This is a genomic window from Moritella sp. 36 (assembly GCF_018219415.1).
Classification (GTDB): Bacteria; Pseudomonadota; Gammaproteobacteria; order Enterobacterales; family Moritellaceae; genus Moritella.
This window is the reverse complement of sequence record NZ_CP056120.1, coordinates 403,700-865,072: the sequence shown is the minus strand read 5'-3', so window position 1 is coordinate 865,072 and position 461,373 is coordinate 403,700. Positions and strand designations below refer to the sequence as shown.

Below are 461,373 nucleotides of genomic sequence, written 5' to 3'. Positions count from 1 at the left end.
GGTTTATCAAATTTATGGGCGCACTAAACCCCACGGTAAAGAATGGCAACAAATCATGAATCAAATATTTGATCTCGCAGCCAAAACTACGCACCAATATGATGTTTCAACTGTGAAAGGCAAAACTTTTACCTATGCTTGTCACTGTACAGAACACTTATTAACAATTCGTCGCCATAATAAGATAGTCCGTGATAGCGTCAAATATATTTGTCGTTCTTGCAAACAAAGTTTAATCATAAAACATTTAATAACAATGGATTAACTTAAAACTGTAGATGTGACAACTTGTTTGATAATTATCTAAAAAATTAACGTATATAGGTGTATTTATCTAAATTCATCAGATAAAATAACTCAATACATACCATTGTGATAGGGAACTAGGTTATGACTCAAACGTTAGATACTGCAAGATCTACCGATTATGAAATGGAAAAACTGATAGCTGCAGTTTTAAAGCGTAACAAAAATCAAGCGGAACAAATCGCCCGAACTCTTGATCTGAGTGCTTTATCTATCTCTCAACGTATTTTCATGGCAAAGTCCGGTGTGTTAAAAGAAAAAATGCTTACGGATTCAGATATCGCAGTACGTTACGCCGCTTCTCGCGCAAAATAACCACTTAGATGCCTAGAGAGCAGTTGCTATCTTCTGCTCTTTTTTATATCTAAACCCCCTCTCTAGTTCAACAGTCAAACTTCTTTATATTACACTCACCTCTAACAATATTATTCATAGTCAACACTCCGTTAATTAAGATTATTTTACTATTCTATCGTCTATTCTAAGTTGTGCTACAATGCTGAATTATTACATTGGAGCAGTCTGTAATGTTAAAACAATTCGGTACTATAGTTATATCAACCACCTTATTATTCCCTTCTTTTTCTAATGCTTCGAACGATGGAAATCAAACAAATCAATCCTTTAGTAAAGCCAAAAAAATGCTTGAACGGCAGGTATATACCGATGTACCTAGACTGACGATCTATTGCCAGGCTGATTTCAATAGCACAAAGAAGATCACCGACCATAATGGTTTTACATCACAAAAACATGTGAAACGCCAGGCAAAAATTGAATGGGAACACGTCGTCCCAGCGGAGAACTTTGGCCGTAATTTCAGTGAATGGCTAGAAGGTAATAGTGCGTGTGTGAATAGTAAAGGTAAGAGCTTTAAGGGTCGTCGCTGCGCCGAAAAAGTAAATATAGCTTACCGTTATATGCAGGCGGATATGTACAACTTGTATCCCGCGGTTGGCGCTGTTAATGCACTACGCAGTAATTACAATTTTGCTTCACAAGTAACAACGGAAAAGAATCAATTCGGCAGCTGCCCAATCAAAATAAAAAATAAAACGGTACAGCCGCCTGATTATGCCAAAGGCCAGATTGCCCGCGCTTACTTATATATGGAAGCCGCTTATCCAGTCTACAACATAGGTAGACAAAAACGTGAACTGCAAGCATGGGATAAGCAATACCCTGTAACAGCCACTGAATGTCAACGTACGCAACTTATTGAGAGCTTGCAAGGTAATGAAAATCGCGTTGTTAAATCAGCCTGTTTAGATCGTGGTATTTGGTAACCTGATTTATTGATTTGGCACACAGGCAGCAAGATTCAGTTGTAACCAATCAATGAAGTTTCGCTGTAAAACATCAGACTGGCCATCTTTCCCTAACAAAGTATTGCCTTGTTCTAATAAAGTGTCACCTTGGCTTAATAACATATAGTGATGACCTGAACGTTTAAAGCCAAACGGCGCGACTAAATTACCACGTTGCAAATCATCCATGACTAAGGGGTATGAGCCTATTGCCGCCCCTAAGTTATCAACCACCGCTTGTAAACAGAAATAGAAATGTGCGAATGTTTGTTCGCTTTTCACCTTCAGACTTTGTACTTTAAGAGATGATACAGCGCTACCTTGTAACCAATTATCCCAAGCCTGCGGCCGAGTCTGGCTATGTAATAATTTAATCTTACCAGCGTCATTCTGTACCTGTTGCCAATATTCAGGAGAAAAGACAGGGCCAACCCACTCTTCAACTAAGGGAGTCTGTTGGTAGTCATGTAATAGTGGGAAATCATCTCGTCGTATTGCCAACGACAACCCATTACTGCCGAGTATCACAGGGCCACCAGCTGTTGATAATCGAACATCTGCATCGATATTATCCTGATAAAAATTACTTAGCCTTGGCATTAACCAGCGCATTGTTAATGTTGGCTCACACGATACTTCTAAGTGTGTATGCGTAACCTGAGTAACATGCTGAACCCCCGCTTCCAAGGCATTAAATGCTTGCTCTGTATATCCAGATAATAGTTTACCAGCAGGCGTTAATTTCACATTTCGCCCTTCACGATAAAACAGATTTATCGCTAAGTGCGTTTCTAATGTTTTAATCTGCTTACTCACCGCACCATGGGTAATACACAGCTTGTTAGCAGCTTTACTATAACTTTCGAGCGCTGCTGCCACATGAAAAACATGGAATGCTTTTAAATGCCTCATTGGTGATTTTTTCTCACATATAAATTGAAATCTATTCGATTATAGCGAAGCTGTAATTCAGCTACAATGAACACCTATCAATAATTATGAATCATAAATGGAATCGTTATGGAAATATTTAGCCTGGCTATATTAGGCATATTAATCGTTATCAGTCCGGGGGCTGACTTTGTTTTAGTGTTAAAAACCAGTATTAATGATGGGCGTAAAGCCGGTATTTTTACCGCGCTAGGTCTTAGCCTCGCAATCTGCGTGCACATCAGTTATTCAATGTTTGGTATTAGCTATTTAATCTCACAGAATGAATTTTTATATAACATGATCCGCTACGCTGGTGCAGGCTATTTGATCTACCTTGGTATCAAAGGTATTTACTCGGCAAATAGTCCATTAAATACCACGTCGGCAGAACAACGTAAAAACAAAAATTGGCAATATCTAGCTCAAGGTTTTCTGTGTAATGTATTAAACCCTAAAACAATGTTGTTTTTCTTAAGTGTGTTTAGCCAAGTCATCTCTCCAGACTCAAATGACAATACCAACGCCTTCATCTACGGTTTTTATATGATTGCCCTACATGGAATATGGTTTGCCATCGTCGCGATATTATTTACTTCGGCGGCATTACAGACACGATTATTACGTGTTAGAAAACGATTGAATCAAGTATGTGGGATTGGGCTTGTGAGTTTTGGCGCATTACTCGCACTGAAGTAATCGCAAATAAATAATATTAGCCTCGACTACAGGACTGAGGCTATTTTATTCAGAGCTAACAATTTTATTCATACAAATACGGCGTATGCAGTTCCATGTAAACCTCTGGCGCAGCTAGCGCTGTAAAACCAAATTGTTGATACAAACCATGGGCATCACTGGTGGCTAACACCATGCGTCTGAGTCCCTGTAAATCAGGATGATCTAATATAGCCGCCATGAGTAATTTACTTAACCCTTTACCTTGATGCGCTTCTAATACAAACACATCAGATAAATAAGCAAAGGTTGCTTTGTCTGTGATCATCCGAGCAAACCCCACTTGCTCACCTTTTTGGGTAAACACACCAAAACATAATGAGTTTTCTAGCGAGCGCTGCAACGTAGCCATCGGAATTCCTTTCGCCCAATATGAACCTGAAATAAATCCGTGTATGACATCTACATCCATATCAGCGAAATTAGCACTAATTTTATAATCTTTATCCATGATTATGATTCCCTCTCACTTTTTCAATAACACGCAGTAATCCTAACTTTAAACAGATTTATCTATTTGATAATAATGAATTTAACATCATTAACTCTCTATTTTTTAATATAAGATGAAGGCTAGGTCAAGAAGTATCAATTAAGTGGTATTAAGCTGTCATCGTTTATTGGAGAAGGGATATGTTCCAACATTTTGAGAAATATAATTTGAGTAATCACGCTTTATGTAAATACAAGGAAGCGCTGATATTTTGCATTATCTCATCCGTTTCGTTTATTTTAATGGCTGAAGCCGTTAAAACAGTCGATCCTGTTACCTCAACATTTATTACTTATAGCCTAACAGCATTTATATTTACCCTGTTCAATAGCAAAAATATTCGCCAAATTATCACAGAGAGCCTTCAGCAACCTTCAACACTGTTGCAGTTAAACATAACCACATTAGCCAACACCCTGCTCGCGTTTGTTGTCATGACGTATGTATCGCCTTTAATTTATGCCATTGTCTTTTTTGGCTGCCTGCCATTTTTTAATAGCGCGTTACAGTGGCGATTATTTGCCAATAATAAATCCAGTTATATCTTTAATTTAGTGTCCTGCTTGAGTGCCATTTTCCTCGCGTTTTATATCTCAGATCGAGTTATGCCCGCAACAGCTCAAGGCATTAGCTACTCATTGATATCATGCTTTTTTGCTGCGCTATACATGCAGCGTTCAGAATACTTTCATCGCAAGACTGGATTAACACCGTCACAAGTGTTGTCAGTACGCTTTTACCTCGTGATCTTGGCTTGCGGTAGTTACGCCTTGTTACAAGCCAGTACATTAATGCTTAACAGTACCGAATGGTTAATGCTATCTGGTGCAGCGATCACCGGTAGTGTCATACCGTTATTCTTAATGCAAGTTGCGATAAAAAAATTAGGCGCGGCTGTCACAGCGCAATTCATGCCATCTATTCCTGTACTTTGTATGACATTTTTAACGGCATTAGGCATCGCACAATTTTCAGGATTAGAAATCCTTGCGATTGTTTCGTTTTCAATGCTACTCATCGCCCAAATACGCTACAAAGTACATAAACGACATGTCGCTGCTAATGCATAACGCTAATTTAAGGTTACAATACCCTATATCATTACCTTATTGCGAACAAAGGACTGCCATGAAAATTGATCTCACATTAAGCGGCTTAGTTGCACAAAAGCATACATTCACCTTGCCACTTGATTACAACAAGCCTGACGGTGACACAATTGACGTATTTGTACGTGAACTTGTTGCTCCAGATAAACAAGATCAAGACCTGCCCTATTTGGTCTATTTTCAAGGTGGTCCAGGGTTTGGTGCGGTACGTCCGATGGCAAATGGCGGCTGGATCAAGCGCGCATTACAAGAATACCGCGTATTATTACTCGATCAGCGTGGCACAGGGCTATCTTCACCAATCAGTTCGGTAAGTCTTAATCACTTAACTGCCAGTGAACAAGCGGACTACCTAAGTCATTTACGTGCAGATAATATTGTCCGTGATGCCGAAGCAATCCGAGCACAATTATCACCGTTTAATACTTGGAGCATCATCGGCCAAAGTTTTGGTGGCTTCTGTGTATTACGTTATTTAACCGCTGCGCCAGAAGGATTAACACAAGCTTTCATCACTGGTGGATTACCATCACTGACACGCCCTGCCGATGAGGTGTATCAAGCCACCTATAAACGCGTACAGGCGAAAAATAACGACTTCTTTACACGCTTTAGCGATGCGCAAGACCTTGTAGCTGCATTAGCAACACACATTACCGAGCACGATACTTACCTTGCGACAGGTGAAAAGCTAACAGTTGAAATGCTACAACTACTTGGCGTTAACCTAGGTATGGAAGAAGGCCCTGAAGCGGTTTATTACCTACTTGAACAAGCGCTTATCACGACGCAAAAAGGCACCCAAGTTAATCCTTTATTTTTAGCACAGTTCTGTCAGTTCCTTGATTACAATACCAACCCAATTTTTGCCTTACTGCATGAGTCTATCTATTGCCAGCAACAAGCATCAAACTGGGCTGCCCATCGCGTTCGTGCAGACTATGCTGAATTTAATTATCAAGCAGGCCAGCCCTTCTTATTCACTGGTGAAATGATTTATCCGTGGATGTTCGAGCAATTTAATAACTTGAAACCATTGCAAGAAGCGGCGCAACAGTTAGCTGAAAAACAGGATTGGTCAGATCTTTACGATCTAGAGGTACTTAAAAACAACCAAGTACCGGTTGCGGCTGCAATTTATAGCGAAGATATGTATGTCGACATGCAATACAGTCTGGAAACGGTCGCCCGCGTGAACCACCTTAAATACTGGTTAACCTCAGAGTTCGAACACAATGGTATTCGTATGGATGGTGACAAGGTGTTGAGTAAACTTATCGACTTAAATAAGGGTGTTACTCTCCGCTAATAACAGCATTGATACCACTTCTGTCTATTGGTCATATTACAAAAAGCGGTTACTGCTCAGCCTGCAGCAGTAACCAGTCTAATAACACCTTCACTCTCGGGTTAGGTGTAATATTTGCGCTATATACGGCATGATATTGATATGTTGCAGGACTAATTAGTGCCGGAAAGGGTGCAATTAATTCACCACTACGTAAATGTTTATCTACCAGTCGTTTACGCCCGATTGCCAGCCCAGCATGATTAATAGCAGCAACCATCGCCAGATCTGAACGGTCAAAACTCAAACCGCGATTATAATTCACTTCAGGTATCTGATGACGTTCAGTCCATTCTAACCATTCCGCATTGTAAGCAGCTTGTGGCCATGCCTTGCAATCATGTAATAAGCTGCAGTTGCGAATATTTTCTGGCTTATCAATAAGGTCGTGTAACTCGGCATAAGCAGGAGAACAGACGGGCGTAACCTCCTCTGACATCAATTCGATATTCGATAATCCAGGAAAGGGACCTGATGTATAATAAAGAGCCACATCGATAAATTGAGTATGAAAATTAATATCATCATTACCGGTAAGAATATCCAACTGAATAGCCGGATATTGGCGATGAAAATCATGTATCCGAGGCACTAGCCAACACAATGAAATAGAAGGGCGGGCGTAAATTGTCAAACGACCTGATAACTCATTGCTGCGAATATCATTTAACTCTTCATCCAGTGAGTTAAACAGTCGCTCGCAACTACGGCATAACCTCGCGCCCTCCCCCGTCAATTTCAACTGTTTATGCAAACGATGAAACAGCTTAAAGCCGAGTTCTTGTTCCAGTTTGGCAATACGATGACTGACCGCGCTGGGAGTAAGAAAAAGCACCTCAGCCGCTTGCGTGAATGAACCGTACTGCGCAGCTTTGACAAAGGTATCTAGATTAGCTAATTGGCTACCGCTAAATTGTTTATGACTGCCGAATGTTAATTCCATAACTTAATACCCAAACTCCTTCAAAATGCTATATCAGAGACTCGCTGGGATATCAAAACAAGGCACAATATGCAGATAATGGTATTCCATTTTAAAATATCATTTTCAAATATTGTAACGCAGTACAGTTATTCGAGCGAGCCTCCCGTAGCGCAAGCGAAGAATCAATGTTTAGCTTGCTGTAAGTAGGCTGTCATTTCCTGCTCTGGCACCATTCCGCCGCCAGTTGCCCACACCAAATGCGTTGCATTCGCCAAACTATCACTAAGTTGCATCCGCTCAAGATAATCAGAGTTGGTGACCACATGCATAATACCCGGCATACCAGCCAACGCAGAAGGTTCAAGCTTAAGCTGCTCAGTATCATGGAGCATCCCTAGTAACTGATACATGTCAGCATCTGTTAACGTAATATAGCCATCTAACATCCGCTCCATTGCTTTACCAATAAAACCCGAAGCACGTCCAACAGCAAGGCCGTCAGCTGCCGTGATATTATCAATACCGAGATCTTGAACCGAGATCTGGTCATGCAGTCCAGTATAAACACCAAGTAGCATACACGGCGAATGCGTCGGTTCGGCAAATATACAATGTACACTGTCGCCAAAAGCCAGCTTAAGACCAAAAGCAACGCCGCCTGGGCCACCACCCACACCACAAGGCAGATAAACAAAGAGCGGATGCTCGGCATCAACAATGATATTTTGCTCAATAAACTGCTGCTTTAACCGCTCTCCGGCAACCGCATAACCCAAGAACAACGACGTAGAGTTTTCATCATCAACAAAATGACAGAACGGATCTTGTAAGGCTTCTTCACGTCCGCGTTCGACCGCTACACTGTAGTCAGATTCATATTCAATCACATTGACGCCATGACTTCGCAGGCGGTCCTTTTTCCACTGCCGCGCATCCGCAGACATGTGCACACTGACCTGAAACCCGAGACTGGCACCTATAATGCCAATAGATAAACCTAAGTTTCCGGTTGAGCCAACAGCAATTTTATACTGGCTGAAAAATACCTTAAATTGTGCTGAATTAATTTTACTATAGTCATCTTCTAAACGAAGTAGACCAGCTGAAATTGCCAGTTTTTCGGCATGTTGCAGAATCTCATAAATGCCACCCCTCGCTTTAATTGACCCCGATATCGGTAATTGAGAGTCTAACTTGATCATCATCCGACCTGGTAATGATGTCTGATAGTAATTGCCCAGCGCCGCTTGCATCGCCGGAATCGTCTGCACCGGTGATTCAATAATACCGTTACTCTGTTGTGTTTCAGGAAATGCCTGACAAAAGAAAGGCGCAAAACGCAGTAGACGTTCACTCGCGTCCTGTACATCCACAGCAGTTAAACCAACATATGGTAAGGCTTCTTCATAACTCGTCACTTTGGGATTAAACCAACTCAGAGGTTTAAGATTTATCAGCGATTCCAACAATGGAAATTCATTTATTAATTGTATGTTCCGAGTCTTATTCATCATATGCCTTAACTAAACAGTAAAATAAATAGTAAAATAAATAGTAAAACACTATCCGTAACAGTGCCAATATAGGACCTTAAAGCTGTCACTTGCACGCTTCAATAACTTATTCGTTTCAAGATAATGAGTATGCATCGACCGTGCTTAAACGAACAAAGGATCAATTTTTAACCTTAGGATGAATCTGACGATGCCAGTAATGAGACCAAGATCACCTTGGCTTATTACCGCACCAAACAACTTTTTTATTTCTTAGCAGATAAATTTCATCAGCAAATTAAAAAAGTGGGTATAATCATTTTATTAACTACATATTTAAATAAAGGTACACAGCATGCGTCATCCTCGCATCTTCGAATCCGGCGAACTAATCGTGGGTTCTAGCTTTGAATTATCACCAGACGGCGCAGGCCACGTTGGTCGTGTGTTACGTATGACTACAGGTGACACGCTAACTTTATTTAACGGTAAAGGTGGCCAATACCAAGCCACAATTGAACAAACCACGAAAAAATCAGTGACAGTTCAGATTGACGAATTCCAAGATATTAACAGTGAATCACCACTTAAGATCCACCTTGGTCAAGCGATCTCACGCGGTGATAAAATGGATTTCACGATCCAAAAATCTGTCGAGTTGGGTGTAACAACTATCACGCCACTCTTTAGTGAACGTTGTGGTGTTAAACTCTCTGGTGAACGTTTAGAGAAAAAAATACAGCAATGGCAAAAAATTGTCATTTCTGCGTGCGAACAAAGTGGCCGTAATTACGTACCGCAAGTACTAGCACCAAAACAGTTAAAAGACTGGGCGGCAGAAGAAACAACAGAACTCAAATTGAACCTGCACCCACGCGCAAAATACAGCATTAATACCTTACCCGAGCCTAAAAATGGCGTGCGTTTGTTAATTGGTCCTGAAGGCGGTTTATCTGCGGATGAAATTAGCATGACAGAACAATTTAACTTTGAAGAAACGTTATTAGGTCCTCGAGTATTACGAACAGAAACAGCAGCATTAACGGCGATCACCGCATTACAATGCCGCTTTGGCGATTTAGGATAGGATAAAGAATATGACAATTAAACTTGGCATCGTGATGGATCCAATTGCAGACATCAACATTAAAAAAGATTCTAGCTTTGCAATGTTAATGGAAGCGCAAAACCGTGGTTACGAACTTTTCTACATGGAAATGCAAGATCTGTTTATGCTTGAAGGCCGTGCATATGCTGCGTCCCGTTCATTGAAAGTACAACAAGATCCAGCTAATTGGTACGAGTTAGGTGAAGAAACAAATCACCTATTATCCGATCTTGATGTGGTATTAATGCGTAAAGATCCTCCGTTCGATACTGAATTCGTTTACGCAACTTACATGCTTGAGCGTGCTGAAGACGAAGGCACATTAATCGTTAACAAACCGCAAAGTCTACGTGATGCCAATGAAAAACTATACACAGCATGGTTTAGCGAATTCACGCCAACAACATTAGTAACACGTCGTAAAGACAAATTACGTGCATTCCATAAAGAACACAAAGATGTGATCTTAAAACCGCTTGATGGTATGGGTGGCGCATCAATCTTCCGTCTTAACGAACAAGATAAAAACGTCAGCGTGATCATCGAAACACTGACTGAACATGAAACACGTTACTGCATGGCACAAAAATTTATTCCTGATATTAAAGATGGCGACAAACGTATCTTAGTTATTGATGGCGAACCGGTACCATATTGCCTAGCCCGTATCCCAGCAAGTGGTGAAACGCGCGGTAATATCGCAGCTGGCGGTCGTGGTGTTGCACGCCCATTATCAGAAAGTGATTGGAAGATTGCCAAAGCATTAGGGCCTAAATTAAAAGAAAAAGGCTTAATTTTTGTTGGTCTAGACGTGATTGGTGACAAGCTTACTGAAATCAATGTAACAAGCCCAACTTGTATCCGCGAAATCGAAGCAGCCTATGACGTAAGCATCACAGGTATGTTGATGGATGCGATTGAAGCACGTTTAAAGAAAAATTAATTTACCTGCCCACGCGTAAATGAAGAATAAAATAAATCATAGCTTATAATTAATTTAACCAATTAAGCTATGATTTTCTGCCATAATAACATTCACAGCTAACAATAAAAGATAGGCCTATGGACTCTTTGCAAGATCACTTCCTTATCGCGATGCCGAGCATGAAAGATGGTATTTTCGAACGCTCTGTTATCTATATTTGTGAACATAACAACGAAGGTGCGATGGGGATCATCATCAACCTTCCCGTCAATATTTCTGTCGACGAGTTATTATCACAAACAGTCGAAGCTGATCTAGACGATGAGACAGCCTCCCCTGCCGAGCCGAAAACAGTCATCGATGATCTGGTATTTAAAGGGGGTCCTGTATCTGAAGACCGTGGTTTTGTATTGCATACAGCCTATCCTGGTTTTAGCTCGAGCTTACAAATCAATGATGAATTAATGATCACCTCATCATTAGATGTATTAGCAACACTTGGCACTAAAAAACAACCCGAAAATTATATTGTTGCGTTAGGCTATTCAGGCTGGACGAAAGGGCAGTTAGAACAAGAAATTGCCGACAACAGTTGGTTAACTATTAACGCTGACGAGAATATTTTATTTAAAGTGCCTGTGCATAAACGTTGGGAACAGGCTGTGCAAAAAATAGGTATCGACGTCAGCCAATTATCGAGTCAGGTAGGTCATTCTTAATATTAAGAGCCCTACGGAGGAAAATATGAGTAATGCAGAAAACGGAAAAAGAACCCTGCTTGGTTTTGATTTCGGAACAAAAAGTATTGGTATCGCTGTTGGTCAAGAAATCACCGGAACAGCGCGGCCACTTGTGGCTTTTAAAGCCAATGATGGCATCCCAGACTGGGATTTAATTGAACAACAGATTAAAGAGTGGCAGCCCGATCTTGTGATCGTAGGTAAACCTCTCAACATGGATGGTACCGAGCAAGACATCACCAAACGTGCGATTAAATTTGCCAATCGTTTAACAGGCCGTTTTAATGTTAAAACAGAAATGCATGACGAACGTCTAACGACAAAAGATGCCAAAGCACGTTTGTTTGAAGAAGGTGGTTTTAAAGCCCTGCAAAAAGGCGCCATTGACAGTGCGTCAGCGATGGTGATCTTAGAAGGGTGGATGGAATCGCAATATGGCGCAGAGTTATAACGGTAAATAGCTATAATTTGTAAGCACGACTCTGTAGAGATTAACAGAGTCTAATCATCGCAAAGGACGCGCGCAATATGACGTTTATTCATGGTTTACTACAACGCTTATTATTTACCATTGGCGTCATGTTATTTATGCAGTTTCCGCAATTTATTGATCAATACAGCCAGCAACTTTCCGGTTATTACCTTGCCCAACAAAACCAGCTACAACAATTTCAATTAATTGCCGATACCAACTTTAATGGTCAGCTCGATACACTCATTGCCGATTTTAAATCCAGCCCTTCAGCGGCTGTTCAGCAGGTTGGTAAGCAAGTGCTCACATTACAGCAATCATTACCTGAATTAGCGACCGACTTGGTGACCCTTACAGAAGGTAGTTATATAAATAAGCTCACTTATTTTGTTACTCGCATCGACAGTAAATTAGCTGAAAATACCTTATCGCTTTTCACACCAGGCATACCATTAAGCCAAGCGGCAATAGTAACAGGGTTAGTTGGCGGGATAACGCTAAACGTATTTTGGCTATTCAGTTTAAAACTATTAACGCTAATGTTTACCCGCTTTTATATTCTCGGTAATAAACCTACTTAGCAGTGTTGTAGAACTATAGATTAAGGAATTATCATGAAAAATGTCATTATCGTCGGCGCGACAGGGGCAACAGGCAGCCAATTAATGCAGCAGTTACTCAATGATATGGCGGTTGAGAATATCTATGTCGTACATTATCGACCGACACCGTTCGAGCATCAAAATAAAGTGACGGAAATCATTATCGATTTAGCTAATTTTAATGATTTGTCTATTAATGTGGACATTGACAGTGCTTATTGTTGCCTCGGTACAACACGTAAAAAAGCGGGTTCATTAGCCGCATTTAGGCAAGTAGATAAAGACTATATTGTTAACTTTGGCACTTGGGTAGCAAATAATACTAAAGCACAATTACATGTCATTAGCGCTATCGGTGCCAATGCTAAGTCTGCAAGTAGTTATTTACAAACTAAAGGTGAGGCAGAGCTATTATTACGTCAGTTACCACTCTCAGCCCTATATCTTTATCAACCGACCCTATTACACGGTAAACGTGATGAGTTTAGATTAATGGAAGCTATTGCTTATTACCCACTGGCCGTATTATCCCTCTTTCCCATGACCCTGTTAAAGCAACAAAAGCCGATAAGCATCTCCCAACTTGCTAATGCGATGTACCAATTAAGCCAGCAAGTAACAAGTGGCCATCACGTAATCAGTAGCTTAGAGATCCAGCAATATTAATCGCGCCTATTCGTTATCAGCGCCGACTCATTATCAGCACGCAGTTCCGTTGCCGCTTCAAGCACCAGCTGGCGGAACCAAATGTGGCTAGCGTCATGATGCAGTAACGGACTCCAGATCATTTTCAATTCAATATTAGGGATCGGGAATGGTGGTTCAAGTAAAGTATAATTACTGTTACTTTTATGAATGAGCGCAGCCTGAGTCGGTAATGTCGCGATGAGCTCATCTTGCAACGCCAGTTGCATCGCAACATTATAATTACGCGTGAATACTGTAATATCACGTTTCTTACCTAAACGATTAAGTGCTTCATCTACCCAACCTAACTTTTGTACATCATGTGGATTCATCCCGACACCGACGCCAAAACCAGTCTTAGATACCCATACATGTTTTGATGCTAAATAGTGATTCAAATTAAATTTATTTACGATCGGATTATCCGCATTCATCATGCAAGTAAATGAATCATGCCATAAGGTTTTTTGATAAAACGATTGCGGTAATTCATCAAACCGGTTAATCGCCATATCAATCTTGCCTTCCTCGACATCATGGAAGGTCACGTCAGAGGGGGTCATAATATCCACGGTCATATTGGGAGCCACTTTACTTAGCTTACTCAGTAAACGTGGGATCAAGGTTGATTCGGCATAATCACTGGCCATAATACGAAAAACCCGATGACTATTTTGATCAAACTCTTTTTCTTCTTGTAAGGCTTCTTCTAGTTCCAGCAATAATTTTCTGATCACAGGGGCTAATTTACGTGCTTTTTCAGTCGGAGTCATACCGCCAGAGGTACGCACTAAAACAGGATCGTCAAGCAGAGTACGTAATCGACGCAAGCCATTACTCATTGCTGGCTGGGTAATATTAAGCATACTTGCAGCACGAGTTACGTTTTTTTCACGCAACAAAACATCGAAGTAAATCAATAAATTAAGATCGATACCTGATATATTCATAAAATAAATACCCACAACAATAAAAGTAATAAAACAATGCTAACTCAATGGCATAGCAACTTATATTAAAGAAAATTCAATCATATTGAACAACTATAACCAGAATACACCATAAATAAGATAAATTAACAGTCATATATATTCACAGCGTGAATGCTGACTATAGAAAATATAAACTAACTAAATATTAATTGAGCGTTTAATATTAACTCATCAAAACGCAAACGAATAAAAGGCTTTAATCGCTGCGTTTCAATTTAATAATCACTTGATCACTGTAAAGGATTTGCTATGTCAACATACAACAATGATATCGATTCAGTTTCTACGTTAAAAGCTGAACAAGGTTCTAAATGGGCTGCTATTAACCCTGAATATACAGCGCGTATGCGTGCTCAAAACCGTTTCAAAACGGGCCTTGAAATTGCACAATACACAGCTGATATTATGCGCGCTGATATGGAAAACTACGATAATGATTCTTCATTGTACACGCAATCTTTAGGTTGCTGGCATGGTTTTATCGGTCAACAAAAAATGATCTCTATCAAGAAGCATTTTGAAAACAATACTGATCGTCGTTACCTTTACTTATCTGGTTGGATGGTTGCAGCACTGCGCTCTGAGTTTGGTCCACTGCCTGACCAATCAATGCATGAAAAAACATCTGTTGCAGCATTAATTGAAGAACTATACACCTTCCTTCGCCAAGCTGACGCACGCGAATTAGGTGGTTTATTCCGCGAACTAGACGCAGCAAGAGATGCAGGTGACTCAGCTAAAGTTGCTGAAACACAAGACAAGATTGACAATCACGTGACTCACGTTGTGCCAATCATTGCTGATATCGATGCTGGTTTTGGTAACGCAGAAGCAACTTACCTACTTGCTAAAAAAATGATTGAAGCCGGTGCATGTTGTATCCAAATCGAAAACCAAGTATCTGATGAAAAACAATGTGGTCACCAAGACGGTAAAGTAACCGTGCCACACGAAGATTTCCTTGCGAAAATCAATGCCGTTCGTTACGCATTCCTAGAGCTAGGTATCGATAATGGTGTGATTGTTGCGCGTACTGACTCACTCGGTGCAGGTCTAACAAAACAAATCGCTGTAACGAATGAACCAGGTGACCTTGGTGATCAATATAACTCGTTCCTTGATTGTGATGAGATCTCAGAAGCAGAGCTAGGCAATGGCGATGTTATTCTTAAGAAAGACGGTAAATTATTACGTCCTAAACGTCTACCAAGTAACTTATTCCAATTTAAACAAGGTACAGGTGAAGCACGTTGCGTACTTGACTGCATCACGTCTCTACAAGGCGGTGCTGACTTATTATGGATTGAAACTGAGAAACCACACGTTGGTCAAATCGGCGCAATGGTTGATGAGATCCGTAAAGTGGTACCAAATGCAAAACTTGTTTACAACAATTCGCCATCATTCAACTGGACACTAAACTTCCGCCAGCAAATATTTGATATCTTGCTTGAAGAAGGTAAAGACGTTTCAGCTTATGATCGCGCAGATCTAATGAACGAGAAATACGATAGCACGGAATTAGCAATTCAGGCTGATGAGAAGATCCGTACATTCCAAGCTGATTCAGCACGTGAAGCCGGTATCTTCCACCACCTAATCACGCTACCAACTTACCATACAGCGGCGCTATCAACTGATAACTTAGCAAAAGAATACTTCGGTGATGAGGGCATGCTGGGCTACGTTAAAGGTGTTCAACGTAAAGAGATCCGTCAATCGATTGCTTGTGTTAAGCACCAAAACATGGCTGGTTCTGATATGGGCGATGACCATAAAGAATACTTTGCCGGTGATGCAGCACTGAAAGCAGGCGGTAAAGATAACACGATGAACCAGTTCTAATTTAGAACTTCATTAGAAATCTTCTTATCAGTTAAATAAGAATATGAGTTAATATGAAAAAACCAGCTTCGGCTGGTTTTTGCGTTTTAGCGATAAGCTAATAATCTTGGGTTAAGGCGACCAAGTTTATTTATCTTTCAGCAGTAATATACGCGCTTCAAAATAATCAGGGAAAGTACGATAAGTATTAATATAGTCATCCCAGTTTTTGAAGTAGCCACCGAGATAATCCAGCTGATATTGGTTGTTTTCAAAAGCTCCGCCCGTATCCGCTAATACCGTTAATCGACTTTCTCCATTGTGAGTGAGCATGATCAGTTTACCTAATCCTAGGTGTGCTAGATCACCAGCAACAGTCACCAAAGGGTACACCGGGATCTTATAACTGGCATCTTTACCATAACCCATCACCGAATCGGTTTTCTTAAAATACCAATAACGTCTTTGCTGTTCTTTTTTCAAGTTACGTTGATAACCGATGCCATTATTACGATGGACATTAAAAAACTGATTGGTAACGCCATTATCATGGTCGGCGGCAATATCGACTTTTACTGTACCCTGCATTAATGAATCTTCTAGGTCATAACGCGACAACCACACCATAGGCTCTGCTAAATTATCTTTATCTAAAATACCCGTTAACACATCTTGTTTAGTCAGTTTATGGCGAGTTAAATTCTGGTCAGCATTACCCTGCTCTAGTGTTAACCCTTTTTCATCATTTGGTAGCGCATATAACGCATAAGGGGTTTCAGCTGTTTTTTTGGCACTGCCTTTCGCGAGTTTAATATAATATTTGGTCAGTAAAATTTGATCATCAGGGATATTTTTCAACAGCGGTTTATTTTTGGCAAAGCCCTGCGCTTGTTTTTTATCTGGCATCCAACGGATCACATCAAAGTGCTGAGCTATAAATTCAGCATCCATCAGACGGCTCGGGGATCCAGCTAGTTCATCCGCTTGCTGCACTTGGCAAATAAAATTAAGGGTGCGCTTTACTCTTTCTAAATCGCCACCAAATTGCGCAGTCATGCCTGCGGTAATAATACCAGGGTCGTAATCTTCACCTAGGGCAAGATAATCAGCCGTGCCTTTAGCCACACTGCAGAGTTCGGCGGTCGATGGCGTCACCATTTTACCAATAGCAGGCTCGACTTCTAACTGATAAATAGGATTTGTAGCCACATTAGCAACCGTGCTAAATGCCACCAGTAGGGTAAAAGGTAATAAAGTACTCAATTTCATCATTTTAACGATCTCGATATTCGAAGATAAACAGCTAATATTAATCATAACAACGACAAATATACCAGTACTCTCTAGTTATATGCCCAAGTTAGTTCAAGATGCTATATCAGAGACATTGCAACGCTATGCTGTTATTCCTGCTCGCCTCCCGTAGGGCAAGCCGAAAGAATGAATCTTCAGCGTTATGAAATCTTGATTTAGAATAACTAAATCCTCAACGTCATGCCTTAAATATCCTCTCCTTTCGGTTTGCTGATTGTGCATCTTGAAGTAGCTTGGGTATGAGTGCTCATTTATTACTCTGACGTAAAGCAAACAGGCAAGTTTTAAACACAAGTCTGTCATGTCAATACAGCAAAATATAAACTCTAGTTACTATGTTCGGCAATAATTCTACTTACATCTATTAATTAAGGTAAAGGAATGCATTTTTTAATCATTACAAATTTAGTATGGGCTTTTTCGTTTAGCCTTATCGGGGTTTATCTAGCGGGTCAGGTTGATGCTTGGTTCTCGGTATTATTCCGTATTGGTTTAGCCATGTTGGTATTCATCCCATTCTTAAAGCTAGGTAATTTATCACGTAGTACGATTGTAAAAGTCATGGCTATTGGTGCTTGCCAACTGGGTATTATGTACGGATTTTATTATCAATCATTCCTACTCTTATCAGTGCCAGAGGTATTACTGTTTACCGTATTTACCCCGATTTACGTGACCTTAATTGATGACCTATTACATTCTCGTTTCAACCCTTGGTATTTAGGTACTGCGATCATTGCAGTATTGGGGGCGGTGGTAATTAAATACGCCGGTATTAACGAAGGTTTCGTGGTTGGCTTCCTTGTTGTACAAGGCGCGAATATTGCCATGGCGATTGGTCAAGTGGCTTATAAAAAGCTATCTGAAAATGAATTAAAAGATGTTAAACATAGCGAAGTGTTCGGCCTATTCTATATTGGTGCCTTTCTTGTTGCCTGCATCGCATTTATGTTACTGGGTAGCACAGAAAAAATGCCAACAACGACAACACAATGGGGTGTATTAACTTACCTCGGTATTATCGCGTCGGGCTTAGGTTACTTCATGTGGAATAAAGGCGCATGTTTGGTTAATGCAGGGACATTAGCCGCCATGAATAACGTGCTCGTACCGCTAGGCTTGTTAGTTAATCTGGTGATTTGGAACCGTGATGCGGACTTAGTCAAATTGGCGTTAGGCGGCGGGATTATTTTGCTATCACTGATATTTAATGAAACAGTAGTTAAACAAAAAATAAAACAAAAAGCGTTAGCGCAATAAGCTAACATTTTTAATTAAATATTCTAGGTGATTTCTGTATACAGATGATATCACCTAGAATATTAATGCAAGGGGATTTAATCTGTATTTTCAGCAATAAGCTTATCACCATTGACCAAATACAATATGTCTCCGTCCCACGCAGAATATAGAGCCTTATCACTGACATCAAAAAACGCCGTCCCGGTATAAACAAAGCTACCCTCATACCAGATATCACCACTCTCATAGAACACAGTTCCAAAATACCCACCATTTAATAACTTAACCGCAGTGTAAACTCCACCGTCAGGTCCACCAACCCATATTGCAGAGTCAGATACATTACCGGGGCGAACTTCAGGCTCATAACTGGTAACCGGCTCACAGGCTAGAAGAAATATAGAAAAAAAAGTAATAATTAACCATTTCATCGAAAGAACTCCCCAACATTTTCAATCACTAATTTATTACTCTCTGGATAAAAATCAAGATCTCGATAATCATCACGAAACTCACCAATATAGGAATTTGGTCGAGGGTCGATCATCCAAGGCGTATCTTTACCCGCTGCTTCGACAAGCCTTTTAGCGAAATGAATACAACTATTTCAAGTTAAATCATACTCTTTACGCCCTGGACTATTGTTCATCGCTTTTTGAACTATCACTCTTTGGTTTAATTTTTCAAACACAGATACAGCTTCTATAAAGACACCTTTAATTCTGGAGCCTTTACCTGCAACTTTACTCACTTTACTTAATACAGGAATAAGAGATTTAAGTTCAACGCCATCTGCACCTAGCTTAACATCTGGGACAGGAACCCTACGGACTACACCTTTTTTCTCCGGATAATCATATCGTCCATACTCATAGTATTTGGTTAAACCAGAAACTCCATTGACGATTAATATACCTGCGTGCCCAAGACCTGAAAATTTTTGACTAGATTTTGGAATAGTAAAATTATCAACACTAGTCCATGGAAGTAAATCAACATCCAATCTTGGTATATCAACTGTAATTTTATATTCTGGAAATACAATTGGAATAAGAATATCTTTCATATTACCTCAATGTGTGATTTGTGATGGCATTGTATATAACTTGATAATTTATCTTAACGTATATGCAGGTAGCGCTAAACATTAAAAAAGTACTAAAGTTATTATTACTTAATAGATATGTTCATGATTTTAAAATACACCGTTACTATCTGTAATATAGCGCGTAGGTCAGCTAATTTTTCTGCTACAATCGCCTTTTTATACGCAAGCAGATCGCCATGTATTTTTTACTCCCTCTATTCACAGTTATCATTTGGTCAGGTAATTCCATTGTTAATGTTTTGTCGGCCAACGTTATCTCACCCGAAACCATCTCCTTCTATCGTTGGTTTATAGCCTTAATGACACTTACGCCTTTTTTAATCAAACCGGTATGGAAAAAACGCCAAGCGATTAAACCCTATTTAACTAAATTAGCATTATTGGCATTATTGGGCATGGCGATTAACCAATCTCTCGCCTACTTTGCTGCGGCGACAACGACAGCAACACATATGACGCTGATTTTTGCCTTGGTACCGTTATTAAGCTTAATGTTTAGTGTGCCACTACTCGGGATTTCATTGACTAAAAAAGCATTGCTCGGCGCGGCTATTTCGATGACGGGTTTAGTGTATATGTTAAGCCATGGTCAAATTAGTAGCTTACTGTCTGAAGGGATTAATATCGGCGATACTTACATGCTAATTGCAGCCTGTAGCTACGCTCTATACGGGGTTCTACTCAAACGCTGGCGTTTACCGTTTAACAACTGGATTGCGCTGTATGTACAAATGGTATTTGCGGTCATTATCTTACTGCCTATACTCGCATATAACGGCCAAGTGGGCCTGAGCAGTGAATCGTTACCACTGGTATTATATGCCGCGATCCCAACATCGATATTAGCCACTTGGTTATGGATGCAGAGTATTCATTATCTTGGTGCCGATAAAAGCGCTATGTTCATGAATTTATTGCCGGTATTTACTGCAATTATGGCGACCCTCATTCTCAATGAACAACTATCAAGTGAGCAGTTCATCGGTGGTACTTTGGTATTAGCAGGGGTCAGTATGACGCAGTTTAAATCAAAAAATACTGTAAAAAAGGGCGTGACGGTTCAGTCTTAATGCTGAATTGAACGGACTGACATTTTAAATCGCATGGAAGCGAACTGTATTATCGATAATAGTATTCTCAAGTTAAAGCTCCCTCGCTTCGCGCCCGACAAGTCGGGGGAAGAAAGGGGATTCTTGTTGTCGACGGCTTAAGCATTGCAAGAATAATAGCCTTAAGCCTCTTTAAGAGTCTTTAAGCGCCTTGATTTAAATATCATTGATTATTGAAACGTAACGCGATTTAAAGTCGAGTAAAACCAGCCTCTAAATCAGCAATCAAATCTTCAACATCTTCCAAACCGATATGTAAACGTACCAATGTACCCGTGAAATCTACATCGCCAGCAGGACGGATGCGGTTAAGTTCAGACGCTTGGTTCGCTAAGATTAATGACTCATAACCGCCCCACGAATACGCCATACTGAAATGCACAAAGTTATCTAAATAATTCGCCAGCTGCTCTTTGCTCAGTTGCTCTTTAAGAATGAATGAGAATAAGCCATTACAACCCTTAAAATCACGTTTGTAGAACTCGTGCCCTTTACAGCTTGGTAATGCAGGATGATTAACACGTTCGACTTCTGGACGGGTACTTAACCAATTCGCTACTTTGATACTTGCCGCTTCATGCTGCTTTAAACGAATACCCATAGTACGTAAACCACGGCTCGCCATGTACGCTGTATCAGCATCAACCATTTGACCCATTAAGTATGACTGTTCACGTAATTGTGCCCAGCAACGTTCATTGGCAACAGCTGTACCTAGCATGTAATCAGAATGACCAATGATGTATTTTGTACCAGCTTGAATTGAAATATCAATATCGTGTTCAAAGGCTTTAAATAACACACCCGCAGCCCAGGTATTATCTATCATGATAATCACCTCTGGATTTTCCGCACGAACCGCTTTTACGATCGCAGGAATGTCTTGTACTTCCATGGTAATTGAACTTGGTGACTCTAGAAATACGACGCTGGTATTCGCCTGCATTAAGCCTGCAATACTTTCGCCTAGCATAGGATCATAATATGTTGTCGCTACGTTCATTTTAGCTAGCATGACATTACAAAAATCTTGCGTGGGTTCATAGGCAGCACTGGTCATTAAAATATGATCACCTGCGTTCACAAATGACAGAATAGAATTAGTGACAGCGGCTGCGCCACAAGGGTAAAGCGCACAACCTTCGCCACCTTCAAGTTCGGTCATCGCTTGTTGTAATGAGAAGTGAGTTTGAGTACCACGGCGGCCGTAAAACAATTCACCCTCAGCACGTTTTGCTGTTGCTGCTTTTTTAGCTTTAACTGAATCAAATACAATTGATGATGCGCGCTGAACAACGGGGTTCACTGCACCGTGTGAAAATTTTTTATCGCGTCCTGCCGAGACAAGCTGTGTCGCTAATTTATTTGAACTCATATTAATGTCTTTCCCTGCTCATTCTTATTTTTATAAAACGACTATCTATAAAAACACATTAGCGAAAGATAGAGTGACAGGCAATGAATAATACTCGTTGCGGCAGGATAAAAACAAAACCCCGGCCCAATATCCCAAAGGAAATCAAACCAGGGTTTAATCGTACATGTTAGTGATAGCTCTCTAGAAGAGGCTGTTACTGCTTACGATTCTTTAGCAGCTTCGCCTTGCTTGGCAAAATACTCTTTCGTTAGCTTAAATACCACAGGGCTAAGTAGCGCGAGTGCGATCAAGTTAGGCAATGCCATCATTGCATTCAATGTATCAGCAAGTAGCCAAACAAAGCTCAGTGAACTTGTTGCACCAATTGGCACTGCAATGATCCACAAGATTCGGAATGGTACAATTGCTTTCACACCAAATAGATATTGCACACATTTCTCGCTGTAGAAACTCCAGCCAAGGATAGTCGTGAAAGCAAATACTGATAGCGCAATCGCTACAATGTAGTTACCCACACCAGGTAATGCACTTGCAAACGCAGCAGATGTTAATGCTGCGCCCGTATCGCCCGATGTCCAAGCGCCAGTAACTACTATCGCAAGACCCGTAATAGTACAAACGATAAGAGTATCAATAAAGGTACCTAACATAGCGATAAGACCCTGCTTAACCGGATCATTGGTTTGTGCAGCAGCATGCGCAATTGGTGCACTACCTAAACCCGCTTCGTTAGAGAACACGCCACGAGCGACACCAAAACGAATTGCAGCCCAGACAGCAGCACCAGCAAAACCACCTTGTGCAGCGACTGGTGTAAATGCACTTTCAATGATTAAGGCAAATGCAGCAGGAATTTCACTCACGTTCATGATCAGTACTACACAACCAGCACCAATATAGAAAATAGCCATTAACGGTACTAATTTACCCGCCACATCAGCGATACGCTTAACACCGCCCATCAGTACTAAACCAACCAGTACCATCATCACTAAACCAGAGGCCATTGGTGGGATACCAAAACTACTTGATAAAGCATCAGCAACTGAATTTGATTGCACTGTGTTACCAATACCAAAACCAGCAATTGAACCAAAGATAGCAAACGCAGTACCGAGCCAAGCCCATTTACTGCTTAAACCATTTTTGATGTAATACATTGGTCCACCAACGTGGTTACCATTATCATCAGTTTCACGATATTTAACTGCACATACTGCTTCTGCATACTTGGTTGCCATACCCACTAACGCAGTACACCACATCCAAAATAACGCACCCGGTCCACCTAAAAAGATAGCCGTTGCCACACCCGCAATATTACCTGTGCCAATCGTGGCAGAAAGTGATGTCATTAACGCATTAAATGGCGTGATTTCACCTTTTCCTTTGTCACCTGACGTAGTCGAACGTCCAGCCCAAAGTAACTTAAAACCAGTCCCTAACTTTAAAATAGGCATTAATTTCAACCCTAAAGATAGGAATAATCCTATCCCAAGGATCATGACGAGCATAGGTACACCCCATACCACACTATTTACCGCAGAAATAAACTCTGTTAAAGCTTCCATCAACATCCCTTCCTTAAGACTAACGATAATGTAAAACACACATTATCAGGTTATATACCCAACAAACAAATAACCATAATACCCACAACTGGTTAACATGCAACCAAATGTAGTACAGTAAAATAACAATGTATTATATTTAAAATGAAATAAGTACAACTGGAAGGCCATGAATTAATTCGCAATATTCATAAAAATCAGTCTTAACACCCTACAGAACAGGCTTCAACAAAAACAACACCCTGTTACATATAGGCCATCAACAATCTAGATAAAACAGTTAAAAAACAAAAAAACAAACACTTAGTTAACAATTTGAACATGTAAATATATAAAAATAGATAAAAAGCTGACTTAATGAGATAGACAGTCATCTTTAATGGATTATAAGGTTAGGTCATGGATAATTTGAAAATGCAGAATAAATTACTACTTATTGCGATAGTTCCTATGGTTATTTCCTTGCTCGCTACATTAGCAATAATTTCTAATTTACAGACTAGCGCAGTAACAAGCATGATCCATGATCATGAATTGCTGCTACGAACAGAACGTCAAAAACAGATCAGTGATGCAGTAAAAATAACGCAAAAAATAGTGCTACGAGAAATAACTAACGCCACAGCGCAGAATAAAACCCAACAACAAATATTAGCTAACGTACGAGATATCCTTAAACACGCGCGTTATGGTGACAACAACCTTAGCTACTTTTTCATTTACGACAGTAAAGGGATCAATATCGCTGATGCAAGTAACGAAAAAAATCAAGGACAAAACCGATATTCACTGAAAGATAAAAACGGCGTTTTACTTATTCAAGAATTAATCAAAACCAGTCGGTCAGGTGGTGGGTTTGTTGAGTATGTATATCCTAAGCCAGGCACTGATACATTACAGCCTAAGTTAAGTTATGCTGCACCTATTACAGGCACAGATTGGTTTATTGGTACTGGTGTATATGTAGATGATATTGCCAATGATTTAACTATTTTTAGCCATTCTGCATGGCAACAATTTTATACACAAATAAAATTAGCAATTACGAGCGCTATCATACTCGTCATACTAACCAGTTTATTCATGCTGTGGATTGCGAAACGTCTGGCAAAACCAATTAATGACATGCTCAATACGCTCAATGATATTGCAGATGGTGAAGGTGATTTAACCCGTCGATTAGATATCAAAGGAAGTGACGAAATAGCCTTACTTGGTGGTGCATTTAATCGTTTCACCGCTAAATTACAAAATATCATCAGCGCCATGGCAGATGTCACCCATCAAGTATCAGACTCTGCCAATAACCTCAGCCAACAAACTCAAAAGACCACGGAACAACTGACGATCCATAATAATGAAACAGATCAGGTGGTCACGGCGGTTACCGAAATGAATGCAACAGCAAATGATGTGGCAGAAAACGTGATTCAAGTCGCCGATGCAACACAAATGGCGACGCAAGATTCTTTATTAGCACAAGAAAATGTCAGAACGTCTAGCACGGCCATCACAACTTTGGTTGATAACGTTGAGCAAGCTAGCGGGTACATGAGTTCCCTACATGAACAATCGCAAAAAATTGATCACGTATTACAAGTTATCGGTGCGATTGCCGATCAAACCAATTTACTCGCTCTCAATGCTGCGATTGAAGCAGCCAGAGCCGGGGAACAAGGGCGAGGTTTTGCCGTTGTCGCAGATGAAGTCCGCAGCTTAGCAAGTCGGACTCAAGAAAGTACATTAGAAATCAAGGTAATGCTCGATGGTTTACACCAATTTGTTGCCCAAGCCGTGAGCGCCATGAAAACCAGTCAAGAGACCAGTGTCCACGCGATTCAATCATCAACCCAAATCAGCGGTAGTTTATCCGCTGTCACCGATGCTGTTGATGCCATTAATCAAATGACAAACCATATTGCTACAGCCGCCACAGAACAAAGTTCGGTAACCGATGAAATTAATCGTAACATGGTTAATATCCGTGATGTGGTCGCGCAACTGCTGGCATCAAGCCATGAAACAACACAAGTATCTACCGGCTTATCTTCCGCAGGAGAACAATTAGAAACATTACTCAGCCAATTCAAACTCACATAAAATGCATACAGCAAGAATATGTGTATTGCTATTAATTAAGGTAAAGACGCAGGTATGGTATTCATGAGCTAAAATAGAGTTAATATGATTGTGGGATATTATCTATGTATTACTGGCTCATAAGCATATTACTGCTCTACAGTAGTATGCTAAATGCTAACTTAGCTGAACCTTCAGGTGCTACCACCAATGAAAATAGCATTCCTGTGCCGGTATTAACAATCAAAGGCGCAATTGGTCCCGCAGTTAGCCATTACCTTACCAGCGAAATTAGCCGTGCAAATAACCATAAAAATGCTGAAACGAGTGATAATGGTCATTCGACACCACCGTTAATCATCATTACCATCGATACCCCAGGGGGCTTAGTCTCGAGCTTGCGGGATATTAACCAGGCGATATTAAACTCAAATGTTCCCATCGCCTGTTTAGTGCATCCACCAGGGGCTAGAGCCGCCAGTGCTGGGACTTATATTCTCTATGCCTGCCATATAGCAGCAATGGCAACCACTACGACATTAGGAGCTGCAACTCCAGTCAGCATAGGTAACCCTTTACCTACAGGAGATAAGAAACCGGCAAACCCTTACCAACCAGCAACCGAGCCAACGCCTAATACAAAACCTGACTCCAAATCAGATTCACCGAACGCCGATACCAAAGAACAACAGCCCTCCCCCACGCTATCTGATTCACCACAAGTGACAGAAAAAAGTGCCATGGAAAAGAAAGTGCTCAATGATGCGGTTGCCTATATTCGTTCATTAGCACAACTGCGTGAGCGTAATGTCGAATGGGCTGAATTAGCCGTGACAGAAGCGGCAACCTTAACAGCGGTCGAAGCTCTGGATAAAAACGTGATTAATTTGTTAGCGCAATCACCACAGCATCTCTTGCAAAAACTTGACGGCCAATACGTCACCATCAAACAACAGCAAAGACTGCTAACATTAACTAACAGTCCACTGGAACTACGCCAACCCAATTGGCGCAGTAACTTTATTGGTACGATCACCGACCCTAATATCGCTTATATTCTGATGCTAATTGGGGTGTATGGCATCTTACTCGAATTTTATAGTCCCGGCGTTGGGATCGCAGGCGTGACCGGTTCAATTTCCTTGTTTATAGCACTGTACGCCTTCCAGCTGCTACCTATTGATTATGTCGGATTAGGTCTCTTATTACTGGGGATTACCTTACTCGTTGCAGAATCTATGTCACCCAGTTTTGGTATTTTGGGGCTCGGCGGTATTATTGCTTTTACACTCGGGTCGATATTTTTGTTTGATAGCGACCTACCGCAATTTCAAGTGTCGCTACAACTTATAGCTGCCGTCACCGTGCTTTCATTACTGTTTTTTATCTTCATATTTAGCTATCTTTGGGATATGCGGAAAAACAAAGTGGTCAGTGGTAAAGAAGCATTAATTGGCTCGGAAGTGACCATTGAAATGGGGTTTATTGGCCAGGGACATATAAATGTAAACGGTGAACGTTGGTCGGCTTATTGCCCACATCAATTAAGCGCTGGACAAATAGTACAAATAGATGGCATTGATGGTTTAACGCTAATCCTATTGCCAATCTCTGAATCGGAGGTTAACGATGCAAGCAATCCTCAATAGCGGTATGTTATTTACTGGCGCAATTATATTTTTATTGCTCCTGTTAATCATCAGCATGTTTCGGATCTTACGTGAATACGAACGTGGGGTTATCTTTTTCCTTGGCCGTTTTGAAAAAGTAAAAGGGCCAGGCTTGATCATTGTCATCCCAATAGTGCAACAAATGGTACGGGTCGATTTACGTACCGTGGTCATGGATGTGCCGAGTCAGGATGTTATCAGTAGAGATAATGTATCGGTACGGGTTAATGCCGTCATTTACTTTCGGGTAATTGATTCACAAAAAGCAATTATCAATGTCGAAAATTTTCTGCAAGCCACTTCGCAATTGGCACAAACCACATTACGTTCGGTATTGGGTCAACATGAACTCGATGAAATGCTAGCCAACAGAGAAATGCTCAATGTCGATATTCAAGCGATCTTAGATTCACGTACCGATGGTTGGGGGATCAAGGTATCTAATGTGGAAATAAAGCACATTGATTTAAACGAAAGCATGATCAGAGCAATCGCACGTCAAGCAGAAGCAGAAAGAACACGACGGGCAAAAGTTATTCATGCTTCAGGGGAAATGGAAGCCTCTGACAAATTAGTCCAAGCTGCAGCTAAACTAGCCCAAGAACCAAATGCAATCCTACTTCGTTATCTGCAAACATTAACCGAGATCGCCAGTGAGAAAAATTCGACTATCTTATTTCCGATGCCAACGGAATTACTTGCTAATTTAATGCCCAGTAAAACAGAAAATAAAACGAAAACTGATAACGACGAGTAAATAGAATATGAAATTAGGCCTTAGAATAAAAGGCATCCTTGTCACCGATACCAAATGTAAGCCGATAAGCAAACTACCTTTGCTTTTTATGCAACAACCTATTAAGTTGACCGACCTATAAAATAAAAAATCTAATCAATTACAACTCGTTTTAATAGGTGCTATATGCTTACTCGTTTACATTATTTTAATTGCGTTGTGGAAACTGGCAGTATTTCCGCAGCCAGCCGTGTATTTGATGTGCAACCGTCCTCAATTTCACGCCAATTAGCAGCCTTAGAAAATGAGCTCGGCATTCGATTACTGAACAGAACCACCCGTAATATCGGCTTAACAGAAGCTGGCTCGACTTATTATGAATATTCCCAACGTATTATTGCGGAACTGGACGAAGCTAAACGTGTTGTAAATGATTTACAGAAAGAGCCCCAAGGAACGCTAAAACTCAGTATGACAGTCGGGTTCGGTGAGAACTGTATTTTACCACTGATTCCTGAGTTCAAAAAACAATACCCAAAAATAAAAGTACAACTTGAATTATCCGAACGTGTCATTGATTTAGTCGAAGAAAATGTGGATATAGCAATCCGTAGTGGTCGTTTACCAGACTCAAATCTAATTGCGCGTAAGCTGCTCGATAATGACTTTATATTATGTGCGAGTCCTGAATATATTACCGAGCATGGCACACCAAGTTCACCTCTTGGTTTAGCTAAGTTTGATTGTATCACTTATGGCTATTCTGGCTGGCGAGACTGGTTTTTAATGAAAGGTAAACCGATTAAATTAACGATTGTTAATCATTTAACAGTGAATTCTGTAAACGGTCAAAAACAATTATTATTAAACCATGCTGGATTTGCGCTTATGCCTCGCTGGGCCATCAATAACGAACTAAAAAATAACAAACTAGTACATGTATTACCCGAGTACGTATTAAGTCCTTATGACAGTATGAGTTCAACTTATGCCATCTATTTAAAGCGCGAGCTTATTTCGCCGAAAATTTCAGTGTTTCTTGATTTTATTAAAAAAAACTTAACCTTGTAACATACTAATAATTATTTCATCACCTCAACTCAAAGATTATTAGCTTATCGTTAAAACGCAAAAACCAGCCGAAGCTGGTTTTTTCATATTAACTCATATTCTTATTTAACTGATAAGAAGATTTCTAATGAAGTTCTAAATTAGAACTGGTTCATCGTGTTATCTTTACCGCCTGCTTTCAGTGCTGCATCACCGGCAAAGTATTCTTTATGGTCATCGCCCATATCAGAACCAGCCATGTTTTGGTGCTTAACACAAGCAATCGATTGACGGATCTCTTTACGTTGAACACCTTTAACGTAGCCCAGCATGCCCTCATCACCGAAGTATTCTTTTGCTAAGTTATCAGTTGATAGCGCCGCTGTATGGTAAGTTGGTAGCGTGATTAGGTGGTGGAAGATACCGGCTTCACGTGCTGAATCAGCTTGGAATGTACGGATCTTCTCATCAGCCTGAATTGCTAATTCCGTGCTATCGTATTTCTCGTTCATTAGATCTGCGCGATCATAAGCTGAAACGTCTTTACCTTCTTCAAGCAAGATATCAAATATTTGCTGGCGGAAGTTTAGTGTCCAGTTGAATGATGGCGAATTGTTGTAAACAAGTTTTGCATTTGGTACCACTTTACGGATCTCATCAACCATTGCGCCGATTTGACCAACGTGTGGTTTCTCAGTTTCAATCCATAATAAGTCAGCACCGCCTTGTAGAGACGTGATGCAGTCAAGTACGCAACGTGCTTCACCTGTACCTTGTTTAAATTGGAATAAGTTACTTGGTAGACGTTTAGGACGTAATAATTTACCGTCTTTCTTAAGAATAACATCGCCATTGCCTAGCTCTGCTTCTGAGATCTCATCACAATCAAGGAACGAGTTATATTGATCACCAAGGTCACCTGGTTCATTCGTTACAGCGATTTGTTTTGTTAGACCTGCACCGAGTGAGTCAGTACGCGCAACAATCACACCATTATCGATACCTAGCTCTAGGAATGCGTAACGAACGGCATTGATTTTCGCAAGGAAATCTTCGTGTGGCACGGTTACTTTACCGTCTTGGTGACCACATTGTTTTTCATCAGATACTTGGTTTTCGATTTGGATACAACATGCACCGGCTTCAATCATTTTTTTAGCAAGTAGGTAAGTTGCTTCTGCGTTACCAAAACCAGCATCGATATCAGCAATGATTGGCACAACGTGAGTCACGTGATTGTCAATCTTGTCTTGTGTTTCAGCAACTTTAGCTGAGTCACCTGCATCTCTTGCTGCGTCTAGTTCGCGGAATAAACCACCTAATTCGCGTGCGTCAGCTTGGCGAAGGAAGGTGTATAGTTCTTCAATTAATGCTGCAACAGATGTTTTTTCATGCATTGATTGGTCAGGCAGTGGACCAAACTCAGAGCGCAGTGCTGCAACCATCCAACCAGATAAATAAAGGTAACGACGATCAGTATTGTTTTCAAAATGCTTCTTGATAGAGATCATTTTTTGTTGACCGATAAAACCATGCCAGCAACCTAAAGATTGCGTGTACAATGAAGAATCATTATCGTAGTTTTCCATATCAGCGCGCATAATATCAGCTGTGTATTGCGCAACTTCTAAGCCAGTTTTAAAACGATTCTGAGCACGCATACGCGCTGTATATTCAGGGCTAATTGCAGCCCATTTAGAGCCTTGTTCAGCTATTAATGTTGAAACTGCATCGATATCATTTTTGTATATAGACATTTTTATTCCTTTAATAATTATTTTAATACTTGATACAACAAGAACATGGCGAGATAACCTAACCTCGCCCTATTCCAAAAATTTCTAATCTAAGAAATCATAACCAGGCAGCGTTAAAAACTCAGCAAGGTGATCGCTGACTGTTAATTCTTCAAACAATTTAGACGCTTCACCAAAACGACCTTGCTCGTAAGCTTCAACGCCAATTTCTTCATCACGAATGACCACAAGTTCTTCTTGTAATAATTGGCAGAATAATTCTTTTGTTACAACTTTACCGTTGCTTAGTGTTTTACCGTGTTGGATCCACTGCCAAATTGACGCTCGTGAGATTTCAGCGGTTGCCGCATCTTCCATTAGACCGTAGATAGGCACACAACCATTACCCGAAATCCATGCTTCCATGTAACGAACACCAATACGGATATTTAAACGCATACCCGTTTCAGTTCGCTCACCAGCACAAGGTTCAAGTAACTCAGCAGCCGTTACCGGTGCATCGTCTTCACGTAAAACGTTAATTTGGTTAGCATTACCTGCACCGATATATTCGTTCATCACACCCATTGCAGTATCTGCTAAACCAGGGTGAGCAACCCAAGTACCGTCATGACCATTTTTTGCTTCTAGGGTCTTATCTGCGGTTACTTTAGCTAATACTTTATCGTTTTCTTCGGCTGTTTTGGCTGGAATAAATGCAGCCATACCGCCCATTGCAAGAGCGCCACGTTTATGACATGTTTTGATTAATAAACGTGAATAAGCACTAAGGAAAGATTTGTCCATCGTTACAGAATGACGATCTGGTAATACACGATCTGCATGTTTACGCAGTGTTTTAATATAGCTAAAGATATAATCCCAACGACCACAGTTAAGCGCAACAATGTGCTCTTTCATGCTATATAGAATTTCTTCCATTTCAAATACTGCCGGGATAGTTTCTATTAGCAGTGTCGCCTTAATTGTACCGCGAGCTAAATTTACTTTGTCTTCTGCATAACTAAATACTTCACTCCACCATTTTGATTCATGGTGACTTTGTAGTTTAGGTACGTAGAAATATGGGCCAGCGCCTTTTGCTAATAACGTTTCATAGTTATTAGAAAAATACAGGGCAAAATCAACCAAACAACCCGGTACAGTTTTACCATTAAAAGTAATATGTTTTTCTGGTAAATGTAGGCCTCGTACACGGCAAATGAGTGTCGCAGGATCATCATCTAAAGAGTAGTGTTTACCGTTCGCAGGGTTAGTATATTCAATCGTACCATTTACTGCATCACGTAAGTTAACTTGACCGTCTAGTACACCGCCCCATGTTGGCGCGAATGAATCTTCAAAATCAGCCATGAACACTTTAACACGTGCGTTTAGTGCATTAATCACCATCTTACGGTCAACTGGACCAGTAATTTCGACACGACGGTCTTGAAGTTTTGCAGGGATACCTTGAATCTTCCAATCGCTTTCGCGAATATGAGCAGTTTCAGGTAAAAAATCAGGGAGTTCACCAGCATCCATACGTGCTTGTTTTTTTACACGCTGGTTAAGTAACTCATCAACTTGAGGAGCGAACTTTTCGACTAACTCAGTCAACAAAGCAACTGCTTCAGGATTTAGGATCTGTTGTTGTTCTTGATTGATTTCCCCATGGAAAACCAGAGAACCTGTTTCATTAGACTGGGTATTGGCAGTCATAGTTTCACTCCGTTGAAATATATGTATTGGCCACAATTCATCATCTGTAAGTCACGGAAGAATAATCTCCCATTGTTTTAAACGTCTGTACGAATTGCTCTCTTAACCTACACATTGCAACAACTTCGCAATAAATGCAACATATTTCACATTAATGACACAGTGTCAAATTGCTATGTTTCGCTTTCCTAAAAATCAAATAAATTTGAAGTGAAACGAACTTTCAAATGAAGCTTGAGACCGGTTTATTATACCGCTATTTTTGATGTAACCCAATTCGTTACATCATCAAATACCTCACTGGAGTTAGATTCATTTAACATCTCATGGCGACCACCTGAATAAAGTTTACACTGCACTTCACTACAGCCATTGTTAGTAATATGTTGCTCTAATGCTAATACTCCCTTACCCTGTAAACCAACTGGATCCTTATCACCACTAAAAATATATATTGGCAATTTATTTGGGATTTTTGCTATTTCTGACTTTTGGCTAATGCTAATTAATCCTGACATGAAATCCAGCCAGAATTGTGGAGTACACGGAAAACCACAATAGCTATCATTAATATATTTATCCACTTGCACAGGATCACGGCTTAGCCAATCTGATGTTGTTCGCACAGGCTTAAGCTTACTATTGAAAGAACCAAATGATAGAAAATCTAAGAAACTACTTGGTGATCTAGCACCAATACGCATTTTTTCAATTTTACTCGCTATGCTTACCAGCTTATACATGGTTGGGCTTTGGTAATTAGAGCCACTTAGTATTAAACCCTTCAGCTTATTACCGTGTAAAATAGCATATTGCTGAGCTATGAAAGAGCCCATACTGTGACCAAATAATACTAAGGGGACAGCATGACGCTTAGCAACATCATCAATGATAAGATCTAAATCATTGATCACTTTATGCCACCCCCCCTCATCTGCATAATGGCCTAATACTGGAGCATCGTTACCATGACCACGATGATTCGCACCATAAACCGCAATACCAGCAGCGTTACAAGCTAGCGCAAACGCTTCATACCTTTCTATATGCTCGGCCATGCCGTGGCTTAACACCATAACGTAACGGATCTCTTGCTCAGGTAACCAAGCAAACAATTTTATTTCTCGGCCATCGGCAGCCATCAGCACAGAACGCATTACTATAATCCTTTTAGTGAAAAACAAGCTCAAGTTAATGGCTGATATAGTCGCATGCTGGTTAGAGTTGTAAAGTAAAATGAAGTTAAACATGAGGTAATAGCGGAGCTTATACTCAATCAAAAAAACAAAAAAGCCTTGTTTATCAATCAATAAACAAGGCTAATAATGACTAACTTAGGCATGCAATTTAAGTTTATTATTTTTCCAGTAAGTCTTTTACTTCATCATGATTAATATGACGAATATCTTTACCTTTAACAAAGTAAATGATGTATTCAGAGATGTTCTGACAACGGTCTCCAACACGCTCGAGTGCACGCGCGCACCACAGTACATTCAACACTTGTGGGATTGAACGTGGGTCTTCCATCATGTACGTCATTAGCTCACGGATGATACTTTCATATTCTCGGTCAACTTTAACATCTTCTTGATACACCTTAAACGCAGCATCAACATCCATACGCGCAAATGCATCAAGTACATCATGCAGCATTTTGACTGTATGGCGCCCCATATTTTCCATGCTAACGAGCGGTGGCGATTTTTTATTACGGTTTTCAATCACAGTACGTGCAATACGGTCTGCAACATCACCAATACGTTCTAAATCAGTAATGGTTTTAATAATAGCCATCACCAAACGTAAATCACTTGCCGCAGGTTGACGCTTAGCAATAATACGGGTGCAAGCTTCATCAATAGCAACTTCCATTGAATTAACGCTTTTATCGGTATCAATGATCTTGTTCGCCATATCTAAATCTTGTGACGATAATACTTCGATTGCTGAATTTAGTTGCTCTTCAACCAAACCACCCATCACCATCACTTGATTACGAATGCTTTCTAATTCTGCATTAAATTGACCGGAAATATGACGGCCTAATGTTAAATTATCCATGTATTGTCCTTTGCGTGTCATGACGCTAATTCTTTATTAAATCCAAACTCTTTATCAACTAAAAAAGAGCTAAATTAACCGTATTTACCCGTAATATAATCTTCTGTTTGCTTCTTCGCTGGTGTGGTAAATAAGGTATTAGTATCTGAATATTCGACCAACTTACCCATGTACATGAAAGCAGTATGATCAGATACACGTGCCGCTTGTTGCATGTTATGCGTAACGATAACGACAGTGAATTTTTTCTTCAGTTCAGTGATGAGCTCTTCAATCACTAATGTCGAGATAGGATCCAGTGCTGACGTTGGTTCATCCAGTAATAAAATTTCTGGTTCAATCGCAATGGCACGGGCAATAACTAAACGTTGTTGCTGACCACCGGATAAGCCAAACGCATTATCGTGTAGACGGTCTTTTACTTCATCCCAGATCGCTGCACCACGTAATGAAGATTCAGCCGCTTCGTCTAAACGACGTTTGTCGTTGATGCCTTGTAAACGTAAACCATAAACTACATTTTCATAGATCGATTTAGGAAATGGATTTGGACGCTGGAACACCATACCGACATTACGACGTAGTGTTGCTACATCTACATCACGATCATAAATATTTTTGTCATGTAAATTGATATCACCTTTAATGTGGCAGATATCAACTAAATCATTCATGCGGTTAATACAACGTAATAGTGTTGATTTACCACAACCCGACGGGCCAATGAAAGCGGTGACTTGTTTTTTCGGTATTTTCATACTTACATCAAACAGTGCCTGTTTGTCGCCATAAAATAAGTCTAAATTTTTAATTTCTAATGCTGTATCTGCTGGTGATAAATTATTAACATCTAGGTTTACAACATCAGTAACATTTGAACTCATATCAATCATTTTTTTTCCTATTGAAGCAGCCACTTGAGCAGCCGCTTTCCATATCTGTGTCTATAACCTGACAGGTCTTGTCTTTAACCTAGCAGGTCTAAATCTATAAGCTAACGTAACAGCTAGAGGTCTATAGTTCTAGATTTTTGAATTTTTCACGTAAATGGTTACGCACGCCAATTGCCGTTAAATTTAACCCGATAATAACGGTTACTAACAAGAACGACGTTGCATAAACTAATGGTCTTGCCGCTTCTACGTTTGGACTTTGGAAACCAACATCATAAATATGGAAGCCTAAGTGCATGAACTTACGTTCAACGTGAATATACGGGAAGTTCATATCAACCGGTAATGTCGGAGCAAGTTTAACTACACCCACCAGCATCAATGGTGCTACTTCACCCGCAGCACGGGCAACAGCCAGAATAAGACCCGTCATAATTGCTGGGCTTGCCATTGGCACGATAATACGCCATAGCGTTTCAAACTTCGTTGCACCCAGTGCTAGCGACCCCTGACGTAATGATGTTGGAATACGCGATAAGCCTTCTTCCGTTGATACAATCACAACAGGTAACGTTAAAATAGCCAGTGTTAATGCCGACCATAATACACCTGGTGAACCAAATACCGGAGACGGTGATGATTCAGGGTAGAACAATTCATCAATTGAACCACCTAACATGTAAACAAAGAAACCCAGACCAAATACACCGTATACGATTGACGGTACACCAGCGAGGTTAATCACCGCAATACGAATCATTTTCGTCAAGCCATTTTTCGGGGCATATTCATGTAGGTAAATCGCTGCAACCACACCTAATGGCGTCACAATAACAGCCATCAGCATCACCATAAAGATAGTACCAAAGATAGCAGGGAATACGCCACCTTCCGTATTTGCTTCACGTGGGTCACTTGTTACGAAGCTACCCATGTTACCAAACCAATGCATGATTTTACTCACAATACCCATGTCGTTCGGGTATGTCACTTCAAGTACATTAGATAATGGAATGCGAACTTCTTCACCACGCATGTCTTTGACAATAACAGCATCACGGTTAGCTTGGTCACGATAACTAAATAATTGCGCTTCATAAATTTGGTATTCAGCACGCAATCCTTCAGAGATCTTGCTATATTTCGTTTCAATCTCGCTAGTCAGCTCGTCTTTTAATTCATAACTGCGTAATTTTAAGCGAATACGCTCTAATTCATAGTTAACCGAACTAATTTCACCCTTCTGTAGACTTTGCGCTTTATCGTTTAGTTCAACAGCACGCTTAATCAGAACTTCTAATTGCGCCGCAGAGGTTAAGGATTTCTTCACCCCATTTTCTTCGATAGCAACTGGGTAACCATAAAAGTTACCATTCGTAAAACGTTCAATCACAGCCAGGGCAGCGGGTGTTGATTGTTCCGTAATTGCCGGACCAAGTAACCAGCTGAAATCAAGATCTACATATTCACGGTTACCGGTTTTCACCAAGATACGCTCTACCGTCTCTAACGTTGGGTCAATTTTGACACCAGCTTCAAGCAAGCGTTGAATTGGCACAAATTCACGATCATAGATCTCACCAATAACAACGCGGTTAGAACCATCTTCAAGCTGTACATTAAATTCATGTATCGCACTTGGCCAGAAGTAAGTCAAACCACGCCATGCGATCAACATCAACAAACCAAGAACTGCAATCAAACTTATACTTACAGCACCACCTGTCATCCATATCCAAGGCGATCCTGAGCGAAACCAATTTTTCATTTTAATATCCTATTACAAGCCTTAGATTAAATCGCGCTGTATTTTTCACGTAAACGCTGTCTCACGTATTCCGCAATAGTGTTGAATACAAACGTCAGAATAAAGAGTACGAATGCCGCTAAGAACAGTACGCGGTAATGCGAGCTACCCACTTCTGATTCCGGCATTTCGACTGCAATGTTGGCAGCCAATGTTCTCATACCAGAGAAGATATTAAAGTCCATTACAGGCGTATTACCGGTTGCCATTAATACAATCATTGTTTCGCCAACCGCACGGCCTAAGCCCATCATGACTGCCGAGAAAATACCTGGACTTGCAGTGAGTAACACAACTTTAACCAGTGTCTGCCAACTTGTCGCACCCAATGCCAATGAGCCTTGCGTTAAATGCTTTGGCACACTGAAAATAGCATCTTCAGCAATAGAGAAGATAGTTGGAATAACTGCAAAGCCCATCGCAATACCAACAATCAAAGAGTTACGTTGGTCGAAACCAAAGATATCATTGATATAAGCACGTGCGTCACCATCAAAGATCAAGTCTTCTACAAGCGGACTAACCGATACTGAGAAGTAACCAACAAGTAATAACACAGGCAACAGGATGATAACGTGTGCACCTTGTGGGACACGATTAACAAATGATTGTGGTAAGAAATGCCAAATAGCCGCCACCATCACAGCCGAAAATGGCAAGAGCACCGCGATCATCATCACACCGGGCAAATTCATTTCAACAAACGGTGCTAACCATAAACCAGCAAGGAAACCAAGGATTACCGTTGGTAGTGCTTCCATGATTTCAACCGTTGGTTTAATTACTTTACGTAAACCAGAGTTCATGAAGTAAGCAGTATAAATAGCACCTGCTACCGCGATTGGCACCGCAAATAACATCGCATAAAATGCGGCTTTAATGGTACCAAATGTGATTGGCACTAAGCTTAGTTTCGGTTCAAAGTCATCAGATGCCGAGGTCGACTGCCAAATATAGTCTGGTTCCGAATAGCCTTCATACCAAACTTCTTGCCACAATGCACTCCATGTCACTTCAGGATGCTCATTGGTTAGCTTATAAAAGCCGATACCCTGTTCTGATTCAACTAAGAAAGCGTTTGCACGAGGAGAAATTGCAATATGCTGAAGTGAACCCATACCAAGATCTTGGTGTAATAGTTTAGTTTCACCTGTGGCGTGAAAAATGGTAAGGCTATTATCCACCCCAACCGTCATGAAACCTTTACGAGAATATTCAGTGGTAATATCAATGACACTTGATTGCGCATCAAACTGACGAATTTTAGTGAACTTACGCTCGCCATCTTTAGCCACTTCAAACCATTGACTCACCACACCGTTATCATTCGCGACCAGTAATGAACTTGCGCCAGTTAATAATGCAACGTGGGTCACGTTTTGTTGTTTTTCATTAATATCTAACACTTCAACAATCGAAATATCATCGGTATCACGAATATCATAGATAGACAGTTTGTTACCACTACGCATGAAGATAAAGCGGAAATTTGGTGTTAACAATACTTGTTCAACATCCATCGGCATTGAAGGCAGCTCAATTGTCTCGCTGCTCCATTCCAATTCTTCCGTCATGAAGTTTTCTTCTGCAGTATAACGTAGCAATATACCGCGGTTATCCGCCGTCACCGCAACGATAGCCGCATCTTCACCTTCAACTTCAATTGCAATATGTTTTAATGCTTGCCCTTGGCTGTCAACTTCAATTTGTTGCTCACCAAATGGGAAATTAACTTGTGGTGTGATAAGACGCTTATCACTAGGATAGGTGACATCGAAATCAGCTTCCGCAACTAACGCCTTACCATCATTAAAACCAAATACAACGATAGGTGATGTTGGCCCTGTTTGACCAAATGACGTCGCCGGCTGTGGTAATGCATATTGCATCAACTCAACGTTGGGATCTAAAGTGTTAAAGAAGTTAATGCCTAAATCACTATAACGGTAGGCTATTTCATTTTGCTCTTCCATCGCTAATGCATAAGTATTACCAGCAAAAGATTGACTGTATTGTGCTTTAGATTCTATTTTCGCCGATTCAAAAACCGGATAAACCACATACAGTAGGTAGCAAAATATTAGCAGCAGTGTCATCAGTACAACACCTCCGCCCATTTTAATACCATATTCTGCGAGTTTATCTTTAATTAGACGTTTACGGGAGCCCGCAATCGTTAAAGAAAACTGTTCAGCCATCTCTTCCTCGTATTTAGCTGTAATTAATCACAACGCGATTATATGTAATATTTATGACAGTTATATGACATCACTCAACAACGTTAAATATATTCCACTTTAGCTGGTCTAAGCACTGATATTTATATACCAGTGCTATATTTATGCACGTTATTTGCATATAGTATGGCGCATCATATTAAGTGATGAAAGTAGCTAAAACAAAACGTTTTACACCGGATTTTTTATATAGGGCTTAGAAATGCTTAAACAACTTATCGTAACGCTTATTGGTGATGATAAATCAGGTCTCATAAACAACTTATCACGTGTCGTCGCCGAACATAAGGGAAACTGGTTAGCAAGTAACATGAGTGAGCTAGCAGGACAATTTGCAGGTATCTTACAAATTTCAGTAGAAGATGAATATTACCGCGATCTATGTGAAGCATTGAGCCTGATCCCAGGCCTAACCATAAGTTTCGCCGAAGGTAAAAATCAAAGTATTTGGCAGAAATCACCCTGCCTTATCATCCAAGATAACGACCGTCCGGGAATTATCAACGAAGTATCTAAGATATTAACGCAGCACGGTATTGAATTAAAAGCGATAACAACACACAGCAAAGATCTGTGGCAGTCTGATAACAATCGTTTTTATGCCAAACTTAAGCTAGCGCTGCCTGATACCCTAGACCATGATATGCTCAGTGGTGACTTAGCAAAAATATCGCCAACCTTGATTGCTGAAATGACCGAAGCTTAGGTATATAGGCGGGTTAATAGATAAGTAGACAAACAGGTAAACAAATCATTATATAAAAATGGCGCCATTACCAACTATGATAATGACGCCGCACTCAATACTGTCACACTTTATTCATAAAAATATCCAATGATATTCTTATCATTAAGACTATTTATGACACATTAATTAACGTCACTTTACCGTCTTCATCTACCTCTGCAATATGCCCTTTTGGCTCTTCCATTAATAACAAAGCAATAAAGCCGACTATCGCCGTGATTGAAATCGCATAAAAGAATACTTGTGTCGATACGATTGAATACAGTGTTAAATAAAATACAGCCCCTACATTCCCATAAGCACCAGTCATTCCCGCAATTTGCCCCGTTAAACGACGCTTAATTAATGGTACCGCAGCAAATACAGCACCCTCGCCAGCTTGCACGAAGAATGAACATGCCATTGCGGTTGCGATAGCAAGCGGTAATGACCACGCAGCCGTAATTTGTGACATCGCATAATAACCAACGGCTAAACCAGCAGTTAAGATCAATAATGTCTTCTTACGACCAAAGCGGTCACTGATCCAACCGCCACCGGGACGTGACATTAGATTCATAAAGGCGTAAGACGCTGCAACCATACCTGCTTCCGTCATTCCTAGTCCGAATGTTTCTGCAAAAAATAGCGGCAACATGGAAACAACCGCTAACTCAGAACCAAACGTAGAAAAGTACAAAACGTTAAGTACAGCGACTTGCTTAAACTTATAACGTTCAATTTCAGGCACTTCTTTAACAAAAACATCGCTATTTACTTGGTATGTTTTCCAGCAATCAAGTACATAAAGAACACCTAAACCAACATAAATAGAGTGGGTGATAGTTTCTGTGAACATACCGATTTGTAACAACTTCCACGCTAATAAGCCAAGCGTCAGGTACATAGGTAGTTTCATGATCAGCAGTAAATAAAAATCACCTTTGCTGGTCACTTCCATTGCTCCGCCTTTTTTGGGGCGGAAATAAGTTGCACCTTTAGGTGTATCAGTAACATTAAAGTAATACACAATACTGAATAACAAACTCATTAAACCTGTGATGGCAATCGCATAGCGCCAGCCATCTTCACCACCAAACAATAATGCAATTGTCGGTAGTGTGAATGCAGCAGCAGCCGAACCAAAGTTACCCCAACCACCATAAATACCTTCCGCGGTACCTAACTCATTGGCAGGAAACCATTCACTAACAATACGGATACCAACTACAAAACCAGCACCAATCAGCCCCATCATAAAACGCGCTATTGCTAACTGTTCAAAGGTCGTCGCCATTGCAAACATAAAGCAGGGAATAGAACAGACAGCTAATAATGTAGAGTAAACAATCCGAGGTCCGTATTTATCGGTTAGCATACCTATAATCACTCGAGCAGGAATGGTTAAGGCTACATTTAAGATCAGCAGAGTTTTAACTTCTTCAGTGGTTAAACCTAAACTGTCTTTAATCGCTAACATTAGTGGTGCTGCATTAAACCAAACCACAAAAGTAATAAAAAATGCCATCCACGATAAGTGTAAAGTTTTCATTTTCCCTGAAAAAGACAATATATTAAATTTTTCTTGTCCCATAAAAATTCCCTCTAAGATATAAAAACAAAGTTTAAAAAATTTTATCTTATCTAGAACAAAGCAATACTAAGGCCAACTTAATAAAAGCCAACTTAAACACTACTTATCAATGACTTACAACCAAGGAACATCAAAACCATAGACCTGGGGTTGAATATTTGCACCAACATGGTGACTAAATGTGAGCAATGTATCATTTTGAGAGCAATTTCCCCAAGCTTGCACATACAGTAAACAAGGCTACGACCTCATTTTATTTTATGCCAGAAAGCAAAAAGCCCGCTAAATAGCGAGCTTTAATCATTTAACCTAAGTAAGTCGTATTACAGTGTAATACCTGCTTTCTTAAGGTCTTTTGATGTAACTGAGTTAGGTAATGGGATATAACCATCTTTAGCTACGATCTTCTGACCTTGTTTCGATAATATCAGTTTTAAGAACTCCGTTTGCATTGGAGATAATGCTTTGTTCGGGATCTTATTGATGTAAACGTATAGGTAACGAGACAATGGGTATTTACCTGATGCAGCGTTATCTAACGATGCTTCGATGTAGTTAGTCCCTTTTTTCGCTAGTGGTACTGCACGAACACCTGATGTTTTATAACCGATACCTGAGTAACCGATTGCATTAAGTGATGATGATACAGACTGTACAACAGATGCTGAACCAGGTTGCTCATTCACGTTATTTTTGAAGTCACCTTTACACAATGCTTTCTTCTTAAAGTAACCGTAAGTACCCGATACTGAGTTACGACCAAATAATTGGATATCACGCTCAGCCCAAGAACCTTCTAGTCCTAATTCACCCCAACGTTCAACACGCTTCGCTTCACCACATTTTAGTGTGCTTGAGAAAATCGCATCTACATCGGCAATGTTTAAACCTTTAATTGGGTTATCTTTGTGTACGAATACCGCAAGTGCATCGATAGCAACTCGAATTGCTGTAGGCTTGTAACCGTAACGTTTTTCAAACGCTTCGACTTCTTTAGACTTCATTTTACGGCTCATTGGACCGAACTGTGAAGTACCTTCTGTTAGTGCAGGTGGCGCAGTAGAAGAGCCAGCCGCTTGGATTTGTACGTTAACACTTGGGTAAATATGTTTGAATTCTTCAGCCCACAACGTCATCATGTTTGCTAATGTATCAGAACCAACTGTAGATAGGTTACCTGAGATACCACTTACTTTTTGATACTCTGGTAATTTAGGGTCTAGTCCTGCTGCAAATACGCTTTGTGAAGCGATTGCTGTCATTGATATCCCTAATGCTACAACAATTTGTTTAATATTCATTTTACTTCTCCAAGTATAATTTTTTATTTTGTGTCTATGACTACAGGGTATATAAGCTTTGTATTTAGTGTCCACGACTACAAGTAATATAAGCTTGTATCTTGTACCTCGTTTCTGTGAATACAAGTATTCAATAAACTGATGACAATAATATGAATGAAACATGACGGTTTGATGACAGCGCACGATTTATTACAAATAAACCTCTGCTAATTACCCATACAGTATAAATTTATCGCTAAAAAAAAGCCCATCGCATAGTGGATGGGCTTAGTTATTGAATAATACTAGTCACAATCGCGGTAACGTTAGTGGCGTTTTACATACGTCACTAACGGTAAGGTGAAGCTAAAGCAACTGCCTTTGCTCACTTTGCTATTAATTTCTAACACACTGTCATGATTGCTTAAAACATGCTTCACAATTGATAAACCAATACCAGAGCCACCAGAATCACGTGAACGCGCATCATCAACACGATAAAAACGCTCAGTTAAATGATGTACATGCTCGGCAGAAATACCATCGCCATTATCGGTCACACTTAATGAACCACCAGCGGCTGTATGCTTCCATTCAACCACCACTTTGCCGTCCGTAGGCGTATAGCGTACCGCATTGTAGATCAAATTAGATACCGCACTGCGCAATTGTGATTCATCACCCAATGCAAACAGGCCGTTTTCAATGTGGAACTCTACATTTAAGGCTTTATCCGCACCTAAAATCAATACCTCTTGTTCTAACATCGACAGCATAAACGGAATATCAACTTGCTTTTCAAAGTCGACAGCCTGTGCAGCTTCAATACGAGACAAGGCTAATAACTGGTTCACCAACGAATCCATACGCGCCGTTTGTTCAGACATGACTTTATGCGCACGAGCAAACATTTTATCCGATTCATCAGGCTCAAGCATTTCCAGATAACCCTTTAATACGGTTAACGGTGTACGTAACTCATGAGAAACATTGCCCATAAAATTACGTCTGACTTGTTCTAGTTGACGCAGTTCAGTGACATCACGAGCCACCAGCATCGATTGATCATCGGTATACGTCATTACGCGAATTTCTAACGTCTTGGCATTATGCACTGGCGAAGTGATCTCTAACGGTTCTCGGTAATCTTTCGAATTTAAATATTGAATGAAATCCGGAGTTCGGATCAAATTACCAATATGTTGATGCGCATCATCTGGCCATTTCAGACCAATCATTTGTTGCGCTAATTTATTACACCACATAATGGAATAATCAGTATCTAACGCAACCACGGCATCCGGTAAGGCTTCAGCACCTTCACGAAAACGCCGAATAACCATACGCAATTCTTTACGCTTACGTTTATGTCGACGCTGCAAACGATAGATGCCATTAAAAATGGATTCCCAGCTACCTTTACCTTCAGGCGGCGTCGCCGTGCGCGCAACCCATAACCACTGATGTAATATGTATTGGCTACGATATAACCAAACAACATGTACGGCAGTGGCGATGAGTAAACTCAATGTAATATTATCAATAACTAAACCAACAAGAAAAAACGGGATATACCAATAAAGCAGTCGCCATAAGCCACCGACAAAAACGTTCGTCTTATTCATATTGAAACTTCAACTCTCATGATTAACGTATCGAGAAGCGATAACCTGCACCACGCACTGTTTGTACATATTTATCATGTTCACTCGGTGTTAATGCTTTTCGCAGACGACGGATATGTACATCAACCGTGCGGTCTTCAACGTATACATTCATGCCCCAAACATTATCTAATAACTGCTCTCGGCTATACACACGTTCTGGGTGTGTCATAAAAAAGTGCAATAATTTAAATTCAGTCGGACCGATTTCAATCACAGAATCACCAGCAGAAACGCGATGAGCAACAGGATCAAGCTGTAACCCACTAATATCAATAACTGCATCTTGAGTCATTGGCGCAACACGACGCATTACCGCATTTAGCCGTGCAATCAATTCTTTTGGTGAGAATGGTTTCGTGATGTAATCATCAGCCCCCACTTCTAAACCTTTAACCTTATCTTCCTCTTCACCACGTGCCGTTAACATCACGACCGGAATAGTGGATAAATGCGGTTGAGACTTTAAGTGCTTAATATATTTAATGCCGCTACCACCAGGTAACATCCAATCTAATAAGATTAAATTAGGATAAGGTTCGACAAGCCGATCTACCGCCTCGTTATAATCCCCAGCTTCAACAACATCAAATCCTTTTTGTTCTAATGCAAAACACAGCATTTCACGGATCGCAAGTTCATCTTCAACTACTAAAATTCGCTTAGACACTTTAAATATCCTTTACTATTCTTCCCTTAATAACCGTCACCGGTCAGTAAAAGATTTATATTTTAATGATGAAAGAACCACTTATCTTTCGACTTTAACTGAAAGTTATTATCAGCTCAATATGTTTCAGTATTATTACATTGATGAATTCTTTATTAAAAAGTCGAATTTCACACCTAACAAATGTAATGAATATCACATAAATATAGCATTTAATTAAAACACTGATTTTAATAATTAAAAGTGACGATTCAATTGAATACTTTATACACCAGATGGCAATGAAAGTGTGGAATTAAGATCTTGATTGATGCATGTTTAGCCACTAGGCAAACTTGTATTTCCAACATCCTTGAGTATACTGGTTATCCAAACAGTTGATACCAAGGTCCTGCTATAATGTGGTTTAAAAACTTACTAATTTATCGTTTCACTCGTCCATTTGAACTAGATATTGAACAACTTGAAACCAAGTTAGCTGATTTCCCTTTTACCCCTTGTGGTAGCCAAGATTTATCTAAGTTCGGTTGGATAAAACCACTGGGTAAGTCAGGTCAGGCTTTAACGCATGGTATTTCAGATAACATTCTGATTTGTGCGAAGAAAGAAGACAGAGTATTACCAGCGTCTGTTGTTAAAGACATGCTACAAGAAAAAGTCGACACGATTGAAGCAGAACAAGGCCGAGGCCTAAAGAAAAAAGAAAAAGATGCACTAAAAGAAGATATCGTCCATCAACTACTCCCACGTGCATTCCCACGTAGCAGCCAAACATTTGCTTGGATTTGTCCGTCACAAAAATTATTAGTCGTTGATGCATCAAGCGCTAAAAAAGCCGAAGACCTCATCGCTTTATTACGTAAGTGTGTCGGTAGCCTACCTGTTGTGCCAGTTGCTTTAACGACGCCAGCAGATGTAACTATGACAGAATGGTTAAATAACGGCAGTGCTGCACCGGGTTTTGAACTGGGTGATGAAGCTGAATTACGTTCTGCACTTGAACATGGCGGTATCATCCGTTGTAAAGAACAAGACTTAACCAGTGACGAGATCCAACACCACCTTAACGCAGATAAGTTAGTGACTAAATTAGCCTTAGATTGGAGTGAATCACTGTCTTTCTTACTTGGCGAAGACATGTCAGTAAAACGTCTTAAATTCAGTGACCTCATCAGAGAACAAAACGATGATGTGGCAACCGATGATTACGCAGCAAAATTTGATGCCGACTTTGCCTTGATGACCGGTGAGTTAATGCGCTTCATTCCAGACCTAATCACTGCCCTTGGTGGTGAGGAAGCAACTACAGCTAAATAAAGCCTCATTAACGCAGCATGTACCTCTTTATATGCTGCGTATTTCCAATTATCGCCTTTAATACCTCCAATTTCACATGACAGTTTTGTCACAAACCCACATTTTTGTACATAAAAACAGCGAAAAAACGCCTTATTTACCGAACACTCGTCTCTCCAGAAATACACAACCAAAATAAACACTACAAACTTAATGATTTAAAACAATAACTTGACCTTGCGAGCTAGGGTTTTGTGACATTTTAAACTCACTGTAATATTACTGTCATACAAGTTTGTTTTAATCCTTCTCGTCAACTAACTGAAACAAATCTGTCATTCGATACAGATAAAACGGTACCTAGAGATGAAAAACAACAACGAAGCAATTGAATTGAACCCAAGCACAATGCAAAAAGTATTAAGCTGGGTAAGTGTAGCCGCATTGGTATACTTCGTATTGGTAGCAGTATCTACAGTAAGTGGAGGCTTTAAAATGTTCTCTGGCGGTAGCGCTGGTGCAGAACAAATATTCGCTTTCGCAACTAACCCATTCGTCGCTTTATTATTAGGTATCCTAGTAACAGCGTTAGTACAATCTTCAAGTACAGTAACATCAGTAATCGTTGGCCTAGTAGCCGGTGGCTTACCAATCTCAATCGCAATCCCGATGGTGATGGGTGCGAACATGGGTACGACAATCACGAACACTTTCGTGAGCATGGGTCATATCCGCGACAAACAAGAGTTCCAGCGTGCATTTAGTGCTGCAACCGTACATGACTTCTTTAACCTACTTGCAGTAGCTATCTTCCTACCGCTGGAAATTGCATTTGGTATCCTTGAGAAAATGGCTACCTTCCTAGCAGATTTCTTTGTTGGCGGCAGCAGCTTAAGCATTAAAGAATTCAACTTCATTAAACCGTTAACAAAACCTGCGGTAAACCAAATTAAAGAACTTGCTGGTTCATTACCTGTAGAAAGCAACACTGCAGGTCTAGTCATGGTATTCATCGGTATCTTCATGATTGGTTTCTCGGTAACCTTCCTAGGTAAAGTATTAAAATCAGTAATGGTTGGTCGTGCTAAAGCAGTACTACACGGTGCAATCGGTCGTGGTCCAGTAAGCGGTATCTTATCTGGTACAGCGGTTACAGTAATGGTGCAGTCTTCATCTACAACGACAAGCCTAATGATTCCACTAGCGGGTAGCGGTGTATTTACTACACGTCAAATCTTCCCATTCACACTAGGTGCAAACATAGGTACAACAATCACTGCATTACTTGCAGCAACATCAATCAGTGGTGATGCAGCGCAAGTAGCAATGACGATTGCATTGGTACATGTTATGTTCAACGTATTCGCTGTCGCACTTATCTACGGTATCCCGGCACTACGTGAGATTCCAATTAAATGTGCAGAAGCATTAGCACGTCAAGGTACTGAAAATAAATTCATCGCTTTTGGTTATGTCATTGGTGCTTTCTTCGCACTACCTGGCCTGATGATTATTTTTAACTAATATGACAAACAACTGATGGCTGTAAACAATTAGCCATCAATATAAAAAGCTCAGACTTGTTCTGAGCTTTTTTGTTTCCGATTTTGACATTACAACTTTACCAACCTTCCCTTGCAAATATCCTCGACACCTCTCAATACGATCAAATAAAACATGATCCAGATCAACACTGAAACATTGTTCAACGCGTACAATCGCGAACCTTGATGCCCTTAGGGTATTCCCTGACTTGAACTCAGACAACAATTGAGGTTGAAATGTTTACTCCAGAATTACTTTCCCCAGCAGGTTCACTAAAGAACATGCGTTATGCTTTCGCTTACGGTGCAGATGCTGTTTACGCTGGCCAACCACGCTATAGCCTACGTGTTCGTAACAATGAATTTAGCTTAGAAAACCTAGAAATTGGTATCAATGAAGCTCACGCACTTGGTAAACAATTCTATGTGGTTTGTAATATCCAACCTCATAACTCAAAGTTAAAAACCTTCATCCGTGATTTAACACCGATCATAGCCATGAAACCAGACGCGATCATCATGTCTGATCCAGGTCTGATAATGATGGTACGTGAAGCTTTCCCTGATATGGTTATTCACCTATCAGTACAAGCAAATGCTGTAAACTGGGCTACCGTTAAGTTCTGGTATACCCAAGGTATTAAGCGTGTCATTTTATCTCGAGAACTATCACTAGATGAAATTGAAGATATTCGTTTCCACTGCCCTGATATGGAGATCGAAGTATTTGTACACGGCGCACTGTGTATGGCTTATTCAGGCCGCTGTTTATTGTCTGGTTACATTAACAAACGCGATCCAAACCAAGGGTCATGCACGAACTCATGCCGCTGGAAATACGATGCACATGATGCAACCGAAAATGAAACCGGTGATATTGTTGCAACCAATCCTGAGATTTACACACCAGAAACTGAAATCTATACTCCAGAAACAGATTCGCCAGAGCCGACGCTAGGCAAAGGTAAACCGACAGACCAAATTTTCTTATTACAAGAACAAGGTCGTCCAAATGAATATATGCCTGCATTTGAAGATGAGCATGGTACTTACATCATGAACTCAAAAGACCTACGTGCAATCCAACACGTCGAGCGTCTAACTAAAATGGGCGTACATTCATTAAAAATTGAAGGTCGTACTAAATCGTTCTATTACTGTGCACGTACAGCACAAGTATATAAACAAGCGATTAACGATGCTGTTGCAGGCCGAGACTTTGATCCGTCTTTACTGCGTTCACTAGAGCACCTTGCGCACCGCGGTTACACTGAAGGTTTTTTAAGTCGTCATACTCACGATGCATACCAAAACTACGATTACGGTTATTCAATCAGTGAAACACAACAGTTTGTGGGTGAATTCAATGGTCGTAACGATAAAGGCCTTGCTGAAGTGATTGTGAAAAACAAATTCTTAGTGGGTGATTCTCTTGAACTAATGACGCCACAAGGTAACCTGACCTTCAAACTAGAAGAATTAGAAAACCGTAAAGGCGAAGCAATGGAATACGCGCCAGGTTCTGGTCACATTGTTTATTTACCTGTTCCAGAAGAAGTCACACTGGATCACGCACTATTAATGCGTAATTTTAATAACAGTGAAGATACACGTAACCCGCATAAATAATCCATCAGGATAGAAGCAAAACCTTATGGCATTATTAATTAATGATAAGTGTATTAACTGTGATATGTGCGATCCGGAATGTCCGAATGGCGCAATTACATTTGGCGCGAAGATTTATGAAATCGACCCACTATTATGCACAGAATGCGTAGGTCATTATGATAAACCGACCTGTAAAACAGTTTGCCCGATTAACTGCATTATTACTGACCCGGATTACGTAGAAAAAGAGGAAGTATTATGGGAAAAATTTGTCATGATCCAAGAAGCGACAAAAGCAGCACGTTAACCATCGTATGCGATACCCAATAAGATAAATACGAAAACGGCGAGTGAATAACTCGCCGTTTTTATTTGTCAGTATCGACTTAGAACTTATTACCACTTTGTTCTGTTCTTTCTCGCGCTAACCAGTCTTCTTTAAGCAGCGCGGTTAATATATGGTCTTGCCAACTTCCAGCAATTTTAAGATATTTTCGAGCATACCCTTCACGTTCAAAACCAAGCCGCTGTAATAACGCGCCACTGCGCTCATTTTCTGGTATGTAATTAGCCATCACGCGATTAAGTCCCACATTTTCAAACATGAACTCCAGACAACGCTGTAAAAATTCAACCATCAAACCCTGCCCTTCATAACACTTTGCGATTGAGTAACCGAGGTAACAGGATTTAAACACGCCTTGAATAATATTACTAAAGTTAGCAACCGCAACGATTTCGGATTTATCAGGCGTCATAGCAATAAAGTTTACTGCGCTCGCATCATCAAACTCTGCATGTATTTGCTTGATACGAAGCTGCCACCAACGTAACGTATAATAAGCGTCACTACGAATCGGTTCCCAAGGTGTTAAATGCATCTGATTACGAACATAATATTGACGCAGCATTTCGCTGTCGTTCGCCACCGCAACGCGGATGACTAAACGCTTAGTTACAAATTTGGGAAATTTTGATGACATCCAACACCTCAGCTAACACTTAGCAAGATGCAACCTTGTTGAAGAAGATAATAAACCACCATTATCAACCAGCTGTTTCATCAAGCCTAAATTAGCCAGTATACGTTCTACTAAAGGAGTTTCAAATGGATAATAAGCTTCTTTACAATTATTAACCGACTCAATCGTCGCCACAATAAAATGTTCCAAAATCAAACAAGTACGATTTTTACGGAAATTGGCCATCCACAGCTCAGTGGACGAATACGCGCCACGGCAATTACTACCAACACGCAATACCGTTCCCGGTAATAAAGGTAAATTATCGTGTTCACAAAAAGCATAAAAATTATCTAGGCTTTCTTCTTCCCACTCTGGACTGACGATGATAATGGCGTCTGCAGCCCGCATTAATTGTGCAGAGACCTGCCACTCTTCTTGCCAATCCGCAATTTCATTTTTTATCGCCTTATCCCAAATAGGCAAGGTTACTTTTACAAAATCTAATAAACTCACTTTACTGAATAATTGCGACTGCTCGGCTAATTGCAATACTGATTGTGCAACCTTAATGGTTGTCGACCTGTTTCGGGTGCTGCCACTTATAACAACTAGTCTCACTTTATGCTCCTTGCATCAAAGATATTCACTACTAAATCACTTCCATATCCATATGGAATTAATATTAATCTATTGATGATATGGGGGAAGAGTAAGCGGGGTCTATAGTGATAGCTCAAAGCAATACTATAACCATACTAAGGCATGACCACAGAAGATCATAAATGACGAATATAAAGCGAATACCCACTTCGCTGCTATTATACTTATAAATATATGATGGGTATTCTCGATGCAGTGTTAGTTAAAATCGGCAAGCCGGATTTCCAAGGTTCAAGTGGTCACGTTGGCTTTTACTGTACTGCTGAATTCAGGCTCAACCAAACCTTGCTGAATAAAATCAGCTAAATAAGTCAACAATGTTGTTACTGGTTTTGGTAACTCATCAAGATCAAAACTATCGAGCATATTTTTGACTTCGAGACCCAACTCTGTATCACCTTCAATTTTTAGACGGCGTTGGAAAAACAGTGTGTCAGGATCTTCTTTACGTGCGGTAATTAATACTAACTCATTTAAATTACCTTTAAAGCTAACGTCAACTGATTCTGCTTTTGGCGCAATAATAAGTTTATTATCTTTACAACTGATAAACCAATTAATGCCTAAATCAGTGATCTCAACCTGCAGCCATTTTTGTTCAAGAAACTCAAATTCATCATCCTCTAGCCCTTCAGAAAATACCCGATTAAACACTTGTGAGAGTACTTTCTCTTGCAGTGAAAAAGGTAATATTTTAGCTGGTATCGCTAATAGCCCAGGTACAGTATGTACCAATTTACGATGTAGAGTATGTAGCATCAGAATATGCTCCTTGAATAAAAATAGTATTTTAGCGTGCCATCAGCGACCATATCCTAAGCAAAGTCAATTTAAAGTAGATTAATTCAGATAATCCTGCCCTAAATCAAATCCAATAAAACATCGATGCCTTACAATTTTTCTCAAGATTCATCGTTCAAGATACTATAACAATGGAATTACTCTGCCCTGCTGGTAATTTACCGGCATTAAAAACAGCGGTTGATAATGGCGCTGATGCTGTTTATATCGGCTTTAAAGACGATACCAATGCCCGTCATTTCGCTGGTTTGAACTTTACTGATAAAAAACTAGATAAAGCGGTCGATTATATTCGCAGTCATGATCGGCATTTACACGTGGCCATCAATACCTTTGCTCACCCAGGAAAATTAGAACGTTGGGAACGCGCCGTTGATCGTTGCGCTGACATGGGGGTAGATGCCGCTATTATCTCTGATGTAGCTGTACTTGACTACGCAACCAAAAAATACCCAGATTTAGAGTTACACCTATCCGTGCAAGCATCAGCAACAAATGTGGAAGCCATTAATTTTTATACCAATAATTTTAATGTCAGTCGGGTAGTATTACCCCGCGTATTATCTATTCATCAAGTAAAACAATTGGCCCGTAATACCGATGTTGAACTCGAAGTATTTGCCTTTGGTAGTTTATGCATCATGGCCGAAGGTCGTTGCTACCTATCATCTTATTTAACTGGCGAATCACCAAATACAGTCGGTGCTTGTTCGCCAGCAAAATATGTACGCTGGCAAGAAACCGAAAAAGGCCTAGAGTCACGCTTAAATGGCGTACTTATTGACCGCTACCAACCCGATGAAAAAACCGGCTACCCGACACTTTGTAAGGGCCGTTTTAATGTCGACGGCAAAGTGTTTCATGCACTAGAAGAGCCAACCAGCTTGAATACCCTTGCGTTAATACCAGAACTTGCACAAGCAAATATTTCAGCTGTGAAAATTGAAGGACGCCAACGCAGCCCCGCTTATACAGAGCAAGTAACCCGCGTATGGCGTGCCGCTATCGATCGTTACAAACAAAATCCAGATAAGTATCAGGTTGAAGCCGCTTGGAATAAACAGCTCGATCAGCTCTCTGAAGGTACCAGCACCACCCTTGGCGCTTATCACAGAGACTGGCAATAATAGGCATTAGTGAGAATTATATGAAATACGCATTAGGACCAATTTTATATTATTGGCCAAAACAACAAGTCGAAGATTTTTATGCTGCCGCGGTGAATTCACAGGCAGATATTATTTATCTTGGTGAAACAGTTTGCAGCAAACGCCGCGAATTAAAACCAAAAGACTGGTTAGGATTAGCCAAAGAAATTGCCGATTCAGGTAAGCAAGTGGTGATCTCAACCATGGCGCTATTAGAAGCACCATCAGAAGTTAATATTCTCCGTAAATACTGTGAAAATGGTGATTTTATTGTTGAAGCTAATGACTTTGGCGCAATCAACTTATTAGCCGAAGCCAAAACGCCCTTTGTTTGTGGCCATGCGCTTAATGTCTATAATGCTCAAGTGCTACAGTTATTAGTCAATAAAGGCATGCAGCGTTGGGTTATGCCTGTTGAGTTGTCGCGAGACTGGCTAGTGCAACTGCAAGAGGACAGCAAACTGCTGAATATCCGTGATCAATTTGAAATCGAAGTATTCGCCCATGGTCATTTACCACTGGCCTACTCTGCACGCTGTTTTACCGCTCGCTCAGAAAACAGAGCAAAAGATGATTGCGAACTTTGCTGTATCCACCACGCGAATGGCAAACCCGTCTATAGCCAAGACAATAAAGAACTGTTTACCATTAATGGCATTCAAACCATGTCAGGTTACAAATATAATCTGTTAAATGATGTGGCAAGCATGCACGATTTGGTGGATGTAGTGCGTGTGAGTCCGCTAGGAGATTCTGCATTCCAAACACTAGCTCAGTTTAAACAAGCTGCGGAACAAGATATTAAATTCGACTTGCAACTAGATCGCGAATGTAATGGTTATTGGCACCAAATAGCAGGATTGGAGACCGTGAGTTCATAACCACATCCTAGACCCAGCCCCCCTTTTGACTTCAAAGGGGTAGCTGGGAGGACATTAGATCTTCTTAGCGGTTACTTGCTAATCTTGCCAGTTCTAAACGTGCATAACCATGCTCGATAAATTCATACACATTATTACTTAATGCTAATTTGAAATAGCTTTCTGCTGCACTCTTGTCATTCATTAACAACTTGTATTTACCCAAATAAAAGTAAGCTTCCGTTAAACGATGTGCCAATGTTTGGTTATAAGTTCGTTCGTGCTTATCCAGTCCATCAAGTAATTTATCCAACAATTGAGTTTCATTTATCGCTTGCGTATAGAGCGCGACGATATTCCATGACCAGCTATCATCAATGTGTTGGTCATAACGTGATTTAACTGATTTTAACGCTTGTTCTGCATTAATGTGATATTCAGGGTAATACAACCACAACGTTCTAAATGGGTCGTTAGGTGCTTCATCGTAAGCACTGATAAGGTCATCTACAGCTAATGTATAACGTTCGCCATAATACAACGCGATGCCACGATTAAGTAATACGTAATTATTTTCAGGCTCTAATTCCGCGATTGAATCATAGGCATCAAACGCTTCATCAAATTGCTCGGTCTGCGTCATATACAAACCAATAAAATTATAAGCAGGCACAAAGTTTGGCTGTAATGTTAATGCACGCTGAAAGTCAGCATGAGCCAGTGAACGTAACCCCATGCTATCAGCAAGTAAACCACGCTCATAAAAATAACGAGCTTGACGAGCCCGATCATCTTTAGCATCAAGAATAAGTTGGCTATAACGCATTAGCATAATTTCGGTTTGATAATTAACTTGTAGTGGTTCAGCGAGAATTAATTCAGAAGGCGTGCGGTCATCAGCCGAAAAAGACCCCGATAATGAACTACAACCAGAAAGTAAGGCTGCAGTAATAAATAAACTAAGACATCGTTTCATAATTAAACCACTTATTTTTGCAGATATAAAAAAGGAGCGTATCAACGCTCCTTAAAATAATCAATCTAAATATAACAACAAGTTATTCGCTAACTGGTTGCTCAGCAGGCGCTGCAGGAGCGTCCATTGCTTCTTTAATACTTAAACGGATACGACCTTGACGGTCTACTTCTAGAACTTTAACTTTAACTACTTGTTCTACAGACAGGTGATCTGCAACTTTGTTCACACGTTCTTGCGTAATTTGCGAGATATGAACTAAGCCATCTTTACCAGGTAAGATGTTAACAAATGCGCCGAAGTCAGCTAGACGTACAACTTTACCTTCGTAGATTTGACCAACTTCAACTTCAGCTGTTAGTTGGTGAATACGTTCGATTGCTGCTTGTGCTTGTTCGCCACTTGTCGCTGCAATTTTCACTGTACCATCATCTTCGATTTCAATCGTAGTACCAGTTTCTTCAGTAAGAGCACGGATTGTTGCGCCACCTTTACCGATGATGTCTTTGATCTTGTCCGTGTTGATTTTGATTGTATGAATACGCGGAGCGAATTCAGATACGTCATCACGGTTAGTTGCGATAGCTTGATCCATAACACTTAAGATGTGTAGACGTGCAGCTTTTGCTTGTACAAGCGCTTTCTGCATGATCTCTTTAGTGATACCTTCAATTTTGATATCCATCTGTAGTGCAGTGATACCACCATTTGAACCAGCAACTTTAAAGTCCATGTCACCTAAGTGATCTTCATCACCAAGAATGTCTGAAAGAACTACGCTACGGTCACCATCAAGCACTAGGCCCATTGCGATACCCGCAACAGAAGCCTTGATTGGCACACCTGCGTCCATAAGTGCTAACGAAGTACCACATACAGAAGCCATTGAGCTTGAACCGTTAGATTCAGTAATTTCAGATACAACACGTACAGTGTACGGGAATTCATCTGCAGTAGGCATAACCGCTAAAACACCACGTTTCGCTAGACGACCGTGACCGATTTCACGACGTTTAGGCGAACCTACCATACCAGTTTCACCAACACAGTAAGGAGGGAAGTTGTAGTGCATTAGGAAACGGTCAACTGTTTCGCCAGTTAGACTGTCAATACGTTGTGCATCACGTTCTGTGCCTAATGTTGCAGTTACTAACGATTGAGTTTCACCACGTGTGAATAGTGAGCTACCGTGTGTACGTGGTAGAACGCCAGTCATTACGCTTAGCGCACGGATCATTTCTGGATCACGACCATCAATACGAGGTTCGCCATCAAGAATACGGTTACGTACGATGTTCTTTTCTAAAGAACTCAGTAAATCACCTGCTTCACGCGTGTTTAGCTCTTCGTTTTCTTCTTGAAGTTTAGCGATTACTGCTGACTTGATGCCACCAACTTTAGCGTAACGTTCAGTTTTTTCTTGGATTTGGTATGCTTCAGCAAGGTCGCCTGATGCTAGTTCTGCGATTTTCGCTTTAAGCTCAGTGTTTACTACTGGTGCAGTCCATTCCCATTTTGGTGTATTAACTTCTGCTGCAAATTCTTTAATTGCTTCAACAACAACTTGCATTTGCTCGTGGCCGTACATTACCGCGCCAAGCATTTGTTCTTCGCTAAGAATTTCAGCTTCAGACTCAACCATAAGTACTGCATTTTCAGTACCTGCAACAACAAGGTCTAGTTGGCTTTCTGCTAACTCAGATGTTGATGGGTTAAGAATGTATTCGTCATTTTGGAAACCGATACGTGCAGCACCAATTGGGCCATTGAATGGCATACCAGAGATACTTAATGCAGCTGAAACACCGATTAATGCAACCAAATCAGGTTGAATTTCAGGGTTAACAGATACAACAGTAGCAACTACTTGTACTTCATTTTTGAAGCCAGCAGGAAATAGTGGACGGATTGGACGGTCGATAAGGCGACAGGTTAAAGTCTCGCCTTCACTTGGACGGCCTTCACGTTTGAAGAAGCCACCAGGGATCTTACCTGCAGCGTAAGTACGTTCTTGGTAGTTCACTGTTAGCGGGAAGAAATCACGACCAGCTTCAGCTTGTTTTTTACCAACAACACTTACTAAAACAGAAGTATCACCGATGCTTGCCATTACAGCTGCTGTTGCTTGACGTGCAATAACACCTGTCTCTAATGTAACTGTATGTTCACCATACTTAAACGATTTTACGATAGGATTCACTCTTTGTCCTTAATCTTTAATGTCTCTTTAATTTCGTCGCTAAGTATACTGCATAAAAAAATTAAAGGGCAATGTAAGTATTGGAAATAGTGAAATAAGTTGAAAAATAATTCTAAGTAGGAATAATTTGAAGGGAAATTTAAAAACAAAAAGGAGCCAATTGGCTCCTTTTTTATAATTTGTTGCCCGTAGACGTCAAATTAATTGTCGATTAACGACGTAGACCTAGACGTGCGATAAGATCTGCATAACGTGCATTCTCAGTACGTTTTAGGTAGTCAAGAAGTTTACGACGGCTAGCAACCATACGTAATAGACCACGACGGCTGTGGTGATCGTGGATGTGCTTCTTGAAGTGACCTTGAAGGTGGTTGATTTGTGCAGTTAGTAGTGCAACTTGAACTTCAGTTGAACCTGTGTCGCCTTCTTGGCGTGCGAAATCTGCAACGATAGCTGCTTTAGCTTCAGCGTTTAGTGACATAGTGGAGTCTCCAATATAGATAAATAGCTTATAGCCGACCACTCGTTCAGCTATAAGAAGAACCGCGGAGTATACAGAGGTCAGTGTATTCCTGCAATCATTTTCACTGATCAATTTACAAACGAATATGACGCATAAAAAGTCGTATAAAAAAGGCACTATTACTCACGTAACAATGCCTTTTATCTCACCCATGACTCATATCTGAATAATGGATTTATTTTGGTTCGCGAGCCTGTGTTTCGTAATTAACGATACGTTTAGGAGCGACCCTACCTTGGTCATCGATACTACCAACGCCAATGAAAGTACGCTCACCACCAACCGTCATACGCACTAAGCCTGATTCAGGAGTATTAGGTACAACAACGGGTTGCCCGTGTAATACAAAATCACCTGTCTCTGTGCTCATGTTCGCTTCCGGTAAATGACTTACCGCTGAATCAAGTGGTAGTAATAATGGATCAAGCACATCTTTCGGCTCAACACCGTCTGCATTAGCTTGCTCTACCATCTCTTCCAGCTTTTCAAACGTAATCATTCGGTCTGCTGGATAAGCGCTAACACCGATACGACGTAGCATACTCACGTGTGCACCGCAGCCCAATAGCTCACCCAAATCATCAACGATAGTACGGATATAAGTCCCCTTACTCACGTGGATTTCTAGATTAACTTCATCATTTTCATAACTTAATAATTTAAGTTCAAAAACGGTAATAGGACGTGCAGGACGATCGATAAAGATGCCTTGACGCGCATACCAGTACAAGGGTTTACCTTCGTGCTTTAATGCCGAAAACATTGAAGGCACTTGCTCTGTGTTACCACGGAAAGTATCAAGTGCGATCAATAATTCAGCATCGCTTACGCTAACAGCTCGTGTTTGCACGACTTCACCATCAGAGTCTGATGTGTCCGTACGTTCACCCAGCTTTGCAGTTACTAAGTAACGCTTATCTGAATCAAGTAAGAATTGTGAAAACTTCGTTGCTTCACCAAAGCATAACGGTAACATACCAGTAGCCAATGGATCTAAGGCACCAGTGTGACCCGCTTTAGCAGCAAAGAAAATCTTCTTTACACGCTGTAATGCATCGTTTGAGCTTATGCCTGTCGGTTTATCCAACAAGAATACACCGTGTACATCACGGCCGTTCCATCGACGACGACGTCCAGACATGACTAAGACTCTCCTTCAGGAGCGTCTTTTTCATCTGCCGTAGTGCCATAATCATCTTGCAGTTTTTTATCTTTAGCACGTACTTCAGTTACAAGACTTGAAAGACGCATACCTTCAACGAGTGTATTGTCATAAATAAAACGTAGTTCAGGTACAATTCGTAACTTCATTGCACTGCCAACTAACGAGCGGATATAACCACTTGCCGTTTCTAATGCTGCAACGCCTTCTTTGATACGTTCTTCATCATTATCAATGTTAAAGAAAGTAACATACACTTTTGCGTAAGAAAGGTCACGTGACAGATCAATACTTGATACAGTTACCATACCAACACGTGGGTCTTTAACTTCACGTTGTAAAATACGCGCAATTTCTTGTTGTAGTTGCTGTGCAACTCGACGAGAACGACTGAATTCTTTTGCCATTTTTAAATTCCTCTAAAGGAAAATGGGGACCTAAGGCCCCCATAAAGTTATTTTAATCGAACCGAGCTATTAACCGTTACAGAGAACGTTTAATTTCAACAGTTTCGAATACTTCAATTTGGTCACCAACGCGAACATCGTTGTAGTTCTTAACGCCGATACCACATTCCATACCCATACGAACTTCTTGTACGTCATCTTTAAAGCGACGTAGTGATTCAAGTTCACCTTCGTAGATAACAATGTTATCACGTAGTACACGGATTGGAGCGCTACGTTTGATGATGCCTTCAGTAACCATACAACCAGCAATTGCGCCGATTTTAGGTGATTTGAATACATCACGAACTTCAGCAAGACCAATGATTTCTTGACGGAATTCAGGCGCAAGCAGACCGCTCATCGCTTGTTTAACTTCATCAATCAAATCATAGATAACGCTGTAGTAACGTAAATCAACACTTTCGTTGCTTACAACTTCACGCGCTTTTGCGTCAGCACGTACGTTGAAACCAAGTACGATAGCGTTCGATGCAGCAGCAAGTGTTACGTCAGTTTCAGTAATACCACCAACGCCACGTCCGATAATTGCAACTTTAACTTCATCAGTTGAAAGTTTAACCAACGAATCACAAAGTGCTTCAAGTGAACCTTGAACATCTGCTTTAAGGACGATATTCAATTCAGAAACTTCACCTGCTTCCATGTTAGCAAACATGTTATCAAGTTTAGATTTCTGTTGACGAGCCAGCTTAACGTCACGGAATTTACCTTGACGGTAAAGAGCAACTTCACGTGCTTTCTTATCATCACGTACTACAGTCGCTTCATCACCCGCTTTAGGTACACCTGAAAGACCTAAGATCTCAACTGGAATAGAAGGACCCGCACATTCGATTGGCTGACCATTTTCATCACGCATTGCACGAACACGGCCATATTCAAGACCACAAAGTACGATATCGCCACGCTTCAATTGACCTTGTTGTACAAGTACTGTAGCAACAGGACCACGACCTTTATCAAGACGTGATTCGATTACAACACCTGCAGCAGGACCTGTAGCAACGGCTTCAAGTTCTAAGATGTCAGATTGTAGTAAGATACCTTCAAGTAGCTCATCAATACCCATGCCAGCTTTAGCTGATACGTGTACAAACATGTTTTCGCCACCCCAGTCTTCTGGAATTACGTCATGTTGTGCAAGTTCGTTTTTAACACGATCCGGATCAGCACCTTCTTTATCCATTTTGTTCACTGCAATGATCAGTGGAACACCCGCTGCTTTCGCATGGTGGATAGCTTCAACAGTCTGTGGCATAACACCATCATCTGCCGCAACAACAAGCACAACGATATCTGTCGCTTGAGCACCACGAGCACGCATAGACGTAAACGCCGCGTGTCCAGGAGTATCAAGGAAAGAGATCATACCGTTTTCAGTTTCAACGTGGTAAGCACCGATATGCTGAGTAATACCACCGGCTTCACCGTCTGCAACTTTAGCGCGACGGATATAATCTAGAAGTGATGTTTTACCGTGGTCTACGTGACCCATGATAGTAACAACTGGTGCACGAGTAACTTTAGTACCTTCACCTTGTGCTTCAGCTAATACAGCTTCTTCAAGTGCATTTTCTTTAACCAAGATAACTTTATGGCCCATTTCTTCTGCGATAAGTTGTGCAGTTTCTTGGTCAAGTACTTGGTTAATAGTAACCATAGAACCTTGCTTCATCATATACTTGATGATTTCAGTCGCTTTGATCGCCATTTTCTGTGCTAGTTCGCTAACACTGACCGTTTCACCGATGCGAACATCACGTTCAACTTTAGCAACAGGCTTATTAAAACCTTGTTGCATAGCTTCTGGTGCGTTAACCGATTTACCTTGATGACGGCTATAACGGTTATCAGGTTTACGACCTTTCGCTTTACGTGCTTTACCTTTACCTTTAGGCGCTGGTTTTGCAACTTCTGCTGGTGCCGCAGGTTTTTTCTTACGAACACCCTTTTCTGAACGTGCATCTGCATCATCTTCTGCAGCTTGTGCATGAGTTGATGTTGTTACATGGTAATCTGCAGATTTCTCTTTCTTTTCACGTTCAGCATCTTCTGAAGCCCAACGTGCTGAATTCTCTTCTGCTAGTTTACGTGCTTCTTCAGTTTTTTGTTGAGCTTCCAGCTCAGCTTTACGAGTGGCTTCCTGCTCTTGCTTCTGCTTCAACGCTTCCGCTTCGCGCTTCGCCATATCATCTGCCTCTTTTGATTTAGTATTTTTCTGTTGTGTTTCACGTTTTGCTGCTTCTGCAGCATCACGTTTTACTTTTGCTTCTGCGTCAGCTTTTACTTTTGCTTCAGCATCAGCGATTGCTTTTGCCTCTGCTTGTGCTTTCGCTTCTGCCTGAGCTTTCAGTTCAGCCGCTTCTTGCGCCGCTTTTTCTTCTGCTAATTTCGCTTCATCTTCAGCTGTAGTACGTTTAACGTAAGTACGTTTTTTACGTACTTCTACTGCAACTGATTTTTGCTTACCGCCACCGCTTGCGACGCTAAGCGTGCTTTTGGTTTTGCGCTGTAATGTTAAGCGACTAGGTTCAGCCGTATCACTACCATGTTGCTCACTTAAGTGCACCAGTAGTGTCTGCTTTTCACCTTCCGTTACCGTACTGTCGTTCGCTTTTGCTATGCCAGCATCAGAGAATTGTTGTACTAGGCGATCAACAGTAGTACCGATATCTTCGGCCAATTTTGTAATTGATACATCTGCCATGTAGTTCGATCCCTCTCTTCGCGTTATTATTCGCTATCACTGAACCAACAAATATTACGTGCAGCCATAATTAATTCACCCGCACGTTCATCCGTTAACTCTTCAACTTCACTTAAATCATCGATGCCTTGTTCTGCTAGTTCTTCCAGAGTTGTTACTCCGATACTTGCAAATACGTAAGCAAGGTGCTTTTCTAAGCCTTCAAGCGCTAATAAGTCTGCACTTGGTTCAGCACCTTCTAGTGATTCTTCTGCAGCGAGTGCAGATATCGTTAGTGCATTTTTAGCACGAGAACGTAATTCATCAACTAGATCTTCATCAAAACCCTCGATTTGTAAGAATTCGTTTACAGGAACGTAAGCGATTTCTTCTAATGACGAGAAGCCTTCTCCGATCAGTAGTTCAGCCATATCTTCATCGATATCTAATTTATCAGTGAAGATTGTCATCAGACGATCGTTTTCTTTTTGATGTTTTTCATTCGCGTCAGCAACTGTCATTACATTTAGTTCCCAACCAGTCAGTTGTGATGCTAAACGTACGTTTTGACCGTTACGGCCAATTGCTTGCGCTAGGTTATCTTGTTCAACAGCAATATCCATTGAATGCTGATCTTCATCAACAATAATAGAAGCAACTTCAGCAGGAGCCATTGCGTTGATAACAAACTGAGCAGGGTTATCATCCCAAAGGATAATATCAACACGCTCGCCGTTTAATTCACTTGATACAGCTTGTACACGTGCGCCACGCATACCAACACAAGCACCAACAGGATCGATACGTTTGTCGTTCGATTTAACCGCAATTTTAGCACGAGAGCCTGGATCACGAGCAGCTGCTTTTAGTTCAAGCATCTCTTCGTTGAATTCTGGCACTTCTACGCGGAATAATTCGATTAGCATTTCGTTACAAGCACGGCTAATAAATAACTGTGTGCCACGCGCTTCAGGTTTTACTTCTTTCAGTAAACCTTTAATACGGTCGCCAGTACGGAATGATTCACGTGGTAACATCTCATCACGGAACATTACTGCTTCAGCATTGTTACCCAGATCTAATACGACTGTTTCACGGTTAGCACGTTTTACTAAACCAGTGATTAGCTCACCTTCATGTTTAGCGTATTGCTGAACGATTAAATCACGTTCTGCTTCACGTACTTTTTGAATGATCACTTGTTTAGCTGTTTGCGTTGTTACACGGTCAAACACAACTGAATCAATTATATCTTCAATGTAACCACCAACCTCGATAGTTTCATCGTCATATTTAGCTGCATCCAGAGTAATTTCTGCGAAAGGATTCTCTAGAGGTTCACCTTTATCATCAATTACAAGCCAGCGACGAAACGTCTCGAAATTACCAGTTTTACGATCAATTTCAACACGAACTTCGATTTCGCCTTCATATCTTTTTTTAGTTGCTGTTGCTAGTGCAATTTCCAGTGCTTCGAAAATTTTCTCACGAGGTAGTGCTTTCTCGTTAGAAACTGCATCAACAACTAACAGAATTTCTTTATTCATTCCCGAACGCCTCGTTAGTCAAATTTTGGAACAATATTTGCTTTTTGAATATTTGCGTGCGCAAAGACTTCGTCTTTGCCATCAATTGTCACAGTGATCATCTCACCATCAACACTTTTGATTACGCCTTTAAATTTACGACGACCATTCACAGCCATACGTAATAATGCTTTAATTTCAGAACCACAGTACTCTTGGTAGTGTGACACTTTAAATAATGGACGTTCCATACCAGGTGAAGATACTTCTAAGAAGTACTCTGTACTGATTGGATCTTCAACATCCATGATAGCGCTAACTTGGTGACTTACTTTCGAGCAATCGTCAACAAAAATACCGTTTTCATGATCGATATAAACAAGTAATGTTGAGTGTTTACCCGCTCGTGTAAACTCAATACCAATAAGTTCAAAACCTAACATTTCAACTGTTGGTTCTAACAATTCAGTTAGTGTTTGTTCTAAACTCGCCAAAACAACCCCCTAAAAACAAAAAAAGGGCATATGCCCGTAATTTAAAAAATAAAAAGCCCCGACTATAAGGCGGGGCTTCTTACTACTAGACCTTGTATGCCACTTTCGCAGCGCTTATTAAATAAATAATAAGCAAGAAGCCAATAGTATTACGTAAATTACATTTACCAGAGATAAAATTAAATTTAAGTAATGCTATTTGCACACTGTTGACTAGCCTTATCAACAGGTATAAGAAATGGTTGCGGGAGCCGGATTTGAACCAACGACCTTCGGGTTATGAGCCCGACGAGCTACCAAACTGCTCCATCCCGCGACAACAATCTTACTGCGCTGATTATAGGCTATTGCTACTATAATAAGCAAGGCCAAATTCACTTAAATAGTGAAACTGCTTAACGGTAGTAATCAATAGACCTAAATTATTTTTAAATAAAGCGTATATACGAATTAAAATAACCGCTTAGCTCTATCTTTTATTAAAATCCAGGCAAAAAAAAACCTTAGTATCAGCTACTAAGGTTTTTCTTATTTGGTGCCGTGGGCGGGACTTGAACCCGCACGTCCTTTCGGACACCAGCCCCTCAAGCTGGCGTGTCTACCAATTTCACCACCACGGCTTATTCTTTATTGAGGTATGTCGCTATTGCTTACTGGCGCTACTGGCACATCACTTGTGATTGCAGGTTTCTCTGCATCTAAAATCACATCAGTCTTAGATTGTGTAGATAAGTTACCTAACGTTAGGCTTAACGCAAAAAACACAATTGCAAGCACTGCTGTTGCGCGAGTTAAAAAGTTACCTGAACCGCTAGCACCAAATACTGTATTTGAGCCACCTGAACCAAAGCTAGCACCCATATCAGCGCCTTTGCCCTGCTGCATTAGAACGAATCCAATGATTGCAAGTGCAACAATTAAGTAAATAACAATAATAACTTCGTACATTTTAATACCTAAATCTCAAAAGGTTTAATATAGCTTTATCGAACATCCTTACCCGAGGTAAGGGACACTTAAATCATACACAGTCACTTTGTAACTAAATAACATTAAGTGGTAAAGCGGAGGAGATATTATCTAACCTCCACCTTAGTTGCAAGCTGATTATTAAAAAAACAATGAATAAAAGGCTTTAGCACAAAACAACACCAGTTGCCGTATACAAATAAGCCTCAAACTACCCTTCACGCGAGTTTAAAACGTGGCTTTTACGGCATCTGCAATTTTATTGGCAAGCGCTAATACATGCGTTTCATCTTCACCTTCGACCATCACACGGATAAGTGGCTCAGTACCTGATTTACGTAACAATACACGACCACGATCAGCAAGTTCTTGTTCAACATCTGCTACCGACTGTTGTACTGACTCCGCTAATAGTGGATCTGAATCACCACTAAAACGAACATTCACTAATACTTGTGGGAATTTACTCATACCAGAGCGTAATTCTTTCAGCGTTAATCCACTATTAACCAGTGCAGCTAATACTAATAGGCTTGATACAATGCCGTCGCCTGTTGTGGTGTGATCCAGAGAAATAATATGGCCTGAATTTTCACCACCTATACGCCAACCTTTTTCAAGCATCATTTCAACCACATAGCGATCGCCAACCGCACTACGTGCAAATGGAACACCCAGAGACTTAAGCGCTAGCTCTAAGCCCATATTCGCCATTAATGTACCAACGACACCACCTTTTAATACGCCATTACGCAGTGCATCACGTGCAATAATGTAAAGAACTTCATCACCATCAATCACATAGCCAGTATGATCAACCATCATCAGACGATCGCCATCACCATCATAAGCGACACCTAAATCAGCTTTTTCAGCAAGTACACGTGCAGCCAATGCTTCAGGCGCCGTTGCCCCACAACCATCATTAATGTTCAAACCATTTGGCTCGACACCGATTGTAATGATCTCTGCGCCTAACTCTCTAAATACGTTTGGTGCGATATGGTAAGTTGCACCATGGGCACAATCCAACACAATTTTCAGCCCCTTTAAACTTGCGCGAGGCGGGAATGTACCTTTACAATATTCAATATAACGACCCGCTGCGTCATCAATACGTACTGCTTTACCTAATTCAGCTGATTCAACGCAGGTTAATTCTTTGTCTAATTGCGCTTCAATCGCTAGTTCAACGTCATCCGGTAGCTTAGTACCGTTTGCAGAGAAGAACTTAATACCGTTATCGTGGTATGGATTGTGTGATGCACTGATCACAATACCCGCTTCAGCACGGAATGTACGCGTTAAATAAGCAACCGCCGGCGTCGGCATTGGTCCCATAAACGCGACGTCAAGCCCTGCAGCAGATAAACCCGCTTCTAAAGCACATTCCAACATATAACCAGAAATACGGGTATCTTTACCGATGAGGACTTTTCTTGTCCCTTGCTTTGCAAGTACCTTACCTGCAGCCCAGCCCAATTTAAGTGCAAACTCAGGTGTGATTGGTGCTACACCTACAAGACCTCGAATACCATCGGTACCAAAATACTTTCTTGACATATTTAATCCCTAATATTTTTATTTTTGGTCCAGCGATACACTTAACCATATTCTATTTTTAAAATGAAAAACTATATACTGTATATAGCGTTCGTTATTTTATTAGCGCACACGATGTTTTTTGAGCTGAGCGACAATCGCTAAAGTATCAGCAGTCTCTCGTACATCATGCACACGAAATATATGGGCACCATCTGTAGCGGCACTATTTGCACACGCAAGACTGCCAGCTAAACGCTGAGACTCATCACATTGCAATAAATTACCTATCATCGACTTTCGTGAAACACCAATCAAAATGGGTAAATCAAATTGATGAAATAGCGGTGTATCAGCGAGTAATTGATAATTCTGTTCTAGCGTTTTACCAAAACCAAAGCCCGGGTCGAGAATAATATTTTCACGCTTAATGCCTGCATTAATACAGTCACCGATTCGCTGTTGTAAAAACGCGATCACTTCTGCCGTTACATCTTGATAAGATGGTGCATCTTGCATTGTACTTGGCTGGCCTTGCATGTGCATAATACACACAGGCACAGCAAGTTCTGCCGCAGCTTGTAGTGCACCTTCTTGCTGCAGTGCTCTCACATCATTAATAATGTGCGCACCCGCAGCAATGGCTTCACGCATCACTTGTGCCTTACTGGTATCGATAGAAATAACCACATCTAGATTTGTTGATATGCGTCTAATAATAGGAATAACACGGGCAAGCTCTTCTTCTAAGCTAACAGCACTGGCGCCAGGACGCGTAGATTCACCGCCAATATCAATGATCTTAGCGCCATCAGCGACCATTTGTTGTGCTTGTTTAAAGGCTGCATCTAAAGTGTGATACTGACCGCCATCAGAAAATGAGTCAGGTGTGACATTTAAAATGCCCATGACTACTGGTTTACTTAGATCGAGTATTTTAACACGACTGCTATTGGTCTCTAAGTTTAACTGCATTATCATCCTATCCCTAAAAAAAAACCCCGAGTTACGCTCGAGGTTTATTCTATCATGAATTAATAGCTATAAAGTAATACTGAGTAAGCGAGGCTTATTCTGTATCTTTTTTATTGCTATCTTCTTCATTATCTATTTTAGTTTCTTTTTTAGCATCTTTAGTACTGTCGCTATCAATAGTACCGTAGCTTTCGCCCCAGTCCGCTGGAGCGCGAACTTCAACACGTGCCATTAGATCATCAATTTGCTTGGCATCAATGGTTTCATACTTCATCAATGCATCTTTCATTGAATGAAGAATATCCATATTGTCCGTTAACAGCTGATGCGAACGTTTATAGTTACTTTCAACCAAATAACGAATTTCATCATCAATCAGTTTTGCGGTCTCATCAGACATACTTGCAGCCTGTGTACCACCACCACCAAGGAAGATTTCACCTTGCTCATCAGCAAACTTCATCGGACCTAATTTTTCAGATAGACCCCATTGCGTTACCATTTTACGAGAAATATCTGTAGCACGTTCAATATCATTGGATGCGCCCGTTGATACACTGTCTTTACCAAAGATGATTTCTTCAGCAATACGACCACCGTAAAGGCTTGAGATCATGCTTTCTAAATGACGTTTTGAATGACTAACACGATCTTGCTCAGGTAAGTACATAGTGACACCTAGTGCGCGACCACGTGGAATGATACTTACTTTATAAACTGGATCATGATCCGGTACTAAGCGACCAACGATTGCGTGACCAGCTTCATGGTACGCTGTCATCGTTTTCTCTTCTTCGCTCATTAACATGCTCTTACGTTCAGCACCCATTAAGATCTTATCTTTAGCTTTTTCAAACTCAGCCATTGATACTGTACGTTTATTACTACGAGCTGCAAATAGTGCTGCTTCGTTAACAAGGTTAGCAAGTTCAGCACCTGAGAAACCTGGGGTACCACGTGCAATAAGTACAGTTTCAACATCATCACTAATTGGCACTTTACGCATATGCACTTTTAAGATCTGTTCACGACCACGGATATCAGGAAGACCAACCGTTACCTGACGATCAAAACGGCCTGGACGTAATAGCGCAGGATCAAGTACGTCTGGACGGTTCGTCGCAGCAATAACAATGATACCTTCATTACCTTCAAAGCCATCCATTTCAACTAGCATTTGGTTAAGCGTTTGTTCACGTTCATCGTGACCGCCACCCATGCCAGAACCACGTTTGCGGCCTACAGCATCGATTTCATCGATAAAGATGATACAAGGTGATGATTTTTTCGCTTGTTCAAACATGTCACGCACACGAGATGCACCCACACCCACAAACATTTCAACGAAATCAGAACCTGAAATAGTGAAAAATGGTACTTTTGCTTCACCAGCAATAGCCTTAGCAAGTAATGTTTTACCTGTACCTGGTGAACCAACCAATAAGATACCGGTTGGGATTTTACCACCCAATTTCTGGAAGCGACTTGGGTCTTTTAAGTAATCAACCAATTCAGCAACTTCTTCTTTTGCTTCATCACAGCCTGCAACATCAGCAAACGTCGTTTTAATTTGGTCTTCACTCATTAAGCGTGCTTTACTTTTGCCAAATGACATAGCACCTTTACCGCCGCCACCTTGCATTTGACGCATGAAGAATACCCAAACACCGATCAGTAATAGCATTGGGAACCAAGAGATGAAGATAGAAGTCAATAAACTTGCTTCCTCTTCAGGCTCACCAAATACTTTAACGTTATTGTTTAGCAGATCATTTAATAGCTGTGGATCTTCCGCTGGTAAGAAAGTAACGAATTTCTGTCCACCTTGGCTAACACCACGGATAGTACGTCCGTTGATCTTAACTTCGTTAACTTGTTTATTTCTAACTTGTTGTACAAATGAACTGTAATCTAACTGATTACTTGAACTCTCATTTGGTCCGAAACTCTGAAATACTGACATTAATACGACTGCAATAACCAGCCATAAAATCAGATTTTTTGCCATATCACTCAAAATCTAGCCTCTCCGGGTCTTAAGTTCCCTGAAAAAAAACAGTTGATACACTCAATATATTCTAAATATAGACAGTTTAACAACAACTTACATTTTAAATTTTAATCCTGTGGTCCTTACAATTAAAATGCAAGGCTGCAGAACCCTTTAGATATTCTCTACTGTCTACTCAAATATATCAAGACTTGGCTATTTATTAACATAATTAAATGTTAATTGATGACAAATCTTGATTTAATTCTTCAATAGCAGCAGTGATATTACTTTTGTCACAGGTCACAATAATTTAGCCTTTATAACCTGTCGCAACAATGAAAACTTCGCGTGAACGAGCACGTGATGAATCCGGTTTTCTGGTTTTAACTACAGTAAACATACTACGCACATCTTTCATGAATTGCTCAAAGCCTTCACCTTGAAATACTTTAACCGCAAAACTGCCATTTGGTTTAAGCACTTCACGACACATTTCGAGAGCAAGTTCAACCAAGTACATTGCAGCGGGCTGATCGACACCGATATTGCCACTCATATTTGGTGCCATATCAGAAATAACTACATCAATCTGACCATCACCGACTTTAGCTAGTAATGCTGATAATACTTTTTCATCTCGGAAATCACCTTGCAAGAAATCGACGCCTGCAATTGGATCCATAGCTAAAATATCACAAGCAATAACACGACCTCTATCACCTAATTGTTTAACCGCATATTGTGACCAACCACCTGGAGCTGCACCAAGGTCAACAATATTCATACCCGGTTTTAATAATTTATCTTTTGCTTGAATTTCTTCAAGCTTAAAAGTTGCACGTGAACGCAACCCTTGCTTCTTCGCATCTTTCACATATTTATCGTTGTGATGCTCTTGCAGCCAATTCTTTGAACTGCCCTTTTGGGTACTTTTTTTCTTCGGTGTCGGGGTCATCTGAAAGCCTGTTAATAATATTTTTTTAAACCATTACCATAATGGCATGGTATTAAGATGAAGATGAAGCTAAAATTACTCTTTTTCAACCCTAAGTAATAAGAAATTTAAAATATGGCATTAAGCAACAAACAAAAGCAACACCTAAAAGGTTTAGCACATTCATTAAAACCTGTCATCTTACTAGGCCAACACGGCTTAACAGAAGGTGTAATGGCTGAAATTGAAGTAGCGCTAGCACATCATGAATTAATCAAAATTAAAGTTGCGTCAGAAGACCGTGACCAAAAAGCATTAGTAATGGATACCATTGTAAAAGAAGCTAACGCAGAAAAAGTACAAAGTATTGGCCATACACTGGTTATTTATCGTACAAGTGATGAAAAGAAAATCATACTGCCAAAAAAATAATAGCTTTATGAGTATCCAGCTGGGCAAGGAATCCCAGCTCGACTATACCCAGTGTTAAAACTGGGTCACAGTACACCGTAATTCGTATCTGTATTTTCATGAAGTGTGTCGATAGTTAGATATATTCTACCGATACAATTTCAAATTCAATCGCGCCGCCCGGCGTCGTCACAACCGCAACATCATCGACACTTTTGCCTACTAAACCACGCGCAATTGGTGAATTAATTGAAATACGATTTTGTTTAATATTCGCTTCATCATCACCCACTAGGTTGTAAGTTATTTCCTCTTCCGTTTCAGTGTTATAAATTGTCACTGTACAACCAAAGATAACACGACCATTGTTTGCCATTTTTGTTACATCAATAATTTGGCAATTTGATAACTTGCCTTCAATATCTTGAATACGGCCTTCACAAAACCCTTGCTCTTCACGTGCCGCATGGTATTCCGCATTTTCTTTTAAATCGCCGTGTTCACGCGCTTCAGCAATTGAATTCACAATTTCAGGACGGCGAACAGTTTTAAGACGTTCGAGCTCTTCACGTAAATTATCTGCACCACGTGCAGTCATTGGGATAATATTACTCATAATACTTTTATAACCTTTTAATCAATTCATTATCATGACATTACTGAGTTTTACAGCGCCGACAATGTTTACAATCACAATGCCCCTATTGTAATACGAATATGACGATACTTCACCTTATTCAAACCATTAAACACATTAAATCTGGTTATTGAGACCTTTGATTGCTCATTAATAACCAGCTTTAAAATTCGACTTAACACGCTATTTTACGCACATTTCACCCAACACAAGTGAAGTCATGATCGTAACAACTAAAACTAAACTTTTGCATACAAATTAAAATACTCAACAACAAAAATATCATGAATCACAACAGTCAGCACGGATAAAAAGATTAAGACTCACACTAATCAGCACTTCAACATCATCGAGAGCCCAAAGTATTAAAAGTTACACTTTTCTCATAAATAGCTAGCCAAACGAATAAAATATGTGCATAATGTACTCAATCCATTAACACCAAGGACATTATCATGAAAGAATTTATAGCCGTTTTTACTGTTTTAACCACTTTAGCCATCACAAGTGGTGCTTTACCATCAATCGCTAGCCTATAGTTTAAAATACCAAAAACAGCATGGAAAAGTTTATTGTTTTATAACGCTTGATTATAAATAGACGAAAACTTCTCTATGCTGTTTTTTTTATGCCTACATATAACCCTCTTTTACTCACTTCCCTCTAAATTTCATCTGAAAGATAATATTCAGAATCGCATCATTAATAATTCAAATTTTATTTATATTCGCAACTTTATTTGTTAGAACTTCGATATAGCTAAAAGAAATCGTTTTCTCTATCCGTATACTCTGCTCTTCTTAATTATGGACAAATATATAGAAAGGATTAATAAGTTTACTGATGATGAACATGGATATGATTTATTTACTCGATTTAGCGGGTACCGCCGTTTTTGCAATATCAGGCGTACAAGTTGCAGGGCAGATGCGCATGGACCCATTTGGCGCTACAGTATTGGCTGCCGTAACCGCGATTGGAGGTGGTACAATACGTGATGCTATTTTAGATGTAGGCCCTGCATTCTGGGTGCACGACCCCGTTTACCTCACCGTTATTATTCTGACGTCTATGTTAACCATTTTGTTTGCTAACCGTAATCATCGCATGCCGCCAATATTATTACCCCTTGCGGATGCAGTAGGCTTAGCCTTATTTACCGTACTGGGTACGCAGAAAGCTTTGGCTTATGGCGCACCGGGGATGACCGCGGTAGTTATGGGTGTGATCACCGGTGTTGCAGGAGGTATTATTAGAGACTTGTTAGCCAGTCGCGTACCGATGGTATTACAAAAAGATATTTATGCGACTGCATCTGTCTTGGGAGGCCTAGTTTATACTGGCGCACTACTCATTGGCATAACTGAAGATTTAGCGATGTTACTCGCCATGACAGGGGTATTTACACTCCGAATGGCCGCAGTGCATTGGCATTTAAGATTACCTATCTTTGTTTTAAAACACCACCGCTCGTAAATTACATTCGCTAACAGCCTAAAACTAAAAAGCCCGTTATGACAATTATCATAACGGGCTTAAATTATTTATCAGCAGTTAGCCAAGTGTAATACGTGCAAACTTACGTTTACCAACTTGGTATACGGCTGTACCCGCAGTCGGCACAAGACGTGTATCTTCTACTTTTTCGCCATCAATCTTAACAGCACCCTGCTTGATCATACGCATCGCTTCCGATGTCCCTGATACTAAACCAGCACCTTTTAATAAGTTAGCAATTGCGATTGCATCACTTACTGCAAAATCAAACTCTGGCATTTCATCTGGGATCGCATTTTTTGAAAAACGCTGCGTGAAATCATTATGTGCGCTTTCTGCTGCCGCTTCATCGTGAAAACGGGCAATGATTTCTTTTGCTAATGAAATTTTAACATCACGTGGGTTAACAGCATCTGCCGCGATATCAGCTTTGAACTTTTCAATTTCAGCTAATGGACGGAATGATAATAATTCGAAGTAGTTCCACATCAACTCATCAGTGATAGACATGATCTTACCGAACATCTCATTCGGTGCATCTGTTACACCAATATAGTTGTTCGCTGATTTAGACATTTTTTTCACGCCATCAAGACCAACAAGCAGTGGCATCATGATGACCGTTTGTGGCTTCTGACCTTCTGCTTTTTGTAATTCACGACCCATTAATAGGTTGAATTTTTGATCTGTACCGCCAAGCTCAACATCCGATTGCAGCGCAACTGAATCATAACCTTGTAATAATGGGTACATAAATTCGTGGATCGCGATACCTTGATTTGACGCATAGCGTTTTTTGAAGTCATCACGCTCTAGCATACGTGCAACTGTTTGTTGCGACGCCAAACGGATCATGCCCGCAGCACCTAATTCGTTTAACCACGTAGAGTTAAATTCAATGCGTGTTTTTGACTCATCTAAAATTTTGAATACTTGATCTGTATACGTTTTCGCATTAACAAGTACATCTTCACGTGTTAGTGGTGGACGTGTCGAGTTTTTACCTGACGGGTCACCCACGGTTGCAGTGAAGTCACCAATCAAGAAGATAACTTCATGACCAAGGTCTTGAAATTGACGTAACTTGTTTAAGATAACAGTATGGCCTAAATGTAGATCAGCACCTGTTGGATCAGCACCTAATTTAATTCTTAGCGGACGACCTTCTTTCAGTTTTGCTACTAATTCTTCTTCAACTAGGATTTCTTCTGTACCACGTTTGATTTCACGTAACGCATCATTGATTTGCGTCATAATATTAAGCTCCACACTTATTACCTAAATATAATAACTCTATACTACTGGATAGCATCACAATTGAAAACCATTGCACTGAGGCAATACCGTTAATTTGGTGATAATTTTTTTGCACAGACCTTAGTATTTGTTAGAATATGTACCTTCTTTTAAAATTGCCACAAGGTTGTGCTTTCATATGTCATTCGGTAACCGTTTTAAGCAATTACCAAAACTGCACCGAACCTTCATTCTAATTATCTTTGGTTTGATCATTACACTGCTGTTACTCCCAGTCTCCACCAGCGCACCACTATCATCAGATGCAGACTCTTTTTATATATACCAAGTTGGTGATCGTTACAGTTTAAAATTACCTCGCATCACCTCGGCAGAAAATAAGCCGGTTAAATCACGATTAACCAGTGAGGAAATTATTGTTCGCGCGGGTGATAACCTATCGTTAATTGGTCAACGTAGCCATTTATCGACAAAAACCATCTATGAAATAGACAAATTGTCATCGGCTAAACGCTTACGCAGTATCTATCCAGGACAAAAACTAACCATCACAACGAATAATGATGGCCAATTTGTTGAGCTTATTTACCCTTACAGCGCCACCGAATCGTTACACATTAATAAAACAGCTGATGGTTACACAACTAACACCCTTAAAAACAAAATAGAAGTCAGAGAAACATTCACGCGTGCAGAGATCACCAGTAACTTCTGGAATGCAGGTGTTAAAGGTAAAATGCCAGCAAAACAAATCATGAACTTAGCCACAATATTTGGTTGGGATATCGATTTCGCCCTCGACATTCGAGCGGGCGACAGTTTTGCAGTGATTTATGAAGAACAATATATTGATGGTGATTTTGTTTCTACAGGTAATATCCTTGCCGCAGAGTTCATCAACCAAGGTGATAAATTTCAAGCGGTACGCCATAAAGATGGCAGCTACTATACCCCGTCAGGACGCTCTATGCGTAAAGCCTTCTTACGCGCTCCGGTAAACTTTAAATATATCAGCTCTAGTTTTAACCGTAATCGCCGTCATCCAGTAACAGGTAGAGTACGTGCGCATAATGGTATTGATTACGCAGCTAGAACAGGTACCCCTATTGTATCTGCAGGTGATGGTAAAGTTATCGCATCTGCTTATAATCGCTTTAACGGTAATTACGTCTTTATTAAACATAACGCTAATATTGTCACTAAATACCTGCACATGAATAAGCGTAGTGTCAAACAAGGACAGCGGGTTAAACAGAATCAAAAAATTGGTACGGTTGGTGCGACGGGTCGCGTAACGGGCCCCCATTTACATTATGAATTCTTAGTGAATGGTAAGCACAAAAATCCAAAAACAGTGTCACTACCAAAAGCAGAGTCATTACGCGGTAGTGAAAAGACCAAGTTTGTCTCCGAAGCGAAGGGCATCATAGAGCAATTGGAAAATAATGCGAAATTATACAGTCTAATCGCACAATAAAGATAAACGGCTGATTTTAGGGAGCGACAATGCCAAACAAACGTGAGTTATATATCGGACTGATGTCTGGAACCAGCATTGATGGTATTGATGCTGCCTTAGTCGCATTTGAGCATGGCAAGTGCCAACTTATTGCCCAGCACTTACAAGCTATGCCTGCGAAGCTAACGGCTCAACTGCATCAATTGTGTCGTCCTAACGGCAATGAAATAAGCACACTTGCCACCATCGAGCAACCGCTTGCTGAAACCTTTGCGCTTGCTTGTGATCAATTGCTGGCTAAAACACAGTATACCGCCAAAGACATCACAGCTATTGGTTCTCATGGTCAAACGGTACGTCACCACCCCGAGCATGGCTTCACCTTACAAATCGGAGATGCTAATATTCTTGCCGCCTTGACCAATATTGATACCGTCGCTGACTTTAGACGCAAAGATATGGCCCTTGGTGGTCAAGGTGCGCCCTTAGTCCCTGCTTTCCATCAGGCTGTATTTCAACACCAGAGTATCAATCGCGCCATTGTTAACATCGGTGGTTTAGCCAATATAACCTACTTGCCAAGCTTGCAGCAGAATAAATCCATTATTGGCTATGATACTGGTCCGGGGAATACCCTACTCGACGCCTGGTTTACTGCTAAAAATAACAGCCTAAAAAGCTACGATGAAGATGGCCAATGGGCAAAATCAGGGGTTGTTATCGAGTCTTTACTGACGTCATTATTACAGCATGCATTTTTTGCGTTAAACCCGCCGAAAAGCACGGGTCGAGAGTTATTTAACTTAGCTTGGCTGCAACCCTATTTAAATAAAACATTAAATAACAGTTTAGATACTATTTCAGATAAACATCCGCTGTCATATTCAGATGCCGATGTACAACGTACATTAACGCGTTTTACCGCAGTTTCTATTGCTAATGAAGTCACTAAATTGATGCATAATAGTATCGGGAATAAAAGTAATAACGTGAATATAACGAATGAAGTGTACATTTGTGGTGGTGGCGCGGCCAATCCATTGTTAATGGCAGACTTAGCACAATTATTACCAGTTACACCTGTAATGACAACCACAGAAATAGGCATTGATCCTGATTGGGTTGAAGCGATTGCGTTTGCTTGGTTAGCGAAGCAACATATCCATAAACAGCCGGGTAATTTACCTGCCGTCACAGGCGCAAGCCGCTTAGCAATTTTGGGTGCTTTTTATCCCGCAGGTTAAGACCATGACATCACGATAGTAACGAACATAAAAAGATGATAAAAAAATAGAGCCAAACGGCTCTATTTTTATTCGATTCTTACTTATATCGACAATTAAGCTTGCGTATCAATTGTTGGAGTTGGTGTTGCTACCGCTTTTGAGATCATCACCATTGCAGGTCGGATTAGACGACCATTTAGTTCATAACCTTTTTGCATCACAGTAATCACTGTATTTGGTTCAACATCAGCACTTTCGATCATGCTCATTGCCTGATGTAACTCAGGGTTGAATTTTTCACCTTCAGGATTAACAGATTTAACACCAAATTTTTCTAATGCAGATTCCAGTGATTTAGCTGTTAGCTCAATACCTTCAATCAATGGTAGTAATGCTTCATTTGCTTTATCAGCATGTAACAGACCACGTTCCATGTTATCAATAACAGGCAGTAATTCATTAGCAAACTTTTCTAGCGCGAATTTCTTTGCTTTATCAACATCAATCGCAGCACGGCGACGAATGTTATCAGCATCAGCTTTCGCACGTAATGCAGTATCTTTAAATTCAGCTGCTGATGCAGTTGCTTTCGCTAGTTCAGCTTCTAATGCAGCGATGCGTGCTACAGACTCATCAACTTCCACAGTCGCTTCTTCAACAGCAACCTCTTCAACTGTAACATCTTCAACTACAGGCTGTGCTTCAGTTTCTGTTACTAATTGCTCTTCAACTTTCTTTTCAGCCTGTACTTTTTGCTTTTCGCTGCTCATTACTTTCTCCGACATTCGATTCAGCATACTCTATAATTAGTACGCTATATTACAATTAATGGTTTATACAGAAATATAATGGGGATCCTAACACGAGATTCAAGTCAAATTCATCCCTAGTTACACCCTACAGTAAAAATAGTTCTAAATAACACACTATAAATTATTAATTAAGCGACATTTAGATCGCGTTTATACTTTGAATCTTGAAGTGGCTTAAGTATATACTGACCCCATACTTACTTAGTGGAATCAAGGCAATGAAGAGAGAATTCAAAACCATCGGGTTAATCGGAAAACCCAAACACCCAGAAACAACCAAAACCCTTATTGCCCTGCACAATTTTTTAACCGAACACCAATACAAGGTTATTGTTGATAGTCGTGTATCTCAAGACCTAGGCATGGATAATATCGTATCACGGCCACTGATGGACCTAGGTGAAGAAGCGGATCTTGCCATTGTGGTTGGTGGTGACGGCAACATGCTTGGTGCTGGTCGCGTATTATCCCGTTTTGATATTGCCGTTATCGGGGTTAACCGGGGTAATTTAGGTTTCCTGACCGATCTTGATCCTGAAGCTTTTGATGACCATTTATTGGGCGTACTTAAAGGCGAGTATATCTCGGAAAAGCGTATTTTATTAAACACATCTATTTATCGCTACGGGATGTTAAAAGCCACCAACTTGGCCTTTAATGAAACAATCTTACACCCAGGTAAGATCCCCGCGATGATTGAATTTGAAGTCTACATTGATGATAGCTTTATGCTGAGCCAACGTGCCGATGGCCTATTAGTCTCAACACCTACAGGCTCAACAGCTTATTCGTTATCTGCCGGTGGTCCAATCCTATCTCCAAGTCTAGAAGCAATCACCTTAATGGCGATGTTCCCTCATACACTATCAAGCCGCCCTATTGTCATCAACGCCAATAGCACGATTAAATTAGTTGTTTCGCCAAATAATGAAGAAAATATGATGGTCAGTTGTGATGGCCACGTCCATATTGGCGTGCTTCCTGGTGATGAAATTATCATCAAACGAGATAAAAACCATCTCAATTTGATCCACCCGAAAAGCTATGATTACTTTAATGTTTTACGTGAAAAATTAGGCTGGGGAAGCAAATTATTTTAGTCTGAACGCAGCGCTATAAAGGCTTATCCCATGTTAAGCCTATCCTTTCACGTCCCTGTATCTTGATCACAAATTGAAAATAAAGCCCTCAACTAAAGCAAAGTATTTACACTTATGGGTCAGTGTATATATACTGTATATAAAACCAGCCTGATAAAATAAACAGGGTACAGTATGCTAACGCAACTCACTATTCATAATTTTGCTATCGTTAAATTTTTAGAACTTGAACTAAAGTCAGGCATGACAACCGTAACTGGTGAAACAGGTGCAGGCAAATCCATAGCCATTGATGCGCTTGGTCTTGCTTTAGGTTCTCGTGCTGATGCCAGTACAGTTAGGCCCGGCGAGAAAAAAGCTGAAATCAGCGCCATTTTTACCGTAGAAGAAAGTTCTCTCGCCTACAGATGGCTAGCAGAGCACGAATTAAATAATGAAGATGAATGTATCCTGCGCCGTGTTATCACTGCAGAAGGCCGCTCTAAAGGCTATATCAACGGTGTCCCCGTCCCATTGCAACAACTTAAAGCACTGTCTCAATTTTTGGTTCAGGTACATGGACAACATGCACATCAAACTTTATTAAAACCAGAAATCCAATTGGCGATCCTCGATGGTTATGCCAGCCATACAAAATTACAGACGAGCGTCCGTGATAGTTACCGAAATTGGCATAATTTAGCGGATGAAGAAAAGAAACTAATACAAAACCAGCAACAACGGGCAGCCAGACAACAGCTATTACAATATCAAGTATCAGAGCTTGACGAGTTTGCCTTAGCCGATGGTGAATATAGCCAGATTGAAGCTGAACATAAACTTTTAGCCAACAGCACTGAATTAGTCCAAGAGTGTATGACGAGTTTAGACACACTGTATGAGAATGAAGACAATACCATCTGCAGCATGTTGCAAATGGTAACTCAGCGTTTAGAAAACTTGCTAGACATGGATCCAAAATTAAAGTCAATCACAGATACCTTGCAAGAAGCTGTTGTATTAGCCGAAGAAGCCGGTAATGAACTTCGCAGTTACACAGATAATCTTGACCGCGACCCTGAACAATTTGAGTACCTTGATGAACGTTTAGGTAAGGCCTTAGAACTCGCACGTAAACACCAAGTACCCGCAGATCAGCTCGCAACACATCATCAAATGCTAAAATCTGAATTAGACAATATTGCCGGTGACGATGAACGAATTGAGAGTATCAAGCTAGAGCTACAAGAATCTGAAGCTAAGTATCATCAACAATCAACAAAACTATCATCAAGTCGTCAAAAATACGCAAAGCAGTTAAACAAACTGATCACGGCAAGCATGCATGAACTGAGTATGGAAAATGGTTGTTTTGAAATAACCCTTGAAAGCAGTGAACATAAAACACCAAATCCACAAGGTTTGGATGATATTAATTTCTTAGTTTCAACGAACCCAGGGCAACCATTACAAGCACTGGGTAAAGTGGCATCAGGTGGTGAGTTATCACGTATAAGCTTAGCAATCCAAGTGATCACAGCGCAGAAAATATCAACACCAACGTTAATCTTTGATGAAGTAGATGTGGGCATCTCAGGGCAAACCGCCTCTATTGTTGGCAAACTATTACGTCAATTAGGCAATAAAACCCAAGTCATGTGCGTGACTCATTTACCGCAAGTCGCATCCAAAGGTCATCAACAAATGTTTGTGAGTAAAACCACCGATGGTAAAACTACCGAAACCTGCATGAAGCCCTTAAGCCAAGAAAAACGTATTGAAGAGTTAGCGCGTTTACTTGGAGGAGACAAGATCACCGCATCGACGTTAAGTAATGCCGAAGAAATGTTAGTTTAACCCCCCACATTAAAGACAATGCGGGAACTAATTCCTGCTTTTGTCTTCTAATTGGCTTAACTCTAAGTAAACCGACTAAATACATCGATTTACTTCACTCGCCAGCCGAGTTACTATTTACCTATCTATATGGACTTAATTAGTAAAATACTTATGCGCTTAAAACACTTACTTATTGCAGGCTTGGCCATCTTCAGTTTATCGGGCTGTTCAATTCTTGAAAAACTAGTTTATAAAATTGATATTCCACAAGGTAATTATGTCGAAGATGATCAAGTAGACAAATTACGTGTTGATATGACGAAAGAACAAGTTACTTTTGTACTTGGTAGTCCAATGTTGGTTGATTCATTTGACCGTGATGTGTGGAATTACTTATATCGCTTCAAAACAGGGCGTGGCGAAGTAACAAGTAAGCAACTGGTATTAACCTTTGAAAGTGATAAGCTGAAAACGGTGGTTGGTGATTATCCACTAAACCCTAACTTTTCAACGCCACTTGATAGATAAATTAAGAACAAGAAATTATTGATAATATAAATCACAACCTAAATTGAGTTGTGATTTATATTATTCTCTATCTTATTTTTTGGCCTGTTTTTTCGTGAATCCGCCCATCTTCTTTGGCTTTTTCAGCACGGCGCTTGCGCATCTCTTTAGGGTCGGCAGTTAATGGCCTATATATCTCAACACGTTCACCATCTTCAACCACAGTATCCAATTTGATTAAGCGACTATAGATACCTAATTTATTTTTATTCAGCTCAATCTCAGGATATTTGACTAATATACCCGATGCTTCAATCGCTTGTTGGGCAGTCGAACCTTGCTCTAAACTTACCGTAAAAGTAATTTGTTCTTTCGGTAATGCATAAATAACTTCTACCTTAATTTTGGTCGACACCATAAACCTCTTTTGCACGCTCTGTAAAAGATTGCACCATGTTATTCACTAAATCAGAGAAAATACGCCCAAACGCCACTTCCACTAATTTACTGCTGAATACAAAATCTAGATCTAAAGTTACTTTACATGCGGTTTCATCTAACGCTTTAAACGTCCAACCACCTGTAAGTTTTTTAAACGGCCCATCAACGAGATCCATTTTTACTTCTTGCCCAGGTATTAGCGTATTCTTAGTGGTAAATGTTTTGCTAATACCGGCTCTGGCAACGTCAACTGCTGCTGTCATTTGATTATCATGCTCATCTAAAATGCGTGTACCAGTACAACCTGGTAAAAAATCTGGGTATGCATTCACATCGTTTACTAAATTAAACATTTGGTCAGCGCTATACATTAACAGTGCGCTGCGTGTTATCCGTGGCATACGTGTTCCTATATTGAAAACAACAATCAAAAAATTAAATCGCTTACTAATGGCTCAATCTCTCTCTGCCAGTAGTAATAAGTAGCCAACTTTAGCATTTATCTGCATAAAATTCATTTGTTATTCCGTGCAAAGTAAGACTAGTACTAGGATAAAATTCGATTTTGTTATAAGATTTATAACATTAAATTCCGTCAATGATGGGTGCATAAAGATAAATTATGGCTAAGAAAAAACCAAAAAAAAGCGAAAACACCATCGCGAGAAATAAAACGGCTAGTTTCGAATATAAAATCGAAGATCGCTTGGAAGCAGGATTAGAACTCCAAGGTTGGGAAGTTAAATCATTACGCGCCGGTAAAGTAAACATTACCGAAAGTTATGTGTTTATTAAAAACGGTGAAGCATTTATGTCTGGTGCGCAGATCATGCCACTCGACGCCGCGTCGACACACGTAGTTTGCAACCCGACACGTATTCGTAAGTTATTATTAAACAAGCGTGAATTAGAAGTACTAGCAAGTAAAGTAGACCGTCAGGGTTATACTATTGTTGCAACATCAATGTACTGGAAGCAAGCTTGGGTCAAAATCAACATAGGTCTTGCTAAAGGTAAGAAAGAGCACGATAAACGTTCAGATGTGAAAGATCGTGAATGGAAAATAGACAAAGAACGAATGATGAAACACAAAGTTCGTTAATGTGTTGCAATTCTACACTATTAGCGTAGAATTTTAGTTCTGGGGTCGATTTAGGATTCGACGAGATTCACGAAACCCTAGGTGCATGTCGAGGGGCGGTTGGCCTCGTAAAAAGCCGCACTGTTATAGTTGCAAACGACTCTAACTACTCTCTAGCAGCTTAGGCTAGCTAGCCATCATTTAGAACCCTGCCCGAGGGTCTCTAATATTGTATGGTCATTAAATATCGGGATCGCGTGGACTCTTCGCTCGTAGAGAAAGCGCTAAACTCAATCGAGCACGCTTTTGTTCGGCCTGTCACTCGGCTTAATAAAAAGTTAAATTAATAGAGATGACTAAACATGTAGTACCGCGGATGTAGGTTTTTCGGACGGGGGTTCAACTCCCCCCGACTCCACCAAACGCAAGTTAGAACGGCACCCTCCTAAGTGTCGCAGCCCATTGAATGGTTTGATTCAATGGGCTTTTCTTTATCTAAAATTCAGAAAAAGCTTATAAAAAACAGTTTTTTTTAGTAAGTAAATCAATGGAGTGGTTATGAATAAGATAGTTTTAATGATTTGTCTGTGCGTGTCACTTCAAGGTTGTAGCAGTTTCGGTGGTGGTTCAGCATCTGAAGCTCCATCGATATTAGGTGGGGAATCTAAAGAAAAAGAGAAAAGTCCTCTCCTTGGTATTACACAATTCATGGCTGTAATGTCACTGCTAAAAACCCAAGTAGAATAAGTTTAGCGAATACAGTAATTCATAACACGTTGCTGTTTATAGCAATGGTGCATGAGGTAATAATGAAACATTTAAAATTAATCATCTTTCTTTGTCTGTTCAATCAAGGTTGTAGCTTCCATTCTAACCTGCCAATGAACCAGCCAGCAAACCTACCAATGAACCAACCAATGAGCCCGATTCAAGCGTTAGCGCCTGTAACAGTTGAAGATGCCATAGAAGATCAACCAATTAGCGTTGACGGGTTAGGCTCACAGCCAATTGATCCAAGTGATATCGTTTATGACGACGGTAAGAAACTAGAAGAACCTAAAAAAGAAGCTGAGTCAGCGCAAAAAAATGCGAATAATGACATTAAAAATATGTCTGATACCAGCGACTTTATGCCAAAACCAAAGTCTTATTGGATGTAATCAATAAACAAAATGAAAAACCAAGGTTTTACGCTACTCGAATTAGTGATCGCCATTATTGTATTAGGCATATTAGCCGCAGCTGCTGTGCCTAAATTTATAAATATACAAGACGATGCTAAAGATGCATCACTGCATGCAGCAAGTGCGGCATTAAATAGCGCGGCTAATCTCATTCACTACAGAGCTCAGTTAGACGGTGTTAATAAATTAGAACGAAGTACTGTTAAGATTAATGGCGAAGTCGTTAATCTTTTTTATGCATATCCTTCTGGCACGCCTGAAAATATAAATAAAATCGTAACCCTAGAAGGATTTAAAGTTCGTCTTGGTAGATACATTGGTACAACTATCATCAGCCTTGAAGACTCAAATGATACTGGTGATGCTTGTATTAAATATTCGCAGGCAAGTTCCAATAGTGCTTTTAAGATTGGCGAAGGAACATTGATACCAACTGGCGAATGTTTATAAATAATATAGGCGCGTAAAATGAGTCTATGTCCCACAAAGCATGGACGCATACTCTTAACAACAAACAGATTTAGCACCAAGGCTTCATCAATCAAGCAGCCCTTCTTACCACCCCAATTAGCTTTTAACATTATGAGGGCTCTCTGATGTAGCATTACTTTCTAAGCTACTATGCTTGGCTGAATGATAACTAAAGCGGTGTTGGTTGTTTTTCACTTTTCCGAAAAAAGTATAGTTCCACAAATTTTTTGCATACGAAAAAAGGGTTGCCTCGCTAGCCGTATTAACCAACAAAGGGAGATTTTTCCTAAAGACTTTAGTCGCGGGGGCTAATCGATAGTGAGGGATATTAGGATAGAAGTGATGAACTTGATGTAAGTTGATGTGGTGGCAGAAAATGTTCCACCATGAGATGTTACGGTCAATAGTTGTTAAGCTACCTTTCAACGGTGTCCACTCTTTATCAGAATGCCAAACCAATTTCTCATCATTATGCTGTAAGAAAGTGATAATGATAAAATAGTATGAATAAACTTGCAGGGGAATAACATAATACAAAAGTACGTTCACTGCGCCATATTGAAATGACAGCACGGCCAAAAATAGGAACATACACATAACAGCAAAGAGTGACGTTTTCATTTTACTCTTTCGGCTTTTAAACAAAGGGTCAGTGTAAGAATAATGATTGATTCCATGTCTTGAAATCCCAACCAAATAGCACCAATAGGCAAAACCACTTAGTGCCAAGAGTGCACTGGCTTTACGGCTTACTTTACTGCCTTCTCGAACCGGGCCATATCCTTCATCTTTATCAATATGTCCACAATACCTATGGTGGTTTCTATGAGTAAATTTCCATTGTTCATACGGTAGTAACAAAAACGAGTGTACTAATAGACCAACACCATCGTTGATTAGTCTATTTTTAGAAAATGCTTTATGACCACAGTCGTGTCCCAATAAGAAAAATCCCCAAAAACACTTACCTTGAAGAAAAAAATAACTTAACCAAGCTATTTCAAAAAATGGAGAAGAAAGGGATTCAAAATAATAAATTGCGACCAAGAGCAACACTAAAGATAATGCTAAATTAACTAAAAAATAACTGATAGAAGTTAGCGTATTACATTCAAAATACTTCTTTGGCATTGCGCGCCGAATATCTTGTAGAGTTACTTGTTCTTGCTTGCTATCCATAAAATTAAATCCCGATGTACTGTTAACTTAGTATCAAACAAGTTACTGATGCTGTCGCTAATAACTTCCCTGAAGCGTCTAGTAAGCGTCCTTCACCCACTGCTGTTTTTCTACCAGTGTGAATTGCATTACCTTCACAAATAACTAAGCCTGTTTCGATCGTAATTGGTCGAATAAAGTTTACTTTTAGATCGATAGTGCTAAACCCTACTCCCTGCGGCAAAGTGGTATGAATTGCGCAGCTTATACAAGAATCTAATAGTGTAGAAAATACACCGCCATGTACTCCACCAATAGTGTTGTAGTGATATTCTTCTGCGTTAAATTCAAAGCGCATATAACCCTTATCTACGTCACAATTATCGACCCCCATCAAGCTCATAATTGGTGGCATAGGAAGATCACCATCAGCTATGCTTTTTAAATAGTCGTAACCACTCATTTTCATTGCGCTTTTAGCCCCAATCATAGGATCTGCCCAATCAAATGTTCTTGTTCTGTTTTCAATGATGTTTTTCATATTCACATTCCTTTGTTGTTTAAATATTTAATCGTCGTTTCTTCGGACCAATATCTTCCCTTAGATTTAGGAAGTACGAAGCCCACATGTCCGCCATATCGAGGCATTAAAAGCGATAAGTTCGGATTATTTTTAACTTCATTGGTTTGGGTCCATGAATTTTTGGAAGAAGCCTTTCTATCCTTTTTGATATATCTTGTTTTTTAAAAATAGATGACATGAGAAAGGAAAGTTGGCTGTTTAACACCCTGTTTTGATCACTTTGAATTCGACGCATACGACTAAATCCGTCCTTGAAATATTGTTATTTACTTTAAGCTATTAGTATTCTTTCTGTGGTTACCAATTAAACTCTCATTTCACTGTGAGCCATTTGAGTTTTTAAGCTTTTGAAATAATACGAGTTTTAACTTTTCGTTCATAATGGCGTCCTTATAAATATTAAATTTTAGCTGCTTGAGTCGCTATCAATCGACCTCAAAAATGTAACAAAACGGTTACAACCACGCCACAAAATCAACAATAAAGAGGTATAAACGTGATCTATGTAGCTATTTTGGAGTGGCAATGTGATTTGTTGGGTTAATATACAGCCTTACGTACTGCACAGAACCGATACCAATGAAGAAAGAGAAGTAAGGTTTTCGCAACTTAAACAATAAGCAGTATCTTTAGATACAAGAGTTGGTGATTGCTCACCGCCATAAATGGCGATGCTTCATAGGTCGTTAGCTACAGCCTGTAAATATTACAGGTCTAACACAGCTTCACTATGCAGAAACGGTCAATCCATCCGCTTTTAATTTAATTATGCCGTAATGACGAATATTCTTTGATGCGTTAATGTCGCGATCATGTTGAGTGTTACATGATGGACAAGACCAATGACGGATATTCAACGGCATATCTTTTACCTTATCACCACAGCATGAGCAAGTTTTAGAACTTGCGAACCACTGATTACACTTAACAAGGTGGACTCCGTACATTTCAGCTTTATAAGATACCTTATCAACAAAGCCAGACCATGAAGCATCCGAAATATGACGGCTTAATTTTCTATTCTTTAGCATGTTTGATGATTTCAGAGTCTCAACTATTACCGCTTGGTTATCGTCAATAATTCGTTTTGATAATTTATGCTGAAAGTCATTTCTAGCATTGCTGACACGTTCATGTGCCGACGCTAGTTTTAAACGTGCTTTAGAGCGGTTACGAGAACCTTTTTTAGTTCTGCTTAATGCCTTTTGCTTTTTTCTTAAATTGCTACAAGCATTCACAAGAAAGCGAGGGTTAGCGGTCTTATTACCTCGATCGTCAATTAAGTAATGTGTCAATCCAAGGTAATAACCTGACACGCTTGTAATGTGCTTTGATTTAACTGGGATTGCTTCATCTGACTTAACTAATAGCGATGCAAAGTATTTTCCGCTTACAGATTTTGAGATAGTAATGCTTTTAAGTGTACCGACTAGCTCACGGTGTATACGTGCTTTTATGGCGGATAATTTAGGTATTTTAATCGTGTTATCAGTGGCTTTTACGCTCGTGCAGTGGTAACTGGATTGTTTACCATGCTTACGCTTAAAGGTCGGAAAACCTGCTTTAAGTTTCTTATCAAAGAACCTCTTGTAAGCACCATCTAGGTTAATAACTGCTTGCTGCAGTGCAATAGAATCATATTGCTTTAACCAACTATACTTACGGGACTTCTTGCCTTTAGCGAGTAACGGTTTTAAGTCTTTTTGTACTGCAAGTGATATACCTTTTACACTATAAAAATGTTTCTTAATGTGCAGAGCTTTATTATACGCAAACCGAACAGCACCAAACTGAGCATTTAAAAACTCTGCTTGGTCGGCTGTAGGGTAAATACGTACTTTTGTTGCTCTTAACATAATAAACCTCTGTATATGCGTACAGTATCATACCACAAAATAACAAAGATCAAAGCGCTACGCACTTTCACCTTGTATCCCCGCCCTGATCGGGCGAGGGTTTACGGCGTTAACTGCTAATGGTAGTCCACTCCTCCCATCTGCTTAGACTTAATTCCAGTTAACTTTCCGCCCTCAAATGTTAACTTCACTTCAAATTCACCACCCACAGACGCATTCAAAATATAACGATTATATGAAATTCGTTTGAATGACTTTTCGTTATTAATTATTTCCACTACTTCTGAATGTGTCATGCCATTGTTACTAATCAACAGATCACCACCACTAACACGAAAAAAATCTTTTGCATAAGAGAGTGATGAAAATGAAATTGATATGATAAAAAATATCCATAGAAATTTTGACTGCACGAACTCGTCCTTAAGTTAGCTAAATTGAGTTGGTACATTAACAGGAAAAACAGAGAGGATAAATTAGCATTTCATATAGTAAATATATGTTCGTATTACATTTACTTGAGAGGTTTAAGAAACTAAAAAGCGCCCCAAGAGGGCGCTTTGATTCATTTTTATGACATTTATATTTTAACGTTAATAACCTTGCTGACAACAGCACCATCATTATCAATTACCTTCAATGTCACAACATGGTGACCGTATGAAGGAAACATTGCCGTAATAAGGCGACCACGCTTAGTCTTACCGTTCGGTAATTGCCATTCGGTATCAACAATACGACCATCACTGTCAGTGCTCGTTGACCATAATGTTACTAGACGACCTAAGTGAATATATTTCGCACCAACTTCAGGTTCAACATTTGGAGCAACAACATTAATAGTTTCCGATACAGTAGCTGTTTCGCCATCATTATCAGTTACCATCAGGGTTACCGTGTAGCTTCCGCTTTCAGTATACTTCCATACCGGAGAAATTTCATTGCTGATCTGACCGTTGCCAAAATCCCATAGATAACTATCAATTTTACCATCGCTATCAGTACTTCTATTTGTAGTTGTTACTTCAAGTCCATCAACAACAAGGTCAAATATAGCTTGAGGTGCAACATTCGGTGTCTCTGAATAAGAAACTTTGAGTACGCCGTATTCGTTGTTATCTGCCTGATTTAGTACATCGATAACGAGACCATATTCTGTCACAATACGCCCTGAATCTGGCGCTTCTGGTAAACTGTAGTCTTGACTATCAGCAAAATGACCATTGGCAGCAAGATTACTATCTTCCAATACATTGCCATCACGAGCAGTCAAACTAAATTCAGTTTGATCATGTAACGAAAAAGCGGCATCACGAACTTGAAAACGAGTTTGTGCCGGAAGACCAGTATCCGCCCATAATAGCGCGTTCTGATCAGCATCTAAAATACCAAGCCAACCTTGACCAGGATGTTTACCTACCGCGTTATCCTTAAATGAATCATCAACGTACCAAATAATCAGTCCAGGTTCGAAAGTCACTAGTTGACCCATACGTTTAATATTGCTTAAGCCTTCATCAACGTCGTTATGACTACGCCATTGCAGTAAATAATAGTGGTTAGACTCGTAGAAACCTGTGTTGCTCTTGAAGCCATCAAGAGTAAATGTCGACGTTGATTCTGCATCATCAATCAGCGTACGGTCACCATCACTAATCAGAGCAATGTTATCAAGGAATAGTCCTTTCATTGCTAGGCCACCATCCGTGATGTAATCAAAACCAAGCGTAACAGTTTGCCCAGCGTAATCCGACAGATCAAATTCAGCATCGATCCAACCATCAGATTCACCACCAATCGCTGGCGCTAAACCAGTATTAAGCGGATCATCTAGAGTAGTAATATTACCAGAGATTGGTTTACCGTTAATCAGCACACGTGCAAAGTCATAATCCTTTTCTATTTGATACCAAGCTTTAAATACCAGTTTAACGGCATCTGCCGCTGGAATATCTAAGCTTCTGCTCATCGAATTGTTCAGACTGTCACCCTGTTCGGAATGGAACTGAGCAGTCCCTTCGAACGGTTTTAATCCTTCACTTTTCTTCATCGGTAAGTCAATGCGTACCATGTTAGGGCGATCGTTATCTGTAGTTTGGAACAAGGTAAAGAATAAATCTTTCTCCTTTAGCTCTTCAATAGACAATCGTTCGTCATTGATCCAGCGGCCACCAATTGCGTTTTGCAAGAAGGTTTTGGCCCATGAACTGAATGCTGTCGGTTGAGTGCCACCAATTTTACCAGCCCAACTACCAGAAGACATGATTGACCAGTAAGAAACAGGTTCGCCAGCGCCAGTATACTGAGTATCATACTCATCAGGCAGGCCTAAATCGTGACCATATTCGTGCGCACAAACCCCTGCTGCAGCGTCTATTGGCTGCATCGTATAATCAAACGCTGCATAGTTACCATTGAATTGTTCCGGTACAGAACTCGTCGTTCCTTCAAGCACATATGGCTGACCCAGATTAAAGCGGTGTGACCAAATCGCATCAGGACCCAGTACACCACCACCCGCTTCTTCGCCAACAGAGGCATGGAATACCATGAGATGATCGATAACACCATCAGGTTCACGGAAGTTACCGTCACCGTCAAAGTCATAACGATCTTCGATATCATAATCGGCCAGATTCACACTCGGATCTTTAGCGAGCTGTGCCAGGGCCTCGCGCACTAACGCTTGTGCATTTTTGTCATTGTCGGTCGTTTCAGAGTTACCACCGTAATACGCAGCATTCTTTTCTGCTCGATACCAGCCTGTAGCTTGACCAGAAACACTATAACTATCTCCAGATTCTTGCTCATAATATTGACGCATAGAGATTAAGTTATTGCCTTTCGGGCCAGTGTAGCCTGTATCTGAGAATAACAGGGTCTGATAATGTTCTGGTGGATAGCTAGGATAAAGCATCGAAGTATGCACTTCAGTCAGCTTGTTATCATCCCATGGAAGGTCGGGGAAATCGACTAAAAGAGCCAACACTTTATCGGTACGCTTATTCGTAACTTCCAGTGCAAAGACACTCGATTTTTTCAATCCCTGTTGTTTCTCGATAACATTAATAATGCGACTTTGGTGATGTTTGGCTTGTTTACCAAATTGAGCATCACCACTAAATCCATGTTTTATTTTATTATCTAAGTAACTTTTTACTGCATCAGACCTTTCCTGTAATGACGCTGAATCATCAAGTAATCCCCTGCGAACCAGCATTTCGGCCAACTTATCCTCATTAACGACCCCCAAGTCTACTGGTGTTTTTGCATGTACAGCATTGACACCAAGTAAGCTGATGATCGCGGTTGCAACCAGTGTATGTTTGAGTTTTTTCATTATATTTCCTTGTTATTATTTTCCATTTTAATATCACTACACTCCGCAGAACCTATTCATGAGGATTCAGCAAACATGTTGATTGAATCCTTATGAGCATTCTCAATCGGGATTATTCAGGCGGTAGAATGCAGGCATTTTCTTTATTAGAATTTTCAGGTTCCGAATTAGGCATTACTGCGTGTAAGTCGTTAGCAGTATTGATGTTAGGAGCATCACTGTCGGGATACACCAAATGCTTTCGATTACTCGGTTTATTCATGCTGCTATGCCGCTGTTTACGCTGTAAATATATTGTCAAAGCCTTTTGTTGCTGTTCGCGGTTAAGGCCTTCGCAAATGACACCTCTGGCTATCAAGGCACCGAGTAACCTTTCATTTTCATCCGCAGGAACAGAAGCAAACACCAAGTGACTAATAAGCGACATCGCCAAACAAAAGACTATTTTCATTTAACCACTCTTCATTTGTAAATTATTTGTAAAGATACTGTTAAGTTATTACCCATGTTTTTTTTTGCAAAATAAATAAACTAAACTTGAGAGGTATCCCATAAGTAATAGATATGATTCGTGCGCACGTCACACTTTAAGTATTTTCATAGCTATGATTCATAACACTGCAATCATAAACACGCCCTAAAACGATTAATAATTAACCACTTAATATATATTCATAGGCGATATCATCTATCGGAAATATAAATTTCTCAGCTTGGGCTTCATCAGTCAGATCATGGGATATTTAAAATAAGAGGGAGGAGAAGTAATAATGGCGGATATGACTAGATTTTAACTATTCAACCAGATAACAAACGAGTTAATGATAGATTGGGTTACACTAAATTAAACTCTTATAATGATATTTATTCCTGTATTGACACATACTCTAATGCTTGTGAATATTAATATTCAAAGGTTACATTATGAAAATGTTTGCTATCTATTATATTGGTGTGTATTTTTCAAACGTCAGCAATGCTGTCGTTCGATGAAAGCATAAAAGCAGGAGCAGGAGCAGGAGCTTATAACAGAGTGTATGAATAAGGATGATTAAATTTAAATGGGGTGCAAGAAAGGGGGGGGGATCAGTCATTGATAAAATTAAGTCTGAGCTTCTATATAAATACAGTTGAGTTTAGAAAAATAAAAGTCCAACCAGCTCAAAAATGGACTTATCTATGTCAATATGACCTTCATAAACGGCCTCTAAGTTCGTTGTTATTATCGAACTTATATTCGATAATAATTAACCCGCTTTAAGCTTGAACACATTACCGCAGTGATTACATTTATAAATACTGCTATATAATAATTTTTCAAACCAATTTCGATTCACTCTCTTCACTATCGCGTTTTCACAACACTTCATCTTTAATCCTCTTTCCCAAATGCACCTATACAACCTGACTATAAAACCATCTCTTTGATCCTTTAATTTTAAACATAATTAACTAGAATAAAAATTCAAATATTCAAAGACTTACTTATTATGTTACATTTAACAATAGGACAGATAGTCATATTAAATGCAATAAAGTGCACTTGAAAACAACGGAGAAGTTAATGGACAAAACAGACCTGAAAGTAGCGATTGTAGGAGCAGGATTAAATGGCCTTGCCCTTGCATTATCCCTACGAACCTTTGGCATTGAAGCAAGTATTTATGAAAAAGCAGATAAACCACGAGTCGATGGAACAGGTATTATCATGTGGCCAGAAGGCATGCAAATCTTGGCCGCACTGACCGATGCCGAAAAAGTTAAAGCTGCAGGTAACAATGTTGACCTTGTAACGACATTAACTGCGACATCAGAAATGATTAACCAATTATCGGTGCAAGCAATAGACAGTAATGTTAACGCCCCTATCGGCCTATTTCACCGTCGCGATCTCTATCAACTGCTATTAGACGCTTACGGGGAAGATAACATCCAGACAGGTCAACACTGCAGCGTTGAAAACGAAGTCATCCTCATTAATGGTAAGCCACTTATTGCCGATGTGATCGTAGGTGCAGATGGTTTATTTTCTAACGTTCGTCAGTTTGTCGCACCAGAAGTAAATATACGCCAACCGGGTGTGTACTGCTGTCGTGGGATTGTTGACTTTAACACTCCTGAGATCAGTGATGAAGAATGTTACGTCTTTGCGGGCATGCAATCTCGAATTGTGACCTATACTTATGACCGAGGTAATAATTCTAAATATTGGTTTGCAGCATGTCCAGTAGCGGAAGGTGAAACGCTTAATAAAGCGTGTATTTTAGAACAATTTGCCCACTACCCACCCTTTCTACTTAAGATGATAAAAAGCACACCTGAATCACAAATTATGCCATCGCCTTTAGCAGATATTGCCCCATTTTCACAATGGAGTCGAGACAACGCGGTGCTACTAGGAGACTCATGCTGTTCGGTATTACCAACCATGGGAATAGGCTTTAGCTTAGGTATTGAAAATGCCTATATTCTCGCGCAAAGTCTAGCGGCTAACTTTAATCATATCCCACATGCACTACAGCGTTATCAGCATCGCGCGCAACAACGCTCACACGATTTGCAAAATATTACGCATCGATTGAGCCAACTGACTTATACCGAAGCGTTTAACCCAGCTGAAGTACAATCGCTGTATCAGCAATTTATAGCAGTAAACACTCACTCCGTATTTTAACTTTAGATGTAAAAAAGCCTATTGAAATTCCACATCAATAGGCGCTCTTCTAACCTTAACTAATTTAATGCTTTAACACTATCACGTTCGACTAAAGTCGGTTCTAATTCAATAATCTGATTACTTTCAATCTTTGACTTAATTTGTTCCAGCAACATATCGACCGCTTTTTGTCCTAAGCGATGTTTCGGCTGGTGAATCGTCGTTAGTGAGGGGGTCATGTATTTAGCGAGTTTAATATCATCGTAACCGATAATAGATAAATCTTCCGGTACTGAAATACCCTTTTTACTGGCGCTATTGATCACACTCATCGCCATCATATCGTTACAAACAAATAATGCAGAGGGTAATGGGCCGTTGGCAACCATTTCGGCAAACGCTTTTTCACCGCCTTCGCATTCAAAGTCACCCGCTGTAATCCATTTCGGATTAATGGCTAAGCCCGCTTCTTCCATGGCTTGAGTAAACCCAGCAAAACGCTGCTGTGCGGTTAATTTATCTAATACACCAGTAATACAACCGATCTCGGTATGACCTTTAGCAATAAGATGTTGTGTAGCCATATAACCACCGCGATGAGAGTTATCTTGGATCTTATCGCAAGGAAAATTGGTTGGGCCCCAATCCATCACGACTGTCGGTACTGGTTTGTGACGTTCAAATAGATTAAAACCTTGGCTTTCAACTTCACTACACATCAACATTAAACCATCGACACGCTTTTGTAATAAGATATCAAGATTAGCATGCATACGTGTAACATCACCTTCGGTATTACACAGAATTAAATTATAACCATGCTCATAGCAACGACGTTCAACACCTTTCAATACTTCACCAAAAAACGGATTGGTCGAGGTCGTTACCAGCATGCCAAATGTTTTGGTACTTTGGACTTTAAGACTACGCGCCAATGCCGACGGTGCATAACGTAACTCTTCAACAGCCGTTCGCACTCGCGCAGACACATCGTCACTGACATAGCGTGTATTATTTAATACATGACTCACTGTTGACGTTGATACACCTGCATGTCTTGCTACGTCTTTAATTGTTGCCATTAGCTAATTTTGTCCATCATCTTGTATTGTGAAAGTAAAGTATTGTTCGCGTTAACCTTGTAACGCTAAAAAAGCATCAACATCCGACTTAGTTGGTATCGATGTTTGTGCACCGACACGCGTCACTGAAATTGCAGCCGCAGCATGAGCAAAACGAATCGCATCATCCAATACTAAGCCCGCTTGCAGTCCTGCTAACAAACCGCCATTAAAAGTATCACCTGCAGCCGTGGTATCTACAGCATCAACACGGAAACCTTTAACTTGTTTACCCTTGCCTTCTCGACTGATCCACACACCTTGGCTACCTAAAGTGATCATTACCTCAGCAATGCCTTTATTATGTAATACATCCGCAGCCACTTGCGCCGATACCATATCGATCACTTTAATGCCCGTTAATAATTCCGCTTCGGTTTCATTTGGGGTGATCAAATCAATAACCGATAATAACTCATCGTTTAATGGCTGTGCAGGAGCCGGGTTTAATACGACACGTGTACCCACTTTTTTTGCTATTTTAGCGGCTTGAGTAATAGTTGCAATCGGCGTTTCTAATTGCATCAATAATGTATCAGCTTGCGCAATTAACTCGCGATGTGGGTTAAGTCGTTCTGGGCTTAAGCAAGCATTCGCTTCTGCCGAAATACAAATACTGTTTTCACCGGTTGCCGCTACTTGGATCATAGCGATCCCAGTCGGTGTATCTTGTTCCACCATCACAGCTTGGGTATTGATACCATCACGATCAAACTCGTTAATCATATTACGGCCAAAACTATCATCACCAACACAGGCAATAAATGCAATATCGGCACCTAAACGTGCGGCGGCAACGGCTTGATTCGCCCCTTTACCACCTGGGATCACGGCATAACTATGGCCAAGTAAAGTTTCGCCTGGACGCGGAAAAGAAGCCACTTGTAAAACATGATCAGCGTTAACGCTACCTAACACAACTAATTTATTCATAAAGAAGCCTTAATACTTTGTAACTGATGAGAATAAAACATGACTTAATTGCACTATCTTAATAAGACGCTCTTAATAAAACTAAACTATCCACAGATGCGATTAAGTCATATTTTTCAATATTGAATTGATAGGAGTAAAGGGAATAACGGTTAACGTTATTCCCTTTTGGTCATTTTATGACTTAGTGATCACTTTTAACGGTACAGCGATGCTCTTCTCTACAGACTGACCTTTAAGTATTTTATCAGCAGTTACAACACCAAGAGCACCAATTAACGCAGGTTGTTGTGCAATTGTCGCACCTAAGATACCGCGATTAACGGCAGCAATACCGTCTTTAGTGCCATCAAAACCAACGATTAATACGTCTTTACCTGATGCTTGAACGGCACGTAATGCACCTAATGCCATTTCATCATTTTGCGCGAATACAGCTTGTACGTCTGAGTTAGCAGCAAGCATGTTTTCCATTACGTTAAGGCCTTTAGTACGATCAAAGTCAGCGGGTTGGCTACCTAGCAAATTCATTTTATTTTTATCAACCGCTTGCATGAAGCCTTTACCACGTTCACGTGCCGCAGATGTACCTGCGATGCCTTCTAGTTGGATAACTTTTGCATTAGCGCCAATCGTATCATTTATATATTGACCGGCCATTTCGCCACCAGCAACGTTATCAGAAGCAATGTGGCTCACCACTTTACCACGACTCGCACCACGGTCTAATGTGATAACTGGAATATTAGAACGGTTAGCCATACGGATCGCATTCGATACTGCGTCTGAATCCGTTGGGTTAATTAAGATCGCTTTTACGCCACGTACAGTCAGGTCTTCAACGTTCGATAATTCTTTGCTTGGATCGTTCTGTGAATCCAGCACAATTAACTTATAACCTAATGTTTTTGCTTTCGCTTCCGCACCTTCTTTCATTGTTACAAAGAAAGGGTTATTTAACGTCGACACCACCATTGCAATCGTATCTTGCGCCATTACCGTTGCACTGAAAGATGCTGAAACTACAGCAGCAGAGATCAAGGTTGCTAATTTTTTCATTACATATACCTTCTTTTACGTTAATTCTGCTGCCTCAGATAGGGTATTGAGGTTCACAGGTTATGTATTACGACTCTTTTATCGTACTTTTATTGTTATTATTGTTATTCTTCTGTTTCTTATTTCTTTTTCGTTTCAACTAATACTGCAAGTAAGATCACTACAGCTTTAGCAATCATCTGGAAGTATGAAGATACATCCAATAGATTTAATGCATTATTTAGGAAGCCGATAATTAATGCTCCGATCAGCGTACCCATAATACGACCTTTACCACCAGCAAGACTGGTGCCGCCGACGACTACAGCTGCAATCGCATCTAATTCATAACCCATACCAGCGGTAGGTTGTGCAGATGATAAACGTGATGTCACAATCAAACCAGCTAATGCAGCCAGTGCACCACAGATGGCATAAACACCCATCTTCACTTTATCTACGTTAATACCTGATAGACGTGTCGCTGCTTCGTTGCCACCAAGAGCATAAACATAACGACCAAAACGCGTATGATTAAGTAAGTACCATGCCGAAGCAAATACCATCACCATTAACCAGATTGGTACAGGCACACCTAATAAATAACCCGTACCGATCCATGAAAAACTATCGGCAACATCAGTAAAACCGGTTGAGATTGGACGACCGTCGGTATATACCATGGTTACACCACGCAATAATGTCATGGTCACCAGCGTCGCAATAAAGGCTTGCACCTTACCGATGGCAATAATCATACCGCTCATCGCACCTAATGCTGCACCTGCAAATAATGCCACAGGAACGGCTATCATCACTGATACTTCCATTGCTATTAATGACGCTGCAAAGGCACCACACAGGGCTAATACTGAGCCAACACCTAAGTCAATACCGCCAGTTAAGATCACTAAGGTCATACCCACAGCGATGATCGCGCTCACCGATGTTTGACGTAATATGTTTAAAATATTCCCCACAGTGAAAAAGTGAGGGTTTAAGAAAGACACCACCACAATCAACAAAATTAAAGCGATTAATGATTTTTGTTCAAACAACCATTCTTTAGTGAAAAATTTTCTGGTTAAAGTTTTCGTCATAACATCACCGTTCACATTGTTACTGGAATTTGTATTAACTGCTTGGTTCTGGCTCATAGCCCTGCCTCATTCATTTTTTTTCCAACGGCACACGCCATTAGTTTTTCTTGGTTAGCATGTTCAGCCATAAACTCACCGCTGATGCGGCCTTCGTGCATCACTAAAATTCGGTCACTCATGCCCAATACTTCTGGCATTTCTGACGACACGAGAATGATACTCATGCCTTCGACTTTAAATTGATTGATTAACTCGTAGATCTCTTTTTTAGCGCCGACATCAACACCGCGGGTAGGCTCATCTAAAATAAGTACTTTAGGGCGGGTAATTAAACCTTTGGCTATCGCCACTTTCTGCTGGTTACCACCAGATAAGTTACCAATAATCTGATCGCGGCTTGGGGTTTTAACATTAAACTGACGCATGAAGTCTTCTACTGCAGTCGCTTCTTTCGCGTGATCTAATTGCAGGCCTTGTGACAGTTGGTCTAATGCGCACAAGGTCATATTTTCTTTTACCGACAAACCAAGAACTAGCCCATCACCTTTACGATCTTCAGAAATATAGGCTATACCATTAGCCAAGCCGTCGCGTGGGGTTACTGGACTAACAACCTTACCGTCTAAAATCACATCACCCGAATCACGTGGTAATGCCCCGTAAATGGCTTTCATTAATTCAGTACGGCCAGCGCCCATTAAGCCCGAGATACCTAATATTTCACCATGGTCTAATTTGAAACTAACGTCACGTACGCCTGGTGCCACAATATTTTCAACTTCCATGCATGTTGTGCCATGTATTGCGCCGATACGTGGATAGATCTCGTCTAAACGACGACCCACCATTTTCTCAATCAGACTATCTTCGTCAATATCAGTCACCGCTATTTCGTCAATAAATTTACCATCACGCAATACAGTAATATCATCACAAATCTCGAAAATCTCTTTTAAACGATGAGAAATATAAACAATGCCGCAGCCTTCATTACGCAGTTCATTAATCACGCTGAATAATGATTTAGTTTCGCTCTCCGTCAAGGCATCGGTCGGTTCATCCATCACGATAACTTGGGATTGAAATGACAGCGCTTTGGCAATTTCGACCATTTGCTGCTCACCTAAACTTAGCTCACCCAATAATTGACGCGAACTGTGTTTGACGTTTAAGCGTAGTAATAAGGCATCGGCATCGCGATACATCTCAGCCCATTTAATACCGCCAAACGCATTGGTTTTTTCGCGGCCTAAATAGATATTTTCAGCAATCGTTAACTCAGGGATCAAGTTTAATTCTTGGTGAATTATACTAATGCCCACTTCTTGAGAATGACGCGGGCCATTAAAGCTAACATCACTACCTTGGTAGTTAATACTACCTTTATCCATGTGATAGATACCGGTTAATACCTTCATCAACGTCGACTTACCGGCACCATTTTCGCCCAGTAATGCCATTACCTTACCTGGGTATACATTCAAACAAGCATTATCTAGCGCTTTCACACCAGGAAATGATTTTTCGATACCACTGAGTTTTAAAATTGCTTGCGTCATGTCAGTTCCTACTTTATTCCGCATAAATCGCTATTCTTACGTGTCGTACAATCACTGCTGAGCGAGATTAAAACACCACGCCAGATTGGAAGATCACATTAGCATAAGGTGTACATTCACCCGTGCGTACAACGGCTTTGCTATGGTGTGTTCGTTGCTTAAATGCTTCGTGGTCAATATAAGTGATTGTAATTATTTTATTGGTGAGTTGTTCCTCATTGGCAATCACATCAAGTAAGGCCGTGTGTAACTCAGGGCTAACCGTAGCAAACTCTTCTGCAAGTACGATGCCTTCAATTTGCATTTCGCCGAGTATCGCTTTAACGGTCGCGATGAATGTTGGTACACCCGGAATCAACGCAAGATCGATACGCAGTGTTGAGTCTGGAACAGGTAAACCAGCATCACAAATGGTGATCTCGTTAGTATGTCCAAGCGTCGCAACTAAATAAGATAAGTCTGCGTTGATAAGTGCATTTTTCTTCATGGTTCACGCCTTACAAGGTGAAAATAGCTAAATATAAGTCTTCGATTAAATGGATATTAACGCTATCGAAACGATTGCGCAAACGTTTCGATAGCGTTGAATATAGTTAAAAATGAGGATAATTCTAGTATTTAAGTATAAAAATGCGAGTTAGATCGAAGAACGAGTTGAATTTCTTTCATTTGAAATGGAGAGGTTATTTTTACGAAGAAAATCGATTATATCGAAAGTAATAGAGCTGATAAAATGGAGTGAAAAATAAAATAGATCCGATAAAATAAGAACGCTACTTTAATAAAATAAACGCTTAAATTTTAACCATCAACATTAGAATTTATAAATAGCAGCAAAATAATGGGCAAAACCAGACGAGTCTAAAGCTGTTAGACCCCCACCATCTTCAATGGTGTACACATCATTGTATATTTTCACCCCATAACCTAATGAGTAGCGCTCAGAGTGCCAATAAATACCATTAAACATCACGCCGCCATGGGTTGTCTTAGGCACGTCAAGATCCTTTACAGCATCCGCACCAAATTGATAATCAACATAACCCTGATAAGCAATAAAACTACCATTGCCAAAAGTCACAAATGGCTTAAACCAATTCATTGAAAACTGATAACCGTTCCAATCTTTCGTATTTAGATCATACAAACCATATAGGTTTATGCCCACCGTACCAAACCAAACTACTGAGACATCAATACCTAAGCCCCAAAATGAGTTATTAACATCACCACTTATCGTCTTACCATCGTTATCAACGCCTGTAATTCCACCACCAGCCCAATTAAATAACGTGGCAACATAAACCTCTTGCACAGGTCCAAACGATAAGTCTTTGCCCGTCATAGCATCGAGTGAAAAACGTGGAGATAATTTCATGAATATCTTACTTTTATTATTGGTTTTGTCCGAATGTCTAGAGTCTGTATTAGCTAAATTAAACACGTCTACGTAACCGTATAAATCAACAATGCCAGAACGACCGCCAAATTCCACTTCAAGGTAATCATGGTCTAAATGGTCTTCAACACTCGGCTTTTCGCTAATGGCATACATCATATTAAACTGTATCCATCTATAGTCTTTCTTATGTAGCCCATCACTATAATCTGCAGCAACAGTGCTATTCGAAAAAATCATTAACGCTGCAATCAATGATAATAATTTATAGATATTGTTCATCAGTCAAATCCATGATTATGGTATATAAACGTTGAGCATCAATAAATTCAGTGCAGCTAAATCTAAGTTTATTGAACTAAATACAATAGACACATAATTATAGACCAAGCGCTATAAACAGCCTTTATTAGCTTATTAATTAGCAATCATGAATTATATTATTACTGTAAAACAATAAAATAAAGTTGAAAATAAATTATACAGAAGAGGTCATTACAGAGGGGTTTATAAGCAGTCAGTAAATCATAGAACATTAATGGCGTAACATGTGGAGGCACGCTAATCGTGACTCCACAAACTTATTCTAAAATTAGGTTTTTAGAATAAGAGTCTTAGAATTTGTAAGATGCGGCGAAGTAATGTGCAAAGCCTGAAGATTCTAATCCACCAAATGCTACACCATTTTCAAGTGTATAAACGTCGTTATACGCTTTTACGCCGTAACCCACAGAGTAACGCTCTGAGTGCCAGTAGATACCATTGAACATAACACCACCACTGCTAACATGGTTTGCATCTGTATCAGCACCAAATTGGTAATCAATGTAACCTTGGTAAGAGATAAAGCTACCATTATCAAAGTTAACGAACGGTTTGAACCAGTTCATCGAGAATTGGTAACCATTCCAATCTTTAGCGTTAGCATCGTATAAACCATAAACATTCATACCGACTTTGCCAAGCCAAGGCACCATTACATCAGAACCGAGACCGAAGAATGCATTGTTAACATCACCAGCAATAGCCTTCCCATCTTTAGTACCAGTGATACCACCGCCACCCCAGTTAAATAGCGTAGCTATATATACTTCTTGCACAGGACCGAAAGATAAATCTTTACCAGTCATGCCATCAAGGGAGAAACGTGGAGCAAGTTTCATGAACATCTTACTTGCGCCATCTTTTTTATCTGAATCGCTAGAGTCAGAACCTAAAAGGTTAAATACATCTACATAACCGTATAGATCAACAACCCCAGAACGGCCGCCAAATTCCATTTCTAGATAGTCATGTTTTAGATTATCTTTAGCACTTGGTTTTTCACCAACTGCATACATTAAGTTGAATTGTGACCATTGGTAATCATTCTTGTGAATATCATCAGAATAATCAGCCGCGAACGCGTTGCAAGAGATAGCAGCAAGCGTAGTTGCAGCTAATGCTATATTTTTAACATTTTTCATCATTACTTCCATTTTATGGTGCACAACTCTGTATGAGTCAGCGCTATTTTTATGGCGCGAGTGTATCGAGATTTATAAAAAGTTCAATAAATCTGTAATAAACATAGTACTGAATATAAAAAAGTGTGATCTACAGCATAATTAACTAAATTTACCACACCATCCAAACGTTTAGACTATATATAAATTGGTATTTAGTAAGCCCTTGTTGATAAAGGCTTTTTTTAAAGACTCCTTTATATACAGATAATAGCCATTAATTAAGTCCTTGATTCTAATGTTTTATCAATTTAAACCCAAACTAATTGTCTATTTTCATCATGTACGAGAAATAACCAACTCAAAAATCAAGTCTTTATAAAAACAAAATTAAAACTCACACATCAGGTTTATCATCAACTCAAATGTTTGACGAGTGTTACATTTTTTTTACGAAAAGTGATGAAGTAATAGCTCTAAATCACAATTTAAGAATTTTGATTGCAACGAACCTAGCTATTTTAAACATTGATATATAGTTTATTCCCCCACATTAAGCTTTTATAGCAGCCGATTACATACATGACAATCTCACAATACAGCATCACCACCAGCGCCTTGTTAATTTTAAGAACAAAGTTAAAGCAGCTAACTACGAAGCAGTATTAGTGTGTCCAGTCACGACTAGGCATACAAGTGCTTATGCATTTAAGCCTTAACTTAAGCAATATTACTTAATTAATTTAGGATGAATTATGAGAAAGAAAATATTAGCTCTTACCACTAGCAGTGTCTTATCAACCATGATCACAGGTTGTGCTATCCAGCCTACAGAGCAAGTAAGTTCCCACGAATGGCTCCAAGATAAAGAATATAACCTGACAATTCTCCATACCAACGATAACCATGGTAATTTCTGGAAAAATAAATACGGTGAGCGAGGCATGGCAGCCCGAGCCACCTTGATAAACAATATTCGTAATGAAGTTAAAGCCGAAGGCGGCTCTGTACTACTGTTATCTGGCGGCGATATTAATACCGGCGTACCAGAATCAGATCTACAAGATGCGGAACCTGATTTCATTGGTATGAATATGATTGGTTATGACGCAATGACATTAGGAAATCATGAATTTGATAACTCGCTCGATGTACTAGCTAAACAAGAAGGCTGGGCAAATTTCCCTTTCATCTCTGCCAACATCTATAAAGATGGTGAGCGCATGTTTGACGCTTACAAGATCTTTAACAAAGACGGTATCAAGATTGCTGTTATCGGCTTAACAACTGAAGATACAGCAAAAATAGGTAATCCTGAATTTATCAGCGAATTAGAATTCCGAGATCCAAAAGTGGAAGCCAAAGCACTAATCGCTGAATTAAAAGCAACTGAAAAACCAGATGTGATCATAGCAGCAACGCATATGGGCCATTACCTTAACGGTGATAACGGCTCCAATGCACCGGGTGATGTGCAGCTGGCACGCTATCTGAATGAAGGTGATCTAGACATGATTGTGGGTGGTCACTCACAAGAACCAGTATGTATGGAAGGTGCTGAATACGCGAAATTCAAACCAGGTCAAGATTGTGCACCTGACGTGCAAAACGGGACTGATATCGTACAAGCGCATGAATGGGGGAAATACGTTGGCCGTGCTGATTACACCTTTAAAAATGGTGAGTTTACATTGCAATCATACAATCTTATTCCCGTAAATTTAAAGAAAAAAATCAAAGTTGATGGGAAGAAAAAGCGTGTATTAATCCAAGATGAGATCGCACAAGATCCAGCAGTATTCGCAAAATTAAAACCCTTCCAAGAAAAAGGTCAAGCAGCATTAAACATCAAAATTGGTCAATCTGATGGTCTATTACAAGGTGAACGTAACATTGTTCGTAATAACCAAACAAACCTTGGCCGTTTGATTGCAACTGCACATATGCAACGTGCAAAAGCTGATTTTGCAATGATGAATTCAGGTGGCGTTCGTGCGTCAATTGAAGCCGGTAATATCACTTATAAAGACGTATTAACGGTACAACCGTTTGGCAATATCATTACTTATGTTGATATGACTGGCCAAGATGTCATGGATTACCTCAATGTAGTCGGCACTAAGAGCCGTGATTCAGGTGCTTATGCACAATTTGTTGGTATTTCGATGACGATTGCGAATAACAAGGTTACGAACGTAGAAATCGCGGGTAAACCACTTGATACAGCAGCAACTTATCGCTTCACTATCCCATCATTTAATGCCGCCGGTGGTGACGGATATCCAAACATCACAGCCCACCCAGCATTTGTGAATACAGGCTATGTGGATGCTGAAGTACTAAAAGACTACATCCAAGAAAACTCCCCGATTAACGTCAGTGATTTTGCACCTAGAGGTGAAATCAAGCATCTGTAATACAGGTTTAATAGATTAATAATAAAGTAAAACAACTCAAAATAAAAATAAAAATAAAAACAAAATCGCACAATTTAGTGCGGTTAACACTTATAGAGATAAAACATATGTTAAAGAAAACTGCTCTTGCAATAGCACTCTCTTCTTTATTCGTAGGTACAGCGGCTCAAGCTATCACTATCTATGATAACGACAACGGTGATGTAATCAAATTATACGGTGAAGTCGGCGTTGGTGGTCATATCAACCCTGATTACGAATACGGTGAATTTGTTGAATCACCACTAAACGGTAATAAAAAAGGCTACGGCACCGATACAAAGTATGTCGATGATAGCTTTGCAACTATAGGTGTTAAAGGTACTTATCAAGAAGTTTACTATCGCGTAGAACTCGATTATGAGCGTGAAAACTGGGCTTATGGTTCAGGTGATATGGTATTAGCTATTGATAAACTGTTTATTGGTTACAAGCTCACTGATAACCACGCTATCGAAATAGGCCTAACTGATACAGCTTTTGATGATTACGATAAATACGGTGATTTCACTTTCGATACAACTGTTGAAACAGGTGAAGCCGGTGACCAAGCACGTACCGTTAAATATGAAGGAAAAATCAAAGACTTCAAATTAGGTACGTCTTATTCTTATCAAGGTGAATCATCATCAGGTTCAGCATTAGGAGACATAGTAAATGGTTATGTTGGTTACTTCGGCAAAACAATTTCGGCCGTTGTAGGTGTTGAAAAACGTGCGGGGTCTAAAGGTGAGTCTAAATACGGCGAGCAAACCCTATTTGGTTTTGGTGCGCGCTATAACGTAAACGATAAACTGTCATTTGGTATTAACGGTTATATCGAAGATGAAGATCTTGCTCAAGATCATACCCAAGTGATTAAAGATCCACGAGACCCTAAAAAAGATCTAGCTATATATAACGATTATCAAACCTTCCGGAATAAAGGTGCATTAGTTTCTGCTCGTTACAAATTTTCTAAAAAATGGGAAATAACAGGCTCTTATAACTTCGAAGAATATGAAAAATGGGCAATAAAAAATGCTGAATACGGCGTAACTCCATACTCTTGGGGCGACGAACGAACTTGGGGCACAGTTGGTGTGAACTTCCGTCCATCAAGCTCTATTGTTTTTGCTGTTGAAGCGAACTTTGGCGAGTCAGCACAAGATGCTTACGCTTACGGCCGTGTTTACTTCTAGTATTTCCATCATTTCGATGTAAGAACCAGTTAACTAATTTTAAGGTAAATTATGAAAAAGAAATTATTAGCACTCGCAATTGGCAGTGTGTTATCAGCTGCTGCTCAGGCGGGCATCAACGATATAGTTATCACTGAAGCAGTGGATAACAAAGCAGAATACAAGAACCGTGCAATAGAAATAACGAACACAGGTTCAAGTGATTATACCTTTACTAATAATATTGAAATAGCGAAACAAAGTAATGGTGGTAAGTGGTATACACTTTCAGGTACATCAGGGCTCACCATTCCAGCAGGAAAAACAGCTGTTTTACATAATCCGAGTGCAACAGCTGAACTAATAGCAACCGTCACGGCAAATGGCGCAAGTAACACAAGTTTAACTGGTACTGGTAACGATGCTTATGCTATTCGTAACATAGCCGACCCAGCTAAACCTATTGTTTTAGATGCTGTTGGTGTAATCGACTCAAGTGATGACTGGGGTAAAGATTCTACACTTCGTCGTAAGTTAGATAGTGGGGCTCAGCCAAAACAAAATAAAGGTGTTTTTGAAATACTAAAGTGGGATGTTATTGCTGATGGGTCTTTCGAACATTTAGGTACAAAGCCTGGCGACTCGGTAATGCCACCAACGCCACCAACGCCATCTGACTGTACAACAGCTGAGCAAACTACAATTGCAGAAGTGCAAGGTTCGGGGTCTTCTTCACCATTAATCACAAGTGGATTTGAGTCGGCTGAAGAATATAACGTTCAAGGTATTGTTTCAGCAGTTACGACTTTGCCTAAAAAGGGCTTCTTTCTAGCAGAAATTACTCCTGATGGTAATCCCGCTACTTCTGACGGTATATTTGTCTCAACTTCAGCAACTCCACCAGCAGTCGGAAACACTGTTTGTGTGAAGAGTAAAGTAAAAGAAAATTATGGTCATACAGAGTTGTTCGCTTCTACATGGGATGTAGTCGATGCTGGTACTTCAGGCCCGGCAGCGGTTAATATGACCGTAATCCCTGAGGATAACGGCCTATTCGAAAACACATTAGAACGCCATGAAGGTATGTTAATTAATTTACCAAGAGATATGGATACCAATGAAGACGGCGAACAAAATATGCGAGTCTCTAGAACGTATGGCTTCAATTACAACTCTTATCGCAATAATATTAACCTTTCTTACAAACGTCCAAACATTCATCCAAACCAAAATTTTGTAGCAGATTCTCCTGAAGCAAAAGCGATGGTTGCTCAGAATAACGATTATCGTCTAATTCTCGAAAGTAATAAAAAAGCAGAGGATGGAAAACTACCATACTTTCCAACATTCCATACCGATGCAGCAAATAATTACATCCGTATTGACGATACAATGTTTGATATGGAAGGTGTGATTACCTATGGCTATGGTGACTATAGTATGACAGTTACCAATACCATCACAAATTCTAACTTTGTACGCAATACTCCTCGTACTGATTCACCAAATATTGATACAACAACAAAGCCTGTTAACTTTGCGATCAAGATCGCAACGCAAAACGTTTTAAACCTATTCAATTCCCCGTTTGGTGGGGATGATAACCTTCACGGTGAAAGTCGTGGCGCCGATACTGAAGAAGAATACCAACGTCAAAAAGAAAAGCTTGTGGCGGCAATTTATGGGTTAGACGCTGATATAGTAGGCCTAATGGAACTCGAAAATAACGGTTTTGCTGTAGACGGTACGATCTCAGAGTTTGTTGATGCAATTAACGCGGAATACTATATTACGCGCCCTGAATTATCAGATTCCCCTCATTCAGAAGTCAATAAATATGCTTTCTTAGGATTTGATTCTAACGGTGATGCTGTACTTGATGACCTTGACTCTGTAGGTTCTGATGTGATCACATCTGGTATTATCTACCGCCCTGAAACTGTCAGTGTAATTAAGTCTCAAATTATTCAAATGCCATCACAACATGCGCCAACAATTGTTAATAACAATAATGTTGTTGTAAAAGATAAGTATGGTGAAGTTCTAGAGAGTGGTGATAACTACCAACGTAATACTGTTACAGCTACCTTTGCTGTCAACCAAACAGGTAAACAATTAACCGTTGCAGTAAATCACTTGAAATCTAAAGGTTCAACTTGTTACGAAGATTGGAACGGTGTTGATTTTGGAACGGAAGAAGAGTACTCAAAAAAGGCTCCAGATACAGATCTCCAAGGTAACTGTGAAAACTTCCGAGTGGCAGCTGCTGTTCAAATCGGTGATGAATTGAAAAAAATTGGCGGTGACCAAGTCGTTCTTGGTGATATGAACTCAAATGGCCAAGAAGATCCAATGCTAGTACTAACAAGTAACCCTACAGGGAAGGTTCTTACAACTGCTCGTGATACATTTATTGGTAAAACACCACAATTTAATACTTCAGGTGATCCAATTAACGTAACTCAGTCTTATGGTTTCATCAGTGCTGTAGATAAGAAAGATAAAGAACATGGGAAAACAAGCTGGAGTTATTCATATAATGATGAAATTAGCTCCCTCGATCATGTTCTTATCACAAAGTCTTTAGACTCACGTTTAATCGATGCAAAAGACTGGCACATCAATGCAGGTGAATCAACTTACTATGATTATAACATTGTAAGAATGGACTCTAAAAGAGGCCTAGTTCCAGCGAAAGGTAAATCGGGACATGATGATTTTTATGCGAGTAATGCATTCCGTTCATCAGATCATGATTCTGCAATTATTTCACTTAGCTACAAATACGGTGAAACAAAAGGTAATACACCAGTACTTGTAAATATTAGCAGCAGTACAATGGAAATACCTTATGTAATTCCAGTATTAGCTCAGGCAGATGATCTTGCTAAAATCTCACTAAAAGCGACTAATGACGATGCAGATTTATCTAAAGCAATTATTCCTCACTATGCAATGACTGCAAAGCAAGCCCTTGCTAAGTTCGAAATAGCAGGTATCACAGCAGGTACTTACACCGCAACCATGACTCTAGAGCGTAATGGTGTAACGGTTAAAGGGTCAGAAACCTCATTAAACATTAAAGCAATAAAGAAAGATTCACTAACACCGAAAATTATTGTACCAGAAGCAGATAATAGCGGTGGTTCGTTTGGTATCTTCAGTTTGCTATCACTAATTGGCTTAGGCTTTTTACGTAAAAAACTAAATTAGTAACCATTTTGCTAAGTAGTAAACCACTTAGCTCCATATTCAGCAGGTGCAACTTTAGCACCTGCTTCATTGCTCATTACCCATTATAACCTGAACTAATACCTTGCCTTCCCTTAGGGCTTGTATTGCTTAGTTCACCGTTTATAAGTAAGGCCTATTATGAAAAAAACTCTTTTGACCATATCTATTATTGCGGCAACAAGTGCCGATTTCGCATTTGCTGACACTGGTGATATCTGTACAAACTGCCCTGATTTAACTCCAACAAAAAACATCAGTGACTATGTAGATATGACGTATTACGCAAATTCTCATGCACAACGTGGTACTGATATTGCAACTTTCCGTAACGCGATAATTAGTGATATATCTGTTGACCAAATACAACTATCATATTCTGAAGTATGGACAGCTTTAACCTATACAGATGAAGATCCTAATAATAAAAATAATGTAATTCTTATCTACAAAGGAAATTCAATTCCTGAAACTGAAAATGCCGGTATAGAAAACAATAGTAATTATTGGAATCGCGAGCATGTTTGGGCAAAAAGCCATGGTTTTAAAAATAAGTCTCAACGAGCTTACACCGATATCCATCACTTGCGCGCCCGGCTGATTCATCTGTGAACTCTAGCCGTGGCAATAAAGACTTTGGCAAAGGTGATACAGAACATAGTGAAGCAATAGGAAATTCCTCTAGTACATATACTTGGGAACCTAGGGATGAAGTAAAAGGTGATATAGCACGAATGATGTTCTATATGGATGTTCGCTATGCAGGTCAAGACTCTGATGTGCCAAATCTAGAACTAGTCAACTACACTAATACACCAGCCGAAACAACAGATAACAAGCTATATTTGGTAAACTTTGTACTTTATTACAATGGCATATCGATGATCCAGTAAGTGAATTTGAGATCAAAAGAAATAATATAATCTATAAATACCAAGGTAACCGTAATCCATTTATAGACCATGAAGACTGGGCATTTGACCTTTACAGCGATGCATGTGGTATTACCCCCCCAATTAATATTTCTATTAACCCTGTTAATAAAGTAACAGAAGGCGATACCGTTAAATTAACTACCAGTACAAATGGTCAAAAACCAACGTACCTTTGGGAGCAAACAGAAGGACAAGTGATTACCGTTGCAGATCTAACTCTTTCTGAAATAAACTTAACAGCACCAGACATTGCTGACGGTATGAAAGAGAAGTTTACATTCAAAGTAACGATGACGGGAGATAATGGTGTAGCAACAACGACTACTAGCTTTTATGCATATGACTCTAACTATGTGGCACCACTGCAAGTAGAGATTCCAGCAGTACCTGATACTACTACAGGTGAAGTAATTACTTTAACTGCAAATAGTATAATAAACGGTAATGGTAAAAACATACGTTATACTTGGCTTCAAACCGACGGCCCTTCTGTAACACTGGTAAATCCTAAATTACAAACAGTTAAGTTTACAGCGCCACCCGTAAGCAAAAAATCTAAAATAAAGTTCAAAGTAACGGCTGAAGATGATAAGGGAAATGTAACAGTAGAAACAACAAGCATTAGTATTAAACCTCTAAATAAACCATCATCTGATGACGGTAGCGGTGGTTCATTTGGAATCTTTGGAACCCTATCTCTACTTGGTCTAGGCCTGCTACGTCGGAAAGCTAAATAGTATTGATACTTGATTCATTACTAACGAATAATTAAAAACAAGTTAAGAAAAAGGCGAATAAACATTAGTTTATTCGCCTTTTTAATACGATTATTTTACAAACTCACAATCTAGTCAGAATTAAATAGTGATGTTATTTATAAACCATTTGATTTTTTGGTTCAAAATCAGCGACGTTAATCGGTGAATTTGCTTCGATATACTCTTTTAGTACTTCCGCATCCACATAACCAGTGTTTACAAACGATGCATGATCCATGATTTTCGGGTAACCGTCACCGCCGGCTGCGTTGAACGATGGGATAGTGAAGCGGTATGACTTGCTCATATCCATTGCTTTACCGCCAATCTTCACATCTGAAACTTGACCGTTTTCAACTGTCATCGAAATACCAGCGAACTGTGCAAATGCACCTGAGTCTTTCATCTTAGTGGCGACTACATTTAAGTAATCCATCACTTCAGCGCCTGACATCTCTACATAAGTAAGTATATTGCCAAATGGCTGTACGGTTAATACGTCTTTATATGTGATGACACCGGCCTCAATTGACGCACGTACACCACCTGAATTCATGATACCAAAATCTGCTTTTGCACGTTGCATATGCGCTGTTGCAATCAAACGGCCAAGGTTTGTTGGGTTGTTACGCACAACGTCACGATCACCTTGTAATAAGCCATCAGAGTAACCAATCTTAATGCCTAATGCTACTTGACCTTTTTCTTGGAACGGTTTTAGTTTTGCGAAAACAGCTGGATCTTGCGCAATCTCATCTTGGATTAATACTCGCTTTTTCTTACCATCAACTTTGATTTTTTTCTTTAAATTAACGGGAATAAGATTGTATGACTGCAATGTAAACTCACCATTTTTAAAGGTATAATCCGCACGACCTACATATTTTCCCCATTCATATGCTTGAACGATATCAGTCCCATTCTGCACGTCAGGTGTACAATCTTGCCCTGGTTTGAATTTCGCGTATTCAGCGCCTTCCATACACAAAGGTTCTTGTGAGTGGCCCCCCACGATCATATCTAAATCACCTTCGTTCAGATAGCGAGCCAGCTGCACATCACCCGGTGCATTGGAACCATTGTCACCGTTAAGGTAATGGCCCATGTGCGTTGCAGCTATGATCACATCTGGGTTTTCAGTTGCTTTTAATTCAGCGATGATGGCTTTGGCTTCCACTTTTGGATCACGGAATTCCAATTCGCTGATATATTCAGGATTACCAATCTTTGCTGTATCTTCGGTCGTTAGGCCAATAACGGCAATTTTGATCCCCTCTTTATTAAAGATCTTGTAAGCATCAAACATGCGCTTGCCGTCTTTATAGATGTTGGCAGAGATGAATGGGAAGTTTGCCCAACCTTCTTGTTTCGCGAGTACGTCAAGCGGATTATCAAATTCATGGTTACCTAATGTCATCGCATCGTAACCGATCATGTTCATCCCAATGAAATCTGGTTCTGCATCTTGCAGATCTGATTCAGGTACGCCGGTATTAATATCACCGCCAGATAACAATAGTACAGAACCGCCTTCGGCTTTAACCTCTGCACGGATGCTATTGACCAGTGTGGCACGTGCAGCCATACCGCGTTCACCGTATTTATTCTGCCAGAAATTACCATGGTTATCATTAGTGTGTAAGATGGTGATATTGTATTCTTTATCTTGCTTCCATTCATGCTTAGGCTGCTGGTCAGTTGTCGCGCAACCCGCTGCAATAGCCATTGTTAAAGCAGAGAGCGCTATATTTTTAAGTTTCATAGAGTTGTCCGATTAATCAGGTTTATTCTGGTGAAAAAGCCTCTATTTAAATAAGAGGCTTTATATTAGATAATAACAAAGAAATTAAGCAACCATTAAACAAGACACAGAGTGTTCTTCATCACCTGCTAATTGAGGTTTAGCCTCGGCACAACGTGCTTTCGCCACAGGGCAACGAGTACGGAATACACAGCCTGATGGCGGGTTTAACGGTGAAGGTAAATCACCTTCCAGCATTTCAATTTTTTTATTACGCTCAAGTACCGGATCGGGGATCGGCACTGCCGACATCAGCGCTTTGGTGTACGGATGCTTCGGCTCAGCAAACAAGGCTTTTGACTCACCCAGTTCTACTGCATTACCAAGATACATCACCAGTACGCGATCAGAGATATGTTTTACAATCGATAAATCATGGGCAATGAAGATCAAACTTAAGCCCAGTTCTTTCTGTAATGATTGTAATAAATTCACTACCTGCGCTTGAATTGATACATCTAACGCTGATACTGGTTCATCACAAATGATCATCTTGGGTTTTAAAATAAGTGCACGGGCAATACCAATACGCTGACACTGACCACCCGAGAACTCATGTGGATAACGATTGATTACATTTGGCAGTAAACCTACCTTGGTCATCATGTCCTTCACCTGCTCTTTCACTTCCACTTTAGATAACTGTGGGAAGAAAGTTCGTAGCGGCTCAGCAATAATATCGCCCACCGTCATACGCGGGTTTAGCGAGGCTAATGGGTCTTGGAAGATCATTTGAATTTCTTTACGCTTTTCACGCATTTCTTCGTGTGGTAACCGGGTAAGATCCTGACCTAACCAAACTACGTTACCGGCAGCCGCTGGCACGAGTCCAATTAAGGCGCGGGCAAACGTCGATTTACCACAACCTGACTCCCCGACTACACCCAGTGTTTCACCTTCGTATAACTTGATGCTGACACCATCAACGGCTTTAAGCTTGCTTGGTGGTGCCCAAGGCCATAGCGACTTCGACGGAATATCAAATTGCACCTTCAAGTCATTCACTTCTAATAGTAACTTTTTCTCTACGGCTACTAAACCTTTCTTGGCTATATCAGTCATTACCATGTCCCCTGGTCTGAGAAGCAGGCACGTAAACGGTCGCCAGCAAACGGGATTAATTGTGGTTGTTCTTGTTGACAGTTTTCTTGTGCTCGATGGCAACGATCTTGGTATGCACAACCTTTTGGTAATGATAACAAGTTAGGTGGATTGCCCGGAATAGTCGGTAAAATATCACCTTCGGTATCTAAACGCGGGATCGACTTAAGTAGTCCTTCAGTGTAAGGGTGACTTGGCGTATAGAAGATATCGTTCACCTTGCCATACTCCATGGTACGACCAGCATACATCACCAATACCTTGTCACAACTACCGGCAACTACCCCTAAATCATGAGTGATCATAATAATCGCTGTATTAAACTTATCTTTTAATTCATTCAACAGCTGCATGATCTGCGCTTGAATGGTTACATCCAATGCGGTTGTTGGTTCATCTGCAATAAGCAGTTTAGGACGACATAGCAATGCCATTGCGATCATCACACGCTGACGCATACCACCCGAGAATTCATGTGGGTACATATTAATACGAACACGAGCTTCAGGGATCTTCACCGCTTCTAACATAAATACCGATTCTTCAAAGGCTTCTTTTTTACTCATGCCTTTATGTAAAATCAGCACTTCCATCATTTGCTGACTCACCTTCATATAAGGGTTGAGTGAAGTCATCGGGTCTTGAAAGATCATCGCGATTTGTTCTGCTCGAACATGGTTTAGTTCTTTCTCTGGTAAATTTAAGATCTCTTTACCTTCAAACTTAGCACTACCAGAAATAATACCGTTTTTCGCTAACAATCCCATGATCGCAAATACGGTTTGTGATTTACCTGAACCTGACTCGCCTACAATGCCCAGTGTTTCACCAGGGTTGAGGGCAAAATTTAAATCATTAACTGCGGTTACGGTCCCATCTTGGGTCGTAAATTCAACGCGCAGATCAGTAACATCTAATAAACTCATGTGACATCCTTAATCTTGTTCTAGCTCTACATCTAACTGTGTAATAAGCAAACTATCCTCACGTTAGAATGACTTAAATTAATTCAGCGCTTGCTCGCTCTTTAAGTCATTCTATTTAGTAACTATCTGTCTTTTGGATCCAGCGCATCACGCAGACCATCACCAACATAGTTAAAGCAAAATAACGTTAACACCATAAATGCTGCTGGGAATGCTAATTGCCAAATCGCTATTTCCATTGTTTGTGCACCTTCTTGTAATAAGGCACCCCAACTGGTCATTGGTTCTTGCACACCAAGACCAAGGAAACTTAAGAATGATTCCGTTAAAATCATGCTTGGGATCAACAGCGTTGAGTACACGGCCACAATACCCAATACATTAGGCACAATATGACGGGTAATAATGCCCCATTGACTCACGCCACATACACGCGCGGCTTCGATAAACTCTTTATTGCGTAAACTTAAGGTTTGACCACGGACAATACGCGCCATGTCTAGCCAAGCAATCGCACCAATCGCTACAAAAATTAAGATAATATCGCGACCAAAAAACGTCACTAATACAATGACCAAGAACATGAATGGAATTGCATAAAGGATCTCAAGGATACGCATCATCACACGGTCGGTTGTACCGCCGATAAAGCCAGATGCAGCACCGTACAATGTGCCGATAAGCACAGCAACGAATGCCCCCATCACACCTACCATCATCGAAATACGACCACCGATAAAGGTACGTACAAGCAGGTCACGCCCTAAACTGTCGGTGCCAAACCAATGCTCTGCCGAAGGAGCCTGATGCAGTGCATACCAATCAGTATCGTCAAATGCATACTGGCTGAGCATAGGTACAAAAATAACTGACAAGGTGATCAGAAACAAAATACATAAGCTGATCATTGCCGCTTTATTACGCATAAAACGAATGCGGGCATCTTGCCACAAACTGCGGCCTTCAATTTCTAAATTTGTCGAGAAGTTTGTTAACGCTTCTACTTTGTCTGTTTTAGATAACATATCTAGTCCCTTAGTAGCGAATTTTCGGATCGATATAAGCAAGCAAAATATCAACAACTGCATTAAATAAGATGAATAAAAAACCAATCAAAATGGTAATACCCATCACTAGGGAATAATCACGGTTAAACGCGGCGTTAACAAACAACTTACCAATACCCGGTAAACCAAAAATGGTTTCAATCACTACCGAGCCAGTAATAATGCCCACGAATGCAGGACCCATGTAGGAAACAACCGGTAACATCGCCGGTTTTAAGGCATGTTTAATAACGATATGTGGATAACTTAATCCTTTCGAACGCGCTGTTCGAATAAAGTTACTATTCATCACTTCAATCATACTACCACGAGTAATACGGGCAAAAGTGGCAACATATAACATCGACATACCCAATACAGGTAATACCATGTATTTCAGCGAGCCATCTAACCAACCACCCGCTGGAAACCAGCCAAGATCAATAGAAAAAAGATAAATAAGGCCCGGTGCGAGTACAAAGGAAGGCATAACAACCCCGATCATCGCCGTTGACATAATACTGTAATCTAACCACGTATTTTGTCGTAATGCTGCAATCGTACCGACGAAAACACCAAATATAAGTGCAAATACAAAAGCGAAGGCACCGATTTTAGCTGATACAGGTAATGCCGAAGCAACCAGTTCATTAACGGTAAAATCTTTGTATTTAAAAGAAGGACCAAGGTCACCTTGAATCACATTCGTTAAATAAGTGGTGTATTGCTCCAACACAGGTTTATCAAGGCCGTACTTAGCGTTAATATTTGCCATTACTTGTGGCGGAAGCGTTCTTTCACTTGAAAATGGGCTGCCAGGTGCGAAACGCATAAGGAAAAAAGAGACTGTGATCAATACCAGCATAGTCGGTATTGCTTCTAGAATTCGCTTTAAGATGAATTTAAGCATAATCAACTCAACTTTTGATAATATAAATATGAGAAAAGACTGCATGCGTTATTCCGCATGCAGTTTAATATGGAAAACGATTACTCTGCGATGATGTACATATCTTTAGAATAAAGTTGGTCTTGTGCGTTGTTTTCTGCGTAACCACCCACATGAGGGTTAACAAGGCGAGCTGTAACATACTGATATATAGGAGCAATTGGCATATCTTTAGTCAGTAGTGCTTCTTGAGCATAATATAACTCTTGACGTTTTGCTTCAGAAGTTGCTTGTACAGCTAATTTAGTTAGCTTATCGTATTCAGCACTCTGATAGTGAATACCGCCAGTCGTATTGCTGCCTTCCATTAATGAAGTAAATGTAGATGCTTCGTTATAGTCGCCACACCAACCAGCACGAGACGCTTCAAAGTCCCCCTGCTTCTTGGTTTCTAGGTACGTTTTCCACTCCTGATTTTCAAGCTCTACAGATACACCTAAGTTTTTCTTCCACATTGACGCGATTGCTACCGCAATTTTTTTGTGGTTTTCTGAAGTGTTATACAGCAAGCTGAATTTTAGTGGGTTTGACTTGTTGTAACCCGCTTCAGCAAGTAACGATTTGGCTTTTTCATTACGTTCTTTCTGAGATAGTTTACCGTAAGCAGGCATCTCTGGGTTGAAGTCAGCAACGATTTCAGGGGTTAAGAAATAAGCAGGTTTTTGGCCTTGACCCAGAATAGCGTTAGCGATGATGTTACGATCAATAGAGTAAGAAATCGCTTTACGTACACGAACATCGTTGAATGGTGGTTTATGTGTATTGAAATTGTAGTAATAAGTACACAAGTTACCTTTGATCGCTACCGATTCTGCATGCTCTTTCTTCAATCGACGGAAATGTTCGTTTGGTAGCTCATAAGTGAAATCGATTTCACCTGATAGGAAGCGATTCATTTCAGAAACTTGGTTTTCAATCGGTAAGTAAGTTACTTTATTTAATACTGTGTTCGCGTTATCCCAGTAATTCTCATTACGAACGAGTACTAGACGTTCGTTCACAACCCAATCTTTAACTACGAATGCGCCGTTACCGACGAAATTTTCAGGTTTAGTCCATTTATCACCGAATTTTTCAACTGTTGCTTTATGCACAGGTTTCATCGTCGTGTGAGCCATCATCTTCACGAAATAAGGGACTGGACTTGCGAGTGTTACTTCAAATGTGTAATCATCGATTGCTTTAACACCTAAAGTAGACTTGTCTTTTTTGCCTGCAATAATATCTGAAGCATTTATCATGGTTGTCATATCTAGATACCATGAGTAAGGTGACGCCGTTAAAGGATCAACTGCGCGTTGGAAGCTATATACAAAATCATCAGCCGTTACAGCATCGCCATTCGACCATTTAGCATCCTTACGTAGGTAGAAAGTAAACACTTTATTATCTTTAGTCTCCCAGCGTTCAGCCACACCCGGAACGGTAATACCATCTGCATCTTGGTTTACAAGACCTTCAAGTAAATCACGAAGTACGTGCGCTTCAGGGACACCTTCGACTTTTTGTGGATCTAAAGATGCAACTTCCGTGCCGTTACCACGAACTAACTCTTGTTTCGCTGCTAGTTTTACGCCAGCAGGTACTTCCGCGGCCGTTGCTGTAAGCGAAGTAGCAGCAAATGCTAGACCCGCGGTTAATAAAAGTGATTGAGTGATTTTATTTTTTAACATGTACAAACTCCAGTACGACAATTACATCCATGACCTTTATAACTTGTTTAATATTTCAATTTTTGTTGAATTAAAATATCAAACATCTCTAAAGGAGTAATCTTCACAGTAGCAATAAATTCAGTTAATTGCTATTAATTCCAAACTATCATCAATCGACAACCGTTAATACCTGTAATTCGATAATTATTCAGATTAAGCATCTAAATGTGACATTAATATACTTAATTACTCCTTATTCGAACATATGCTCCACAATCCATCAGTATTAATACTTATGACTGACAAATAATCAGCTCAACCAACAGCTAAAACAGACATTTATGTGAGAGGATTCACGCTTTCGCTTTGTTTCGAAATCGAGCACCAACAAGTGTTGACACATTTTTAAATGAACTTATATGCTCACATGACCAAGCAAGACAACCTGTCTCGTTAGGTTTTTATAAGGATCAAAAAATGAAATGGAACTTCAAAAATATAGCCCTTGCTACCGCTATTTCCAGCACAATGTTAATCACAACTCAAGCCAATGCAGGTTGGTTTGATAAACCCGAACCAACTTTTGCTAAAACCCAATATCCGATTGTGATGGTAGGCGGCGCGTTTTCATTTGATAGTGCCATAGGCATTGATTATTGGTATGGCATTACCGACGCACTGCGTGAACAAGGTGCCGAGGTATATGTCACAAACCTGTCAAGTGCCGAGCTTAACGAGGTACGTGGCGAAGAATTGGTTTATGATATCGAGCAAATTTTAGCATTAACTGGCGCTGAAAAAGTCAATCTTATCGCTCACAGTCAAGGCGCCCTCGCCTCACGCTTTGCCGCCAATGACGAACGTCTTACAGATCGTATTGCGTCAGTATCCACATCGCACGGTATGAACAAAGGCACTCACCTTTCTGAAGGCCTTAGAAGCGCGGTTGAAGAAGGCAGTACGATTGAAACGATCGGTGTCACCGCAATCAATTTTGTTTTTAATACCCTAGAGTTACTCTCGGCCAAAGAAGATGCCAGTGACGGTGATTACGATAGCCCAGAGCGTGGCGGTCAAGACCTATTACGTCTTGCGCAGGCGACAGATCGAGAGCAAGTTGCACAGTATGCAGCAGCATTTACCGACATGGCGGTGATGCCAACCCAAGACTGCATGACAATTAATAATGGTGAACAGGGTGAGGCAGACCCAAGCTTCTACGGTCAGACAGAATCTAACGGTATTAAGTACTTCTCTTGGGGCGGTAATCAATACAGCACCAACTTACTTGATCCGCTCGACTCAATGTTAGTACCTATATTTGGTCTATTTGTACCTGAATACAAAGACGAAGGTGGCTTCCAATGGGACGGACTAGTACCAGTATGTGGTCAAGCGATTGGTCAAGTCATCAAACTCGATTATAACGCCAATCACTTTGATGCAATTAATCAATTAATGGGACTCGGTAGCTGGAAATTAAATATCCCAGCAATCTACACGAAACATGCCAATATGCTTGCGCAGCAAGGATTGTAGTATTTGCGTATTAAGCAATTAAATCAAAATAGAAATAAAGCAATCGAATAACGCGACATGAATGTTCACAGACCAAAGCTTAAAATAGCGCGGTTTTGGTCTTTATCAGGATGATAGAATGCAAAACATCAACAAATCTGCGGCCATTATCAGTCTATTTATTATCAGTGGTACGAGTATTTATTTATATAGTGATAATACGAGTAACACAGACATCACGCCACCACATACAATAACAATGAAAGAGAACGTCGTAGTCGAAGCAAAAACAAGCTTCGCATCATCGATTATCTTACGTAATAAAATGACTCTCAATCAAAAAAACAATAACACAAGCACCACAAGTGCGGTTTCTTTCGCTCAGATTAACATGCCAAAGTCATTGAAAAATACCGATCCAAGCAGTTTACTTCACATAAATAATGATAATCAGCTTATTTTAAATCATGATATTAAAGTATTATTTGATTATTTTTTCAGTTCAGAAGGTGACTTAACCTCTCCCGAACTACTGACCAGTATGCAACAATATATCTTACAAGTTTATCCACAACCTGCTGCACAGCAAGCGTTAGCATTATTAGATAAGTACGTCGATTACAAGCAACAGATGCAAGATTTCCATGCGCAGAACTCAGCACTGCAAGATTTGCCCGAACTAGATACTTTGACCAAGAGCAATACCTTACAAACAGTTGAAGCCTTAATGCAAGATCGCCAGGATATGCGCGAAAAAATATTTTCCATTGCAGAAACAGATGCCATGTTTGGTCAGGAAATTAATTACGATCAATACATGCTAACAGTCGCAAAGCTCGATGCTGATTTGTCCCCGACTGAACGTCAGCAACAAATCGAACAAACCGCTCAACAATATTTAACGGAAGCACAACAAGAGGCACGAAAACAAACCTTTATACTGCAAAATACACCGGCTAACTTTCGTATTGACGATCGTGGCGAATGCCAAGGAAACAATCAAGACTTCACCCAACAGCAAGTGATCGCGTTATGCAACTTAGCCCGTAAAAGACTTGCACGTACGGAGTCAAACAGCTAACAAATAAAGTACGAAGACTACTTGTTAGTAATCACACTGAGTGGCTCTGAGAGTTTCGCTTTACCTTGCATAATACTAATTTCTACACGGCGGTTACGACGTAATTCACTTTCTTTATCCGTCAATGGTTGGGTATCAGCCATGCCCTGCACGATCAAGCGGTTCTCATTGAACTCTTTAACCTTTAACATTTCATGTGCCACAGAAACAGCACGCTGGCTCGACAAATCCCATTTAGAACGATAAAGCTCAGAATGTAACTTTTCTTTACCTGTATGTCCGGCAACCGTAATCATCCCTGGTATCGTTGCTAATAGCTGCGCGACCTTTTGGAACACGGGACGAAAGCGTGGTTGTAAAAAGGCTGAACCAGCTGGAAATGAACCCTTTTCATTAATACGAATGATGATTTGCTGCCCCAAATTTTCAACCTCAACACCACCACTATCGACTTCTTCTTTTAAGGCTTCTGCGAGAGCCTTGACTAGCTCACTGGTATCTTCCGTTACTTCGACATTTTCAGTTGGCGTATTATCACGGGTCGACGTTTCTGGTGATTTACCACCATTACTTTCTTCTTCGCGTTTGTTCTTACCACCCGCGTTTTGATCTTCGCCATCTTTGAAGTCTAACTCTGCTTCACTATTATCAATGGTGTGCTGCATAATGGTTTCAATCGGCGTGGGGTCCGGTCGACCAGGGCGAAATTCCTGTGCAATCACCGTTGTACCCTTGGGGATATTCTTTACATCAATTTGATTTTGTACACCAAAAGCAAACTGCATTGACCCGGCAATCTGCTTAAATTTCACTACATCCATCTCTGAAAATGACAATAGTAATACAAAGAAGCACATTAACAGGCTCATTAAATCGGCAAAGGTACCCATCCACGCAGGGAGACCAGGGGGTGGGCAATCACATTCATCAGACATACGTTATCTCTCTACTTATTTAGCTGTCATCATGGTGTAAACTAAACGTCAGTATCCGCCACTTCTCGTTTTGATGAATGGAGGTAATTCTTTAATAAGCTTTCGATAACCCGCGGATTGCGTCCTTCTTGAATACCTAAAATTGCATCCATAATCAGGGTATTATTCAGCATTTCTTCTTCTGAACGTAATTTCAATTTCCCCGCTATCGGGATGGCAACCATATTCGCAAAAACCGCGCCGTATAACGTTGTTAGTAAAGCAACAGCCATTGCAGGACCAATCGATTTAGGATCATCCATGTTTGATAACATCGCCACCAGACCGATCAGGGTACCAATCATTCCCATCGCAGGAGCAACTTCACCGATCATACTAAATACATGAATTCCGGCTTTATGACGAGCAGTGGTCAGTTTAATGTCTTTTTGCAATGTCTGACTAACAACAGTTGCATCGTGACCATCCACTAATAAGTCGATGCCTTTTTGCATAAATTCATTTTTTACTTCTGCTTCTTCAAGCGCTAAAAACCCACCTTTACGCGCTGCGTCCGCCATTTCAACCGCTTGTTCGATTAACTCTTCAGGCTTATCAATTTTAAACATGAATGCTTTTACGGCAATTTTTGCTGCGGCTAAAAACTGGCCAAAATTAAAATGCATTAATACGACAAAGAGTGAACCAACAAATACAATCAATATCGATTGCGTATCAACAAACGTACTTATATCGCCACCCAGCACCATTGCCATCACTACAAACGCAAACGAGCCGACTAATCCTATTAAAGTTGCTAAATCCACAACATTCCCCATCCCAAGCAAATTATCATCATATTTATAGCGAGTGTATTCTTGATCTATATCGGCAAGCAAATTAAATTCTTAAGTAATCTTATCCTGCTTATTACTGGCATCGCACAGTTAAGCTGTCTATACCTTATTAACTTGGGTATAATACCCGAGTATATTATCAGAGGGACACCCGATGGCGGTAAAAAAACCAGAAAATATGACGTTCGAGGCGTCTATCACAGAGCTAGAGGCAATTGTGAACAGTCTAGAGCAAGGTGATTGTGAGCTTGATAATGCGTTAAAGCAATTTGAACGTGGTATTAGTTTAACACGCGCGAGCTCACAGAAACTTCAGCATGCTGAACAGCAAGTAGCCATATTACTCGCCGACGGTGACCAGCAAACGCTTTCTCCCTTCAATTCTGACAGTAGTAATTAAATAGTGCAGCTTTCAACTTCGATAACCCAATATCAGGGTCGTATCAATGACTATTTGCAACAGCAAATAAACTTGCTACCAACACATGACACCCAACTTGCAGCCGCGATGGAATATGGTCTGTTACAAGGCGGTAAACGTGTTCGCCCAGTGATCGTATATGCCGTCGGCGAAATGCTAGGCGTAAACCTTAGCGACCTTGATGGTCCAGCCGCCGCAATCGAATCAATTCATGCATACTCATTAATTCATGATGATTTACCCGCGATGGACGATGATGATTTGCGCCGTGGTCAACCTACTTGCCATATTAAATTCGACCATGCTACCGCTATCTTAGCCGGTGATGCACTGCAACCTTTTGCTTTTGAATTATTACTTGATTGCGCACTGGCACCTGCAGCCGAAAAAAATCGTTTGGCTATGTTGAAATCGCTAACCCAAGCAAGTGGCTATAGCGGTATGTGTGGTGGTCAAGCAATGGATCTCGCCGCGACTGATAAACAAATCTCACTGGCACAACTAGAAGCTATCCACAATAATAAAACGGGTGCACTCATTAATTGTGCAGCAAAACTGGGTTGCCTCGCATCACCACATTGCTCGGTTGAATTATTAGCTGCGCTGGATAAATGGTCCAATGCTATTGGTTTAGCATTCCAAGTACAAGATGACATTCTCGATATAACCAGTGATACTGAAACGCTCGGTAAACCTCAAGGTTCAGATGTTGAATTAAATAAATCAACATACCCTGCATTACTCGGTTTAGCTGGGGCACAAGAAAAAGCCCAAGCACTGTATCAACAAGCGATGTTCGCCTTAGAAACAATTCCGCATGATACGACCGTTCTCGCTTTATTTACGCAGTACATCATCGAGCGAAATAAGTAACAGATTCTAACAAAGTATAAAATTATAAACATTATGAGCTTAGATATTTCGAATTACCCTACATTAGCATTAGCAGACATCCCTGAAGAGTTACGTCAATTACCAGCGGATCGTCTGGATGACTTATGTGATGAACTGCGCAGCTATTTGCTACACACTGTTGGTATAAGTGGCGGTCACTTTGCTTCAGGCTTAGGTGTCGTAGAATTAACCGTTGCCCTGCATTATGTCTACAATACCCCATTCGACAAATTATTATGGGATGTAGGTCATCAAGCCTACCCACACAAAATTTTAACGGGTCGTCGTGACCGTATGTCAACGATCCGCCAAAAAGGGGGGCTACATCCATTCCCTTGGCGTGATGAAAGTGAATACGACCATCTCAATGTTGGTCACTCATCAACCTCAATCAGCGCGGCTCTCGGTCTTGCTGTTGCTGCAGATCAAGAAGATAAAAACCGTAAAACAGTCGCCATTATTGGTGATGGTGCCATTACCGGTGGTATGGCATTTGAAGCGTTAAACCATGCTGGCCATATCGACAAAGATGTACTGGTTATTTTAAATGATAACGATATGTCTATTTCAGAAAATGTCGGTGCGGTAAACAAACACTTAGCAAAATTATTGTCTGGTGTTGCTTACTCAAATTTCCGTGAAAACGGTAAGAGAGTACTGTCAGGTATTCCACCAATTAAAGAGCTTGCCCGTCGCGCCGAAGAACATTTAAAAGGCATGGTGGTACCGAGCACATTATTTGAAGAATTCGGATTTAACTATATTGGTCCGATTGATGGTCATGATGTGAATGGCTTGGTTGAAACACTGCGTAATATGCGTAGTCTTAAAGGCCCACAATTCTTACACGTAATCACCAAAAAAGGGAAAGGTTACGCGCCAGCCGAGCAAGATCAGCTTGGTTACCATGCCGTGCCTAAATTCAATCCAGAAGAAGATACATTGCCAATCGCAGCCGCATCAAAGCCAACTTTCTCAAAGATATTTGGTAATTGGTTATGTGACGTAGCAGCAACAGATAATAAGCTCGCAGCTGTTACACCGGCAATGGGCGCAGGCTCGGGTATGATCAAGTTCTCAGAGACTTATCCAAAGCAATATTTTGATGTCGCGATAGCCGAACAACACTGTGTAACTTTCGCAGCAGGTCTCGCGATTGGTGGTCATAAACCTGTGGTTGCTATCTATTCTACATTTTTACAACGTGGTTATGATCAGCTGATTCACGATGTGGCCATTCAGGATATTCCAGTATTATTTGCCATTGACCGTGCAGGTCTAGTGGGTGCAGATGGTCAAACTCACCAAGGTGCGTTTGATATTAGCTTTATGCGCTGTATTCCTAAAATGGTGATCATGACGCCAAGTGACGAAAATGAATGTCGTCAAATGCTGCATACGGGCTACCAGTATAATGGTCCTGCAGCCGTACGTTACCCTCGTGGCAGCGGTACAGGCATTGACGTTGAGCAAGCATTTACTGAATTTGAGATAGGTAAAGGTATCGTTCGTCGCCAAGGCGAAAAAGTGGCAATTTTATGTTTCGGTACGTTAATGCATAATGCGATGCCAGCGGCTGAACGTTTAAATGCGACCGTTGTTGATATGCGCTTTGCCAAACCATTGGATGAAGTACTGTTAGCAGAGATGGCGAATAGCCATGATATCTTAGTCACAGTTGAAGATGGCGCGATCATGGGTGGCGCTGGCTCTGGTGTGAATGAATACCTAATGGCGAATAAGTTAATGACACCAACATTAAACTTAGGTCTGCCAGATAAGTTTATTCACCAAGGTACTCAAGATGAGATCTACGCTGAATTAGGCCTAGACGATCTTGGTATTGAAGCAAGTATTAAGGCGTTTATCGCGCTTTAATTCTAGCGAACGATGACAACTTGATAGCTAATAAAAAGGCGCTACTCGATTCACATCAAGTAGCGCCTTTTTGAATTTTATAGCGTAATGTAATAAATAAGCTGAACGCTCGCTAAGGCAAACACACCAGCCAGTACATCATCAACCATAATACCAAAACCACCATCAGTATTTCTATCTAGCCAACCAATCGGTCCTGGTTTCACAATATCAAAAAATCGAAATAGCGCAAAACCGAGAATAACCCAAACCCAGCCTTGTGGGGCCGCAATCATAGTAATGCCATAACCGGCGATTTCATCCCAAACGATGGCGCCATGATCGTGTACGCCCATCGCTTTACTGGCACTTGCACAAATATATACACCAATCACAGACGCCAACGCGACAATGCCGATATATTGCCATAAGCCCAACTCTAAGACGCTGGTCATCAGCAAATACAAAGGGATAGCAACAAGCGTTCCCATCGTACCAGGCGCTTTAGGAAATAAACCACTACCAAAACCAACAGCAGCGAGATGCACTGGGTTAGCGTAGTTTAATTTTTGTAATTCTGGCGATAAAAAATCTTTTTTCATTGGAAGTGATCCCATCCTTGCAAAGCTAACGTGGTTAATTGCTTGTCGTTAAAATAGTTAATTTGTGGTTCTCGTTGTTTCTGTTGCTCTATTTGTTTAAGTTGATCAGCCGAAACACTGGCTATTTCACCAATATGCGTAAATGGTAAATCATGCTCAGCCATCACTTTTTCTAGTTGTGCTCTATTCTCTGGCGATACTGTAAATAATAATTCATAATCATCACCACCAGCAAGTGCATACTGCGGCCATAACGCGTTACTTACATAAGTTTGCAATGCTGTTGATAAAGGTAACGCAGTTAGCTCAATATTTGCCGTCAGATTAGTACCACAAGCACGACTAGAGGCATTAAGTATATGTTTCAAGTCTGACGCCAAGCCATCAGACAGATCAATACAGCTGCTTGCAACATCAACCAGCGCTTGACCCGTACTGACTCTTGCGGTCGGACGTTGATGACGAGCAATCAAAAAATCTTTCTCGGAGTCCGTTAATACTACTTCATTGGTATTTTCAGAGATAGCGTTATCGGGGTTATTCGCATCGATAAGTAATTTTAAGCCTGCGGCTGCATCTCCAATCGAGCCACTGCAATAAATTAAATCACCAGCTTTGGCACCGTGCCTCGGTAACGCTTTACCTTGATCAACAAAACCTTGTAAAGTAAGCGTCAACGTCATATTGCCTTTCGTAGTATCACCACCAATCAAACTCACACCATAACGATGTAATTGTTGATGTAAACAATCACTGAAAACCGTTAACCACTCACAATCATAATTTGGTAAAGTGAGCGCCAATGAAGCCCACGCAGGTTGCCCCCCCATCGCGGCAATATCACTGATGTTCACTGCAACCAGTTTGTGCGCCACATCCGCAGGGTTCGCATCGCAAAGAAAATGAATACCACTGACCATGGTATCTGTGGTCACGACTAACTGTTTGCCCGCTGGCACAGACAAGATCGCACAATCATCACCGATTCCAGTGATCACATCGTCACGTGGAACCGATTTATTCGTAAAATATTGTCCAATTAAATCAAACTCGCCTGTCGCCATAGTACTGCTGTATCCATTATGATACCCAAGCGGCTTGGGTATAGGTTGCAATTAATCTTGTTATTGTACTTTTAATTAAGGCCTAATTGTATTTTTAATTAATGTCTAGCGTGTGAATTTTAGGCATAAAAAAAGCCAGCAACCTGTGCTAGCTTTTTTGCATTGAAGAAAATAATTTAATTATTTTTTCAAACGTAATTGCAATTTACTTACAATTTTATCTAATACGCCGTTAACGAATTTGTGGCTATCTTCAGCACCAAAATCTTTCGCTAATTCGATAGATTCATTGATCACAACTTTATAAGGTACATCTTGACGCTTTAGTAGCTCAAATGTAGAAAGACGTAAAATCGCTTTCTCAACCAAGTCTAAATCATCCATAGGACGAGATAGGAATGGGCTCATCAACTCATCAAGTTCAGCATGATTTAAGCTTACGCCTAATACCAATTCACGGAAGTAAACTGCATCAGTGTCACTAAAATCTTGATCTGTTACAAATTGGTGTTCAATATTTGCAACAGTTTCTTGCGTCATTTGCCATTGATAAATTGCTTGTGTGGCAAACTGACGTGCCTTACTACGTTCCGAAGGTTTCATTTTTTCTCCAATAATACATCAACTTGATGCAAAACATTCACCATTTCAAGTGCACTTAGAGCAGCCTCCGACCCTTTATTACCAGCCTTGGTACCAGCACGCTCAATTGCTTGCTCAATTGTATCTGTTGTTAACACACCAAATGCAACAGGAACATCATAGTCCATTGCAACTTGAGCAAGACCTTTATTACATTCGCCAGCTACGAATTCAAAATGTGGTGTACCACCACGAATTACCGTACCTAAAGCAATAATTGCATCAAACTGTTTTGTCGCAGCTACACGCTGAGTAACAAGCGGTAATTCTACAGCGCCAGGAACACGCACAATAGTGATGTTGTCTTCGCTAACTTGGCCAAAACGTTTTAGTGAATCGACAGCACCCGCTAGCAAACTTTCATTGATGAAGCTGTTAAAACGAGAGATTACAATTGCAATTTTTGCTTCTGGAGCAGGAACATTTCCTTCGATAACTTTCATGTGTACAAATCCTATATCACGGCGCGTAATTTTACGGCCAATTTTAATTATTATGAATCGGCTGACGAAAGGGCTCGGATTGTACCAAGCTTTCGCCAGCAAGCAAACTTATTCTACGCCTATCTCTAAAACTTATTTAGAGATATATTCGACAACTTCTAGGCCAAAGCCAGATAGTGAATGGTAACGTTTGTCTGAGCTTAATAGCTTCATCTTAGACACGCCCATATCAGCTAAAATTTGAGAGCCTACACCGACACGGCGTGAAGTACCCTGCCATTTTGCTTTTGGCTGTGTTTCGCCTTTATCTTCTTGAGCAAACTGTTTCACTTTTTCAATGATATCGTTAGAGTTTTCTTCATTGCCTAAGATAACCATTACACCACCATCACGACCGATACGTGCCATCGCATCCGCTAATGACCATGAGATTTGACTCGCACGGTCGGTATGCAAAATATCTGTCATGGTATTTTGTACATGCACACGTACTAATGTTGGCTGTTGGGCAACAACATCACCTTTACGTAGTGCATAGTGAACTTGATTATCAATAGTGTCACGGTAAGTCACTAAATCAAAATCACCGTGTTCGGTTGGTAGTTTACATTCCGCGACACGTTCAATGGTGGTTTCATTACTGTTACGGTACTCAATTAAATCAGCCACAGTGCCCAATTTAAGGCCGTGTTTTTCTGCGAAGATTTCTAGATCAGGACGACGCGCCATTTCACCGTCATCTTTTAGGATCTCAACAATCACACCAGCAGGCTCACAACCAGCTAGACGTGCAAGATCACAACCCGCTTCAGTATGACCTGCACGTGTTAGTACACCGCCGTCTTGTGCTGCAAGTGGGAAAATATGCCCTGGCATAACAATATCAGCCGGTTTCGCATCGCCAGCAACCGCAGATAATACAGTTACCGCACGGTCAGTCGCAGAGATACCAGTAGTCACGCCTTCAGCCGCTTCAATCGACACTGTGAAATTAGTTGAGAATTGTGCCGTATTATCTTGAACCATCAGAGGTAATTGCAGTTTTTCTACACGCGCTTTGGTTAACGTTAGACAAATTAAACCGCGACCGTGTGTCGCCATAAAGTTAATCGCTTCTGGCGTTACTTTGTCAGCGGCCATGATCAGATCACCTTCATTCTCGCGATCTTCATCATCCATCAAGATAACCATTTTACCTTGGCGGATGTCTTCAATAATATCTTCAATACGACTTAGTGCCATGCTCATAGCCCTTTTATAACAATTAAAAACTGATCGTGAATAGATGTTTTACTTTAAAAACCCATTACTCGCAAGAAAATCCATAGTGATGCCCTGCTCAGGAGTACTTGATTCTGCGGCTTTATCACCTAGCATAATGCGTTCTAAATAACGGGCAATAACATCTACTTCTAAGTTAACTTTACGACCGACTACATAACTTTCTATCGTTGTTTCTAATGCAGTATGCGGTACGATCGTCAATTTGAATTTAGCGCCGTCAATTTCATTAATAGTTAAACTGATACCATCAATTGTAATTGAGCCTTTTTCAGCGATATAACGGGCTAATTCGTTCGGTGCTTGTAACCAATACTCAGTCGCACGACCAAGTTTACTGATCTTAACAATCTCAGCAACGCCATCGACATGGCCACTGACTAAGTGACCACCAAGACGCGTGCTTAAGGTTAATGCTTTTTCTAAGTTTACCTTATCACCAATACGGTAATGCGCAAAACCAGAGCGTTTAATCGTTTCTAATGACACATCTGCGCGGTATCCATTGCCGAGTAATTCAACAACAGTAAGGCATACGCCATTCGTCGCGATACTATCACCGAGTTTTACGTCACTTAAATCAAGATCACCACTATCAACAGTGATGCTCACATCGGCCCCTTTTGGGGTTAAACCTGTGAGTGTACCCACGGTTTCAATAATTCCTGTAAACATTAGTATTCCGGTTTTGCTGTAATTCGAAGATCGTCCCCGATCTGCGTGATATCGGTAAAGCTAAATGTAGGCACTTGCGCCATTTCAGTTAGCTCGCTTAATACTGCGAGTCCTCTGGCACTATCACCCATGAGCTTAGGTGCCAGATAAATAATTATCTCATCCACCAGCTTATTTTCAAGTAATGCGCCAGCCAGTGTCGCGCCTGCTTCAACCCACAGGTCATTAATATCCTGCTGGGCTAATACGGTCATTAACTGTTTTAGATCTATGTTATGGTGACTATCTTGCTCAATTTCAATTCGCGATACCGATTCATTCACTAATAACTGCTCGACAGCTGGATTTTCAGTCGCATCATTGACTATATTTTTAACACCATTAACTAATAGTATCTGACCGGGCTGTGAAAATAGCTTCAACTCACTATTTATTTTAGCAAGGTGTGTATCTAGTCGCCGATGATTATCCAGTACCACTCGTATTGGCTGACGTAGCTGTGGTTCTAATAACTCATCATGAGACAAAGACTTGTCTACTTGAATTAGTGGCTTATCTGTTTTAATTCGTGGATAGTCGGCTTGGCTTGCACCTAACTCACTATAACGCACATTAAGTGAAGCATTGTCCATAATAACCGTGCTGGCGGTCGATAAAATTGCACTGGCTTGTGCGCGGTATACTTGCACATCAGACCGTGCAGCAGGACCGGTGATCCATTTGCTCTCACCGTTTTTCAATGCTGTACGTCCGTCTAAGCTTGCCGCCATTTTTAAACGCACAAACGGACGTTGTTCCTGCATGCGTAAGATAAAACCAGGATTCAACGCATGCGCTTGCGTTGATAATAAACCGATCCGTACTTTAATGCCCGCCGCGATAAGGATCGCAATGCCATTACCTGCTACTTTCGGATTCGGATCGACCATAGCAATAACGACTTCATTTACGTTCGCATTAACCAAGGCTGCTGCGCAAGGGGGGGTACGACCATAATGACTACATGGTTCAAGCGTCACATAACAAGTGGCCCCCTGAGCATCATCACCTGCGATATTTAAAGCATGGATTTCAGCGTGAGCCTCGCCCGCACGTAAATGAAAACCTTCACCGATGACTTTGCCAGCTTTAACAAGCACACAGCCAACATTTGGATTCGGTGCCGTGGTAAAACGGCCTTTTTGTGCAAGTTCGAGCGCACGTTGCATATGCAAATGGTCAGTATCATTGAACTGACTAATGGATACAATTTCGTCCAATAGTAGATCTAGCTCGGCACGTGATTTGTTTGGCATAATCAATGAGGACTCAGATAACGGATTATTTGTCGAGCTTGGCGATTTCTTCATTAAATTCTTTTACATCTTCAAAAGAACGATAAACAGAAGCGAACCGTACATAAGCAACTTTATCGAGCTTTTTCAATACGTCCATCACCAGTTCACCCAAAAAGCTTGATTCAATTTCACGCTCACCAGTAGCTCTTAAACTCGATTTTATTTGATTAATACCGAGTTCAATCTGCTCTGCGGCAACCGGACGTTTTTCTAGCGCACGATAAATACCATTAACGAGTTTATCTTCGTTAAAAGGTTCACGTGTATCATCCGTTTTAATGATACGTGGCATCACTAATTCTGCAGTTTCAAAGGTAGTAAAACGTTCATGACATTTCGCACACTCACGGCGGCGGCGCACCTGATGGCCTTCAGCCACAAGACGAGAATCGATAACTTTAGTTTCAGTCGCAGAACAAAATGGACAGAACATAAACAATCCTATTGAATAATATTATTCTGAGTCTATCGTTAAATAGCAGGCGGGTACAGAAAAGTGAAGGTAATTTCGTGGAATTAATAAATAAGTTAACAGATTGTTGAATAATCAGTCGGTTTTCAATCACTCTTTTAATGAGATAAAAACCGACCAATATTTTAGGATTGCTTATTCTGCACTGCGGTTAACGTCATTGACAAACTGACTTGATACATCAATACCTTGTCTATCGAGTTGGCTCATTCCGGCCCGTGATAAGGGTAAGCGCGCATTGTGATTATAGCTTAGTCGACTTAACATTAACGCGGAATTAACCTGTTTTTCTGAAGGTTGTTTCACGTCATTCGATTTATGATCCCGACTGCTTATTTCACTTTCGATCGCTTTAATTTGATCGGCGCTCTGCGTTAATTCTTTATTTTTATCTGCCGCGCGGCCCTCTCCCTTCGCACGAGTAACAGACTCAGACTTAGCCAATTCAGCCACAGGGGTAATATCAGAACCAAGTTTCGCTCGGAATAACTTTTTATTAATCTCAGCTAAGAATTGATTCTGCATTTGTTCAGGTGTGACCTGCAACTTGTTATTACGACTTGATTCACTTTTTCTCACGACGAACACTGGTTCATCAATTGTTAGTTCTTTATCATTACGGTTTAACTTTTTGTTAATACCCGCTAAAAATATATTACTCGCTTTTGATTTTTTCTTACGCTTAATCTTCGCTATCGAACGAGATTCTACAACAGGTGATAATGTATCCATTTGATCAACTAATGGTTCATCAACGGCAACCATAGCTGAAGACACCACACTAGCGTCGACAGGCTCTAAGGTATATGTTGGTGCTGGAGACGTAAGTAAAGGTTTAGCATTAACAACGACGATAGGCCCAGAACTTGGAGATACTTGAGCAATTTCAGGTACATGTTGACGCTTTAATTTGTGCTGAATTTCAGCTAGGAATCTACTATGCTGTTGCTTTGCTTCAGTATTTTCAACAACGGTTGAATTTTTCGCTGTTGTGGATGCAAACTGTGTCGATGCAATAGCCTGTACATCATTGGTTTTTATCACTGCAGTACCATAAACACGCTTATGGACCCCTGCCATGAAGCTATTTCTAGGTAATTTATTCTTCGGTTTTATATGATGGTCTTCAATAATATTATTGGCCACAACAAGCGATTTTTCTTTTTCAAGCGCTTCTTTTTCCGCAATAGCGAGTGCACGTTGCTGCGCTTGCTGACGTAAAAGCTGTTGTTCAATTAAGACCAACTGAGGGTCAGTGCGCGTCAGAACCTTTTCAACTTGGCGTTCGACGTTCGCATGAGCAATAATATCTTCAAGCCCATCCAATAAGTTACTATTTTGGGTGGCTGATAAATCGTTTACGATATCATTCATTTCGACTGGCTTACGACTAGCGCGACTCTGTGCCGCATTTTTTTCCACAATCTGACGTGGAAACTGACTATAATGCATTGCACCATCGGTATCGCGCCAACTATATACTTTAGCAAATGTAGAATAGCTCATTGAACCACATACTAACGCTAATATTAACCGCTTATAATTTCTTATTGAATTCAGCATCATCCTTTATACCTCACTCTATTTATCGCCAAATTTGAGAATGCTATCTCAAGTGCTTATTCAGCTATTTATGTCACTATTCATCTATAACCACCGAACCGAACCGAAAACAAATGTTGCAAATATGTTAACATTTACAAGTGTAATTTAAAACTCCCTCATTCATTTTAATCTCGTAGGCTTCACAATTAAGAGATAAGAAATACTAACTACAATTAAATATAAGTGTATTCAATATGCGGTTAGCATCAGAGTAACGATTAGTTAGCTCTGCATTTTTACCATACTTACCACAATGTTCCTGCGCCATATCAACCACCTCTATCGTCTCAAATTGACCGAGTTGATATTCATAAGAAGCACCGTTTTCAGTTTTAGTTAATACATCAACTGAGCTACAGCCAATCATCGCAACAGCAAATGCTGCAATGCTTATCCTTTTACATATTTGCTCGGGTGTTTTTTTTACTGCATTTTTTAATAGAGGTTTATTCATCATATTTCCCATCCTTGGTCTATGAAACTGGATTAACCTGTTCGCTAACTGGCGCTCTATGACAGCTGATCATATGATCCTGAATCAATAATAAAGCATGGAAATAGTATGATTTAAGGTATTAGCTGGTATTGGAGGTGATAAGGGTATAAATGTTTAGGTATAAAAAAACCGTAAATGACACTTAAACCTTGATTCAAGTTAAGTGTCATTTACGGTTAACAAATTAATCGAATGTTTATAGACCCTGAGGTCTACACACCCAATTATTTGTGTACAGACTATTTATATACAGGGAATTCAGCACATAGCGCTTGTACGTTAGCACGTACCGTTGCAGCTACATCTTCATTACCGATGTTATCTAATACGTCGCACATCCAGCCAGCCAGTTCGCCAGCTTTATCTGCAGGGATACCACGGCGAGCCAGTGCAGGCGTACCGATACGTAGACCAGATGTAACAAATGGTGAACGTGGATCGTTTGGTACCGAGTTTTTGTTTACTGTGATATGTGCATTACCCAGTGCAGCATCTGCATCTTTACCTGAGTATTCTTTGCCAATCAGATCAACTAAGAATAGGTGATTTTCAGTACCGTTAGAAACGATCTTGAAACCACGTTCTTGTAATACTGCAACCATGCTTTTCGCACAATCAAGTACATTTTGTTGGTAAACCGCAAATTCAGGTTCCATCGCTTCTTTAAATGCAACCGCTTTAGCAGCGATAACGTGCATTAAAGGACCACCTTGACCACCAGGGAAGATTGCTGAGTTTAATTTTTTCTCAATCACTTCGTCTGCTTGCGCAAGGATCAGGCCACCACGTGGACCACCTAATGTTTTATGCGTCGTTGTTGTAACAACGTGTGCATGTTTCATTGGATTTGGATATAGATCAGCTGCAACTAAACCTGCAACGTGTGCCATATCAACGAATAGGAAAGCACCTACTTTATCAGCGATTTCACGGAATTTAGCCCAATCAACAACACCTGAGTACGCAGAGAAACCAGCAACAATCATTTTTGGTTGATGTTCAATTGCTAACGCTTCAACTTCAGCATAATCTAGCTCACCCGTTTCAGGATTAATACCGTACTGAACTGAGTTATAGATTTTACCCGAGAAGCTTACGCTTGCACCGTGTGTTAAATGACCACCATGAGCAAGGCTCATGCCTAGTACAGTATCACCTGGTTTAACTAATGCCATGTAAACTGCAGCATTTGCTTGTGAACCAGAGTGTGGTTGTACATTCGCGTAATCAGCACCAAACAATTGCTTAGCACGTTCGATTGCTAAAGACTCAGCAATATCAACATACTCACAACCGCCATAGTAGCGTTTGCCTGGGTAGCCTTCTGCATACTTATTTGTAAGCTGAGAGCCTTGAGCTTCCATTACGCGTGGGCTTGTATAGTTCTCTGAAGCAATAAGCTCGATATGATCTTCCTGACGAGTTACTTCTTGTGTCATTGCTGCCCATAATTCTGCATCATAGTCAGCTATATTCATATCACGTGTAAACATCCGTTTTCTCCTGATTGAGATAATACAAGTTGGTTTGTAAACTAAATTTCGGCCACATTGTAACGCGACTAATACCAAGTTCCTACAATAAAGACTTGAGAAAATTTCAATTTTGCGTGAAAAGACTGCATTTTAATTTAACTTTGATCAAAACTGACTTCTCGGTTAAATTTATTCGCTATAATACTACGCAATTACAGCACTCATACCCATTTGGAGAACACAATGGATGAACTAACCCAATTATGCCAAACCCGTTCAGAGATCTACTGGTGGCTTTCAAGCACACTTGCAACTGAATTATCTGATGAGCAACTGGGTCAATACCAGTCAGCTGAAGTCCAAAGTTTCTTGCAAGGCTTAGCAGCAACACCCGCGTTAACCGTTTCAGTTGAAAAGCTAATCAGTTCATTAGCGGCAGCAAACCTACGTAACGACGCACGTTTAGAATTATGTGCCGACTACGCACAAGTATTTTTAGGTAACAGTAAATCATCTGCGCCCCCGTATGAGTCTGTGTTCACTAGTGAAGAAGGTCACTTGATGCAAGAAGCGTATCAAAAAATGATTACGCTACTCGATAAGCACAACATCAATATCAGTGATAAATACAGCGAGCCAGCCGATCATATTGCGATTCAATTAGACTTCATGGGTAACTTGATCTTAAAAACCTTAGATTCGGAATCAGAAGCGCAGATCCGCGCTAACTTCGCAATGCAGCACGACTTTTTACAAACGCACTTACTTAACTGGTTAGGCGATTTTGAAATTAAGGTTAAAGACTGTGACAAATTTGGGTTTTATGCGGCGGTAGTAGAATTACTATTAGCATTCGCACAGCTAGATTCAGATTGGTTAGAAACTGAATTAGATTAATCTCTATTTAGATACAACAAAGGGCAGTAAACGGCCCTTTGTTTCATCACATTATAATTTCAAACTCACGTGTTATTTCAAGCCACTAATAAATGCTTGTAAATCAGCGCCTACTTCAGGGTGACGTAAGCCATACTCAATGAATGCTTTCATGTAACCTAATTTTGAACCACAATCATGTAACTTGCCGCTAATGTGGAAAGCTTCAACGGTTTGTAACTTCATTAAATCATCAATCGCATCAGTTAACTGAATTTCATCGCCTGCACCAGGTGCAGTGCGGGCAAGCAGATCCCAGATCGCAGCAGGTAATACATAACGCCCTGCAACAGCAAGATTTGACGGCGCTTTATCTTGTGCTGGTTTTTCAATCACCGCAGTCATCTTAGTTGATTCACCTGCGCTAAGCTCAACACCACCACAATCAGCAACACCGTAACCAGACACTAAGTGCATTGGTACAGGTTCTACCATGATCTGACTAAAACCGGTTTCATCAAAGCGCTGCATCATGCTAGCTAAGTTTTCAGTTTTTAGATCTGCACTCACTTCATCCATCAGAACGTCAGGTAATACTACCGCAAACGGTTCATCACCAATAATCGGTTTCGCGCACAATACTGCATGCCCTAACCCTTTCGCGACACCTTGACGGATATGCATAATCGTCACACCTTTTGGTGCAATGGCTTGTACTTCCGCTAATAATTGACGCTTAACACGGTGCTCTAACGTCGATTCTAATTCAAATGAAGTATCAAAATGGTTCTCGATGGCATTTTTAGAGGCGTGCGTAACTAGCACAATCTCGGTAATACCTGCAGCTGCGCATTCATTTACTATGTATTGAATAAGTGGCTTATCAGCTACTGGTAGCATCTCTTTTGGGATTGCTTTGGTTGCAGGTAACATGCGTGTACCTAAGCCTGCAACAGGAATGACCGCTTTCGTTATTTTGGTTTGCTTCAAAGTATTATCCTTTTTGTACTTAATCTACGGTATTTTTCATATAAATAGTGTAGTTTACACGTTATAAAAATCGCGATACCAATCGACAAAAGCTTTCACGCCTTCTTGTACTTTTACTTTCGATGTGTAGCCTGTGACCTCAAATAAATCCTGAGTATCGGCATACGTCGCATAAACATCACCCGGCTGCATTGGCATAAAGTTTTTCTTGGCTTTTATGCCTAAAGAATCTTCTAGCGCTTCAATGTAATCCATTAATTTAACCGGGCTACCATGGCCAATATTGTAAACACGATAAGGCGCACTACTGGTAGCAGGGCTACCCGTTTCAACTTTCCAGTCCGCATCCGGTGTAGGTATTACATCTTGAATTTGTAATACGCCAGCAACGATATCATCAATGTAAGTAAAATCACGTAACATATCGCCATTGTTATACACATCAATGGTTTCACCAGCAATAATTGCCTTGGTAAACTTGAATAACGCCATATCCGGGCGACCCCAAGGACCATACACAGTAAAGAAACGCAAGCCAGTTGTTGGTACGCCATATAAATGTGAATAGGTATGCGCCATTAATTCATTGGATTTTTTTGATGCCGCGTAAAGTGAAATTGGATGGTCAACACTATCACTGGTACTAAACGGGATTTTGTTATTTAAACCATAAACCGAACTTGATGATGCATAAACCAAATGCTTCACTTTATTGTTACGGCAACCTTCTAATACGGTTAAAAAGCCCGTTAAATTGCTATCTGCATACGCCATTGGATTGTCAATGGAATAGCGCACACCCGCTTGAGCGGCAAGGTGGATCACGCGATCAAATTGATGTTCAGCAAACAACGTCGCAACACCGTCACGATCGGCAAGATCGAGCTCAATAAAAGTAAATGACTCAGATTTTTTAGTATTAACTAAACGAGCAAACTTTAAATTCACATCGTAATAATCATTTAGATTATCAACACCAATAACCTGATGGCCTTGTTGACATAATAGTTCTGCACAGCGCGAACCAATAAATCCAGCTGCGCCTGTAATTAAATATTTCATTTTTTTTCACTTTTTAACTTTTTAACTTTTTAACTTGCAATTTTACTGATTCTAATCGAGACCAATCTAATCATTACCAAATAGGTCACGAGTATAGACTTTATCCGCAACATCAAGTAATTCGTCCGCTAAACGGTTCGATACTATGACATCAGCAAGGGCTTTAAATTCATTCAGATCCGTCAGTACAGGTGACTTAAAGAATTCGCTTTCGGTGAATACTGGTTCATACACGACAACTTTAATACCCTTCGCTTTAATTCGCTTCATGATGCCTTGAATCGATGAAGCACGAAAATTATCCGAGCCAGATTTCATGATCAAACGGTAAACACCAACCACTTGCGGATTTTTTGCAATAATAGCATCGGCGATGTGATCTTTACGTGTCGAATTAGCATCAACAATGGCACTGATTAAACTGTTTGGTACATTTTCATAGTTAGCACGTAATTGCTTGGTATCTTTTGGTAAGCAGTAGCCACCATAGCCAAATGACGGATTATTATAATGACTACCAATACGCGGGTCTAAACCTACGCCTTGTATGATCTGACGGGTATCTAAACCGTGGGTTTCGGCATAACTATCCAGTTCATTGAAATAAGCCACTCGCATCGCAAGGTAAGTATTTGAGAATAGTTTAACCGCTTCCGCTTCGGTAGAATCCGTAAACAACACATCGATGTCAGTTTTAACCGCACCTTGCATTAACAGATCAGCAAATACTTGTGCACGCTCAGACTTTTCACCAACAATAATACGTGAAGGGTGTAAGTTATCGTACAAGGCACTGCCTTCACGTAAAAACTCAGGTGAGAACAAGATATTATCGCAGCCAAGGCGCTGTTTGATTTCTTTGGTATAACCAACCGGTACCGTGGATTTAATCACCATTACCGCATTTGGGTTAATCACCATCACATCTTTAATTACCGCCTCTACTGATTTGGTATTAAAATAGTTATTTACCACATCATAATCAGTCGGCGTTGCGATAATCACATAATCAGCACTCTCATAGGCAAGTTTCTTGTCAGTTGTTGCGGTAAGATTAAGCGCTTTATTGGCGAGAAAATCTTCAATTTCGGTATCGGAAATCGGTGATTTTTTAGCATTAATAAGATTAACTTTTTCAGCAATAATATCTAACGCTATCACGCGGTTGTGCTGTGCGAGTAACACGGCATTTGATAAACCAACGTAACCTGTACCTGCAATGGTAATGTTCATGGTGCAACCTGATTAGGGGGGAAAAATATATTCCTGTATTCTAACAGTAAAATAATAATTATAGCCAAAGAACATCAATTTGTTTGAGGTAACGATTCAATATTAATTCTAAAACTCCCTATTCCTGTGCTGATAAACAATATGTTATTATTCGATTCATTCTTTAGTTTCTATTGAATAATACTTTGATACCCACGTAATCATATTTAGCTAAATCAACCAAGGTAGTGTTATGAACTTATACGTATGTTCAACTTTACGGCATCTTCTTTTTTCATTATTAAAAGCATTCTCACAGCCTGATAAAAAAAGTCACATTTTTATGATCTCGGATCAACAAAATATTGATGCAGCCAATTTCGATCTAAGTAGCCTGCCCGCGAATATTGAAGTTCACTTTATCCAGCGCCAAAGCATTAGAGCGACACTGTATAAAGGTATTTTTGGCAAGTTGCTCAAATTAATGGCAATAAGAAATTTTAAATCTTCATCTGCAATACGTGAACATGTTCACCATGCGTTGTTCAGAAAAACGCTAGGAATCGATATACCACAATCGCCTGAAAATGAGCTATTTCTTTATAATGAAAGAAATAAAATGTCACGCTTATTTCGTTTAGCATTTGCAGAGTATTCCATCATCGAAGAAGGTGTCGGCAACTACATTGGAATAAAGCTGAAAAAATCAGAAAAGATCATTGATTTCATCTTCAAGATAAAGCGCCAACACCGACACTTTGGTGATGACCCTCGCTGTAAAAATATCTACTTACTAACGCCAAGTAAAGGCCCTAAAGCACTGCTGCATAAAATTAAACCGATTAACTTTGTTAATGATAAAATCATCACCCAATATGGCTACAAGTTCTTCAAGTATGACGCGCAACACAATTACACCTTCATCATTGCAACTCAGCCTCATGTTATTGAAGAGTTTGACTTGATCGTATACCAAAAATTTATACAAACATTAAATAAAAAAGGTATTCCATATGCGATCAAAGTTCATCCACGCGAAGATATTGAGTATTATAAACAAGCATTTCCAGGCGTCACGCTAATTGAAAGCAAAATACCCTTAGAGCTAATCATTTTTGGTGCGGAAGATAAATGTCGAATACTCTCGATTTGCACATCCGCTGGTACCGGATTTGAAAAATATTGCACGAGACTAAACTTGATTAAAGATGATGAATTGGAATCATTATATGAAATTTTTGATGATTTAATGAAAGATACGAGTTTAATAGACAAACGTATTAAGCATTTATTTTCGGACGATCCAATCCTCGGAGTATAAGATTAATCGTTAATATTGGTAGCGAATAGCGTAAAATCAAGAATGACATTGAATCACCCTTTGCTAACGCTACCAATTAAATTTATTTTATAACATCAAATGTTAAAGCTGTTCCTCTCGGAATTAAACACTTCGCTTTTTTACCTAAGATTACATCATAATGCTTTGGTGCTAAGCCAAATCCAGGACGAATACTCTTTACATTTTCAGCCGTCAACGTTTCTCCTGCTGCGATATCTTTTACCACATACAACGAACGTCTAAACTTCACATTGCCTTGTTCAGCTTCAGTTCTCTCGTAATTTACCTTACCCATCGCTTGCCAAGCTACCTTCGTATCCGTGCATAATTCTGCAAGCTCTTTCGGTTCTAAAGAAAAACTATCGTCAGCACCACCGCCGCTACGATCTAGAGTAACGTGTTTTTCAATCAGACATGCGCCTAAAGCAACCGAGGCAACAGCAGTAGCATTCTCTATCGTGTGATCAGATAAACCAGAAAGCACATTAAAACGAGTCGCGATATCCGCGATTGTTCTTAAATTATATTGATCTGCTGGCGCAGGATAACCGCTCACACAATGTAGTACGACTAATTCTTCACAGCCATTCTCTCGTGCTGTCGTAATAGCCTCTTCTATCTCAACTTTATTCGCCATACCTGTTGAGATAATCATTGGCTTACCCGTTTGCGCTACGCGCTTAATCAAAGGTAAATCGATAACTTCGAACGAAGCAATTTTATAAGCTGGCGCATCGAGATCTTCAAGTAGGTCAACCGCTGTAAAATCAAAAGGGGAACTAAAAATAGTAATATCCAGTTCTTTTGCTTTTTCAAATAAAGGTTTATGCCATGCCCATGGCATATGTGCGCCTTTATATAACTCATATAAAGTTTGGCCATCCCACAGCCCACCCTTAATTTGAAATTCATCCGAATCACAATCCATGGTAATTGTTTCATGGGTATAGGTTTGCAGTTTTATCGCATCCGCGCCAGCTTTCTTTGCTTCTTCCATAATTCGAAATGCACGGTTGATGTCACCGTTATGATTAGCTGAAAGTTCAGCAATAATATAGGGCGGATAATCAGGTCCAATTTTACGGCCATCTATTGTGATATATGATTTCATAGTAGTCTCAAATATAATGTTTTTAAAACAATGGGGGGCGAATAAAAGTATCACGTGAAAGACGTTGATAACTCGCCGAAGTAAATAGTTTTTGAGAGGCCAAATTGGCCTCTAATACCGTTGCATGTATTGTGATATTCGGGTGTATGCAGTCAATATAAGCGAGAGCTCGTTTCGCTATACCTTTACTATAAAAAGCAGGATCAATAAAGATGGAGACGAGGTACTCTCCAGGTCTAATGCGGTCAAGTCTAACAACACCAACCCTTGCTTGCTCCAAAGGACACTCAAGAAGATAAAAGTAGTCTTGATAACACGTCAACTTTTTCTTCATCCAACTTTGATGCTCATTCCAAGTCGGTACCGCTGAATTTAAAGCGTACTTTCTCGTTTCAGACAGGCACTGCCATTCATATACCTTTTCAATATCAGAACTGCTTGCGCGGCGTATTTCCAAGCTAGCAAGATCATTATCAAACAACATCTGAATATGATGTAACACCCTTTGCAACCCCAACCCATCGCACAATGCCAAATTGGTACCACGAAATGAATTCCATTTAGTAAGCAAGGTTAGATAAGCGCTAAGTAACTCTGATGATAAAGCGGTGATATTAACTCTAATCGCCGCTTCACAAGCAACCAAGTTCTGACTAATCGTATTTTGATTTTCGGCTAAAGGAACAATGATACTTGGAATGCCAAGACACGCACGCTCCCAAGATGTCGTTCCAGGTGCTCCAATAGCAATACTATGTTCAAGCATCAACTCCGCCATGTTTTCGACAAAATCAATATGCTGAATCCAATCCTGATTCTCAACACAAAATGCTTTAACCTGCTCATAATTAGGCGCTTTAGGCCCAAGCAATACCGTAACACAAGGTTTTGGCAAGGGATGCAGCGCTAACGCCTCTAGTACTTTTAGCGTAGCGTTAGGTTGATCAATCCCCCCCATTGAAATTAACACCTTTGGTTCAGCAGGTAGTAAATCGTTATCTAACGCTTGTTCACGGTAACGTGAAAAAAATGGATTCAATAAAGCAAATTCACAACCAGTCAGTATTTTCGCAGATTGATTGTTTTCTTGATACTCATCGACGACACGCATTAACGTTTGATCTAAAATCAAATCCGCATCATGCGTACGAACCAGATCATCAATCACAAATACTTTACAACCCAGTCGCTGTTTCACCCACGTTTGCCATTCTTGGTTTAAAGCATAGTGATCCACAATGAGCAAATCCGCATTACAGACTTGCTTGCATAAACTTTGTGCATCATCTAACCAAGGCACTTGTAACCAAGCTTGGTAATCGCCGCTATTTCTAGGTTCAATAAGCGTTTGAGCTTGAATCAACTCATCGACATGAAAGCCTTTATTACGTACAAATTGAATCAAGTCACCCGCTTGTGGACGACAAGCAAAACTAACCTTGTGCCCTTGTAATACAAGAGCCTGTGCAAGTACTAAGCAACGCATTACGTGACCACTACCGATGTGAATTGAAGCATCGGTGCGAATAACAATTTTCATTAAATTACCTTATCTTATTGGGTCTGCAGAAGAAGTCTGAATCTCGACTTAAAGCAACCAACTAACGAACCTTAAATAATGGCACTAAAGGTTCACATTCCAAGCGTGTTAGTAAATCTTTGTTTACCAGTGCTGTTTTCAAAATTGGTAATACTTGTTTATAGCAATTCATCAATGCATCGATATCTGCACGACTATGTGAATAACTGATATTATGCGTACCTAATGTCAATATGCCACGTTTCAACATTTCTTGCATAAACAATGTTTTGATCTCATAACTGCTGTTTTCAGCTGTGTCCGAAATCAGTAAAAATGACCACGAAGGATGTCCGGCTGTCGATAAAAAATGTTCGCACTCTAATTCTTTAATTAATGCATTTAGTTCATCTAAGAGATACTCACCAGTAGCCAATAACACAGCCGGTACATTAAGCTTATCAACCTTATCCAATACCACTTTTGCAGCCGCTAAGGACGCAGTTTCGCCACCAAACGTCCCCGAGAAGAAGATATCTTCCATCAAATCCATAATTTCAGCTTTACCAACAACCGCTGATAATGGGAAACCATTCGCAAGCCCTTTACCAAAGGTTGCTAAATCAGGAGTCACACCAAAGTATTCTTGAGCACCACCTTTAGCAAACCGACAACCGGTTATGGTTTCATCAAAAATAAATACAGCCCCTGCTTCTTTCGCTACCTGCTGTACAGCCTGTAAATAACCCGCTTCCGGATACGTCACATTCATCGGTTCCATAATAATAGCCGCGATCTTTCCGTCGTGAGCCTTCACCAGCGCAGTCAGAGAGTCGATATCATTATATTTAAATACTTTGGTTAAATCCTTAGTTGACTCTGGCACACCTAAGCTTCGTGTCGTAGAACCAATATACCAATCTTGCCAGCCATGGTAACCACAGACTAGTATCAGTTCTCTGTTGGTATAAGCACGTGCTAAACGGATCGCGGCAGAGGTGGCATCACTGCCGTTTTTGCCAAATCGCACCTTTTCAGCACAAGGTATCATCTCAACCAGCTGCTCAGCGACTTCCATCTCCAACCTATGTGGCAACGAAAAACTCACCCCCGTCTTGATTTGATCACATACCGCGTTGGTAACATCTTCGTCAGCATAGCCAATCGACACACATAATAATGCGCTCATAAAATCGAGATATTCATTACCATCAACATCCCATACCTTAGAGCCTGCGCCTTTTTCTAAAAATAGAGGTGCAGCACCGACCGGGAATTGAACTGTGCTCTTAGAAAATGTTTGTGAAGCCAAAGGGATTGTTTGTAACGCTCTTTCAAGCATTTGCTCTGATATTTTATAACGTGTCATTCTATGATTCCTGTAATATGGCTCGCGACTAAGGGTTTATAAAACCTTCATTACGCTGAATATTTGTATTTATCTCTTGAAGTTCAGGTTTTTCTGCGAGTAATTTATAAATCGCATTAGCATCAAAATATTGCTCTTTAGCACCTAATATTTCATAGACTTGCGTTACAAACTCAAAATCTTGAGGTTCGTCAACTGTCCAACGATAACTTGAGTTATCAACATCAGAAATATATGCGCCCTTAATCAATCTTGGGTTATTGCGGATATAAGGGGTCACATGCTCTAAATCCACTTTAAACTTCGCATTTAGCCAAGCATCTTTTAAAGCAGAAAAACTCATTACTTCAACATCAAGTCCATCTGGAAATGTTTCGGGATCGACATTCGAGGTATAATCATTTTTATCGGCGATATGTTTCGCAATCACCGCATCTATAATTTCGGCATCCGAAAGTGGACAATCTCCCGTTAATCGCACGACAACATCTGCATTAGCCTGTAACGCTGCCTGATAAAAACGATCGAGCACATTATCCAGATCACCAGCAAAATACGCGACTCCGATTGAAGAGCATAACTGCGTAAGACCGACATCGCTCTCTTGGTTTGAGGTAGCAACAACCAATTCATCGATCAGTTTACTGCGTAATGTTCTCTCAATTTGCCGCTGCAGCATAGGCTTACCAAGAATGGGCTTCAATACTTTATTTGGCAGCCGACGAGAACTGCATCGAGCTTGTAAGATCGCGACTACTTTCATCGTATCACTTCCATAATGACGGGTTAATTAACTGTTCAGAAGATGAAGCAAGACAACTTAAATCAAGCTTATTTTTAAACTGCGGTTCACTCAACAATTTTTGTACATAGTTGGATGCATCCGTAATTTCTATTAATTGTTGTCGATTAAGACAACCAACGACACCGTAATCCATACATTCATTATTACTTAAATACAATAATGCTAACTGTAGCGGGGTCAACGACAACGCTTTGGCCAAATCAAAGTAACGCGTTAATTCGGGCTTAAATTGTTGTAGGTAAGTGGGCAGCTGATTATTTTCACTTAATAACAGTCCCTGCAAAAACAACGATCTGACATGGACTTCAACGCCTTGACGCTTAGCTTCATCCAATAACCCTGACTGTTGAAAACGTTGATCTAAACAATTAGCCGGAATTTGAATGATATCCAAGTCATGCATCGCAAGCGCTGATTCAAGTGCGTCGGGGCTATAAAAAGAAGCCCCTATATGCGCAATTTTTTGTTCACTTTTAAGTTCTGAAAGTATCTCAAAGCTTTGCTTAGATTCTTTACTGAGCACATCTTGTTGATCATGAAATAAAATAGCGTGTAATTTACTGGTCTGCAATCGACTTAATGATTCATCAACGGACTTACGAATGTCCAAGGCATGTGTTTTTGAAGAGGGTATCTTAGAAATAAGATTAAACTCATTACGTTTGTGACAAAGCTTACCAAGCACAGTCTCACTGTCGCCATATGCAGCCGCCGTATCCAACAGATGGATACCAGCATGACTGGCGACTTGTAGAATATGTTGCGCTTCTATCGTACTGACTTTACCACTTTCATTAGTGATACCATAATCCAGACCAAACTGAACCGTACCTAAGATTAAATTCATGATGTTTACTTAGTGTTATATTTAGCGGAGTGAATAAAACGATAACAATTAACAGAACAAAGAGGGGAATGGACCTCCCCTCTCAATAGAATATGCACGCTTATAGAATTAACGTGACAATGCTAAGTAATTATTTTTGTAATCGAGTCTACAACTTGCTGCTGCTGAAGCGTCGTCATATGGTGATAAAGAGGAATACTAATCGCTTGCGTATAATAATCCTCGGCTTCAGGGAACTGTCCTTTACTAAAACCTAGGTCCTGATAATAAGGCTGTAAATGCACGGGTATATAATGCAGATTAACCCCAATTCCCGCCTCTCTAAGCGCAGTAAATACCTCAAGATGCGACAACTTTATTTCATCAAGTTTTAATCGGATCACATACAGGTGCCGACCCGAATAAGATGCGTTTATCTGCTTAGGTAATATTAAAGGCAGGCCTTGCAATAACGTATCATAACCTGCGGCAAGTTGATTTCGTTTCGCAACAAAATCATCTAACCGAGTCATTTGACTTACACCTAACGCGGCTTGCATCTCTGTCATCCGGTAATTATAACCCAGCTCAATTTGCTGATAATACCAGCCACCATGTGTAGGTTCAGTCATTAACTCAGGATCACGAGTAATACCATGGCTACGTAACAAGGCCATTTTATCTGCTAGTTGCGTATTATTGGTAGTCGCAGCACCACCCTCTGCTGTAGTGACAATTTTGACAGGGTGAAAACTAAATACCGTAATATCACTGTATTCACAGTTACCAATAGGTTGATCTTGATAACGACCACCAATCGCATGCGAAGCATCTTCAATAATAGCAAACCCATATTCTTGACCCAGGCTGTGGATCGCTTGCATTTCACAAGGTTGACCGCATAGGTGTACAGGGATCACGACCTTAGGTAAAGGCAAGTTATGTGCTTTCGCATATGCGAGCTTGTCTGCTAATTTTTCAGGGCTAAGATTGTATGTCTCTGCATCAACATCAACAAAATCAATATCAGCACCACAATAAAGCGCGCAATTTGATGACGCAACAAAGGTGACTGGTGTTGTCCATACCACATCGCCCTTACCAACCCCAAGCGCTAAGCAAGCAAGATGCAATGCTGATGTAGCAGAATTAGTCGCCAGTGCATGACTTGCACCAGTGGCATTCTTAATCGCACTTTCAAATAACGGAACCTGTGGTCCTTGCGTCAAAAAATCAGACTTTAATACATTAATAACAGCATCAATATCATGCTGTGTAATCTCTTGCTTACCGTATGGAATCATAGGTTACTCACACTTCAAAATTAGCATCAACATGCTCTTTAATTAACGCTCGTAAGCTCTCAACCGTTTCCCACTCTGTATTCGTACCCGAAGTGTATTTAAATCCGAAGGGTACTTTTTTAGCCTTATGATGAGAAAGGTAATCCTGCTCAGCATAAGTAAATGATACCGAAGGTAAAATAGCGTAATAAGGACCAAGATCTATCGTATTTAAAGAATCGGTATCAGTCAGCATCTCTTCATGTAACTTCTCGCCTGGTCGAATACCAACAATGCGTTGCTTACATTCAGGTGCAATCGCTTCTGCAACATCAAGGATCTTGTATGAAGGGATTTTCGGAATGAATATTTCGCCACCAAGGTGATTACCCAGTGCAAACATCACTAAATTTACACCATCTTGTAACGAAATATTAAAACGTGTCATTTCTTCATGGGTAATCGGTAATACACCGTCTTTTTTCTTATCCATAAAGAATGGGATCACAGAACCACGCGAGCCCATCACGTTACCATAACGAACAACACTAAAACGGATGTCTTTAGAACCACGTATGTTATTTGCTGCAGCAAAAAGCTTATCTGACGTTAGTTTCGTCGCACCGTATAAATTGATCGGTGCACAAGCTTTATCTGTAGAAAGCGCAACGACATCATTGACACCACAAGCCAGCGCAGCGTGAATAACGTTTTCAGCACCATCGACATTAGTACGGATACATTCTGTCGGGTTATATTCTGCCGTATCTACTTGTTTAATGGCGGCAGCATGAATAATAACATCAACACCTTCACAAGCTTGCGTTAAGCGTGCTTTGTCTCGCACATCACCAATAAAGAAACGTAGTTGAGGATAATCAAAATCTGGATACTGCTGTTTAATGACTGATTGTTTTAGCTCATCACGAGAATAGATGATGATTTTTTTTACATCTGGATAACGAGCTAAAATAGTTTCGATAAACTTTTTACCAAATGACCCTGTGCCACCAGTAATAAGAACTGATTTATTATTAAGCATTATTTCACCATCTTTTATTTAAATTATAATCATTTAAAATGACTGCGTTAAAACGCCAAAAAACAATGGCGTTTAAACATGATATTCTGATTTGATCCGCGTTTATGGCGGTTATTATATTCTTCTCGAGCATAAAAATACAGTCGACAAGTTAAATGTTAATTAAGCCTGTTCACTAAAGATAAATGCAGGGTACATATGGGTTGCAAACCCTTCTTTAAAGTAACCGATTTGAACTTCTTTATCTGTCGGTGTATTACGATCGTGCGGATAAGGTCGTTGTCCAATGCAATACGTCGTCAACCCTTGCGATTTCATATACTCAATCGCTTTATACTGCACAGCATGGCCCAAAGGTTGATCAAACAGTTCCCGTTTATAAACACCAACACCATATAGCCCCTGCCGTTGATTAATTCGGAAATAGCCACCGCCGACAAGTATCCCCTCATCATCCCTTAGGGTGATAAGAAAACCTTTGCCAGATATTAGAGAAGCATGTAGCTCGTCCCAAGTCGACTTAGGTCGAGTTTCACGCCCAGCAACAGCAATATGTAGCAGCCTGAACTCTTCAAAAACATCAGCACAACTATCTGCGAAAATATCAATATTCCAGCTGCGTAATCCCTTGCTAACCAAAGGTCGAAAACTTTTTCTAAAACCACCTTTTATAAGGTCTAAATCACGGTTAAGATCGACATACAAAAAATGCGTCACATCAAACAGCTTATATTTATCTTGTAATGACTTATACCAAAGTGAGCAGCCATCACTGAGCATGTTATATTTAAGTGTGCAAGCAGCTGTTTTCGCTGCTTTAATTTCAGTTAAGATTAAATGGGCTGAGTTAACTACCTTTTTTGCAACCTTTTCCGCCAAGTTAGGTAACAGCAGTGGCGGTAAGACTTCTGAACCATTACTACCGATCCGGCTTTTACCCTCGGACTGAGAAATACTCAGTGGCCATACTGCGACAGGTTTGCCACTCGCAAAAAAAACCATTGCCTGCTGTTGGAATTCAAGAACTGAAGAAAAATATAAGTGATGATAATCTACTGCAGCAAGATCATAATCAACATCATAATTTTTCACCGCAGATAATACTACATCCCAATCATCGCGAGAATCACCAATGTGTTTAACCGTTAACCCACTGTTTTTTATCAATTCTTTAATACTATCAAAATTCATATATTATCTAACCCAATCAAGCATGAATAACTAAACATTTCTCTTCTTTGACAATAGCATACACCGAAACAATAGCCAAAATGGCTAGCATTATAGCATTGTTAAAGCAGAAGTTAGCCATAATAATAAGATCTTCATGCTTTTTAAAATAATGATTAAAGTGTTAAGAATGAATCAGGCTAACCACGTTTTAGTTCACATCAACCGTTTCATTACGTCGCAATAACTCATACAAAAACGAAGCCTTATTCCAATCATCAATCGTGTCGATATCTTGTACCTGAGATGCATTCAAAATTATAGGCTTAGCATTACATGAAAAAATAGGTTTACCCGTAGAAAAGGAGTCATAGGTTCCCCAATAAAATTGTCCTGCGTCATGATACGCTGATTCAAGATCCTGAGAACGCGTATTAAAATGTTCCGGTTGAAACATTTCGACCCTGCCAGTCTGATTTAGACGAAATGCACGTTGAATAGGGTAACTAAATTCAGTGGCACTGAAGCAGTAATCCAAACGTTCAGCTGTTAACATTTTAAGACCCTTAGCTAAGCTTTTCGGCGTAACAAAAGGGGCGGTAGCATACAAGCAGCAAATTAATGCAGTATCTTCTAATGCTAATGTCGTTATAGCATGCTGTATAACTTCAATCGTTGTCGCATAATCATCCGAGATACATGCTGGGCGTAAAAAAGGGACTTCAGCACCGTACTGTAAAGCAATGTTGGCGATCTCTTGATTGTCGGTAGAAACAATAACCCGCTCAAAACACTTACTTGCCAAGGCTGCCTCTATTGAGTACGCGATTATTGGCTTACCACAAAATAACTTAATATTTTTTTGCGGGATTCTTTTACTATCGCCACGAGCTGGGATGATAGCTATATTCATACTCAAATATCCTTTTTATACGCCAACCAAGTACAGTATTAATACACGCTGCTAATATTGAAAACGCCAAAATACCGACACCAAACATTATTAGTACAAGAATTATACCTTTCAGTAAAAATAAACTAGCTCTATCATATACAGCCAGACTTATACTACACTACCGACGATATCTCTTTTGGAAGCAAGATATCAGCCTCACCATGAATACAAAGAAGATCTCGATGTAAGACCTTCGTACTTAAAGTAAGCTTACGGCCTATCTGGGACAGTACCTGAATGGTTACCTCGACCTCAGCGCCCACTTGAATCGGTTTTATAAAGTACAAAGTTTGACTTAAATAAATCGTTCCTTCTCCAAAAGGAGGGGCTGAAAACATACCAGAAAACAAACTTCCTACTAGCATGCCATGACAAATCCGACCTTTAAATCCATATGTTTGCGCTAACTTGTCATTAAAGTGTATGGCATTTTTATCTTTACTCGCATCAGAAAAAAAATTCACCATTTCATCTGTAATTAAAACTGTTTTAGTCACAGAGTTAGGGATATCTCTCGTTACATTATCTTGCTCTGATTTTATTTTAAATCGCCAATTTTTTTCCAGTATTGCTAAACAGTAAATATCATGCCAGTCATTCATCCCCTGATATGCCTGTTTTTTAATACCTTCGATATTGAAACCAGCTCTTCGGTGACGTAATACATCTGCAGAATTGAATCCCAGAATTTCACACTCTAAACGTCTTATATTAAGCACGTTGAATGCATATTCAAGTGCAGCAGTCACTATGCTGCACTCATCGTCACTCGTATTATTATCGCCCGTAAAAATGTCCCATGAAGCCGAGCCTTGTTCTCCGGTGTAATTCGAAAATACGATAAGCCCGACAGGGTTATCTTCAATCTCAGCAACGATTAAACAAAACCCCTTATCCATCAGAACAGAATCCCACCAGTGTTGATGCTCCACTGAACTGGTTTCATTATAAAGATGCTTATTATCTCTAACTTCGCAGCGATTACGCCACTTTAGCGCGACTTGTAAATCTGTCGACTGCATTGTTCTTAATCTGCAAGTCATAAATATCCTCTATATTAGTGCTTCCCTATGAACGATTAAATATCCACTATTTCCAAAACACCTTCAGTCTTAAGTTTTTCAATCGTATCTTTTAGTTCCCAAAGAGGGACTCCAATTATCTCCGCGATGTCAAGATTACTCAACATACCATCTGCATACGCTAAAAAGTTCATCATATCTTCGACTTGCGCACTAGTATCTTTAGTACTGATAGTTGGATACAATCCTCTTTTTCCTAGCTGTGGCTCACAAAGTACTGTAGGGCGCAGCACTTCATTGTGTTCAATGCATTCAATTGATTTTTTCAATACTTCAAAGCCACCAAATAAACCTGCTGGCGTAACGAGATTTAAATCATCTAACGAGGTATGGTATTCAGGATAACAGCCATATTTTGTTCGCATAACTGAACAAACAGGAAGATCGATTCCAGGACTACAGTATTGACGTTCGTCGCTGCCCCGTTCCAAATAACTATAAGTAATATATTCAGGTTGTGATTGCTTTAATACGTGTAGCGCAACACGATCTGACAATGTATTGCCCTTTCGAGAAGGTAGATACGAATAAGCGCGGTCATCTCCGATACAGGTAATATTGAAGCCCGCTATCACCTTCTTTTTCATTTCTTTATAATGTTGGCTTAAATATGTGATAGAACCAATTGTTTCAGGAATAATCGCTATACGGTATGTATATTTACGATTTTCAAGTTGAGATAGCCATTTGGCAATAAATGTAGTTACAACTGGTCCGGAAAGCTCATTATTTGCCATTGAAGGGTGACACAGATAACTTGATAAAAATATTTCTTTATCCGATGACCCAGGAATAATTAACTCACCATAAGTAAGAGAACCATTTTTTAGTTCACTATCAATAAATACGTGATATTCACCTGGTTCAAGTAAATCTCGCTCTTGCTGCGAAATACAAAATCCCCAACGCTCCTTATAATATGATGTGATATAAGGAATCGCATTGGGCTGTTCTGGCAGTGAGTAAAGATGATCCTGTAATTCATCTAGCGTGACAACATTGTTAACCGGAGTCGAGTAGCCTAAAACATGTAAATTTGAATTTTTAAATTCGCAGATCTTTTTACCGCTAGGAGTTATTATATAAGCATCTTTAATATTCCATTCTTTTGGTACTTCCCAATCAAAACACTTGGTGCCTGTTGGAACCTCAACGGCCTTTAAATTTGGTATATGTTCAGACAACATAGCCAATGACTGGCGAAAACCATTACCAGTAATACTACGGCAGATTGGGAACATTTCACTGCACAATTCGTGCATTTCAGTACCTAAATTAGACATTACTTTCTCCATCTATACGATATAAAATATTTTCAGCTTTACCCGTTTTAATAATATCTGAAACAAATGTATACATATCTCGAGCTGAAATAGTTCTTAAACCGCACCCGTCATTAGGTCTGCAACCAGAATATAACCCCTCTTCCCACATAAGCTCACCAGCTGGGTCAACATGCGTTAATACACCTTTTTCTATATTACGTACAAATAAGCTGTATGTTTTAGATTTTGTGTTCCCGAGTATATCAGTATAAGCGCCTGTGAATTCCTTATGATATCGATAATCGACGTTGTGCATTTCTTCTACGTGATGGTAAAAGGTCATGCTGTTCTGTTCCGGTAAATCTAAAACTGCAATCCGCCCATTCATTTCTCGAATCTTAGCAAATGGTGAATCACTACCGTATCCACTCACATTATCAGTAGTCACAAATTCTTCAGCACGTCGTCCAATAACTGCAAATGAATAAATTGGATGTGCGGTCCTTAATGCTCCGGGATATAACCTCGCAGCCTCGGTAAGAGCCCCCATATGAGAAGGGGTACTTTCTATATCAAAAGCAACGCCATCTGCAAAATCAAAGTTAAATAGTGGTATTACTAATGTACCAGATGGACCAATAGCATCTAAAAAAGACTGGAGAATATCTTGCGGGCTTAATTTCACCCCTAACTTTAAGTGACGTTTAAAAAGACGCTTAATACTACTGTGGACCAATAGAACATCTCCATCTTGAACACCTGCTAATTTCCACTCATTCGCTAATATTTTTATCACTTTATGCTCCAAGATTTTGTGAACTTAATAGCCTATAACATGAATATAATTATATCATTTTAAATAAATACTTAAACCAATTGATTATAGATCTAAAGTACATTTCGATTAATGGCTAGGTAGCTTAAGGATATCAGAATATGGTTAAAATCGGTTTACTCACAACTAGAATTATGTGGTAAAATAACGCTTTAAAAAATCGCTAACTAATACTGATTTGGTTCTCCAACAACGGCTAAGCTTAAAACCATGAATACAACCTTAAATAAATCACAATCAAAATGGATCACTACATCTACAATAGGAGTGATACTCTGTGCTTTACTTCTTTTTCTATATCCTAAGGGATATATTCTTGGTACGGTAATCTTACTCGTCATCTCTATTACAGCTGGATTTTATAAAAAGTTAACTTGGCATAAAAACTTAACGTTATTAGCAATAACGATTATCATTTTCACTATTCCGCATATTATCAGCCTAATACAAGCAAGCGGGGATATTTCCAGTGTAAAAAAAGCAGCCAGAGGCATACCATTACTGCTTGTTGGTGCGTTCTTGATCCGCTTTAAACCAAAACAAAAATTTGTTTATGCTAGCTTCTCCTTAAGCCTTATCATTGCTTTTATAATCATGGTTAACGAACAAATGACAGGATTTAGCCGTGATAACTATGCCGGATTTAATATAAATCCATTAATGATTGCTATTGTTGCCGTTATGTCTTTTACTTTACCCAATATTCATACCAACAATATCAAGCTTCGTATTTTAACTTATAGTGGATTAATCTTGGGCGCTACCACTATAATAATGTCAGAATCTAAGGGCGCGTTTCTAGCCCTTTTGACTGTTCTCTTAATTTTCTTGTGCATGCCATCTAATCTTAAACGAGTGTCGAAAAAGGCATATGCAGGTATTATCTGCCTACTAGTGCTCGGTTCCATCGCAGTAATGTCTATCGGCACCAATAATCCACTTGTCTCCCGAGTCTCTGATGCTTCACGCAATTTCATCACTCATATTGAGAATCCAAATTCAGACGAGAAAGAATCCTCAACTTCGATTCGTTTAGAACTATGGAAAGGAGCATTAGTCTTATTATCTGAAAAGCCCATTTTTGGTTACGGTACCTTTCCAGCACACAAACGAATGGGCGAGTTATATGATGAAGGCTACTTAGCTAAATATATGGGTAAGTATACACAAACACATTTCCATTCAATGTATTTTCAAGCGCTTGGCAATCGAGGTCTTTTTGGGTTATCCACAGTAATACTATTATTACTAATCCCTGGCTATATTCTGCTTAAGCATAAATTAATCAATCCGACTTATTCACTCAGTGGTTTACTTGTAATCATCAGCTATATAGTCACCGGCATTGCCGATGTGTCGCTTTCAAGTACCTCTGCTTCCAGCACTTATTTTGTATTAATTCTACTTTGTGTATCACAAGTATCTGCCTACAAAGTTGAAGCTCACCCAGCTAAAGCAAAGTGATTCTTGTCGTCAACGGTTTAAGCATTGTGATATAAATCACTTTAGACTTCTAAAACCTCTTACAAGCATTTAATGTGTCGGTACTACCTACCGGCACAAGTTATTTAAGCTGCTATCCTCACCCTTAATTGTGAATATACCAAGTTCTAAACGTAACTCTATGTGTAAATATGTCAAAGTGATAAAGCACGATGAGCGAATGATAATATATTAAAATATTATCGTATCTGTTAATTGCGGTAATAAATACATCGCGCCGGACTCAGATAGATGATCCTCATCCAAGTAGTATGAAACAGAATCACTACCAACCATGCAAGATCCGGCATTACAGAAGCTATCCGTTGGGTCGATAATCGTTAGCAAATAATCATCACTTACAGCCAATTGTTTAAATACCTGATTGACGCGTTTCTGCAATGCATTATGATCTCGAACTGAAATGCTGTTTTGAGCCAATGATAATAACGGATTATCCTGTGAATAGGCGGTGTAATATAACTTTTCAGGTCGCTGCTTCTGCTGTGGTATTTGTAATATTACCCAGGGGCTCACACCAATACCATTATAACGTTTTATCGTCTGCTCAACGCCTGCTTTAAAAGTTTCAAAAGAACTATTTTGATCTTTACTCCCCACCTTTTGAGGGCTTAAATAAACCATTTTTCCCATACCGTTATAACCAAAATCAGTGTAATAAGTCCATCTCGCCGATAAAATCACGCGATTTATGCCATTCTCTTTCACATAACTAAATAGTTTATTATTGAGTGTAAAGCAGCTTTTTTTATCTTGATCAGAACGCTGAGGATAAACACCTAACAAAGGGGGGCAGCCAGAAAAACCAACATATTGCCCTTTTAGTTGATACAAATTTGCTAACGCATTAAAAGCTGGTAATTGTGAATACATATGTGAATCCCCCATAACAATGAAACTTGTATCAGGCGCATTGCCATCCCCTAAATTACATAACCATGTTTTACTCGTTAATGTATCTTCTTTATCAAAACAATCAGCTGGGGTTCTATAAATAGATTTCTTGACGCTATCGGGAATAGAAAAATGCATCTGATTCGATAAATATTGACTACTTATTGAAGAGAACGTAATACTAACAATACCTATGTATAATAAAGTGAACAGTACCTTTGATCGTTTATTCTTAGCAGCACGCTTCTCTATCAACCTATAAGATAACCAGCCCATTAGTATGGATGCGCAGATACCTGACATCATATGTAATAGCGAAAATTCGAAATTATAACTCAATGCAACAGATATTGGCCAATGCCACAAGTAAGTAGAATAGGAGGTGCGACCTAAAAATTGTATAACCGTATTATTACTTAATTGGTTATTATCCTTATTTGCCATAATAACAGCCATCGTGCCTAACACCGGTACCGCCGCAAGATAACCCGGCCACATGCTAGTGCTATCTAACAGAATGTAACTGCCGATGATCATGGTAATACCGATTCGGAATAGCCATGTCTGCGAGTGTGTAGATAATTTTATTGGGTATAAAAAGGCTACACCGCCTAACAACATTTCCCATGCTCGTGTCGGTAATAAATAAAAGGCCGCGTTTGGCCAATACCAAGACACATAAATACAGGCGACGAAACCAACCACGCTACATGCCAAAATAACGCGAGGAATAAGGGCGTTTTTGACAAGCCGCTTAACCATTAATAGCAGTAATGGATAAACAATATAAAATTGCCACTCAACCGATAACGACCAAGTATGTAGCAACCATTTTTGATCTGCGTCGACATCAAAATATCCGCTTTCTTGCCAATACCTTATATTAGATAAAAAATTTAAACTCTTATGTATATGTTTAGTCAGTACTTGAAAATCTGGCGGAATAACAAACGTCCAACCAAATAATAACAGCGCACAACACAATATCAACAAAGGCGGAATTATACGTTTAGCACGCGCGAGATAAAACACAGGTAACGAGAATGTATTGTTCGTTAATCCACGAAAAATAATATTCGTCATTAAAAAACCAGATATAACGAAAAAAACATCTACGCCAGCAAATCCACCGGGTAACATATTAGCGTTAAAGTGATACAAAATAACGCCGATTACAGCGATCGCTCTTAAGCCATTAATGTCTCTACGGAAAAACATATAAAAAAACTGCCTGTTCGTCTTTCATGAAAAATTCAAAATTATAACATAGATATCAACTCTGCCTAGGGCCGTCTTCATACAACGTGAATGCTTTAAATATGAAGCTGTATAACTACTTGTTCGGCCGTACCACCCGCGCACCCGGCACCAGTTGCCCAAGTTTTTCCGCGAACACCGTTTTCGCCCTTTCATCACCATGCACAATACGTATCTCTTGCGGCTTATGTTTCATGTGTTTTACAAAGTTAAGTAGGTCTTGCTGGTCTGCATGGGCAGAATAACCACTAATGGTATGGATACCGGCATTAATGTGTATGTGCTTCCCGTTAAGCTCAACATAGCCACCCCTTGGTCCATATTGTTGGATATCTCGACCTGGGGTTCCCTGGGCTTGATAACCCACAAAAATCACATCGGCTGTGGCATCAGGTAAAAATTGCGTAAGGTAATTAACGATACGGCCACCGCTGCACATACCACTGGCTGCAATGACAATAGCTGGTTTATTACGCCTAGCCAGATACTTAACGACAGTTAGGTGATCTTGATGACTGTCGATAGTATAAAGCTGCTCAAAATTAAGTGGATGGCGACCTTGTTTTAATTTTCCTAACGCCTCTTTATCCCACAAGGCTTTAAAGTCGCGGTATTTACTGGTGAAGTTTGCTGCCATTGGCGAATCGACGATTATTTCAATATGTTTCCATAAACTCGTCTCTGGGGCGCTGTGAATAAATTGTTCGATTTCGTAGAGTAATTCTTGGGTGCGGCCAATACTGAATGCGGGGATCAAGACCACACCATTATCACTCACCGCATGTTCAATGACGGCTTGTAACTTTTGGCTACGTTGATTACGGTGTTCGTGCCTTTTATCACCATAGGTACTTTCAATAATTAAGGTATCGGCGCGGTATGGCGATCGGGGGGATGATAATAATGGACTGTAGGAAGCGCCGAGATCACCGGAAAATACAACACGGTGACGGCGAATGGGTTTATCGGTGGCGAGTTCGATTTCGACATAGGCAGAACCTAGGATATGTCCAGCTGGACAAAAACGGATCTTTTGGCGTTGATAGCAGGTTTCATCTTCCCCTATATCCTCTTTGGGTATTTTAAGTACGTCAATGGCGCGCCACTTTTGATAGGGTACAGGAATAAGCTGTTTTTGTAATAATGAAAGGCAAGCTTGGATGAGTTTTTTATCGCGGGTAACGCCGACTTTTAGGGCGTCTTCGATAACAAGGGGAAGGAGCGCTGCTGTTGCTTCAGTCGCGTAAATAGGGCCTGTGAACCCTGCGGCTAATAAGTAAGGAATGCGACCGACATGATCGATATGGCAGTGCGTGATGATAAGCGCTTTAACGGTGCGCACATTAAAGTCGATAGCGTGCTGGTCTTTGTTATTGTTACCTGCGACTTCAGAACCTTGAAATAAACCACAGTCGATCAGCACTGAATTATAATCATTCATATACAGCTGATGACAAGATCCGGTCACACCATTGACCGCACCGTGATGTAAAATACGCATTGTTCCGTCCTTGGAAAGTCATTTAAACGATAAATAGAGCTATCAATTTAGAAATAAATAGGACTATTAGTTTAAAGATAAATAGGACTATTAGTTTAAAGATAGATTCCAAGGAAGGTAATAGGTCAATGCGCTTATTTAAGTACGGCTTTAGCGCTTAAATAATACTTTACAGTTTATAGCCATCGGGGTTATTTGATTGCCAGCGCCACGTATCTGCGGTCATATCAACAATACTACGCTCTGCTTTCCAGCCTAATTCTCGCTCGGCAAGATCGGTTGCAGCATAACATTGTGCAATATCACCTTCACGACGTGGTGATATTTGATAAGCGACTATTTTACCCGAAGCTTGTTCAAAGGCTTTCACCATTTCTAATACGCTGTAACCTTGACCTGTGCCTAAGTTATACGTCACTAAACCTGGGTTGGTCATTAGCTTGTCTAAAGCTTTTAAATGCCCTAATGCTAAATCAACCACGTGAATGTAATCACGTACGCCAGTGCCATCAATCGTTGCATAGTCATCACCAAACACGCTTAATTGCTTCAGTTTACCCACAGCAACTTGTGAGATGTATGGCATTAGGTTGTTAGGGATGTCATTCGGATCTTCACCAATCAAACCACTGTCGTGTGAACCCACTGGGTTAAAGTAACGTAAGCGGGCAATATTCCAACTGTTATCAGACTTATACAAGTCGGCAAGTATCTCTTCGACCATTAACTTAGAACGGCCATAAGGGTTTGTTGCAGATGTAGGGAAGCTTTCATCAATCGGCACCGATACCGGATCACCATAAACCGTTGCCGACGAGCTAAACACAAAATTCTTCACATTATGTTCACCCATCACTTCTAAAATATTAACTGTCGCAGCAATGTTATTACGATAATACGTTAACGGGATTTGATTTGACTCACCCACCGCTTTTAAGCCCGCAAAGTGGATAACAGCGTTAATATCATGTGTTGTAAAGATACGGTTTAGTAACTCACTATCAAGTACATCACCACAGTAGAACTTAACGGTTTTACCCGTGATCGTTTTTACACGGCTTAATGACTCTTCACTTGAATTACAGAGATTATCAATTACAACCACATCTTGATTGCTGTTCAGTAGTTCTAACACAGTGTGGCTACCTATATAGCCCGCACCGCCTGTGACTAAAATTGTCATGTAAATCCCTCGTATTTATATTAAGTAAGCGAACGTTATATCTAACTTACTCAAAAATGCATAAAAAAGGGATAGCAACATTATATTATAAATGCCGACTACCCCCTTTCAATTATCAACTAAAAGTAAATTTTATTTTACAAGAGTCGTTAAAAATTCTTTCAGTTCACTACCAAATTCTTCATTACGAATACCGTATTCGATACACGCTTTCATATAACCTAGTTTTGAACCACAGTCATGTGATTTTCCACTAATATGGAATGCTTCTACCGTTTCAGCTTCCATTAACGTTGCAATCGCATCGGTTAATTGGATCTCGTCACCCGCACCCGGAGGTGTTTTAGCGAGAATATCCCAGATTGCTGCTGGTAATACATAACGACCAGACACAGCAAGGTTTGATGGTGCATCTTCAATACTTGGTTTTTCAACCACAGCTGTCATCGGGATAGATTGGCCAGCATTAAGATCAGCGCCACCACAATCAGCAACACCGTAACCAGATACGCTTTCTTGTGGCACAGGCTCTACCATAATTTGGCTAAAACCAGTATCGTTAAAGCGAGCCATCATGCTAGCTAGGTTTTCAGTTTTTAGATCTGCACACATTTCATCCATTAATACGTCAGGCAGCACGACAGCGAACGGTGAATCGCCAATAATTGGTTTTGCACACATTACCGCGTGTCCTAAACCTTTAGCAACACCTTGACGAATATGCATGATAGTCACCCCTTTAGGGCAAATAGCTTGCACTTCTTCAAGCAATTGACGTTTAACACGCTTCTCAAGGGTTGATTCTAATTCAAATGACGTATCGAAATGGTTTTCAATGGCATTTTTCGACGCATGCGTCACTAATACAATCTCGGTAATACCGGCCATTGCGCATTCATTCACAATGTATTGAATTAATGGTTTGTCTACTACTGGCAGCATTTCTTTTGGGATCGCTTTGGTAGCTGGTAGCATACGCGTGCCTAGACCCGCAACAGGGATCACTGCTTTAGTTATTTTTTTCATTCAGTCATCTCGTGATTTGTAGAATACTGTGACGTTCCGTTATCACACATTAATTTGAAGTTTGATGTGTGTTTATTCGCAGTCATTAACTGAATCATACAAGAAAAAGAGCTGCTAACATCACATAGTTGTTTAAATTCAAGCTGCCAATACAAAGTCCAGCGGGATAGCTGCTCTGGCTCTACGCAATAACCTAAATTAGCCGTGACAGGAAAATCAAAATTAATGTGCTCAAGTTCAATACTTAAGTTATCAATAAAGCACTGATAAAATTCAAGGCTTAGCGATATCCCCTGCTCATGCAGATCTATGCTTTGTTGATAATAATACTGGTAATGCTTGCTTATCACATCAATAAGCATTTGTGTTTGCTTTGCTACAAGGTTGTTATTCATAACTGCACTTATTTTATTAAATCCAAGTACTTTATCAAAAGTGTTTATACTGCTGCATTAATACGTCAACAAGTTGGTTGATTTCATGCTCAGGTAATCGATTAATACCTGCTGCGGCTTTACGGCCACCACCAGTTTCAAATTGCACGCATACTTCATCTGCGCCAGAGCGATTATTTAGAGGTGCGCGCACACTCACCATATAGCTGCCATCGGTATTTAAAGTTAATACCGCATGGGCTTTATCAGGATGAAAATTCGCCAATTCATTGCCAAACACGCCACTGATACGTCTTGCCCAAGCTTCGCAAGGTAACAGGTATATTTCGCAAACATCGTTATTAATATATGGTGCTAGTTTAGCCACATTTTGATGGTCAGCTTGGTATCCACGTCGCAGAATATAAAAGGCAGAGTCTTTATCAGCTTCAACGTCAAATGGATTAGTATATTGCAATAATGCTTGATACAACTCAGCAGGATTAAAGTGTAAATCAGCTAATGATGCTCCATAACCGTTATAGTTGATTAACGTCCCTAATTCACATAAGAATTCACGTTGCGGCGTTGTCATCCCTTGCTGCAATGCCAGTTCATCAGCTACACTAACTAAGTTATCACCATAAGCAGCAGCTATCGCCCACTCAATGTATTTGTTATCAAGTAAGCCATTAATCAATAAACTCGTGCATACTTCTGGAGCCGTATCCACTAATACCGTTAGTTTTTCAGAAACGGGGACGTCACCTGTGCGATGATGATCGCAATAGAACACATCAATGTCATTCGCTAATATTGCGTTCAGTGCCTCGGTATTTTTTTCCATCGAAATATCAAGCGCGACAACTGACTTGGCTTGCGCAATATCAACATGTTTAAGCAAGCTATTGTCACGTTTAACCCCGCTGACCAATTTCGCTTGTTTCGGCTCGTTTAAGCGTAATTGTATTAACGCAATGATGCCGTCTGCATCACCGTTAAAAATATCATAATTCATACCAGTCCTTGTTAGATGCACATATCACCTAGCATTAGCAATGCCTACAACTTAAATAAAAAGGCTAAGATTAAATAAATTTTAGCCTTTTTATTACCAGCTAACAGCGTTAATTATACTTTTGTGCAACCCCATTCAGGGAAGTGTTTACGCACATACGCATTTAACTCTTTTTCAGCTTCAGAATAACTACGAACTGCATTATCCACGTCTGGAGAAGCGTCTTCAGAGTAGATGTGATTAACCATACCAGCACCAACAGTGACGTTAGTATGACGATCAATCACCACAAACGCGCCCGTTTGCGGCAACGCTTGATAATTATCAACAACAACTTTTTCAGCTAAGTTAATCGTCACTGATGCAATTTCATTCAGTGCAAGCGCGTCACTATTCTCTACATATTGCTGTAATGTATTAACATCCACTTTATGATCGATAGTTGATACTTTACCCGCTGACGACTTAGTCGCAAATTTAAACGTATAGTCTTTATGAGTACGTAACGGATTTTCATCCATCCATACAATGTGCGCATCAAATTTATTAGTTGTGCTTGGTTCTAGGCCTTTATGCACTAACATATCGCCACGAGAAACATCAATCTCGTCTTCAAGTGTGATAGTGATCGCTTGACCCGGTTGGGCACTTTCAAGCTCGCCATCAAAAGTATAAATTGATTTTATTGTTGATGATTTACCTGAAGGTAATGCAGTAACTTCATCGCCGACTTGCACCAGACCAGACGCTAACGTACCACAGAAACCACGGAAATCTAAGTTTGGACGATTAACGTATTGCACAGGGAAACGCATATGCACAAGATCTTTATCTTGGTCAATTTTCACTGTTTCCAACAACTTCATTAATGTGGCACCAGGGTACCAATCCATTGCTTCACTTGGGTTAACAACGTTATCGCCATTAAGCGCTGAAATCGGCACAAAACGAATATCATCAATGTTAAAGTTAGTCGCCATTTCACGATAATCAGCTTTAATCTGCTGGTAAACCTCTTGGCTATAATCCACTAGATCCATTTTGTTGATCGCAACAATAATGTGTTTAATACCCAACAAACTACAGATATAACTGTGACGACGTGTTTGCGTTTGAATACCGCGACGTGCATCTACCATCACAATCGCTAAATCACACGTCGATGCACCCGTCACCATGTTACGCGTATACTGTTCATGTCCTGGGGTATCGCCAATAATAAACTTACGTTTATCCGTTGAGAAATAGCGGTAAGCAACATCAATCGTGATGCCTTGTTCACGCTCAGATTGCAAACCATCAACCAACAAGGCTAAATCAAAATCGCCATCTGTCGTATTGAATTTCTTAGAATCTTTTTCAATTGCCGCCATTTGATCTTCATAGATCAGCTTGCTATCAAACAGCAAACGGCCAATTAAGGTCGACTTGCCATCATCGACACTACCACAGGTTAAAAAACGTAATAGATCTTTATTTTCATGTACTTTTAAATACGCTTCGATATCCGTTGCGATTAATTCAGAACTATGAGACATAATCCGATATCCTTAAATATATTCTTTTTTAATTAATGCGCTAACAATCTGTTCAGCACACTCTTCAATTGATTGGTTTACCGTTGCAACATGAATATCGGCATTAATTGGCGCTTGATATTCAGAGTCTATACCAGTGAAATGCTTGATCTCACCCGCACGGGCTTTTTTATATAGCCCTTTTGGGTCGCGTTGCTCACAGATCGCCAACGGGGTATCAATAAAGACCTCTAGAAATTGGCCATCAGCCAATAACTCCCGAACTTGTCGTCGGTCTGCAATAAATGGCGAAATAAAAGCCGTTAGTACGATCGAACCCGCATCAACAAACAGCTTAGCCACTTCACCAATACGACGGATGTTTTCAACACGATCGGTATCACTGAAGCCTAAATCTTTATTTAAACCATGGCGAACATTGTCACCATCTAATAAATAGCTGTGTTTACCTAAACTCAATAATTTGCTTTCAACTGCATTCGCGACCGTGGACTTACCCGAGCCACTCAGGCCTGTAAACCACAGTACCACAGGTTTTTGATTCTTCTGTTTTATACGATCATCATGCGTCACAGTAGAATTATGCCATACCACATCATCACTGACCGATTCATTCTCTTTGTTTATATAAGGAGAATTCATACATCAATCCCTCGCTTTATACAATCTACGCTATTAACTTCCATAGGATTAAAAGTAGCCTTCACGTTTTTTCTTCTCCATCGACCCAGAGCTATCGTGATCAATCGCACGGCCTTGGCGTTCAGAGGTAGTGGTTAGCAACATTTCTTGGATAATCTCTGGTAATGTCGTCGCTTCAGACTCAACAGCACCAGTTAATGGGTAGCAACCTAGCGTACGAAATCGCACCATTTTGTGTTCGATGACTTCACCTTCTTTCAGCTTCATACGCTCATCATCAACCATGATCAGCATACCGTCGCGTTCAACAACAGGGCGCAGTTTAGACAAATACAGTTCTGGGATTTCAATACTTTCTAAGTAGATGTACTGCCAGATATCCAGTTCAGTCCAATTTGATAATGGGAATACACGAATACTCTCGCCTTTGTTCACTTTCCCGTTATAAATATTCCACAACTCAGGTCGTTGATTTTTTGGATCCCAACGATGATGTTCGTCACGGAAAGAATACACGCGTTCTTTGGCACGCGATTTCTCTTCATCACGACGTGCGCCACCAAACGCGGCATCAAAACCATGCATATCTAACGCTTGCTTTAAGCCTTGCGTTTTCATGATATCAGTATGTTTCGCACTGCCATGTACAAATGGGTCAATGCCCATCGCAACGCCTTCCGGATTCTTATGCACGATAAGGTCCATGCCTACTTTTTTCGCCATGTAATCACGGAATTCGATCATTTCTTTAAATTTCCATGTGGTATCAACATGCATTAAAGAAAAAGGTGGTATACCTGGCGCAAACGCTTTTTTCGCCAGATGTAACATCACCGACGAATCTTTACCGACAGAGTAAAGCATTACCGGATTATCAAATTCAGCCACTACTTCACGCATAATGTGAATAGATTCAGCCTCTAACTGTTTCAGATGCGTCAGGCGCTCTGGAGAAATACTCATATAACTTCATCCTGTCATTACAATATTGTTGTTTAACTATTAACTTTAAAAGCTATTAATTTTAAAACTATTAACTTATTAACTTATTAACTTATTAAACTATTAAACTATTAACTTATTAAACTATAAACCAAATACAGCGATGATAGCACTGATGGCTACCACCCCATAAACTAAACTAATCGGTAAACCAATCTTAATAAAATCTTTTAACTGATAGTGTCCTGCATTAAATACCATCAAGTTGGTTTGATAACCATAAGGGCTAATAAAACTGGCACTGGCACCAAACGCAACAGCCATTACAAATGCCATGGGATTAGCGTCTAAGCTGCTCGCCAACCCAAACGCAATAGGGAACAATAATGCGGCGGCGGCATTATTAGTGACTAACTCAGTCAAGCACCAGGTTAATAGATAAACGATAATCAATGCCCACAACGGCGATAAACCATGCTCAAAGAAGCTGTTGATGTGCCCGAGGTACAGCATTATTCCACTATTTGTTAACGCATGAGAGAGTAATAATGCCGAGGAAATAATAACCCACAAGTTAGTCGGAAGTCGCCGAATAACTTCACTGCTATTTAGACACCCTGTGAGTAGTAATACTCCGAACAATAATACCAAACCTTTAAATAACGGCACTAATCCGATAGCAGATAACAAGATGGTACCAAAGAACCCCAGCACCACCAGCCATTCTTTATGACCAGACAACATGATATCGGGCTCAACACCGCTTAAGATAATAAAGTTCTTATTAATATTTTTGCGATGTTTAAAATCATCGCCCACCGCGAGTACCAAATTATCACCAGCTTGGATATTTGCATCACCGAGTTTGCCTGAAACAGGCTCTCCATCACGCTTAATCGCCACCACTGCGGCATCAAATACAGCCCGGAAACCTGCATTTTTTAAGGTTTTATTTAATAACATGCTTTCTGGCCGTACTATGACTTCGGTTAAATTATCTAACGGTAAACCATTTTCATGTGCAAACAGTGACAGACCATCAAAATGATTAAGCTGCATGACTTTTGCAACATCACCACTAAAAATAAGTCGGTCATGCACGCGAATCACTTCGGTTGGTGCTACCGGACTTAATAATTGATCATCACGTAATATCTCGACTAGGAATAAGGATTCTAAATGCCGCAAACCATTTTGATCAATGGATTTACCAATTAATGACGATCCTTGCTGTACCTTAGTATCAATTAAGTATTGCTTTACATCTTCGACTTCAACCTCGTGTTCGGGTAACCAAGGACACAGTAGAAACAATGTAAAACCACAGGCGAGAACCACACACATACCCACAAGAGTAAAATCGAAAAAGGCTAATGCAGGTAAGCCAGCTTCAATAGCTAAGCTATTAACGATCAGATTCGTAGAAGTACCGACTAGCGTTAATGTGCCGCCTAAAATAGCGGCATAAGACAACGGCAGCAATAACTTGCTGGCAGCATGATGAGGGTTATTCCGGATCGGGGCTAACATAGTCGACACGACAGCCGTATTATTTAAGAATGCCGAGGATAAGACCGTAAAGCCGAATAATCTTAGCCAGGTGGCAGTATAGCTCTCTTTAATGATTAAAGTAGCAACAATACGTAATAAACGGGTTTTCTCTAACGCGAGCGAACACAGCATCAACAATATTAAGGTTAACAACCCTTCATTCGCAACACTGGCAACTAACTGCGCAGAGGTAACAAAAGAACCACTATACAATAGCAACAGTGTAATGCCAAAAACATAAGCAGGCCGGCTCTGAAATCGAATTAAACCGACAATCGTTAAAACAAAAATAGAAAAAACAAATAACATTAATGATACCTTAACGAGCACGCCAAGTACGGATCTTAGCGGTAATCACCCATACTTTTGATAATAACAATTGATAGATAAAGAAACAAACTAAGAACAAGGCAGATACCAAAGGCCGCGTATGCGATCGAACAGATCGTACATAATATCTGCGGATTATTTAAACCTAAGCGTTGGAAGATATGGCGTAAAGTGCGTGGGTAACGCCAACTTTAAAGGTGCGCACATTAAAGCGATAGCGTGTTTGTATTTGTTATTACCAGCGGCTTTTGAGTTTAATAACCATCAGGATTATTTGACTGCTAGCGCCAAGTATCAGCCGTCATATCACTAATACTACGCACTGCTTTCCAACCTAATTCTCGCTCGGCAAGATCGATTGCAGCATAACATTGCGCAATATCACCACAGTAGAACTTAACGGTTTTACCCGTGATCGTTTTTACACGACTTAATGACTCTTCACTTGAATTACAGAGATTATCAATTACAACAACATCTTGATTGCTGTTCAGTAGTTCTAACACAGTGTGGCTACCTATATAGCCCGCACCGCCTGTTACTAAAATTGTCATGTAAATCCCTCGTATTTATATTAAGTAAGCGAACGTTATATCTAACTTACTCAAAAATGCATAAAAAAGGGATAGCAACATTATATTATAAATGCCGACTATCCCCTTTCAATTATCAACTAAAAGTAAATTTTATTTTACAAGAGTCGTTAAAAATTCTTTCAGTTCACTACCAAATTCTTCATTACGAATACCGTATTCGATACACGCTTTCATATAACCTAGTTTTGAACCACAGTCATGTGATTTTCCACTAATATGGAATGCTTCTACCGTTTCAGCTTCCATTAACGTTGCAATCGCATCGGTTAATTGGATCTCGTCACCCGCACCCAGAGGTGTTTTAGCGAGAATATCCCAGATTGCTGCTGGTAATACATAACGACCAGACACAGCAAGGTTTGATGGTGCATCTTCAATACTTGGTTTTTCAACCACAGCTGTCATCGGGATAGATTGGCCAGCATTAAGATCAGCGCCACCACAATCAGCAACACCGTAACCAGATACGCTTTCTTGTGGCACAGGCTCTACCATAATTTGGCTAAAACCAGTATCGTTAAAGCGAGCCATCATGCTAGCTAGGTTTTCAGTTTTTAGATCTGCACACATTTCATCCATTAATACGTCAGGCAGCACGACAGCGAACGGTGAATCGCCAATAATTGGTTTTGCACACATTACCGCGTGTCCTAAACCTTTAGCAACACCTTGACGAATATGCATGATAGTCACCCCTTTAGGGCAAATAGCTTGCACTTCTTCAAGCAATTGACGTTTAACACGCTTCTCAAGGGTTGATTCTAATTCAAATGACGTATCGAAATGGTTTTCAATGGCATTTTTCGACGCATGCGTCACTAATACAATCTCGGTAATACCGGCCATTGCGCATTCATTCACAATGTATTGAATTAATGGTTTGTCTACTACTGGCAGCATTTCTTTTGGGATCGCTTTGGTCGCTGGTAGCATACGCGTGCCGAGACCCGCAACGGGTATAACAGCCTTAGTAACCTGATTTTTAACCGCTTGATGCATTTTTATTGACCCATACCAAAGATAACAACCGTAACCGTATTAATTAGGATTTTAATGTCATTCATGAATGTATGGTGCTTAATATAATAGATATCATATTTATGCTTCCAGATAGCGTCTTCAGTTGAAGCACCGTATGGATAGCTAACTTGGGCTAATCCTGTAACACCTGGTTTAACTGCATGTCTGAAACGATAAAACGGGATTTCTTTTTCTAACTCAGAGATAAACACTTCACGTTCAGGCCTTGGGCCTACGATTGACATTTCACTTTTAAATATATTAATAATTTGTGGTAATTCATCAATACGTGTTTTACGAATAAACTTACCCACTCTTGTTACTCGCGCATCATTTTTAGATGCCCACTGCGCACCGTTTTTTTCTGCATCATTACGCATAGAACGAAATTTATAAACAAAAAACTCTTTGTTAAACTGACCAGTTCTCTTCTGTTTATAAAATACAGTTCCAGGACTTTCAAGTTTAATCGCTATAGCTGCGATTAAAGCAATCGGCCAAGTAATCATAAATAAGATAACAGCACAAATGATATCTAAAATACGTTTATTCATTTGTTTTGATCTTTTAGATAAAATCGAAAATGATTTTTGATGTAGAAAATAACCAGAGTGTAATAATTCAACTTCAGTATATTTTAGAATACTATCAAGATAGCTAACTAAAGGCTCGACACTGGCACCATATTTTATAGCTTGAACAAGATAAAACTGATCATTTTCAGATAAATCTGATGATTTATAATGACACACGATCTTTTTTTTATAATTTTTTATACTATAGTCATTAATAATTACTTTAAATGAATGTTTTTCACATAGACTCTGTACAATTTCGATTTCACCTTCAGGACAGTAAATATAGATGGTATTTTTATCTGAAGCATTCACAATACAAATATCCTTACTAAATTAATTTTAGTTCATAGGTATATAAATTAAAAAAACTAATCACTACCAAACAAATCACGCGTATAAACCTTATTTATAATATCCTCTAATTCAGAAGACATACGGTTAGATACGATCACATCTGAGACAGTTTTGAATTCATGTAAATCTTTAATTACTTTAGAATGAAAAAATTCATTATCATCAAGCACGGGTTCATAAATGACAACTTCTACGCCTTTAGCTTTTAAACGTTTCATTATACCTTGAATACTTGATGCTCTAAAATTATCAGATCCAGACTTCATAATAAGACGGTAAATTCCAACACATGCAGGGTTACGTTTTAAAATCGAATCAGCTATAAAATCCTTACGAATTGTATTTGCATCAACAATTGCGCCAATAATACTATTCGGTACATCAGCATAATTAGCGCGTAATTGCTTAGTATCTTTTGGTAAACAATAACCACCATAACCAAATGAAGGATTGTTATAATGAGAACCAATTCTAGGATCTAAACTTACACCTTCAATAATTTGCTTAGTATTCAAATTATGTGATTCAGCGAATGAATCTAATTCATTAAAATAAGCAACTCGCATTGCGAGGTAAGTATTAGAAAACAATTTAACAGCTTCAGCTTCAGTTGAATCAGTGAATAAGACATCTATGTCTTTTTTTACAGCTCCCTGAACAAGCAATTTAGCAAATACCTCAGCTCTTTCAGTACGCTCACCCACAATAATGCGAGATGGGTGTAAATTATCATATAAGGCACGACCCTCACGTAAAAACTCAGGAGAAAAGATCAAATTATCACATGAAAGTTCTGATTTTATTCGTTGTGTATATCCAACAGGTACTGTTGATTTTATAACCATTACTGCGTTTTCATTTATAGACATGACATCTTTAATTACAGCTTCAACCGATGATGTGTCAAAATAGTCATGTTCAACATCGTAATCAGTTGGAGTGGCTATAATAACAAAATCAGCATCAGAATAAGCAATATTCTTATCCAAGGTTGCAGTAAAATCTATCGATTTATTTAATAAAAAATCTTCAATTTCAACATCTGATATTGGTGATATTTTTTCATTTAACATATTTATTTTATCAGCGATAATATCTACAGCTGTGACTTCATTATGCTGAGCAAGCAACATTGCGTTAGACAAGCCTACATAGCCTGTACCTGCGATAGCTATTTTCATTTAAAATCCAATTTTTCATTAATTAATCTTTTCTCATTATGCCATTAATAGCATAATGAATGAAATAATACGTTGAAGAGAAAAAGTCTAATTTTTCAACTTCTCGATAAAGTCTCCATTGATATTTTAACACACCAAGTTTATTTGACGAAAGCGACAGTCCACCAACACGATATTGAGCCAACGAAATATTTAACCCTTTCGCAACGGTTCCATTACGTAAAATTTTAAGCCATAAGCCTAAATCTTGACGTTTCCCGATATTTGGCATATAAACTTTACCAAGCTTTTCTTTGTTATAAATAGCAGTAAGACAACCGATTTTATTACTTTTCAACAAATCATTATAACTAACAGAAGAAGGTACATCTCGAAATCCAATAGATTTACCGTCAATGTCAATCACATCATAAGCTGAATACGATAGTGACAAATCCTCTGATTCCATAAATTCAATCTGTTTTTCTAATTTATCTTCAAGCCATAAGTCATCGGCATCTAAAAATGCTATATATTTTCCTCTTGCCTCACTAATGCCACGATTACGGGTTACAGCCGGACCTGCATTCCAAGTTCGTTTAATTAATTTAATTCTCGGGTCATCTAAAATCAAGTGTTCAAGGAAGGTGAAATCAAAGTCTGGAGAGCAATCATCAATAATAATATGTTCATAATTTGTATATGTTTGCCTTTGAACTGATTTTATTGTTGATAAAACATTTTCTTTTGAGTTATAAAAAGGGGTTATTATTGATACTTTCATAAAGTGGACATCTTACTTTAAAGTTAAATAGTCTGATGATAACTGAAACTAACAAAGTTAATTACGTTTATAATTATCTATAGTCATTTATATAACTTAGATTGTATACGATTACATAGTTATAACTATTTTTATACACAACAAATCACAATTTAAACCATATCCAGCGAATAATAGAATAAATTCAAGTCACATTTTTTTTAAAATTTTTAAAGATAGTGATAATGGAACTCCAGACAAATATGTTTTAACGATAATTCTGAATTTAAACAGCCAGCCCCAGAAAAAACCCAAACGCGAAGCTATGATACTTTTCGATTCAGGATAACCAGGCTTACGCCATAAATTGATAGGAATTCGTTTATCTTCATCACACGGATGAAAGATGCTAATTTTATTCGAATCGAATATATTCGCATTATGGTCAAAACAATCAAGAAGAAAAATGTTCTCTTCTCCAGAGGGGTATTTCGCGCCCAATCCCATATTTAAATCAAAAAGTATGTTGTTATCTTTAACAAAACTTTTTTTAACTATTATTTCTATGGAGCTAACTTTAAGCATCGATAGTCTTGTTAGTCTTTCTTTCTTATACGGCTTGTAAGACCTATCCATATCGCTACATTGTATCTTACCTAAATACAAATCATGATTTTTTGATTTAGATGAGATAAAGTCCGCGATAAAACTATCACACAATATTACATCATCATCTAAGAACCATATATATTCTGCTTTACATAAGGAGATTGCTTTATTTCGGCTAAGGCTTAATCCGAAGCTATTTACGTAGTGGATCGTTACGCCATCTACAATCTCTGTATAATCATAACCAACATCATTTTGGCAGATTACAATTCTCTCTATTTCATTGAAATTATCACATTTCACAAATCGTAAAACGTTTATCGCGTTATCTAAATTTGTCAATATCGTTGAGACAGCTAAGCATAAAATCATCGTTTAAAAAAACCTTTCAAAAATATGACCGAAGGTATGAGACCAAAAAAATTTAACATGGTAAATAGTTTTAATTCAAAACTCATATAATTAATTGCTTTTAAAGAAGACCACTTATTAAAAGAAGTTAATTGCCTAAGGTGTTTATCAAGAGCTATATATTTTTTATAATCATATTTGTACAATGACGATGTGTAAATAAGTTTTATATTAGATATATAATTGAATAATGAATAATATTGGATTAGCTTATGATCTACATCTAAATTAGAAAGTTCTTTATAAAACAAGTCCAATTTGTCCATTGATATACTATCGTGAAGTCTTTTTACTGAGTTCACATGAGACGATAGAGAGTTATCCCTAATTCTATAATAGTATTCACTAGTAGAGCAAAACCCAGATCTTACATTTTTTAAAAAATGGAAATTAGTTAGAAATAATTCACCTTGATTATAAGTATAGCTTTGCTTAATTATTAATTCTTTCTTTATTAAACGACACCAGGTTGCATAAGGAATACTCAAAAGTGAGTGGTATCTATCCTCATTAAAATGGAAACTTTTAGGTTCGCGCTTAGATTTAACCGACTTTAGTTCCTTACCATCTTCATCAATCAAACTAACATTGCAAACAACAATATCTAAATTGTCTCTTCTTGCTGCATCATAAAGATTTGAAATAAATGAATTTGAAATTAAATCATCCGGATCTAAATTTATTACGTAGGTTCCTTTTGATATATCAAAACCATCTTGCCTTGCTTTATATAAACCTTCATTAACCTCCTTTTTTATATATACAATTCTTTCATCATCATATTTTGAAATAATTTCATCACAGTTATCCGTAGAGGCATCGTCAATTAATATGAATTCAACATCAAGGAACTCCTGCATAGTCAAAGACCGTAAGAAATCATCCAGATACTTACGTACATTAAAAATGGGTACAATAACACTAACCTTCATAGAAACACCTATTCTAATTAATAAACCATACTATAAAATCCAATTATACAAATATTCACTTTTTGCAAATACTGTTACCTTTAATAGATATGGTAAAATTAGATATAGTAAAATAAAAAAAACCTCTATATTTCGTTTTATTGAAATAAGATAATTAAGGAGGAAGTATATAGGAAATATGAAAAAATAATTTGAATATTGACTCATTCGTCCTAATATATTTATTTCTTCTGCCATTAAAAACATCCAATACGTAGAACTAAAAATTAATATAAAAGATTTCTGTATGTCATTATTAATTTTAATTCTTTTTTTAAATGTGTAAAGATAGTAAAAGTACATAATCAATGGTAGGTAATAAATTTTTGTCAACAATGAAAGTAGAGATGTCTCTTCTGAACGTTCCAAGTATGATGTATACACCGCAGAATAAGATAGTACTTCAGTAATGGAGATTGGAATTATATACTTATAAAAAAAGAAAGTTATAACAAATATAATAAAACTATATTTATATAACATTTTAAACTTACAAATGAGTAAGTATGGTAAAAAAAGTAAAAATGATTGATGTGAAAAAGCACCATATAGAATGAAAAAAATCGATTTGACTTTTTTATGTTCCATTAAATAGAATACAATTAGTGGCATAGAAAATATTGCAAGATATTGTCTGAGCCCATTCATCTGGTTATGATAAATACCAGTGACAACATAGAACAACAAAAAAATGAGCCAAACTCGCATACCTATCTTTGAACATTTCCTCATGAAAAAATAAAGGAGAAGCATATTCAAAAAAGAAATACCAACAAATATAAATTGAGCGTTTGCATCAAATGATTTCAAAAACAAAACCATAAATACAAATATGAATTCGTAATCTGAAAAAAACTTATCTATTTTATCACCGGTTTCATATATGTGAATATAACTCATATAATCTGAACCAACCATATACTGTAAAGATGATATAATAAAAAGTAAAATAATAGGTATGAAACTTATCTTATAGCTATTCTTATACCTTTCAATACAGAATAGAAATATAATTGAATATAATAGAATAAAAATATACATTGTAACTCAGTCAGATGTAAAAAGACTAAAAATGGAAGTGTTGAGTTTGTAGCATGTCATAATTCCATACACGGCTAGTGAATTAAAATATGATAAGGTCAAACGACATATACAAAACAGGATGACTTTATTTCAGCGCTATTTATTATATTTAAAAAGTAATTATATATTATTACTTTCAACTATCAGAATGTTCATCAGATGAACTATCGCTCTGAAGACTTTCCCACAATAGTATATATTTTTCGGATACTAAGGACCAGCCCATCTTATCATAAGAACTATAGCTTGGAGAATCTGAATTGATCTGACTGTATATTTCATGGGCTAAATCATCAGGTTCTCGAACAATTGAAATAGAATTTGAGTCATTCAAAGTTAAGTAATCTATAGCTCCAATTTCCGAAGAAAGAATAATTTTGCATTTAGAGTTGATTGCATCGAATAGTGAAAGGCAAAAGGGTTCATACAGACTAAATTGTATAAATATTAAAGAATCATCTAGCTCAGATAATAGCTGTTCATGTGAAACAAACCCGCAATACTCTACGAAGTCAAACTTCTTTATTAATTCCGTATCTTTACCATCCTCTCCAAAGACTTTAATGTTTAGTTTTATATTCTCATCTTTAATTATTTTATTGACGGCATTGCATACACTAAGGATTCTTTTTTCAGGTCTCCCCCCACCAATGCAGATAATATCGTTAGATTTAAAATTTTGTTTTATATCTGTTTTTAATGGGGGTAGAACTCCATTCGGGATTGCCTTTATTCTATCTGGCTCAATTTTATAAAGTTTAGCAACACTCTTCCCGAGTCGATTTGAAACGGTCACAACCTTATGACTATAATTAACTAATAAATATTCAAAAAATAGTCGATATTTTGCAATATTACGAAATCTTTTTTCTATAGTCAAAGTACCATGCATCGTGAAGGTTATTTTTTTCCTGAATATTTTACCTAATATTAAGAATAAACAGCCTATCATAGATACTGAAGAAATATGAACAGTGGACGACTTCATGAATGAACACAGACCTTTGACAGAAAAGGTATACTTATTCGATTGATGAAAATAGACACGCTTGTCAAAACTTGATAACAGTTCAACATCTACATTAGAAGGGCCATTCCTACTAATAATATCACCCACGTAAAAAATCAAATTACTCTCCTTTATTCTACACTTAAATTAAATTACTAGTAACTCTAGAGTGATTACTACGGAAATATGAGTTCAAAACTGGAAAAAATTTAACAAATGGAATGAAATGAAATAACAATAAACTCGGCATTTAATTTTACTGTGCCGTTTAGAAGTAATTATTTTCCGGATTAGCGCCTTTTCCACATACTAATTAATTTTTTACAATCCGTATATTCGCCCCCACCCGCGCCTATAATTAATGTTATTCTTAATTTCGTGGTTTCCAATTATCTGGTAAGTCACCAAATTGTCTAATTATATAATCATATTGTTTATTCATGATTTCATATAGCTCTTTTTCATTTTCAAGGGAAAGAGGTTCCACGACCCTTTCCTTACCATATTTTGATAATACATTTTCAATATAAGATATTCTAAATACGCCTTTAAATATGTTTTTATTAAAAGTCGAAAACATTTTGTAAAAAACATTTTCTTTATTGAGAGTGTGTAGATACCTGCTCAACTGTGGTTTTCTTTTCATTTTGTTTGAAAATGGTAACTTAAAGTCATTTTCATTTATATTTTTAATATCTATGAAACTAAGTATTTTTAATAGCGTGTCTTCTTGATGATTAATTAAATCTTCATAGTATATGAACAGCCTAGAGTCCGGATTAAAATGGCGATTAATATTTTCAATTATATTTTTATAATTCAACACTTCTTTATAAGACACTAACAGTTCATCTCTGCAATATTCATTTTTTGGTGGTTCACTCCTATCCCACGCTTTGTTAAAGTTATCTTCAACTTCATCAAATGTAGAATATTGTTGAGCATAATGACTTTTTATGAACGCAAGAGGTTCTCTAATGATAAAAACAACTTTACTGTTGCTAAGTTTAGATATCGCCTCTATTGTAGATTCATAAAAACAATACAGCGTAGAACAATCTACCCTTGTTTCACATTCCTCGTTAAAAGTATTGTCATATTCAACTTTTGACTTTACCGAACGATGCTTGTTGTCTTTAGGTAAGAAATAATGAGGTTCCTTTACACTACTTACTGATATTTCACTATAACAATCTAGCCATTCAGATAGTGATGTAGTTCCATTTTTAGGCATTCCTATAACAAATATGTTTCTTTTCATTTAGTCTACCATTTCACATTAGTGGTCAATGAATATATTTTACCACATATTTTATTTACGATCTTACCGAACGGGGCCCCGAAATAAAGCGTAAAATCATAACAGCATAATTTATGTAGCGGCTCTAAAAATAAAAAAGGTGGTTTCGATTCCTGATTATTTATTAACATCAATTCATTTTCAATAAAATAATCCGATAACCGACTCCCTCGCCACTCGATATTTTTATACACTTCTAAATTTAAGGTTGATACATACTCGTCTATAAATTCATTATACTCAAAAAACAATTCACGCATAATTTCCGGGTTTGTTCTACAATACTTTCCAGTATCATAACCATTGAAATATTTGATCATTCTTAGAGGTAAATCGATATGTATATTACTTGACATAGGTTTTAAATTTTTAAGAATTTCAATAACTTCAAATTTATATAGTTTAGGTATTCCAATAACAAAGTCTTGAAAATATATTCTATTTTTACCCACAAATGAAAATAACATTTTTTTATTTGAAAAATTGTTTTTAACAATAGCATCAATATCAACCAACTGATCAGCTCTTACAAATAAATAATAATCATAATCAATACTGGGCATTGATAAACCAACTATCAAGTTTTCAATTAATAAATTTGCATTATTTTCATACCAATTATGGCTGCTAGTATTAGCATATAAAACTACTGCGTCAATGTCTGTATTATCTATTTTTTCTCTGGAAATATAATACTTTTCATACTTCGACGTTTTCGTTAAGTTGTTTTTAAATTCTAGACAAGGGTACGTGCAAACCAGTTCATTTTTAATGTTTTGTCTAGCTATGTGGGCATTCACACCACTTTTCCCAATCGAAACTAAGGGGCCATGCAGAATTATTGCTATTCTCATTTCATTTAATCATCAAAAAATTGGGCTAGTGTAGCACTATCACGTTCTAAATTAATTGATACTGCAGAAGGATATGGATTTGTCATAGAGTAGTCATTAACTAATACTCGACGAGTATGGGGTAGCCCAAATAAACACCTATCAACCCGAACTCCACTTTTAGATAATTCATTGATTGTATATTCAATTTCAGTTTCAGGTCTTGAAGAAGTCAGAATTAGGAATAAAAAACCATCCTTCTGAAGTTCTTTAATTTTCAGCAGGTTATCAATTATCCCTTGCGTTTTCCAACCATTTTCAGAAAATTTACTTCCATTTTTAAGCAGAACTCCATCCACATCACAGAAAATAGTAAGATGTTTTTTACAATAATGTCTATATTCACGTAAAGTTCCCCAATCAATATAATCATAGGCGGATTTTCGAATGAACTCTTCATTATTCATCAACATTTTATATATCACATGTGATATATAAATTTCACTATTTGAAGTAAGATTTTCGAATGTATTACAGAATTCGATTGATGAAGAAAAGCTATAACCTCCACAACAGAAATAATTACTAATAACTTCTTTTTCTACTATATTTGAAATCACATCTAATGAATCAACTTCTACGTAGCTTTTATTTTTAGCGTCAACGAGTTCAATATTGTTTAAATCGACAGTTGTAACCGAGTTGATAGGCTCAGGTTTACATCGGAAAGTATTATCACAATCTTTAATAAAGATAGCTCCATTAATATTACCGATTTTAATTGCTTGATATATTGTATCTGATTGTGACGTGGTTTCTTTATCTAAAATTACAACGTCAGGCTCTCTCCCTGTTGTTTTAAAAAAACTGTCTTTTACCATTAATTCTGTTGTGTATTTCTCTAGATGTTCTTTTAGGCAAACAATTACTATTCTATCAAAGATATCTAGATCAATTTGTTCAATAGATTTTTCAATCATCAACTTACCATCAGGCATTGTTAATAACCATTTAGGACGCATATTAGGAAAGCGAGATGAACGACCAGCAACAGGTAAAATCAAAGTAAACATGTAATTATCCTTTCAATTTATTCATTATTTTATTAATGGTTTCATTAAACCAATCTTGTGTGACCTTATCTTCACTTTTTATATAAGGCGCGATTCTTAAGATGGTTAAAGCTTCTATAACTCTCATTTCATAATAATACAATTTATCAAGTGCTTTAATAAAGTAGGGTATAGCATATTCACAAAATATTTCACATTTTATACGAATACTATCTTTTTCATGTCGAAAACTCCATCCATACTCGAAATCCTGTAATAATTTAGCAGCATCTTGCAATGGGCTATTTATTTCACAACTTAAAAAGTCGAATAACAACAGCTGATTTTCTTCTGTGATTTTAAGGTTTGAAAGTGTTAAATCTCCATGGCATGGGCCTATCGGTATTTTCAAATCTTCATTGCAGAACGATTTAACTTTACTTATACATTCGGAAAGCATTGGAAATATATTATCTTTTCCCTTTGTTTTATTTTTTATTTCATCGAGTTTATTATAAATTTCATGAGTCAATACAGTCCCTTCGGCACTCATAGAAAAGTTATTGATCAAATAGAAGTTCAATGCTACTTTCAAATTTCTAGCTACTACTTTCGAACCTTTATAGGCAATTTTCTCGCCCCCTAAACCTTCTGCATATGGCATGGTTATCGACAAAAAGTTTTCTTTTTTTATAATGTTCGTTATTGGTATTGCATTAATCTCATATGTAGGCGTTTTTATTTTTTTGAAGTTTTTTTGTTTAATAGCGGCTAAGAAATTTTTATCTATCGAAGTATCAATGTCTTTTTTTACAAAATATTCATTCATAATCTCCAATATCGTAAGACTAGCTCCGGAGTGTGATGCGGCCTGTAACTTATAATTAATGTCTTCCATATATTCACTTACACCTAATTTAATTTAACTCAAATTTATTAATTATGCTCTATCTTATATAGGCTTTTAGTCCCGTTAATTTATATACATAAAAAGACATTACAACATTCCAAATAACAACACTTGCAGATATGGCATATGCGGCACCTAAAGATGAGTATAAAGGAATAAGAATACTCAACAAAATTACTGTTATTATTAATGTTAAAAGTAACGCTCTTAAACAATATTTTTCATTGTGAGTCATTGTAAGTACAATACCAACAGATCCCATTGACACGTTTACTATCTGTCCGACGCATAAAACAATCATTATCGGATATGCAGCCGCATATTCCTTGCCAAATAGAACGTTTATTAAAACATCTCCATAGGCTAATAAGGTAAATATAATTGGTAATAAAATTATTACATTCAGCCTAACGCTGTTAGTCAAAAGTTGTTGAATATTATCAGCGTGTTTATTTTTATAAAGCCTTGCAATTCTTGGCATGATGATCGTGTTTGTGGCATTTAATCCTAATGAAATCAACAGTGTTCCTTGCATTGCAACTTTAAAGTATGCAATTGACTCGGGCTTATCTAACCAACCGATAAATACTGTCGCCAGCTCCGAATTCAGAGTGCTAATGATGGACATCAAAGCGAAAGGACACAAACTTTTATGCCAAGATTTAAGATCAAAGTGTTTCACATTTTTATTATCTTTTACTCCATTATATTTTCCTATCCAAAATGCACTTAATATCAAGGCGATTATGGAACTGAAAATTGTAATTTTAATAATAAATATATTCGTTATTTGTTTTTGGTTAATTATTGAAATAAATAGTATAAGTAATATTATTAACGGCGATATTATCCCCATCGGTACCTGTGAAAGTATTGGTTTTCTAAGACCATTTAATATAGCAGACTGTTGAGACATCAGGCCTCTAATTGGTATTTGGAATAAAGCTATACTCATTAATACTATTATACTAGATTTGAAAATGTTCATGTTCATAGATAAGAATGTCAATATTACAACAATAAATGACACTATGATTACATAGTTACGAGACCAACTGATAATTCCTGATATATACGTCAGTTTGTTACCTAATTGATAATTAGCAACCTCTCGAATTAGTAGATCATGTAATCCAGCAATAGCAGGTAGTGTTAGAAGTGTAATTATCGATATAACATAGCCATATATACCGTATTCTTCAGGGCCTAGGTATCGAGCATAAACAATACCAGTAAGTACAGCTAGAGCTTTTGCTGTTAATTGAACTCCCGCAGTACCTATAAATTGTTTAACCAACAAACGAGTATCCATTAGTTCACTATCCCACAACTTTTTTCTAGAACATATTTTCTCATATATCTATCTAACCCCTTTTCTTCTTGAATAAATAAATTTAATACTTGATAGTTAACCAGATACAACTTATCAGATCACATGACCTCGAATATAATATTAAAGTAAAGAAGAGTTATTATCCGTAAATTTCATATTTCAAGCTGTCGTAACGCAGATGTTCGCGTATTAGCGGTCTCGTTCTGAATAATGCACACACCAGTATTGGGGGTTCGCCGCAAATACTCTATCCAACAATTTACCTTGAATAGAATCTATCACGACGGTTCAATACACCCAACCTCAAGCGTACACACGTTAATAACCTCAGTTCTCCAATCTTTATTAGGTTGTTGGACATCGAATTTACGGTCTAGCCATCTGCAATATTAAAATTACGCTTACTGTTGGCAGTTCTTTGAAGCGCGTTGAAGGCGGGCTTACAAATCTAAGCGCGACATTAAACACCATATTTTATAATTGCCTATATCAAATCCGTATTTTCGCAACTAATTGGTTAGTATTATACATTCTCAATTTTCCAGGTCGGGCTTGCGTGCTACTTACAGCCCGAACCCAACGTGTAATCGCTCTCTACCGTTTCTTGTCTGGTATGTTTTTCTCAGTAACAAGTTTACAGCGTCTCGTATAATTCAGCTGTAAATTTAGGACGTTTAAATTTAGTATTCATATAACCGCCATTAATTAACATTGTACTGAAATACTTTTAGGAGTGTTCAATAGAGTTAAACTGCACCACTTCTTTTCTTTATCTTAAGCTGATGAAGTCTTATATTACGTGAATGTTCATGATATTCCCCTGAGATTAAGCCTCATCACTCTCATAGCTATAGTTATAATAACCATAGCCATAAGACGCACTCGCCTTCTTCTCTACCGCATTCAGAATAAAGCCTTTCACTTCAATGCCAGCCATGTCAAAGCGGTGACGTGCAACTTCAATTTCTTTCACGGTATTCTGACCAAAGCGACCAACCATTAAGGTTGTACCCGCTAGTGCGCCAACGATGCTTGGATCTGTTACCGCCAGTACCGGCGGTGTATCAATCAGCACTAAGTCATATTCACTCGATGCCCATGTGATAAAATCGCTAAAGCGTGGATGCATTAACAATTCAGACGGGTTTGGTGGTACTTGCCCACGAGTAATAACGTCGAGGTTTTCAATGCTCGATGATTTGATTACGTCTTTAGTGTCTAATTTACCCGACAGCATTTCTGATAAGCCACGTTCCCATTCTAGGTTGAAATGACGTTGTAAATAACCTTTACGCATGTCGCCATCAACTAGCAATACTTTTTGACCTGTTTTCGCAATCACAGCAGCAAAGTTAGCTGATACGAATGACTTACCAATGCCTGGCGCAGGGCCCGAGATCATCACTACGTTATTTTTGGCTTCCATCATGGCAAAATGCATGCTGGTACGTAGACCACGTAATGCTTCAATCGATAAATCTGCAGGGTTCGATTCTGCTAGCAAAGTTTCATGTAATTCAAAATTTTTTTTACGCTTATTATGTTTAAGCTTAACGTCCATTTCTGCCTGCCAATCCGACATAGGGATGCTGGCATAAACCGGTAAACCTAACGCTTCAACGTCATCCGGGTTTTCAACACCTTTATGCAGCGCAGCACGAACAAGCACCACAGCAACCGATAACATGCCACCTAATAAGGTTGCTAATACCACAATCAGTGATTTTTTCGGTTTCACTGCTTTGCTATACGCTTGGGCAGTATCAAGAATACGGACATTACCAACCGTACCGGCTTTCAAAATATTCAGTTCTTGCACCTTGTTTAACAACTGAATATAAATTTGCTGGTTTACTTCAACATCACGTTTCATGCGTAATACGTCACGCTGAGTTTTTGGTAATTGTTGTACTTGTGCATTCAACTCATGTTGCTTCGCTAACAAGACTTCACGTTTATCTAACAGCGATTTGTAAGCAGGATGGTCCTTAGTGAATCGTTGGCTTATTTCACTTTCTTTAAACGTTAATTCATTTAACTGCGATTCTAACGCAACCATTACTTTTAACGTTGACTGGGCTTCTAACCCTAAATCAATTGATTCGTTGTCTTGTCGAAAGCGGTTTAGGGTATCTTCAGCCGCAGTTAACTCTGTTTTAATTTTTGGTAGGTGGCCTTGTAAAAACGCCAAGCTTTTTTCTGCTTCAGCCGAGTTACGTTGTACATTTTGTAAGAAGTAGTTTTGACTTACATCATTCAGAATATCTTCAATTAAGACTTTGTCTTCACCACTAAAGGATAATTCTAAAATACCGGTTTGTTTACCGCGTTCACTCACCGACAAATTCTGTTGTAACCATTGAATAGCATCAAGTTGCGATTGTTTAGCAATTGTAAACTCATCAGCATTGTTACCCACTAACGCTTGCACAAACAAACGATAATCATTGTTTTGCGCTAATTCACCTACAACACCAGATAACACCTTACGTTCGTCACCGTCATACAATGAATAACTACCTTTGCTGGCATCATCAATAATCAAACTAAATTCAGGCGCAGCATGACGTGGAATGTCAAAACGACTGATCGTAATGTCATTCTGTTGGCCGCTAATGCGTGCCAAGCCTTTACCAATAACAGGCAGGTATTTAGGCGCAGCAAGCGTGGTTAAATTGAGTTTTTCAACAGTTTTGCTTAAGATCATACGTGACTTAATGATCTCAACTTCGGTCGTCGCAGAAGACTCACTCGAAAACATATCCCCCATGTCACCAACAAGGGCTGACATACCACTGCTTTTTTGTTCCACTTGGATTAATGCATCGGCTTTATATACTGGCGTTGCTAATAACGCATAGCCAACACCAAATACAGCAAAAATAAAGGTAACCGCGACAATACTCCATCGCGCGTCCAGTAATATGCCGAATAACTTGCCTAAATCGATTTCGTCGGCGTCACTACTTGATGACGACTGCGACTTGTTTGTTTGATTGAGTGTATTGCTGCTCATAATAGTAATCAAATTCCAATGTTTAAATTTAAGCGCTAAATAGCTTGCGTAATAAGTAGGTTAAGTAGTCATAGTCGTTCGACATAGAGGCTACTTAACAGCTTTAACTTAGCTTATATTAACCTAACAGTTATTAACCTAACTGCTATTAACCTAACTTTTGGGCCCATGCTTTTGCAGAAGCTTCAATTAGGTTGTAAGCATGATCAAACGCTTCTTTACTTTGGCGGTACGGATCCGGGATATCTTGCTTTTGTAACCATTGGCTGAATAACATGGTTTTACCACGCGCTTCAGGGGCAATGTTAGTCACCGCATTAATATGGCCTTGCTCCATCACTAAGATCAAATCAAATTCACGACATAATGCCGAGGTAAGTTGACGGCCTTGATGACCAGCTAAGCTAATGCCATTTTCTTCTGCCACCTGGCAAGCCAGTTTATCTGCAGGCTTACCGACAAGCGCACCAACGCCTGCCGAAGCAATATGTTTATTCGGCAATAGCGACTTAAGCAAATACTCGCCCGATGGTGAGCGGCAAATATTACCCACGCACACCACTAAAATATTATTAAACATAACAACAACCTTTCGATTAATTCTTCAATTCAGGGTTAATTACCAAGTACGAGTACGGTTAATGCCTTCAGCCAGGTTATTAAAGCCTGATATTGTAGGTAATATCTGACCGATAACACGATTCCAACGCGTCATTGGTGCTGCCGTCACATAGACAATATCATAAGGTTTTAATTCAAATTCAGTACCAATAACCAGCGCGGCTGCATTCGTTATGTCTAATTGATAAATATCTGCAATTATATTGCTGTTCGTATTGGTCTCAGTGTCTGATTCAGCACTGCGGTTAGCACGCACCACAAAGATACCGGTAGCATCTGCAGCCAATTGATTAATACCACCGACATTACTCAATGCCTCGGTCAGGCTCATGCCTGCACGGTCAATTTTTAATAGTTTAGGTTCGTTCACTTCGCCCATAACAAACACTTTTTGTGCATCATTACGTGGTACGTGCACAATATCACCCGGCATTAATAAACGGTTCTGGGTTAAATCACCGCGTTGCATTAAGGCATGTAAAGACAGTTTTTTCTCAACACCTTGACGCGTTAACGTGACATTACGCCAATCTGCATCGGCCGCTAAACCACCAGCGTGGTTGACTGCATCTAATAATGTTAGCGGTACATTGCTAATAAATTGCTGGCCGGGTTTGTTCACTTCACCCGTGATGTAGGTTTTTTTAGAGCGGAACGCGGCTACGTTAACGTCGACTTGCGGCGTTTCAATGAACTTGGCTAATTTCTCCGTTAGCATGGCGCGAACTTCAACGACTGTTTTACCTGCAACAGCCACAAAACCAATGTAAGGGTAGAAAATAGTACCGTCGGCATGTACCCAGTTACCCGATTCACTCGCGCTACGGTAAGAGCCCGCAGGAATGGTTAATTCTGGATGGTCCCAAATCGTTACATTTAAAATATCACCCGCACCAATACGGTATTCGTAGGCGGCTAATTTGGCATCTAATTCAGGATTAATTTGCGCACTCAAACGCGGTGCTTTATACCTTGCCATTTTGTCTGCTGTTAATGGATATAGATTAACACGCTCTAAAATATCAACGGTTTCTGAACTATCATCATTGGCACTTTCAGATGCCTGCTTATCGTCTACATTTAAGTAAGTGCCAGGTACAGTACAACCGGCTAAAATGACAGGTAAAGCAACAGCTAGCAGCAATTTTTTATAATGCTTCATATGATCCAATATTTATTTTAAATAAAGCGGGATTATACCGCTATGATGGGAGAATAACTAAAACTAATAAAGTAACGCCAATTACGTCACACTTTTAGATATATTGTTCTAACTTTATGTAATCTGTATCAAGTACGCATGTTGCGCCAAGGTTACAAGTGAGTTACATTGGGGTTGTGTGATTTGTGACATCTGTAATGAAATGTTGATAAATTCTAAAAATGCTTAGTCAAACACACATTATTTATAAAAATCACGCTACCGCCCGAAGGTTGCAGCACCTCAACGCTGATAAGTAACTAAATTAGTTGATATTTAAATAGTATAAATTTATAGGCATCTATTTATCGATACCTATTAATAATCCATATCTTCAATTTACACGCTTAAAATCGATGCGATTCTCGCATATTCCCCTATTTACAGCAAGCACTCGCCTACTCAAAATGGAATAAAAAGTCACACTGTAATATTAATTTAATTCTTATATCAATTAGTTATGAACTTAATAAAAAATATTCAAAAATAATATATAAATGTGATGGGACTAGCAATATTAAACTAATAACCATCACTAAGTATTAAAGTTTAAGTCATCCTAACACTGTAATAAATATAATTAGAAATCGCGACTAAGGTTAAAAACCTTACATAGAATACAAAATACAAGCCACAAATATTGTAAGCGGTTGTAAGAAAACATAATCTACCAATTAAATTACAGTTTAGCGATTAACTGCCAAGACGTTTGCCCACTCGCCCAATACTTACGCTCAAATGGTGTGGTGGCTTCTATTGCTTTGTACGTCTGCAAGTCACTTTTTACATTCGCCAGTGATAAAGCATGCTGAAACTCTTGTAAATATAATTGCCAGTTGCTGCGCAGCTCTAATTCACCACCTAACGCTAAGATTGACGGGAAGACCGCCGCACCATGCCAGCGTCGTTGTAAATGTTTGGCTTTTGGCCATGGATTTGGATACAAGATATAGTGTTTATGTAACTGCCAGCCTGCATCCACGGCTAAACGCCATAGATCGTTTAAATCCACCTGAAATAAATGATATACCTGCCCATCGATTTGATGCGCATGACGATGCTGTTCGTTACGGTCTAAACGGTCTGCCGATTTGTCCATACCAAATACCAAACAGTCAGGGTGCAGCTGCGCAATCTTCGCAGTGCTTTCACCAACGCCGCAGCAAGAATCAAAAATAATCGGACGTGGATCTGCGGCTACAATCGCTTGCATCTGTTCAAACGCTTCAACGGTATGCTGACGGTATGGCTTACGGAATTTGTGCTTAAGGTGTTTTAATACCACTTCATCTAGGTGCTCGTTTAAGCCCGTTTGGTTAGTTGTGATCTCTCGAGAGTTACCCATCGAATCGTCTTGTGTTGTTTGCTGCTGAGTATTCATTTGTTTTACCGATTTGTTAATACGAGTGATAACCCCCTCCCTTTACCAAGCCGAGGATTAGGGAGGAAGTATTTTTATTGTTAACTTCTTAAACCAACACCTTTACTGATCAAGCGATATACCAATGCATAAAGCACCGCAATAAAACCGATAATGACAGTAAATGAATAGAATAATGGAATGTTTTCGATGCCTAAGAAACCATTACGGAATGCGCTGACCATATAAATGATGGGATTGGCGTGTGAAATAGTTTCCCATACCGGTGGTAACAGTGACGTTGAATAAAACACACCACCTAAATAGGTTAATGGCGTTAATACAAACGTAGGGATAATCGAGATATCGTCAAAACTTTTTGCAAAGATAGCATTTAACAACCCTGCTAACGAAAACAAGATAGCGGTAAGTAATAACGTGCTCACGATCACTAATATACTATGAATTTGCAGTGGTACAAAAAACAGCGACACACAAGTCACAATAAAGCCTACGAGTAAGCCACGCGTAACACCGCCACCGACATAACCGGCGATAATGATATAAGTGGGTACCGGTGATACTAATAATTCTTCAATATTGCCTTGAAACTTGGCGCTGTAAAACGACGACGCTACATTTGAGTAAGAGTTGGTGATCACCGACATCATGATCAAACCTGGAACAATAAACGCCATGTAGCTAAACCCTTCCATCTGGCCGACACGAGAGCCAATCAGGTTGCCGAAGATGACAAAGTATAACGACATGGTAATGGCTGGCGGTACTAAGGTTTGCACCCAAATACGCGTAAAACGGGTGATTTCTTTATTCAGAATACTGTTAAACGCGATTAAATAATTTTTTTTCATTTTAACTCACTTATTCAAGTGTCCGTGCAAATTATTGGGCTTGCACTTGTCTACCCTGCTCGACTATATCCATGAATAACGCTTCGAGACGGTTTTCTTTATTACGAATCCCCTGAACTTGAATGTTCATTGTCGCCAATTGCGCGAATAACGAATTTAAACCGCGATTTTTAGCCACATCCACTTCTAAGGTATGATCATCTAATAATCGACAGCTGTAACCGTCTAATTCAGGTTTGATTAATTTGCTGTTTATATCAAGTCGACTGTTTATATCAAGTCGACTCTTTATTTCAAGTAAATAGGACTCACTATTTAATTGTGATAATAGGGCTTTCATTGAGGTATCCTCAATTAACAAACCTTTATCAATAATGCCGATATTACGGCACAGCATTTCTGCTTCTTCTAAATAATGCGTGGTAAGAATAATCGTAATACCCTGCTCATTCTTACGCTGCAAGAATTCCCACATGGTACGACGTAATTCAATATCAACACCGGCCGTTGGTTCATCTAAAATAAGCAGCTCTGGATCATGCACTAATGCACGCGCGATCATTAATCGACGTTTCATACCACCAGATAAATTACGCGCCGCGTCATGCCGTTTGTCCCATAATTCAAGTTGTTTTAATAATGCTTCACAACGCACTAACGCTTCTTTACGCGGTACACCATAATAACCCGCTTGATTGACGATAATATTTTCAATCTTTTCAAACGGATTAAAATTAAATTCTTGTGGTACTAAGCCAATCTTACTCTTGGCCGCTTCAAGATCTGTATCAATATCAAAACCGAAGATCTTAACTTGTCCGGCGGTTTTATTTACCAATGAGCTCATCACGCCGATAGTCGTCGACTTACCCGCACCGTTAGGCCCTAACAGTGCATAAAAATCACCTTTGGCTACGGTAAGGTTTATATTTTTGACCGCTTGAACTCCGCCAGAATACGTCTTCTGGAGCCCTTTTATTTCAAGTGCTAACGTCATGAGATGAACAAACCTAGTGAAGAATGGGAGATGAATTATACTGGAATGGTGTAGAAATGCGAGGATGGAGTAGAGACTCCAGCTTAAACTCGCCATGAAAGACTGAAGTCTACCAAAGGCAATAATAAAAACGGGTCGTTTAAAGTAAGATCTGCTATTGCGGCTGAACGGCTTTAAACGACTCGAACAGATTAAGTAAAACTTAACCTTCTAACGGTACAACTTTACCTACGTAAGGTAAGTTACGGTATTTTTGACCGTAATCGATACCATAACCAACCACGAACTCGTCAGGGATCTCAAAACCAACCCAATCAACCGGTACCGTTACTTCACGACGAGACGGTTTGTCTAATAGTGTCGTAATAGTGATTGATTTAGGATCACGCAGTTCTAACATCGTTTTGATTTTGCTCAGTGTGAAACCAGTATCAATGATGTCTTCAACGATAAGTACATCTTTACCTTTAATGTCGCTATCTAAGTCTTTTAAGATACGTACATCACGGTTACTTTCCATTGAATTACCGTAGCTTGATGCTGTCATGAAGTCTAACTCAATCGGTAAATTAATATGACGACACAGATCCGACATATAAATAACTGAACCACGTAATAAGCAAACAATGATTAGCGTTTCAGTATCTTTATAATGCGTTTCAATTTGTGCCGCTAACTCTTTTACTTTGGCTTGCACGTCAGCTTCAGTGATCATCACTTCAACAGTGTGTTTCATGGTAATTTCTCCAAACGATCCCAGCACCACCAGCAAATAACCGATAAATACCGCTCTCTAAAAATGTATGTCTAAAATATACAACCTCAAAAATAACGATTCTCAACGTTGATATCTAAAAATTGCGCACAGTCTAACAGCCTAATGGCAATAGTCGAAATAATTTCATTAAAAACCACTGAGATTGTGATGATTAAATACGAGTTATTATCACTAAGAAACGAGATTAGTTGCACGTCACGGTTGAACTCGGTGCAGGCCTAATGATAACATTAACAATAAATTAACATTTGATTATTATACTTGGATGCAACATATGGAAATGCCTGCAGTAACCAGACGGCGTACCCGTCTCTCTCCCGAAGCTCGTCGCGAACAATTAATGCAGTGTGCGATAGAAGTATTCTCTAAACGCGGTCTTGGCCGTGCTGGTCACGCAGAAATAGCAGAGTTAGCACAGGTGTCCGTCGCCACTGTATTTAACTATTTCAGCAGCAGAGAACAACTGGTAGACAGTGTATTAATACAAATTGAAGACTTCTTTAGCCACATGGTACGTAAGAACTTTATTGACCTTGCAGGGCAACCAAGTAAAAGCGCGCACCAAGCCATTCATGACTATTTAGCCGATTTTGTTGACGCCGCCATCAATAATCCACAGTTCACTTACATTTGGTTAGAATGGAGTTCCTCTATTCGAGAAGATACTTGGCCGCGTTATCTGGCGCTACTCGATAACAACATCGCCATTATCAGCAACAAGATAGAACCTGCTATCGCATCGGGTGAAATAAATACCTATTTAACCACCACTGAATTTGCCCGCAGTCTATCCAACCAAGGTTATATGATCTTACAATTAGTGAATCAACCTCAAGCCATGGATAAAAAAAGGATTATTGAGTTTTTAGAAAAGTATGTAACGTCAGCATTAGCGAAAGCTTAACGCGAGCACGAATTCCCCCTCCCCTTACGGTCAAGGGAGGGGATCGATATCTAACGCTTAACGTCCCCATCCCGCATAAATAGACTGGTCAACGTCCAAGTGGTCAAGAATACGTGCGACCATCAAATCAATAAGATCATCAAGCGTTTTTGGTTTTCGGTAAAAACCCGGTGCGGCAGGCATGATGGTGACCCCAAGGCGTGACAACTTCAGCATATTTTCTAAATGGATCGGTGATAGCGGTGTTTCACGCGGGATCAATACCAGTTGACCACGTTCTTTTAATACCACATCAGCAGCACGGTGTAATAAGTTAGTCGACATGCCTTGCGCCACGGCAGCAACGGTCCCCATACTACACGGACAAATAACCATTTGTTTTGGTGCACCTGAACCAGAGGCAACTGGCGAGAACCAATCTTTATTGCTTGGCACCAATAACTGCCCTGCTTTCGCTTGATATTTATCGGTTAAAAACAGCTGTAATGCTTTATTGTCTGCTGGCCATTTTTCATCAGTTTCGGTTGCCATGACTACTTTAGCCGCATCCGACATCAGTAAATGTACTTGTACATCTGCCGCTAATAATAATTCCAATAAACGTATAGCATATTGTGAGCCTGACGCACCACTAACCCCTAAGGTAATGCGTTTGCTAAATTCAGCCGTTTTAGTTTGCATGGTAGTCATCGCCTTTCTTCATATATTTCATCATTTTCAAGTGTTCATTTGTCTAATTATGATTTAACTTCTAATTTAGCTAACAATTTATCATGAATACCCGCAAAGCCACCATTACTCATAATTAGTACATGGCAAGGACCTGCCTGTGCTTTCGCCCGCGTTGTGATCTCAGCGATCAACCCATCAATGTACTGATGAATAGCGGCTTTATGACGATTATCTATACCTGACGCATTGATCGCCCCCGAACCATGAGTAGCACATAGCTCATCAGCAACCGGTTGTAGATTCCAATCTAAACCTTCGGGTTGATATAACAACACATCATCAGCCTGCATTAATGATTGTGCTAATGCTTGTTGATGCGTGCCCATGCGCATGGTGTTTGAACGCGGCTCTAATACGGCAATGATTCGTTCACTACCGACAGCAGCGCGTAATCCTGCTAATGTCGTGGCGATCGCCGTCGGGTGGTGCGCAAAATCATCATAAACGCGGATACCCTGCACTTCACCTTTAATTTCCATGCGGCGTTTCGGGGTTTTAAACGCCCCTAGTCCTGCAATGGCTTGGTTTAACTCAACGCCTGCATAATGCGCAGCTGCGATCGCCATCATGCCATTTTGTAAATTATGATCGCCAATCAAGTTCCACTTAACCACACCAGCTAACTCACCTTGGCAGTAAACTTCAAATTGGCTGGCATCTTCACGTAATTTCTTCGCTTGCCAATGGCTGCCTTCAGCGCCTAATGCTTTATTTTCAGACCCCTGAGTTTTATTCTCTAAACATAAAGATTGCACAGGCGTCCAGCAACCTTGTTGTATCACGTCATCCAATGCTGGTACATTCTCTGGCATTAAGATCAGGCCATTACTAGGGACGGTTCTGACTACGTGATGAAATTGACGTTGGATCGCCGCTAAGTCAGGAAAAATATCGGCATGGTCATATTCAAGGTTATTCATGATCAGCGTATTTGGTTGGTAATGTACAAACTTAGAACGTTTATCGAAAAAGGCGGTATCGTATTCATCCGCTTCAATGACAAAGAAATAGCCACCACCTAAGCGTGCTGATTCAGTGAAGTTCTGTGGTACGCCGCCAATTAAGAAACCCGGTTCGAGTCCCGCATATTCTAAGATCCATGCAACCATAGCCGCTGTAGTCGTTTTACCATGGGTCCCCGAAGCTGCAATCACATAACGGTGTTGTAATAAATGTTCAGACAGCCACTGTGGCCCTGAAGTATAAGCGAGCTTTCGGTCTAACATGTATTCGACACAAGGATTTCCACGTGACATAGCATTTCCTACAATCACCATGTCTGGCGCAGGATCAAGCTGACTCGGGTCGTAGCCTTCGATAAGCTTGATACCTTGCTCTTCTAGTTGGGTGCTCATTGGTGGGTACACATTGGCATCTGAGCCCGTGACTTTATAACCTAGCTGTTTAGCCAGTACTGCAATACCACCCATGAACGTGCCACAAATACCCAGAATATGTATATGTTTAGACATTTGATTACCCTTTTGAACGAAACTTATGATGAACGCGGTTGATCGTCACACCGATCATGACACCAAACAGCAATAACAATAAAAACAAGATTAAAATAGACTTAGTGGCGTCAAACTGGAAAATAGTGAAGGTTTTAAGCATTTGTTGATAACTAAAATGCAACTGTAAAAAACCCACAGGTTTGTTGTCTGCCAATATCGGCTTGAGATAAACACGCACCCCCTTGGGTGCTGTATATTGTTTTTTAGCCAGTAATTCGGCCATATAGTCTTCTTGAGAAGAACTTAATAACTTACCATCTTCAGCAAAAATATGCAGGCTAGTGACATACTGATTTTCGCTGACTTCATCCACCAGCTGTTGTAGCTGTTTTTTACTGTTAACGCGGGTATTAAGATCGCTAGACTCACGGGTAACAATCAAGTTAGCCGCCATTTTTGTCGGATAATCCAGTAATGAATGCACCAACATATCAACCTGGTGATAGCGAGAGGCCGTGACATTGTTATATAACGAGATCGCAATAAAAATGAAGAGTGAACTAAGACTTAACGCAATCAATAATGAAGTTTGACGCTTTAAGAACTTATTACGGCCATTAGATTTACCATCTTGATTATACTTGCTCGTCTGGTTTGTCGCTAAATGTGGCTCATGCGGAACCAGCTCTGTATTTACAGGATTGTCATTATTCTTACCTTTAACCACAACGAGCTCCTTTCTGAATACCGTAATTACGAATCGCAATTTTAAGTCGAATACGTTATCTTTGCTAGCAGTAACCTATCGATTACAAGGATTAGTAGCAAAATGACTCAACTCGCTGAGACTTTATTTAGTAATACTCCGCCAATAGCATGGCCACAATTGTTAACCTTGCAAAGCACTGAAATAAAACATGTCACTTATTGTCAGGGTCAATTTAATATTTCGGCGCAAGAACTGCCAACAAATAGTAGTAATAACAGTAGTCACTATTATCTCACTTTAATCGCACCAAGTATAACAAGTGACGCGCTGCTAAACCTACTGTCAGCATTGAGTCAACTGCAGCTGTCAATGCAAGACTCTGGCGATATTATCCTATATCCACCAGCGAACTATGCATTAAACAATAACGCATTAACCGACACGCAACGCGCAGCACCAGCCAATCAAGGTGACATTATTGTTTTAGGCTTTACCACGTTATCAGATGAACTACAGCTGCAATTTAAAGATACGTTAGCAAGCTGGCGTAATGATTACCATGTTGATTATGCATTAAGCCAGACACTACCGAGTTTAAAGCAACCTGGGGTGGTATTAATGGATATGGATTCAACGACGATTCAAATTGAATGTATCGATGAAATAGCCAAACTTGCAGGCGTCGGTGAACAAGTCGCAGCCGTAACGGCAAGCGCCATGAATGGTGAATTAGATTTTTCTGAAAGCCTACGTTCGCGCGTAGCGACGCTAACCAACTGTCCGGAAGGCGTATTAACTCAAGTTGCCGATGCCATGCCGCTAATGCCCGGTTTAGAGTTATTGATTGCCACCTTACACCAAGCAAACTGGAAAGTAGCAATCGCGTCAGGCGGTTTTACCTACTTTGCTAAGCGTCTACAAGATGATTTAGGATTTGATGCTGTTTATGCCAATGAACTCGAAATCGTCGATGGCATCTTAACGGGTCAGATTATTGGCGATATTGTTGATGCTCAGGTGAAAGCCGATACCCTGCAAGCACTAGCACAGGAATATCAGATTGCTCCGCAGCAAACAGTCGCGATTGGTGATGGCGCTAATGATTTAATCATGTTGAAAAGTGCGGCTCTCGGTGTGGCTATTCATGCTAAACCTATTGTTCAACAGCAAGCGCAAGTGGCATTAAATCATCATGATTTAGAAGGGCTAGTCGGACTGCTACAGGCGGCAAGATGTTTAGACGCGAGCTGGTCGTAACCTAATCTAAAGCAAATAGGCGTCCACGTTAGCGGTTTTTACGTGGACTCTATTAATCAATAGACGAACAACAAATAGATCAGTGCTCATTAACGCATGCGGCGTAGGCCGAGTCTATATAACAACTCATCAGACACATCAATCAGATCCACCACTCCACGTACACGCCATAATTCGTCTTCAAGCTTTTGTGCTCTGTGTATCGCATAATGGCTAACGTAGTTAAGTTCTTTTTCAATGTATTCCATATCCGGCCGCCCAGTACGAGACAGCATCACTTGGATCGCAAAGAAAGCGCCTTTTTGTAAACTATGGGTAATGAACTGACGGCGTTCATGCTCATCACTAAAATCTTTTTCAAATCGCGTTGTGACTACCGAATCACTGGTTGCGATCGTAATATAAAGCACCTGCTGCCAAGGGCGATAAGTGGGTTCTAACCCGGCTAATGCATCATCGAAAACCTGTTTAATATTATTATCTGATAACAGAGGGTACAGATTGTAGCGGGATTCAGCTTGCCCAAAATATTCAAACAGCGGTGCTAAACTATTTTCGTTCGGGCTAATGCCTATCCTGTCCATCTGGTAACTCGTGTTTACCTTATGAATATACAAGGGCATGGTCGCTAAATGCTGACAATACATATTTCGTAATACCGCGGTGACACCTGGTGATTGCGTTGGCTCTGGAGTACTTTTTAACTTGCCTTTATTGCTACTGATCAACAAACTAAAGAACTTACAGCCAATATGTGCCTCTTTATCGCCGACAATCTGCAAGTGTAGAATTGTTTTCGCTTTATTACAGCCAACAACACTGTAAGGTAAATTGACAAGCGCTACTTTCTTCGACAGTTTTTGTAACATCGGCAGTTCAAGGTAAACGCGATGACCGATCTGCACATCCAACGGCGATTCTAATTCGATCTGTAATCCTTCAGTCGAAAAATCATTACTCCAACCTTTGATACTACGTTCGGTATGATTCACTACAATCGCCGTTTTGTAACTGAATCGGGCTTCTTTACGTAGTTGTACAAATTTAAACTGGGCTAATATCGCGCGTTGATCCGCAGCCGGTAAACGATATTGATGCAGCAGGTTAAAATCACTGCTGTGCTGCGCATACGCTTTATAATCATTCAGAATATTTTCATTGGTAATATCTTGCAGCAACCCAACCCAACGGATATCTTGTAATGCCGCGAGCATTGTCGACCCTATCGGCTGTTGGTGACATTCTGCTTCCAGTAAATGTTTCTTTTCATCAAATGCTGACGGGTATAATGAAAATTTAAATGCTCTGAAATTAGGACGTTGACAAGCAAAAGACAAAAACAAGGCTTTCAAACCTGACTTAGCCAAACTAATCGCGTCGGCTGCGTAAAAGTACAGGCGCCCATTCTGCGTATAATAAAAACTGTAAATGGTCGTTTCGATACTTTTCTTGGTCTGTAATAGCCCTTGCATCCAATCTGTCTGCCAACATGCTTCAAGCTGACTTTTAGATTCTTCATTGATCCAATAATCGTATACACCACGATTATTTTCATTCAATAACAAATGACTCAATACAGGCTGTTCATCACCCGAGATATACAGGGGTAAGCCTGACATTCGTGGTAAAAAGAATTGTTCATACCCTTTTACAACAACATTCTCTTCTTGATAACGGACGTTAACTTTGTATTTACTTTTATTTTGCGCGATCAATTTACTGATAAAGGTATCTAATTCATTATTTTCGTCAATCCGCATTAAACGTAAATAATCAAACTTCTCTTCTTCATCGATGCCCATGAGTTTATAAGCAAAAAAATCACGTAATAAATGGTTAGCATATTCTTGACGTAAGCTCGAAAAGTTCACATTCACTAAACTGCCTGTCACAATGGCGTGATTTTTATTCACTTTAACTTTAATGCCACTGGTGGATAAATCAGAGGTCATGGCATCAATAACACGGTCGCCAAACCGCATTTTTATCGCTGAACTGTAGTGCATACGCTCTTCGTTACGCACAAAATAAGAGGCATACTGAATCGGTTCGACCGCAAATTTAGCCGCGGGTTCAACCGTTATAACATTGCGCTCATTTACTGGTTTACTGCGTTCACGTTGATGAAAAGCCAATACTTCTTCATAAATACCCAGCGTATAATTACCTTGGTGCTGAGCTAACAATGTTTCTAAAAACTTAATTTCGACCGGATTAATGTGATGTAAAATACCATCATACTCATACGCTACCGCGCCACTATCACCACGTTGACGAAAATCGAGGATCCGTCGTGTGGGCGCAGAAAGGCGATTGACCTCCATCTTGATCAAAAAACGTTTACTGTTCGTTTCACCTTCAGTCAACTGTGCGAACAAAAGACTAAAATCAGGTTCATGATACAAGGTCGTTAATTTTTTAATTATGTCGGTGTAATGAGATAATTCCATGCTGGCGATCACTGCTTAAATTGGAAAATGAATACAACTATTACGGCTAGACACTTACGACTAAAATAAGTACAGCTAAAATAAGCGACGGTTAAATACATCAGTATGAGATGACATAGAAAACACGACCATCGTTATTTACAGGAAAAATCTGCACGTTACTACTAAGTACACGTACAAAGCGTCAAGTAATAGATAATAACGTGAAACAAGCAAAATAAGTGCCACTTAACAGACTATTTGCTTTCTTTTTTGATGATGCTCACTTTTTATTTCGTACATCTGGTTATCAGCACCTGTTAATAGCTCATCAGCACTCATATCCTGGTGATAAACGCTATAACCAATACTAATGCCGATAGATACATTACACACAGATAAGGCAAATGATTGCAATAAAGTACGTTCGATTTGTTCACTTAGCTGACCAGCATAACGGAGATTCGAATTTGGCAATAAAACGACAAACTCATCTCCACCTAACCGCGTTAATAATTCGCCTGGCCCGCCAAGTAAACGAGACATACGCTGCGCAGCGGCAATAAGTAGTTCATCTCCTGCCGCATGCCCATAGCGGTCGTTGACTAGCTTAAAACGATCCAGATCCATGAACAATAATACCGGGGTGATCTTACCTTTTTGAGCCAGCGGCAGAATATGTTCAAGGGTCTCCATCAGCTGCGCTCGGTTTGCTAACCCAGTTAAGTTATCATGCATGGCGGCATACCGAACCTGCTGCTCGGCACGCCTTCTTTCCAGTACTTCGCGTTTTAATCTTTGGTTGATGATTAACAAATAAAATAACCACAAACCATTAAATAATAACGCCGCGACAATAACCTTGACCCAAACGCCCCACACTTGCCAGTCTATTTTGGCGCGAGGCGGCGTATAAATAAATTGGCTAAAATCACTGCTTTGTGAAATAAAATCAAGATCGATCAGTTGCTGTTGAATATCGACAAGATGCTGACGATTGATATACCCCAAGGGCACAAAATCAGGCAGAATATAATCCCGCATAATGATTAGCTGATATTTAAATTGATTACGTAATTCATCCAAAGCAGCCGACGGTAACGGTTGATTCAACGCCACCAATACATCCAGCGTTTCTTCGGTATGTGTTAATGCGTATTCCCATCCCTGTAGCACCGCCGTCCGTACTGCAGCGACACGTTCAGGGTTTAAGCTTGCTTCTGTTACGCTGGTAAATAAAAAACCACTGTAAAAATCGATACCGTAATTTTTCGGTGTGAAAATAACCGGTTCCACCCCTTGACGTACAGCGTTATAGGGGCCGCTGGTTAAATTAATGCTAAGGGCGTCAAATTGATTGTTCACTAACGTCGTAATATCACGTGCGACCGAAGGGGATAAGATATTAATTGAATGAATATGCTGTTTACGTAATAAACTGAGCACTTCAATATCTTTAAATTCAGGTAATAATAGCACCCGTTTATCATTTAAATCGGCTAACTTATTCATACCTTTGTCTTTTAATACTAATAAAGCACTCGGAGAATGTTGAAATATGACGGCTATGGCAACGAGTGCCCGGCCATTGGCTTTTGCAATTAATACATCCGCATTCGTCACCCCGTATTCGGCCTCTCCTTGATCGACAGCTTTGCTGATTGATTGACGAGAACGCATCGAAATTAAGTCCGCATTAAGGCCCTGTGCACTAAAAAATCCCTTATGCTGCGCCATATAGTAACCCGCAGATTGAACTATCGACGTAGGCGGCAATAAAATACGGACATGCTCGGTTTTATATTCAGCTCGCACTGTAAAAGCGCTAATACTGAAAGATAAGGAGAGAGAGATAAAAATAGCATATCTAATAAAAGTCACAGGGAATTAAAAAATCCATTGTCTATATTGTGTTGTCATTCTGCCAAGTTGTTAAATCGAAATCAAAATTTCATCACAAACACTTAACGAACAACAACTTATTTACCATTCTAAATCAGAGCAATAATCACACCTCATCGCAATTTAAAGATAAAGGCGTTATACCTAGTGAATAAAACAAGCAAAAAAAAGCCCGTAATATCATAATTACAGGCTTTTACTCTTAATTCACATTTGTCGTTATTTAGTCAAATAATGACGGCAAAATTAACTAATGCGTTTGTATTTAATACGGTGTGGTTGTGCCGCTTCTGGCCCTAAGGTTTTCTTCAACCATGCTTCGTAATCTGTGTAGTTACCTTCGTAGAAGTTCACTTTACCTTCATCACGGTAATCTAGGATATGCGTCGCAATACGATCAAGGAACCAACGGTCATGGGAAATAACCATCGCACAACCAGGGAACTCGAGAATAGCTTCTTCAAGAGCACGTAGTGTCTCGATATCCAAGTCATTGGTTGGCTCATCCAGTAGGATCACGTTACCGCCAGACTGTAAAAGCTTAGCAAGGTGTAAACGACCACGTTCACCACCAGACAGCTGACCAACACGTTTTTGCTGATCAGTACCTTTGAAGTTAAAACGACTACAGTAAGCACGTGATGACATTTCAGTATTACCAACTTTGATAATATCTAAACCATCTGACAGTTCCTGCCATACAGTATTATCACCGTTCATGTGATCACGGAACTGATCTACACTTGCTAGTTTTACTGATTCACCCACTGAAACCGAACCAGAGTCTGGAGACTCGCTGCCATCTAGCATTTTGAATAGTGTTGACTTACCAGCACCATTGGGACCGATAATACCAACAATTGCGCCTTTTGGCATAGAGAATGACAAGTTATCAATTAATACACGACCGTCATATGCTTTACCTAGATTTTCAACGTCAATGACTTTGTCACCTAAACGCTCACCCGGTGGGATGAACAGTTCATTGGTTTCGTTACGACGTTGATAATCTGATTGATTAAGCTCTTCAAAACGTGCCATACGCGCTTTACTTTTCGCTTGACGACCTTTTGGATTTGAACGAACCCATTCAAGTTCTTTTTCAATCGATTTTTTGCGTGCACTTTCTTGCGATGCTTCTTGTTCTAGACGCGCATCTTTCTGCTCTAACCAAGAAGAGTAGTTACCTTCCCATGGAATACCTTCACCACGGTCAAGCTCTAAGATCCAACCGGCTACATTATCAAGGAAATATCTATCATGCGTGATCGCAACAACAGTACCTTCATAATCATGTAGGAAACGCTCTAACCAAGCTACAGATTCAGCATCCAAGTGGTTGGTTGGTTCGTCTAGTAATAACATGTCTGGTTTTTCTAATAACAAACGACAGATAGCAACACGGCGACGTTCACCACCCGATAGGACTTTAATTTTAGTGTCCCATTCAGGTAAACGTAATGCATCTGCAGCACGCTCTAGTTGGTTTTCGATGTTGTGACCATCGTGCGCTTGAATGATAGATTCAAACTTTTCTTGTTTCTTCGCTAACTTATCAAAATCCGCATCTGGTTCGGCATAATCAGCATAAACTTGGTCAAGACCTGCCATTGCATCTTTAAGTTCTGAAATCGCTTCTTCAACGACTTCACGTACTGTTTTTTCTAGATCCAGTACAGGTTCTTGCGGTAAGTAACCAATTTTAGTACCAGCAAGTGGACGCGCTTCACCTTCGAAGTCTTGATCTACGCCAGCCATAATACGTAATAAGCTTGATTTACCAGAGCCATTTAGACCCAGTACGCCAATTTTAGCGCCAGGGTAAAAACTAAGCGAGATGTCTTTAAGGATTTGACGCTTCGGTGGCACAATTTTGCCAACACGGTGCATCGAATAGATAAACTGAGGACCAGCCATTATGTTCTCTTTTAACAAGGAATAAGGAATGTGGGATAAGTTTAAACCTTGGATGCGGTTGATACAAGAAAAAGAGCTATGCGAGCCTGAGCATACTTAATGACATCAATGGCGTTACGATAAAAATCCCAAAATAACGTCTCTGGGATTTAAACAATATATAAATAAAGGCTATTTGACAGCATCACCCGAACCGCTGCCTGTCGCTGTCATGATGATATACTTGAAGTAGTCTTTGACGGTTAAGGTATCAATCATTTGTTTATCTGTTTTAGCAAGTAATTGCGGGGTAGACATATCGATATTTTGCACCTGAGCTAGGCCAGTCACCCCAGGCAGCACATCGTAAACGCCTAATGCATCACGTGCTTTAATTAACGCTTCTTGATTAAACAAATTCGGGCGTGGGCCAACTAAACTCATCTCACCTTTTACAACATTAATTAATTGAGGCAATTCATCAATTTTTGTTTTACGTAAAAAACTACCCAGCTTAGTGACGGAGCTAGCACTCACTAAATGAGTCGCTACCGACTTTGTTTCAACAGGCATAGTACGAAATTTAATTAACGTAAATGGTCTTTTATTTTTACCTACTCGAGTTTGCAGAAATACGGGAGAGCCAGTATCAAAATAACCAACAATATATACAACTAATAATACAGGCCATAAAAAAAGAAGACCAAAAAATGCAAATAAAAAATCTAATACTCTAATCACAACAACGCCCCACAAAAAATACACAAAGAATACACAAGCCCCAGAATGTACTTATGATTCACATTCTAGAATGACGGTGAAGTATACAACCCAAAAACAAAGAGCTGAACACCTTATAATTATAAAAACGAGGAACTAAATATTTGAACCTACGTTTCAGATCCAACAAAACTATCGACAGTTTGCTTAATGCCTTCTTCAAAAGAAATAGGAGGCATCCAGTTTAATTCCTGTTTAGTATCACTAATATCCACTTGCAAACTTCCACAAATACGTTGTGCAATTTTCGGTTTTCCAACTAATTTTGCAACAAACTGAATCCATGACATCGGAATAGGTAACAAACGAGGTGACTTGCTCGTCGCGACTGAAATTGCATTTAATAACTGAGTCGTTGACACATCATGATCATCAGAAACCAAAAACGTACGATTCACCGCATTACGATGAATGACTGTCGTTACTATAAGATCGACCAAGTTATCAATAAAAACTAAACTACGTTTATTATTGATAGCCCCTAAAGGTAAAGGAACCCCCTTTGTAACCCAAGACATCATTGATTGAAAGTTTGCTTTAACGCCTGGACCATAAACCAATGGGGGACGAATTATCACGACCTCTAAGCCAGTCTCTTCTGCGATGATCCTTAATCCGACCTCTGCATCAAATTTGCTCTTACCATAAGGATCTATTGGGGGCTGGTTAACTTTAACTGAAAAAGGGTCACCGACATCAGTAAATTCACCGTTAACTTTAATCGAACTCAAAAAAACGAATCGCTTTACACCCGAATCAGCAGCTTGACGCGCTAAGTGTAGAGTCCCTAAAGTATTAACTTCGTTATAAGCAACTAACGCCTCAGCATCAGACTCTTTCATTTGATGAACACGAGCTGCGCAATGAATTATACAATCCACGCCATTTAATGCATGAGACCAATCCGTAGAAGAATCAATAAAAGGTACCATGACCTCTTTAACAACCTCCCCTCGCACTGTACCTTTTCTGACTTGAGCCAAGCAGTCCCACCCTTTAGCAGCGCCGATTTCTAGAACGCGCTGACCAACAAAACCCGAACTTCCAGTCACTAAAACTTTCATCGCACCCTCAATAGTATTTATACTAGCTTCTATAAATATGCTTATTATTCACACTTATTCCGATAAAACTAGCTATACAAACTAAAGAAAACTAGAATAGTGCCGACTATATTAAAATATCGCATTTAAAAAGCGAAGAGCAAGTTACTCTAAATCTATCAAAGAGCTGCATTTAAGCATGTTTATACCAATTCAAAAACTACTTAGCACCGAACGAAAAAACAAACGAGTTATCACCCTAATATACGATATGATTGCAGTTACGTTCTCTCTCTATATAGCGGTAGTGATTCGGTTAGGTGTAACCGCTTTCGAAATTAACCCCGAGGAAGTAGCTAGCTTACTCATAACACTTATCACCACTATTGCTGTTTTTGTAAAGTTAGGCATGTATAGAGCGGTTCTTAGGTATATGATGCTACCAGCAATCGGAAATATATTTTTTGCAGTATTCATATCCGCAATTACCCTCTCCATCAGCGGTTTTTTCTTGCACTCTTTTATCCCGAGAAGCGTCCCTTTTATTTATGCTGGCCTAGCAATTATAACATTGGGTGGCCCCCGCATTCTAATTAGAACATTCTATTATCACTACTATAAACGCCAAAAACCAAATGTTTTTATTTACGGGGCTGGAGCAACAGGTCGCAATCTTGCTTATGCACTGATTCAAGGCGAAGATTACCACCCTGTCGCTATTTTAGATGATGATAAAAATAAGATTGGCCAAGTCGTTTATGGATTAAAAGTACACCATAGTTCAGAATTCAAGCAGTTACAATCTCTCTATTCGCCTGAAAAATTATTACTTGCAATAAACAACATTAATAAAGGCAAACGATTACGTTTAGTAGAACAGTTATCACATTGGCCGATAGAGGTGCTATCAGTACCCTCTATTGAAGACATAGCAGCTGGTAAAGCACATGCAACAGAAATACGAGATTTAGACGTTGCAGATTTACTGGGTCGTACGCCCATTGCTCCTAACCATGAATTATTGTCGAAAAATATAACAAACCAACACGTGATGGTAACGGGTGCTGGCGGTTCTATTGGTTCTGAATTATGTCGTCAAGTTCTAGCTCAAAAGCCAAAAACTTTATTAATGTTCGAGCTCAATGAATACAACCTTTACAAAATTAATCAAGAGCTCGAAGGTATAAAAGAACACTTGCACATGGAAACTCAGCTTGTGCCAGCTCTTGGGTCAGTACAACGTCAAAATCGTGTTGAAAAACTAATGCAAGCCTACAGTATTAATACCGTTTATCATGCTGCAGCTTATAAACACGTACCACTAGTTGAAGACAATATTGTTGAAGGCATCCGCAATAATGTCTTTGGTACCTTAGCCGTAGCGCAAGCAGCTATAAAATGCAAAGTGGCTAACTTTACGTTAATTTCTACCGACAAAGCCGTACGTCCGACCAACATCATGGGCGCAAGTAAACGCATGGCTGAATTAGTACTACAAGCATTGGCCGAAACAGAGAGCCATACAACGCTCACTATGGTGCGCTTTGGTAATGTTCTTGGCTCATCAGGCTCTGTAGTGCCACTGTTTAAAAAGCAGATTCGTAAAGGCGGCCCAGTTACCGTTACCCATCCCGATATTATTCGCTACTTCATGTTAATACCAGAAGCCGCACAACTGGTAATTCAAGCTGGTGCGATGAGTAAGAATGGCCAAGTATTCGTATTAGATATGGGCGAGCCAGTAAAGATCCTCGATTTAGCCAACCGCATGATTCATTTGATGGGTATGAAAGAGCACATTAATGCCGAAAGTGAAAAGGAGAGTGGTGATATAGAGATCAAATTCACAGGGCTAAGACCGGGTGAGAAACTCTATGAAGAACTGTTGATTGGTGCTCACGTGGAAGGTACGATCCATTCAAAAATAATGATGGCGCAAGAAGATAAACTAAGCTGGAAAGAAATGGAAAGTCTGATTAGTCAGCTTGATGTTTGTTGTCATGACTTTAATGTAGAATGTATTAGACGCATCTTATTAGATGCGCCGACTGGGTATACGCCAAATTAAGACAATAGTAATTCATCATAAACTTGAAGCGTTTTCTCAAATACCATTTCTTGAGAAAACTCAGTTTCGACTTTTTTTCGGCCGTTAATCCCAAATTTTCGGAGCTTATCTTTATTATCGAGTAATTCCTGTAAGCAATTAGCAAGTGAAATAGCATCTGCAGGGATAGCCAGTAACCCGTTAAAACCATGAGATACTATTTCGCGACAACCTGCAACATCAGTGGTGACGATAGCTCTCTGGCATGAGGCAGCTTCAATGAGGATACGAGGCACCCCTTCGCCATAAGTCGTAGGTAAACAAACAATATCATTTTTCTTAATTAAACTTGGCATATCTTTCACATTACCTAACCAGTTAATATCCCCATTTTTAGCCCAAATTTCAATTTGCCTTATCGAAATAGCGGATGAAACATCATTATCAATGATTCCAGCTACATTGAGTGTAAACTCACAACCTCGTTTAACTAATATTGTTTTTGCTTCAATCAAGCACTGAAGACCTTTTTCCTTTAAAAGACGAGCAGCGAAAAGTATACTTTGATCACATGGTAAAGGTGAAGAAGTAAAGCGATTCAAATCAATACCAGCACCTTTTATCACGATGCCATTACCATTTTTTATAATAGCTAAATCTTGAAATAGCGAACAGTCCTCGCTATTTTCAAAAATAAATCTTGAATAGTGAACAGAGATATTCTTGTAAAAGAGCGTTATGATACGTTTAATAATTACAAATTTTAATGATGACGAACTAAAAACAGCACCTAGTCCGGTAATACTATAGATTATTGGTTTTTTTATAAAAAACCGATTGATTAGCCCCGTATATATATTGGGTTTAATCGTAACGCAATGAATCAAATCTGGATTTATCATTTTCAACAAGTACTTTAGATGCCAAATACTAACAAGTTCTCGAAATAGGTTCAGACTCTTACGCTTAACAGAGAACTGATGGCACGTGAATCCCATTGATATGAGCTCATTTTCTATCGAACTATCTAAAAAATTAGTAATTATATGAACATTATAACCCAATGATTTAAAATGATTTGCTCGTTCTAGCCAGTGAAGACGGAAGTACCAATCGACGTTGATTACGAAAATTAATGTTTTATTCATATTTACCATTTTTATTCGTTAAACCGTGGCAAATCCCCTTTAAAATAGACTTAAAGTGATCGAGTCGAGGAGAGAGAAATAACGAAAATACAAAAGCCTGTATCGTTGATTTGATCAAAGTATGCCTTTTCCAGCAATAGGGAACATATGGACGCTTTAGTAGCTGGTAAACATTCCGATAGAAATAGTAATGACGTACTGGTGAATGAGTTGTTAGCTCTCTCCCTAAGAGCTTCAAAGGTATTTCACCAATTTTGTGATACATTTTTGCATCAAACGCAGCAATACAGTGTAGTCCTCTATCCAACGCCCTAAACCCCCATTCAATGTCCACACAATCGATAAAAAGGCCATCTTCCATATATCCTATAATATCTAAGGAGTCTTTTGATATAAGGCAACCTGAAGAAATCAAGAAATCGCATTTCGCAAAATGAGCCCCCATATCCAAGAAAATTCTCGGAATGATCTTTTTTAAGACTTTTTGGCTGGTATCAATAAAAGTACTTTCTGAAAGGTTATCTTGGTCAATGTGTACAGGACCAACGGCGGCAACCTTAATGCCAGCTTTCAAAGCTTGTATTCGAGCAGAGAAAAGATCTGAGATCATAGTTTCGGAAGGCAAGCTATCTTGGTCGAAAATGACAAAATCAATAAAACCATCGTTTATTGCCTTTAGAAGACCAATATTCTGTCCATAAGCAATGCCCATGTTATTAGGTAACGACGTCAGGTCAACTGAATCTAATTGATCTAGACCTGTAGGCATAAGAGAGCCATTATCGATGATATATATTTGTCGTACTTGAGTGCTCAAAGAGTTAACTAACCGATTCAAATCGAGAATATTTGGAGCGTAAGTAACGATAACAGCAGCTGTCGAATCAATACTCAAAATATGATAACCCTGACGAAAAAAAATCAATATAAGACAACAAATTTAAACTCCTTTACTTTATATTTAGAAAAATCAACGGCGCTTATTTTATACATTATTAATGCTAATAACATAACCTATTTCAGTAACTATTTTTCGACATTAAGAAAAGTTTAACCTACGACGAATCACTTGAATTTCCTTTAATAATAGTTCAAGTCGAATTTTATTAGTTAATAAAGTCATTGAATTAAATCATCATCACAATAATAACGAGATCATTCTAACCATAACCATCTAGCTCATAATATAATTCATCCACAACATAGAAAAATCTTCATATAGATAAATTTTAATAATGGTTAATGTAGAAATCAATTGATTCATCTATATTAGAATCAAAGATTATTTCTCCGTGCCTAAAAACTAGACCTCTATTACACATTTTTTTTAATATTTCATTTGAATGTGAAGCTAATACCATTACATCAGATGCTTCAACTAATTCATTAATTCTAGCTTCAGCCTTATTCATAAATGACGCATCACCGGCACCTATAATCTCATCTAAAAGAAGAATATCACGCTTAACAATCGTTGAGATTGCAAAAGCAAGTCTTAGTAGCATACCATTAGAATAAGTACGTATTGGAAGATTAATAAATTCACCTAATTCTGTAAAATCAACAACTTCAGGAATCATTGCAACGATCTGGTTTTTTTTTAGCCCGTATAGTAACCCTCGAGTAATAATATTATCAATACCATTCATTTCAGGATCCATACCTAAGCCAACTTCAAATAAAGTTGATACTTCCCCATTAATGTTAATGGTTCCTGAGGTCGGGTGATAAATTGTTGACAATAATTTTAGGAAGGTAGATTTTCCAGCACCATTATGTCCTAACAAAGCAACTCTATCGCCTTTATTTATATCTATATTAATATTTTTTAAAGCTTGCACCCTACAGACTTTGGATTCCGTAGCTAAACGTCCACCAGTAGCGTAACTCAAAAGTTGCTTTTTAATAGATATATTACTACCATCATAAATAGGTATATCTAATGATACATTTTTTAATGAAATTATTTTTGACATGTCATACCCAAAACGAAATTTTCTTAAATGAATACTTATAAACAGCAGCAGCTACAATCATATTAAAAACGGTAAAAATTGATACGAAACTAACTGTTGAAAGTGCTATATGACCACCTAATAATGGTTCTCTGAATAATTCAACAAAATGAAAAAATGGGTTGTAATCAAGGACATAATCTCTTTGACCAAGTAAAGCCGTCTTATTCCACATAATTGGTGTCGCAAAAAAAGCTATTTGCATAATACTTAATACTATTTGGTGGAGATCTCTGAACCTTGCACAAAAACAAGATAAAGATAAAGTCAAAAATAAAACATTAACGCTGAATATAATAATACCAACAATTGACCAAAGAGAGTACCACGTTATATTAATATCAAATAAAATCGCAATAAAGACAAAAATAACCATATTATGTGCAAGAACAATAAAATTTCTCCAAATAACTTGCATGGGAAATATAGCCAATTTTATCGGCATTTGTTTTATATAATGTGCATTATTAATAAAAGCCTCTGCCCCTTCAGTAACACATTGATTTATAAACATCCAAAAAATCAGACCTAAAGCAAGATACGGTAAATAATCTTGCATCGGTGTATTGAAAATCTCAGAAAAAATGACACCAATAGATGATATATATATTGCAGTACTTAAAGTTAACCAAAATGGACCAATAAATGACCGTCTATACTTTTTTAGAATATCAGTCCACCCAAGTCTAGACCAAACTTGATATTCCTTTAATGACATAATAAAATCATTTCGATAATTACTCATCTTTACCTACCACCTCATACTTTGAAAGTAAGTTCAATATGTCACTTTTACTATTATTCATAAGCACATCAATAATCGATAAATTATCTATAAATTCAGGCGAGTTTTGTGTATAAGTGCACGCTTCTTTTTTTAAAAAACCAAGTGATAAGTTATTTTTTTTAAAGTCATACGTATCATATAACTCAATGCCACCACTTGCATTAACATATTCATCAGCATCGAATATTTCACATATAGATATAACTTTCCCAGTTTTATCTTCAAGTCTTAAATAGTCTAATTCTGAGGATAATGTCATGTTTTTAATAATGCCTAAATATTCAAATATTTTTTCATATGAATACATACATAGTGTACTGACATTTCGCTGCGAGTAATTAAATATATCTTTAATTAAAGGCATTACATCATGAAAAAATGGGCTTTTACTATAGGATTGCTCAATAGTTCTGATTAACTTTTTTGTATTGCTTGTAAAATAAAGATCTTTAAAATAACTATTACTTGAAATAGACTCTATCGGTAGTGTAAAACGCTGTATACGACCAGAGCTTAAAATATTATTACGATTGATAAAGCCTCCCTTAATAAAGGTAACATCATCATAAACTACAAAAATGTCACTATTATAGATAAGCTGAAAATATCCCAAATATGGGAATAAGTATGGTTGGTGAATAGATACAATCATATTATCTAAAAAAATCCTTAATGAGTGTGATTACCTTGTTAAGTTGATCATCTTCAACGAGACGTCCATAATAAGGTAAGCATATAACCTGTCGTGACATTTCCGTTGCTATTGGTAAGTTATCAACTGAAGATGACTCTAATTTAGAGTAAGGGGCAAACTCAGAACAAAGAGGATAGAAATATTTCCTTGCGTATACTCCATTTTTTTTCAAAAATTCATATAGTTCATCCCTTTTATTTTCAACTAATATAGGAAAATATTGGTGAGAGTTTGACGTATTATCATCAATATTAGGAATTGTTATTTCTCTAATACAACTTAAATTATCCCGATAAAGCTGATTAATATATATTCGGCCCGCTATTTCGTCATCAAGAATCTCAAGGTTTAACAGACCAACCGCCGCTTGAATCTCGTTCATCTTACCATTAATACCAATATCACTTACTGTGACTTCATTTTGAAAACCAAAGTTTCTTAAATCTTTAATTTTTTCATGTGTCGCTTTACAATTTGATATCAAAGCCCCCCCTTCAATCGTATTGAATAGCTTTGTCGCATGAAAAGATAACATAGTTATGTCTCCCCACTTACTAATCGATTTACCGAGAATTTTAGTATTAAAGGCATGAGCCCCGTCATAAATAACTTTCAAATTATATTTTTTAGCGAGTCGCTCGATTCCAACTACATCACATGGGAAACCATACACATGTACAGCTAAAATGGCAGACGTATCAGGTGTTATATTTTTTTCTATTGACTCGACAGTTAATACCATTCTATCTTGACAAATATCAGCAAAGACTGGTTTTAGCCCATTCCACTCAATAACATGCGTCGTGGCAGCAAAGGTAAATGGAGTTGTAATTACTTCACTTCCATACGGTAAATCCATTGCTTTTAACGCTGTGAGTAAAGCATTCGTACCGTTATTAAAAAGTAATATATTATCAACATCGAGAAAAGATTTCAGGTTATCTTCAAGTTTGTTATGTTTTTCCCCCATATTTGTTAACCATTCGGAATCAAAAATTTCGTCACACATTTGATGAAATTTATCTCTAGGCGGAATCATTGGGCGAGTAACGTAAATCATGTCATTTTTTTTCATCATAATCTCGAATTTTACTAATGAGGTAATTCAGTTCAGGTTTATTTAATCGTTGATCAATTGGTATTGTTACTATTTTTTTAGATAAATCATTTTCAAATTCAAAATGATTTAATTCATCACCTAAACAAGACCAATGACGAGCACAAAAAACACCATGCTTGGCCATGTAATCAACAAAATCACTTGGGTTTTCAACTATTATTGGATAGCCCAAAGGAGTCCAATCAATTTTTTTAAAACACGAAAATATTGATTTTTCTTGTAAAAAACTATTCAAATAATTCCAGTTATTTATTCGTTTCTTCGATATATATAAGTAACTAGATATTTTTAATAGCTCTATTGTTATTTTAGATGCTCTTGATTCATGGGAAAAAATACTTTTTTCGGATTTGATATAAGTCTCATATTGCCCACTTGACATAGTTTCATCTTGGTTTCTCATCAATATAGGTAGAAAATTAGTAATAATATCAGCACATTCTTTAACTTTAACTTGAGGGTGTGAAAATGCCCTTTTTGTGACAGCAACTCCCCCATCAGGAACTCCCATAAACTTCCTTGGACTATAGATTGACCAATCGACGTTAATATTAGGCGGTTCTATTGATTGAGCTTTATCTTCGATTATTAATATTTCTTTATTGAGATCACGTATTTTTTTTACAAAAATATCACTGATAGGCAAACCAAAATAAGATACTAATACTACACAATCATCACTTTCGATGTCGTCTAAAAAATAATCTTGAGGTATAAACTCATTAGATATTTGGTAATAATTTACTTCATATTCACTAAGAGCTTCTTTAACATCATTACATATATAATAAGGAAGCCATATTCTATGTATTTTTTCGATTTGTAAGATTTTTTTTATAGCAACTCGATTAGAATTAAAATCAAGTATATTTCGTCCATCTGTCCATGTTTTCCATAAACTATATATCGGATCTAGAGTTTCACCTCTTAAATCTAAACCAAAATACCCTCCAATTTTTCTATCCATTTTATTTTACCTTATAGTTTTCAATATTAAATATTGAAGGTAAAAAATCAACTTTACGATTATAGAAATCATGAAGGTTCACTTCAGATCTATCAGAGTTAGTATGCTTCCTAGTCATTACCTCAATTTTATCTGACCGATTTTTATATAAATCATGGTCGGATTCTAATAGCCTAATATCTCTCACAATATTTTCATATAAAGATTCCCAATTAGGATAAACGATATTTGAATCTTTAAATTCTACAGGGAAGAAAGTTTCATTATATACTGCGAATGATACTGAATCGCTTAACGACGGTTCAATAAAGTATCCATCATAACCTTCACCAAATGTTATAGTAAATAAAGCATCTGAAATAAGCTCTTTATATTCATTTAAAGAAATATCATTTATCACAACAAATTTATAATCAGGAAGTTCACTGATCATTTTTGATAAAATTTCATTTTTAGTTAAATCGCTAGTAGTATTAACATCATCATCAGGAGATATTGCTATTACTTTTGACTTTTGACTATGAGGCCTTCTTATAAATTCAGGTAAAAATGGGGTCAACAAATTTAATGGTACTTGATATTCATCCGATATCTTTTGAGTTGCATATTTCTCATGAGCAGATGTAACAGTCACATCTAGTGTTAACTCTTTCAAGCGTTCAATTTCTCTTCTCAAGGGAAATAAATCATGATTCTGGTCTAAAATATTAATTCTTAATTCAGGTATATAATGAAGCCATTTAATTTGATATTCGGTAAGTTCATTTAAAAAACCTTTAACAAAAACTTCTGGAAGGTTTAATGTAACTTTATCCGGTATCCCTTCCTGAATTATTTTATTGAAATGCTCCATTTCTAATGTTGATTCAAACTTAGAGTAACTTACAGCATTATTGCTCAATGGCAGACCTGACATTCTGACTTTAAAATCAAATTCTTTTTCTAGTTTAATCGATTTATCTACAAATCTATCTATTGACAACATTCCTCCGCCAATAGTATCAATGGCCACATTAAAAAAAATCATAAGATTTTGATTTTTATTAACATTGATTTTTTTTAATACATTAGTTTTTTTTAATTTTCTTTCTACAAGAACTCTTATTATTTTTTGAGTTAGAATAGGGGGTAGTATTTCTTTAATTAAATCACGTTTTCCTTTTCTAAAAATAGGAGGTATAAAATCATTGTAGTATCTCTTATAATCTTTTTTTAGAATAAACTCATCTTTCAACATAAACTCATTTTCAATATATTCAAATATTTTGTCATTCTGACAATATCGTCCTATAAAAAAATTATCGTCGTTATAAGGCACAGATAATGGATTATCTTTAAAGATCCTAATTTTAATCAAAGGGAATCCATTATAAACGAACCTGAATGCATCCATATTGTAAATCGATACATTTTTATAAACAGTATCAATATACGATGACATTTTTATGTCTTTATCTAAAAGAAGCTTTGTCAAACCCATTTCATATTTAAGGCAAACATCATTTCTATCTCTTTCTTTTTCAACATTATTGAAAAACATTTGAAAATCATTATCAATAAAAACTTCTTTTTTAAATGCCATAAAATAACTTCCAATACAAAACATTGGAATTTTACTATGAGGGATTTTTATATAGTCATTAAAAGCATAGTTGTAATCTAAGTTAAACTCATCAGTTGCCAATAATCCCCATGCAGAACAATCTTTCTGTGACATTTTATCGAATACAGGCTGAAAACTGTTTACACAATAAGCTGAGTCATTAGCAATAATTAATTCATCATATTGTTCAATGGTATTCCAGCCAACATAGTTTTTCATAAGTTCACTGTATGAACCAAAATCATATTTCCCATGATCTAGTACCCATGCATCTATACAAATGTTTTTTATCTTCATTAATGACTTTACTGATAAATCACCATCAGATAAATAATAAACATCACAATATAAACTCATTTCTTTCAAATAGTCCAATACATAAGGCTGCACTTCACTATTTTTATTATAACCAGCAAACAAACAAATACGTTTCATTAACATTTCCAATCCAGTAATACTTCAATTGCATCCACATCAAAGACAGGAATACCAAGCTTAACTCTTACTTCATTTCGTTCTTGAAAAGAGTTATCAATAAATATTGATTCTTTCTCTGCTATAAAACCTGATTTAAGATCATCCGGATTCAAGTGTAAAACACTGTTAAATAATTCAACTGGTATGTTATATTTTTTTAACGACTCATAAATATCACCTGCATGTCGAGTAATCAAAAAAATATTTTTATTATTATTTTTCAATTGATACAAATATCTAATCGCATCTAAATTTACTTTACTTCTAATTATTATCGTATCATCATAATCAATATAAACATTATTATATTTCACGTTTAACTTGAATCTATTTATTAATGTACGATCAACTTCAACTTCATAATTATTATCAATCAGAGAAATATTTTTTTCTAATGCATTATATACACTTAGAAGAGGTAAATTATATCCTTTAGCACGGCTTAAGCACATGGTACCAGCTGTTCGTGTTGATATTTCAAGAAGCTTCAACTTCCCAAAACAATCTTCTTTAATTTGAAAAAACCATAACCCATTAAATTTAACGTTCTCATTGATAGACTTAGCTATAGCATGTATTTCTTCGGTTATAGGAACAGTTTTACCGGACACACTTACTCCAGCCATTGTTCGCATTCTTAAACGGGGGAGTGCAATAATTAATTCACCATTGAATGAAGTAAAGCAATCGATAGTGTATTCTTTACCAGGTAAATACTCTGTTAAGACATTTTCATCTAGATTTATATCTTTTGCTTCTTCCTCATTTAAAACGAGCGTTGCACCAACAGAACCTTGACCTTTACTTGGTTTAGTAAATAAAGGAAAATTTATATCTTTAATATTATCGAGTGAATGATAAACTTTCGGATTAAAGTCATACGTTGAAAATAAATCATAAGTCATTGCCTTACTACGACAGAGTTCTGATGTTTTCTTTTCTGCACAAATAACTTTACATTTTATTTTACTTTCATTTTTAGACAGAAATTCTGCAATAGTATCATGTGTCGGAAATATTAACTTAATTTCAAGCTCTTCAATTATTTTATTAAACTCATAAAAAAAATTTTCATCTGAAATAAATGGCAATCCACTAATATAATTTTCATATACGTATTCACCATGTCGTTCTACAGAGCTCGCTCCATATAATTTTATATTAAAACACTTTGATAATGACGAGTGTAGTTCTATAGCGTTTATTTCACCCGCAGGGAAAATAAGAACATTAATCATATTATAACTCCAATGGTTTTATACGGCTAAATTCATTAGCAAATTTATCTTTTTCTGACAGAATGACTTTATCATTATGCTGAACTGGCCAATCTATTGCTAAATCAATATCATTCCAAATAATAACTTTTTCCGAGTTTGGGTCATAATAATTAGTACATTTATATACGAACTCAGCACTTTCACTCGTAACATAAAAGCCATGAGCAAACCCTTCAGGAACCCATAAATGACGCTTATTTTCAGCAGATAAATACACACCAACCCATTGACCAAATGTTAACGAGCCTTCACGTATATCAACGGCAACATCAAAAACTTCACCCGAAACTACATGCACTAACTTTCCTTGCATATTTTCAGTTTGATAGTGTAAACCTCGTAAAATACCTTGTTTTGATTTGGAGTGATTATCTTGTACAAATCGAGTTTGCTTCCCAGTCACTAGCTCTTCAAATTTTTTTTGATTCCACGTTTCCATAAAGAAACCTCGTTCATCACCAAATACTGTAGGTTCAATAATTTTAACATCTGGGATATTTGTTTCAATAACGTTCATAATAAACTCAATTTTTATGTGTATGCTTTAATGTTACTAAGTGCTTGTTTCCAGTCACTTGCATTAATCTCGAATTTTTCAGTAATTAATGCTGTATCTAACTTAGAATTAGCTGGGCGCTTCGCTGGAGTAGGATATTCAGCAGTTGTAATTGCATTAACCGTGAGTGATTGTTGGATGATCGATTGCTCTACCGCTTCATCAAAAATACTTTCTGCAAATTGGCTCCAACTAACATGTGGTAAGCCAGAGAAATGATAAATACCAAATTTATCACTCTCACCATTGTAAATAGCCTTGGTCATAACAACAAGTGCCGCAGCTATATCTCCAGCATAAGTAGGCCCACCCACTTGATCCCCTACAATACCCAACGTATCATACGCTTTTGCCAAACGAAGCATCGTTCTGACAAAATTATTACCATCTTCACCAAATACCCATGCGGTACGAAGTACAATGTGCTTTTGACAAGCATTGATAACCGCAATTTCACCCGCTAGCTTACTTTCACCATACACTCCTTGCGGCGATGTTAAATCTGACTCGGTGTAAATTCCGTCTTTATCACCCGAAAATACATAATCAGTAGATATATGCAATATCGATGCATTCACGCTATTGGCCGCTTCAGCTAAAAATCTTGGTCCACTACAATTTATCGCATACGATAAATCAACTTCATCTTCAGCTTTATCTACAGCGGTATGTGCGGCTGCATTAATTATGAAATCGGGTTTAAATGCTTTAACTACATTTTTAACTGCAACTTCATCGGTAATATCCAATTCAGCACGTCCTACAGCTAGAATATTAGCGATCTGCTGAAACTGCTTAACCAAGCACTGACCAACTTGTCCATAACACCCAGTGATCATAACTCTCATCACTGGTTTCCTTGTGATTTATCTTTAATTAGTCGAGCAAGATATTGACCGTATTCATTTTTCATCATTGGTTTAGCTAGATTGCTCAATTGCATATCAGTTAACCAGCCATTACGCCATGATATTTCTTCAAGGCAAGCAACTTTAAGTCCTTGTACATGTTCAATTGTTTGTACAAACGAAGAGGCTTCATGCAAACTTTCATGTGTACCAGTGTCTAACCAAGCAAAACCACGTCCTAAGAGTTCAACATTCAGTGATTTATCATCAAGATACATTTGATTAATAGAGGTTATTTCAAGTTCTCCGCGCTCAGATGGTTCTACTTTTTTTGCAAACTCAACTACACGACGATCATAAAAATACAGTCCTGTCACCGCATAATTTGACTTCGGTTTTAAAGGTTTTTCTTCAATAGATAATGCTCGCATATTTTCGTCAAAATCAACGACACCAAAACGTTCAGGGTCTTTAACTTGATAGCCAAATACTGTTGCACCATTATCCATTGATGCAGCTTTCTTTAACGTATCACTGAATGCCTGTCCATAAAATATATTATCACCTAATACTAAACAAACATTATCGTCACCAATAAATTTTTCGCCAATTATAAATGCTTGGGCAAGTCCATCAGGAGATGGCTGAATTTCATATTCAAGATTAATCCCAAAATCTGAACCATCACCCAATAAGCGACGAAATCCCGCGTTGTCTTCAGGTGTTGTTATGATTAAAATATCTTTGATGCCCGCGAGCATAAGCGTAGATAACGGATAAAAGATCATCGGTTTATCGTAAATCGGTAATAGTTGCTTCGATACACCACGAGTCAACGGATAAAGACGAGTACCTGAACCACCAGCTAAAACAATACCTTTCATTTATTTTTCCTCACTGTTTTGTGATGAGCCTAGACGTTCAAAACTGTATGAACCATCAAGAACCCGACTCCACCATTCTTTATTATTTAAATACCATTCAACCGTTTTACGAATACCTGATTCAAATGTTTCTGTCGGTTTCCAGCCCAATTCACGTTCAATTTTCGAAGCGTCAATAGCATAACGAACATCATGTCCAGGTCGGTCAGTTACGTACGTAATTAAATCTTGATATTGAACCACACCAGCGGGTTTATTAGGCACTAATTCATCAAGTAAAGTACAAATAGTTTTAACTACTTCAATATTAGCTTTTTCATTATGACCACCAATATTATAGGTTTCGCCTATTTCGCCTTTAGTAACAACAGCATATAGTGCACGAGCATGGTCTTCAACATATAACCAATCACGAATTTGCATGCCGTTACCGTAGACAGGTAATGCCTTTCCATCCAATGCATTTAATATCATTAATGGGATCAGTTTTTCAGGGAAATGGAAAGGACCATAGTTATTTGAACAATTTGTAACTACAGTCGGAAAACCATAAGTTCGTAGCCACGCACGTACTAAGTGATCGCTTGACGCTTTAGAAGCTGAATATGGGCTTGATGGTTCATAAGACGTAGTTTCAGTAAACAGATCATCGGTACCCTCAAGATCACCATACACTTCATCTGTCGAAATGTGATGAAAACGGAATGCTTCTTTACGAGAAATATCTAACTGATTCCAGTATTGACGAGCAGCTTCAAGCATCGTATAAGTACCAATAATATTGGTTTCAATAAACTCCGCAGGACCATCTATTGAGCGATCAACATGACTTTCTGCTGCTAGATGCATTACAAGATCAGGCTGGTGCTCAGCAAAAATACAGTCAAGAGTTAAGCGATCGCAGATATCAGCTTGAACAAACACATAACGCTCATTATTTTGGACTGATTTTAAAGATTCTAAATTACCTGCATAGGTCAATTTATCCAAGTTAATAACACTATCATTCGTATTCTCAATGATATGTCGAACAACAGCAGAACCTATAAATCCTGCACCACCTGTAATCAGTATTTTCACACTTAACTCCAATTAAAACTTAGCTTATATAAAGGTCGACCTAATTTATAAGTCAAACGGCCTACCTAAAACAGAGTGAAAGAACTAAATATAATAAAGATCTTAACTCTGTAATTATTTGATATTATGATATTCAACCATGTAAAATCACAACTAACAGATTCATAACATCCCTAAAAACAGACATTAATAACACTATATTTATAATGATTTTAAACACGCTACCGCCCTAAGGTTGCAGTACCCCAAGACTGATAAGTCATCTAATTTTAAAATTATATAGTATAAAAACGCCGCTATAATCGCATAAAATTCTATATTCGGCAACCTATCCATTAAGCTATAGCTAGATACCGATTAAAACAAAGAAGCGGTCTATTAAGTATAATATAACCGCCTGCAATAACAAAAATGCCCACCAATTTGCATTAGCGGGCATTGCTCAATAATAAATTTATATTAATCTTCGATTAGCACAGACTCTAATGCCATTACGATCATATCATTGAACGTTAATTGACGTTCTTCAGCAGTTGTAACTTCACCAGTACGGATGTGATCAGATACAGTGCAGATACAGATAGCATTTGCGCCGAACTCAGCTGCTACGCCATATAGACCAGCCGCTTCCATTTCTACACCTAATATTCCCAATTTTTCCATTGTATCAAATGACTCAGGCTTTGGTGTGTAGAATAGATCTGCAGTGAAAATGTTACCTACCTTCGCATCAATATTACATGCTTTAGCTGCACGTGTTACTTTACTTAATAATTCCCATGATGCGATGGCTGCAAAATCATAGCCATCAAAACGTGCGCGATTGACCCCAGAATCAGTCGATGCCCCCATACCGATCACAACATCACGTACTTTAACATCAGTGCTAATCGCACCACAGCTACCAATACGGATCAAATTTTTAACACCGAATTCTGTAATTAACTCTTTTGCATAGATAGAGCAAGACGGAACGCCCATTCCAGAAGCCATAACAGAAATACGTTTACCTTTGTAAGTACCAGTGAACCCTAGCATGTTACGCACGTCATTCACTTGCTTAATATCTTCTAAAAATGTTTCTGCGATGTATTTAGCGCGTAGTGGATCACCTGGGAATAATACCGTTTCAGCGAAATCACCTTTTTCTGCATTAATATGTGGAGTTGCCATTATAGTTACCTTCTTTGTTTTAGTTATACTCAGCATTCTTAACTAAGTACTTTATTTATAAAAATGGGTTTGTAAAAATAGTATTTATAAACATTGTTATTTATAAAAAGCTTTTACCGTATTCAAGCTTTGGTAAACCGTGATACGCCGCAATTGACTGACCAATATCAGCAAATGTGTCACGTAAACCCAGCGGACCTTTTGGTACATTTTGACCATAAAAGATTACTGGAATATGTTCACGAGTATGATCTGTTCCCGGAGCTGTTGGATCACAACCGTGATCGGCAGTTAATACCACAATATCGTCTTCGCCGAGGATCTCAAGTAACTCAGGTAAACGCGTATCGAAATACTCTAGCCCTTTTGCATAACCAGCAACATCCCGACGATGTCCCCATGATGAGTCAAAATCAACAAAGTTAGTAAACACGATAGTTTGATCACCCGCTTGCTTTACTTGTTCTAACGTCAGATCAAATAAAGCTTCAAGACCAGTGCCTTTAACTTTTTTAGTAATGCCTTGCTGTGCGTAAATATCTGCAATTTTACCGACACTCACGACTTCACCACCCGACTCAGCCATACGGTCAAGTAAGGTTGGCGCTGGCGGTAACAGTGAATAATCACGACGATTACCAGTACGTGCGAAATCACTCTTATCAGCCCCAATAAATGGACGCGCAATAACACGGCCAATGTTGTACGGTTCTAATAACTCACGTGCTAATTCACATAATTTAAGTAAACGTTCAAGACCAAAGGTCTCCTCATGACATGCAATTTGGAATACACTGTCTGCCGAGGTATAGAAAATTGGTTTACCCGATGCCATGTGCTCAGCACCCAACAGATCTAAGATCTCTGTACCTGAAGAATGGCAGTTACCTAAATAACCCGGTAAGTCTGCTTGCTCCACTAACTGATCCAGTAATTCTTGTGGGAAGCTGTTTTCGGTATCCGAGAAATAACCCCAATCAAACAACACAGGTACACCTGCGATCTCCCAGTGGCCACTTGGCGTGTCTTTACCACTTGAGATCTCTTGTGCGTAACCGTATGCACCAATAACCTCTGCGCTTTCATCTAAGCCTGCAGGAAATGAACCCACACTATCACCGCAAGCATGCGCAAGACCTAATTTGGTTAAATTAGGGATATGTAATGGGCCTTCACGACCCTCATCCGCTTTTCCTTCGGCACACCATTGAGCTATGTGACCAAACGTGTTGCTGCCTACATCACCAAATTTATCAGCATCGGCAGAAGCACCAATACCCAATGAGTCCAACATTAATATAATTGTACGTTTCATCATTATGACCTATTTTTATTATCTATTTTTAACTATGCTCTACATTAAACATTAACCAATTGTTAAACATCTGAAAGTCTAATTTGTTGATAAACATCAGCACTTGCAGCAGGCTGTATGTCACCGATATGAATCGATTTCAAGATTTCTGCTTGTGCAGCTTCAAACTGTGCGTCACTACGAGCATGCACCATAGCAACTGGTGTTTGTGCATCGAGTTGTTGACCCAGCGCTGCAATATCAGATAAGCCAACAGCATAATCGATTTGATCTGTCGCCACACGACGACCACCACCCATAGCAACAACCGCCATGCCGAAACCACGAGTATCCATCTCAGTTAAATAGCCACTTTGTGCTGCATATACTGGACGAAAAATTTCGGTTTTTGGTAAGTGTAGGTCATAGTTGTCAACAAAATCAGTTGGACCGCCTAAACCTGAAACCATAGTGCCAAATAATTCTGCCGCTTTGCCGTTATCTAATACTGCTTGTAATTTATTACGTGCGTCATCAACGTCGATTGCTAGACTTGCTGACAATAACATTTCCACACAAAGTGCCATTGTTACAGCGAATAAACGTGGGTTACGGTATTCGCCCGTTAAGAAACGTACTGCTTCACGTACTTCAACTGCATTACCGGCACTACTTGCTAATACTTGGTTCATATCTGTAATCAGTGCAGCAGTTTTACAGCCCGCACCGTTCGCTACAGATACAATGCTTTTTGCTAGTGCAACAGACTCCTCATGCGTAGGCATGAAAGCGCCACTACCCGATTTAACATCCATCACTAATGCATCAAGACCAGCAGCCAGTTTCTTCGATAATATAGAAGCCGTGATCAGCGAAATAGATTCGACTGTTGCAGTAATATCACGTACACCATAAAAACGTTTATCGGCAGGCGCTAAGTTTGCAGATTGACCAACAATCGCCACACCACTGTCTTTTACAACTTGGCGAAATTGCGTATTATCAACTGTTGTTTGGTAACCAGGGATCGCATCTAATTTATCTAATGTACCGCCGGTATGACCTAAACCACGGCCAGAAATCATCGGAACAAAACCACCACAAGCCGCAACCATAGGACCAAGCATCAGTGAAATAACATCACCAACGCCACCAGTTGAATGCTTATCAACGATTGGACCATTAAGTTGCATTGTATTCCAACTTAATACGTCACCTGAATCTCGCATTGCAGATGTGATCGCGATACGCTCGTCCATATTCATGTCATTAAAATAAGTCGCCATCGCAAATGCGCCTATTTGTCCTTCCGAGATACTATTATCAGCAATACCATTAACAAAATATTCAATTTCAGCACAACTTAGTACTTCGCCATTACGTTTACGACGAATAATCTCTTGCGGTATAAACATAACTACCTATCCCTTAAATAAGAAAAAGCTACTCCTTAAAATGGGAAGAGCTTAGTTAAATACAGAAAGTTAGGATCGAATAAGCACGTGTTATATTGATTACCCATGTCAGGAATAACTCACATTTGGTCTTAATCAATACAACACACTTTATTTGGGGATATTACTTTATCGAACCCAGAACTAGATAGTTAGTAACCGCTGCTATCAGCTGCTTTCTCTACTGATGAGAGCTCTGCTAACTCAAGCTCAGCTAATAAGTTAGCAAGCAGGCTTGAAGCACCGAAGCGGAACTTGGCTGGAGATACCCAGTCTTGACCTAGAATTGATTCTGCTAATGCAAGGTATTCACCTGCTTGCTCAGCATTTTTAACACCACCCGCGGGTTTGAAACCAACATCGGTGTTTTTCTCACTGATCACAGTAAGCATGATCTTCGCGAATTCGAGTGTTGCATTCACAGGCACTTTGCCTGTTGATGTTTTAATGAAGTCTGCACCCGCATCAATCGAGATCTCACTCGCTTGACGAATCAGAGCTTCAGTTTTAAGTTCGCCAGTCTCAACGATAACTTTAAGTTGTACGTTGGCAGGACAAGCTGCTTTACATGCTTTAACAAGCTCAAAGCCAACGTCCGCATTTCCGGCCATTAGTGCGCGGTATGGGAATACTACGTCAACTTCATCAGCGCCGTATGCTACAGCCGCTTTCGTTTCAGCAACTGCAATAGCAACATCATCGTTACCATGTGGGAAATTAGTTACCGTTGCTATTTTTACCGTTTCAGCACCAATTGCATTCAATGTTTTACGCGCGATAGGAACAAAACGAGGATAAATACAAACAGCAGCCGTATTGCCCGCCGCGCTTTTTGCTTTGTGACACAGTTCAATTACTTTTGCATCTGTATCATCATCATTAAGCGTCGTTAAGTCCATCATGTTTAATGCACGTTGCGCCGCAACTTTAAAGTTACTCATATTAAGTCTCCAAACTTATTTAAATTTTATAAAAACAGTGAAACCAGAGCAATTACACTAATTGCTGACTGCAGCTACTCAAGGATGACTTTAATAAAGAAGTGTTTACCTTAAGCTAATAGCTTAAAGTAAATAGATGACGTATAACGATTAATATTTTCTATCAATATAAGTATTAATATATGTATTAATCTAACTATCGACATAACTATCTTTAAGATAAATATCCATGAAGAATAACTATGCGGACTTGGTTCCGTGAAGACTTGATATGACTATCAATTAATATCCCTATAACCGCGCTAATACAGCTTCTCCAACCTTTAATTAAGGTTAAAAAAACAAGCTATATTGAACGAAAAACACCAAAAGTACATCATGTACGATCAGTTAAATTACATGACTAAATCTACGCTAAGTGACAAAGAAATCAAGAAATAAATGCCATCATAACCGACCTACTTCTCACTACGAGCAAATAAACGACAATAAAACAATATATTAAATGTATGACTATGTAAGCTCGTTATTTTATCGAATAATGAATTATTACATTGCTGGTTTTTCAGGCAAAAAAATACCCTCAAACCGTTAATCAATACAGTTTGAGGGTATATATTCGTTATCCCCTGCTATAAAAACAGAGGAAGAGCGAGGTTATATTAAGTGAGGAATAGACCCGCTAATGCTGCACTCATTAAGTTAGCGAGAGAAGCTGCAAGTACCGCTTTTAGACCCATGCTTGCAATGTCTGCACGGCGTGTTGGTGCTAAGCTACCTAAACCACCAAGTAAGATGGCGATAGATGAGAAGTTAGCAAAACCACATAATGCAAATGAGATGATGATTTGTGTATGATCAGATAGCTCGTTGTTTTTAATGTAGTTAACGAAATCTAGGAAAGCAACAAATTCATTCACTACCAGTTTTTGACCGATGAAGCTACCAGCAGCAATCGCTTCGTTCCATGGCACACCAATAACGAATGCAAGTGGAGAGAAGATCCAACCCAAGATCATTTGGATTGTTAGTTCTGGCATATCGAACCAAGCACCGATACCACCTGTGATACCGTTTGCTAATGCAATTAGACCAACGAATGCAATTAACATTGCACCAACGTTAAGCGCAAGCATCATACCTGAAGATGCACCTGCAGCTGCAGCGTCTAGTACGTTAGCTGGTTTTTCATCTTCGCTATCATCGAGATCATCAAGTGTAATTTTTGGTGTTTCTGTTTCTGGTTTAATGATTTTAGCCATTAATAGACCACCCGGAGCCGCCATGAATGACGCAGCAACCAAGTACTCAATCTTAATACCAAGACCCGCATAACCCGCTAGTACTGAACCAGCGATAGAAGCAAGACCACCAACCATTACCGCAAATAGCTCTGATTTAGTCATTGATTTAATGAACGGACGCACAACAAGTGGCGCTTCAGTTTGACCAACAAAGATATTTGCAGTTGCAGAAAGTGATTCTGAACGACTGGTACCTAATAACTTCTGTAAGCCACCACCAATAAAGTTAATTACCACGCTCATTACACCTATATAGTATAAAACAGCGATTAGTGATGAGAAGAAAACGATTACTGGTAATACGTTAAACGCAAAGATGAAACCAAGTTTGAATTTCGCTAAATCACCAAATAAGAATTGAATACCTTCATTACCATAAGCAATTACGTTTGCGACACCAGTAGAGAGACCTTGTAGTAACTCTTTGCCCGGAGGAAAATATAAAATGAAGGCACCAACGGCAACCTGGATAGCAAATGCGCCACCCACAGTGCGAAGGTTAATTGCTTTTCTGTTATCAGATAACAGAATTGCTAGACCGAGTAGGACAAATACGCCTACAATACCCATTACAAAATTCATCAGGAATAATCTCCAAGTTTCGCTTCAGAAGTGTTTTTGTTTATTTACGTCATAACCAAAATAGTCAATTAAAGTGTAATGAATAGTAAATTTACGATTTAATCATTGATTATAACAATCGGCGAGATTATAACTGTTATTAGCCACTTGTTAAGTGCTTGAGATCAGACCGCCCAAAATAGTTTCAAAAAAGTTGATCTATTTTCAAAAAGGGTGAACTTAAGACAAGAATAGTTCAATAAATGAGCTAAAATTCGTTTTTGCAATTAATTTTTTCGGCTCTCTCCGTAATTTTGTAAGTGTTTGTAACACTTCTGTAATGTTAACCGGTTCATTTCGTCGTCCTTGATAACCCAATATAGGCATATCTGGCGAGTCCGTTTCTAACAATAACGAGGTTAACGGCAATTCACTGACCGCTTGCCTGGTTTTTACTGCTCTTGGATACGTAATCACCCCACCAATACCTAATTTAAACCCAAGTTTTATGTATTGCATACCCAATTGACTGCTACCACTAAAGCCATGGAGCACACCACCACGTGGTAACTTCACCAGTTGTAATAACTGAATCAATTCATTGTGTGCTTTACGGCAATGTAAAATAACCGGTAAATCATAGTGTTTAGCGAGCAATAATTGTTGCTTACAAATCTGTAATTGTTGTTCGAACGGAAAGTCGACCGCTTTATCAAGCCCAAACTCGCCGACAGCAACAATTCCCTTTCCTGCCGCTAAATGTGCATCAAGCAATTGCAAATGGCTATCATCAAAATCGGCCAGAAAATACGGGTGAATACCTAACGCTGGATAAACCCCCTCATGCTGGTTGGCTAGGGCCAATACTGCCTGCCAATTTTTAGCGCCAATACCTGGTACTAAAAAATGTCTCACGCCCTTATCTCTCGCGCGATCTAATACCGCCATCAAGTCGGTATTAAAATCCACAAAGTCTAAATGGCAATGGCTATCGATGAGTTCTATCACTAAATACGTCGCCTTTTTGATTATTCACCCAAACAGTGAAATAAAGAGATAGTGTAACTTGCTGCGTAATTTGATTTAATAGCAAGGTTATCATTAATTAAGCACCTTTATGGAACCATGCATGTCTAAAAAACTATTTGCTCTATCTGCTCAATATTTAAAAAAAGCCATGCCGCTGATGATCCAGTATCAAATTCCAACAACGCCAACAAACTACGCGCTGTGGTATCACTATGTTTCTGATAATAATAGTGCATTACAAAAAAATCTCGATGACAAGATTGCCCAGCACGGAACTTGTACCCCAGCGGCGAGTGAAGAACTGTATCAGCGCTTTATTGTTGATAAGCGTGAGCAAGAAATTACTCAATTACGCACCGAACTCGATTCGATGACCAATGAATTAAGCAGCTCACTGCACGATACACTCAATGATACCAATGAATTTGATCGGATGTTGAATAAATGTTTGAACGAATTATCAAGTGTTGAAGAAGATGGCTTTTCGATTGAGAAAACATTATCCGCGGTACGGGAACTGGTAAAAGAATCTCACGATGTACGTTCGTCAACGCGTCATTTCAAAAGCCAATTGCACGAAGCACAAGCTGAGATTGCACAGTTACGTGAAACATTATTAGAAACACAGCATGATGCCATGCATGATAGCTTAACTGGCCTACTCAACCGCCGGATATTTAGTAAAGAAATTGAAACCTTTTGCAGTAACCCAAGTTTAAACCGCACTTTTTCAATCTTAATGGTCGATATTGATAACTTCAAAACCTTTAATGATGATTTTGGCCACCAACTCGGAGATCAAGTATTAAAAGCCATTGCGAAACGTATCTCAGATAGCTGTCAAGAAGGTGAACAAGTATTCCGTTATGGTGGCGAAGAATTTGTGCTGATCTTCCCAAACAAAAACTTTACTATTGCTCGTCAAAATGCGGAATCAATTCGCCGTGCCATTGAACGCCTAAGCATTCGTGATAAGCGCTCTGGTAAAGTCGTTGATAACATTACCGTATCAATTGGTGTAAGTGAAAATAAACCCCGAGATACCAGCCATGATATTTTGACCCGCGCGGATCTGCAATTGTATGAAGCAAAACGTCTTGGCCGCAATCGAGTAATGCCCTTACCACGCTAGCGACATATCCTGATTTGATTATTAAGAGCAAGTATCCTAGCCAACAAGATATAGCTTAGATAACTTGCCCTTTATTTATTTTACAGCGCTGTACACTTAGCTAAATCAAGCATGAAAGCATATTCTTTAGCGGTATCATGGTAATGCTGGAAACGTCCTGATTTACCGCCGTGCCCGGTCTCCATATCCGTATGTAATAACAATACATTCGCATCTGTTTTTAATTCACGCAATTTCGCAACCCACTTTGCCGGTTCCCAATATTGCACTTGTGAATCATGTAATCCGGTCGTTACCAATAAGTTAGGATAAGCCTGTGCTGTCACTTGATCATAAGGACTGTATGACAGCATATAATGATAAAACTCAGCGTCGTTCGGATTACCCCACTCGTCATACTCACCTGTTGTCAATGGAATAGATTCATCAAGCATGGTACTCACGACATCAACAAATGGAACAGCAGCAACCACACCATGATATAACTCCGGCGCAATATTAATCACAGTCCCCATCAATAGACCACCTGCAGAGCCACCCATAGCATAAACACGTTTAGGGTCGGCATAACCTTGTTCGACTAAACCCTTGGTTACAGCTGTGAAATCCGTAAAGGTATTCATTTTATTGAGTAGCTTACCATCTTCATACCAATGACGGCCTAATTCTTCACCACCACGAATATGTGCAATGGCATAAACAAAACCACGATCAAGTAGCGTTAATAGCGAGGCACTAAAGTAAGGGTCGATACTCGAACCATAAGAACCATAAGCATATTGCAATATTGGATTAACATTACTCTTCGAAAACAGTGCTGTTTTATATACTAAGGACACCGGGATCTTAACGCCATCTTCAGCAACAATCCAAACGCGTTCACTCTGGTAATCTTGCGCACAGAAATCACCAACAACGGTTTGCTGTTTTAATATTTCGCGTTCTCCACTATCAAGATTTAACTGATACGTTGAGGTTGGTGTTGTTAAACTCGAGTAGCCATAACGCAATTTGTCGGTATCAGGATCTGGATTTGTGCCAAGCCATGCCGTATAGGTTGGATCGTCAAATTTAATGATGATATCGGTCTTTGTCTGCCAATTAATTTGTCTTAAAAACGTTAAACCTTGCTCACGCTCTTCAACAACTAGCCAATCTCGGAATAGTTCATAACTTTCTAATAGCACATCATCACGTGCAGGAATAATGGTTTGCCATTGCTGAGTATCTGCCACCGTCGTCAAGGTCGCGGACATCAAAGCGAAATTCTTACCTGTTTTATTACTGCGAATGTAAAACTGCTGGCGGTAATGATCGACACTATATTCATGACCTCGTTCACGCCCACGCAGTAACGTAAATGCCTCAGTCGGATTATCTGCTGATAACACATGAACTTCACTTGTCATGGTGCTACTTAGCGACAACATGATGTAATCATCAGAAGTCGATTTGTAGATATCCGTATAGAAAGTATCATCTGATTCTTCATATACCAGCACATCTGCACTAATGTCAGTACCGAGTTGATGACGATAAACTTGATAAGGTAATAACGTCGTCGGATGTTTTTTTACATAGAATAGCGTTTTACTGTCATTTGCCCACACCACAGATTCGATATCTTCAATTTCTTCTGGGTATGCTTCACCGGTATCAAGATTAAGGAAACGTAAACGATATTGGCGTCGACTAACCGTATCTTCAGAAAAAGCTAATACCTGATGATTTGGACTTATCGCTAGTTCACCTAGCTGATAATACTGATGATCTTTAGCACGTTCATTAGCATCAAGTAATACCAGCCATTCGGCATCGGTATTATCCTTGCGCCAGCTATACACTGGATATTCCTTACCTTTCGAAAAACAGGTTTGATACCAATAGCCTTTCTTCAAATAAGGCACTGATGCATCTTCTTGTTTTACCCGCGCAACCATCTCATCATAAAGTTCTGTTTGTAATGAAGCTAATGGCGATAAAACCGCTTTCGTATAGTCATTTTCTTGTTCTAAATAGTTTAAAACTTGTTTGTTTTTACGTTCATCGTCACGTAACCAAAAATAGTCGTCTTGACGAGTATGCTGATGAATTGTCATTGAGTGCGCTTGCTTCATCGCAACTGGCGCAGTGGTAGAGAGATCCATTTTCACAAGAAAAAATCCTATAAATTAACTGAAAGAGTGTTACTTATCTATTAATGCATAAGTACTAATTACATTAAATATTTATGTAATATGATGAGTACTAATATCCCAGATGCAAAAAAGGAGCGCAAGCGCTCCTTTTCATATATTTAACTATTAACTAGCTAAAATTAGTCACGACGTGGACGACGTGGACGACGTTCACCACCGTTAGACTCACGACGTTCGCCACCGTTAGAATCACGGCGTTGGCCACGATGACCATCACGTGCAGGACGATCGTTATCACGTGGTGGACGGCTACGTTCTTGACGACCTTCAGCTGCAACACCTTCAAGTTTGCTCATGCGTAATGCTTTGTTACAAACATAAACTTGTTGTAGTTGTTGTAACTGCTCGCTTGGCATACCTTTTGGTAATTCAATTGTTGAGTAGTCATCATGTAGACGGATACCACCGATGTTACGGCTGTTGATATTCGCTTCATTAGCAATAGCGCCAACAATATTCTTAACTTGAACACCATCTGCACGACCAACTTCAATACGGAAAACTTCCATTTCTGCAGCTGGACGACGTTCAGGACGGTCACCACGTTCAGGACGGTCACCACGATCACGGCGGTCGCCACGGTCGTTGCGATCACGGCCACGATCACCACGGTCATCATCACGGAAGCTACGTTCACGACGCGGTGCTTCTGGTGGTAATACTAATGGTTTTTCTTTCTGAGCCATGAATAATAACGCAGATGCAAGATCTAATTCGCTTAGTTCTAACTCTTCAGAAAGTTGACCAACTAAGTTTTTGTAGAAATCTAGGTTTTCTTCACTAGAAGAAAGTGTAGATAACTGATCACGGAATGATGCAATACGTTTTTTCGTCACATCATCACGTGAAGGTAGATCCATCATAGTTAATGGCTGACGTGTAGCACGTTCGATCGCTTTTAATAAACGACGTTCGCGTGGTGCAGCAAATAGGATTGCAGTACCTTTACGTCCAGCACGGCCTGTACGACCAATACGGTGAACGTATGATTCTGTATCCGTTGGGATATCGTAGTTAACTACTAGGTCAATACGAGGAACGTCAAGACCACGTGCAGCAACATCAGTCGCGATTACGATATCTAATTGGCCATTTTTCAAACGGCTTACAGTGCGCTCACGCATTGCTTGGTTTAAATCACCGTTTAGTGCCGCAGCAGAGTAACCGCGAGCTTCTAATTTCTCAGCAAGTTCAACAGTCATTGTCTTAGTACGAGCAAAGATGATCACACCATCGTAGTCTTCAGTTTCAAGAATACGTGTTAGGCCGTCAAGTTTTGCTTGTAAACCACCAATGATTAAACATTTTTGTTCAATGTTTTCAACAGTTGATGTTTTAGCTGCAATTTTAACTGATTTTGGTTCAGTCATAAAACGTTTCGTAATACGACGAATTTCTTCAGGCATAGTTGCAGAGAATAACGCCATTTGACGCTTCTCAGGTGTTTTAGACAGAATTGATTCTACATCATCAATAAAGCCCATGCGTAGCATTTCATCTGCTTCATCAAGTACTAGTGCTTTAATACCAGAAAGATCAAGCGTACCACGGTTAATGTGATCTATCACACGGCCAGGAGTACCAACAATCACTTGTGGGTTGCGTTTCAGTGCTTTTAACTGAATCGGGTAGCTTTGACCACCGTAGATAGGTAGCACATGGAATCCACGCATATGACGTGAGTATGCTTGGAATGCTTCAGCAACTTGAATCGCTAACTCACGAGTTGGTGCTAATACCAATATCTGTGGTTTAGTCAGTGACGTATCAACACGACTCAATAATGGTAATGCAAACGCAGCTGTTTTACCCGTACCAGTCTGTGCCATACCTAGCACATCACCACCATCCTGTAGTAACGGAATACATTCAGCTTGAATTGGTGAAGGTGTTTCATAACCTAGATCATTCAACGCTTTTAAAATTGGTTCAGGTAAATTTAAATCAGTAAATTGTACGGGTGATGTATCAGACATTCACGGGCCTCAGGTAGACGGGTCTTTGAATAAAGCTATATCAATTATAGCTCCACATGTTGTATTTCGTGCGCAAAATTAGTGGTCTTTTGCTCAAACTCTCTTAACGAGCGAAGCCACATAAAAAGGCTGACGTAGTGTACATCATTTTTTAAAAAAAATCCGGATATATGCGAGCTAAATCACACAAAATTAAAAAATACTCAAAAACAAAAAAAGTTTTTCTATAAATCAATCACTTAAAACTTGCGAATGAAAGGCTATTACAATCATAAATTATAACAAAAAAAAGCCTCACCTCTTTAGAGGTAAGGCTTTATGCTTATTTAACTAAGTTATATAATTAGTGTTCACGCGTCTCACGGAATACAACATCTGGATAACGTTCTTGTGCTAGACGTAAATTAACCATAGTCGGGGCAATATACGTTAAGTTATCACCACCATCTAATGCAATATTGTCCCACGCTTTCTTCTTGAATTCTTCTAGCTTGCGCGGGTCTTTACAATCAACCCAGCGTGCTGTCGCAACGCTGATGCCTTCATAGATAGCATCTACTTTATATTCGGTGCGTAAACGATGAACCACCACGTCAAACTGCAGCACACCAACCGCACCCACGATTAAATCGTTTGAGCGTTGTGGACGGAAAACCTGTACAGCACCTTCTTCAGATAGCTGGATCAGACCTTTTTGCAATTGCTTTTGCTTTAGTGGATCTTTTAAACGAATACGGCGGAACATTTCTGGCGCAAAGTTAGGAATACCGGTGAATTTGAGTAATTCACCTTGGGTAAATGTATCACCAATTTGGATCGTACCATGATTATGTAGACCAATAATATCACCAGGGTATGCTTCTTCAGTTTGAGTACGATCACCCGCCATGAAGGTTACCGCATCAGAAATGCTGACGTCTTTATTTAAACGCACATGCTTCATCTTCATGCCTTTGCTATATTTGCCAGAGCAAACACGCATGAAAGCAATTCGGTCACGGTGTTTTGGGTCCATGTTTGCTTGGATCTTAAAGACGAAACCAGAGAAGTTTTCATCATCTGGTTCAACAGTTCGTGCATCTGTTATACGCGGTTGCGGCTTTGGTGCCCACTCAGCTAAACCATCAAGTACATGATCAACACCAAAGTTACCGAGTGCAGTACCAAAATATACTGGTGTTAATTCGCCAGCCATGAATAGCTCATAATCAAATTTATTCGCAGCAGCTTCAACAAGTTCCATTTCTTCACGTAATTGCTCAGCGTAATCGCCAATTGCGTCGTCAAGTTCAGGGTTATTAATACCTTTAATCACACGACTGTCTTGGATCATATGACCCTGACCGATGTTATATATGATCACTTCGTCACGTAAAATATGATAAACACCTTTTAGTTCTTTACCCATGCCGATCGGCCAAGTAATGGGTGCACATGCAATTTTTAATACTTCTTCAACTTCATCCATCAAATCAATTGGATCGCGAATATCACGGTCAATTTTATTCATGAAGGTAATAATTGGCGTATCACGTAGGCGTGTTACTTCCATCAATTTAACAGTACGTGCTTCTACACCTTTTGCCGAATCAATGACCATTAGACATGAGTCAACCGCAGTTAAGGTACGGTAGGTATCTTCCGAGAAATCTTCATGTCCAGGGGTATCAAGTAAATTAATGAGGTGGTCATGATATGGGAACTGCATTACTGACGTTGTTACCGAGATACCACGTTCTTTTTCCATTTCCATCCAGTCAGACTTAGCATGCTGACCCGATTTCTTACCTTTCACAGTACCGGCTTTTTGTAATGCGTTTCCGAATAACAATACTTTTTCAGTGATTGTTGTTTTACCAGCATCGGGATGCGAGATAATCGCAAAAGTACGTCTTTTCGACACCTCTTGCTCAATAAGGCTATTTGACATGAATGAGTCTTCTCATTGGGTTAAATCTAATGAGCGCTATTTTCGCTGAAATTGCGATGAGACACAAGGAAGACCTGCAATTAATAGTTCGCTATATCACGTAATGCTTCATGTAATGTCGGGCTAAAAGAAGTCACACCACCAATAGGCTGCACGCCTGCTCTCGCCAAGGTTTTTAAGGGTTGGAATTGCAGATCACAAAATATAACTTGAGTATTGTAGATCTTACACTGATTAATAAATTGATCCATTGCAGCGAGTCCGCCAGCATCAAGTAACGGTACAGCCTCAAGGTAAAGTACTAGACCATCAACGTCTGTAGTTTTAACTGCCAATTCAGAAAACACGCGATCCGCTGCAGCAAAAAATAACGGCCCATTGATTTTAAATACGCGCCAACCGGCTGGAATATCAGCCGCTACGATGCGTTTATTATTGGTAATATCAGTTACTTTAACCATTTCAGCTATTTCTTTCATGAACAATACGGCCGCCAACAAAATACCCGCAGTAATAGCCAAAACCATATCGAACAAGATGGTAAACGAAAAACAAATAGCAAAAACCCAAAGATCACTTTTCGGCGCAGTCTTTAATAAATGTAACACTTTGCCCGCTTCACTCATATTCCAAGCGACAACTAATAATAACACCGCCATCGAAGGCATAGGTAAATAAGCGAATAATGGTGCAAATAACACTAAACTCGCCAACACAACTAAACCATGGATAACGGCTGATATCGGTGTTTGCGCGCCGGCTTTAACATTAGCAGCAGAACGTGCAATAGCCGCTGTTGCGGTAATACCACCAAAAAAAGGCACCACGATATTACCAATACCTTGGCCCAGTAATTCACTATTAGCACTATGACGTTTACCTGTCATGCCATCAAGTACCACAGCACACAATAATGATTCAATTGCCCCTAACATGGCAATAGCAAACGCAGCAGGTAATAAATCAGACAGTAACGTCCAACTTAATACTAACGCTTGACCATTAACTCCCGCTTGTAACCAAGGCCAGTCGAAAGTAGGTAAGTAAGGGGGGATCCCTGCACCTTGACTGCCATCAGGCAATAAGTAATGAAAACGACTACCAATAGTCGCAATTTCCATCCCCATATTATTTAATACAAGTCCGAATAAACTGCCAAAAATAACGGCAGGTAGATGTGCTGGGATAACTGTTTTAAATTTTGGCCAAATTAGCATTATAACAAGCGTAAATATGGCGACCGTAAAACTGGGTAAGTGTAACTCAGGTAATGCACTCACTGATGATGCAAGTTTATCCCAATCGTGATCAGGCAAACTCTCAATCGGTAGACCCAAAATATCGTTGAACTGTAATGTCGCAATCACGACCGCGATACCAGCAGTAAAACCTAAGGTCACCGCTTCTGGAATATATTCAATAAAGCGGCCAAGACGCAATATCGCCATGATCACCAAGATCAATCCAGACATTATCGTCGCCAATAACAAGCCTCCAAAACCATATTGCTGGACAATCGGATACAAGATAACAACAAAAGCAGCCGTTGGACCAGAAATGCTGTAACGACTTCCACCTGATATTGCAATCACAATACCACCAATAATCGCGGTATAAAGGCCATATTGAGGTGCAACACCGCAGGCAATCGCAAGTGCCATTGCTAAGGGAATGGCAATAATACCAACGGTAATACCCGCTAATAAATCTTTTCCGAATTTAGTCGAGTTATAACCATTACGGTTAATCGACTCACGTAAAGCATGTGCAATACGTAACGAAAAAAGATGAGCCCTTTGTTGCATTCTATATGCCTTAAACTGTTAGTTAGATCACGCAATTATAATCTTCTTTGCAGCAGATACAATCAAGGCTACATCATTTGGCAACAAAAAAGTTGTTTGCTTGATTCATATCAGAATTACCGACTAATTACCTTAATTTGTTGTAATGCTCACATTAAAAATCCAATGTTATACTTAAGTAATGAATAATAAACGGTCAATAGCGATCTCTAACTGAGCTAAATAATGCTGTGATTTAGCAGATTAGGTTGCACAGCTTAACCGAGATCACTATTATGTTCGTTAATCCATAAACCTATAATTAATTTGGAAGCAATGATGTTAGTACTAGGACACACAAACCCTGATTGTGACAGCTTAGCAGGCTCAATCTCTCTATCTGCATTTTTAACAAAACGCGATGGCAAAACAGTAACACCAATCATGCAAGGCGAACCAAATGCAGAAGGTCTTTTCTTGCTTGAACAAGCAGGACTAGCGTGCCCTGAAATTCGAACATCAATCGCAGATGAAGAAGTTTGGATCATTGATTACTCAGATTTTAACCAAGCTCCAAAAGATGCACGCCAAGCTAAAATTCGCGGTATCGTTGATCATCACAAGCTAGGTGACTTCGAAACAGATGAACCACTTGAAGCATGGATCTGGCCTTGCGGTTGTTCAAACACGATTGTTTACAACATGTATAAGATCCATAACATCGAAATAGACCAAAAAGTGGCAGTGATGATGTTAGGTGCAATCTTAAGTGACACTGTTCATTTCAACTCACCTACATGTACGCAAATCGATATCGATGCAGCACACGAGATTGCAAAAATTGCAGGTATTGATGATATTGATGCATTCGTTACAGCACAATTCGCAGCGAAATCCGATATTGCAGCAATTCCTTCTGAAGAACTCATTTTACGTGACCTTAAAGTTTATACCATTGGCGAAAAAGACTTCTCAATTGCACAAATAGAAATCACCAATGTTGACTCTGCACTAGCACGTAAAGAAGAACTACAAGCTGAGCTCGTTAAATATAAAGCAGAACACGGTTACCACACTGCATTAGTATTACTGACTGATATTACCAACCTAAACTCTATCGCGTTAATCGAAAGTGAAGAAGGTGAGTTAGTAGCAGAAACGCTAGGTGGTACATTCGTCGGTGAACTTATCGACCTACCAAATGTTGTAAGCCGTAAAAAACAAGTATTACCACCATTACAGACTAAATTTAAGTAAGTCTTAATCGACCACTTATTACCTCTAATAAAAAACTGTAAATGTGAATGTAAAAAGGGAGCTAATTAGCTCCCTTTTCTATACGTACAAACAATTATTTTTTATCGCTTTTATACATGTCATCAATGTCTTTCTTATATTCACTTTCAATCACTTTACGACGTAATTTCAGTGTTGGGGTTATCTCACCTTTTTTCATACAAAATTCACGACTAAGTAGTTTGAATTTTTTTACTTTTTCAAAGTTAGCTAACTCACTTTGTAAATTTTGCACTCGTTTCTCAAACATAGTCACAATATGACTATGGCGTAATAGCTCCGCTTTACTTGAGAATTGCAGGTTAATCGAGTTTGCATATTCTTCTAAGGCTTCGAATGATGGCACGATTAACGCGCTAACAAAATGGCGAGAATCTGCAACAATCGCAACCTGATCAATAAAGTGGTCTTTACTTAAGGTACCTTCAACCAACTGCGGTGCAATATATTTTCCATTCGATGTTTTCATTAACTCTTTAATACGCTCGGTCATCACGACTTCACCATTAGCTAATATTTTACCCGCATCACCGGTTTTCAACCAACCATCAATAAAGTTCTTTTCAGTTTCCTCAGGCATTTTGTAATAGCCCTTCATGACCGTATCACCACGCACTAATATTTCGTTATCATCACCGATTTTCACTTCCATATCTGGCAGTGGTAGACCAATGGAACCAAAATCATACCCGGTACCACGATGGCAGCATACTGTCGCAGTTGTCTCAGTCATACCGTAGCCAGCTTGCAGTTCAATACCGATGGATTGGAAAAATATATTTATGTCAGGATCAACTTTCGCACCGCCACAAGGTAAAAAACGTGTGTTACCACCGAAAATACCGCGCAATTTAGAAAAAATAAGCTTATCAGCGAGTTTATACTGAATCGATAATAATGATGATGGCTGCTGATTGCTTTGAATAAGCTTGAAATGTGCTAAAGCAACGTTAGTCGCCCAGCCAAACAACTCTTTTTTCACTGGGGATGCTGATTCTAATCGACTATGAATGGTACTGTATATTTTTTCATATAAACGCGGTACAGCGACAAACAGCGTAGGCTTAACTTCTGCGATAACATCAATAATCAGTTTTGGATTTTCGAGATGCACATTTTGCGCACCACAATGCATCAGGTAAAAAGACCAACTACGCTCAAGCACATGGCTTAATGGTAAGAACGCAATTGAGGTATCGATTTCCGAAACATTAATCATTTGATCATGACTACTGAAAGCGGCTGCAAAGTTAGTGTAATCTAACATCACACCTTTTGGCTGCCCTGTCGTACCTGACGTATAAATAAGGGTAACTAAGTCATCCATACTCGTATCAGTCAGTCGCTGTTCAAACTCAGCGTCAGCGGCTCCATCACCTTGCTGAATAAATTCAGAGAAGTACATAGCATTCGATGCGCCTCTAAAATCGATTGTATCCGTCAGCGCAACAACCAACTTTAAGTCATTGCTTATTAACAGCTCAAGCGCTTTATCAAACTGTTCTTGTCCGCCAACGAATAAATAATCGATATCTGCATTATTAATAATATAGCGCGTTTGCTCTGTGGTATTGGTTGGATAAATAGGAACCGTCACACAACGCGCAGCTAGAATACCTAAATCGGCAAAGCTCCACTCAGGGCGATTGTTTGCAAAGATACCGACTTTGGTTTGAACGTCACAACCAAGAAATAGTAATGCTTTCGCAACGCGGTCTGAGTTATCCAGTAGCGCAGACCAAGTAATATCTTTCCATTCACCATTTTCTTGAAAGCGAATTGCCGTTGTTGCTTTACGTGCAGCAAATTTAGATCTAAAACTGTTTACTAAGTGTTGGCTCATTAGTTACTCTGATTATCCATAAATAGCATTAACGATCATCCATAAATAGAATTAACGCATAATATGTCACGGATAGTAATCATTAATCAGGAATAAGTATATAAGCAATTGCCTTCCTCAATGACAAAAACACGAAAGAATCACCCTGTCTTGTTTTAGACAATGTAGCACATCATAATGGCATCTTCTCTACCCGTTGCCGCAGGATAATAGCCAAAACGACGATCAACTTCATTAAAACCAATATTTAAATACAACTGATAAGCTGCATGGTTCGACTCACGAACTTCTAACCATAATTGAAACAGATCTTGCTGTTGACATTGTTGGATAAGATGATTAATAAGTAGCTTTCCGTAACCCTTGCCTTGATGTGCAGGGGCTACCGCAATATTGAGCAAACTTCCTTCTCCAGCTACTTGACTCGCGAAGTAATAACCTAAAATTTGCTCATCTTTTATCAATAAGAAATTAAAGTATCGAGCGCCGAAATTACTGGCTAAGACTTTATCCGACCAAGGAAATGCATGGCTCGCAGTTTCGATTTGTTGGATTAAAGGTAAATGTTCAGGTGTTAGTGGAATGATTTTTGGCATTAAAAGACTCGTTATTGCATATAACTGACGATTTGTTGCCAAAGCTGCTTTTTCGCTTGAGCAGAATGCAACAGTACATCTAAATGAGGTGATGATAGTTGCTGTTTTGCAGCAAGATCTGATTGTTTACAACCGATAGTCCAAATCCATTTCGGAGTTTGGTAATAATACTTTAACTCATCTTCAGTAATGATATGGCTTTGATTGAGTTCAAGCTGTAATGTACGCAAGACTTGTTTGATAAATTGACTGTGCGGTGTAAGTTTATCATTGGCGATAATCAGAATTTGGCAATGCTTAGGTAATGGCTTTTTTTCGGCCTGGCTAGCAAGATGAGGAAATTGTTCAGGCTTATGACATTGCCATAATGTGATACCCATTTGCTGCAAGTAATAACGTGAAAAATTACTCATTGGATAACCATATCTGAAGATTTACAGAAGAAAGTGGCAGGGGTGGAGAGATTCGAACTCCCATCACGCGGATTTGGAATCCGCTGCTCTGCCGTTGGAGCTACACCCCTACAAGATGAACAGGATTATAACTTAATTTATCGTTAAAGTTAAATCTGTTTCTTTGATTTGATAGTAATTATAAAATTGGCAGGGGTGGAGAGATTCGAACTCCCATCACGCGGATTTGGAATCCGCTGCTCTGCCGTTGGAGCTACACCCCTAAAACTGTCTGTTTAAGACTATGTCATAAACAATATTTACTCAGACTAGGTCTAAATAAATTGTAATTGGCGCTTGGCGATGCCCTACTCTCACATGGGGAAGCCCCACACTACCATCGGCGTTATTACGTTTCACTACTGAGTTCGGAATGGGATCAGGTGGTACCGCAACACTATGGTCACCAAGCAAATTTGGTTTGCTTTCAAGTTGTATCTTTAAAATCTGAAAAGCTATAAATAAAGAAGTCTTTAAAACCTATCTTTCGATAAATAGTAGTGTTCTGTCTATTCTTAAGTCGATATTTCAATTAATCATACTTTAATTTGTATGGTTAAGCCTCACGGGTAATTAGTACAAGTTAGCTCAATGCCTCACAGCACTTACACACCTTGCCTATCAACGTTGTAGTCTCCAACGGCCCTTCAGGGGACTTAAAGTCCCAGTGAGAACTCATCTCGAGGCCTGCTTCCCGCTTAGATGCTTTCAGCGGTTATCAGTTCCGAACTTAGCTACCGGGCAATGCTATTGGCATAACAACCCGAACACCAGTGGTTCGTCCACTCCGGTCCTCTCGTACTAGGAGCAGCTCCTCTCAATTCTCAAACGCCCACGGCAGATAGGGACCGAACTGTCTCACGACGTTCTAAACCCAGCTCGCGTACCACTTTAAATGGCGAACAGCCATACCCTTGGGACCAACTTCAGCCCCAGGATGTGATGAGCCGACATCGAGGTGCCAAACACCGCCGTCGATATGAACTCTTGGGCGGTATCAGCCTGTTATCCCCGGAGTACCTTTTATCCGTTGAGCGATGGCCCTTCCATTCAGAACCACCGGATCACTAAGACCTACTTTCGTACCTGCTCGACGTGTCTGTCTCGCAGTTAAGCTGGCTTATGCCTTTGCACTAACCACATGATGTCCAACCATGTTTAGCCAACCTTCGTGCTCCTCCGTTACTCTTTGGGAGGAGACCGCCCCAGTCAAACTACCCACCAGACACTGTCCGCAATCCCGATAAGGGACCTACGTTAGAACATCAAACGTACAAGGGTGGTATTTCAAGGTTGACTCCACATCATCTAGCGACAATGCTTCAACGTCTCCCACCTATCCTACACATGTAGGTTCAATGTTCAGTGCCAAGCTATAGTAAAGGTTCACGGGGTCTTTCCGTCTAGCCGCGGGTACACTGCATCTTAACAGCGATTTCAATTTCACTGAGTCTCGGGTGGAGACAGCGTGGCCATCATTACGCCATTCGTGCAGGTCGGAACTTACCCGACAAGGAATTTCGCTACCTTAGGACCGTTATAGTTACGGCCGCCGTTTACCGGGGCTTCGATCATGAGCTTCGACCTAAGTCTAACCCAATCAATTAACCTTCCGGCACCGGGCAGGCGTCACACCGTATACGTCATCTTTCGATTTTGCACAGTGCTGTGTTTTTAATAAACAGTTGCAGCCACCATTTCTCTGCGACCGACAATAGCTTACGGAGCAAGTCCTTCACCATCATCGGCGTACCTTCTCCCGAAGTTACGGTACCATTTTGCCTAGTTCCTTCACCCGAGTTCTCTCAAGCGCCTTAGTATTCTCTACCTAACCACCTGTGTCGGTTTGGGGTACGATTCTCTTATATCTGAAGCTTAGAGGTTTTTCCTGGAAGCCGGGTATCAACTACTTCATCTCCGTAGAGACTCGTCATCAGCTCTCAGCCTTAATGTGCGCCCGGATTTACCTAAGCACACAGCCTACAACCTTAAACATGGACAACCATCGCCATGCTAGCCTAACCTTCTCCGTCACCCCATCGCAATATAAGTGAGTACAGGAATATTAACCTGTTTCCCATCGACTACGCCTTTCGGCCTCGCCTTAGGGGTCGACTCACCCTGCCCCGATTAACGTTGGACAGGAACCCTTGGTCTTTCGGCGTGGAGGTTTTTCACCCCCATTATCGTTACTCATGTCAACATTCGCACTTCTGATACCTCCAGCAAGCTTCTCAACTCACCTTCGACGGCTTACAGAACGCTCCTCTACCATGCAAGAACAAGTCTTGCATCCGTAGCTTCGGTGGTATGTTTAGCCCCGTTAAATCTTCCGCGCAGACCGACTCGACCAGTGAGCTATTACGCTTTCTTTAAAAGATGGCTGCTTCTAAGCCAACTTCCTGGCTGTCTGAGCCTTTCCACATCGTTTCCCACTTAACATACACTTTGGGACCTTAGCTGACGGTCTGGGTTGTTTCCCTTTCCACGACGGACGTTAGCACCCGCCGTGTGTCTCCCGCGATTGAACTTATTGGTATTCGGAGTTTGCAAAGGGTTGGTAAGTCGGGATGACCCCCTAGCCTTAACAGTGCTCTACCCCCAATAGTTAGACGCGAGGCGCTACCTAAATAGCTTTCGAGGAGAACCAGCTATCTCCCGGTTTGATTGGCCTTTCACCCCCAGCCACAAGTCATCCGCTAATTTTTCAACATTAGTCGGTTCGGTCCTCCAGTTGATGTTACTCAACCTTCAACCTGCCCATGGCTAGATCACCGGGTTTCGGGTCTAATCCCAGCAACTATTCGCGCAGTTAACACTCGGTTTCCCTACGGCTCCGCTATTCGCTTAACCTTGCTACTGAAATTAAGTCGTTGACCCATTATACAAAAGGTACGCAGTCACAGAACAAGTCTGCTCCCACTGCTTGTACGTATACGGTTTCAGGTTCTATTTCACTCCCCTCACAGGGGTTCTTTTCGCCTTTCCCTCACGGTACTGGTTCACTATCGGTCAGTCAGTAGTATTTAGCCTTGGAAGATGGTCCTCCCATATTCAAACAGCATATCACGTGTGCCGTCCTACTCGATTTCACAGTAAGGTCGTTTTCATGTACGGGACTATCACCCTGTATCGTGAAACTTTCCAGAATCTTCCACTAACTTCCAAACTGCTTAAGGGCTAGACCCCGTTCGCTCGCCGCTACTAAGGGTATCTCTATTGATTTCTTTTCCTCGGGGTACTTAGATGTTTCAGTTCTCCCGGTTCGCTTCGCAACGCTATGTATTCACGTTACGATACTCTACAAAGTAGAGTGGGTTCCCCCATTCGGAAATCTGTGGATTAACGCTTTTTATCAACTCCCCACAGCTTAACGCAGATTAACACGTCCTTCATCGCCTCTGACTGCCTAGGCATCCACCGTATACGCTTAGTCACTTAACCATACAATCTAAAGTCGACCGTACAATTGAAATAACTAGGTATTATCTAGTTTTTTTCGCCTCAAGAATACTCAAGAACACTATATTGTTATTACCGAAGTAATAACGTGTTTTAAGAACTTCTTTATTTATTCAGCTTTCCAAATTTTTAAAGAGCAATTTGCTAAAAAGCAAAGATAAGCATTCGCTGCTTAGCTTTGATTTTTAATCAGAAAGAAAAAATACTCCATCTTCCTTACAGAAGAAAGATGGTATCCCGTACGAGATTTGAACTCGTGTTACCGCCGTGAAAGGGCGGTGTCCTAGGCCTCTAGACGAACGGGACACTATTTACTTTCTACGTTTGGATTTCATCCCAAACGTTGTCTTATTTTCATAAGACTGTCTTTAACGTTTCTATTCAAGCAATTTGTGTGGGCACTTACAAAAATTAACAACTTTACGTAAGGAGGTGATCCAGCCCCAGGTTCCCCTAGGGCTACCTTGTTACGACTTCACCCCAGTCATGAACCACACCGTGGTCATCGCCCTCCCGAAGGTTAAGCTAATGACTTCTGGTGCAGCCCACTCCCATGGTGTGACGGGCGGTGTGTACAAGGCCCGGGAACGTATTCACCGTGACATTCTGATTCACGATTACTAGCGATTCCGACTTCATGGGGTCGAGTTGCAGACCCCAATCCGGACTACGACGCACTTTATGGGATTCGCTTACCATTGCTGGTTTGCAGCCCTTTGTATGCGCCATTGTAGCACGTGTGTAGCCCTACTCGTAAGGGCCATGATGACTTGACGTCGTCCCCACCTTCCTCCGGTTTATCACCGGCAGTCTCCTTAGAGTTCCCACCATTACGTGCTGGCAAATAAGGATAAGGGTTGCGCTCGTTGCGGGACTTAACCCAACATTTCACAACACGAGCTGACGACAGCCATGCAGCACCTGTCTCATAGTTCCCGAAGGCACCAATTCATCTCTGAAAAGTTCTATGGATGTCAAGAGTAGGTAAGGTTCTTCGCGTTGCATCGAATTAAACCACATGCTCCACCGCTTGTGCGGGCCCCCGTCAATTCATTTGAGTTTTAACCTTGCGGCCGTACTCCCCAGGCGGTCTACTTAATGCGTTAGCTTAAGAGCCCAGTTCTCAAGGAACCAAACTCCGAGTAGACATCGTTTACGGCGTGGACTACCGGGGTATCTAATCCCGTTTGCTACCCACGCTTTCGCATCTGAGCGTCAGTTACTTGCCAGGTGGCCGCCTTCGCCACTGGTATTCCTTCAGATCTCTACGCATTTCACCGCTACACCTGAAATTCTACCACCCTCTCAAGAACTCTAGTTTGCCAGTTCGAAATGCAGTTCCCAGGTTGAGCCCGGGGCTTTCACATCTCGCTTAACAAACCGCCTGCATGCGCTTTACGCCCAGTAATTCCGATTAACGCTTGCACCCTCCGTATTACCGCGGCTGCTGGCACGGAGTTAGCCGGTGCTTCTTCTGCGAGTAACGTCACAGCAGTAGAGTATTAATCTACTGCCTTTCCTCCTCGCTGAAAGTACTTTACAACCCTAAGGCCTTCTTCATACACGCGGTATGGCTGCATCAGGGTTTCCCCCATTGTGCAATATTCCCCACTGCTGCCTCCCGTAGGAGTCTGGACCGTGTCTCAGTTCCAGTGTGGCTGATCATCCTCTCAGACCAGCTAGGGATCGTCGCCTTGGTGAGCTCTTACCTCACCAACAAGCTAATCCCACTTGGGCTCATCTAGTCGCGAGAGCTTTCAAGAAGAGGCCCCCTTTCACCCGTAGGTCGTATGCGGTATTAGCAGTCGTTTCCAACTGTTGTCCCCCTCGACTAGGCAGATTCCCAAGCATTACTCACCCGTCCGCCGCTCGACGCCAGAATAGCAAGCTATTCTTCGTTTCCGCTCGACTTGCATGTGTTAAGCCTACCGCCAGCGTTCAATCTGAGCCATGATCAAACTCTTCAATTAAAAGTTTTTTGACTAATCAACGTTGTTGATTAAGTCGGCTCAATGAATTCTGTACTTCAACAACAAACCGAGGTTTGTTGTTTATAAAACCAAATCTTTCGATTTAATTTAATGTTCACAATTACATTGATATAATTTTTGGTCATTATATCTCTGCAAGTGCTCACACAGATTGCTTGAATAAATTGTTAAAGAACATACTGAGCGGCTGTTGCCGTGTCAGTGGGATGCATTATAGATAATGGTGCTCCATTGGCAAGTGATTTTATAAATTTCGTTCCATTTTAAAGATAAACCTTAAAAACCGAACACAATTCAAACAAAACAAATTAAAAACAAGCAATAGTTCACCTAGCTATGCTCTTTTCGACAAATCATTCACGTCATTATCATGATTTAGAGGGTTACTTATTCAATTTTTATATTTTATTTACTTATATAGGTAGAATTTACTTACTGGGTCAATTTAAACTATTATTTAATTTGTCTTTAATACGTGACCTAACTCTCTGGTTTAGGTAACATGCGCCCTTTTTACGGTTTTGGAGTTTGAATATACATGCCCTTCCAACTTGGTCAGCGCTGGATCAGCGATACGGAATCAGAATTAGGATTAGGAACAATAGTTGCCATAGAAGGCAGAATGTTAACGCTATTATTTCCTGCAAGTGGTGAGAACCGTTTATATGCTCGTAACGAAGCGCCGATCACTCGAGTCATGTTTAATGTCGGTGATCAGGTACTCTCTCATGAAGACTGGAGCTTAACCGTTACTGAAGTAACAGAAAGCTCAGGTATCATTACTTATGTCGGTATTCATCAAGACTCCGGTGAAGAAGTTTCTTTACGTGAAACATTCCTGAACAATTTTATCAAATTTAATAAACCACAAGATCGCCTATTTGCAGGCCAAATTGATCGAATGGATCGATTTGTATTACGCCATCAAACATTACAGCATCAGTTTTCTCAACAACAATCTCTATTAAATGGCATTCAAGGTCCACGTGTAAGTCTGATCCCACATCAATTACATATTGCAACCGAAGTGGGTCAACGTCATGCTCCTCGAGTTTTACTTGCCGATGAAGTGGGTTTAGGTAAAACCATTGAAGCAGGTTTGATCATCCACCAACAGCTGACTGCTGGCCTTGCCAGTCGTGTGTTAATTCTGGTACCAGAAACATTACAACACCAATGGTTAGTGGAAATGATGCGTCGTTTCAATCTTCACTTTAGTATCTTTGATGAAGAGCGTTGCATCGAATCGCTCGCAGAAGCAGATAACCCATTCGAAACTGAACAGCTGATATTGTGTAGTCTGGACTTCTTACGTAAAAAGCGTCGTCGTTTTGAGCAAGCCGTGGGGGCAGATTGGGATTTACTGGTTGTTGATGAAGCCCATCACCTTAAATGGAGCGAAACAGAACCAAGTCGTGAATATCAAGTTGTCGAATCATTGGCACAAAAGTCTCCAGGCGTATTACTACTCACAGCAACCCCGGACCAACTAGGTCACGAAAGTCACTTTGCACGTTTACGTTTATTAGATCCAAACCGTTTCTATGATTATGCCGCATTCGTTGCTGAAGAAAATAGTTATTCCGTTATTGCGCAAACAGCACAAGAACTATTAGATTCACCAATCGTTTCTCCCGAAACAGCAACATCATTAACTAAACTATTAAGTGAAGTTGATATATCAGACAAGCTGACTTTAATTCAAGCATCACCAGATTCAGATGAAGCACAGCAGGCGAAACAATCAATCATCAGTCAATTATTGGATCGCCATGGCACAGGTCGTCTATTATTCCGTAATACGCGCTCTGCAATCAAAGGTTTCCCGACTCGTCACTATCAGCCAATTCCTTTAGCACTACCAGACCAATATAAAACGTCATTAAAAGTCGCACAAATGATGAACGGCTCAGCAAGTTATGCGGAAGCTGCGCGTCGTGGTCTATACCCAGAAGAAATATTTTTAGAATTCGAAGGCAAAGACGCATCTTGGTGTAGCTTTGACCCACGTGTTGAATGGTTACAAAACTTCTTACTTGCCAATAAAAATGAAAAAGTATTAGTCATTGCAGCTAATGCCGAAACAGCTATGTCAATCGAAGAATCACTGCGAGTAAGTGAAGGCATTCGTGGAACAGTATTCCATGAAGGTATGTCTATTATCGAGCGTGATAAAGCAGGCGCTTACTTCGCTCAAGAAGATGCAGGCGCACAAGTTCTACTTTGTTCTGAAATTGGTTCTGAAGGTCGTAACTTCCAATTTGCACAACACCTCGTATTATTCGATTTACCATTAAACCCAGATTTACTTGAGCAACGTATTGGTCGTTTAGATCGTATCGGTCAGAAAAATAACATCAGTATTCACGTTCCTTTCTTTAGCAATACCGCACAGGATGTATTACAAAACTGGTATCAAAATGGCCTAAATGCGTTTGAGCATACTTGTCCTATCGGTGGCGATATTTTTGCAGAAGTAAAAGATGAATTACTGACTCAGCTAGCCGCAAAAGAAATTGATGTTGCAGCAACGGATGCATTGATCACTGATACACGTAGTCAATACGATGTATTAAAAGCAAAAATGGAAAGTGGTCGAGATCGTTTACTGGAACTAAACTCTAACGGCTTGGGTAAATCAGACGATATTATCACGCAATTAAAAGCCAATGATGATAGTCCTACGCTCCCTATTTTTGCGATACGATTATTCGATGTTATTGGTATAAACCAAGAAGATCGTGGCGAGAGTATGCTGGTATTAAAACCGACAGATCAAATGTTAGTACCAAGCTTGCCACATCTATCTGAAGACGGCATTACAGTTACCTTCGATCGTGAAACCGCATTATCGCGTGATGATGTGCATTTTCTTACTTGGGAACACCCATTAATACGCGCATGCATTGAATTAATCATGACGTCTGACACAGGTTCAACTGCTGTTTCACTATTAAAAAATCCAGCCCTACCTGCTGGCACTATTTTATTAGAGCTACTTTATGTAGTAGAAACCTCGGCACCACCTTATTGTCAAATTAATCGTTTCTTACCCGCAACGCCAATACGTCTGCTGCTCGATAAGAATTGTAACAATTTGGCATTAAAAGTAGACTTTGATAGTTTCAATCGTCAGCTTAATGCGATTAATCGCCATATTGCGACCAAACTAGTTTCAGCATCACAAACTATTATTCACGACCTTATTGGTAAATCAACAGTGGTCGCTGAAGGTCAAAAGCAAGCAATCACCAACGCTGCACTGGCAACAATGCAGCAAAACATGAGTGTCGAGCTTGAACGTCTACAAGCATTACAAAAGATTAACCCTAATGTACGTGATGAAGAACTGGCCTTTATTGAAAAACAAACCGCAGAACTCACTACACACATTAATAATGCTCAGCTTAAACTAGATGCGGTACGCTTTATTGTCGTTACACCGAACTAAATAAGGCATATTATAATGACGAGCAACAAAGGTGCTAATTTCGGTTAGCCCTTTGTTATTACTTTATATTATTAACAAACGGTAATTTAAAACTTACCTTCTAAATTATTCACGATATTGTATATACCCTATGCCCGATTTTATTTATGCTCCGCCGCAACACCCTCGATTAGATATTGTTTATCAAGACGATGCCATTATTGTATTAAATAAGCCGAGTGGATTACTAAGCGTACCAGGGCGATTACCCGAACATACCGACAGTATTGCGAGTCGGGTACAAGAATTATTTCCCGCAGCGACAATTGTGCACCGTTTAGACATGTGTACTTCCGGTGTGATTTTAATGGCATTGACTAAATCCGCGCAGAGCCACATCAGCAGACAATTTCAACAACGCTCAACTGCAAAGTATTACTATGCTCGTTTAGAAGGTATCCCAACTGCTGAGTCTGGCAGCATTGATTTACCATTACGCTGTGATTGGCCAAATAGACCAAGGCAACTTGTTGATTTCGAGGAGGGTAAACCAGCACTCACGCATTGGCAGGTGATTGCAAAACAACAAGAACATGGCGATAACAATCAACAAGCCAGCGCCACAGTATTACTCAAACCTGTGACAGGCCGCTCTCACCAACTACGTGTACATATGTTAGCATTAGGCACTCCTATCTTGGGTGATGAGCTATATGCATCGGAAAAAGGTATTGCCAGTGCAGTTCATTTACAACTGCATGCCGCGATGTTAGAAATTGAACATCCCCTAACATGTAAAAAAATTACATTTAAGGTCAAACCACCTTTTCCAATTGATTAGTATGACTATTTACTTTAGGAATGATGAATGCTTAAGGCGCTTGTATTATTACTTTTATCCACTTTGTCGCTACAAATATACGCTGAAGAGAATAATGCTGAAGAGAGTAAAGACAAAAATGAGACCAATAAGCCGACAATCGCCTTCCCAATTTCTCAGCAACGCGTGTTTGATCAAGACTTAACTAAATACAGTAATGCAAGCGAAGTGGCTTGGTTAGGTGATAAAGAAAATCGATTTTTTACTTTATGGCTTGAACAAACGACAGCAAAAGTTACAGGTACAAGTTGGATTTTTTCCGATACCTATACCTCAGCTAATAACCCCAACATTATCCAAACTCTGCGCTATCAGCTCAATGATAAAGGATTACATACCTATTCTATATCGCCATTAAGTCAAACCTTAACATCAGAGCAAGCCGAGCAACGTTTACAAGCGCAATTACGCATCTTACAAGACAAAATAGTGAGCCAAAAAAGTAAGCGATTACTAATCTTACAAGGCGCTAATTGCCAGGCAATGGTAAACGTATTGATTAAAAACAAAGATATTTACGTCGATGCGATTGTGTTACTTAGTGTACATAGCCCCACCCCAGCGTTAGCATCTCAACTAATTAGCCAAATGCACCAACTAAAAGTACCTATTTTAGATTTGTATGCGCAAACAGATAGCTTAGCGATAATTAATCAAGCAAAATTAAGACAGATAGCAGAAAAGCGTATTAACACAGATAAGTACAGACAAACTGAAGTGATAGGCTTACAGGGACAAGTTGAGACTCAAATCGCAACCAGCCAAATAATTTATGGCTGGTTGGTTAAACTCGGCTGGTATTAGCGCATTTTTCTCGATTCTTTTACTACGTCATAAGCACCTTGGATATCTTGGGCTTTCTCTTTAGCAATAATCATCATTTCTTCTGGCAAACCTTTCGATACCAATTTATCCGGATGATGTTCATTCATTAATTTACGATAAGCACGCTTAATTACTTTGTCGTCATCCTCAGCACTCACACCTAATTGCTGATAGGCGTTAGTTAATGCTTCTTCACGGCTTACTTTACTGCCATGGCGGTGCGAACGTAATTCCGCTTCCATCATGCGTAATAAATTATCCATGTCCTGAGTCGTCACACCCAAGATCGCACCGATACGATGAAGGATATCACGCTCTGCTGTGGACAATTCAAGATCGGCAAAAGCAGCCTGAATTTGTATCTCCAGGAACATTTTAATCAGATCTCGACGTAACACACTTACACGGCGAAAATCTCGAACCGTTTGCTCTAACGGGAAATCAGCTTCCTTACCCTGATTGAATGATACTTGAGCTGCACGACGAGTTTCGCCTGTCAGTTTCATTCGGTCCATTAACTGCGTAGCGACATGAATTTCAGCTTCGGTAACGTGACCGTCCGCTTTTGCCATGTGCCCCATCACCGAAAATGAGGTATGTAAGAAAATATCCTGACGCTTATGCGCAGCAGGCCGAGTATCAATACCGAGTCGAGGTCCAAACTGGCGCTTTAATATAGAGCCAACCCAGATCATAAAAATCGCACCAAAAAATCCGCCGAATTTAATACCGATCGCGGATAGTAAAATGTAAAACAACATATTCATAAAAGTAGCTACCAAGCAAAAATGACATATATTTATATAAGCGCTGTATTATGACTGTTTAAAATGTAACAAATCAATCAATCTCATCATCTTTTTGCAGGTTTACGGGATAAAACCAGCCATTAAATGGTCTATCGCTGTAATATGGATTATTATATCCAACTATTTATTAATTTTAATGAAATTATCGATGACAAAATGGATTGTTAAAATGCGCCTTTTTACCTTATTTTCAACACTCAGCGGTGTCGTATTCTCAGCTAGCGCAGCTACAATTATCACCAATGAAGATGGTATTTCAACTATCATTGATGACGTCACAGCTTCGTCCGAATTAGCTGAGCTAAGCTTGTTTAAACAATGCTACCCTTATGTGCCTGCGATAAAGCCTCCAATTACAGATACTAAAGCCGCTAACGAGATCCAGCTATTATCAGATGATGCGAAAGTAATCCAAGGTAACAAAGCTATTTTTACCGGTGATGTGAACTTTACTCAAGGTAATCGAGAATTATCCGCTGATGAAATCATTTTGTATCAGTTAACCAATATCTTAACCGCCGAAGGTAATGTTGTATTAGAAGGCAGTACGGCGACAATGAATGGTCGCTCATTGAAAGCAAACTTAGACACCAAAGATGCCGAGCTAACACAGGTAGATTATTTACTACATGGTCAAGCCGCTAATGGTAAAGCTAAAAAAGTTTATGTTACTAATAGTGGCGACAATATTTTAATGCAGCGCTCGACTTATACCCAATGTCCCTATGGAGATAATAGCTGGGTGTTACGTGCATCTTCTATTGACATCGATAATACAGATGAAGTTGCTGAAGCTTATAACGCAACGTTGTATTTTAAAGAAGTTCCCGTTTTCTATATGCCATATTTTACTTATCCAACGACAAATAAGCGTAGAACAGGTTTATTATTCCCATCATATGATGATTCATTAGGAAATGGTATTACCCTCTCTCAGCCATTCTATTGGAATATAGCGCCAAACTATGACATGACAATAACACCAACTTATATGAAGAAGCGTGGTGTCCAATTAACCACTAAATTTCGTTATTTAGTCGCTGAGCAAAGTGGTAATATTAATGTTGAATATCTTGGTGATGATAAAAAAGTCCAAGCCGCCAATGATAAAAAGACTGATGACAACAAAAAAAATACTGATCGCGTCCTCTACCATTGGGATCAGAACGGTAATTTAAATGACCATTTAAACTTCAACGCTAGCTATACACACGTCAATGATGACGACTATTTTACTGACCTTGATACGACAGTAGGTTCTCGAGACAGCAATACACTACTTAGAACTGCAGCCTTGACTTATAATACAGATATGACGTCATCACAATTTGAAGTCCGTGATTTTCAAATTTTAAGTGATGCTGTAACACCACATAAAGTATTGCCGAAGATCGCTTTTACCGGTTACCAACAATTCGATAATAATCCGATTGAGCTGTCCGTTTATAGTGAAATGACTAATTTTTCACACTCTAACAGTCAAGTATACAGCGGTATCAGAACCCACATAGAGCCAGGCATTAGTTTCCCTTATGAGCGCCCAGCAGGTTTTGCGGTTGCCGAATTTAAACTACCTATGACTTACTACTCTCAAACATTTAACGAGTCCGATAATGGCAATTTTAAGAATGGCTATAAAGGTAAATTAGACGAAGAAGTTGTTCGTGTAATACCAACAACTAGATTACACGCAGGTTTAAATTTTGAGCGTTCGACATCTTGGTTTAGTAATCAATTCACTCAGACTTTGGAGCCGCAAGTCCAATACTTATATATTCCATATAAAAACCAAGACAACATTGGTATTTACGATTCATCGACTATTCAACAAGACTTTATAGGCTTATACCGTGATCGTACTTATATTGGTTATGACCGTATTGCCGATACAAATCAATTTACAATTGGTTTAACAAGCCGTGTATTCGATAAAATAGGCAGTGAAAGGTTCCGCTTTGCGCTTGGTCAAATCGTTTACTTTGGTGATACTCAAGTTGGTATATCTCCAGAGGCGAAGGCGAAGACAGATAACACTGACGTGACGACATCAAGTATCGTAATGGAAACAGATGTTAAGATTAACGATAATTTATTCTTTAATAACAGTATTGAATATGCTCACGAAGATAATCTAGTACGTCGTGCAGATGCAGCGATTGAATATCGCTTTGACCGTGGTCAACGGGTACAATTCAACTACCGTTATATTGAAGATACCGCATCTATACTGGAAAATCCAAATCGCCAAGTTAATTCGACAATCAACCAAGTTGGTTCAAAATATATCTTACCAATCAATAATCAGTGGGACATGGGTGCAAGTTATTACTACGATGTTGAAAATAAAATAACCCAAGACGCTTTTGTTGGTATTAAATATGAATCATGCTGTTGGGCAATTCGTCTTGATTATAGCTATCGCCTAAAATCACACAATATTAGTACTGGCGAAACAGAGTTTGATCAGGGTCCATCACTGATGTTCGAGCTAAAAGGTTTGGGCGGAATGGGGAATAATATTAATAGTATAGGTGCTTCAAGTTTATTTACATACGGTCAACCGTTCCAATTACGTGAATAAGTGTGGTTTATAAAATTTTATGCATAGATCTTAAGCATGATAACGGTGGTAATTAACCCGCCGTTATCAGTCAAAAAGGGATTTACAGCTCATGACGATTGCATTGAAAGCCTGACAAGGTATACTTCCGCTTACTTTTTCACCTCGGTTTTCAGCGAATTACACAATCCTCATACTTTCCCGTGGTAAAATTGATAGTTTTCAGCCTACTGCTGTCTCAGTTATAGTCGATATTGAATAGGAATTAATAAAGTGATTAAAAAAGTAATTAAGACTCTATTATCCGGAGTCATAGTTGTAGCGAGCTGGCAAGCTCAAGCCGAGCTAACTAAACTCGATGAAGTGATTGCGATTGTTAATGAAGAAGTTATTTTAGCGAGTGATGTCAACGCATTAACAAGCTCGGTAACGAAACGAGCAACAAAAGCAGGCCAAACTTTACCGTCCCAAGAGATACTGACCCAGCAAGCGTTAGATAAACTCATCATTGATAGCCTACAGTTACAAATGGCAAAAAAAATGGGCATGCGTATTAGTAATGCTCAGCTCGATGATACGTTAAACAATATTGCGAAAGATAATAACCAAACCGTTGAACAGCTGCGTGAAAGCATCCTTGCTGACGGTGGTAATTTTAACGACTATAAAGAAGAATTACGCATTCAGTTATTAACCAACGAAGTGCAGCGTATGCAAATGCGTCGCCGTATCACCATTTCGGATCAAGACGTTGATAATCTACTTGCGATCATCAACGAACAAGGACAGAAAAATATACAATATCGTGTAAGTCATATCATGCTACGTGTCCCTAACGACGCTGATAGCGCGACGATGGAAGCATTACAAACTAAAATTGCCGATATACAAACACAGCTAAATGCAGGCGAAGTATTTTCAAGTCTCGCTTTAGCCGTCTCGGCAGGTCCAAAAGCACTTGATGGTGGCGATTGGGGCTGGATGAATATCAATGAAATGCCGACACTATTCGCAGAAGCAGTGACCAATGCCAAAAAAGGGGACATCATAGGTCCTATCCGCAGTGGCGCTGGATTGCATATCATCAAAATTACCGATATGCGTGGCGTAGAAACGGTAATGACAAAAGAAGTCAATGCACGTCATATTCTGGTTAAACCATCAGTAATCTTAAGCGACGACAAAGCGAAATCATTATTAAATGATTATTTAGCCCGAATTAAATCAGGTGATGCGGACTTTGCTGAACTAGCGAAAGCCTATTCAGATGACACAGGCTCTGCCCTCAAAGGCGGTGAATTGGGCTGGGCAGATCCAAATATCTATGTACCTGCATTTAAATTAGCGCTAAAAGACTTGAAAAAAGGTGAAATTAGCCCTGCATTTCGTTCTAGCCATGGCTGGCACATAGTACAACTACTTGATAGACGTACACAAGATACGACAGATAAAGCAAATCGCCAAAAAGCATGGCAATTGTTGTATAATCGTCGTGCAGCTGAAGAAAGCCAAGCTTGGTTAAATGAATTAAAACAAGAAGCTTATATTCGTATTTTAGATAATGAATCGTAAACAGGTGAAAATGTGACTCATCGAATAGCAATAACTCCAGGTGAGCCAGCTGGCATTGGTCCAGATCTTGTACTGGAATTAACGAAGCAAGACTGGCCAGTAGAGCTCGTACTTTGCGCAGATCCAGAACTCATTTTATCTCGAGCAAAAATACTGGGTAAAACGATTGAATTAATCGAATATAACCCAAGTATACCAGCACAACCACAACGTGCTGGCACCCTAACTATCGCACCAATGAAAATGGCTGCACCTGCAGAACCAGGTAAGCTTAATGAGACGAATGGCCGCTACGTATTAGATACTCTGCAATTCGCATGTGAAAAAAATATGTCTGCAGAGTTTAACGCTGTCGTAACAGGACCTGTAAATAAAGGCATTATTAATAAAGCGGGTGTGTCTTTTAGTGGTCACACTGAGTTTTTTGCGCAGCAATCAGAAACCGCGGATGTGGTAATGCTACTTGCAACAACTGGATTACGAGTGGCATTAGTCACCACACATATTCCACTCGCGTATGTCGCAAAAGCGATAACAGAAGAGCGATTAAGTAATATTATTCGCATCCTTCACGCTGAAATGAAAACTAAATTTGGTATTGAACGACCAAAAATTTATGTATGTGGACTTAATCCACATGCAGGCGAAGATGGACATCTAGGTCGCGAAGAAATTGAAATAATTTCTCCGACGTTAATGAAACTTCGCGATGAGGGTATGGATTTGACAGGCCCCCTCCCTGCAGATACCTTGTTCCAGCCTAAGTATCTTAACGATGCTGACGTTGTATTAGCAATGTATCATGACCAAGGATTACCGGTATTAAAATCGGTTGGTTTTGGCAGCTCAGTAAATATTACCCTGGGCTTACCTTTTATCCGTACATCAGTTGATCACGGTACTGCAATTGAACTTGCAGGTACTGGAACAGCCGACGCCGGCAGTATGTTTACAGCAGTAAACCAAGCAATAGAAATGGTAGAGAAACACGCATGAACGACAAGGTCCATTTAGGTCACACCGCGAAAAAACGTTTTGGTCAAAACTTCTTACATGATGCCTATGTAATTGGTCAAATTGTTGCATCGATTAATCCGCAAAAAGGTGAAAACCTAATTGAAATTGGTCCAGGTTTAGGCGCCTTAACCGAGCCTGTAGCAGCTTGTCTCGATAAGATGACAGTTGTAGAGCTGGATAGAGATCTTGCTGAACGCCTAGAGCAACACCCGGTACTATCTAAAAAGTTAGACATTAACCAAGCAGACGCAATGCGTTTTGATTTTAATCAGTTAATCAAACCGAATATGAAAATGCGTATTTTTGGTAATTTACCTTACAATATTTCAACGCCGTTAATGTTCCACTTATTTGAATTCCATGAAGATATCCAAGATATGCACTTCATGTTACAAAAAGAAGTTGTACAACGTTTAGCCGCTAACCATAACACTAAAAGTTATGGCCGCTTAACAGTCATGACGCAATACTACTGTAATGTAACACCAGTACTTGAAGTGGGTCCTGAAGCATTTAGACCTGCACCAAAAGTCGATTCAGCGGTAGTTCGTTTAGAGCCACATGCTGTATTACCGCATCCCGCGAAAAGCTTAAAAGTACTTAACCACGTAGTGACAAGTGCCTTTAACCAACGTCGTAAAACAATTCGTAATAGCTTGAAAAAAGTGATTTCGGTTGATGACATTGAAGCGCTAGGAATTAACGTTTCTCTACGCCCTGAAAACTTAACGCTTGAAAACTATGTTACGATTGCAAATTTCGTAACCGATAATCCAATGCAAGCAGCGGATTAAGACAGTTCGTATCAATGGTAAGTATCGCTGATTCATTCACTCTTACCATTGACACCGAATATATCGAAGAAGTATCTGTACCAGCACAACACAGGTACTTCTTTACTTATACCATTACTTTAACCAATCCATTAAGCCAGTCTGTTAACTTATCAAATATCCAGCTATTACTCACTGACGGCGACGGCACAGTTTCCGAATTAAACAACCCATTTCAAGATAATGATTATCTTATCTCTTCACAACAAGATTTTTGCTATAGCAATGATATAATTACCCATTCTCCATTGAGTATCGTTCAGGGAAAGATAGAATTACAACTCAGTGCCAGTGAATTAGTGGTGATCACTATCGAACCATTTCGTCTTGTCACACCAAATCTTTTACACTAATCAATTAAACGCGTTAACGCACATACTTCATCACGCTCAGCTAGAAAGGTAATTTATACATGGCAACTTATTTTGTTGGTGATATTCAAGGTTGTTTCGACGATCTGCAACATTTGTTACAGCAAGTTAATTTCGATCCACGCCAAGATAAACTTTGGTTAACAGGGGATCTTGTTGCCCGAGGACCAAAATCATTAGAAACACTGCGTTTTGTTAAACAGCTCGGTTCTGCTGCTGTCACCGTACTTGGTAATCATGATTTACATTTACTCGCTATTGACGCAGGGTTAGCTAAGCTAAACCCTAAGGATAAAACGCAGGCGATCTTTGCAGCAGAAGACAAAGATGAATTGCTATTATGGCTACGTCAGCAACCACTACTTGCATATCATGATGCCTTCAATATTATCATGGTACATGCCGGTATCAGTCCACAATGGACCCAGCAACAAGCAAAACGCTATGCAGAAGAGGTTAGTATACAATTGCGTGGCGATGATTACTTGGCATTACTCGCAAACATGTACGGTGCCCAACCTGATTATTGGCGAGAAAATCTACAAAGTTTCGATCGCTTGCGATTTATTATTAATGCCTTTACCCGAATGCGTTTTTGCGCACCGAATGGACAGCTAGAGTTTCACAACAAGCATTCACCAACGACAAATAATAATATGCAGCATATACCTTGGTATGAAGTCACGGGTTCACACCTTGAGGGCGCCCATGTTATTTTTGGTCATTGGGCTGCATTAGAAGGAAATTGCAGCCATAAAAATGCGACAACACTTGATACTGGCTGCGTATGGGGGAACAGCTTAACTATGTTACGCTGGGAAGATAAGGCAGTTTTTTCCGTTCCATGCCTAACTCATGCGACATAATTGACTAGAATAAGATTAAATAATACGCGGGTTATCACAGTGTTGCTTTAATGTTAAGTAATAACATAACTGTTCGTATATACTGCACCCTAATTTTAGCCAAACCACATCAATATTATCGCGAACAAGTATATTGACGTGGTTTGGTTGAGTTTAGCTATAAAAATAAAAAGTAAAAAATAACGACTTTACAACTAAGGCTTATATACATGATTGAAAATAATTTCATTATTACAGCTACATTCCTTGTTTACCTTGCTGTTATGCTTGGTATCGGTGTGTATGCTTATCGACAAACCAAGAGCTCAACAGACTATTTTTTAGGTGGCCGTAATTTAGGTCCTTGGCCTGCGGCTCTATCTGCAGGTGCTTCAGACATGAGCGGCTGGTTGCTACTTGGCTTACCGGGTTATGCGTATGCCGCCGGTATGGAAGCGATCTGGTTAGCAGGTGGTTTGTTAATTGGTACTTGGCTTAACTGGTTGATCTGTGCGAAACGTTTACGTACCTACAGTATCGTAACTAAGTCAATCACCTTACCAGAATTCCTATCACGTCGTTTTAAAGACAACTCAAAGGCCATTCAAATTTGTTCAGCATTCTTTATCCTAATGTTCTTCTTGTTCTATACAAGCGCAGGATTAGTGGCTGGCGGTAAATTATTTGAAACAGTATTTGGTCTAGATTATCAAATCGCAGTTGTACTCGGTACGGTATGTGTAGTTTCTTATACGCTATTCGGTGGTTTCCTTGCTGTATCTTGGACTGATTTAGTACAAGGCCTGTTGATGTCAGCGGCACTATTAATCGTGCCTCTCAGCGCGATGGACGGTAGCTTTAGCGATCTAGCATCTGCCATGAACGACATTAATCCGGAACTACTGACAATATGGCAAAACAGCAAAGGTGAAGACCTGAGCGCAATTGCAATTATTTCATTAGTTGCTTGGGGCCTAGGTTATTTCGGTCAACCACATATTCTTGCGCGTTTCAAAGCAACACGTAGTAATAAAGACCTTGTTAAAGCACGTCATATTGCGGTTGTTTGGACTTTATTGTCTATGTTTGGTGCAATGTTAGTAGGTCTAGTGGGTCTGGTGTATACGAATACGAACAATATCACTATCGCTGACGCTGAAACGATCTTCATGTTATTAGTGAACAGCATCTTTCACCCTGTTGTTGCTGGTATTCTACTTGCTGCGATCTTAGCTGCAATCATGAGTACTGCTGATTCACAACTACTTGTATCATCATCAGCACTGGCTGAAGATTTCTACAAACAGTTAATTCGTCCACAAGCAACAAGTGAAGAGCTTGTTACTGTTGGTCGCTTTGGTGTGGTTGGTCTGTCTATCATTGCATTGTTGCTTGCCCTTAACCCTGACAGCTCAGTACTTGGCTTAGTATCTTACGCATGGGCTGGTTTTGGTGCTGCATTTGGTCCAGCATTAATCATCTCGCTATACTGGCGTGGTATGACGCGTAACGGTGCGCTTGCAGGTATTATTGTTGGTGCAGTTACAGTTGTTGTGTGGAAACAATTAAGTGGCGGTATTTTTGACCTCTATGAAATCGTACCAGGTATCATCCTTGCTTCTCTCGCGATTGTTATCATTTCACTGATTGGTAAACAAGAAGACGAAAGTATCCACGCTCAATTCGACGAATTCGAATCTAGCTTAGATACAATGGCGTAATAGCCACCAGCACGAACTAAGTTAATAGTAAAAATTAACGATAAAAAAATGCCGCGCTATCACTAGCGCGGCATTTTATTTTTTAGTCTAGTTCACTCTGCGCCATTCTACTCGTCAGCTAATAGCTACTTCACTCGTTCAAGTAAACTAAAGCGGTAATCGTGCGGATTTTTATCATCTGCCGCATAGTACTCGTGTTCAATTTCTTGCCAATTGTACTGCTCATAATCAGGGAACCAAGTATCCCCTTCTGTTGTTAATTCAATATGGGTCAAATACAAACGGTCAGCGGCGGCTAAGCATTGGTTGTAAATCGTCGCCCCGCCAATGATCATCAACTCTTCCACATCACCAGCTGCCACGACTGCATCATCTAGCGTAGCAACAACAGTAACGCCTTCTGGCTTATAATCTGTTTGTCGACTTAATACGATGTTTAAACGCCCCGGTAATGGGCGACCAATTGATTCAAAGGTATTACGCCCCATCACGATAGGTTTACCTAGCGTCGCACGTTTAAACAGTTGTAACTCAGCAGGTAAGTGCCACGGCATCTTATTATCTAAACCAATCACGCGGTTATTCGCCAGTGCGGCGATCATTGAAACAATCACAACAACTCCTTAATCAAACAATAGGTTTGTTACGGTACACCAGCATATCCACGATCACCAGAATTACATCACAATCGGGTGCGAAAAATCAGAATTGTTAATAACGGTGCTTTCATAGCCATAAACATCACGGATATTATCAGTGGTCACCACCTGCTCAGCGCTGCCATTGGCGCAGATATTACCTTCTTTCAATAAGATAATCCGGTCAGCATACTTAGCCGCCAAATTAAGATCATGTAATACCGCAATAACCGCCACCCCTGTCTGCGCTAGATGCTTGGCGCTCTTTAATAATTGATGTTGATAATTTATATCCAACGCTGCTGTTGGCTCATCTAATAATAGTAACTGCGGTTTGTTCTTATTACCCACCGCTAATTGCAACAGCACTCGCGCAAAATGCACGCGCTGCTTTTCACCACCCGATAATGTTGGATAAGATCGGATTCTTAAATGCTCGATTTCTTGTTCAGTTAGAATAATATCGGCGAGATCTTTTACTTTAGCTTGGCTACAGTCGGCCTGTAAGCCACCCATCATCACCACATCAATCACTTGAAATGCAAAACTTAAACTGGCACTTTGCGGCAATACCGCCAACGTCTTCGCGATCTCTCTCATGCTAATACTGTTACGTACTTCACCGTTTAAGAATATTGCCCCCGAGGTAGGTTTCAACTCTCCGGTGATGGCTTTAAACAATGAGCTTTTACCTGCACCATTAGGGCCGAGAACAGCCAAAAACTCCCCTTCCTCTAACGTCAAATTGAGATCATTAAAAATACATTTACCGGCAATATGATAGTTTAGCTGCTGGCAATGCAGTACCGATTTTGTCGTGTTTGACATCAAACTATATTCCTAATTTAGAGCGTTGTTGGAGTAATAAGATAATAAAGAAAGGACTGCCTAATAACGCAGTTATAATACCTACAGGTACTTCACTTGGAGCCATGACGGTACGCGCTAAAATATCGGCAAGTAATAATAACAATGCCCCTAACATCGCAGATAATGGTAATAAACGTTGATGGTTAGGCCCCACTAACAAGCGAACTAGATGTGGAATAATCAAACCAATAAACCCAATCATACCTGCGATTGATACCGCAACCCCGAGCCCGATGGCACAGCAAAATATTAACCGACGTTTTATACGTACAATATCGATACCAAGATGTACCGCTTCCGCATCCCCCAATAATAAAATATTCAATGCTTTCGCTGATGACATAAACACCACCAGCAAAAATACCAGAGTGATACTACTGATAGTAATACTGATCCAATTACTGCCCGCCATTGAGCCCATTTGCCACAAACTCAAATCACGCAGACTTTGATCATCGGCAATATACGTGAGCATGCCCATTCCCGCGCCAGCGATCGCACTGATTGCTACACCCGCAAGTAACATCACCACCACAGAACTGCCTTGGCTACTCGTCCCTAATTTGTAGACTAATAAACAAACCGCTAAAGCAAAGGTAAATGCAAAAAAAGACACCGTACTCAATTGTAACCAATCAGGTAAATCAACCATCAAATCAGCAAAAATAACAATACCTAAACCCGCCCCCAGTGCAGCACCACTGCTGACCCCAATAATACCAGGATCAGCTAACGGGTTACGAAACACACCTTGCATCACCGCGCCAGTTAATCCCAATATACCGCCAATAGATAAACAGAGTAGCGTGCGAGGAAAGCGAATATGACTCACCACAATGGCGTTTTGAGTGCTTACTGGCGATTGCCAATTAACCCAATTAACCAATAATGCTTTAATACTGTCAGCAAACGAGATCGCCATTGGTCCCACAGAAACAGATAACACCACCATAGAAGCAAGACAAAATAAAACAAAACTCGGTAACAACAATGGCCAACGGCTATTAACAAACATATATGCCCTTACTTAATCTAAATCTGCTGATAACTGAGGGTATATCTTACGCTGTAACTGCTTTGCTTGTTCGACACTACTCAGTCCCAGACCACCGATTAGCGCACTGCCATCAATGACATAAATCGCTTTATTACGACCTGCAGGTGTTTGTGCTAATAATGGCATTGCCGCAATTAAGGTATCGATATCTTGATACTTTTTCCAATGACGGCCACTGACTAAAATACTTTCTGGGGCCATCGCTAAGAACGCTTCTGCTGATAATGCTTGGTAAGAATTAAGCTCTGCCGCAGGGTTAATAGCACCCGCTAATGTCATCACCGAATGCGCAGTTGTATTACTACCAGCCGCAGTATAGGTACCTTTATCATTTAGCAGTAAAAACAGCATTTTTTTCGCCGTTTTAATTTTCCGTTGATTAGCTTCTAATTGATTAATATCGCGTTCAAGCTTGGTAATCAATTGTTTGGCCTGTAATTTTCTATCTAATTTATCACCAAGTAAGGTAATCGTATCAAGTAGGTTTGTCGTTGTTGTTTCTGTCGGTAACACCATCACTTCAACACCACTTTGTGATAACAAATCAAGCGTTGATTGTGGGCCCATCTCACTACTACCAATCAGTGTATCTGGTGCTAATGATAATAATCCTTCAGCAGACAATTGACGGTGGTAACCAACGACAGGTAATTTGAATACGGCCGGGTAGCGACTAGTCAAATCGACAGCAACCAAATCATCTTGTTTATCCAAAGCAATCAATAACTCGGTAACACCCGCGCCAGCACTAATGATACGTTCCCCGGCAACACTACCGAATGACAATAATAAACAACAAACGCCAATCCAAACCTTATGCATCTTAATTCCAACCCAATGTTAATATAATATTTTTCATAGTTAAGTAAAAATAGATATTTCATCTAAAATACAGTCATTAAATTTAACTCGTACTTGCCCAACAGTGTAAATAACAAACCCCGCCAATGCAAATGCGAATTGGTTGCATTATCATTACATCTATATTAATCTGCAACTATTACGATAACGATGAGTCGTTTAAAAAGGCTAAAGAGTATGCAAGAAAATACTACCCATAATGACATTCGTCAGTTGATGGCTGACCAACCTCGATTAAGGAGCATTGAAGTTGCGCTCGAACTTAATTGCAGTGAATTACAGGTGATCCAAGCATTGCCAGAGCAAGAAGTGAATATGCTGCCAGCAGAACAAGCACAACGCTTATTATCTAATATTGCAGACTGGGGGAAAGTAACTTGTATTATTGAAGTATCTGGTTTTGTATTTGAAGTAAAAGCGCCTTTCCCGAAAGGAAGAAATGCTTACGGCTATTACAATTTATCGCATGATAATGACGGCTTACAGGGCCACTTAAAACTTGATAATGTATCTGCGATCGCTCTACTCACACGTAAGGTACGTGGAAAATTAAGCTATTACGTGCAGTTCTTTGACCATAAGGGTAACAGTGTATTTAAAATTTATCTTGGCCGTAACAAAGACGGCGAAGTGAACCCAGAACAAATAGCACGTTTTCATGCACTATCAACGCAAACAGTAAGTGACGAAACTATCGCTATCGTTACTAATTAAATATAAATAACGGACACGAAGGTCATTATGATAAATAAAAAAGAACGCTTAGAAAATCGCTTACAACCAAAGATTGCAGAGTTTAGAGAAGAGCGTCAAACTTTAATTTTATCAACATTAAGCGCAGACGGATTTCCACATATCAGCTATGCACCATTTGTTCGTTTAGAAGATGGCTATTACATCTTAATCAGTGAAGTTGCTGAACATACGCAAAACTTATTGGTTAATAAGAATCTGTCCTTTATGCTGTTGGAAGATGAACAAAATTCGAAACAAATTTTTGCTCGTCACCGTCTTACATACAAAGCGAATGCCGAAGTCATTGCCCGTGAAAGCGAATCTTGGTCACAAGCAATCCCTGCACTAGAAACTCGTTTTGGTGAAATAATCACTAATTTAAGTGGTTTAAGTGATTTCCGTCTCTTCCGTATCGAACCACAGACAGGTCGTTACGTAAAAGGCTTTGGTCAAGCTTATACCGTTAACGGTAATGACGATATTGACTTCGTGCACCTGGAACAAGGTCATCAACAAGTCAAAGAAAAAGTTGAAGCTGGATAACCAATTCAATAAAAGATAGGAATAAAAGCAGGTGGGGTTTATTCATCTGCTTTTCTGTAACTGACTCAACTCAGCTTATTCCATACTCTCATGATATACTGTCATTACACGCTATTGTTCACGAGTGACATGCCAATATAAGCCTTCTTGCGCTTCATAACCCTTGCACACCCAAAGCCCGACCGCACAAACCAGTTCTTCGCCATAATAGATTAATGGGATACGATCGCGTAGCCAAGGTGCTACCTGATACTCTTGATATAACTTTTTAATACTACGCGAGCCAATACGCCCAACAGGATGACACTTCCCCTCACCGCGGAAACGAATGGTCACCTTTTCATGTTCGAGTGGCGCTTTCAAACAAATCGTACTGGCACCTTCATCAATTGTATTACCGGTATCAACGCCACGCTTATCTTGTATCGAGTCTTGTAGATACAAGAAGCCGATATTGTCTGGTAACACAATACGTTGAGGTTTAGTATGCCTAAGCCCTATCACTACGTCTTTTAGCTCAGCGTATTTCTGCTGATTATAAAGGACACCTTGATAACGGCGAAACTCACCTGCCTGCCAACTTAATTGTGGATTAGCATCATCAGACGCGTTCACTACCTCTAACCATAATTTATCTAAATGGTGACGGCTTGGCATAGGTAGTCGTTGAGTATCAAGCCAAAAACGAATGACATTGTTACGGCGAATTTTTGATAGTTTATCTAATTCAACAATCTTTAGCCCAGCTAAACTATGTTCACAAGTAACAAGATCCATTTGCGCAATCTCATCCGCTAACGCTTGTTGCTCTGCACAGAGTTCTGCGCTGCGGTGGACAGCATGCGCTATACCTGGCCAACGCTGTTTTAAACTGGGGATAATTTGATGGCGCAAGAAGTTACGATCATAGCTCTGGTCATTATTGCTTTCGTCTTCGACCCAATATAATTGTGCTTGGCTGGCATAATCTACCAACATTTGTTGCGAATGAGTCAGTAAAGGACGGACTATTTGGCAGTTTGCTTGTAATGAAAAAGGCATCTGCGCAGCCATTGCCGACAAGCCTTTTACACCAGCACCACGCTTAAGCTGCAACAAAAATGTTTCAAGCTGATCATCAAGATGCTGTCCAAGTAATAATAATGAACCATCATTGAGATACTTTGCTATCGCTTGATAGCGGGCGGTGCGCGCTTGTGCTTCTAAGCTTTCTCGACTGCCAAGATTAAGCACGACCTTTTCAGCGATAAAGTTAATCCCTAACGCCGCAGCAGTTTGCTGACAATGCGTTAACCAAGCATCCGCATTGTCACTTAAACCGTGATGAACATGCACGGCAAGGTAATCATGCTGAGAATATAATTGCTGATAACGGGCAAGTAAATGTAATAACACATGGGAATCAAGACCACCGCTATAAGCAAGTACAATCTGCATAGGCTTTGTCGTTAACGATTGTAACGAGTGCTGAAATGTTGAAAAGAGATCGACGTTAGTAACCACAGGTATCATCACAGTTAGAATAGACCAGAACAGTATATACCGAAAAGTGGTAGATATAAAAAAACCGCTGATAAAGCTATTAGCGGTTTAATCAATATTATTCGATTATCTTTATAACAATCTAGCGTTATAGCGGCTTACATGCCAAATGACATTAGACGCTCATAACGTTGTTCTAGCAATGTCTCATGCCCAAGCGGTCTAAGCTCAGCAAGATCCGCTTTAATACACTCTTTCAAGTTAGCTGCCATTAAAGCCATATCTCGATGTGCGCCACCGAGTGGTTCTGAGATAACGGTATTAATCAAATCTAAGCTCTTAAGTCGATCAGCAGTGATCCCCATTGCTTCAGCAGCTAAAGGTGCTTTATCAGCTGACTTCCATAAGATTGACGCACAACCTTCAGGAGAGATCACCGAATAAGTGCTGTATTGCAGCATGTTAACACGATCACCAACACCAATCGCTAATGCACCACCCGAACCACCTTCACCGATCACAGTACAAATAACCGGAACTGTAAGCTCAGCCATTTCTTTCAAATTACGTGCAATCGCTTCACTTTGACCACGTTCTTCAGCACCAACCCCAGGGTAAGCACCTGGAGTATCAATAAAGGTAATGATAGGCATCTTGAATTTTTCTGCCATTTTCATTAAACGTAACGCTTTACGGTAACCTTCTGGACGCGGCATACCAAAGTTGCGTTTTAATTTTTCCTTGGTATCACGGCCTTTTTGCTGACCAATGATCATTACAGGCATACCATCTAAACGCGCTGTACCACCAACAATCGCTTTATCATCGGCAAATGCGCGATCACCAGCAAGTTCATCAAAATCGGTAAATACATGCTCGATATAATCAAGGGTATAAGGACGCTGTGGATGACGAGCCATCTTAGCTACATCCCAAGGTTTCAGACTACTGAATATCTTTGTTGTTAGTTCTGCATTCTTCTTTTCTAAACGAGAGATCTCATCTTGTAGATCAACATCATCAGAATTGTTAGTCACAAGTTTTAATTCATCGATTTGAGCCTGCAATTCTGCAATCGGCTGTTCAAAATCTAAAAAATTTATGGCCATGAGGCGCTGCTTCCTTATCTAATATTATTACTAATGGCTAATGACGACAACCTTGTAACGTCAGCACTAATCAAATTCAAGATCAACATTTCCCGACCCTAACATCAGCTCTAATCCATATAAAAGCTCATCAGTGGGCGATACTCGCCATTCGACACCTAAAGTTAATTTAGCCCTCGCGTCGGCGCGTTGATAATATATATTTATGGGACAAGTACCCGCACGATAAGGTTCAAGTGTATCCATAAACTTACCCATAAACGTATCATTCATTTTGTCTGCATTTAACTGCAATGTGAGGCCACGCGCATAACGCTCTCGCGCAGCTTCAATATCCATAACTTCTCTGGCGGTCATCTTATACCCACCATTGAAATCGTCAAAGCTGACCTCTCCAGTAATAACTAAAATACGATCTTTAGCTATATATTCTTCATAACGTTCAAACGCTTCTGAGAAGAACATCACACTTAAGCGGCCACTTTTATCATCAATCTCTAAGATCCCCATGCGGGTACCTTTCTTCGTCACTTTAACTTGTGCAGAAATAACTAAACCAACCGCTGTCACAACTTTACCACGTTCGGTCGGTTTTACATCTTTCAAGCGATTACTTGAATAACGTTTAACTTCTTTAATATACTGATTAATTGGATGGCCAGTAAGATAAAGACCTAAGGTTTCTCGCTCACCTTCTAGCCATACTTTATCAGGCCACTCAGGAACATCAGCAAACTTACTTTCAACTTCTTCCGGTTCAGTGGTTAAAATACCAAACAAGTCACTTTGACCATGTGCTTCGGCTATCGCATGTTGCGCTGCCGCTTTCATGGCTTCAGGTAATGTCGCATGCAAGGCCGCGCGATGAGGACCTAATTTATCTAATGCGCCAGCGTAAATGAGCTTTTCCATAATACGTTTATTGATCTTTTTCAAATCAACACGATTACAGAAATCAAACAGATCAGAGAACTCACCACCACTTTCACGGGCGGCAATAATTGCATCAATAGGTCCTTCACCTACACCTTTAATTGCACCGATACCATAAATAATGGTCTGGTCTTCATCGACATTAAACTTAAATAAACCTTTGTTTACATCAGGCGGTAACAAGGTTAGTCCCATGCGTTCCACTTCATCAACCAAGGTGACCACTTTCTCGGTATTATCCATATCAGCAGACATTACAGCCGCCATGAAGTAAGAAGGGTAATGAGTCTTCATCCACAGCGTTTGATATGATACCAGTGCATAAGCCGCGGAATGCGATTTATTGAAACCATAACCCGCGAACTTTTCTACCAGATCGAAGATCTTCATCGACAGGTCACCGTCGACACCGTTATTTATCGCGCCTTCTTTAAAAGTACCACGTTGTTTTTCCATCTCTTCTGGTTTTTTCTTACCCATAGCACGACGTAACATGTCGGCGCCACCGAGGGTATAACCAGATAAGACTTGGGCAATCTGCATTACTTGTTCTTGATACAAGATAATACCGTAGGTCGGATCAAGGATTTCTTTCAACGATTCATGTTGATATTGAGCATCTGGGTAAGATACTTCTTCTCGACCATGCTTACGGTCAATAAAGTTATCTACCATGCCTGATTGCAATGGACCGGGACGGAACAAGGCCACCAATGCGATCATATCTTCAAAGCTATCGGGTTTTAGGCGACGGATCAGATCCTTCATACCACGAGATTCTAACTGGAATACCGCGGTCGTTTCTGAGCGCTGTAATAAGTCAAAACACCTTTTATCGGTAATATCAATCGACTCAATACGGATCGCTTCTTTGCCTTGCTTCACGAGATGCGGATTCGCCATATCCAGTGCCCACTGAATAATGGTTAAGGTTCGTAGACCCAAGAAGTCGAATTTAACCAGTCCAGCTTCTTCCACATCGTTCTTGTCAAACTGGGTAACTGGGTTATTACCTTCATCGTCACAATACAAGGGCGCAAAATCAGTAATCACTGTTGGTGAAATAACAACACCACCCGCATGTTTACCGGCGTTACGTGTGACACCTTCCAGAATACGTGCCATATCAACCAATGCACGTACTTCTTCATCAGCTTGATACATTTCATCTAAACGTGGCTCAACCTCCCACGCTTTGGTTAAGGTCATCCCTGGGTCACCTGGAATTAACTTAGAAATACGATCAACAAAACCAAACGGATGACCTAGTACACGACCAACGTCACGAATAACCGCTTTTGCCGCCATCGTACCAAAGGTAATAATCTGACTTACCGCATCGCGATTATACAATTCGGCCACGTGGTCAATCACCTCGTCACGACGATCCATACAGAAATCGACGTCGAAATCGGGCATGGAAACACGTTCTGGATTTAAGAAACGTTCGAACAGTAATTCGTATTCCAGTGGATCAAGATCGGTAATTTTCAATGCATAAGCGACTAATGAACCAGCACCGGACCCTCGACCAGGTCCAACTGGAATATTGTTGTCCTTACTCCATTGGATGAACTCCATCACGATCAGAAAGTAACCCGGAAAACCCATGTCGTTAATTACTTTTAATTCAACATCGAGGCGGTCTTCATACGCAGGACGCTGACGTTCACGCTCTTCGGGATCGGGAAATAAGAAATCAAGACGTTCAACTAGGCCATCTTCAGATACTTTGACTAAGAAATCTTCTGTCGACAACTCACCCGTTGGGAAGTTAGGTAAGAAATATTCTCCTAAGCGTACAGTCGCATTACAACGTTTTGCAATTTCAACTGAGTTAGCCAGCGCTTCTGGAATATCAGCAAATAACTCACACATTTCGTCTTCACTGCGTAAGTACTGTTCTTTACTGTATAGCCTAGGGCGACGCTTGTCTTCTAACGTATAACCATCATGAATCGACACTCGTATTTCATGGGCATCAAATTCATCTTCATGTAAGAACACCACATCATTGGTCGCAACAACAGGTAACTGATACTGGGTGGCAAAATCGACAGCCATGTGCAGATAAGCTTCTTCATCCTGGCGTCCGGTACGGATCAGTTCAAGATAATAGCTATCAGGAAAATGGGTTTGATAAAATTGTAAACACTGCAGTGCAAGTACATCATTACCTTTTAATAGGGCTTTACCTATATCACCATTACGCGCGCCAGATAATAAGATGACGCCTTCGGCATGCTCAGCTAACCAAGCTTTATCAATAATAGCTCGACCATCAACATGACCACGACTATAAGCTTTAGAAATCAACACCGTGATGTTGTTATAACCTTTATTATCTTTGGCTAAGGCGGTTAGTTTAAATTGCTCATCTGGGTATTCTTCACTTTGCACCCAAAAGTCAGCACCAAGAATGGGTTTAACCCCTGCCCTTTGCATCGCACCATAGAATTTAACCAATGCACACATATTAGTTTGATCGGTTAATGCGATCGCCGGCATATTGAGTTCTTGTAAACGGGGTGCTAGACGTTTCATACGTACTAAGCTATCCACCATTGAGAATTCAGAGTGTAAATGCAGGTGAATAAAACGAGGTTCTGCCATAATTAAGACTTTCTGCTAATTGAGAGTAGATAAAATTAAAAACAATAACGGTAAAGTGGCGCGAAGCCACCAGACTTTATTTTAATAAACCTAACGCACGTTGCACAGGTTTAAAACTTTTTCGGTATTCTTCTGTTGGTCCAAGTTCCGCTAACTTTTCCATGTGTGCTTTGGTTGGATAACCCTTATGTTGCGCAAAACCATATTCAGGGTAACGTTCATGCAGTTCATCCATTTCAGCATCACGTACTACTTTTGCCAAGATCGACGCTGCACTTATTTCTGCCACGCGCAAATCGCCTTTCACAATGGCTTCTGCAGTCATCGGTAATGCAGGGCAACGATTACCATCAATAAACACATGATCTGGTTGCAGAGCAAGTCCTGCAACCGCTCGCTGCATTGCGACCATAGTTGCTTGTAAGATATTGAGTTCATCAATCTCACTTGGGCTGCAACGACCAATGCTCCACGCTAATGCTTTTTCTTTAATCTCAGGAAAGAGCAATTGGCGCTTCTTGTCACTTAATTTCTTTGAATCGGTTAGCCCCACAATAGGATTGTTAGGATCTAATATCACCGCAGCAGTAACAACATCACCGACTAATGGGCCGCGACCCACTTCGTCAACACCAGCAACAAGTTTCCCCTCAGGGTAAATTATTTCATCATACATATTATTCACCTGTCTTTTCTAGCGTTGTACTATTTTTATCATTATTTTGTTCACGATCATCAGGGGCTATAATCGACTCGTGATCATTAATCAATTCAAGCACGGCATCCGCGGCTTGTTTATCCGCATTACAACGGATCTGTTGATGTAGTTCGGTAAAGTGTGCAATCAGTTTAGCATTGTCTGTTTCTAATAGTTTAGCCATTTCGTCAGCCAATATCTCGGGTTGACAATCATCTTGTAAACGCTCGGCGACAATTTCTTTTTTTGCTAACAAGTTTGGTAATGACACAAATGGGGCTTTCATCAAACGCAGCATGATCTTATACGTCATCGGCTTAACACGATAACCAACCACCATCGCACGCTTCATCAACATAGTTTCGAGCGCTGCAGTACCTGATGCCAATAATACAGCATCCGCAACAGCCATTGCTTCACGTGCATGGCCATCGAGAACAATAACCTCAAGCTCAGGTGCAACTTCTTGCTTAATTGCTAAAAATTGTGCTTTACGCTCCTCATTCACCATTGGCACGACGAACTGTAAATCACTGAATCGCTGCTTTAATAATATCGCAGTTTCTAAAAAGCTTGCTGACAGCAACCCGACTTCGCCTGCACGACTACCTGGTAAAATAGCTACGTAACGTTGCTTAGGATCGAGTTTTAACTGGGTAATAGCAGCCTGTTTATCCGCACCTTCCAGTGGAATAGAATCGGCCATAGTATGCCCAACAAAACGGCAAGGCACATCATATTCATCATAAAATGCTTTTTCAAATGGCAGAAAGGCGAGCACCATATCCACGGCTTTTTTAATTTTGAACACGCGTTTTTGACGCCATGCCCAAACTGAAGGACTGACATAATGTACGGTTTTTATACCGCTCGCTTTTAATTTTAATTCGATGGGAATATTAAAATCGGGCGCATCAACACCAATAAAGAGATCAGGCGGATTTTGTTTAAAATGGGCAAGTACTTCTCGCTTGACTTTAAACAGCCGAGGGAGACGGCCAAGTACTTCGACAAGACCAAATACAGATAATTCTTCCATTTCGAATAAGGTGTTAAAACCAAGCGCTTGCATGCGAGGTCCAGCAATACCCTCGAAAATGGCATCAGGATGACGAGATTTAATTTCTTTGATCAGGGCGGCAGCTAAAATATCGCCGGATACTTCCCCGGCGATAATACCAATACGTAATGGTTTCGTTGTCATTGTAAGCTATCTATGAAGAATACGATTAACGAATAATACCACGTTCATTGATTTTTAAAAATTCTGTAAACAAAGCAACGCTCGGTTGTTCTTTTGCACTTGCTTCTAATGCAGCTAAGGCTTCATCAAGGGTATTGCCTTGACGATATAATACACGGTAAGCACGCTTAACCGCTTTAATCGCGTCAGCATCAAAACCGCGGCGCTTTAGACCTTCAGAATTGATACCAAAAGGCTTAGCGTGATGACCCGATGCCATTACATACGGTGGAATATCTTTAATGATAACCGAACCACCGGCAATAAAGGCATGAGAACCAACTTTACCATATTGGTGGATCGCAGCATGACCACCAAAGATCACAAAATCACCAATGTGTACGTGACCAGCTAATGTCGCGTTGTTAGCAAAAATACAGTTATCACCGATGATCACATCATGCGCAACATGCGCGTTCACCATAAACAAGCTATTGCTACCAATTTTGGTTAAGCCTTGATCTTGTACAGTTCCACGGTGAATGGTAACGCCTTCACGGAACACGTTATTATCACCAATCTCAAGACGCGTGTTTTCACCTGCGTATTTAAGGTCTTGGCACTCTTCACCAATTGAACCAAATTGGAAAAAGCGATTGCCTTTACCAATTTTACAAGGGCCATTGATAACAACATGAGAAGCGATCACACAATCATCACCAATCTCAACGTTTTCGCCAATGGTAGTCCAAGGACCAATTTTTACATTGTTACCAATTTTTGCGCTCTCATGCACAATAGCTGTTTCATGGATCACTATTTTGCCTCTCGTCTTGCACACATGATTTCAGCTTCACATACAACGTCACCATCGACTTTTGCGATTGCAACAAAGCGGCCAATTCCACGGCGTTCTTTAATTAATTCAATATGCAGATGTAATACATCACCCGGTACTACAGGTTGACGAAAACGCGCTTTATCAATACCGGCAAAATAATACAGCTCATTATCGCTAGGGCCACCAGATGACTTATAACCTAGAAGACCAGATGCTTGCGCTAATGCTTCTAAAATTAATACACCAGGGAAAATAGGCTGTTTTGGGAAATGCCCCGTAAATTGAGGTTCATTTACCGATACATTTTTAACTGCATGTAAGGATTTACCCGCTTCAAAATCGAGTACTCTATCAACAAGTAAAAATGGGTACCTATGTGGCAATAATTCCATAATTTCTTGTATTTCAATTCTATTTAGTTGTTCACTCAAAATTTTATTCCTGTCACAACGAAAGCTTATTCCGTTTTTCTAACTTGATTTTTCTAATTTAGATAAGCGTTTGTGCATATCATCAATTTTCATTACACGGGCAGTTTGACGACGCCATTCACGGTTGGCTTGTGCTGGAATGCCTGATGAATAAAGACCCGCTTTATCAATCGGACGCATTACCATCGACATACCTGTAATATTAACATTATCGGTTATTTCCATATGACCATTGATAACACTACCACCACCAATCATGCATTGTTTACCTAGTTTTAAGCTTCCTGCTAACAGAGTACCACCCGAAATAGCCGTATTTTCACCTATTTCAACATTATGACCGACTTGACATTGATTATCTAAAATAACACCATCAGCAATAATGGTATTATCTAACGCGCCACGATCAACCGTTGTACACGCACCGATCTCAACACGGTCACCAATAATAACACGACCCAATTGTGGGATCTTAATCCACTTACCAGCATCATTGGCATAACCGAAACCATCGGCACCAATCACAGCACCACTTTGGAACAAGCAATCACTGCCAATTTCGATGTCATGATAAATAGTAACATTTGCCCACAATTTAGTGCTCTGACCAATTCGGGTATTTTTACCAATAAAACAGCCTGCACCAATTATCACGTTATCCGCGAGTGATACACCTGTTTCAATAACCGCGTTAGCACCAATAGCGACATTGTCACCTAATACCACGTCATCAGCAATCACCGCACTCGGGGCAATATCTGTTGCAGGAGCAGGTGTGGTATCAAGTAACTGCGCAGCTAATGCAAAACCAACATACGGATTTTTCATGACTAATGCATTGGTATTACACGCAGCAAGATCATCCGGTTTAAGAATCACAGCGGACGCCTCAACAGTAGCTAATTGAGCGCTGTATTTGCTATCACTTAAAAACGTGATACTACCTGACTGTGCATTTATCATCGAATTAATTGCATTAATCTCGATGCTGCCATCGCCGTGTAGTTCAGCTTGAATTGCAGTTGCAATTTGTTGTAACGTCATTGCCATGTGAAACCTTATCTATAAAAAATCTTATGCTATTTTACTACATTTTTTGGGCCGTTAAATATAGTGACTTACTTAATGTTGTAAAATATAGTTACTTACTTAATTCTTGAATTATTTTGTCAGAGATATCTAATTTTGGATCGGCAAATAGCACAGCTTGATTGGTAACTACAAGATCATAGCCATCACGCTTAGATACAGTCTCAATTGCATTTTGTAATAACGCTAACAATTTGTTATTTTCTTCTTGGCCGCGACGCTGTTGGTCTTCTTTAAATGCCTTACCTTTTAATTTCAGTTGCGCATCTAATTCTTCTAACTTACGGACCAGTTTCGTTTGCTCATCTTGTGTCATTAATGCCGCATCACGTTGACGCTTTTCATTTAATCCAACTAATTCTTTCTGCAATTTATTCAGCTCAACGGCACGTGTTTGAAACTCTTCATTCAAACGCTTACCAATCGCTTCACGTTGCGGTAATTGTTGTAAGACCTTACCCGCATCAACAACAGCATAACCCGCTGCACTTGCAGTAAATGATGCACCAAGAGCCAGTGCTAATGCCGTTGCTTTAATTAATTTTTTCATTTTAGTTCCTAGTGAAGTTTCAACTTAAAGCGTACTTTCAGTGCTGAAGGTACGCATTTAATTAATATGAGTTAACTTAGAAAGTTGTACCTATATTAAAGGTAAATACTTGAGTTTTATCACCGTCATATTTTTTCAGCGGTTTTGCTAATGAGAATACTAACGGGCCCATTGGAGACAACCACTGCAAGCTGACGCCCGCAGAACCTCGTATACGCGTAGGGTCTGAATAGTCTCCATAGTATTTACAACTGCCAAGACAAGTCTGTGATTCATATACTGATGCATCAAATTCAGTATCCCATACCGAACCAGCATCAACAAATACCGTTGTACGTACTAAATTGGCATATTCTTCACTTAAGAATGGCGTAGGGAAAATCAGTTCCAAACTCCCGGTTGCTAATGCATTACCACCAATAGAAGAATCTGTTGCTACATAGCCTTTATCGCCGCCACTTGGTTCAGGTGTGGTCTGTATACCTTTTGGACTGATGGTATTACTGTTGAAGCCACGTACAGAGTAGAAGCCACCTGCATAATAATTTTGATAAAATGGTAACACATGATCATTGCCTTCTGATGTCTGACCATAACCATTACCGTAAGCAACACGGCCACGCATTAATACTGACCAGCGGTGGTTTGTTGATAGCGGTACATAATATTTGTTATCAAAACTCATTTTAAAATACTGTACATCCGAACCTGGTACTGTCATTGTAAAGTTGGCTTTTTGCTCTGACCCCGATGTTGCAAACACACCACGGTTTAAGGTGCGACGACGCCAAGACGCTGACACATCAAAACCTTGGAATACCACGAAGCCACCATCTTCATGGACATCTTTTTCATAGATTTCCCAAAATTTCTTAGTTTGCGCATAGGTCGTGGTTTTCGAAATTTTATTCCACTCATAACCTAAGCTAAAGCTTAAGGTATTATTTTCATTAACTGGGAAACCTAAGCTGCCAGAGATACCATAGGTACGGTTGTTATAATCAACAATATTCGCTTCCTTTGCTTCAAAATCAGTAGCGTAAATTTTACCACCAAAACTCACGCCATCGACAGTGAAGTAAGGGTCAGTATAGTTTAAGCTCACCTGTTTCGAGTAATCATTAGTACTAAAATTAATACCGGCCTTGTTACCTGTACCAAAGAAATTATCCTGCTGAATCCCCATATTTAAACTTACGCCAGATTCAGAACCATAGCCAATACCCGCATTAAACGAACCCGCAGCCTGTTCTTTCACTTGCACATTAACATCAACCACATCCATTTCACCTGGTACACGTACCGTATTGGTGTTTACGGTTTCGAAGAAACCAAGCTGATTTAGACGGGTTTTAGAACGGTCAATTAAACGATTCGATAACCAAGTACCTTCCATCTGACGCATTTCACGACGTAGTACTTCATCTTTAGTGACATCGTTACCCGAAAAGTTAATACGGCGCACATAGATACGAGGGCCCGGTTCGACGGCAATCGTTAGATTAACCGTATGGTCTTCATCATTGATTTCTGGATAAGTTGATACTTTTGGATAGGCATAACCAAAACGGCTTAAATAACGACTTAGACTTTCTTCCGTTGCAGTGACACTCGCACCACTGTATAAGTCGCCAGAGTTAAGCGCTAATAAACCGCGTAACTCTTCTTCTTTGTCTAATAAGTTACCTGTTAGGCTAACATTACCAAGTTTATATTGCTCACCTTCATCAAGTTTAAGGGTAATATAAATACCTTGCTTATCCGGCGTCATTGATACTTGCGTTGATTCTGTCTTAAAACGAATATAACCGTTATCAACATAGTGACTACGCAGTTTCTCTAAATCACCTGCAAGCAACTGCTTTTGATACTGTTGATCCGCCATAACGTTCCACCATGGCGTGTAATCGCTCAACTCAAACAGGTTTTTTAATTCTGATGTTGAATAGACTGTGTTACCTAAGATATTAAGCTGTTTAATTTCTGCTGATTTACCTTCAACAAAACTGAATTTAATATCAATACGGTTACGTGGTAACGGGGTAAGAATGGTATTAATTTTCGCACTGTAACGACCAGCACCATAATAGAACTCTTGTAGTCCCTGCTCTACTGAACGAATAATAGTACGATCGATAGGCTCACCGACACGAATACCAGATGAACTAAGACTTTCTTTTAACTGCTCTTCTGGAATCGCTTCATTACCAACAAACTCAATACTACTGATCGTGGGCAATTCAGTGACTTTAAAAACAAGCGTCGAACCGTCGCGGTACAGTTCGATATCATCAAAATTACCTGATGCATATAATTTTTTCACCGCGAGAGCCGTATCACTACGACTAATGCTATCCCCTTCACGTAATGGAATATTCAACAATGCAGCACCTAATGTCACGCGCTGTAAGCCTTCGACTTGAATATCTTTAACAATGAAGCTACCAGAAGCGGCTATCGCTGTCGTACTTGTAAATAAGCAAGCACTTGAAAATAGTACGCCAGCTAAATATTTATTAATTATCATTCTGATTAAATAATCCCTAAATGCAATTCAATGACTTATAAACGAGCAAAATCATTAAATAAGGCAAGTCCCGTTAATAGCATAATTATGACTGAACCAACTTTGAAACCGACTTCTTGGATCTTTTCAGATACAGGTCGACCTGTGATAAGTTCAAATGTGTAAAATACCAAATGACCACCATCTAGTACAGGAAGTGGCATTAAATTCATTAAACCAAGATTAACACTAATCAAGGCGAGGAAACCCAAGAAGTAAACTAAACCATAGTCAGCACTGGCTCCAGCACTTTTAGCAATGGAAATTGGTCCACTTAAATTGTTTAGTGAAATATCACCAGTCACTAAACGGCCAATCATCTTAAACGTTAGCGCAGTCAATTGCCAAGTACGCTCAACAGACTGCTGTACAGAATCTAGAATACCATATTGAATATCAACAAGATAATCTTCAGGATAACTCGCAACAACAGGTGCAACGCCTAGATAGCCTTTTAATACTCCATCCGCATCAGCTTTACCTTTTGGTATCACGTTTAATTCTAGCTGCTGACCATTTCGAAGTATGGTTACAGCTAACATTTTATCAGGGCTGCTTTGAATCTTTTCGACCAACATTAACCAGTTATCAATAGGTTGTTGTGCGACTGCAATAATTTTATCACCAGCAAGTAGACCACCTCTCTCACCAGCACTACCTTTCATGACTTGAGCTAATTCTTGACTCACAACTGGTTGATAAGGAGTCAAACCAACGCTTTTTATCGGTGATTCGCGCTCAGGATCAAATGTCCAATCCCGTAAATCTATTTGACGAGACACGGTGTAGTTAGTGTCCTCAAGATATAACTGAACAGCCATCGATGGTTCACCCATGTGCTCAATTATTTTAAGGCTTACATCATTCCAATCTTTTACTTCTTGGCCATCAATCGCGGTTATAATAGCCTTGTCAGTAACACCCGCTTGTGCCATCACCGAATGAGGAGCTACCTCACCAATCACAGGTTTCACACTCGGCACACCGATCATGAACATAAACCAAAATGCAACAATGGCTAATGCAAAGTTTGCTAAAGGCCCAGCGGCAACAATTGCTATTCTGGCTAGTACAGGTTTACGATTAAATGATTGAGATTTTAATGCTTCAGGTACGTCATCAACACGCTCGTCGAGCATTTTAACGAAACCACCGAGCGGGATCATGGCAATCACATATTCAGTGCCGTCTTTACCCGTACGCATCCACAAGGTTTTACCAAAACCAATCGAAAAGCGTAATACTTTAACGCCGCATCGACGTGCCACCCAGAAGTGACCAAACTCATGTATTGCAACCAAAATACCTAGGGCAATAATAAATGCACCTAAATTCCATAAAGACGATATCATTTTGTTACTCTGTTAATTGTTTGCAGTGCTGCAGCTCGAGCCATCTCATCAATATCAATCAAGGCATCAATATTGTTGGGTGCAGAGATAGTCATCGCGTCTAATACTGTTTCGTTTACACGCGCAATATCAGTGAAACCAATCTGGCCAGTTAAGAAAGCGTCTACCGCGATTTCATTCGCAGCATTTAGCGTCGTTGTCGCAGCTTGACCTTGATAGCAAGCATCAATAGCTAATTTCAAGCAAGGGTAACGCGCATAATCAGGTTTTAAAAACGTTAATTCACCCATGTCGAAAAAGTCTAATGGTTTAACACCAGAAGGAACACGCTGTGGATAAGCCATTGCATGGGCAATTGGCGTACACATATCCGGTTTACCCATCTGTGCCACGACCGAACCATCGGTATATTGTACCATCGAGTGGATCACCGACTGCGGATGAATCACCACTTGAATTTGTGCTTCATCGGCATTAAATAGCCATTTAGCTTCAATATATTCCAAGCCTTTATTCATCATAGTGGCAGAATCAACTGAAATTTTCTGTCCCATTGACCAATTAGGGTGTGCACAGGCTTGTGCTGGCGTTACTGCTGACAAATCAGCAATATCAGTATAACGGAATGGACCACCTGAACCAGTTAATAAGATCTTACTGATACCCTCAGCAACCAGGTCACAAAAACCCAGATTAGTTTGTACAGCAGTTGGCATAGCTTGAAAAATAGCATTATGCTCACTATCTATTGGCAATAATTCAGCACCGCTGGCTTTTACTTCTTGCATAAATAAAGCGCCAGACATCACTAACGCTTCTTTATTTGCTAGCAGTATCCGTTTACCCGCGCGAACTGCAGCCAAGGTTGGCATAAGGCCAGCTGCACCGACAATAGCAGCCATCACCATGTCTGCATCATCAAGCGCGGCAACTTGGCATAATGCATCCATTCCAGAAAGCACTTCCGTAGAGCAATTAAGTGATTTAAGTTGTTGCGCTAACTGACCTGCTGCTACGTCATTAAGCATAACGGCGTAGCAAGGTTTAAACTCTAAGCATTGCACCAGCATCTCAGTAACATTACTATTAGCAGTTAGAGCCTGTACCCGAAAGCGCTCAGGATTTTGACGAATAACTGCAAGGGTACTTTTACCGATCGAGCCCGTTGCACCCAGTATCGTTAATCCAATCACAATAACGCTCCCTTAAAACCAAACTAAATAAATAACAGCAAATACCGGTAATGCCGCAGTTAAACTATCAATCCGATCAAGGATACCACCGTGACCAGGTAATAATGTACCACTGTCTTTTACACCCGCTTCACGTTTGAACATACTCTCGTTAAGGTCACCTAATGTTGATGAAATTGACGTTACAAAGCACGTGAACAGAACTACGACAAGCTTAGAGCCATCAAGTTCCCCTGAAGGGGATACTGTCATCACAACGGCAGCAATTAACGCAATAATCATTGATACTGCAACGCCACCCAGAAAACCTTCACGCGTTTTACCAGGGCTAACTTTTGGTGCTAGTTTATTCTTACCGAATTTTTTACCGGTAAAGTAAGCACCCGAATCCGCGCCCCACACTAAGAACATCACTAGCATCACTAACCATGAACCTGACATCTGGTCATGCGCATAATCATAAGAGCGTAGTGCTAACATAGCCCAGAAAAAAGGCACTAGCGTAACGATACCAAACACAACTTTGACAAGTGTATTTTTAGTCCATACTTTAGCGCTATTTGGATACGTCAAAACTAATCCAGCACAAATTAACCACCACACAGCACCGACAGTTAAAATACCTTTGACTAATGGTACTAAAACAATTTCACCATTAGTAACTTGCCAAATATTACGAACATCAGGTGGAATAACTAATAATGATGCACCAAGAATAAGGGAATAGCCGACAATCAAGGCATTGGGTAATTTACTATTACTCTTATCAACCAATACAGCCCATTCTTTTGTTGCTAAGATAAAAACACCCGCAATTGCAAGCGCATACCATTGCAGGGGTAACAAAAAAATAGCGGCAAGCGCTAATGGCGCTAAAATTAACGCGGTCGTAATTCGTTGCTTAAGCAAAGTTGTTCTCCTATTGAAAAGTACTCAGCATGAGATCTAAGTACTTACTTATATGTGTTTATTACTGCTTTGTTAAAATAGCTCTGACTTGTTCGCCAGTACCGCCAAAACGACGCTCTCGGTTTACAAAGCTAAAGATGGCATCTTCAAAGGCGTCATGATCAAAATCAGGCCATAATATATCAGTGAAATACAATTCCGCGTAAGCTAATTGCCACAACAGAAAATTACTGATTCGGTGATCACCGCCAGTACGGATCATCAGATCCACGGCAGGTTGGTCAGCCATTTCGACATGTTGACCTAGCATTTTATCATCAATTTGATCGAGACTAATTGCACCACTTTTAACGGCGGTAGCGATTTTCTTAGCTGCATGAGCAATATCTGATTGGCCACCGTAATTGGCTGCAATATTAAGGGTTAACTTGGTGTTATTCATGGTTAACGCTTGAGCTTCAGCGATCTTGGTTTGAATGGCAGGACTAAAAGCAGATATATCGCCGATGATGTTTAGACGGATTTTATTCTTATGTAGTTTTTTAACTTCTCGGCTTAACACTGTCATGAATAATTTCATCAACATGTTAACTTCAGCTTCAGGTCGACGCCAATTTTCACTGCTAAAAGCAAATAACGTAAGTGATTCAACTCCAATCGCTAATGCACTAGTCACAACTTGGCGGACAGACTTTACACCTTCATGGTGCCCCTTAATGCGTATTTTGCCACGCTGCTCAGCCCAACGCCCATTGCCATCCATGATGATCGCAACGTGCTTAGGTTTCGAGTCATTAACTAACGCTTCGAGTTCGCTGGTGTTTACCATTATTTCTATCCATCAAAAATTAAAACGCCGCGTCAAAACACGGCGTTTTAAGCATGCAAAATAAATTACACTTCCATTAAGTCTTTTTCTTTATCTGCTAATACAGAATCAACTTGCTTGATATATGTATCAGTCAGTTTTTGAATCTCATCTTGTGCACGACGATCGTCATCTTCACCGATTTCTTTTTCTTTTAATAGTGCTTTAATATCACCATTCGCATCACGACGGATATTACGGATCGCAACACGGCCTTGTTCAGCATCTGCACGCACAACTTTGATTAGACTCTTACGACGCTCTTCAGTTAGTGCTGGTAATGGAATACGGATATTCGTACCTGCAGACTGTGGGTTAAGGCCTAAATCAGACATCATGATAGCTTTTTCTACCGCTTGCACCATAGTTGCATCAAATACAGTAATGCTTAGTGTACGTGAATCTTCAGTACCAACATTACCAATTTGGTTTAGTGGAGTGTTAGCGCCATAGTAAGAAACCGTAATACCGTTTAGGATACTTGGGTGTGCACGGCCAGTTCGAACTTTAGATAGTTGACCTTTCAATGCTTCGATACTTTTGCTCATACGAGTCTGAGCGTCATCTTTAATTTCGTTGATCACAACGTCTTCCTTAAATTTGTCGAGCAGTGCTTAACACTGTCTTATCTATGAGAATTTACTTACTTAGTGTAAATCAATTCAATTTAGAGGTCTTGTCATAATCCCTCTAAACTTTAAACTATTGTATTTATTTACTGAATTTGAGATCCAGTTTTATTTCTTTGCTGCATTTGAAATCAATGTGCCTTCAGCTTCACCCATAATAACACGACGTAGAGCACCTGGCTTAGTCATGTTAAATACACGCATAGGTAAATTATGGTCTCTAGCCAAAGTAAACGCCGATAAATCCATGATCTTAAGCTCTTTTTCTACAACTTCACGATATTCAAGATTAGAGTAAAATTCAGCATCAGGGTTTTTCACTGGATCTTCAGAGTATACACCGTCAACTTTTGTTGCTTTCAATACAATGTCAGCTTCAATTTCAATACCACGTAAACACGCAGCAGAATCAGTTGTACAGAATGGGTTACCTGTACCCGCCGAAAAAATAACGACTCGACCAGTTTTTAATAAGCTAATTGCTTCAGCCCAGTTATAGCTGTCACATACGCCACGTAATTCAATTGCAGACATTAAACGAGCATTCACATAAGCACGGTGAAGTGCATCACGCATTGCTAAGCCATTCATCACAGTAGCTAACATGCCCATGTGATCGCCCACTACACGGTTCATACCCGCTTCAGCCAGACCTGCTCCACGGAATAGGTTTCCGCCACCAATAACCAAACCAACTTGAACACCTAACTCAACAATTTCTTTGATTTCTTGTGCCATGCGATCTAGAACTTTAGGGTCAATACCAAAATTCTCCTCTCCCATCAGCGCTTCACCGCTAAGCTTTAATAAAATACGACGATATGCAGGTTTCGGGTTGGTAGTCATAATGATCTCTTTATCCTAATTGTGGAAAAACCGCAGCCTAAGCCGCGGTCTGTATTAAATCTTAAGCAATAATGAAATTATGCTTTTTTCGCTGCTGCTACTGTAGCTGCAACTTCAGCGGCGAAATCATCTTCCGCTTTCTCGATACCTTCACCCACTTCGATGCGGATAAATGTTTCAACGTCTGCGCCTTCTTCTTTAAGAAGTTGACCAACAGTTTTTGAAGGGTCCATGATGAAAGCTTGACCAGTAAGGCTAACTTCACCAGTAAATTTCTTCATACGACCAGCAACCATTTTCTCAGCGATTTCTTGTGGTTTGCCACTGTTCACTGCGATATCGATTTGAATTGCTTTTTCTTTTTCAACAACTTCAGCTGGTACATTTTCAGGTTTAACAAACTCTGGCTTAGCTGCTGCTACGTGCATAGCAATTTTCTTAGCTAATTCAGCGTCACCGCCTTTAAGTGATGTAACAACACCGATAGTACCACTGTGTACATATTCAGCTAGGTTTTCACCTTTAACAACTAAAACACGACGTACGTTGATGTTTTCACCGATTTTAGCAATCAGGTTAGCACGTGCTTCTTCAACTGTTAATTCAGCATCGAATTTAGCAGCTAGAAGTGCTTCAGCCGTGTTGAATTCACCAGCAAGTGCAACGTTTGCAACTTGATCAGCAAATGCTAGGAAGCTTGCATCTTTAGCAACGAAGTCTGTTTCAGAGTTAATTTCAACAAGAATCGCAACACCGTTGCCAATTTTAGTTTTGATAACACCTTCAGCAGCAATACGACCTGCTTTTTTAGCCGCTTTTACAGCGCCTGATTTACGCATGTTTTCGATTGCTAGTTCCATGTCGCCTTCAGCAGCAACAAGCGCTTTTTTACAATCCATCATGCCTGCAGCTGTACGTTCGCGCAGTTCTTTAACCATTGCAGCAGTAATTGCCATGGGTAATTTCCTCAATTTCTTATACGAAAAAAAACAGGAGCCATACGGCTCCTGTTAACTAAATAGTGCACTTAGTTAATAAGAGCATCGATCAAATCGAAAAGCTTTATTATTTAGCTTCTTCGATGAAATCGCTTTCAGCTTGTGCAGCGATGTCTTGATTACGGCCTTCGTTTACACTTGCAGCTACTGCGCCAGCGTAAAGTTTGATAGCACGGATCGCATCATCGTTACCAGGTACAACATAATCGATGTTGTCTGGGTTTGAGTTAGTATCAACGATAGCTACTACTGGGATACCTAGGTTGTTAGCTTCTTTAATAGCGATGTGCTCATGGTCAGCATCGATAATGAAAAGAACATCTGGTAAACCGCCCATAGTTTTAATACCACCAAGGCTTTTCTCTAGTTTGATCATTTCACGTGTGTTCATTAGAGCTTCTTTCTTAGTAAGTTGCTCGAATGTACCGTCTTGTGATTGTGCTTCTAGAGTAGTAAGACGTTTGATTGATTGACGAACTGTTTTCCAGTTAGTCAACATACCGCCTAACCAGCGATGATCAACGTAGAACTGGTCACATGAAAGTGCAGCTTCTTTGATTGTTTCACCAGCAGCTTTTTTAGTACCAACAAAAAGAACTTTACCTTTTTTGTCTGCAACGTTCTTGATAAAACCAAGTGCGTCGTTGAACATAGGAACAGTTTGCTCTAGGTTGATGATATGTACTTTACTACGAGCACCGAAGATGAATTGCTTCATCTTAGGGTTCCAGTAACGAGTTTGGTGACCGAAATGAACACCGGCTTGTAGCATATCGCGCATTGATACTGTAGACATTTTAAATTCCTTAAATTTGTATGGGGTTAGGCCTCCACACATCCCATTTTTTCGACCTTTATTTCTAACTAAAAGCGAGCAAAAGCAAGCAATCAACAAACAAAATAAAAGCACCCCGACAAATGTGACGATGTGTGTGTGATTTATATAAAATTTATGTGTATGAGATTTAGCAAATAACCAGTTACAGACATTTACTAAATTCATTGCGCGCTTTATATCATATTTAGATAAATAGCACAAATTTTGTGGCGTCTTTTTTGCGGTTGTTCCGGTAAATAAATACACCGAATAACCTTTAATCTAGCGGCTTACTCGGATATTTATCGGCATTAAATTAATTATTTATTTATCGCTGAATACCTATAAATAGCAGGCGCTTAAATAGAGTCCTTAATCCACAAAAAAAATTTAGGCTTCTTACTCTCATTAGCGTTACAATAATAGCTATAAAACAAAAAACCTACATATTAAAGAGTGAAAAATGAGCGTAATCATTAAAACTGAAGATCAAATCGAAAAAATGCGCGTTGCGGGTCGATTAGCAGCACAAGTACTAGAAATGATAGAACCGTTTGTAGTTGCCGGGGTGACTACTCAGGAGTTAAATGATCGTTGCCATGAATTCACTTTAGCAAACAACGCATTATCTGCACCACTGTTCTACCCAAGTTACGATGAAAATGATGACACAGCATTTCCAAAGTCGATCTGCACATCAATTAACAGCGTTGTTTGTCACGGTGTGCCAGATGACCGCCCGTTAGAAGATGGCGACATCGTTAACCTTGATATTACCGTCATTAAAGATGGCTTACACGGCGATACATCCAAAATGTTCCTCGTTGGTGACGTTTCACCACGTGATAAGCAGTTATGTCGTATTGCGCAAGAAGCATTATACGAAGGTTTACGTCAAGTTAAACCAGGTACGCGTTTAAGTCGTATTGGTGAGATCATTGAGAAAAAAATCAAGACTCATAATAAAGCGAACCCAACACGTAAATACTCAATCGTAGAAGAATACTGTGGTCACGGTATTGGTGAAAAATTCCATGAAGAGCCACAGGTATTACATTACAAATCACGCTTCAACGAAAGCAACCAAAACCTAGTGCTTAAAGAAGGCATGTGTTTCACGATTGAACCTATGATCAACGCGGGTAAAAAGCACAATGAAGTCGCCGATGACCATTGGACAGTGTTAACCAAAGACAACAAAAACTCAGCGCAATGGGAACATACGATTGTTGTAACCAAAGACGGTTGTGAAATTATGACATTACGTGATGAAGAAACTATTCCGCGTATCTTAAAAAACTAAAAAATAGATAACGCTAATGTTATATTAGCTAACATGGGATCAGCGCCCTGCTGCTCCCATCTCTCTATCGAACTCCAGGAAGGCGTCGTATGGATCCAACTCAATATGCACCCGCATTACTCTTAGATGAAGAGTTAACACTTCGTCATTGTAAATCACACATGCAAGAGTTTCAGGCTTGGCTTGAACAACGATTTTTTGATGGTGATGATATTATTGCGTTAGTATCTTGCCGCGCAGAATACATGGATCAGTTACTCAATCGCCTTTGGCAAAAATTTGGTTTGGCAAAACAGTCTGAATTCGCTTTGGTTGCCGTTGGAGGGTATGGACGTGGTGAATTACACCCTAAATCAGACATTGATTTACTTATTACAACAACCTTGCCATTAACCACAGAACAAGAGCAGGCAATATCACTCTTCATCACTATGTTATGGGATTTACGCTTAGAGGTTGGCCACAGTGTTCGCACCATTAATGAATGTTTAGAACAAGGTTTAGCTGATATCACTATTGCGACTAATTTATTAGAGTCGCGCTTGATCACCGGTTCTGAAGACACTTACGCACAGTTACAAGACATTATTGACCCTGAAACTTTTTGGCCAAGCCAAGATTTTTTCCAAGCCAAGCATGAAGAACAACTCGCTCGTCACCACCAATTTAAAGGTTCATCTTATAACTTAGAACCGGATCTAAAGAGCAGTCCTGGAGGCTTGCGCGATTTACAGACTATTCTGTGGATCACTCGTCGTCATTTTGGCTCAAATAGTTTCTTCGAATTAACTAATCACGGGTTTTTAACCAAAGGTGAATACCACGAGCTTGAAGATTGCCAAAATTTCTTATGGCGAGTGCGCTTTGCGCTGCACCTAGGTTTAAAACGCTGTGATAACCGCCTATTATTCGACAGACAAACCACGGTCGCCGAAGCACTCGGTTACCGTGGTGAAGGTAATCAAGCTGTCGAAACCATGATGAAACAGTTTTATCAGACTATCCGCCGGGTCACCGAGCTAAATGAAATGCTGTTGCAGCTATTTAATCAAGCGATTCTCGGGCATGTGGGGATGGATGTGCGTAATATTACCGCAGACTTTCAACTCCGTGGTAGTTTAATTGATACCACCAGCACCGACCTATTTACGCGTCGTCCGAGTGCTATTATCGAATTGTTTTATCATATTGCTGATAACGAACACATCACTGGTATTTATGCGAGCACCATACGTGAATTACGTGACGCCAGACGTAAGCTCACGACCTGGTTAGAAGATATTCCCGAGTGTCGTGAACAGCTAATGCAGTTATTTAAACATCCCAACGCGTGCGGCTTAGCAATCACATTAATGCACAAGCATGGGGTTATTGCTGCCTATATTCCGCAATGGAGTCGCATCCTCGGCCAAATGCAGTTTGATTTATTTCATAACTATACTGTGGATGAACATACCCACCGTTTAGTGAAGATCATTAACTCTTACAAATGGGACAAGACCAAAGAAACTCATCCATTGTGCTGTGAGATATTCCCACGTTTAGAAAAACCGGAATTATTGATCATTGCGGCCATTTTCCACGACATAGGGAAAGGCCAAAAGGGCAATCATTCTGAAATCGGTGCTATAGACGTCCGCGCATTCTGTAAGAAACACGGGATAAATAAGGCCGACCGAAAAATGGTGTCTCGATTAGTCAAATACCATCTATTAATGTCCGTAACCGCACAACGCCGTGATATTCACGATCCAGAAATCATTACCGAGTTCGCTCGAACCATTGGTGATCAAGAACATTTAAATTACCTTTACTGCCTTACTGTCGCTGATATTTGCGCGACGAATGACAGCTTATGGAATAATTGGAAAGGTTCACTGCTACGTGAATTGTATTTCTTAACTCAACAAGCATTACGCCGAGGTTTAGAAAATCCACTCGATGCAAAATTCAGAATTAGAAATAATAAAGATACTGCGTTGGCCTTCTTGGAAAATAGCCGTTTTAGCACTGAACAGATCCAAGCATTGTGGACCACATTTCGTTCCGAGTATTTTTTACGTAATGATCCCAGCCAGATCTGTTGGCATACAACAGGTATTCTCAATCACGAAGATCCCACTCAACCACTGGTACTGATCAGTCAAAATAGTACCCGCGGCGGTAATGAAGTGTTTATTTATGCCAAAGACAATAAGCATTTGTTCGCTTCAGCTGTATCTACATTAGGGAATAAAAACTTAAACATTCATGATGCGAAAATCACCTCAAGCCGTAATGGTTATGTACTCGATAGTTTCGTGATCTTGGATCAAACCGGTGATACCCTCGCCACGGATCGTGTTTATGCATTACAAGCAGCATTAGAGACGGTATTAAAGACAGGTAAAGCGCCTGTATTAAGAAAACAGCGTATTCCACGACAAATTAAACAGTTTTCAGTAAAAACCAAAGTAACGTTCTTAGCAACCAAGAAAAAGCGTACCTTTGTCGAAATCATCACCTTAGATACCCCAGGGCTACTAGCCCGAATCAGTGCTATTTTGAGCTCAGAAAATATTATTCTACATAACGCCAAAATTTCAACTATTGGTGAGCGCGCAGAAGATTTCTTCATTATTTCGGGTAATAACAATCAGCCGCTATCACCAGAACAGCAAGCGGAATTACGCCATAATTTGATTACCGCATTGGCTGATAGCTAATTGCTCTGAAAATAACAATGGTAATTTTCTTTGAAACAATAAAGATAAATGTGATAGAACTAACGGTAATATTGTAATAAATAAAAAATAAATAGAAAATATACTCAGATCCGGCGTGATGTATGAATATCACGCCCTTATTCTAAATGGAGATTTCTCAGCTATGGCCACTTTTTCACTCGCTTTCGGTAGTACGACTAAAAATACTGCAGGTAAAATTATCGAAGCTTTTTTCCCTAATCCTCTGCTAAACCCAAGTGACAAACTGGTTGCCGACATTAGTGAAATAGTTAATTACTCAGGTCAAAATCAAGTCATTGAAGTAACGCCTGCACACGCAACACAACTTGCAACTGTATTCGCCGCAAATGATAATGCCGCGAATGCTAAATTTGCAACCGCCGCAGCAAACAGCAAACAACCGCTTGTACTTGTTATACTTGCTACGGATGAAAAACCCACATCTGTTGCAGAAGGTTATCTGAAGCTACAACTGATTTCACATCGCCTAGTTAAACCACATGGCACGGTACTTGACGGTATCTTTGGTCTATTGCATAACATTGCATGGACTAACCAAGGCCCTATCGATTTACCTGAGCTTGCAGAGCGTCAAATTGAAGCACGTCTTGCAGGTGAAGTATTGACCGTGAGCTGTGTTGATAAATTCCCTAAAATGACAGATTACGTGGTACCTACAGGTGTACGTATTGCACATACTGCGCGTGTGCGTTTAGGTGCTCACGTTGGTGAAGGTACAACTATCATGCATGAAGGTTTTGTCAACTTTAATGCGGGCACAGAAGGTGCAAGCATGGTTGAAGGTCGCATTTCTGCTGGTGTGATGGTTGGTAACGGTTCTGACATCGGTGGCGGCGCATCTATCATGGGAACATTAAGTGGCGGTGGCCAATTAGTTATCTCAATGGGTGAAAATTGCTTACTTGGCGCAAACGCTGGTTTAGGGATCCCACTCGGTAACCGCTGTACCATTGAAGCAGGCTTATACATTACAGCTGGTTCTAAAGTTCAAATGCTAGATGCAAGTAACCAAACTGTTGAAGTAGTTAAAGCACGTGATTTAGCCGGTAAAGATGATCTGTTATTCCGTCGTAATTCAATCTCAGGCACGATTGAATGTTTAACTAACAAATCTGCGGTTGAACTAAACGCAGAGCTACATTCAAACAACTAGTTTTAGATTCACAAAAAAGCCACTGCAAGTGCAGTGGCTTAACTCAATCTAGTGAGTCATTATAGCGTGTTGATATAGTCTTCCATATCAGTACGTAGATTATCAGACTTAGTACCGAAGATAGCTTGAATGCCACTACCTGCGACAACTACCGCTTTAGCACCAAGTTGTTTTAGCTTGTCTTGATTAACATTATCAACCGAATTAACGCTTACTCGTAGTCGAGTAATACAGGCATCTAAGTTAGTGATGTTATCTTTACCACCGAATGCCGCAACTAATTCAGCCGCCATTTCATCTGTAGATACCGCAACTGCAGCAACCTCATCGTCATCCTCGCGACCTGGTGTTTTCAAGTCCAGCATACGGATCACTGTACGGAATACGATATAATAGATAATCGCATAAATAACGCCTAGACCGACTAACAGCAGCATATTTTCAGCGTGAGGAGCTTGTACTACAAAATCAATAAAACCGTTCGAGAAGGTATGACCGTGAACAATACCCAAAGAGTTCGTTAATACATACGCAAGGCCTGCAAGTAAAGCATGGATTGCATAAAGTACAGGAGCAATAAATAAGAATGCAAATTCAATTGGTTCAGTAATACCCGTTAAGAATGACGTCAACGCAGCAGATGCCATAATACCCATGACTTTAGCGCGATTTTCAGGTTTCGCAGAATGCGCAATCGCAATTGCCGCAGCAGGCAAACCAAACATTTTAAATAAATAACCACCAGCAAGTTGACCAAAACCATTACCCGCAGCACGTGTTGCATCATCAGCAGTTAGGAAACACGTCATAATACCATGCACAACTTCACCAGCATTATTGGTACAAGTACCCGCTTCATAGAAAAATGGTACATTCCAAATATGGTGTAAACCAAATGGGATCAGCGCACGTTCAACAACACCGTAGATACCAAACGCCAATGTAGGATTTTGATGGGCAGCCCAGTCTGAGAAAGTGCTGATCACCGCACCAATTGGTGGCCAAACAACAGAAAGTAACGCTCCAAGCGCAATGGCACAGAAACCCGTGATAATTGGCACTGCACGCTTACCGGCAAAGAAGCCCAAGTATTCAGGCAATTGGATCCGATAGAAACGGTTAAATGCCCAACCAGCTAAGCCACCAACAAAGATACCACCAAGTACACCAGTGTTAATACTTTCAACGCCCATCACTGTCGACATTACGTTTAACGTGGCGGTCATGATACCGTAGCCAACAATAGCAGAAAGGCCTGCAACACCATCATTTTTGGTAAAACCTAAGGCAACACCAACGGCAAATAGCAACGCCATCTGACCAAATACCGAGCCACCAGCTTGCTCCATTAATTGTGAAACAACTTCAGGTAAAAAACTAAAGTTGGCCGCACCAACACCTAATAAAATACCTGCAACCGGTAACACCGATACAGGTAACATTAATGACTTACCTACTTTCTGTAGATTTGCAAACGCGTTACTCATCTCTCACTCCTAATAGTGAACAAACTAAATAGTACTGCAACAGCGAGCTGATACAGTTGAAATTTGTTGAGGATGCATGGTTAGCTTCCTTTGTTGCGTTAACTATAGCCTGCCAAAAACAATAGTCATAACAATTACCGGATCGGCAGTTTAGATTTGAATAGCCACTCACAATGGTACAAAACGGTACAATTGGGCGTACTTTTTAATGACGGCGTCAGTACATAAACAACCAAGATGATTGCATAGACGGTTTTTGCTTTAGGAAATGCGTTACAAAGCTGTAATTTAGCCTGGAACACAGTAAAAGAATGGGTGTTGGCGTATTAGTGAAGATTAATGAAATAAAAAATAACCGATGATGATATCAGTTTTACAGATAAACTTACGTAACAAAGTGTAGCCTAAGTTTATCTGTACGTTAACAATCGAAAAAACGCTATTTTTCTGCTATTTGCGGTAAATAATTACTTTCTTGTGCAGGCCAACCAAATTGCTCGAATAACCCTAATACTTCTTCACCAACGGCGGCTTCGATATGTACAGGCTGCTCTGTAACTGGGTGAATAAAAGATAATGATTTTGCAATAAGTAACAGACGTGACAACTCAAAGTGCTCGCGATAAAACACATTATGACGACCATCACCGTGGGTAGTATCGCCCACTATTGGGTGGAATAAATGCTTCATATGACGACGTAATTGGTGTTTACGACCTGTTTGAGGTTCAAGTTCCATTAAGCAATAACGACTCGTCGGGTGGTTTTTACTTATCGCATACGGAATTTCCACCTGATGCAAAGGTTTATAATGCGTTACAGCCTCTTGTGCTTCTTTATCTTGCGTTGCTTGCTTATCCGCAATCTTATCGAGTTCGACTTTCAGGGCGTAATCTAATGTACCCGCTTCATTAATCCAACCACGTACCACAGCAAGGTAACGTTTAGTTAACGCATGAGCCTGAAATATCTCGCTCATCTGTCTTGCTACTTCGCTTGATAATGCAAATAACAATACGCCTGATGTGGGTCTATCTAAACGATGTACAGTATAAACATGCTGACCAATCTGATCACGTACCATTTGCATAGCAAACTGAGTTTCATGACTGTCTAACCAACTGCGATGAACTAACAAACCTGCAGGTTTATCAATCGCGACCAAGTATTCATCTTGATATAAAATATCTAACATTATGCTTTATTACCTGACTAGCTTTATTTAACTATTTTTATTTAACAACTGATCAAACGATAAGATCAGGGCCAACAACTCTCGCGTATCCACAGTAAGGGATTTAAAAGCTTCTTCCGCCATCGGGTGGATTGCCATTTTATTTGGTAATGGCATTTGCATCACCACTAGGTGTTCCATTTTAACTAAAAAAATAAACTGCAACCAATCTGTAAAAGGCATGGTATCAACACAAAATGGCGTCGTACTCGCGAAGGCTTCCGCACTTGGTGTAACATCATTCCATAAAGCCTTGCTTTTCAATTCAGCTTCAATCGCCACTAATAACTGCTGAGCCTGCAGATAGATCGTCATAATATTATCTCACGAAACAAATTTAGCGGCATTATACGCCAGCCACGACCAGATACAAAAGCGCATCGTAATCCAATTCGCATCTTGATAAGGTTTGCGTATAATACTCCGATACTTAAGCTCCACTTTTAACTTGGACATATTGAACATGGCAAATATGCATACCCTCAACACGCTATCCGAATTTCTGTTACAAGCAAAGACTCAGTTCCGCGTGTATGACATGGGTCGTAAGATCAGCAAAATTTCTACCGACGACTTTATGCAATTTGAATCCGCACAGCAAGCTTACCCGGCACCACTACAACGCCATGCTCAATTTGCTATTACCTTCTGGAACAAAAATGAGAATAATCAGCACTATATCTGGTTTCTTAAGTTCCCACTTGATGAGCAAGGTCTACTTATCCAAGGTACACGTAACTCCTTCCTCAACATGGTTGTTGACTCGCTTGGTCTGATGTTAGAAAAAAAACCCAGTGAAGAAGAACAAGAACACCTAGCCACCAACCCATACGTATTCAAACCAAGCACAGATAAAGTGGCTATGTTAAACGCGGTCATCAACCGTGATTTTATTCGCCCAGAAAGTAAATACTACCCAGCTGCGCACAACTATTTTGCCAATAAACTTGGTTTTGACCAATGGCAAGATGTCGGTGTACAAGGTATTTGTGATATCGCCACACGTTTAAACCGCGATAATAATGCTGAGCACCTTGCAGCTGCATTACCAAAACTGCCAACTGAACCTTTATATTCACTTTGTCTGGCGCTTGAGCATGAAGCTTTACCAACAGTATTAAGTGAAGCCTTAGCTAAATTAATAAACCAAGAAGTAGCACAAGAGAAACCAGACGATGTACGCTTATCAATGCTGATACGTGCATTATCAAGCGCTCCAGCACAAGGCCTACGTACCGCACTCTACCCTGCGCTATTTAAACATAACGATATTAGCCAAACGATTGTCGCGTTAGCGGGTCGTTGCTGGCACGATTTTAATGACGACGCACAGCTATTGGCGTTCTTTGAAGCCGCGGTAAAACAGCAACAAGGCGAAGAACTGTTTATCTACCTATTCTCTGATTTAGTTGCAATACCAAGTCTACGTAATAAAGTATTAGCCATGCTGCGTAATCCTGAGCGCAGTAATACGCTTGGTAGTGCTATCGGATTGCTGTTTCGTCAAAAACGCAGCTAATAATTAGCGTAATACCAAATAAGACAGTCGTCATTACGGAGTAGATTGAATATGGGAAGTTTGTTAGCCATTGTTGTTGGGTTTATCGGGGTAGTGATCTTTATACACCTGCGTAAACAAGCAGAGTTAGCCAATGCATTGATTAAACAGTATTGTGAGCAGCAACAATTACAGTGGCTAGCAACAGCACAAGCGGGGATTTCCTGGTTTCCACATAAAGGAAGCTTATTCCGTTATAAGTTTAATTTTGACTTTAGCAGCAACGGCGAAAACGCGTATCAAGGAACATTGATCATGGCTGGGCCAAGGGTTTTACACTTTGTCGTCCCCCCTTATGCAATAGATTAACCATGATAAACTAACGCTGTTGCTCATCTCTGGCTATACTGAAAAAAAACACAGGAGCCAGATGATGTTTTTAGCCACGCAAACCTTAGAAATGCTATTTGCGCAACTCGGATTAGAAAATGATGAGTTGAGCATGAAACGCTTTATTCATCAGCATAAATTACAATCCGGTGTATTATTATTTGAAGCGCCATTTTGGAACGATTCGCAAGCGATGTTTCTCAAAGAAGCCATTTACGAAGATGCCGACTGGGCTGAAGTGATTGATCATCTTGATGCTATGCTGCGTTGATAATCAAACCTAAAGGTCTCATTTGCCATTGTTACGCTAATCACACAATCAGAGATACGGAAGAAGGAATACCATGAGCCTACAACACATTGTCGATGCCGCAAACCAGCTTGCTCTCGAAGGAAAGAAGCCCTCAATGGCACTGATTAAATCACGACTCACACAACCAGCAAACATGCGCGATATTATTGAGACTCTAAAAACATGGCGCTTTGATCCGAATGCAGTCGTCCCACCAAAAAATACGCCTGCATCTACGAGTATAGATGTAGCAGATCCAACCGCTGCGCTGATTGCAACCGCGATCGCATCGGTACGCGAAGAGATTACACCACTACGCCAGGAAGTGATCGAACTAAAAGCTGAAATAGCCGCACTGAAAAAAGCGCTATTAACGCAATAACGCCATTACACCATTATACCTGCCACACGCTACTGACTATTGTTATTTATAAATAACACAATACCAGTAGCCGTCATTGAGAGAATACCTTGTTTACTGCAGAACTCACTTTTGAATGTTACCAAGACACCACTATTGATGCTGTCGATAGTGCGATTACCCAACTTATTGACGCCTTACGCTACAACGGCCAAATACTTGGTCGAGAATTTCCAACCAGTATGGATGACGGCCTCTTTACCACCCGTGTCGTCTGTCCTGAAGAAGAAAGCCTACACCCAAGACATCATTCCAGCATTGTTGAAAGACGCTTACAAGCCTTAAGTGAGGCAGGTTTACTCGCGCCTAAGATCCGTCTGACAGGCATGGATTTACATTCAGATAATACTGATCCTTGTCAGCAACCTGAATGGCAAGTGTTATATACCCATTATCTCAGTACTTGCTCACCTTTACGTTGCGGAGAACATCTCGCCCCTATCCCACTATATAAGTTACCAACACCAGCGATAGGTGATCACCAAGCGTTGTTACGTTGGCAAGTCGATTGGAGTTCAACAGATGAACTGCAAATGCACGGCACCACATTAAAACAAGCCTGTAGTGAAACCTTGACGGATATGAAGAGCCCGTTAAATAATGCTGGATGGCAACTCGCTAAAGATATTGAGCAACAAACGAATATCCCAACCTATTATTATCTTTATCATTTAGCGGATGCAGCAGAACAAGAAGATCAAGCACAAACGCGTCCTTGCCCAAGCTGTGGCGGTGAATGGCAATTGGAAGTTCCATTACACGGTATCTTTGATTTTAAATGTGAGCCTTGCCGTTTATTATCCAATTTACCTTGGTAGCAGCTAACAAAACATAAGATTGCCAAGAAACAGCGCGAGTTAATACTTGCGCTGTTTAATAAAAATGAAACAGCGGTTTACTGTTCGAGTAAGACAGGTGTTAATTGACCAATAAACGTCGCTAGGTCTGGCGCTAATACTTCAGAAATGCCTTTCCCCAGCACTTCACGCACGACTTCACCACTGACGTTATCTAGTGCAATGATCTGCATGTCATCCGCGCAACTAGCAATAAACAGCGTCGGTGGCTGTTTTAGGGTTTTCTTCATCATTAAATGCGCGATCGTATTTTCTTGTAAACGCTCAAAGTCATCGGTACTCCATACTTGTACCAATTCAATGATCTCATCATTAAAACGTGCAGGCATATGGTCACTGAAATAAGCGCCAAAAAAATCGGCGATCTGCGAGTCAAGCTCGATACTTAACGCCGACTCAATATTACTAAATGATGTTATCTCATCACGTTTTACTGGCAACCAAGCTTTATTACCCGCAAGCAATTGAGGATTATTTGAATCCGCAATAAAGCACGGAGAATCCCACTCTGGATCAAACGCCTGTTGTGGTAAATAATCTTGTGTTTGCCAAAGTTGTTCACAGCGCGCATAAAAAGCAATCAATGCATCGGTTACAGCTGCAGTCATTATATTCCCCATAAAAATGATTAAATCTGCTATAGCATATCACTACGCAGTAAAATTTATTACAATCTCGCCACTGATAAGTAAATTAACTATACCCAAACTACCTGAATATGCACCTTGGGGGAGCTTGGCTATATTACGCGCTAACCGATGAGAATAAACCATGACAATTATAAACCGTTACCAAGATTCAACTGCACTGGATAAATTAAACCTAGGGCAAAAAACGGAATACATATCTCAATACCAACCTAGCTTGTTGCAACCAGTGCCAAGACAATTAAATCGCGATGATCTTGCATTATCCGATCAATTGCCTTTCACGGGTTGCGACTTATGGAATTTATATGAGCTGTCTTGGTTAAATAGCAAAGGTAAGCCAATCGTAGCGGTTGCAGAAGTTAAAGTTTGTGCTACATCAGTAAACTTAATCGAATCAAAATCATTCAAACTCTACTTAAACAGCTTTAACCAAACCCGTTTTAGCTCTACAGCAGAAGTAACCGAAACACTACAACGCGACTTAGGAGCCTGTGCACAAGGCCCTATTGAAGTGGTTATGTTTGATGATTTAGATAAAGCGCCAAGTCAAATCACACAAATAACAGGTACATGTATTGATCATCTGGACATTGATGTTGATGATTATGAATTTAATGCCGACTTACTCAACGCCGCAGCAGACAACAATGGTGTTGTTAACGAAGTTGTTTACAGCCATTTATTAAAATCAAATTGCCTCGTGACCAATCAACCCGATTGGGGCAGTGTTTATATTGCTTATCAAGGAAATAAAATCGACCAGGAAGCTTTATTACGCTATTTAATCTCATTCCGTCAGCATAATGAGTTTCATGAGCAATGCGTAGAACGTATTTTTACGGACATTATGCACTTTTGCAAACCAGAGCAATTAACTGTATATGCACGCTATACCCGCAGAGGTGGGCTGGACATAAACCCATTTAGAACCAATTGTAATGCTAAAATAGATAATATTCGCTTAATCCGCCAATAACATGCCCGAGACTGGGTATTTTTTAAATATCCAGTCATTAACAAAGCGAGTAAAATAGTTTAGTATTTGAAGGCTGTAATCAATATTATAAAATCTTCTATCACTATAAGATTACAGCACCAACCTCTCTCAGGTGGAGGCCTGAATTAGCAAAGGAAAGCTAATGTTAATAAGGACATGTGATCATAAGAATGTGATAGCTGCCTTTCTATTCGATATCAAACACATGATTTTACGTTTTGTTTATGCTCTTGTATTTCTTCTCTTTAGCACTACTGCAGCTGCCAGTTTATTTGATCAGCTGATCTTACCGAATGAACTCAAGCGCAGTCAGTCTGTGCAATACAGCCAACCTTATCAATGTATTCAAATTATTGATGAATTTTTGCAAACACAAAAACAAGACATCATGACTGAAGTCTCTCGTATGAGTAAAATCAGAGAAAAATCGGTAACGCCTTCAGATCTTGCGCTCATCAAACAACAAAAAGCGCTCTGCTATTTCTATGCAAATAATATCGATCAAGCCGTTGTTACGCTCGATAAAATGCTCGCTGAAAAATCGAATTCCGTACCACTGCATTTAAAACAACAAAGTTTATTAATCAAAAGCCACATTCTAGCACAATCTAATACGCTCGCTAATTTCCAACTTGCACAAGAAACTATTAACAAAGTCATCGATAGCATGAATGACAATACTTATAATCCGACTGCTAATGGCTCTTTTGCACTCAAGATTATTTCCGGTGAGATTGCGTTAAAACTCAATAATTACGAAGAATCAATGCAACTATTTCGCGAAGCTGAACAATATGGCGTCCAAACCCCACTCACGAACAATGCCGCTTGGGCAGCTTACGCAATTGGGTATAATTACCAACAGCAAAATAAATTAACCTTAGCGATTAATTTTTATAACAAAGCCCAACAAAAACTACTTGATAACCAAGATACCCTCAATGGCCTGCTAACTAAAAAAATGAGCCAAGCCTATATCGCCCAAGACAACTTTAAATTAGCGATCAGCTTTGCCAATCAATCTGCCCAGTACTATCAAAATCTGGGCAACAAATTACAACTCTCCGATTCTTTATTAGCACTTGCCAGTATGCATCGTAAAATTAAAGAATATAACTTATCGCTCGTTTATTATTTTAACGCTCTCGATTTACTGAAGGTGTATAATAAGAAAGACAAATTAAACGCAGTCTATTTCGAAGTGGGTAAAACTTACTTACAAATGGGCAACTATAGTTTAGCCGAGCAATATTTATCGAATGCAGAGCAGTTGTTTCACGGTAATGGTCAAACAGCTTTATTACTTGAATCACTCGTACATCTCGCTAATTTAGCGATTCAACAACAACATTACGACACCGCATTAATACGTTTAAATAAAGCATTATCGATCGCCGGTAAACTAAACAATAGTAAACAATTTGAAACCGTCTATCTGTATCTTGCGACAGCCTATGAAGAAACAGATCAATACGAGAAGGCACTCGATAGCTATAAGCAATTTATACGTTATAACAAGCTCTCTAATTTTGAAGCAAAAAAAGCATTTCCCGTATCGAATCAGCACAAAGAAAATAATGAAATAAAATCGCAAAAGATAAACCAATTACAAGCACAAGTACTCAAGCTAAGACAATCAAAACATAACTTGGTTATTAATGTTTTCTTACTTGCTTCAATTATGCTAATTATTCTTTATTTGTACTACATCAATACGCAAAAAATGAAATTACAAAAACAAGATGTTGAGCAGTTAGAGAATAACTACAATATTCATTCAAATACAGGCTTGAATAACATCCACAGTCTGAATCAATATATTCCGACACCACTGCAAGAAGCACGATTTTATTCTGATTGGGAATATTCAGATAAGCAAAACAGTGTGCATAGCTGCGCAATCATTAGTCTCGATTTTTTACTGCCTTTACGTCAAAAATTCAGCCTTTCACTCGTAAATAAAATAGAAACGGAATTAGGCACATATTTAAAACATCAACTACATGATTCAGAACGCTTATTTCAGTTGAACGACACGCAATTATTGTTAGTTAAGAAAGTAAACAAAAATTACGATCCTGCCATTATTGCCGACCGAATCTTAGACTGGTTCGAGCAATTTGATTGCCAGCTTAATTTTGACAAAGATATTTCGATTGGAATGGTTTCTCACCCCTTCTTATTTAAATACCCAACGGCAATAGACAGTAAAAAACTGTTAAATATTGCTACCTTAGCTTTATCAGGAGCAATCCAGTTAAGTCGCAAACATAAGCGAAATAGTTGGGTTAAATTAAGTGCCCTGACCTATACACAGCCGGCATTCTTCCATGGGGATATCTGGAATCGCTCAAAACAAGCCATTGAAAAAGGCTTAGTAAAAGTCACCTCATCAACAGACAAAAATGATATTAATTGGCTGTAAGCTTACATTTTAACACCAAACTATTTTATAGATGTATATATAGTGGTAAGCTAATCTTCATCTTTGATTTAACTTATGTGAAAAGTATTCATGCAGACATCACAAGATTCGCACTCAGCAACACAGCAAAGTGATGCCAGCGGGTACGCAAAAATTAACACTGCCATGTTATTAGCATTTATTAATCGTTTACTGGGTGCCACGCGAGGTATCGATACCGAGCTAAACATTGAAGTAAGTAAGCTAAAATCAATTCTTGAACGCAGTGCGTCTGACAATGATCTTATCACTCAAATCAAACAGGTTGAGCGTCAAGTGATGCTACAACCGCATATCTTATCCGATACCTTAAAAATTGGTGATAGCGCTACAATTCAAGCCACTAAATCATTGATTAATTTGTTACAGGACGATCCAAAACTCACCGCCGAGTTGCAATTACTATTAGCAGAACCCAAAGTTACCGCTGTGGCGGCATTGCAAACGAAAGTGCAATCACTCTTCTGCATTTACCACAGTGCAATCAAAAACTTACAAATGCATCGTAGTAATAATGGCGGTGTAACGGCAACCGCGCACAAAAAAATATGTGACGATTTGCAACGCTTAATCAATGAACTTGATTTTGCCGGTGGGTTTGGCTCAAATCTTCAAAAAATCCGTCAACGTTTATTGCAAGGTGTCGAGAGCCATGAACTCGTTGATATCTGTTTGCAGATCATCAATAATATTATCGAAGGCGCACGTGAAGAACGCTTAGCATCGAAGACGTTTTTACATGCGATTGTCGAAGAACTCAATAATATCGCTTATAAGTTTGATAACTCATTCATTGATAGTAGTAAAATAAGTAAAAAACAGATGAGTTTGTTGGAAAACCTCAAAGAGCGAATTGATATTTTAGACTTAGATATCAGTACCTGTGAAAACCTAGAAGAAACGAAGTTACACGTGCAACAAGGGCTTGAAATCATCTCAAGTAGTATTCAACAACAAGAACAATTACTACAAGAAAAAGTCCGATTAGAACAACAAATAAAAGCAGTTCAGGCTCAACTCGAGCAACTCAAAAAAGAAACATTACTGCATACACAACGCCTAGAAGCACAACAGCATAAGCTATACCTTGACTCTTTAACGCAAGTATACAATCGCACAGCATTAGACGAACGCTTTAAACTTGAGTTTAAACGTTGGCTGCGTTATCAAACCAACACCACAATCGCGATTATCGACATCGATCACTTTAAAAATATCAATGATACCTTTGGTCATATTGCGGGAGACAAAGCCCTTAAAATAGTCGCTAGAGCCTTACAAAAATCGATTAAGAGTAAAGATTTTATCGCCCGTTTTGGTGGTGAAGAATTTGTCGTATTACTTGCCGACTTAGAACCACATGAAATACAAGCAATTTTAGATAACCTGCGCAAGACAATTAAAAATATACCATTTAGATTTAAAGGCGAACAAATCTCAATAACAATCTCAATTGGTGCAACTCAATTTGCACCAGAAGACAATGAAACCGTTGAGCCTTTCGAGCGAGCGGATAAAGCCTTGTATCAAGCAAAAAGCTCAGGACGAGATAAAGTTATCATTAGCAACTAAACTTAATGAGACCTGCGGTAATAAGTACGTCCATATTCATTTTTTATCAATCGGTTATACGTGCTTAATGCCAGCTTATCTGACATGGAGTTTAGCTTATGATCACGCACATTAAACCCGTTGGCAGTATGGACTTGCTTTCACAGCTTGAAGTCGACCGACTACAACAAACAGCCACCAGTGATTTATATTTATTATTCCGAAATTGTTCACTAGCCGTATTAAACTCAGGCTCTCGTACTGATTCCAGTAGTGAAATTTTGAAAGCATTCCGCAGCTTTGATATCAGTGTTGGACAACGTGAACGCGGCGTAAAGCTCGAACTGCATAACGCCCCAGAACAAGCGTTTGTCGATGGTGAGATTATTCGAGGTATTCAAGAACACCTATTTTCAGTATTACGCGATATTCTTTATGTTAATAGTTATATAGAGCAAGAACCCGTCCCCAAAAAAGAATTATCTTCATTTTTAACTAACCAAGTATTCTCCATTTTACGTAATGCGCGCGTGATAAAATCAGATTCAGATCCTAACATGGTCGTTTGCTGGGGAGGGCACTCCATCCGCTCACCGGAATACGAATATGCTAAAGCCGTTGGTCATGAATTAGGCTTACGCGAGATAAACATTTGCACGGGTTGCGGACCTGGCGCAATGGAAGGTCCAATGAAAGGGGCAACAGTTGGCCATGCGAAGCAGCGCGTAAAACAACGCCGCTATCTTGGTTTAACCGAACCCAGTATTATCGCCGCCGAACCACCTAACCCCATCGTTAATGAACTCGTCATTTTACCGGACATTGAAAAACGTTTAGAAGCCTTTGTACGCCTGTCTCACGGTATTATTATTTTCCCCGGCGGTGCAGGTACCGCCGAAGAACTGTTATATTTACTGGGTATCATGATGCACCCAGAAAATAAACGACAGCCGTTGCCGATTGTACTTACCGGGCCTAAGGAAAGCGAAGACTACTTTACCACCATTGATGAATTTGTCGGTTTAACCCTTGGCTTTGAAGCGCAAAAATACTATCAGATTATTATTGATGATGCCGCAAGTGCAGCACAAATAATGAAACAAGCCTTGCATAAAACCTATGAATATCGCCGTGCCATTGGTGATGCTTATTCATATAACTGGAGCTTAAAAATAGAATTAGATTTTCAAATGCCATTTATCCCAAGCCACCAGCATATGGCGGCATTAAATCTCAACCTTGATCAAGCCCCTGAAGTATTAGCAATGAACCTGCGAAAAGCCTTTTCCGGTATCGTCGCGGGTAATGTTAAAGACTCAGGGATCAAATCAATTGAAAAAAATGGTCCATTTAAATTGCAAGGCGACCCCAAATTAATGCAATTAATGGACAATTTATTAAAAAACTTCATAAAACAGAATAGAATGAAGCTTCCAGGTAGTAAGTATGAACCTTGCTATGAAATAATAAAGACCAATTAACTTTGATGAAATACGGATATGGCCCAAAATCACTTATTAATTATCGATGCGTTAAACCTGATCCGTCGAGTTCATGCAGTACAACTAAATCAAAGTAATGATCCGGTTGCGCAAATAAGCGCAACGCGCGAAACCATTAAGCAAGCAGTTCGAAAGTTATTAGCGATCACGGCTCCGACGCATGTCGTCGCGGTCTTTGATGCTGAGCAAACAGGCTGGCGCCATGAGGTCTACCCCGATTACAAAGCGAATCGTAAACCAATGCCTGAAAGCTTGCAGCAAGCACTCAATTTAATCCAAGATGACCTATGGGATTTGAACGTAGACTCTTTATTAACAGAACAAGATGAAGCGGATGACCTGATTGCAACACTCGCTATCAAAATGTCAGCGCAACAGCAACAAGTCACCATTATTTCGACCGATAAGGGTTACTGCCAACTGTTAAACCCTTACATTCAAATTCGTGATTACTTTAACAAACGCTGGTTAGACCAAAACTTTATTGACGATAAATTTGGTGTGCAGCCACAGCAGCTTGTCGACTACTGGGCCTTAACAGGGATCAGTGGTAGTCATCTCGCTGGCGTTGCAGGAATTGGACCTAAAACAGCCACCCAGTTATTAACACAGCATGTTACTTTAGACGCGATTTATGCCAGTGAAGAGCTAAAACCCAAACTTCGCGAAAAACTTGATACACATAAAGAAATGGCTTATATCACCCAGCAGCTAGCGCAGCTCAAAATTGATATTCCATTAGGGTTTAATTTAAAAGATTTACGGTATCAGCCTTAATCATAAAAATGACGCTTAGAGTAACAAGTCGAGTATTCGCACTAAGCGTTAATAGTACAAAAAAAGTGAAACTCTAGATCTACGTCTAACAAATGGCATTCCTACAAAGTTAAACGCTTTATTTACTAAAATAACAGCAGTAACTACATTAACAATCAAGTAATACTTTGTTACCATACGGCAACAAAACATTTTCATTTGAAAGTACGCTAATTAAATAAGGAATATGTATGACACAAAGAAGAATTACAGTGATCCCGGGTGATGGCATTGGTCCGGATATTATTGAGTCTGCAATTCAAATTTTAGATAAGGCTGGCTGTAATTTCGCATATGACTTTGCTGATGCTGGTCTTGCTGCACTACAAACTTCAAGTGAACTGCTGCCAAAAGCAACATTAGATTTAATTGAACAGAACAAGATAGCATTAAAAGGTCCGTTAACAACACCTGTTGGCGCAGGCTTTACGTCAATCAATGTATCATTGCGTAAGCATTTTAATTTATACGCTAACTTGCGCCCAGTAGTCTCTTTTAAAGGTACACGTAGTCGCTACGAAAATATCGATATTATTACTGTGCGTGAAAATACGGAAGGTATGTACTCTGGCGCTGGCCAAATGATTGCCGATGATGGTAGCGAAGCTGAAGCGAAAAGTATCATCACACGTGCCGGTGCAGAACGTATTTGTGTGGCCGCATATGAACTAGCAAAATCAGAAAACCGTAAAAAAGTAACGGCTATCCATAAAGCCAATATTTTGAAAACAACATCAGGTCTATTTCTAGAAGTAGCACGTGAAGTAGCCAAACGTTACCCTGAAATCGAATCAGAAGAAATGATCGTTGATGCAGCATGCATGAACCTAGTTATGTACCCTGAACGTTTCGATGTGATCGTGACTACGAACTTATTTGGTGATATTTTATCTGACTTATGTGCAGGTCTCGTTGGTGGTCTTGGTATGGCTCCGGGCGCAAATATCGGTGAAGATATCGCTATTTTCGAAGCTGTTCACGGTAGTGCACCTGACATTGCAGGTAAAAACCTAGCAAACCCGACATCCGTAATACTTGCCTCTATCCAGATGCTAGAACATCTAGAAATGAAAACAGAAGCAGATAATATTCGTAACGCAGTACGCGATGTCATTGAGTCTGGTGATAGAACAACGCGTGATCTGGGTGGTACGCATGGTACGACAGACTTTACCCAAGCAATTTTAGAGCGTTTATAAGCACCATTATTAAATACAATTAGTTAGCTATACTCAAACTAATTAATTGATTCAGTTGCTTAGCATCACAGATGTTAAGTAACTGATAACCTCTTACACCTCCGCATATAGCGCTCTATACACGCTTCAAAGAGTAATTAAACCCACAACTAGTAATTTGTCGATACCAAGCTATAGTTAAGGTCTCATCAGCAGCTTTGGTGATATATGGCATATAATAACCTTTTGATCATATTCTCAATAAGTTTATTCAGCGAGATCGCTCTTGCGACAGAAGATCAGTTAAGATCCTATATACCAGAGCGGCATTTTTCTAACCGCTATAGTCAAACCGAATTAATGGCAACAGCAGCCCTGAGCCCAAAATTTGAGATTAAACAGTCGCTGTTTGTTATCAAACAAAGCAAAAATAAGCGTAAACATACCGCGCGACTACAACTGCTTAATATGTGGATAGATCCCGATATTACTCGCCTCTTTATCCCCAGGCTCAAAGATATTGGCAAGCTAAGCTTACACTTGCATTACAGCTTAAAACGCAGTCCTTATCTATTGTTTGATTACGAGCGCGTCACTATCAAAACAAAAGTTAAATCAAGCGGCATTCTACAGCACGAGGCCTATTATAATATGAATATCGAGGGGGCGATCATTGGGATTAAAGTACGTGGCAAGGATCCACTATTATATTTTAGTTATCGTTTTAAATAACAAAGCCATTAAATAAACCACAGATATGGTATTTAATGGCTTGGAATATAAGAGGACACACTGGATGTATCCCCTCCTTCTTATTTTATTACTCTATACTATTTGTCTTCAGGAATGAAATGTGCCCAAGCAACATGCACAGTCACTTCATCACGATCATGATAAAGGTGCTTAGCTTGAATAACAAAACGATCGTCAAGTTGCTTATCTAAAATAGCTAAACAATCTTCCAATGTATGGTAACGGCGTTTTAATGGCAGTTTAAGGTTAAAGATTGCTTCTTTACACCATGCATTTAATAACCATTTACACATTAGACGAGCAACACGCTCTGGTTTCTCAATCATGTCACATACCAGCATATCAACTGGTGGGTTCTCAGGAACCTTGATCTTATTACCGTTTAGTTTACGGTTGGTCCACGCAATCGTCGTTTTAGCAGGCTCATATTTAAAGCCGTCTTCTTCGAAGTGCTTAACTTGACCGGTTTCCATTAGGCTATCCGCCATTGCACCGTTATCAATAGCAACAACAAACATGCTTCGTTGTACTAACTGATACGTCCAACCACCAGGACAAGCACCTAAGTCAACCGCACGCATAGCTCCACCGATACGTTTATCCCACTGATCGGCTGGGATGAATGCATGGAATGCTTCTTCTAGTTTCAATGTCGAGCGACTTGGTGCTTTCGAAGGAAACTTAAGACGCATAATACCCATAGGTAATGGCGAGTTATTAAAGCTATATGAGTAACCAATATAAACACTGGTATTCGTAATGAAAAACACGTGCAGTACTGGACGGTTTTTATTTTCTTTTGGTAATAAGTGATTGCCTTTACGTAACGATTGGCGAAGTGGCACCGTATACTTACGGCAAAATTTAGAGAGCTCTTTACCTTCGTTAGTATCAGGCATTTCAACACGTAGCTCACCCATGGCTTCGATACCGTCACAGGCAGCAACCACAGGGTTTACACGGTCGTAAAGCGGCATATCATCAACACGTGCGTGTAATGCGATCATTTGACGTGCAAAGATCAATGATGAAAGTGGTAATTTTTTCGCTATTGAATCCACATCTTCAGCAGAGTGACATTCAAACACAACATAACCCGAATTCAGCGTTACTTTAGCAAAACCATACGCCTCCATGGCAGTCGCTCGTGCTTGAATTTCAGCGGCACATTCTTTTTCATAACCAGGGCGGCAATATAATAAAATACCATTCATTTTCTAATAACCTCATTTTCGTCATCAACATGGCTGACGATATACACTCAGTATAGATACAATACCAAGATTCAAAATTCATAAAGTATACACAAACCAGTACAGAATACGGGGTATCTTGAACTGGTTTGCATACAAAAGCCGCACAGTCTAAACCCTTGACGATATAACACCAAGGATTTAGTGACTTCGTGATGAATTAATTCTCCACAAACTCTTGCTGTTCTTCCTCTACTAAAGACAGCATCCAATCACGGAATGCCACAATTTTACCAAGTTCATCTTGCTCTTCACGGCAAACAACGTAATACGCGCTTTTACTCACTAAGACATCAGTAAAAGGACGCACAAGACGACCGGCATCAATTTCTGGCTGTGCTAACACACTGTGTCCCAACGCGACGCCTTGACCATGTATTGCCGCTTGTAATACCATCGAAGTATGACTAAAAATAGGCCCTTGATTAACATTAACACCGATAATATTGCCTTGCTTAAACCAAGCTGTCCAATCACGACGAGACGTATCATGCAATAACGTGTGCAGTTTTAAATCATCCGGCGTTCTGAGTGGTTTAACGCCATTCAGTAATAGTGGAGAACACACAGGTACTAAATACTCGGTATGTAATTTCTGCGCATGTAAATCTTTCCACTTTCCTCGACCATAATAAATCGCGACATCCACATCATCAGTCAGTGATCCATCATCCATATCAACCGCTTTAATGCGGACATCAATATCTGGGTAGAGTTCTGAAAACAAAGATAAACGCGGTACTAACCACTGAATCGCAAAACTAGGCTGTAAACTAACCGTCAATGAGCCTTTTGCACCTCTAGCTAATAAACGTTCTGTCGCATCAATGAGTGAAGTGAAAGTATCTTTAATATCCAAAAAATAACTTTGCCCTTCTTCCGTTAAAAATAACGCACGGTTTTGGCGACGAAACAATTTAATGCCTAAATACTCCTCTAGCGCTTTAATTTGATGGCTTACAGCCGCTTGCGTCACATAAAGCTCTTCAGATGCACGGGTAAAACTAGAATGTCGAGCTGCGGCTTCGAAAACACGTAGCGAATTTAATGGCGGAAGTCTGCGTGACATAGTGTCGTCCAGTTAGATAAGAAAAACTAATGCGAAACATTATAATTTGTCAATTGTAAGAATACTAGAAAATAACTATAGTGCGCGTATGTATATAGGACATAATACTTATTTTTACTAATTTTCGTTAATTAGTATTATTTATATAAGTTAGTCTTTGTTATGTAATGTTGTGTTTGTTTGCTTAAACTTTTTGGTTTAGGCCTTTAAGTAGAGATTACTTATTTCAAACCTTTGATAATATGCTTAATACACTTGTATTATCAGTCAAAGGTTTTTAGCGCTGTATGATTACAGCGCTTTTTTTATGCCTGAAATTAATCGATATCAATCGCAGTAAAACTCTTTATTAGATCATCAATCGCTTTTGCTTGTGTTAAAAACGCTTCTAACGTAGCAAAAGGCAACGCTGAAGGACCATCACAACGCGCTTGTGCTGGATTCTCATGCGCTTCAATGAAGAGACCCGCAATCCCCGTCGCTAAGCCTGCATAGCTTAATTCAGGTACTTGCTTACGACGACCACCCGACGCAGCACTACCCGCATCACGCTGTTGTGTTGCATGGGTACTGTCTAGAATGATTGGTGTACCCTGAGTAAGCTCTTTCATTACACCAAATGCTAGCGGATCAACGACCAGGTTATCGTAACCATGGCAATGACCACGTTCACATAAAATAACTTGATCATTACCACATTCAGCAAACTTATCAACGATATTGCCCACTTGATGCGGAGACATAAATTGTGGTTTTTTAATATTAATAACAGCGCCCGTAGCCGCCATTGTTTGCACTAAGTCCGTTTGACGTGCAAGAAAAGCAGGGAGTTGGATCACATCAACAACATCAGCCACTGGTTGACACTGTGCTTCAGTATGCACGTCGGTAATGATCGGCACATTAAACTCAGCTTTCACACGTTGAAAGATGTTTAAACCTTTTTCCATGCCTACACCACGGAAAGAATGGATACTAGAGCGGTTGGCTTTATCAAATGACGCTTTAAATACAAAAGGAATACCCAGTTTATCCGTCACTGTTTTATATGCTTCTACAGCGCGTAGAGTCGACAGTTCGTCTTCTAATACATTGATGCCACCAAATAACACAAATGGTAGATCGTTGGCACAAACAATATCATTACCAATTTTTACTATTTTTGCATTCATAATTATTACCTTAAAGGGTCCATTTTATATCAGTTAATTTTAATGAATCGTATCATCAGTCGCAGCAAGTTCATCTATTTGTGCTTTTAAAACTCTTGTGATCGGATCGTCTGGACATTGTTCAATAAAATAAGCAAAATCTTCACTGGCTAATTTTTTACAATCAAGTTGTTGTAACAAAAATCCGCGGTCTCTAATTTCATAAGGTTCATCAGGATCGATCTCTAAAATGAGGTCAATACAGCGTAATGCATACGAGAAATGTTCATCACGAATTAACGCCGCTTTTAATACCTGTAATAAACGCAAGTAATGCATTTCGTTCGTAGCTTCGAATAAATCATCATCAGATAACAGAGCATGATTACCTTCGATACCACGTAACAATACCTGGAGTTTATGACGACTCAATGCCTGTCCATCAGCTGGATTAACATAAATCCCGTCTTGTTTACTACCGAAACGTAACACAAATTGGCCAGGGAATAAGATCCCAACCACATCCACTTCAAAATGTTCGGCAAAGTACATAAATACAGTGCCTAGTGACAGCGGCACACCATTACGACTGCTAATGACTTTATGTAATAATACACTGTCGAGTTCTAGCCACTTACGCCAATCGCCGGCAAAACCAAGTTGCTGATAAAACAAATACAATAACTGGTCACGTTTCTCAACATCACAGGTAAAGCCTTGCATATCAACTTCGATAAGTTCAATGAGCTCATCCAATTCAATAATCGCCTCTTCGAGTAACGGTTTCTCCGTTATTTCCTCAATGGCTGATAATGTTGCGAGCATGACGTTATCAATCATCAGCACTTCTTCTGCAAGCTCATCATCGTATTCTTCTAGTTGTTCACTATCAATAGCGTGGTTATCTACTGCTATATCTTCTGCCAGTTCTGTTTCTGTCAGCGCTGCATTTGCATCTAATTCCATCATTACCTCAGCAAATATGCTTCGCCATTAACGGCTAACGAGTACACATAAAATAACCAGCCGATACTACCGGCAAACGCAAAACAGCGGAAAAATAGATTCTTACCTTGCTGTAATGACATAAACATCATGAAGGTGATGGCCAGTGTCGACATTAATTTTTCTGTCATGACCGTTTCAACAAACGGGGCACGACCTGAAACCATACACACTAACGCAATCATCATCACAGTGATCATATCTATCACCTTACGTGATTTGATAAAACCTGTATGCTCAAGATACGGTGATTGCTTTACTGTAAAGGCAAAATTTACAAAATACATCAGCACACTTAATAACAGCGTCACGATGTGCAGCGGAATAACAATATCCATGATTAAACTTCTTTTCGTTGTCCGACAGTAATACGATCGTTATTACCATAGTCTTTATGCGTAACAACCTGATGATAATTGGATGCGGTAAATAGTGCGCGTACCGCTGCACCTTGTTCAAAGCCATGTTCAACTAACAACCAGCCATCCGCGGTTAAAAACTGATAACCTTCACGAATAATGTGCTTTAAGTCAGCCAATCCATCATCAGCAGCAACTAACGCAGTTAACGGCTCAAAACGCACATCACCCATAGCCAGATGTGGATCATGTTCTTCGATATAAGGTGGATTACTGACTATTACATCAAAACGTTGATTGGCTTGTAAAGGTTCAAACCAACTACCTTGCAATACCGCAATATCAAAACCACAGCGTTTGGCATTACGACGTGCTAATGCTGCCGCGCCTTGCTGATATTCAATTGCGGTCACTGTCGCTTGTGGTGATTCTGATGCTAAGGCCAGTGCGATAGCGCCCGTACCTGTCCCTAAATCTAATACTTGGCAAGCTTGATTCGGCATGCAAACAAGTGCTTGTTCGACTAAGATTTCGGTATCAGGTCTTGGAATTAACGTATCAGGAGACACTTCTAATTCTAAGGACCAAAACTCACGATAACCAAGAATATGAGCGACAGGTTCACCCGCCTGACGACGCGTGATAAGAGCAGTAAAACGACGAATAATATCATCATCCATTACCTTATCATCCCAAGTGAAAAGATAACTGCGATCTTTATCGAGTAGGAAGCAAAGGATAACGTCGGCATCAAGCTTCGGGCTTTCGCTGTCTGTGAGCTGTTTGACAGCCCACTGCAATAATTGTGCAATTGTTTTCACAGTACTCTACACACCTAATCTGCTTCAGCAAGCGCCGCTAACAGATCCGCTTGATGTTCTTGAATGATTGGTTGGATCAATACGTCTAGCTCACCTTCCATCACTTCATTTAGACGGTAAAGTGTTAGATTGATACGGTGATCACTAACGCGACCTTGTGGGTAGTTATAAGTACGAATACGTTCAGAACGATCACCACTTGCCACTAGGCTACGACGGGTACTTTCTTCTTCAAGACGCACAACTTCATCAGCAGCCGCTTGAATTCGCGCTTGTAGAATAGACATCGCACGTGCACGGTTTTTATGCTGTGAACGTTCGTCTTGGCACTCAACCACAGTCCCCGTAGGAATGTGAGTAATACGGATCGCTGAATCGGTTTTATTTACGTGCTGACCACCAGCACCAGATGCACGGAACGTATCAACTTTAAGATCTGCAGTGTTAATACTAATTGCTTCTGACTCTGGGATCTCAGGCATAACAACCACTGTACAAGCTGAGGTATGGATACGACCTTGTGATTCAGTTTCTGGTACACGCTGTACACGGTGACCACCAGACTCAAACTTCATGGTGCCGAATACTGCGTCGCCTTCCATCTTAACGATAACTTCTTTGTAACCGCCTTGATCACTGTTGCTTAAGTTCATGATTGATAAACGCCAGCCTTTTTTCTCAGCATATTTACAGTACATACGGTAAAGGTCGCCCGCAAAGATTGCGGCTTCGTCACCACCCGCACCAGCACGGATCTCTAAGAAACAGTTATTGCTGTCATTTGGGTCACGTGGTAACAACAAGACTTCTAACTCATCACTGACACGCGCAACCGTTGCTTTACTTTCTTTGTATTCTTCAACAGCCATTTCACGCATGTCAGGATCATCGTCCTTTAACATCTCTTCTGCTGATTCAAAATCTTCTTTTGCGTCTTGGTATTCTTTAAAACAAGCAACTAACTCTTCTAATTGCGCGTATTCTTTTGTTAGTGCACGGTAACGGTCTTGATCACTGATGATCTCTGGCTCACCTAATAGTGCTTGAACTTCTTCATGGCGTTCGATTAGGGCTTCTAATTTTGTAATGATCGATGCTTTCATCTTTACTCTCGTATTACCGTTAAATAGATCACCGAAGTCTTATAGGTTGCTTCAGTAATTGAATATGGATTATTTCTTTGTTGTGATCGGCAAGGATACCTATATGTAAGGAAATAGTCGATTGCTTTCCGATAATTTACTATTGATATACCGAATATATGCCAAAACAGTTTGAAATAGAGTAACCAGTTGCTAATGAATTTCAATTATCAGCAATGGCAATATCTATTTTATTTTAGGGACGTGGTAACTAATCAAGACCAATGACACGACGCACTAATAATAGCTCGTCATCTTGATTACGCTTGCCTGCACTCACGAGTGCTTGCGTCGGCGCATGGATAAGTTTGTTGGTTAACTTATTAGCTAACTCTGTTAATACACGTTCGTTGTCAGTACCATTTTGCAGCGCGGCTATCGCTCTTTCAAGTAGCAGTTCTTTTTCAGCCATTGCCGCATTTCGGTATTCTTTAATAGAATCAACACTTGATAAGGAAGCAGCCCATTCAGCAAACAGCTGTGTTTCTTCAGTAATGATCTGCTCTGCTTGCTCTGCAGCATCTTGACGCGCTTCTTTATTCTGCTCAATGATGCCCTGCAGGTCATCGACAGTGTATAAATATGCATTACCTAACTCGCCGACTTCTTCTTCAATATCCCGAGGCACAGCAATATCAACCAAGAAAATAGGCTTTTGCTTGCGTAGTTTTAATGCACTTTCAATCATCCCTTTACCGATAATAGGTAATGGGCTTGCCGTCGAACTGATAACAATATCCGCATTATGTAAATGCTGAGGGATCTCTTCTAGGGTCATGGTGCTGGCACCAAACTTGTCACCCAGCACTTCCGCACGGGATAAAGTACGGTTAGCCACCATCATCTCACAGACATTTTGATCCGAAAGGTGCGTCGCAACCAGATCTATGGTTTCACCCGCCCCAATCAGTAACACACGCGTTTTAGATAAATCATCAAAGATATGTTTACTTAAACTCACAGCCGCAAAAGCCACGGAGACAGCATTAGCACCGATTTCAGTTTCGGTACGCACGCGCTTAGCGGCTGTAAACGTTTTTTGAAATAGTTTATCTAGAGTTTGAGCAACAGCATTTAACTGTTTCGCTTTCGCAAAGGCTTGTTTTATCTGCCCTAAAATTTGCGGTTCACCTAATACCAGTGAATCTAAGCCGCCAGCCACTCGCATGAGATGGCGTACCGCATCGGTATCGTAATGGCGATAAGTACATGTTGCTAATTCATCAATTTTCACCTGATGAAAATCAACTAACCACTGCGTAACGCGTTCGGGCTCTCCTTGCTCAATTTTGCAATATATCTCGGTACGATTACAAGTTGAAACAATCACTACTTCCGACGCGATACCCTCAGCCGTAATGCTGGCGAACGCCTCTTCAATATTGTCAGGTGAAAAAGCAACCTTTTCACGTAATGATACAGGTGCCGTATTATGATTTATACCTAGTGCTAACAGAGTCATGTATTACTTACTGTGGATAGTTGTAAAACAAATAGGAGCTTATTCTACGCAAAAAGTATGTATTTTTAAAGTGACAAAACCAAGCATATCTGTTTTTATAACCCCATGCTTGCTCTTTATCATCATTACTTTATTTTTTTGAGTATCTTATGACATTTCAGCGTTCTATTTACATTTTTATTATTAGTATATTACTCAGTGCCTGTAGTAGTACAACACGGATACAACCCCCGGTGGGTAACCCACAACAATTATGGCAGCAACACCAAGTTCAATTACAAAGTATTCGGACTTGGCAACTGCAAGGACAAATTGCTTTTATTAGTCCTGATTCACGTAATTCAGCTACCTTAAACTGGCAACAATATGACCATGATTTCAAGATTAATCTAACGGGGCCATTTGGTATTCATGTACTTACGATTAAGCGCAGTGATAATATCTCCACGCTGATTTTAAATGATGACAGTCAATACCAAGGCCGCAACACTCAAACACTGGTCAACCGACTCAGTCCAATCCCAATTCCCGTGAATGAATTACGTGCTTGGATCATTGGAGACCCATTAACTGACGATGTTCAACTCGATAATTATGGTCGTGTAACCCAAGCTAACCATCCACTCGGTTGGCACATCAGTTATACTCACTATCAATTAATCGATAATATTTGGTTACCTAAAAATATCGTTATCAAAAAAGATGACATACGTATAAAAATTACGACTCGAAACTGGAATTTAAATGCAACAAAATACTAGCCATTGGTCAGCACCCGCAAAACTGAATCTATTCCTATATATTAATGGCCGTCGCCCCGATGGTTATCATGAATTACAAACTTTATTTCAATTTGTTGATATCGGGGATGAGCTAACTATTACCCCAAACCTCACTGATAGCATCACGATTACGCCAGAGATCCCAAGTATTCCTGTTACCGACAATATCATCTATCAAGCCGCTATGGCGCTTAAAGCGCACTCAGTGCTGCCATTGGGTGCTGATATTCAACTAACCAAAAACCTACCAATGGGCGGGGGCCTTGGTGGCGGTTCTTCAGATGCTGCAACCACCTTAGTTGCATTAAATCAACTTTGGCAGTTACACCTCGATGAGGATCAATTAGCCGAAATTGGCGTTAAGCTCGGTGCGGATGTACCAGTGTTTGTCCGTGGTCATGCCGCATTTGCTGAAGGAATAGGTGAGCAACTTACCTCTATTGAGGTGGATGAGAACTATTATCTTATTGTCGTACCTGACACTCAGGTCAATACGGCAAAATTATTTGCTGATCCAGAATTAATACGTGATACGCCAAAACGCCCGCTGCATCAGTTATTACAAGACGAATGGCGAAATGACTTTGAACCAACTGTGAAAAAACGTCATCCTGAGGTTGCAAAAGCATTGGAGTGGTTGCTAAAATATGCGCCATCTCGACTGACAGGCTCCGGTTGTTGTGTTTTTTCTGAGTTTAAAACTAAGTCTGATGCATTAACAGTATTAGCGAAAGCGCCTAAAAGCATGCAAATTTATATCGCGAAGAGCTTAAATAAATCACCGCTATTACGTGATTTAGAAAACGCGACTATTGCATGATTGAAAAATACGGCGCAATAATAATGAACACAAGAAAATAAATACGATACCAGAATCTTAGCTATTAAGTTGTTACCAAGTTTTAAGAGATTAACGCTGGGGATCTCTACTAGGCAGTTCGCTGACTAGGAGTATAATTATATCCCAGCCAAATACATCGATTACCTGAGGTTACACCGTGCCCGACATGAAGCTCTTTGCTGGTAACGCTACACCAGAACTTGCACAGAAAGTTGCAGACCGCCTTTTCATTCAACTTGGCAAAGCCAAAGTTGGTCGCTTTAGCGATGGTGAAATTAGTGTTGAAATTGAAGAAAATGTACGTGGTGGAGATATCTTCATCCTACAATCTACTTGTGCACCAACGAACGACAACCTAATGGAATTGATCGTTATGGTTGATGCGATGCGTCGTGCATCAGCGGGTCGTATTACTGCTGTTATTCCTTATTTTGGTTATGCTCGTCAAGATCGTCGTGTACGTTCTTCTCGCGTGCCAATTACAGCAAAAGTTGTAGCCGATTTCCTTTCAAGTGTTGGTGTTGATCGTGTATTAACGGTTGATCTACACGCAGAACAGATCCAAGGCTTCTTCGATGTGCCTGTTGATAATGTATTTGGTACGCCAGTATTATTAGAAGACATGCAAGAAAAGAATCTTGAAAATCCAGTTATCGTATCTCCAGATATCGGTGGTGTGGTACGAGCACGTGCTAACGCTAAATTACTTGATGAAGCTGACCTTGCGATTATCGACAAACGTCGTCCAAAAGCAAACGTAGCACAAGTAATGCACATTATTGGTGATGTGAAAGACCGTGATTGCATCTTGGTTGATGACATGATCGACACTGGCGGTACATTATGTGCAGCAGCAACAGCCCTAAAGAAAAATGGCGCGAAACGTGTATTTGCTTACGCTACTCACCCAGTATTCTCAGGTAACGCTGTAGAGAATCTACGTGATTCTTGCATTGATGAAATCGTGGTAACAGACTCAATTCCACTTTCTCCAGAAGTAGCTGCATTACCAAACGTACGCGTATTGAGCCTTAGCCCTATGCTAGCTGAATCAATCCGTCGCGTTAGCAACGAAGAATCTATTTCGGCAATGTTTAAATAATTAAATTAACCCATAATTTAATTTAAGCAATGCAATAAAAACCGAGTTTGGTATTACCAGGCTCGGTTTTTTGTCTATCTAACGCAGCGAATACTTTAAGTCATAAGCGCACTATCATTCAACTTGATGGACACGTCAGTTGAGCTTTGCACTGACACAAGGTAAAATAGCGCGTTTTTTATCCAATGAGTAAGGGTCGACTGACTCTAATACGCATTAAGCCACATTACAGTAATAATAGGTATACCATGAGCAACGACATTCGTTTAATTGTCGGCCTGGCTAATCCAGGACAAGAATACAGCCGCACCCGTCATAATGCCGGAGCTTGGTTTATTAACGAATTAGCAAAATGGCACAACACGCAATTACGTGAAGAAGCTAAATATTTTGGTTATACAGCAAGAATAGCGATTGCCGGCCAAGATGTGCGACTATTAATCCCGACCACATTCATGAATCTAAGTGGTAAGTCCGTTTCAGCATTAGCTAAATTTTATCGTATTGATGTAACACAAATCTTAGTTGTTCATGATGAACTCGATTTACCACCTGGTGTGGCTAAATTTAAGCAAGGCGGTAGCCATGGTGGCCATAATGGTCTGAAAGACATTATTAGCAAGATGGCGAACAGCAAAGAATTCTACCGTTTACGTATTGGCATTGGTCACCCAGGCCATAAAGACAAAGTAACCGGTTACGTACTTGGCAAAGCACAAGCCAAAGAACAAGAACAAATGGATGCAGCGATTGATGAAGCAGTACGCTGTATCGATATTTTAGCTAAAGACGGCATGACCAAAGCGATGAGTCGTTTACATACGTTTAAAGCGCAATGATTAATAAAAAAAGAAATAATTCAACACACACAGGTAAATAATTTAACTGTGTGAACCAATTTTAGTACATAGCAAAGAAGGTAAAAATCATGGGTTTTAAATGCGGTATCGTAGGCTTACCAAACGTAGGTAAATCAACACTATTTAATGCATTAACACAAGCTGGTATCGAAGCTGCCAATTTCCCATTCTGCACAATCGAGCCGAATACGGGTGTTGTGCCTGTACCAGATAAGCGTTTAGATGCACTATCTGCAATCGTAAACCCAGAGCGTATATTACCAACTACAATGGAATTTGTTGATATCGCAGGCTTAGTAGCTGGCGCATCAAAAGGTGAAGGTCTAGGTAACAAATTCCTAGCAAACATCCGTGAAACAGATGCAATTGGTCACGTTGTACGTTGTTTTGAAAATGAAAACATCATTCACGTGAACAACAAAATTTCACCATTAGATGACATCGAAATCATTAACACTGAACTTGCATTAGCCGATCTAGACAGCTGTGAACGCGCACTGCTACGTTTAGCGAAAAAAGCCAAAGGCGGCGATAAAGACGCTAAATTTGAAGTACCTGTTGTTGAAAAGATCATCGCTCACCTTGCTGAAGGTGAAATGATCCGCTCTTTAGAACTAACTAAAGAAGAAGTTGCAGCGATTGACTACATGAATTTCTTAACGCTAAAACCAACTATGTATATTGCTAACGTTGATGAAGATGGCTTTGAAGATAACGCGCATTTAGATGCAGTACGAGCACTGGCAGCAGCAGAAAATGCTGTAGTAGTCGCTATCTGTGCATCAATGGAAGCTGACATTGCGGAACTTGAAGACGAAGAGCGTGCAGAATTCATGGAAGACATGGGTATTGAAGAACCAGGTCTTAACCGTGTAATTCGTGCAGGTTACGAACTACTAACGCTACAGACTTATTTCACTGCGGGTGTTAAAGAAGTACGTGCATGGACTATCCCTGTGAACGCTACAGCGCCACAAGCAGCCGGTAAAATCCATACAGACTTCGAAAAAGGTTTCATCCGTGCAGAAGTAATTCCTTATGCTGCTTTCATCGAAAACAAAGGTGAAGCTGGCGCTAAGACTGCAGGTCAATGGCGCCTAGAAGGTAAAGACTACATCGTTAAAGATGGTGATGTTGTACATTTCCGTTTCAACGTATAACTTTACCTCAGCTAAAAACCTTTAGTTATATCTAAAAATATACTTAAAGTAGCACAACCAAACGCTGGCAATTGCCAGCGTTTTTTTATTTCTATTCATCGCAGTAGCTTTATTTTCATCACACAGCCACACATTGATTGAAATAACTAAATACAGAAACATCGTTCAATAATTAAAGATTCACTTTACTAGCTTAAAACCATCAACAATTGCAGTTTTGCTACAAATAGCATAGAGTGACAACAGGATTCGTACAGAATTTCAACAGGCGTAGTTAAAAACGTTTTTTAACTAAAAAATAGTTGACGAACTTGGCTGTAATTAGCATAATGCGCCCCGTTCCAACGAAACAGTTAACTGCTAGTCGGAATGAGATTTAAGATGGCCATGTAGCTCAGCTGGTTAGAGCACAGCACTCATAATGCTGGGGTCACAGGTTCAAGTCCCGTCATGGCCACCATCTTAATTCGAATTGTAGGGATATCGCCAAGCGGTAAGGCACCGGGTTTTGATCTCGGGATTCTGAGGTTCAAATCCTCATATCCCTGCCATTATATAAACGATTGGCTATTTAGCGGATTGTTAAATTTATAAACACTGTTTCTCATTAATTTGATTAACACTACCAAGTTTATAAATATAAAGAATATTGTGCGGAAGTGGCGGAATTGGTAGACGCGCTAGATTTAGGTTCTAGTATCGCAAGGTGTGAGAGTTCAAGTCTCTCCTTCCGCACCATGCTTTAACATGACATTGTCATGAAACAGATTGTAGGGATATCGCCAAGCGGTAAGGCACCGGGTTTTGATCTCGGGATTCTGAGGTTCAAATCCTCATATCCCTGCCATATACCAACACAGACTTAGGTCAGTGTTAACTTTATAAGGTTTATTGAACTCTAACCATTCAATACTACCAACCTTGTAAAGATAAAGAATATTGTGCGGAAGTGGCGGAATTGGTAGACGCGCTAGATTTAGGTTCTAGTATCGCAAGGTGTGAGAGTTCAAGTCTCTCCTTCCGCACCATGCTTTAACATGACATTGTCATGAAACAGATTGTAGGGATATCGCCAAGCGGTAAGGCACCGGGTTTTGATCTCGGGATTCTGAGGTTCAAATCCTCATATCCCTGCCACTTTATTTTGCACGTATTTATACGGACAAAATGAAAAAAAGTAAGAATGGCCATGTAGCTCAGCTGGTTAGAGCACAGCACTCATAATGCTGGGGTCACAGGTTCAAGTCCCGTCATGGCCACCATTCTTATTTTAAAATAAAACATTGCGGAAGTGGCGGAATTGGTAGACGCGCTAGATTTAGGTTCTAGTATCGCAAGGTGTGAGAGTTCAAGTCTCTCCTTCCGCACCATGTTTTATAAAACAATACAGCCCAGCTGTAGAAAGAATTGTAGGGATATCGCCAAGCGGTAAGGCACCGGGTTTTGATCTCGGGATTCTGAGGTTCAAATCCTCATATCCCTGCCACTTCTTTCCAACCATCACTCCCCATGAATACTTCTTCTAATTTCTAATTTCTAATTTCTAATTTCTAATTTCTAATTTCTAATTTCTAATTTCTAATTTCTAATTTCTAATTTCTAATTTCAGCATTTTAAATACGCATGTAATTCACTATGCAAACTTTAATACCTTAATTTCCTCTCTCGCTTATTCATCCCCCTTATATTCTACTTAATTTACTTATTTTTAACATTTCAGTCTAATAAAATACCTCTTTTGGTCGATATCACATATGTACAAGTATTATTTTGTTACGATTAATCCTACTTATTACAGTTGAATTAAAATACCAATGGCTATCATTAAGTGTTTGATCTCCCTTGGTTGGTTTCTGATGGGAAAAAACAATGTTACAAAACTTATCTATAACTAGAAAAATAAACCTCGCGTTAAGTACCCTTTTTATCCTGATACTCGCGATCTCGGCATTATCACAGAGCAAGCAAGAGACAGCACTGGTTTTATCTATTTTAGAGCAACAGGCGCATGAACAAGCTGATACTTATTTTGACAGTTTAAATACCATGATGCTCACCGGCAGTATTGGGCAACGTGAAACCTTACGTCACAAAATGCTAGAGAACGATAACATTACCGATATTCGCGTAGTCAGAGCCGATAAGGTTAATCAACTTTATGGTCTAGGACTAGGGAGCGAACAAATCAAAGACGATTTTGACCGCCGTGCACTTGCAGGCGAAGAGATCACCCAAGTCATTAGCACTCTCCAAGGTGAAACCTTATTGATAACAAAGCCCCTTATCGCATCAAAAGATTACCGCGGTACTGATTGTACAGCTTGTCATAATGCGCAAGAAGGTGATGTACTAGGTGCGGTTAGATTAGAATACTCCTTAAATAACTTCTACCAGCAAGTGCAACAAAATATTTTACGGTCAAGCGCTATCTTAGCCGTGGTATTATTTGCGGGATTGTTACTGACGTTGTTTATTATTCGTAACATCATCCTAAAACCAATCAGTGACCTGACTGACAGTATGGAATTAGCTAGTGACACCCAAGATGTGACAACATTAATTGAAGTAAAAAATCATGACGAAATAGGCCGTATGGTCACCGCCTTTAACTACATGATGAGTAATTTTCATTACAGCCTTACTCATGTACTTAATACAGCAGAGAAATTAGAAGACATTTCGACAAAACTAAGTACAGCATCAACACAAACCTACAATTCCGCCAACCAACAAAAACAAGAAGCCGCGACAATCAGCACCAGTATCATCAATATGCAAACACAAGTTGAAGATATTAAAGCGAAAGCAAATATGACCACCCTAGCATCAACACAAGCAGCATTACAAACCGATAAGGGCAATGCATTAGCGAGTGCAACAATTGATGAAATCAGTACACTGACAACACAACTCGACCACGTTGTCGATAAGATGCATCAGCTCGGCGAGCAGACCCACAATGTGACTAAAATATTAGGTGTGATCAACTCCATTTCAGAGCAAACGAATTTATTGGCGCTCAACGCAGCCATCGAAGCCGCTCGAGCAGGTGAAAGTGGCCGAGGATTTGCTGTAGTTGCAGAAGAGGTACGCGCATTGGCCATTAAAACCAATAATTCGACCAAAGAAATACAAACTATTGTTAGCTCATTGATTGAAACATCAAACAGTTCATTTTCAGCGATGGATACAGCCAAAGTAACCGCGGCAGAAGGCGCGATAAAAGTATCGCAGTTAGCGAACATGTTAAATGAAATTGCACGAGAAATGCAGGAGATTAATCAGTTGAATAATTCGGTTGCCGAATCATCGATAACACAGCAAGAGTTAACCACAAATATTCAACACAACATTGAAACTATCGCAGTCCACTCCGATGAAACAACGCTAGTAGCAACACATGCAAGCAGTATCAGCCAAGAACTATTAAACTACTCGACCGAACTACTCACGAAAGTGAAAGAATTTAAGTTAAGCTAAGGCGATGTAATTAACTTAACCCTATCGCATAACGTAGCGCCTGACGCTTTAAGGGTCCGGCGCGCTGTGCAACAGCAAGTCCAACGTTACGCAGTATCTTCGCTGGTGCAGAATTATTACTAAATACAGAATAAAACAGATCCATACTCGTCTGCATTAACAAATTATCAGGTTTTCTGCTACGTTGATATTGTGCGAGTAAGGCTTCACAGTCCCAAGCTTCACCTTCTATCACTGCGCTTCTAATTAACTCACATAACACATTCACATCTTTAAAACCGATATTAACGCCCTGTCCTGCCAATGGATTAATAGTATGTGCCGCATCACCCAGTAACACCACTCGACCTTTATAATATTGCTGGGCATGACGTCGTGTCAGGGGGAATGAACCATGGTTAGTGATCTCAAATCCACCAATCAGATCGGGAAAATGTTGTTGTACTTCCACTTTAAGTTCAGCATTAGACAGTTTACTTAAATAGTTGATGTGCGCGGTTTGATGATACCAAACCAACGATGCTTTATGCCCGGGTAACGGTAATAATGCCATTGGTCCCGTTGGTGAAAACTCCTGCCAAGTAACGTCTTGCTGCGATTGTTCAGTATCAATATTAATTAACATGCAGTTTTGGCGATAATCCCAACTGCTAATACCTATATTACTTTGCTGACGAATAATTGAGTTAGCACCATCGGCGGCAAGCACCAACTTAGCACGTAGTTTAGCGCCAGAGGTTAACGTAATTTCAGCATATTCACTGTTTTGCTCAAGTGTGGCAACTTTCTCAGGACACATCAACTGTACATTACTGTGACGTTTCATTGCTTCGAGTAAGCCTAATTGGATCACCCGGTTTTCAATGATGTAACCTAACTTGTCGTAACCAATATCGTTAGCATGGAATTTGATTTCGCAGCCACCTTGATCCCACGTTTCTAAACGACGATAAGGGCAAAGACGCATTTCTCTGATATTGGACCAAGCACCTGTCGCAACAAGCAGTTGCTGAGAGGCCAGACTGATCGCCGATACACGCAGATCCATCGGTTGCTCAAATGAAAAAGCGGGCGGCGCTTGCGCTTCAATTACCGCAATTTTAAGTCCCGAAGGTGCGAGTAGATTAGCGGTACTTGCACCAACCATTCCACCACCAACAATAATTACATCAAATTCCTGCATCGTGCTTCCTGAACCGTTTAAGGCTAAATTCTTATCTGAATCAGAATTCTACCAAGCTTTACGTCGAAATGATTGCTTTGTACTACGAAAATTACAGTAAATTTATGCATAGAAGCGATGATAACGTCTAGTCAACAGACTATTAAGGCAGTAGAATACGCGATCTTCTGTGTGTTCTCACACAACCCGAATATAGCAACAAATAATAAAGAGCAACGTGGATAATGAGTAAAAAACTGCACATTAAAACCTGGGGCTGCCAGATGAACGAATACGATTCATCAAAAATGGCAGATTTGTTAAATGCCGAGAATGGTTTTGAACTGACTGATAACCCAGAGGAAGCGGATGTTCTTCTATTAAATACCTGTTCTATCAGAGAAAAAGCGCAAGAAAAAGTATTTCACCAACTGGGTCGCTGGAAAAAGCTAAAGAAACGCAATCCGAAATTAGTGATTGGTGTTGGTGGCTGCGTAGCATCACAAGAAGGTGCAGAGATTCAAAAACGTGCACCCATTGTAAATCTGGTATTTGGTCCGCAGACTTTACACCGCTTACCAGAAATGATCACACATGCACAAGCCGGTAAAAAAGGCCTTGTTGATGTCAGCTTCCCTGAAATCGAAAAGTTTGATCGTTTACCAGAGCCGCGTGCCGAAGGAGTATCAGCATTCGTGTCTATCATGGAAGGCTGTTCAAAATACTGTACATTCTGCGTTGTACCATATACCCGTGGTGAAGAAGTAAGCCGTCCTCTTGATGATATCTTGTATGAGATTGCGCAACTAGCAGAGCAAGGAGTACGTGAAGTAAACCTACTTGGTCAGAATGCTAATGCTTACCGTGGTGATATGCATGAAGGTGACATGTGCTCATTCGCAGACTTATTACGTTATGTCGCTGCTATTGATGGTATCGATCGTATCCGTTATACCACCAGTCACCCTATTGAGTTCACAAGCGATATTATTGAAGTATATAAAGATACACCTGAAGTTGTGTCCCACTTACACCTTCCGGTACAGTCAGGTTCAGATCGTATCTTAACCTTGATGAAACGTGCGCACACAGCATTAGAATATAAATCATTGATCCGAAAATTACGTAAAGCTCGTCCTGGTTTAGTGATGAGTTCAGACTTCATTATCGGTTTTCCAGGTGAAAGCCAACAAGATTTCGCAGATACAATGAAACTAATTGAAGACATTGAATACGATATTAGCTTCAGCTTCATCTACAGTGCGCGTCCTGGAACACCTGCTGCAGATTTACCAGATGACGTCTCGCTAGAAGAGAAAAAACAACGTTTAAGTATTTTACAAACACGTATTAGCCAAATGTCACAAAAAATTGGCCGTAATATGGTAAATACAACGCAGCGTATTCTAGTTGAAGGTCCATCGAAGAAAAATATTATGGAACTGACTGGCCGTACCGAAAACAACCGTGTTGTTAACTTCGAAGGCTCGCCAGATCTAATCGGTACGTTTGTAGATGTAGACATTGTGGATGTATTCCCTAACTCTATCCGCGGTGTATTCATCCGTGGCGAAAATGAGATGGGTCTACGTAGTGCCGTCAAACCAAGCGAAATTTTGGCGCGAGCTACCAATCAACCTAATGAGCTAGGTGTTGCTAAGTTCAACCCATAAGAGATAGACTAAGAGCCATTAATGACCTTTAATGGCTCTGCCTAATGAGATGATTTTGAATAAAAATACGACAACGCTCGATATATTTTTAGAACCCGCAGACGGTGCGCGAGTCGCTCATTTATGTGGCCCATTTGATGACAATCTAAAACAACTTGAACGTCGTTTAGAAGTTGAAATTACTTATCAAAACAATCAATTCCATATTACTGGCAATCCGGTTAATGCGCACAGCTGTATGGATATTCTTCGTAACCTTTATGTTGAGACGCAACCTGTTAAAGGCCAAGTAATCGACATTGAGCCAGAGACAATTCATCTTGCGATACAAGCATCTCGATTGCTCGAACCAGAGCCTAAGCCTAAGCAAACCGTAGCTAGTTTTAACACTGTGATTAAAACTAAACGAGGCCTAATTAAGCCGCGTGGTGACAATCAAGCCAATTACATTGCCAATATTTTAACCCACGATATAACCTTTGGTATTGGTCCTGCCGGTACAGGAAAAACCTATTTAGCCGTTGCGGCAGCTGTCGATGCCTTAGAGCGACAAGAAGTCCGTCGTATTTTATTAACACGCCCTGCAGTTGAAGCCGGTGAAAAGTTAGGTTTTCTACCCGGTGACTTAAGCCAAAAAGTTGATCCTTATTTACGCCCACTCTATGATGCGTTATTTGAGATGCTTGGCTTTGAAAAAGTGGAACGTTTAATTGAGCGCAATGTCATAGAAGTTGCACCACTTGCATACATGCGTGGCCGTACATTAAATGATGCGTTTATTATTTTAGATGAAAGTCAGAACACTACTATTGAACAAATGAAAATGTTTTTAACCCGTATTGGTTTTAATTCCAAAGCGGTGATTACTGGTGATATTACACAAGTTGATTTACCGAAACACATCACATCAGGCTTACGTCATGCTATGGATGTACTTGAGCCAGTAAAAGAAATCAGTTTTAATGTTTTTATATCCAATGATGTCGTTCGTCATCCTGTTGTTGCAAAAATTGTCGATGCTTATGAACACTTTGAAAATAGCATTGCCCGTAAGGATAAAGACCAATGAATACTACGCTAGATTTACAAATTGCGACTGAAGATGAAAAGCAATTACCAACCGAGGCACAATTAACAACTTGGCTCAATGCGGTCATTAAACGTTTTCAAGAGAGTGCTGAAGTAACGATTCGCATTGTTGATAACGAAGAAAGCCAACAATTGAATAACGATTACCGTGGCAAAGACAAACCAACCAATGTACTTTCGTTTCCATTCGAAGTACCTGAAGGCATTGAATTAGACCTGCTTGGTGATTTAATTATCTGCAAACAAGTTGTTGAACACGAAGCACAAGAGCAACAAAAACCCCTGACCGCACATTGGGCGCACATGGTTATTCATGGTACTTTACATTTACTCGGCTATGATCATATTATCGATGAAGAAGCAGAAGAGATGGAAGGTCTAGAAACCGAAATCATGCTAGAGCTAGAATTTGAAGACCCCTATATTACTGAAAAGTAATATTAATACCATTAACGTTACATAACTTAGGTACAACAAACTATGAACGGCGACAAACCTCACTCGACAAACGGTTCATCAAAAAAAGGTTTTTTTGACAAATTTTCTCAATTATTCCAAGGTGAGCCGAGAAACAGAGAAGAGCTTGTAGAAGTTATTCAAGATGCAGAAAATCGCGAACTGATCGATCAAGACACAAAGGATATGATTGAAGGTGTGCTCGAAGTTTCAGGACTAAAAGTACGCGACATCATGATCCCACGCTCACAGATAATTACTATCGATAAGAGCCAAAAAGTAGAAGAGTTTTTACCTATAATGATTGACTCTGCGCACTCGCGCTTCCCTGTCGTCAATGAAGATAAAGATCATATCGAAGGGATCTTGTTAGCCAAAGATCTGCTTAAATTTGTGTTTAGTGGCGCGCCAGATAGCTTTGAGCTGTCTTCTATTTTACGCCCAGCAGTTGTTGTACCAGAAAGTAAACGTGTTGATAAACTCCTTAAAGAGTTTCGTTCTGAACGCTATCATATGGCCGTAGTGGTTGATGAATTTGGTGGTGTATCAGGTCTTGTTACCATTGAGGATATTCTTGAAGAGATCGTTGGTGAAATTGAAGACGAATTCGATGAAGATGAATCAGCACAAGAAGACATCCGCCGTATTAATAAAAGCGTATTCTCAGTGCAAGCATTAACACCAGTTGATGACTTTAATGACTACTTCGCATCAGACTTTAGCGATGATGAAGTTGATACAATTGGCGGTATGATTGCCCATGCATTTGGTCATTTACCAGAGCAAGGTGAGATCATCACAGTTGACGACTTCCAATTTAAAGTCATTTCAGCTGACCGCCGTCGTATCATCCAATTACAAGTGAAAGTACCTGAAGCACAACAGAATCGCTTAGCTGAATCAGCTTAACCGTCTCAGTGGCAGGTTACTCCACTTGTCGCTGTAAATTGCTCAAAGGAATAACCTATCAAATCACTGATTCATAAAATAGGTGCGCCACTCGCTGGCGCACTTAGCGTCTTTGCTTTTGCACCGTTTGATTACAGCATTAGCTTATACGTTTCATTATTTTTCCTACTCTTTATCATTGACAATAAATCAGCAAAACACGCCGCCGGATATGGCTTTCTGTGGGGGCTTGGATTCTTTGTCGCTGGTCTCCACTGGATTTCAGTGAGTATCTTAGATTTTGGTGGTTTACCTGTACCTGTCGCATGGTTATTGGTTCTGCTATTGTGTGCTTACCTTGCCATTTACCCCGCGCTTTGTGCTTATCTCGTTAATCGATTTAGCACACATTCAGCCTCGGTACGCTACTTTATTGCCTTTCCTGCAATCTGGCTAATCACAGATTGGTTACGCGGTTGGGTGATGACTGGTTTCCCTTGGTTAGAAATTGGTTATAGTCAGATGAATACCCCGTTGGTTAACTACGCGCCAATTCTCGGTGTGGAAGGGATTACGGTCGCTGTTTGCTTCATCACCGCCAGTTTGTATTATGTTTATCGTGAACGTAAATTCATCATGCCTGCTGCCGTTATATCCCTTATCGTATTGTCGGCAATGGCCTTACAAGGCCGACAATGGACAACACCTGAAGCTGTAAAATCAATCGCACTAGTGCAAGGTAATACCGATCAAGATGAGAAGTGGCTACCAGAAAAGCGTGCTGATATTCTCAATGAATACTTAAAACTAAGTTTAGAGAATACCGATGCAGATATTATTATTTGGCCAGAATCTGCCATCCCAGCATTGGAATTCCAGGTGAAAAGCTATTTGGATTATGTATCAGAATTAATGCGCGAAACGAATACTACCCTTATCACTGGTATCATTAACTACCAACGTGTTGATAATATTGATGAGTATTACAATGCTGTGATAGTACTCGGTCAACCTGAACAGCATGACGGTCATTCCCCTGTTAATGACCGTTATTACAAAAACAAATTATTACCCATTGGTGAATTCGTACCGTTTGAAGATCTGTTAAGACCGATTGCGCCCTTATTTAATTTACCTATGTCATCATTTCAACGTGGTGGTGAAGAACAGTTAAATCTATTAGCAAGTAACGTGCATATTGCCACTGCAATTTGCTATGAAATAGCCTTTAACCAGACCCTAGTACACACTGTAACGCCTGATACAGGCTTTATTTTAACGGTGAGTAACGATGCCTGGTTTGGTACCTCGATAGGTCCAGCTCAGCATTTAGAGATCGCGAGAATGCGTGCATTTGAATTCCAGCGTCCGGTTATCCGCAGTACTAATACAGGTATCACGGCTATTTACGATGCACAAGGTCAAGAAGTGGGCCGTATAGCTCAATTCGAAAAAGCCGTATTACGTGCACAAGTAACGCCTTATCAAGGGATGACCCCTTTTAACCGTTATGGTAATACACCCTTATTGATACTGGCCTTTATGTTATTCGCAGGTGTAATAAGTCATCATTTATTGACGAAGAAAAGCAAAACGAAAAATCAGCTCAACGTCTCCTTATAAATAAATCGCGTAAATGACTAAGTAAAAATGGCACTCTAGAGTGCCATTTTGTCATTCAATATCTCCGTATGAGTCGTCGATCACGATAACACTAGTATTTATATAAACAACGCAACTTTAGTTTTCGCAATATAAAAAATAGTCACAAAAAATACCATAGTAACTGCAATACAGACCTGACGTACTTTTAAGTTCATCTGAGGCTTAAACGCTAACATCGCAAATCCAACGTAAACAAATAACAGCACAAACTTTTCAGTTACCCAAGCGTCAACAAATGGGTATTGATTGATAGTCACACATAACGCGAAACCAGATAAAATAAGCACAAGGTTAAGTACTTTATGGATCTTAAATAAAATTACATTGTTAATATATTCAGAACCTTTGATCGCCCAAAATGTCCGTAATGCAAAACTTAGCAGGCTAATCAACAGTAAAGCCAAATGCACTTTCAGTAATAATGGATACATAATAATTCCGTTAATAGAATAGAAATAAGAATGGCTATGATAACCATCAATATAAAATCTGTTTTGACACAGATCATCAAGTAACAATAGCGTAACAATTTAGACCGTATACTCTTGTCCTACAAATCGGTAAACTAGCGCAACTATATATACGACTATCTAGCCAAGAGAGATAAGCAATGCAAGTTAAAGTCATTCCAGTAACACCTTTTGAACAAAACTGCAGTCTGTTAATCTGCCCTGAAACCAATAAAGCCGCTATTGTTGATCCCGGTGGTGACATTGAAAAGATTATTAGCCAAGTAAAGCAACATGGTGTAGAGGTAGAGAAGATCTTTCTAACACATGCTCATATTGATCACGTTGGCGGCACTGAAGCACTTGCTGCAGCATTAAAGGTATCTATTGAAGGTCCACATATTGCGGATAAATTTTGGTTAGACAAACTACCAATGCAAGGTCAGATGTTTGGCTTTCCAGAAGTTCCACCGTTTGAACCACAACGTTGGTTAGAGCACGGTGATATTATTGCATTTGGTAATCAAGAATTAACTGCTCTGCATACCCCAGGTCATACACCCGGGCACGTGGTATTTAATCACGTAACAACAAAACAAGTAATTGTTGGTGATGTATTATTCAATGGCTCTATCGGTCGAACTGATTTCCCACAAGGTTGCTTTAATACCTTGATGACCGCGATCAAAGGCCAATTATGGACATTGCCAGAAGAAACCGTATTCTTCCCAGGTCATGGACCAACATCAACAATCGGTCACGAAAAAAGAACCAATCCGCACGTAAGATAACGTGTATTAAGGAATGGTTTTAGCCCAAGTATTATAGAAAAATACTTGGGCTTTTTTGTACTCTGAATTTCAGGTACAAAAAAGCCTCTATTTCTAACAAAAAGTTTCGATTCAGGCTTTCGTTGTTGTTGGCAAAGAGAAAGCGGACGGTTTTCTACAAACACAACCCGCGAAGCCTTCGGCAGCGGGACAGGCCGCCTTTTTTAGGTAAACAGTCTAACCAACTGAACGACCACTCCGAACAATCTGAATTTTTGTATCCTGAATTTCAGGCACAAAAAAAGCCTCTATTTCTAACAAAAAGTTTTCGATTCAGGCTTTCGTTGTTGTTGGCGGAGTGGACGGCTTTCTACAAACACAACCCGCGAGCCCCTGCGTGACAGGCCGCTTATGGTTTTATAAAGAGTCTAACCAACTGAATACGGCTCATACGAACGACCGCTCCGAACAATCTGTATTTTTTGTATCCTGAATTTCAGGCACAAAAAAAGCCTCTATTTCTAACAAAAAGTTTTCGATTCAGGCTTTCGTTGTTGTTGGCAAAGAGAAAGCGGACGGCTTTCTACAAACACAACCCGCGAGCCCCTGCGTGACAGGCCGCTTATGGTTTTATAAAGAGTCTAACCAACTGAACGACCACTCCGAACAATTTGTATTTTTGTATCCTGAATTTCAGGCACAAAAAAAACCTCTATTTCTAACAAAAAGTTTTCGATTCAGGCTTTCGTTGTTGTTGGCAAAGAGAAAGCGGACGGCTTTCTACAAACACAACCCGCGAGCCCCGGCGTGACAGGCCGCTTATGGTTTTATAAAGAGTCTAACCAACTGAACGACCACTCCGAACAATCTGTATTTTTGTATCCTGAATTTCAGGCACAAAAAAAGCCTCTATTTCTAACAAAAAGTTTTCGATTCAGGCTTTCGTTGTTGTTGGCAAAGAGAAAGCGGACGGCTTTCTACAAACACAACCCGCGAGCCACTGCGTGACAGGCCGCTTATGGTTTTATAAAGAGTCTAACCAACTGAACGACCACTCCGAACAATCTGTATTTTTTGTATCCTGAATTTCAGGCACAAAAAAAGCCTGAATCTTTCGATTCAGGCTTTCGTTGTTGTTGGCGGAGTGGACGGGACTCGAACCCGCGACCCCCGGCGTGACAGGCCGGTATTCTAACCAACTGAACTACCACTCCGCACAATCTGTGCTAATGTTTCCATCAGTCTTAATTTGGCGCTTGGCGATGCCCTACTCTCACATGGGGAAGCCCCACACTACCATCGGCGTTATTACGTTTCACTACTGAGTTCGGAATGGGATCAGGTGGTACCGCAACACTATGGTCACCAAGCAAATTTGGTTTGCTTTCAAGTTGTATCTTTAAAATCTGAAAAGCTATAAATAAAGAAGTCTTTAAAACCTATCTTTCGATAAATAGTAGTGTTCAATCAATTCTTAAGTCGTATTTCAATTAATCATACTTTAATTTGTATGGTTAAGCCTCACGGGTAATTAGTACAAGTTAGCTCAATGCCTCACAGCACTTACACACCTTGCCTATCAACGTTGTAGTCTCCAACGGCCCTTCAGGGGACTTAAAGTCCCAGTGAGAACTCATCTCGAGGCCTGCTTCCCGCTTAGATGCTTTCAGCGGTTATCAGTTCCGAACTTAGCTACCGGGCAATGCTATTGGCATAACAACCCGAACACCAGTGGTTCGTCCACTCCGGTCCTCTCGTACTAGGAGCAGCTCCTCTCAATTCTCAAACGCCCACGGCAGATAGGGACCGAACTGTCTCACGACGTTCTAAACCCAGCTCGCGTACCACTTTAAATGGCGAACAGCCATACCCTTGGGACCAACTTCAGCCCCAGGATGTGATGAGCCGACATCGAGGTGCCAAACACCGCCGTCGATATGAACTCTTGGGCGGTATCAGCCTGTTATCCCCGGAGTACCTTTTATCCGTTGAGCGATGGCCCTTCCATTCAGAACCACCGGATCACTAAGACCTACTTTCGTACCTGCTCGACGTGTCTGTCTCGCAGTTAAGCTGGCTTATGCCTTTGCACTAACCACATGATGTCCAACCATGTTTAGCCAACCTTCGTGCTCCTCCGTTACTCTTTGGGAGGAGACCGCCCCAGTCAAACTACCCACCAGACACTGTCCGCAATCCCGATAAGGGACCTACGTTAGAACATCAAACGTACAAGGGTGGTATTTCAAGGTTGACTCCACATCATCTAGCGACAATGCTTCAACGTCTCCCACCTATCCTACACATGTAGGTTCAATGTTCAGTGCCAAGCTATAGTAAAGGTTCACGGGGTCTTTCCGTCTAGCCGCGGGTACACTGCATCTTAACAGCGATTTCAATTTCACTGAGTCTCGGGTGGAGACAGCGTGGCCATCATTACGCCATTCGTGCAGGTCGGAACTTACCCGACAAGGAATTTCGCTACCTTAGGACCGTTATAGTTACGGCCGCCGTTTACCGGGGCTTCGATCATGAGCTTCGACCTAAGTCTAACCCAATCAATTAACCTTCCGGCACCGGGCAGGCGTCACACCGTATACGTCATCTTTCGATTTTGCACAGTGCTGTGTTTTTAATAAACAGTTGCAGCCACCATTTCTCTGCGACCGACAATAGCTTACGGAGCAAGTCCTTCACCATCATCGGCGTACCTTCTCCCGAAGTTACGGTACCATTTTGCCTAGTTCCTTCACCCGAGTTCTCTCAAGCGCCTTAGTATTCTCTACCTAACCACCTGTGTCGGTTTGGGGTACGATTCTCTTATATCTGAAGCTTAGAGGTTTTTCCTGGAAGCCGGGTATCAACTACTTCATCTCCGTAGAGACTCGTCATCAGCTCTCAGCCTTAATGTGCGCCCGGATTTACCTAAGCACACAGCCTACAACCTTAAACATGGACAACCATCGCCATGCTAGCCTAACCTTCTCCGTCACCCCATCGCAATATAAGTGAGTACAGGAATATTAACCTGTTTCCCATCGACTACGCCTTTCGGCCTCGCCTTAGGGGTCGACTCACCCTGCCCCGATTAACGTTGGACAGGAACCCTTGGTCTTTCGGCGTGGAGGTTTTTCACCCCCATTATCGTTACTCATGTCAACATTCGCACTTCTGATACCTCCAGCAAGCTTCTCAACTCACCTTCGACGGCTTACAGAACGCTCCTCTACCATGCAAGAACAAGTCTTGCATCCGTAGCTTCGGTGGTATGTTTAGCCCCGTTAAATCTTCCGCGCAGACCGACTCGACCAGTGAGCTATTACGCTTTCTTTAAAAGATGGCTGCTTCTAAGCCAACTTCCTGGCTGTCTGAGCCTTTCCACATCGTTTCCCACTTAACATACACTTTGGGACCTTAGCTGACGGTCTGGGTTGTTTCCCTTTCCACGACGGACGTTAGCACCCGCCGTGTGTCTCCCGCGATTGAACTTATTGGTATTCGGAGTTTGCAAAGGGTTGGTAAGTCGGGATGACCCCCTAGCCTTAACAGTGCTCTACCCCCAATAGTTAGACGCGAGGCGCTACCTAAATAGCTTTCGAGGAGAACCAGCTATCTCCCGGTTTGATTGGCCTTTCACCCCCAGCCACAAGTCATCCGCTAATTTTTCAACATTAGTCGGTTCGGTCCTCCAGTTGATGTTACTCAACCTTCAACCTGCCCATGGCTAGATCACCGGGTTTCGGGTCTAATCCCAGCAACTATTCGCGCAGTTAACACTCGGTTTCCCTACGGCTCCGCTATTCGCTTAACCTTGCTACTGAAATTAAGTCGTTGACCCATTATACAAAAGGTACGCAGTCACAGAACAAGTCTGCTCCCACTGCTTGTACGTATACGGTTTCAGGTTCTATTTCACTCCCCTCACAGGGGTTCTTTTCGCCTTTCCCTCACGGTACTGGTTCACTATCGGTCAGTCAGTAGTATTTAGCCTTGGAAGATGGTCCTCCCATATTCAAACAGCATATCACGTGTGCCGTCCTACTCGATTTCACAGTAAGGTCGTTTTCATGTACGGGACTATCACCCTGTATCGTGAAACTTTCCAGAATCTTCCACTAACTTCCAAACTGCTTAAGGGCTAGACCCCGTTCGCTCGCCGCTACTAAGGGTATCTCTATTGATTTCTTTTCCTCGGGGTACTTAGATGTTTCAGTTCTCCCGGTTCGCTTCGCAACGCTATGTATTCACGTTACGATACTCTACAAAGTAGAGTGGGTTCCCCCATTCGGAAATCTGTGGATTAACGCTTTTTATCAACTCCCCACAGCTTAACGCAGATTAACACGTCCTTCATCGCCTCTGACTGCCTAGGCATCCACCGTATACGCTTAGTCACTTAACCATACAATCTAAAGTCGACCGTACAATTGAAATAACTAGGTATTATCTAGTTTTTTTCGCCTCAAGAATACTCAAGAACACTATATTGTTATTACCGAAGTAATAACGTGTTTTAAGAACTTCTTTATTTATTCAGCTTTCCAAATTTTTAAAGAGCAATTTGCTAAAAAGCAAAGATAAACAAGCGATTGCTTATCTTTGCTTACTAGCGTCTTACTATTAGTAAGACATACTATTCAACTTTCTATTCAAGCAATTTGTGTGGGCACTTACAAAAACTAACAACTTTACGTAAGGAGGTGATCCAGCCCCAGGTTCCCCTAGGGCTACCTTGTTACGACTTCACCCCAGTCATGAACCACACCGTGGTCATCGCCCTCCCGAAGGTTAAGCTAATGACTTCTGGTGCAGCCCACTCCCATGGTGTGACGGGCGGTGTGTACAAGGCCCGGGAACGTATTCACCGTGACATTCTGATTCACGATTACTAGCGATTCCGACTTCATGGGGTCGAGTTGCAGACCCCAATCCGGACTACGACGCACTTTATGGGATTCGCTTACCATTGCTGGTTTGCAGCCCTTTGTATGCGCCATTGTAGCACGTGTGTAGCCCTACTCGTAAGGGCCATGATGACTTGACGTCGTCCCCACCTTCCTCCGGTTTATCACCGGCAGTCTCCTTAGAGTTCCCACCATTACGTGCTGGCAAATAAGGATAAGGGTTGCGCTCGTTGCGGGACTTAACCCAACATTTCACAACACGAGCTGACGACAGCCATGCAGCACCTGTCTCATAGTTCCCGAAGGCACCAATTCATCTCTGAAAAGTTCTATGGATGTCAAGAGTAGGTAAGGTTCTTCGCGTTGCATCGAATTAAACCACATGCTCCACCGCTTGTGCGGGCCCCCGTCAATTCATTTGAGTTTTAACCTTGCGGCCGTACTCCCCAGGCGGTCTACTTAATGCGTTAGCTTAAGAGCCCAGTTCTCAAGGAACCAAACTCCGAGTAGACATCGTTTACGGCGTGGACTACCGGGGTATCTAATCCCGTTTGCTACCCACGCTTTCGCATCTGAGCGTCAGTTACTTGCCAGGTGGCCGCCTTCGCCACTGGTATTCCTTCAGATCTCTACGCATTTCACCGCTACACCTGAAATTCTACCACCCTCTCAAGAACTCTAGTTTGCCAGTTCGAAATGCAGTTCCCAGGTTGAGCCCGGGGCTTTCACATCTCGCTTAACAAACCGCCTGCATGCGCTTTACGCCCAGTAATTCCGATTAACGCTTGCACCCTCCGTATTACCGCGGCTGCTGGCACGGAGTTAGCCGGTGCTTCTTCTGCGAGTAACGTCACAGCAGTAGAGTATTAATCTACTGCCTTTCCTCCTCGCTGAAAGTACTTTACAACCCTAAGGCCTTCTTCATACACGCGGTATGGCTGCATCAGGGTTTCCCCCATTGTGCAATATTCCCCACTGCTGCCTCCCGTAGGAGTCTGGACCGTGTCTCAGTTCCAGTGTGGCTGATCATCCTCTCAGACCAGCTAGGGATCGTCGCCTTGGTGAGCTCTTACCTCACCAACAAGCTAATCCCACTTGGGCTCATCTAGTCGCGAGAGCTTTCAAGAAGAGGCCCCCTTTCACCCGTAGGTCGTATGCGGTATTAGCAGTCGTTTCCAACTGTTGTCCCCCTCGACTAGGCAGATTCCCAAGCATTACTCACCCGTCCGCCGCTCGACGCCAGAATAGCAAGCTATTCTTCGTTTCCGCTCGACTTGCATGTGTTAAGCCTACCGCCAGCGTTCAATCTGAGCCATGATCAAACTCTTCAATTAAAAGTTTTTGACTAATCAACGTTGTTGATTAAGTCGGCTCAATGAATTCTGTACTTCAACAACAAACCGAGGTTTGTTGTTTATAAAACCAAATCTTTCGATTTAATTTAATGTTCACAATTACATTGATATAATTTTTGGTCATTATATCTCTGCAAGTGCTCACACAGATTGCTTGAATAAATTGTTAAAGAACATACTGAGCGGCTGTTGCCGTGTCAGTGGGGTGGATTATAGACAACAGGGTTCCATTGGCAAGTGATTTACTAAGTTTTATGAAACTTTCACTTAAGTAGACTAAAAAACACTCAAAACGTAACATTTAAAGACTTTTCAGTCGTGAACAATGACAAAAATAGTCTTATTATAGAAAATCGTCGCTGCTAACAGCGAGCTCAGCATCATATAATGGTAGAAATAGTCACTAATCTATGTAATTACTCTAAACATAGATAAACAAAACAATATTCATATAACTGTCATCTTTCGCTTTTAGACTGCAATGTATCAACATAGATAGCTTATCAGGATGATGACCTTGCATATCACGACTCTTTCTCGAATCAGTTCCCTTACTTTAATCTGTCTTTCACTCTTAATGACCTATACTCTTTACGGTAGCCACCAGCAGCTTAATCGTCTTGATCACCAAAATTCGATGTTTGCGCAAATGAAAGAACAAGTCACTATTAAACTAAACCACTCAATCTCAGATTACTTACAACAAGGTAATACTGCCGATTTACAACAGGCCGAACAAATTATCAGTCAGTTAATCACTTCAATTAAGCAATTGGCCAGTGCCATTGATACCTCTGCATTAAGCAAAGAACTCCATCAATTTGCAGGCCTTGTTGAAGGTCCTTTACGTTCATCGGGTAAATTTGCCTCTGATCATTTTCAGCTACTGAATTTTAACGAAAAAGAACTCGCGGACAATTTATCGCTATTAAAGCGCCAATTATTAGAAAATAAGATACCGTTACGTCAACAAGACCTCATCCTCATCAGTGATATTCAGGCTAGCCTCGCGCATTTAACCAACCAACGCCAGCGCTACTTTAATCAGTTACAAACATCACAATGGCAAGAGTTGTTGATCGTAGTAAAAGAAACCGCTCTACTGATTAGTGAACTGTCCCAACTACGCCATTATGACTCCAGCACTGAACTAACGATTGAAGATGATAACTTCTTAAATGACGAGGAAGATGAAGAAACTATATCAATTGTTGATGTTACCAATGAACTAAATAGCCTTATTAGACGTTATCCAAAAGAACTATTGAATACTAAAACAGTCCTTTCTGAACAAACAGATAACCAACAACTCGTTTTAACGGCAATCAGTAATATTCAAGCCGCTATCTTAGCGCTAGAGAAACCAGTTAATGACTATGCCAGCACACAAAGACAAAGCACCTATTTATACCTTGCTATGATCGCACTCAGTTTGATCTTATTTGGTATTAGTCTGTTTTACTCTCAGAAATATTGGGTCGTAAAACCGTTAATTAAACTAGATAAAGCCCTCGCCTCTCTAGTTGAAAGCAATACCCGTGAACGCCTGGCCTTTGCCGATAATAAAAGTGAAATAGGTTTAATCGCCTTACACTTTAATCAGCTACTTGATAACGTTAAACAAGAGCAAGTAGCTAAACTCAATCAAGTAGAGCAAGTGACTCATGCGTTAAATTCGCTGCAAGATGATTTCCAATCCATTAGCCAATACTCACAAGCAAGCAGTGGTACCATTGGTGATATAAGCAGTGGCGTCTCAGCAGTGAATGAATTAGCACAGAAAATCGATACCGAAACCCAGTCAGTGCATGACTTAACCCAGCAGACGAATCAAAAAATGCATAAAGCAGCGAGTCAGATTATCGATTTCAGCTTGGCGACTCAGCAGACACAGCAAGCCGGAACTGACAGCTTAAAAGCCATTAAAGCCTTAAATACCAACATGGAAAATGTCGAAACTATTGTAGCTTCCATTCATAATATCGCCGGTCAAACCAATTTATTAGCACTCAACGCGGCAATTGAAGCTGCACGGGCTGGAGAGAAAGGACGTGGTTTTGCAGTCGTCGCCGACGAGGTACGTAATTTGTCAAAAAAAACCCAACAAGCACTGGAACAAATCAGCAGTTTTCTCACTCAATTAAATAATTCGAGTACATCACTCGAACATGAAATTGTTCATATCGCACAGCGCTGCCAACAACAGTTGGATAATGCGCAGGACATGCACAAACAAATTAATAGCGTCATTCAGCAATCTGAACAGTCACAACAAAACGCGGCAAATAGTCGTCATAATACTCATCAACAAGTCAGCTATATTAGCGTCGTAAATGATCAAATGCAGGCGCTGAAAAATCACAGTAAAGACACCCGCAATAAAACCCTGTCAGCACAGCAACAGGTATCGACACAAGTTCAGCAGATATTAAGTATCTTTACCTAAACTAGACATTAAAAACTTGAACCAGGGGTATCGAGAAACGCCAGTTCTTCGGTTGTCGATTCTCGGCCTAAAATATTATTACGATGAGGATAGCGGCCAAACTGTTCAATAATCGCTTGGTGTTGCAATTCAAATTCAAGGTTAGTTTGAATATCATTACCTTGATATAAAAATACCGCTTGTTGATGGATCACTGATGATTCGCTATGCATAAAAGGCAAATAAAGAAAGCTGCATTGCAGCTGCGAGAGTTCTTTATCTGCACCATTCGCGATCGCTTCTTGGGCAAGCGCTAACGCCATATTGTCATAGATAAATGCACGCGACGTATCACGGTACATATTGCGCGAAAATTGATCCAAAATGATAATTTCTGCTAACCGTCCTTCAGCACTTCGGCGCCAATGAAATAATTCACCTGCAATAGCGCGTTTATGCAATTCACTAAATCGAGTTATAATAATCCGATCAAACTCAATGTCCTTAACCCACCATTTGGCTGGATTAACCTCTTCAAACCAAAACTTAATCACTTCTTTATACATAGTTAAACCCATCTCCAATGATCCCACCAATTGAGTATAGGTTAACGCGAATCACTGAGCCCACTTGATAACGACACCGAGGTCTCAGTTCTCACATTTACGTGCAGTTTTATTCTATAATTTCTAGCGCATGATACAACTTCGGTCTAACGACTGAATTGACGAAAATCGAATACTTAATGAACTCGGTTTTTGATTCTCATTTGAACCACCTATTTACATGGTGTAGAAATAGTATATTTGTGATTTCATCCGAATAATAATACCGCGAATAACATCTAAGAAACCAAGAAAACCAATGGGTTTCACACCACTGATCCAGGCTAAACCAACAGCGCCAACGGGAATGTCATAATCCTCGGTCTCAATCAGTTTTAGACGCACAAAATGATGTTTATTCATTACATTCTGTCCCGTGGTAACTCGAACTGAGGTTTCTCTTGCCAGCAATGAACCTTGCGCTTCGCCTGTCGCTTCTATAATCCCTTCTACTTCCGCAGCAAAAATATGACCTGGGTAAACCGCAGACGCAAACTCTGCACCTTGACCAACTTTGATATTGCGAATGGCTTGGTGGTTAACACGCATTAGTACGTATTTTTCTTTGGTATACATTTGAATACGCGGCATCGCACCTATGTATTGACCTTCACGAATAATAAAATTTGTTAAATAACCATCGGCTGGCGCATACACACGGGTATTTTCTAAATTCCACAGTGCTTGTGCGTACACTGCGGTTTGATTGGCTAAATCAGCTTTACGACTATTCACAGCATGTTTGGATTTGATAGTATTAAGCTGGGCTTGTTGTGCACTTAGTAGTAATTTTTCAGCTTGAGATTGCAACACTGTCAATTTAGCTTCCGCAGCTTGTACCGCAGTTTTCTGCTCATCTAACTTACTTTCAGTGATGGTAAATGCAGCCACTTTGTTTTGATCAATATAGCGCTGCAATGTCGTCTTCTTCCAATTCATATCGACGTCTATTTCAGCTTGTTGATCGAGGTTGATCTTTATCTCTTTATTCGAGATCGCGTATTTAGATTCATTAATACGCACATCATCTAATGACGATGTTAACGCAACTTCAGCACTCTTCACTTGCGCAGCAGACTTATTCAGTGCGATCTGATAAACCTGATCTTCAAGTTCATAAATAAGCTGACCTTTGGTGACTGTTTGATTCGGTTTAACATAGATCGTTTTAATGTTGCCGGTCACCTGCGTTGAACCAGGGCGTAACTGAATATGTGGCGACTGCACTAATGAACCACCCGACAAATCCATTGGTGTATAAGTAATTAAACCAACCCAGACGAATAACAACCACGCGGATCCACCTATATAGGCAAAGCTCTTAGAATATTTATTCCATGGCATACCAATTAACCGTAATAGATAAATAAGGAATGCCCAGACAGCTAACCCTTCTAGCATGCGTTATTCCCCTCTGACTTCCAAATATCTCGTACTTTTGCAATGGCTTGTTCTGCATCGACAAACGCAATAATCACCGCAAGTACCCACACCCAATGCCAAATAAACCCGACCCAAGTTAATGTCGTGATCAAGGTTAATTGTTGATGGCTATTTTTATGCGCCTGATGAATAGGCACCTCATGAAACTTCCAAAAACCAATTCCTGCTGCAGCCACCGTTCCGATAAGCACAACAGCAGCAACAATATGTAACCCCGTATCAAAGCCAGTGCCCACAAAAGGCATAGATATTAAACTCACAGGTTAATTCCTTAATTAGCTAGTTTAGTACCTACAAATTAGGCCTAAAGTAAATAACAATAATGAGATCGATTATATTCGGGAAAGGAAGTGAAAAGGTACTCGTAGAATTGCTAGGTTTACACATATCAACTATTTTTTTATAGCCAAATCGCACGTAGAAAGCCCATAATATATTACTGAAATGACACAAATGACATCTAGCTTAAACGTAATGAGGACGCTGCATATGCGGGAGCTGCCCAACATAAATAAGACTGACTTAAGTATCGAACAATTTACCTTTGAGGTTTCCAATTGGTTACTGGAAAACGATACCATCGACTTACTGACTGCGATTGAGTCTTCGCTAACTGCTTTTTTGCCTTACATCCAAGTTCAACGCATGTCGTTGGTTCGTTTAACGCCAGATAATCGCTTTGAAGGCGCACTTGCTGTTGCGGCTCCTGGTTACAACCCGGTTTCTTTACCGGCACAGGGACTCTACTCACCTTATCTGGAGCAGATAAGTAAAGGCGAACTCATTATTGCAGAAGGTAATCTGCTCGATATTATCAATCATGATGAATTGCTGCTCAAAAAGATGGAAGGCATTATTTCTCATATTGTAGTGCCCTTTCGTGTGCGTGGTCGTATTTGGGGTGGTATTACTGCTAGCCGCTATATCGAGCCGGTGCATTGGCATGAAGACGCCATCACAGGGATCCGAAGTTTTGGCCAGATCCTCGCATGCACTTACGAGCGTTACGCCTATTGGGAAAAGCTGCAGCATAAAAATGAGAAGCTCGAGCTATTATCTCACCATCTAATGGATAGCCAAGAAACCGAGCGTCGACTGTTATCTCGTGAATTACATGATAATTTCTCGCAACGCATGGCACTATTAACCATTAAAGCATCATCGCTTTCGCAGACCTTGACTGTCGACAGTGATAAACAATCCGCAAATGCACTACACCACGAGATCCAAAATTTGGCTAAAGATATGCAAGCCTTATCACGATCGTTACACCCTGCGATCTTAGAAGATCTCGGTTTAATCACCGCATTAAAAGCGGAATGTCGGCGCATATCCACAATCAAAAATATTGATATGCAAACTTTATTCGACCCTATTCCGACGCTTAATAAAGAACTATCTCTCAACCTTTACCGCATATTACAAGAAACATTAAACAACGTTACCAAGCATGCGCAAGCGTCTGCTGTATTTGTATTGATGCAGTACAATGAAGGTAATCTTCACTTTCAAATTATCGACGACGGAATTGGTTGCAACCTGGATTTAAACCAAGCAAGAGGCAGTATCGGATTAATCAGCATTCAAGAACGCGCGCAATTATTTAACGGTACAGCGGCGTTCACCTCTCCAGAAGATGGCGGCTTTATCGTTGATATTATGATCCCGACCTTAAAGGAATATTATGAGTAATATAGTTTTAGCCGATGATCATCTGATTGTAGCGCAAGGCATCGCCAGTATTTTACAACCTGAGCATCAGATTTTAGCAATTGCCAAAGATGGCTTAGAATTAATCGAACAGGTCAAGCAGCATCAGCCGGATTTAGTGATCACCGATATTAGCATGCCAGACATGACCGGAATCGCGGCTATTGCGGCGTTAAAGCGGATTAATAAAACCGTGAAAATTATTTGTCTCACGATGCATGACGAACAAGAATATGCCGAAAGTGCAATGTCTGCAGGCGCAAAAGGTTATGTACTCAAGCATGAAGCGAGCGAGAGCTTAATCGAAGCAGTTAACCAAGTATTGGCGGGAAATGAATATATCTCGACCTCTATTTCGGTAAATACCGGTAGACCAAAATTATCATCTCGTCAAATCAGCGTATTACGTCTATTAGCTCAGGGGAAATCTGCACGCCAGGTCGCAGATGAACTGTTTATTTCACCGCGCACTGTCGAATTTCATAAGTATTCGATCATGAAATTAATCAATGCAAAAACCAGTGCCGAGTTAATCCAATATGCACTTAATCATGGGTTAATGGATTAATGGATTAATGGATTAATGGATTAATAGGTTAAACCGTATTATCTCACTTATCGTTGTGATGAATGACTGTAATAAACTTACGTAATAAATGTAATTAAATTACGTAAGTTTACAACCAAACCAGCAACCCTATTAAATAACAGTTAAAACAGCAACTTAATACCAACCTGGCAATGTACATCACCGTAACATTATCGTTACCTACCTAGATACCAGCTATAAACAAAGGATGTGTTTGATTCTAACAGCCCCCAACTCTGTTATATCTCTTTGGAGAGGCAATAAAAAACGTCTTTATTGCCACTTTATGCTAACTATGCGTGTTGCTGTTCCAACGTTAATTTATCAAAGAATAATCGAGTTTCGGCAATCACCACATGACGTAAACCAATCAAACCAATTAAGTTCGGGATCGCCATTAAGCCATTCACAATATCGGCCAAGATCCAAATCAGATCCAACTGTAAGAATGCGCCACCAGCGACCAACAAAATATAGAAATACTTGTAAGGTTTAATACCTTTCTGACCAAACAGATATTGCACACAACGTTCGCCATAGTAGTTCCAACCGAGAATAGTGGTAAAGGCGAAAAATACGAGCCCTAAGGTAATAACGTATTGACCAATTAACGGTGATAAACCTTGTTCAAATGCGAGCGTTGTCATCGCAGCGCCGGATGTTTCACCACTCCATACCCCAGTTAACACCAATGTGAGACCTGTCATGGTACAAATAATGATGGTATCGAAGAAGGTACCTGTCATTGAAATCAGCCCCTGCTTCACACAGGAATCTGTTTTTGCTGCCGCAGCTGCAATCGGTGCACTGCCTAAACCGGACTCATTAGAAAACACACCACGCGCCACACCACTTTGAATAGCCAACATCACAGTCGCGCCTAAGAAACCACCGGTTGCCGCTGTTGGCGTAAAGGCACTGCTGATAACTAAGCCAATTGCATCAGGCACCGCTTCGATATTAAATAATAGAACCAACAACGATGCGAATACATAACATACCGCCATAAATGGCACAGTACGTTGAGCAATAGCTGAAATAGAGCGAATACCGCCTAAAGTCACCATAGCGACTAATACCGTCAGTATCCCCGCCGATAACCACACCGGAATATTAAACGAGATTTGAACAGCATCAGTAATAGCATTCACTTGTGGGAAAGTACCAATACCAAAACACGCCACACCAATACCAAACAAGGCAAAGGCTTTCGCTAGCCAACGACTACCCAAGCCATGTTCAAGATAATACATAGGACCGCCCGCCATTTGCCCATTGTCATCAACAACACGGTATTTCACCGCCAATAAACATTCCGCATACTTGGTTGCCATACCAAAAAAAGCCGCCATCCACATCCAAAATAATGCTCCGGGGCCACCCATTTTAATCGCAGTGGCTACACCGACAATATTACCGGTACCGATAGTGGCAGAAAGTGCGGTACATAATGCTGCAAAGCTACTGATATCACCCTGCTTTTTGTTATGCAGATCGCTGTCGTCTTTATCACCTGAAAACAGGTACTTTAGCGCTAAGGGTAATTTGGTGATTTGTAAAAAACCTAAACGCAAAGTGAGATACATTCCGGTGCCGACCAAAAGTAATAATAATGGCGGCCCCCAAATAAATTGATCAATGCTTTGCAGAGTATTTTGTAAGGTTTCTAATAAAGAAGCTGGTATTGGTTGTAGTAAAGAAAATTGTAGTACTGCTAATTCTAAATAGTGCATTAAAATCATTCCTCGAGAATGTGAATCTGAGGAGGATGTAATTATTCAAGATGGGTAAACGAAGCAAAAAAACCACGGCAAAAGCCACAGCAAAAGCAGACGTGAAAGTACGCAAAAAAAATAATCCTATCCTCTGTCCTTTGTACCTGAGAGTTTCAACGACATTGTCGCTTTGCTCCTTCGGCGTCCAATTGAATGGATCTCTCCAGAGGCTCGTCCAGTAACAGTCCATGCTTTTTCTTGCGAAATAAAGCGCCTGAAAGATTTACTTCTTCGGCGGGCACATTGGCCACTCTCCTGCTACCTTCATCCGAACTTAGTGTGGATATACTGCAGTATCAAACACTGCAGGCTGATAAATATTAACACGGATAACTTCAACAAAAACAAATATAGTAGTTTGAATGATTAACAATTAATCTTTAGGCAGAAAAAAGCCCTGTTAATCAGGGCTACTTTAATTATGCATTATTTATGGTCATTCACGATTATTGACTAACGCTTAACTCATCATCAACTACACTTATCTTAATCGATTTACCAGGTACTACCTCTCCCGCTAAAATAGCATTGGCTAAGCGATTTTCAACCTGCTTTTGCAATACGCGCTTTAGCGGCCGAGCACCAAATAAGGGATCGAACCCGGCGTCAGCTAATTTTGCTAATGCACCAGGAGTAATCGACAAACTATAACCGAGCTGTTTTAATCGCGCCTCTAATGACTTCAACTGAATCGCAGCGATCTTCTCAATGTGATTACGCCCTAACGGGTGAAACACCACAGTATCATCAATACGGTTGATAAACTCAGGACGGAAGCTCTGCCCCAGTAACTCTAATAGGCGTAATTTCACCGTATCATAATCATGTTTACCGTATTCTTCTTGAATAATATCCGAGCCTAAATTAGACGTCATAATAATAACCGTATTACGGAAATCAACAGTACGTCCCTGCCCATCCGTTAAACGACCATCATCCAATACTTGTAATAGAATATTAAAAATATCCGGATGGGCTTTTTCAATTTCATCCAGCAAGATCACTGAATAAGGTTTCCGACGTACCGCTTCCGTCAGGTAACCCCCTTCTTCATAACCGACATAACCCGGAGGCGCACCGATTAATCGCGCAACTGAATGTTTTTCCATAAACTCAGACATGTCAATACGGATCATGGCTTGGTCTGAATCAAAGATAAAATCGGCTAAGGCTTTGCATACTTCGGTTTTACCGACACCCGTAGGCCCCATGAATAAAAAAGATCCCATCGGACGGTTTGGATCAGCCAACCCAGCACGGCTACGTCGTATCGCATTGGATACCACGCTAATCGCTTCGGTCTGACCAATCACCCGCTGATGTAAGTTATCTTCCATCGCAAGCAGTTTTTCTTTTTCGCCTTCCAGCATCCGGTTAACCGGGATCCCTGTCCAACGCGATAGAATGTCAGCAATTTCGGCTTCACCAACCTTATGCTTTAGCAAGGTCATATCTTGCATTTCGGCTTGGGCAGCTAAATCCAATTGCTTTTCTAACATAGGAATAGTGCCGTATTGCAGCTCTGACATTTTGTTTAAATCGCTAGCGCGTCTGGCCATATCCAATTCAACACGGGCTTTATCTAACGCTGATTTTATGTGTTTAGTACCAGAAAGCGCTGCTTTTTCAGTCCGCCAGATCTCATCGAGATCGTTAAATTTATCCTGCTTCTCAGTCAATTCTTCCGCAATCGTCGATAAACGTTTAATACTGGCTGAATCATCTTCTTTTTCCAGCGCCTGCTGCTCAATTTTAAGTTGGATAATACGACGTTCTAACTTATCCAAGGATTCTGGTTTTGAATCCATCTGTAAACGAATAGACGATGCCGCTTCATCAATCAAATCAATTGCTTTATCAGGTAATTGACGATCGGAAATATAACGATGAGATAAGGTCGCCGCCGCCACAATCGCCGGATCAGTAATATCAACATTGTGATGTAGTTCATAACGTGATTTTAAACCACGTAAGATGGCAATGGTGTCTTCAACACTTGGCTCTTCAATCAGTACTTTTTGAAAGCGACGTTCAAGCGCCGCATCCTTTTCAATGTATTGACGATATTCATCCAAAGTGGTCGCACCCATACAATGTAATTCACCACGGGCTAATGCTGGTTTAAGCATATTACCAGCATCCATCGCGCCATCACCTTTACCAGCGCCAATCATGGTATGTAGTTCATCAATAAACAGAATAGTTTGGCCTTCGGTTTGCGCCAGCTCTTTGATCACTGACTTTAACCGCTCTTCAAATTCACCACGATATTTGGCACCCGCAATCAACGCGCCCATATCCAGAGATAGCACACGTTTATTCTTTAGCCCTTCCGGCACTTCACCATTTACAATTCGCTGTGCTAAACCTTCCGCAATCGCGGTTTTACCCACCCCAGGTTCACCAATTAATACTGGATTATTTTTAGTGCGGCGTTGTAATACTTGGATAGCACGACGGATCTCGTCATCACGGCCAATCACAGGATCCAGCTTACCGACTTCGGCACGTTCAGTTAGATCTAAGGTATATTTTGTTAAAGCTTCACGTTGTTCTTCTGCGCCTTGGTTATCCACTTTGTCACCACCACGGATCACATCAATTGCATCTTCAATACTTTTACGTGTACCACCCGATTTTCGTAATAATTGCCCTAACCGCCCTTTATCTTCAACTGCCGCAAGCACAAACATCTCGGAAGAAATAAATTTATCTTTACGTTTTTGGGCATATTTATCGCACAAGTTTAATAACATGTTTAATGCAGACGATAGTTGAATATCACCTTGGGTACCTTGCACCTGTGGTAAGCGATCAAGTTCGTCATTCAGCTGCCAGCGCAGTGAATTGGCATCAATGCCTGCGGCTGTCAATAATGGGCGAATGGAGCTATGGTCTTGGTTTAATAACGCGATCATCAAGTGTATAGGGTCGATAAATTGATTATCTTTACCCAGAGCAAGTGACTGCGCATCAGAAATAGCCATTTGGAATTTAGTGGTAAGTTGATCTAAGCGCATAACAATCTCCTATCAGTCGTGGCTATAATTATAGTCGTTTAATTGGCTGGGAACATTTAGTAAGGCACTAAAACCCATAATTATTATTTGGGGATTATTTATTGAGATTCAAGGTAAATCAAACTTGCCTGGCGACCCGTTTGGTTATCTCGTCGATATGAATAGAATAAATCAATTTCGCGGTAAGTACAGTGGTCACCACCGTAAATGTCAACCGCATTAACCGTTAACGCTTGTAGACGTTGACGCGCTAATAAATATAAATCCGCTAACCATTTATCACCATCGGCAATAAACGCGCGGCTTGCTTTTGGATCATGTGCAATAAAGGCATCACGTACTTCACTGCCTACTTGAAAATATGCTTGGCTGATTGCTGGACCTAACCACACTAATAGTTCATTTGGTGTAGCAGTAAGCTTCGCAATAGTATTTTCAATAATACCATCGAGTAAACCACGCCAACCAGCATGAATAGCAGCAACTTGCGTACCCGCTTTATCGCAAATTAATAGCGGTAAACAGTCTGCCGTCATCACTAAACAAACTTGCCCCGTCATCTGTGTTACAGACGCATCAGCAGCAGGAAGTTGATTCGTATTGTGGGATTGCCCCACTAAACTAACAACCTCGGTACTGTGGGTTTGATTCAACCAATATGGCTGCTGCGGTAAACGAGCAGCGGTCATTAACAACTGCCGATTTTGCCACACCAACTGACTGTCATCTTGCACATGCAAACCTAAATTTAGTCCTGCATAGGGCACATGACTAACCCCACCCTCACGAGTAGTGCTTAGCGCCTTTATATTATCCGGCGCGGGCCAGTTTGGTTGAATAAAACGAGGCATAATCAATGATTAACTGATGAAATCATCAATCATGTTTAACGCAGTATCTTCACGTAGGATATGAATTAATGTATTCATATCAGACGGACGTTCTGCGCGCCACATCATCATTTCCCCTGTTACTGGGTGCTCTAATTTCAACATGCGAGCGTGTAGCGCTTGGCGGCCGAAACCACGTAGTGCTAAGACTAATGTATCAGTTGCATTACCCGGTGGCTTTGGACGACCAGCATACACAGTATCACCAACGATAGGATGCATAATATGAGTCATGTGTACACGGATTTGGTGAGTACGACCTGATTCAAGACGCAGTCTTAATAACGTATGTGCACGGTATTTTTCAGCAACACGGTAATGTGTTTTTGCTGGCTTACCCAGTGGACGAACAGCCATTTGCGTACGTTTAGTTGCGTGACGACCGATTGGCTCATCAACAAAGCCACCCGCAGTCATAGTACCTGATACAACAGCTTCATATTCACGCGTAATACGACGAGCCTGTAGTGCAGTTACTAAATGCGTTTGTGCTGGAATTGTTTTCGCAATAACCATCAAACCCGTTGTGTCTTTATCTAGACGGTGAACAATACCAGCACGTGGCACGTCAATAATGTCTGGATAATGGAATAGTAGTGCATTAAGCACTGTACCATCAGGGTTACCTGCACCTGGATGCACAACAAAACCAGCTGGTTTGTTGATAACAAGAATGTCATCGTCTTCATACACGATATTAAGTGGCAGATCTTGTGGCTCGTAACGAACTTCTTCGTCAACTTCAGCGTTTAAGATAATTTTATCGCCGAATTGCATTTTTTCACGTGCTTTAACGACAACTTTGCCATTTAAGTTAACAAATCCTGCAAGAATCCATTCTTTCAGACGTGAACGAGAATAATCTTGGAACATCTCGGCTAAAACTTGGTCTAAACGTTGACCGACTTGGTGTTCTGCAACGACTGCAGAAAGTTCTATATGTTGGCTCATAGGTAGCAGGGACCCTCTTCGGTCCTAATTTTCAGTATAATTACAGGATTCAGGCTATTTTAGCCTTTTATTTTGCTGTAGCATATTGGCTACGTAACTATTTTTCGCATTAAGCAATTTGGAATTTATCCAACCTAATGAAAAAATCAATAAAATTAGCAATAAGTCTATCGCTCGCACTGGTTGTGGCAACAGGTTGTTCTTCAAAATCAGAACCGACTGTACCGGATAAACCAGCCATCGAGCTATACAGCATCGCTCAACAATCGTTACAAGCGGGTAATTTTGTTTCCGCGATTGAAACGCTTGAAGCGCTTGATACACGTTATCCATTTGGCCCGCACACTGTACAAGTGCAGTTAGACTTGATCTATGCTTACTACAAGAATAGTGACACAGCACAGGCATTGGCCAATATAGATCGTTTTATTCGCTTAAATCCAAGCCATAAAGACATAGACTATGTCTACTATATGCGTGGACTTACCAATATGGGCGCGGATTATAACCTATTTCATGACCTATTTAATATAGATCGTTCAGATCGAGACCCAAGTTATGCAAATGCAGCCTTCAATGACTTCACGCGCCTGATCAAACGCTACCCAGAAAGTGAGTATGTGGCTGATGCGCAAAAGCGTGCGATTGCAATTAAAAGTCGCCTCGCACGTTATGAATTGTCGGCAGCTGAATATTACATGAAACGTAAAGCCTACATAGCGGCGATCCAGCGTGCACAGTATATTATCGATAATTTTGCAGATACAGAGTCACGAACTGGCGCATTAAAAGTAATGATTAAAGCGTACGACATTTTAGAACAGCCAACGCTTAAAGCTAACGCCGAAAAGATCTTAGCAGTTAACGCGGATTAATGATCTACGCACCTCGCTAACGATTATTAAGGCTAAAAATAAAATATAAAAAAACGGCGTCTATGTAAATAGACGCCGTTTTTGTTTTCGATTACCGTATGCAAGTAATCGCCAGTTCACACAAATTGTAGCTTACTTGTGGTATTGCTTACTCAATTCGCCAACCGCTTCGATGAATACACCTGCTTTTTCAGGTTCAACATCTAAATGGATACCGTGACCTAAGTTCATCACGTGACCATTGCCTGTACCAAAACCAGATAAGATCGTGCTTACTTCTTCACGAATACGTTCTGGTGATGCATAAAGCATTGAAGGGTCCATATTACCTTGCAGTGCAACCTTATCACCAACACGGGCTTTAGCTTCTGCAATATCAATTGTCCAATCCAGACCAATCGCATCACAACCTGTTGCTACGATCTGCTCGATCCATTGACCACCGTTCTTAGTGAACAGCGTAACAGGCACTTTACGGCCATCGTTAAAACGCGTTAAGCCATCAACAATTTTGTGCATGTACTGCAGTGAGAAATCTTTGTAATCTCGTGGCGATAATACGCCGCCCCAAGTATCAAATACCATCACAGACTGTGCGCCCGCCGCAATTTGTGCGTTAAGGTAAGTGATCACTGAATCCGCTAACTTATCTAATAATAAGTGTAGCGTTTGTGGTTCAGCAAATGCCATTTTCTTAATTTTAGTGAACGTTTTAGTACCGCTACCTTCAACCATATAAGTAGCTAACGTCCACGGGCTACCAGAAAAGCCAATTAACGGTACTGAACCATTAAGGTTTTTACGAATAGTACGCACCGCGTTCATTACATATTGTAATTCGCCTTCGGGATCTGGAATACCGATCTTATCAACATCAGCTTTACACGTAATAGGTCGCTCAAATTTAGGACCTTCACCTTCTGAGAAATACAGACCTAAACCCATCGCATCAGGAATGGTTAAGATATCTGAAAACAGAATAGCCGCATCAAGTGGAAAACGGCGTAATGGTTGTAACGTTACTTCACAAGCAAGTTCTGCATTCTTACACAGCGACATAAAGTCACCAGCTTCAGCACGCGTTGCTTTGTATTCTGGTAAATAACGGCCTGCTTGGCGCATCATCCATACTGGTGTTTGGTCTACCGATTCTTTGGCTAACGCACGTAAATAACGATCATTCTTTAACTCGCTCATATCCTTTCCTGAATTGCGGCTCTAATATGGCGTGATTGTAACATTATTCAACAATTGACAAAATATATGACGCCATTTTCACCGTTAATTTAACAACAAGTTGATCATAACAGGGGATTAACGCCAAAATATAAAAAAATAGGCCAAGATTACTGACTGAGCGAAGAAAAAAACAACAGCTTTAAATCGCCTATAACGGCTTACTCATCTATGTTTCAATTAGCGCAATTAATTTACGCAATTAGTACTAATAGAATCAGAGACCTTAATCACAATTAATTAACAAGCTCTCGATACAAAACCAAAAAGCAGTCATAACAAAGGCTTATATGCTATGATTAGACATACAACAGTTTAAAATCAGTAATCGTCCTTTAGTAGATAAATCTATTACTGTGGTGCTAATTAATCAGGTTTGACCAGATAAAATAGTGTTGACGTTTTACGGTAAAAAATTTAGTAATAGGAAACCTTATTTTTTTAAGGGTACATGGAGTAAGTCATATGTTAACCAAATTAGAACAAGCGCAACAAGCTTGGGGCGGCACGCACAACGCCATCGATCATTGGCTAGAAGAGCGACAAGAACTGATTGTCGATTATTGCAAACTCGAAGGCTTACCCCCATTTGAAAAAACCGCCACATTACCCAGCAAAGATGAACTGCAAGCCTTTTGCCAAATATTAATTGATTATTTATCTACGGGTCATTTTGAAGTTTATGACCAAATCGTATCTCAATGTGCAGAATACAGCGTAAAAAGCCTTGCCCTCGCACAAAAAATACAACCTAAGATAGTGTTAACCACAGAAGCATTACTTGAATTCAATGATAAATACGCCGAAGCAAATCAAGATGACGACACTCTCCTCCTATCTTTAGATGAAGATATGTCAAAAATCGGAGAGCTATTAGAACAACGCTTTGAGTTAGAAGATAAATTGCTGTTTACCCTAGCGACTTATCACCGCGAAGTTGTCGACGCAGAATAAGTTCTGTTCATTTGATTTAACTCCAGCCAATAAAAAACCCATTCACATCGTCAGATATGAATGGGTTTTTATTTAACAGCAGCAACCTAAAAATAGGAAACTGCATTGTTAATATTAGTTTTATTACTTATCTTGACCAGCAATTTCTAATAATTCAACTTCAAATACTAATGTTGAATTTGGTGGAATATCTGCACCCGCACCTTGTGCGCCATAACCTAATTCAGATGGGATGTATAATTTATACTTACTACCCACGTTCATTAGCGCCACACCTTCAGTCCAACCAGGGATCACACGATTAAGTGCGAATGTTGCTGGTTCGCCACGTTCAACAGAGCTATCAAAAACGTTACCATTTAATAATGAGCCAGTATAATGCACAGTTACCGTATCACTTGGTGTTGCTTTCTTGCCTGTACCCGCTGCTAGCACTTCATATTGAAGACCAGATTCAGTCGTGGTGATACCTTCTTTTTTGCCATTTTCAGCAAAGAAGTTTTTTGCATCCACTTCTGCTTTTTCGCTTTCTATACGTGCAGCTTCAGTTGATAGCGTATTCATTTTCTCGTCATACGCTTTTAATACAGTCTGTAATTCTTCATCAGATAACTGCGTGGATTCGTTTAACGCATCAGTAATACCTTGAACGATGATTTCCTTATCTAATGGTGCACCTAGCTCTTCTTGACGCTTAAGGGGTGCTACCAAGTTACGTGCAACGATTGAACCGATTGCATAAGCCGCTTGTTGATCTTCAGTGTATGCTTTAATGTCTGTTACTTTTTCTGCTGGAGCTTCTTGTGCTTCTTGACCACATGCCGCTAACAGAGATACTGCTGAAGCGAGTACCGTTACTTTAAAAAATTTTTTCATCGAAATACCTAATTAAAATAATGCAGTGTAATTCCACAACTACGTTCTAAGTTACTTATACCTAATAACTACTTAGTATTATCATAACTATTTGATGCTTCCATACAAGATATTAACAACTATAAATGTAAAAAATGATAAATCATCCAACTTTACTTAATTTTACATCCTATCTAGCCTAGTATTTCAGCTCAAATAAATCGACATTACATGTTAAACTTAGTTCATAAAATTACAGCCATAGCGGAAAAACATGGAAATTCAGCAATTAGAAGAACGAGTTTGTGACTTAGAGATGAAACTAAGTTTTCAAGACGACACTATCGAACAACTAAATAATGCCATTATTGATCAGCAAAAAATACTTGAAGATCAAAAAGTACAGCTGACTTTTTTAATTAGTCGTATAAAAACAATGCAAGTGGGCAGTGGATTAGCAAGCGAAGCAGATGAGACACCACCACCGCATTATTGATACGTGAATGGCTGTGGTTGCTGAGAGCAAAAATAGCAGATTATTTATTATAAATAATAAAATGCCAGTCACAGTAACTGGCATTTTGCTTTTAATTAAACCGAAATTTAATTGTTATTATGGGTCATCGATAATCAATAACCGACCCCCAAGACCACTAACGACTAGTGACCGCCGCAGCAACCGTCTTTTTTCTCTTCTTTTGGTTCTTCAGAACCACAACAGCCGCCTTCATGATCATGGTCGTGTCCGTGGTCATGACCACAGCCGCCAGCGCCATGAATATGACCATGCTCTAGTTCTTCTTCAGTTGCTTCACGAATACCGATAACTTCACCGTTAAATTGCAGTGTACGACCCGCAAATGGGTGGTTAGCATCAACAACGATAATGTCGTCTTCAACAGCCGTTACGATAACAGTACGGTGACCAGCATCAGTGTCAGCACTGAATGCCATACCCGGTTCAACGCCTTCAACACCCTCGAATAACTCAGCAGGTACTTCTTGAACAAGTTCTGGATCATAGATGCCGTAGCCTTGTTCTGGCTGGATAGTTACGTCAAATTCGTTACCTACTGCTAGGCCTTCTAATTCAGCTTCAAGACCAGGAACAAGGTAACCAGAACCCATTAAGAATTCCAGTGGTTGTGAATCACGCGTATCATCGATAAGCTCGCCTTTATCGTCTGTTACTGCGAAGTGTAGTACTACTACTGAGTTTGCTTCAATAAACATATCTATTCTCTTCATTCCTGATTAACTATATATGGTTGTCTTTAAACAAGGCTATTGCTTAAAAACACCAATCATTTGTTCAAAATCGCGGGTGGCGGTACTCACCTCTCCATCGGCTTGCGCTTGGGTATAGCCACAACTGACACATTCAATTGTTTCTACCCCATTAACTTGAAATAGCTGGATCACATCTATTTCATTGCACGTCGGGCATTTAGCGCCGGCGACAAAGCGTTTTTTCTTCCGTTCAACCACTGCAACCTCCCAGTCATTTACGATGTAAGTTAACTTAAATCATCAGCGTATCCTTGCTGATAATTGGTCTATTACCATCGTTTAACTATAAGTGTACTTTATTCTTAGTACAAATTTCAAAGTTTAACATTTTAAACTGCGCATAAATCCGCTAAAATTGCCGCAATTATAGTTACTAATAGCCCTCATATGATCATAGCTAGCGATATTGAACTTCTGCGTGGCGGCAAGCCGCTTATTACGAATACCAGTGCCAAAATCAATCCAGGTCAAAAGGTTGGTTTAGTCGGTAAGAATGGTTGTGGTAAATCCAGCCTATTCGCCCTTATTCGCCATGAAATTAGTTTGGATAACGGTAGCCTAACCTATCCAAGCAGCTGGCAAGTCTCGAGTGTGAAACAGGAAACGCCCGCGCTTGATCGTAGTGCCCATGATTATGTGCTGGATGGCGACACTGAATTCCGTCAATTAGAAGCTGGTCTTGCACAAGCTGAAGCAGCGGATAACGGTAATAAAATTGCAGAGTTCCACGGCAAGCTAGATGCGATTGGTGCTTACAGCATTAACGCCCGTTGCTCTGAACTGTTATCGGGTTTAGGGTTTACAGAAGACAAACAACAACTACCAGTACAGAGTTTCTCGGGTGGTTGGCGTATGCGTTTAAACTTAGCACAGGCACTGCTATGTCGTTCTGACTTATTGCTACTTGATGAGCCAACCAACCACTTGGATTTAGATGCGGTTATTTGGTTAGAAAAATGGTTAAAACAGTACGATGGTACATTAATGCTGATCTCACATGATCGTGATTTCCTCGATGCCATTATTACTAAGATCATTCACGTTGAAGACCAAAAACTAAACGAATACACAGGTGATTACACCTCGTTCGAAAAACAACGTGCCGAGAAACTATCACAACAGCAATCTATGTTTGAAAAGCAACAGCGTGAAGTTGCTCACATGCAAAGCTATATCGATCGTTTCCGCTACAAAGCATCAAAAGCTAAACAAGCACAGAGTCGTATTAAAGCGATGGAGCGTATGGAGCTTATTTCTGCGGCTAATGCCGATTCACAGTTTAGCTTTAGTTTCTTAAAGCCCGAGGCCCTGCCACTACCGTTGTTAACAATGGAAGACGTATGTGCAGGTTATGGCGAAACCTTAATTCTAGATAACATTAAATTGAATCTCGTCCCGGGCAGTCGTATTGGTCTACTCGGTCGTAACGGCGCGGGTAAATCAACACTGATTAAATTATTGTCTGCTGAAATGGAGCCGATTAGAGGCACACTCGAAGTTAACCCTAATTCAAAAGTAGGTTACTTTGCCCAGCACCAATTAGAATTTTTACGCTTAGACGATACGCCACTGCAACACATGGTTCGTCTAGCACCAGACAAAACAGAATTAGAGCTACGTAAATACTTAGGTGGTTTTGGTTTCATCGGTGAAAAAGCGTTAGATATTGTGCGCCCATTCTCGGGTGGTGAAAAAGCACGGTTAGTATTAGCGCTGATCGTATGGCAAAAACCAAATCTATTGCTGCTTGATGAACCAACCAACCACTTGGATTTAGAAATGCGTCACGCGCTGTCAGTCGCCCTGCAAGGCTTCGAAGGCGCAATGGTTGTAGTATCGCATGATCGTCACTTATTACGCTCTACGACCGATGAACTGTATTTGGTACACGATAAGCAGGTATTACCCTTTGATGGTGATCTCGATGATTACCATCGCTGGTTAAGCGAACAACAAAAAGTTGAGAAACAAGCTACACAAGTAGTGAATACAGGCGTCAACAGTGCACAAGCAAAGAAAGATCAAAAGCGTAAAGCCGCTGAACTGCGTAAGTTGACACAGCCAGTACGCAAGCAAATCGAAAAACTAGACAAACAGCTAGAAACCTTAGGCGACAAGTTGACTGCCGTTGAAGCACAACTCAGTGAAACCAGTATTTATGAAGATCAAAACAAAGCCAAGCTAAAAACCGCATTAGGCGAGCAAGCGAAATTTGTTGTGGCGATTGAAGACGCTGAGACCACTTGGATGGACTTGAACGAACAGCTTGAAGAGATGATTGAAGAAAGCGAACACGCTTAACCTATGTAGTAAGTAGAGGCAGATGTTATACCTGCCTCTACTGTCATTACAACGTCACTGATAAAGTCTTACCTAAGCGGCTACTTTCCATAGCTAGTTCAATTAATTTAATATTCAACAACGCTTCTTCTGCTGTTACCGGTGGTTTGGTCTTTAATCGAATCGCATTAGCCATTGTAAGAAAATACTGCTGATAACAACCACGCTCCGTTGTTATTATCTCAGCATCATCAGCGCTATATAGACAACCGTATTGTTCAGCGGTTTCATCAGCCCAGCATGCATCGACAGGTAATACACCCGCAACTAAACGCGCTTCTTGTGGATCTAATCCATATTTTTCATAACTACCTTTCGACCCCTTAACGCTGAAACGTTTATTTGGACCAGCACTGAATAGATCTGCATGCAGGGTTGTCACTTGATTAGGGTAATGCAGTACAAGATTAAAATAATCTACGTTCGTTGAACCATCTCGCATTATTAAACATTGAGCGGTGATCGCATCTGGCACACCAAACAATGCCAACGCTTGATCAAGCAGATGTGGGCCTAAATCAAATAAAATACCGCCACCATTAGCTGCTTGTTCGCGCCAGCGTTGACGTACTGCAGGCCGGAAACGGTCAAAATGAGATTCAAAACTCTTCAGTTCCCCAATACGATCGTCTTCAATTAATTTTTTAACGGTAAGGAAATCACCATCCCAACGACGATTATGATAAACACTCAGAACAAGCCCTTTCTCGACGGATAATTTGATTAATGCTTCACCATCAGCAATATTGGTGACAAAGGGTTTTTCGAGAACAACATGTTTGTTATTTTCTAAGGCCTGTTTTGCTAAACAAAAATGCACATCATTCGGCGCAGTAATAATAACAAGTTCGGCATCAGAGTTCGTAAGAAGATCATCGGCTGTCGTATAATGAGCTACGGTAGGAAAATCAGTAACAACCGCATCACGCAGGCTACTGCTAATCGCAACTAACTCAAAGTCAGGCAAGCTAGTAATAAAGGGGATATGGAAAGTTTTTGCAGAAAACCCATAGCCGATAACGGCTGTTTTAATCGGTGCTAAAGCCATAGTTATTAACTCTTTATTTATGAAGTAACGGTACGTGTACATCGAATCAAATCGTAATTTAATGTATGTCTATTTGCACGATAAAGTTACACGTGATACCTAAATAAAAAAGTTATAGCAAGAATGTACAGCGGAACTAATCCTATGATAACAAGCCCCGCTTTAAATTATAATGTCTCTCAATGGTTCAAAATAGGCGTTTCCATTGTTCGGTATCGACGAACCACCTTTCTTCATAAATTTTGTCGCCTTCAAATCTGAATAAGACGGATAATGCAGAGAATTCTATCTTATTTGATTTCCACTCAACGATTGAGACAACTTCATTTTTTCCTTCAATCTGACGAAGTTCTGTGATCTCGAAACCAGGTGGAAGTAAGCCTCCCAGCTGGTCTAGCACAGTACGAAACGTCGTCAGCCCTCTCACAATATTCTCCTGTCCCGGCATTATGAATGTAATATCATCCGTGTAATCAGCGACTAAGGTATCAAAATCACCTGCGTCAACGGCATCCCAACCACGCTGTACTATATTAGATAGTTTCATTACGGTTGCCTTCTATATATTTTAATCATTTAACTATAGAAGGTATTTAATCATACTGCTCTAGGCTTTATCAGATAAACAATCTACAAAGGTCGACATACCCAGCATATGCAACTACTTCATCATCACTAAATATGAAATTATGATTTACAACTGTGCTAACCAGCCTTTACTGTAACCTTGATATTGCTTGGTCTGTAATAGCTGTAAATTATCTTTCGCTTGTGCTTTTTTACCTTGTTCAATCTGACTGACGGCTAATAAAAAACGCCATTTGTCAGCCATGAGTAAGGTCTTTTTATCATCGCCCTTAACACCATGAACCAGCAAAGCTGCATACGCTAATTCCGCTTCTGACCAACGTGCTTCTAAATACAATAACTGCGCTTGCTGTTGGTCATGTTTGGCTAACTTAATACCTGCGTCAGCAGCCTGTGCTAAAACAATAAGTGCCATGCTGCGTTCACGCGCCATTAACCACGCATTACTCAAGCCTTTAAAATAAGCGCTATCTTGCTGCAATAATTTATTTTCAGACCCTTCTAAATACACAGCTGCGGCCAATCGAGGCTGTTGTTGCTGTAGATATAGCGAAGCTAATATGCGATAACCTTGAGCGGTGAGAAAACCTCTATTACGGGTGATCGCCAATGTCGATAACGCGGATTTATTCTGCTCTAAAGTCAGGTAGCTATACGCTAATCGTTCCCAATAATCTTTTGCATTAGGGAAGTCCACGACCGCAATTTTAAGGTACTTATTAAGCTGTTTGTCCTGATCTAAACGCTGTAACAAAGCTAATAACAATTGCAGGTAAGATTCATTTTTGGGTACTAATTGATAAGCACGTTTTGATGGCGTAAGGGCGGCTGTTAGCTTGTCTTGTAAATAATAGGCTTGCGCTAATAATGCGGCATTACTGGCTTGTTTGGTTGTAGTAATTTTATATTTGGCGCGTTGTTTGTCATCAAGTTTGTCCACCAGCATAAACCAAGCATTAAGGTGCTTTGCGACCACGCTCCACGACTTAGTTGCTTGTCCTTTCGTCGTAACAGCGTCTGCTGCTAATGATGCGGCTAACTGCGCAGCCAGTTGTTGGAATGTCAGTTGTTGCTCAAGTTCGAGCGATAAACCTAATAACTGATTCACCACCTGGTAGCCTTGCTGATAATCTTCCTGCATGAACAGAACTTGCAGCTGTAAATTACTGGCCAGTAATTGACGTTCTATCGAGTGTTCACGCTGCTGCTGGTAAAAATCAGTGATATCTTTAATCAAAATATTGTTAGATTGAACCTTGGCTTTACTTTGCTTATCGTCTTGTGCAGACATTTTAGTAAAGGCTGTTGTTAAGCTAATATAACGACTATATACCGACGCGGGGACTTGCTTCGCGTTTGCGTTAGTCATTGAAAGCAATAACAATAAAAACATCAAGCATAACGAAGTACCAGATAGCAAGGCTGAACAATGCTGTTTCACTCTAATTAAGTTCAAAACCCATTCTCCATTTTTTCCACACCTTAGTACCGATAGGGGCTTTTTCAAACTCCCAACGACGCACCGATTTACGCGATGTTTTAGCAAAGTAACCACGTGGTTTTTCTTCGATAACCTTAATCTCTTCTGCACGACCATCATCATTAATCAAGATATGTAACACCACATACCCTTCAATCCTGAGGCGTTTGGCTTTATACGGATATTGCGGTTCAGTTTTACGTAATATTTTTGCAAAACCAATTTCAGGTTTACCAGTAGTCGCTTGTACTGCAGTCGCCACTACAATGGGCGTGACCTCGGCTTGGGGTTGAATATAACTCGTGACATCAACAAATTGTGGTGAGACATCAAAAGTCGGCACCGCTAACGCTGGTAAGGTTATATTACTGTTTAAATTAATGTTCTGCACATCGAAACTCGGCTGTATCGATTGTGGCAGTGCGACCATATCTTGCTGTGGTTTCGGCTCTGGGATCACCTCTAACTCAGGAGTAATATCCTGCTCTTCCACATTCGAATCAGTGAACTGACGAAAGTTAATCGTGATCGGATCGTTCACTGGCGCTTTATTCCCGCCAATAGTGAGAGAATAAATTAATGCCGCTAAACTAATATTAACCAGTACTGCCAGTACAAGCGCGATTAAACGAAAGCGTTTACTGCCCCGCTGTTGCAACTGCAACATTGTCCACCCCAGCTAATCTAATTTGATCTAATACTTCAATTAAACGACCGGTATCAACCGTGCGATCGGCATTCAACATCACTGAAGTATGATCACCACTACTCAAGGTCTTTACTCGGCTACGCAATTTGCGGATATCAACGGGTTCGCCTTCAATCCAAACGCCATTTTCAGCATCGATAGACACAACTAAACTCACAGACCCTTGCAGATCATTCGTCGCGCCATCGGGACGTTGAATATCAATCGCATTCATTTTATTAAACGATGCAGTCACTAAAAAAAAGATAAGTAAAATAAACACCATATCAATCATAGGTGTTAAATCGACAGTGAGCGTGTCACTATTATTTCGGCTAAATCGCGTTCTCATTTATATCCCTTTAACAACTAATTTTTGGGCCAGATCTAAGGTCAATAAATTCGCCCGTTTGTTCAAACTGTGACAAAAAAACAAACCAGATAACCCCGTGACCAGCCCCGCTAACGTAGTTAATAATGCTTGGGCAATCCCACTGTTAAATAACTCCGATACACCGAGACTGTCAGACAACACGGCAAAATTATCAATCATGCCATCGACTGTGCCCAGTAACCCTAATAAGGGTAAAACCCCGGTTAAGGTTTTAATAAAAATAAGCTTACGAGTGAGCCGACTTTGTAATTCAGAAATAAAACCATCGCGCACCGCGACTGCCAGTAAATGAGATTGGCCTTGCCATTGCACCCATTCACCTTGGTAGTGTTGAGACAATGCAGGATATTGCAATCCATACTGTAAATAGCAGCGGGCAATCGTCCACCACATCACCACAGACAACAACATAATAACCCAAAAGATCACCGATGCATTGCTAAGAAAATCCATAAACCCAGACATACTTACACGTTACCTATCGCTTGCTGCTGATGAGTCATTACTCGAGGCTCTGCTTCATTGGCATATAAGCTGAGACGCTGTTGACGTTGCGCTAATAAACCTGCACTTTGATGTTCTATCACATGTAAGATACTGTCACTTTTACTCATTAATAAACTGTGTAATAACATCAGTGGTACAGCGGCAATCAAACCAAACTTAGTGGTTAACAAAGCTTGAGAAATACCACTTGATAGCACTTGTGGATCGCTGTTGCCATAAGCGGTAATGGCTTGAAATGTTTCAATCATCCCCGCCACAGTACCTAATAACCCGAGCAGTGGTGCGATAGTCGCCAGTACAGCGATCGATCCTAATCCTTTACGACATTCAGGTAATTCAGCCAAAATCGCTTCATCAAGAAAACGCGCTAATTCATCAGTATTACTGTGTTCGTGACGCTCGGCAACACCGATGATACGGCCGAGTGAGTTATTCGTCAGTTTATCTAATTGTTGTTTTTGTAATTCTATTTTCTTCGCTTCGCGCGTCAGAACCAACAGTCGGAATAAACCGATTATCATACCGATAATACCCACAGCGACAATAATGCCACCGACAACACCCGCGTCAGAGAATATCTGCCACCACGCGCTAGTCTGTGCTGCACGTGCTAATAATGCACCATCGGATGGATCAATCAGCGTACTAACAAAACCTTCAGACGGTTGTGAAAATGCAGCAATACGTGCCGCCATATCCGTTGTGGTTGGCGTTAATAATTGATAACTTTCACTGCCAGCTTGGTATAACAATGGACCCTGTGCTGTAAACGCGGTGAAACCTGCGATTTGCGTAACAGCTAAGGTTTTTTTACTACCATCGGCCATAGTCACTAACATATCCGCAGTCGTCACTTTACTGCTCGCGACCATTTGTTCGGTAAACAATAACCATAAGTGTTTAATAGCAACCAGATCCGGTTCGTAGTTTGCTTCACTGTACGGAGACAGTTGTGTTGCACGTCCTGGCAGTGTTGCACTTAATGGACTTTTATTTAATTGACCACGTAGGTCCTGACTGGCACGGCGGAATTCACTGAACACTTTATCCAGATCAGACTTTTCACTATTGGCCAATTTTTGTTTGGCTAAAATCAGTTTGTTATTGCCAGCAATCGTATTTTGTAACTGAGTCATTTTTTGTTGTAACGCTTGGTTACGCTTAGCTTGTTTCGCTAAATTGGCTTTTTGCGTCGCTAAATTACTTTTAAAACGCGTTAACGCTTCATTATCTATTTTGGTTTCTGCCACATTACTTTGCTGAACTTGCTTTAGCAGGTCATCCAGTGGTGTGGCGTTGACGTTGAACATCAACAAACTAGTGGCAATAATAACGGCGTTACAACGTGTAGACAGAGTACTAAGCACACCCCTAAGTAGAGAGATAGTTATAGTCATTATAGCGCCTCCTGCTGTTGCGTCACTGGAACCGTGTGCGCCTTTAATAAAGATGTTTCTAATAAAGGCAGTGCTAATAACGTCGGTACGGTTTTGTTATCCGCGACGTCATAAGCTTGCTTAACTCTGGCTAACCAGCTGGCTGGTAATGTTAACCAAGTACGGCTGCTGTTATCCCAATAGCCTGCATTGTTATGATCTGGCGTCAGGTAATATAAAGCCACCCGACCAACGCGGATAAGCTGTACGGTTTTGTCCGCATCGCTTAATGGCAATTGTGCTTGCCATGTTTCGATGGTGTCGCCATATTCAGTTTCGATTTGGTAAGCTTCGAGTATTCGGCGATATTTATCCGCAACACTGATATTAGGGTTATTTAATAAACGATTGAGTTCAGCTAAACGTAATTGACGTTCTTGCCATAAGAAAGGGATATCTTGTTCGACAAACAGGGCCAGTACTTGCACCATTTCTTGCATTAACGGGGTCAGTTCCATCCGCGTTTCACGGACATTCGCCATGTTCTTTTCTAAACCGATTAATAATTGCTGCTGTTGCGAGACCTGCTTGTCTAACTGTGCTGTATAAGCGGTCAATACTGCATTTTCACGTAACAAAGCGCGGTATTCACTGACTGTTTCACTGGTTTTGTCATCGAGATCAGCAATATTCTCCTGAGTACGTTGTGCTTGCGCCTGTGATTGCTGCTTGCTATCAATAATATTATCAAGCTCGCTCGTTGCGGGTGCGGCCTGAGCAGGCATCATTAATGTACCTGCAAGTAACCCAATTGACCAAATTGCTGAATAGTTCATGTTATTCCACTACGACTAAATATGAAGTAAGAGTTAGAGAATTATAAATAGAAAAATCTAAATGAGAATCATTGTATTTAAGATGACTGTATTTAGCAAACAATTAGAATAAATATGTTAATATTAGGCAAATTATTGGTAGATACAACGTAGAGCTCAATTATGATTATTCCATATCAACAAATAGATAAGAATACGCTAAATACATTAATCGAACATTTCGTACTACGAGAAGGTACTGATTATGGCCCCCTCGAGATGTCAATGTCAGAAAAAGTATGTCAAGTAACCAAACAACTTGAAAGCGGTGATGTGGTCATCGTTTACTCTGAATTACATGATAGCGTGAACATCCTAGCCAAGAGCGAAGTTCTTAAAAATCCACAATAATCGTGCAAATTTTATACTTGATCTGAAAGCATTAACCTCGTATAACATAGCTCTATTTCCTTAAATTCAACTAGTTGGTCGATCAAATGTCAGCAAAACATCCTATCATTGCTGTGACAGGTTCATCAGGCGCTGGTACATCTACCACTAGCTTGGCCTTTGCACACATGTTCCAGCAAGAAAACATCAAAGCGTCTTTTATCGAAGGCGACAGTTTTCATCGTTATACCCGTCCCGAAATGGATGTGGCAATCCGCAAAGCCCGTGAACAAGGTCGGCATATCAGCTATTTTGGCCCTGAGGCCAATGATTTTGAGTTACTGGAAAGCTTTTTTCAAGACTATGGGCGTGAGGGCAGCGGTAAATACCGTCGTTACCTGCACTCGTTTGACGAAGCCGTGCCGTATAACTTAATGCCGGGTACATTTACCCCTTGGCAAGATATCGAAACGGGGACTGATCTTTTATTCTATGAAGGTCTACACGGCGGGGTAGCAACCAAAAACAATGACGTAGCTAAACATGTTGACCTGTTGATCGGCATGGTGCCAATCGTCAACTTGGAGTGGATCCAAAAATTAGTCCGAGACACTGAAGATCGTGGTCACTCTCGTGAAGCGGTAACAGATTCTATCGTGCGCTCAATGGACGATTACATTAACTTTATTACTCCACAGTTTTCACGCACCCACATTAACTTTCAGCGTGTGCCGTTAGTCGATACCTCAAACCCATTTAGTGCGACAACGATCCCAACCTTGGATGAAAGTTTGGTGGTGATCCGTTTCCAAAGCGTAAAGAATGTCGATTTCCCTTATTTGCTAACCATGATCGATGGCTCGTTTATTTCTGGTATCAATACCTTGGTTGTACCTGGCGGAAAAATGGCACTGGCGATGGAGCTTATCTGTGCGCCATTAATTCGTCAGCTATTAGTTGAAGGTAAAATTAGCTAATTCAAAAATTAATTTGTTCAGTGATTAAATACAAAAAGGGAGACGCTGACTAACAGCATCTCCCTTTTGTTTATCTGGGCTTATTAGCCTAAATGTCCGTGATTAAAGCGCCAAAAACACGCTAATAAATAGCGGTGATGACAGGCTTAAAATAAAACCACTAACAATGGCAAGCGGTACATAACCATTTCCACCTGATTTTTGGATCATTGGCAAGGTAAAGTCCATTGCCGTCGCCCCCGCATAACCAATTGCAGTGGATGGGTACAAACGAATCAATGATGGAATGATTAAAATAGCCACCAGCTCACGGCCTAAATCAATAATAAACGCCGCACCACCAAATACTGGCGATAAGCCATCTGTAATCAAAATACCCGATAACGAATACCAACCGAAACCCGATGCCAAGGCCAAACCATTCGTTAACGGTATCTCGAGTAACAAGGCTGCAGCCAACCCACCAACCCAAGAACTCAGTATCATCACTACCGCAATTTTGATACCCCAAGTATTAAGTAAAATTTCGCGTAATTGCATTCCACTATTACGTAATTGACAACCGATAAACAGTAACAGCAATACCAATGCGCCTTCACTGATTGCATCAATCTCAATCAGTTCTGAAGAAACAAATAAACCCAATATAAAACCAGCAGCAATAACACAAATTAACTGTAGTGATTCTAAAATAAGATGCCATTTACTTAATGACTCCCCTTCTCCCGCTATCGTTTTCGTTAAACGTTTATCCAGTCCCCACAATGCCATTAAGTTCGCGATTGACACACAACTGAGCACCGTAAAACTGTATAATCCGATATTCTGGATATTTTGCGAAAAATTATCCAGATGCGATAAGCTAATTCCCATCAAAAACAAGATCACGTAGATCATTTTATTGGTGCAAACATTAATCCAATGAATATGTTTTGCTTGTTTTAATTCGACAAGATAGCCCAGCACCAAGGGTATGATAACAATGAGAAAACCTGAATACATCTTAAAATCAGTCCTACAAATAATTAAGCGATAACACTAACCGCGTTAAGCTCTGTGGTTAATAAATCAAACTGTGTATTATTATTAATTAACAAACAAACACGCTCACCTTGCTGCTTACGCACTTGCGCTTGCACAACAAAATCATCACTCAGTACAGGATAGCGTTCGGCATCTCGACGGCATAGTTCAACAAAGTCAGCAATATGGTCATCACTGTCCTCGTCGTATAAAATAACATCCGCTTGCTGCATTAAACGCAAGGCTCTTAAACGTAATAAGTCCGTTTCGTCAGGCAGTTGGATTAAATAAATATCACCGTCAACGTCGGTATTTGGCGTGTTTAATTGTAAATCAAACTCTTGTTGTAGTTGCACGGTATCAGTGGCCAGTGTCACGGCTTTAGAGCTGAAAAAACGTTCCCAAAAACGACGTCTTTCTGTCACGCTACTAAACTGTTGCTTGACCCGCTCACGTTGCTCTCCGGCAAATGTACCCAGTTGACCCAGAGTTTCAGGTAATAAGGCTTCAAGTTTTTCACGTAAATAGCGGATCAGTACAGGCGAAGTCCCACCACTTGAGATGGCAATTTGTAATGGCGAGCGGTCGATAATCGAAGGGGTAATGAATTCACACAGTTCAGGTTGATCAGCCACATTGACTAATAAGTTACGTTCACAACAATCTTGCCATACTTGTTTATTAAGCAAAGTATCATCCGTTGTTACCCATACCATCACATAATCAAGGAGATAGTTGCAGTTATAGCCGTCAATAATCACTGTTATTTTGGCATTATCACGATAGCGTTGCAGCGTATCGTTTAAACGTGGGGATAACACAGTTACCTTGGCACCGGCACTCAACAACAAGTCAACTTTTCGACTTGCGACTTCTCCGCCGCCAACAACCAGCACGTTTTTATTATTTACATCCATAAAAATTGGCAAATACTGCATGTGACATCCATTTAAAAGTGCATAAACAGCCGTTAGTATACGGTGCAACCTGCTGATAGTCATCAACATCACGACCATTGAAAATAATTAATTTAGTGGCACAGAAAATGCTTGTATTTGAATCTAAGAAGAATTACATAAATAATGTCATACGTCAGACAATTTTTTGACAGCAGTTATTAGTAGAGGCTTGATCATGCATGAACTGAAGCAGTATATTCAAAATTACAAACAGATAAACATTACCACCACTTGGTTACTGCTTGCTGCAGCATTAGTATTATTACTGCCAACCACTGCACTATCGGTATCTGGGTTAGAACAATGGGTGACGGAATACCGTGGTTACATCTCTATTATTGTCATTTCAGGCATTGCTTATTTTATCGCGCTGTTACTTGTTCAAGCTGGCCAATCAGTGCTTGAGAAGCAAAGTGAAACAGATATGATGAAGAAAATAACCAAAATGGTTAAAATAATGAATACCTCCGAGCAAGCAGTGATCCGCGAATTCATTTTTCAAAAGAAAGATATTATTTCACTACCTTTAGAAGTCGCTTCTGTTGCCAATTTAATCGAACACTGCATTTTAGTACCCGCCCTAAACAGTCAAGAAATCATCGGTACGGGCAGCAAAATCAAACTGTGTATCAATATTAAGGCCCGTGCTTTACTCGATCACAAAGCGTTAGGTTTTCCAGCAGGAAAAATGACCGAACAACAAGCACAAGCCCTTAAAGCAGCACGTCCAGCATTTGCAAAAGAGTTTTACGTACGCCACTAATATTGATCCTGATGCAAACCCAACCAGTCTCTAATCATGATCTTACACAGCAAAGTACATAACTTAGTGTACTTTGCATTGATAAAGTACATAACTTTGTATACTTTGTATTGATACCGAATAATAATTATCCCGTCTTTTTACAATTCTCTATTCAGATTACCACCATAAACGAGTAAACTAGCCCAAAGTAATTCTATTTGACGTTCATCGCTAATCATAGCGCTGGATAGTAAGAGGTAATCCGTGTCAATTAAATTTATCGCATCTTCAAAACTACCTACACCTTTTGGTACTTTCACAATGCACGGCTTCGAAGACTCAGAGACAGGCAAAGAACATGTGGCGCTAACTTATGGTGAGTTAGCTAAAGATGGAGTCATACTAGGACGTATCCATTCAGAATGTTTAACGGGTGACGCCTTGTTTAGTTTGCGCTGTGATTGTGGCTTCCAGCTTGAAACCGCAATGAAAAATATCACCGAAGCAGGTTCTGGTTTTATTCTGTATTTACGTCAAGAAGGTCGTGGTATTGGTCTATTAAACAAGATCCGTGCCTATAATTTACAAGACTCTGGTGCCAATACAGTTGAAGCAAATGAAAAGTTAGGCTTTGCTGCCGATTTACGTAATTATGCCATGTGTAAACCTATGTTAGATCACCTTGGTGTTAATAAAGTAAAGTTAATGACCAACAACCCGAAAAAATTAGCGGCGATGGAAGAATACGGCGTGAATATAGTGGCTCGTCAGCCATTACAAGTGGGTAAGAATATGCACAATGAACATTATTTGAAAACCAAAGCCGACAAGCTTGGCCATATGATGACTGAAGAGCATTTCAAAGAAGATTAAGACAAGCCAAATCTATAAATAATAACAGCAGCCACTCGCTGCTGTTATTACTTTTCACACAGCTTCTAGCTCCAGAAATAAACTCACTCCGAAATAAAAACTCGAAGCCAAAGCACTAAACTAAAGTCTTAAATTAAAGCTCGCCAGTACGCTCCGCTAAATAACCTTCGTAATCAGGTACAGCATGTTCGTATTTACTACTAGTATGAATCGAGTCAATAATGAAATCAGCCGTTGCAGGATTGGTCGCAACTGGAATATTCCATACTGCGGCTAAACGTAATAATGCTTTTACATCCGGATCATGCGGAACAGCGTTCATTGGATCCCAGAAAAAGATCATCATATCAATCTCCCCTTCCGCAATCAGTGCACCAAGCTGTTGATCACCGCCCATAGGACCGCTCAACAGTGCTTTAACGGGTAGCTCAACATGTTTAGTTAATAAGGTGGCAGTCGTGCCAGTACCGAATAAATGGTGCTTTTGGAGAATATCAGCACGTGCTTTTGACCAAGCAATCAAATCTGATTTCATGTGATCATGGGCTACAAGCGCGATACGTTTGTTAGCTGCCATACAACGGGTAATTTTTTGCATCAGTGACCTACTTTTAATTTACAAATGATAACTTAAAATACAAGTTTACAAATGATAACTCAGAACAATAAGACTGATGATACTACTAAATAAACGGACTTACACTGATAGGAGTCCCATATCAGGCACTCAAATGCGTACCTGATATGATTATTCATATTATGCTAACGATTAATGGTCGCCGCCACCGAGTTCTAGCAAGATTGCATTACCACCCACAGCAGTAATATTAATGGTACGTGTACGCTCGGTAATAAAGCGTAAGATAAAGTGATCATCTGTGACGTAAGCCAATGCACTGCCACTCACTTCAGCCACTAACTGCGCCAATAAACCATCTCGAGCAGACAAAGTACGGTTAATCGTTTGCGCGGTTTTTTCATCCCCTGTAAACGCAACACCAGCTACTTTTGAAGATTCAATCAATGCTGTTAACTGAGTTTCCTCAGCGCCCTGTACGACAAGTTCTGGAATACCCGCTGCGTGCAGTGTATTAAGTAACACAAATTGCAATGCTTGCTGCGCTTGCGGTAATGCCAATACCAAAGTATTACCCGCTAATAACGCCGCACTCACATGACCCACAATGGCATTAATGCTGCAACTTTGCTCGGAGTCTGTTGCTGCGACAATGAATAAACCACGCCCGGCACTGTAAAGTTCGTTCACTTCACCTGTTGGCCCAGGCATTAATTTTTCATCGCCCAATAACGTAATTGCTTGGTGTTTTTGATATTTAGCCATTTCACCCGCAAGTTTACCTAATGCGGCTTCTTGACTAATGATCTCAACCCATTTTGCAATCAACTCAGCACGGGCAATGACACCCAGCTCATTCCAGCTCTGCCACGCACAAAGGCCGGTTTCAATCAGATGCTGCGTCTGAACTAATTTTTTTTCTACAACCATGGTTTAACTCCTTAATTTACAATGACGCAGCTTAAGCGCTAACAACTTGCTTAGTGAAACGATATAGATAATGTGGACCACCCGCTTTTGGACCCGTACCTGATAAACCTTGACCACCGAATGGCTGTACACCAACAACAGCACCAACTTGGTCACGGTTAATGTAACAGTTACCCACTCTTATTTGGCGTTCGATATCAGTATAAGTACGTTCATTACGACTGTGGATCCCCATCGTTAAACCAAAGCCTGTTGCATTAATCTCAGCAATCACATTGTTTAAATCAGCGGCTTTATAACGCACGATATGTAAAATAGGACCGAACTGTTCGTTCTCTAGTTGATTAATGCTGTTAATTTCAAATGCGATTGGCGCAATAAAGTCACCAAAGTTACATTCGTCAGTCAGACTTACTTCACCGACTAGTTTGCTTGTCGCACGCATTTTATCAATGTGCGCTTGCAGTTTGTTCTTAGCAAGTAAATCAATCACCGGACCCACATCGGTATGATGATGTTGCGGTAGACCAATATGTAGCTCTTGCATTGCACCTTGGATCAAGCTAGTAATGCGGTCAGCAATATCTTCTTGCACAAACAATACACGTAGTGCTGAACAACGTTGACCCGCAGAAGCAAACGCAGAGCGCATCACATCACGAACCACTTGTTCTGGTAGTGCTGTACTGTCGACGATCATGGTATTTTGACCACCCGTTTCAGCAATCAGCGTCGCTACGTTAGTATCACGCTTAGCTAATGCACGGTTAATGACTTGCGCCGTTTCTGTTGAACCTGTGAATACTACACCAGCGATACGCTCGTCAGATGTCAGCAGAGAACCAACCGCAGCACCACCACCAGGCAATAAGTGCACAGCTTCTTTAGGCAGACCTGCTTCTAACATTAATTCCATGGTACGCGCCGCAATCAAACTGGTTTGTTCTGCTGGTTTAGCGATAACAGTATTACCCGCCACCAATGCAGCCGCAACTTGACCAAGGAAAATAGCGAGTGGGAAGTTCCAAGGACTGATACAAACAAACACACCTTGTCCCTGACGTGTTACTTGTTGAGCAATACCATCAAAACGTACTTGGTTTTTTGCTACCGAGAAGTTTTCAATGGCTTGCATTGCGTAGTAACGACAGAAATCAACCGCTTCACGCACTTCATCTAAGCTGTCGTGAATCGTTTTACCGGCTTCTTTATGACATAACGCCACTAATTCAGCTAAGTTCGCTTCCAGTAAATCAGCTATTTTATTTAAACATGCTGCACGTTCAGCCACCGGAACGGCTGACCATGTTGGGAAATAATCCGCAGCGGTATCTAACGCTGTTGTGACTTCTGCTGGTGTTGACCACAATACTTGGCCAACGTGGATACGGCGGTCGTAAGGGGCGCTTACAGGTTTCGCATTGTCTAATTCCGTCGTGATCACTTGACCATTAACCACAGGGGCAGCTTGCCATGTTTTTTGCATTTGCAAGCTAAGCTCAGTATTAAACGGCGTAACTTCACTAATAATATCAACATTAATGTTGCATGAATTTTTACGTCCAGCAAAGATCTTACTCGGTAACGGGATCAAGCTGTTATGTAGTGTCGGACGGCTGTCGAGGGTATCAACCGGATGCTCAGTTAACTCTGCAATAGGGCAATCAGCATCAACCAAACGGTGTACAAACGAGCTGTTTGCACCATTTTCTAATAAACGGCGAACCAAGTATGGCAACAAATCTTTATGGCTACCCACTGGTGCGTAGATACGTACATCAACACCATAGATTTCTAATGCGTGGTTATATAGCGCATCCCCCATGCCGTGTAAACGTTGGAATTCATATTCTTGATGCTCAGCCATCGTCGCAATTGCTGACACAGTGTGCGCATTGTGGCTCGCAAATTGTGGATAGATACAACCACGAATCTGCTCACTTAACAAGAAACGTGCACACGCTAAATAGGCAACGTCTGTTGCTTCTTTCCGAGTATAAACAGGGTAAGCATCATAACCATTTTGTTGTGATAATTTAAGTTCAGTATCCCAATAAGCACCTTTCACTAAACGTAGTGGGATCACATCGCCCTGCTCTTTTGCTAATGCGGCGAGCCAAATTAATGTCGGTAGTGCACGCTTAGAGTAAGCTTGCACTACGATACCGAATTTACCCCAACCTTGCAGTCTCGGGTGACGGTACAGTTTTTCAAATAATGCGAGTGATAATTCTAAACGGTCCGCTTCTTCCGCATCGATAGTAATACCCACATCCAAATCACGCGCACGCAGCAGTAATTCTAATACTGTATCGTGCATTTCAGTCATCACACGTGCTTCGTTAGCTACTTCATAACGCGGGTGCAATGCAGATAGTTTAATTGATACTGTTGGTGCAGCCGTTTTGTCATTGCCATATTTATTGCTACCAACCGATTCTACGGCTTTAATATAATCATTAAAATATTTCTTAGCATCTGCGGTTGTTAATGCCGACTCACCTAACATATCAAATGAATAAGTGAAGCCTTTATCACGCGATGGACGGCCATTTTTTTGTGCTTCAGCAATGTTACGACCCAATACAAATTGGTGTCCCATGATCTTCATGGCTTGATTCATCGCTTGGCGAATAATAGGTTCGGATACTTTATTCACTAATCGGCTAATGGTACTGCTCGCCGACTTAGTGTCTTTGCGATCCATGCTGACCACTTTACCTGTCAGTAATAGTCCCCAAGTGGATGCATTCACAAATGTAGAATCCGAATTTTTTAGATGTGATTTCCAATCTGCGACGCTTAATTTGTCACGGATTAATGCATCTGCCGTTGCCGCATCCGGAATACGCATCAATGCTTCTGCAAGACACATCAACAAGATACCTTCTTTGGTATCTAGGCTGTACTCCAGTAACAAGGCATCAATCATTTGGATGGCTTGTTTATCAGCGCGCACGCGTTCAATTAACACAGTTGCATTGGTGGTGATCTGAGATTTTTCTTCTGCAGATGGGCGTGCCATTGGTAACAATTCTGCTAACCATTTTGACTCATCAACCATATACAAAGGAGATATTAACTGCCAAAGTTCATCCAATGGACGGTCGATAAACGACGGAGAAAGTGCATCTAACGCTTTAAACATACCAGGGTCCTCTTAACTTACAAAATTTAATGCTGCAAGAGTGTTACATTAAAGATACAAAAATAGTATGAGTTAGTTATCAGATCTAGAAATAAAATGCGTTTTATATAAAATAATGAGTATTTCACTTCAGTTTATGCGGAAATTTCAGCCCAAATGCCATATAAAAATCATAACACTGGTGATTACGGCAGTCGTTGCAAGGATAGAAGGTGGCGACTAACAAGACAAGCCGTGACTAATAAGAATATTTTCACCGCCCAGATAGGGGCAAAATATATCGCTAATAGCATCGCAATCCACATACTGAAAAGTGAACTCAATAGCTGTTTTTTACTGATGCCTTTACGCAATAAATAATTGGTTAAGTAAGGTCCGAGATAGCGATGGTTAAACAACCACAACTGTAACTTTCGTGAAGAACGACTAAAACACGCCGCCGCTAACAATAAAAATGGCACTGTCGGTAATAAAGGTAGAAATATACCCAGCACACCAAGCGTAACAGCAAGGCAGCCAGCACACAGCAATAATGCCCGCCATGGCTGCGAGACTAAAAAGTTTTCAGCAACTATTGGTTCACTAACCATATCGCCCGACTCAATTGCAGTTGGCTTTGTCGAAGGTTTATTCATCATCGTTTCTTGTCACCATTTTTAATCCGCATTATCACCACTATATGTTATATCCAAGTTACTTCAAAATACTAGTTTGGGTATACACCCATTCATTACAATCATTTACTATTACGACAATACCTCATCATTAATCAATACGGTTATTTTAATAATAGAAATGCAGGAAAACGGATCTGTTTTACCACGATATACAAACGCATAGAGACGATTAATACCATACACGTCAACGCAGCCAATGTTATATTGACTTGCAAGTGAACCAATAATATATACAGGCAACAGCCTAAAATAACCGGGCTTGCGTACAGTTCGGTATTATTAAACAAGGTTTGGCGGTGAGCCAGAATATCCCGTAATACACCACCAAAGATCGCAGTGACGATGCCCATTGATACCGAAACATAAGCCGCGTAACCAGCACTGTATAATTGTTGGGTGACTAATATCGAGAATAGCGATACACCGATAGTATCAAACATAATAATGAGTTTGTTGAGGCTATTCTTACGGATATGGGTAATGCTGAAAAAACCGATAATAGCACTCGACAACGCGGTCCAAAAATAACTGGGATCGCGGATCCAAAATATCATATCAACTGACAAAATAAGATCACGTAATGTGCCGCCGCCTAATGCCGTGATCCAACCTAGCATCATGATGCTAACAATATCTTTACCACGATTAGACTCGACCAATACCCCACTGAGCGCAAACGCAATAATACATATCATTTCTAGGCTATAGACCAACATTTGCAACTCCTTGTCGCACTAAACTTACTACTTGAATATATATACCCAAACTACCTCAGTATGCGTCTTGAGGTGGCTTGGATATATACCAAGCTAGCAGTCTACCCAGTGACTTCATTCGTTGGCAACCATAACGGCAACTATTTTTGTCAAATTGCGCGATTTGTTCATCCTGGCAATCATCGATTCTAATGGCCAAAACAACAAAACCCCAGCAGGCTGGGGTTTTGTAATAACAAGATATATGAAGTAGCTTGGACCTAAAACAAAAATGCCGAGACTAGTATGAGGTCAGCATCTTGAGAATCGACTCATCAACATCATTAATATACATACCCTCACCATAGATCCAACCCCAAGGAGCAAAATACTCAGAGTAGGAAATTTTTTCCTGCTCTTCATGTGAAACTTTAGAATAAGCATAATAATGAGAATAACCCCCATTCGCTCTCGTTATCGCTTCGGTATGTAAAAGCTGATAGAGCTTTACACCTTTAATATCCTTGATCTCTTTGACATTCTGGTTACGCAACACAGAACGGTTAATGGATTCAAGTAAGAGATAATCATCCCTAAACACAAAAATGTAATTATCATTGTCTTTATTGATTTGATGTATTTTCTTAATAGCCTGCGATTGAGCGTCTAATAATTCTAATTTACCATCAAGATATAGCTGATAATAATCGTTAATAATTGAACTAATGGAATTAATGCGGGGTACTAATGCACATCGACGCTGATCGATGACATTATTTCGAATATATAAAAAATAATTGATATTGAATGCAATGAATAGCACAGATAGACTGCCTGCTATTAATAATAATTTTTTTTCTAGTGATATTTTTTTTAACATTAATAAACTTAATGAACATCCACATCCTTATTAGTTCAACCTTTTGCTACGACTGATTTTCTCAATCATACAGCACAACAATATAAATCTAAACAATAATCAAACGAAAGGTTATACCTGCCGCTAAACTGTTGAATAGCAGCGTATTATTCTAAATAAACCCCTTGATATTTAAAATACCAGCCTATTAAAGTAACTATTTATTGTCGCCGCAGTGTCATAAAACTGTCATAAAAAACAACAATAGCTGTCACAAAATAGACATAATATAACGGCGAACTCACTCACCTGTCTAGGAAGATAGAGATAATGAAAACGTTGCTAACCAGTACTACATTAATCGCAAGTTTGATGACAACGGCCGTTAATGCCAGTGACAATCTTGATTCAATTATTGTCGCTGCAAAAAAAGAAGGCGCTGTATACAGTGTCGGCATGCCAGATAGCTGGGCGAACTGGAAAGATACTTGGGTTGATCTAAAGAATATCTATGGCTTAAAACACCAAGATACTGATATGAGTTCAGCACAAGAAGTTGCAAAATTTGCAGCCGAAAAACACAATGCAACCGCAGATATCGGTGATGTCGGCTTTGCTTTTGCGCGTATAGCAGTGAAACAAGGCGTAACACAAACGTATAAACCAAGCACATGGGATAGCATACCCAACTGGGCTAAAGATAAAGATGGTCACTGGGCACTTGCTTATACTGGCACCATCTCATTTATCTCGAATAATAACTTAGTAAAAAACCCGCCTAAATCATGGGACGATATCTTAAAAGGTGATTACAGAGTCACAGTCGGTGACGTAGGCGTTGCATCACAAGCAAATAATGCAGTCCTGGCTGCTGCATTTGCCCTAGGTGGTAGTGAAAAAAATCTGAAACCTGCGATTAAATTTTTCGCCGAATTAGCAAAGCAAGGTCGCTTATCATTTAATAACCCTGTAGTCGCTAATCTTGAAAAAGGCGAAGTTGAAGTCGGTATCCTTTGGGACTTTAATGCGCTGAGCTATCGCGATAAAATTGATCGTAGCCGTTTCACGGTATCGATTCCACAAGATGGTTCCGTTATCTCTGGTTACACGACCATCATTAATAAATATGCCAAAAATCCAAATGCAGCAAAACTTGCGCGTGAATACATCTTCAGTGATCGAGGCCAAATCAATTTAGCTGAAGGCTACGCACGTCCAATTCGTAACAATGTGAGTTTACCAGCGTCAATCCAAGCGAAACTATTACCCGATGAGCAATACACCAATGTTCACCCAGTAACAGACTTTAAGGCTTGGGGAAAAAGCGCGCGTAAATTACCACGTCAGTGGCAAGAAAACGTACTGCTCCATGTTAAATAGCAAAAACCATATAAAACAACGAGAATTCAATGAACAATAAAGTCATACTTGTTGTTCTCGATGGTCTTAATCATCAAGTAGCCCATGAGTGCATGGGTTACTTGAATGCATTAATCGAACAAGATCGAGCGACACTTTATCCGATTATCAGCGAGCTACCATCAATGTCGCGCCCGCTGTATGAATGTTTATTAACAGGCGTTACACCAGCACAAAGTGGCATAGTAAATAATGATATTGTTCGTCTATCCCACCATAGCAGTGTATTTAGTTTAGCTAAACAAGCCTCTCTCACCACTGCAGCTGCCGCTTACCATTGGATGAGCGAGCTATATAACATCGCACCTTACAATGCCGTGCGCGATCGCTTTACCCAAGACCCAAGTTTGAATATTCAACATGGTTGCTTCTATCATCTGGATCATTACCCTGATGAAATGTTGTTTTTGGACGCAGAAAATCTACGCCAACAGCACCAGCCTGATTTCTTGCTAATCCACCCGATGAACATCGATGATGCGGGGCATAAATTTGGACTGGACTCGAGCCAATACCGTAATTCAGCGCGTCGCGCAGATATAATTTTGTCTAACTATGTGGATGTTTGGTTACAAGCGGGCTACCAGATCATGATCACCAGTGATCATGGCATGAACAATGATAAATCACATGGCGGCATCTTACCTGAAGAACGCGCAGTGCCTTTGTTTGTGATCGGTGAACATTTTAGCCACCAGCCTACGACAATGAAACAAACAGATATTTGCGGCAATGTTTGCCAATTATTGGGATTAACCGACCATGACAAATCCTACAATCAGGATCTATTAATAAAAAAACCTGAGCGAGTAATCAAACAATCGAGCTCGATTAATCAAACAGTCCAAGAGTGTAAATAAGTCTATGAACACTGCTTCTGTCCCAGTTACACAAGTAACAACCACAAAGCCAAACCATAAGCGTTTGGCATTAACGAAGTTCAAGCCTGCATTAATCTTACTGCCGTTTGCACTGTTATTTTTTATGTTCCAAATAGCCCCAATGTTATGGGTACTGGTCAACAGTTTCATTTATGAAGAAACGTTCAGCTTCGAGAATTACCTGGAAATCTTTGATTCTGCGTTTATCTTACAAGGGTTTACTAATAGTCTCTGGTTATCCATTACGTCTAGCTTAGTCGCGATTATCATTGCTGCATGCTTCGTATCATCACTGCGCCGCTTTGATTCTTGGTTACGTGATTGGATCATTTCGTTTACCAATATGACAGCTAACTTTAGCGGTGTGCCTCTGGCCTTCGCTTTTATTATCATTCTCGGTTTTAACGGGGCGCTGACATTATTACTGAAAAAATACGGTATTATTGACGACTTTAATTTATATGGTCAATGGGGACTGCTGGCCCTTTATATCTATTTTCAAGTACCGCTCGCCGTGCTGCTACTCTACCCTGCATTTGATGCATTGAGCGACGATTGGCAAGCGGCATCCGCATTACTGGGCGCTAAAACATGGCAATTCTGGCGTTACATCGCCTTACCAGTACTTTCACCAGCATTATTGGGGACCTTTATTATTTTGATTGCCAATGCAATGGGAGCATATGCCAGTGTTTATGCGCTAACGTCTGGTAACTACAATGTCATCACCGTACGTATTGCCAGTTTAGTGTCGGGCGATATTTTTCTAGAACCGAATCTAGCTGCCGCCATTTCGGTCTTACTCATCTTATTGCTGGCGTTTATTACCATCATTAACCAAATGCTTATTGGCCGGAGTTATCATGCAAAACGCTAATTCTTCGTCGTTTCATAAATTTATTGTCTATGGCACAGTGACGTTATTATTCATCCCTATCCTTGCGACGTTTATTTATTCTATTTCCTCTAGTTGGGGGGCTACGATTTTACCCGATGGTTTGACTTTCGATTGGTATAGTCAGTTATGGCAAGATCCGCGCTTTATTGCCGCATTTGGTCGCTCACTGTTTATCTGTATTAGCGCCTTAATATTAAGCAGTGTATTGATCATTCCAGCCATCTTTGTGGTGTTTTACTATTTCCCTAAGTTAAACGGGCTGATGAATGTACTGATCTTATTACCCTTTGCTGTACCGCCAGTGGTATCGTCGGTAGGTTTACTGCAAATATATGCTGATAGTTCAATACAAATTGTCGGTACGCCGTGGATCTTGATTGGTACTTATTTCACTATTGCGCTGCCATTTATGTATCGCGCTATCGCTAACAGCTTTGAAGCGATTAATTTGGCAGACCTAATGGATGCCGCACACTTACTTGGTGCGAGTACAACACAAGCATTCTTTATGGTTGTTTTACCTAATTTGAAGAAAGGGCTATTTGCCTCACTGTTTTTATCTTTCTCGTTCTTATTAGGTGAATTCGTATTTTCGAATATTCTGGTGGGGACACGTTATGAAACCCTGCAAATATATTTATATAACATGCGTCAAACCAGTGGTCACTTCACCTCCGCGTTAGTGATGACTTACTTTGCCTTTATTTTTCTTTTCACTTGGTTGGCTAGCCGTATTAACCGAGGAGCTCCATCATGAGTTTTGTTACTGTAAAAAACCTACAAAAAAGCTTTGGTAGTAATACCGTATTTTCAGATATTAACTTCAATATCAAGCAAGGTGAATTTGTTACCTTACTCGGCCCCAGTGGTTGTGGTAAATCAACCTTGTTACGCAGTCTTGCAGGTCTAAATAACGTCGACGCTGGTGAAATATGGGTTGGTGAACAGAATATTACCCATTTAGCCCCACAAAAAAGAGACATCGGCATGGTGTTTCAATCTTATGCTTTATTCCCGAATATGACGGTAGCAAATAACATCGCCTTCGGTTTAAAAATGAAGAAACTGAGCAAAGATGAAATAAACAAGCAAGTGGCACGAGTGATTGAACTAGTCGAGCTAAAAGGCAAAGAACACCAGCATCCACATCAACTATCAGGTGGTCAAAAGCAGCGTGTCGCGCTGGCAAGAGCATTAGTAGTACAACCAAAAATATTGCTACTTGATGAGCCACTTTCGGCGTTGGATGCCCGTATCCGTAAACATTTACGTCAACAAATTTGTGACATTCAAAAAGAGCTTAACCTCACAACCGTCTTTGTTACCCACGATCAAGAAGAAGCTATGACCATGTCTGATCGTATCTTTTTGATGAATGAAGGGGCGATAGTACAACAAGGCAGTGCCGAGCAAATATACACCCAACCACACAATGAATTTGTAGCCGGGTTCATGGGGAATTATAATTTATTGTCTGCGCAACAGGCGCAAGATGTACTTAATATGAAAATTAATGGCAAACTGGCGATTCGCCCAGAATCAATTTATGTCCGCGAAGCGGGTCGTGATTATGGTGAACATATTTCTGAACCGACTCAGGGCATCATTAAAAACCACCAATTATTGGGCAATGTAATCCGCTATCAAGTGGCTGTGAAAGGCTGTGATATTACCGTCGATTTACTCAATCGTTCATCAGAGCGACTATTCGAGACGGGCTCACAACTCGAGTTACTGTTTAATTTAAATGAATTACAACAAGTAGGTTAAGGGAGTGAATACCATGAGCCAACCATTATATATTTTTGACCTGGATGAAACCCTCATTGGTGCTGATAGCGCGATATTATGGCATCAATTTTTGGTGACCAAAGGGATAATTACCGACCCTGGTTTTTTAGAAGAAGACCAACGTTTAATGGCGTTGTATTCAGCTGGCGAACTTGATATGCCTGAATACCTTAATTTTTCGATAGCGCCCCTTGCGCAGCTTCCTAAAGAAGAAGTCGATAGATTAGTTGATGAATGTGTAGAGAAGCACATTATGCCAACGGTATTTCCGCAAGCACTACAATTGTTAACACAGCTTAAGCAGGACAATATTACCACGGTATTGATCTCGGCGACGGTCAGCTTCATTGTTAAAAAAGTAGCCAAACGACTCGGTATCCCCCATGCGATGGGCATAGATCTGTTAGTTGAAAATGGCTGTTATTCGGCGAATATTATGGGTGTACCCAGTTACCGAGAAGGTAAAGTCACACGCTTAGAATCCTGGTTGGCAGAGCAAAGCGAGAGCTTTACTGATACTTATTTTTATACTGATTCAATTAACGATCTGCCTTTATGTTTATTCAGTCAATACCCGCATGTTGTTAACCCATGCCCACAATTAGCTCGTTATGCTGAAACACAACACTGGCCGAAATTAACTTGGTCACCGTTAACTTAGAATCATTAACTGAGACATAAAAACGAGCTTAACCACAGCACAAGCCTTCATAAATAGCGCACAAAAAGCCTGACGATTCACACCGTCAGGCTTTTTCGTATTTATTACCATTAACTAGGCAGTATCACTGACCTTAATAAGCGTTAAAAACGAGGATAAAGTGCCGCGTTCTTACCCGTTACTTTACCTACTGGGAATGAGAAGTAAATAACGCGTCGTACTACCGATGCGTACTGACTAAAGAAACTCCCCGTATTGTAAGCAATTCCATATTTAGCCGCAATAACTTGCACTTCTTTTGACATGGCCACATAACGATGTGCGGGCACTTCAGGAAATAAATGGTGTTCTACCTGACAGCTCAAGTGGCCCGTTAAAATATGGAACCATCTAGGCCCTGTTAAGTTTGCCGAGCCTAAAATCTGACGATAATACCAATGGCCACGAGATTCATCCTCACATTCTTTTTCCGTGAAAGTATATACTTCGGTTGGAAAGTGTCCGCAGAAAATAATCGTTGAAGTCCAAAAGTTACGCAGTAAATTAGCACATAGGTTACCTAATAGTACCATCACAAAAAACGGTCCGGCTAAGATTGGAAAGATAACGTAATCTTTTAAAATTTGGCGTGTTGATTTGCTGTAAAATATTTTCTTTAATTGCTCGATATCAACATGTGACGCACGACCTTCTTTTCTTTTACCAAAGAATACTCGCTCGCCCGCCATTTCATGGAATGCGATACCCCATTGAAATAACGTACTTAACACAAGGTACGTACCAAATTGCCATAAGTTACGTAAACGCCAAGAAAAATCATCACTTAAACGTAATAACCCGTAACCGAAATCACGGTCTTTACCGATAATATTGGTATAAGTATGGTGTTCATAATTATGAACACGCTTCCACGATTCTGAACTACACGCATTATCCCATTCAAATGTTTGTGAGTTAAGCGTCGGATCATTCATCCAATCATATTGACCATGCAATACGTTATGACCAATTTCCATATTATCTAAAATCTTCGACGCGCTTAATAACAGCACACCGACACCCCAGAAGTATAAAGACATAAAGCCCAGTACGAGACAGATACGCCCAGAGATTTCTAGCGTACGTTGTAGGCGTACAATCTTTTTAATATAACGTTCATCGGCACTACCCACTTGCTTCATGGCACTTGCTTTCACACCATCAAGATCTATCGCCAGTTGCTCTAACTGCTCTTCATTTAACTTTGCCATTACGCTCTCCCTATAAATTAATAACGACGTCAGTCACTGGCACACTGATACAAGCTTGAATATCTTCTTCGCCAGTATCTGAATATGTTTTAGTCTGGCTGTTATAAACCACACCACTTACTTTCTTACACTTACACTCTTGGCAAATACCAATACGGCAACCATATTTCGCGGGGACATAATTATCCTCGGCAATGGTTAATAGTGTTTGCTGATTGTCTTCATTCACAACTATGTCTTTACTGGTAGTCGCAAATGAAATCTTACGCGCGACATTTAAATCGACATGACTGAAACTGGCGAGACCAAATTGCTCAAGGTACAATGCATTCTGAGGAAGTCCCATCTCGAGTAATAATGCTTGCGTGCTATCCATCATGCTATTGGGACCACAGATATATACATCACAGCGCGCTAAGTCTGTTGTAACCGCCTTGATATGCGTTTGAGAACAATGGCCATCACGTTCACTCTGTAATAACGTCAGCGTAAAGTTAGCGTGTTCAACCTCTAGCAATACAAGGCTTTCTCTCAGCGCATGCTGATTAGCTCGAGCATAATAAAGCAGGGTAAAATTGATCGTCGGGTTATTCACGACATGTGATAACAGCAAGCTGTGAAAAGGGGTAATACCGCTGCCACCAGCAATGAATATTACCTCTTTCCTTGTTTGAACATTTCGGTTTTGTGGTACCGCTGTATTTAATACAAAGGCACCTTTGGCAGGAGAAATACCGAATAGATCTCCTTTTTCGACAGCACTTTCCAACCAAGGCGTGATCCGCCCTTCAAATTGCTTCTTAATTGTTAAAGTGATGGTTTTATCTTGCTGTAACTGCGATACAGGCGAAGAAATGGTAAAAGGGCGTTTAACATAACTGCCATTTTTCTTTACTTGCAACTCAACATATTGACCAGCCTTAAATGAAAAAGGTTGTTCGTTCACCTTGCCTGATATCGCTAATGTTAATGAATACATGTCATTATTTTCAGTCTTGATTCCCACGACGCTTGCCGCGTGCATATCACCCATAACTACCGCAATGGGCTTGGTTGAAAATGGGGCGAAGTAAGCCTTGAATGTATCGTTATTAAATAACGTTAGCGACAATTTATTGGTTAGTTCATTAAGCATATAGCACTCTCCCTAAAAGTTAAACAGAGCTTACAGGTGTACACTAGAATGATCTATCAGTATTTGAAAAACATTCTAACTTTAAATAATATAAACTTAACCAAGTAAAAACAACGACTTATTACGTGACACGTAGTTATAAAACAGAAAAAGATATGAACAAGTGTTAACTAAGTTCATTTACAATTACATTTTCATTACAGTTTTATATGATAATCATGAAAAAAAACCTGTGGTTAAAATAAACAAAATGATCAAAAGTATATAAAAAACGAATTAACCAGTGAAAGCCAACCCCTTAATTTAAGTGATATTCAACATCATTAAATCTAATTCTTACACGCTAAATTTTGTCATCTTCTTCAGGTATTGTCCGCTGCCACTAACCCTGAAGACGATGGTAAATACTATGCTAAAAATGCTCGCAACTATGCCCCCGAATTTACTGCTACTACTTGCGATTATTTTTGAAGTGATTGCCACATCCCTGCTACCAAAAACCCAACAGTTTAGTCAGCCATTCATGAGTGTGATCGTGCTTATCTGCTATGCATTGGCATTTTTCTTACTGTCTATTACCATCAAATCAGTGCCGATTGGTGTGGCTTACGCGATTTGGTGTGGCGCAGGAATTGTGCTTGTGACCATAATTAGTTGGTTATGGTATGGCCAACAACTCGATTGGGTAGCCATTATAGGGATAAGCTTAATCTTACTTGGAAGTGTCATAATTAACATGTTTTCTACTACAATAAGCCACTGATTAAGGTGATTACATTAAATAAAGTCAGAGTTAATAGTAATATTAATTTCACATTACAGGCTTTTTTAATATTACTGTCATACAAATCCATTACTTTAACCATTTATTTGTTAAGGCAATGTATGCTTCCTCCACAACGTGCACTTTTGGCTTTCGAAGCCGTATCTCGGTTAGGCTCGATTGGTGCTGCATCGCGTGAACTCCACGTAACGCAAGCGGCGGTCAGCCAACAGCTAAAAAGCCTTGAACAATTTCTCAATTGCACTTTATTTATTCGTAATCAACGTGGCGTAACCTTAACCCAAGCTGCGCAGCAGTATCTGCCAGTTGTAGCCGGATCATTGCAACATCTAAAGCTGCAAACACAAATATTATTCGGAGCACAACAATCCGATGTACTACGTATTAAGGCCAACACCTCTATTGGTCATAATTGGTTAATCCCCAAACTGGCTGATTTCAGTAACAAGTTTTCTTTCATTAAATTAGATTTGACCTTAGTCGATTGGCCATCACGCCAACCTTGCAGTGAAGCGGATGTTGAGATCACCAATGGTTTTATTGACAGCGAGGACACCCAAGTCGAACGCCTATGCCAAGAGCAATGGTTGATGGTATGCAGTCCCGCATTCCAACAGCAGCATCTTGATGCACTAGCCAACAAAGATATTTCGCAACTGCCCGCTATTCAAGTTAAGGGTTATGAAGAAAGTTGGATGCAATGGCTGTGTCATCATGATATCGCGCCCGAGCCACCAAATATTCAACTCGAAATAAGTAATTCACTTCATGGTTTAGAAGCCGCGAAGCAAGGTATTGGCTTAATGCTGGTGCGCTCGCTAGTGGCAAAAAAAGCGCTCACGTCAGGTGAGCTCGTCTTAGCACTGAATGGCAGTATGCCGTCCGATTCAGGGCACTACGTCATCACTGCCAATAAACGCAGCGCCAAAGTTAATTTCTTTTGCGATTGGCTACACCAACAAGATATCGATAGCGCGATGCAGGCTATTTTTTCTAATGCATAATCGATTTAAGCATCACATTTTCTTATGCCTGACGATGGAAAATATGATGATGACACAACCAAATTTGTCACAGTGCCAACCTATGATGTTCACATACAGTTAAGGAAAAGCTTTATTATGAAGATTAAATCGAACGCACTATCGGAAAAACTAAAGGTACTGTTATTTATCGCACCTTTATTGATCCCGCTATTCGCCTTTTGGATTGTGCCATTTGGCTGGAGCATCTATATCAGCTTTACTGACTGGGATTATATCTCGCCAGAATATAGCTATGTAGGTTTAGAAAACTATCAATACATGTTTGAAGATAGTTACTTTATGGATGCATTAAATAATACCTTTGTGTTTGCGCTGGGAGTGGTGATTCCAACGGTAGTGTTAGGGTTGGCGTTTGCTTTATTACTGCATAAAAATTTCCGTGGTAGCCAACTTTACCGTGCGGTTATCTTCTCACCTTGGATCACACCAACCGTCGCTGTATCAATCGTCTGGTCATGGGTATTCGAAACTAAATCAGGGTTAGCAAACTTACTGCTGGGTAAATTAGGGTTTGAGCCTATCCCTTGGTTAGAAAGCGGTGATACAGCCATGATAGTGGTGATTATCGTTACCGTGTGGCAAGCCGTTGGTTGGACTATGTTATTTTTCATCAGTGCGTTAAACAAGATCCCTGAATCACTCTATGAAGCCTCATTAATTGATGGTTGTAGCCCATGGACACGTTTTATAAAGATCACCCTACCGTTAATTTCGCCAACCACTTTCTTTCTAATCATTGTCAACATGATCAACGCGGTACAAGCATTTGATCAATTTCAAATCCTGACGCAAGGCGGTCCAAGTGGCAGCACCCGTACCTTGTTATATCTATTCTATCAACAAGCATTTGAACAATACGATATGGGCCCTGCGGCGGCAACCTCATTAATCATTTTACTGATCACGGGTGTCTTAACACTGGTTAACACCGAGATGGGTAAACGTTGGATATATTACTAAGGAAAAGACGGATGACAACTCGATCCATCGATTTACCTCTGGCTAACGACCAAACAGGTAAACATAAAAAGACCATAGCAGTACAAGTATCAACGGCAAACATACCGGCTAAAGCAGTATTAAAACCCACGGGTTTGGCACTGCTAAAACATGGCTTCTTAACCATTTCTGGTTTAATCATGGTTTTCCCATTTGTTTGGATGTTATCAGGTTCGATGAAGTCTAATGATGAAATATTCAGTAACCCACTTAATATTTTACCAGAGCAATTTCGTTGGGAAACATTTGTTGAAACATTTAACAGTGCTCCCTTTGGCTTGTACATCATGAACAGTTTTACGGTGGCGTTATTCACCACACTGATCGTGATGATTAACTCGGCAATGTTTGCATATGCCATTACCCAGTTCAAATTTAAATCACAAACCGCACTCTATTTTGTGGTCATGGCTTGTTATATGTTGCCGGGGGCTGTGACGTATATCCCGTCGTATATCACCTTGGCGAATATGGGGTTACTCGATAGTCATACCGGGTTGATTATCTCTAATGCCGCGAGTGTGTTCGGTGTATTTTATCTACGCCAAGTATTTTTAAAAGTGCATCCATCACTGATTGAAGCGGCGCGGATCGATGGAGCTGGAGAAGTTAAAATTCTCTGGGCGATCGTGCTACCACAGTGCAAAGCAGCCTTAGCTACCTTGTTCTTGATTACTTTTATTACTAACTACAACAGCTATATGTGGCCAAGTCTATTAATCACGTCGCAAGACCTTAACTTGATTGCGACGGGTATTAGACAATTTTTTATTGCCGAAGGTAACTACGGCTTAAATTGGTCACAGATCATGGCAGCAAGTACCATCGCTGTACTACCGCTGTTGATTTTATTCATTATTTGTCAAAAAACAATTTTGTCCGGCATTGCCGATAACGGTGTAAAAGAGTAAATAAATATGAAACTGAAAACATTAGCAATTGTATGTTCTAGCTACGCAATGGGAGCAGTCGCTTTCGCCAGCAGCGCAATGGCGAAAACCGAAGTGGACTTTTGGTATTCTGGTGGCACAAAACCACAACAATTAATGACTACGCTGATCGCTGAATTTAATAGCAGTCAGGATGAATATGTGATTAAAAGTGCCTTGCAAGGCAACTACGACGAAACCTACCAGAAGCTACAAGCAGGTATGGCGTCAAAAACAGCACCTGAATTTGTATTACTTTATTCTAGTCAAGCACAAATGATGGCAAAACGTAATTTGGTTCGTGATATCCGTCCTTATATGGACAGCACATTCAATTTTAATGATTTTCTTGGCGCCTTCCGTCAACAAGTGACAGCACCAGATGGCCTAGTTTATGGCTTACCCGCTTACGGCACGACCCAGATATTTTACTACAACAAACGGGTACTGGCTGAGCACGGCTTTACTGAAAAAGACCTGAGTACTTGGCAAGGTGTGGCAAAAGTGTCTGCAGCAGTAAGTAAAAAAGACGCCAAAGGCAACACCACTTTTTATGGCTGGGAGCCAATGTGGGGTGAAGATAACTTAATCGATGCGGCGTACTCTAACGGCGGCAAAGTGATCAGTGATGACGGGAAAACTATTTTAATTAACTCTCCAGAATGGATAACAGTATGGGATAGTTTCCGTCAATGGATCCATGAAGATGAAACGATGCGTATTCATCACGGTGGTCAAGGTTGGGAATACTGGTACAAAACCATTGATGACGTGATGAAAGATCGTGCATTAGGCTATACCGGCTCATCAGGCGATCAAGGAGATCTTGATTTCACTAAACTTGGCGCTACCACGCAACCAGGTTGGGGTAATAACCCTGCGGCACCACAAGCTGGCGCAGTGAGTTTTGTCATGCCAAAAGGCACAAATGATAAAGCATCAAAAGGCGCATTTGAGTTCATGAAATATTATACCAATGCTGAAAATACTGCACGTTGGTCAATGCTAACAGGTTATATTCCAGCTCGAGAAAGTGTCAAACAAGTCCCTGCATATCAAGATTATACGGCGAAAAATCCACAAGCATTAATTCCGTTAAAACAAGCTAGTTTTGCCAGTCAAAACTTTTTTGACCCAACGAAAGGCAAGATCACTGATGCGCTATCGATTGCTGCAGATCAGATTTTAATCGAAAACATACCAGCCGAAAAAGCATTAAAACAAGCAGCTAAACGTGCACAACGTGCATTAGATCGTGCTAATCGTTAAGCATGATAAAACGGGTGATGAGTGCGCAGCATTCATCACCAGTACAACTAATAGCAACAAGGATTTACCATGTTGAATTTTACTGGTGAGTTGGTCTTTGGCCATCGCGTTTTGAATTTTAATGTTAACGCCAATATTAACACCCTCACCCTTACTGCAACGACAGTAAAGAAAGGCTTTTTATATGCCTATCTGTATGACAGTAAGCAACAGTTACGTGCAAATTTGTTATTTGAGAAAGCCAACAAAACGTTAATTTTAACATCGAAATCGGCTTCACTTGGTGGTATTTCAGGTCATTTACCTCCTGGCGATTGGCAACTACATTTGTATAATCTTGAAGGTGAAACCAGAACGCCAAAAGCCATGCGCTATGCGATTGATGTTGAATTAAGTGAGCATATTAACCCCGAATATAGCAGTCATGAGAAATTGTTAGCAACGCAAACGCATGCTTGTTTGATTGCCGATAAAAACGCTCCGCTTGATCACAGCATTCATTTTGATTACAACCACAGTAAAAATAATAACGCCGCTTGGTATCGTGGTGATTTACATGCCCATACGCAATTATCAGATGGGAATAATACCCTCGCTGCAGCAACGCAAATAGCCCAACAACAAGCGCTCGATTTCTTTTTTCTCACCGAGCACAATATTTGTCACCCTGCGCTGCCCATGTGTGAACATACATTAATATTACCTGCGATTGAGGTCACCACAGACCAAGGTCATTTTAATGTGCACGGCCCGCGCCGCACCCTTAATATGTTTAATGCCACTTATTCCAGCGCGGCCTTGATTGAACAGGGGCTTAGCCTGGTTGCACAAGATGAAGGTAATATCAGTATTAATCACCCAGCGATGAAACCTTGGCACTGGCATTACGAAAATATCGCACTAAAAAAAGTAAATACCTTTGAGGTCTGCTGTGACCCTACATGGTCAACATCACCCAAAGCCACTGAAGATGCACTAATCCTATTAACGCACATATGGAACAGCGGCCATCGTATCGCAGCCGTTGGTGGCAGTGACTCACACTTAGAACCCCATGAACGCAACGCCAATGCGACAGAACCATCTGTCTATGGTGATCCAAGTACATTTGTCTATGCCGATACCTTATCGGGTAACGGTATTTTACAAGGCCTACGCCAAGGTAATGTTTATCTAGAGCGCCAATGTGGGTTGGTTTTTCAACTTAATTCTGGTGCAGTCTTACCAGGTCAAGATGTCGGCACAAATATAGTCGATTATCGCCTGGCTGTGACAGATACCAGCACGAGCTATTATGCAGAATGTATCGCTGACGGCAATGTGATAAAACGCATTAAACTCACGACCAAAAATATCCATTTTCAAGTGGATATGAGCACATATGCCTGGCTACGTATTGATATTCGCCGAGGTCAATTAGATAACCTTACAGCGTCTGAGTTTGAGGGCGTCATAAACCCGATTTATAACGGTACACAAGCCATCTTTAGCCAGCCTTTAGTTGGTACTTGGGGCGAACTAATGGAGTTAATAAATAATGGAAATTAAAGGTTTACTGTTCGATAAAGACGGAACGTTACTGGAGTTTCATCAAATGTGGTTACACGTCGCGCAAGGCGCAGCGGGAGACACATTAGCGGCCTACGCAGCTGAGAATAATCATGACGTTGATAACGTCGCATTATTAGCGGCAATAGGGGTACACGGTGCTGATGTTGATAATCACGGTTTACTTGCATCAAATCCCGTCGAAGATACGGCTGACGCTTGGTATCAATTATTACAGCTAAGCAGTGATAAGGCTCAGTTCAGCTACACGGTAAAACAGCTGTTCAATAAACAAGTTGAAGATAACCCAGCGCTGATCCAAGCACTACCCGGTATTAAAGCAAAGCTGCTTAACCTAAAACAACAAGGCTTTAAACTCGGCATCGCCACTGCAGATACAAAAGACGCCACTATCTACAGTTTAATACAGGCTAAGTTACACGACCTATTCGACTTTGTTGGTTATTCCGATGGTGATATTGCCCCCAAGCCAGCACCCGCGTTATTGAATGCTTTTTGTGGACACTGCGATTTAGTACCACAACAAGTGATCATGTTTGGCGATACCGTTTCTGATATGAAATTTGGCCGTAATGCAGGCGCGAGCACCATTGGTGTTTTAACTGGCACTGCAACCGAAGATGAACTACGGCCTTACGCTGATAAAGTTCTGTATTCAGTTGCCGACTTTAATACCGATTTATTAATGACGATTGCTCACAGTTAATCTCGACGAATAACTAATAACTAATAACTAATAATTAATAATTAATAATTAATACGGAAATCACATGGCTGAAGTAATACTACGTCAAGTAGAGAAAATTTATCCAAATGGGTTTAAAGCCGTTCATGGTATCGACCTCACTATTAATGAAGGTGAGTTTATGGTGTTTGTTGGCCCTTCTGGTTGTGCTAAATCCACCACATTGCGCATGATTGCAGGGTTAGAAGACATCAGCAATGGCGAGATCATGATTGGTAACAAGTGTGTAAATCATTTACCGCCCAAAGACCGTGGCATTTCAATGGTATTTCAAAATTACGCGTTATACCCGCATATGTCTGTTTATGAGAATATGGCCTTTGGTTTAAAACAACAAAAAATCAATAAACGCGAAATAGAACGCCGCATTAGTGATGCAGCAGAAACATTAGAAATTACCCACCTACTCGACAATAAACCCGGTGAAATGTCGGGAGGGCAACGTCAACGAGTAGCGCTAGGTCGAGCAATGGTACGTAAACCGGATGTATTTTTATTTGACGAACCGCTGTCAAATTTGGATGCTAAATTACGCGTTTCCACCCGCATTAGTATCGCCCAGTTACACCAGGATTTGAAAGCCGAAGGTCAAAATGCAACGATGATTTACGTGACCCATGATCAAGTCGAAGCCATGACGCTCGGTGATCGTATTTGCGTGCTGGACCAAGGTCAAATCATGCAAGTTGATACGCCTATGAACTTGTATCATTATCCAGCCAATAAGTTTGTTGCTGGCTTTATTGGTTCTCCCGCGATGAACTTGATCCACGCGACACTTTCTCAAGAAAATAACCTTACGTATGTACAATTAGATAACGGTTCACAATTCGTATTACCAGTGGATAAAGCCGAAAAAGTAGCACATAAAATAGGTCAAAAAGTGTGGTTGGGACTGCGGCCTGAACACATATCAGTGATAACACCTTCAAAAGAAAATATATCAGAGCCACAACAAAATGTTGAACTGACTTACATTAAAGTCGTGGAATCGATGGGCAATGAAGTTTATCTTTACTGTGTATTAGGACAAGAGCAGATTATTTCTCGCTGTCATTTCGACCCAAAGAACAATATTCAACATAGTGAAAGTCACTATATGCATTTCGATATGACGCACTGCCATTTATTCGATGTCGATAGTGAATTAGCATTGCTTAATTAGAATTGAGTTAACTGTACTTTTGTTAATATGCAATAAAATATAGGTTATAAAAAAAGAGAAATACAAATAATGTATTTCTCTTTTTATCTTTTGAATTTCGTTTATTCAACATCATAATAAGACAGCTACAAGACTGTCACACGATGTAATTTACGCGGGCTATCGGCATAATCAATGACCGCATAATGCTGAGTACTACGGTTGTCCCAAATCGCCAATGAATTTGACTGCCACTTAAAACGAACCTGATATTCGGGCTGTCTTGCCATCGTAAATAATTTAGCTAATAACATATTACTGTCATCACGGTTCATTCCAATTATATAGCGGGTGAACTGCTCGTTAATAAATAATATTTCTTCATTAGTATCAGGATTACGCGTTATCACAGGGTGTGATACAGGCGGATTTTGTGCCGATACTGCAATCACCTCTTTTTGCCAGTCCTCGGTGATCTCACTTGCTTCTATACCATCAAAGGCAAATAACGCATGCATAGCAGATAGCTCTCGCAGCAATACTTTATCTTGTTCAGGTAAATCCCGAAATACAGCGCTCATCGAACACCACAAGGTATCACCACCATAGGCTGGCACATGCTGAGCGTGAAGGATAGAAGCTTTAGAAGGTTGCTGTCGCCAAGTTAAATCCGTATGCCAAAAACTTTCTAATGGTGGTTTACCACTCACGGTTTCAATAACACTGACTTGTGGCGCTTGCTCTACATGAGGAAAAAAAGGATGTATAGGCTCTAACTCCCCAAAGCGCGCAGCAATGATTAAATGTTGTTGCGGTGAAAACACTTGATCACGGAAAAAAATTACTTGGTGAGTAAACCAAGCTTGATAAACTGTTTCAAAGACCGTGTCATTACAATTGACAAGATCAACATGGTGGATCAAAGCACCAATGTGGGGAGTAAGTAACTCAATCCTCACTATTATTCTTCACCAGTCTTGATAATAGCTATATTAGTCGCAACTTGGCTATGCTTTTCAACGTCTATAGTGGCGTCAGCTGCAACAATATCTAAGTCCGAAATCGTCTCATTTATTGCTAAGTTATCGCTCTCTGTCAACGCCGCGTTCACCTTTTCTGTTAAGGCAATAATTAACTGTGCTTGCTCATCATTAAGAGATTGTTGCTGCTCCAACTTATTATGTAGTGCATCATTAAAATATGTAATTTGTTCAACATAGGTGAGGCTCGAAATATCTTCTGAAAATAAATTAAATGCCGCAGTTGATAGTGCATCGCGATAACGTAACGCGATCTTTTCACTTTCAGAATGATTGATACTATTGATCCACTTCACTTCAGTTGTTACGCTATTGGCGCGACGTAAATCGTTCTCAACTTTAGCCACGATATTTTCGATGATATTTTTGTTTCGCGTAGAAAACATAATTGCATCATTTAACTGTTGCACGCTCTGTTGTATTTTCGCATACGTTTGCGGGATCAGATTTTGATCCATTTTTTTCATTTTCTTTACCAATGGCGTGTAATAATTACTTTTAACAATTCGGATTTCGAGCTGTAATAAACGTGCTTGCACTGTCGAACTGCGTTTTTCATAACCGTCAGTTGAGCCATCATCTTCAATATCAGCAATTAAATCGGCCGTACTTTCGTTAATGTCATTTAACGAATTTTGCCATTGACCATGAACTTGTGGTGACAAATATTCAATGTCAGCTAACTGCTGTGCTAAAAATACCGATACCAGCTGTTTAATACGTACGGCTTTATCTAGTGCTTCTTGCGCTTCTTCAATTTTATCGATTACTTTACTTTCCGAAGGACCACCAAAAAAACCTTGATCATTGGGATCAAATCTAGCGACCAGCGTACGCATTGCTCGAACATCGGAATTTACATCTCTCCAGCTGTCGGGAGCAAAATAAACATAGTTCTGCTCTTTTGCCGCTTGATATTGCTGCTCAATATGTTCAGCGAGCCCTTTGACTTTTATTATCGCTAGCGCAGACTCATCCATGACTTCGACATCATTGGTATTATGAACATTTTGTTGCGTTGATTCCGTCGACGCACAACCTGATAATTCAGCAGCCGATATAATGATCGCCGCAAACAGGGTTTTATTCATTTAGTTCATCCAATACTTTATGTTGTCAAAACCTCAATACTACCGAACACGCAGCAAGGTAACAATACAAAAACATTAAATGTGTGCCAGTGATACAATTTAACCACTATTCCCTTATTATTCCCTTACATATCTCTTATAGCCTCTTACAGCCTCTTACATATCTCTACAGCCTTTTACAAAATGTCTCCCTACCATTGTGTTCTAATTTAGATAATTATTTCAATTAGATGAAAATGGATGAATAAATGAATAAGACTGATGTGATAAGCAAGGCTGGAAAGCCCGGATATACAGGATTAACGCGAATTATCAAAGCCACCGGATATTCATGGCAAGGCTTACGAGCTGCATTCAAATACGAGTCGGCAATTAGACAAGAATTGCTCTTACTGATCATTTTCACGCCTATTGCCCTGTTATTAGACGTAAGCCATGTTGATAAAATACTGCTCGTTGCATCATTAGTACTCGTGCTTATTGTTGAGTTATTAAATTCGGCCATTGAAGCGGTTGTTGATCGCATCGGCACAGAACATCACGAATTAAGTGGTCGCGCTAAAGACATAGGCTCAGCAGCCGTGTTTGTTAGCTTGTGCTTAGCAATATTCATTTGGTTTATGATAGTGATGTAATAACAATGAAGAGATACATTAATGAGATATAGGTAGATATGCCAAGAGTTGTTTGTTGTAATTGATGGCCCAATTGGGGCCATCAATTACGGCTAACTGAATAGTTTATACTAGCCGCCTTCTAACTAACGCTAACATACCTAAAGCAAGTAAAGTAATCCAATTAATAGCGCCGCCACTACCAGCAGAACTTCTATTAGTCGCATTACCATCAGGTCTAGTAGACTCTCCTGTAGACTCGCTAAATGCCGAGTGAGTTAAATTACTGATAGTAATTCGGTCATCGCCATACGAATTATATGAAGATTTTCTATACTCAAACACAACTGTATTATTATCTCTAGGTAAACCTATAGTAAACTCATCAGCCTTAACACCACTCACCTCGTCATATAAATGGCCATTAATATATATGTTAAAATAATCATAATACCGTTGGATTGAGACATCGACATTGAAAGATAACTCCCCAGCAGCTAATCCCGTAATCGCTAATTGCGCGAACTCATTGTAACCCAACACTGGAGATTCAATTGAGCTACCATTGTTAAACCATGAGTTTTTAGAAGAATATATACCACTGTTCGAAACAGAAACCATATTACTAACATCAGTAGGCGCAGTTTCAATACCGAGATATGATACCTTTAGATCGAGGTTAGGTGCTTGCAGAAGATCTGTAAGCATACTGACCGATACCTCTCCAAAACTTTCTCTGGCATTGTAATTAATCGTAACCGCACAGCTATCATTAGCAGCTATCACGTTACAAGTATTCGTAGTTATTGAAGCATCATAGGGCAGCACCTGAATTCCTGACGTGCTAATCATTTGTGCTGTATTATTTTGGATAGTGAAAGTATGCGAATTAGCACCTAAATGCTTAGCCCCCACAAACTCTGACTGACGGTAACTGAATCCTTGCATTTTTCCTGCAATCCAATCTGAGAAATGGCTTACATTAGCATAAACACCATAATTTCCGGCTTCTGCACACCCATAACCCCAACTCACAATACCAAGTTGTTCATAACCATTAGCACTGGCAACAACGATTGGCCCACCACTGTCACCCTGACAAGAATCATAACCACCATTAACATACCCGGCACAAAATGCATTATCTTTTGATCCGACATCATCTGGACATAGCGCTTGTTCGACTAGCGGTACATCAACTTGGTATAGCTCATTATCAAATTTTATGTTATCTGGCCTTGGGTCTTGATCTCCCCACCCCATCACAGTTAACATTTTACCTACTGCTAGGTTGTTACGTAAATGCCTATCAGCCAAATTAACGGCTGTATAGTTTACCTCGCGCTCAAGTTCTAAAATAGCAATGTCATTACCATCCGATGCATCAGGGTAGTTTTCGTGAACATAAACTTCTTTAACACTATATCTATGTGCAGCAACATCACTCTGAGTTAGATCTGAAATACCAATAACGGCATCAAGATCTTGCCCTTCTTTGCTGTCGACACAATGCGCAGCAGTTAATATATAGCGCCCACCTAAAAAGCTAGCCCCACAAAACTGGCCGCTATATACATCCCTATTTTTAGAGACTAAAGCCACCATAAATGGCCAGCTTCCACTGCCACTTTTTTCTCCATTAATAATTTTTGGATCCATGTTTTCTGCAGCATCAACCTGACTTAGCGATAGGGGCGCTAAAATTAACAATAAAAGTATTTTATTTAAATGCATTACCTAGTCCTTGGCTTATCCATTAACCATTGATTATATTAATAATTTCCGATAATACATTAGATTAGTGAAAATACTCTAACGAAACAGCAATATTTCAACCTAGACAGAAAAAAAACATGTATATATATGATTATCATCTCGTTTTATGATAGAAGCTGACCTTTGATTATCTACACCAATCCTCTTTATATTGATGTAATAACGCTTCAAACTCTTTAGCGGGCACTGGTTTACTGTAAAAATAACCTTGGCCATATTCACAATGCATTGACCTCAAATAATCCGCATGCCATTGGTCTTCAATTCCCTCTGCAACCACCTTTAAGTTAAGTGCTTTCGCCATCGCAATGATCGCATTGACCAGCTCACGATCAGAGTCACTTTCATGCATATTTTGCAAAAAAGCGCGGTCTATTTTTAATTTATCAAAGGGGAATTTTTGTAAATAACTCAGTGCCGAATAACCCGTACCAAAATCATCAATCGAGAGCTGCATACCCATTGCTTGCAGTTTATTAAGTAAGGAGACTACTTCGTCGTTGTGATTGAACAGCAAGCTTTCGGTGATCTCAATATCCAATTTATGCGCAGGTAAACCAGATTGCATTAATCCAGCGTTGATTTGCTCGAATAGCTTATCGCAATGTCTAAATTGCACACTCGAAAAGTTAATGGCGATATGTAACGGCCTGATCTTTTGCCATTCAGCAGCCTGCATACAAGCTTTATTTATCGCAAATTCACCGAGTAAGTGTATTAAGCCATTTTTCTCGGCTAAAGGAATAAATTCATCCGGTGATATAAAACCAAACTCGGTATCATGCCAACGCATCAAGGCTTCAGCACCAATAATTTGGTTGGATGCTAACTCAATAATCGGCTGATAGTAAATTTCGAGCTCATCGCGCGCAAGCGCTTGGCGTAATCGGCCATCGAGATCTAACGTACGCTGTAAATCAGCACTCATTGCCGCATTATAAAAACTGAAGGCATTACGCCCATCTTGTTTGGCTCGATACATGGCAGTATCGGCACTGGCAAGTAACTGTTGCACATTATTACCGTCTTGAGGGTATACCGACATACCGATGCTGGTAGAGATAAACAACTCTTGGTTTTTCCAAATAAAAGGATCATCAAATAACGACAATACCCTAGCCGCTAAGTATGTTGCCGAATCCAAATTGTTCAGTTCGGGAATAACTAATAAGAATTCATCGCCACCTAAACGGGCGAGAACGTCGGTATCACGTATAGAATCCAGTAATCTTGCGGTACTCTGCATCAAGACCTGATCGCCAGCAGAATGCCCCAAGGTATCATTGATCTGTTTAAAATTATCAAGATCAATAAACATGATTAATACGTTAGTATTCGATCTTTTTGCTCTTACTAATTCTTGCTCCAAGCGGTCATTACCACAATTTCGATTGGGTAACCCAGTCAATGCATCATGCGAGGCTTGATAAGCCAACTCTTGCTCTGAAGCCTTTCTTTTTTCAACCTCTTCAATTAACAATTGGTTTTGAGTCGATAAGATCCGTCGTTGTTTATGACTTTCTTCAAATTTGGTTCTTAAAATAACATTTGCGTTATTAATCATGAATGTATAGAAAAGCCCAAATACAACGGGCACGGCAAGAAAAGACAGACCAGCGATAAACCAACCCGAAGTGAAAATATCTTTTTCATTGACAGGTTCAAACCAACTTCTTAATTTAAAGGGTGTATTCTCAATCTCCATTTCAAAAAAAATGTTATTGGCGAGTTCATTTTTCTCATCCGATTGTGGTTCCGTTGTTAATGAATCCCAGATAAAAATATCACCATCAGCCGTAATTAAATCCATGCGGCTTCGACTATCGACATGTTCCTGTGCCGTCAACTGTGAAACGATCACTTCCCTGTTCAAATCAGCAACCAAAAAAGCGACCGGTTTACCTGCGTAACCAACACGCTTAACCAGTTGAATATAAGGATATTTATCATCTTCTTTAACCACGCGAATGGTCAAGCTCTGTTCGCGAATATGTGGCATATTCACCCTATCGAACCTAGTACCTTGGTTTTTTGCGGTATCCGCAATAACAGTGCCATCATAACCAACAAGCACCAAACGCTGATAAACCGATTGCTGATTTATTTCAGTATTATAGATGAGGCGGTTCAGTTCCCTATTAAGGTTGAATAAACTCGCTCCTAAGCCATATTGCATCGACATACCTGATGCCAAATTCGCAAAGTAGGTCAACATTGATTTATCACTAGAAAGATTCGTTAACTCATCATTCGTCACATTGAAAAAGTATTCCAACATACTGGTGTAACTTTGCACCTTCAGATTAAGTTCTCGTTGCTGTGATTCTTTCAATCGTGTCTGTCCAACATTGGTAACTGCCAAAATCGACACTAAATACGCCGCGAGTAATACCGCCGCAATAATAATTAAACGGCTACTAGATAATTTACGCTTCAACTTTTTCATCACACTAACTTATGATTATTATTAAAATAATCGCCATAAAAATAAGACACGGATGGGTAGTGTTTCTCAACTAATTGCAGATAAGTCCCGTCTTTTTTTATATCATCTAAATATTGATTAAATGCTTTACGCAACGCTGGCGAATTCTTTCTAAAGACAGCCCCCATTCTTTGTTCTTGTGACACTGGCCCTATCACTTTTATTTCACCGGGCCACTTTTCGAGTGCAATTAAGGTATCAGCAACATCAAGTAAGGTACTTTCAGCATCTTTATTCAGGATCGCTGGCACCATTTCATTCAAACGGCGTTCGGTAGCGGGCAATATAATATTGGCACCCGTGCTATAAAGATTATATAAGTTAGGGTCTAAGCAAGAATGTTCCATCGCTAACACATCTCTGCCATTGATCAGCTGCTTCACTTTTTTAATGTCTTTATCAATCGAGTTGGTTGGGTTAATAGGTTGCAGGTCTGAATCCGCACGAGCCACCAGCCATACTGCAGAGGGGAAATAATCATTTGAGAAATCGGCGAGTTCAGTACGCCAATCTAAAATAGTGACGCCATTGGCAATGATATCGCCTTCGACTGCGCACTCGTCACCAAATATTGTTTGATTGTTTTTAAATTGCGCATGCTGACCAGTTAATTTACCTATCGCGTTATTCCACTTCGCTGGCACATATTGGTACTCAACACCCAATGATTCTGCAAAACCTTTCACCAGTTCCACATCCAGCCCGCTTAACAATTCAAAATCGTCTTTCTTGATATAAGACACAAAATTTGCGTAAGGTACGCCAATATGACGTAATACACCTTGTTTTTTTATATCTTGTAAATCAATAGCCAAGACACCTTGGCTAAAAATCATGGCTGACCCTATAAACAAAATATTCTTTATCGTATTCTTAAATTTTGTAACTCTCATCGACATACTCTATCTTATCGGCTCTAATTTAAAGAGAGCGCCCAGTTCGACTGAGCGCCTAAGTATTAAGCCATGCGTTTGTATAGTTTCTTAATCACGTTAACTAAACCTCTCACATCTTTTTCATCGTGGAAAAGATGCGTAGAAATTCTTAATGCATACGTGTTAGCGCTATCTTCTTTATACAATTTAAAGTTGGTTGTACGAATGATGTAGCCATAGTGATTACGTAACCGATCTCTAAATTCAGTCAGTCGCTCACCATCTTCTAACTCAAATGGATTAAATGTTGTTAAACCACTCGCTAGCGCTTCAACGTTTGGAGAGAATATATAGGCATTAGGCAACGCCTCGGCCAATAATGATTTGCACAATGCGCTTAAATCTAACACACGTTTTTCAATACGTGCTCGACCAATGTCATCCCACATTTTACAGCTATCAACCAAGGCTTGTTTCGCAGGGTAATTATCATTACCTATGTACTGCATTTGATAACAAAGGTAATCAGCATGTGATAATGATGAATTAATAATCCAAAGCGGATTAACACGGTCACTCCAGTATTCATTTAAACGCCGTGCATTATCACGCACATATAAAATGCCTGTCGCACCTGGTCCACATTGCCATTTATGACCAGACCCCACATAGAAATCACAATCCATATCGTGAAAATCCAAATCAAGCATACCGATCGAATGCGCGCCATCAACGAGTGTTGGTACGGCATATTGCGTTGCTAATTCACAAATACGTTTTGCTGGCAACTTTGTACCGGTTTTGTAAGTAATATGAGAGAACACAATCAGACGAACATTCGGGTTTTCATGCAATGCAGTTCGGAATGCTTCAACATAATCCTCTTCTGTCACCGTTTCAAAGCCAGTGTAAACAGGAAGCTGAACTTCCACTATTTTCACTCCGAAACGCTGTTTAGCAATCTTCATTGCTGTTGTCGCTGCCATATGCTCATGGTGCGTAGTCAGAATCACATCACCTTCTTCAAAGTGAAGACCGTTGATAATAGAACATATACCATCAGTGGTATTACGGCTCAACACAATCTCATGGGCTTCAGCGCCAAATCCCGGCGCTACATCAGCGACCATCTCTGACATATATGGCCAAGAGCCAAAACGTGCATCCATATCCCATGGGTATTTCGCCACGGCTTTATTATTGTCATTAAATCCTGCCAGTACATGCCTTGGCATTGAGCCTGTTGTACCCACATTCATGTAAGTTGTTCTTTTATCTAACACAAACTGTTTCTGAACGTTCTTCCAAAACTTTCTGTTATGTCTATTATGTCTATTATGTGTATGGGGCAACCAATCAGGATCGGCTTCTGATGCACTCGCTGTATCTGCAAGTACTGAGCCACCAAGCCCTACAACCGCCACACTAGCCACTGTACTTTTAAGAAATTTACGACGATTAAGGCTTTTAGGCCCTTGTTCTATATTGTTCATCTACTTAATTCCTTGTTAAACATTAATACAGACATAGTTAATAATGTTTATTATAAGTATTATTAACAAAATTTCGTGCTATGTTATTCGAAAATATAGATATGTTAAATCATCGAGATCAAATTATTGTTGTTTATTCACAAGCGGTTAAGATTCAGGCAGTTCATTTATTTCAGGTGAAAGTTGGCGATTGGAAATGACAAAGCCTCAACACAGGTGAGGCTTTTTCATTATTTTAAATGGTATTAAACCCTAGCCCCTACCGGTGGCTGTATTGCGAGTAATCCTTTCGTTCTACGTATTGCTTTTCGACCTCGAGATTGTTTATTTAGATGCGACTTATTAACGGCAACCGATTGGCTTAAAACCTGAGAACTACGCATTATGCCCTCCTCGGCTTTCTCCATGCCGTGATCACTATTCATCTCAACCGAACGCATGTAAGCACCATCAAGCTCAACGCCTCGAGATAAATCATCATGATAAGTTCCATTAGAAAAGTTCACATCGACCGGAATTCGCCAAAGCTCTTCTGCCATTTTTCTATAATCTTCTTCTAAAGAATTTAATGACATAAGCGCATGCTCGCTACAGCGTATAATTGCGACTGTATTTAAATTTCTATCTAGTTTTTCATTTTTGCGCATCTGGTATTTTTTTGTTGTCAGGTGATGAGCAAAACCATCCCATAAGATCACTTTAAGAGCAACAGGGTTAACGGTTGCGCCCAATTCTGTTGAAGCCCCTATTCCCGCGGTCGCACCTGAAGCAATTTTAAATTTGATATCTCCAGACGTTCGAACCGATGCTTCAATTTCAGCTGTTATACCGATCCCTGCCGACACAGTTCCTGAAACCTTCACTGATGCTGCATTGATTCCTCGCGCTTTAAAGGTAACGTTACTCGAGCCTGTAGCTTTTAGTCCCGCAAAGGCACTTGCCCCCAGCTTACCGACAATTATTTCATCTTTTCCATAAATGTTATTTGAGTTCAGCGTAGCTGAAGCAGAGGCCTTTACCTCTGCACCAACAAACAGTTCAGCTTCATTGGTCATTGCCATAATCTGACCCACTGTAAGCTCATGCTTAACGGTAATCTTTGCCCCAACCATTGCTGCAAGTTCTGCATTTACACCTAAATCAATACCAGGTATTAATTGCATGGAATCAGAAAAACCGCTCTTATTCGTGGTCTTTTTTACTTCGTCAATTTTAGCACTAGCACTTGCGTAACTCACGTCGTTTATCTTAGCGCTAGCACTGACTTTGGCCTTAAAATCACTACCAATTAATGCGTTTGTAGTTATTTTATTACGCATTATATTAGCAAAGTCCCACTCTTTAATTACTTCAACTTTCAAACCAGCAAAAAGCTCAAGATTTGCATCAGCAGATAAGCTATTACTCTTTGCTTCTGCAGTCGCTTTAGGTGAGGCTGTAGCCTGAAATACACTCTGACGACATTTATAGTCATTCAGAATTGTCCATACCTGCTCGCTGAACTGACTTCGCTCATTATAGGCTTTTGCTAAAGAGGATATCTGAGCGTCAAGAATCTGAACCTGTAGACGACCTAACTCACCTTGGACAATAATATTCGGTTTCATCATTTCAGCTAAACGTTGCTTCTGAAAAATAAAATTAAAAAACGTCCGATTAACACATTTATCTCGAATCGCTTCATGCGGAGTTCGACTCGGTCTAACCACTTTAACCTGTTTAGGGAAATGACGTACAACAGAAGAAACAAGACATTGCCAAGTCGGGTCTTCAGTAATCGCTGATACACCATATTCATATGCACTACTGCTCCCCTTGTGGTGTCGGTATTTCATTTCTTCAAGTAATGAGTAAACACCATCAATCCCTCTTTGTAGAGCAGGAAGCGCCCTAATTGCATTTTTTTTTCCGTACGAATTTTGTAATCGGTCTAACCATTTATTAAATTCGTTCGAGCATACACCGACCTTACCTAAGTGGTTGTAGATAATACTCAGATCTAATTCTAGGTGGGGCTGACTTTGAAGTGGCATATTAGCGATTCCTATTATATTGCCCATGGGGTATCGAGCTAGGAATAAAAACGTAACATATTATTTATTCTCTTTCTGATATTAGGCCCCTTTCCTTACAACGTCTTACACCCTCTTACAACAAACGTAGTTTTATTGAACTTTACAATGACAAATCACAGATAGGTATTTTATAAAAGCATCGAATACTTAGAGTCCGTTGAGGTTTGGTGGGGGTGGCTAAGCCAAATTCATCAAGCGTCATATTGGTCGTCAATTTCATCCTGCAAAGCGTCGAGCTGTGCCAAAATCCCAAGGAATTTCTTACCAAACTCAGTCACATGATACTCTACTCGAGGAGGTAATTCGTTGTAGACAACTTTATCTAAAATACCAAATTCAACATTTCGTTTTAAACATTGATTCAATACTTTGGTGCTTAAGCCCTCTACGTTACGTACCATTTCACCTGGTCGATTAATGTCATGAGCCAGTAACTGATAGACAGTCAATGACCATTTGCAGCCATAAATACTTTCGACCATTCTTGCGCTATTTTCCGGCGCAGTTTTTCTTACAAATATTTTTCCGTTATTATTCATAAAGATGTACCAATAAGTACCTAGGTAACCAATTTGTACTTACTATTTAATAAGTGAATTAACACCTAAGATTACCACATACAAGATCTTAGGAGAAAGAAAATGACATTTACTCAATCAGGTATCGCACTTATCATTGGTGGCACAAGTGGCATGGGATTTGAAACCGCAAAACAACTTGCAGCTCAAAATGTTCCTGTCGCCATTGTTGGTAACAATATCGACAAACTAGACGCAGCTGTTTCAGAGCTTAGCCAAATAGGTGACGTGACAGGCATTCAATTAAACCTCTATGACAACGACAGTGTCGCGCAATTTATTGACAATATCACCGAGCAGGATAAGAACATCGGTTACCTTGTTAATGCCGCGGGTTACTTTAATCCAAAACCGTTTATCGAGCATACCGAGCAAGACTATGACCTTTACCATGAATTAAACAAAGCGACATTTAAGATCACGCAGGCTGTGGCTAAAAAAATGATCATCAATGGTGGTGGTAACGTGGTTAATATCGGTTCGATGTGGGGTAAGCAAGCCATTAAAGCCACACCTTCTTCTGCCTACTCGATGGCAAAAGCAGGACTACACGCTTTAACTCAACATATGGCAATGGAACTGGCCGAACATAATATTCGCGTCAATGCAGTATCGCCTGCAGTAGTAAAAACACCAATATATGAGACATTTATCAGTCCTGAAGATATGGATGCGACATTAGCAAGTTTTAACGCATTCCACCCAATCGGTCGTGTCGGTACACCAGAAGATATTGCCAACAGTATTTGTTTCTTACTGTCTGATCAATCAAGCTGGGTAACAGGTGCAATCTGGGATGTCGATGGAGGTGTTATTGCAGGTCGTAATTAAGGTTTAACTTATATTCGCGCCATGCCTGATACAACAAAGCCCCAGCATATACTGAGGCTTTGTCATTTAAATAACATATTTACTTTAAAGCTATACACGGTATATAATAAGCCTACCTTATTATATACTGCTTGAATCATGATACATTCTAAATTTGGATTTCTTAGCTATGAAATCAGTCACATCATTAGACAACGTTTTAACAAACAAGCCGAAAGTATGGGCATTACACATTCTCAGTGGCGAGCATTGGTTCACCTTTCTGAAAATGAAAATTGTCGACAAATTGATTTAGCAGATATTTTAAACGTGAAACCAATTACCCTAGCAAGACAAATTGATTTGCTAGAAGAGTTGAGTTTAGTCAAGCGAGTAAATGATAAGGAAGATAGACGAGTATTTCGTTTAAAATTAACGACAAAAGCTAAGCCTATTATTAAAGAACTGTGGAATATTGCAGACGCCATTGAAAATGAAATTTGCAATATGCTTTCTGATGAAGAGAAAGAGATACTTTCTAAACTACTCATCACGATAAAGAAACAGATCAACTAATACGCTTATTAATTTAAACCAAAGGTACAGTGATGACTCCGCCATAACCATACGCCCCCCATTGTTTAATCAATTTATATAACTTTATCTACATAAAGTTAGGCCCTTGCACGCCATCTATATGACTTTCTCTACATAAAGTTAGGTTTTTGCACGCCGTAAAATTATTATAAATTGCATTTTATCAGACACATAGAGCATATCGATACTCGATAATTTGCTCATTGTAATGACCCCTACATTCCTGAAATACTTTGAACTGATCAATCGATCCTCGCATTAAGCGTGGTAAAAGACATCGTTTATTCGGCTTTCTCGTACTTGCTATCTATGCAGTTATACGGACGTATACGGCAGAGAGAATTTTGAATTTCTGATCTTAAAGCTAGATTAGCTAAGACGATACAGTTCATTTAAAGCAGGAATTTCCAGCATGGCACTATTGCCAGCGCTATTTATCGTTTAAAAGCACAATAAATTGAGTCTATCTTGCAGGCAAGGATGTCGTCCTTTCCGCAGCCATTAGCTGTGAATGAAATAGCATAATAACACTCGATTTAATGGCTAATTAAAACAGAATACCCGTGCATAATCACATTATTTTCGTGATTAATATATGTATAAAAAAGGATAAGTATGATTTTTTCATCAACAAAACAAGACTGGTTTGGAAATGTTCGAGGAGATATTTTAGCCGGTATTGTTGTCGCCCTGGCACTTATACCAGAGGCTATCGCGTTTTCTATTATTGCAGGTGTAGACCCTAAAGTCGGTCTGTACGCCTCATTCTGTATTGCGACAATTGTTGCTTTTACAGGTGGTCGACCGGGCATGATTTCGGCAGCAACAGGGGCTATGGCTTTACTCATGGTCACATTAGTGAAAGAACATGGGCTAGAATATTTACTTGCAGTAACCTTATTAACTGGCCTAATTCAAGTGTTCGCTGGTTATATCAAATTGGGCAGCTTAATGCGATTTGTCTCCCGTTCTGTGGTGACTGGTTTTGTAAATGCCCTTGCTATTTTAATTTTTATAGCCCAATTACCCGAGTTAACGAATGTCACTTGGCATGTCTACGCAATGACAGTCGGCGGACTAGGCGTTATCTATTTATTCCCTTACATTCCAGTGATAGGGAAAAAAATTCCTTCTCCTTTAGTCTGTATCGTAGTACTTACCGTTTTATCGCAGGTTATGGGGTTAGATATTAGAACAGTTGGCGATATGGGTGAACTTCCAGATGCTTTGCCTATTTTCTTATGGCCAGATGTACCGTTAACGTTAGAAACGCTGTGGATAATTTTACCTTACGCAATAGGTTTGTCAGTTGTTGGACTTTTAGAGTCGATGATGACAGCAACGATCGTCGATGACTTAACTGATACGAAAAGTGATCGAAATCGAGAATGTAAAGCACAAGGTCTTGCAAATATAGGCGCTGGTTTAATGGGTGGTATGGCTGGTTGCGCCATGATCGGTCAATCAATCATTAATATTAAATCGGGTGGACAAGGTCGCCTATCAAGTTTAGCTGCCGGGGTATTCCTGCTTATTATGGTGGTTTTCTTGGGAGACTGGCTTAAACAAATCCCGATGGCAGCCTTGGTTGCAGTCATGATCATGGTAGCGATTGGTACGTTTTCTTGGAGCTCAATTAAAGATATAAAATCACATCCGCTATCAACCAACATTGTCATGATTGCTACCGTGATCACTGTTGTTGGAACACATAATTTAGCTATTGGCGTATTTGTCGGTGTATTACTTTCAGCGCTATTTTTTGCTAATAAAATCAGTCGCTTTATGGTTGTGAAAAATACAAAGGTAGGAAAAAAAGCACCTACTTATCAGGTAACAGGTCAGATATTTTTTGCTTCTGCGAATAAATTTATTGATGCATTCGACTTTAAAGACGTCACCAGTAAAGTCACCATCGACCTATCGCACGCTCACTTTTGGGATATTAGCGCGGTTGGGGCATTGGATAAAGTTGTAATTAAGTTTAGACGAGAGGGAGCAGACGTTAATATTATCGGTATGAGCGAAGCAACAGCGACCGTGATAGATAAATTTGCAATTCATAATGATCCCGCAGCCGTTGAAAAAATGATGGCAGGTCACTAAGGAGAAGGTAATGAACAAAATAATAGCATGTATTGATGGTTCTGCTTTAGCAAAAGCAGTATGTGAGACTGCAATTTGGGCATCAAATCGCTTGAGTAACGGTATTCTCTTTCTTCATACAATCGAAAAGCAACAACAACATGGTGCAGATGACTTAACGGGTTCTATTGGTTTAGGTGCTCGCTCAGCATTGCTTAATAAAATGGCAGAACTTGATGAGCAGCGTGGAAAAATTGAAATTCAGCTGGGAAATGACATGTTAGATGCCGCTGTAAATAGAGCTAACTCGGCAGGTCTTACAGACATCGAGCATAAACAACAACATGGCGATTTTGTTGATACATTAGTTGCCTTAGAGGCAGATGCGCGCTTAATGGTTGTCGGACGATCAGGGGATGGACATCAAGGCGATTTTAAAGCGCTTGGTTATCATATTGAAACTCTCATTCGTCAGGTCCACACTTCGATCATTATTGCACCAAAAGATTTTACCGAACCGACTAACTTCATGTTGGCTTATGATGGGCGTGAAACAGCAGATAAAGTAGTACAACGCATCATTCAAGGCGGATTACTCAAAGGACTTACATGTCATTTAGTCACCATTAAAAACAGTGAAGACGCGCACAAGGAAAAGTTTGAGCAAGCCAAAGAACTGCTTAAGCAAGAAGGTTTTAAAGTCATTAGCTCTTATATTGAAGGCGATATTTCCTCTTCGCTAATGAACTACAAAAAAGAGCATGATATTCAGCTTGTGGCGATGGGTGCATTTTCTCATTCCAAGGTGAGGAGCTTTTTCCTTGGCAGCAATACCATGCGTATGATTGAAAATTGTCGAGTGCCGCTTATTGTACTGAGATAATCAATAATAACCTGCGTTAAATTAGCAGATTATTACGTTTATTATATACGCTTATCAGCTAAATCCTTAGTTGATAAGCTTTTCTAGCTGCAGACATAGGGAACATCTGCATAGCCCATCACAAATGGGTGAAAAACTTCTTTACTAAATCATTATAATTTAAGGGCAACTATGAGAAATCGTGAAATGTTCCATTGGACACAAGAGGCGTATCTATACATCGACTTAATGTGTAAGCGTGAGTTCGTGCGAGGATTTAGAGCTATTGACGCCGAGCGGTCCTTAGAAGAACTTAAAATTTTAGATGCAGGTTGCGGAACGGGGGCGCTTACCAGAGAGTTACGGGAGCATTTCGAAGCGAGATCTATTTTTGGCTGCGACATTGAGAAGCAAAGCATTGACGAATGTAAAAATCAAAATCCGCACATTCATTATTTTGTCCACGACTTGCTTAAGCCAATGCAAGCAGGCATTAAATTCGACCTCGTTATATTTTCGACCGCTATAGCACAATTTTCAGAAGCCGAACAATTAAAGGTAATCAATAACGTAAAAGCGCAATTAAACAAGGGTGGGTTTATTTGGATAACAGACGTAAATGACGACGCCACCGAGAACCTTTTTAATCATTTAAGCGCCAATTATCAGGTTGTTTATAAAAACAAATACAGTAAACATCTATTTAATAAGTTCTTTATTTTTCCGCTAGCAAAACATTTGCCAATCTCTTTATTACGTATAATTGACAACCTCAGCATTGGCTCCAATGTACTCACTCAAATGATTATAAAAACTTGAGCTAGATATGGAAAGTAAGAGTTTTAAGACTTAGCGCCAGATACAACAAATCCCCAACATGTGTTGAGGCTTTGTCATTTAGCTATGGTCAGATTACTTAACGACAGTGGTATTAAAGCTTAAGCACGTTTTTTCGTTCCGCCCTGAACAGCTTTAAATCTGGGGTTGGCTTTGCAAATAACATAAACACGACCACGACGTTTCACAATCTGGCAATCCGGGTGCCTCTGCTTAGCACTTTTAAGTGAGCTTAAAACCTTCATATTAAACCTCCTTTTGGCTCTTTAATCCACCAAAGCGGCGGTTAAACTGTGCCACACGACCATCACTATGGATCGTTTTTTGTTTGCCCGTATAAAAAGGATGCGATTCGCTTGACACATCCAGCGGCACATAAGGATATGTTGTGCCGTCAATTTCTACCGTTCTATTCGTTTTCAACGTTGAACCGACTATAAAATATTTATCTGCTGCTATATCGTGAAAAGCGACTTTTTGATAATCCGGGTGTATACCTTGTTTCATTATTACCTCAAACGTTATGTTATAACATAACACCCAGTCTACTCGATTATTAATGAGAATCAATAACAATTAGAATTAATCTGAATTTACGGCCATTAAATTAGTATTGGAGATATTTTTTAGGGATTTGAATAAAGGGAGAGTATCGTAAGATTTTGATTGTACCAACAATAACAAACCCAAACTAACGTTGAGGCTTTGTTATTTTAATTAAAATCTAACTTTAATATTCGCACCAGCGTAAGTACTATCAAACTTATCATTAAACCCTGCAGTATAAAAAGCACCAACGCCAATATTTTTGGTCACATAATATGATAGCTTCGTTGTCACGAGTGTTGTTATTAATGAGTGCGAAGAAGAATCAGATATAATAACTTGTGTCACGCCTTCAAATTTATCGGTAAAGCCATACCTGAGCCCAAGATGAGCACCTATGTCATAATTATCATAGCTATAATCAGTATCTGTGTCAGCACCTTCTAGCGCTAACCAGTCAAACTCAACTTCACCACCAAGTACAACGTCGATTTTTTCAGCCAGTGCGACCCGATACAATAACCCCATGTTTAAGCTTATAATTTTTGCTACATCATTTATTTCTTCACCTGAAAATGAATACTTCATTATCACTTTTTCATTAAGCATTAATTCACTACCGATAGAAATAACTTTCATATTATCCTTATTACCATCGGATTTATAAGTTTTATGGCCGACTTCGACTTCTGCAAAGTTATAGTTAACAGGTGTATTGTAAGCCCTATAATCAAGATTCAAATCTGCATTAGCAACATTTGAAACCAATAATGCACTTAAGAATGATATCTTTTTCATAGAGTCCTGCTTGATGTTATGTATATTTATAAGTTAGAGACGTTAGCGAATAAAATTGAAGAAGCCAAACTACCACCAAATGGCATAAAAGACAATAAATTACATTTAAATCAACACCATATAGGAACTAAAAATAACTACCTACGACAAAATAGCGCTGAGATCTTTAGCATTAATAAACCCATCGAATTACGCATAGCAACCCCAAAGGACAGAACTTGTGCCGTAAAATCCTAGAATCCACCGAACCAAAACCCATGCTAATACAGCCAGTTACAACCACCAGAAAAATTAACAATCCTCAAAGTGAAGGAGCTGGTTGATTAAAATACTAATTAATACAAAAAACAATAAGTTTATTGATAACGTCTCGTAACAAGAGTAAGGTAGTTTCACTTGAAACACCCGCGCAAGCCAAAGTGAAAGGCAGTGACAATATTTTATATTATATAAAAAGAAGTAAAACGAGCAATTATAAAATGGATAACAATCAATACGGAAGATAAAAACAGTCAATTGCATGTAATTAAAACTTTATGACACAGGCAAACCTATGAGTGACAAAGAAAGTGAAATTATAGACTTAAAAGTCAAATTAAAAGAGCATGGTACATCTAAAGATGGGTTAACAAATAAAGAGGCCACAGAGCGACTCGCAAAGTTCGGGCGAAATGCGATCGAAGAAAAAGAAGAAAGTCGTTGGAAAGTTTTACTTGCCGGATTTTGGGGGCCAATCCCTTGGATGGTTGAAGCTGCTGCAATTCTATCCGCGATCATTCAGCATTGGTCTGATTTCGCTATTATTTCATTCATGCTACTTCTGAATGTATTTATTGAATTCATGCAACACGGTAAAGCACAAAGTGCGCTTGCAGCATTAAAAAATTCAATGGCTTTAGAATCGCGTGTAATGCGTGACGGGAAATGGATAGATATCGAAGCCGCAGAACTTGTTCCCGGTGATATTGTTCAAATCGAAAACGGTGATATTATCCCTGCCGATTTGATCACATTGGAAGGCCAATACGTTAGTGTCGACCAAGCAGCATTAACAGGCGAATCACTTCCTGTAATGCGCCATCCAGGCGAAGAGATTTACTCCGGTACTATTGTAAAACAAGGTAGTATGGTATGTATCGTTGATAAAACTGGCGGTAATACATTTTTTGGTAGAACCGCTACACTCGTTAGCTCTGCAGGTAACGAATCACACTTCCAAAACTCTGTAATGGCTATTGGTAGGTTCCTCATTTATGGTTCTTTAATTCTTGCTGCTACAATCATCTTCAAAGAATTAGTGATAAATAATAAATCACCGCTTGATGTAATAGAGATGGTATTAATTCTGATCGTGGCTTCAATTCCGGTTGCTATGCCAGCTGTATTATCAGTAACAATGGCTCTCGGTGCATTTATGCTATCGAAGAAAAAAGCGATTGTAACTAAGCTATCTGCAATTGAAGAAATGGCTTCTGTGGATATTCTTTGTTCAGATAAAACAGGTACATTAACGCTGAATGAATTAACGTTAACATCGCCTGTATTATTTAATGCTAAAAACGAATCAGAACTTACTTTAATTGCTTCTCAAGCGTGTAACTTTAACAGTTCAGACGCAATTGAAAACGTCATCATGGATGCGGTAGGTAAAGAAGAAATAGCTAAAATTAAACAGCTTGATTTTACGCCTTTTGATCCGACAAGAAAACGTACTGAAGCACTTATCGATTCTGGCGAGGGTCAATACAGAGTACTAAAAGGGGCACCACAAATAATCATCGATTTATGTGATATGTCCGATGAAGAACGAACTAAAGCATTAGGTAATGTAGATGAATTAGCAAGTCGTGGATTACGCGGCCTAGGTGTGGCTCGTAGTTATCCTGAAAACCCAGAGAAATTTGTATTAGTCGGTATACTTTCGTTATACGATCCACCGCGTCATGATACAAAGCACACAGTTGATGAAGCCCGTGCTCGTGGTATCGATGTTCGAATGGTCACTGGTGATGACTTGGCTATTGGTAAAGAAATTTCAAGACAACTTGATCTTAGTACTAATATGCTCGCTGCTTCAGACCTTTTCCATGGTGAACTATCAGAAAACGAAATTAATGAAAAAATTGAAAACGCAGGTGGTTTCGCACGTGTTTTCCCTGAGCATAAATACGAAATTGTAAAACGTCTACAAGACATGGGTCACGTTGTCGCAATGACAGGTGATGGGGTCAACGATGCGCCAGCATTAAAACAAGCAGATATCGGTATCGCTGTTGACGGTGCAACTGATGCCGCACGTGGTGCAGCGGATTTAATCTTAACGTTACCAGGTTTGTCCGTAATTATTGATGCTGTAGAAGAATCTAGAAAAATCTTCCAAAAAATTATCTCTTACGTGAAATACCGCGTAGCGATGACAATTAACATCATGTTGTTCGTGACACTGTCTGTATTGTTCTTGGATTTCTCACCACTGAGCGCTGTAATGATTGTATTACTTGCTTTGTTTGATGATCTTCCTATCATGACAATTGCCTATGATAACGCAGGTGTCGAGCGCTTCCCCGTCAAATGGAATCTCAAGCGTGTTCTCACATTATCGTCAATTCTTGGTGTTGTGTCTGTTGCTCAAAACTTTGGACTAATGGCTATTGCACAACAATTATATTCAACGTCAGCGCCGATTCAAACAATGTTGTTCTTACAACTCGTTATCGCTGGTCACCTACTACTATTCGTTGTTCGTAGTAAAAACCATTTCTGGGCTAAACCACGTCCATCAAAACCGCTACTAATTGCAACTTTTGGCACACAGATCCTTGCAGTTATCATCGCTAAAGTGGGCTTCCTAATGGCACCAATAAGCTGGGAAGCAATTGGTATTGTTGTTGTCTACGGTATTGTATGGATGTTTATTCTTGATCTATTCAAAGCAGTATTTGAAAAATCAGCTGACAAAAAAGAAAAACATGCTGCTTATACTGAAAACCTAAAGGCACCACGTAAAGAAGTATTAATTAACTAAATGAAACTCAGTTAATTCACTCTACATCGAGTTAATAGATTTATATTAACTCGATGATCTACTTTTAGTTGCTGCTATTTAAACTACAACACCCTATGGCATAGACACTTTCCACAATAATCAATGACGAAATAATCACATTGTAGCCTTCACTATTAATACATCCACCAAATTACATTTACCTACTCAAGCTACTTCTTAAACCAAAACATGCGTTTCAGCGTGCTGTCTTTATCAATATAATGATGTTTCAAGGCCCCGACGACATGCATAACAATAGCAAAAATAATTATCGGCATTAAGGTGCTATGTATATAACTACCTATACTCACAACGCTTTCATTTAACACCATCGGCTTTTCAGTTACCGGATCAATACTGGCAGCAATCAACTCTAGTCCAAAAACAGATAAACCATGGCCACCGCCTACTGACATCATCAAACCTGATATAGGAAAGAGTAGTGTTGAGATAATCAAAACCCAATGAATCACCTTTGCTGCAATATGTTCAATCGCCTTGCCTCCAGCAACCTCTGATGGCCAACCCACCCTAATACGCCAAACGATACGGATAAAGGCAATAAATAAAACTAAAAAACCCAACGACTTATGAATATTATACAAAGAGTAGGCTTTATTTTCGGTCATATAGATACCAACTATGATCAATCCGATCATGGCGACAGCAACAATTATATGCAATAAACGTGTTACGGTTGATAGTTCTTGATCTGGTTTCATCAGCTTAATTCTCTCTCTTAAATTTACACCCAAGTTTACAAATTAATCTGGTTAAACTAGGGTTTAAAAGGCAAAGCAAGGACATAACAAGCTAAAACTAATCTTAGTCGATATATTTGCGATAGGATAGGTAAGCTAGGTTATAACAATAGTATTCACGATTCGAAGGTTAAGTGTATAGAGAGAAATAGTTAAGTTTATTGGTGCGATTTTAGGACTAAGTTTAGGGATATGACTTAAGGAAATACGAGGTAACTTATTTTGGGAATAAATAGGATTGTGCTAGATGCAACAAAGCCTGATAATTTCTATAAAAATAGCAACACACCTTAAATGTATTGCTATTTTTCGCTGACTGCTACAATTATTGCAGTTTAGCTTTAATCCAAATCATACGGTGATCTGAAGAAACGGATTTACTGTCACCATATTGACCAAGACGAGCATCATTGAATAACTTACGTCCCTCCTCGTAAGATGCAGACCAATAAACACCAGCGTCAATAACATTCAAGTTTGCAGAAGGTATAGCGTAATCAACTGCAAGTCCGAATGTTGAAGATATACGGTTCGGTTTTGGATGACTAAGCCTTTTATCTGTTGCATGCTCTGATGCACCATAGCTAGTTGGATACAATTCACCATTCATCACACTCTGGTTTACTAAAGGATCATCATGAAGTGTTTGCATCACATCACTCTCTCCGTCTCCAGCTACTGGGTCAAGATTCTGATCACCCATAATAACGAATTTAGCATCGTCGGCTAACCCTCCATTCTGACCAGCATCGTCGTAGAAGAAGTCTTTACCTTGAATATATTGATTCCAAAACTTAACTTCAGCAGCATTTTGAGATTTATTTTTACCTGGATCGAATACTGGAGGCGTGGGGTGAGACATTAGAAGGTGAATAACTTCATCACCGTTAGCTGTTGGAATAATAATTGGAGCATCTACATGGTTCTTAGAAGAAAGGCGAACCTCCTCCCACTCTTCAGAAGAATACCATTTATCGCCGCAGTTCATGCCATTAGGGATAGCCTGTGAACCGTCACAAATAGTGATCGTTGGAATTTTTTCACCTGCAAGATCTTTCCATTTGAACGTCTGGAAAGTACGTGTATTCTCAGAATCAATCTTATACTGAGACATCAGCGCGAACGCATATTGACCATGATACATACCAAACCCCCAAGCATCACCGGGGCCTCCAATGTGACCATCATTGTTTAGGTCGAGACCGCTAGATAGGCCAGTGTTTGTTGAATATGACTCAAAATATGGGAATGTAATTGGATCAAGATTAGCTTCCCCACCAGCACCATCGATACTTTGGGCTATAGATAAGTAATTATCTTGAAAGCCAATGAGTGCTGATTTATCTTCACCAATACCATCATTATTGTACTCCGCCATCATAAGCACACTAGGACGATTCTTCTGGATAACAGCAGCAACATTACGAATTTGGATAACGTTTTCTGCAATTTCTTTATCAGTATCCGCAATTGAGCCGTCCAAGTAAGCAGTGACAAGTTCTTTTTGTTTTGCAGGTGTAACTTGCATCTCAGCGACAAGAGCTTCGAATGAATCACGATCAAATGAAAGATTATATGCTGCGATTTTCACTTCTATTGGTTGTACAGGAGTATCTATATATTTTGTATTAACACAACCCGAAAGAATAACGGAACTAACAACTAAGGCTAATGTAGAAAGAGTTTTCATCTGAATTACGTACCATTTAGAATAATTTAACCAATAATACATAAGCCAATACAAAAAATGCAATCTAAATCTAATCTATTGAATTAATTGCACAATTAAATAAAACCAATTCTAAAAGACAAGAAGAGGACCGTAAAGTACCGGATATAGACAGGGGCTAATTTTCTAGGGGTTATAACGTAATTTTATTAGGGAGTATTTCAGGGATACTAATTAAGGGAAGAGATTCTAAGTTTTTGATTGTGCTAGATACAACAAAGCCCCAACTTTCGTTGAGGCTCTATTACTTAAATATGGTGCCCGAGGACGGACTTGAACCGTCACTCCTTCCGGAAGAGGATTTTGAATTCCTTGAGATGCCTTTGCAGTAGTGATAAATACTAGGATCCTGTTGGATATTCTTGTCCATTATTTGGGATTGTGTTGGATCTAGTTAGCTGTTGATGCACACAGGAATAACTCCACCAAATCAACTTCTGACTAATTATATCTAGTATCACAGAGCTCCTGAATCACTTTCATCCAAATCCAAGTTTTCTTACGACGTTTAGCCAAGGGTAAGTAGCTATCGTAGAAGAATGATTTAACGATTGGATAATCAACCTGATTGTCACGTTCAGCTTTAGGGTCAATACAATCAGCGATCATACCTTTATACTTGCGATCTACATTTCTAGCTTGGTTAATATCAATATTAGGAAAACGCCCGATAGTAATACTGCATTTATAACTGTTAAATTTGTAACGTAATAGGAAACGTTTATTACCTGTTTTACCGGATAGGCATTTCAACCCGATGATTTCAGTATCGGAGACGTCTAGTTCTGTTGATGATAAATTGCTTGGATTGGCGGGAAGAGATTTTAAATTAGCATTGGTGAATTTGAATTTTTAGTGGTGGGATTTGGGGTATTGGATGTGTTGTTACTGGCCATATTAATACCTCGTTGATTGGGGATACAAGGTATTAATATGTTTTTAAAGATGGGTTAGATACGACTGGTAAAATAAACATTACTCCTAACGAGTTGTTCATTTCTATAATCTTAATAATGCCTTCAATTCCGCACTCTTGAGCACTTCATTTAACAATTTTTTAGCTTTTGTTTCTTCAAACGGATGAGCTTGAAATAATCGGGTATGGTAATCATCTGATAAGTTATCAAGTTGATCCGATTTATCTGCTAATTTATCATGAATTTTTATTTTATAATCAGCAAAAAATTCTAGTTTTTCTGGATTAACATAGCCTGCGCCTATAAATCCCTTAGTTTTTTTATTACAGCTACAAGGATTATTCTTATTCACTAAGCTGCATTGATCATTCATAAAACTAAATAGATCAGTTCTGGCTCTCGATAATTTTTTACGATAATTAGATAAACTAAGATCAAAAATTTCGCTGCCTAAAGTATGATCAATTCCAAAAATATCACCCATTACATAAATTAATCGCTGTTCACGATCAAGACACATCAGCATACCTGACATACAACCTATTTTGGCTTCATTAATTGATTCACTTAATATAATAACTTCTTCGCCATTAAGTTCATGTGTTGGTATGGACTCTAAGTTTTTCTTATAACCATCAAAACCTCCGTTGATTGCTAACTCGATACTTTTTTTCTTCATGTCCAATATATGATTTACTGCAATCCTATACAACCAAGTTTTGAAAGCACTTTTAAAATTAAAACTACTTAACCGTGAAATGATTTTAATCCATATTTCATTATTAACGTCTTCAGCATCATGATGGCTGTAGAGCATTTTCAAACAAACATTAAATGTGAATGTGTAATGCCTTTCTATAAGCTCATTTAAAGCCGAAGTGTCACCTTTAAGTGCTGATTTTATATATACAGAATCCATCTTATTCCTTACTTTTCCTGTGAGGGTGGCACTGACATATTGATGTCTCTAATATGCCTAAACGTACCAGCCACACAGTTCACTTTCGGTTACGCTATCAAGTACCAGAAGTTTAGCTCTGTAGATTCGGGGTCATATAAATCCATTAACTGTAAACCTGCATCAACGCCAAAATAGCCGTAACAAATCTCACGAGTCTTACCTAAAGTTCGACCAAATGCCAATTCAGAATAGGTTTCATCGTCTAATTTCCCCATGAAATGACCCCGACTATTGTCAAAATCATTCAAGTATTCTTTTTCAAGGGTATCCGCTATAGTCAGCATTTTGTCTTCTGTAAATCCAATATCCTTTTTAATAACAAATGTTCCATGTTCGAAACAAGCAAAGTTATCAGGTATGACAAAGTTATCCTTCATAATCGTGTGGTGGTGCATTTTAACAGTATCTTTATCCACACACTCCAGAAATTGCTTACAAACATCACTATCCATAAACCCCTTAGGAAGGTTCTTCAGCGAACCCATATCATCTGCAAAAACTAAATTAGCATAGTCACCATTTAAGTTTCTGACTAAGCAATGAAATATAACGCCCTCTTGCTGTGTGATATATTCTTTTTCGAATTGCATGACGGCATTTATCAGATCTTCATCTTTTACACCTCTAGCTTTTGAAAAAACAGTAAATTCCATGGCCTTTGGAGTATTGTCATTTTCTCTTAGCATTTATTTTCTCCTAGTTAGTTTAAAATTATAGTGACAACAAGTTAGACGACATAAATTTATAGGTGTGACAAAAATAGCTAAATTGATTTCAAAATAAAAAACATCCATTGGATTTTTCATGGTAAAAATAACACAACAACCTTCACCATCAATAAATCCACCAAATTACGCATACCAATCCCAAAGAGTCGTTAATGGACAGGGTCAGGACCGTAATTACACCCAACCTACTCCCATGCTAATACTGTCACTGATGACCACCAGCAAAACTAACAATCCTCAAAGTACAGGACAGCCTTGGATCTAGTGAGATTGCCTTACGCACAGATTCTGCATGCGAAAGTACCGGATATGGACAGGAGTAAGTTTTCTAGGGTAATAACGTGAGTTTATTAGAGAGTATTTTTAGGGATATAACGTAAGGAAAGATGGCTTAAGCTTTTGATTGTGCCAGAAACAACAAAGCCCCAGCGTTAGCTGAGGCTCTATTACTTAAATATGGTGCCCGAGGGCGGACTTGAACCGCCACTCCTTTCGGAAGAGGATTTTGAATTCCTTGAGACGCCTTTGCAGTAGTGATAAATACTAGGATCTTGTTGGATATTCTTGTCCATAGTTTGGGATTGTGTTGGATCTAGTTAGTTATTGATGCGCACAGGAATTACACTTACCAAAATATTTGAATTTTAATCCTGACTCAGTATTGGACATAATGTTATAGCTGTTTATTTTCAGCCTCTATTTTTGAAAGTTTATAGCTGTAATAAATATTTTGACAAAATGCTATTAGAAAAACGAAATAAAACAACCCTGTTTTAGTACTATCATCAGACTCCTCCCAATACCAATAGACACATATGAATAAAAATGTATAAAACACAACCTTTGGTAGAATAAATTTTAGCATCAATATAGTCCTGATTTATTAATAGTTTGCCTGTTACCTAACTCTGCTTGTGCCTTATTCAGTTCTTTTTTATTAAAGATTACACTTCCCCAAATAACAATCAAAGTCCAGTGTTTTTTACCCATTTTTTTGAGAGTCCAAATATCTTTTATCATATCCTTCCCTCCTATTATTGATCCCCCAATACCCACATAACCAGCAAAAGAATCAATAACAGTATGAAACTTAATGTCTTCCAAAAGCTCCTTATTTGATAGAGACCATATCCCCCATTGAGGATTAACAAATGTAGTATCTAAAGTTTTATCTAATATATGCCCCATAAGCGCTCTGTTTTTAACACTTCTAATCACGGACATGGCTTCAATTCTTTGTAAACGGTCCATGTGACGATATAAAATCATAGCTGCAATGGCTTCAATTTCTGCATCTCCAGCACCTTGCAATAAATTCATTGGTATTGAGGTTATTTTAGATAAATGCAATATTTTTTGCATAGCGCTTTTGGGTAGTTGATATGGCAGAGCACTCATTCATATTCCTTTAATTATTTTAATATTTAATAAACTCACTTAATTGGGTAAATCAAATATTTCGACAAAATATCTTTCTCATAACCGCTAATTTGAGAATACCGATTCATCCTATATTACAAAAAGATAAGTACTAGTGATGGCTGAAATTACAACTAATTTCACATATTTATAAAAATACATATAATACTCGATTACAAATTGCAGGTGCGTAATATTCACCTTTGTATTTAGTTTCACCCATGGTTAAGTGGAGTTTCATTATATGGCTAACCGTCAGCTCGTTATATTTAATATTAGCAATAGCATTACAGTGTTTTCTGAATCGTTTTTCATCCAGAGGCCATGTCTTTTTACGTCGTTTAGCCAGTGGCATAGGCACTCCCAGCATTAACCAATTACGAAAAAATAGCACAACAACCTTCACCATTAATCATTCCACCAAATTACGTATAAAGATTGTAAGGGGCAGGAGGAATGCATTACCGTAAACCAAAATCCCATTACAAACGCCCCAAATACAGGGGAAACAAGAGCTAAGTCTTGGTTCAGGATTTACGTTGCTTACCCACCTTTACAAAAAGCAAAAAATATATTAAAAACATATACATGAAGCATAGTTAGCTATCATAAAAGATTAACGGTTCATTCAATAAAGGGAGTTATAATGATATTAGGTGTTTTTTTATTTTTTTTAGGTGCGTTCTCAATGGTTTATTTCCGAAAAGGAGCCTTTGAGCGACGTAATGATGCGGGTGTTGAAGAATTTTCTAGTTACTGGGCAATGCTTGCCATTCGTTTTTTAGAAAAATTTAGCAAGGTAAGTCTTGTTATAGGCCTTGTTATGATATTCGTAAGTTTAAAATCTTAGTTTATAGCTAAATAGCAAACTCAAGCCTTTATCTCTGCTGCGAAGACTGCTCATTTTAACCGATAATTAAATTAGAGATAATGGCCTACCTTCTAGGCCATGATGAAGTAGCCGCTATCAGTATTAGCGGCTCACAATTCTACGCAACCAACCTTATACCAATCCCAAAGGACAGGACGAGGACCGTAAAAGACCGGAATCCCAGTTAACTTGTCGCCATGCTAATACTGCCAGCTACAGCCACCAGCAAAACTAACAAACCTTAAAGTACAGGACAGCCTTGGATTCAGTGAGATTCCCTTGCGCACAGATTCTGCATGCGAAAGTACCGGATATGGACAGGAGTAAGTTTTCTAGGGTAATAACGTGAGTTTATTAGAGAGTATTTTTAGGGATATAACGTAAGGAAAGATGGCTTAAGCTTTTGATTGTGCCAGAAACAACAAAGCCCCAGCGTTAGCTGAGGCTCTATTACTTAAATATGGTGCCCGAGGGCGGACTTGAACCGCCACTCCTTTCGGAAGAGGATTTTGAATCCACCGCGTCTACCGATTTCACCACTCGGGCATAGGTCAACATTATACATAGCAAACGATGCCAAGCAAGTCGTTTCTCATGTTCGTAAAACAACTGTTCAAAATTAGAGCAAAGTACTGTGTTAAGTCATGATTTTATACGCCAACGAACACTTAACATCTTAAATATCAGCACTGTTAGCTTTGCACTATGGCTATTGATATCCACCAGCACTAACTATTTAGCACGACTAAGACTCACTTTTTTTGCTACACTGTTTCCACTTTCGAGATAACCCTGAAGACATGGCTGGATTCATAATGGCGAAGAAAAACAAACTCAGAAAACCAAAACACACACCTAAAATTGAAACAGGTGAAACGGCATCCATTGCCACTTTTGGCCCGCGTATTGGTGCGCTTGTGTATGACGCACTTATTGTTATTGGTATCGCTGCGATTGCCAGTGCAATAGGACTTGGTATTGCAGAAGCATTAATTGCATCTGGCATCGTAGATATCGCTGGCCGTTATGTAGATAGCGCGGCATATGTAGGCAGCCAAATTTGGTTTGCGATATTAGTATGGGGTTCAGTAGCAGGATTCTATTTGTGGTTTTGGACACACGGCGGTCAAACAGTTGGTATGCGCGCGTGGCGTTTACGCGTACAAAATACCGATGGCAGCGCAATTAGCTTAACCCAAGCGCTTATTCGTCTAGCAACTGCAGCATGTGGTTTAGGTAACTTACAAGTACCGTTTGATATGAAAAACAGAGCGTTTCAAGATCACTGGTCGAATTGTAATGTATTACGTTTAAGTAAAGAGCAAAACGGTTCATTACTGCGTTATGCCGACAAGCTAGAAAAGAAAAAATAGTTGATTTAGCGATACTTAGCGCCTAACGCTAAGCCTAAACAAAAATGGCAACCAATAGGTTGCCATTTTTACATTCATCCCTAAATATATTCTATCTACAGTAGGGTGAGATCGTCACGTTAACCATGTTTCCTTAACTGCACAACCGCAATCAAGGTAAAGATGGCACTGGGGACCACCGCCCCAAGAAACGGAGGAAACGAATACACCAAACTAATCGGGCCAAAAGTTTCACTGGCGAGGTAGAAAGTAAAACCAGCAACCACCCCCATCAAAATACGCGCGCCCATGGTTACCGTTCGCAATGGTCCAAATACAAACGACAAAGCCAGTAAGACCATGACTCCAATCGATATCGGTTGGAATATTTTCCGCCAGAAGGCTAGCTCATAACTTCCTGCGTCCTGCTTATTACTGTCTAAATAAGTAATATAAGAGTACAAGCCTGATATTGATAAATCCTCAGGATCAATCGTTACCACATCTAACTTTTCTGGTGTCAGCGTAGAATCCCAACGCAATGCAGGCAGTGTTGTCACAGTAATACTATCACTCTCGAAATGCGTAATACTAATATCTGTTAGTGCCCAGTGTTTGTCTGTATAAATCGCTTTACGAGCCAGGGTCGTTTTAACTAAACGCTGACTTTCTGAGAATTCATAAATCGTTACATTATGTAATTCACTGCCATTATTCACTTCACCAATATTAATAAAGTTATCTTTGTCTTTCGCCCAAACCCCTTTTTGAGCCCGAATAATGGATTGCCCAGACATAGCCTCACCACGCAACTGAGCAGCTTTTAGTTCGGTATAAGGCGCAACATATTCGCCCATCAACATCACCACAACCATCATTGGTATAGCAGTTTTCATTGCTGAAAGTACAATTTTAAAACGTGACTGACCAGCAGCTTGAATCACCACCAATTCAGACGAACTTGCGAGTGCTCCTAGACCAATCAACGCACCTAATAATGCAGCCATCGGAAAAAAAATTGTAATTTCGCGTGGCATTTTCAGCATCACATACATTAACGCTTCAAATAAACCGTATGTACCCTCACCGACTGCTCGTAATTGTTCGACGTATTTAATCACCGCAGATAAGCCAACGAGGGTAAACAAACAGATCATAGTGGCAAATAAAATAGCCTTACCAATATAGATATCTAAAATTTTAATCACTGCTTATTTCCTCGGGAAAAACGCATTTTCACTTTATACACTAAATGATGATACCAAGAATAATTGGCTAAATTAAACGAAATAGCCAAAGCGAGCACCCCTGAATGAACAAGCCAGAAGCCGATTGATAACGGTAATTTGTCATCCAATATCGAAGAACGCGCTGCACTCAATAACATGAAATAAGTTAAAAACATTAATAACGCAGGGAATAGTTTCGCGTAACGTCCCTGCCTAGGGTTAACCATAGCTAAAGGTACAACCAATAACGTCAGCAGTGGAATTGATACTACTTGGGCAATACGCCATTGCAGTTCCACCTTGTGTTCGAATTCAGTTGAGTTCCATAATTCAGACGTTGGTAACGCTTTGGTCCTACGACCACGTTCACGAACATCTTGTTCTTGAATAAATACGCGGTAAGTACTGAAATCAACAATACGGAAATCACGTTGTGATAATTCACCTTCATAACGTAGACCTTGGCTTAGCTTCAACCATTGTGAGCCATTTTCGTCAGACTCCACGTTACCTTTATCAGCTAATACAATGGAAGGACGCTCGCCTTCCTCCGAGGGTGATTTTGCAATAAATATTTTACGCATCGCTTTTTTGCTATCATAAGATTCAACATAGACCACAGCGCGACCACCATCAAGCGATTCAAAACGCCCCTGCTTCAATGTCGCTAAGCCGACATCAGCATCTATATTCTCGCGTAATTTCACGCGACCTTCTTCCGCTGTAGGCGCATAAACAAACGCATTAAAAGCCACCAGACCAATCGTTACTGATGATAATAATAACGACGACATTAGTATCCGACTCGGGGTATACCCACAGGCAGTTAAGATCACCATTTCACTTTCAGCGTACAACCGACCATGCGCAAACAAAATACCAATGAATAAACTCACTGGTAAAATTAATGTGCCTAACGCTGGCATAGTATACAACAACATCTCTATCACTAAATTAGCAGGTAAAGCACCTGTCATTACCTTTGAGAGCAGTGCAACAAACTGCTGGCTCACAAAGATAAGTGATAAGATGAATAAAACAGCAATTTGTGATTTCACTGTCTCAGCAAATAAATATCGGAAAATTATCACTTAAAACCTATATTAGACTAATGTTTTGTATGAAATGCAGCTCATAATTAGGTAAACTCAGCTACAAATGCAGTTTAAATAGTTAACTGCACACCCATTTTATCTGAAAATGTTAGTTTTTAATTAACTAAATACGTATAACCCCCTATTATGTTATAAATATTTGATTTTGTCTTTAGGAAACCGGAGAGTCCATGGAGTTCAATGTAAAAAGTGGTAGCCCTGAGAAACAACGCAGCGCTTGTGTTGTTGTCGGAGTATTTGAACCACGTCGTTTATCACCTGCAGCAGAACAACTAGATAAGATTAGTGACGGCTATTTAAGTTCCCTACTACGTCGCGGTGATATCGAAGGTAAACCTGGTCAAGTATTGTTGCTTCATCATGTACCCAATGTACTGAGCGAACGTGTATTATTAGTTGGCTGTGGTAAAGAACGCGAGCTAGATGAGCGCCAGTACAAGCAAATTATCACCAAAACAATGAATACCTTGAACGAAACTGGTTCTATGGAAGCCGTTTGTTTCTTACCTGAGCTAAACGTTAAAGGCCGCGATACTTACTGGAAGATCCGCTTTGCCGTTGAAACAGCACGCGATAGTCGCTACCGTTTCGATCAGCTAAAAAGCAATAAAGAAGAAACCCGTCGTCCATTACGCAAAATGGTATTCAACGTTACTTCGCGTCGTGATTTACCAACAAGTGAAAAAGCCATTGCTCACGGTCTAGCTGTAGCAAGTGGTATGCGTCTATGTAAAGACGTAGCAAACATGCCGCCAAACATCTGTAATCCCGTTTACCTTGCTAATCAAGCACGCCAACTTGCTGATGACAGTGACAAGATCACAACACAGATTTTAGGTGAGCCTGAAATGAAAGAGTTAAAAATGGACTCTTACCTTGCAGTATCACAAGGTTCAGCTAATGAAGCTAAGATGTCGATTATTAATTATAAAGGTAATCCAGATCCTGACGCAAAACCGATTGTACTGATTGGTAAAGGTCTGACATTCGATTCAGGTGGTATTTCATTAAAACCAGGCTTAGGCATGGACGAAATGAAATATGATATGGGTGGTGCTGCAGGCGTACTTGGTGCGATGAAGTCACTTGCTAAGCTAAATTTACCACTTAACGTTATAGGTATTCTAGCGGGTTGTGAAAACATGCCGGGTAGCAATGCTTACCGTCCAGGTGACATCCTTACAACCATGTCAGGACAAACCGTTGAAGTACTTAATACCGATGCTGAAGGTCGTTTAGTATTATGTGACGTATTAACCTATGTTGAACGTTTTGATCCAGAACTTGTTATTGACGTCGCGACCTTAACGGGTGCGTGTGTTGTTGCACTTGGTCATCACATCACAGGTTTACTGTCTACGCATAACCCACTGGCACATGAATTATTAAATGCGTCTGATCAAGCCGCAGATAAAGCATGGCGTTTACCAATTACTGACGACTTCCAAGAACAAATTGAAAGTCCATTTGCTGATTTAGCGAACATTGGTGGCCCTGGTGGCGGTACGATCACTGCAGCCTGTTTCTTATCACGCTTTACTAAAAAGTATCACTGGGCGCATCTAGACATCGCTGGTACTGCTTGGGTAAGTGGTAAAAATAAAGGCTCAACGGGTCGTCCTGTACCAATGTTGACCCAGTTCTTGCTTAACCGTACAGAACGAAATGAAGTGCAACAAGCTGACGAAGCTTAATTAATTTCATATCATCAATATCCAAAGGGTCGCTGTAGCGGCCTTTTTTATTCGACTACTTATCTAAAAACCCACCTTATTAATCAACTTTAGTATGAAAAAATACTGAATTAAGGGTTTCTAAAATGGCTGTCACATAAAATTAGCGTATGGTAATAATCACACAAAAAGTATAACGATTTATACTAATACCATTAATAAGGATATTAAGGTTACATCATGATAAACATCGCTAGTATTTATGAAAAAATGGACAAGTACCACTTCGATTTTGAGTATTACCTTAATATCCATATACCAATGTCGATTGAGATATTATCAAATGCAGAAGGGTTTAAAGGCGTAAAAGTGGAACGCGGTATCGATATATCTAACACTATCGACTCAACTTATGTCGCAATGTGCCATTACTATTTCGATACCTTAGAAAATTTCATGGCTGCCTTTATTCCTCACGCCGAAAAATTACAAGATAATGTAAGACACTATACTAACATCGAACCAACAATTCAGATCAACGAGGTTGAGTTCGCCCTCTAACATCTCCCTCAACACAAGGAACAGACTTGGTTTAGTATTAATTCCCGCAAATAACACAAAACACAGTATTCCCGCCGACAACTCTATTTTTCATCACTACCCTTTGTGATACTATGTGCTGTTATACTTATAATTGGTAAATGACTCAGTCATTGGCGCAAAACTACAGATGAAAAAAGTCACTTTTTATATTATGCAAGAATCTAAAAATGGCGTTGCGGCGAGTATGCCCCAGCACCATGAACTTGCCTGTAAACTAGCTGGTGAGTTTTATCAGCAAGGACAACGCGTCTATATTCACACCAACGATGAATCGGCAGCCAATCAGGTTGACGAATACCTTTGGCAATTAGATGCGAGCAGTTTTGTACCACATAATTTACAAGGTGAAGGTCCACGTAATGGCGCGCCCGTTGAAATCGGTTTTCAACCGCCCCGTCATCGCTATCAGGTACTAATCAACCTGCACGACCAGACACCGCAATTTGCAGTCAACTTTAATCAGATTATCGATTTTGTACCGCATCAAGACGGGCTAAAACAACAAGCTCGAGAGCGTTACAAACATTATCGTCAAACAGGGTTACAACTGTTAACTGTGAACGCCGAATAATCAATCAACCATTGAGAATTAGAAAGCAGACCTATGGAAAAAATATACAATCCCCAAGCCATTGAGCAATCGCTTTACCAAAACTGGGAAGAGCAAGGTTACTTCAAGCCAAACGGCGATCTAACAAAAGATGCATACAGCATCATGATCCCACCGCCAAATGTTACTGGTAGCCTGCACATGGGTCATGCCTTCCAACAAACAATTATGGATGCGCTGACTCGTTATAAGCGCATGCAAGGTAACAATACGTTATGGCAAGTGGGTACCGATCACGCCGGTATCGCAACACAAATGGTTGTTGAACGTAAGATTGCAGCTGAAGAAGGTAAAACACGCCACGATTATGGCCGTGATGCATTCATCGACAAGATCTGGGATTGGAAAAACGAATCAGGCGGTAATATCACTCGTCAAATGCGTCGTTTAGGCACATCTGTAGATTGGGATCGCGAACGTTTTACGATGGATGACGGTCTGTCTGAAGCAGTAAAAGAAGTATTCGTACGTTTATTTAAAGAAGATCTAATTTACCGTGGCAAGCGCCTAGTAAACTGGGATCCAAAATTCCACACTGCCATTTCTGATCTAGAAGTAGAGAGCAAAGAAAAACAAGGCAGCATGTGGTACTTCCGCTATCCATTAGCAGACGGCGAAACAACTGCTGACGGTAAAGATTACATCGTTGTCGCAACCACACGTCCAGAAACAATGCTAGGTGACTCTGCGGTCGCAGTACACCCGAAAGACGAACGCTATGCAGCGCTTGTAGGCAAAGAAATTATTCTTCCTATCGTTGGCCGCCGCATCAAAATTGTTGCTGATGATTATGCTGACATGGAAAAAGGCACGGGTTGTGTAAAAATTACACCTGCTCATGACTTTAACGATTACGAAGTTGGTAAACGTAACAACTTAGTCATGTTCAACATCCTAACTGAAAATGCTGATATTCGTGAAGAAGCGGAAATCATCAACTCAGACGGCACAGAAAATACTGAACTAACCTTCACTATCCCTGCTGAATACCAAGGCATGGAGCGTTTTGCTGCTCGTAAAGCAATAGTTGCTAAGTTTGAAGAACTTGCCCTACTAGAAAAAATTGAACCACATACACTACAAGTACCTTACGGCGATCGTAGTGGCGTTGTGATTGAGCCACTACTAACAGACCAATGGTATGTAAGTGTTGGCCCAATGGCGAAAGTAGCAACTGACGCAGTAAAAGAGGGCGAAATTCAATTCGTACCAAAACAATACGAAAACATGTACTTCTCGTGGATGAACGACGTACAAGATTGGTGTATTTCACGTCAGCTTTGGTGGGGTCATCGTATTCCAGCTTGGTATGATAACGAAGGTAATGTATTCGTTGGTCGTGATGAAGCTGAAGTACGTGCAGAAAACAACTTAGGTCCAGAGATTGCATTACGTCAAGACGACGATGTACTCGATACTTGGTTCTCATCTGCGCTTTGGACATTCTCAACGCAAGGCTGGCCACAGCAAACGCAAGATCTTAAAGTGTTCCACCCAAGTGATGTACTGGTAACAGGTTTCGACATCATCTTCTTCTGGGTTGCACGTATGATCATGATGACCATGCACTTCATCAAAGATGAAAACGGCAAGCCACAAGTACCATTCAAAACGGTTTATGTAACTGGTTTAGTACGTGATGAAGCTGGCGATAAAATGTCAAAATCAAAAGGTAACGTACTTGATCCACTAGACATGATCGACGGTATCGACCTTGAGTCGCTAGTACAAAAACGTACTGGTAACATGATGCAGCCACAACTTGCTAAGAAAATTGAAAAAGCAACGCGTAAAGAATTTGAAGGCGGCATTGAAGCTCACGGTACTGACGCACTACGTTTCACATTAGCAGCAATGGCATCGACTGGTCGTGACATTAACTGGGATATGAAGCGCCTTGACGGTTACCGTAACTTCTGTAACAAACTATGGAACGCAAGCCGTTACGTATTAATGAACACAGAAGAACATGATTGCGGCCAAAATGGCGGCGACATGGAATTCAGCCTAGCGGATCGTTGGATCCAAGGTCAATTCCAAGAAACCATCAAGACATACCGTGAAGCAGTTGATACTTACCGTCTCGATCTTGCTGCAAACATTGCTTACGAATTCACTTGGAACCAATTCTGTGATTGGTACTTAGAATTAACTAAGCCTGTATTCGCACACGGTACAGAAGCACAACTGCGTGCTACGCGTCATACGCTAGTAACAATCCTAGAAGAGTTACAACGTTTAATGCACCCTATCATGCCATTCATCACTGAAGAGATTTGGCAGCGTGTTGCACCACTTGCTGGTAAGCACACCGAAGGCGCAACAATCATGCTACAGGCATTCCCTGAATATGATGCGGCTAAAGTTGATGCACAATCAATGCAAGATCTTGAGTGGGTGAAACAATTCATTATCGCTATCCGTAACATCCGCGGCGAAATGGACATTAGCCCAAGCAAGCCAATCTCGATTTTGCTTAAAAATGTAGGCACTGAAGAACAACGTCGCCTAGACGAAAACCAACAGTTCCTTAGCTCACTAGCAAAACTAGAAGCAATCACATTACTTAACGAAAATGAAGAAGCACCAATCTCAGCAACATCACTATTAGGCAACATGGAAATCTTAATTCCAATGGCTGGCCTAATCGATAAAGATGCTGAAATTGCGCGTATCAACAAGCAAATGGAAAAAGTACAAAAAGACTTAGACCGTGTTGCAGGCAAACTAAACAACGAAAAATTCGTTGGTAAAGCGCCAGAAGCTGTTATCGCGAAAGAACGTGAGAAACAAGCGGAGTTTGAAAATACGATTGCTAAATTTAAAGCACAAAAAGCACGAATTGAATCGATCTAGTCGTTAAAATCGTACTTACCTATAAAGGGAGGGTTGAGTAATCAACCCTCCCTTTATTGTTTTTAAATACAACTAAATACTAAATCAACGTCACAATTATTTCTTCATATCTTGTAAAAACATTTCCATATCAGCACTTACGATGTAACATCTTTATTCGTAACAGTGTGTTGTTGTTATGGAAAACAACACCGCTTAACTATACATGTCGACACCAAGGAATGGAGTGATAGGTTATGGGCAGCAAGGAACCGCTAAATCACATATTAATTGCCGCTATTCAGCATTTACCCATAGGTATATTCTGGAAAGACATACATGGCCAATATCTCGGTTGTAATAAGCACTGCCTAGAATTATTCGATCTGCCTTCTGAACAGTTTATTATTGGGAAAACCGATGTTCAGCTAAAACCGGCATTCCAAGAAAAAAAACTTCCCAACGACGAGCTCTATCAAACCGACCAACAGGCGTTAAAATACGGCCGTAGTGTCATTGCAAAAAAAATGACCATGGAAACCATATACGGCGATGGTCAATATGAAATAACCAAGATCCCCCTTAAAAACAAAGCAGGTAAAATCACTGGTTTACTTGGCATTGCCGTGGATATCTCCAGTAAATGTCGCTCCGAGCAGAAGCTACAAGAAAAAACTGCATTACTGAATTCTATTTTTGATGCCCTTCCTGATTTCGTCATATACAAAGACATGCAAGGGCGAGTAATCGAATGCAACCGTACCGCGCTTAAATTCGCCAACAAGAAAAAATCCGATGTGATTGGTAAAACCATTGCACAATTATTGCCTGAAACAACAGCTAAATTAAGTCTCGATTATGATATCCAGCTCAAATCAAATTATAAAAGTGCCAACTACAAGATGGAGTTCACGCTCGAAGGCCGAGACATATACGTGGATGTACATAAGCACCCAGTCATTAAGAATAATGAATTAGTCGGGACGGTCAGCATATCTCGCGACCTTAAAGAACGCCGTATTACCTTACAAAAAATTGATAGATTAACAAAACACGACCAACTAACAAACCTATTAAACCGCGCCACATTCCTGAAAAAAATAGATAAAATAAAACCAGATTCTAAGTGGGGTATGCTACTCATCGATATCAAAAAGATGGGGTATATAAACAGCCATCACGGCACCGACATTGGGGATCAAGTAATTTTTTATGTCGGCGAGACAATTAAAAAAATAGCACCTGAACATGCTTACTTAGCGCGAATTCAAGGTGATCGATTTTCGATTCTCAGTGATCAAGCCAGTTCCCCCCAACAACTTGATAATTTATGCAATACATTAACGAATAAGCTTAACAAAAAAATTGCTATTCAAGGACATGTGATAGATCTGGCTATTTGTATTGGCGCAGCCAATTACCCCGATAGTATTAAAAATACCAAACACCTGCTGACTTGCAGTGAGCAAGCCTTACAGCGCTCACGTAAACATCTTGGGCAAAGTTACAGTTTATTTGATCCCGCCTTAGAAGCCCATGCCGAAGCAGAGAGGCGACTGACAGAAGACTTAAAATACGCCATACAGAAGAAGAACATCGACTTATATTACCAACCCATTATTGATAGTAAAACAAAAGTAGTATTGGGTGTTGAAGCGCTTGCGCGTTGGCATCACCCTGAACAAGGGCTTATTATGCCGATTAAATTCATTGCGCTAGCCGAAAAAAATAACTTAATTGGACAGCTTGGTGAAGTCGTATTAGAAAAAGCCTGTCAGCAATTAGCCCAATGGCGCGCCCACGATATCGATATCTTTATGGCCGTCAATTTGTCACCGATTCAATTTAATGATCCACAGCTCATCAATAAAATTAAACACTGTATCGACTATTACCAGATACCAGCACACCGACTCGAAATAGAAGTCACTGAAAGCGCCTTAATGGAATCAAACAAGACCGCAGACCAAATGCTAGAAGAATTAATAAAACTTGGCGTGCGTCTTTCTATTGATGATTTTGGCACAGGTTATTGTTCATTGTCTTACCTAAAAAATATGCCTGCACATAAAATAAAAATAGATAAATCCTTCGTCGATGAATTAGAAATCGATAAAACGACAACAGCAATAACACGCTCTGTGATCAGCTTAGCAAGAGAATTAAACATTACCGTAACAGCAGAAGGGATCGAAGAGCAATCACAAATGGAATGGCTACAAGCACAACAATGTGATCAACTTCAGGGGTATTTATTTAGTCGCCCGTTACCGAGCGACAAATTTTGTCTATGGTACAAAAAACATCATGCCACACACAATAATATGACTTATCTACAACACACAGAAACAACGCTGTCTATGCCAGTACTATAATGTAAGTGCTATGAGGCGTCTTCTTCGAAGTAAGTACCCCAACCATCATAAGTAACGTCTTGTTCGATAGACATTTTAAGTAACGCTTCGATATCACGCGTGATCGTATCGATATCAAGTTCAGTTTCAACAATACAATCGAATGCGAATACTGTTTGTCCGTCTTCAAGTTCAACTTCTTCTGGGTCTGATACATCGTAGCCCAGTTTAAATGCTGCAATAGCGGCTTTTTCTAACTGTGCAAAATCATCCCCAGCAAAGTGATGCTCAATTGAATACACAGCATCAGGATCACTGCCATCTTCTAATAAATTATCAATGATCTCTTCAGCTTCGACTTTCAGCTCGGCAAATTCTTTTTCAAAATCCACTAGGTTAATCTCTTTAGTTATGATGTATGAAAGAATACTCTGGTTTTAATATTCATGCCATTAAATTATACCCAAAAAAAAATGCCAAACATAGGACTAGATAACACGGCAGCATTAAAATCAAGGTCATAATGCCGTAGGATAAATACTGGTAATAGTACCGCGATAGCGTAGCTTGAAAGAATTGTTACAACTCTTTCATATCTGTCTCGGCACTTAATTAAAACAATATTGTCTACATCTCAGATTGATATTGTGTCACATTACCCAAATACAGACATAAATGATTTGGTGTATTGTATAATGCATTAGAGCTAGAGATAGAGAAAGAAAAAGAGAAAGAGTTATTGTGATAAAAAAACGCATTGAAATCCCAAACCATCAAGCAGAATTAGCACTTTTTTCACGTAGGACAGCAGCTTCTTTTTTTATGATACTGCTAATGACTGCTGCTCTCTTAGTGAATTTATATCATTTACAAGTCTCTGGTTATCAAAGGTATTCTGGTCGCGCGAATAACAACCGAATTAAGATTGTGCCAATAGCGCCCAACAGAGGGCTCATTTACGATCGTAACGGTGTGCTGTTAGCGAAGAATGTGCCTATTTATTCTCTTGAAATCATACCTGAAAAAATAAAGGATATAGAATCGACCTTAATTAAATTAAAAAATCTGCTTGGGTTAAGTGATAACGATATCATCGAATTTAAACAATCGATGAAGCAAACAAGGCACTTTAAATCCGTTACGTTTACAGCTCAGTTAACAGAAAAACAAGTGGCAATGTTTACCGTTCATCAACATCAATTTCCTGGCGTGTTCGTTGATGCTTTTCTTGAACGCTATTATCCGTATAAAGAAAATTTAACGCATATTTTGGGCTACGTAGCAAAAATTAATGATCGAGATATAAATCGATTAAAGCAACAACATAAATATAAGCAATATAAAGCGACGAGAACAATCGGTAAATTGGGTATTGAACGGTCTTATGAAGAGATTCTTCATGGCCAATCAGGCTTTGCTAAAGTCGAAGTTAATAGTCAAGGCAGAGTAATACGGACATTAGAAACAGTACCGCCAATTCCGGGTAAAGATATAAAACTGAATATAGACATTAACCTGCAGCTATATGCAAATAAATTACTTACCGAGAAAAAAATTGACCCTGCAACAGGAAAATCAATTCTGAAGCATAAACGTGGTGCCTTGGTGGTATTAGATCCGAGAGATGATTCGATTCTCGCGATGGTATCAAGTCCAAGCTATGATCCAAATTGGTTTGTTCATGGTATTTCATCTGCAAGGTATAAAGCCCTTTTATCTGATCCCGATAAACCTTTATTCAATCGCGTTACGTTAGGCGCTTACTCACCCGGTTCAACTGCTAAACCTATGATTGCAGCAGCAGCCTTAACCGAAGGGGTCATTACACCAGGCACAACAAGAAATGACTCTGGTTGGTGGCGGATCCCCAATACTAAAAGTCGAAAATGGCGTGATGATGTGCGCGGGGGTTTTGGTGAGGTTAATATTTACAAAGCGATAGAGAAATCGGTGAACACCTACTTTTACCCAATCGCCTTTGATATGGGCATTGACCGATTATCGGTCTGGATGAATAAATTTGGCTATGGTCTACCCTCAGGGATTGATATTAAAGAAGATAGCCGCGCTAATATGCCGACCAGAGAGTGGAAACGCGTTCATTACCATCAATCTTGGTATCAAGGTGATACTATCCCGATTGGCATTGGGCAAGGCTATTGGACGGCAACACCATTACAAATTGCAAAAGCGACATCCGTTATAGCCAATAAAGGCTTGGTACATAGACCCCATATCGTCAGAAGTATTGTTGAAAACGATGTTGAAACCGATGTTGCATTCAACGATTTTTCTAAAATGGGCAGTGTAAAACAAGAAACATGGAATATTGTGCAGGAAGGGATGCGACGTGTACTTGTGACAGGTACTGGTCGGCAAGCGTTTAGTCATATTTCATATGACGCAGCGGGGAAATCAGGCACAAGTCAGGTATTTGGTCTTGATCATGGAGAGAATTATAATGCCGAGGAATTAACTGAGCGTTTGAGAGATCATGCATTATTTACTGCATTTGCGCCACTAAAATCACCTAAAGTATTAGTTACCGCGGTTTTAGAAAATGGTGGCTGGGGCAGACGCGCGGCGCCAATGGTCAGAAAAATAATGGATTATGTGTTAATTAAACCGACACTGGATCCGCAATCGACACTTGGGCATAAGGCAAGTTAAATGAAAAAAACCTCCGTATTAAGCGGAGGTTTTATCGTAAAAATATGCCAAACCGATAATTTAGCAATAACAATACACTGATATTACGGTGTAAAGACCACTTTTACTGAGTCATCGACTTCTGACGAATCGATATAAGCAATTGCATTAGCATGTGATGCAACTTGGCTTTTGATCAGTGCTGATGAACCAATTGTCTTCGGCGGTTTACCTTTACCAGTAAATATTAAGCGTGACCAATAAGCTTGTAATTGTGAATCACTCTTACCAGTAACACTGTCGTGAAATTCACCGCGGATAAAACTACCTGCCGCTTGCTCAATCACTTCAGCTTTTGCGCCGTTTGGTAATTTTTTAGACTTACCCAAATATAATTTAGATACTTGTGATTTCGATAACGAGTCAGGGCCTGTTGGGTTAGCAATAACCACAACACCCGCTTGTGCAACACCAGATATCAATGCTGCTGTTAAGGCAACTTTAGCTAATAATTTCATCAGAGCTCTCCTTAAAATACTGCATCAAATGAAACTGTATAAACGATAGTGTCATCGAACTCATTAAGTGGTGACTGACCAGCTTTAAGGTTTGTGATTTGATGATGGCTATTTGCTTCTAAACCACCACTGCTATCACCAAAATCGCCAGCATAAGTAACATCAAGTTTTAATGCTAGGTTCGAGCTAATATCATAACGTGTACCTATGCTATAAGTCGTACGTTCCCAATTTAGTGATGCACTACCAACCGGGTCTAATGCTCTATCTGAATCATCGGTCGTTTTCAAATAAGAATAATTAACATAAGGCGTAAACGCATTAATACGATACCCTAATGTAATATACGCAGATTCAGTATCAGAATAACCGCCTTCAACTTTAGACATTGTATATTCAGAAATAGCTAAAAATGAGCCATTATCGTAGCTAATACCAACACCAGTAAATTGAGCTTTGTCATCTTCAAAGCTTTGTAATGAAGATAAATCTCCTCCCATGATCTTGCCAGATTTCAATTTACTTTGGAAATAAGTACCACGGAATACCCACTCTTCATAAGAAAGCGTCGCAGAAAAACCGAGCGTATTATCAAATTTAACATCCACACCTAATGGGTTATGCTCAGCATCATCGGTATCATGACCATAACTCGTCTGTAATGATAAACTTGCATCACCTAGGTCAGTATCATAAATAATATCGATACCATCATATGAACTTACAGGAACAATAGAGTAAACATCTGCCGGTGGATTAGCCCAAGGTTGTGCATAGCCCACTTCTAGATAATCAGAATACATGTACAGAGGTACACGTAAGCGACCGATACGCGTAGTGAAACCATTATCAAATTCATGGCTTAAGAAAGCCCATTCCATCTCAGGAGTCCAATCGTCCACACCACGAGAAACAAGTTGACCCACAATTTGAGTTTGCTCTGTTAGCGCAAAAGTACCTTGTAAACCAAGTTTGCTGCCTAATGAGAAATTAGGATCCGAAGTGTAACCTTCTACACCAGGACGGTTACCGTAACCCGCATCATTATTCGCAACACCCATTTGGCCAGTGAAGAAACCATTAATAGACATGCGGTCAGATAACGAATCATAAGAACCCGCCTCTTGTAAGATCGCAAGTTCTTGTTCGAGCTGGGCAAGACGCTGTGCATCCGTTGTTGCCGCTATCGCAAATTGCGAAGCACAGGCAACGGCCAGCGGTAGCATTATAAATACTTTTTTCATCAAAACACTCCGTGTATTAAACATTTCATCCATATGGAATTTATCAGCTAGTCACCGTAAAACATATAAACTTACTATTAATCAATTCATTAGTATGACGGGATTGTTAATGGTTATCGAGTTTACTTGCGTGACATAGATCACACTGAGACAAGTTGTGATGAAATCATCAGTATTTAGGTTGAACTTATTGCAATTGACTTCTAAGGACAGCCAGAATCAGATAAAAAAATACCGTGCATAAAGCACGGTATTTAAAAATAAAACATGAAATAAAGACGTTAAAGTTTGAATAGCACTTTAACAGAACTATCAACGTCAGCTTCATCAATATAACCAATCGCCGCAGAATTCGCTGCAACCTGATTTTTGATTAATGATGCCGAACCTAATGCTTTAGGCGGCTTACCTTTACCAGTAAACACAAGACGTGACCAATACGCTTGTAATTGAGATTCACTCTTGCCTGTTACCGCAGCATGAAATGCTTGACGCTCAGCACTGCCATTAGCACGCTCGAACACTTTAACTTTCTCACCATTCGGTAACCTTTTAGACTTACCTAAATACAGCTTAGAAATCTGTGATTTAGATAATGTATCAGGACCTGACGGATTAACAATAACAACCAATCCCGCTTGTGCAACACCAGAAAATAACGCTGTCGTAAGTACGATTTTAGCTAATAATTTCACTTTTACTTTCCTTAAAATACAGCGTCAAAAGAAACGGTATAAACGATAGTGTCATCGAATTCTTTCGTATTCGCATACGTTTTAGAATCAATGTTTGATGTTAACGCACCGCTCGTACCACCAAAATCACCCGCATAGGTTACATCTAGTTTTAATGCTAAATTAGCGCTAATATCATAACGCGTTCCGGCACTATAAGTCGTACGCTGCCAATTAAGTAACGCCATATCAGGAGGACTTCCTACACGCTTCTCATCATCCGTTGTTTTCAAATAAGAATAACTCACATACGGAGTGAAAGCCTCGAGGCGGTAACCTAGAGTAATATAAGCAGACTCAGTGTCCGCATACGTACCTTCTACTTTTGATATAGTATATTCTGAAATAGCAACTAACGAACCGTTGTCATAGCTAATACCGGCACCAACAAACTGAGCTTTATTCTTTTCGAATGCACCAAGTAAAGGCAATCCTGTATCTTTCGAATTTAAATCGGTTTGGAAATAAGTCCCGCGGAATACCCACTCCTCGTAACTCAAGGTTGCAGATAAACCAGCAATATCGCTGAAATCTACATCTTTTCCTACTGAATTATCTTCGCCCGATGAGCTGTCATTACCGTAACTTACTTGCAGCGCCAGTGTCGTATCACCCACATCGCGTTGATACGTAACATCAACACCATTAAATGAGCTAATAGGTGCAATGGTATAAACATCAGCAGGAGGTGTAGCCCAAGGTTGTGCATAGCCCACTTCTAAAAAGTCAGAATACATATATAGCGGTAAACGTAAACGACCCACACGCGCCAAGAAGCCGTTATCAAAATCGTGACTTAAAAAAGCCCATTCCATTTCAGGCGTCCAATCATCAGAGCCACGACCAACAATTTGAGCCACGACTTGGGTTTGATCTGAAATCGAAAATGTACCTTGCAGACCCAATTTACTACCGTCAGCAAAGTTTGGGTTAGTAGTGGCACTTTCAAAACCAGCATCATTATTAGCGGCAACCATTTTACCGGTAAAGAAGCCATTAATAGACATACGTTCGGCTAATGAATCATACTCATTTTGTTCTTGTAACATCGCAAGCTTTTGTTCAACTTGCGCTAGGCGCTCTGCATCCGTCGCTGCATGAGCAAATTGCGTTGCACAAACGACAGCCAGTGGTAACAACGTAAATACTTTTTTCATCCATCTATCCTAGGTATATAACGAATATAAATGACTTACCCACCCCATAATAAAAATGTATAAAGATGAATATAGCCATTTCAAACAATAACTTACACCAAGGTAACAGAGAACACAGGAGCGGTGACACCCGCTTACAAAAATGCTGGATAATCACTCTAAACATATGCTATACGCATATAAAACAAACAGGAAGTTAACGGGATAGCACTAGATGAGTCGAGTAATTGAACGCGACCTAGCTACTCTGCGGAGGCATAGACATAGACATAGGCATAGGTATTAGGTATAGAATTGCGCAACTGAAATACAAGCAGCTAAAGATAGTTCTCGGTGGTGTTCTGTAATAGGGTTGATCTAATTGTTGATACTGTTTTTGATAAAACGTTTGAGCCGTTGATAGCAATTTGCTTGCCCATAAAATTTCTCTCCTTAGAAATTTCGTGTAACAAGCAAATTGTAGTTACTCACTACACACTAAATTGATTTGTAGCTTGCCTTAAATGTTGTGTTGCAACCTCGATAGCACGTGTTATGTCGTCAAGCACCACGGTATCTTGAGATACTTGCGTTGCTATCGCATGGGTTTCATCAATATAACCATTTATCAATTTGCTGGTTTGCGCTTGCTCTTCTGTCGCCGACGCAATTTGCTCGTTGACGACGTTAATCGCGTCAACTTTACCCGAGATACTGCTAAGCGAGTCACTCGCACTCGATGATTGCTCTACGCCCATCTCCGCTTTACTCATCCCACGTTGCATCGCTTCCACAGCACCTCGTGAAGCACGTTGCAACTCTTCCAGTACTTGTTGGATCTCTTGGGTTGAGTCTTGTGTACGAGAGGCTAAAGTTCGAACTTCATCAGCAACGACAGCAAAACCACGTCCTTGTTCGCCCGCACGCGCCGCTTCAATGGCTGCATTTAATGCTAACAGATTGGTCTGATCGGCGATACCACGGATAGTATCGAGAATAACACCTACATTGCTCGTATGAGAGTCTAATTCATCAATCACTTTTGATGCTGTTTTTACCTCATTAGCTAGGTCATGTATGGCTTCAATAGTCTTCTCGACAACCACTGTTCCAGTCTCCGCTTCCTTGTTTGCACTATTTGCTTCCAAAGAAGCATTAGATGCATAATCAGCAATATGCCTGACAGTATCAAACATTTCGTTCATCGAGCGAGAGACCTGATCAATCGACTTACTTTGCTCTTGAATTCGAGATTTAGACGTGCAGCTTGATGTCGCTAATTGCGTCGACACTTGTGATAACGAATCAATAGATTGGATAGTTTCGGAGATACTGCCATGCAGCTTATTCAGGAACTGATTAAACCAATGCACTAGGTCACCAATTTCATCTTTATTGGTGTAATCAATACGTATTGTCAGATCACCATCACCTTGTGCGATCTCTTTTAAAGAATCAGATACTTTACGAATGCTACCCGTAATAGACACAGTCAACCAATAACACACTGCAAGCACTAAAATAATAACGCCAACACCCAATAAAATACCTTTATTACGGCTTCTATCTGAGCTTTCTAATGAGGTATCAATTAACGCGGTAAAGTCAGATTGGCTGTCTTGTTTAAATTGATCCAGCTCCGCCAATAATTTTTCTAATTTAAGACTATTCCTCTCTGCTAATACAGATAAACTATCAATAGAAATCGAGCCACTAATCAAGCCATTAGCCAAATATTTAGCTGATTTGTAATATTCAGCAGCTTCATTTTTAATTAATAATAATTCACGATTTTTGTCGGGATGGATCGAATTAATTAGATCTAGTTGTGCAATCAGATCAACATAAACATCGTCTGCACTCAGCAGCATATCTTCATCACCAATCGTGACCGATGTTTCAATTGCTTGCGTTAATTCAGCAATTTTACTGTTACTAATCGTGGCGGCTTCAAGTACTGGATAATAAATAGCAGACAGTTGTGATAAACGTTCTTTGTTTTCTTTTACAACGAGGATATTCGCGAAAAGATAAGTTAAAAAACTAACGACAACAACCGCCGAAAGAATGCCGATTTTATGCTTGATTTTTAGTTGGGTTGATAGTCCCATTTAATACCTCTGTAGCGTTTACAAGTTAGTTTGATAGTATTATTACAATACCAATCCCGTCCCTCTGATCTAACTTATAGATCGGACAACGTCCTTAGAATCCTAATAGCTTATCGGCCTCATAATCAAAATCATGACCATTTTTTGGATCTTTATCTTATTAAACCATTCGCATTAGTGTTTTCATACTACCTGAATAAACTAGCCCAAACGAGAGGCATTAGTTAATAAATAACCAGCACTTACAAATCATACAAAAAAAGCCTATTATATAAATAATAATAGGCTTTTTAACTCTTTAATCTTTTTAAATCAATAAATTATACTTTCGGCACTAACTTGAGCGCAGCTTCAACAACATCAACACCAGCGCCTTTTTTATGTCCTTGTTCACTCAAGTAACGTTTCCACGCTCTCGCACCAGGCTGACCAAGGAATAACCCCAGTATATGACGATAAATATGCGTTAGGCTCCCGCCATTACGAATATGATTATCAATATACGGTAGCATCATTTCAGCATAATCATGACGACTATAAGTCGACTTCTCAGCACCGTAAACAAGTTCATCAACTTGGCTCAATAGATAAGGATTATGATACGCTTCACGCCCCATCATCACACCATCAATGTGCGTAAGGTGCGATTCTGTCTCTGCTAACGTTTTAACGCCACCGTTAATCGCAATAAACAATCCCGGAAAATCCTGCTTAATATCGTAAACACGTTGATAATTAAGTTCTGGGATCTCACGGTTTTCTTTCGGGCTTAAGCCACTTAACCAAGCTTTACGGGCATGCAACGTAAAGTCCTTACAACCCGTTGCCGCGACTGTATCAATAAATGTTTGTAAAAATTCATACGAATCTTGCTCGTCAATACCAATACGAGTTTTAACGGTAATTGGAATATCTACCACGTCTTGCATTGCTTTAACGCAATCCGCCACCAGCATAGGTTCCGCCATTAGACAGGCACCAAATTTACCACTTTGAACGCGATCAGACGGACAACCCACGTTCAGATTAATTTCGTCATAACCACGTTCTTGTGCCAGTTTAGCGCTTTGCGCCAAATCTAACGGATTACTGCCACCTAACTGCAAAGACACTGGGTGCTCTTCTTGGTTATAGGCCAGATAATCACCTCGGCCGTGAATGATTGCACCGGTTGTCACCATTTCTGTATACAGTAAGGTGTTTTTGGTCAGTAGGCGATGAAAGTAACGACAATGACGGTCTGTCCAATCCAACATAGGGGCAATCGAAAAACGTCCAGGGGCATGAACACTTGTGGTAGCTGGCTTAGTCATTGCTTTATTATCTCTTATCTCGATGCGCGTCGCGCTAAATTACGTTAAATTGCTTTTAAATTCGTGCAGCAGCGTGGCAACTACGACGAAAAACAAGGGGGCGATCATACACCTTGCGCGCTTCACTTTCAAAAATAAAGATCTTGTTCAACGATGGCACCCACCACAAGCTCGCTTTAGCTTAAGGCCGCGCGAGTTATCTGATGAAAACAGTACCTTTCACGCCGAAGATGGCGACTCAACTATAAACTTAGCCACCACTAATTTATGAATACGTTAACCAACCCAACGAAATACACTGAAAACCACTATAAAGATCGCTTGCTTTGCTATTTTTAGTATATTGCAATTAGAAAAGCCCTCCTAGTGTGTTAGCATTATCCTTTCTCAGCTACTTGAATGATCCCTATGACAGATTCAGCGAACAATTTACTCTACAGAGCACAACAACTCTGTATTACCCGTGCCGTTCGCTTCACCCCAATTAGGCAGCAAATTTTTCTGTTAATGGCACAGCACAACGCCATGATTAGTGCTTATGATCTGCTTGCTCAATTGCAGCTGTTAGAACCAAACGCAAAACCACCGACCGTCTATCGCGCGCTCGATTTTCTACTCGAAGAAGGTTTTATTCATAAGATAGAATCGAGTAATGCATTTATTTTGTGCCCACATTTTGGTGAAAAACACCCTTCTCAACTACTCTTATGTAAGAGTTGTGGTGGTGTTATTGAATTACACAATGCAGAAATAGAAGAGTTACTACAATCACTTGCCGATGAGCATGGTTTTGCAATTACGACTAAGACAGTCGAAGCACACGGTATCTGTGCTGATTGCCGTGAATAATTAAATTTTCAGGAACAACAAACTATGCGTGTAGAGTTTATCAATCCATTTATCTCATCTTTATTAAATGTATTAAATACCATGGCACAAGTGGAATTAACACCCGGTAAGCCAAGACTCAAAAAAGATGACAAAGCCAAAGGTGATATTACTGGCATCATGGGAATGATGTCAACGCAAGCAAAAGGCTCATTTTCACTTACCTTTGATGAGTCATTAGCCTTAGCGATTATGAATAATATGCTGGGTGAGAAACCCGCTAAAATTGACGCTGAAGTCATTGATATGGTAGGTGAGATCACCAACATGGTAACAGGTGGTGCAAAGCGTATTTTAGCTGATAAAGGCTTTGATTTTGATATGTCGACACCGATTGTGGTGTCAGGTAAAGGACATACAGTTACTCACAAAGCAGAAGGGCCTAAATTGTTGCTGCCACTAACCAGTGCATTCGGTAGTGCGTCTATTGAGATATGCTTTGATAGCTAATTCAACTTAAACGTTATTAAAAAAATCATTCAATACTAAAAAGCCAATCTCACTGAGATTGGCTTTTTTATTAGACTTAATTTTTACTTAATACGTTAAGTGAAAATTATAGGCCTTTAGCATTTTTGCTTAGGTATTTAGCAACGCCTTCAGGTGATGCTTCCATAGCTTCTTTACCAGCTTCCCATTGTGCAGGACAAACTTCACCGTTTTTCTCGTGGAAGTTTAGTGCATCAACCATACGTAGCATTTCATCGATGTTACGGCCTAATGGAAGGTCGTTAACAACTTGGTGACGAACAACGCCGTTTGTGTCGATTAGGAAAGAACCACGGAAAGCCACACCAGCTTCTGGATGTTCAACACCATATGCTTGACAAATATCGTGTTTAACGTCTGCTACTAGTGGGTATTTAACTGGACCGATACCGCCATCTTCAACAGAAGTGTTACGCCATGCGTTGTGGCTGAATTGTGAATCGATTGAAACACCGATAACTTCAACACCACGTTTTTGGAAATCTTCTAGACGGTGATCAAAAGCGATTAGCTCTGATGGGCAAACAAATGTGAAATCAAGTGGATAGAAAAATACAACCGCTGATTTACCTTTAGTGAATTCAGCAAAGTTAAAGCTATCAACGATTTCGCCGTTACCTAGTACTGCTGCAGCTGTAAAGTCTGGTGCTTGACGTCCTACTAAAACCATTTTAATCTCCTAAATTAATTAAATATTTGCTTATTTTACGGCATAATTTTTACATTAAATATAATCTTAAACCAATTGCTTTAGACAATCATTTTGATAGGTAAAAACTATCGAACACTTGGTGATTATAAGATAAACATTATTGAAATATAACCATAGCACCGCACTTTCTAGTTGTCATCTTGTGTAGCCGATTTTTGTTAAGGCTGTGATAATAACAGCGCTTAGTGCTAAAATGGTTTACACGGGGTTCCTTGATGGAATATTATTTTCCATCCTGTAAGATTTTTTTTCCAAATAGAAGTACGGAGAGAGTAAGTTTTCTTATCATTACCATAGTCCATCCAGCCTTTGTAGCATAGCTGAACAACATCTGTGGATATTTCCCTGAATTCAAAAGACTGACTTCCAGTAGTGACTCTTAACCCTGTTTCCCTTGTAATCACATCAAGTACTTCTAATTTATTAAACTTAACGCCTCTTCCCGATAGTACAATAAATTCATCATCAATAAACGGGGTTAATTTCTCAACTTCATTATTCATTACGTGTTTATGCAAACTTTTTTCACTAATGATAATCTGGTCCTTTAAAGACATCGTTTTTCCTTTTACGGTGAGAAAGATAGAAATTATAACCCACGCTGCCATTCTTTACGTAAATGGCTCTGCTCAGGGGTTTCAATAGCACCATATATCTGTGCTAGTAATCTGCTTTTATCTTGCCCCAGAACCCCTTTTAAAGACAAGTAGTTAGAGGCGTGGTCAGACCTGAATACGGTATTCTTAAGTTCCAAGTTTTCTAACAACATTTGCATTTCCAAAAACAAGCCCTGCTGATCAGGTAATTGGAAACCATTAACAAAGTTTTGGGAAAATTTAGCTTGCCCTAATGGAAAAGACACCACTAACGTCGATAAATAGTCTGGCTGTGCAGCATTCATTAAGCGCGCAGAGTTTAATGCATGCTGCTCGGTAAACTCAGTACCACCCAGACCATTAAGTATCATCACTGAAGTTTTAATACCCGCACCTTTCAGCTTGTAGAGAGCATCAAGTTGCGAATCATAAGTCTCCCCTTTCTCTACTAATGCGAGAACCTCATCATCACCACTTTCACAACCAACATAAACAATGCCCAAGCCTAAATTACATAACTCATAAAGCTCTGCTAATGATTTGCTTTTAATATTACGTGGTAAGCAATATGCACTGACTCTTTGCACATCTGGCATGTGTTTACGAATAAGTAACAAGATCTCTTTTAATCGTTTAAACGGTAATGTCATGGCATCACCATCAGCCAGGAAAACACGCTGATGTTTTTGCCCGCTAGCAACGACACTCAAAATTTCGGCTTCGATATCAGCTATCTTTTTAGCCCTAAATTTTTTCTGAGGTTGCGTATACATATCGCAAAAAGTGCAGTTATTCCAAGAGCAACCATTTGCGACTTGTAAGATCAATGATCGCCATTCACTCGGCGGACGAAACACAGGTTCAACATAAGAGATAGGCATGTAGAAATTCCATTATTTAATAATCAGCATCCGCTGCTAATTTAGGAAGGTTTCTAGCAGTAACTAAATTATTCAGTACCGCTAGTTTATTCGGTTATTATGCAGGGCTTGAACTTGGATTTTCTTTAAGGTCATAACCAGCAAGGTGGGCATAATGAGTCAAGTATACCGTCGCTAACACTTTTGCTTCGCGCACATATTGATTTGCCAATTCAGGTTCTTGCACTGCCAAGCGTAAAATAGAACCTACAGTACGTGGTAGGATAACCGAGATCATTTTAACTTGCTCGCTACTGATATCATCAGAAACAATACTCGCCATTTGATTTTGAATGACAGTAGAGTGAAAATCGAGTGCTGACTGATCAATACTTTTCAGCTCTGGCAGTGAATCAACGCCCGACCAAACGGCCATGTAACCCGGTTCGTTACGGTAAAACTCAGCGTATGTCTCAATGACTAGCTCAATACGTTCTTCAAGCGGCAAATCATTTGGCACCGCAGAGAAGCGTAATTGCAGCGCTTGTAAATGACGCTCAGCTAGCGCTCGGATAATCGATGCTTTGTTCGGAAAATAACGATATAACGATGTTCTTGTTAAACCCGATGCCTTAGCAATATCTGAAGGCGTCGCATTAGCAATACCAATCTCATCAAATAAAGCTGCTGCTGAATCAATAATTTGCTTTACTCTTTCAAGGCTTCTTTCTTGTCTAGGTAGATTTCTTTGTATCGTATTATCTGTCATATGCCGCCCCTTACTGCTATACAAACTAAATGATAAAGGTGAAATTAAATAAGTTTAGTCGTAGCCACTAGTCACATAAATCAATTTTATATTTATTAGTGAATTCGGAAATAAAACAATAAGTTACTTTAAATATTAAAATCCCTGTCAAACCCACATAGAGCTCGAACTCTAGTTAATCATAACGTAATTAATGAGTAAATTGCAGGTGAAATACTCATATTTCAGTTTACTTAAATGTATTTTAATTCATGACGCTATGTTATCTATAACATAATACCTTGATATAGTTTAACTTTCGTTGGTCGCAGCAATAAAAATGAGGGCATCACAGTCAACTAATTTTTATAAATATTTAAGTGTAACCCGTTGCGTAAGCTTAGTAACAAGTTCATATGCAATGGTTCCTATGTGTTCGGCCACTAATTCTGCTGGTAAACCTGCGCCCCACATAATCACTTTATCACCTACTTTATCTTGGCATTCGGCGCCTAAATTTACCGTTAACATATCCATCGAAACACGGCCAACAATCGGCACGATACGGCCATTAATTAATACCGGAGTTCCTTCTGGCGCCATGCGTGGGTAGCCATCACCGTAACCCACAGCAACAACGCCTAAGCGTGTATCTTCTGACGCACTCCAGATACCACCATAGCCCGTTGTTTCACCTTTTTTAATATTGTGTACTGCAATTAAATCTGTGGTTAAGGTCATCACCGGCTTTAAATCATGCTCTACCGCTGTCGCGCCGATCATAGGTGATACACCATACAGCATGATACCTGGACGGATCCATTCTCGGCGTGCAGCAGGCCAAGCTAACAGACCTGCAGAGTTAGCAATTGAGTGCTCACCTTCTTCACCAACAACTAACTCATCAAATAAATCAATTTGGCGTTGGGTGATAGTTGGGTCGGCTTCGTCAGCACAACTAAAATGCGTCATCAACCGTGCTGGTTGCACTACATTAGGGTTATTCTTCAAGCGCTCAATCGCACGTTTACAGTTGTCAGGACGTATACCCAAACGATGCATACCGGTATCCATTTTCAACCAAACATGGATAGGCGCATCTAAATCTGCTTGTTCTAATTCATCAAGTTGTTGTTCGATATGTACCGATGTTTGGATATTATTCGCCACCAAGATCGGTAGTTCATCAGTCGAGAAGAAACCTTCCAGTAATAAGATCGGTTTTACAATACCACCACTGCGCAGGGTTAAAGCTTCTTCAACACGAGCCACCGCAAATGCATCGACATCAGTAAGCGCAGATGCGACTGCAAGTAGACCATGGCCATAAGCATTCGCCTTCACAACAGCCATTATTTTACTATTCGGGGCAATATATTTTATTTGTTGAACGTTATGCTGCAATGACTGCAAGCATATTTCAGCCGTTGCTGAACGCATAGTTATTCCTTAATAATCATCATCATAAGCAGGGCCGGTAAAGTTATCAAAGCGTGAGAATTCACCGTTAAAGGTCAGTCTGACTTTACCAATCGGGCCATTACGTTGTTTGCCGATAATGATTTCGGCAGTGCCTTTATCTGGTGAATCGTCGTTATAAACCTCATCACGATAAATAAACATAATTAAATCGGCATCCTGCTCAATAGAGCCTGATTCACGAAGATCCGAGTTAACCGGACGCTTATCAGCACGTTGCTCCAACGAGCGGTTCAACTGAGATAAGGCAATCACAGGACATTTAAGTTCCTTAGCAAGGGACTTCAATGAACGCGATATTTCAGCGATCTCCAAGGTTCTGTTTTCGCTTAATGCAGGTACGCGCATTAATTGTAGGTAGTCAATCATGATCATACTGATGCCACCATGATCACGAGCAATACGGCGAGAGCGCGAACGAACCTCGGTAGGGGTCAAACCAGAACTATCATCGATATACATCTTACCCTGCTCTAGCATACTCTTCATGGTCGCAGATAAACGCGCCCAATCATCATCATCTAATTGACCAGTACGTACTTTGGTTTGGTTAATTTTACCCAGTGACGCGAGCATACGCATCATAATCTGTTCTGCAGGCATCTCCAGTGAAAAAATAACCGCAGGTTTATCTTCATTTAGTGCCGCGTGTTCACATAAATTCATCGCAAAAGTCGTTTTGCCCATGGATGGACGCGCTGCGACAATAATTAAATCAGATGGTTGGAATCCTGTCGTCATGCCATCAAGGTCGTTATACCCAGATGCAACACCTGTCACACCGTCATGCGGGGTTTGATAAAGTTCTTCGATTTTATCAACGGTTTCTTGCAGAACGCTTTCTAAGTTCTTCGGGCCTTGGCCTTCGCTCTGTCTTGATTCTGCAATTTGGAATACTTTGCTTTCAGCTAAATCAAGTAGGTCGGTACTTTTACGCCCTTGCGGCTCATAACCTGATTCACTGATATCGCTGGCAACCGCAATAAGTTCACGTATCACTGCGCGCTCACGCACAATGTTAGCATAAGCAGTAATGTTCGACGCACTTGGGGTATTTTTAACAATATCACCCAGATACGCAAAGCCACCTGCATCGTCAAGCAGTTCTTCGTTATCTAGCCATTCAGAAACGGTAATAATATCCAGTGGGATATGCTGATCCACCAGCTTTGCCATTCCTTCGAATATAAGTTGATGTGGGCGACTGTAAAAATCTTTTGCTACAATAAATTCGGTTACACGATCCCAAGCTTCATTATCAATGAATAAGCCACCTAAAACCGATTGCTCAGCCTCAAACGAATGCGGCGGCACTTTTAGCGCATCAACAGCACTGTCTTTTTTATTTTTGTCTTTTGAAAACTGATTTTGAAACTGGTTTTGACGTTTTTCGGCCATGCTAGCACTCACGAAATTTAGTGTGATTAACCATTATCCTAAAAATATCCCTGTAGGGGAAATGAAATAACCAGAGAAGTGGTAAAAATTTATATGATGGAATCGTTTGCTGGTTTTTTGGTTAATAAAAAAGCCTCACAATGAGGCTTATGTACTTACCAGCGTAGGGATTAACTCAATACTATTTAAGGCTTGAGAAGTACGCTGCTAGGTTATTAATATCAGCATCAGATAATGCAGCAGCTTGGCCGGCCATCACAGGTGCCATACCGCCAGTACGCTGACCCCCTTTGTATGCTTTCAATGCATTAACTAAATACATTTCTTTCTGACCAGCTAGATTTGGGTACATAGGAATAGCAGAAATACCTGACGCACCATGACAAGCTGCACACACTACTGCTTTGGCTTTACCAGCAGCAACATCACCCGCAGCCATAGACAAAGAAGGGACTGAACATGCTAACGCAACAATCATTGTTGTAATTTTTTTCATCATATACTCACTAATTGCATCCTGCTGTGAAGCAGCATAAGGTTAATTTTATTCTTTTTGCAAAATATTAGACCTCATACTCGAAAAATGAAAGCATTGCGTAGAAAAATGGCTTATTTAACCTAATTTCTGTGAACTACATTCTCTATAAACACTCGGAGTTTGCCCTGTCCAACGCTTAAAACTACGAAAAAAAGATCGTGTTTCACTAAATCCGAGTTGCATAGCAATATCATCCACCGCCAGCTGTGTTTCAATTAAATACTGCTGAGCCAGTGATAAACGCGCCTCATCCAATAATTTCTGATAATTGGTTTGCTCTTGCTGCAATTTCCGCTGCAGCGTTCTTTCACTCATGTTTAACTGCCCAGCGACCATATCTTTGCGAGTAATGCCCTTCGATAATAAAATACGAATAATATCTTTAACTTGGACACTAAAACTATGCGTGTCGCCAAGAGCAGAAACTTGTAGAGAGGCATGTATCTCAAGTGTTTTCAACAGGTTATAATCTGGCTGCCGTAACGGGATATCAAGGTATTCACGCGGTAAAATAAGACTATTACTTGATTGTGAAAATAGTACCGGACAAGAAAATACCTGCTGATAGTGATGCATAAGTTCTGGCACTGGCGCTGCGCGTTGCAGATGTACTTCCAAAGGTCCTAAATCTTGCCCTGACAACCAACGGACATAAGCAAGCCAAGAAGCAAATACATTATCGACCATTTGCTCTCGCACATCTTCAAAGGTATAGGCACAATGCCAATTGATACATAGCTGCTTAGATTGATAGTTTATTGATGTCACGCCCATGTCGCCCACCAATTTCTCATAAGGCTGAATACGTTCAAGCGCTTGTTCAAGCGTCGCACACGTCATCGTGATATAACCCAGAACACTGTACGAGCTTGGCTCAACAAAGGCACCACTTTTCAATCCGAATAAGGGGTCATCAGTGGCAATAATAAGGTTGGCCAAAAATGCCTGTAATTGCTCACCAGTGATACGCTCACTTTCTTGGGCAAGCGTGGCTACTGTAATATTACTGCGTGACAATAACGCTGGTACATCGATATCCAACGTTTCCACATAACGTAAATACTGTTTTATTACTGGCACTGATACTGAACCTAGCCCTACCATAACTGAATCATCCTTATTCAATACGTATTTATGAGTATAACGAGCTTTACCCTGAGGTATTGTGAGTTAGTCCTAATTTGATACTTATCTTGGCTTAATACGACAATGCTATCAACCGCCCTTTACATCTAAACTAGATAACATACCGTAATATTACAGAGGAAGATGAGATTATGAAACGTTGGAATGGTTGGGGCGATGAAGCCAATAAATTAGATTTACCGAGTACTGCTGATGATTTTTTACTTTCAAAAGTCGGGGCAACAACACAACTCGTCGATGCGCAAATTGAAGATGTAATAAAACAAGTACCAGCCTCCCGGTTGCCCCATCACCCGTTATTTAATCTCGATCCTGAAGTACGTATTCGTCACGCTCGAGGGCAGAGTTTACCGGACTGGTTAGCCATGCGCAGTGGTGATTTTGAATATTTCCCGGATGGCGTCGCCTTTCCAGAAAATAGTGATGATTTAGTCGAGCTTCTCCACGTTTGTCAACAACACAATATTCTCGTCATCCCCTATGGTGGTGGCACCAGTGTCGCTGGTCACATCAATCCATTTGCATCAGAACACGCTATTTTAACCGTCGATATGGGGCGTATGAACCGACTCATCGCACTCGATACCGAAAGCCAGCTCGCCACATTTGGTGCAGGTACACCGGGACCACAAGTCGAAGCACAGCTACGTGCGCAAGGTTATACCTTAGGGCACTTCCCACAATCTTTCGAACTTTCGACCATTGGCGGCTGGGTAGTCACGCGATCGAGTGGTCAACAGTCTTTACGTTATGGCCGCATTGAGGAGCTGTTTGCCGGTGGTGAAGTCATCACACCAGTTGGTCGATTAAATATTCCAACTTTCCCCGCTTCGGCAGCAGGCCCTGATATTAAAGCGTTGTTGATGGGGTCAGAAGGCCGTATTGGTATCTTATCCGAAGTCAAAGTCCGGGTGCGTAAACTCGCAGCACAAGAGAACTTTTATGTGACCTTCTTCCCAAGCTGGCAGCAAGCCAAAGAAGCAGCCAAAACACTTGTCCAGTCCGATATACAATTGTCTATGCTGCGTCTAAGCAATGCTATCGAGACCGAAACCCAACTTGCCTTAGCCGGACATGAAAAACAAATCGCCTTACTCGAAAAAGCCCTCGTTGTATTTGGGGCAAAAGAAGGTAAATGCATGATGACATTTGGCTTAACAGGGACCAAGTTCCAATGTCGCAGCGCATTAAAACAACTAAAAAAGATCACCAAAGCGTACCAAGGCTTATACACAGGGTCGTTCATGGGTAATAAATGGGCTGAAAAACGATTTACCATGCCCTACTTCCGCGAAGCGTTATGGCAAAAAGGCTATGTCGTAGATACCCTAGAAACAGCAACGGACTGGCATAACGTCGATAATCTATTAACCAAAATAGAAACCAATCTACGCACAGTATTAAATCAAGATCCAACCGCTGGCTCACCGCAAATGCACGTGTTTACTCATTTATCTCACTTTTACCAACAAGGCTCTAGCATTTACACCACCTATATTTTCAAAGCAGGTGACAACTACCAGCAAACCCTAGCCCAATGGGCAAAGTTAAAACACACAACCTCAGAGATTATCGTTAACAACCAAGGCACCATTAGCCATCAGCATGGCGTCGGTAAAGATCACCAACCTTACTTAACTACAGAGAAAGGAGAATTGACGATCAAAGCCATTCAGTCTTTGTGCGACACATTTGATCCACAGCAGATAATGAATCCACATTGCCTCATTGCATCAGAACCAGCATCAACACTGAATCTACAATCAAGCGGTGATAGCACGCAACATCAAGAACAGGTCAGCTAGGAGGTAATATGAGCCATATATTAACCAGCTTGAGTCGTAAGCAGCATCTCTCTCAGATCCAACAAAGTGCTGATAATACCGTTTGGGATATGATCGTTGTTGGTGGGGGCATCACGGGGGCTGGCATATTGTTAAGCGCCAGCCAGGCAGGCTTGAAAGTATTATTAGTTGAGCAACAAGATTTTGCTTGGGGGGCATCCAGCAAGTCTTCGAAAATGGTACACGGCGGTCTGCGTTATCTTGGTAGTGGTCAATATAATATGACCAAAGATGCCGTGACTGAACGTGAAAAATTGCTTAACGAGTTACCCGGTTTAGTGAACCCATTGCAATTTTTGATGGGTCATTATAAATCTCAATTTCCTGGCCCCTTTGTGTTTAATAGCTTGCTGACCATCTATGATTGGATTGGTGGGAAACGTAATCACAGTTATATTAATCACGGTATTGGTGATTTTCATGTGCCGGGGATTGAGCAGAAAAAATTACAGGGTGCGACACAGTTTGCCGATGCGGTCACTGACGATGCTCGTTTGGTCATGCGGGTATTACAAGAAGCGCAAGAACTTGGTGGCCGTGCCATCAATTATCTCAGCGCAGAGCATCTCATTAAAACCGCCGATAAAGTCACCGGCATTAAAGTGTCTGATCAGGTATCTGGACAAGTATTTAGCTTAAAAGCCAACGTTGTGGTCAATGCGACGGGCCCTTGGACAGACAAATTACGCCAGCAACTGCAAGCCAAAAAAGCCATTAGGCCATTGCGAGGTAGTCATTTAATTATCCCAAGCTGGCGATTACCACTCGCCTATTCGGTTAGCTACTTCCACCCCGAAGACAAGCGTCCTATCTTTGCTTTCCCTTGGGAGAATAGCACTGTGATTGGGACCACGGATCTTGATCATGACACCGATTTAGATCAACAACCTTGCATTAGCCAAAGTGAGGTTGATTATTTGCTTACCGGGATCAACAAGCAGTTTCCGCAAGCTAATATTAGCGAAGACGATGTGATATCTACCTACGCCGGGATCCGCCCAGTAGTCAGTAATAGTACAAATAGCAGTGCCGATACCAGAGGTAAGGTAAAAGATACCAAACCGTCAGATGAAAAACGTGAACATACGATCTGGAATGAACAAGGCTTGATCAGTGTCGCAGGTGGTAAGCTCACCACCTTCAGGTTGATCGCTCTCGATGTATTAAAGGTCGCACAGCATTACTTGCCAGATATAAATATCATCGAGTTACAAGCAGCTAAACTATTTAAACCTATCACAGCTAAGCCAGTCGATAGTATCTTGAACCCGCAGCAAATACAGCGTTTAAAAAGTCACTATGGTAAGCATTATAGCCATCTGATCAATAACGCCAGTCACGGTGAGCTCAAGTTGGTTGGTAGCACAAATACATTTTTTGCTGAACTAAAGTGGATATTACAGCACGAAATGGTGATTCATCTCGATGACCTATTGCTACGTCGTTGTCGCATCGGGTTATTACTGCCAAAAGGTGGAGAGCAGTTATTCGTGCAATTACAACCTCTTTGCAAAGCAGCGTTGCACTGGAATGAAGCACAATGGCAACACGAAGTCGGTCGCTATCAAGCCATCATTCAACGTTACTATAGTTTGCCAAAACATAGCCATTGTTTACCAAAACATAATGATAGCTCACCTTACGTAGCGGCAAGCTAGCTCAGTCGGAGATAATTTACATGGATAGTCTTACTCCAACATCATCACCATTAGCATTAGCATCGGAGCAGCAACGCTATTTGTTGAGTATTGATAATGGAACCCAAAGTGTTCGCGCACTACTTTTTGATAACCAAGGCAATTTGATCGCCAAAGGACAACAAGTGATCACTCCTTATTTTTCAGCGCAACCTGGTTGGGCAGAACAGGATCCTGATTACTACTGGCTAGCCGTCAAGCAGGCCTGTGACTTACTTTGGCAAGATCTTAAAAAATACCCGGCGATCGATAAACAGCATATTGTTGGTATGTCGATCACGACCCAACGTGGTACCGTGATCAATCTTGATGCTGAAGGCAAAGCATTACGGCCGGCAATCATCTGGTTAGATCAACGTCATGCGCAACAAGAAAGCATTCAATGGCCTTGGAACTGGTTATTTAAAATTGCCTGTGTCGAAGATATTATCCAGCGTTTTCAAGAAAAGTCACAAGCGATTTGGATCCGTCAAAATCAACCCGAGATATGGCGTGATACATCCAAATACCTACTGTTATCAGGATTTTTAAATTATAAGTTCACCGATAACCTGGTTGATTCTATTGGTAGCCAAGTTGGTTATATCCCGTTTGATTATAAAAAGCTGGCTTGGTTAAAAAAATCGGATTGGCGTTGGGATATGTTAGCGATAGACCCGAAAATGTTACCTAAGCTGGTCGAACCTGGAGAGCTTGTCGGTCATGTTACCGACGATGCCGCGGCCTATACGGGTATTCCAGCTGGATTACCCGTGATAGCCTCGGCATCAGACAAAGCTTGCGAAATTATCGGCTCTGGTGGTAACCGCCCTAACATCGCGTGTTTAAGTTATGGCACTACCGCAACGATTAACATCACCACAGACAAATATGTGGAAGCCACGCCACATTTACCGCCATTTCCTTCCGCGATACCGCGTCACTATTCTTCGGAGGTCATGATTTATCGTGGTTTTTGGCTAATCAGTTGGTTTAAAAAAGAGTTTGGTTTACGGGAACAGCATCTCGCTGATGCTGAAGGTATCGCACCAGAAGTATTATTCGATCGCTTAGTCGCAGAAATTCCAGCCGGTTCTATGGGACTGATGTTACAACCCTATTGGACACCTGGCGCACGCGATCCCGGACCTGAAGCCAAAGGCGGTATTATTGGTTTTGGTGATGTACATACCCGTACCCATATCTATCGTGCGATATTAGAAGGACTTGCCTATTCATTACGAGAAGGTAAAGAACGTATCAGCAAACGTAACAAGGTCAAAATAACCACATTGCGGGTATCAGGAGGCGGTTCTCAAAGTGATGTGGCGATGCAGTTAACGGCCAATATTTTTAATATGCCAGCAGAGCGCCCACATACATTCGAAACATCGGGATTAGGGGCTGCGATTGTTACTGCAGTTGGGCTCGGTGTTTATGCCGACTTTGATCAGGCAATTTCAGGAATGACACGAGTAAATAAAGTCTTTCAGCCGCAGCCAGAGATCGTGGCGACTTATGATGCACTTTATAACCAAGTCTATTTGAAAATGTATACACAATTACAGCCGTTATACCAATCGATTCGTACCATCACTGGCTACCCGAAATAGTGATGTCCTCAGATTACAGGCATAAAAAAAGCCATGGTATACACCATGGCTTTATACTGAGATTAATCTAAAGTTAAACTTTAAATTAAGCTTCAGCTACAACTTCTAAGTTCACTGTAGCGAATACTTCGCTGTGTACTTGGATGCTGATTTCGAACGCACCAAGAGTACGTAAAGCGCCTTCAGGAAGACGAACTTCACTTTTAGCAACTTCAACACCAGCAGCAACGATCGCATCAGCGATGTCACGAGTACCGATAGAACCGAAAATCTTACCTTCGTCACCAGCTTTAGTTGCAATTACAACAGCTTCTAGAGCGTTGATTGTTGCAGCTTTAGCTTCAGCAGTTGCTTTAACAGCAGCTACGTTAGCTTCTAGTTCAGCACGACGTGCTTCGAAAGATTCAACGTTTGCTTTAGTTGCTAGAACCGCTTTACCTTTCGGTAAAAGGAAGTTACGAGCATAACCAGCTTTAACGTTAACAGTCTCGCCTAATTTACCTAATTTAGCGATCTTGTCTAATAAAATTACTTTCATTACCTTTCCTCAAAAATATAGAGTTAGTCTTGACGACCAAACAATAGCTTACTTATGTAAGTCAGTGTATGGAAGTAGAGACAAGTAACGTGCGCGTTTAATCGCACGACCAAGTTGACGTTGGTACTTAGCACGTGTGCCAGTAATACGACTTGGTACAATTTTACCGCTTTCAGTTACGTAGTTTTTTAACGTAGCGA

General features: G+C 40.0%; 397 protein-coding genes, 16 tRNA genes, 6 rRNA genes, 1 other RNA gene, 2 pseudogenes and 1 riboswitch (2 of these 423 only partly in view). Of the genes and pseudogenes, 151 read left to right on the top strand and 271 right to left on the bottom strand.

What is annotated here, in order from left to right; all coding sequences use genetic code 11:
* From HWV03_RS03985 to HWV03_RS03975, 3 genes are all read left to right on the top strand, one after another.
* Window positions 1-265, top strand: partial view of a SprT family zinc-dependent metalloprotease gene (locus HWV03_RS03985; RefSeq protein ID WP_211678559.1) — the 3' portion only. Its footprint begins 269 nt before the window's first position; the window shows 265 of its 534 coding nt (coding positions 270-534); the start codon falls outside the window, past its left edge; it ends in the stop codon at window positions 263-265.
* A gap of 125 nt (window positions 266-390) precedes the next feature.
* Complete coding sequence (locus HWV03_RS03980) at window positions 391-621, top strand: hypothetical protein (RefSeq protein ID WP_211678558.1); 231 nt, start codon at window positions 391-393, stop codon at window positions 619-621.
* Window positions 622-833: 212 nt separating this feature from the next.
* Window positions 834-1,592 carry an endonuclease I family protein gene (locus HWV03_RS03975; protein WP_211678557.1) on the top strand — a complete coding sequence of 253 codons (759 nt, stop codon included), beginning with the start codon at window positions 834-836 and terminating at the stop codon, window positions 1,590-1,592.
* Between the two features lie 6 nt (window positions 1,593-1,598).
* On the opposite strand, the gene HWV03_RS03970 is transcribed toward HWV03_RS03975, so the two are convergent.
* A complete protein-coding gene (locus HWV03_RS03970; RefSeq protein ID WP_211678556.1) occupies window positions 1,599-2,525 on the bottom strand; it encodes a LysR family transcriptional regulator in 927 nt (308 codons plus the stop codon).
* A gap of 108 nt (window positions 2,526-2,633) precedes the next feature.
* Between HWV03_RS03970 and HWV03_RS03965 the strand changes: the two genes are divergently transcribed.
* A complete protein-coding gene (locus HWV03_RS03965; protein ID WP_211678555.1) occupies window positions 2,634-3,242 on the top strand; it encodes a LysE family translocator in 609 nt (202 codons plus the stop codon).
* Window positions 3,243-3,306: 64 nt separating this feature from the next.
* On the opposite strand, the gene HWV03_RS03960 is transcribed toward HWV03_RS03965, so the two are convergent.
* Window positions 3,307-3,732 (bottom strand): GNAT family N-acetyltransferase, encoded by a 426-nt coding sequence (locus HWV03_RS03960; RefSeq protein WP_211678554.1) that lies wholly within the window; start codon window positions 3,730-3,732, stop codon window positions 3,307-3,309.
* A 182-nt stretch (window positions 3,733-3,914) separates the two neighbouring features.
* On the opposite strand from HWV03_RS03960, the gene HWV03_RS03955 reads away from it, so the two are divergent.
* Together HWV03_RS03955 and HWV03_RS03950 are read left to right on the top strand one after the other, a co-directional pair.
* On the top strand, window positions 3,915-4,844 hold the full coding sequence (locus HWV03_RS03955) for a DMT family transporter (protein ID WP_211678553.1): 930 nt from the start codon (window positions 3,915-3,917) through the stop codon (window positions 4,842-4,844).
* 58 nt (window positions 4,845-4,902) lie between these two features.
* Window positions 4,903-6,192 carry an alpha/beta fold hydrolase gene (locus HWV03_RS03950; protein WP_211678552.1) on the top strand — a complete coding sequence of 430 codons (1,290 nt, stop codon included), beginning with the start codon at window positions 4,903-4,905 and terminating at the stop codon, window positions 6,190-6,192.
* Window positions 6,193-6,241: 49 nt separating this feature from the next.
* On the opposite strand, the gene dsdC is transcribed toward HWV03_RS03950, so the two are convergent.
* On the bottom strand, window positions 6,242-7,174 hold the full coding sequence (dsdC, locus tag HWV03_RS03945; RefSeq protein ID WP_211678551.1) for a DNA-binding transcriptional regulator DsdC: 933 nt from the start codon (window positions 7,172-7,174) through the stop codon (window positions 6,242-6,244).
* Between the two features lie 164 nt (window positions 7,175-7,338).
* Complete coding sequence (dsdA, locus tag HWV03_RS03940) at window positions 7,339-8,667, bottom strand: D-serine ammonia-lyase (RefSeq protein ID WP_211678550.1); 1,329 nt, start codon at window positions 8,665-8,667, stop codon at window positions 7,339-7,341.
* 337 nt (window positions 8,668-9,004) lie between these two features.
* On the opposite strand from dsdA, the gene rsmE reads away from it, so the two are divergent.
* The 6 genes from rsmE to HWV03_RS03910 all read left to right on the top strand — a co-directional run bounded on the left by rsmE (window position 9,005) and on the right by HWV03_RS03910 (window position 13,162).
* Window positions 9,005-9,736, top strand: coding sequence for a 16S rRNA (uracil(1498)-N(3))-methyltransferase (gene rsmE / locus HWV03_RS03935; RefSeq protein ID WP_211674165.1), 732 nt, complete (start codon window positions 9,005-9,007; stop codon window positions 9,734-9,736).
* A gap of 10 nt (window positions 9,737-9,746) precedes the next feature.
* Complete coding sequence (gene gshB / locus HWV03_RS03930) at window positions 9,747-10,700, top strand: glutathione synthase (RefSeq protein WP_211678549.1); 954 nt, start codon at window positions 9,747-9,749, stop codon at window positions 10,698-10,700.
* Between the two features lie 119 nt (window positions 10,701-10,819).
* On the top strand, window positions 10,820-11,401 hold the full coding sequence (locus HWV03_RS03925; protein ID WP_211678548.1) for a YqgE/AlgH family protein: 582 nt from the start codon (window positions 10,820-10,822) through the stop codon (window positions 11,399-11,401).
* A gap of 25 nt (window positions 11,402-11,426) precedes the next feature.
* Window positions 11,427-11,873 (top strand): Holliday junction resolvase RuvX, encoded by a 447-nt coding sequence (gene ruvX / locus HWV03_RS03920; RefSeq protein ID WP_211678547.1) that lies wholly within the window; start codon window positions 11,427-11,429, stop codon window positions 11,871-11,873.
* Between the two features lie 77 nt (window positions 11,874-11,950).
* On the top strand, window positions 11,951-12,475 hold the full coding sequence (locus HWV03_RS03915) for a DUF2937 family protein (RefSeq protein WP_211678546.1): 525 nt from the start codon (window positions 11,951-11,953) through the stop codon (window positions 12,473-12,475).
* A gap of 33 nt (window positions 12,476-12,508) precedes the next feature.
* Window positions 12,509-13,162 (top strand): short chain dehydrogenase, encoded by a 654-nt coding sequence (locus tag HWV03_RS03910; RefSeq protein ID WP_211678545.1) that lies wholly within the window; start codon window positions 12,509-12,511, stop codon window positions 13,160-13,162.
* Here HWV03_RS03910 and HWV03_RS03905 read toward each other — a convergent pair.
* Window positions 13,159-14,133, bottom strand: a complete 975-nt coding sequence (locus HWV03_RS03905; protein WP_211678544.1) for a LysR family transcriptional regulator — start codon at window positions 14,131-14,133, stop codon at window positions 13,159-13,161. The two genes, HWV03_RS03910 and HWV03_RS03905, sit on opposite strands and share 4 nt — an antisense overlap.
* Before the next feature lie 291 nt (window positions 14,134-14,424).
* Between HWV03_RS03905 and HWV03_RS03900 the strand changes: the two genes are divergently transcribed.
* Window positions 14,425-16,020, top strand: a complete 1,596-nt coding sequence (locus HWV03_RS03900) for an isocitrate lyase (protein WP_211678543.1) — start codon at window positions 14,425-14,427, stop codon at window positions 16,018-16,020.
* A 126-nt stretch (window positions 16,021-16,146) separates the two neighbouring features.
* On the opposite strand, the gene HWV03_RS03895 is transcribed toward HWV03_RS03900, so the two are convergent.
* Window positions 16,147-17,271 (bottom strand): hypothetical protein, encoded by a 1,125-nt coding sequence (locus HWV03_RS03895; protein WP_255547056.1) that lies wholly within the window; start codon window positions 17,269-17,271, stop codon window positions 16,147-16,149.
* Between the two features lie 423 nt (window positions 17,272-17,694).
* Here HWV03_RS03895 and HWV03_RS03890 point away from each other — a divergent pair, with 423 nt between their 5' ends.
* A complete protein-coding gene (locus HWV03_RS03890) occupies window positions 17,695-18,573 on the top strand; it encodes a DMT family transporter (RefSeq protein WP_211678541.1) in 879 nt (292 codons plus the stop codon).
* Between the two features lie 77 nt (window positions 18,574-18,650).
* On the opposite strand, the gene HWV03_RS03885 is transcribed toward HWV03_RS03890, so the two are convergent.
* Window positions 18,651-18,986: a hypothetical protein gene (locus HWV03_RS03885; RefSeq protein WP_211678540.1), complete on the bottom strand. Its 336-nt coding sequence runs from the start codon at window positions 18,984-18,986 to the stop codon at window positions 18,651-18,653.
* Window positions 18,987-19,162: 176 nt separating this feature from the next.
* Window positions 19,163-19,621, bottom strand: coding sequence for a hypothetical protein (locus HWV03_RS03880; protein WP_211678539.1), 459 nt, complete (start codon window positions 19,619-19,621; stop codon window positions 19,163-19,165).
* A 218-nt stretch (window positions 19,622-19,839) separates the two neighbouring features.
* On the opposite strand from HWV03_RS03880, the gene HWV03_RS03875 reads away from it, so the two are divergent.
* On the top strand, window positions 19,840-20,733 hold the full coding sequence (locus tag HWV03_RS03875; protein WP_211678538.1) for a DMT family transporter: 894 nt from the start codon (window positions 19,840-19,842) through the stop codon (window positions 20,731-20,733).
* Window positions 20,734-20,962: 229 nt separating this feature from the next.
* On the opposite strand, the gene metC is transcribed toward HWV03_RS03875, so the two are convergent.
* Together metC and HWV03_RS03865 are read right to left on the bottom strand one after the other, a co-directional pair.
* Entirely contained in the window at window positions 20,963-22,147 is a 1,185-nt protein-coding gene (gene metC / locus HWV03_RS03870) for a cystathionine beta-lyase (RefSeq protein WP_211678537.1), read from the bottom strand.
* Between the two features lie 203 nt (window positions 22,148-22,350).
* The gene (locus tag HWV03_RS03865) at window positions 22,351-23,721 is read right to left on the bottom strand and encodes an alanine/glycine:cation symporter family protein (RefSeq protein WP_211678536.1); all 1,371 of its coding nucleotides are present in this window, start codon (window positions 23,719-23,721) and stop codon (window positions 22,351-22,353) included.
* A 399-nt stretch (window positions 23,722-24,120) separates the two neighbouring features.
* Here HWV03_RS03865 and HWV03_RS03860 point away from each other — a divergent pair, with 399 nt between their 5' ends.
* The 4 genes from HWV03_RS03860 (at window position 24,121) to HWV03_RS03845 (ending at window position 29,277) form a co-directional block, all read left to right on the top strand.
* Window positions 24,121-25,821: a methyl-accepting chemotaxis protein gene (locus tag HWV03_RS03860; protein ID WP_211678535.1), complete on the top strand. Its 1,701-nt coding sequence runs from the start codon at window positions 24,121-24,123 to the stop codon at window positions 25,819-25,821.
* A gap of 104 nt (window positions 25,822-25,925) precedes the next feature.
* Complete coding sequence (locus tag HWV03_RS03855; protein ID WP_211678534.1) at window positions 25,926-27,449, top strand: NfeD family protein; 1,524 nt, start codon at window positions 25,926-25,928, stop codon at window positions 27,447-27,449.
* The gene (locus tag HWV03_RS03850; RefSeq protein ID WP_211678533.1) at window positions 27,430-28,227 is read left to right on the top strand and encodes a slipin family protein; all 798 of its coding nucleotides are present in this window, start codon (window positions 27,430-27,432) and stop codon (window positions 28,225-28,227) included. The genes HWV03_RS03855 and HWV03_RS03850 overlap by 20 nt, the downstream gene beginning before the upstream one ends.
* Window positions 28,228-28,392: 165 nt before the next feature.
* Window positions 28,393-29,277 carry a LysR family transcriptional regulator gene (locus HWV03_RS03845; RefSeq protein ID WP_211678532.1) on the top strand — a complete coding sequence of 295 codons (885 nt, stop codon included), beginning with the start codon at window positions 28,393-28,395 and terminating at the stop codon, window positions 29,275-29,277.
* Window positions 29,278-29,417: 140 nt separating this feature from the next.
* Here the strand turns inward: HWV03_RS03845 and HWV03_RS03840 are convergent, their stop codons facing one another.
* From HWV03_RS03840 to HWV03_RS03810, 7 genes are all read right to left on the bottom strand, one after another.
* On the bottom strand, window positions 29,418-31,013 hold the full coding sequence (locus HWV03_RS03840; protein ID WP_211678531.1) for an isocitrate lyase: 1,596 nt from the start codon (window positions 31,011-31,013) through the stop codon (window positions 29,418-29,420).
* 84 nt (window positions 31,014-31,097) lie between these two features.
* Complete coding sequence (aceB, locus tag HWV03_RS03835; protein WP_211678530.1) at window positions 31,098-32,714, bottom strand: malate synthase A; 1,617 nt, start codon at window positions 32,712-32,714, stop codon at window positions 31,098-31,100.
* A gap of 248 nt (window positions 32,715-32,962) precedes the next feature.
* On the bottom strand, window positions 32,963-33,871 hold the full coding sequence (locus HWV03_RS03830) for an alpha/beta fold hydrolase (RefSeq protein ID WP_211678529.1): 909 nt from the start codon (window positions 33,869-33,871) through the stop codon (window positions 32,963-32,965).
* A 199-nt stretch (window positions 33,872-34,070) separates the two neighbouring features.
* Entirely contained in the window at window positions 34,071-34,778 is a 708-nt protein-coding gene (phoU, locus tag HWV03_RS03825) for a phosphate signaling complex protein PhoU (protein ID WP_211678528.1), read from the bottom strand.
* Window positions 34,779-34,852: 74 nt separating this feature from the next.
* Window positions 34,853-35,671 carry a phosphate ABC transporter ATP-binding protein PstB gene (gene pstB, locus HWV03_RS03820; protein WP_211678527.1) on the bottom strand — a complete coding sequence of 273 codons (819 nt, stop codon included), beginning with the start codon at window positions 35,669-35,671 and terminating at the stop codon, window positions 34,853-34,855.
* 121 nt (window positions 35,672-35,792) lie between these two features.
* Complete coding sequence (gene pstA, locus HWV03_RS03815; protein ID WP_211678526.1) at window positions 35,793-37,439, bottom strand: phosphate ABC transporter permease PstA; 1,647 nt, start codon at window positions 37,437-37,439, stop codon at window positions 35,793-35,795.
* A 26-nt stretch (window positions 37,440-37,465) separates the two neighbouring features.
* Complete coding sequence (locus HWV03_RS03810; RefSeq protein ID WP_211678525.1) at window positions 37,466-39,676, bottom strand: ABC transporter permease subunit; 2,211 nt, start codon at window positions 39,674-39,676, stop codon at window positions 37,466-37,468.
* Between the two features lie 241 nt (window positions 39,677-39,917).
* Here HWV03_RS03810 and HWV03_RS03805 point away from each other — a divergent pair, with 241 nt between their 5' ends.
* The gene (locus HWV03_RS03805) at window positions 39,918-40,421 is read left to right on the top strand and encodes a glycine cleavage system protein R (RefSeq protein WP_211678524.1); all 504 of its coding nucleotides are present in this window, start codon (window positions 39,918-39,920) and stop codon (window positions 40,419-40,421) included.
* A 154-nt stretch (window positions 40,422-40,575) separates the two neighbouring features.
* Here HWV03_RS03805 and HWV03_RS03800 read toward each other — a convergent pair whose 3' ends face one another.
* The 4 genes from HWV03_RS03800 to phoB form a co-directional block, all read right to left on the bottom strand.
* The gene (locus HWV03_RS03800) at window positions 40,576-42,036 is read right to left on the bottom strand and encodes a NarK family nitrate/nitrite MFS transporter (protein ID WP_211678523.1); all 1,461 of its coding nucleotides are present in this window, start codon (window positions 42,034-42,036) and stop codon (window positions 40,576-40,578) included.
* 323 nt (window positions 42,037-42,359) lie between these two features.
* A complete protein-coding gene (locus tag HWV03_RS03795; RefSeq protein WP_211678522.1) occupies window positions 42,360-43,337 on the bottom strand; it encodes a PstS family phosphate ABC transporter substrate-binding protein in 978 nt (325 codons plus the stop codon).
* 308 nt (window positions 43,338-43,645) lie between these two features.
* Window positions 43,646-44,944, bottom strand: a complete 1,299-nt coding sequence (phoR, locus tag HWV03_RS03790) for a phosphate regulon sensor histidine kinase PhoR (protein ID WP_211678521.1) — start codon at window positions 44,942-44,944, stop codon at window positions 43,646-43,648.
* 22 nt (window positions 44,945-44,966) lie between these two features.
* Window positions 44,967-45,653: a phosphate regulon transcriptional regulator PhoB gene (gene phoB, locus HWV03_RS03785; RefSeq protein ID WP_211678520.1), complete on the bottom strand. Its 687-nt coding sequence runs from the start codon at window positions 45,651-45,653 to the stop codon at window positions 44,967-44,969.
* Window positions 45,654-46,052: 399 nt separating this feature from the next.
* On the opposite strand from phoB, the gene rdgC reads away from it, so the two are divergent.
* The 4 genes from rdgC (at window position 46,053) to HWV03_RS03765 (ending at window position 50,411) form a co-directional block, all read left to right on the top strand.
* Window positions 46,053-46,970, top strand: coding sequence for a recombination-associated protein RdgC (rdgC, locus tag HWV03_RS03780; RefSeq protein ID WP_211678519.1), 918 nt, complete (start codon window positions 46,053-46,055; stop codon window positions 46,968-46,970).
* 345 nt (window positions 46,971-47,315) lie between these two features.
* Entirely contained in the window at window positions 47,316-48,473 is a 1,158-nt protein-coding gene (locus HWV03_RS03775; RefSeq protein WP_211678518.1) for a Na/Pi cotransporter family protein, read from the top strand.
* A 257-nt stretch (window positions 48,474-48,730) separates the two neighbouring features.
* The gene (trhP, locus tag HWV03_RS03770) at window positions 48,731-50,122 is read left to right on the top strand and encodes a prephenate-dependent tRNA uridine(34) hydroxylase TrhP (protein WP_211678517.1); all 1,392 of its coding nucleotides are present in this window, start codon (window positions 48,731-48,733) and stop codon (window positions 50,120-50,122) included.
* A gap of 25 nt (window positions 50,123-50,147) precedes the next feature.
* Complete coding sequence (locus HWV03_RS03765; RefSeq protein ID WP_067041447.1) at window positions 50,148-50,411, top strand: YfhL family 4Fe-4S dicluster ferredoxin; 264 nt, start codon at window positions 50,148-50,150, stop codon at window positions 50,409-50,411.
* 79 nt (window positions 50,412-50,490) lie between these two features.
* Here the strand turns inward: HWV03_RS03765 and rimJ are convergent, their stop codons facing one another.
* From rimJ to ubiT, 3 genes are all read right to left on the bottom strand, one after another.
* Window positions 50,491-51,087, bottom strand: a complete 597-nt coding sequence (rimJ, locus tag HWV03_RS03760; RefSeq protein WP_211678516.1) for a ribosomal protein S5-alanine N-acetyltransferase — start codon at window positions 51,085-51,087, stop codon at window positions 50,491-50,493.
* Between the two features lie 12 nt (window positions 51,088-51,099).
* On the bottom strand, window positions 51,100-51,687 hold the full coding sequence (locus tag HWV03_RS03755; RefSeq protein WP_211678515.1) for an NAD(P)H-dependent oxidoreductase: 588 nt from the start codon (window positions 51,685-51,687) through the stop codon (window positions 51,100-51,102).
* A 273-nt stretch (window positions 51,688-51,960) separates the two neighbouring features.
* Window positions 51,961-52,488 (bottom strand): ubiquinone anaerobic biosynthesis accessory factor UbiT, encoded by a 528-nt coding sequence (ubiT, locus tag HWV03_RS03750; protein ID WP_211678514.1) that lies wholly within the window; start codon window positions 52,486-52,488, stop codon window positions 51,961-51,963.
* Window positions 52,489-52,661: 173 nt separating this feature from the next.
* Here ubiT and ubiU point away from each other — a divergent pair, with 173 nt between their 5' ends.
* Window positions 52,662-53,657, top strand: coding sequence for a ubiquinone anaerobic biosynthesis protein UbiU (gene ubiU, locus HWV03_RS03745; RefSeq protein WP_211674129.1), 996 nt, complete (start codon window positions 52,662-52,664; stop codon window positions 53,655-53,657).
* 20 nt (window positions 53,658-53,677) lie between these two features.
* Window positions 53,678-54,559 (top strand): U32 family peptidase, encoded by an 882-nt coding sequence (locus HWV03_RS03740; protein WP_211678513.1) that lies wholly within the window; start codon window positions 53,678-53,680, stop codon window positions 54,557-54,559.
* 64 nt (window positions 54,560-54,623) lie between these two features.
* Here the strand turns inward: HWV03_RS03740 and nlpI are convergent, their stop codons facing one another.
* The 15 genes from nlpI to rlmE all read right to left on the bottom strand — a co-directional run bounded on the left by nlpI (window position 54,624) and on the right by rlmE (window position 71,009).
* A complete protein-coding gene (gene nlpI / locus HWV03_RS03735; RefSeq protein ID WP_211678512.1) occupies window positions 54,624-55,514 on the bottom strand; it encodes a lipoprotein NlpI in 891 nt (296 codons plus the stop codon).
* A gap of 82 nt (window positions 55,515-55,596) precedes the next feature.
* Entirely contained in the window at window positions 55,597-57,714 is a 2,118-nt protein-coding gene (gene pnp, locus HWV03_RS03730) for a polyribonucleotide nucleotidyltransferase (RefSeq protein ID WP_211678511.1), read from the bottom strand.
* Between the two features lie 211 nt (window positions 57,715-57,925).
* Window positions 57,926-58,195, bottom strand: a complete 270-nt coding sequence (gene rpsO, locus HWV03_RS03725) for a 30S ribosomal protein S15 (protein ID WP_045111670.1) — start codon at window positions 58,193-58,195, stop codon at window positions 57,926-57,928.
* Between the two features lie 217 nt (window positions 58,196-58,412).
* Window positions 58,413-59,378 (bottom strand): tRNA pseudouridine(55) synthase TruB, encoded by a 966-nt coding sequence (gene truB / locus HWV03_RS03720; RefSeq protein ID WP_211678510.1) that lies wholly within the window; start codon window positions 59,376-59,378, stop codon window positions 58,413-58,415.
* A gap of 2 nt (window positions 59,379-59,380) precedes the next feature.
* On the bottom strand, window positions 59,381-59,806 hold the full coding sequence (gene rbfA, locus HWV03_RS03715) for a 30S ribosome-binding factor RbfA (RefSeq protein ID WP_075477186.1): 426 nt from the start codon (window positions 59,804-59,806) through the stop codon (window positions 59,381-59,383).
* 76 nt (window positions 59,807-59,882) lie between these two features.
* The gene (infB, locus tag HWV03_RS03710; RefSeq protein WP_211678509.1) at window positions 59,883-62,576 is read right to left on the bottom strand and encodes a translation initiation factor IF-2; all 2,694 of its coding nucleotides are present in this window, start codon (window positions 62,574-62,576) and stop codon (window positions 59,883-59,885) included.
* A gap of 26 nt (window positions 62,577-62,602) precedes the next feature.
* Window positions 62,603-64,102, bottom strand: a complete 1,500-nt coding sequence (gene nusA / locus HWV03_RS03705; RefSeq protein WP_211678508.1) for a transcription termination factor NusA — start codon at window positions 64,100-64,102, stop codon at window positions 62,603-62,605.
* Between the two features lie 14 nt (window positions 64,103-64,116).
* Window positions 64,117-64,575, bottom strand: coding sequence for a ribosome maturation factor RimP (gene rimP, locus HWV03_RS03700; protein ID WP_211674122.1), 459 nt, complete (start codon window positions 64,573-64,575; stop codon window positions 64,117-64,119).
* Window positions 64,576-64,814: 239 nt separating this feature from the next.
* Window positions 64,815-64,891, bottom strand: a tRNA-Met gene (locus tag HWV03_RS03695).
* 217 nt (window positions 64,892-65,108) lie between these two features.
* Window positions 65,109-65,195, bottom strand: a tRNA-Leu gene (locus HWV03_RS03690).
* Between the two features lie 7 nt (window positions 65,196-65,202).
* On the bottom strand, window positions 65,203-65,523 hold the full coding sequence (gene secG, locus HWV03_RS03685; protein ID WP_211678507.1) for a preprotein translocase subunit SecG: 321 nt from the start codon (window positions 65,521-65,523) through the stop codon (window positions 65,203-65,205).
* Window positions 65,524-65,772: 249 nt separating this feature from the next.
* On the bottom strand, window positions 65,773-67,107 hold the full coding sequence (glmM, locus tag HWV03_RS03680) for a phosphoglucosamine mutase (RefSeq protein WP_211678506.1): 1,335 nt from the start codon (window positions 67,105-67,107) through the stop codon (window positions 65,773-65,775).
* A gap of 102 nt (window positions 67,108-67,209) precedes the next feature.
* On the bottom strand, window positions 67,210-68,061 hold the full coding sequence (folP, locus tag HWV03_RS03675) for a dihydropteroate synthase (protein ID WP_211678505.1): 852 nt from the start codon (window positions 68,059-68,061) through the stop codon (window positions 67,210-67,212).
* 94 nt (window positions 68,062-68,155) lie between these two features.
* The gene (ftsH, locus tag HWV03_RS03670) at window positions 68,156-70,069 is read right to left on the bottom strand and encodes an ATP-dependent zinc metalloprotease FtsH (protein ID WP_211678504.1); all 1,914 of its coding nucleotides are present in this window, start codon (window positions 70,067-70,069) and stop codon (window positions 68,156-68,158) included.
* A gap of 295 nt (window positions 70,070-70,364) precedes the next feature.
* The gene (rlmE, locus tag HWV03_RS03665; protein ID WP_211678503.1) at window positions 70,365-71,009 is read right to left on the bottom strand and encodes a 23S rRNA (uridine(2552)-2'-O)-methyltransferase RlmE; all 645 of its coding nucleotides are present in this window, start codon (window positions 71,007-71,009) and stop codon (window positions 70,365-70,367) included.
* Window positions 71,010-71,123: 114 nt separating this feature from the next.
* On the opposite strand from rlmE, the gene yhbY reads away from it, so the two are divergent.
* Window positions 71,124-71,420, top strand: a complete 297-nt coding sequence (gene yhbY / locus HWV03_RS03660; protein ID WP_211674116.1) for a ribosome assembly RNA-binding protein YhbY — start codon at window positions 71,124-71,126, stop codon at window positions 71,418-71,420.
* 115 nt (window positions 71,421-71,535) lie between these two features.
* On the opposite strand, the gene greA is transcribed toward yhbY, so the two are convergent.
* Window positions 71,536-72,015: a transcription elongation factor GreA gene (gene greA, locus HWV03_RS03655; protein WP_211674115.1), complete on the bottom strand. Its 480-nt coding sequence runs from the start codon at window positions 72,013-72,015 to the stop codon at window positions 71,536-71,538.
* Window positions 72,016-72,888: 873 nt separating this feature from the next.
* On the opposite strand from greA, the gene HWV03_RS03650 reads away from it, so the two are divergent.
* The gene (locus HWV03_RS03650) at window positions 72,889-73,512 is read left to right on the top strand and encodes a trimeric intracellular cation channel family protein (protein ID WP_211678502.1); all 624 of its coding nucleotides are present in this window, start codon (window positions 72,889-72,891) and stop codon (window positions 73,510-73,512) included.
* Between the two features lie 78 nt (window positions 73,513-73,590).
* Here HWV03_RS03650 and tyrS read toward each other — a convergent pair whose 3' ends face one another.
* Window positions 73,591-74,787 carry a tyrosine--tRNA ligase gene (tyrS, locus tag HWV03_RS03645; RefSeq protein WP_211674114.1) on the bottom strand — a complete coding sequence of 399 codons (1,197 nt, stop codon included), beginning with the start codon at window positions 74,785-74,787 and terminating at the stop codon, window positions 73,591-73,593.
* Window positions 74,788-74,968: 181 nt separating this feature from the next.
* On the opposite strand from tyrS, the gene HWV03_RS03640 reads away from it, so the two are divergent.
* Both HWV03_RS03640 and HWV03_RS03635 read left to right on the top strand, forming a co-directional pair.
* Window positions 74,969-76,267, top strand: a complete 1,299-nt coding sequence (locus HWV03_RS03640; protein WP_211678501.1) for a peptidoglycan DD-metalloendopeptidase family protein — start codon at window positions 74,969-74,971, stop codon at window positions 76,265-76,267.
* 29 nt (window positions 76,268-76,296) lie between these two features.
* On the top strand, window positions 76,297-77,493 hold the full coding sequence (locus HWV03_RS03635; protein WP_211678500.1) for an anhydro-N-acetylmuramic acid kinase: 1,197 nt from the start codon (window positions 76,297-76,299) through the stop codon (window positions 77,491-77,493).
* A gap of 95 nt (window positions 77,494-77,588) precedes the next feature.
* On the opposite strand, the gene grpE is transcribed toward HWV03_RS03635, so the two are convergent.
* Window positions 77,589-78,245, bottom strand: a complete 657-nt coding sequence (gene grpE / locus HWV03_RS03630; protein WP_211678499.1) for a nucleotide exchange factor GrpE — start codon at window positions 78,243-78,245, stop codon at window positions 77,589-77,591.
* Between the two features lie 260 nt (window positions 78,246-78,505).
* Between grpE and nadK the strand changes: the two genes are divergently transcribed.
* The 3 genes from nadK (at window position 78,506) to bamE (ending at window position 81,733) form a co-directional block, all read left to right on the top strand.
* Entirely contained in the window at window positions 78,506-79,387 is an 882-nt protein-coding gene (gene nadK / locus HWV03_RS03625) for an NAD(+) kinase (protein ID WP_211678498.1), read from the top strand.
* 174 nt (window positions 79,388-79,561) lie between these two features.
* Window positions 79,562-81,223: a DNA repair protein RecN gene (gene recN / locus HWV03_RS03620; protein ID WP_211678497.1), complete on the top strand. Its 1,662-nt coding sequence runs from the start codon at window positions 79,562-79,564 to the stop codon at window positions 81,221-81,223.
* A gap of 153 nt (window positions 81,224-81,376) precedes the next feature.
* Window positions 81,377-81,733 (top strand): outer membrane protein assembly factor BamE, encoded by a 357-nt coding sequence (bamE, locus tag HWV03_RS03615; protein ID WP_211678496.1) that lies wholly within the window; start codon window positions 81,377-81,379, stop codon window positions 81,731-81,733.
* A 67-nt stretch (window positions 81,734-81,800) separates the two neighbouring features.
* On the opposite strand, the gene HWV03_RS03610 is transcribed toward bamE, so the two are convergent.
* Together HWV03_RS03610 and HWV03_RS03605 are read right to left on the bottom strand one after the other, a co-directional pair.
* On the bottom strand, window positions 81,801-82,130 hold the full coding sequence (locus HWV03_RS03610; protein ID WP_211678495.1) for an RnfH family protein: 330 nt from the start codon (window positions 82,128-82,130) through the stop codon (window positions 81,801-81,803).
* A complete protein-coding gene (locus HWV03_RS03605; protein WP_211674106.1) occupies window positions 82,111-82,554 on the bottom strand; it encodes an SRPBCC family protein in 444 nt (147 codons plus the stop codon). Before HWV03_RS03605 ends, HWV03_RS03610 begins: the two co-directional genes overlap by 20 nt.
* A gap of 221 nt (window positions 82,555-82,775) precedes the next feature.
* On the opposite strand from HWV03_RS03605, the gene smpB reads away from it, so the two are divergent.
* The 5 genes from smpB (at window position 82,776) to HWV03_RS03580 (ending at window position 84,868) form a co-directional block, all read left to right on the top strand.
* Window positions 82,776-83,255: an SsrA-binding protein SmpB gene (gene smpB, locus HWV03_RS03600; RefSeq protein WP_211674105.1), complete on the top strand. Its 480-nt coding sequence runs from the start codon at window positions 82,776-82,778 to the stop codon at window positions 83,253-83,255.
* Window positions 83,256-83,296: 41 nt separating this feature from the next.
* Window positions 83,297-83,655: a transfer-messenger RNA gene (gene ssrA / locus HWV03_RS03595) on the top strand.
* A gap of 137 nt (window positions 83,656-83,792) precedes the next feature.
* Window positions 83,793-83,981: a hypothetical protein gene (locus HWV03_RS03590; RefSeq protein ID WP_211678494.1), complete on the top strand. Its 189-nt coding sequence runs from the start codon at window positions 83,793-83,795 to the stop codon at window positions 83,979-83,981.
* Between the two features lie 62 nt (window positions 83,982-84,043).
* Window positions 84,044-84,394 carry a hypothetical protein gene (locus HWV03_RS03585; RefSeq protein WP_211678493.1) on the top strand — a complete coding sequence of 117 codons (351 nt, stop codon included), beginning with the start codon at window positions 84,044-84,046 and terminating at the stop codon, window positions 84,392-84,394.
* A gap of 12 nt (window positions 84,395-84,406) precedes the next feature.
* A complete protein-coding gene (locus HWV03_RS03580; RefSeq protein WP_211678492.1) occupies window positions 84,407-84,868 on the top strand; it encodes a type II secretion system protein in 462 nt (153 codons plus the stop codon).
* A gap of 117 nt (window positions 84,869-84,985) precedes the next feature.
* On the opposite strand, the gene HWV03_RS03575 is transcribed toward HWV03_RS03580, so the two are convergent.
* The 6 genes from HWV03_RS03575 to HWV03_RS03550 form a co-directional block, all read right to left on the bottom strand.
* A complete protein-coding gene (locus HWV03_RS03575) occupies window positions 84,986-86,068 on the bottom strand; it encodes a fatty acid desaturase (protein ID WP_211678491.1) in 1,083 nt (360 codons plus the stop codon).
* 22 nt (window positions 86,069-86,090) lie between these two features.
* Window positions 86,091-86,588: a PaaI family thioesterase gene (locus tag HWV03_RS03570; protein ID WP_211678490.1), complete on the bottom strand. Its 498-nt coding sequence runs from the start codon at window positions 86,586-86,588 to the stop codon at window positions 86,091-86,093.
* A gap of 770 nt (window positions 86,589-87,358) precedes the next feature.
* Window positions 87,359-88,486 carry an RNA-guided endonuclease TnpB family protein gene (locus HWV03_RS03565; protein WP_211678489.1) on the bottom strand — a complete coding sequence of 376 codons (1,128 nt, stop codon included), beginning with the start codon at window positions 88,484-88,486 and terminating at the stop codon, window positions 87,359-87,361.
* A 116-nt stretch (window positions 88,487-88,602) separates the two neighbouring features.
* A complete protein-coding gene (locus tag HWV03_RS03560) occupies window positions 88,603-88,899 on the bottom strand; it encodes a hypothetical protein (RefSeq protein ID WP_211678488.1) in 297 nt (98 codons plus the stop codon).
* Window positions 88,900-89,066: 167 nt separating this feature from the next.
* Complete coding sequence (locus HWV03_RS03555) at window positions 89,067-91,826, bottom strand: immune inhibitor A domain-containing protein (protein WP_211678487.1); 2,760 nt, start codon at window positions 91,824-91,826, stop codon at window positions 89,067-89,069.
* Window positions 91,827-91,938: 112 nt separating this feature from the next.
* Window positions 91,939-92,277, bottom strand: a complete 339-nt coding sequence (locus HWV03_RS03550; protein WP_211678486.1) for a hypothetical protein — start codon at window positions 92,275-92,277, stop codon at window positions 91,939-91,941.
* A 1,113-nt stretch (window positions 92,278-93,390) separates the two neighbouring features.
* Here HWV03_RS03550 and HWV03_RS03545 point away from each other — a divergent pair.
* Window positions 93,391-94,500, top strand: a complete 1,110-nt coding sequence (locus tag HWV03_RS03545; RefSeq protein ID WP_211678485.1) for an FAD-dependent monooxygenase — start codon at window positions 93,391-93,393, stop codon at window positions 94,498-94,500.
* A 59-nt stretch (window positions 94,501-94,559) separates the two neighbouring features.
* Here HWV03_RS03545 and HWV03_RS03540 read toward each other — a convergent pair whose 3' ends face one another.
* The 8 genes from HWV03_RS03540 to HWV03_RS03505 form a co-directional block, all read right to left on the bottom strand.
* Window positions 94,560-95,564, bottom strand: coding sequence for a substrate-binding domain-containing protein (locus tag HWV03_RS03540; RefSeq protein WP_211678484.1), 1,005 nt, complete (start codon window positions 95,562-95,564; stop codon window positions 94,560-94,562).
* A 51-nt stretch (window positions 95,565-95,615) separates the two neighbouring features.
* The gene (gene rbsK, locus HWV03_RS03535) at window positions 95,616-96,536 is read right to left on the bottom strand and encodes a ribokinase (protein ID WP_211678483.1); all 921 of its coding nucleotides are present in this window, start codon (window positions 96,534-96,536) and stop codon (window positions 95,616-95,618) included.
* A gap of 177 nt (window positions 96,537-96,713) precedes the next feature.
* The gene (rbsB, locus tag HWV03_RS03530) at window positions 96,714-97,595 is read right to left on the bottom strand and encodes a ribose ABC transporter substrate-binding protein RbsB (protein WP_211678482.1); all 882 of its coding nucleotides are present in this window, start codon (window positions 97,593-97,595) and stop codon (window positions 96,714-96,716) included.
* A gap of 119 nt (window positions 97,596-97,714) precedes the next feature.
* Window positions 97,715-98,674 carry a ribose ABC transporter permease gene (gene rbsC, locus HWV03_RS03525; protein ID WP_211678481.1) on the bottom strand — a complete coding sequence of 320 codons (960 nt, stop codon included), beginning with the start codon at window positions 98,672-98,674 and terminating at the stop codon, window positions 97,715-97,717.
* A 53-nt stretch (window positions 98,675-98,727) separates the two neighbouring features.
* Window positions 98,728-100,233, bottom strand: coding sequence for a ribose ABC transporter ATP-binding protein RbsA (gene rbsA / locus HWV03_RS03520; protein WP_211678480.1), 1,506 nt, complete (start codon window positions 100,231-100,233; stop codon window positions 98,728-98,730).
* A gap of 67 nt (window positions 100,234-100,300) precedes the next feature.
* Window positions 100,301-100,720: a D-ribose pyranase gene (gene rbsD, locus HWV03_RS03515; RefSeq protein ID WP_211678479.1), complete on the bottom strand. Its 420-nt coding sequence runs from the start codon at window positions 100,718-100,720 to the stop codon at window positions 100,301-100,303.
* A 327-nt stretch (window positions 100,721-101,047) separates the two neighbouring features.
* Window positions 101,048-101,914, bottom strand: a complete 867-nt coding sequence (locus HWV03_RS03510; protein ID WP_211678478.1) for a nucleoside-specific channel-forming Tsx family protein — start codon at window positions 101,912-101,914, stop codon at window positions 101,048-101,050.
* Window positions 101,915-102,246: 332 nt separating this feature from the next.
* Complete coding sequence (locus HWV03_RS03505; RefSeq protein WP_211678477.1) at window positions 102,247-103,098, bottom strand: nucleoside-specific channel-forming Tsx family protein; 852 nt, start codon at window positions 103,096-103,098, stop codon at window positions 102,247-102,249.
* A gap of 734 nt (window positions 103,099-103,832) precedes the next feature.
* Here HWV03_RS03505 and ushA (HWV03_RS03500) point away from each other — a divergent pair.
* The 6 genes from ushA (HWV03_RS03500) to HWV03_RS03475 all read left to right on the top strand — a co-directional run bounded on the left by ushA (HWV03_RS03500) (window position 103,833) and on the right by HWV03_RS03475 (window position 111,596).
* A complete protein-coding gene (gene ushA / locus HWV03_RS03500; protein ID WP_211678476.1) occupies window positions 103,833-105,494 on the top strand; it encodes a bifunctional UDP-sugar hydrolase/5'-nucleotidase UshA in 1,662 nt (553 codons plus the stop codon).
* A 107-nt stretch (window positions 105,495-105,601) separates the two neighbouring features.
* Window positions 105,602-106,714 carry a porin gene (locus HWV03_RS03495; protein WP_211678475.1) on the top strand — a complete coding sequence of 371 codons (1,113 nt, stop codon included), beginning with the start codon at window positions 105,602-105,604 and terminating at the stop codon, window positions 106,712-106,714.
* Between the two features lie 51 nt (window positions 106,715-106,765).
* Window positions 106,766-109,906, top strand: a complete 3,141-nt coding sequence (locus HWV03_RS03490; protein WP_211678474.1) for an ExeM/NucH family extracellular endonuclease — start codon at window positions 106,766-106,768, stop codon at window positions 109,904-109,906.
* Between the two features lie 159 nt (window positions 109,907-110,065).
* Window positions 110,066-110,536, top strand: a complete 471-nt coding sequence (locus tag HWV03_RS03485) for an endonuclease (RefSeq protein WP_211678473.1) — start codon at window positions 110,066-110,068, stop codon at window positions 110,534-110,536.
* Window positions 110,533-110,817, top strand: a complete 285-nt coding sequence (locus HWV03_RS03480) for an endonuclease (protein ID WP_211678472.1) — start codon at window positions 110,533-110,535, stop codon at window positions 110,815-110,817. Before HWV03_RS03485 ends, HWV03_RS03480 begins: the two co-directional genes overlap by 4 nt.
* 236 nt (window positions 110,818-111,053) lie before the next feature.
* The gene (locus HWV03_RS03475) at window positions 111,054-111,596 is read left to right on the top strand and encodes a PKD domain-containing protein (protein ID WP_255547048.1); all 543 of its coding nucleotides are present in this window, start codon (window positions 111,054-111,056) and stop codon (window positions 111,594-111,596) included.
* A 133-nt stretch (window positions 111,597-111,729) separates the two neighbouring features.
* On the opposite strand, the gene ushA (HWV03_RS03470) is transcribed toward HWV03_RS03475, so the two are convergent.
* From ushA (HWV03_RS03470) to HWV03_RS03445, 6 genes are all read right to left on the bottom strand, one after another.
* Complete coding sequence (gene ushA, locus HWV03_RS03470; RefSeq protein WP_211678471.1) at window positions 111,730-113,379, bottom strand: bifunctional UDP-sugar hydrolase/5'-nucleotidase UshA; 1,650 nt, start codon at window positions 113,377-113,379, stop codon at window positions 111,730-111,732.
* 84 nt (window positions 113,380-113,463) lie between these two features.
* The gene (oppF, locus tag HWV03_RS03465) at window positions 113,464-114,486 is read right to left on the bottom strand and encodes a murein tripeptide/oligopeptide ABC transporter ATP binding protein OppF (RefSeq protein ID WP_211678470.1); all 1,023 of its coding nucleotides are present in this window, start codon (window positions 114,484-114,486) and stop codon (window positions 113,464-113,466) included.
* A complete protein-coding gene (oppD, locus tag HWV03_RS03460) occupies window positions 114,480-115,445 on the bottom strand; it encodes an ABC transporter ATP-binding protein (protein ID WP_211678469.1) in 966 nt (321 codons plus the stop codon). The genes oppF and oppD overlap by 7 nt, the downstream gene beginning before the upstream one ends.
* Before the next feature lie 122 nt (window positions 115,446-115,567).
* Window positions 115,568-116,470, bottom strand: coding sequence for an oligopeptide ABC transporter permease OppC (gene oppC, locus HWV03_RS03455; RefSeq protein ID WP_211674085.1), 903 nt, complete (start codon window positions 116,468-116,470; stop codon window positions 115,568-115,570).
* Between the two features lie 10 nt (window positions 116,471-116,480).
* Window positions 116,481-117,401 carry an oligopeptide ABC transporter permease OppB gene (gene oppB / locus HWV03_RS03450; protein ID WP_211679994.1) on the bottom strand — a complete coding sequence of 307 codons (921 nt, stop codon included), beginning with the start codon at window positions 117,399-117,401 and terminating at the stop codon, window positions 116,481-116,483.
* Between the two features lie 80 nt (window positions 117,402-117,481).
* A complete protein-coding gene (locus tag HWV03_RS03445; protein WP_211678468.1) occupies window positions 117,482-119,113 on the bottom strand; it encodes an ABC transporter substrate-binding protein in 1,632 nt (543 codons plus the stop codon).
* Between the two features lie 459 nt (window positions 119,114-119,572).
* On the opposite strand from HWV03_RS03445, the gene HWV03_RS03440 reads away from it, so the two are divergent.
* A complete protein-coding gene (locus HWV03_RS03440; protein WP_211678467.1) occupies window positions 119,573-120,634 on the top strand; it encodes an esterase/lipase family protein in 1,062 nt (353 codons plus the stop codon).
* A gap of 118 nt (window positions 120,635-120,752) precedes the next feature.
* Window positions 120,753-121,694, top strand: a complete 942-nt coding sequence (locus HWV03_RS03435) for a lipase secretion chaperone (RefSeq protein WP_211678466.1) — start codon at window positions 120,753-120,755, stop codon at window positions 121,692-121,694.
* A gap of 17 nt (window positions 121,695-121,711) precedes the next feature.
* Here the strand turns inward: HWV03_RS03435 and HWV03_RS03430 are convergent, their stop codons facing one another.
* Both HWV03_RS03430 and pomA read right to left on the bottom strand, forming a co-directional pair.
* Complete coding sequence (locus tag HWV03_RS03430) at window positions 121,712-122,629, bottom strand: flagellar motor protein MotB (RefSeq protein ID WP_211678465.1); 918 nt, start codon at window positions 122,627-122,629, stop codon at window positions 121,712-121,714.
* A 41-nt stretch (window positions 122,630-122,670) separates the two neighbouring features.
* Window positions 122,671-123,435 (bottom strand): flagellar motor protein PomA, encoded by a 765-nt coding sequence (gene pomA / locus HWV03_RS03425; RefSeq protein WP_211678464.1) that lies wholly within the window; start codon window positions 123,433-123,435, stop codon window positions 122,671-122,673.
* 184 nt (window positions 123,436-123,619) lie between these two features.
* Between pomA and xseB the strand changes: the two genes are divergently transcribed.
* Genes xseB through dxs form a run of 3 tightly spaced genes read left to right on the top strand, consistent with a single transcriptional unit; the run spans window position 123,620 to window position 126,658 of the window.
* Entirely contained in the window at window positions 123,620-123,865 is a 246-nt protein-coding gene (gene xseB, locus HWV03_RS03420; protein WP_211678463.1) for an exodeoxyribonuclease VII small subunit, read from the top strand.
* Window positions 123,866-123,868: 3 nt separating this feature from the next.
* Window positions 123,869-124,759: a (2E,6E)-farnesyl diphosphate synthase gene (gene ispA, locus HWV03_RS03415; protein ID WP_211678462.1), complete on the top strand. Its 891-nt coding sequence runs from the start codon at window positions 123,869-123,871 to the stop codon at window positions 124,757-124,759.
* A 33-nt stretch (window positions 124,760-124,792) separates the two neighbouring features.
* Window positions 124,793-126,658 (top strand): 1-deoxy-D-xylulose-5-phosphate synthase, encoded by a 1,866-nt coding sequence (gene dxs / locus HWV03_RS03410; protein WP_211678461.1) that lies wholly within the window; start codon window positions 124,793-124,795, stop codon window positions 126,656-126,658.
* Between the two features lie 77 nt (window positions 126,659-126,735).
* Here dxs and HWV03_RS03405 read toward each other — a convergent pair whose 3' ends face one another.
* From HWV03_RS03405 to glyA, 11 genes are all read right to left on the bottom strand, one after another.
* On the bottom strand, window positions 126,736-127,239 hold the full coding sequence (locus tag HWV03_RS03405) for a phosphatidylglycerophosphatase A family protein (protein WP_211674079.1): 504 nt from the start codon (window positions 127,237-127,239) through the stop codon (window positions 126,736-126,738).
* Complete coding sequence (gene thiL / locus HWV03_RS03400; RefSeq protein ID WP_211678460.1) at window positions 127,236-128,303, bottom strand: thiamine-phosphate kinase; 1,068 nt, start codon at window positions 128,301-128,303, stop codon at window positions 127,236-127,238. Before thiL ends, HWV03_RS03405 begins: the two co-directional genes overlap by 4 nt.
* A 180-nt stretch (window positions 128,304-128,483) precedes the next feature.
* Complete coding sequence (gene nusB / locus HWV03_RS03395) at window positions 128,484-128,906, bottom strand: transcription antitermination factor NusB (protein ID WP_211674077.1); 423 nt, start codon at window positions 128,904-128,906, stop codon at window positions 128,484-128,486.
* Window positions 128,903-129,388 carry a 6,7-dimethyl-8-ribityllumazine synthase gene (gene ribH, locus HWV03_RS03390; protein WP_211674076.1) on the bottom strand — a complete coding sequence of 162 codons (486 nt, stop codon included), beginning with the start codon at window positions 129,386-129,388 and terminating at the stop codon, window positions 128,903-128,905. Before ribH ends, nusB begins: the two co-directional genes overlap by 4 nt.
* Before the next feature lie 132 nt (window positions 129,389-129,520).
* Complete coding sequence (gene ribBA, locus HWV03_RS03385; protein ID WP_211678459.1) at window positions 129,521-130,630, bottom strand: bifunctional 3,4-dihydroxy-2-butanone-4-phosphate synthase/GTP cyclohydrolase II; 1,110 nt, start codon at window positions 130,628-130,630, stop codon at window positions 129,521-129,523.
* A 48-nt stretch (window positions 130,631-130,678) separates the two neighbouring features.
* Window positions 130,679-131,344 carry a riboflavin synthase gene (locus HWV03_RS03380; RefSeq protein WP_006031694.1) on the bottom strand — a complete coding sequence of 222 codons (666 nt, stop codon included), beginning with the start codon at window positions 131,342-131,344 and terminating at the stop codon, window positions 130,679-130,681.
* Complete coding sequence (ribD, locus tag HWV03_RS03375; RefSeq protein ID WP_211679992.1) at window positions 131,344-132,639, bottom strand: bifunctional diaminohydroxyphosphoribosylaminopyrimidine deaminase/5-amino-6-(5-phosphoribosylamino)uracil reductase RibD; 1,296 nt, start codon at window positions 132,637-132,639, stop codon at window positions 131,344-131,346. The genes HWV03_RS03380 and ribD overlap by 1 nt, the downstream gene beginning before the upstream one ends.
* 25 nt (window positions 132,640-132,664) lie before the next feature.
* Window positions 132,665-133,114 (bottom strand): transcriptional regulator NrdR, encoded by a 450-nt coding sequence (gene nrdR / locus HWV03_RS03370; protein ID WP_067041250.1) that lies wholly within the window; start codon window positions 133,112-133,114, stop codon window positions 132,665-132,667.
* Between the two features lie 174 nt (window positions 133,115-133,288).
* Window positions 133,289-134,659, bottom strand: a complete 1,371-nt coding sequence (locus tag HWV03_RS03365) for a DUF4124 domain-containing protein (RefSeq protein WP_255547044.1) — start codon at window positions 134,657-134,659, stop codon at window positions 133,289-133,291.
* 262 nt (window positions 134,660-134,921) lie between these two features.
* Complete coding sequence (locus tag HWV03_RS03360) at window positions 134,922-135,215, bottom strand: hypothetical protein (protein ID WP_255547042.1); 294 nt, start codon at window positions 135,213-135,215, stop codon at window positions 134,922-134,924.
* 278 nt (window positions 135,216-135,493) lie between these two features.
* Window positions 135,494-136,747 (bottom strand): serine hydroxymethyltransferase, encoded by a 1,254-nt coding sequence (gene glyA / locus HWV03_RS03355; RefSeq protein ID WP_211678457.1) that lies wholly within the window; start codon window positions 136,745-136,747, stop codon window positions 135,494-135,496.
* A 225-nt stretch (window positions 136,748-136,972) separates the two neighbouring features.
* Here glyA and torD point away from each other — a divergent pair, with 225 nt between their 5' ends.
* Complete coding sequence (gene torD / locus HWV03_RS03350; RefSeq protein ID WP_211678456.1) at window positions 136,973-137,626, top strand: molecular chaperone TorD; 654 nt, start codon at window positions 136,973-136,975, stop codon at window positions 137,624-137,626.
* A 72-nt stretch (window positions 137,627-137,698) separates the two neighbouring features.
* Here torD and galU (HWV03_RS03345) read toward each other — a convergent pair whose 3' ends face one another.
* The 3 genes from galU (HWV03_RS03345) to HWV03_RS03335 all read right to left on the bottom strand — a co-directional run bounded on the left by galU (HWV03_RS03345) (window position 137,699) and on the right by HWV03_RS03335 (window position 140,890).
* Window positions 137,699-138,595, bottom strand: coding sequence for a UTP--glucose-1-phosphate uridylyltransferase GalU (galU, locus tag HWV03_RS03345; protein WP_211678455.1), 897 nt, complete (start codon window positions 138,593-138,595; stop codon window positions 137,699-137,701).
* A 54-nt stretch (window positions 138,596-138,649) separates the two neighbouring features.
* Complete coding sequence (locus HWV03_RS03340; protein WP_211678454.1) at window positions 138,650-139,657, bottom strand: NAD-dependent epimerase; 1,008 nt, start codon at window positions 139,655-139,657, stop codon at window positions 138,650-138,652.
* A 66-nt stretch (window positions 139,658-139,723) separates the two neighbouring features.
* A complete protein-coding gene (locus tag HWV03_RS03335; RefSeq protein ID WP_211678453.1) occupies window positions 139,724-140,890 on the bottom strand; it encodes a nucleotide sugar dehydrogenase in 1,167 nt (388 codons plus the stop codon).
* A 232-nt stretch (window positions 140,891-141,122) separates the two neighbouring features.
* Between HWV03_RS03335 and HWV03_RS03330 the strand changes: the two genes are divergently transcribed.
* Window positions 141,123-142,190, top strand: coding sequence for a polysialyltransferase family glycosyltransferase (locus HWV03_RS03330; protein ID WP_211678452.1), 1,068 nt, complete (start codon window positions 141,123-141,125; stop codon window positions 142,188-142,190).
* Window positions 142,191-142,272: 82 nt separating this feature from the next.
* Here HWV03_RS03330 and pseI read toward each other — a convergent pair whose 3' ends face one another.
* The 12 genes from pseI to HWV03_RS03270 form a co-directional block, all read right to left on the bottom strand.
* On the bottom strand, window positions 142,273-143,322 hold the full coding sequence (pseI, locus tag HWV03_RS03325; protein WP_211678451.1) for a pseudaminic acid synthase: 1,050 nt from the start codon (window positions 143,320-143,322) through the stop codon (window positions 142,273-142,275).
* A 22-nt stretch (window positions 143,323-143,344) separates the two neighbouring features.
* Window positions 143,345-144,862, bottom strand: coding sequence for a UDP-2,4-diacetamido-2,4,6-trideoxy-beta-L-altropyranose hydrolase (pseG, locus tag HWV03_RS03320; RefSeq protein WP_211678450.1), 1,518 nt, complete (start codon window positions 144,860-144,862; stop codon window positions 143,345-143,347).
* A gap of 61 nt (window positions 144,863-144,923) precedes the next feature.
* Window positions 144,924-146,210 carry an aminotransferase class III-fold pyridoxal phosphate-dependent enzyme gene (locus HWV03_RS03315; protein ID WP_211678449.1) on the bottom strand — a complete coding sequence of 429 codons (1,287 nt, stop codon included), beginning with the start codon at window positions 146,208-146,210 and terminating at the stop codon, window positions 144,924-144,926.
* A gap of 28 nt (window positions 146,211-146,238) precedes the next feature.
* Window positions 146,239-146,973 carry a cytidylyltransferase domain-containing protein gene (locus HWV03_RS03310; protein ID WP_211678448.1) on the bottom strand — a complete coding sequence of 245 codons (735 nt, stop codon included), beginning with the start codon at window positions 146,971-146,973 and terminating at the stop codon, window positions 146,239-146,241.
* Between the two features lie 4 nt (window positions 146,974-146,977).
* Window positions 146,978-147,862 carry an aldo/keto reductase gene (locus HWV03_RS03305; protein WP_211678447.1) on the bottom strand — a complete coding sequence of 295 codons (885 nt, stop codon included), beginning with the start codon at window positions 147,860-147,862 and terminating at the stop codon, window positions 146,978-146,980.
* Between the two features lie 122 nt (window positions 147,863-147,984).
* The gene (pseC, locus tag HWV03_RS03300; protein ID WP_211678446.1) at window positions 147,985-149,145 is read right to left on the bottom strand and encodes a UDP-4-amino-4,6-dideoxy-N-acetyl-beta-L-altrosamine transaminase; all 1,161 of its coding nucleotides are present in this window, start codon (window positions 149,143-149,145) and stop codon (window positions 147,985-147,987) included.
* A gap of 7 nt (window positions 149,146-149,152) precedes the next feature.
* Window positions 149,153-150,166 (bottom strand): UDP-N-acetylglucosamine 4,6-dehydratase (inverting), encoded by a 1,014-nt coding sequence (pseB, locus tag HWV03_RS03295; RefSeq protein WP_211678445.1) that lies wholly within the window; start codon window positions 150,164-150,166, stop codon window positions 149,153-149,155.
* Window positions 150,167-150,328: 162 nt separating this feature from the next.
* Entirely contained in the window at window positions 150,329-151,357 is a 1,029-nt protein-coding gene (locus HWV03_RS03290) for a FemAB family protein (protein WP_211678444.1), read from the bottom strand.
* Between the two features lie 190 nt (window positions 151,358-151,547).
* Entirely contained in the window at window positions 151,548-152,249 is a 702-nt protein-coding gene (gene pseF, locus HWV03_RS03285; protein ID WP_211678443.1) for a pseudaminic acid cytidylyltransferase, read from the bottom strand.
* A gap of 155 nt (window positions 152,250-152,404) precedes the next feature.
* Complete coding sequence (locus HWV03_RS03280) at window positions 152,405-153,334, bottom strand: GNAT family N-acetyltransferase (protein ID WP_211678442.1); 930 nt, start codon at window positions 153,332-153,334, stop codon at window positions 152,405-152,407.
* A 35-nt stretch (window positions 153,335-153,369) separates the two neighbouring features.
* Window positions 153,370-154,656: a DUF4910 domain-containing protein gene (locus HWV03_RS03275; protein WP_211678441.1), complete on the bottom strand. Its 1,287-nt coding sequence runs from the start codon at window positions 154,654-154,656 to the stop codon at window positions 153,370-153,372.
* Entirely contained in the window at window positions 154,649-155,434 is a 786-nt protein-coding gene (locus HWV03_RS03270) for an AAC(3) family N-acetyltransferase (RefSeq protein ID WP_211678440.1), read from the bottom strand. Before HWV03_RS03270 ends, HWV03_RS03275 begins: the two co-directional genes overlap by 8 nt.
* A gap of 249 nt (window positions 155,435-155,683) precedes the next feature.
* Between HWV03_RS03270 and HWV03_RS03265 the strand changes: the two genes are divergently transcribed.
* Window positions 155,684-156,937 carry an O-antigen ligase family protein gene (locus tag HWV03_RS03265; protein WP_211678439.1) on the top strand — a complete coding sequence of 418 codons (1,254 nt, stop codon included), beginning with the start codon at window positions 155,684-155,686 and terminating at the stop codon, window positions 156,935-156,937.
* Between the two features lie 210 nt (window positions 156,938-157,147).
* Here the strand turns inward: HWV03_RS03265 and HWV03_RS03260 are convergent, their stop codons facing one another.
* From HWV03_RS03260 to hpt, 31 genes and pseudogenes are all read right to left on the bottom strand, one after another.
* Window positions 157,148-159,088 (bottom strand): acyltransferase family protein, encoded by a 1,941-nt coding sequence (locus HWV03_RS03260; protein ID WP_211678438.1) that lies wholly within the window; start codon window positions 159,086-159,088, stop codon window positions 157,148-157,150.
* Between the two features lie 115 nt (window positions 159,089-159,203).
* Window positions 159,204-160,628, bottom strand: a complete 1,425-nt coding sequence (locus HWV03_RS03255) for an MBL fold metallo-hydrolase RNA specificity domain-containing protein (RefSeq protein WP_211678437.1) — start codon at window positions 160,626-160,628, stop codon at window positions 159,204-159,206.
* Between the two features lie 169 nt (window positions 160,629-160,797).
* Window positions 160,798-161,811: a UDP-glucose 4-epimerase GalE gene (gene galE / locus HWV03_RS03250; protein ID WP_211678436.1), complete on the bottom strand. Its 1,014-nt coding sequence runs from the start codon at window positions 161,809-161,811 to the stop codon at window positions 160,798-160,800.
* 132 nt (window positions 161,812-161,943) lie between these two features.
* Window positions 161,944-162,837, bottom strand: a complete 894-nt coding sequence (galU, locus tag HWV03_RS03245) for a UTP--glucose-1-phosphate uridylyltransferase GalU (RefSeq protein WP_211678435.1) — start codon at window positions 162,835-162,837, stop codon at window positions 161,944-161,946.
* The gene (locus HWV03_RS03240; protein ID WP_211678434.1) at window positions 162,834-163,232 is read right to left on the bottom strand and encodes a hypothetical protein; all 399 of its coding nucleotides are present in this window, start codon (window positions 163,230-163,232) and stop codon (window positions 162,834-162,836) included. The genes galU (HWV03_RS03245) and HWV03_RS03240 overlap by 4 nt, the downstream gene beginning before the upstream one ends.
* Window positions 163,233-163,266: 34 nt before the next feature.
* Complete coding sequence (locus tag HWV03_RS03235; protein WP_211678433.1) at window positions 163,267-164,229, bottom strand: DHH family phosphoesterase; 963 nt, start codon at window positions 164,227-164,229, stop codon at window positions 163,267-163,269.
* A gap of 113 nt (window positions 164,230-164,342) precedes the next feature.
* Complete coding sequence (gene cysN, locus HWV03_RS03230; RefSeq protein WP_211678432.1) at window positions 164,343-165,767, bottom strand: sulfate adenylyltransferase subunit CysN; 1,425 nt, start codon at window positions 165,765-165,767, stop codon at window positions 164,343-164,345.
* Between the two features lie 12 nt (window positions 165,768-165,779).
* Window positions 165,780-166,409: an adenylyl-sulfate kinase gene (gene cysC / locus HWV03_RS03225; protein WP_211678431.1), complete on the bottom strand. Its 630-nt coding sequence runs from the start codon at window positions 166,407-166,409 to the stop codon at window positions 165,780-165,782.
* A 48-nt stretch (window positions 166,410-166,457) separates the two neighbouring features.
* Window positions 166,458-167,372 carry a sulfate adenylyltransferase subunit CysD gene (gene cysD, locus HWV03_RS03220; RefSeq protein ID WP_211678430.1) on the bottom strand — a complete coding sequence of 305 codons (915 nt, stop codon included), beginning with the start codon at window positions 167,370-167,372 and terminating at the stop codon, window positions 166,458-166,460.
* Window positions 167,373-167,495: 123 nt separating this feature from the next.
* Window positions 167,496-169,211 carry an SLC13 family permease gene (locus tag HWV03_RS03215; protein ID WP_211678429.1) on the bottom strand — a complete coding sequence of 572 codons (1,716 nt, stop codon included), beginning with the start codon at window positions 169,209-169,211 and terminating at the stop codon, window positions 167,496-167,498.
* Window positions 169,212-169,609: 398 nt separating this feature from the next.
* A pseudogene (locus tag HWV03_RS03210) lies at window positions 169,610-169,786 on the bottom strand (NAD-dependent epimerase/dehydratase family protein); the annotation flags it as partial.
* Window positions 169,787-169,918: 132 nt separating this feature from the next.
* On the bottom strand, window positions 169,919-170,827 hold the full coding sequence (gene galU, locus HWV03_RS03205) for a UTP--glucose-1-phosphate uridylyltransferase GalU (RefSeq protein ID WP_211678428.1): 909 nt from the start codon (window positions 170,825-170,827) through the stop codon (window positions 169,919-169,921).
* Window positions 170,828-170,829: 2 nt separating this feature from the next.
* Window positions 170,830-171,738 carry an exopolysaccharide biosynthesis polyprenyl glycosylphosphotransferase gene (locus tag HWV03_RS03200; protein WP_255547040.1) on the bottom strand — a complete coding sequence of 303 codons (909 nt, stop codon included), beginning with the start codon at window positions 171,736-171,738 and terminating at the stop codon, window positions 170,830-170,832.
* A gap of 56 nt (window positions 171,739-171,794) precedes the next feature.
* On the bottom strand, window positions 171,795-172,961 hold the full coding sequence (locus HWV03_RS03195; protein WP_211678427.1) for a nucleotide sugar dehydrogenase: 1,167 nt from the start codon (window positions 172,959-172,961) through the stop codon (window positions 171,795-171,797).
* Window positions 172,962-172,983: 22 nt separating this feature from the next.
* Window positions 172,984-173,724, bottom strand: a complete 741-nt coding sequence (locus tag HWV03_RS03190; protein ID WP_211678426.1) for a glycosyltransferase family 2 protein — start codon at window positions 173,722-173,724, stop codon at window positions 172,984-172,986.
* A 189-nt stretch (window positions 173,725-173,913) separates the two neighbouring features.
* Window positions 173,914-174,684, bottom strand: a complete 771-nt coding sequence (locus HWV03_RS03185; RefSeq protein ID WP_211678425.1) for a glycosyltransferase — start codon at window positions 174,682-174,684, stop codon at window positions 173,914-173,916.
* Window positions 174,681-175,655: a glycosyltransferase family 2 protein gene (locus tag HWV03_RS03180; protein ID WP_211678424.1), complete on the bottom strand. Its 975-nt coding sequence runs from the start codon at window positions 175,653-175,655 to the stop codon at window positions 174,681-174,683. Before HWV03_RS03180 ends, HWV03_RS03185 begins: the two co-directional genes overlap by 4 nt.
* A 30-nt stretch (window positions 175,656-175,685) precedes the next feature.
* Window positions 175,686-176,612, bottom strand: coding sequence for an EpsG family protein (locus HWV03_RS22710; RefSeq protein WP_446724894.1), 927 nt, complete (start codon window positions 176,610-176,612; stop codon window positions 175,686-175,688).
* A gap of 301 nt (window positions 176,613-176,913) precedes the next feature.
* Window positions 176,914-177,729: a glycosyltransferase family 4 protein gene (locus tag HWV03_RS03170; RefSeq protein ID WP_255547170.1), complete on the bottom strand. Its 816-nt coding sequence runs from the start codon at window positions 177,727-177,729 to the stop codon at window positions 176,914-176,916.
* A gap of 427 nt (window positions 177,730-178,156) precedes the next feature.
* Window positions 178,157-179,047 (bottom strand): sulfotransferase family protein, encoded by an 891-nt coding sequence (locus HWV03_RS03165; protein WP_211678421.1) that lies wholly within the window; start codon window positions 179,045-179,047, stop codon window positions 178,157-178,159.
* A 5-nt stretch (window positions 179,048-179,052) separates the two neighbouring features.
* Window positions 179,053-179,940, bottom strand: a complete 888-nt coding sequence (locus HWV03_RS03160) for a hypothetical protein (RefSeq protein WP_211678420.1) — start codon at window positions 179,938-179,940, stop codon at window positions 179,053-179,055.
* 5 nt (window positions 179,941-179,945) lie between these two features.
* The gene (locus tag HWV03_RS03155; RefSeq protein ID WP_211678419.1) at window positions 179,946-180,992 is read right to left on the bottom strand and encodes a hypothetical protein; all 1,047 of its coding nucleotides are present in this window, start codon (window positions 180,990-180,992) and stop codon (window positions 179,946-179,948) included.
* A 4-nt stretch (window positions 180,993-180,996) separates the two neighbouring features.
* The gene (locus HWV03_RS03150) at window positions 180,997-181,869 is read right to left on the bottom strand and encodes a phosphotransferase family protein (RefSeq protein ID WP_211678418.1); all 873 of its coding nucleotides are present in this window, start codon (window positions 181,867-181,869) and stop codon (window positions 180,997-180,999) included.
* A 49-nt stretch (window positions 181,870-181,918) separates the two neighbouring features.
* Window positions 181,919-183,193 (bottom strand): flippase, encoded by a 1,275-nt coding sequence (locus HWV03_RS03145; RefSeq protein WP_211678417.1) that lies wholly within the window; start codon window positions 183,191-183,193, stop codon window positions 181,919-181,921.
* A gap of 847 nt (window positions 183,194-184,040) precedes the next feature.
* Window positions 184,041-186,230, bottom strand: a complete 2,190-nt coding sequence (locus HWV03_RS03140) for a polysaccharide biosynthesis tyrosine autokinase (protein WP_211678416.1) — start codon at window positions 186,228-186,230, stop codon at window positions 184,041-184,043.
* A gap of 148 nt (window positions 186,231-186,378) precedes the next feature.
* On the bottom strand, window positions 186,379-186,810 hold the full coding sequence (locus HWV03_RS03135) for an arsenate reductase/protein-tyrosine-phosphatase family protein (RefSeq protein ID WP_211678415.1): 432 nt from the start codon (window positions 186,808-186,810) through the stop codon (window positions 186,379-186,381).
* Between the two features lie 39 nt (window positions 186,811-186,849).
* Window positions 186,850-188,013 carry a polysaccharide export protein gene (locus HWV03_RS03130; protein ID WP_211678414.1) on the bottom strand — a complete coding sequence of 388 codons (1,164 nt, stop codon included), beginning with the start codon at window positions 188,011-188,013 and terminating at the stop codon, window positions 186,850-186,852.
* Between the two features lie 718 nt (window positions 188,014-188,731).
* On the bottom strand, window positions 188,732-189,433 hold the full coding sequence (trmB, locus tag HWV03_RS03125) for a tRNA (guanine(46)-N(7))-methyltransferase TrmB (RefSeq protein ID WP_211678413.1): 702 nt from the start codon (window positions 189,431-189,433) through the stop codon (window positions 188,732-188,734).
* A gap of 80 nt (window positions 189,434-189,513) precedes the next feature.
* On the bottom strand, window positions 189,514-190,284 hold the full coding sequence (locus HWV03_RS03120; RefSeq protein ID WP_211678412.1) for an ABC transporter permease: 771 nt from the start codon (window positions 190,282-190,284) through the stop codon (window positions 189,514-189,516).
* A 31-nt stretch (window positions 190,285-190,315) separates the two neighbouring features.
* Entirely contained in the window at window positions 190,316-191,281 is a 966-nt protein-coding gene (locus HWV03_RS03115) for an ABC transporter ATP-binding protein (protein WP_211678411.1), read from the bottom strand.
* Window positions 191,282-191,483: 202 nt separating this feature from the next.
* Window positions 191,484-192,017 carry a hypoxanthine phosphoribosyltransferase gene (hpt, locus tag HWV03_RS03110; protein WP_211674028.1) on the bottom strand — a complete coding sequence of 178 codons (534 nt, stop codon included), beginning with the start codon at window positions 192,015-192,017 and terminating at the stop codon, window positions 191,484-191,486.
* A 316-nt stretch (window positions 192,018-192,333) separates the two neighbouring features.
* Between hpt and HWV03_RS03105 the strand changes: the two genes are divergently transcribed.
* Complete coding sequence (locus HWV03_RS03105) at window positions 192,334-192,963, top strand: TetR/AcrR family transcriptional regulator (protein ID WP_211678410.1); 630 nt, start codon at window positions 192,334-192,336, stop codon at window positions 192,961-192,963.
* Between the two features lie 57 nt (window positions 192,964-193,020).
* Here the strand turns inward: HWV03_RS03105 and HWV03_RS03100 are convergent, their stop codons facing one another.
* From HWV03_RS03100 to HWV03_RS03090, 3 genes are read right to left on the bottom strand one after another with little or no spacing between them, the layout of a single operon-like run.
* The gene (locus HWV03_RS03100; protein WP_211674026.1) at window positions 193,021-193,644 is read right to left on the bottom strand and encodes a flavin prenyltransferase UbiX; all 624 of its coding nucleotides are present in this window, start codon (window positions 193,642-193,644) and stop codon (window positions 193,021-193,023) included.
* A 56-nt stretch (window positions 193,645-193,700) separates the two neighbouring features.
* Window positions 193,701-195,167, bottom strand: coding sequence for a UDP-N-acetylmuramate:L-alanyl-gamma-D-glutamyl-meso-diaminopimelate ligase (gene mpl / locus HWV03_RS03095; protein ID WP_211678409.1), 1,467 nt, complete (start codon window positions 195,165-195,167; stop codon window positions 193,701-193,703).
* 4 nt (window positions 195,168-195,171) lie between these two features.
* Window positions 195,172-195,876: an AhpA/YtjB family protein gene (locus HWV03_RS03090; protein WP_211678408.1), complete on the bottom strand. Its 705-nt coding sequence runs from the start codon at window positions 195,874-195,876 to the stop codon at window positions 195,172-195,174.
* A 102-nt stretch (window positions 195,877-195,978) separates the two neighbouring features.
* On the opposite strand from HWV03_RS03090, the gene serB reads away from it, so the two are divergent.
* Window positions 195,979-197,115: a phosphoserine phosphatase SerB gene (gene serB, locus HWV03_RS03085; RefSeq protein ID WP_211678407.1), complete on the top strand. Its 1,137-nt coding sequence runs from the start codon at window positions 195,979-195,981 to the stop codon at window positions 197,113-197,115.
* Between the two features lie 89 nt (window positions 197,116-197,204).
* On the opposite strand, the gene HWV03_RS03080 is transcribed toward serB, so the two are convergent.
* From HWV03_RS03080 to HWV03_RS03060, 5 genes are all read right to left on the bottom strand, one after another.
* Window positions 197,205-199,565, bottom strand: a complete 2,361-nt coding sequence (locus tag HWV03_RS03080) for a PilZ domain-containing protein (RefSeq protein WP_211678406.1) — start codon at window positions 199,563-199,565, stop codon at window positions 197,205-197,207.
* 228 nt (window positions 199,566-199,793) lie between these two features.
* Window positions 199,794-201,425, bottom strand: coding sequence for a GGDEF domain-containing protein (locus tag HWV03_RS03075; RefSeq protein ID WP_211678405.1), 1,632 nt, complete (start codon window positions 201,423-201,425; stop codon window positions 199,794-199,796).
* Between the two features lie 267 nt (window positions 201,426-201,692).
* Entirely contained in the window at window positions 201,693-203,363 is a 1,671-nt protein-coding gene (gene ettA / locus HWV03_RS03070; protein WP_211675647.1) for an energy-dependent translational throttle protein EttA, read from the bottom strand.
* Between the two features lie 171 nt (window positions 203,364-203,534).
* Window positions 203,535-204,083: a sugar transferase gene (locus HWV03_RS03065; RefSeq protein ID WP_211678404.1), complete on the bottom strand. Its 549-nt coding sequence runs from the start codon at window positions 204,081-204,083 to the stop codon at window positions 203,535-203,537.
* 149 nt (window positions 204,084-204,232) lie between these two features.
* A complete protein-coding gene (locus tag HWV03_RS03060) occupies window positions 204,233-205,186 on the bottom strand; it encodes a UDP-glucose 4-epimerase family protein (protein ID WP_211678403.1) in 954 nt (317 codons plus the stop codon).
* A 178-nt stretch (window positions 205,187-205,364) separates the two neighbouring features.
* Here HWV03_RS03060 and HWV03_RS03055 point away from each other — a divergent pair, with 178 nt between their 5' ends.
* The gene (locus HWV03_RS03055; protein ID WP_211678402.1) at window positions 205,365-207,233 is read left to right on the top strand and encodes a polysaccharide biosynthesis protein; all 1,869 of its coding nucleotides are present in this window, start codon (window positions 205,365-205,367) and stop codon (window positions 207,231-207,233) included.
* Here the strand turns inward: HWV03_RS03055 and HWV03_RS03050 are convergent.
* The 19 genes from HWV03_RS03050 to HWV03_RS02960 form a co-directional block, all read right to left on the bottom strand.
* Window positions 207,230-208,360: a glycosyltransferase family 4 protein gene (locus HWV03_RS03050; protein WP_255547039.1), complete on the bottom strand. Its 1,131-nt coding sequence runs from the start codon at window positions 208,358-208,360 to the stop codon at window positions 207,230-207,232. The genes HWV03_RS03055 and HWV03_RS03050 overlap by 4 nt on opposite strands.
* Window positions 208,353-209,255: a glycosyltransferase family 2 protein gene (locus HWV03_RS03045; protein ID WP_255547038.1), complete on the bottom strand. Its 903-nt coding sequence runs from the start codon at window positions 209,253-209,255 to the stop codon at window positions 208,353-208,355. The genes HWV03_RS03050 and HWV03_RS03045 overlap by 8 nt, the downstream gene beginning before the upstream one ends.
* A 334-nt stretch (window positions 209,256-209,589) precedes the next feature.
* Window positions 209,590-210,336 carry an ABC transporter ATP-binding protein gene (locus tag HWV03_RS03040; RefSeq protein ID WP_211678400.1) on the bottom strand — a complete coding sequence of 249 codons (747 nt, stop codon included), beginning with the start codon at window positions 210,334-210,336 and terminating at the stop codon, window positions 209,590-209,592.
* A 1-nt stretch (window position 210,337) separates the two neighbouring features.
* The gene (locus HWV03_RS03035; protein WP_211678399.1) at window positions 210,338-211,120 is read right to left on the bottom strand and encodes an ABC transporter permease; all 783 of its coding nucleotides are present in this window, start codon (window positions 211,118-211,120) and stop codon (window positions 210,338-210,340) included.
* Entirely contained in the window at window positions 211,113-211,814 is a 702-nt protein-coding gene (locus HWV03_RS03030; RefSeq protein ID WP_211678398.1) for a WbqC family protein, read from the bottom strand. Before HWV03_RS03030 ends, HWV03_RS03035 begins: the two co-directional genes overlap by 8 nt.
* A gap of 1 nt (window position 211,815) precedes the next feature.
* Window positions 211,816-212,934, bottom strand: a complete 1,119-nt coding sequence (locus tag HWV03_RS03025) for a DegT/DnrJ/EryC1/StrS family aminotransferase (protein WP_211678397.1) — start codon at window positions 212,932-212,934, stop codon at window positions 211,816-211,818.
* Window positions 212,918-213,943, bottom strand: a complete 1,026-nt coding sequence (locus tag HWV03_RS03020) for a hypothetical protein (RefSeq protein WP_211678396.1) — start codon at window positions 213,941-213,943, stop codon at window positions 212,918-212,920. The genes HWV03_RS03025 and HWV03_RS03020 overlap by 17 nt, the downstream gene beginning before the upstream one ends.
* Before the next feature lies 1 nt (window position 213,944).
* On the bottom strand, window positions 213,945-215,981 hold the full coding sequence (locus HWV03_RS03015; protein WP_211678395.1) for a rhamnan synthesis F family protein: 2,037 nt from the start codon (window positions 215,979-215,981) through the stop codon (window positions 213,945-213,947).
* Window positions 215,981-217,261, bottom strand: coding sequence for an ATP-grasp domain-containing protein (locus HWV03_RS03010; protein WP_211678394.1), 1,281 nt, complete (start codon window positions 217,259-217,261; stop codon window positions 215,981-215,983). Before HWV03_RS03010 ends, HWV03_RS03015 begins: the two co-directional genes overlap by 1 nt.
* Before the next feature lies 1 nt (window position 217,262).
* Window positions 217,263-217,820 carry a dTDP-4-dehydrorhamnose 3,5-epimerase gene (gene rfbC, locus HWV03_RS03005; RefSeq protein WP_211678393.1) on the bottom strand — a complete coding sequence of 186 codons (558 nt, stop codon included), beginning with the start codon at window positions 217,818-217,820 and terminating at the stop codon, window positions 217,263-217,265.
* A 14-nt stretch (window positions 217,821-217,834) separates the two neighbouring features.
* Entirely contained in the window at window positions 217,835-218,707 is an 873-nt protein-coding gene (rfbD, locus tag HWV03_RS03000; protein ID WP_211679982.1) for a dTDP-4-dehydrorhamnose reductase, read from the bottom strand.
* Window positions 218,707-219,591, bottom strand: a complete 885-nt coding sequence (gene rfbA, locus HWV03_RS02995; RefSeq protein WP_211678392.1) for a glucose-1-phosphate thymidylyltransferase RfbA — start codon at window positions 219,589-219,591, stop codon at window positions 218,707-218,709. Before rfbA ends, rfbD begins: the two co-directional genes overlap by 1 nt.
* Window positions 219,592-220,671 (bottom strand): dTDP-glucose 4,6-dehydratase, encoded by a 1,080-nt coding sequence (gene rfbB / locus HWV03_RS02990; RefSeq protein ID WP_211678391.1) that lies wholly within the window; start codon window positions 220,669-220,671, stop codon window positions 219,592-219,594. It abuts the gene before it with no gap.
* Window positions 220,672-221,130: 459 nt separating this feature from the next.
* On the bottom strand, window positions 221,131-221,844 hold the full coding sequence (gene deoD / locus HWV03_RS02985) for a purine-nucleoside phosphorylase (protein ID WP_211678390.1): 714 nt from the start codon (window positions 221,842-221,844) through the stop codon (window positions 221,131-221,133).
* A 100-nt stretch (window positions 221,845-221,944) separates the two neighbouring features.
* Window positions 221,945-223,159 carry a phosphopentomutase gene (locus tag HWV03_RS02980; protein ID WP_211678389.1) on the bottom strand — a complete coding sequence of 405 codons (1,215 nt, stop codon included), beginning with the start codon at window positions 223,157-223,159 and terminating at the stop codon, window positions 221,945-221,947.
* 62 nt (window positions 223,160-223,221) lie between these two features.
* Window positions 223,222-224,553, bottom strand: a complete 1,332-nt coding sequence (deoA, locus tag HWV03_RS02975) for a thymidine phosphorylase (protein ID WP_211678388.1) — start codon at window positions 224,551-224,553, stop codon at window positions 223,222-223,224.
* A gap of 191 nt (window positions 224,554-224,744) precedes the next feature.
* Window positions 224,745-225,533 (bottom strand): deoxyribose-phosphate aldolase, encoded by a 789-nt coding sequence (gene deoC, locus HWV03_RS02970; RefSeq protein WP_211678387.1) that lies wholly within the window; start codon window positions 225,531-225,533, stop codon window positions 224,745-224,747.
* Window positions 225,534-226,195: 662 nt separating this feature from the next.
* Window positions 226,196-227,419: a NupC/NupG family nucleoside CNT transporter gene (locus tag HWV03_RS02965; protein WP_211678386.1), complete on the bottom strand. Its 1,224-nt coding sequence runs from the start codon at window positions 227,417-227,419 to the stop codon at window positions 226,196-226,198.
* A 219-nt stretch (window positions 227,420-227,638) separates the two neighbouring features.
* Entirely contained in the window at window positions 227,639-228,406 is a 768-nt protein-coding gene (locus tag HWV03_RS02960) for a TatD family hydrolase (protein ID WP_211678385.1), read from the bottom strand.
* A gap of 121 nt (window positions 228,407-228,527) precedes the next feature.
* Between HWV03_RS02960 and HWV03_RS02955 the strand changes: the two genes are divergently transcribed.
* Window positions 228,528-229,559 (top strand): GGDEF domain-containing protein, encoded by a 1,032-nt coding sequence (locus HWV03_RS02955; RefSeq protein WP_211678384.1) that lies wholly within the window; start codon window positions 228,528-228,530, stop codon window positions 229,557-229,559.
* Between the two features lie 80 nt (window positions 229,560-229,639).
* Here the strand turns inward: HWV03_RS02955 and HWV03_RS02950 are convergent, their stop codons facing one another.
* The 4 genes from HWV03_RS02950 to dauA form a co-directional block, all read right to left on the bottom strand.
* Window positions 229,640-231,706, bottom strand: a complete 2,067-nt coding sequence (locus HWV03_RS02950) for a S9 family peptidase (RefSeq protein WP_211679979.1) — start codon at window positions 231,704-231,706, stop codon at window positions 229,640-229,642.
* Between the two features lie 170 nt (window positions 231,707-231,876).
* Window positions 231,877-233,733, bottom strand: a complete 1,857-nt coding sequence (locus HWV03_RS02945; RefSeq protein WP_211678383.1) for a DEAD/DEAH box helicase — start codon at window positions 233,731-233,733, stop codon at window positions 231,877-231,879.
* Window positions 233,734-234,076: 343 nt separating this feature from the next.
* Window positions 234,077-235,663: a peptide chain release factor 3 gene (prfC, locus tag HWV03_RS02940; RefSeq protein WP_211678382.1), complete on the bottom strand. Its 1,587-nt coding sequence runs from the start codon at window positions 235,661-235,663 to the stop codon at window positions 234,077-234,079.
* Between the two features lie 80 nt (window positions 235,664-235,743).
* Window positions 235,744-237,468, bottom strand: coding sequence for a C4-dicarboxylic acid transporter DauA (gene dauA / locus HWV03_RS02935; protein WP_211678381.1), 1,725 nt, complete (start codon window positions 237,466-237,468; stop codon window positions 235,744-235,746).
* A gap of 318 nt (window positions 237,469-237,786) precedes the next feature.
* Between dauA and HWV03_RS02930 the strand changes: the two genes are divergently transcribed.
* Window positions 237,787-238,704: a manganese-dependent inorganic pyrophosphatase gene (locus tag HWV03_RS02930; protein WP_211679976.1), complete on the top strand. Its 918-nt coding sequence runs from the start codon at window positions 237,787-237,789 to the stop codon at window positions 238,702-238,704.
* A 94-nt stretch (window positions 238,705-238,798) separates the two neighbouring features.
* Here the strand turns inward: HWV03_RS02930 and HWV03_RS02925 are convergent, their stop codons facing one another.
* From HWV03_RS02925 to HWV03_RS02885, 9 genes are all read right to left on the bottom strand, one after another.
* Entirely contained in the window at window positions 238,799-240,586 is a 1,788-nt protein-coding gene (locus tag HWV03_RS02925; RefSeq protein ID WP_211678380.1) for an AMP-dependent synthetase/ligase, read from the bottom strand.
* Between the two features lie 155 nt (window positions 240,587-240,741).
* The gene (gene rimI / locus HWV03_RS02920) at window positions 240,742-241,182 is read right to left on the bottom strand and encodes a ribosomal protein S18-alanine N-acetyltransferase (RefSeq protein ID WP_211678379.1); all 441 of its coding nucleotides are present in this window, start codon (window positions 241,180-241,182) and stop codon (window positions 240,742-240,744) included.
* 11 nt (window positions 241,183-241,193) lie between these two features.
* Window positions 241,194-241,595, bottom strand: a complete 402-nt coding sequence (locus HWV03_RS02915) for a DNA polymerase III subunit psi (protein WP_211678378.1) — start codon at window positions 241,593-241,595, stop codon at window positions 241,194-241,196.
* 34 nt (window positions 241,596-241,629) lie between these two features.
* Window positions 241,630-241,705: transfer RNA gene (locus tag HWV03_RS02910), tRNA-Trp, on the bottom strand.
* A 77-nt stretch (window positions 241,706-241,782) separates the two neighbouring features.
* A tRNA-Trp gene (locus tag HWV03_RS02905) sits at window positions 241,783-241,858 on the bottom strand.
* A 71-nt stretch (window positions 241,859-241,929) separates the two neighbouring features.
* Window positions 241,930-242,045, bottom strand: a 5S ribosomal RNA gene (gene rrf, locus HWV03_RS02900).
* A 141-nt stretch (window positions 242,046-242,186) separates the two neighbouring features.
* A 23S ribosomal RNA gene (locus HWV03_RS02895) occupies window positions 242,187-245,078 on the bottom strand.
* A gap of 248 nt (window positions 245,079-245,326) precedes the next feature.
* A tRNA-Glu gene (locus tag HWV03_RS02890) sits at window positions 245,327-245,402 on the bottom strand.
* Window positions 245,403-245,521: 119 nt separating this feature from the next.
* Window positions 245,522-247,066: ribosomal RNA gene (locus HWV03_RS02885) — 16S ribosomal RNA — on the bottom strand.
* The 16S, 23S and 5S rRNA genes sit together here with 3 tRNA genes alongside, the layout of an rRNA operon.
* Before the next feature lie 559 nt (window positions 247,067-247,625).
* On the opposite strand from HWV03_RS02885, the gene rapA reads away from it, so the two are divergent.
* The 3 genes from rapA to HWV03_RS02870 all read left to right on the top strand — a co-directional run bounded on the left by rapA (window position 247,626) and on the right by HWV03_RS02870 (window position 252,201).
* On the top strand, window positions 247,626-250,538 hold the full coding sequence (gene rapA, locus HWV03_RS02880) for an RNA polymerase-associated protein RapA (RefSeq protein ID WP_211678377.1): 2,913 nt from the start codon (window positions 247,626-247,628) through the stop codon (window positions 250,536-250,538).
* Between the two features lie 130 nt (window positions 250,539-250,668).
* The gene (locus HWV03_RS02875; RefSeq protein WP_211678376.1) at window positions 250,669-251,358 is read left to right on the top strand and encodes a pseudouridine synthase; all 690 of its coding nucleotides are present in this window, start codon (window positions 250,669-250,671) and stop codon (window positions 251,356-251,358) included.
* A gap of 27 nt (window positions 251,359-251,385) precedes the next feature.
* Window positions 251,386-252,201: a DUF3530 family protein gene (locus tag HWV03_RS02870; protein WP_211678375.1), complete on the top strand. Its 816-nt coding sequence runs from the start codon at window positions 251,386-251,388 to the stop codon at window positions 252,199-252,201.
* On the opposite strand, the gene djlA is transcribed toward HWV03_RS02870, so the two are convergent.
* A complete protein-coding gene (gene djlA / locus HWV03_RS02865; RefSeq protein ID WP_211674002.1) occupies window positions 252,198-252,989 on the bottom strand; it encodes a co-chaperone DjlA in 792 nt (263 codons plus the stop codon). The genes HWV03_RS02870 and djlA overlap by 4 nt on opposite strands.
* Before the next feature lie 190 nt (window positions 252,990-253,179).
* On the opposite strand from djlA, the gene lptD reads away from it, so the two are divergent.
* The 7 genes from lptD to putP all read left to right on the top strand — a co-directional run bounded on the left by lptD (window position 253,180) and on the right by putP (window position 261,950).
* On the top strand, window positions 253,180-255,612 hold the full coding sequence (gene lptD / locus HWV03_RS02860) for an LPS assembly protein LptD (protein ID WP_255547035.1): 2,433 nt from the start codon (window positions 253,180-253,182) through the stop codon (window positions 255,610-255,612).
* A 252-nt stretch (window positions 255,613-255,864) separates the two neighbouring features.
* A complete protein-coding gene (surA, locus tag HWV03_RS02855; RefSeq protein ID WP_211678373.1) occupies window positions 255,865-257,163 on the top strand; it encodes a peptidylprolyl isomerase SurA in 1,299 nt (432 codons plus the stop codon).
* Between the two features lie 12 nt (window positions 257,164-257,175).
* A complete protein-coding gene (pdxA, locus tag HWV03_RS02850; protein ID WP_211678372.1) occupies window positions 257,176-258,159 on the top strand; it encodes a 4-hydroxythreonine-4-phosphate dehydrogenase PdxA in 984 nt (327 codons plus the stop codon).
* Window positions 258,156-258,974 carry a 16S rRNA (adenine(1518)-N(6)/adenine(1519)-N(6))-dimethyltransferase RsmA gene (rsmA, locus tag HWV03_RS02845; RefSeq protein ID WP_211678371.1) on the top strand — a complete coding sequence of 273 codons (819 nt, stop codon included), beginning with the start codon at window positions 258,156-258,158 and terminating at the stop codon, window positions 258,972-258,974. The genes pdxA and rsmA overlap by 4 nt, the downstream gene beginning before the upstream one ends.
* Window positions 258,975-258,988: 14 nt before the next feature.
* Window positions 258,989-259,366 (top strand): ApaG domain-containing protein, encoded by a 378-nt coding sequence (locus HWV03_RS02840; RefSeq protein ID WP_211678370.1) that lies wholly within the window; start codon window positions 258,989-258,991, stop codon window positions 259,364-259,366.
* 59 nt (window positions 259,367-259,425) lie between these two features.
* Window positions 259,426-260,250: a symmetrical bis(5'-nucleosyl)-tetraphosphatase gene (locus HWV03_RS02835; RefSeq protein WP_211678369.1), complete on the top strand. Its 825-nt coding sequence runs from the start codon at window positions 259,426-259,428 to the stop codon at window positions 260,248-260,250.
* Window positions 260,251-260,459: 209 nt separating this feature from the next.
* On the top strand, window positions 260,460-261,950 hold the full coding sequence (gene putP / locus HWV03_RS02830; RefSeq protein ID WP_211678368.1) for a sodium/proline symporter PutP: 1,491 nt from the start codon (window positions 260,460-260,462) through the stop codon (window positions 261,948-261,950).
* 125 nt (window positions 261,951-262,075) lie between these two features.
* On the opposite strand, the gene folA is transcribed toward putP, so the two are convergent.
* The 4 genes from folA to HWV03_RS02810 form a co-directional block, all read right to left on the bottom strand.
* The gene (gene folA, locus HWV03_RS02825; RefSeq protein ID WP_211678367.1) at window positions 262,076-262,564 is read right to left on the bottom strand and encodes a type 3 dihydrofolate reductase; all 489 of its coding nucleotides are present in this window, start codon (window positions 262,562-262,564) and stop codon (window positions 262,076-262,078) included.
* A gap of 63 nt (window positions 262,565-262,627) precedes the next feature.
* On the bottom strand, window positions 262,628-263,416 hold the full coding sequence (locus HWV03_RS02820) for a heme ABC transporter ATP-binding protein (protein WP_211678366.1): 789 nt from the start codon (window positions 263,414-263,416) through the stop codon (window positions 262,628-262,630).
* A gap of 4 nt (window positions 263,417-263,420) precedes the next feature.
* Window positions 263,421-264,473 carry a FecCD family ABC transporter permease gene (locus HWV03_RS02815; RefSeq protein ID WP_211678365.1) on the bottom strand — a complete coding sequence of 351 codons (1,053 nt, stop codon included), beginning with the start codon at window positions 264,471-264,473 and terminating at the stop codon, window positions 263,421-263,423.
* A gap of 12 nt (window positions 264,474-264,485) precedes the next feature.
* Window positions 264,486-265,337 carry a heme/hemin ABC transporter substrate-binding protein gene (locus HWV03_RS02810; RefSeq protein ID WP_211678364.1) on the bottom strand — a complete coding sequence of 284 codons (852 nt, stop codon included), beginning with the start codon at window positions 265,335-265,337 and terminating at the stop codon, window positions 264,486-264,488.
* Between the two features lie 216 nt (window positions 265,338-265,553).
* Between HWV03_RS02810 and hutX the strand changes: the two genes are divergently transcribed.
* Together hutX and hutZ are read left to right on the top strand one after the other, a co-directional pair.
* A complete protein-coding gene (hutX, locus tag HWV03_RS02805; protein WP_211678363.1) occupies window positions 265,554-266,090 on the top strand; it encodes a heme utilization cystosolic carrier protein HutX in 537 nt (178 codons plus the stop codon).
* A gap of 27 nt (window positions 266,091-266,117) precedes the next feature.
* On the top strand, window positions 266,118-266,654 hold the full coding sequence (gene hutZ, locus HWV03_RS02800) for a heme utilization protein HutZ (protein ID WP_255547030.1): 537 nt from the start codon (window positions 266,118-266,120) through the stop codon (window positions 266,652-266,654).
* A gap of 111 nt (window positions 266,655-266,765) precedes the next feature.
* Here hutZ and tilS read toward each other — a convergent pair whose 3' ends face one another.
* The 18 genes from tilS to rpsB all read right to left on the bottom strand — a co-directional run bounded on the left by tilS (window position 266,766) and on the right by rpsB (window position 287,739).
* Complete coding sequence (gene tilS, locus HWV03_RS02795; protein ID WP_255547028.1) at window positions 266,766-268,091, bottom strand: tRNA lysidine(34) synthetase TilS; 1,326 nt, start codon at window positions 268,089-268,091, stop codon at window positions 266,766-266,768.
* 203 nt (window positions 268,092-268,294) lie between these two features.
* Window positions 268,295-269,245, bottom strand: coding sequence for an acetyl-CoA carboxylase carboxyl transferase subunit alpha (accA, locus tag HWV03_RS02790; protein WP_211678362.1), 951 nt, complete (start codon window positions 269,243-269,245; stop codon window positions 268,295-268,297).
* Between the two features lie 66 nt (window positions 269,246-269,311).
* Entirely contained in the window at window positions 269,312-272,791 is a 3,480-nt protein-coding gene (dnaE, locus tag HWV03_RS02785; protein WP_211678361.1) for a DNA polymerase III subunit alpha, read from the bottom strand.
* A gap of 76 nt (window positions 272,792-272,867) precedes the next feature.
* Window positions 272,868-273,467, bottom strand: a complete 600-nt coding sequence (gene rnhB / locus HWV03_RS02780; protein ID WP_211678360.1) for a ribonuclease HII — start codon at window positions 273,465-273,467, stop codon at window positions 272,868-272,870.
* 1 nt (window position 273,468) lies between these two features.
* Window positions 273,469-274,692 (bottom strand): lipid-A-disaccharide synthase, encoded by a 1,224-nt coding sequence (lpxB, locus tag HWV03_RS02775; protein ID WP_255547027.1) that lies wholly within the window; start codon window positions 274,690-274,692, stop codon window positions 273,469-273,471.
* Window positions 274,693-274,717: 25 nt separating this feature from the next.
* The gene (gene lpxA / locus HWV03_RS02770; protein WP_211678359.1) at window positions 274,718-275,488 is read right to left on the bottom strand and encodes an acyl-ACP--UDP-N-acetylglucosamine O-acyltransferase; all 771 of its coding nucleotides are present in this window, start codon (window positions 275,486-275,488) and stop codon (window positions 274,718-274,720) included.
* Window positions 275,488-275,904, bottom strand: a complete 417-nt coding sequence (gene fabZ, locus HWV03_RS02765) for a 3-hydroxyacyl-ACP dehydratase FabZ (RefSeq protein ID WP_370629427.1) — start codon at window positions 275,902-275,904, stop codon at window positions 275,488-275,490. The genes lpxA and fabZ overlap by 1 nt, the downstream gene beginning before the upstream one ends.
* A 78-nt stretch (window positions 275,905-275,982) precedes the next feature.
* Window positions 275,983-276,993 (bottom strand): UDP-3-O-(3-hydroxymyristoyl)glucosamine N-acyltransferase, encoded by a 1,011-nt coding sequence (gene lpxD, locus HWV03_RS02760; RefSeq protein WP_211678357.1) that lies wholly within the window; start codon window positions 276,991-276,993, stop codon window positions 275,983-275,985.
* 91 nt (window positions 276,994-277,084) lie between these two features.
* Complete coding sequence (locus tag HWV03_RS02755; protein WP_211678356.1) at window positions 277,085-277,582, bottom strand: OmpH family outer membrane protein; 498 nt, start codon at window positions 277,580-277,582, stop codon at window positions 277,085-277,087.
* A gap of 76 nt (window positions 277,583-277,658) precedes the next feature.
* A complete protein-coding gene (gene bamA / locus HWV03_RS02750) occupies window positions 277,659-280,109 on the bottom strand; it encodes an outer membrane protein assembly factor BamA (RefSeq protein ID WP_211678355.1) in 2,451 nt (816 codons plus the stop codon).
* A gap of 35 nt (window positions 280,110-280,144) precedes the next feature.
* Window positions 280,145-281,500, bottom strand: a complete 1,356-nt coding sequence (gene rseP / locus HWV03_RS02745; RefSeq protein WP_211678354.1) for a sigma E protease regulator RseP — start codon at window positions 281,498-281,500, stop codon at window positions 280,145-280,147.
* A complete protein-coding gene (gene ispC, locus HWV03_RS02740) occupies window positions 281,497-282,693 on the bottom strand; it encodes a 1-deoxy-D-xylulose-5-phosphate reductoisomerase (RefSeq protein ID WP_211678353.1) in 1,197 nt (398 codons plus the stop codon). Before ispC ends, rseP begins: the two co-directional genes overlap by 4 nt.
* Window positions 282,694-282,705: 12 nt before the next feature.
* A complete protein-coding gene (locus tag HWV03_RS02735; RefSeq protein ID WP_211678352.1) occupies window positions 282,706-283,602 on the bottom strand; it encodes a phosphatidate cytidylyltransferase in 897 nt (298 codons plus the stop codon).
* 61 nt (window positions 283,603-283,663) lie between these two features.
* Window positions 283,664-284,431, bottom strand: coding sequence for a polyprenyl diphosphate synthase (gene uppS / locus HWV03_RS02730; RefSeq protein ID WP_211678351.1), 768 nt, complete (start codon window positions 284,429-284,431; stop codon window positions 283,664-283,666).
* 65 nt (window positions 284,432-284,496) lie between these two features.
* Window positions 284,497-285,054 carry a ribosome recycling factor gene (gene frr, locus HWV03_RS02725; RefSeq protein WP_211678350.1) on the bottom strand — a complete coding sequence of 186 codons (558 nt, stop codon included), beginning with the start codon at window positions 285,052-285,054 and terminating at the stop codon, window positions 284,497-284,499.
* A gap of 153 nt (window positions 285,055-285,207) precedes the next feature.
* Window positions 285,208-285,945, bottom strand: coding sequence for a UMP kinase (gene pyrH, locus HWV03_RS02720; protein WP_211678349.1), 738 nt, complete (start codon window positions 285,943-285,945; stop codon window positions 285,208-285,210).
* 77 nt (window positions 285,946-286,022) lie between these two features.
* Window positions 286,023-286,901: a translation elongation factor Ts gene (tsf, locus tag HWV03_RS02715; protein WP_211678348.1), complete on the bottom strand. Its 879-nt coding sequence runs from the start codon at window positions 286,899-286,901 to the stop codon at window positions 286,023-286,025.
* Between the two features lie 109 nt (window positions 286,902-287,010).
* Window positions 287,011-287,739 (bottom strand): 30S ribosomal protein S2, encoded by a 729-nt coding sequence (gene rpsB / locus HWV03_RS02710; protein ID WP_211678347.1) that lies wholly within the window; start codon window positions 287,737-287,739, stop codon window positions 287,011-287,013.
* Window positions 287,740-288,223: 484 nt separating this feature from the next.
* Between rpsB and map the strand changes: the two genes are divergently transcribed.
* The 3 genes from map to dapD all read left to right on the top strand — a co-directional run bounded on the left by map (window position 288,224) and on the right by dapD (window position 292,963).
* On the top strand, window positions 288,224-289,063 hold the full coding sequence (gene map / locus HWV03_RS02705) for a type I methionyl aminopeptidase (RefSeq protein ID WP_211678346.1): 840 nt from the start codon (window positions 288,224-288,226) through the stop codon (window positions 289,061-289,063).
* Window positions 289,064-289,152: 89 nt separating this feature from the next.
* Window positions 289,153-291,768 carry a bifunctional uridylyltransferase/uridylyl-removing protein GlnD gene (gene glnD / locus HWV03_RS02700; protein ID WP_211678345.1) on the top strand — a complete coding sequence of 872 codons (2,616 nt, stop codon included), beginning with the start codon at window positions 289,153-289,155 and terminating at the stop codon, window positions 291,766-291,768.
* A gap of 163 nt (window positions 291,769-291,931) precedes the next feature.
* Window positions 291,932-292,963 carry a 2,3,4,5-tetrahydropyridine-2,6-dicarboxylate N-succinyltransferase gene (gene dapD / locus HWV03_RS02695; protein ID WP_211678344.1) on the top strand — a complete coding sequence of 344 codons (1,032 nt, stop codon included), beginning with the start codon at window positions 291,932-291,934 and terminating at the stop codon, window positions 292,961-292,963.
* Between the two features lie 59 nt (window positions 292,964-293,022).
* On the opposite strand, the gene ptsG is transcribed toward dapD, so the two are convergent.
* The 3 genes from ptsG to HWV03_RS02680 all read right to left on the bottom strand — a co-directional run bounded on the left by ptsG (window position 293,023) and on the right by HWV03_RS02680 (window position 295,999).
* Window positions 293,023-294,450 (bottom strand): PTS glucose transporter subunit IIBC, encoded by a 1,428-nt coding sequence (gene ptsG / locus HWV03_RS02690; protein WP_211673970.1) that lies wholly within the window; start codon window positions 294,448-294,450, stop codon window positions 293,023-293,025.
* 439 nt (window positions 294,451-294,889) lie between these two features.
* Window positions 294,890-295,645, bottom strand: coding sequence for a tRNA pseudouridine(65) synthase TruC (truC, locus tag HWV03_RS02685; RefSeq protein ID WP_211678343.1), 756 nt, complete (start codon window positions 295,643-295,645; stop codon window positions 294,890-294,892).
* A 27-nt stretch (window positions 295,646-295,672) separates the two neighbouring features.
* Window positions 295,673-295,999, bottom strand: a complete 327-nt coding sequence (locus tag HWV03_RS02680) for a YqcC family protein (RefSeq protein ID WP_211678342.1) — start codon at window positions 295,997-295,999, stop codon at window positions 295,673-295,675.
* A 148-nt stretch (window positions 296,000-296,147) separates the two neighbouring features.
* Between HWV03_RS02680 and HWV03_RS02675 the strand changes: the two genes are divergently transcribed.
* From HWV03_RS02675 to HWV03_RS02655, 5 genes are all read left to right on the top strand, one after another.
* A complete protein-coding gene (locus tag HWV03_RS02675) occupies window positions 296,148-297,203 on the top strand; it encodes a DUF3549 family protein (protein WP_211678341.1) in 1,056 nt (351 codons plus the stop codon).
* A 51-nt stretch (window positions 297,204-297,254) separates the two neighbouring features.
* Window positions 297,255-297,551 (top strand): DUF3301 domain-containing protein, encoded by a 297-nt coding sequence (locus HWV03_RS02670; RefSeq protein WP_211678340.1) that lies wholly within the window; start codon window positions 297,255-297,257, stop codon window positions 297,549-297,551.
* A 64-nt stretch (window positions 297,552-297,615) separates the two neighbouring features.
* The gene (locus HWV03_RS02665) at window positions 297,616-297,843 is read left to right on the top strand and encodes a DUF2789 domain-containing protein (RefSeq protein ID WP_211675630.1); all 228 of its coding nucleotides are present in this window, start codon (window positions 297,616-297,618) and stop codon (window positions 297,841-297,843) included.
* Between the two features lie 73 nt (window positions 297,844-297,916).
* The gene (locus HWV03_RS02660; RefSeq protein WP_211678339.1) at window positions 297,917-298,246 is read left to right on the top strand and encodes a DNA-binding protein; all 330 of its coding nucleotides are present in this window, start codon (window positions 297,917-297,919) and stop codon (window positions 298,244-298,246) included.
* Window positions 298,247-298,335: 89 nt separating this feature from the next.
* Window positions 298,336-299,103 carry a Zn-ribbon-containing protein gene (locus HWV03_RS02655; protein WP_211673964.1) on the top strand — a complete coding sequence of 256 codons (768 nt, stop codon included), beginning with the start codon at window positions 298,336-298,338 and terminating at the stop codon, window positions 299,101-299,103.
* A gap of 77 nt (window positions 299,104-299,180) precedes the next feature.
* Here HWV03_RS02655 and syd read toward each other — a convergent pair whose 3' ends face one another.
* Window positions 299,181-299,750 carry a SecY-interacting protein gene (gene syd / locus HWV03_RS02650; protein WP_211678338.1) on the bottom strand — a complete coding sequence of 190 codons (570 nt, stop codon included), beginning with the start codon at window positions 299,748-299,750 and terminating at the stop codon, window positions 299,181-299,183.
* A gap of 163 nt (window positions 299,751-299,913) precedes the next feature.
* Between syd and queF the strand changes: the two genes are divergently transcribed.
* The 7 genes from queF to HWV03_RS02615 all read left to right on the top strand — a co-directional run bounded on the left by queF (window position 299,914) and on the right by HWV03_RS02615 (window position 309,032).
* Window positions 299,914-300,768 carry an NADPH-dependent 7-cyano-7-deazaguanine reductase QueF gene (gene queF / locus HWV03_RS02645; RefSeq protein ID WP_255547025.1) on the top strand — a complete coding sequence of 285 codons (855 nt, stop codon included), beginning with the start codon at window positions 299,914-299,916 and terminating at the stop codon, window positions 300,766-300,768.
* Window positions 300,769-300,931: 163 nt separating this feature from the next.
* Complete coding sequence (locus tag HWV03_RS02640) at window positions 300,932-303,214, top strand: tetratricopeptide repeat protein (RefSeq protein WP_255547024.1); 2,283 nt, start codon at window positions 300,932-300,934, stop codon at window positions 303,212-303,214.
* 90 nt (window positions 303,215-303,304) lie between these two features.
* Window positions 303,305-304,825: a GGDEF domain-containing protein gene (locus HWV03_RS02635; RefSeq protein ID WP_211678337.1), complete on the top strand. Its 1,521-nt coding sequence runs from the start codon at window positions 303,305-303,307 to the stop codon at window positions 304,823-304,825.
* A gap of 98 nt (window positions 304,826-304,923) precedes the next feature.
* A complete protein-coding gene (gene ppnN / locus HWV03_RS02630) occupies window positions 304,924-306,285 on the top strand; it encodes a nucleotide 5'-monophosphate nucleosidase PpnN (RefSeq protein WP_211678336.1) in 1,362 nt (453 codons plus the stop codon).
* An 18-nt stretch (window positions 306,286-306,303) separates the two neighbouring features.
* Window positions 306,304-307,083: a flap endonuclease Xni gene (gene xni / locus HWV03_RS02625; protein WP_211678335.1), complete on the top strand. Its 780-nt coding sequence runs from the start codon at window positions 306,304-306,306 to the stop codon at window positions 307,081-307,083.
* A gap of 230 nt (window positions 307,084-307,313) precedes the next feature.
* Window positions 307,314-308,321: an isocitrate dehydrogenase gene (locus tag HWV03_RS02620; protein WP_211678334.1), complete on the top strand. Its 1,008-nt coding sequence runs from the start codon at window positions 307,314-307,316 to the stop codon at window positions 308,319-308,321.
* Window positions 308,322-308,528: 207 nt separating this feature from the next.
* Window positions 308,529-309,032, top strand: a complete 504-nt coding sequence (locus HWV03_RS02615; RefSeq protein ID WP_211678333.1) for a hypothetical protein — start codon at window positions 308,529-308,531, stop codon at window positions 309,030-309,032.
* Window positions 309,033-309,130: 98 nt separating this feature from the next.
* Here HWV03_RS02615 and rlmM read toward each other — a convergent pair whose 3' ends face one another.
* The 8 genes from rlmM to hemA form a co-directional block, all read right to left on the bottom strand.
* On the bottom strand, window positions 309,131-310,267 hold the full coding sequence (rlmM, locus tag HWV03_RS02610; protein ID WP_211678332.1) for a 23S rRNA (cytidine(2498)-2'-O)-methyltransferase RlmM: 1,137 nt from the start codon (window positions 310,265-310,267) through the stop codon (window positions 309,131-309,133).
* Between the two features lie 199 nt (window positions 310,268-310,466).
* Entirely contained in the window at window positions 310,467-311,375 is a 909-nt protein-coding gene (locus HWV03_RS02605; RefSeq protein ID WP_211678331.1) for a transcriptional regulator GcvA, read from the bottom strand.
* Window positions 311,376-311,692: 317 nt separating this feature from the next.
* Complete coding sequence (gene kdsA, locus HWV03_RS02600; RefSeq protein WP_211673954.1) at window positions 311,693-312,547, bottom strand: 3-deoxy-8-phosphooctulonate synthase; 855 nt, start codon at window positions 312,545-312,547, stop codon at window positions 311,693-311,695.
* Between the two features lie 39 nt (window positions 312,548-312,586).
* Complete coding sequence (locus tag HWV03_RS02595; protein WP_255547023.1) at window positions 312,587-313,495, bottom strand: SirB1 family protein; 909 nt, start codon at window positions 313,493-313,495, stop codon at window positions 312,587-312,589.
* On the bottom strand, window positions 313,495-313,869 hold the full coding sequence (locus HWV03_RS02590) for a SirB2 family protein (protein WP_211678330.1): 375 nt from the start codon (window positions 313,867-313,869) through the stop codon (window positions 313,495-313,497). Before HWV03_RS02590 ends, HWV03_RS02595 begins: the two co-directional genes overlap by 1 nt.
* Before the next feature lie 2 nt (window positions 313,870-313,871).
* A complete protein-coding gene (gene prmC / locus HWV03_RS02585) occupies window positions 313,872-314,711 on the bottom strand; it encodes a peptide chain release factor N(5)-glutamine methyltransferase (RefSeq protein ID WP_211678329.1) in 840 nt (279 codons plus the stop codon).
* Between the two features lie 14 nt (window positions 314,712-314,725).
* A complete protein-coding gene (gene prfA / locus HWV03_RS02580) occupies window positions 314,726-315,814 on the bottom strand; it encodes a peptide chain release factor 1 (protein WP_211678328.1) in 1,089 nt (362 codons plus the stop codon).
* Window positions 315,815-316,064: 250 nt separating this feature from the next.
* Window positions 316,065-317,315 (bottom strand): glutamyl-tRNA reductase, encoded by a 1,251-nt coding sequence (gene hemA / locus HWV03_RS02575; protein ID WP_211678327.1) that lies wholly within the window; start codon window positions 317,313-317,315, stop codon window positions 316,065-316,067.
* A 233-nt stretch (window positions 317,316-317,548) separates the two neighbouring features.
* On the opposite strand from hemA, the gene lolB reads away from it, so the two are divergent.
* The 15 genes from lolB to HWV03_RS02500 all read left to right on the top strand — a co-directional run bounded on the left by lolB (window position 317,549) and on the right by HWV03_RS02500 (window position 325,540).
* On the top strand, window positions 317,549-318,076 hold the full coding sequence (gene lolB / locus HWV03_RS02570; RefSeq protein WP_255547022.1) for a lipoprotein insertase outer membrane protein LolB: 528 nt from the start codon (window positions 317,549-317,551) through the stop codon (window positions 318,074-318,076).
* Complete coding sequence (gene ispE / locus HWV03_RS02565; RefSeq protein ID WP_211678325.1) at window positions 318,060-318,917, top strand: 4-(cytidine 5'-diphospho)-2-C-methyl-D-erythritol kinase; 858 nt, start codon at window positions 318,060-318,062, stop codon at window positions 318,915-318,917. Before lolB ends, ispE begins: the two co-directional genes overlap by 17 nt.
* Before the next feature lie 178 nt (window positions 318,918-319,095).
* Complete coding sequence (locus HWV03_RS02560; RefSeq protein WP_211678324.1) at window positions 319,096-320,040, top strand: ribose-phosphate pyrophosphokinase; 945 nt, start codon at window positions 319,096-319,098, stop codon at window positions 320,038-320,040.
* A 248-nt stretch (window positions 320,041-320,288) separates the two neighbouring features.
* Window positions 320,289-320,879, top strand: coding sequence for an aminoacyl-tRNA hydrolase (pth, locus tag HWV03_RS02555; RefSeq protein ID WP_067045405.1), 591 nt, complete (start codon window positions 320,289-320,291; stop codon window positions 320,877-320,879).
* 89 nt (window positions 320,880-320,968) lie between these two features.
* Complete coding sequence (gene ychF / locus HWV03_RS02550; protein ID WP_211678323.1) at window positions 320,969-322,060, top strand: redox-regulated ATPase YchF; 1,092 nt, start codon at window positions 320,969-320,971, stop codon at window positions 322,058-322,060.
* A 383-nt stretch (window positions 322,061-322,443) separates the two neighbouring features.
* Window positions 322,444-322,520: transfer RNA gene (locus HWV03_RS02545), tRNA-Met, on the top strand.
* A gap of 16 nt (window positions 322,521-322,536) precedes the next feature.
* A tRNA-Gln gene (locus HWV03_RS02540) sits at window positions 322,537-322,611 on the top strand.
* Between the two features lie 102 nt (window positions 322,612-322,713).
* A tRNA-Leu gene (locus HWV03_RS02535) sits at window positions 322,714-322,798 on the top strand.
* A gap of 34 nt (window positions 322,799-322,832) precedes the next feature.
* Window positions 322,833-322,907: transfer RNA gene (locus HWV03_RS02530), tRNA-Gln, on the top strand.
* A gap of 96 nt (window positions 322,908-323,003) precedes the next feature.
* Window positions 323,004-323,088: transfer RNA gene (locus tag HWV03_RS02525), tRNA-Leu, on the top strand.
* Between the two features lie 34 nt (window positions 323,089-323,122).
* Window positions 323,123-323,197: transfer RNA gene (locus HWV03_RS02520), tRNA-Gln, on the top strand.
* A 48-nt stretch (window positions 323,198-323,245) separates the two neighbouring features.
* Window positions 323,246-323,322, top strand: a tRNA-Met gene (locus HWV03_RS02515).
* Between the two features lie 23 nt (window positions 323,323-323,345).
* A tRNA-Leu gene (locus HWV03_RS02510) sits at window positions 323,346-323,430 on the top strand.
* Window positions 323,431-323,471: 41 nt separating this feature from the next.
* Window positions 323,472-323,546 (top strand) — tRNA-Gln (locus tag HWV03_RS02505).
* Between the two features lie 383 nt (window positions 323,547-323,929).
* The gene (locus HWV03_RS02500; RefSeq protein WP_211678322.1) at window positions 323,930-325,540 is read left to right on the top strand and encodes a methyl-accepting chemotaxis protein; all 1,611 of its coding nucleotides are present in this window, start codon (window positions 323,930-323,932) and stop codon (window positions 325,538-325,540) included.
* Between the two features lie 10 nt (window positions 325,541-325,550).
* Here HWV03_RS02500 and HWV03_RS02495 read toward each other — a convergent pair whose 3' ends face one another.
* Window positions 325,551-326,723, bottom strand: a complete 1,173-nt coding sequence (locus tag HWV03_RS02495) for an FAD-dependent oxidoreductase (protein WP_211678321.1) — start codon at window positions 326,721-326,723, stop codon at window positions 325,551-325,553.
* A gap of 224 nt (window positions 326,724-326,947) precedes the next feature.
* Between HWV03_RS02495 and miaB the strand changes: the two genes are divergently transcribed.
* The 5 genes from miaB to lnt are packed head-to-tail and all read left to right on the top strand — an operon-like array spanning window position 326,948 to window position 332,431.
* The gene (gene miaB / locus HWV03_RS02490; RefSeq protein WP_211673942.1) at window positions 326,948-328,375 is read left to right on the top strand and encodes a tRNA (N6-isopentenyl adenosine(37)-C2)-methylthiotransferase MiaB; all 1,428 of its coding nucleotides are present in this window, start codon (window positions 326,948-326,950) and stop codon (window positions 328,373-328,375) included.
* 31 nt (window positions 328,376-328,406) lie between these two features.
* Window positions 328,407-329,444 (top strand): PhoH family protein, encoded by a 1,038-nt coding sequence (locus tag HWV03_RS02485; protein ID WP_211678320.1) that lies wholly within the window; start codon window positions 328,407-328,409, stop codon window positions 329,442-329,444.
* Complete coding sequence (gene ybeY / locus HWV03_RS02480; RefSeq protein WP_211673940.1) at window positions 329,441-329,902, top strand: rRNA maturation RNase YbeY; 462 nt, start codon at window positions 329,441-329,443, stop codon at window positions 329,900-329,902. The genes HWV03_RS02485 and ybeY overlap by 4 nt, the downstream gene beginning before the upstream one ends.
* Before the next feature lie 42 nt (window positions 329,903-329,944).
* Window positions 329,945-330,829, top strand: coding sequence for a CNNM family magnesium/cobalt transport protein CorC (gene corC, locus HWV03_RS02475; protein WP_211673939.1), 885 nt, complete (start codon window positions 329,945-329,947; stop codon window positions 330,827-330,829).
* 57 nt (window positions 330,830-330,886) lie between these two features.
* Window positions 330,887-332,431, top strand: a complete 1,545-nt coding sequence (gene lnt / locus HWV03_RS02470) for an apolipoprotein N-acyltransferase (RefSeq protein ID WP_342357631.1) — start codon at window positions 330,887-330,889, stop codon at window positions 332,429-332,431.
* A 98-nt stretch (window positions 332,432-332,529) separates the two neighbouring features.
* On the opposite strand, the gene HWV03_RS02465 is transcribed toward lnt, so the two are convergent.
* Entirely contained in the window at window positions 332,530-332,904 is a 375-nt protein-coding gene (locus tag HWV03_RS02465; protein WP_255547021.1) for a SirB2 family protein, read from the bottom strand.
* A gap of 179 nt (window positions 332,905-333,083) precedes the next feature.
* On the opposite strand from HWV03_RS02465, the gene HWV03_RS02460 reads away from it, so the two are divergent.
* Complete coding sequence (locus tag HWV03_RS02460) at window positions 333,084-333,713, top strand: MBL fold metallo-hydrolase (protein WP_211678318.1); 630 nt, start codon at window positions 333,084-333,086, stop codon at window positions 333,711-333,713.
* 1,116 nt (window positions 333,714-334,829) lie between these two features.
* Here HWV03_RS02460 and HWV03_RS02455 read toward each other — a convergent pair.
* The 4 genes from HWV03_RS02455 to HWV03_RS02440 all read right to left on the bottom strand — a co-directional run bounded on the left by HWV03_RS02455 (window position 334,830) and on the right by HWV03_RS02440 (window position 339,930).
* Window positions 334,830-334,906 (bottom strand) — tRNA-Asp (locus tag HWV03_RS02455).
* A gap of 40 nt (window positions 334,907-334,946) precedes the next feature.
* Window positions 334,947-335,062: ribosomal RNA gene (gene rrf, locus HWV03_RS02450) — 5S ribosomal RNA — on the bottom strand.
* Between the two features lie 140 nt (window positions 335,063-335,202).
* Window positions 335,203-338,094: ribosomal RNA gene (locus tag HWV03_RS02445) — 23S ribosomal RNA — on the bottom strand.
* A 291-nt stretch (window positions 338,095-338,385) separates the two neighbouring features.
* Window positions 338,386-339,930: ribosomal RNA gene (locus HWV03_RS02440) — 16S ribosomal RNA — on the bottom strand.
* Window positions 339,931-340,462: 532 nt separating this feature from the next.
* Here HWV03_RS02440 and HWV03_RS02435 point away from each other — a divergent pair.
* The gene (locus tag HWV03_RS02435) at window positions 340,463-342,397 is read left to right on the top strand and encodes a methyl-accepting chemotaxis protein (protein WP_255547169.1); all 1,935 of its coding nucleotides are present in this window, start codon (window positions 340,463-340,465) and stop codon (window positions 342,395-342,397) included.
* Between the two features lie 8 nt (window positions 342,398-342,405).
* Here HWV03_RS02435 and HWV03_RS02430 read toward each other — a convergent pair whose 3' ends face one another.
* The 3 genes from HWV03_RS02430 to HWV03_RS02420 all read right to left on the bottom strand — a co-directional run bounded on the left by HWV03_RS02430 (window position 342,406) and on the right by HWV03_RS02420 (window position 344,669).
* Window positions 342,406-342,942 carry a DUF924 family protein gene (locus tag HWV03_RS02430; protein WP_211678316.1) on the bottom strand — a complete coding sequence of 179 codons (537 nt, stop codon included), beginning with the start codon at window positions 342,940-342,942 and terminating at the stop codon, window positions 342,406-342,408.
* A gap of 216 nt (window positions 342,943-343,158) precedes the next feature.
* Complete coding sequence (locus tag HWV03_RS02425) at window positions 343,159-344,382, bottom strand: HlyD family secretion protein (protein WP_211678315.1); 1,224 nt, start codon at window positions 344,380-344,382, stop codon at window positions 343,159-343,161.
* Entirely contained in the window at window positions 344,376-344,669 is a 294-nt protein-coding gene (locus HWV03_RS02420) for an MFS transporter (RefSeq protein WP_211675619.1), read from the bottom strand. Before HWV03_RS02420 ends, HWV03_RS02425 begins: the two co-directional genes overlap by 7 nt.
* A gap of 244 nt (window positions 344,670-344,913) precedes the next feature.
* Here HWV03_RS02420 and HWV03_RS02415 point away from each other — a divergent pair, with 244 nt between their 5' ends.
* Both HWV03_RS02415 and HWV03_RS02410 read left to right on the top strand, forming a co-directional pair.
* Window positions 344,914-346,116 (top strand): GAF domain-containing sensor histidine kinase, encoded by a 1,203-nt coding sequence (locus HWV03_RS02415; protein WP_211678314.1) that lies wholly within the window; start codon window positions 344,914-344,916, stop codon window positions 346,114-346,116.
* Complete coding sequence (locus tag HWV03_RS02410; RefSeq protein WP_211678313.1) at window positions 346,109-346,702, top strand: response regulator transcription factor; 594 nt, start codon at window positions 346,109-346,111, stop codon at window positions 346,700-346,702. Before HWV03_RS02415 ends, HWV03_RS02410 begins: the two co-directional genes overlap by 8 nt.
* A gap of 314 nt (window positions 346,703-347,016) precedes the next feature.
* Here the strand turns inward: HWV03_RS02410 and HWV03_RS02405 are convergent, their stop codons facing one another.
* From HWV03_RS02405 to rluD, 4 genes are all read right to left on the bottom strand, one after another.
* Window positions 347,017-348,456 (bottom strand): alanine/glycine:cation symporter family protein, encoded by a 1,440-nt coding sequence (locus HWV03_RS02405; RefSeq protein WP_255547020.1) that lies wholly within the window; start codon window positions 348,454-348,456, stop codon window positions 347,017-347,019.
* Between the two features lie 123 nt (window positions 348,457-348,579).
* Window positions 348,580-348,675: riboswitch (glycine riboswitch) on the bottom strand.
* Between the two features lie 269 nt (window positions 348,676-348,944).
* Window positions 348,945-351,518, bottom strand: coding sequence for an ATP-dependent chaperone ClpB (clpB, locus tag HWV03_RS02400; protein ID WP_211678312.1), 2,574 nt, complete (start codon window positions 351,516-351,518; stop codon window positions 348,945-348,947).
* Between the two features lie 98 nt (window positions 351,519-351,616).
* Window positions 351,617-352,372: a peptidoglycan editing factor PgeF gene (gene pgeF, locus HWV03_RS02395; RefSeq protein WP_211679954.1), complete on the bottom strand. Its 756-nt coding sequence runs from the start codon at window positions 352,370-352,372 to the stop codon at window positions 351,617-351,619.
* 6 nt (window positions 352,373-352,378) lie between these two features.
* Complete coding sequence (gene rluD / locus HWV03_RS02390; protein ID WP_211678311.1) at window positions 352,379-353,359, bottom strand: 23S rRNA pseudouridine(1911/1915/1917) synthase RluD; 981 nt, start codon at window positions 353,357-353,359, stop codon at window positions 352,379-352,381.
* A 137-nt stretch (window positions 353,360-353,496) separates the two neighbouring features.
* Between rluD and bamD the strand changes: the two genes are divergently transcribed.
* On the top strand, window positions 353,497-354,234 hold the full coding sequence (gene bamD, locus HWV03_RS02385; protein WP_045111887.1) for an outer membrane protein assembly factor BamD: 738 nt from the start codon (window positions 353,497-353,499) through the stop codon (window positions 354,232-354,234).
* Between the two features lie 132 nt (window positions 354,235-354,366).
* Here the strand turns inward: bamD and hemE are convergent, their stop codons facing one another.
* On the bottom strand, window positions 354,367-355,431 hold the full coding sequence (gene hemE, locus HWV03_RS02380; protein ID WP_211673930.1) for a uroporphyrinogen decarboxylase: 1,065 nt from the start codon (window positions 355,429-355,431) through the stop codon (window positions 354,367-354,369).
* A 504-nt stretch (window positions 355,432-355,935) separates the two neighbouring features.
* Here hemE and rsd point away from each other — a divergent pair.
* Window positions 355,936-356,424 (top strand): sigma D regulator, encoded by a 489-nt coding sequence (gene rsd, locus HWV03_RS02375; protein WP_211678310.1) that lies wholly within the window; start codon window positions 355,936-355,938, stop codon window positions 356,422-356,424.
* Window positions 356,425-356,547: 123 nt separating this feature from the next.
* On the opposite strand, the gene fkpA is transcribed toward rsd, so the two are convergent.
* Complete coding sequence (gene fkpA / locus HWV03_RS02370) at window positions 356,548-357,300, bottom strand: FKBP-type peptidyl-prolyl cis-trans isomerase (RefSeq protein ID WP_211678309.1); 753 nt, start codon at window positions 357,298-357,300, stop codon at window positions 356,548-356,550.
* A gap of 253 nt (window positions 357,301-357,553) precedes the next feature.
* On the opposite strand from fkpA, the gene HWV03_RS02365 reads away from it, so the two are divergent.
* Window positions 357,554-357,775: a SlyX family protein gene (locus HWV03_RS02365; RefSeq protein WP_045111891.1), complete on the top strand. Its 222-nt coding sequence runs from the start codon at window positions 357,554-357,556 to the stop codon at window positions 357,773-357,775.
* 164 nt (window positions 357,776-357,939) lie between these two features.
* Here HWV03_RS02365 and slyD read toward each other — a convergent pair whose 3' ends face one another.
* Both slyD and HWV03_RS02355 read right to left on the bottom strand, forming a co-directional pair.
* Window positions 357,940-358,512, bottom strand: a complete 573-nt coding sequence (gene slyD, locus HWV03_RS02360) for a peptidylprolyl isomerase (protein WP_211673927.1) — start codon at window positions 358,510-358,512, stop codon at window positions 357,940-357,942.
* Window positions 358,513-358,563: 51 nt separating this feature from the next.
* A complete protein-coding gene (locus HWV03_RS02355; protein ID WP_045111893.1) occupies window positions 358,564-358,767 on the bottom strand; it encodes a YheV family putative zinc ribbon protein in 204 nt (67 codons plus the stop codon).
* 189 nt (window positions 358,768-358,956) lie between these two features.
* Here HWV03_RS02355 and HWV03_RS02350 point away from each other — a divergent pair, with 189 nt between their 5' ends.
* Window positions 358,957-360,870: an ABC transporter ATP-binding protein gene (locus HWV03_RS02350; protein WP_211678308.1), complete on the top strand. Its 1,914-nt coding sequence runs from the start codon at window positions 358,957-358,959 to the stop codon at window positions 360,868-360,870.
* Window positions 360,871-360,916: 46 nt separating this feature from the next.
* Here HWV03_RS02350 and HWV03_RS02345 read toward each other — a convergent pair whose 3' ends face one another.
* The 8 genes from HWV03_RS02345 to HWV03_RS02310 all read right to left on the bottom strand — a co-directional run bounded on the left by HWV03_RS02345 (window position 360,917) and on the right by HWV03_RS02310 (window position 367,826).
* Window positions 360,917-361,957, bottom strand: a complete 1,041-nt coding sequence (locus HWV03_RS02345) for an oxidoreductase (RefSeq protein WP_211678307.1) — start codon at window positions 361,955-361,957, stop codon at window positions 360,917-360,919.
* A 187-nt stretch (window positions 361,958-362,144) separates the two neighbouring features.
* Window positions 362,145-362,504: a nuclear transport factor 2 family protein gene (locus tag HWV03_RS02340; protein WP_211678306.1), complete on the bottom strand. Its 360-nt coding sequence runs from the start codon at window positions 362,502-362,504 to the stop codon at window positions 362,145-362,147.
* A gap of 147 nt (window positions 362,505-362,651) precedes the next feature.
* Window positions 362,652-364,001 (bottom strand): hypothetical protein, encoded by a 1,350-nt coding sequence (locus HWV03_RS02335; protein ID WP_211678305.1) that lies wholly within the window; start codon window positions 363,999-364,001, stop codon window positions 362,652-362,654.
* The gene (locus HWV03_RS02330; protein WP_211678304.1) at window positions 363,988-364,692 is read right to left on the bottom strand and encodes an energy transducer TonB; all 705 of its coding nucleotides are present in this window, start codon (window positions 364,690-364,692) and stop codon (window positions 363,988-363,990) included. Before HWV03_RS02330 ends, HWV03_RS02335 begins: the two co-directional genes overlap by 14 nt.
* On the bottom strand, window positions 364,664-365,065 hold the full coding sequence (locus HWV03_RS02325) for an ExbD/TolR family protein (protein WP_211678303.1): 402 nt from the start codon (window positions 365,063-365,065) through the stop codon (window positions 364,664-364,666). The genes HWV03_RS02330 and HWV03_RS02325 overlap by 29 nt, the downstream gene beginning before the upstream one ends.
* The gene (locus HWV03_RS02320) at window positions 365,066-365,572 is read right to left on the bottom strand and encodes a MotA/TolQ/ExbB proton channel family protein (RefSeq protein ID WP_211678302.1); all 507 of its coding nucleotides are present in this window, start codon (window positions 365,570-365,572) and stop codon (window positions 365,066-365,068) included. It abuts the gene before it with no gap.
* Window positions 365,573-365,574: 2 nt separating this feature from the next.
* Window positions 365,575-367,011 carry a MotA/TolQ/ExbB proton channel family protein gene (locus HWV03_RS02315; protein ID WP_211678301.1) on the bottom strand — a complete coding sequence of 479 codons (1,437 nt, stop codon included), beginning with the start codon at window positions 367,009-367,011 and terminating at the stop codon, window positions 365,575-365,577.
* Window positions 367,011-367,826, bottom strand: coding sequence for a DUF3450 domain-containing protein (locus HWV03_RS02310; RefSeq protein WP_211678300.1), 816 nt, complete (start codon window positions 367,824-367,826; stop codon window positions 367,011-367,013). Before HWV03_RS02310 ends, HWV03_RS02315 begins: the two co-directional genes overlap by 1 nt.
* A 162-nt stretch (window positions 367,827-367,988) precedes the next feature.
* On the opposite strand from HWV03_RS02310, the gene HWV03_RS02305 reads away from it, so the two are divergent.
* Window positions 367,989-368,216, top strand: a complete 228-nt coding sequence (locus HWV03_RS02305) for a YheU family protein (protein WP_211673917.1) — start codon at window positions 367,989-367,991, stop codon at window positions 368,214-368,216.
* Between the two features lie 86 nt (window positions 368,217-368,302).
* Window positions 368,303-369,172 carry a phosphoribulokinase gene (locus tag HWV03_RS02300; protein WP_211673916.1) on the top strand — a complete coding sequence of 290 codons (870 nt, stop codon included), beginning with the start codon at window positions 368,303-368,305 and terminating at the stop codon, window positions 369,170-369,172.
* Window positions 369,173-369,274: 102 nt separating this feature from the next.
* Here the strand turns inward: HWV03_RS02300 and HWV03_RS02295 are convergent, their stop codons facing one another.
* Together HWV03_RS02295 and HWV03_RS02290 are read right to left on the bottom strand one after the other, a co-directional pair.
* Window positions 369,275-370,174: a lysine exporter LysO family protein gene (locus HWV03_RS02295; protein ID WP_211678299.1), complete on the bottom strand. Its 900-nt coding sequence runs from the start codon at window positions 370,172-370,174 to the stop codon at window positions 369,275-369,277.
* A gap of 23 nt (window positions 370,175-370,197) precedes the next feature.
* Entirely contained in the window at window positions 370,198-371,133 is a 936-nt protein-coding gene (locus tag HWV03_RS02290; protein WP_211673914.1) for a precorrin-2 dehydrogenase/sirohydrochlorin ferrochelatase family protein, read from the bottom strand.
* A gap of 196 nt (window positions 371,134-371,329) precedes the next feature.
* Between HWV03_RS02290 and HWV03_RS02285 the strand changes: the two genes are divergently transcribed.
* The gene (locus HWV03_RS02285) at window positions 371,330-371,917 is read left to right on the top strand and encodes a super-infection exclusion protein B (RefSeq protein ID WP_211673913.1); all 588 of its coding nucleotides are present in this window, start codon (window positions 371,330-371,332) and stop codon (window positions 371,915-371,917) included.
* Between the two features lie 246 nt (window positions 371,918-372,163).
* Window positions 372,164-372,772 carry a GTP cyclohydrolase II gene (gene ribA / locus HWV03_RS02280; RefSeq protein ID WP_211678298.1) on the top strand — a complete coding sequence of 203 codons (609 nt, stop codon included), beginning with the start codon at window positions 372,164-372,166 and terminating at the stop codon, window positions 372,770-372,772.
* Between the two features lie 133 nt (window positions 372,773-372,905).
* Here ribA and HWV03_RS02275 read toward each other — a convergent pair whose 3' ends face one another.
* From HWV03_RS02275 to HWV03_RS02250, 6 genes are all read right to left on the bottom strand, one after another.
* Window positions 372,906-373,370: a methylglyoxal synthase gene (locus HWV03_RS02275; protein ID WP_211673911.1), complete on the bottom strand. Its 465-nt coding sequence runs from the start codon at window positions 373,368-373,370 to the stop codon at window positions 372,906-372,908.
* A 171-nt stretch (window positions 373,371-373,541) separates the two neighbouring features.
* Window positions 373,542-374,279, bottom strand: a complete 738-nt coding sequence (locus HWV03_RS02270; RefSeq protein WP_211673910.1) for an aldehyde dehydrogenase family protein — start codon at window positions 374,277-374,279, stop codon at window positions 373,542-373,544.
* A 31-nt stretch (window positions 374,280-374,310) separates the two neighbouring features.
* The gene (putA, locus tag HWV03_RS02265) at window positions 374,311-377,427 is read right to left on the bottom strand and encodes a bifunctional proline dehydrogenase/L-glutamate gamma-semialdehyde dehydrogenase PutA (protein ID WP_211678297.1); all 3,117 of its coding nucleotides are present in this window, start codon (window positions 377,425-377,427) and stop codon (window positions 374,311-374,313) included.
* A gap of 185 nt (window positions 377,428-377,612) precedes the next feature.
* The gene (locus tag HWV03_RS02260; protein WP_211673908.1) at window positions 377,613-378,065 is read right to left on the bottom strand and encodes a YbaN family protein; all 453 of its coding nucleotides are present in this window, start codon (window positions 378,063-378,065) and stop codon (window positions 377,613-377,615) included.
* Window positions 378,066-378,205: 140 nt separating this feature from the next.
* The gene (locus tag HWV03_RS02255) at window positions 378,206-378,820 is read right to left on the bottom strand and encodes a trimeric intracellular cation channel family protein (RefSeq protein ID WP_211678296.1); all 615 of its coding nucleotides are present in this window, start codon (window positions 378,818-378,820) and stop codon (window positions 378,206-378,208) included.
* A 280-nt stretch (window positions 378,821-379,100) separates the two neighbouring features.
* Window positions 379,101-379,679 (bottom strand): cache domain-containing protein, encoded by a 579-nt coding sequence (locus tag HWV03_RS02250; RefSeq protein WP_211673906.1) that lies wholly within the window; start codon window positions 379,677-379,679, stop codon window positions 379,101-379,103.
* 309 nt (window positions 379,680-379,988) lie between these two features.
* Here HWV03_RS02250 and HWV03_RS02245 point away from each other — a divergent pair, with 309 nt between their 5' ends.
* The 6 genes from HWV03_RS02245 to HWV03_RS02220 are packed head-to-tail and all read left to right on the top strand — an operon-like array spanning window position 379,989 to window position 385,308.
* Window positions 379,989-381,038 carry an ABC transporter substrate-binding protein gene (locus HWV03_RS02245; RefSeq protein ID WP_211673905.1) on the top strand — a complete coding sequence of 350 codons (1,050 nt, stop codon included), beginning with the start codon at window positions 379,989-379,991 and terminating at the stop codon, window positions 381,036-381,038.
* 29 nt (window positions 381,039-381,067) lie between these two features.
* Window positions 381,068-381,937 (top strand): alkaline phosphatase family protein, encoded by an 870-nt coding sequence (locus tag HWV03_RS02240; protein ID WP_211678295.1) that lies wholly within the window; start codon window positions 381,068-381,070, stop codon window positions 381,935-381,937.
* Window positions 381,938-381,941: 4 nt separating this feature from the next.
* Window positions 381,942-382,835 (top strand): ABC transporter permease, encoded by an 894-nt coding sequence (locus HWV03_RS02235; protein ID WP_211673903.1) that lies wholly within the window; start codon window positions 381,942-381,944, stop codon window positions 382,833-382,835.
* Window positions 382,822-383,613: an ABC transporter permease gene (locus tag HWV03_RS02230; RefSeq protein ID WP_211673902.1), complete on the top strand. Its 792-nt coding sequence runs from the start codon at window positions 382,822-382,824 to the stop codon at window positions 383,611-383,613. The genes HWV03_RS02235 and HWV03_RS02230 overlap by 14 nt, the downstream gene beginning before the upstream one ends.
* Entirely contained in the window at window positions 383,610-384,626 is a 1,017-nt protein-coding gene (locus HWV03_RS02225) for an ABC transporter ATP-binding protein (protein ID WP_211678294.1), read from the top strand. The genes HWV03_RS02230 and HWV03_RS02225 overlap by 4 nt, the downstream gene beginning before the upstream one ends.
* Before the next feature lie 13 nt (window positions 384,627-384,639).
* The gene (locus HWV03_RS02220) at window positions 384,640-385,308 is read left to right on the top strand and encodes an HAD family hydrolase (RefSeq protein ID WP_211678293.1); all 669 of its coding nucleotides are present in this window, start codon (window positions 384,640-384,642) and stop codon (window positions 385,306-385,308) included.
* A gap of 143 nt (window positions 385,309-385,451) precedes the next feature.
* Here HWV03_RS02220 and HWV03_RS02215 read toward each other — a convergent pair whose 3' ends face one another.
* Complete coding sequence (locus HWV03_RS02215) at window positions 385,452-386,558, bottom strand: fatty acid desaturase family protein (protein ID WP_211678292.1); 1,107 nt, start codon at window positions 386,556-386,558, stop codon at window positions 385,452-385,454.
* A gap of 10 nt (window positions 386,559-386,568) precedes the next feature.
* Complete coding sequence (locus HWV03_RS02210; RefSeq protein WP_211678291.1) at window positions 386,569-387,693, bottom strand: flavin reductase family protein; 1,125 nt, start codon at window positions 387,691-387,693, stop codon at window positions 386,569-386,571.
* A gap of 409 nt (window positions 387,694-388,102) precedes the next feature.
* Here HWV03_RS02210 and HWV03_RS02205 point away from each other — a divergent pair, with 409 nt between their 5' ends.
* The 8 genes from HWV03_RS02205 to HWV03_RS02170 all read left to right on the top strand — a co-directional run bounded on the left by HWV03_RS02205 (window position 388,103) and on the right by HWV03_RS02170 (window position 396,199).
* Window positions 388,103-388,456, top strand: coding sequence for a DMT family transporter (locus HWV03_RS02205; RefSeq protein WP_211678290.1), 354 nt, complete (start codon window positions 388,103-388,105; stop codon window positions 388,454-388,456).
* A gap of 122 nt (window positions 388,457-388,578) precedes the next feature.
* A complete protein-coding gene (locus tag HWV03_RS02200) occupies window positions 388,579-389,481 on the top strand; it encodes a LysR substrate-binding domain-containing protein (protein ID WP_211678289.1) in 903 nt (300 codons plus the stop codon).
* Window positions 389,482-389,598: 117 nt separating this feature from the next.
* Window positions 389,599-390,483 (top strand): carbohydrate ABC transporter permease, encoded by an 885-nt coding sequence (locus HWV03_RS02195; protein ID WP_211678288.1) that lies wholly within the window; start codon window positions 389,599-389,601, stop codon window positions 390,481-390,483.
* An 11-nt stretch (window positions 390,484-390,494) separates the two neighbouring features.
* Window positions 390,495-391,433 carry a carbohydrate ABC transporter permease gene (locus HWV03_RS02190; RefSeq protein ID WP_211678287.1) on the top strand — a complete coding sequence of 313 codons (939 nt, stop codon included), beginning with the start codon at window positions 390,495-390,497 and terminating at the stop codon, window positions 391,431-391,433.
* Window positions 391,434-391,439: 6 nt separating this feature from the next.
* Window positions 391,440-392,720 (top strand): extracellular solute-binding protein, encoded by a 1,281-nt coding sequence (locus tag HWV03_RS02185; protein ID WP_211678286.1) that lies wholly within the window; start codon window positions 391,440-391,442, stop codon window positions 392,718-392,720.
* A 69-nt stretch (window positions 392,721-392,789) separates the two neighbouring features.
* The gene (locus HWV03_RS02180; protein WP_211678285.1) at window positions 392,790-394,268 is read left to right on the top strand and encodes a CehA/McbA family metallohydrolase; all 1,479 of its coding nucleotides are present in this window, start codon (window positions 392,790-392,792) and stop codon (window positions 394,266-394,268) included.
* On the top strand, window positions 394,258-394,995 hold the full coding sequence (locus HWV03_RS02175; RefSeq protein WP_211678284.1) for an HAD family hydrolase: 738 nt from the start codon (window positions 394,258-394,260) through the stop codon (window positions 394,993-394,995). Before HWV03_RS02180 ends, HWV03_RS02175 begins: the two co-directional genes overlap by 11 nt.
* Before the next feature lie 64 nt (window positions 394,996-395,059).
* Entirely contained in the window at window positions 395,060-396,199 is a 1,140-nt protein-coding gene (locus HWV03_RS02170) for an ABC transporter ATP-binding protein (RefSeq protein ID WP_211678283.1), read from the top strand.
* A 125-nt stretch (window positions 396,200-396,324) separates the two neighbouring features.
* Here the strand turns inward: HWV03_RS02170 and HWV03_RS02165 are convergent, their stop codons facing one another.
* Together HWV03_RS02165 and HWV03_RS02160 are read right to left on the bottom strand one after the other, a co-directional pair.
* On the bottom strand, window positions 396,325-397,137 hold the full coding sequence (locus tag HWV03_RS02165) for a TauD/TfdA dioxygenase family protein (RefSeq protein ID WP_211678282.1): 813 nt from the start codon (window positions 397,135-397,137) through the stop codon (window positions 396,325-396,327).
* Window positions 397,138-397,139: 2 nt separating this feature from the next.
* The gene (locus HWV03_RS02160; protein WP_211678281.1) at window positions 397,140-398,309 is read right to left on the bottom strand and encodes a hypothetical protein; all 1,170 of its coding nucleotides are present in this window, start codon (window positions 398,307-398,309) and stop codon (window positions 397,140-397,142) included.
* A gap of 248 nt (window positions 398,310-398,557) precedes the next feature.
* Between HWV03_RS02160 and HWV03_RS02155 the strand changes: the two genes are divergently transcribed.
* Window positions 398,558-398,944 carry a diacylglycerol kinase gene (locus HWV03_RS02155; protein WP_211678280.1) on the top strand — a complete coding sequence of 129 codons (387 nt, stop codon included), beginning with the start codon at window positions 398,558-398,560 and terminating at the stop codon, window positions 398,942-398,944.
* A gap of 105 nt (window positions 398,945-399,049) precedes the next feature.
* Here the strand turns inward: HWV03_RS02155 and HWV03_RS02150 are convergent, their stop codons facing one another.
* From HWV03_RS02150 to HWV03_RS02125, 6 genes are all read right to left on the bottom strand, one after another.
* Window positions 399,050-400,657: a trypsin-like serine protease gene (locus tag HWV03_RS02150; protein ID WP_211678279.1), complete on the bottom strand. Its 1,608-nt coding sequence runs from the start codon at window positions 400,655-400,657 to the stop codon at window positions 399,050-399,052.
* A gap of 169 nt (window positions 400,658-400,826) precedes the next feature.
* Window positions 400,827-403,145 carry a putative bifunctional diguanylate cyclase/phosphodiesterase gene (locus tag HWV03_RS02145; RefSeq protein WP_211678278.1) on the bottom strand — a complete coding sequence of 773 codons (2,319 nt, stop codon included), beginning with the start codon at window positions 403,143-403,145 and terminating at the stop codon, window positions 400,827-400,829.
* A complete protein-coding gene (locus HWV03_RS02140) occupies window positions 403,145-404,020 on the bottom strand; it encodes a transporter substrate-binding domain-containing protein (protein WP_255547013.1) in 876 nt (291 codons plus the stop codon). The genes HWV03_RS02145 and HWV03_RS02140 overlap by 1 nt, the downstream gene beginning before the upstream one ends.
* 122 nt (window positions 404,021-404,142) lie before the next feature.
* Window positions 404,143-405,552, bottom strand: a complete 1,410-nt coding sequence (locus HWV03_RS02135) for an aminotransferase class V-fold PLP-dependent enzyme (protein WP_211678276.1) — start codon at window positions 405,550-405,552, stop codon at window positions 404,143-404,145.
* Window positions 405,553-405,797: 245 nt separating this feature from the next.
* On the bottom strand, window positions 405,798-407,585 hold the full coding sequence (locus HWV03_RS02130; RefSeq protein ID WP_211678275.1) for a hypothetical protein: 1,788 nt from the start codon (window positions 407,583-407,585) through the stop codon (window positions 405,798-405,800).
* A 233-nt stretch (window positions 407,586-407,818) separates the two neighbouring features.
* Window positions 407,819-408,166: a winged helix-turn-helix transcriptional regulator gene (locus HWV03_RS02125; protein WP_211678274.1), complete on the bottom strand. Its 348-nt coding sequence runs from the start codon at window positions 408,164-408,166 to the stop codon at window positions 407,819-407,821.
* Between the two features lie 102 nt (window positions 408,167-408,268).
* Between HWV03_RS02125 and HWV03_RS02120 the strand changes: the two genes are divergently transcribed.
* The 5 genes from HWV03_RS02120 (at window position 408,269) to HWV03_RS02100 (ending at window position 413,378) form a co-directional block, all read left to right on the top strand.
* A complete protein-coding gene (locus tag HWV03_RS02120; RefSeq protein WP_211678273.1) occupies window positions 408,269-409,036 on the top strand; it encodes an SDR family NAD(P)-dependent oxidoreductase in 768 nt (255 codons plus the stop codon).
* Window positions 409,037-409,174: 138 nt separating this feature from the next.
* The gene (locus HWV03_RS02115) at window positions 409,175-409,591 is read left to right on the top strand and encodes a MarR family winged helix-turn-helix transcriptional regulator (RefSeq protein WP_211673879.1); all 417 of its coding nucleotides are present in this window, start codon (window positions 409,175-409,177) and stop codon (window positions 409,589-409,591) included.
* 636 nt (window positions 409,592-410,227) lie between these two features.
* Entirely contained in the window at window positions 410,228-411,718 is a 1,491-nt protein-coding gene (locus HWV03_RS02110) for a SulP family inorganic anion transporter (RefSeq protein ID WP_211678272.1), read from the top strand.
* Window positions 411,719-411,728: 10 nt separating this feature from the next.
* Window positions 411,729-412,580 carry a universal stress protein gene (locus HWV03_RS02105; RefSeq protein WP_211678271.1) on the top strand — a complete coding sequence of 284 codons (852 nt, stop codon included), beginning with the start codon at window positions 411,729-411,731 and terminating at the stop codon, window positions 412,578-412,580.
* A gap of 171 nt (window positions 412,581-412,751) precedes the next feature.
* The gene (locus HWV03_RS02100) at window positions 412,752-413,378 is read left to right on the top strand and encodes a class I SAM-dependent methyltransferase (protein WP_211678270.1); all 627 of its coding nucleotides are present in this window, start codon (window positions 412,752-412,754) and stop codon (window positions 413,376-413,378) included.
* A gap of 119 nt (window positions 413,379-413,497) precedes the next feature.
* On the opposite strand, the gene ykgO is transcribed toward HWV03_RS02100, so the two are convergent.
* The 3 genes from ykgO to HWV03_RS02085 form a co-directional block, all read right to left on the bottom strand.
* Window positions 413,498-413,641: a type B 50S ribosomal protein L36 gene (gene ykgO, locus HWV03_RS02095; protein WP_006030112.1), complete on the bottom strand. Its 144-nt coding sequence runs from the start codon at window positions 413,639-413,641 to the stop codon at window positions 413,498-413,500.
* Between the two features lies 1 nt (window position 413,642).
* Window positions 413,643-413,903, bottom strand: a complete 261-nt coding sequence (locus tag HWV03_RS02090) for a type B 50S ribosomal protein L31 (protein ID WP_211678269.1) — start codon at window positions 413,901-413,903, stop codon at window positions 413,643-413,645.
* Window positions 413,904-414,113: 210 nt separating this feature from the next.
* Window positions 414,114-414,740, bottom strand: a complete 627-nt coding sequence (locus HWV03_RS02085) for a hypothetical protein (protein ID WP_211678268.1) — start codon at window positions 414,738-414,740, stop codon at window positions 414,114-414,116.
* A gap of 553 nt (window positions 414,741-415,293) precedes the next feature.
* Here HWV03_RS02085 and HWV03_RS02080 point away from each other — a divergent pair.
* Entirely contained in the window at window positions 415,294-417,765 is a 2,472-nt protein-coding gene (locus HWV03_RS02080; protein WP_211678267.1) for a plasma-membrane proton-efflux P-type ATPase, read from the top strand.
* Window positions 417,766-417,956: 191 nt separating this feature from the next.
* Here HWV03_RS02080 and HWV03_RS02075 read toward each other — a convergent pair whose 3' ends face one another.
* The 7 genes and pseudogenes from HWV03_RS02075 to HWV03_RS02045 form a co-directional block, all read right to left on the bottom strand.
* Window positions 417,957-418,508: a cytochrome b gene (locus tag HWV03_RS02075; RefSeq protein WP_211678266.1), complete on the bottom strand. Its 552-nt coding sequence runs from the start codon at window positions 418,506-418,508 to the stop codon at window positions 417,957-417,959.
* A 364-nt stretch (window positions 418,509-418,872) separates the two neighbouring features.
* Window positions 418,873-420,237: an endonuclease/exonuclease/phosphatase family protein gene (locus HWV03_RS02070; protein WP_211678265.1), complete on the bottom strand. Its 1,365-nt coding sequence runs from the start codon at window positions 420,235-420,237 to the stop codon at window positions 418,873-418,875.
* A 480-nt stretch (window positions 420,238-420,717) separates the two neighbouring features.
* Window positions 420,718-421,056: pseudogene (locus tag HWV03_RS02065) on the bottom strand (Arm DNA-binding domain-containing protein); the annotation flags it as partial.
* 219 nt (window positions 421,057-421,275) lie between these two features.
* Window positions 421,276-422,112, bottom strand: coding sequence for an RNA polymerase sigma factor (locus tag HWV03_RS02060; RefSeq protein WP_211678264.1), 837 nt, complete (start codon window positions 422,110-422,112; stop codon window positions 421,276-421,278).
* 89 nt (window positions 422,113-422,201) lie between these two features.
* Window positions 422,202-422,840 (bottom strand): hypothetical protein, encoded by a 639-nt coding sequence (locus HWV03_RS02055; RefSeq protein ID WP_211678263.1) that lies wholly within the window; start codon window positions 422,838-422,840, stop codon window positions 422,202-422,204.
* A gap of 906 nt (window positions 422,841-423,746) precedes the next feature.
* Window positions 423,747-424,280 (bottom strand): hypothetical protein, encoded by a 534-nt coding sequence (locus HWV03_RS02050; RefSeq protein WP_211678262.1) that lies wholly within the window; start codon window positions 424,278-424,280, stop codon window positions 423,747-423,749.
* A 169-nt stretch (window positions 424,281-424,449) separates the two neighbouring features.
* Window positions 424,450-424,710, bottom strand: coding sequence for a hypothetical protein (locus tag HWV03_RS02045; RefSeq protein WP_211678261.1), 261 nt, complete (start codon window positions 424,708-424,710; stop codon window positions 424,450-424,452).
* A gap of 237 nt (window positions 424,711-424,947) precedes the next feature.
* On the opposite strand from HWV03_RS02045, the gene HWV03_RS02040 reads away from it, so the two are divergent.
* The gene (locus tag HWV03_RS02040) at window positions 424,948-425,151 is read left to right on the top strand and encodes a hypothetical protein (protein ID WP_211678260.1); all 204 of its coding nucleotides are present in this window, start codon (window positions 424,948-424,950) and stop codon (window positions 425,149-425,151) included.
* A gap of 482 nt (window positions 425,152-425,633) precedes the next feature.
* On the opposite strand, the gene HWV03_RS02035 is transcribed toward HWV03_RS02040, so the two are convergent.
* Window positions 425,634-425,718, bottom strand: a tRNA-Leu gene (locus HWV03_RS02035).
* A 269-nt stretch (window positions 425,719-425,987) separates the two neighbouring features.
* Here HWV03_RS02035 and HWV03_RS02030 point away from each other — a divergent pair.
* Complete coding sequence (locus HWV03_RS02030; RefSeq protein WP_211678259.1) at window positions 425,988-426,545, top strand: RDD family protein; 558 nt, start codon at window positions 425,988-425,990, stop codon at window positions 426,543-426,545.
* A gap of 119 nt (window positions 426,546-426,664) precedes the next feature.
* Here HWV03_RS02030 and lptG read toward each other — a convergent pair whose 3' ends face one another.
* Both lptG and lptF read right to left on the bottom strand, forming a co-directional pair.
* Window positions 426,665-427,732, bottom strand: coding sequence for an LPS export ABC transporter permease LptG (gene lptG, locus HWV03_RS02025; protein ID WP_211678258.1), 1,068 nt, complete (start codon window positions 427,730-427,732; stop codon window positions 426,665-426,667).
* Window positions 427,729-428,844, bottom strand: a complete 1,116-nt coding sequence (gene lptF / locus HWV03_RS02020) for an LPS export ABC transporter permease LptF (protein ID WP_211678257.1) — start codon at window positions 428,842-428,844, stop codon at window positions 427,729-427,731. Before lptF ends, lptG begins: the two co-directional genes overlap by 4 nt.
* 194 nt (window positions 428,845-429,038) lie before the next feature.
* Here lptF and pepA point away from each other — a divergent pair, with 194 nt between their 5' ends.
* From pepA to HWV03_RS01995, 5 genes are all read left to right on the top strand, one after another.
* Window positions 429,039-430,562 carry a leucyl aminopeptidase gene (gene pepA / locus HWV03_RS02015; protein WP_211673851.1) on the top strand — a complete coding sequence of 508 codons (1,524 nt, stop codon included), beginning with the start codon at window positions 429,039-429,041 and terminating at the stop codon, window positions 430,560-430,562.
* 219 nt (window positions 430,563-430,781) lie between these two features.
* Window positions 430,782-431,102: an EthD family reductase gene (locus tag HWV03_RS02010; RefSeq protein WP_211678256.1), complete on the top strand. Its 321-nt coding sequence runs from the start codon at window positions 430,782-430,784 to the stop codon at window positions 431,100-431,102.
* Window positions 431,103-431,271: 169 nt separating this feature from the next.
* Window positions 431,272-431,715 carry a DNA polymerase III subunit chi gene (locus HWV03_RS02005; RefSeq protein ID WP_045111972.1) on the top strand — a complete coding sequence of 148 codons (444 nt, stop codon included), beginning with the start codon at window positions 431,272-431,274 and terminating at the stop codon, window positions 431,713-431,715.
* 33 nt (window positions 431,716-431,748) lie between these two features.
* Window positions 431,749-434,610 (top strand): valine--tRNA ligase, encoded by a 2,862-nt coding sequence (locus HWV03_RS02000; protein WP_211678255.1) that lies wholly within the window; start codon window positions 431,749-431,751, stop codon window positions 434,608-434,610.
* A gap of 236 nt (window positions 434,611-434,846) precedes the next feature.
* The gene (locus HWV03_RS01995) at window positions 434,847-436,964 is read left to right on the top strand and encodes a sensor domain-containing protein (protein WP_211678254.1); all 2,118 of its coding nucleotides are present in this window, start codon (window positions 434,847-434,849) and stop codon (window positions 436,962-436,964) included.
* 8 nt (window positions 436,965-436,972) lie between these two features.
* On the opposite strand, the gene rraB is transcribed toward HWV03_RS01995, so the two are convergent.
* On the bottom strand, window positions 436,973-437,335 hold the full coding sequence (gene rraB / locus HWV03_RS01990) for a ribonuclease E inhibitor RraB (protein WP_045111975.1): 363 nt from the start codon (window positions 437,333-437,335) through the stop codon (window positions 436,973-436,975).
* A gap of 349 nt (window positions 437,336-437,684) precedes the next feature.
* Here rraB and mrdA point away from each other — a divergent pair, with 349 nt between their 5' ends.
* Window positions 437,685-439,613, top strand: a complete 1,929-nt coding sequence (gene mrdA / locus HWV03_RS01985; protein ID WP_255547008.1) for a penicillin-binding protein 2 — start codon at window positions 437,685-437,687, stop codon at window positions 439,611-439,613.
* A gap of 83 nt (window positions 439,614-439,696) precedes the next feature.
* On the opposite strand, the gene HWV03_RS01980 is transcribed toward mrdA, so the two are convergent.
* From HWV03_RS01980 to dusA, 6 genes are all read right to left on the bottom strand, one after another.
* Window positions 439,697-440,110 (bottom strand): phosphate ABC transporter substrate-binding protein, encoded by a 414-nt coding sequence (locus HWV03_RS01980; protein ID WP_211678253.1) that lies wholly within the window; start codon window positions 440,108-440,110, stop codon window positions 439,697-439,699.
* Between the two features lie 11 nt (window positions 440,111-440,121).
* Window positions 440,122-441,354, bottom strand: a complete 1,233-nt coding sequence (locus HWV03_RS01975; RefSeq protein WP_211678252.1) for a hypothetical protein — start codon at window positions 441,352-441,354, stop codon at window positions 440,122-440,124.
* Between the two features lie 281 nt (window positions 441,355-441,635).
* A complete protein-coding gene (locus tag HWV03_RS01970) occupies window positions 441,636-442,049 on the bottom strand; it encodes a substrate-binding domain-containing protein (protein WP_211678251.1) in 414 nt (137 codons plus the stop codon).
* A gap of 11 nt (window positions 442,050-442,060) precedes the next feature.
* A complete protein-coding gene (locus HWV03_RS01965; RefSeq protein ID WP_211678250.1) occupies window positions 442,061-443,245 on the bottom strand; it encodes a porin in 1,185 nt (394 codons plus the stop codon).
* Window positions 443,246-443,715: 470 nt separating this feature from the next.
* Window positions 443,716-445,335 carry a methyl-accepting chemotaxis protein gene (locus HWV03_RS01960; RefSeq protein WP_211678249.1) on the bottom strand — a complete coding sequence of 540 codons (1,620 nt, stop codon included), beginning with the start codon at window positions 445,333-445,335 and terminating at the stop codon, window positions 443,716-443,718.
* 320 nt (window positions 445,336-445,655) lie between these two features.
* Window positions 445,656-446,648, bottom strand: a complete 993-nt coding sequence (dusA, locus tag HWV03_RS01955) for a tRNA dihydrouridine(20/20a) synthase DusA (RefSeq protein ID WP_211678248.1) — start codon at window positions 446,646-446,648, stop codon at window positions 445,656-445,658.
* 408 nt (window positions 446,649-447,056) lie between these two features.
* Here dusA and zur point away from each other — a divergent pair, with 408 nt between their 5' ends.
* Window positions 447,057-447,497, top strand: a complete 441-nt coding sequence (gene zur, locus HWV03_RS01950; RefSeq protein ID WP_249185416.1) for a zinc uptake transcriptional repressor Zur — start codon at window positions 447,057-447,059, stop codon at window positions 447,495-447,497.
* A gap of 24 nt (window positions 447,498-447,521) precedes the next feature.
* The gene (locus HWV03_RS01945) at window positions 447,522-447,986 is read left to right on the top strand and encodes a chemotaxis protein CheX (protein WP_067046139.1); all 465 of its coding nucleotides are present in this window, start codon (window positions 447,522-447,524) and stop codon (window positions 447,984-447,986) included.
* Between the two features lie 106 nt (window positions 447,987-448,092).
* Here the strand turns inward: HWV03_RS01945 and HWV03_RS01940 are convergent, their stop codons facing one another.
* From HWV03_RS01940 to HWV03_RS01905, 8 genes are all read right to left on the bottom strand, one after another.
* The gene (locus HWV03_RS01940; protein ID WP_211678247.1) at window positions 448,093-448,695 is read right to left on the bottom strand and encodes a peroxiredoxin C; all 603 of its coding nucleotides are present in this window, start codon (window positions 448,693-448,695) and stop codon (window positions 448,093-448,095) included.
* A 230-nt stretch (window positions 448,696-448,925) separates the two neighbouring features.
* The gene (locus HWV03_RS01935; protein WP_211678246.1) at window positions 448,926-449,294 is read right to left on the bottom strand and encodes a DUF4440 domain-containing protein; all 369 of its coding nucleotides are present in this window, start codon (window positions 449,292-449,294) and stop codon (window positions 448,926-448,928) included.
* Between the two features lie 32 nt (window positions 449,295-449,326).
* Complete coding sequence (locus tag HWV03_RS01930) at window positions 449,327-450,214, bottom strand: radical SAM protein (RefSeq protein ID WP_211678245.1); 888 nt, start codon at window positions 450,212-450,214, stop codon at window positions 449,327-449,329.
* Between the two features lie 97 nt (window positions 450,215-450,311).
* On the bottom strand, window positions 450,312-450,962 hold the full coding sequence (locus HWV03_RS01925) for a TetR/AcrR family transcriptional regulator (protein WP_211678244.1): 651 nt from the start codon (window positions 450,960-450,962) through the stop codon (window positions 450,312-450,314).
* Between the two features lie 345 nt (window positions 450,963-451,307).
* Window positions 451,308-452,381: an alanine racemase gene (alr, locus tag HWV03_RS01920; RefSeq protein ID WP_211678243.1), complete on the bottom strand. Its 1,074-nt coding sequence runs from the start codon at window positions 452,379-452,381 to the stop codon at window positions 451,308-451,310.
* 9 nt (window positions 452,382-452,390) lie between these two features.
* Window positions 452,391-453,818 (bottom strand): replicative DNA helicase, encoded by a 1,428-nt coding sequence (dnaB, locus tag HWV03_RS01915; RefSeq protein WP_211673833.1) that lies wholly within the window; start codon window positions 453,816-453,818, stop codon window positions 452,391-452,393.
* A gap of 181 nt (window positions 453,819-453,999) precedes the next feature.
* Entirely contained in the window at window positions 454,000-454,314 is a 315-nt protein-coding gene (locus HWV03_RS01910; protein WP_211679949.1) for a c-type cytochrome, read from the bottom strand.
* Between the two features lie 117 nt (window positions 454,315-454,431).
* Window positions 454,432-455,460: an AraC family transcriptional regulator gene (locus tag HWV03_RS01905; protein WP_211678242.1), complete on the bottom strand. Its 1,029-nt coding sequence runs from the start codon at window positions 455,458-455,460 to the stop codon at window positions 454,432-454,434.
* A 173-nt stretch (window positions 455,461-455,633) separates the two neighbouring features.
* Here HWV03_RS01905 and HWV03_RS01900 point away from each other — a divergent pair, with 173 nt between their 5' ends.
* The 3 genes from HWV03_RS01900 to HWV03_RS01890 are packed head-to-tail and all read left to right on the top strand — an operon-like array spanning window position 455,634 to window position 460,635.
* On the top strand, window positions 455,634-457,307 hold the full coding sequence (locus tag HWV03_RS01900) for an FAD-binding oxidoreductase (protein ID WP_211678241.1): 1,674 nt from the start codon (window positions 455,634-455,636) through the stop codon (window positions 457,305-457,307).
* 8 nt (window positions 457,308-457,315) lie between these two features.
* Window positions 457,316-459,004 (top strand): glycerol-3-phosphate dehydrogenase/oxidase, encoded by a 1,689-nt coding sequence (locus HWV03_RS01895; protein ID WP_211678240.1) that lies wholly within the window; start codon window positions 457,316-457,318, stop codon window positions 459,002-459,004.
* A 20-nt stretch (window positions 459,005-459,024) separates the two neighbouring features.
* A complete protein-coding gene (locus tag HWV03_RS01890) occupies window positions 459,025-460,635 on the top strand; it encodes an FGGY-family carbohydrate kinase (protein WP_211678239.1) in 1,611 nt (536 codons plus the stop codon).
* A gap of 85 nt (window positions 460,636-460,720) precedes the next feature.
* Here the strand turns inward: HWV03_RS01890 and rplI are convergent, their stop codons facing one another.
* On the bottom strand, window positions 460,721-461,173 hold the full coding sequence (gene rplI, locus HWV03_RS01885) for a 50S ribosomal protein L9 (RefSeq protein WP_211673828.1): 453 nt from the start codon (window positions 461,171-461,173) through the stop codon (window positions 460,721-460,723).
* A 48-nt stretch (window positions 461,174-461,221) separates the two neighbouring features.
* On the bottom strand, window positions 461,222-461,373 hold the 3' portion of the coding sequence (gene rpsR, locus HWV03_RS01880) for a 30S ribosomal protein S18 (RefSeq protein ID WP_006030173.1). It continues 76 nt past the right edge of the window; 152 of the gene's 228 nt are visible here — the last part of the coding sequence; its start codon lies beyond the right edge, outside the window — the gene reads right to left on this strand; it ends in the stop codon at window positions 461,222-461,224.

Coding starts and splice junctions, on each gene's coding strand:
- HWV03_RS03980 (WP_211678558.1), top strand. CDS start 391: ATGACTCAAACGTTAGATACTGCAAGATCTACCGATTATGAAATGGAA.
- HWV03_RS03975 (WP_211678557.1), top strand. CDS start 834: ATGTTAAAACAATTCGGTACTATAGTTATATCAACCACCTTATTATTC.
- HWV03_RS03970 (WP_211678556.1), bottom strand. CDS start 2,525: ATGAGGCATTTAAAAGCATTCCATGTTTTTCATGTGGCAGCAGCGCTC.
- HWV03_RS03965 (WP_211678555.1), top strand. CDS start 2,634: ATGGAAATATTTAGCCTGGCTATATTAGGCATATTAATCGTTATCAGT.
- HWV03_RS03960 (WP_211678554.1), bottom strand. CDS start 3,732: ATGGATAAAGATTATAAAATTAGTGCTAATTTCGCTGATATGGATGTA.
- HWV03_RS03955 (WP_211678553.1), top strand. CDS start 3,915: ATGTTCCAACATTTTGAGAAATATAATTTGAGTAATCACGCTTTATGT.
- HWV03_RS03950 (WP_211678552.1), top strand. CDS start 4,903: ATGAAAATTGATCTCACATTAAGCGGCTTAGTTGCACAAAAGCATACA.
- dsdC (WP_211678551.1), bottom strand. CDS start 7,174: ATGGAATTAACATTCGGCAGTCATAAACAATTTAGCGGTAGCCAATTA.
- dsdA (WP_211678550.1), bottom strand. CDS start 8,667: ATGAATAAGACTCGGAACATACAATTAATAAATGAATTTCCATTGTTG.
- rsmE (WP_211674165.1), top strand. CDS start 9,005: ATGCGTCATCCTCGCATCTTCGAATCCGGCGAACTAATCGTGGGTTCT.
- gshB (WP_211678549.1), top strand. CDS start 9,747: ATGACAATTAAACTTGGCATCGTGATGGATCCAATTGCAGACATCAAC.
- HWV03_RS03925 (WP_211678548.1), top strand. CDS start 10,820: ATGGACTCTTTGCAAGATCACTTCCTTATCGCGATGCCGAGCATGAAA.
- ruvX (WP_211678547.1), top strand. CDS start 11,427: ATGAGTAATGCAGAAAACGGAAAAAGAACCCTGCTTGGTTTTGATTTC.
- HWV03_RS03915 (WP_211678546.1), top strand. CDS start 11,951: ATGACGTTTATTCATGGTTTACTACAACGCTTATTATTTACCATTGGC.
- HWV03_RS03910 (WP_211678545.1), top strand. CDS start 12,509: ATGAAAAATGTCATTATCGTCGGCGCGACAGGGGCAACAGGCAGCCAA.
- HWV03_RS03905 (WP_211678544.1), bottom strand. CDS start 14,133: ATGAATATATCAGGTATCGATCTTAATTTATTGATTTACTTCGATGTT.
- HWV03_RS03900 (WP_211678543.1), top strand. CDS start 14,425: ATGTCAACATACAACAATGATATCGATTCAGTTTCTACGTTAAAAGCT.
- HWV03_RS03895 (WP_255547056.1), bottom strand. CDS start 17,271: ATGATGAAATTGAGTACTTTATTACCTTTTACCCTACTGGTGGCATTT.
- HWV03_RS03890 (WP_211678541.1), top strand. CDS start 17,695: ATGCATTTTTTAATCATTACAAATTTAGTATGGGCTTTTTCGTTTAGC.
- HWV03_RS03885 (WP_211678540.1), bottom strand. CDS start 18,986: ATGAAATGGTTAATTATTACTTTTTTTTCTATATTTCTTCTAGCCTGT.
- HWV03_RS03880 (WP_211678539.1), bottom strand. CDS start 19,621: ATGAAAGATATTCTTATTCCAATTGTATTTCCAGAATATAAAATTACA.
- HWV03_RS03875 (WP_211678538.1), top strand. CDS start 19,840: ATGTATTTTTTACTCCCTCTATTCACAGTTATCATTTGGTCAGGTAAT.
- metC (WP_211678537.1), bottom strand. CDS start 22,147: ATGAGTTCAAATAAATTAGCGACACAGCTTGTCTCGGCAGGACGCGAT.
- HWV03_RS03865 (WP_211678536.1), bottom strand. CDS start 23,721: ATGGAAGCTTTAACAGAGTTTATTTCTGCGGTAAATAGTGTGGTATGG.
- HWV03_RS03860 (WP_211678535.1), top strand. CDS start 24,121: ATGGATAATTTGAAAATGCAGAATAAATTACTACTTATTGCGATAGTT.
- HWV03_RS03855 (WP_211678534.1), top strand. CDS start 25,926: ATGTATTACTGGCTCATAAGCATATTACTGCTCTACAGTAGTATGCTA.
- HWV03_RS03850 (WP_211678533.1), top strand. CDS start 27,430: ATGCAAGCAATCCTCAATAGCGGTATGTTATTTACTGGCGCAATTATA.
- HWV03_RS03845 (WP_211678532.1), top strand. CDS start 28,393: ATGCTTACTCGTTTACATTATTTTAATTGCGTTGTGGAAACTGGCAGT.
- HWV03_RS03840 (WP_211678531.1), bottom strand. CDS start 31,013: ATGTCTATATACAAAAATGATATCGATGCAGTTTCAACATTAATAGCT.
- aceB (WP_211678530.1), bottom strand. CDS start 32,714: ATGACTGCCAATACCCAGTCTAATGAAACAGGTTCTCTGGTTTTCCAT.
- HWV03_RS03830 (WP_211678529.1), bottom strand. CDS start 33,871: ATGCGTTCTGTGCTGATGGCTGCCGATGGCCGAGAAATAAAATTGTTT.
- phoU (WP_211678528.1), bottom strand. CDS start 34,778: ATGGATAATTTAACATTAGGCCGTCATATTTCCGGTCAATTTAATGCA.
- pstB (WP_211678527.1), bottom strand. CDS start 35,671: ATGATTGATATGAGTTCAAATGTTACTGATGTTGTAAACCTAGATGTT.
- pstA (WP_211678526.1), bottom strand. CDS start 37,439: ATGAAAAATTGGTTTCGCTCAGGATCGCCTTGGATATGGATGACAGGT.
- HWV03_RS03810 (WP_211678525.1), bottom strand. CDS start 39,676: ATGGCTGAACAGTTTTCTTTAACGATTGCGGGCTCCCGTAAACGTCTA.
- HWV03_RS03805 (WP_211678524.1), top strand. CDS start 39,918: ATGCTTAAACAACTTATCGTAACGCTTATTGGTGATGATAAATCAGGT.
- HWV03_RS03800 (WP_211678523.1), bottom strand. CDS start 42,036: ATGGGACAAGAAAAATTTAATATATTGTCTTTTTCAGGGAAAATGAAA.
- HWV03_RS03795 (WP_211678522.1), bottom strand. CDS start 43,337: ATGAATATTAAACAAATTGTTGTAGCATTAGGGATATCAATGACAGCA.
- phoR (WP_211678521.1), bottom strand. CDS start 44,944: ATGAATAAGACGAACGTTTTTGTCGGTGGCTTATGGCGACTGCTTTAT.
- rdgC (WP_211678519.1), top strand. CDS start 46,053: ATGTGGTTTAAAAACTTACTAATTTATCGTTTCACTCGTCCATTTGAA.
- HWV03_RS03775 (WP_211678518.1), top strand. CDS start 47,316: ATGAAAAACAACAACGAAGCAATTGAATTGAACCCAAGCACAATGCAA.
- trhP (WP_211678517.1), top strand. CDS start 48,731: ATGTTTACTCCAGAATTACTTTCCCCAGCAGGTTCACTAAAGAACATG.
- HWV03_RS03765 (WP_067041447.1), top strand. CDS start 50,148: ATGGCATTATTAATTAATGATAAGTGTATTAACTGTGATATGTGCGAT.
- rimJ (WP_211678516.1), bottom strand. CDS start 51,087: ATGTCATCAAAATTTCCCAAATTTGTAACTAAGCGTTTAGTCATCCGC.
- ubiT (WP_211678514.1), bottom strand. CDS start 52,488: ATGCTACATACTCTACATCGTAAATTGGTACATACTGTACCTGGGCTA.
- ubiU (WP_211674129.1), top strand. CDS start 52,662: ATGGAATTACTCTGCCCTGCTGGTAATTTACCGGCATTAAAAACAGCG.
- HWV03_RS03740 (WP_211678513.1), top strand. CDS start 53,678: ATGAAATACGCATTAGGACCAATTTTATATTATTGGCCAAAACAACAA.
- nlpI (WP_211678512.1), bottom strand. CDS start 55,514: ATGAAACGATGTCTTAGTTTATTTATTACTGCAGCCTTACTTTCTGGT.
- rpsO (WP_045111670.1), bottom strand. CDS start 58,195: ATGTCACTAAACGCTGAAGCTAAAGCAGCTATCGTTGCAGATTTCGCA.
- truB (WP_211678510.1), bottom strand. CDS start 59,378: ATGTCTGGACGTCGTCGTCGATGGAACGGCCGTGATGTACACGGTGTA.
- rbfA (WP_075477186.1), bottom strand. CDS start 59,806: ATGGCAAAAGAATTCAGTCGTTCTCGTCGAGTTGCACAGCAACTACAA.
- infB (WP_211678509.1), bottom strand. CDS start 62,576: ATGGCAGATGTATCAATTACAAAATTGGCCGAAGATATCGGTACTACT.
- nusA (WP_211678508.1), bottom strand. CDS start 64,102: ATGAATAAAGAAATTCTGTTAGTTGTTGATGCAGTTTCTAACGAGAAA.
- secG (WP_211678507.1), bottom strand. CDS start 65,523: ATGTACGAAGTTATTATTGTTATTTACTTAATTGTTGCACTTGCAATC.
- glmM (WP_211678506.1), bottom strand. CDS start 67,107: ATGTCAAGAAAGTATTTTGGTACCGATGGTATTCGAGGTCTTGTAGGT.
- folP (WP_211678505.1), bottom strand. CDS start 68,061: ATGCAGTTAAACTTAGAGACCAATAGCAGTCGTGTTAAAATACTCGAT.
- ftsH (WP_211678504.1), bottom strand. CDS start 70,069: ATGGCAAAAAATCTGATTTTATGGCTGGTTATTGCAGTCGTATTAATG.
- rlmE (WP_211678503.1), bottom strand. CDS start 71,009: ATGACCCCGACACCGAAGAAAAAAAGTACCCAAAAGGGCAGTTCAAAG.
- yhbY (WP_211674116.1), top strand. CDS start 71,124: ATGGCATTAAGCAACAAACAAAAGCAACACCTAAAAGGTTTAGCACAT.
- greA (WP_211674115.1), bottom strand. CDS start 72,015: ATGAGTAATATTATCCCAATGACTGCACGTGGTGCAGATAATTTACGT.
- HWV03_RS03650 (WP_211678502.1), top strand. CDS start 72,889: ATGGATATGATTTATTTACTCGATTTAGCGGGTACCGCCGTTTTTGCA.
- tyrS (WP_211674114.1), bottom strand. CDS start 74,787: ATGACGCAAATCAATGATGCGTTACGTGAAATCAAACGTGGTACAGAA.
- HWV03_RS03640 (WP_211678501.1), top strand. CDS start 74,969: ATGTCATTCGGTAACCGTTTTAAGCAATTACCAAAACTGCACCGAACC.
- HWV03_RS03635 (WP_211678500.1), top strand. CDS start 76,297: ATGCCAAACAAACGTGAGTTATATATCGGACTGATGTCTGGAACCAGC.
- grpE (WP_211678499.1), bottom strand. CDS start 78,245: ATGAGCAGCGAAAAGCAAAAAGTACAGGCTGAAAAGAAAGTTGAAGAG.
- nadK (WP_211678498.1), top strand. CDS start 78,506: ATGAAGAGAGAATTCAAAACCATCGGGTTAATCGGAAAACCCAAACAC.
- recN (WP_211678497.1), top strand. CDS start 79,562: ATGCTAACGCAACTCACTATTCATAATTTTGCTATCGTTAAATTTTTA.
- bamE (WP_211678496.1), top strand. CDS start 81,377: ATGCGCTTAAAACACTTACTTATTGCAGGCTTGGCCATCTTCAGTTTA.
- HWV03_RS03610 (WP_211678495.1), bottom strand. CDS start 82,130: ATGGTGTCGACCAAAATTAAGGTAGAAGTTATTTATGCATTACCGAAA.
- HWV03_RS03605 (WP_211674106.1), bottom strand. CDS start 82,554: ATGCCACGGATAACACGCAGCGCACTGTTAATGTATAGCGCTGACCAA.
- smpB (WP_211674105.1), top strand. CDS start 82,776: ATGGCTAAGAAAAAACCAAAAAAAAGCGAAAACACCATCGCGAGAAAT.
- HWV03_RS03590 (WP_211678494.1), top strand. CDS start 83,793: ATGAATAAGATAGTTTTAATGATTTGTCTGTGCGTGTCACTTCAAGGT.
- HWV03_RS03585 (WP_211678493.1), top strand. CDS start 84,044: ATGAAACATTTAAAATTAATCATCTTTCTTTGTCTGTTCAATCAAGGT.
- HWV03_RS03580 (WP_211678492.1), top strand. CDS start 84,407: ATGAAAAACCAAGGTTTTACGCTACTCGAATTAGTGATCGCCATTATT.
- HWV03_RS03575 (WP_211678491.1), bottom strand. CDS start 86,068: ATGGATAGCAAGCAAGAACAAGTAACTCTACAAGATATTCGGCGCGCA.
- HWV03_RS03570 (WP_211678490.1), bottom strand. CDS start 86,588: ATGAAAAACATCATTGAAAACAGAACAAGAACATTTGATTGGGCAGAT.
- HWV03_RS03565 (WP_211678489.1), bottom strand. CDS start 88,486: ATGTTAAGAGCAACAAAAGTACGTATTTACCCTACAGCCGACCAAGCA.
- HWV03_RS03555 (WP_211678487.1), bottom strand. CDS start 91,826: ATGAAAAAACTCAAACATACACTGGTTGCAACCGCGATCATCAGCTTA.
- HWV03_RS03550 (WP_211678486.1), bottom strand. CDS start 92,277: ATGAAAATAGTCTTTTGTTTGGCGATGTCGCTTATTAGTCACTTGGTG.
- HWV03_RS03545 (WP_211678485.1), top strand. CDS start 93,391: ATGGACAAAACAGACCTGAAAGTAGCGATTGTAGGAGCAGGATTAAAT.
- HWV03_RS03540 (WP_211678484.1), bottom strand. CDS start 95,564: ATGGCAACAATTAAAGACGTAGCAAGACATGCAGGTGTATCAACGTCA.
- rbsK (WP_211678483.1), bottom strand. CDS start 96,536: ATGAATAAATTAGTTGTGTTAGGTAGCGTTAACGCTGATCATGTTTTA.
- rbsB (WP_211678482.1), bottom strand. CDS start 97,595: ATGAAAAAATTAGCAACCTTGATCTCTGCTGCTGTAGTTTCAGCATCT.
- rbsC (WP_211678481.1), bottom strand. CDS start 98,674: ATGACGAAAACTTTAACCAGAAAATTTTTCACTAAAGAATGGTTGTTT.
- rbsA (WP_211678480.1), bottom strand. CDS start 100,233: ATGACGCAAGCAATTTTAAAACTCAGTGGTATCGAAAAATCATTTCCT.
- rbsD (WP_211678479.1), bottom strand. CDS start 100,720: ATGAAGAAAAATGCACTTATCAACGCAGACTTATCTTATTTAGTTGCG.
- HWV03_RS03510 (WP_211678478.1), bottom strand. CDS start 101,914: ATGAACAATATCTATAAATTATTATCATTGATTGCAGCGTTAATGATT.
- HWV03_RS03505 (WP_211678477.1), bottom strand. CDS start 103,098: ATGAAAAATGTTAAAAATATAGCATTAGCTGCAACTACGCTTGCTGCT.
- ushA (WP_211678476.1), top strand. CDS start 103,833: ATGAGAAAGAAAATATTAGCTCTTACCACTAGCAGTGTCTTATCAACC.
- HWV03_RS03495 (WP_211678475.1), top strand. CDS start 105,602: ATGTTAAAGAAAACTGCTCTTGCAATAGCACTCTCTTCTTTATTCGTA.
- HWV03_RS03490 (WP_211678474.1), top strand. CDS start 106,766: ATGAAAAAGAAATTATTAGCACTCGCAATTGGCAGTGTGTTATCAGCT.
- HWV03_RS03485 (WP_211678473.1), top strand. CDS start 110,066: ATGAAAAAAACTCTTTTGACCATATCTATTATTGCGGCAACAAGTGCC.
- ushA (WP_211678471.1), bottom strand. CDS start 113,379: ATGAAACTTAAAAATATAGCGCTCTCTGCTTTAACAATGGCTATTGCA.
- oppF (WP_211678470.1), bottom strand. CDS start 114,486: ATGGTAATGACTGATATAGCCAAGAAAGGTTTAGTAGCCGTAGAGAAA.
- oppD (WP_211678469.1), bottom strand. CDS start 115,445: ATGAGTTTATTAGATGTTACTGATCTGCGCGTTGAATTTACGACCCAA.
- oppC (WP_211674085.1), bottom strand. CDS start 116,470: ATGTTATCTAAAACAGACAAAGTAGAAGCGTTAACAAACTTCTCGACA.
- oppB (WP_211679994.1), bottom strand. CDS start 117,401: ATGCTTAAATTCATCTTAAAGCGAATTCTAGAAGCAATACCGACTATG.
- HWV03_RS03445 (WP_211678468.1), bottom strand. CDS start 119,113: ATGTTAAAAAATAAAATCACTCAATCACTTTTATTAACCGCGGGTCTA.
- HWV03_RS03440 (WP_211678467.1), top strand. CDS start 119,573: ATGAAATGGAACTTCAAAAATATAGCCCTTGCTACCGCTATTTCCAGC.
- HWV03_RS03435 (WP_211678466.1), top strand. CDS start 120,753: ATGCAAAACATCAACAAATCTGCGGCCATTATCAGTCTATTTATTATC.
- HWV03_RS03430 (WP_211678465.1), bottom strand. CDS start 122,629: ATGTCTGATGAATGTGATTGCCCACCCCCTGGTCTCCCTGCGTGGATG.
- xseB (WP_211678463.1), top strand. CDS start 123,620: ATGGCGGTAAAAAAACCAGAAAATATGACGTTCGAGGCGTCTATCACA.
- dxs (WP_211678461.1), top strand. CDS start 124,793: ATGAGCTTAGATATTTCGAATTACCCTACATTAGCATTAGCAGACATC.
- HWV03_RS03405 (WP_211674079.1), bottom strand. CDS start 127,239: ATGAAAAAAGATTTTTTATCGCCAGAATTACAAAAATTAAACTACGCT.
- thiL (WP_211678460.1), bottom strand. CDS start 128,303: ATGGCGACAGGCGAGTTTGATTTAATTGGACAATATTTTACGAATAAA.
- nusB (WP_211674077.1), bottom strand. CDS start 128,906: ATGAAACCTTCGGAACGTAGTAAGGCACGTCAGTTTGCCACACAAGCA.
- ribH (WP_211674076.1), bottom strand. CDS start 129,388: ATGAAAGTTATCGAAGGAAATGTTCCTGCTCCAGAAGCAAAAATTGCA.
- ribBA (WP_211678459.1), bottom strand. CDS start 130,630: ATGGCACTAAGTCGTATTGAAGATATTATTGAAGACATCCGCCAAGGT.
- HWV03_RS03380 (WP_006031694.1), bottom strand. CDS start 131,344: ATGTTTACAGGAATTATTGAAACCGTGGGTACACTCACAGGTTTAACC.
- ribD (WP_211679992.1), bottom strand. CDS start 132,639: ATGCCAAACAAATCACGTGCCGAGCTAGATCTACTATTGGACGAAATT.
- nrdR (WP_067041250.1), bottom strand. CDS start 133,114: ATGTTCTGTCCATTTTGTTCTGCGACTGAAACTAAAGTTATCGATTCT.
- HWV03_RS03365 (WP_255547044.1), bottom strand. CDS start 134,659: ATGAGCTATTCTACATTTGCTAAAGTATATAGTTGGCGCGATACCGAT.
- HWV03_RS03360 (WP_255547042.1), bottom strand. CDS start 135,215: ATGATGAATAAACCTCTATTAAAAAATGCAGTAAAAAAAACACCCGAG.
- glyA (WP_211678457.1), bottom strand. CDS start 136,747: ATGTTTACACGTGATATGAATATAGCTGACTATGATGCAGAATTATGG.
- torD (WP_211678456.1), top strand. CDS start 136,973: ATGGATGAACTAACCCAATTATGCCAAACCCGTTCAGAGATCTACTGG.
- HWV03_RS03340 (WP_211678454.1), bottom strand. CDS start 139,657: ATGAAATATTTAATTACAGGCGCAGCTGGATTTATTGGTTCGCGCTGT.
- HWV03_RS03335 (WP_211678453.1), bottom strand. CDS start 140,890: ATGAACATTACCATTGCAGGTACAGGTTACGTTGGTTTATCAAATGCC.
- HWV03_RS03330 (WP_211678452.1), top strand. CDS start 141,123: ATGAACTTATACGTATGTTCAACTTTACGGCATCTTCTTTTTTCATTA.
- pseI (WP_211678451.1), bottom strand. CDS start 143,322: ATGAAATCATATATCACAATAGATGGCCGTAAAATTGGACCTGATTAT.
- pseG (WP_211678450.1), bottom strand. CDS start 144,862: ATGAAAATTGTTATTCGCACCGATGCTTCAATTCACATCGGTAGTGGT.
- HWV03_RS03315 (WP_211678449.1), bottom strand. CDS start 146,210: ATGACACGTTATAAAATATCAGAGCAAATGCTTGAAAGAGCGTTACAA.
- HWV03_RS03310 (WP_211678448.1), bottom strand. CDS start 146,973: ATGAAAGTAGTCGCGATCTTACAAGCTCGATGCAGTTCTCGTCGGCTG.
- HWV03_RS03305 (WP_211678447.1), bottom strand. CDS start 147,862: ATGAATTTAATCTTAGGTACGGTTCAGTTTGGTCTGGATTATGGTATC.
- pseC (WP_211678446.1), bottom strand. CDS start 149,145: ATGATTCCATACGGTAAGCAAGAGATTACACAGCATGATATTGATGCT.
- pseB (WP_211678445.1), bottom strand. CDS start 150,166: ATGCTTAATAATAAATCAGTTCTTATTACTGGTGGCACAGGGTCATTT.
- HWV03_RS03290 (WP_211678444.1), bottom strand. CDS start 151,357: ATGAATTTTGATAGTATTAAAGAATTGATAAAAAACAGTGGGTTAACG.
- pseF (WP_211678443.1), bottom strand. CDS start 152,249: ATGAATATAGCTATCATCCCAGCTCGTGGCGATAGTAAAAGAATCCCG.
- HWV03_RS03280 (WP_211678442.1), bottom strand. CDS start 153,334: ATGACTTGCAGATTAAGAACAATGCAGTCGACAGATTTACAAGTCGCG.
- HWV03_RS03275 (WP_211678441.1), bottom strand. CDS start 154,656: ATGTCTAATTTAGGTACTGAAATGCACGAATTGTGCAGTGAAATGTTC.
- HWV03_RS03265 (WP_211678439.1), top strand. CDS start 155,684: ATGAATACAACCTTAAATAAATCACAATCAAAATGGATCACTACATCT.
- HWV03_RS03260 (WP_211678438.1), bottom strand. CDS start 159,088: ATGTTTTTCCGTAGAGACATTAATGGCTTAAGAGCGATCGCTGTAATC.
- HWV03_RS03255 (WP_211678437.1), bottom strand. CDS start 160,628: ATGCGTATTTTACATCACGGTGCGGTCAATGGTGTGACCGGATCTTGT.
- galE (WP_211678436.1), bottom strand. CDS start 161,811: ATGACAATTTTAGTCACAGGCGGTGCGGGCTATATAGGTAGCCACACT.
- galU (WP_211678435.1), bottom strand. CDS start 162,837: ATGAAAAAAATAACTAAAGCAGTGATCCCTGTTGCGGGTCTAGGCACG.
- HWV03_RS03240 (WP_211678434.1), bottom strand. CDS start 163,232: ATGAATAACAACCTTGTAGCAAAGCAAACACAAATGCTTATTGATGTG.
- HWV03_RS03235 (WP_211678433.1), bottom strand. CDS start 164,229: ATGAATTATGATATTTTTAACGGTGATGCAGACGGCATCATTGCGTTA.
- cysN (WP_211678432.1), bottom strand. CDS start 165,767: ATGTCTCATAGTTCTGAATTAATCGCAACGGATATCGAAGCGTATTTA.
- cysC (WP_211678431.1), bottom strand. CDS start 166,409: ATGAATTCTCCTTATATAAACAAAGAGAATGAATCGGTCAGTGATGAT.
- cysD (WP_211678430.1), bottom strand. CDS start 167,372: ATGAGTATTTCTCCAGAGCGCCTGACGCATCTGAAACAGTTAGAGGCT.
- HWV03_RS03215 (WP_211678429.1), bottom strand. CDS start 169,211: ATGTTATTTGTTTTTTCTATTTTTGTTTTAACGATTGTCGGTTTAATT.
- galU (WP_211678428.1), bottom strand. CDS start 170,827: ATGCATCAAGCGGTTAAAAATCAGGTTACTAAGGCTGTTATACCCGTT.
- HWV03_RS03195 (WP_211678427.1), bottom strand. CDS start 172,961: ATGAAAATAGCTATCGCAGGTACAGGCTATGTAGGCTTGTCTAACGCA.
- HWV03_RS03190 (WP_211678426.1), bottom strand. CDS start 173,724: ATGAAAGTATCAATAATAACCCCTTTTTATAACTCAAAAGAAAATGTT.
- HWV03_RS03185 (WP_211678425.1), bottom strand. CDS start 174,684: ATGATTTTATGCTTAGCTGTCTCAACGATATTGACAAATTTAGATAAC.
- HWV03_RS03180 (WP_211678424.1), bottom strand. CDS start 175,655: ATGAAGGTTAGTGTTATTGTACCCATTTTTAATGTACGTAAGTATCTG.
- HWV03_RS22710 (WP_446724894.1), bottom strand. CDS start 176,612: ATGGTTGGTTCAGATTATATGAGTTATATTCACATATATGAAACCGGT.
- HWV03_RS03170 (WP_255547170.1), bottom strand. CDS start 177,729: ATGATAGGCTGTTTATTCTTAATATTAGGTAAAATATTCAGGAAAAAA.
- HWV03_RS03165 (WP_211678421.1), bottom strand. CDS start 179,047: ATGAAAAGAAACATATTTGTTATAGGAATGCCTAAAAATGGAACTACA.
- HWV03_RS03160 (WP_211678420.1), bottom strand. CDS start 179,940: ATGAGAATAGCAATAATTCTGCATGGCCCCTTAGTTTCGATTGGGAAA.
- HWV03_RS03155 (WP_211678419.1), bottom strand. CDS start 180,992: ATGTTTACTTTGATTTTACCTGTTGCTGGTCGTTCATCTCGCTTTCCT.
- HWV03_RS03150 (WP_211678418.1), bottom strand. CDS start 181,869: ATGGAAGACATTAATTATAAGTTACAGGCCGCATCACACTCCGGAGCT.
- HWV03_RS03145 (WP_211678417.1), bottom strand. CDS start 183,193: ATGGATACTCGTTTGTTGGTTAAACAATTTATAGGTACTGCGGGAGTT.
- HWV03_RS03140 (WP_211678416.1), bottom strand. CDS start 186,230: ATGAGCAGCAATACACTCAATCAAACAAACAAGTCGCAGTCGTCATCA.
- HWV03_RS03135 (WP_211678415.1), bottom strand. CDS start 186,810: ATGTTTAATAATATTTTAGTGGTGTGCGTGGGTAATATTTGCCGCTCA.
- HWV03_RS03130 (WP_211678414.1), bottom strand. CDS start 188,013: ATGAAGCATTATAAAAAATTGCTGCTAGCTGTTGCTTTACCTGTCATT.
- trmB (WP_211678413.1), bottom strand. CDS start 189,433: ATGAATACTCAGCAGCAAACAACACAAGACGATTCGATGGGTAACTCT.
- HWV03_RS03120 (WP_211678412.1), bottom strand. CDS start 190,284: ATGAAAAAAAATTATTTAATCGCGTTTAACAGTATTCTGAATAAAGAA.
- HWV03_RS03115 (WP_211678411.1), bottom strand. CDS start 191,281: ATGACGTTAGCACTTGAAATAAAAGGGCTCCAGAAGACGTATTCTGGC.
- hpt (WP_211674028.1), bottom strand. CDS start 192,017: ATGAAACACACTGTTGAAGTGATGATCACTGAAGCTGACGTGCAAGCC.
- HWV03_RS03105 (WP_211678410.1), top strand. CDS start 192,334: ATGGAAATGCCTGCAGTAACCAGACGGCGTACCCGTCTCTCTCCCGAA.
- HWV03_RS03100 (WP_211674026.1), bottom strand. CDS start 193,644: ATGCAAACTAAAACGGCTGAATTTAGCAAACGCATTACCTTAGGGGTT.
- mpl (WP_211678409.1), bottom strand. CDS start 195,167: ATGTCTAAACATATACATATTCTGGGTATTTGTGGCACGTTCATGGGT.
- serB (WP_211678407.1), top strand. CDS start 195,979: ATGACTCAACTCGCTGAGACTTTATTTAGTAATACTCCGCCAATAGCA.
- HWV03_RS03080 (WP_211678406.1), bottom strand. CDS start 199,565: ATGGAATTATCTCATTACACCGACATAATTAAAAAATTAACGACCTTG.
- ettA (WP_211675647.1), bottom strand. CDS start 203,363: ATGGCTGGTCCTCAGTTTATCTATTCGATGCACCGTGTTGGCAAAATT.
- HWV03_RS03060 (WP_211678403.1), bottom strand. CDS start 205,186: ATGAAAGTTTTAGTGACTGGAAGTTCGGGTTTTGTTGGTCAGCGCGTT.
- HWV03_RS03055 (WP_211678402.1), top strand. CDS start 205,365: ATGTTTATACCAATTCAAAAACTACTTAGCACCGAACGAAAAAACAAA.
- HWV03_RS03050 (WP_255547039.1), bottom strand. CDS start 208,360: ATGAATAAAACATTAATTTTCGTAATCAACGTCGATTGGTACTTCCGT.
- HWV03_RS03040 (WP_211678400.1), bottom strand. CDS start 210,336: ATGTCAAAAATAATTTCATTAAAAAATGTATCATTAGATATACCTATT.
- HWV03_RS03035 (WP_211678399.1), bottom strand. CDS start 211,120: ATGAGTAATTATCGAAATGATTTTATTATGTCATTAAAGGAATATCAA.
- HWV03_RS03030 (WP_211678398.1), bottom strand. CDS start 211,814: ATGATTGTATCTATTCACCAACCATACTTATTCCCATATTTGGGATAT.
- HWV03_RS03025 (WP_211678397.1), bottom strand. CDS start 212,934: ATGATGAAAAAAAATGACATGATTTACGTTACTCGCCCAATGATTCCG.
- HWV03_RS03020 (WP_211678396.1), bottom strand. CDS start 213,943: ATGGATAGAAAAATTGGAGGGTATTTTGGTTTAGATTTAAGAGGTGAA.
- HWV03_RS03015 (WP_211678395.1), bottom strand. CDS start 215,981: ATGAAACGTATTTGTTTGTTTGCTGGTTATAATAAAAATAGTGAAGTG.
- HWV03_RS03010 (WP_211678394.1), bottom strand. CDS start 217,261: ATGATTAATGTTCTTATTTTCCCTGCGGGTGAAATAAACGCTATAGAA.
- rfbC (WP_211678393.1), bottom strand. CDS start 217,820: ATGAACGTTATTGAAACAAATATCCCAGATGTTAAAATTATTGAACCT.
- rfbD (WP_211679982.1), bottom strand. CDS start 218,707: ATGAGAGTTATGATCACTGGGTGTTATGGACAAGTTGGTCAGTGCTTG.
- rfbA (WP_211678392.1), bottom strand. CDS start 219,591: ATGAAAGGTATTGTTTTAGCTGGTGGTTCAGGTACTCGTCTTTATCCG.
- deoD (WP_211678390.1), bottom strand. CDS start 221,844: ATGGCAACTCCACATATTAATGCAGAAAAAGGTGATTTCGCTGAAACG.
- HWV03_RS02980 (WP_211678389.1), bottom strand. CDS start 223,159: ATGAAACGTACAATTATATTAATGTTGGACTCATTGGGTATTGGTGCT.
- deoA (WP_211678388.1), bottom strand. CDS start 224,553: ATGTTTATACCGCAAGAGATTATTCGTCGTAAACGTAATGGCGAAGTA.
- deoC (WP_211678387.1), bottom strand. CDS start 225,533: ATGAGTAACTTTAAAGTTGCGGCGCAACGTGCATTAAACATGATGGAC.
- HWV03_RS02965 (WP_211678386.1), bottom strand. CDS start 227,419: ATGAATTTTGTAATGGGTATTGTAGGCGTATTTGTCCTACTCGGTCTA.
- HWV03_RS02955 (WP_211678384.1), top strand. CDS start 228,528: ATGTCTAAAAAACTATTTGCTCTATCTGCTCAATATTTAAAAAAAGCC.
- HWV03_RS02950 (WP_211679979.1), bottom strand. CDS start 231,706: ATGGATCTCTCTACCACTGCGCCAGTTGCGATGAAGCAAGCGCACTCA.
- HWV03_RS02945 (WP_211678383.1), bottom strand. CDS start 233,733: ATGTCTGATACATCACCCGTACAATTTACTGATTTAAATTTACCTGAA.
- prfC (WP_211678382.1), bottom strand. CDS start 235,663: ATGTCAAATAGCCTTATTGAGCAAGAGGTGTCGAAAAGACGTACTTTT.
- dauA (WP_211678381.1), bottom strand. CDS start 237,468: ATGCAACAAAGGGCTCATCTTTTTTCGTTACGTATTGCACATGCTTTA.
- HWV03_RS02930 (WP_211679976.1), top strand. CDS start 237,787: ATGTTAGTACTAGGACACACAAACCCTGATTGTGACAGCTTAGCAGGC.
- HWV03_RS02925 (WP_211678380.1), bottom strand. CDS start 240,586: ATGAGCCAACACTTAGTAAACAGTTTTAGATCTAAATTTGCTGCACGT.
- rimI (WP_211678379.1), bottom strand. CDS start 241,182: ATGCCAAAAATCATTCCACTAACACCTGAACATTTACCTTTAATCCAA.
- HWV03_RS02915 (WP_211678378.1), bottom strand. CDS start 241,595: ATGAGTAATTTTTCACGTTATTACTTGCAGCAAATGGGTATCACATTA.
- rapA (WP_211678377.1), top strand. CDS start 247,626: ATGCCCTTCCAACTTGGTCAGCGCTGGATCAGCGATACGGAATCAGAA.
- HWV03_RS02875 (WP_211678376.1), top strand. CDS start 250,669: ATGCCCGATTTTATTTATGCTCCGCCGCAACACCCTCGATTAGATATT.
- HWV03_RS02870 (WP_211678375.1), top strand. CDS start 251,386: ATGCTTAAGGCGCTTGTATTATTACTTTTATCCACTTTGTCGCTACAA.
- djlA (WP_211674002.1), bottom strand. CDS start 252,989: ATGAATATGTTGTTTTACATTTTACTATCCGCGATCGGTATTAAATTC.
- lptD (WP_255547035.1), top strand. CDS start 253,180: ATGACAAAATGGATTGTTAAAATGCGCCTTTTTACCTTATTTTCAACA.
- rsmA (WP_211678371.1), top strand. CDS start 258,156: ATGAACGACAAGGTCCATTTAGGTCACACCGCGAAAAAACGTTTTGGT.
- HWV03_RS02840 (WP_211678370.1), top strand. CDS start 258,989: ATGGTAAGTATCGCTGATTCATTCACTCTTACCATTGACACCGAATAT.
- HWV03_RS02835 (WP_211678369.1), top strand. CDS start 259,426: ATGGCAACTTATTTTGTTGGTGATATTCAAGGTTGTTTCGACGATCTG.
- putP (WP_211678368.1), top strand. CDS start 260,460: ATGATTGAAAATAATTTCATTATTACAGCTACATTCCTTGTTTACCTT.
- HWV03_RS02820 (WP_211678366.1), bottom strand. CDS start 263,416: ATGTCAAACACGACAAAATCGGTACTGCATTGCCAGCAGCTAAACTAT.
- HWV03_RS02815 (WP_211678365.1), bottom strand. CDS start 264,473: ATGTTTGTTAATAGCCGTTGGCCATTGTTGTTACCGAGTTTTGTTTTA.
- HWV03_RS02810 (WP_211678364.1), bottom strand. CDS start 265,337: ATGCATAAGGTTTGGATTGGCGTTTGTTGTTTATTATTGTCATTCGGT.
- hutX (WP_211678363.1), top strand. CDS start 265,554: ATGCAAGAAAATACTACCCATAATGACATTCGTCAGTTGATGGCTGAC.
- hutZ (WP_255547030.1), top strand. CDS start 266,118: ATGATAAATAAAAAAGAACGCTTAGAAAATCGCTTACAACCAAAGATT.
- tilS (WP_255547028.1), bottom strand. CDS start 268,091: ATGCAGATTGTACTTGCTTATAGCGGTGGTCTTGATTCCCATGTGTTA.
- accA (WP_211678362.1), bottom strand. CDS start 269,245: ATGGCCATAAATTTTTTAGATTTTGAACAGCCGATTGCAGAATTGCAG.
- dnaE (WP_211678361.1), bottom strand. CDS start 272,791: ATGGCAGAACCTCGTTTTATTCACCTGCATTTACACTCTGAATTCTCA.
- rnhB (WP_211678360.1), bottom strand. CDS start 273,467: ATGTATGATGAAATAATTTACCCTGAGGGGAAACTTGTTGCTGGTGTT.
- lpxB (WP_255547027.1), bottom strand. CDS start 274,692: ATGACAACGAAACCATTACGTATTGGTATTATCGCCGGGGAAGTATCC.
- fabZ (WP_370629427.1), bottom strand. CDS start 275,904: ATGGAATTATTGCCACATAGGTACCCATTTTTACTTGTTGATAGAGTA.
- lpxD (WP_211678357.1), bottom strand. CDS start 276,993: ATGGCAATGACGTTACAACAAATTGCAACTGCAATTCAAGCTGAACTA.
- HWV03_RS02755 (WP_211678356.1), bottom strand. CDS start 277,582: ATGAAAAAATTAATTAAAGCAACGGCATTAGCACTGGCTCTTGGTGCA.
- bamA (WP_211678355.1), bottom strand. CDS start 280,109: ATGATAATTAATAAATATTTAGCTGGCGTACTATTTTCAAGTGCTTGC.
- rseP (WP_211678354.1), bottom strand. CDS start 281,500: ATGATATCGTCTTTATGGAATTTAGGTGCATTTATTATTGCCCTAGGT.
- uppS (WP_211678351.1), bottom strand. CDS start 284,431: ATGGTAAACACCAGCGAACTCGAAGCGTTAGTTAATGACTCGAAACCT.
- pyrH (WP_211678349.1), bottom strand. CDS start 285,945: ATGACTACCAACCCGAAACCTGCATATCGTCGTATTTTATTAAAGCTT.
- tsf (WP_211678348.1), bottom strand. CDS start 286,901: ATGGCAATTACTGCTGCAATGGTTAAAGAACTGCGCGAACGTACAGCT.
- rpsB (WP_211678347.1), bottom strand. CDS start 287,739: ATGTCTACAGTATCAATGCGCGATATGCTACAAGCCGGTGTTCATTTC.
- map (WP_211678346.1), top strand. CDS start 288,224: ATGAGCGTAATCATTAAAACTGAAGATCAAATCGAAAAAATGCGCGTT.
- glnD (WP_211678345.1), top strand. CDS start 289,153: ATGGATCCAACTCAATATGCACCCGCATTACTCTTAGATGAAGAGTTA.
- dapD (WP_211678344.1), top strand. CDS start 291,932: ATGGCCACTTTTTCACTCGCTTTCGGTAGTACGACTAAAAATACTGCA.
- ptsG (WP_211673970.1), bottom strand. CDS start 294,450: ATGAGTAACGCGTTTGCAAATCTACAGAAAGTAGGTAAGTCATTAATG.
- truC (WP_211678343.1), bottom strand. CDS start 295,645: ATGTTAGATATTTTATATCAAGATGAATACTTGGTCGCGATTGATAAA.
- HWV03_RS02680 (WP_211678342.1), bottom strand. CDS start 295,999: ATGACGATCTATCTGCAGGCTCAGCAGTTATTAGTGGCGATTGAAGCT.
- HWV03_RS02675 (WP_211678341.1), top strand. CDS start 296,148: ATGGCAAATATGCATACCCTCAACACGCTATCCGAATTTCTGTTACAA.
- HWV03_RS02670 (WP_211678340.1), top strand. CDS start 297,255: ATGGGAAGTTTGTTAGCCATTGTTGTTGGGTTTATCGGGGTAGTGATC.
- HWV03_RS02665 (WP_211675630.1), top strand. CDS start 297,616: ATGTTTTTAGCCACGCAAACCTTAGAAATGCTATTTGCGCAACTCGGA.
- HWV03_RS02660 (WP_211678339.1), top strand. CDS start 297,917: ATGAGCCTACAACACATTGTCGATGCCGCAAACCAGCTTGCTCTCGAA.
- syd (WP_211678338.1), bottom strand. CDS start 299,750: ATGACTGCAGCTGTAACCGATGCATTGATTGCTTTTTATGCGCGCTGT.
- queF (WP_255547025.1), top strand. CDS start 299,914: ATGACAATTATAAACCGTTACCAAGATTCAACTGCACTGGATAAATTA.
- HWV03_RS02640 (WP_255547024.1), top strand. CDS start 300,932: ATGTTAATAAGGACATGTGATCATAAGAATGTGATAGCTGCCTTTCTA.
- HWV03_RS02635 (WP_211678337.1), top strand. CDS start 303,305: ATGCAGACATCACAAGATTCGCACTCAGCAACACAGCAAAGTGATGCC.
- ppnN (WP_211678336.1), top strand. CDS start 304,924: ATGATCACGCACATTAAACCCGTTGGCAGTATGGACTTGCTTTCACAG.
- xni (WP_211678335.1), top strand. CDS start 306,304: ATGGCCCAAAATCACTTATTAATTATCGATGCGTTAAACCTGATCCGT.
- HWV03_RS02620 (WP_211678334.1), top strand. CDS start 307,314: ATGACACAAAGAAGAATTACAGTGATCCCGGGTGATGGCATTGGTCCG.
- HWV03_RS02615 (WP_211678333.1), top strand. CDS start 308,529: ATGGCATATAATAACCTTTTGATCATATTCTCAATAAGTTTATTCAGC.
- rlmM (WP_211678332.1), bottom strand. CDS start 310,267: ATGAATGGTATTTTATTATATTGCCGCCCTGGTTATGAAAAAGAATGT.
- HWV03_RS02605 (WP_211678331.1), bottom strand. CDS start 311,375: ATGTCACGCAGACTTCCGCCATTAAATTCGCTACGTGTTTTCGAAGCC.
- kdsA (WP_211673954.1), bottom strand. CDS start 312,547: ATGAATGCAAAAATAGTAAAAATTGGTAATGATATTGTTTGTGCCAAC.
- HWV03_RS02595 (WP_255547023.1), bottom strand. CDS start 313,495: ATGATGGAATTAGATGCAAATGCAGCGCTGACAGAAACAGAACTGGCA.
- HWV03_RS02590 (WP_211678330.1), bottom strand. CDS start 313,869: ATGGATATTGTTATTCCGCTGCACATCGTGACGCTGTTATTAAGTGTG.
- prfA (WP_211678328.1), bottom strand. CDS start 315,814: ATGAAAGCATCGATCATTACAAAATTAGAAGCCCTAATCGAACGCCAT.
- hemA (WP_211678327.1), bottom strand. CDS start 317,315: ATGACTCTGTTAGCACTAGGTATAAATCATAATACGGCACCTGTATCA.
- ispE (WP_211678325.1), top strand. CDS start 318,060: ATGCAACAAAATACTAGCCATTGGTCAGCACCCGCAAAACTGAATCTA.
- pth (WP_067045405.1), top strand. CDS start 320,289: ATGAGCAACGACATTCGTTTAATTGTCGGCCTGGCTAATCCAGGACAA.
- ychF (WP_211678323.1), top strand. CDS start 320,969: ATGGGTTTTAAATGCGGTATCGTAGGCTTACCAAACGTAGGTAAATCA.
- HWV03_RS02500 (WP_211678322.1), top strand. CDS start 323,930: ATGTTACAAAACTTATCTATAACTAGAAAAATAAACCTCGCGTTAAGT.
- HWV03_RS02495 (WP_211678321.1), bottom strand. CDS start 326,723: ATGCAGGAATTTGATGTAATTATTGTTGGTGGTGGAATGGTTGGTGCA.
- miaB (WP_211673942.1), top strand. CDS start 326,948: ATGAGTAAAAAACTGCACATTAAAACCTGGGGCTGCCAGATGAACGAA.
- HWV03_RS02485 (WP_211678320.1), top strand. CDS start 328,407: ATGGCTCTGCCTAATGAGATGATTTTGAATAAAAATACGACAACGCTC.
- ybeY (WP_211673940.1), top strand. CDS start 329,441: ATGAATACTACGCTAGATTTACAAATTGCGACTGAAGATGAAAAGCAA.
- corC (WP_211673939.1), top strand. CDS start 329,945: ATGAACGGCGACAAACCTCACTCGACAAACGGTTCATCAAAAAAAGGT.
- HWV03_RS02465 (WP_255547021.1), bottom strand. CDS start 332,904: ATGTATCCATTATTACTGAAAGTGCATTTGGCTTTACTGTTGATTAGC.
- HWV03_RS02460 (WP_211678318.1), top strand. CDS start 333,084: ATGCAAGTTAAAGTCATTCCAGTAACACCTTTTGAACAAAACTGCAGT.
- HWV03_RS02435 (WP_255547169.1), top strand. CDS start 340,463: ATGACCTTGCATATCACGACTCTTTCTCGAATCAGTTCCCTTACTTTA.
- HWV03_RS02430 (WP_211678316.1), bottom strand. CDS start 342,942: ATGTATAAAGAAGTGATTAAGTTTTGGTTTGAAGAGGTTAATCCAGCC.
- HWV03_RS02425 (WP_211678315.1), bottom strand. CDS start 344,382: ATGCTAGAAGGGTTAGCTGTCTGGGCATTCCTTATTTATCTATTACGG.
- HWV03_RS02420 (WP_211675619.1), bottom strand. CDS start 344,669: ATGCCTTTTGTGGGCACTGGCTTTGATACGGGGTTACATATTGTTGCT.
- HWV03_RS02415 (WP_211678314.1), top strand. CDS start 344,914: ATGCGGGAGCTGCCCAACATAAATAAGACTGACTTAAGTATCGAACAA.
- HWV03_RS02410 (WP_211678313.1), top strand. CDS start 346,109: ATGAGTAATATAGTTTTAGCCGATGATCATCTGATTGTAGCGCAAGGC.
- HWV03_RS02405 (WP_255547020.1), bottom strand. CDS start 348,456: ATGCACTATTTAGAATTAGCAGTACTACAATTTTCTTTACTACAACCA.
- clpB (WP_211678312.1), bottom strand. CDS start 351,518: ATGCGCTTAGATCAACTTACCACTAAATTCCAAATGGCTATTTCTGAT.
- rluD (WP_211678311.1), bottom strand. CDS start 353,359: ATGAGCCAACATATAGAACTTTCTGCAGTCGTTGCAGAACACCAAGTC.
- bamD (WP_045111887.1), top strand. CDS start 353,497: ATGAAAAAATCAATAAAATTAGCAATAAGTCTATCGCTCGCACTGGTT.
- hemE (WP_211673930.1), bottom strand. CDS start 355,431: ATGAGCGAGTTAAAGAATGATCGTTATTTACGTGCGTTAGCCAAAGAA.
- rsd (WP_211678310.1), top strand. CDS start 355,936: ATGTTAACCAAATTAGAACAAGCGCAACAAGCTTGGGGCGGCACGCAC.
- fkpA (WP_211678309.1), bottom strand. CDS start 357,300: ATGAAAAAATTTTTTAAAGTAACGGTACTCGCTTCAGCAGTATCTCTG.
- HWV03_RS02365 (WP_045111891.1), top strand. CDS start 357,554: ATGGAAATTCAGCAATTAGAAGAACGAGTTTGTGACTTAGAGATGAAA.
- slyD (WP_211673927.1), bottom strand. CDS start 358,512: ATGTTTATTGAAGCAAACTCAGTAGTAGTACTACACTTCGCAGTAACA.
- HWV03_RS02350 (WP_211678308.1), top strand. CDS start 358,957: ATGATCATAGCTAGCGATATTGAACTTCTGCGTGGCGGCAAGCCGCTT.
- HWV03_RS02345 (WP_211678307.1), bottom strand. CDS start 361,957: ATGGCTTTAGCACCGATTAAAACAGCCGTTATCGGCTATGGGTTTTCT.
- HWV03_RS02340 (WP_211678306.1), bottom strand. CDS start 362,504: ATGAAACTATCTAATATAGTACAGCGTGGTTGGGATGCCGTTGACGCA.
- HWV03_RS02330 (WP_211678304.1), bottom strand. CDS start 364,692: ATGTTGCAGTTGCAACAGCGGGGCAGTAAACGCTTTCGTTTAATCGCG.
- HWV03_RS02325 (WP_211678303.1), bottom strand. CDS start 365,065: ATGAGAACGCGATTTAGCCGAAATAATAGTGACACGCTCACTGTCGAT.
- HWV03_RS02320 (WP_211678302.1), bottom strand. CDS start 365,572: ATGTCTGGGTTTATGGATTTTCTTAGCAATGCATCGGTGATCTTTTGG.
- HWV03_RS02315 (WP_211678301.1), bottom strand. CDS start 367,011: ATGACTATAACTATCTCTCTACTTAGGGGTGTGCTTAGTACTCTGTCT.
- HWV03_RS02310 (WP_211678300.1), bottom strand. CDS start 367,826: ATGAACTATTCAGCAATTTGGTCAATTGGGTTACTTGCAGGTACATTA.
- HWV03_RS02305 (WP_211673917.1), top strand. CDS start 367,989: ATGATTATTCCATATCAACAAATAGATAAGAATACGCTAAATACATTA.
- HWV03_RS02300 (WP_211673916.1), top strand. CDS start 368,303: ATGTCAGCAAAACATCCTATCATTGCTGTGACAGGTTCATCAGGCGCT.
- HWV03_RS02295 (WP_211678299.1), bottom strand. CDS start 370,174: ATGTATTCAGGTTTTCTCATTGTTATCATACCCTTGGTGCTGGGCTAT.
- HWV03_RS02290 (WP_211673914.1), bottom strand. CDS start 371,133: ATGCAGTATTTGCCAATTTTTATGGATGTAAATAATAAAAACGTGCTG.
- HWV03_RS02285 (WP_211673913.1), top strand. CDS start 371,330: ATGCATGAACTGAAGCAGTATATTCAAAATTACAAACAGATAAACATT.
- HWV03_RS02275 (WP_211673911.1), bottom strand. CDS start 373,370: ATGCAAAAAATTACCCGTTGTATGGCAGCTAACAAACGTATCGCGCTT.
- HWV03_RS02270 (WP_211673910.1), bottom strand. CDS start 374,279: ATGGTTGTAGAAAAAAAATTAGTTCAGACGCAGCATCTGATTGAAACC.
- putA (WP_211678297.1), bottom strand. CDS start 377,427: ATGTTTAAAGCGTTAGATGCACTTTCTCCGTCGTTTATCGACCGTCCA.
- HWV03_RS02260 (WP_211673908.1), bottom strand. CDS start 378,065: ATGATGAATAAACCTTCGACAAAGCCAACTGCAATTGAGTCGGGCGAT.
- HWV03_RS02255 (WP_211678296.1), bottom strand. CDS start 378,820: ATGTTGGTCTATAGCCTAGAAATGATATGTATTATTGCGTTTGCGCTC.
- HWV03_RS02250 (WP_211673906.1), bottom strand. CDS start 379,679: ATGTTAAAAAAAATATCACTAGAAAAAAAATTATTATTAATAGCAGGC.
- HWV03_RS02245 (WP_211673905.1), top strand. CDS start 379,989: ATGAAAACGTTGCTAACCAGTACTACATTAATCGCAAGTTTGATGACA.
- HWV03_RS02240 (WP_211678295.1), top strand. CDS start 381,068: ATGAACAATAAAGTCATACTTGTTGTTCTCGATGGTCTTAATCATCAA.
- HWV03_RS02235 (WP_211673903.1), top strand. CDS start 381,942: ATGAACACTGCTTCTGTCCCAGTTACACAAGTAACAACCACAAAGCCA.
- HWV03_RS02230 (WP_211673902.1), top strand. CDS start 382,822: ATGCAAAACGCTAATTCTTCGTCGTTTCATAAATTTATTGTCTATGGC.
- HWV03_RS02225 (WP_211678294.1), top strand. CDS start 383,610: ATGAGTTTTGTTACTGTAAAAAACCTACAAAAAAGCTTTGGTAGTAAT.
- HWV03_RS02220 (WP_211678293.1), top strand. CDS start 384,640: ATGAGCCAACCATTATATATTTTTGACCTGGATGAAACCCTCATTGGT.
- HWV03_RS02215 (WP_211678292.1), bottom strand. CDS start 386,558: ATGGCAAAGTTAAATGAAGAGCAGTTAGAGCAACTGGCGATAGATCTT.
- HWV03_RS02210 (WP_211678291.1), bottom strand. CDS start 387,693: ATGCTTAATGAACTAACCAATAAATTGTCGCTAACGTTATTTAATAAC.
- HWV03_RS02205 (WP_211678290.1), top strand. CDS start 388,103: ATGCTAAAAATGCTCGCAACTATGCCCCCGAATTTACTGCTACTACTT.
- HWV03_RS02200 (WP_211678289.1), top strand. CDS start 388,579: ATGCTTCCTCCACAACGTGCACTTTTGGCTTTCGAAGCCGTATCTCGG.
- HWV03_RS02195 (WP_211678288.1), top strand. CDS start 389,599: ATGAAGATTAAATCGAACGCACTATCGGAAAAACTAAAGGTACTGTTA.
- HWV03_RS02190 (WP_211678287.1), top strand. CDS start 390,495: ATGACAACTCGATCCATCGATTTACCTCTGGCTAACGACCAAACAGGT.
- HWV03_RS02185 (WP_211678286.1), top strand. CDS start 391,440: ATGAAACTGAAAACATTAGCAATTGTATGTTCTAGCTACGCAATGGGA.
- HWV03_RS02180 (WP_211678285.1), top strand. CDS start 392,790: ATGTTGAATTTTACTGGTGAGTTGGTCTTTGGCCATCGCGTTTTGAAT.
- HWV03_RS02175 (WP_211678284.1), top strand. CDS start 394,258: ATGGAAATTAAAGGTTTACTGTTCGATAAAGACGGAACGTTACTGGAG.
- HWV03_RS02170 (WP_211678283.1), top strand. CDS start 395,060: ATGGCTGAAGTAATACTACGTCAAGTAGAGAAAATTTATCCAAATGGG.
- HWV03_RS02160 (WP_211678281.1), bottom strand. CDS start 398,309: ATGAATAAAACCCTGTTTGCGGCGATCATTATATCGGCTGCTGAATTA.
- HWV03_RS02155 (WP_211678280.1), top strand. CDS start 398,558: ATGAATAAGACTGATGTGATAAGCAAGGCTGGAAAGCCCGGATATACA.
- HWV03_RS02150 (WP_211678279.1), bottom strand. CDS start 400,657: ATGCATTTAAATAAAATACTTTTATTGTTAATTTTAGCGCCCCTATCG.
- HWV03_RS02145 (WP_211678278.1), bottom strand. CDS start 403,145: ATGAAAAAGTTGAAGCGTAAATTATCTAGTAGCCGTTTAATTATTATT.
- HWV03_RS02140 (WP_255547013.1), bottom strand. CDS start 404,020: ATGATTTTTAGCCAAGGTGTCTTGGCTATTGATTTACAAGATATAAAA.
- HWV03_RS02135 (WP_211678276.1), bottom strand. CDS start 405,552: ATGAACAATATAGAACAAGGGCCTAAAAGCCTTAATCGTCGTAAATTT.
- HWV03_RS02130 (WP_211678275.1), bottom strand. CDS start 407,585: ATGCCACTTCAAAGTCAGCCCCACCTAGAATTAGATCTGAGTATTATC.
- HWV03_RS02125 (WP_211678274.1), bottom strand. CDS start 408,166: ATGAATAATAACGGAAAAATATTTGTAAGAAAAACTGCGCCGGAAAAT.
- HWV03_RS02120 (WP_211678273.1), top strand. CDS start 408,269: ATGACATTTACTCAATCAGGTATCGCACTTATCATTGGTGGCACAAGT.
- HWV03_RS02115 (WP_211673879.1), top strand. CDS start 409,175: ATGATACATTCTAAATTTGGATTTCTTAGCTATGAAATCAGTCACATC.
- HWV03_RS02110 (WP_211678272.1), top strand. CDS start 410,228: ATGATTTTTTCATCAACAAAACAAGACTGGTTTGGAAATGTTCGAGGA.
- HWV03_RS02105 (WP_211678271.1), top strand. CDS start 411,729: ATGAACAAAATAATAGCATGTATTGATGGTTCTGCTTTAGCAAAAGCA.
- HWV03_RS02100 (WP_211678270.1), top strand. CDS start 412,752: ATGAGAAATCGTGAAATGTTCCATTGGACACAAGAGGCGTATCTATAC.
- ykgO (WP_006030112.1), bottom strand. CDS start 413,641: ATGAAGGTTTTAAGCTCACTTAAAAGTGCTAAGCAGAGGCACCCGGAT.
- HWV03_RS02090 (WP_211678269.1), bottom strand. CDS start 413,903: ATGAAACAAGGTATACACCCGGATTATCAAAAAGTCGCTTTTCACGAT.
- HWV03_RS02085 (WP_211678268.1), bottom strand. CDS start 414,740: ATGAAAAAGATATCATTCTTAAGTGCATTATTGGTTTCAAATGTTGCT.
- HWV03_RS02080 (WP_211678267.1), top strand. CDS start 415,294: ATGAGTGACAAAGAAAGTGAAATTATAGACTTAAAAGTCAAATTAAAA.
- HWV03_RS02075 (WP_211678266.1), bottom strand. CDS start 418,508: ATGAAACCAGATCAAGAACTATCAACCGTAACACGTTTATTGCATATA.
- HWV03_RS02070 (WP_211678265.1), bottom strand. CDS start 420,237: ATGAAAACTCTTTCTACATTAGCCTTAGTTGTTAGTTCCGTTATTCTT.
- HWV03_RS02060 (WP_211678264.1), bottom strand. CDS start 422,112: ATGGATTCTGTATATATAAAATCAGCACTTAAAGGTGACACTTCGGCT.
- HWV03_RS02055 (WP_211678263.1), bottom strand. CDS start 422,840: ATGCTAAGAGAAAATGACAATACTCCAAAGGCCATGGAATTTACTGTT.
- HWV03_RS02050 (WP_211678262.1), bottom strand. CDS start 424,280: ATGAGTGCTCTGCCATATCAACTACCCAAAAGCGCTATGCAAAAAATA.
- HWV03_RS02045 (WP_211678261.1), bottom strand. CDS start 424,710: ATGGTGAAGGTTGTTGTGCTATTTTTTCGTAATTGGTTAATGCTGGGA.
- HWV03_RS02040 (WP_211678260.1), top strand. CDS start 424,948: ATGATATTAGGTGTTTTTTTATTTTTTTTAGGTGCGTTCTCAATGGTT.
- HWV03_RS02030 (WP_211678259.1), top strand. CDS start 425,988: ATGGCGAAGAAAAACAAACTCAGAAAACCAAAACACACACCTAAAATT.
- pepA (WP_211673851.1), top strand. CDS start 429,039: ATGGAGTTCAATGTAAAAAGTGGTAGCCCTGAGAAACAACGCAGCGCT.
- HWV03_RS02010 (WP_211678256.1), top strand. CDS start 430,782: ATGATAAACATCGCTAGTATTTATGAAAAAATGGACAAGTACCACTTC.
- HWV03_RS02005 (WP_045111972.1), top strand. CDS start 431,272: ATGAAAAAAGTCACTTTTTATATTATGCAAGAATCTAAAAATGGCGTT.
- HWV03_RS02000 (WP_211678255.1), top strand. CDS start 431,749: ATGGAAAAAATATACAATCCCCAAGCCATTGAGCAATCGCTTTACCAA.
- HWV03_RS01995 (WP_211678254.1), top strand. CDS start 434,847: ATGGGCAGCAAGGAACCGCTAAATCACATATTAATTGCCGCTATTCAG.
- HWV03_RS01980 (WP_211678253.1), bottom strand. CDS start 440,110: ATGAAATTATTAGCTAAAGTTGCCTTAACAGCAGCATTGATATCTGGT.
- HWV03_RS01975 (WP_211678252.1), bottom strand. CDS start 441,354: ATGAAAAAAGTATTTATAATGCTACCGCTGGCCGTTGCCTGTGCTTCG.
- HWV03_RS01965 (WP_211678250.1), bottom strand. CDS start 443,245: ATGAAAAAAGTATTTACGTTGTTACCACTGGCTGTCGTTTGTGCAACG.
- HWV03_RS01960 (WP_211678249.1), bottom strand. CDS start 445,335: ATGGGACTATCAACCCAACTAAAAATCAAGCATAAAATCGGCATTCTT.
- dusA (WP_211678248.1), bottom strand. CDS start 446,648: ATGACTAAGCCAGCTACCACAAGTGTTCATGCCCCTGGACGTTTTTCG.
- zur (WP_249185416.1), top strand. CDS start 447,057: ATGACAGATTCAGCGAACAATTTACTCTACAGAGCACAACAACTCTGT.
- HWV03_RS01945 (WP_067046139.1), top strand. CDS start 447,522: ATGCGTGTAGAGTTTATCAATCCATTTATCTCATCTTTATTAAATGTA.
- HWV03_RS01940 (WP_211678247.1), bottom strand. CDS start 448,695: ATGGTTTTAGTAGGACGTCAAGCACCAGACTTTACAGCTGCAGCAGTA.
- HWV03_RS01935 (WP_211678246.1), bottom strand. CDS start 449,294: ATGTCTTTAAAGGACCAGATTATCATTAGTGAAAAAAGTTTGCATAAA.
- HWV03_RS01930 (WP_211678245.1), bottom strand. CDS start 450,214: ATGCCTATCTCTTATGTTGAACCTGTGTTTCGTCCGCCGAGTGAATGG.
- HWV03_RS01925 (WP_211678244.1), bottom strand. CDS start 450,962: ATGACAGATAATACGATACAAAGAAATCTACCTAGACAAGAAAGAAGC.
- alr (WP_211678243.1), bottom strand. CDS start 452,381: ATGCGTTCAGCAACGGCTGAAATATGCTTGCAGTCATTGCAGCATAAC.
- dnaB (WP_211673833.1), bottom strand. CDS start 453,818: ATGGCCGAAAAACGTCAAAACCAGTTTCAAAATCAGTTTTCAAAAGAC.
- HWV03_RS01910 (WP_211679949.1), bottom strand. CDS start 454,314: ATGAAAAAAATTACAACAATGATTGTTGCGTTAGCATGTTCAGTCCCT.
- HWV03_RS01905 (WP_211678242.1), bottom strand. CDS start 455,460: ATGGTAGGGCTAGGTTCAGTATCAGTGCCAGTAATAAAACAGTATTTA.
- HWV03_RS01900 (WP_211678241.1), top strand. CDS start 455,634: ATGAAACGTTGGAATGGTTGGGGCGATGAAGCCAATAAATTAGATTTA.
- HWV03_RS01895 (WP_211678240.1), top strand. CDS start 457,316: ATGAGCCATATATTAACCAGCTTGAGTCGTAAGCAGCATCTCTCTCAG.
- HWV03_RS01890 (WP_211678239.1), top strand. CDS start 459,025: ATGGATAGTCTTACTCCAACATCATCACCATTAGCATTAGCATCGGAG.
- rplI (WP_211673828.1), bottom strand. CDS start 461,173: ATGAAAGTAATTTTATTAGACAAGATCGCTAAATTAGGTAAATTAGGC.